Raw genomic sequence first — 447,102 nt, forward strand, 5'->3', positions numbered from 1 at the left:
ACACCTGCACGTGGCAGGGACAATTCATCGGCTTAAGGGCGTTCACGGCCTTTTCACGGGCATGTTCCTCGTCGACTTCGACGATGAACATGTTTTCCTGATACTTGTCCCAGTGGCCCGAGGCTTCCCACAATTTGCGGTCAACAACCTGCGGTGTGTTGACTTCGACATAGCCGTCACGCTCCTGCATGCGGCGCATATAGTCCTGCAGGGTGGTATAGATCTTCCAGCCATTCGGATGCCAGAAGATCTGGCCGGGAGCTTCTTCCTGCATGTGGAACAGGTTCATTTCGCGGCCCAGCTTGCGGTGGTCACGCTTGGCAGCCTCTTCCAGCATGTGCAGGTGCGCCTTGAGCTTTTCCTTGCCGGTAAAAGCCACGCCATAGATGCGTTGCAGCATCGCGCGGTCGCTGTCACCGCGCCAATAGGCCCCGGCGATGGACATCAGCTTGAACGCATCGCCCGGAACCTGGCCGGTATGCTGAAGGTGCGGGCCACGGCACAGGTCCTGCCAGTCGCCATGCCAGTACATGCGCAACGGCTCGTCGCCCGGGATGGCGTCGATCAATTCGACCTTATAGGGCTCGTTGTTTTCGGTGTAGAAATCAATCGCGCGCTGACGGTCCCAGACCTCGGTGGTCACGGTGTCGCGCTTGTTGATGATTTCCTTCATCTTTTTCTCAATCGCGCCGAGGTCTTCGGGCGTAAATGGCTCGGCCCGGTCGAAATCGTAGTACCAGCCGTTTTCGATGACGGGGCCGATGGTGACTTTGGTATCGGGCCAGATTTCCTGCACAGCGCGGGCCATGATATGGGCGAGGTCGTGGCGGATCAGCTCGTTTGCCTGATCTTCATCTTTCATGGTGTGCAGGGCGATTTCGGAATCAGATTCAATGGGCCATTGCAGATCCCAATGCTGGCCATTCACCGTGGCTGAGATGGCCTTTTTGGCCAGTGAGGTCGAGATGTCGGCGGCCACCTGCGCAGGGGTTATACCCACGTCATAGGATCGTGCATTGCCGTCAGGAAAAGTGAGAGAGATTGACTGTGCGTCCAAGGCCATGGCTGGCTCTCCTCGTCGGTTTGGCGCCCACTGAACGCCCGGTTGCGGGTTATGTTGTGTTCGCTTCATTTGTCAGGTGGGGGTGGACCTGTCAAGGGCCGGCGCGAGGGGCTGGCCCCTCGCGCTCCCCGAGGTGTTTTTGGCCAGATGAAGGGGGATCTGGGAATTGCACTTGGGGGTGGGGCGTGCATGATATCGGAAAAAGAAAAGAGGGTGTCATGGCAGCGACGAATTTTCTGGAAACGGCGCAGGGACGGCGGCTGGCCTATCACAAAAGCGAGGGCACCGGGCCGACCATCGTGTTTCTGGGCGGGCTCAAATCCGATATGGAGGGCACCAAGGCGGTGCATTTGGAGGCCTGGGCGCAGGGGCGAGGCCATTCATTTCTGCGGTTCGACTATTCAGGTCACGGTGAAAGCGGGGGCACGTTCGAAGAAGGATGCATTGGTGACTGGCATGAGGATACGCTGGCCGCGATCACGGAATTGACGGATGGGCCGCTGATTGTTGTTGGCTCGTCCATGGGGGGGTGGCAGGCGCTGCTGTTGGCCAAAGCGCTGCCAGATCGGATTCAGGGAATGGTGACCATCGCTGCTGCGCCGGATTTTACCGAGGACGGGTATTGGGCTTCATTCTCGGAAAACCAGAAACAGGCACTGGAAACTGTTGGCCATGTCGAGCTGCCTTCGGACTATATGGAGCCATACATCGTGACCAAACGGATGATCGAAGATGGTCGCCAACATTTGGTCCTGCGCAAGCCTCTGCATATGCCTTTTCCCGTGCGGTTTTTGCAAGGTACCGAGGACACAGCGGTTTCAACCGGAACAGCAGTGCGCCTGATTGAACATGCGTTCGGGCCCGATATGCGGCTGTCATTGATCAAGCACGCCGATCATCGCTTTTCGGATGGCCCATGCCTGGGGTTGATTGAACAAGCTGTTCTCGATGTGATGGCAGCCCAATAATGCGGATATTGGGTCGCGTTTTTCTGACATTGATCGTTGCGTTTGGCCTGATTTATTGGCTTGGCCCGCGTGAGAAGGTTGATCTGGCCCCAACATTTGACGCGCGCAAATTCGGCGAAGGGGTGCAGGTCTATTTCGAAAGTGTGGAATCTGCATTCGCCGACATCATTCCGGGGGTCGAAAAGCGAGTTATTTGGCAAGAGGGCTATAAAGAGCAGCGAACACCTGTTTCGATTCTGTATCTGCACGGGTTTTCTGCATCATCCGAAGAGATCCGACCGGTTCCCGATCTGCTCGCCGAAACGTTGGGCGCCAATCTGGTCTACACGCGGTTGCAGGGTCATGGTCGCGGGGGGGAAGCAATGGGTGAGGCGACGGCCGCGGGTTGGATGCAGGATCTTGCCGAAGGGCTGGCTGCCGCACGGGCGGTTGGGGATCAGGTCGTGGTGATTTCGACATCAACCGGCGGCACGTTGGCAGCTGCGGCCGCACTGAATGAAGAGCTGAGCCAAAACGTTGCGGGGATCGTATTTGTTTCTCCGAATTTCGGCGTTAAAGCGGCCGGCGCATGGATACCCGGATTGCCTTGGGCGCGCATCTGGTTGCCCCTGATGATGGGTGAAACCCGGGGCGTCGCAGGGGTGAACCCGGAAATGAACAAATTCTGGTCGGCGGTCTACCCTTGGCAGGCTGTGGTGCCGATGACAGTGCTGGTGGATGTGGTCTATGCGCTGGATTTTTCAGACGCAAAGGTTCCCGCGTTGTTCTGGTTCTCGAATGAAGATCAGGTCGTGCGTGCCGACCTGACCCACGAGATTGCCAAGGCATGGGGAGCCCCTGCGTCGGTTGAGCTGGTAACAATGGGGCCCGGGGACGATCCTAATTCCCATGTGATCGCCGGGCGGTTGATGTCTCCGGGGCAGACCGACGAAGTGGTGGCTGGTATCCTGAGATGGTTGAAAACCTTGGGGATCGAGTGAGGAAGAAATAATGCGCAGACCAGGCAGTATGTGGAGCCTTGAAACCCTCGGTCGTGTGCGTCTGTCCCGTCATTTTTTCATGCGCGATTTTCTGTATTCGGAAATAAGCAATTTTCACGAAAAGCAGAATTTTCCAGACGATCCCAACCTTGCCATCGAAACCGGGAAGGCGCTTTGTGAAACCCTGCTGGACCCGCTTGAGGAGACCTTTGGCCGGATTGCCGTACGATCCGGCTATCGCTCGGCATCATTGAACCGTTTCGGCAATGAAAACCGGCTGAATTGCGCGCGAAATGATAACCCGCTGGAATGTCACATCTGGGATCGCGCGGTGGGTGATGATCGGATTGCCGGTGCATCGGTCGTGATCCCATGGTTTGCGGATCAATATGAGGCGGGGCGGGATTGGCGGGATTTGGCGTGGTGGATGCACGACCATCTGGATTATTCCGAAATCTGGTTCTTTCCAAAACTCTGTGCTTTCAATCTGGTCTGGAGGCCTGTGCCTCATAAGCGCATCGACAGCTATATCGCGCCGCGGGGCTGCCTTCTGCGCCCAGGAGGCGCGCCTGGCGAGGGTGACCTTGAGCGGCAAAGACGATATGCGGACTTCCCCGCTTTTCGCGGTATCCGCTACCCCTGAACTTTAACTTGCCGAACCATACAAAACCTCTCATCCTGAAACTAATGACGACGATTTGAGTGACTTTTCCAAAGGAGGCGTTGTTTGATCGAGCCGTTGGTTCTTTTGCCCGGTTTGATGTGTGATGCGCGGGTATTTGAGCATCAGATGCGCGCCCTGTCACGTGATCGCGCCGTGACGGTCGCTTCGGTTTCGACTGCTGAACGGATTGAAGAGATCGCGCGGGGCCTATTGGTTCAGTTGCCACAACGCTTTGCATTGGCGGGCCTAAGCCTGGGCGCCGTAGTCGCTTTGGAAATTGTCCGATATGCACCCGAGAGGGTGTCGCGCTTGTGTCTGATGGCTTCGGATGCGCATTCGGAATCGCCTCAGACCGCAGCCGCGCGGGAGGAGCTGTTGGTCGCCGCCAAGATGGGTCGGTTAGAGGAAGTGATGCGTCGGCTGATTGGATCGGATTCGCTGGCCCCGGGGCCTCGACGTATTCCCATTCTTGCTGATGTCATCTCGATGGCGTTAGATTTGGGCCCGCAGGTGTTCGAGCGTCAGATTCGCGCGCTGCAGCGTCGTCCGGACCAGCAGGGCAACCTGCGCCGTATCACGGCCCCGACTTTGGTGCTATGTGGGGCGCATGACACGGTTGTTCCGGTGCGAAGGCATGCGTTCATGGCGGACCTGATCCCAAATGCAGAACTGCACGTCATCAAGGATGCAGGACATTTGCCTACGTTGGAATCGCCTGAAAATGCCACCGAGGCGCTGAAGACCTGGCTCAGCGTGAAGCCTGCGCTGGATTACGCGTAGAGCGCTTTACGCTGTTCTTTGCTGAGAATGACCGGGGTTGAGATCGTCTGGCCCGTATTCTGATCAAAGAACGGGGTGTCCCTCCAACTGCCAGAAAGCCGGGATTTTAGTACCCGCGTAACAATCCCGGCGACAGCGTAACCCAGTCGCTTGTGTTTGTGTTTTCCATCGGCCTGGGGAATGAACCCTTGGGTCGTAACCGGCCCTAAACAGTCCGGGTCGGAAACTCGTTTCACATCAAAGCCCGCAAACGGAAATTTTGGAGTATTTGATGTCGTCGCCAGCGGCGCATTGCAGCAGCTGGCATACCAGCGCAGCATCCCCTTGGGGCCAAGGCGCATCGCGGCCAGGTGTTCGATGCCGCCGTCGATCCTTATTTCTTCAGGGGCCATTTGGAAAATGTCCACCGGTTCCGGCGCAGGGTCCGGTTGCCCGAAATATATCTGCGCGGCCCGGCAATCACGGCAAAAGCAGACTACATGCGTTCCGTACTGAACGCCTCTGGCTGTAATGCTGCCAAAGAGTTTTCCACAGTTGCAGGCGAAAGCCGTCTGTTTGGCGACTTTCTTTCCCATCGGCGTTAGGCCACTTTGTTGCGGTTGGCCGCTTTGCGAGAGGGTTTGCGGGCGTTGGCGTTCATAAATTCGATCACCAATGGGCGGATATTGTCGCGCCAGCTGCGGCCGGCGAAGATGCCATAGTGACCTGCGCCAGGTTCGACATGGCTGGCTTTTTTCGAATCCGGCAGCCCTGTACACAGCTCGAGCGCAGCAATGCACTGGCCAGGGGCCGAGATGTCGTCATTCGCACCTTCGACTGTTTTGACAGCAACGTTTGTAATTTTGCCGATATCCACCTTGTGCCCTGCAACAACAAACTCGTTGCGCGCGATTTCGCGGTTTTTGAAGACGCGTTCGACGGTCGAAAGGTAGAACTCGGCGGTCATGTCCATAACGGCGAGGTATTCATCGTAGAATCTGTTATGGGCATCGTGATCCGAAGCCTCGTCCCGCATAACCCTCTGGATCTGCTCGGAAAACGCCTGAGAATGCCGGTCAGAATTCATCGACATGAACGAGGCCAACTGCAGCAGGCCGGGATACACCATGCGCCCGACGCCCTTATACTTGAAGCCGACGCGCTGAATCATGGTTTCTTCCAGCTGCCCCATTGTCACGCGACGTCCAAAATCGGTCACGTCGGTAGGTGTGGCATCCGGGTCAACAGGTCCGCCGATCAATGTCAGCGTGCTGGGTTGGGCTTTGGGTTCGACCTCGGCCAGATAGGCTGTGGCGGCCAGCGTCAGCGGCGCCGGTTGGCAGACGGCTACAACGTGGGTGTCCGGTCCCAATTCTTTCATGAAATCGACAAGGTAAAGTGTATAATCCTCTACATCAAACTTACCTTCGGACACGGGGATATCGCGCGCATTATGCCAGTCAGTGATATAAACTTCGCAATTCACCAAGAGGCTTTTTACAGTGGACCGAAGCAAAGTGGCGTAATGTCCAGACATCGGGGCGACCAACAGCACCTTGCGGGGCTGTTCGGCGCGGCCATTGACACGTATATGTATCAAATCACCAAAAGGGCGTTCGATCACCGGGACAATATCGACCAGATGATCCTTGCCGTCTTCGCAAGTGAATGTACGGATTCCCCAGTCGGGTTTTACAACCATGCGCTGGAACGTCCGCTCAGTCACCTCGCCCCAGGCGGCCATCATGCTGAACGCAGGGTTGGGCACCATCGAAAACAGCGGATAAGAAGCCATGGCACTTGCCGTAGCACCCATCCACTGATTGGTGTTGCGCAGCGTTTCCATCAGATCGTAGGTCATCATGTAGCGCATGAAATGGGCCTCCTGAGTGTCAGCCTGATAATTCGGACCATTCGTCGCTTTGCCCCCCGACGCCCACGACGTTATTCTGCATAGCAGCGAGGTTAGGGTGGAATTGTTAAAATGACAACAAGTGAAGATAACGCGCCAGAGCTGTCCGAGGAACACCTTGAACGGATTAGAGAAAATATGACGAAAGTCGAAGAATTGTCGAAAAGGCTGATCGATGTGATGGCTGGCAAAGAGGCGCACACTCCCGCTTTGGACGGTCCGAATCAAGATCTTTTCGCAAGAGCAGCAACTTCGTATTTCGCCGAAGCGTGGCAGAATCCCGCCAAGCTTCTGGAACATCAGGTCGCCTTCTGGGGACAATCCGTTATGAACTTTGCTGAGGCTCAGCAGGCGCTGGCCGCCAGCGGGGTCGAGGACAGCGAACCCGGACCCAAGGATAAAAGGTTCTCAAACCCTCTTTGGGACACCAACCCCTATTTCCGGTTTATTCGCCAACAGTATCAGACAAACGCCGATGCAATCGCGCAGGCGGTTGCTTCGGTCGACGATCTGGACGGCAAGGACAAGCAGAGGCTGCATTTCTTTTCGCAACAGATCATTGACTTGATGTCTCCGACGAATTTCCTGGCCTCCAATCCCGACGCGCTGGAAAAGGCGGTCGAGACGGAAGGGCAATCGCTGATCAAAGGGCTAGAGAATCTAGTTGCGGACCTTGAAGCCAATAATGGTGAAATGGTTGTCAGACTGGCGGATGAATCCGCGTTCAAGCTTGGCGAGAATATCGCGACAACTCCGGGCGACGTGGTCTATCGCAACAGGCTTATGGAGTTGATCCAGTACAAACCCACGACCGAGACCGTACACGAAACCCCGATCGTTCTGTTTCCGCCCTGGATCAACAAATACTATATTCTGGACCTTAAGGCGCAGAACAGCCTCATCAAATGGGTGACCGAACAAGGCTATACCCTGTTTGTTGTGAGTTGGGTTAATGCGGATGCTTCTCATGCCGAGGTCGGTATGGGCGACTATGTCGAAGAGGGATTTCTGACTGCCATCGAGACCGTCAAGTCGATCTGTAAGGTCAAGCAGGTCAATGCGGTGGGATATTGCATTGCCGGCACCACGTTGAGCTTGACGCTGTCCCTGATGAAACAGCGTGGCGACAAATCCATCAAATCGGCGACCTTCTTCACAACCTTGACCGATTTCGGTGAACAGGGGGAATTCACGCCGTTCCTACAGAATGACTTTGTCGATGGCATTCAAGAACAAGTGACTAAAGACGGTATCCTAAAAGCATGGGTCATAGGTCGTACCATGTCGTTCCTGCGATCGAATGACCTGATCTACGGCCCCGCCATTCGAAGCTATATGATGGGTGAGACCCCTCCGGCGTTTGATTTGCTCTACTGGAACGGGGATGGCGCAAATCTTCCGGGCAAAATGGCAATCGAGTATTTGCGGGGGCTTTGCCAGAGAAATCAATTTGTGACCGACGGTTTCGATTTGCTTGGGCACAAACTGCATATCCGCGACGTTGATGTTCCTTTGATGGCCATCAGCTGTGAAACCGACCATATCGCCGCCTGGAAAGATTGTTATCGGGGTGTGCAGCAGATGGGGTCACGTTCGAAGACGTTTGTCGTTTCGGAATCCGGTCACATAGCAGGCATCGTGAACCCGCCGAGCAAGAAGAAATACGGCCACTACACCAACCCTGATCTCAATGCGGATGCCGATGCGTGGATGAAAGAGGCCGATTTTCATAAAGGGTCCTGGTGGCCGCAGTGGGAAGCTTGGCTGAAGAAGAGATCCGGCAAGCAGATCCCCGCGCGCCAAGTGGGCGATTCGGGATACGCTTCCCTGGCCGAGGCACCAGGAACCTATGTTTTGGTGAAGGCAACAGATTGATTTTTAACAGTTTAGAAAAATATTGCTGCAGTGCAGCAAGAAAAAACTTGCAATGCTGCGATGCAGCAACGATATTGTCCTCAAGCTGATGAAGCCCGGGGTTGGCCCGGATCGGCAAGCAAAGGATTTGGACAATGGCAAAGACTCAAGACTTTACCGCGACCCTGAAAGACATGATGGGTGCATTCCCTGTTGACACCACCGCTCTGGAAGGTGCGTTCAACACCACCGCGACCCTGAACGAAAAGCTGTCGGGCGTTGCTCTGGAAGCGGCTGAGAAATCGGCTGAGATTTCGAACAAATGGACCAAGGAAACCCTGGCCAAACTGTCCGATATGTCGAAAGCGAAATCTGACCCTGCAGATTACGCAAAAGCTGCAACCGACTACGCAAGCGCGTCGGCTGAAGTTGCTGCTGAAAACCTGGCTGCTTTCGCTGAAATCGCGAAAAAAGTTCAGTCGGAAACCGTTGAGCTGCTGATGGCTGCTGGCAAAAACGCTGCAGAAGACGCAACTGCCGTTGTCAAAAAAGCAACCAACGACGTGTCCACTGCTGCGAAAAAAGCAGCTGGCGCCAAGTAAGGTAAGATAGCGAGGCGCACCCACTCCTCCCATTTGGTGCAATCGCGTTGGGCGGGTCGAAAGACCTGCCCTTTCTTTTTGTTCTGCACTCGCATAATCTCTGCTGCAATGCATCATTCCTTGGGGAGGGTAGACGGTGTCAGAACAAGAAAAACCGTTGCTAATCAAACGATATGCCAGCCGTCGGCTGTATAACACTGAAACCAGTGACTATGTCACGCTCGAAGATATTGCGGCATTCATACGTGACGGTCGCGAAGTTCAGATCATAGACCTGAAGACTGGGGATGATCTGACACGGCAATATCTGCTGCAAATCATTGCCGAGCATGAAAGCCGCGGTGAGAATGTCCTGCCGGTGAACGTGCTGAACGATCTTGTGCGCAGCTATATGTTGCCGGGCGGAGGAGTGATGCCGCAATTCCTGCAAAGCTCGTTCGAAATGCTGCGCGAAAGCCAAAGCAAAATGATGGAAAACATGTCTGCGATGAATCCGATGACCCAGATTCCGGGTTTCGAAGCACTGCAAGCGCAGCAAAAGGCATTTCTGAAGGCGATGACCAGCGGCATTTCCGGCAGTTGGTCCGGTCCGGAAACGGATAGCGAGGCCAAACCCCAGTCGAGTGAGGATCTGGACGACATCAAGAAGCAGTTGGCGGAGTTGCAGAAAAAGCTGTCTAAACTGAACTGAATTTGTCCACACAATGAAATAGGCCCGCCGCTGGCGGGCCTTTTCGTTTGAATTCAGCTTGTTCAGGTTCCAAATGCGATTTTCGGGGCGGTAATTTCCCCTACTGAAGCCAACAGAATATCAGCGATCACATCCAGTTCCGCGCCTGTCAGGCGTACAGGCAGGCGCACATCGCAAGCTTTCATCAGCATGTTTCGCGTTTGTGGCAGCTCGGTCTGTTCCGGCAGGAATTGCCAGTTCCAAAAGGCACGGGCGTTGTCTTCACTCAGGCCGAATACCTGAACTTTCACCCCGCGTGCTTCGGATGCTGCGGCAAAGGCGCGGATATCATCATCGCTTAGGTCAACCAGATTGAACTGGATCGAGTCCGGCGCCCGGCGCTCTGGCACCAGCGGGGCAGGCACGTTGATATAGGGCGATGAGTTCAGGCGCTCTGCCACATAGTCGTGGTTTTGCAACCCATCGTGGACACGGCGTGCCAATTCAGGCATCTGGGGACGGATTACTGCAGCGCTCAGGTTGCTCATCCGCAGGTTATACAGCGGCAACTGGTTCTGCCAGCGGCCAAAGGCCTCTTCGAGTTCCGATGAGTTGTCGCCACGCGGACCTTTGTGTTTCTTCCAATTATGTTCGTAGGCGCCGGACATGATCACGGCACGTGCCACCAGATCAGCGTCGTCGGTTATCAGAATGCCACCTTCGCCCGCATTGATCATCTTGTAGGACTGAAACGAGAAACAGCCGATCTTGCCAATCGTCCCAATATTGCGACCATGCCAAGTTGTCCCCAGCGAATGGGCTGCGTCCTCGATCACCGGAATGTCGCGCGCGCTGCACAGGGTCATGATCGCGTCCATATCCGAAGTATGTCCGCGCATATGGCTAATGATCACGGCCTGCACGTTATCCAGTTTGGCGGCAAAGTCATCCATGTCGATGCGATAATTGTCACCCACCTCACACAATACGGGGATGCAATCCGCATGTATGACGGATGAGGGCACCGCCGCAAAGGTAAAGCCCGGTATCAGCACCCGCGCGTCCCGCGGCAAACCCAGCGCCTTGAGCGACAGGAACAGTGCCGCCGAGCAGGACGATACAGCCAGCGCGTATTTCGTGCCCAGCAGTTCCGCGAATTCCGACTCGAGCATCGCAACCGGAGCGTCCTGCGGCGCAGTGTAGCGGAACAGGTCGCCTGACTGCATCAAGGCATCAATGGCGTCGCGGGCGGCCGCGGGGATGGGTTCGGCGTCATGGACGTTAGGAGGCAGCGTCATATTTGGCATTCCTGAATTCTATCTTTGGGAAAGATAAAGCTAATGAAGTGTCAATCCAAGCCCTTAATCTTCAGGGTGGCGAAATTTCACTATTCTGTCGTAGTCAGAGAGACACAGGTTGGCTTACCCCGCGTAGCGGGAAATTCTTTTGAACTTGCAACTTTGGGGGAAGTAAGGTGGCAATGGATCTTCTTTGACGTTGTTCTCGTATGATGGGTTGGATCACTGCATTGACTATCAGTCATTTGGCCCTTTGTGGCGCGCTTTCAACTTTCGCTTCGGCGGTTCACGCAGATTATCTTCTGTCGGATGGCACTGAAGTTGCGCCGCTTGTGATGTTTCAGGAATGCGATGTTTGCCCTGAAATGATTGTCTTGCCTTTGGGTGAGTTTCTGATGGGTGGACCGCCGGGAGAATCGAAACGAAACTTTCATTGGGATGAAAAAGGGCTTCGCCCCGCGACAGCGGAAGAGCCGTATATCGCGCATCGTGAAGGTCCGGTTCATAGCGTCAGAATAGATCTGTCCTTTGCCATGGGACGTAACGAGGTTACCCGTGATGAGTGGATGGCCTGCGTTGAAGATGGGGGATGTAGCAAATATGTGCCGGAAGATTTTGTAATCGGCGATAGTTTTGAGCGCATAGATCTTACGGGCAATCATCCAGTGAATGATGTGTCTTATTTGGATGCTTTGGCTTACACGGATTGGCTGAACAAAAAACTCGGGATAGATGCCTACCGCTTACCAACGGAAGCCGAATGGGAATATGCCGCCCGTGCCGGAACGCAGACTCCTTTTGCGCAAGGAGAGGAAGTTACGACGGATCAGGCCAATTTCCATGCCAAACCGACAGAAGAGATGATTGGTGAAAAGCGGCCGGATTTAGTGTGGCGCGGTTACCCAGTTCGCGTTGATGAACTTGATGCCTCCAATGCTTGGGGTCTTCAGCATATGTCGGGGAATGTCGGGGAAAGAACGATGTCCTGCTGGACAGCGACGCACCCGGGTTGGTCGACTTCCAGCCAGCACTTAGAGATGGCGAGATCAGTCGATTGTCACAGGCGGGTTGTAAAAGGCGGTTCTTATCCATTTGCTATGGATTTTTCGCGCGCTGCAAGTCGCGGTGGGGCGGGCATTGATTGGCGGTCAAAATTGACGGGCTTTCGTATCCTGAGAGAGTTTAAGTGAGTTTCTCTGACAATCTCGAAATCAGAATCCCAGCCGGTCCCGCAGGGAGAACCATGTCATCGCCAGCACCAGCAACGGGCTGCGCAGGGAAGGGCCTCCGGGGAAGGGCATGGCGGGTACGCGGGACATGGTGTCGAACCCCTCGGCCTGGCCTTGAATGGCCATCGCCATCAACTGCCCGGCATGGGTGGCCGTGCCGACCCCATGGCCGGAATAGCCCGAGGCCGACAGGATATTGGGCGCAACCCGCGTCAGATAGGGCATCCGCCGCATAGTGATGCCCAGAGTACCGCCCCAGGCATAGTCGATCTTTACATCGCGCAGATGCGGGAAAATCTCGGTCATCGGCTTGCGCACCTTGGAGGCGATATCTGTCGGGAAGCGGTAGCCATAGCTTTCCCCGCCGCCGAATAGCAGGCGGTTGTCGGCGCTCAGGCGGAAGTAATTTACCACAAACTTGGTATCAGCGACGGCGACATCCCGGGTCAGGACACGGGCGGCATCGGTGCCCAAAGGCTCGGTCGCGGCGATGAAATTGTTGATCGGCATGACGCGCGACGCCACTTTGCCGTTCAGATCGCCGAGATAGCCGTTGCAGGCCAGAATGACGTGGTTGGCCGTCACCTTTCCCTGCGGGGTTTGCACGATGGCCGGATCGACTTCGTCGATCCCGGTGACCTCGGTGCTTTCAAATATGCGCACGCTGGCCTTGGCTGCGGCATCAGCCAGCCCCAAGGCAAAGTTCAGCGGGTGCAGATGCGCCGCCCCCATGTCCAGATAACCTCCGCGATAGGTTGGGGATGGGCACAAGCCATGCGCCGCGCCTTCGTCCAGCAGCTCCATATGGTCATACCCATATCGCGCGGACAGATGCGCCGCGTGGTCGTGGAGGTCTTGCTGATCCCCGGTGCTGAGGCCCAGAACCGCCACGCCCGGTTTCAGATCACAGTCGATTTTGTGCTTTTTGATCAGCGATTTGACCAGATCCTTGGCATCTTCGGCCAGATCCCACAGCTTGGCGGCATCGTCATCGCCGACCAGGCGTTCAAGGTCTTCCTGATCCATCCGCTGGGCGCTGCCCAGCTGCCCGCCATTGCGGCCTGACGCTCCGAAACCAACGCGATGCGCCTCAAGCAGCACGACGTCGAACCCGGCCTCGGCCAGATGCAGCGCGGCGGACAGTCCGGTATAGCCGCCACCGACCACGCAGACATCCGCTTTGGTATCCCCAGCAAGCGCGGGAAAACGGTCGAGTGTGTTGGCCGTCGCGGCATACCAGCTGGCCGGATACTCGGCCTTGCGGTCGTTGGAATAGAGGAGATTCATCGCGGCTTAAACGTTCATGAGCAGGTGCTCACGCTCCCACGGAGAGATGACCTGTAGAAACTCTTCATACTCGGCACGTTTTACAATGCCATAGACGCGGGCAAATTCCGGGCCCAGAACTTCGTGCAGGGCGGTGGCCTGATCAAACAGGTCCAGCGCATTGCCCATGACCTGCGGGATATCACCGTCACCTTCGTAGGCGTCGCCATAAAACTGACGGCGCGGACGTTCCTGCTGGGTCAGGCCGAGATAGCCGCAGGCGAGCGACAAGGCGATGCCCAGATAAGGGTTGCAGTCCATGCCTGCGATACGATTTTCAACGCGCCGCGCCTCGGGGCCGGACAGGGGAACACGGATGCCGGTCGTGCGGTTGTCACGAGCCCATTCCAGATTGATCGGCGCGGCATGGTCTTTCACATAGCGGCGGTACGAGTTCACATAAGGTGCCATGACTGCCAGGCCTGCAGGCAAGTGGTTTTGCAGCCCTGCAATGAAGTTATAGAATGCATCCGTTTCGCCGCCCTGAGGTCCGGAAAAGATATTCTGTCCGGTTTCGATCTCGGTGATCGAGTGGTGGATGTGCATGGCCGATCCAGGCTCATCCGCAATCGGTTTCGCCATGAAGGTCGCAAAGCAGTTGTGTCGCAACGCGGCTTCGCGGATCAGGCGTTTGAAAAAGAACACTTCATCTGCCAACTTGACCGGATCACCATGGCGCAGGTTGATTTCAAGCTGTCCGGCGCCGCCTTCCTGGGTGATGCCGTCAATCTCGAACCCCTGATGTTCGGCAAAGTCATAGATGTCGTCGATCACCGGGCCGAATTCATCCACCGCTGTCATCGAATAGGCCTGCCGCGCGGCCGCCGGACGACCCGAACGGCCCATCATCGGTTTGATCCCCTGCGCGGGGTCGACATTGGGGGCGACCAGAAAGAACTCCATCTCTGGCGCGACAATCGGTTTCCAGCCTTTGTCGTGATACATTTTTACGACGCGCTTCAACACGTTGCGTGGGCTGAACGGGATCGGCTCTCCGTCCCGGTCATAGGCGTCGTGGATCACCTGCAGTGTCCAGTCACCCGTCCAAGGAGCAGCGGAAGCAGTCGAAAAGTCAGGCTTAAGGATCATGTCCCGTTCAATGAAGCCGTCCTCTCCGGCGGCTTCGCCCCAGTCCCCGGTGATAGTTTGGTAAAAGATACTATCGGGAAGATGGAAGTAGGACTGGCGTGCAAATTTGGTGGCCGGAACCGCTTTCCCGCGCGCGATGCCGGGCAGGTCAGAGATGATGCACTCGACCTCATCCAATCGGTGACCTTCAAAATAGGTACGGGCTGCCTGTGGCAGTTGTTCTGTCCAATCGGCCATCAGGCCCTCTCTTTCTTCAAAAACTCTGCCATGAACTGTCCGATCTTCGGACTGTCGTCGCGGGTGGGCAGGCGGTCGGCGGCGGCCTGCATCAGATTGTCTGGAACGACTCCTTTGCCGCGTGTGTCCATCAGCCCTTCGATGAAGCTGTCGCCATACTCCGGGTGGGCCTGAACGGTCCAGATCGTGTCGCCATAGGCCAGCATGGCATTCTGGCAAAAGGCGTTCGAACCGGTTACTTGTGCACCGGCGGGCAGCTCTACCACCTGGTCCTGATGCCAGGCATTCAAAGTGACGGTCTGTCCGTCCAAATCGTAGTCCGTCCGCCCCACGGCCCAGCCCTGTTTGAACTTTTCAACTTTCCCGCCAAGGGCTTGCGCAATGACTTGATGACCAAAGCATATGCCGATCAGGGGTTTGCCGCTTTGATGGATGTCGCGGATCAGCGCTTCGAGCTTGCGGATCCAGGCATGGTCCTCATAGGCACCATAGCGCGAGCCGGTGATGATCCATCCATCAGCATCGTCAAAACTTTGCGGAAAGTGATCGTCGACAACCGCATAGGTCACAAACTCAAAGCCGTTGCCATCCAGCAGCGCGCGAAACATGCCGTCATACTCACCGAACTGATCGTGCAATTCGTCAGGGGGGTGGCCGGTTACAAGGATACCGATTTTCATGGGTCACCAAATTTGATCAAATTTATTCTAGCTGAGCAGGACGAAGCGAGCAAGGGGGCTCAAACCGCCTCGAGATAACTTAGCCAATGCTCCTCGGGTGGGCGTTTGTCAAAGCGCAGGATCTCTTGTCGCTTTGTCATGGCGAGATTGCTGATCAGCGGGGCGGGAAAGATGCGCGCAACTTGCGGATCGGTTTCAAGGGCGGTGATGGCTGAAGCCCAGTCGCCAGCGAGTTGCGGCAGGCCGTCGATCTCATATGCGTTGCCCGTGATCGGAGCTGGCGGTTCAGTTCCGTCCTCGATGCCGTTCAGCGCCGCACCGAGCACGGCGCTCAGCATGAGGTAGGGATTGATGTCACCACCAGCAACGCGATGTTCGATCCTGCGGGCAGAGGGCGCGCCGCCGGGAACGCGCAGCGCGGCAGTGCGATTTTCATAAGCCCAGCATGCCTCAGTTGGGGCATGGGCGCCGGGGACAAGCCGGGTGTAGGAGTTCCCGTGCGGTGCAAAAATCAGAGTTGAACCAGGCATTGCAGACAGACATCCGGCTATGGCCGAGCGCAAAAGATCAGTGCCTTCAGGCCCGCCATTGTCAAAGATATTTTGCCCATCCTGGTCGACGACCGAAAAATGGACATGCATCCCATTGCCCGCATCCTGGGCATAGGGTTTGGCCATGAAAGTTGCGGTAAACCCATGTTTGCGTGCAAGGCCACGAGTCAACACCTTGAAAAGCAACGTATCATCTGCGCAGCGCATGGCGTCCTGATGGTTCAGGTTGATTTCAAACTGGCCGATCCCGCTTTCGGAAATGGCGGTTTGAGCCGGGATGCTCATTGCCTCGCATCCGTCATAGAGGTCTGTGAAAAAGGCGTCGAACGCATCCATTTCCGCCATGGACAGGACTGCCTCGTCGACCAGCCGTCGCCCCGTCAAAGGATTGATCGGAGGCACCGGTCGTGCACCTGATGAGTCCAATAGCGTGAATTCCAGCTCGGTCGCCGCAACAACAGACCAGCCACGCTCGGCATAGCGTTGCAGCACCGAGGTCAGAGCATGGCGAGGGTCGCCGGCAAAGGGCGCGCCCTGATCGTCATACAGGGACATCAATACCAGCGCTGTTTCGGTTTCAAGCCAAGGAACAGGGACGGGGCCACGCTCGGTTGGCAGTAATATGCCGTCCGCGTCGCCTGATTCAAACACAAGCGGACTATCCTCGATATCCGCGCCCCACAGATCAACATTCAATGCCGAAAAGGGCATCCGCACCACACCTTTACTCAGCTTGTCAGCATAAGAAGGAGGCACGCGTTTGCCGCGCAGCTGACCGTTAAGGTCGCAGGCCGCTACGCGAAAACTGTGTAGGGCGTTCAGGTCCATCGGCGTCTCCATCACTCTGGTACCCCGAGGTTTAATCGACACAAAGCGCCTTGTCACGAAATTTGATCAAATTATCCCCGCGCCGTTTTTTTCGGCGCGGGGTCGGGACCTTATGCAAAGCTTATGCCGTTCTCGGCCATCGGCAGATCGGCAATCAAGGTCCCCGACATTGCCTTGATTGCGTTCGCGAGCGCGGGGGCCGAAGGCGGCGTGCCGGGTTCGCCCACGCCCGTGGGGGCTTCGGCCGAGGGCAGGATGTGGACGTCGATTGTAGCTATATCGCCGATCCGAAGGGGCTCGTAATCCGGGAAGTTGTATTGATCCACGGAACCGCCGGTCAGTGTGATCTGATCGCGCATCACATGCCCGATGCCATAGCCAATCCCACCTTCCATCTGGGCACGCACCACGTCGGGGTTCACCGCGATACCGCAATCGACAGCACAGGTGACCTTTTCGATCTTGATGCCGTCATCCGGATCGCCCGAGATTTCAACCACCTCAGCCACATAAGAACCAAAGGATTTGTGCACCGCAATACCTTGCGCGCGACCGGCAGGGACGTTGCCCCAATCTGCTTTCTCGGCCGCAAGTTTCAGGACACCGGCCTTGCGCTGTTGGTCGGGATTGCCCGCATCCGCCAGATGGGCGAGACGGAACTCAACCGGGTCACGGCCCGCGGCGGTGGCGGCCAAATCCATCATTGTTTCCATCGTATAGGCAGTGTGGGTATGTCCTACCGACCGCCACCATAGGACCGATGTGGCCTTGGGTGTGTCGGTCAGTCCAAGCGCCATCCCCGGAATATCATAGGGGCTGTCTGCGATGCCCTCGATCGAGCTGTGGTCGACGCCGTCATGCACTGCAACCGCTTCGAACGGGGTGCCCTTCATGATCGATTGCCCTGCGACCTGATGCTGCCATCCGACGATATTCCCCTCCGCATTCAACCCGACACGAACTTTGTGGCCGAAGGCCGGGCGGTAATACCCGCTGCGAATGTCGTCTTCCCGCGTCCAGACCAGTTTGACCGGGCGCGAGCGGTCAGTGACAACAAAGGCCAACGCGGCCTCAACCTGATAGTCCGCATCCGGTGTTGCGCGACGCCCGAAAGACCCGCCGGCCAGCATCGTTCTGATGTGGATTTTCTCGGGTGGCAGCTGAAAGATTTGCTGATACGCCATGTGCGGGCCGGTTGGCATCTGAGCGCCATCATGCAGAACGATGTCACCCTCTGCTGTCTGTTCGATTGTGCAGTTCAGTGGCTCCATCGGAGCATGGGCGAGAAGCGGGTAGTAAAAAGTTTTTTCTACGACCGTATCCGCCGCGTCGATCGCAGCCGAAACCGTGGCAACATCTGCCTTGTTCACGTTATAGGTCGGCTGGGCATTCAGCGCGTCCATGATCTCGGCCTTGATCTGATCCGAGTGGCGGGTTTCAGCGCCGGACATGTCCCATTCGACCTCAAGCGCGTCACGCGCCTGAATCGCGGCCCAGGTATCTTCGGCATAGACCGCAACGCCCGCCTGATTGGGCAATGCAGCGGCGCTGATATAGCCTTTGACCTCTTTCGATGCGTTGTCGTCAAAGCTGATGACAATACCGCCCCGCGAATCCGGCCGCTTGATCATCGCAACCATCTGGTTGGGCAGGTGGACATCCATGGCATACATGGCTTGCCCGTTACCCTTGATGGCCGAGTCCGTGCGACGCACGGCCTCGTTCCCGATCAGGCGGAATTCCGAGGGGTCTTTCAGGCGTGGCTCGTTCGGCGCTTCCATCTGTGAAGCGGCCGCCACAAAATCGGCAATCGGGGCGGATTTGTCGCCTGCTTTGACGATGCCCTCCTCAATGGTGATGCCGGACGCATCCACACCCCAGCTTTGGGCGGCGGCATTGATCAGCATCTCGCGGGCGGCAGCGCCAGCCTGACGGTATTGCAGCCAGGAATTCGCCATCGCGGTCGAGCCGCCGGTGCCCTGGAACGGGCCGAACAGCAGGTTGTTATAGACTTGGGGGTTCGACGGCGCGAATTCGTAGTCTATCTGGTCCATTGTGACGCCGATTTCCTCGGCGATAAGCGTCGGCAGGCCGGTCGCCGGCCCCTGACCCTTTTCGAAGTGTTTGACGATGGCAGTCACAGTGCCGTCCGCGTCAATCTTCACAAATGGGTTGAGCTGCGTCATCTCGGACGAGGCCGCTGCCAGAACGCCATCGGGGCGGGCGCCAATCAGCAAGACGGCACCGGTAGCAGCAGCGCCTTTCAGAAAACTACGGCGAGAGGTGTTGATGGTCATGGATCAGGCCTCCAGAATTTCGGATGCGCGCTGGATACCGGCGCGGATGCGTTGATAGGTGGCACAGCGACAGGCGTTGCCGGACATGTAATCGTCGATTTCTTCAACGCTGGGCTTTGGATTCTCGGACAGCAATCCGACCGCCGACATCACCTGACCCGACTGGCAATAGCCGCATTGAACCACGTCCAGCTCGACCCAAGCCTGCTGGACAGCAGCGCCGATATCATTTTCGCCCACCGCTTCGATCGTGGTGATTTCGGCACCTTCGACATCTTCGATATATGTCTGGCACGAGCGCACCGGCTCTCCGTCCAGATGCACGGTGCAGGCCCCACAGGACGCGACACCGCAGCCGAACTTGGTTCCTGTCATCTTCAGTTCGTCACGGATTACCCACAGCAGGGGCGTGCCGGGCTCGGCCTCAACCGTGTGGGTCTGGCCGTTCAGTTTCAATGTCAAAGCCATTGGGGGCATCTCCTGTTGGGCTGGCTACCTGAATCGGTAAACTGGCGGGTTTACCTTAGGCAGGGGACAGGGCGTTGTAAACCCGAGAGTTTACCTAGCGTTTGACCGGCTCATATCAAAGGGTCTATAGCTTTGGAGCATGAATGACCTCAGCGCACCGAAAGCATCAAAGCATGCCCAGATCATCGAGGCTGCCGTAGCTGAATTCCAAGAAAAGGGGTTCTCGTCGGCCAGCATGGATCGGATTTCGGCAAGGGCCGAGGTCTCCAAGCGCACGCTGTACAAGTATTTCGAAAGTAAGGAAAACCTGTTCCGCTCAATCGTGGTTGAGCTGTCGAACCGCTTCTCTGAGGTGCTGGATATCAGATACGAAAAGGGCCGGGATATCCAAGAGCAACTGACCGATCTGGCCTGGGCAGAAGGGCGCATTCTGATGTCCCCCGAGGTGATGGCAATGTCGCGTATGGTGATCAGCGAAACCTTGCGCAATCCCGACCTTGCGGTCGCCGCGCAGGGTAAGCTGGACAAAACCGCTATTTTCTCAGCCATGCTGAAAGAAGCAGCGGAAGATGGTCAGCTGCGCATCGACAACCCTGAGGTCGCAGGCCGTGAATTCATCGGATTGATCAAGAGCAGGGCATTCTGGCCCATGGTTTTTTGCGGGTCTGTACTTAGTCAGGACGAAATGTCTGATACCATTCAGCGCAGCGTCGAAATGATGATTTGCCGGTACGGTGTCGACAATCGGTAACGCGGTTGGCAGACACAAGGACGGCCCCTTTCGAATATGCTAAACCCCGGGCTGCCCGATTCGAAGGGCAGGAATTTGCGGTTTCGATCCGTCAGATTGGATACCGGGTGCGACGAGGACTCAGCATTGAATGACAAGGTAAGACAAGCCGCACGCCTGAGCGTCGCCCCTATGATGGATTGGACGGACAGGCATTGTCGCTATCTGCATCGGTTGCTGAGCACCGAGGCGCTGCTGTACACTGAAATGGTCACAGCGCCTGCGTTAGTTCGGGGTGGCGCGCTGCATTTGCTGGACCACAACCCGCAGGAGCATCCCGTGGCCCTGCAACTGGGCGGGTCGGACCCTCAGGAATTGGCACAAGCGGCCCGGTTGGGGGCGGATGCTGGTTATGATGAGATCAATCTGAATTGTGGCTGCCCGTCTGATCGAGTACAATCTGGCACTTTTGGTGCGGTGCTGATGAAATCCCCTGACCGCGTTGCGGATTGTGTTGCCGCAATGCGCGAAGCCGTGGACGTAGATGTCACGGTCAAATGCCGCATTGGAGTCGACGACCAACAGCCCGAAGACATTTTGCCTGAGTTTCTGAGCCAGATCAGGCAAGCGGGATGCACACGGGTCACGATCCACGCGCGCAAAGCCTGGCTGCAAGGGCTCAGCCCCAAAGAAAACCGGGATATTCCACCCCTGGATTATGATCTCGTGCATCGGATGAAGGCGGAATTCCCGGATATGCACATCTCTATAAATGGTGGCATTGCTGATCTGGAACAGGCGCGCGGGCATCTGGATGCAGGGCTGGATGGTGTCATGATCGGGCGGGCTGCGTATCATCAGCCGTCAGATGTTCTGTCCACGGCGGATCCTGTGATTTTTGGGGTCGGTCAGACCGCCGACCCGTTTGCTGTTGTCCGGAAAATGGTGCCTTATATCGAATGCCATCTTGCTGGCGGGGGGCGCTTGCACCAGATTACGCGACATATGCTGGGCCTGTTCGCAGGACGGCCGGGTGCGCGGGCTTGGCGGCGGACCCTGTCTGAAGGTGCGGTGCATGACGGGGCGGGCCCCGAGGTTATGTTGCAGGCACTGGATCATGTCGCGCCTCTGACCGAGGCCTGAATGGTGGCAATACGGCAAAAGGTCGGTTGGGGGGAATGATGCCCGAAGTAATGTTGCTTGCTCAGATGCTGGTTCTTCTGCTGGTGATCGGAGCGCTGGCAGGCGTTTTGGCGGGTCTGTTGGGTGTCGGCGGAGGCATCGTGCTGGTCCCTGCTTTTTTCTATGCGTTTCAGACCCTTGGGTATGGCGGCCCGCAGTTGATGCAGCTGTGCCTTGCCACCTCACTGGCAACGATTATCGTAACCTCACTGCGGTCGGTTCTGGCACATAACAAAAAGGGTGCCGTTGATTGGGATATCCTGCGCAGTTGGGGTCCGGGCATCGCCATCGGTGCGGTGTTGGGCGTGATGGTGGCATCCGCTCTTCGGACCGAGGCATTGCAAGCCCTGTTCGGTGTATTGGGTATGGTGATTGGTGCCTATCTTGGTCTGGGTAAATCCGAATGGCGGCTTGGAGACGCCATGCCCAAGGGCCTGAAACGCGCGCTCCTGTCGCCCTCGGTCGGCTTCCTATCCGTTCTGATGGGTATCGGCGGCGGCAGCTTTGGCGTGCCGTTAATGAGCTTGTTCAACACGCCAATTCACCGGGCTGTGGCTACGGCGGCCGGGTTTGGCGTGATCATCGCTGTGCCCTCGGTCATGGGGTTCCTGTTTCTCGAAATTGCCCCTGAACACCGCCCGCCCTTTACCATCGGCGCCGTCAATCTGATTGCCTTTGGGATTGTGGTCGCCATGACCATGATCACTGCGCCTTGGGGCGTTAAGTTGGCCCATGCGATGGATCCAAAGCCGCTCAAGCGGATATTCGCGGTCTTTCTGACTCTGGTCGCCCTGAATATGTTGCGCAAGGCGTTGGGTTTTTGAGTTCTTTCGAGGAAAAGGGCTGGGTGAAATTTCCCCACGACCGGGCTATTCTGGACTGGGTATCTTATGCGCTGCCCGCAGCACGCGCTGCTGCGGCGGATCCGGAATTCGCGCATTGGCTGGACTGTGAAGGGACCTGGTTCATTGGGGTCGACGCGCTGAACAACGACACCGAGGGCAGGGTCCAGGGGTCCCCGGTTCTGACCGGGGCCGTCATGGATTTCATAGTGTCGCGTTATGGGTCGTTGCCATTGCACAAAGCCCAGGTCTCGGTCATTTACCCCGGCTACCCGTTGCCCCGACGCGGAGAGGGCAAGGCTGCTGCCCAGTATCGAGCAAAGCGGGATGCGGCCCATGTGGATGGATTACGCCCGTCCGGCCCGGACAGGCGCCGAAGGGTCGAGGAACCGCATGCGTGGATACTGGGCATTCCATTGACTGATGCCAGCGAGAATGCGTCCCCGATGGTTCTTTGGGAAGGTAGCCACAAGATCATGCAGGCTGCATTTGCGGATGCACTTGAAGACAAGCGCCCGGAAACTCTGGATCAGGTGGACATAACAGATGTTTATCAGGCTGCCCGTCGTGAGGTCTTTGATACTTGCCGTCGCATCGTACTGCCCGCACGTCCGGGCGAGGCCTATCTGCTGCACCGCCACTGCCTGCACGGGGTAGCGCCATGGGGCAGCGGGGCTGAGGCTGGGTCGGATGGCCGGATGATCGCCTATTTTCGGCCTGAATGCGCTGGCGGTGTGGCCGAATGGATCAAATCCTCCTAACGTTCTGTCATTATACAGATTTGGAGGATTTTTTGATGATTGCTGTCCACAAAAACTCTGACGGAGCATTGATTGAAATCGAGCTTTCCGGCGAAGTGACAGGTACGGACTATTCCACAACATTGATCCCGGCGATTGAGGCCGCACTGGCCGAACACGACACGGTGCGGTTGTTGGCGATCGTGCAGCCAGAGTTCAAAGGGTACGATCTGAATGCGGTTTGGTCGGATACAAAATTGGGCCTCAGCCACTGGCGCGGCTTTGACCGAATTGGAGTGGTGGCGGATCAGGGTTGGGTTCAGACCAGTATCCGGCTTGCGGCTCCGCTTTTCCCTTGCCCTGTGCAGGTATTCGATCACGCGAATATTGAAGAAGCGCGCCGATGGTTGCGCGAATCTCTGGGCTCTATTCACGTTATGGATCTGGGCGGCCCCTGCGTGCAGGTCAGCCTGATGGGAAAACTCGACCCTGGCGAATTCAAAAAGGCCGAAACCGATCTGGACTACATTTTGCAGGAGAAACAGGGGTTTCGCCTGCTGATTGATCTGTCCAAGTTTGACGGATGGCAAGGCCTTACGGCGCTTGCCTCGCATTTTCGGCTGGCCCGGGGGCACATTGGTAATCTGGATCGGGCAGCGGTTGTTGGCGACAAAGCCTGGCAACATCTGGCCCAACGGGTGGCCAGCCACATCCTCGGCACACGAACTCAGTTCTTTCCCGCCGAGGAAATTCAGAACGCCAAAACATGGCTTGCGTCTGGGTAGAAACGCAGCGGCTTGAGCCTGCTGTGACATTTACGTCAGGGCACAGAAATATCAGCAAGGATTTTTCTTGATCGATTGGTCAAAAAAGACGTACACAGATCGAACTCCTCTGCCGAGCCACTGCAGAGGATCGATTGTTGAAACGCGCCGCTGTGGGTTGCCACTCACTCACCAGCTGTCAACGAACTTGACCCCCTCGTAGTTCAGACCAGCCCGCAGCGGTGCAGATTCAGCAATCACATCCTTTTGTGGAAATCTCAGGCCTTGTTGAGCCGCCCCGCCCGGCCGCCGCGCCGTTTGGCAAGCAGCGGTTTGCGAGACGGTAGGTCTGCCATGATATCGGCGCGCTCAGAGCTGTCCATTTTCGACCAGCGAGAGATTTCGTCGATCGTGCGGTAGCAACCGGTACAAATACGTTCGGTCGGGTGCACAACGCAGATCTGGATGCACGGGCTTTCGACCTCGTTCCTTTTCCAAACCATGTTCGACATCAGCGTTTTCCGATCCTTAAAGAAAGCGCATTCTGTCCAGCGCGCCTTGCAGAATATAGCCTGCCGCGACGTGGTCGATAACCTGTCCGCGACGCTTTCGTGTCGTATCCGCCTCAAGCAGTGCCTTTTCTGCCGCAACCGTGCTGAGCCGTTCGTCCCAGAACCCGATCGGAACTTCGGTCAAACGGGACAGGTTTCGGGCAAAGGCACGGGTGGACTGGCAGCGCGGCCCTTCGCTGCCATCCATGTTTTTCGGCAGACCCAGTAGGATGCCCCCGATCTCACGGTCGGCGATGATTTCCAGCAGACGGGCAGAATCCAGAGTGAATTTCTTGCGCCTTACGGTCTCCAGCGGGCTTGCAACACCGCGCATCCGGTCCGAGACTGCAACCCCGATAGTCTTTTCTCCCAGATCGAGACCGATCAACGCGCTCATAGGCGCAAGCGCGCCTGCAAATTCCTCAAAAATGTCATGGATCATTGGGTCACCCCAGCCTGAGCTGCTGCCGCACCAAGGATAGCCAGTGCGTTGTCATTGTCCGAGAATACGGATTGGGCTTCGGCGTAGATCGCGGTGGCCCGGTCGATGTCGCCAACCACCCCAAGGGCACCGATCAGTCGGGCCCATTCTTCGGGGGAGCCGCCTTCGGTTGCAAGCCTGTCTGACAGTTGCTCGACCATGCCAAGGATCATCTCTTGGCGCTCTTGTGCGGTCAGAGATGCAGCGGCCTCGATGTCATCCTCACCGGGGCCTGGGTTCCCTGCTGGTATAGGGGCGGCATTGAACACACCCGCACGAAAGGCCAGATCGTCCATCTGTGCGCGAATGGCCGTTGCCCAGGGGGCATTTGTCGGCGCGCTTCCAAGTGCATCCACCCAGATCCTGTAACCGATATCAGGTCGTCCGACCTGTACCATCATCTGTCCCAGGTAATACAAGGCCGGACCATGGCGTGGATCACGCTGCAATGACTGTTTCAATGCGTCTTCAGCTTCGGGCGAGATATATCCGTTGGTAGCAAGGATCATCATCTCGGCAAGATGCGAATAGGCATCTGCGGGTGCAGTATTCCCGGACAGTTCGATTACACGTTGCTGCGCTTTGTAGGCGGCATGGAAGTTACCTGCGTTCGCCTCGTGCTGGGCAAGAAGGATATGTCCTTGTAGGTCATCAGGACGACCGGAAACGGTTTCGCGAAGTTGCCCGAGAAGAGAGGCATAGCTTTCGTCAAGCTGTGGCAGTGGTGCGGGTGGCGTGGCGGCCTCTGCCTCGGCCTGACTGGGGCGCTCTGTGCGCAGGGCATCAGCCATTTCTAGCCGCAATGACAGGGGCTGATCGGGGAGCCCGGCTGCACCAAGCTTCAGATACATCCAGGATCCTCCGCCAACCAGGATGGCCGCGACAAATATGGATGCCGTAACCGAGATCCATTTGGAAGGCCCTTGCGGTTCAGACAAAGATTGCATCTGCGCATCAGCCGCAAGAATGCGGCGTGAAATTTCCGTGCGAACTCGCTCGGCATCTGCGTCAGCGATGACACCACGGGCCAGGTCTCGATCTACGCTGGCCAACTGTTCACGATAGACCTGCAAGTCATACGCAGTGGATGGTTCGCGCGTATCTCGCCTACGCAGTATCGAAATCCCAAGAAAAACCGCTATCAGGACGGCGGTGGCTATGATGAGGGCCCAGAAGGTCATGATAACTCCAAGATGGCTGTCCTGACTTAGACCTGTGGCGGGGCGGAAAAAAGGGACAAATGGCCGCGAGGGGGCTTCATGTCGCAATAATAAGGGCGATGTCGCAATAGTGCGATATTATGGCGTTGCACGGCAGGGGCCAAAGGCGGTTACACGGCATACCTGCGCCAATCACCGAACCGGATGGATTCGCTTATGAAACACTATTCAGCCTTTGCTGTGGCGCGCGAAGCGCTGCGCTATCATACCGGATGGGAACGCGCCTGGCGTTCGCCCGAGCCCAAGAAACGCTATGACGCCGTCATTGTGGGGGCGGGTGGCCATGGTCTGGCAACCGCCTATTACCTGGGTAAGAACTATGGCATCCAGAATGTCGCTGTGATCGAAAAAGGCTGGTTGGGCGGTGGTAATACCGGTCGGAACACAACCATCATCCGCTCGAACTATCTGCAGGATCCGTCTGCCGCGATCTATGAAAAGGCGCGCAGCCTTTATGAGGATCTGAGTCAGGACCTGAACTATAACGTAATGTTCAGCCCGCGCGGCGTGATGATGCTGGCGCAGACCCAGCATGAAATCCGCGGCTATCAGCGCACGGCTCATGCGAATGCGCTGCAGGGTGTAAAGACTGAATGGATCACACCTGAACGGGTCAAGGAACTGGTACCAATCATCAATCTCGAAGGCCCGCGCTATCCGGTTCTGGGTGCGCTGTGGCAGGAACGCGGTGGCACCGCCCGTCACGATGCGGTGGCTTGGGCCTATGCGCGCGCTTGTTCCGCCATGGGCATGGATATAATCCAGCAATGCGAAGTGACCGGGGTTCGGTCACAGGATGGTCGTGTTGTCGGTGTCGACACCACCAAAGGTGCGATCGACTGTGACAAGCTGGGCATCGTGGTTGCGGGCCATTCCGGTCAACTGGCCGAAATGGCGGGCTTCCGTCTGCCGCTGGAGGCGATTGCTCTGCAGGCGCTGGTGTCTGAGCCGATCAAACCCTGCATGGACGTGGTCGTGATGGCCAACACGGTGCATGGCTACATGTCGCAATCCGACAAGGGAGAGATGGTGATCGGTGGCGGCACCGACGGGTTCAACAACTACACCCAACGCGGCAGCTTCCACCATATCGAAGAAACTGTGCGCGCGCTGGTCGAGACCTTCCCGATGATCTCACGCCTGAAAATGCTGCGGCAATGGGGCGGGATCGTGGATATGACCGGCGACCGCTCGCCCATCCTGTCAAAAACACCGCTTGGGAACTGTTTCATCAACGGTGGCTGGGGCACCGGTGGCTTCAAGGCCATTCCGGGGTCCGGCTGGGGCATGGCACAGCTGATGGCCACGGGCCATTCACCGCTGACCGAGGCGTTCTCGTTGGATCGTTTCAAAGAAGGCCGCTTCATCGACGAAAGCGTCGCGGCCGGGGTGGCGCACTGATGCAGATTTTCCGGCGAAAAATCTCGCGCGCCCGTTACTCAGATTTCGCATGCAGCATGGTCTCGCCTGCTGCCGAGAGGATGAACATATGCTGATCCTGAATTGCCCCTATTGCGGCGTCGATGCCGAAGAAACCGAATTGGCCGCCGGTGGCGAGGCGCATCTGAAGCGTTTCGGTCCGGGCTCGTCGGATGGTGACTTCCACGATTACCTGTTCATGCGTGAAAACCCTAAAGGCGTTCATTTCGAACGCTGGCGCCATGCGAATGGATGCGGCAAGTGGTTCCACGCGGCGCGCTGCACGCAAACGCTCGAAGTTTTCGGCACCTACTCTGCCCAGGTGTTTGAGCCGCCTAAAGAAATTCGCGAGGCGATCACCGCCAAGCGCCCTGGCTGGACGTGGAGAGAATACAAATGATCCGCGCCACCACCCGTAATTCCGCCTGCGAAAGGTCCGCATCATGAGCACCCGTCTCGCAAATCAAGGCCGGCTGATTGACCGGTCGAAACAGGTCACATTCTCCTTCAACGGCACTTCGATGCAGGGCTACGAAGGCGACACGCTTGCCTCGGCCTTGCTGGCTAATGATCAGATGATGATGGGCCGGTCGTTCAAGTATCACCGCCCGCGTGGTGTTGTCGCCAGTGGTGCGGAAGAACCCAACGCTCTGGTCGGTCTGGGGCAGGGCAATCGGTTCGAGCCGAACCAGCGCGCCACCACGACCGAGCTGTTCAACGGTCTGACCTCGATTTCTCAGAACCACTGGCCGAACCTGGAATTTGATATCGGTGCGATCAATACGCACCTGTCGCGGTTCCTGCCGGCTGGCTTCTATTACAAGATGTTCATTCATCCCAAGCCGTTCTGGAAACACGTCTACGAGCCGTTCATCCGCCAATCTGCCGGTCTGGGCAAAGCCCCCGACAAGGACAGCCGTGATGCGGATACCTATGAGCATTTCTACAACTTCGTCGATGTGTTGGTGATCGGTGGCGGTGTGGCCGGTTTACAGGCTGCCAAAGTGGCTGCTCAGACCGGTGCAAAGGTCATGTTGATTGAGCAGACCGCGCATTGGGGTGGCCGTGCCCCAGTTGATGGCGGCACAATCAATGATGAGCCTGTGGATAAGTTCGTGGAACAAACTGTTTCCGAACTAGAAACAATGAACAACGTCATCTTGCGCAATCGCTGCATGGGTGCAGGGGTCTATGACCATGGCTATGTGCTGGGCTATGAACGCCTGACGGACCATAAGCCTGGCGCACAAGGCCCGCGCCATCGCCTGTGGCGTATTAGGGCGAAACAGGTCGTGACTGCTACCGGAGCGATTGAGCGTCCGTTGTCTTTTGCGGGTAATGATGTGCCGGGTGTCATGCTGGCCTCGGCCATGCGGGACTATGTCGTGAACTGGGGTGTGACACCCGGTGAAAAGGTGATTGTGGCCACCAATAATGACGACGCCTACCGGACTGCGATAACCTTGAAACAGGCCGGTGTGGATATCTTGCGTGTGGTTGACGCAAGGGCTACCTCGGGCCCTCTGGCTGAAGAGGCGCGCCAACTGGGTATCCGCGTCGATGTGGGCAAGGCTATTGCCAAAGTCAAAGGCGGCAAACGCGTCAAGAAAGTTGCCATTTGCAATCAGGACGGCATCGGTGGCGCCCGTGAAGAGGTCGAATGCGACGCTGTTGCGATGTCAGGCGGCTGGTCTCCGGTCGTGCATATGTGGTCGCATTGCGGCGGCAAGCTGATCTGGGACGATGCCAATGCGCATTTCCGGCCGGATCCTGCACGACCCCCGCTTGGGGCCGATGGCGAAGGGTTCGTCGTAGCCGCCGGGGCATCGAATGGCCCGATGGCGCTGGGCGATGTGCTGGCCGATGCCGATGCAGCTGGTAAGGCCGCAGCCAAAGCGGCTGGATTCAAAACCAAACGCACCAAAGCGCCTGTCGGGGAAACTACGTCCGAGGCACCTATGGCTGCGGTCTGGTTGATGCCTGCGAACGCGGATATTCAACTGCGGATGAAGTCCTGGCTGGACTTCCAAAACGACGTCAAAGTTTCGGACGTGCAACTTGCCGCGCGTGAGGGGTATGAGAGCGTTGAACATACCAAGCGTTACACCACTCTGGGCATGGCAACGGATCAGGGTAAACTGAGTAACATCAACGGATTGGCGATCCTAGCCGATGCGTTGGACTCCGAAATCCCGAAGGTTGGAACAACAACGTTCCGCCCGCCTTACACCCCAATTTCAATGGCATCTATCGGCGGTGAGGCACGTGGTGAGGTGTTCCAGCCAATCCGCCAGACTCCGATGCATAACTGGCACGACAAGAACGGCGCCGATTGGGAGCCGGTCGGCCATTGGCGCCGGACCTATGCCTATGTTCGCCCGGGTGAATCCGTGCATGACGCCGTGAACCGTGAGGTGAAAAACACCCGCGAGAACCTCGGCTTGCTGGACGCCTCGACCCTGGGTAAGTTGATCGTCAAAGGGCCGGACGCAGGCAAGTTCCTGGACATGATGTACACCAACATGATGTCTACGCTGAAGATCGGCAAATGCCGCTATGGCCTGATGTGTTCCGAAAATGGCTTTCTGATCGACGACGGTGTTGTTGCCAGGATCGACGAAGACACATGGTTGTGCCACACCACCACCGGCGGGGCCGAACGTATCCACGGTCACATGGAAGAGTGGCTGCAAACCGAATGGTGGGACTGGAAAGTCTATGTTGCCAACGTGACCGAGCAATATGCGCAGGTCGCCGTTGTTGGCCCCAACGCCCGCAAGGTGCTTGAAAAGCTCGGCGGCATGGATGTGTCGAAAGAGGCGCTGCCCTTCATGGAGTGGCGCGATGGCAAGATCGGCGACTTTGATTGCCGGGCCTATCGCATCTCGTTCTCGGGTGAGCTGTCGTACGAGATCGCCGTCCCTGCATCACAAGGGCAGGCCTTCTGGAATGCGCTGCTGGATGCAGGCAAGAAATTCGGCGTGATGCCCTATGGCACTGAATGTCTGCACATACTGCGGGCCGAGAAGGGCTTTATCATGATCGGCGACGAAACCGATGGAACCGTGATCCCACAGGATCTGGGGCTGCATTGGGCGCTGTCGAAAAAGAAAGAGGATTACCTTGGCAAACGCGCCCATTCGCGCAGCCACATGGCCGATCCCGAGCGCTGGAAACTGGTGGGTCTTGAGACTGTGGATGGTTCTGTCATCCCGGATGGGGCTTACGCAGTGGGCGAGGGCGTCAACGCCAACGGTCAGCGCAACATGATCGGTCGTGTGACCTCAACCTATTATTCAGCCAACCTGGGCAAAGGTATCGCCATGGGCTTGATCAAGCATGGTCCTGACCGCATGGGCGAGATTGTCGAGTTCCCGGGCACCGATGGCAAATCCTACAAAGCAAAGATCGTGGATCCGATCTTCTTCGACAAGGACGGGGAGAAGCAGAATGTCTGAACCCATCAGCGCACTGAACCACGCCAGCTATGAGGGCATCGCCAAGGTTGAAGAATGCGGCCTGCAGGGCATGATCACCCTGCGCGGCGACCTGTCCGACAAGGTTCTGGCCAAGGCCGTCAAAGACGCCACCGGTCAGAAAGTACCCGGCCAGCGCGAGGCATTTGTCGACGGAGACTGCGGTGTTTGCTGGATGTCCACCGACGAATTGCTTGTGCTTGTCCCATATGCCGAGGTCGAGGCCAAACTGGCCGCGATGACCAACGCGCTGAGCGGTGTGCATGCCCTGGCGGTCAACGTCTCGGATGCCCGCGCGGTGTTCAGCATCTCGGGCGCGAACGCTCGCGAAGTTCTGGGCAAACTGGCCCCGGTAGATCTGTCGGCTGACGCCTTCCAACCCGGCCAAATCCGCCGCTCGCGCTTGGCGCAGGTTGCCGGTGCGTTCTGGATGGATGACGCCGAAACTCTCCGCGTCGTCTGCTTCCGTTCGGCTGCAGACTACGTGTTCAAACTGCTTAAAGTTGCGGCGCAGCCCGGCAGCGGCGTCGGGATTTACTGAACCGAAGTGAACTAAAAAGCCCCCGTCACACCGGGGCTTTCTTTACCCGGTGAATACGCTGCAGACTCCGGATCCATATGGCTTGTTGGCAGCGCTTATATGAGCAAAACTGGCGCGAACTTTGACAGTGTTTTTTGCTGAATTAAGATTTGCCTGATATTTCATGCGCAGATTTTGTCCTTCGCTTGACCGGAGGGTGACGTTCCAAAACAAGCGATATTCGCCACTTTTTTTCACTTTAAGTTGGGCGCTGGTCCAATCGTGATGGCCGCTGACAACTTTGGCCTCACGCGTGTCAGTATCTACTTGAAAAAAATATTCGGGCGCGATCCAGCCGTGGCCGTCCGGCTTCGTGATTTCACATTTGTATTCGACAGTACCAGCTAAAACTGAATGCGCGGAAACGATCATCGCAGCAATCGCTGTAAGCGAAGCTTTCATTTTTGTTATCCTTCAAACTAATCCGTGTGCGCACTTCAACCAGCTCACGCTTGGGTTGCAAGTGGGGAAACACCTACTTCGACAGGGCTAATGGCCGCATTACTACCCAGTAAATAAAACCGTATGGTATCGTGTCATTTCCGTTGGGCTGAGCGCTTTCTGAACATCCAGCGGGCGTCCGGTTTCGTCAGTAATTTTAGAATAAAAGGAGAGGCTGTTCAACAGGTCGGATGTCCGCTGATGTCTGTCCTCTTCAGCCAAAAGCGGTGAGTGGAGTGAGAGGTACAGAGTGGGTCGCGTCCGTTTCAACCAGGGCAGGATCGTCGGCAGTACAAAAAACTCAGCCCCCTCAATATCCATTTTGACCAGAGATACACCCGATAGGTCATTTACGGCCTCGAACTGATCCCACTCGATGGTCAATGCATCTGTCCCATGCACCCCGTCATGCAACAGTGAACTGGTGGAATCCCCGGGTTCACCGCGAACGGATGCCATACGGGCCACGCCGAATTGATCCGACAATGCGACGCCAAATGCCGAAACATTGCGAATGTCGTTCAGGTCCAGATTCCACGCCAGATGCCGAAACGCGGTAGGGTCCGGTTCGAAACACCATACGTGGCGGGCTTTGCGGGCACCGTACAGCACGGTTGGGCCGATCCATGCCCCGATGTCCAGAAAGTCGCTGTCCGGCGTTAGATATCTATCCAGCACGGCAAAAGTCTCGGGCTCCCAGGCGCCGGCCGAGGCCTTGCGCCAGAACTTCGAGTGGTAGGGATCCAGCCGGAAAGGCTCGCCATTCAGGCTGCCCGCATAGTATCCGCGGGCGCGGTAAAACATCTTGCGCGCCTGAGTTAGCATCGCGGACCTCCGGGTTTTATGATCTCTGCCCTTGACCTGCGGCACTTGCCAAAGCATTTAACTTTTGGAAACCGCAACATTCATTTTCAACAGGGGGCCGAGATGGCTTTTGAACTTCCTGATCTTCCTTATGCACACGACGCGCTGGCAGCCAAGGGCATGTCCGCCGAAACATTGGAATTTCACCACGACCTGCACCACAAGGCCTATGTCGACAACGGCAACAAGCTGATCGCCGGTACCGAGTGGGACGGCAAGTCGCTGGAAGAAATCATCACCGGCACCTACGACGCAAATGCCGTCGCGCAAAACGGCATCTTCAACAACATCAGTCAGCTTTGGAACCACAACCAGTTCTGGGAGATGATGGGCCCCGGCGACAACGCCATGCCTGGCGAGCTGGAAAAGGCGCTGGTCGAATGCTTTCGCTCGGTTGACGAGTTCAAGTCGCAGTTCAGCGCGGCTGGTGCCGGTCAGTTCGGTTCGGGCTGGGCGTGGCTGGTCAAGAATGCGGACGGTTCGTTGGCAGTGACCAAGACCGAAAACGGCGTGAACCCGCTGTGCTTTGGTCAGACTGCTCTGTTGGGCTGCGATGTGTGGGAGCATTCTTATTACATCGACTTCCGCAACAAGCGTCCGGTGTACCTGTCGAACTTCCTCGACAACCTGGTGAACTGGGAAAACGTCGCTTCGCGGATGTGATCCAGTGACCCGTAGAGGGTTCATAAAGGGCCTGCTGGCAGTGATGCTGGCAGGCCTTTTTGCTGCCACGTATGGTTTCTTCATCGAACCCGCGCTGCGCCTGCGTGTTCGTAAGTGGCGGATCCGGCGCGCGGACTGGACCGCACCGCCGCTGCGGATCGCGGTTCTTGCTGATCTGCATGTGGGTGAGCCCTATGTGGGGCTGAAAAGAATCCAGCAGATCGTCCGGCGCACCAATGCCTTGTCTCCCGATCTTATCCTGTTGTTGGGTGACTACGTCGCCGGGCATAGGATAAATCTAAAACCTGTGAAAATTGCCGATCTGGCGCCAGTGTTGTCCGGATTGCAGGCAAAGCATGGTGTCTATGCGGTTCTGGGAAATCACGATTGGTGGGATGACCGGTCAGCCCAAAAGCGCAGGGGCGGGCCGAATCTGTACGGCGATGCGCTGAGGCGGAATGGTATCCGGGTGCTTTCAAACGAGGCCTTCAAACTGGATGGTGCCGGGATTTGGCTTGCAGGCCTCGAAGATCAGTTGGCGATTTATACGGGCAATGGTCGATACCAAGGGCTGGATGACCTGCCTACGACGCTTAGGCAGATCACGGATGATGCCCCGGTGGTGATGATGGCGCATGAACCGGATATCTTCCCCAAAATTCCTGATCGCGTGGCCCTGACCCTGTCAGGTCATACTCATGGAGGGCAGGTACGGCTGTTTGGCTGGTCGCCGGTGGTGCCCTCGAAATTCGGCAATCGCTATGCCTATGGTCACGTGCGCGAAGGCAATCGTGATCTGGTCGTGTCCGGGGGTATCGGATGTTCGATCCTGCCCGTGCGTTTTGGTGTAACGCCCGAAATTACGGTCATCGAACTGTCCTCCTAACCGGTGAAAACTCGCCTATAACCGCAGTTTCGCGGTCCGGCCGGATTGTAAGACGGCGCGCAGTGCTTACTTTAAGTGTGGCGGAGGAGAGAGCCGCAAATCACTTTAAAAAAATTCCAGGCGGCGCGGCGAAAAACAAAGCTGCGTAAACGGTTAGCCGTGCCTGAAACCCGAGGGATGGTCTCAGAAAAACCAAAACAGGAGATCACAATGGTCGCACTATCGCAGGGAACATGGATTGTCATTGCCGACGGGGAAAAGGCGCTGTTCATGGAGAATATCACGGATGCCGAAGACCCCAATCTGGTGGTTGTCTCGGTCGAAGAAAGCGACGGCTCAGGCGTCAGGCCTTCGGATCGGGCAGGGCGACGCTCTGACAACGGGCCCAATCAGAAATCAGCCGTTGAGGAACCCAAGTGGAAATCGCAGGCCAAGTCTCTGTTCGTGCAGGATGTGGCAAATCTGTTGAATCGCAAAGGCCTGAAGGGGGCATATAAGCGCCTGGTACTGGTCGCCAGCCCTCATGTTCTGGGGCTTCTGCGCCGCCGCCTGCACAGCGAAGTCCTAAGGAAAGTGGTGGCCGAGGTTGATAAGACCCTGACCAACCACCCGCTGAACAAAGTGGAACAGGTTCTGATCAGCCGTCTAAAACCCGCCACCTAGGTCTGCGGCAATCTGCGGGCGGGTCACACCGCCCGACTAGCCCTTATGCGGGACCAACATCGCTCTCAGGGTCGACATCGCCGTTTCCGGGCTGTCGACCCACGCTATGAAATCGGCCAGAGATGTGTCCGCAAATCCCTGGCCGATGACCTGCTGCACAAGATCATGGAGGGCATCCCAATATCCATCAACATTCATGACCAGAATGGGCTTGTCGTGCAGACCCAACTGTCGCCATGTCAGGGCTTCGAACAATTCGTCCAGTGAACCCGGACCACCCGGCAGGACAACCACCGCATCGGCATTCATGATCATGACCTTTTTGCGTTCGTGCATCGTTTCGGTGATCACGAACCGGGTCAAGTCTGTCTTGCCAACCTCGCGCTTTAGCAGGTGAACGGGAATCACGCCGAACGTGTCCCCTCCGGCGGCTTGGGCCGCACGCGCGACCTCGCCCATCAGACCCACATCGCCCGCGCCATAGACCAGTCGCCAGCCCTCCTGCGCCAGAAGCTGACCAAAGGAGCGGGCTGCGTCGGAATAGCTGGTTTGGGCGCCATTGCGTGACCCGCAATACACACAGACGGATTTCTGAGACATCGAGAGGCTTCTCCGGGGTTGTATCTGGGGTTTTGACCCGTGATAGCGGTATTGATAGATTGGCTCAACCGTCAGGCAGAATGCGTTGTAGATAAGGCATTTGCGCTGCGGAGTGAAAGGAAGAGTATGGATTCCAATTCGGGAAGCGAGAGCCCCAGATCTTTCACCTGGGGGGTGATCGCCGGTTTGCTGGTTCTGTTGGGCGTCGGCGGTGCATATTTTTCCGGCGCGTTTAACGGCACGTCTCTCGACCCAACAGCGCAGGAAGATGTGGCTGAGGATGCGTCTGAGAACGCGTCCGTTGCCTCGGACACAGAAGAAACCCCGCAGGCCGATGCGACGACTGATACGGATACGGCAGCAGCCGAGGCTCCGACCGAAGAGGCTGACGAGACCGCTGAATCGGCTGAGGAGGTTGCTGAACCGGCTGAGGAAGTTGCCGAAGTTACGCCTCCGGCCTTGGATCAGATCTTTGTTGAGCCTGACGGGAATGCTGTTCTGTCCGGAAATGCAGAACCCGGCGCCAAGGTGCGGGTATTGCTGGACGGTGAGGCAGTTCACAGCTTTACCGTTGATGACAGCGGGCAGTTTGCCGAATTCGTGTCGATCCCGTTTTCCACGGCCGCACGCGGTCTGACACTGGAAACCGATGGGGTCGATCAACCGGTCCGCTCTGATGACTATCTGATTGCGGCTTTGCCCGAACCCGAACCAGAGGTCGCATCGGTTGATACGGCGGAAACCACCCTCGCCGACGAATCCGCAGGCGGCGATGAAACCGAGGCGGGGCAGGTCGCTCAAACCGGCGACACATCTTCTGAAGAAACGGCAGATTCCACGCAAGGACAACAGGTTGCGATCCTGCGATCGGGGGAAGACGGGGTCGAGCTTGTCCAACCTGCGACGCCTCAGAGCACCGAACCTGATCAGGTCGCGTTGGATACGATCGGGTATTCAGACACGGGTGAGGTCGAGCTGACCGGCCGCGTGGCTGATGGTTCCGCGGTACGCGTGTACCTGGACAACCAACTGGTCGCTGATATGCAGCCCACGGATGATGGAAAATGGCGCAGCGAGATCGAAGGCATTGATCCCGGTGTGTATACGCTGCGTGTGGATGAGGTTGCCTCGGACGGCACGGTTAAAAGCCGTCTGGAAACCCCGTTCAAGCGTGAGCCTCTAGAAGTTCTGAGCGTGGCCGAAGTGGACGATGGGCCTGCACCCTCTCAGGAAACACCGGCCATCCGTTCGGTTACAGTACAAAAGGGTGATACGCTTTGGGCTATCTCTCGGGAACGATTTGGCGATGGTGTCTTGTATGTCAAACTGTTCGAGGCCAACCGAGGCGCGATCCGCGACCCGGATCTGATCTATCCGGGGCAGGTATTCACCATTCCGGAATAATCCTGTACCTCTGACCTTCCGGGGTCAGGGGCACTCTCTGACCGCAGTTCCGGTACGTGAAGAGACGAGTAGCCCCGATGAATTCCGACAATATCCCAAAATTGGACGCGCGCAGCTCTGGCTGGCGTACAATCCGGAAAGTTGCGCCTTATCTCTGGCCCGAGGATGAACCCTGGGTTAAGCGCCGCGTTCTGATTGCTATGGGCATGTTGGTTCTGGCCAAGTTGATCGCGGTCTACACCCCGATTTTGTACAAAGGCGCGGTTGATAGCCTGGCGGGCGAGGGCGTTCCCCCCGTAGCGCTGGGTGCTGTTGGGTTGACGGTGGCATATGGTGTTGCGCGCATGATGACTGTTGGTTTGCAGCAGTTGCGGGATGCGGCCTTTGCTCCTGTCGGGCAGCGAGCATTGCGCGCACTGGCATTGGAGACTTTCCAGCATATCCACCAGTTGTCGATGCGCTATCACGTGACGCGGCGCACGGGCGGTCTGAGCCGTATTATTGAGCGCGGCGTAAAGGGGGTCGAATTCCTCTTGCGTTTCCTGCTGTTTTCCATCGGACCTTTGATCCTTGAACTGCTGCTTGTTGCGATCATTCTGATGTGGTTGTTTGATGTCTGGTATCTGGTGGTCGTCGCGGCAACGATCGCACTGTATATCTGGTTCACATTTGCTGTGACCGAGTGGCGCGTGAAACTGCGCCGCGAGATGAATGATCAGGATACCGAGGCGAACCAGCGCGCCATCGACAGCCTGCTGAATTTTGAAACCGTCAAGTATTTCAATGCTGAAACGCGTGAAGCTGAACGGTATGATGTGTCAATGAAAGCCTATGCGGGGGCGGCTCTCAAGACGGCGTATTCTCTGGCGTTTCTAAATTTCGGGCAGTCCTTTCTGATCACCTGCGGATTGATCGGTGTGATGGTCTTGGCAGCCATCGGGGTGCAGGCTGGGACGCTGACCGTGGGCGATTTCGTCATGGTCAACGCCTATATGATCCAGATTACCGTACCGCTGAATTTTTTGGGTACGGTGTATCGGGAAATCCGCCAATCTCTGGTCGATATGGGCCAGATGTTTGACCTGTTGGAACAACCCTCCGAAGTGGTCGACAAGACCGATGCACCGGATCTGGATGTAACAGGGGGTGAGGTTACCTTGCATGATGTACAATTCGGATATGATGCTGAGCGGGAAATTCTCAAAGGTGTTTCCCTAACCATTCCTGCGGGCCAAACCGTAGCGATTGTGGGTGCGACGGGGTCGGGTAAATCCACCATCGGTCGGTTGCTGTTCCGGTTCTACGATGTCACCGGGGGCGCGCTGAAAATTGATGGGCAGGATGTGCGCGACGTCACGCAGACCAGCCTGCACGCGGCAATCGGAGTGGTGCCACAGGATACCGTGCTGTTTAACGATACCATTCGCTATAACATTGCCTATGGACGCGACGGAGCCACGCAGGAAGATGTCGAAGCCGCCGCCCGGGCTGCCCAGATCCACGATTTCATAGTTACGTTGCCCGAAGGCTATGACACCACAGTCGGTGAGCGCGGGCTAAAGCTGTCGGGTGGGGAAAAGCAGCGGGTCGGTATTGCCAGAACGCTGCTGAAAAACCCGCCGATCCTTTTGCTGGACGAGGCGACATCGGCGCTGGACACAGATACCGAACAAGACATCAAGGATGCTTTGGCCCATGCGGGCGAGGGGCGTACGGTTCTGACGATTGCCCATCGCCTGAGCACAATCGCCGAGGCAGACAGTATTGTAGTGCTAGAGCGTGGCAAAATCCTGGAGCAAGGCACGCATGATGAATTGCTGAAACGTGAGGGGCGTTATGCCCAGCTTTGGAATCGCCAGCAATCGGATATGCAGGCGGCCTGATAGGCGGCCCAAACTATGTTACACTACAGATCACTCATCTGAGGTCTTGTTATGCATAAATATTTCCGCAAGTTCATTGTGCCAGCCATAGCGGCAGTTGCCACACTTACACCGGTCTATGCGCTTGGAGACCCCATCATCGGAATTTGGAAGACCGAGCCGGACCGGAAGAACCTCGTCTCTGACATCAAAATTACAGCCTGCGGTGACAAGTTCTGTGGTCAGATTTTATCTGCATATGACGCCAGCGGAAAAGCAGTACAGACGCCGAATATCGGAAAGAAACTGTTTTGGGATGTCGGCAGCCAAGGCGGTGGTAAATATGGCGGGGGTGAATTCTGGGTGCCGTTAGTGAATGTTGATGCAGTTCCGCAAATGACGCTGAAGGGTGACACTCTGATGGTCAAAGGGTGTGAACACCACATTTGTGCGCATCAAACCTGGACGCGCGAGTAAAACAGGGCTGGATTGCCCAGCCCTGTTGCTTTTTATTCGGCTGCTTTCAGCGGTGAACCGGTCGGTTCTTTCCCAGAACTGTCAGCGCTCGGATCGTCGGCACGCAGCTCATCATCCCAGACCATTTCGGTTGCCTGAGCATTCATCGCGGCTTTACCGATAGCCATATCCAGCGCCACCTGGCTGGATTTTCCCGCTGTAGCACGGGCCAAAATCTTACCCAACCAGATGGCATAGGTTGTCACCCAGACCCGCATAGCCAAAAGCGAAGGCGTCACGATCAGCGTCAGTACCGTCGCGATACCAAGGCCAAAGACAACTGCGGTTGCCAGCTGTTTCCACCAGAGCGCTGTGGGGCTGTTGATCGAATACCCGCCGTTGATAAAGTCCAGCGACAGCCCGAACATCATCGGGGTAAGGCCAGCCATCGTGGTGAGTGTGGTCAACAGAACCGGACGAATGCGTGCCTCGGCGGTGCGTATGATCGCCTCGATCCTTGGCATGTACTGGCTATATTCCTGATAGGTGTCGATCAGAACAATGTTGTTGTTCACCACGATCCCCGCCAGAGCCACAATACCCGTCCCTGTCATGATGATCGAGAAGGGCTGTTGCATCACCATCATACCGATCAGAACACCTGTTGTGGACAGTACCACGGCCAGCAGAACCAGGATCGAATTGTAGAACGAGTTGAACTGCGCGAGCAGAATAACGAACATCAGCCCCAAGGCGCCCATAAAGGCATTCACAAGAAACGCCCCGGATTCGGCCTGATCCTCCTGATCACCTGTCCATGTCCAGCTGACGGAACTGCCAAAAGGATCGGTTTCCAGCCATTCAGTCAACACAACAATCCGTTCGTTCGGGTTAATCAGACTGGTGCGCGCGTCACCGGATTCGATCAGCGTGCGCAAAGCATCGGTGCTTTCTGCCTCGGTCAGCATGATCAGTTCGAACTGAGTGCCATCGGGAAAAGCCAATGCGCTAGCTGTGGGGCTTTCATCCTCTGCGAGTTCACGCACCACTGCCAATCTTTGATCGGCCCCATCCGGTCCTGTGACCACAACATTGCTCAGGCCGGGCTCAACATCCGCCTTCACGTCAAAATAACGTTCCTGATCGACACGGTTGATTTCGGCCAGTTTGGCGACTGGTTTGCGCGAGACAAAGTTGGACAGTGGCACCAAACCATCGACCGTGCGGACCTTGAGCGTGTCAAGCGTTGACAAGACTCGATCCTGATCAGGCAGGCGAACACGGATTTCGATTTCATCATCCACGTTGTCCGGGCGCATTTCGCCCAGCAAAAGGCCACGCGTAACAAGCTGTACCATCGCACCGACGGTGGCTACGTCTGCGCCAAACCGGCCTGCTTTGGCGACATCAACGTCAATCTGCCAATCGATACCGGGCAGGGGCAGCGTGTCCTCGATCTTAATAAGGCCCGGGGTGGCGTCGAATGCCTCACGTGCGGCCAAAGTGGCTGATGTCAGCTCTTGCCAGCCATCGGCCTTGATCCGCAGATGGACGGGTTTGGAAGAGCCCGGCCCTTGCTCAAGCGGCAAGGTCTCAACGATGATCCCCGGTAGTTGCGCAAGCTCCCTGTTCAACTCTTCCAGAACATAATCGCCGTCATAGTCTGGCGCCACTGTGTGCCGGTCTAACAATCCTCCGAAAATCGGTTCCGAGACGTTCGGTCTGTCTTCCCAAGGGATGATTTCGAACTGAACCTGACCAACGGTATCCGCCGGGGATTGGCCACCGGGTCCACCGGTGTCCAGACCACCTTCACCAGCGAATGCAAAGACGTTGATAACAGCCGGGTGCGCACTGATAATCTCTTCTGCGGCGAGTACCATCTGGTCCTTTTCGGCCAAAGAGATATTGCCGCGCGCACGGACATAGGCCGTGGCCTGTTCTGGTTCGCTTTCAACGAAGAATTCAACTCCGCGGTTGTTTTCCCCAAAGGCCGTCATGACCAGATACACGGCGAAGCCAATCACAAGGATTGAGACAAGCGGCATGACCGGGTTGCCCACAAGGAACTTCACCACATGCCCAAAACGTGTGTGTTCGCGGCTGGTCTGCACATGCTCAACCGGGGCACGTTCGATTTTTGCCGCGCTCAGGGTGACCGACCCGGCAAACGCACCAAGCATGAATAGGATCATACCAAGAACCGAACTGCCTGAATCGACCAGGTAATTCGGGTTCAGTGTCTGCATCGCCCCCAGGAAGATCAGGTATAACGACGGGGGAACCATCGCTGCCCGAATCCACCAGGCTGTTCGCGCCCTCAGCCAGTTCGACGACCGGTCAAACACGCGGCTCAGGCGGCCGGAAACGCCGCCCATCACGGGCAGGTAGATCAGTGCAACGATTAACGACGCCGACAGAACAAATATCAGCGTAACTGGCAGCATCCCCATGAATTCGCCCGGAACGCCGGGCCAAAAGAGCATAGGCAAGAAGGCGCATAATGTCGTAGCTGTCGAGGATACGATCGGCCAGAACATCCGTTGTGCGGCTTCGACATAGGCATGCATGGGACCCACGCCCTCGTTGATCCGCTTGTCGGCATATTCAACCACCACGATGGCCCCGTCGACCAGCATTCCGACCGCAAGAATCAAACCGAACATGACGATGTTCGAAATGCTGACCCCCATCACCGCAAGGAATGCAAAGCACAGCAGGAATGAGGTTGGAATCGCAAAACCCACCAGCAGGGCGGCACGGGTGCCAAGCGAGGCCAGAATGACAATCATAACCAGCGCAATAGCGGTAAGAACCGAACCCTCAAGCTGGCTGACCATCGACCCTACGATCCGGCTCTGGTCATTCGAGGTGCCCAGTTTGATCGCCGCCTGCATCTCGGCTGGCCATTTGGATTGGGCCGCTGCGATAGAGGCTTTGACCTCGTCGACCGTGTCGATCAGGTTATAGCCTTTGCGTTTGACGACCTGCAGTGCCACGGTGGCCTCGCCGTTGAAGCGGGCGGTGCCTTCGCGATCTTCGAAAGTATAGTTGATTTGCGCCAGCTCGCCCATGGTCACGACGCGGTCGCCATTGACCTTGACGGGTAGGTCATACACGTCCTGGGCGGTCTTGAAAGACGAAGGGATCTTGACCGAGAAGGTGCCTTGATCGGTTTCCACCTCACCAGCGGCGATCAGCTGGTTGTTGTTCTGAACAACATTGATCAGCTCGGCGGCGGTAACGTTATACGCTTCCAGCCGCAGCGGGTCGATGATCACCTCTAGCAATTCGTCTCGATTGCCGGCTATCCCTGCCTCAAGCACGGAATCCAATGCTTCCAGATCATCCTGCAAGTCTTTGGCGACACGGGCCATTGTTCTTTCAGGAACAGCCCCGGTCAGATTGACAATCACAATCGGGAATTCAGAAAAGTTGATCTCGGTCAGGGTATATTGCTCAGCCCCTTCAGGAAAATCGGCCTGGGCGCTGTTCATGGCGTCGCGGACATCGGCCATGATCGCCGTCTTGTCCCATCCAAAATCGAATTCCAGCGCGACGCCGGCATAGCCTTCGGCAGCCGTCGACGTCATTTCTTTGAGACCGTCCAGATCAGCCAGCTCGGTTTCCATCGGCTTGACCAGCAGGTTTTCCGAGTCTTCAGCGGAAATGCCGGGGAACTGAACCGAGACGAAAAGCGCAGGGATTTCGATATCCGGCTCACCTTCTTTCGGCAGGCCAACATAGGCGTATCCACCTACGATCAAGGAAATCGCGATAAATGCCAGAACCATTCGGGCTCGGCCAGCGGCCCAGCTTACTATTCCGGTCATTGCGCTGCATCCCGATAAGTTGGCTCAACCATCACGCCGCGAGTCACGAATTCTTGCCCGACGATGATGATGTCCGCCGTTTCCGGCAACCCGTCGACCCAGACACCTTCGGAAGTGTCGCGCAACAAAGTGACCGGCAGGAAATCCACAATGTTCCCATTTCCAACGGTCCGTACACCAACTTTGCCATCGTTATTCAGCGTCAGTGCGGACTGAGGCAACAGATGTGCCTTGGTCCCTTCAGCCGAGATTCGGATGTCCGCAGTCTGACCGTCCCGAATTGTCAGGTCGGGGTTAGGAACGGTAATCTCGACCTCAAAGGTCCGGGTGGTCTCATCGGCCGACCGGCTAAGGAAGGTGACCCGCCCAGAGACCTGAAGCCCCGAGATCAGCTGGGCCGAAGCCTCGGACCCTACGATGATCCGGTTCACATCTGCCTCGGGAACAAACCCGACCAACTTGATTGGGTCCAACTGGATCACAGTCGCACACAGCGACCCTGGTTGCATAAGGCTTCCAAGCTCAGCTGTGTCACTTTCTAACAGACCCTTGAATGGAGCTTCGATCGTCTGGCGTTCGATTTCACGTTCGGCGGCCTCGACTTCGGCTGATGCCGCTTCGATACCGGCGCGTGTTGCTTCCAGCCCGGCTTCGGCGCTTTTGATACCAGCCTGGGCTGTACTCATTTCTGCCTCGCTGGAAATCCTGCGGGTTTCCGACCCAAAACCGGTCTCTGATAGCTTTCGTGCGGCTTTCAAGTTGATTTCGGCTTCGGCTACGCGTGCATGTGCCTCCAGCAGACGCGCTTCGGCTTCGGGCACCCGGCTTTTGGCTTCAAGCTTGGCGGCTGCTGCTTCGGCCAGGCTTGCCGGACGGGTGCCTGGATCCAGCTCACATAACAAATCACCGGCTTCGACAAAACTGCCCTTGCGCTTGGGTTCTGATACGACAGTTGACGTCGTTTCGGCCAGAACTTCGACCTCGCGGTTTGCTCTGGTTTGTCCACGCAGAGTCACTGCACTGTCTACTTCGCGGGCGACAGAGCGCTGTGCAACCACACGGATTACGTGCCGATCCTCCGCGGGAATTTCAGAAGATTCTGCCTCGGACGTAGTGCCCGGGTTTGAATCATCGCGACCGGCGAATGCTAATAATGCATCCCTTTCGAATACCAAATAGAACAAGGCAACAATCACCAAAAAGGCGTTTACGAATGAAATCAAACGCATACAGGGTCTCTCCCAGAATTCTTTGCCGACTGTCCCTCGGCGCGCATGCTTAGAAATGGGGGCTGGGCCTCATCTTTTCCACACTAAACTGAATAGTTCGGTTCACTTTTTTCTGCAAGGGTATCCGCAGGTGGGGGAATTGTATGAAATCGGACCCTTGGCTTGGCAATGGCAGCGGGGTATGACATTGCCCAATATCACAGAACACAAGCCCGGGGAGCAGGGATGAGCGACGTCGACAGTTTCATTGATGAGGTGACCGAAGAGGTGCGCCGCGACCGTCTGTTCTTGCTTTTGCGCCGTTGGGGTTGGGTTGGCGTAGTGGCGGTTGTTCTGATCGTTGGTGGTGCCGCGTTCAACGAACTACGCAAGGCGCGCGCAACCAGTCAGGCACAGGATCTGGGAGATGCGATTCTGGCCGCTATGGCACAGAATGAGTCCGCCGATCGTGCCGATGATCTTGCCTTGGTACCTGCACCAACACCCGGTGGAGATGCGATTGTAAAGATGCTGCTTTCTGCCTCGCAGACCGAAATCGAGTCCGGGCAGGGCGCTGTTGAGAGTCTGAACGCCATTGCGGTTCAGGGTGATCTGCCTGAAATTTACCGGGCCATCGCGACCTTCAAGGCTTTGCTGCTGCAAAGCGAGACAATGCCGGTAGCAGACCGGCGTCAGCAATTCGAAGCGCTGGCCGTGCCGGGAGCCCCATTGCGGTTGCTGGCAGAGGAGCAACTGGCACTGATCGAAGTGTCCGAAGGTCAAGTCGATGCCGCCATTTCCCGTTTGCAGGCAATGCGGCAGGACGCTGAAATCGGCGTAGATCTGCAGCAACGCGCAACACAGTTGATTGTTGCGCTGGGTGGTGAACCGGAACCGCTGGTCGCACGGCAAAGCTGAACCGGTAGAAAATAAATGACAGGCAAGTTCGGAGTATCATGGTGATTAGTCTCTTCCCCCGTATTGGGTTGCCGGTCGCGGTTGTTTCCCTGACATTGCTGGCGGCTTGTCAGGAACCCGAGGTCATCCTGCCCGGAGCTCGTGAGGACATCCGACCCACATCCGACAATGAAACGGTTGAGACCCAGGGAGCCAAGCCAATCAGCCTTCCTGCCCAGACGGCCAATGCCAACTGGTCACAAAGCCCGGGAACCGCGGCGTATCGGACGACAAATGCCTCTTTGCGCAATACGCCGCAGAAACTGTGGTCCACCTCGATCGGTGATGGAGATTCGCGCAAGCAGCGCATCACGGCCGAGCCGGTCGTTGCAGGTGGTTTAGTCTACACGCTGGATTCCGGAGCGACCGTTTCAGCGGTCTCACCGCAGGGGCAGGTTGCCTGGAGTACAGATCTAATCCCTGGCACCGACGGGGATTCAGATGCAACTGGCGGTGGATTGGCCTATGCCAATGGCGTTCTTTATGTGTCTTCTGGTTTTGGTCGCCTGACCGCTCTGGATGGCAAAACCGGTGCCATTCGTTGGCAAAAGCGCCTGAATGCTACGGGCAGCGGCTCACCTCTGATCAATGATGGCCTGCTGTATCTTGTCGCCGGAGATGAAATCGGATGGACGATTGATACAAAAGATGGGCGCATCCTCTGGCAGGTTCAGGGCACCCCAAGCGTTGGCAATGTGTTGGGCGCGCCTGCGCCGGTGATTGCCTCGGATTTTTCGGTGTTTGCATTTGGCTCGGGCGATATAGCCGCAACGTTCCGCAGAGGTGGTATTCGCCGCTGGAACGCGTCGGTTGCTGGTGGGCGTCGCGGGCGCGCCGCAGCGCAGATCGTTGACGTAACAGGCGGCCCGATGGTGGTCGGCGATACCATCTATATCGGCAACCATTCGGGCCGCACCGTGGCATTCGATTCCACTTCGGGTGAGCGGAGATGGACCGCGGATGAAGGTGCCGTTGATACGGTTTGGCCGGCTGGAAACAGCATCTTCCTGATTAGTGATCGCAGTCAGTTGGTGCGTTTGGATGCCTCGGATGGCTCGATTGTGTGGGCGCAGGACTTGCCTGGATTCGTCAAGGACAAGCCTGGTCGGCGTGGCGCAATCTATGCGCATTACGGGCCGATCATGGCCGGTGGGCGTATCGTTGTTGCATCGAACGATGGTTATCTAAGGTTCTATAACCCGCTCGACGGCACGCTGGTTCACCGCGTCGAGGTTCCCGGCGGTGCCACTACGGCGCCAGTTGTTGCCGGGCAAACCTTGTACGTCGTTTCGACCAAAGGTGAACTGCACGCTTTCCGTTGACGACAAGATGCGCTAAAGGGCGCGTCTGAGTCTTGAAAGTTGAGTAACATGTCCCTGACCCTCGCTATCGTGGGGCGCCCCAATGTGGGCAAATCCACTTTGTTCAACCGCCTCGTCGGCAAACGACTGGCATTGGTCGACGACCAGCCAGGTGTTACGCGCGATTTGCGCGAAGGCGAAGCGCGTCTGGGCGATCTGCGCTTTACCGTTATTGATACGGCGGGTCTTGAGGATGCGACAGACGACAGCCTTGAAGGCCGGATGCGACGCCTGACCGAGCGCGCCGTGGACATGGCTGATGTGTGCCTGTTCATGATCGACGCGCGTGTGGGGTTGACGCCCACAGATGAGATGTTTGCCGAGATTCTGCGCAAACGATCGAAACACGTGATCCTTGCGGCCAACAAAGCCGAAGGTTCGGCGGCTGATGCCGGTGTGCTCGAAGCTTATAATCTGGGTCTGGGCGAGCCGGTCCGCCTGTCGGGTGAACATGGCGAGGGGATGACCGATCTTTACGCACATCTGATGCCTCTGGCGGATGCTGCTGCGGAAAAAGCGATCGAAGAAGCGCCCGTAACTGATATCGAGCTTGATGAAGACGGCGAAGCCGTAACCCCGTTGATCACCGACGCCAAGCCGTTGCAAGTTGCCGTTGTTGGTCGCCCGAATGCCGGAAAATCCACCCTGATCAACAAGATCGTTGGCGAAGATCGCTTGTTGACCGGACCCGAGGCCGGGATCACACGCGATGCAATCAGCCTGCGGATCGACTGGGCCGACCCCGAGGGTGAAAGCACGCCGATGCGGATCTTCGATACGGCGGGGATGCGCAAAAAAGCCAAGGTACAGGAAAAACTTGAGAAGCTTTCTGTATCGGATGGTTTGCGTGCAGTAAAATTTGCCGAGGTTGTGGTGGTGTTGCTGGATGCGGCGATTCCGTTTGAACAGCAGGATCTGCGCATCGCGGATCTGGCCGAACGCGAGGGCCGAGCCGTCGTTGTCGCCATTAACAAATGGGATATCGAAGAGGACAAGCAGGAAAAACTGCGCGATCTGAAAGAATCATTCGAACGTCTTCTGCCGCAGTTGCGCGGCGCGCCACTGGTCACGGTTTCCGCCAAAACAGGGCGGGGGCTTGAGCGCCTGCGAGCTGCTATCCTACGCGCCCATGATATCTGGAATCGCCGTGTGCCGACTGCTGCTTTGAACCGTTGGTTGATCGCAATGCTGGAACAGCACCCGCCGCCAGCGCCGCAGGGTCGCCGGATCAAGCTGCGGTATATGACGCAGGCCAAAACCCGCCCCCCTGGATTCGTGGTTATGTGTTCGCACCCCGACAAGATGCCTGAAAGCTATAACCGTTATCTGGTCAACGGCCTGCGTGAGAGTTTCGATATGCCCGGGACCCCCATCCGACTGACCTTGCGCGGACAGGGAGACAAGAACCCTTACAAGGGACGGCGTAAGAAAAACGCAGGTGCCTTGGCCAAGCATTTGAAGGGACGCGCGTAACTGCGCCAATCTGTTGCATTTTTCATCTCGGGGCGTGACAGCCCTTTGATGGCGCGCTAGCATTCGCTGGCGCGCTTTTGTTTCCAAGCGTGTCGCTTGTTTGCGGGAAGACCGCACCCATTTTTAGAATCACATTGCAACGGGCCATTGTGGGGAGCCGACGGAATGGATTTGAGAGAATACACACGTCAATACGCGGTTCAGGATAATGGATTGGCCGCGATCAGCTACTTTGGGACTTTCGCGGTCTATTTCTCATCGTTGGCATTAGCCATCATCTATGTGGACCGCTGGTATGTCATGATGCCTGCCGGAGTGGTTTTCGCGTTTTCCGCTGTTCGCCTTTACGTGCTGCAGCACGATTGCGGGCATCATTCGCTATTTGAAACGCGTGCACAGAATGAATGGGCAGGGCATGGGCTGTCCCCGTTCACTTTCGCTCCATTCGAAGTGATGAAGCAAAACCACAACCTGCATCATTCCGGCATCGGCAATCTGGAACATCGTGAGACCGGCGAAATTCATACCATGACCGTGAGGGAATGGAATGCGGCGAACTGGTGGTCGCGGCTGTATTATCGCCTATACCGCAACCCGTTTGTCCTGGTACCGGTCGGAGCACTGTTTACTTATTTCATTCGCTACCGCTGGCCCAAGAATACGGTGCGGTTCGGCGTCAAAGGCGTGCTGCTGCACAACCTGTCGATCCTGATTTTCCTGGGCCTGCTGTATCTGATCGCCGGTGCGACCGGTATATTGGTTTGGGTGGCCTTTTCCTTCCTTGGCGGGATGCTGGGAGTTTTCCTAGTCTATCTTCAGCATAATTTCGAAGACACATACTGGGACCGTCGCCCAGATCTGGATCCGAAATTGGCCGCGCTGCAGGGGTCGTCGGCGCTGGATTTCGGCTGGTGGTTTGATAATGCGGTGGCCTGCATCACATTGCACGACATACACCACTTCAACGCGCGCATCCCGTCTTACCGGCTGCGGGAATGCCACTATAACCTGCCGTCCGAGTATACGCCGCGTCGGATCAAATTCCCCGAGGCGGTAGCGGCTTTGAATCTGAAACTTTGGGATGAGGACACTAAACGGCTTGTGCCTTTCCCGCCCAAAGATCAATCCCGGGGGCTGGCCCATAGCAGCTAGCCGATACCCGCACTGATGTGAGAAGGAAGGGAACTTTGATGACTGCAGTGACCGATGTTAAGGGGGTAGGCGAGGTGCTTGGGCAAGCGTTGATTGCCAATGGCTTCAAGACCGCAGAAGACCTTGCGAGCGCGAAACCCGCAGAGCTCGTCAAAGTTCCCCGCATTGGTGTGGCACGGGCACCGGTTCTTATAGCGGCGGCGAAAGCAGCTGTTTCAGCCAAAACCACGACTGCGCGCGCGGCAACCAAGCGCCCAGCTGCTCGGAAGGGCGTTACTGCCGCCGCCCGGAAGCGGGCTGAGGAAACCGCCCAGAAGGCTGCTGAAGAGAAAGCCGCTGCTGAAGCCAAAGCGCGAAAAAAGGCCAAGGCAAAAGCCAAGGCTGAGAAAGCTGCCAAAAAACTGCTGGAAATGGAGGCCGCATTCTCAAAGGCAAAGGACAAGGTGAAAGCCAAAGCCAAAAAGGATAAAAAGTCCAAAAAGGACGACAAGAAAAAAGATCAAAAGAAACAGGACGCCAAAGAGAAAGTCGGCAAGAAGAAGAGTAAGAAAAAAGATAAGAAAAAGGCGAAGAAGTAGACCTCCTCCGCCTTTTGATTTTCTCAGGACCGGCGCAGTTGGTTAGCGCCGGTTTTCTTATGCCAGCGTGCCGTCCCGCTGTAAGGTCAGTTTGCCGCCAAGATAGGGGGCCAAAACCTTGGGCAAGGTCACGGTACCATCGGTGTTCTGACCATTTTCCAGCACGGCGATCAGGCAACGACCGACAGCCAGACCGGAGCCGTTCAGTGTATGGACGTATTCCGGTTTGCCACCCGCTTCGGGGCGGAACCGCGCGTTCATGCGGCGGGCCTGAAAATCACCACAAGTCGAGACCGAGCTGATCTCGCGATAGGTATCCTGTCCGGGCAACCACGCCTCGATGTCATAGGTACGGCGCGCGCCAAAGCCCATGTCGCCCGTACACAGGATCACGGTGCGATAGGGGATGCCCAGCTTTTCCAGAATACCCTCGGCACAGCGCAGCATGCGTTTTTGTTCGTCGTCCGATTTGTCCGGATGGGTGACCGAGACCATCTCGACCTTTTCGAACTGGTGCTGGCGCAGCATCCCACGGGTGTCTCTGCCAGCGCTGCCAGCCTCGGACCGGAAGCACAGGGAATGCGCGGTATAGCGGCGAGGCAGATAGCTTTCTTCGATCAGCGTTTCATTGACGATATTGGTCAGCGACACTTCGGAGGTTGGGATCAGCCACCAGCCTTCACGGGTCTGATAGCTGTCTTCGCCAAACTTCGGCAGTTGCCCGGTGCCCTGCATCATTTCGGAGAGAACCAGAACCGGGCCGTTGACCTCGGTCAGTTCGTTTTCGTTGATATGTGTGTCCAGCATGAACTGTGCCAATGCGCGGTGAATGCGGGCTACGCCACCGGACAGCAGCACAAAACGCGAGCCGGACAGTTTCGCGGCGGTCTCAAAATCCATACCGGTCTGGACGGATTCGATCTCAAAATGCTCTTTGGGCGCAAAATCCAGCTTGGGCGGAGTGCCCCAGCGGTTGACTTCGACATTGTCGTTTTCATCCGCGCCTTCGGGCACATCTTCGGCGGGCAGGTTGGCGATGCGGATCAGTTGATCGGTCAGAAGGGCGTCCAGATCCTTGGCCTCGGTCTGCATCTGGGCAATCTCGGCCTTTTTCTCGGCGACCAGCGCGCGCAGGCGCTCGAACTCGACCTCATCGCCGCGCCCCTTGGCCGCGCCCACCTCTTTAGAGGCCTTGTTCTGTTCAGCCTGAGCGGTTTCGGCGGCCAGAATCTTGGCACGGCGGCTTTCATCCAGGCGCAACAGGTCCGACGACACCGGCGCGTCCCCACGGCGCGCAAGGGCGGCGTCGAAAGCGGCTGGGTTTTCGCGTATGGCGCGGATGTCGTGCATGGTTCAGGTCCTTAAATGCGTGAATCACTGAACCTGCTTATGCACCATATGAAAGGCAGGGTGTAGCACCGGTTACGACTTATCCGTTCCCTCGTGTGCTTCATGTGCCAGATGGCCATCCCAGCCTTCAGTGGGGATTTTCGGCTCGGGTGGATCGGCGATGTAAGACGGGGTCATAATCTGCACATTGTTCTCATTGAACACAGCCACAATATTGCGATGCAGGTCTGACCGAATTTTCGGGATGATGCTGCCCCGCGTAGTATAGCCGTTGATCTGATAATTGATCGCATAGTCGGCCAGAGCGGTCCACAAAACGAATGGTTCTGGCTTTGCCTTGATTGCCTTTGTCCGGCGTGCGGCTTCGATCAGCATCGCTTCGACCTTCTCCGTAGGTTCCTCATAGCCGATACCAACAGTCGTATGCAGCAACAGCCCGCTACCATCTGTTTTCTTTGAAAAATTGATCACATCCGAATTCATCAACTGCGCATTTGGGATCGAGATCAACTCGTTCTTGATTGACTTCAGGTGGGTCTCCATCAGCTTGATCCGAACAACGTCACCGATGTGGTCGCCGATCTGGATGCGGTCACCGATCGAGGTTGAGCGGCGGTAGATCACGAACAGCCCAGCCAGCATGTTGGAGACCACCGAATTCGCGCCAAGCGATAGCATCGCACCTACCAGAATAGTCAGCCCCTGAAACGCTGCGGAATCCGAGCCTGGGATATAGGGTACTGCAAACACCAAGGCGATCAGGATGACCAAAACGCGGGCAATGTTGAATGTCGGGTTTACCCAATGGCTTTCAAAATCGCCCAGTTCGAATGTGCCGGCCTCGACCGCGTCAAAGAACACGCGCATCCCCTTGATGATATACATCGCCAACCAGGCGATCAGCGCCAGCATGATAAGGTTGGGGATATAGCTGACCACTCCCTTGAAGATCAGCAGAACCGGTTCGGTCAGATAGGTCAGCAACAGCTGAGCGAAATACCGGGTTTCGGCAAAGGAAAGCAGAACAAAAGACAGGTAGTAGTAAAAGCCCAGAAAGAAGACGACCAGCAATATGAAGTTCAGACCGTAACTGACGAGGGCTGCAATGGCTTCGGCTTGAACGCTTTTGGCTGTTGCCGTTTCCACGTCCTTCAGATGGCGCGATACGAATTTCAGCGTACGCCGTCTGATGCGCCGGTGCAGCCACAGAATAAAGGCGATGAATACGGCAAACCCCAGCGTCCAGCCCAAAGCCTCAAGCGCGCCGGATACACGCGCCTGTTCGGTTCGGTTTGCGCGGTAAGCGACAATCGCATCATGGATGGCCGAGCCATGGAGATAGGTGATGACGTCCAGCTCCATCTGGTCCATTTCGGCATCGGCGACGGTGACCGTCGATACCGGCACGCCATCAACCAGAATACGCGTGCCCAGTTCCGTATCCTCATAAGTAACGGTAACCTCAGGATTTTCCGAGGAAAGGGCCACTTGGATAATGTTGTTCTGAACGGTCTCGGCCCGTTCGGGCGCGGGCAGGGCGCTGGATCCGCGCAGGAAAAACAGGCTTTCGCCGTCGATGATGACCGGCGCTTTGAAATTCTCTGATTGTTCAGAGGTTTCAGGCGTTTCGATTGGCGCATCCTGTGCTAGCGCCATCGCTGTGCTGAACATAATCCAGACAAGCGTGAACCAGATGCGCGAAAGCGTGCCAAGCGTTTGGATTAATTGAATCATCGGTCCTCCTGCCGGCCAACTATATCCCAGCCGAGCCCGGATCAAAGGACCGATCTGCGACCCCGGCGTATTTCTTTGATCATTATGAGCCAATCATTGTAAAAACCTGTGCTGCCATTCCTTGCAAACAGGTGGTTCAGAGAATAGGTTCTCGCAAAATTTGCGGAGCATTTTCGCAGTACCAAACCAAAAGGAATGTCCCATGGAAGGTGGCGCAATCGCCCAGTTTCTCCCGCTGATCCTGATTTTTGCGATCATGTATTTCCTGCTGATCCGTCCGCAGCAGAAGAAAATGAAGGAACATCAAGCCATGGTCGAGGCCGTGCGCCGGGGCGATCAGGTCGTTACCCAGGGTGGGCTGATTGGAAAAGTGGCCAAGGTCAAAGAAGGCGACAACGAGATCGAAGTTGAAATCGCCGAGGGAGTCAAAGTCCGCGTGGTTAAATCGACCATTTCGCAGGTTCTGAACAAGACTGAGCCGGCGAAGTAACTTCGCGATACAATCCCTTGAAAAGGCAGGGTAATGCTGCAAATTGATACCTGGAAGCGGGTTCTGATCTGGCTGGTCTGCGTGACTGGCTTGCTGATGGCCCTGCCGAATGCGTTTTATACGCGCGTTGAACAATCCAATGACGCCAAGACGGCGATTGAGCTTGGCGTCGACACTCCTGAAATGCAGGCCGAGGCGGCGCAATGGCCGAACTGGCTGCCGTCGTCGCTGGTCAATCTAGGGCTGGATCTGCGTGGTGGCGCGCATCTTTTGGCCGAAGTTCGGGTGGGTGACGTCTACGAATCCCGTATGGACGCCATGTGGCCCGAAATTCGGGATGCGCTGCGGGACGAACGTGCCACCGTGGGCACCATCCGTCGCCAGGACTCGGCGCCTGATGAGATTCGCCTTCGCATCAGTCAGCCCGAGGGCATGTCCCGCGCGCTGGAGGTTGTCCGCGGTCTGGCCCGTCAGGTGCAGACCCTCAGCGGTGTAGGGGCCACGGATATCGAGGCCCGCGCCGAAGGTGATACGATCATTGTACAACTTTCTGAGGCCGAGAAGCTGGCGTCAGACGACCGCACCGTCCGTCAATCGCTGGAAATCATTCGCCGCCGGATTGACGAGGTGGGCACCCGCGAGCCAACCATTCAAAGGCAAGGCACCGACCGTATCCTGATCCAGGTGCCAGGTATCGGCAGCGCAGGAGAGTTGAAAGAGATCATCGGCACGACCGCGCAACTGACCTTTAACCCCGTTGTTGGGCGCGGAACCGACCCCGATGCGATAGCGGGCGTTGGCGAAGAGGTGGTGCCGTCGATTGACGAAAATGGCGTCTATTACACGTTGGATGCCGCGCCTGTTGTAACGGGCGAGGAACTGGTCGATGCGCAGCCCGCGTTTGACCAGAATGGCCGCCCGGCGGTGAGTTTCCGCTTTAACACCTCAGGCGCGCGCAAATTTGGTGATTACACGCTGGAAAACATCGGGGCACCCTTTGCCATCGTTCTGGATGACGAAGTGATCTCAGCCCCGGTGATCCAAAGTCATATCCCCGGTGGGTCTGGTATCATCACCGGTAATTTCACCGTTGAGGAAAGTACAAATCTGGCTGTCCTGTTGCGCGCAGGGGCACTGCCCGCCGGGCTGGAGTTTCTGGAAGAAAGAACCATCGGCCCCGAGCTGGGCCAGGACAGTATCGACGCGGGTAAGGTGGCAACCGTCGTGGCCTTTGTCGCGGTGCTGACATTCATGGCGCTCAGCTATGGCCTGTTTGGTATCTTCGCCAATATTGCGCTGATCATCAACGTTGGCCTGTTATTTGGTCTGCTTTCCCTGATTGGGGCGACGTTGACCCTGCCTGGGATCGCGGGGATCGTTCTAACGGTAGGTATGGCGGTGGATGCCAACGTTCTGATCTTCGAGCGTATCCGAGAGGAACTGAAATCTGCCAAAGGTCCTGCCCGCGCGATTGAGCTGGGTTATGAAAAAGCGCTGTCGGCCATTCTGGACGCCAACGTGACCACCTTCATTACCGCTGTAATCCTGTTTGCCATGGGCAGCGGGCCAGTGCGCGGGTTCGCAATCACTTTGGGTCTGGGTATTCTGACCTCGGTCTTCACCGCGATCTTCGTGACGCGCCTGATGATCGTGATTTGGTTCGAACGCCGCCGTCCGAAAACGATCGAGGTTTGACATGAGACTGAAACTCGTACCCCAGAATACCTCGTTCGATTTCTTCAGTCGCTGGAAGATCTGGCTGGGTATCTCGGCCTTGATGATGATTGTCGCGTTTACGTCATTCATGCTGCAGGGCCTGAATTTCGGCATTGATTTCCGTGGAGGGACCACCATTCGGACCCAAAGCGCGCAGGAAATCGATGTCGGCACATATCGTGACGCTATTGCGCCGCTTGGACTTGGCGACGTGACGATCACCGAGATTTTCGATCCGAGCTTCGGGCCAGATCAACATGTCGCGATGATCCGCATTCAGGCGCAGGATGATGCTGAGGCTGTCAATGCGGCCACGATTGAACAAATTGGCGAAGCTCTTGCCGCAGCGGACCCCGGGTTGAAACTGCCCTTCGAAAGCGTCGAATCTGTAGGACCCAAAGTCTCGGGAGAGCTTATCCAGACCGCCGTAATCGCGGTGGTGCTCGCCATTGGGGCGGTGCTTGTCTACATCTGGCTGCGGTTTGAATGGCAGTTTGCGCTGGGGGCTGTCGCTGCGCTGGTGCATGACGTCATCCTGACTATCGGCATCTTTTCCGAACTGCAGATCCGCTTTGATCTGGCGATCATCGCTGCGCTGCTGACCATCGTGGGCTATTCGTTGAATGATACGGTGGTCGTGTTCGACCGGGTGCGCGAGAACTTGCGGAAATACAAGAAAAAGGACCTAAAGGAGGTTCTGAACCTTTCGATCAACGAAACGCTCAGCCGGACAGTCATGACCTCTGTCACCACCTTGCTGGCGTTGATTTCGCTCTATGTTCTGGGTGGGGATGTGATCCGCGGGTTTGTCTTTGCTATGATTTGGGGTGTGATCGTAGGTACCTATTCGTCCGTCTTTGTGGCCTCAACCATCCTGTTGTGGCTGGGCGTCAAGCGCGACTGGTCCAAGCCATCAAACACTTCTGGCAACCAGTTTGCCAACATCGATGCCTGAGTATTTTGGCCAGTCCCCCACAGGGCTGGCCATCATAGTTTTTGCTGCTTTTCTTGGCGGTGTAGTGCGCGGCTTTTCCGGATTTGGGACCGCCCTGATTTTCCTGCCAATCGCAACCCCATTCCTTGATCCTTTCAGGGCGCTGACGTGCCTGACAATCATGGATATTCTGGGCCCGCTGCCCAACCTTCGCCGGGCCTGGCGCGAGGTCGACAGGGGTGATCTGGTCCGTCTGGTGGGAGGGTGCGCACTCGCTCTGCCATTGGGGCTGTGGTTGCTGACCACGGTCGATCCACATGTATTTCGCTATACCGTTAGCCTGTTGGCGTTTCTTATGCTGGCTATTCTGGTGTTCGGTCTGCGCTATCACGGTCATGTCAGCCGCAAAATGGTTTTGGGAATAGGAAGCGCTGGTGGGTTTTTGGGCGGTGTCGCGGGCCTGCCGGGACCGGCCGTTATCTTGTTCTATATGTCTCGACCTCTGCCCGTGGCCGTGATCCGTGCGACGATCCTGTTATACCTGTTCGCCTTTGATTTTCTGCTGCTCGGGTACCTGACTGGCATGGACCGTATCACGCTGCCTGCTGTGATATTGGGTCTGGCTCTGGCGGTCCCCAATCTGGCTGGTAATTGGCTGGGTGGTTGGATGTTCCGGCCCGAGCGGGAAAAGCTGTATCGTGCCGCTGCGTATCTGGCGATAGCGCTTGCAGCCTTGTCGGGCCTACCGCTTTGGGGCTAGATGCCTCCTATGCGTATGAATGAAATCTCTTATGACAATGCGGCCCCTGTTGACGGATATGGTCCTGGGTTTTTCCGCATCGGTGGTCAGGTCTATGACGGGTCGGTGCTGACCGGCCCTGCAGGATCAGCGAAATGGGGCGGGTACGACGACAGGGATGGTCTGTTGAAATTGGCGGGTCAGGTCGATGTGCTGTTTATCGGAACCGGCGCTGAGCTGGCCCATATTCCTTCTGATCTGCGCGCCGCCTTGGAAGATTCGGGGATCGGGGTTGAGATCATGAACTCTCCGTCCGCGTGCCGCACATACAATATCCTGTTATCCGAAGGGCGCCGTATTGCGCTGGCGCTGCTACCGGTCTGATCGGATTCTTTTCCTCTGGCCTTGCGCTAAGATGCCACCCAAATACGTTGCTGTGGGTATGCTGCGGCAAATCCCGCCTTTTGCCTCTGACGGCAATAGGATAAGCGGGATTCATGACATTGACCGTGACCGACCTGTCGATCGCCCGAGGGGGCGTACCTGTGCTGGAAAATCTCAGCTTTTCGCTGGAGCCCGGAAAGGCGCTTATCCTGCGCGGGCCGAACGGGATCGGTAAAACAACGCTGCTGCGAACGCTGGCAGGCCTGCAGCCTCCGCTTGAGGGGCAGATCGACGGGGCTGAGGACCGGATCGCCTATGCCTCACATTCCGACGGACTCAAGCCGACTCTGACCGTGGTGGAAAACCTGTCGTTCTGGGCGCAGGTCTTCGGCAGTCACAGCATTCAACCGGCCCTGGACGCGTTTGCTTTGACTGAGCTGTCGGATCGCCATGCAGGCAATCTGTCGGCAGGCCAGAAACGTCGATTGGGGTTGGCGCGGATGTTGGTCACCGAACGACCGATCTGGATGTTGGATGAACCCACTGTGTCGCTGGATAAGAATGCAGTGCAGATGTTTGCTGACGCGGTGCGCGCGCATCTGGGGCAGGGTGGGTCTGCCCTGATTGCCACCCATATCGACCTTGGTCTGGACGGAGAGGTCCTGGATGTGGGGCCCTACAAGGCTAAACCGAAACCTGTCGATGATCTCGACGGAGGTTTCCTGTGATCGCCCTGCTTTTACGTGATTTGAAACTGGCCTTCCGTGCGGGCGGTGGGTTTGGCCTTGGCCTGGCGTTTTTTCTTATCGTCACCGTGCTGGTGCCTTTTTCAGTTGGCCCGCAATCCGCGTTGTTGTCCACGATTGCACCTGGCGTGCTGTGGCTGGGGGCGCTTTTGGCCTGCCTTCTGTCACTTGACCGGCTGCTTGCGCTGGATTGGGAGGACGGCTCGCTCGACCTATTGGCGACGGCGCCCCTGCCGTTAGAAGCGGTCGTAACGATCAAGTCTTTGGCGCATTGGCTGACCACGGGCTTACCACTGGTTCTGGCCGCGCCCTTCCTGGGCGTTCTGCTTAATTTGCCTTTGCCCGGCTTTTTCTGGCTTGTCGTCTCACTTTTGATTGGCACGCCCGCGATGAGCGTCATCGGAACCTTTGGTGCCGCTCTTACGGTCGGCTTGAAACGCGGCGGATTGCTGCTGTCGCTTCTTGTGCTGCCTCTTTATGTACCGACATTGATCTTCGGGGCCGAGGTCGCGCGCCGCGGCGCAACCGGAATGGAAACGCAGACACCCTTGTTGATGCTGGCTGGGATCACTGCGGCGACGATTGCCCTGTTACCTTTTGCCAGCGCCGCCGTGTTGCGCATTAACCTACGGTGACACAGTGTAACTTTGACGGATGTCAATTGAGAATGAACCCGACTCGGACTAGATAAGGCCCATGTCTATCGCAGCCAAAGCCAATACCCTCTGGGAATATGCCAATCCGCGCAAGTTTCTTGCCACCAGTGAACGGGTGATGCCGTTCTTCTGGGGCGCGGCTTTGGTTTGCATCGTCATTGGTCTGGTGTGGGGATTTTTCTTCACACCCGATGATTACAAGCAGGGATCGACCGTCAAGATCATTTACCTGCATGTGCCCGCCGCACTGATGGCGATCAACTGCTGGCTTATGATGCTGGCGACCTCTCTGGTTTGGCTGGTTCGCCGTCATCATGTCAGTGCGCTGGCTGCGCGCGCGGCCGCACCTGTGGGCATCGTGATGACATTGATTGCGTTGGCAACCGGGGCGATTTGGGGGCAGCCCATGTGGGGCACCTGGTGGGCCTGGGATCCACGTCTGACCTCATTCCTGATCCTGTTCCTCTTCTATTTGGGCTATGTCGCCTTGTGGGAGGCGATCGAAGACCCTGATACGGCTGCCGATCTGACCTCGATCCTGTGTCTGGTGGGGTCGGTCTTTGCTATCCTCAGCCGTTATGCGGTGAATTTCTGGAATCAGGGGCTGCATCAGGGCGCTTCTGTCCTGCGGGCTGGTGCCGTGACTGGAGCGGATACCGAAGAGAAGGTCAGCAATATCTATTTCTATCCTCTGCTGCTGTGCATTGTCGGGTTCGTGTTGTTGTTCATCGCCTTGGTACTTTACCGCACGGGTACTGAAATTCGCACGCGTCGGACCAAGACTCTGCTGGCGCGGGAAAGGGCAAACGGATGATCCCTGATCTTGGAAAATATGCCGATACGGTGCTCTGGTCCTATGTGGTTTCCATCGGGCTTTTGCTGGCGCTGGTTCTGGTCAGCGTGATGCGGGGCCGCAAGAGCCAGGCTGAATTGGAAAAAGTTGAACAGAGGATAAAGCGCAATGGCTAAGATCTCGCCCCTGATGATTGCGCCTCCGTTGATATTTGGTGCCTTTGCTGTACTTGCCGGTATTGGCATGTTCCGTGATGATCCAAACGCTTTGCCCTCGGCCCGTGAGGGCCAAACCGCGCCACCGGTTGTATTAACAGATTTTGCAGGCAAGCCACAATTTGACGACGCAACGCTGCGCGATGGACAGATCAAGCTTGTGAATTACTGGGCCAGTTGGTGCGCGCCCTGCCGGGTAGAGCACCCGAACCTGCAGGCCCTGTCGGATGAAGGCATTCCTGTCTACGGTATCAATTATAAGGACAAGCTGGAAAATGCCGAGGCATTCCTGAACGAACTTGGTGATCCCTATACGGGTATCGGCCGGGATGAACAGGGACGCATGGCGCTGGACTGGGGCGTTTACGGCGTACCGGAAACCTATGTGGTCGACGGCGACGGAACCATTATCCTGCGCTTTGCTGGGCCGATTACCCAGCGCGTCATCGAAGGAACTATTCGGCCCGCTTTGGAAAAGGCTAAGGCCGATTAACGCGGCAGGGTGAGGGAAGAAACACCAGTCTTCTGAATGATCTGGTCACAATCATCCATCTTGGTGCTGTCACCGTAGCCCCTCTGGTTGGGCAGAACCAAGTGGGAGGTCGGTGAAAAAGCCAGGCACAGCATCCTGGCGCAAATGGAACGTAAAAAGGGCGCCCGACCGGGCGCCCTTTTTAGTTTGCTCAGAGATCTTAGTCGGCCTTGGCCAGGTTCCGCAGCACGTAATGCAGCACGCCACCGTTTTCGATATATTCGATTTCGGGCGCGGTATCGATGCGGCACTTAAGGGTTATGGTTTTCTCAGAACCGTCACCGTAGGTGATGGTGCAGGGCACCTCTTGCAGCGGCTGGATCGTATCCAGACCGTGGATCGAGACGGTTTCATCACCCTTCAAGCCCAGCGTTTTGCGCGAGTCGCCACCGGTGAATTCGAACGGTACAACGCCCATGCCAACCAGGTTCGAGCGGTGGATACGCTCAAAGCTTTCGGCGATCACCGCTTTGACACCCAGCAGAGCTGTGCCTTTGGCCGCCCAGTCGCGCGACGATCCGGCGCCGTATTGCTCGCCACCGAATACAACCAGCGGCGTGCCCTGTTCCTGATAGGCCATCGACGCGTCATAGATTGAAGTCTGCTCGCCATCGGGGCCTTTGGTGTAACCACCTTCGACGCTGTCCAGCATCTCGTTCTTGATGCGGATATTGGCAAAGGTGCCGCGCATCATGACCTCGTGGTTGCCACGGCGCGACCCGTAAGAGTTGAACTCGCGCGGTTGCACCTGACGGTCGGTCAGATACTTGCCAGCCGGTGTTGTCGTGGCAAACGAGCCTGCAGGCGAGATATGGTCAGTGGTGACCATATCGCCCAGAATGGCCAGAACCTTGGCGTCTTCGATGTTCGAAATTGTGCCCGGCTCGGTCCCCATGCCCTGGAAGTAGGGCGGGTTCTGGATATAGGTCGAGGCCGGTGGCCAGTCATAGGTTTCGGCATCGGTGGTATCGACCGCTTGCCATTTCTCGTCGCCTTTGAAGACGTCTGCATATTTCGACAGGAACGCCTCACGGGTGACCGTCTGTTCGACCAATTCCGCCACTTCTTGCTGGGTTGGCCAGATGTCTTTCATAAAGACATCATTGCCGTCCTTGTCCTGACCGATCGGTTCTGAGGTCAGGTCGATATCCATCGTACCGGCCAGCGCATAGACCACGACCAGTGGCGGTGAGGCCAGGTAGTTGGCGCGAACATCCGGACTGATACGGCCCTCGAAGTTGCGGTTGCCCGACAAGACCGACGTGGCTACCAAATCGCCCTCGGCAATCGCCTCAGAGAGCTCTTTCTGGATTGGACCCGAGTTGCCGATACAGGTGGTGCAGCCGTAGCCGACAAGGTTGAAGCCGATCTTGTCCAGATCTTCCTGCAGGCCAGCGGCCTCAAGATAAGCAGATACAACCTGCGATCCCGGTGCCAGTGAAGTTTTGACCCAAGGCTGACGGTTCAGACCCAAGGCTGCGGCTTTGCGGGCCACAAGACCAGCGCCGATCATGACATACGGGTTCGAGGTGTTGGTGCAGGAGGTGATCGAGGCGATCACAACCTTGCCCGATTCCAGGGTATAGTCTTCGCCTTTGACGGTGACTTCCTTGCCCATGGGACGTTTGAACGTCTCGGCCATTTCCTTGGTGAACGCCGCCTTGGCACCGGTCAGAGCAACATAATCCTGGGGGCGCTTTGGGCCCGAGATCGCGGGAACGATGGTGCGCATGTCCAGCGACAGGGTGTCGGTGTAGATCGGTGCGTAATCTGCGTCGCGCCAGAAGCCGTTTTCCTTGGCATAGGCTTCGACCAGCGCGATGCGATCTTCGTCACGGCCGGTGTTACGCAGATAGCGCAGCGTTTCACCGTCAATCGGGAAGAAACCACATGTCGCGCCGTATTCCGGGGCCATGTTGGCAATGGTTGCCCGGTCGGCCAGCGGCAGACGGTCCAGACCTTCGCCGAAGAATTCGACGAATTTGCCCACAACACCCTTTGCGCGCAGCATTTCGACGACCTTCAGAACCAGATCGGTTCCGGTCGTACCTTCAACCAGATCTCCGGTCAGCTCAAAGCCGACAACCTCGGGGATCAGCATCGAGATCGGCTGACCCAGCATAGCGGCTTCGGCCTCGATCCCGCCGACGCCCCAGCCCAGAACGGCCATACCGTTGACCATGGTGGTGTGACTGTCGGTGCCGACCAGCGTGTCGGGATAGGCAACCTCGTTGCCATCCTGATCCGTGTCGGTCCAAACGGTCTGCGCCAGATATTCCAGGTTCACCTGGTGACAGATCCCGGTTCCGGGGGGCACAACGCGGAAGTTGTTGAAGGCACCCTGACCCCATTTCAGGAACTGATACCGTTCCATGTTGCGTTCGTATTCGCGGTCAACGTTCATCTGGAACGCGCGCGGGTTGCCGAATTCGTCAATCATGACCGAGTGGTCGATGACCAGATCAACGGGGTTCAACGGGTTGATCTTCTGCGCGTCGCCGCCCAGAGCCTTGATACCATCGCGCATGGCGGCCAGATCGACCACTGCCGGAACGCCGGTGAAATCCTGCATCAACACGCGGGCAGGGCGATAGGCGATCTCGCGGGGGTTCTTGCCACCTTTGGCGCCCCATTCGGCAAACGCCTTGATGTCGTCGACCGAGACGGAAAATCCGTCATCTTCGAACCGCAACATGTTTTCCAACACCACCTTCAGGGCGGCGGGCAGTTTCGAGAAATCACCCAGGCCGGCCTCTTGCGCGGCGGGGATCGAGTAATACGAGATGGACTTGCCATTCACGCTCAGGCTGCGGCGTGTCTTGGCGGTATCCTGTCCGACTTTGATGGGCATCTGTGGCCTCCCTCTCAAATGACGTGGAATATGGGATTCGCTGAGGGCTATCTGCATCACCCAAGCGCGCGGTTCAAGGTCCAACAGACCAGGTGCGGCAATTTTTGTATACCATTGCACACATTTTTGCGAAAACCTTGTGTCACCGGTCTCAAGAAACCTTGATTGGTGCTTGATCAGCGTTCCGTCTAAACCAGTAATGCACCCCATGAAACCCGAGAGCAAACATGTTCAAATCTGCAACCGCGACCGCCCTGGTGTCCTTGTTTCTGGCAACTTCGGTTGTTGCAGAAAGCGGACCCGTCGTGGTCGAGCTGTTCACCTCGCAAGGATGTTCGTCCTGCCCGCCGGCCGATCGGATCATGCATGACTTGGCCAAGCGGGACGACGTCATCGGTTTGGCGCTGCACGTAGATTATTGGGATTACATCGGTTGGGAGGATGAATATGCCATTCCCGCCCATACCGACCGTCAGCGCAGCTATGCCGGAAACTCCGGGCGTACGGTGATCTATACGCCTCAGATGGTAGTGAATGGTCAGCAGGATATTGTAGGGGCAGATACGGCAAAGCTGGATTACCTGATCGGCGACCATTCCAAGGCCGCTCCGCTGGCGTCGGTTTCGGCCTCACGTACAGGAGATAACGTAACTGTCGACGTTTCCTCGATCAGTTTGCCACCGGATCAGGTCTATGACATCCGGGTGGTGCAATACACGCCAATGCGCCATGCTTCGATCCGGCGCGGAGAGTTGGCCGGACAAGAACTGGATTATGCCAATGTGGTCGAGGCCTGGACAGTCGCCGGGCAATGGGACGGGACAGCGCCTAAGACCTATAAGGTATCTTTGACGTCAGGTTTACCGGCCGTTGTGTTGGTGCAAGGGGTTGGCCATGGGCCGATTATTGCGGCAGCACGCGTTCGCTGATCAGGGCATGTCTTTGGCTTGGACGCCTAGCCCGTTCCAGGTTTTCCAGCGACGATGAATCCAGAACCACTGACCCATATGCTGTCGGACAACCGCCTCGAGGTCATCATTGGTGAACTGGGTCATCGTCTTTGGATCCGTATGTGGGACCGGTTCGTGCAGGATGATTTCGAAATCAACCCCATTGGGCTGACGCACTGCATAGCACGGAATCAGGACGGCTTTGTATTTCATGGCCAGTTCAGCATTCAAAACCGACGTCACGGCCGGTTTGCCGAAAAAAGTCAGCTCTTCCCCGCCATGTGCGTGCAGGTCTGACACAATAGCGATGATCCCGCCTTTTTTGAGTGTCCGCACCATTTCGACCATCCCGCGACGGCCTTGTTCGAACATCGGGGCGCCGGTTTTGTAGAACGCATCGACATACATGTCGTTGAAGTAGGGGTTCGCCATTCGACGGTAGAGGCAGCCAATAGGCTGACCGCTGCGTTCTTGAAGGGCGATACGCGCGGCCAGGTAATGGCCGAAATGCGCAGTGATCATCATCACTGGTCGCCCTTCTGCCAAGGCGGAATCAAAGGCAGCAAGGCCCGTACCCGTGACTTTGGCAAAGCGTTGGCGTTCTGTGAAATCCTCGGGCGAGAAGTGCTCCATGATCGCGCGTCCGGCGTTGTCAGGAACGGCCTTGCAGATGCGTTTCACTTCGGATTCAGTCAGGTCCGGGCAGGTGAGTTTCAGATTGCTGCGTACTCTTTTCGAGAACCCGACCAACGGCGCAAGGTTTCTCGCTATGGCGCCCATTGTGGCAATGCGTGTCTCATAGGGCAGCAACCGTAACGCTTTGATAACGCCTTTCAGGAACATGCCGGATACATAGTATTTGCCAAGCTCGGACCTGCTTAGTTCAGACTTTTCAACGGGCATCAGAAGGTCTCGGCGTCTGTTGTGAATTGCCGGGTCAGACATACAAGCCGATCGCGGTAACCACAAGCTTTCTGCTCGGCCAGAGATTTAGGCGCGCTTACTCTCTTTATTCGTCGCCGTCATCATCCCGGAGCGTGATGGTTCCCTCATCGACAAGTGTCCGGATGGCGCCAATGATCTGGGTCATCGCCTCCTCTGCATCGGGTTGTTTGATTTTTCCGACCTCATCCATTTCTTCGCGCAGGTTTTCGGCCATACGCGACGACATGTTGGACAACAGGTAGTCAACCGATGCCCTGTCTCCTTCCGTTTCTGCACCGGCGAGCGCTGTAACCAGGACGGGTTGTTCCACACCGCGTAGAATGGCCGGTACATCACGGGGCAGAATACGGGACGGGATATGGGCGAAGGTGAAAATGGATTGGCGAACTATGGTGGCAAAATCGGCGTCTTCTTCTTCTAACGCGCTCAGCAGGCCGTCCCGGGTCGAGGCAGCGGACTGATTCAGTATCGCGCCAACGCGGGCACCCGGTCCGTCGGCAAACGCTGTGGCAGGGCGCTGATCCATCTGAGCCGCCAGCGACCATCCGATCCGCTCGACGGCCTCTGGGCTGACATTTGCAGTTTTCGAAACCGCATAGGTAATACGCCGAGCAACTGGGCCGGGAAGGTGCCCTAGCAGTTGCGCAGCTTTGGCGGTTTCAAGTTTCGATAGCATCACGGCCGCAATCTCAGTGCTTTCGGCCTGCGCCATTTCGGCCAGATCTTCTATAGGGATCTCTCGCAATCGCTGCCAAGGATCGCCGATCTGGCGTATCCCGGCCACTTTACGCAAACGCGCCGCAGTGGCCGGGGCGATTTTGTCGTTCACCACATCCAAAGCGCCCGCCAGACCATGTGGAAAGGACAGGCCAACACTGTCCAGCGCATCTGCAAATTCACCGGCAACAGCGTCCAAGGTAACCCGGTCGACAAGGCCCATTTTGCCCAGTTGGTGGGTTAGCTTTTCCTGTAAATCGTCGGGGAGCTCTTCCAGCGGAATGTCCGCCCCATCATTCAGCAAGAGACGCACAACCACAGCCGCCTTTTGTCGGCTGCTGAGGCTGCGGGCCACCAAGCGAAGGTCGTCATCGTTTTCTTTGGCCAGCTGGGCAGAAGCCCCCGGGGCCACCTGTACCAATGTGTTTGTGTTCTGCATCTGCCTGCGGTGCCAAAGTTCCTGTTCCACAGGCAGATTACAGAGAGTCGGGTAAAGAAAGGCTGAAGCTTAGTAGTTGTAGGTCAGTCCGGTGCGGATCGCCTCGCGCAGGGAAACCTCTGCCCAGGTTCCTTCGCCGCCGCGCGCCTTGATTTCACGCCACTGGGCAATCGCCAGATCGGTTTTGCCCTCGGCAACAAAGCCTTGCGCCATATAGGAACGTGCCAGGATATTGTCGGGATTTGCGTTAATTGCACCTTCATAGAACAGGTTCGCCAGTTCCAGCTTGCCCATCTTCCGATAGGTAAAGCCCCAATAGGTCATGACGCGATCGTCATTTTGGTCCATCACGCGCAGCACGCCTTGGGCGTTTTTGAACTGCCCGTCATAGGCCAGTTCACGCACGGCGTGGTACAGCTGATCCTGAGTGAAATTGGTGTTGCTGGGCTTTACGCATTTGCCCGCGGCCTCATCATAGACCCGTCCGAACAGACATTTCTTGGTGGTGTTTGTTGTTTTTGGCGGCGTCGATCCCCCGCCGCCACCTGCGGCATGAACCATGGGGGCAAATGTAAGGGCCTGAATTGCAATAACCGAAGCTAGGATGAGGCGCATAATTGGTCTCCGTTCGTAGGGCTGCTCAGAATAAGCATAGCGCGTTCTATACAAAAGCTAACAACTGATCGCGCGAATTTATTCACAAGTTAGAAAGCGGGAATGATCCTGCCGTGATCAAGCAAAGAAAAACCCGCACAAAAATTTTGTGCGGGTCAGTATTGCAGAGTCTTTACGAAATTTTACTCGCCAAACACCCGGGCAAAGATCGTATCGACATGTTTGGTGTGATAGCCGAGATCGAATTTCTCTTCGATCTCCTCCTTGCTCAACGCGGCGGTCACGTCAGTATCCGCCAGAAGTTCTTCTTTGAAGTCTGTGCGGTGTTCCCAGACCTTCAACGCGTTGCGTTGAACCATAGCATAAGCCTCTTCCCGGCTGACCCCTGCCTGCGTCAGCGCCAGCAGAACCCGCTGGCTCATCACTAGACCGGGGAACTTGTTCATGTTCTCCATCATGTTCTCGGGGAAGATCAGCATTTTGTCGATCACGCCCGTCAGTCGAGCCAGAGCAAAATCCAGTGTGATCGTGGCGTCCGGCCCAATCATGCGTTCCACCGAGGAGTGTGAGATGTCGCGTTCGTGCCAGAGCGCCACATTCTCCATCGCCGGGATCACCGCCGCGCGCACCATGCGCGCCAGCCCGGTCAGGTTCTCGGTCAGTACAGGGTTCTTCTTGTGCGGCATCGCCGACGACCCTTTCTGCCCCATCGAGAAGAACTCGGCCCCCTCAAGAACCTCGGTCCGCTGCATGTGACGGATTTCAATGGCAACGTTTTCGATGCTGCTGGCGATCACGCCCAACGTGGCAAAGAACGCGGCATGGCGGTCGCGGGGGATGACCTGCGTGCTGATCGGTTCGGGCACCAGTCCCAGCTTGTCGCAGACATGCTCTTCGACCTGAGGGTCGATATTGGCAAAGGTGCCGACCGCGCCGCTGATCGCACCTGTTGCAATCTCGGCCCGTGCGTCGCGCATGCGGGATAGGTTGCGATCCATCTCGGCATAAAAGCGCGCGAATGTCAGGCCCATTGTGGTGGGCTCGGCGTGGATGCCGTGGCTGCGGCCGATGCGGACAGTGTCCTTATGTTCGATCGCGCGGCGTTTCAGAGCGGCCAGCAAACCTTCGAGGTCGGCGATCAGGATGTCGGCAGCGCGGGTCAGCTGAACGTTGAAACAGGTGTCCAGCACGTCCGAGCTGGTCATGCCCTGATGCACAAACCGTGCCTCATCGCTGCCGACATGCTCTGCCAAATGGGTCAGAAAAGCGATGACATCGTGTTTGGTGACGGCCTCAATCTCATCAATGCGGGCCACATCGAATTCCACATCCTTGGCCTTCCACACGGCATCGGCGTTTTCACGCGGGATCACGCCCAGATCGGCCATGGCGTCACAGGCATGGGCCTCGATCTCGTACCAGATGCGGAACTTCGTCTCGGGCGACCAGATGGCGACCATGTCGGGGCGGGAATAACGTGGAATCATTGGCAGCGGCACCTTTTTATGATTTGGCAGAGGTCGTTGCGGCGCGGTTTAAACCCAGCCGCCCTACGGAACAAGGCGCGAGTGCGGTGATGAGACGGTTTGCCCTGATTTTATCCCTTTGGCCTGGTGTTGCGGCAGCGACAGAGTTCTGGCCGCTGACGGGTGATGAAATTACCGAAACCTTGTCGGGCAAAAAACTAACTTATGGCGACGGCATCTGGCAAACATTCGACCAAAGCGGGGTGACCCATTTTTTTTCGGGTCGTCCCAGCACCGGAAAGTGGGCCGTGCAGGGCGATCAGTATTGCTCGGTTTGGCCGCCTTCGGATATCTGGGCGTGTTATGATGTTCTGCAAAGCGGTGTCATCATTCGATTTATTGACGGCGCAGGCGAGATCACAGACGGGTATTATCCCGAATGACCTTTCCAAACGAACTGACCGACTTCGAAGGGGACTGGAGCCTGTCACGCACCATTCGGGATGCGCGGGCCGGGCAGGTAGTTTTGGCCGATGGCTCTGCGCGATTCACAAGGTCCAAAGACGGTCTGATCTATGACGAGACGGTAACTCTGCGTATTCCGGGCCAGCCCGAGATGATGGGAACGCGCCGATACCTGTGGCACGACAAGGGCGAAAGCGTTGCGGTGCATTTTGATGACGGGCGTTATTTCCACGCTCTCAAGCTGGGCCAGGCGCAGGCTGCGGATCACCATAATTGCTCGCCAGACAGCTATGACGCAGTCTATGATTTCTCAGGCTGGCCCTGCTGGAGGGTCCGTTGGACCGTGTCCGGCCCCCGGAAATCATACGAAATGAATACGGAATACATGCTGCGGTAGCGTAATCATCTTGCAGATGCGGCGCTGACAGGGCATTCCTGTTGCAGAATCTCGGTCCGTTTAGGGAGAAACAACATGAATGCGAACGTATTGGCCAATGCATTTGGCCCACGTGAAGGGACGGCGCTGCGCGTCAAACAGGTGGTTTTGGTTGCTTTGGGCATCGTTGCCTTGGCCGTCGCCGCCAAGATCAAAGTGCCGATGTGGCCGGTTCCAATCACCATGGGTACATTTGCGGTTCTGACCATCGGCACCGCCTATGGCGCACGGCTGGGTCTGGTAACCATGATGGGCTATCTGCTGATCGGCGCGCTGGGCTTTGACGTGTTCGCGGGCTCTTCGGCTGAAAAATTCGGCCTTACTTACATGATGGGTGGCACAGGCGGCTACCTAGTCGGATATGTGCTGGCAACCCTGATGCTGGGTACGCTGGCCGCGCGCGGCTGGGACCGTTCGGTCGTGAAAATGGCGTTGGCGCTGGTTCTGGCCAACGTTCTGATCTATGTCCCCGGCCTGCTGTGGCTGGGCCAGCTCTATGGCTGGGACCAGCCGATCCTGGCATGGGGCCTGACACCATTCCTGGTGGGTGATGCGATCAAGCTCGCGCTGGCCGCGCTGCTGATCCCCGGCCTGTGGAAGCTGGTGGGCGACGCCCGCACCTAAACCACAGTCAACCTAGTTGACATGAACCGCGCCCGGAGCGATCCCGGCGCGGTTTTTTGTTGCGCCAACAAGAGGCTGGACAAAACCGGTCGACACAGTTCAAGCTGTAGCAATAGAAACAACAGGTTATTCAGATATGCCTAATCTATTGAGGGCTGTAACCCTTTCCTGCGCGGTTGTTTGCGCCGGGGCAGGGAGTGCAAAAGCCGAAACACCGATCACCTATACTGATGAAGGGCGCGCCTTGTTCAGCTTTGCGGTACCAGATTTTTGGTCGGTTCGTACTGGCGGCCCGCGTGAGGTCGATGACACCGAGCTGAACGATCCCCGCGCGGTTGCCCGAGTCATGGGGATCAAACCGGTAACGGATGACAGCGTATGGATTGGATTTGTCTCGCCATCTGGTGTGTCATCCATCGACGGTGGCCTGCGATACCTTCAGGATATCGACAAGTTTCTGGTCAAAGATCCGATCGTTTCGGAAACAGTCGCAACCCGGATCGGAGGTCTGCCAGCGCGGGTTATCCGCGGTACCGGCACCCGTGATCGGCGGGGGATAAATTTCACGGCCACAGTGATTGACTTGCCGCGTGATCGCGTGGCTGTCGCAGTGGCCGTATTAAGAGACGGCGCCGATCCTGGCTATGTGGACGACCTGAATGCCGTATTCGCGTCATTCCGGTCGCTTCAGTGAGGAGGTTTGGATGACTCGTAAGCTGATGAAACGGTCGATCGCCGCGCTGGTATTCGGTTTGACCAGTATCACCTTGTCTGCCTGCGACGGCGTGACGGTTGGTGTGGGATACGGATATGATCCGTTCTATGACTCGATGCTTTGGAACGACTACTATCACGACGTTGATGTGGACATTGATGTAAATCGTCCACCGCAAGGTAAGCCTCCGGTCAAACCCAAACCTCCGGTCGCCAAGCCCCCGGCGCGCCCACGCCCCCCTGTCGCCAAGCCCCCGGCACGTCCACCGGTTGCCCGGCCGCCAGTTGCCCGGCCGCCTATTCACCGCCCGTCACCGCGGCGGCGCTGATGCGGATCACGACAGCAATTCCGTCGTGATTTTCGCTGTTCCTTCAAGTGTCCTGTGAACAGGGCACTTGTCGGCGATTTCAAGCAGACGTGCGCGCTGATCCTGATCCAAGGGGCCCTCGAGCCGGATTTTGCGGCGGAACAGATCGACCTTGTTGTCAGTGATCAGACCCGCATCCTGTGCGTGGACCTTGTTATGGCAAACATCGACAGTGATGCCTGTTAGTGGCCAGCCCTTGCGCCGCGCATACATCCGGATTGTCATCGAAGTACAGGCTCCCAGACCCGATGACACAAAGCCATAGGGCGACATACCGCGGTCGGTGCCTCCATATGAGGCCGGTTCGTCCGCAACAGCATGATGCTTGGGGCCGGACTGAATGTCTTGCTGGAATCCGTTGGGATCGGCCTCAGTCACCCGCACTACGCCTTCGGGCGCACCCGGTGGTGGGGCAGGCGGGCGCAGCACCACATAGCGCGTAACCCAAGCCGCTATTACATCTGCAGCATATTCCGCATCCGCCGCGCGTGTAATCAGGTGATCAGCGTCGTCCAGCGTCACGAAGCTTTTGGGATGTTTGGCTGCCAGAAAGATCGCGCTTGCATTGTCGATACTAACCGTTTCGTCGCGTGGCGCATGAAGTATCAGCAGCGCGGCCTTCAAATCCGCAATCGCAGGGGTTAGCGCGGATTGGGCGATATCTTCGACGAACGCTTTGCCAATACGGAACGGGCGACCACCCAAAGTTACCTCGGCCGATCCCTCTTGTTGGATTTCCGACAGTGCGGCGTCGAAATGGTGCGAGACATGCCCTGGATCGGCAGGCGCGCCCAGCGTCACAACGGCCTTAACACTCGAAATACCAGCTCGGGCGCGCAGAACCGCTGCCCCTCCGAGAGAATGCCCGATCAGCAGAGACGGGGACATGTTCCGTCCAGCCAGATACCGTGAGGCGGCGATCAGATCCTCAACATTCGAGGTGAAGGTGGTGTTTGCAAATTCGCCGTCTGAATGACCCAAGCCTGTGAAATCAAACCGTAACACCGCGATACCCATCGCTGCCAGACGGGCTGCGATCCTGCGCGCGGCCGGGATATCTTTTGAACAGGTAAAGCAATGGGCAAACAATGCCGTAGCAAGGACAGGCCCGTCCGGCAGGTCGAGGCGCGCAGCCAGTTGGTGGCCGTCGTGACCGGCAAAGGTGATGCGTTCGGTGGGCATGGCAGTTCCTTACGTCATGAGGTGCCTCAATATTGTGGCCGCCAGCGAGGGGTCTCAACCCCTATGTAAGAAGCGTCACGGGAAGGTGAGACTGGGTCAGGGGCCGGCGGAGTTCTGGTGCGATAGATTTCATCAACTTTTGTGATGCATTACCAGTCAAACATTCACTTTAATAAAGCGAACGCCACCCTCATCTTGAGCCTGTCGAACACAATCAGCCACGGAGGCAACAATGGTACATCTCACTTCTCAGCCACATGGCACAAATCTTCGCGTAGATTTACTGATCGTTATCGCCGTAACTGCGGTCATCAGTTTTGCCGCGGGTCAGAACTGGACACAGCCGACATCTTTTGCCAGCACCGAAATCGAGGACTGGCATGGGAACGTCAAACGGTCAAACTGGCCGAACTGAGGGGTCAGGCCAGCCCCATAAGCTGTGGGTCAAAGGGATAGGTGGACAGGTTTTCATACCCATCCTCAGTGATCAGAACCTGATCTTCGAGTTTGATTGAGAAATCTCCACCTACCTCGCCAACCGCAGCTTCGACGCATAGAACCATGCCCGGTTCCAGCGGATAATCATAAGCGCCGGCGACGGCCTTGTCCGGATAGGCGACCAGAGGCCACTCGTCACACAGGCCAACGCCGTGCATCAGGCAGCCGTATTTCTGGTCCTGAAACTTGCTATCCAACCTATGGCTGTTGGCGGTCAGTTCAGGGATCATAACGCCGGGTTTCAGCATCTCCATATTTGTCATGATATGCTCATGCGCGTGCTGCATGGCATAGACCATATCCGGGCGGGGTTTCTCGTCCCCGATCCACCAAGTGCGCGAGATATCGATGCAGATGCCGTAAGACCCGATCAAATCGGTATCGAAGGCGATGATTTCATTCTTTTGCGTGATCCGGGGACCACATTCCTGAAACCACGGGTTGGTGCGTTGGCCTGAGGCCAGCAGGCGGGTTTCGATCCATTCCCCGCCGCGCCGGATGTTTTCGGCATGCAGAATGGCCCAGATGTCGTCTTCCGAGGTTCTTCCGTCTCCGACATTGGCGCGGGCAAATGCCTCCATCTCGGCCACCGCGGTCTCGCAGGCGTGGTTGGCACATCGCATCGCCAGAATTTCGTCCGGGCCTTTCACGGCGCGGGACTTTTCAGTGACTTCCTCGCCTTCCATGATCTCGAACCCCTGGGCCTCAAGGGCGCGCAAACCGTGCAGCATGATCTTGTCCACAGCCAGCCGCTTGTTACCGCCGCCATGCGCATCAATCAGCGCCCGCACTTCGTTCGAGAGTACATCCGCGGCAACATCGACCTTGTCGCCGCGATCGAAATAGAACAGGTCGGCGCCCGACCGCTGTTCCTTCACTAATGGGTTGAATTGGCTTAGAAAAGGTGAGTTTTTATAGTCCCAGATCACCATATACCCGTCGGCACATAACAGCACTGCGCGGAAGGGGTTATGCGTGTTCCAGAGCTGCATGTTGGTGCTGTCTGTGGCGTATCGAATGTTCAGAGGATCAAACATCAACAAGCCACCATAGCCACGATCAACGATGGCCTTGGTCAGACGTTTCCACCTATACTCACGCATCCTCTCAAGGTTCGGCAAGGTCAGGCCGGCGGCTTCCCATTCGGCGAAGGCCAGCTGTGTGGGGCCGATCTCGATCCGGTCCAAATCATTGGGAGTGCCGTCCCCAAGCGCTGTGCCTTTGGTGGGGTCGATCTTGCGGATATCTCTATGGTGACGGTTCATAGTAGCCCTCCCTGCCTGTCTATCGAGCGTGAAGAAGCATTCTTTCAGCGTCTTGATAATTTGCGACCGCCATCCGTCGCTTTTTGACCGACAAGTCGAAGTGCCGATGTTAGGTCGGGCTCATGACGACCATTTTGCAGACCTCTACTCCCTATGATCCTTTGAAACCCCGCCCGCTGCCGGGTATTCAGCCCGCCAGTATGGAAACTTGGTTGCATCAGGACGAAGCGTTCGCGGCCCAGATGCAATATCGGGAAGCGTTGCTGAAAGAGCGTCACGCTGATGTTCTTGCGCTGGCGCCCGAAGCCGAACCAGCCGCACAAGAAGTCTTGGACCTGGTGTTGCAATATGCGTACCCCGGATGCTCAGACCTCGTCACGAGAGCCGATGGGCAGAAGGTCCAGATTGATCGGCAGGCCCCAATGGAAACCCTTTGCAGACTGGTGCAGGAGGATATCTGTATCTTGCAAAAGCAAGGGGACGAACATGTTTTGACTGGCGCGGTTTTGTGTTTTCCAGCCAGTTGGCGACTGTCAGAAAAATTCATGCGTCCCCTGATCGACATCCATGTACCGGTCAACAGCTACGACGAAAGCATCGCGCGCCGTGTCCAGCGGTTGTTTGATGGAATTCAGCCCGATAAGCCGCTCTGGCGGTTTAATGCGCTGTGGTATGAGGATGCCGATCTGCATCAGCCTCGAAGCGCTACAGAACCGCGCGAGGTCAGTTCACCCGGAGCCGCGTGCTATTTGCGCAGCGAGAGGCAAATATTGTTGCGGCTGCCGAAAACGCGGGCTGTGGTTTTTTCGATCCACACCTATGTTCTTGAGGCTGGAAGCCTTCGCCAAAAAGAAAACCCCACCTGACGGCGGGGCTTCCTAGGAGGGTCTTATTGGAATTAGTCTACATGCCTAAAGCAGTTGCCACACCGGCAAAGGCACCGCTGGTGCTGAGCGCTGATATTGCAACCGAATAGGCAAGTACCTGAGTATTCAGGCGGAAATCTTCACCTCGGATCAGGTTGACGGCAGCCATCGAGGCCGCGATCGGGACCGACACGCTGGCCACGGCACCCGTAAGTCCCCAACTGGTAAGTCGCAGGATATCATTGGGTTTCTCGTGGTCGAGGGGGGGAGTGTCGGTCCGATCATCCGGTTTCTGCTCGATCGGTTCTGTCCGAAAAGCAATGCTAAGCAACTGCTCGTCTGACAGCTGGATTGGCCGCGCATGTGAGGTCTGCGTTTTGTTTCTTGGCTCATCCAGATCTTCTGTCTCCGTTAATTCAAGACCTGCAAACGGCCCGGAAACGGATTCGAAAATTTGTTTTCTGTCCCGCTGTTTAACGGGCGCCAGAGTGTCAAAAGCACTCATGAATTGTTCCATGGTCAGGACTGTATTCGGAGACAGCCATTCCACGCGCTGAGTCGCACAGATATCAACCATACGATACAGGATCACAACAAGCATAAGCTCCGAGATCTCGCTGTCGTCCAGCAAGGCGGAAACAGGGGTAATTGTGACCGTCAACCGGTTTTCGGGCAGGGTCACCCGGGGTTTCGAGACGGTCCTCAGACCGGCCGCACGGTCCCGCCGTTCAAACCGGTCTTCTGTTTCAGCCAGTTGGGTATCCAGCGTAAGGCGCACAAGGTACTGACTTGAGACGATGCTCGCCTCGGTCGTGTTCAAGATCGTTTTGCGCTCAACAAGATGGCCGTAATCTTCCAGGGTCGCCGCCACGATGGCACCAAACCGCTCGATCGCGCCATTGGTCTTGCCTGTGAACTGCAGGCCGCCGTGATAGCTGTGCTTCGGAGTCACTGCGCATTCCTTTGTGCATTCCGTCAGATGACTCAAATTATCAACAGATAAGGGAAAGAATTGGGCGGAAATGGAAAAAAATGAGAAATCGGCAAGATTGATTACGCATTGGAAACCTAGGCATTTTAAGGGCTATTTAGCGTCTGTGGCGACAATGTGTCTGAATTGCGGTCGCCCTACATGACAGACCGACACAATCATCCGTCGATTCGAGCAGCCATGATTGCGATGGATTCTTGGTACACCGTCGCGGCATTCCACTGTTGAATGACCGCAAAATTCGGTTGGCCCGGTTGATATCCGCGTCCGGGCTTCCAGCCCTTTTTACGTAGGAAATTAGCAGTCGAGGCCAGCGCATCGGTCATATTGTAGAAATCGACCTGACCGTCACCCGTGGCATCCACACCGTATTCCAGGGCATTGCCCGGCAGAAACTGTGTATGTCCCAGCTCACCATGCTTGGCACCAACAGTGTTGGTCGTAATGCTGCCTTGATCGACCAGCTTCAGTGCTCCGATAGCGTGGGGGACGAAGAACTCGGATCGGCGACAATCATAGGCCAAAGTGGTTATTGCTGACACAACCTGGCTGTCACCCATGAAATTTCCAAATCCTGTTTCCATTCCGTGAATAGCGATCAGAACGCCTGCTGGCACCCCATACTGGCGCTCGAGCGTCGCATAGAACTGAGGGTTCCTGGCTTTGCGCTTACGGCCCTGCGCTACGATGGTATCCGCGCCGCGGATCTGCATGAATTTGTCCAGCGAGTATTTAAAACTCTTTTGGTTTCGGTCCGCGGCAATGGTTCGGGTGGCGTATTGGCTTTGGCTCAGCGCCTGCAAACCCTTCTTTTTTACTCCCGCGCGCTGGGCCTGCTTCGCGAAATCCCGCTTCCAGGTCTCAAATCCATTTCCGGTGTTGCCACAGGGGGCCGCTGCCGCAAAGCCAGGTAGAGAGATTGCCAAAATAAGAGCAAGCCGAAGCATCTTGTAATCCGATCCAATGAAATGACAGGGGCAGCCTAGGCAGGGAAGCCGCACACGAAAAGGGGTTAATAAAGGTCGAGTTCCCCGGTGCCCTTCAGGCTATCAAACCATTCATCCGGCGTTTTGTCGATTTTGGCGTGCTTGACCATCATGGCGTTCATATTGGGAAGCCCTGATGAATCTGGCCAGTTTTCAGGTTGCCACATATCCGACCGGATGACGCATTTAGGGCAATGTGCAAAAGCGGTCTCGATATGAATCATAAGGGCTAGCTTAGGCGCGCGATTATTCACTGCCATACTATTCAGCAAGTCCTGGTCAATACATATGCGCGCGGTTCCTCGGATGCGCAAAGTCTCCAACTTGCCAGGCACTAGGAAGATCACACTAACACGCGGGTCCTGTATTATATTGTGAAACGTGTCAGTCCGCTTGTTGCCTGGGCGGTCGGGAATGGCGATCAGAGTGTCTGAGATCAGCCGAACAAACCCTTCGGGATCCCCACGAGGAGAAATATCCAGATAACCACCCGGATTGGCCGAAGCTATCAGGCAGAAGGTCGACTTGGCGATAAAGTCGCGGCACATGCCGTCCAGCGCGGCTTGTTCCTTGGCGATGATCTGGGGAAGGGGCGCGCCGGTGATGCGCTCCAGTCCCTCTTTCGAAGTGACGAAATCCGAGAACGGGGCGAATGCGGTTTCGGCTGACATGCGATCTCTCCTAACCGGGGTAATGGCAAGTGTGAAAGATCGGGCCAAACGAAACAAGGGGCGCCCGATGGACGCCCCTATAGAGTTATCGTCGAAAATGCTGGATTAGCAGCTGTAATACATGCCGTATTCAACCGGATGCGGCGTGTGTTCGTAGGTTTCGACTTCGTCCATCTTCAGTGCGATGTAGCCGTCGATCTGGTCTTTAGTGAACACGTCGCCCTGCAGCAGGAAGTCGTGATCCGATGCCAGGGCTTCCAGAGCTTCACGCAGTGAACCGCAAACCGTCGGGATGTCGGCCAGCTCTTCGGCCGGCAGATCGTACAGGTTCTTGTCCATGGCTTCGCCCGGATCGATCTTGTTCTTGATGCCGTCCAGACCAGCCATCAGCAGCGCGGCAAACGCCAGGTAGGGGTTTGCGGCCGGATCAGGGAAGCGGGCTTCGACGCGCTTGGCTTTCGGGCTTTCGGTCCATGGAATACGGACACAACCCGAACGGTTACGAGCCGAGTAAGCACGCAGGACGGGGGCTTCAAATCCGGGGATCAGTCGCTTGTAGCTGTTGGTCGCCGGGTTGGTGAAGGCATTCAATGTCTTGGCGTGCTTCAGGATACCACCGATGAAGAACAGTGCCTCGTCCGACAGATCAGCATACTTGTCGCCAGCAAACAGAGGCTTGCCGTCCTTCCAGATCGACATGTTCACATGCATGCCGGTACCGTTGTCGCCTGCGATTGGCTTCGGCATGAAGGTCGCCGATTTGCCGTATGCATGCGCCACGTTGTGGATGATGTATTTGAACTTCTGCAGCTCATCTGCCTGTTTGGTCAGGCTGTCAAAGATCAGGCCCAGCTCGTGCTGGCACGACGCAACCTCGTGGTGATGCTTGTCGACCTTCATGCCCAGACGCTTCATGGTCGACAGCATTTCCGAACGCAGATCCTGGGCTTCGTCGATCGGGTTGACCGGGAAGTAACCGCCCTTGACGCCCGGACGATGGCCCATGTTGCCCATCTCGTACTCGGTATCGGTGTTCCACGACGCATCAGTTGCATCAACTTCGTAGGATACTTTGTTGATGCTGTTGGAAAAACGAACGTCGTCGAACAGAAAGAACTCGGCTTCAGGACCCATATAGGCCACGTCGCCGATACCGGTTGCTTTCAAGTAGGCTTCAGCTTTCTGGGCGGTGCCGCGCGGGTCACGCTCATAAGCTTCGCCGGTGTCGGGCTCAACAACTGAGCAATGCACGCAGATGGTTTTCTCTGCGTAGAACGGATCGACATAGGCGCTGTTGGTATCGACCATCAGTTTCATGTCCGAGGCTTCGATGGACTTCCAGCCAGCGATGGAAGAGCCATCGAACATGAAGCCTTCTTCAAGGAAGTCTTCATCTACCTGATCGGCCACCAGGGTGACGTGCTGCAGTTTGCCGCGCGGGTCAGTGAAGCGGACGTCGACATATTCGGCGCCTTCGTCCTTGATTAGCTGAAGAACTGCGTCCTTGCTCATTCTCTTGATTCCTCTGAATTGAAGATTTGGTCTTGTTACAGTGCGTCCGAACCGGTTTCGCCGGTACGGATGCGAATTGCTTGTTCGACGGGTGAGACAAAGATCTTGCCGTCGCCGATCTTGTCGGTTTTGGCGGCGGAAACGATGGCTTCGATGGCGGCATCGACCAGATCGTCGTCCAGCACAACTTCGACCTTCACCTTGGGCAGAAAGTCGACCACATATTCCGCGCCGCGGTAAAGTTCAGTGTGACCTTTCTGACGGCCAAACCCCTTGACCTCGATCACGCTGAGGCCCTGGACTCCGACGTCCTGCAGCGCCTCTTTTACTTCGTCCAGTTTGAACGGCTTGATGATCGCTTCGATCTTCTTCATACCGGGCTCCCTTTAACTCTTGTCAGGATGGCACTGACCACGTCTAAGATCGGGCGGCAATGTGAATGAGAAAATGGCGATGCCGGGTTGCATGGAAATTGGATGGCCGGTGAAATTTTGAACAGTTTGCACAAAAAATAGTCAAAATTGAATCGCACGAGGGTTCAGCATGACAGATTTACTGACTGCAGCACAGATGCGGGCGATCGAACAAGCGGCCATTGAGTCCGGTGAGGTGACCGGTCTTGAGCTGATGGAACGGGCTGGGCAGGGTGTTGTCGAGGCGATTTTCGAGGAGTGGCCAGAGTTGGACAAGCGAGGGGCCAGCCCCTCGCGTTCCCTGACGTATCCGCGGCCAGATGAAGAGGATCCGTTGCGGGCAGTTGTCTTGTGTGGGCCAGGAAACAACGGTGGGGACGGGTTCGTCGTGGCCAGGCTTTTGCGGGAGCAAGGGTGGGAAGTCGCGGTGTTTCTGTATGGCGACCTAGAGAAGCTGCCGCCGGATGCGCGGGTGAATTATGAGCGGTGGCAGGAGTTGGGGGAAGTTATAACTCTGACTGAAAAGGACATGCGCAAGGGTGGTTCTGCCGATCTTTACGTTGATGCTCTGTTTGGGACGGGGCTGAAGCGCGGCTTGGACGGAGAATTGTTCAAGGTCGTTCGGCATCTTTCTGGTGTGAACGGGGAGCACTATACCGACCGCCTGGTCAGCATAGATGCCCCATCCGGCTTGTGTTTGGACAGTGGGCGGGTGTTGCATCAAGAGCCATTGAACCTATGGCCTCGCGAATTTTTGGACGGTGTACCCGCAGAGATGCGAAACAAGGTAGCTCCTGCGGGCGGCGCGCGTGCTTTGCATGACCGTTTTGCTTGGTTGACAGTGTGTTTCGACAGCCCAAAGCCTGGGCATTTTCTGGCGCAAGGACCGGATTTGTGTGGCAAGCTTGTTGTGAAAGACATCGGTATTTCCACACAGCGTTGCCGCTTTAACGGTGAACCATACGACAGTGCGTTCACATTAGGTCCCAAGCCTTTTCGCAGGGCGAGCCGACCTGCTTTTCTAACCCTTGCCGAGGCACCTGGCCGCGTGAAGGACGAGCGAACATGGGTTGGGTTGCCGCTTTATCGCTTGCCCAAATTCAAACAACAACACAAGTATTCCCATGGACATGCGCTGATCCTGTCCGGTGGTTCTGGCAAGACCGGCGCGGCGCGATTGGCGGCGCGGGGTGCTTTGCGGATTGGGGCCGGGTTGGTGACATTGGGTGTTCCTCCGGCGGCACAGATGGAAGTTGCGGCGCAGGTAACCGCGATCATGTTGCAGCGGGTTGAAGATGATAATGCACTGTCGGAAACCCTTGAAGATGAGCGCTTGAATGCTTTGTGTCTTGGCCCCGGTTTAGGTCTGGAGCGAGCACGGCATTTGGTGCCTGTTGCCTTGGCCTCAAAACGAGCGACAGTTCTGGATGCGGGCGCACTGACGGCGTTTGCAGACGACCCGCTGACGTTGTTCGACATGCTGCATGACGGTTGCGTGTTGACCCCGCACGGGGGCGAGTTCGCGCGGCTGTTCCCGGATATCTCGGAAAAACTGAAAGCGGTTCCCATCAAGGGTCCGGCCTATTCCAAAGTGGACGCCACCCGAGAGGCTGCCAGGCGGGCAGGGTGCGTGGTTTTGTTCAAGGGACCCGATACCGTGATTGCGGAGCCGAACGGGCAATGCTCAGTGAATTCGGCCGTTTATGAACGTGCGGCGCCCTGGTTGGCGACAGCCGGGGCCGGGGACGTGTTGGCGGGGTTTATCACCGGGTTGCTGGCGCGGCGGTTCTCGTCCTTGCAGGCCGCGGAAACTGCGGCATGGCTGCATGTGGAATGTGCGCGATCCTTCGGGCCGGGGTTGATCGCCGAAGATTTGCCCGAACAGTTGCCACGGGTTTTGCGGGAAGTAGGTCCTTAATCGCCTCGGCGAAAATCCGCCGCTGCAGTATTCGATGTCCCAAAATGAGCGTATGATGAAATTCAGGTCAGGCGTCAGTATTGCGGCAAGCGATCTGGGTGACTTGGATGACATATATTCTATCGTTTTGAAGTAGATCAAATTAACACCCTTCAGCTGCGGTTATATTCGAACAAGATGCGCGAGCTGAATGGGCCCGAGACAGGGGATCATAGAGAAATCGCGCACAAGCGAGCAGTGCCCGTAAATGGATCCATTATGGTGAATGACTATGACCCAGAAAGTATCGATAAGCACGATTGCGACTTGTCTGACCGCTGCATCGGCCATCCCAGCAGCGGCGGAGCTTAGATATAACAACAACAGCGGCGGTTATGTTGAGCTGTATGGCCAGTTTAACCCCGTAATTGTCTCAGTTGACGACGGGGATGAGACGGAAACCCGTTTGCTGGACAATGATCTGTCCAACAGCCGGGTAGGGCTGTTTTTGATGCAACCCTACGGTAGCAATGAGTTTACCTTCCGTTTCGAATCCGGTCTGGGCCTGCCGAGCACGGGGAGCGCCAACCAGGATGGGACAAATGCCGATGGTTGGAACCGTGAAGATATTCGGCACGTCGATTTTGCGTTGAAGGGCGGCTATGGTAAATTTTCCGCCGGGCAGGGCAGCATGGCCTCGGATGGAGCGGCCGAATCCGATCTATCCTATGTTGGCACGGCGCTCTATTCGTTCACCAATGATGAGAATGGCGCCTTCTTTTATCGTGAGTCTGATGGAATGCTAAGCGGCATTACCGTTGGTGACACATCTGATAACTTCGATGGTTCAAGGCGCGGGCGCATTCGCTATGACACGCCAGATTTCAACGGGTTTTCGGCAGCGATAGCCTATGGTCAGAACATCCTGTCCAGCAGCGATGACGATGATTACTACGATGTGTCGGTGTCCTATGGAAATACCTTATCCAACGGGGTGGAGATTGCTGCATCCCTCGCCTACGCCGTGCGCGATTACGATAGCGGATCCGGGGAGAGAAAAGACACAATCGGGTCCGCCTCGGTTCTGCTGCCCAGTGGTTTCAGCGTAACCGCAGCTTTGGGTACAAGAGATGACACTTCCAGCGGTGCCAGTGACCCGAATTATTGGTATGCGAAGCTTGCGTATGAAGACGATTGGGTGTCATGGGGTAAGACTGGTATCGGCATCGACTATTTCGACGGATCTGATTTCTCGATCGACGGCTCAAGTACGAAGGCCTGGGGTATTGCTGTCGTACAGCGCATCGACAGTATCAATACCGATGCCTATTTGAAATACCGTAACCATGATTTCGATGACACCACGAGTTTCGATGACAACGAGGCTTGGGTGCTGGGTGCGCGCTGGAAGTTCTGATCCCGCGAACAATTCCTCAAGAACGCTCCGGTCAGGTCCGGGGCGTTTTTTTGGTCAAATCGGCGGCAAAACAAGGCTGATCCGGGCTTTGCCCCTTGCACGCGGGCGGCTGGGCAAATAGAAGGCCTCAAATTTGCCCGGCGCGCCGTTTTGCGCGCCCCGAATCCTATGGGGACTACCATAATGCAGGTTACCGAGACGCTGAACGAAGGTCTGAAACGCGGCTATAACATTGTCGTATCCGCAGCTGAGCTGGACGACAAAGTTAACGAGAAACTGGTCGAAGCACAGCCTGAAGTCGAGATGAAGGGCTTCCGCAAAGGCAAGGTACCGATGGCACTGTTGAAAAAGCAGTTCGGTCAGCGTCTGCTTGGCGAGGCGATGCAAGAAAGCATCGACGGTGCAATGAACCAGCATTTCGAAGACAGCGGTGAGCGTCCGGCACTTCAGCCTCAGGTGAAGATGACCAATGAGGATTGGAAAGAAGGCGACGACGTACATGTCGAGATGTCTTATGAGGCCCTGCCTGCCATCCCTGAGGTCGACCTGAAATCGGTTGAATTGGAAAAGCTGGTTGTCAAAGCCGATGACGCGGCCGTTGAAGAAGCGCTGGGCAACCTGGCCGAAACTGCGCAGGATTTCAAATCCCGCCGCAAAGGCTCGAAAGCCAAGGACGGCGACCAGATTGTGTTCGATTTTGTCGGCAAGGTTGATGGCGAAGAGTTCGAGGGCGGATCCGCTGAAGACTATCCGCTGGTTCTGGGTTCCAACAGCTTCATCCCCGGTTTTGAAGAGCAGCTGGTTGGCGTAAAGGCCGAGGAAGAAAAAGACGTAAACGTCACCTTCCCCGAAGAGTACGGTGCCGAGCATCTGGCCGGCAAAGACGCTGTGTTTACCTGCACCGTCAAGGATGTGAAAGAACCCGTCGCCGCCGAGATCAACGACGAGCTGGCCACCAAATTTGGTGCAGAAGACTTGGAAGCGCTGAAAGGCCAGATTTCAGAACGTCTGGAAGCGGAATATAGCGGTGCTTCGCGGGCGGTGATGAAGCGTGCTCTGTTGGACGCATTGGACGTGAAGGTTTCGTTTGATCTGCCACCGTCGCTGGTAGATGCCGAGGCCAAGCAGATCGCACACCAGCTGTGGCACGAAGAAAACCCGGAAGTGGAAGGCCACGACCACGATGAGATTGAGCCGACCGACGAGCACAACAAGCTGGCCGAACGCCGCGTGCGTCTTGGCCTGTTGCTGGCCGAGCTGGGCCAGAAGGCAGAAGTTGAAGTCACCGATGCCGAGATGACCCAAGCGATCATGAACCAAGCGCGCCAATACCCTGGTCAGGAACGCCAGTTCTTTGAGTTCGTGCAGCAGAACGCTCAGATGCAGCAGCAACTGCGCGCGCCGATCTTCGAAGACAAAGTCATCGACTATATCGTCGAGCTGGCCCAGGTTGCGGATAAAGAAGTCAGCAAAGACGACCTGCAGAAAGCCGTAGAGGCATTGGAAGAGGAGTAATCCTCTTCTGCCCATAGAATTCTTATGGGCACAAAAAACGGAGCCGTCTGAAAAAGACGGCTCCGTGTGGGTGGCTTTATGCTATGAGGTGAGGGGGTCAGGCCTCATGAGCAAAAGCACGGGGGGTCCTTAGCAGAGCAGTTTTCTGCTCTGGGGTGAACCGATCCGAAACTGCTTCGATCAGGTTCAATACAGCTTCGGCTTCGGCTTTTGTGGTTGCCGAATTCATCTGTTCGACAAAGTATTTTTCCATCTGGCTTAGTGGTTGGTGGTCGTAATTCGCCACACCTGTATCTGCCGGTGTTTTGTTTCTGGCATACAGATCTATTGCCTGCTCGTCCGTCAGGAATACATCGTGAGCGATGTTCGCATATTCCCGAATTCCGGAAATTCTCTCATCTGAGCAGTCCATCAAAGCGGCCATGGCGACGACTTTACCCATGGGCTTAGCACTGCCGAGGTAGTCATAAGGCGCGTTACCGGACCTTTGCAGAACGCGGTTCATAACTGGATCAATCACCGCGATCGAGTCAAGAACGCCAGCCGCTTTGGCATATTCGAAAGAGCCAATCATAACTTCGCTGGTCACATAGGATACAGAATTTTCACCGCGCCCTCGGCCCAGTTTTTTAGTATCGACACAGAACCGGGTGGCTTCCCAGACTTGCGCGCTCCGAATTGGAGGTTCTCCATCCAGGATCGAATGGAAAACATCGGACAGCATATGCGGTCCTTTGGTTTGCAGTAGTCTCATGCACCCGACAACGTCCCCCTCGTCGTCGATGCTGACTACATGTGCTGGATGCAGATCATCGAAGTGGTCGCGCTCGCGCCCATCCTCAATATTGACCTCCCAACCAAGGCGATCGCCGAAAACACGAGCGCGCAGTTTGAACATGTCATCCAAGACATCTTTGAACTTATGTTGATTAATACCATCAATAACGATGATCATTTCCATCCCCCTACAGTCTGGTTACCGTAGGGATTAGGTTAACCAAGAAATAAGCGCAGACTATTAGGGATTTCCCGTAGAAGTGCTTTTTTTTTGATTAACCAGGGGCAATTAGGCCCAGGCCGATCGCACGACCAATAGCCTGTGAGGTGGTCAGTGCGCCCAACTTTTCACGCCCGGACCGCATATGAACTTCGACGGTACGGTGTGAAATAGACAAAATATCACCGATATCTTGTTGCGACTTTCCATCAGCTACCCATTGGAGGATTTCCTGTTCGCGTGTGGACAGTGTGGGCAGGTAAAGAGCTTTGGCCAGCAAGCCGGATTGCATAACAGTATCGTGGGCTTGAACGGCAGCAAGTTGCAGATCACCCATGACATGTTTCTTTAGCTTATCCCATTCGGAATCCGAACAGTCCCGGGTAACGTTTAACAGTCCGCATTCACCATAAGGTCCACGAACGGGAACTGTTAACCCCCTGGAACTAATGCCAAAATCATGGGCGTCACGGAATACCGCGTTGAACTTCTCGTCCTGATCAAAGCGTCCCCAATCAACGGGTGCAATGCTTAGGACAGATTGATAAAGCGTCGGATCGAAGTGATGAAAGCCCTGGCTGCCATAGTGGATTTTCCACTCATCTGGATAGTTTGCATAGCCCTGCACATCACCTTTCACAGGGTTAAAGGTGGCATAAGACGCATAGTCGAAGCCAAGCTCTTCGCAGACGGCGTTTATAACGTCAGCGGCCGACTTCTCTGTGTGGTCGACCGCGGCCAAATCTATAAGTTTCACCTGTCCAACCCTTGTGGCGGCATATCTCTCCCCCAAGACATGCCAGACTTGTCCTTAGGGGTATACGTTGCGTCAACCACAGGGCATTGTGCAAGCAAATTGTTCGCCTTGTGTAGTCATATTGCGATGTAATGGCAACAGAATGGTCCGAAACAGCATGTCTCAGATGATTCGTTTGGGGGTAAATCCGGTTATTCCGGACGTAACCCTGTTTCGACCAGCATCCCACGTGCCTTTGCTTCGGGATAGAACCCTTTTGCGTAAAGGAATATGGCGCGTTGCTGGTCGCCGTCGGACAATAGCCAAGCGCCTCGCAGATATTTCCCGGCAAATTCGAGATTTGTGTCTGCATCCAAAAGGCCTTTGGCGTTTCCAGTATATCCCATTGAACGAGCTGTGGCCGGCAGGATTTGCAGCAAGCCATAATAGGGCCGATTCACAGCCCAAGGTCGGTGGGTGCTTTCGCGAATTGCTAGCTTGTGCACCAATTCGCGCGGCACTTCGTAGTGGTCGGCCCATTTGTTTATGGAGGCCCGCAGTTCCGGTGTTTCGTTGGGATAGAGCGGAGGATCAAACGTGTTCTGGGTTGGGGTATCGGGCCCTCCGCACGCCGCAAAGGGTGCAATTATCAATAATGCCAATACACTGCGGCGCAGAAGAAATGTCATTGATCGTCTCCGAATAGTTATTATGCGATGATAGGAAACCTATTGATGACCGCAAGCAAAGGCCGGGGCCCAAGCTGGATTTCGCCGGGCGGAGGCATAAAAAAGGCCGCACAGATCGTGCGGCCTTTCTTGTTCAATTCGAAACCCGAGGATCAGGCTTTGGCTTCGTCTTCTTCGGCCGAAGCATCCTGAGCAACCAGATCGTCGTCGTCGGAAGCGGCGGAACCGATATCGTCGAACAGCTCGGCGATTTCGAATTCTGCGGCGGCTTCTTCTTCGGCGGCCAGTTCCTGAATCGATTTGCCCGATGCCTGTAGTTCGGCTTCTTCTTGCGAACGAGCAACGTTCATTTCGATTTTCACTTCAACCTCGGGGTGCAGTTTAACTGCGACTGTGTGCAGACCCAGGTCCTTGATCGGTGCGATCAAGGCAATCTGCTTTTTGTCGACGGTGAAACCTGCTTCGGTAGCGGCGTCTGCGGCGTCACGCGGGGTGACCGATCCGTACAGTGCGCCGGCATCCGAGGCCGAGCGAATCACGATGAATTGCTGTCCGTCCAGCTTTTCAGCCAGCGCTTCAGATTCTTTCTTGGATTCCAGGTTGCGGGCTTCAAGCTGCGCTTTCTGGGCTTCGAACGACGCGATGTTGGCGTCCGATGCGCTCAGCGCTTTGCCCTGAGGCAACAGGAAGTTGCGGGCATAACCGGACTTGACGTCAACGACGTCGCCCATCTGACCCAGTTTCGCAACGCGTTCCAGCAGGATAACTTGCATGTCAGTATCTCCTTACTTAACGGCGTAGGGCAGCAGGGCGAGGAAGCGGGCGCGCTTGATAGCACGGGCCAGTTCACGCTGCTTTTTCGCCGAAACGGCGGTGATGCGCGAAGGTACAATCTTGCCACGCTCAGAGATGTAACGCTGCAGCAGACGAGTGTCTTTATAGTCGATCTTCGGCGCGTTCTCACCCGAGAACGGGCAGACCTTGCGGCGGCGGAAAAATGGTTTTGCGGCCATGGTTTAGTGTCCTTTCTTCAGGCGTTAATCAACGGCGCTCGCGGCGGCCTTCGCGCTCGTCGCGCTTCTGCATCTGGACCGAAGGGCCCTCGTTGTGCTCGTCGACCTTGATGGTCAGAACGCGCATAACGTCGTCATGCAGGCGCATCAGGCGTTCCATTTCCTGAACGGCGCCAGCAGGAGCGTCGGTCTTGAGGAAGGAATAGTGACCCTTGCGGTTCTTGTTGATCTTGTAGGCCATCGTCTTGACGCCCCAGTACTCGCTGTCGATGACGTTGCCGCCATTGTCAGCCAGAACGGTGCCGAAATGTTCGACGAGGCTTTCTGCCTGCGCGTTGGACAAATCCTGACGCGCGATCATTACATGCTCATATAGTGGCATGTGCACTCCTGTTTCTATCAAGGCGCATTTCATAGGCGGGGCCGTTTCGTCCTTCGCGACCCTGCCACGAGAGGCTGCGCGATTCATGTCGTTTGCGAAGGATGGCCCGATATACACGTTTGTACGCTGGGGGCAAGGCCTGCCACAGATGCCTTTGTGAAGTCGCGCTATTTCCTCTGCGCTGCCCAATTCCTGACGCTTTTCGGCTCAAAGTTGTTTTGTATACCGGAAATTAACCGGACTGACAAAAGTTGGAACGGCAACCTGAGAAACAGGGTACTGAAAATGACCGCGATTAACACAAATACCTTCGAGAAATCCGCCACAGGCGTAAGTTTTGAAAAGTCAGTGCCGGTGCTCATTAGCTTTGCACCAAATTGGAAAGCTCGGATGGTTCTGGCCCGTGTGGCTGGTGCGCTACTGATAGTTTCTGCCTTTTCCATGTGGTTGATGCCCAGCACGGCAATGGCCGCTGAAGTCTGGCCGATCAAATTGGCGGCCTCGCTGATGTTCCTTCTGGTAGGTGTCAGCCTTCTGACCATCGAAGTTCTGGACGCGCGTCCTGATGCGTATTTTGACCCGATCCGCCGCGAGGTCCGGGTATTGCAAAAGAATGAAAATGGCCGCCCGCAGACAGTTTTGCGCCGGAGCTATGACAGCCTGGGTGGTGCCCGTTTCATTGAAGACCAGATCGAGTTGTTCGATGTGGACGGCAGCTTGTTGATGAAACTGCCGCTTGAATCGGCGGATGTCAGCCGAGCGCTCAAAGGTCAACTTAGCGGAAGTGTAACAATTTTCGCCTGAGTTTTATTCTGTTCAATTAAGAACAGATATTGTGAAATAATATTACTTGTGTGCTGCCCTAGGGCAGCACATTTTCGTTGTCGAGCAACCCAAGAGGTTTGCATCTACAAAATTGCGGAGATTATCATGAAATCCACCCTTCTTGCAGCAGCGCTCGCGGTTTCGGCCACAACGGCATTTGCCGGCGCCGAAAAATACGTTCTGGACTCCAGCCACAGCCAGGTTCTTTTCAGCTATAACCACCTTGGCTTCTCGACCACCCATGGCATGTTCTCGGGGTTTGAAGGCGAGATCATGTTCGATCAGGAAAACCCGGCTGCATCCAGTGTTACAGTTTCCATGCCAGTGGTCGAGATGATTACCGGTTGGAAGCCACGTGAAGACCACTTTATGTCCGAAGATTTCTTTGGTGTGACCGAAGGAGAAATGGTGACCTTTACTTCTACTGGTATCGAAGTCACGGGCGAAAACACTGCCAACATCACTGGCGATCTGACTATGAACGGCGTGACCAAATCGGTTGTTCTGGATGCCAAGCTGAACCAGGTGGGTGAACATCCTATGGCAGGAAAGCCCTGGGCCGGTTTCGACGCAACCACCACCTTGGTACGTAGTGAGTTCGACCTTGGTCAATTTGCGCCATTCGTGAGCGACGAAGTTGAACTTCAGATTTCAGTCGAAGCCCAGAAGGCCGACTAATACCATTACAACGAGTTGAAACGAGGCCGCCGGAGTAACCCTTCGGCGGCCCATTTTCTTAGTTGCCACGTTTTGCTGAAAGATCAACTGATACTGTAACAGCAAAACCCAGCGAATCCTCGGTCGACTGCGAAGTGCCGATGTCGAAATCCAGCCGGTTCAGTTCAAGCTGTCCTGAAATAGCTGCGCTGTCATCCTGAAGGTCGAGAGTAAATGGCAACACTACGTCCACACTCTTGTCGCGAATGGTCAACGCGCCGCGCGCTTCGTACCCGTCCTCAGTTTTGAAGAGATCAGCTTTGAATTGAGCGGTTGGAAATTGCGCACTGTCGAAGAAATCAGCACCCATTGCCTGATCTGTGACTGTCCCGAGCTTGAGCGACGTTATCGCGATTGTGACATCTGCTGATCCGGCTAAGCCCGGCGTGGGCGGATCTTCGAAAGCGATTGCAGCGGTCCAATCGGAAAAGCTGCCGGTTACCGGGCTGCCCAGCTGGGTGATGGTAATGCTTAGATTGCCTTCCTGGACGTTCCAGTCGGACTGTACCTGGGTCAGTTCTGCGACCTCTGTGCTAGCTGTAGATTGGTGGTCAAACGCGCCGATTGACCATCCTCCGACCAGAACGGCACCCCAAATGGCCAAAGAGGCCAATGCGGGCGTCATTGAATGGCTTTGCTCTGGCGGTTCCGGTGCATCCGAGGCGCCCGGCATCATTCGACGCAGCGTGCTGTCTTTGTCGATAATGTGGTGTTTTAGCGCTCCGGCGACGTGCAGCGCGACTGACCCGGCCAGTGTCCAGACGAACAGCCAATGCAGGCTTCCGGTCAGCTCTGCCAGAAACTCGGATTTTGGTATAAGGGGTAGGTCCTGTCCGAAGGGCCACAAAATCGGAGCGAAACCTTCGGCGGCAGCGTGATGGGTCCAACCGGTCAGTGGGGCCAGAACCAAAGATGCGTAAAGCAGCCAATGCACGGTTTCAGCTGCAAAGGCCTCGGGCTTGTTCTCGGCGTTCAATAGGCCGGGTTTGGTCTGCGTTATCGCCCACAAGATACGCGCGAGCGCGACGAAGAAAACAGTGATCCCGACGGTTTTATGGAGAGAAAAAAGGCTGGCGGCGCGTGCAATGTCATCTTCGGTTGTGGCTATTGCAGGATCGTAAATCGCATGGGCCAATCCGTTGGCGACCCACCCCAGAGGGAATGCGGTGAAGATAAGTAACGCGGTCAGCCAGTGAAAAGTTTTGGTTACGCTTCCATAGCTTGAGAAGGTGTTTGACGAAGGCATCTGAGGCTCCGGAAGGTGGATCGTATGCAACAACCTACCGCTACAAGCCTAGGACACAATAGCAAGGGATGCACAGAGCCGGTGCCAAAGTGCAGAGATCAGGCAAAGCTTGTGCCGCGCGGTCTGTCGGTTTACACCCCGCGGCAACCTAACGTCATCCAAGAGGTTGCAATGACACGCGCATTTGTTTTCCCGGGGCAAGGTGCCCAGACTATCGGTATGGGTAAGGCTCTGGCCGAGGCCTATCCGGCTGCACAGGCTGTATTCGACGAGGTGGACGAGGCGCTTGGGGAAAAGCTGAGCGATCTGATCTGGGAAGGTGATATTGCGGACCTGACCCTGACCCAGAACGCGCAGCCAGCACTAATGGCGACCTCGATGGCTGCGATGCGGGCCCTGGAGGCCAATGGGATTTCGATTGCGGATGCTGGTTTTGTCGCTGGGCATTCGCTGGGGGAATACTCCGCGCTCGCTGCGGCAGGGGCATTGTCGGTCGCTGATACGGCGCGCCTTTTGCGCACCCGCGGGCAAGCGATGCAGAGTGCGGTTCCCGTTGGAGAGGGCGCAATGGCCGCTATTCTTGGATTGGATCTTGATGCTGTGCGCGCTGTTGCAGACCAAGCTGCGCAGGGTCAAGTTTGTCAGGCTGCCAATGACAATGATCCCACACAAGTCGTGGTATCAGGCGCAAAGGCTGCCGTGGAACGCGCCGCCGAAATCGCCAAAGAAAAAGGCGCCAAGCGCGCGGTCATGTTGCCCGTCAGCGCACCTTTCCACTGTGCATTGATGCAACCTGCCGCTGATGTCATGGCCGAAGCCCTGGCAAATGTCGAAATCAAAGCTCCTGCCGTGCCATTGATTGCCAATGTGCGGGCCGAGGCTGTCACAGATCCCGATCTGATCCGTGGGTTGCTGATCGAGCAGGTCACAGGTTCGGTTCGCTGGCGCGAAAGCGTATTGTACATGGTTGCGCAAGGCGTGAGTGAAACTTGGGAAATCGGGGCGGGCAAAGCTCTGTCCGGTATGATTCGCAAAATTGACCGTGCGATCGTCGGTAAAGCTGTCGGTACGCCTGATGACGTGCAGAATGTGACACAGGCCGAATCGTAAGACACCGAGCATCAAGAGGAAAACCGAATGTTTGATTTGACAGGTAAGAATGCACTGATCACCGGTGCATCGGGCGGGATCGGTGGAGAAATTGCGCGAAGTTTGCATGAAGCCGGTGCAATTGTGGCTTTGTCTGGTACGCGAGTTGAGCCGCTACAGGCTCTGGCCGACGAATTGGGTGAACGCGCCCATGTTCTGCCCTGTAACCTGAGTGATGCCGAGGCGGTGACAGCCCTTCCGAAGCAGGCTGCTGAGGCAATGGGATCGGTTGATATTCTGGTGAATAATGCAGGGATCACGCGAGACAATCTGTTCATGCGCATGTCCGATGAAGAATGGCAGAGCGTGATCGACGTCAACCTGACATCTACTGCCCGTCTGTGCAAAGGCGTTTTGAGGGGCATGATGAAAGCGCGCTGGGGCCGGATCATTAATATCTCATCGGTGGTGGGTGCGACAGGGAACCCGGGACAGGCCAACTATGCTGCATCCAAAGCAGGCATGGTGGGCATGACCAAATCGTTGGCCTATGAGGTTGCCAGCCGTGGAATCACCGCCAATGCGGTGGCACCCGGTTTCATTACGACTGCGATGACCGACAAACTGACCGAGGATCAGAAATCTGGGATTTTGACGCAGGTTCCTGCCGGTCGTATGGGTGACCCCTCGGAAATTGCTGCGGCTGTGCTGTATCTTGCAAGTGCCGAAGCCGGATATGTTACCGGAACCACCTTGCATGTGAACGGCGGTATGGCCATGTTGTGAGCGCGGATCGAGGTGGGCGCGAAAGCGTTTGCCTCGGGCGTTGTCTGTGTTATAGGCGGCGCACATATGCAGGGGCTGGCCGGATGGTCAACCTTCTACTTACCCGGTAATCGGGGACCTAAACCGCCCAGAACGGGCACATCAAGGCCAGCCTGAGCGGGCAAGGGCAGAACCGGGCACTATGCCCTGAAATGAAATGAGGAATAGACATGAGCGACGTCGCAGATCGCGTTAAAAAGATCGTTGTTGAGCACTTGGGTGTTGAAGAAGATAAAGTGACCGAAAACGCGTCCTTCATCGACGATCTGGGTGCAGACAGCCTGGACACTGTTGAGCTGGTTATGGCCTTCGAAGAAGAGTTCGGCATCGAGATTCCTGATGACGCAGCCGAAACCATCCAAACTTTTGGCGACGCCGTCAAATTCATCTCTGAAGCGTCTTAAGACCTTCTTTATCCGCTAAAACGGCGCTTCCGGGCAACGGAGGCGCCGTTTTTTTTGCCCAGCCGGAATTCGCGCTTGCCAGATAGCTATTGACCCGCAACCATTTACGCGAGGCAGGAAATTCTGAGCGGGCAGGGCATGCTACGATCCACCCCGATGATAAATACGGCACGTCTGATGCTTTGCGCTATGCGTCCCGACGACTTTAGTCGTTACGCTGAGATTTGGCGGAACCCTTGTGTTGTGCGCCATCTTGGCCGGGAACCGCTATCGCGGGGCGAAGCGTGGGAATCCTTTCTGAGGAATGCCGGCCACTGGCAGATGGCCGGTTTTGGCCAATGGGCCGTCTTTCGACAGTCGAATCGTCAGATGATAGGTCAAGCTGGCTTTTTCTATCGTAATCGAGGGTTAGGCGACGACTTCGACAGCTTTCCCGAGGCCGGATGGCTATTGGCACCAGAGGCCCAGGGGCAGGGATTTGGTCTTGAAGCGGCTCAGGCCGCACATGACTGGTTTGACAGAATAATGCCTGGACCACTGGTTTCCCTGATTGATGCTGAAAACCACGCGTCGCAGAATCTGGCGGCAAAGCTGGGTTATGAGCTGATGGCCGAGCGCGACTATATGGGAAGTCAGGTGAACCTGCTGAAAAGAAACGGGCCGCCCAAACTGGCTTAACCTTTCTCTTTGATCGTGCCGCAAATTGCCTTTGGTTTGCCGAAACTGGAAATTCTCGCCGATAGGGTTGAGGGTATGGTATCCTCTATTGACGTTGCGATTGAGCGGAGGAGCAAGCTCATGAGGATTTACCCTACGATGGAACTGCAGAACGGCCGCTGTGTCACACTGGACAAGGGTCGTCTGGATGAGGCCATGATTTGGCACGTGAATCCCGCAGAAACGGCACGCAGTTGGGCCGATGCTGGAGCCGAGTGGATGCACTTGACCGATTTTGACGCGATTGAAGGGCGCGATACCAATTCGGAGATGGTTGAAGAGATCATCCGTTCTGCCGAAATCCCTGTGCAGTTGGCAGGTGGTATGAGAACGCGCGAGCAAGTCGAGCACTGGATCGACAAGGGCGCAGGCCGGATTGTTATCGGCACTATGGCTGCGTGGGATCCAAATCTGGTGAAAGAATTGGCCAAACTCTATCCGGACCAAATCGTTCTGGCCGTAGACGTTTGGCAAGGCTTAGTGATGACCGACGGTTGGCGTAGTCAAAGTGCGTTTACACCAGAGGCCTTTATCGAAGCGTTTTCAGAGACGCCGTTTGCGGCAATTCTGGTCACTGATATCGATAGCGACATGGAAGACGTTGAGGCACAGCTGGGCCTGATCTCGGGGCTGGCAGAGACATCTCGCACACCGATCATCGCAAGCGGTGTGGTCCGCACGACAGATGATATCTCGCGGTTGGCTTATATCCCGAATATTTCGGGCGCCTTGGTTGGCCGCGCGCTGTTCAGAAAGACGCTTGAGCTTTCAGATGCGCTGAATGTTGCCAGCACAGCGCACGAACCGGTTGCGGCGTTTCAGTAAGATTTCTTCCAAAACAACAGGTTCCGCCCTTTCATGTCCAGTGAAAGGGCGGGCTTTCATCTGGCCAGGAGCCGCATTGCAAGAGTGTATACTGTAGGTGTTCCGCTCAATCTGCTTGTGTGATGATTGCGCCTTGCTCTTGCCCCCGCACCCCGGCCCGGGGTAAGAGCGTTTCTCAAACAGGAAGCAGGCAAGAGGCATTTTATGCGCAGAGTCGTTGTAACCGGTCTTGGGTTGGTCACTCCATTGGCCAGCGGGGTCGAGGAAACATGGTCGCGGTTGCTGGATGGGGAATCCGGTGCAGGCCCGATCACGCAATTTGATGCTGAGGCAAGTGGGGTCACCACAACGTATGCCTGCGAAGTTCCGCGAGGCGACGGCACCGACGGGACATTCAATCCTGACGACTGGATGCCGCCGAAAGAGCAGCGCAAGATCGAAGACTTCATTCTGTACTCGATTGCAGCTGCTGAAATGGCCTGCAAGGATTCCGACTGGCTGCCCGAGGATGAAGAGGCGCGCTTGCGCACTGGCGTTCTTATCGGTTCAGGTATCGGTGGGCTGGGTTCCATCGCGGCAACGGCTAACCTGATCCGCGACAAGGGCCCTCGACGGGTGTCGCCTTTCTTTATTCCAGGCGCGCTGATTAACCTGGCCTCGGGTCAGGTGTCGATCCGCCATGGATTCAAAGGCCCGAACCATTCGGTTGTGACTGCATGTTCGACCGGTGCTCACGCTATTGGTGACGCAAGCCGCATTATCCGTGCCGGTGACGCTGACGTAATGGTTGCCGGTGGTGGCGAAGGGTGCATTTGCGAAATCGGTATCGCTGGATTCAACGCTTGCAAGGCGCTGTCGACCAAATACGCGGATAACCCCAAAGCAGCCAGTCGCCCCTATGACGTCGACCGAGACGGTTTTGTCATGGGTGAAGGTTCGGGCATCGTTGTTCTGGAAGAGTACGAGCATGCAAAAGCGCGTGGCGCGAAAATCTATGCCGAAGTTCTGGGCTATGGCATGTCCGGTGATGCCTATCATATCACCGCCCCCAGCGAGGACGGCGACGGCGCAGAGCGTTCGATGAACGCGGCACTGCGCAGCGCGGGGCTGGAGCCGAAAGACCTAGATTATATCAACGCGCATGGCACATCTACCATGGCCGATACCATCGAATTGGGTGCGGTCGAGCGTATGTTGGGCGAGCATTCCGCGAATGTGACGATGAGCTCGACCAAATCGGCCACTGGCCACCTGTTGGGCGCAGCAGGCGCGATCGAAGCCATTTTCTCGATCCTCGCAATCCGCGATCAGGTTGCGCCACCGACGATCAATTTGGACAACCCAGCGGTCGAGACGCAGATTGATCTGGCTCCGAATGCTAAGCGTGAGCGCAAGATTGATGTGGCGTTGTCAAACTCGTTTGGATTTGGCGGCACCAATGCAAGTGTGATCTTCGGAAAGGCCAGCTAAATGTGGCGCGCTTTGGCCTCCAACATGCTGACCATCCTGGTGGTCGGCCTGTTTCTTGCCGGTGGACTGATTTTGTGGGGGCAGGCGCGATACAAGAATGCGGGCCCTCTGGAAGCTGCGATGTGTTTGCAGGTCGAACGTGGCTCGAACATGACGCAGGTCAGCCGACAGCTGGAGGATCAGGGCGCGATCAGCAGCGCTACGATATTCCGTATGGCGGCGGATTATACCGACAAGGCACCTCAGCTGAAGGCAGGCAGCTTTCTGGTCCGCGAGGGTGCTTCGATGGAGCAGATCATTGATGAGATTACGCGGAGCGGGGCCAGTACCTGCGGATCCGAGATTGAGTACCGGATCGGTGTAACCCGCATACAAACCCGTGTACGCGAATTGAACCCCGCAACATTGGATTTCGATGAAATCGCATCGTTCGATGTAGCGGAAGAAGAAATACCCGCGGCTTATACCCAAAAGCGCGAAGACTCGGACACACGGTACCGGGTCTCGATTGCTGAAGGTGTTACATCCTGGCAGGTGGTTGAGGGTCTTAAGCAGATCGACGCGTTGACGGGGGAAATCCCTGAAATACCGGCCGAAGGGGCGCTGGCACCGGACAGCTATGACATTGTGCGAGGTGCCGATCGGGCGGCAATCCTGCAGTCGATGCAGGATAAGCAGCAACTGCGCATTAACGCCGCCTGGGAAGGGCGGCAGGATGATTTGCCAATCAAAACCCCCGAAGAGATGCTGATTTTGGCGTCAATCATCGAAAAGGAAACTGGTGTTCCGCATGAGCGTGGACAGGTTGCTAGCGTATTTGTAAACCGGCTTGAGCGAGGCATGAAGCTGCAGACGGACCCGACTGTAATCTATGGTGTCACCAAGGGGCAGGGCGCGTTGGGCCGAGGCCTGCGCCGCAGCGAACTGCGCCGTGCAACGCCTTGGAACACTTATGTGATTGATGGGCTCCCGCCAACACCTATCGCAAATCCTGGTCTTGCAAGTCTTGAAGCCGCAGTTTCGCCCGAAGCGACTGATTTTGTTTTCTTTGTTGCAGATGGCACCGGCGGACATGCTTTTGCCGAGACACTGGATGAGCATAATCGAAACGTCGCCAAATGGCGTGAGATTGAGGCCGAGCGCCAAAGCACCGGAAACTAAAAAAGGCGCCGCTAATAGCGGCGCCTTTTAGATTTAGGCGGCGGAGGATCGACGCGGTCGCCGGCGTTTTGGGCCTCCGGGGTTGCCCGACTTGTTAGCTGCTTGCGGCTTTGGACCACGGCGACGGAACCCTCCGCCTTTCCGCGATTTTGCGGGTTCGGCGAACTCGGGCATTGTGCCGCTGGCGACCGGAACCTCAATTTTCATCAGTTTCTGAATCTGCTTCAGTTGATCCAGTTCATCCGGTGCACAGAAAGCGATCGCCTCGCCTTCGCGGCCGGCACGGGCGGTTCGGCCAATGCGGTGGACGTAGTTATCCGGCACTTCGGGTAGGTCGTAGTTGATGACATAGGCAACGCCCGGGATGTCGATGCCACGAGCGGCCACGTCTGTTGCCACCAAGACATTTATTTCGCCTGCGCGGAAAGCTTTGATCGCCCTGTCACGCTGTCCCTGACTTTTGTTGCCATGGATCGAGGCGGCGTTGAAGCCGTCGGCCACTAGGCCCTTCATCAGCTTCTCGGCGCCATGTTTTGTACGCGAAAACACCAGCGTCAGAGCTTCTTTATCCGCAGATAAAATCTCGCGCAGTTTGCTCGGTTTTTCCGCGCGGCTCAGGAAATGAACCGATTGGGTGATCTTGTCGGCGGCTTTACCCGGAGGGGACACTTGAATGCGTTGCGGGTTTGTCAGGTAGGCCTGGCTGAGTTCTTCCATCTGCTTGGGCATAGTGGCAGAGAACAGCATCGTTTGGCGGGGCGTGCCCAACTGCGGTGCAATCCGGCGCAGAGCATGAATAAAGCCCATGTCCAGCATCTGATCGGCTTCGTCTAGTACCAGATGACGTACCGAGCCGAGGTCGACTGCTCTGCGTTCCATCAGGTCGATCAAACGACCAGGGGTGGCAACCAGAATGTCTGTGCCGCGTGCCAGAAACGAAATCTGCCTACTGATGGACTGACCGCCAACAACTGTCGCCACGCGCAGCTTCGTATTCGTGGTCAAATTGCGCAGGCTATCTGCGATTTGGTTGACCAGTTCACGGGTCGGGGCAAGGATCAGAGCCTTGGCGGTTTTCGGCGCAGGCTTGCCGGTCTGAGCCAGCAGGTGGTCGATCAGAGGTAGGCCAAAAGCCAGCGTCTTGCCGGTGCCGGTCTGGGCAAGGCCCAGAATATCGTGCCCCTGCAATGCCATGGGGATTGCCTGGTTCTGAATCGGAGTGGGTTGTGAAAAATTGGCGCGTTTCAAAGCGTCGTTCAGGGCCGGGGCAAGACCCAGCATATCAAAGTCGAACAAATATCATTCCTTTTTTGCCCCTGGTGACTGGATCACCACGGACGACATAAATCAGCAGCGCAATATGCGATGCCAACAGGGTTACGCTAAGACTCTGGATGCACAGGCGTTTCCTGCGGCATCCGGCCGTCGCATTCAGAACCCTGCGTGAAGGGGAACTATGGGGTGAATCGAGCGCTGTGGAGCAGGTCGGACCTGCCAATGCTCACGCGTCAGCGCTTTGTTAAGGCGCTCATGCAGGTTGCGGGGCGGAATGTCAAGCTGTGCGTTATAGATCACATCCGGCGAAAAGGATCGTTGTGGGCTGTCTGCAACCTTTAAGCAGTGAGATTGACCGCTTGGTTGATCGCAAAACCTGTTCTCACAGCTCGATATGTAGGGAAGGGCATCCGCGCGGCAGTTTCAATGTCCCGTCGGATCCAGTCGAGCGCCTCTAGCTGTTGAAGGGACGACGACAGCGCCCGATCCGTGATCGATACCAAATCCGATTTGATGGCGGAAAAGCGGTGCGGAGTGCCGGTGAGTGCCAGGATCGGGACGGTCCAGGATTTACGGACGAGCTTGAACTTGGTGTCATCCGGAACGGCGTTTACGATTGCGCTGGCCATACTGGCGGTTTCGATCCCCGGCAGGGTTAATCGGAATTCAGGGCGCAATGGGTGCCCGTGGCCCGGATTCCTTTCGATCAGGTCAAGGCGTATGAGATGGTCCAGGCTTGCCGCGAAGGCAGTTCTTCCTGCGCTGGTGGCAGCAAGCAGAGCGGCCTGCCTGCCAGGAGTGCCGGAATGCATGAGTGCCAGAATATTCAGCGACCAAGCTCGGGAGGTCAGCTTGACAAGCAATTTAATGTCCATAAAGTATAGTTAATATAATTTAGCTCAAAAGGAAAGATTGATGCCCCTTGTTTCTTTGAAAAACACGATCACGCTTGCGATTTCAGTTCGGGACCGCCATGCAAGCGCCGAATGGTTCAGCGACAAATTGGGGTTTGAAATTGCCCATCACATAGATGAAGCGGGTTGGAGTGAGATGCGCACCAATGTGGACGGTGTCACATTGGGGTTAGGAGAGCAGGCAAAGCCTTCGCCGGGGAATTGCGTTCCAGTGTTTGAGGTCGCCGATATCACCACCGCCCGCAGCGCGTTAGAGGCTGCAGGGGTGGCCTTCGATGGTGCGACGGAAACGATCGAAGGGATGGTCAGCACGGCCACGTTTTATGATCCGGATATGAATGCGCTGATGCTGGCGCAGGATTTGACTGGCAGCGGCTAAAGACTCCGGCAGGGAAGAAAATATTAACCTGCACCGCACGTTCCCTGTTGCGTGGGTGTTGCGCAAATCATTGACTTTTCGGACTTAATTTGGTACGAACTGTGTCATGCTAGAAGAAGTGGGCAACGGCCTCGGGGTAACACCCGGCGGCCGTTTTCGTTTCTCTCGTGCGGAGAAAACTCACGCATGAGGTCAATACGCAAACATGACTTTAATTACCCCGGAAGAGCGGATTTCCCAGACGGCTGACTTGTTGCAGTCACTTGAGACATCCATTCGCGATCTGCGCAAAGCAGCGGAAGAACTGCGCAGGCAGATCGGTGCCGGGGAGGATGCAGATCTTGCTGGTGCAGGCAAGCAACTGGGACAGCTTGAGGGGCTGATCCGAAGTTGCCAAAAAGTGGAGACAAGCTTTGTCGAACAACATCACAGACAAGCCGGAATTGCCCAAGGGGGCTACGCGCTCGACCTTGATCGGGCACGATCTGAGATCGGGTGCAGGCTGGCTCGCCTCCGCGCCTGCTGCGGTGCAGGACAGATTTCTGAGTGAGATCGGGGAGGGGGGGCTGTGTGCCCTCCCTTTCCTGTTTGAGTTCTGGGCTCTGCCGCATCAGTTGCCGCCCGAGGGCGATTGGCGGTCATGGGTGATCATTGGGGGGCGTGGCGCTGGTAAGACGCGGGCCGGGGCCGAGTGGGTTCGGTCGATGGTTGAGGGGTCTTTGCCGTTGGACACGGGCAAGGCGCGCCGGGTGGCTCTGCTTGGCGAGACGTTTGATCAGGTGCGCGACGTGATGATCTTTGGCGATAGTGGGATATTGCAGTGCTCACCACCGGATCGTCGACCTATTTGGAAGGCGTCAGAGCGAAAACTAGTCTGGCCAAATGGGGCCGAGGCGCAGGCGTTTTCGGCGCACGACCCTGAGGGGTTGCGCGGCCCTCAGTTCGATGCGGCCTGGGTGGATGAGCTGGCTAAGTGGAAAAAGGCGGGCGAGACCTGGGACATGTTGCAATTTGCGCTGCGGCTGGGGGATCAGCCTCGGGTCTGCGTGACGACCACCCCGCGCAATGTGAAGGTTTTGAAGGATCTGCTGGCGTCGCCGTCCACGGTGCAGACCCATGCGCCTACCGAGGCGAACCGGGCCAATCTGGCGGACTCGTTTTTGGAAGAGGTGCACGCGCGGTACGCGGGCACGCGGTTGGGGCGGCAGGAGTTGGACGGGGTGCTGCTGTCCGACGCCGAAGGGGGGCTGTGGACCGGATCGATGCTGGAGGCGGCGCGCTGTGCACGGGTGGCCGAGCTGGACCGCATCGTGGTGGCGCTGGACCCTGCGGTGACGGCGGGGGCGGCTGCGGATGCTTGCGGGATCGTCGTCGTTGGAGCGTGTTTGCAAGGGCCGCCCGAGGAGTGGCGCGCCTATGTGCTGGCCGACCGGACGGTGCAGGGCGTCGGCCCGGCGGGCTGGGCGCAGGCGGCGCTTGATGCGATGGATGAATTTGGGGCCGAACGGCTGGTGGCTGAGGTCAATCAGGGTGGCCAGCTGGTGGAAGAGGTCGTGCGGCAGGTGGACCCTCTGGTCCCGTACCGCGCGGTGCGGGCGTCACGCGGTAAGGTCGCGCGGGCCGAGCCTGTGGCGGCTTTGTACGAACAGGGGCGAGTGGCCCATGTGGCCGGGTTGGACGCGCTGGAGGAGCAGATGTGCCAGATGACCGCGCGCGGGTTTGAGGGGCAGGGCTCACCCGACCGGGTCGACGCGTTGGTCTGGGCGCTGCATGAGTTGGTTGTCGGGCCTGCGGGGGCGTATCGGCGGCCGAGGGTAAGGAGTTTGTGAGCTTAGCGATCAGGAAGGAATGACGACAATAGAGCTTTAACCAAGCTTTGCTATCAACTGTTTGCGGCTGGTTTCTGCAGATTTGACAGTTTAAAGGCTAAGCTATGCAAAAAGTCACAGTAACCAGTACCAACAGATTTGATTTAAAAGATATTCTCGCCCCCGGCGAAAAGTTGCTCTGGTCGGGTGAACCCGGATACGGACGCAAGTTCTTTCAGGCGGTAGGTGAGGAGCGGAAGATTCATGTTTTCCTGTTGGTCGCTTCGGTCGTCATGTGGGCTACTATTCCATTCATCAATGCCGATGCCGAGTTTGGCCGTTTTGAGGCGTATTGGATATACGGAGCAGTAACGTTCGCTTTCGTTGCCTTTTCGTTTAGCATCGCGAGTCAGCGGCACTACGTCCTGTATAACTTGGCCTATTTTGTTACGAACAGGCGGGTAATTGTTTGCCGGCGAGGTAGAAACTGGAGGCTAGGTGTCCGGCTCTATGTCGTTTCGTGTGAACATTCAGCGAAGTTTCCGTATTCAATAGTCGATAGTCGCCCTTATCCATCACTTGAAGTTGGCATTCTTCTTTCCGAACAGCAGGTGCAACCATTCGGGCTTGGGCTGTCCCATCCCGGCCATCCGATACTCTTTGGCAGGACATACTACCCTATACTGTTGGACTATGTTCCGGAGGCTGAGGAACTACTCACAATGATCCGATCTTGACGGCGTGATGTAGCGGATACCACAGGAGTGTCATGAGCATTAGATTTGACCTCGTTTCGGCTGCGTAGCCCCATCTCAATGCAGCTACAGCTATCCCGTTGCCCACCCTCCGTACGCCCCATTCCCAAGGCTTAAACTTCTTTCCGTCATAACTCCTTTCAACAAGCCGGGCAGAGCGGCGGCAGAAAGGAGCACAGATGGTATTCGATTTCTTGCGTCGTGGATCGGCTGATGAGGCGCCCGAGGCGAAGGCGAGCGCGGCGGGGCCTGTGGTGGCGTGGCAGACCGGGGGGCGCGTAGCGTGGAGTCCGCGGGATGCGGTGTCGCTGACGCGGACGGGGTTTGCGGGGAACCCGGTGGGGTTTCGCTCGGTCAAGCTGATTGCCGAGGCGGCGGCGGCGTTACCTTTGGTGCTGCAGGATCAGGCGCAGCGCTATGATGTACATCCGATCCTGTCCCTGATGCGCCGTCCGAATGCCGCACAGGGGCGGGCAGAGTTGATGGAGGCCTTGTTTGCGCAGTTGCTGCTGTCGGGCAATGCCTATGTTGAGGCGGTTCAGGCCGAAGAAGGGCTGCCGGTTGAGCTGCATGTCTTGCGATCCGACCGGATGAGCGTGGTGCCGGGAGCGGATGGCTGGCCCAAGGCGTATGATTACGCTGTGGGCGGCAAGAAACACCGGTTTGCGGCGGAAAACATCTGTCATATCAAATCGTTCCACCCGCAAGATGATCACTACGGGTTCTCGCCGATGCAGGCTGCGGCGATGGCGATTGATGTGCACAACAGCGCGTCTCGGTGGTCAAAATCGCTGCTCGACAATGCAGCGCGACCTTCGGGGGCGCTGGTTTGGAAGGGCGGTGATGGCCAAGGGGTGATGGCCGACGATCAGTTCCGGCGTCTTTCCGATGAGATCGAGCAGAACTATCGCGGGGCGCGCAATGCTGGTCGTCCGATGGTTCTTGAAGGGGGGTTGGATTGGAAGCCGATGGGCTTTTCGCCCTCGGACATGGAGTTTCAAAAGACCAAGGAAGCCGCCGCCCGCGAGATCGCGCTGGCCTTTGGGGTCCCGCCGATGTTGCTGGGGATCCAGGGCGATGCGACCTATTCGAACTATCAGGAGGCCAACCGGGCGTTTTACCGCCTGACCGTGCTGCCCCTGGTGACGCGGGTGGCGGCGGCGGTGTCGGCGTGGTTGGCCGGCTTTACCGGCGAAGAGCTTATGCTGAAGCCCGATCTGGATCAGGTTCCAGCGTTGTCCGCCGAGCGGGATGCGCTTTGGTCGCGGGTCAATGGGGCTGAGTTCCTGACTGACGCAGAAAAGCGTGCTTTGCTGGGGCTGCCGGAGCGTGCGGATGGCTGAAGGATATCCGCCATTCGATTGCGCGCCAGGCTTGCGGCTGGCCGCGCATGAGCGGGTGGCCGAGATTCAGCATGCGCATTTGTGCCAGCGGCTGGATCAGATCGAAGAGATGATGGAGCGGCTGGAGAGGCGGTTGTGGTTGACGGTGTATGGCGTGGCAGCGGTGATCCTAGCGCAGGCGTTTCAGTCATTCCTTTCAGTAACGCCATGAATTCAGAGAGTTACATGGAGAAGTTTATGGATTTGGAGCATAAGTTCGCACGGTTCGGAGAGGGTCTTTCGGTGACCGAGGACGCGGTGATCGAAGGTTATGCCAGCCTGTTTGGACAGGTGGATCAGGGCAGTGACGTGGTGCAGAAAGGTGCGTATCGCGGTTCGCTTGAGAGGCTGGGCACAGCGGGTCAACGGGTCAAGATGCTCTGGCAGCATGACCCGGCGCAGCCCATTGGTGTCTGGGATGAGGTGCACGAAGATGACCGGGGCTTGTGGGTCAAGGGACGTCTGCTGGAAAGCACTCAGAAAGGTCGCGAGGCGGCCGAGTTGATCCGGGCGGGCGCAATGGATGGCCTGTCGATTGGCTATCGTACCAAGCGCGCCGTGAAGAATGACAAGGGCCAGCGGGTCCTGACCGAACTGGAGCTGTGGGAGGTGTCGCTGGTGACGTTCCCGATGCTGCCCAGTGCGCGGGTGGCGGCAAAGGGGGTGGACCCCGAGGCCGAGAACACCTGGCGCAGTATTGCCGAGGTGTTTGATCACGCCCGGCAGGAGCTGGCGCGAACCTAGCGCGCCGAAACCTCACCCCCAAAAAGGAAGTGCTGATGAGCAAGACCGAAACCCCGGCCTTGACCGGAGAGGGTGTGCCCCTGGTTCAGGAGGTGAAGCAGGCGATGACTGGCTTCGTGAACGAATTCAAGGGCCTGAAGGCTGAAGTTAAAACCAAATTGCAACAGACAGAAGAGCGACTGACCATGCTGGATCGTAAATCAACCATCGCGGCACGCCCGCATCTTGCGGCCTCAATCGAGGACGGTGCACCGCATCAGAAGGCCTTTGATGCCTATGTGCGTTCGGGTGAGGATGACGGCCTGCGTGGGCTTGAGATGGAGGTGAAATCCCTCTCGAGCGCTGTGAACAGTGACGGTGGGTACCTGATTGACCCGCAAACCGCCGAGATCATCAAATCGGTGCTGAAATCTACGGCCTCTATCCGCTCGATTGCTTCGATCGTAAATGTCGAGGCGAACTCGTTCGATGTTTTGATCGACCACACGGATATCGGTGCGGGCTGGGCAGATGAAAATGCTGCGGCGAGCGAAACCAGCACCCCGTCGATTGACCGGATATCGATCCCGCTGCACGAGCTGAGCGCACTGCCCAAAGCCTCGCAGCGACTGCTGGATGACAGCGCGTTCGATGTCGAGGGTTGGCTGGCCGGTCGTATCGCGGACAAGTTTGCACGCGCCGAGGCCTCGGCCTTTATCAACGGCGACGGCGCGGACAAACCCAAGGGTATTCTGAACCACGCCAAGGTCGACAACGATGTCTGGGATTGGGGTAACATTGGCTATGTCCCCACCGGTACCGATGGCGGTGTCGAAGCGGATGCCATTGTGGACGTGGTCTATGCGCTGGGCGCGCAGTACCGGGTCAACGGGACCTTCGTCATGAACTCGAAAACTGCTGGTCTGATCCGCAAGCTGAAAGACAGCGATGGCCGCTTCTTGTGGTCGGACGGTCTGGCTGCTGGTGAGCCGGCGCGGCTGATGGGCTATCCGGTGCTGATCGCCGAAGATATGCCGGATGCGGGAACCGACAGCTTTTCGATTGCTTTCGGTGACTTCCAGGCGGGCTATACCATTGCCGAGCGTCCGGACCTGCGCGTATTGCGCGATCCCTTCAGCGCCAAACCGCATGTTCTGTTCTATGCGACCAAGCGCGTCGGCGGCGATGTCAGCGACTTTGCTGCGATCAAACTCGTGAAATTCGGCACCGCCTAAAGCGGGCTGAATCCCGGGGGGCCTTCGCCCCTCGGGGCGGCGGGCGCGGGTCGGGGCGAGATCCCTGCGTTGTCTAGCTGCTCCCCTCCGTCCGAGCAACGTGGGGCGGCGCGTGCCCGTCAATTCCTGAAGTTACGGCCCCGGAGGGGTCCGAGATTGCGGAGTGAATGGATGATGTTGATCGAAGAAACCGCCATCGCGGATGCGGCGCTGCCGGTGGATCAGTTCAAGGCGCATTTGAGGCTGGGAACAGGCTTTACTGGTGCCAGCGTGCAGGATGAAGTGCTCAAGGGCTTCTTAAGGGCGGCGATTGCTGCGATTGAGGCGCGTACCGGGAAGGTACTTATCACGCGTGAGTTTTCCTGGAGCCTTAACAGTTGGCGTGACCCTGCGGGCGAAGTGCTGCCTGTGGCGCCGGTCTCGACCATCAATACGGTCAGTTTAACGGATGCAGCGGGTACTGAAACCGCCGTTTCGTCTGACAGATACAGATTGGATCGCGATAGCCAGCGCCCGCGGATACGCCCTGCCGGGGCTGTCTTGCCCGCTATTTCGACCGGCGGATCCGTGAAGATCGCGTTTATCGCCGGTATTGCCGGGGAATGGTCAAGGTTGCCGGCAGATCTCGGGCAGGCGGTTCTGCTGTTGGCCGCGCATTACTATGAATACCGGGATGAGACCACGTTGGGTGCCGGCTGTATGCCCTTTGGCGTGACCAGCCTGATCCAACGCTATCGTGTGGTTCGTTTTGGTGCAGGGGTGGCCCAATGAAGGCGCCTCGGCTGAATAGAAAACTGTTGCTTGAATCCTCCGTGCGCACCGCTGATGGCGCCGGTGGGTATCTGGAAACATGGGTCGCCTTGGGCTCGGTTTGGGCCGAAGTCACTGCGCGCAGCGGGTCAGAGCGAAATGTTGCAGGGTTGCCGGTTTCGCGTGTCGGCTACCGGATTGTGGTTCGTGGCGCGCCCGAAGGATCGACCATGCGCCCCTCGCCGGATCAGCGGTTTGCGGAAGGCACACGCCGTTTCGTTATCCGCGCCGTCGCCGAGCGGGACCTGCGCGGCCAGTACTTGATCTGCTTTGCGGATGAGGAGGTGGCGGTATGAGCTATGGCGTTTCAGCCGCGTTGCAGGCGGCAATTTACCAGAAATTGTCGGAAGACACACAGATCAGCACTCTTTCAGGTGGAGCGATCTATGACGCCGTTCCAGCGGGTTCAGTTCCGCAAACCTATGTGACGCTGGGCCCGGAAGAGGTGCGCGATGCCTCGGACCGGTCGGGGACCGGTGCGGTGCATCGGTTCACGGTGTCCGTCGTGTCCGAAGCTGCCGGGTTCGGTGCAGCAAAAACGTTGGCGGGGGCGGTTTGTGACGCCCTGGACAGTGCGGGGCTGACCCTGGATCGAGGCCGATTGGTCGGGCTGTGGTTCGAACGTGCCTCGGCCCGTCGGACCGGAACGGGCGGCGCGATCCGCCAGATCGACCTGAAATTCCGCGCCCGCGTGGAAGACGATTAAGCAATCAACGGAGAGAGCAAATGGCTGCCCAGAACGGAAAAGACCTGTTGGTCAAAGTGGATATGAACGGCTCAGGCCTGTTCGAGACCATTGCGGGGCTGCGTGCCACGCGGGTCAGTTTCAACGCGGAAAGTGTCGATGTGACCAGCCTGGAAAGCCAGGGTGGCTGGCGCGAGCTTTTGTCGGGCGCGGGGGTCAAGTCGGCCTCGATCTCGGGCTCGGGCGTATTCAAGGACGCGGGAACGGATGAGCGCGCGCGACAGCTGTTCTTTGACGGTGAGACACCTGGTTTTCAGATCATCATCCCGGATTTCGGGATTGTTGCGGGTGCGTTCCAGGTGACCGGCATCGAATATGCGGGCTCTCACAATGGTGAAGCGACCTATGAAATGAGCATGGCAAGCGCCGGTGCTCTGACCTTTACGGTGCTGTAACGATGGCCAATCCGTGGACGGGAGAGGTGGCACTGACCATCGATGGAGAGCAACGGGTGCTGAAGCTGACTTTGGGTGCTTTGGCGGAACTGGAACAGGAACTGGGCACCGGGACATTGGTTGAACTGGTGCAACGGTTCGAAGGTGGCGCCTATTCCAGCGGTGATGTTCTGGCGCTTATCGTCGCCGGGCTGCGGGGGGGCGGGGCCAATGTCACCCGCGCCGACCTGCTGAGTGCCGAGATCGAGGGCGGGCCAATGCACGGTGCTCGTGCCGCGGCCGAACTGTTGGCAAGGGCCTTCATGGTGCCGGGGCAGGCATGAGCGGGTTCGACTGGCCCGCATTGATGCGGGCCGGGTTCCTTAGCCTGCGCCTGACACCGGACCAATTCTGGAGCCTGACCCCGGCCGAGTTGCGGCTGATGCTGGGGCAGGGCGCGGGCATGCCTTCGATGAACAGGATGGGTTTGGATGCGTTGCTGGCGGCCTATCCGGACAAGACAAAAGGAGAGCGTGATGACGGATCGTAACGGGTTGGAAGACCTGCAGGAGCGGGGCGAGGCGCTTGGCGACTCGTTGGGTGATGCGGCATCGATGGCTGCGGCATTTGATGGGCAGATGAAGCGCATCAAAGCAGCCTTTGAGGAAACGGGCAAGGATGTTGCAACGCTGGAGCGTGGCATGTCCGGTGGCCTGCGACGGGCGTTCGATGGCGTCGTGATGGACGGAATGAACCTGTCCGATGCGCTGGACGTGTTGAAGAACTCGATGATCCGCACCGCTTATTCTGCTGCGATCAAACCGGTCACGGATCATTTCGGCGGCCTTCTAGCCAATGGGATCGGAGGTTTTGTGAAGGGCATTCTTCCTTTTGCTGACGGCGGCAGCTTCAGCCAAGGACGGGTGATGCCCTTTGCCAACGGTGGAGTGATCAGCGGTCCAACCACGTTTCCAATGCGTGGCGGCACCGGGCTGATGGGCGAGGCTGGCCCCGAGGCCATTATGCCGCTGGCCCGCAGTACCGATGGGAAGTTGGGCGTGCGCATGTCTGGCGGCGGCTCTGCGGTGAACGTGGTGATGAACATCACGACCCCGGACGTGCAGGGTTTCCGTCGAAGCCAAAGCCAGATCGCGGCCCAGATGAGCCGCGCGCTGGGTCGTGGCAATCGCAATAGGTAGATCAGGGAGCAGACCATGAATTTCCACGAGGTGAGATTTCCGGCCAGCCTGAGTTTTGGTTCGGTCGGTGGGCCCGAGAGGCGCACGGATATTGTGACGCTGGCGAACGGGTTCGAAGAGCGCAATACCCCCTGGGCGCATTCGCGGCGTCGCTATGATGCCGGTCTGGGTATGCGATCCTTGGATGACATCGAAACGTTGATCTCGTTCTTCGAGGCGAGGCAGGGGCAGATGTTTGGATTTCGCTGGAAAGACTGGTCCGATTTCAAATCTGGTGCGGCTACGGGCGAAGTTGCCCAAGGCGACCAGATCATTGCGCAAGGTGATGGCGTAGCGACAGAATTCCAGCTGGTAAAGACCTATTCCTCGGGTGGATTCACTTATGTAAGGCCGGTCGTCAAACCCGTATTGGGAACCGTCCGCGTGGGCGTCGAGCAGGATGAGATGCGTGAAGGTGTCGACTTCGAGGTGGATCTGAACTCGGGGTTGGTCACGTTCTATTCGCCTCCGCCTGAACGGGTTGATATCACCGCCGGTTTTGAATTCGATGTGCCAGTGAGGTTTGACACCGACAAGATCCAGACAAGTGTCGCGAGTTTTCAGGCAGGGGACGTTCCGAACGTGCCAGTGGTCGAGGTGCGTGTCTGATGGCTGGTGACAAACAGGCACTGCAGGCCCATCTGCAGAGTGGTCTGACAACGACCTGTCGGTGTTGGGCGATTACGCGCACAGACGGTGTTCAGTTTGGCTTTACCGACCATGACCTGAAGCTGAGCTTTGAAGGCCTGGACTTCAATGCAAGTTCGGGTCTGACAGCAGCCGCGATCGAGCAGGCAACGGGGCTGTCCATTGATAACTCGGAAGCAATGGGTGCGTTATCGGATGTCGCAGTAACCGAAGAGGATATCGAATCCGGTCGCTTCGACGGGGCCGAGGTGCGGGCATGGCTTGTGAACTGGGCCGATCCATCGCAGCGAATGTTGCAGTTCCGCGGATCAATCGGTGAATTGCGACGGGCAGGTGGGGCTTTTCATGCCGAACTGCGGGGCCTGACAGATAAGTTGAACCGACCTTTGGGCCGGATTTACCAAAAGCCCTGCACAGCCGTGCTGGGCGACAAGGCGTGCGGGTTCAACACCGATGCCCTGGGATACTCGGCCGAAGCTGAGATCGTCGGTTTGACGGGTGGCAGTATTTTGCAGCTGCGAGGGGCGGAAACTCACCTTGAGACATGGTTCGAACGTGGTCGGCTTGATGTGCTGACAGGCCGTGCGGCTGGGCTGTGGGGGGCGGTCAAGAAGGACCAAAAGACCGACACAGGTCGATCGGTCGTTCTGTGGTCTGCAATCAGCGGTGGATTGGCCGAGGGCGACAGGGTGAGGCTGACCGCAGGTTGCGACAAGCGCATGACGACCTGCCGCTTGAAGTTCAATAATATCACGAATTTTCAGGGCTTTCCTGACCTGCCTTCCGAAGATTGGGTGATGGCGGTTCCCAAGAAAAACGGGGCAAACAGGGGGGGAAGCAGACGATGATCCCGACAAAGCAAAGCATTGTTGATGAGGCCAGAAGCTGGCTAGGCACCCCCTATGTCCATCAGGCGTCTGTAAGAGGCACCGGAACGGACTGTCTGGGACTACTGCGTGGCGTATGGCGCGCTGTGCTCGGGCACGAACCTGAGGCCGTCCCAATCTATAGCATGGATTGGTCTGAACCACAGGGCGAAGAGCGTATGTGGGCCGCAGCACGCCGCCATCTCATCGAGAAAGATCCGGCATGGTTTTCGGTCGGAGACGTGTTGCTGTTTCGTATGCGGGAAAGTGGCGTTGCCAAGCATTTGGGAATTGTCAGCACCTGTCGAGACATCCCTCGGTTCATTCACGCTTATTCCGGACATGGCGTTGTTGAAAGCGCCCTAAGCGACCCGTGGCGACGGCGGGTTGTTTCTTGTTTTGAGTTCCCCACGGAGGATATCTAGATGGCGACGATATTACTGTCTGCGGCGGGTGCCGCTGTTGGCGGGGCCATTGGCGGGACGGTTGCGGGGCTGTCCACGGCAGTTATCGGCCGTGCCATTGGTGCCACTCTTGGGCGTGTCATCGACCAGCGTTTGATGAGCCAGTCGGTCATGGGCAGCGGCAGCGAAGTTGTAGAAACGGGCCGATTGGACCGTTTTCGCCTTACTCAGACGGGCGAGGGCGCCGCTGTCGCCAACATCTTTGGTCGGATGCGTGTCGGGGGGCAGGTTATCTGGGCTTCGGATTTTCTGGAAACCCGCAGCACCAGCTCTACCACGCAATCGGTTGGGGGTGGCAAGGGATCCCCCAAGCAGCCCGAGGTTACAACGACCACCAACAGCTACAGCTATTCAGTTTCATTAGCGGTCGCGTTGGGCGCGGGGCAAATATCTGACGTGCCGCGTGTCTGGGCGGATGGCGAAGAGATTGAGCGCAGCAGTTTGAATATGCGCGTCTATCCTGGCACCGACGATCAGCTGCCCGATCCGTTGATCGAAGCAATCGAAGGTACTGGAAATGTCCCGGCCTATCGTGGCACCGCCTATATTGTGATCGAAGATTTGAAGCTGGGCGCTTTTGGAAACCGCGTCCCGCAGTTCTCGTTCGAGGTCGTGCGGCAAGAGCAGCCTGGTTTGCCTGATACCGAAAATTCCCTGTCACGTATTGTACGAGGCGTGGCGCTAATGCCTGGGACCGGTGAATATGCATTGGCGTCCCAGCAGGTGAATTACACAAAAGGCCGCGGCCGCAGTTGGGCGGCCAATGTGAATTCGACCTCTGGTTTGCCTGATCTCGTGACGTCCACACAAGCCTTGAAAAGTGAACTTCCGGGCTGTGAAGCCGCCTCTTTGGTTGTGTCCTGGTTCGGAAGTGATCTGCGATGCGGTCAATGCAAGATACAACCAAAGGTTCTGCAAAATGGTATCGAGGGCAAAAATATGCCCTGGGGTGTCGCGGGGCTGACAAGGGCAACCGCCCAGATCGTTCGTCAGGAAAATAACGAGCCCGTCTATGGCGCGACACCAGCGGACGCGTCGGTCATTCAAGCGATCCAACACCTTAAGCAAGAGGGGAAGCGGGTCATGTTCTACCCGTTTATCCTGATGGATCAGATCGGTGGAAACGGATTGCCCGACCCGTGGTCTGATGCCAGCGATCAGCCGCACCTTCCCTGGCGCGGTCGCATCACTCTGAGTGTTGCGCCTGGGCGGGACGGGTCTCCGGACCAGATGGCTGAGGCCAATGTTCAGGTGTCCGATTTCTTTGGTCAGGCGCGAGCGGATGATTTTGTCATCGGAAACGGCACGGTTTCCTATTCTGGCCCGCAGGAATGGGGGTTGTGCCGATTTATTCTTCACTACGCTGCCTTGTGTAAGGCGGCAGGTGGGGTGGACTCCTTCTGTATCAGTTCGGAAATGCGTGGTCTTACCCAGATTCGTGGCCTAAACGGATTTCCGGCCGTTGAGCAGCTGCGCGTTTTGGCAGGGCAAGTGCGTAGTATTCTGGGGCCAGACACAAAGATCGGTTATGCGGCGGATTGGAGCGAGTATTTCGGCTACCAGCCAAATGATGGCAGTGGGGATCGCTACTTCCACCTCGATCCGCTTTGGGCGGATGACAACATAGATTTCGTCGGTATCGACAATTACATGCCTCTGTCCGACTGGCGGGACGGTGAAGATCACGTGGATGCGGATGCCGGCGCAAAATCCATCTACGATCTTTCCTATCTGCGTGGGAACATCGAAGGTGGCGAAGGCTATGACTGGTATTATGCCTCGCCCGAAGAAGAGGCGGCACAAATCCGTACGCCGATCGAAGATGGTTCACATAACGAGCCGTGGATCTGGCGATATAAGGACGTTCGCAACTGGTGGTCACAACCGCATCACGAGCGAATCAATGGTGTGCGTAGCGACAACCCGACTGACTGGTTGCCAGAGTCCAAGCCCATCTGGTTCACTGAGCTCGGTTGTGCGGCAGTAGACAAAGGCACCAACCAGCCCAACAAGTTTCTAGACCCTAAATCTTCAGAATCCGGGTTGCCGAAATATTCAAACGGGCTTCGGGACGACTTTCTGCAGACGCAATACTTCAGGGCGGTTCTTGGCTATTGGTCGGACGCAGATATCAATCCAGTTTCATCCAGCTATGGCGGCCCGATGGTGGACGTGTCCAATGCCTATGTCTGGGCGTGGGATGCGCGGCCCTATCCGACCTTTCCAAACCTGCGCAGCCAGTGGAGCGATGGGGCCAACTATGCCCGCGGCCATTGGCTTAATGGGCGTTCCGGCTCACGAACGCTGGCCTCTGTTGTAACCGAGCTTTGCCATGCTGCCGGTGTTACCGAGATTGATGTCTCGGGCCTTTACGGTTCCGTTCAGGGCTATGCGGTTGAACAGGTTTCGGATGCCCGTTCGGCATTGCAACCGCTCATGCTGCGGTATGGTTTCGATGCGCTTGAACGCGAAGGAAAGCTGATCTTTCAGATGCGGGATGGCGCACGTGCCCTGACCCTGAATGAAGAGCAGTTGGCCATCACTTCGGACATTGACGGACACGTGGAATATCGTCGCGAGGCTGAGGCGGAAATCTCTGGCCGTGTCAGGCTGCGCTTTGTTCAGTCTGATGCTGACCATGAAATAGTCTCGGAAGAGGCTGTGTTGCCTGATGATGAAACCCATTCGGTATCGGTAAATGAGATGCCGTTGTCCATGACGCGGGCCGAGGGGCGTCAAACGGTGGAACGTTGGCTGAGTGAGGCGCGTGTCTCGCGTGAAACGGCTAGGTTTGCATTACCGCCTTCGCTTTTGAATGTCGGGGCAGGGGATGTTGTGCGGCTTGTCAGTGGTGGGCAGGAAGCGCGCTATCGCATTGACAGGCTTGAACAGGCCGAAATGCAACTGGCCGAGGCTGTCAGGATCGAGCCCGGCGTTTACACACCGCCAGATGCCCCCGCTGATGAAGTTACAGCGAAGCCATTTGTCGCTCCGGTGCCGGTGCTGCCGGTATTCTTGGACCTGCCTCTGATCACCGGTTCCGAAGTGCCGCATGCGCCATATCTTGCGGCTGCAGCAGACCCTTGGCCAGGAAGCGTTGCGGTGTATGCCGCATTAAGCGATGAGGATTACGCGTTGCAACAGGTGATAACAGGGCAGGCCATAATAGGCTTCACCGCAAGCCCGATGCGAAGGGCCAGTACCGGACTTTGGGATGAAGGCGATGCCTTACGTGTCAATCTTGTAGATGGCGTCCTGGAGTCCCGTCCACGGTCTGCCTTGTTAAACGGCGCAAATCTTGCAGCGATTGGCGACGGAGCGCCCGGCAATTGGGAGGTGTTCCAGTTCGCGGATGCTGCTCTGCAAGAGGAAGGTGTCTATACCCTATCTGGCCGGTTGCGCGGCCAGCTGGGGACAGATGCAATCATGCCCGATCTCTGGCCCGAAGGATCAATGTTCGTGTTGTTGGACGAACGTGTCTTCCAGACAGGGTTGTTGCGGTCGGAACGTGGCCTGACCAAACATTACCGTATCGGCCCTGCAACCAGAGGGTACGAAGATCCCTCTTACGAGCATCTGGTCGAGGCCTTTGAAGGCAATGGTTTGCGGCCCTATGCCCCTTCTCATCTTCGCGTGCAGCAATCCAGCTCGAGGGACGTGTTCTCATGGGTGCGGCGGACACGTCTGGATGGCGATGACTGGTCCGGGCTGGATGTGCCGTTGAATGAAGAAACCGAAGCCTACCTTGTTCAGGTCCGGCAGAATGGTAGCCTGATCCGGGAACAGGTCGTTGCCCAGCCGGATTGGAATTACACGTCGTCCATGAAGGCCGGTGACGCTGCAACTGGGTCTTATGAGGTGTCGGTTTCGCAGATATCTGCGGCTTACGGACCTGGATCGCCTGTCAGGCTGCAGGTCGGATAGGCGCGGTGCGGCCCGTATTGCACGGAGATGTCAGCACGGCGGCGCGTGTTTTGTTGAACGCGCCGCCCGATCAGCGTGACCGTTTATGCCGACGTATGATTGCCGAAGCTGAAACGGCTGATGGCCATGTAAGTAAAACAGGGCGGCTGCACCCGTTGTTCGGCAACGGTTCGTTATTGGCTGCGGCGCGAAACCGGCGCCTTGCCGCCGAACCCTCATTCGATGATCTGCAGTATTGCCGGTGTTTTGAGACGGTGCTGCGTCATTTGATCCGGTTCCGCATTAACCAGAAGCACAGCTGACACATCTGGTTGCGGCGAGGTCCAATTCAAGTCGGCCATTTGGAATCGGCTCGCCGCAATCTTCGCAGAATCCGTATTCTTGACTTTCAATCCGCTTCAGCGCGGCCAAAAGACGTCGGTATTCCAGGTCCCGGTTGATTTGGTGCGCCTTGGCCATGGCCTGGTTCTGTAGCGCATCCATCCGGCTCAGACGACCGATAGATTGTTGATCCAGTTCAACAACAGATTGCGCATCTTTCCCGGCCTGCGACTGGCGCGCCAATTCGTCCAGCCTGACAAGGATTTTCTCGTTGATTTGCTTCAGGTCAGCCTCATTCATTTTCGTTGCTTTGCCGATCACGGGTTTGCGTTTGGCGTTTTAGCCACTAAATGGCATTCTAGGCGCAGCAAAGGATCAAAAGCCATGTTGGAAAAGCGCAGTCATGTCACACCTGTAGATCCCGTTTGGGATCGCATCACGACCGAGGCTCAGGCCGCGGTCGAGAATGAACCACTGATGGGTGGATTGGTGCACGCCTGTATTCTGCATCATCGCAGCCTGACCAGAGCATTGTCCTATCGCGTTTCCGCAAAACTATGTTCGAACGAAATGTCGATGATGGTTCTGCGCGAGATCGTGGACGAAGCTTATGCTGACGATCCCCATTTGATTGAGGCCGCCCGCGCAGATCTGATGGCGGTCTACGAGAGGGACCCGGCCTGCCACCGTCTTCTGCAACCGATTCTGTATTTCAAGGGTTATCAAGCGATGCAGGCCTACCGCGTCGCCCATTGGCTATGGCTCAAAGGGCGATATGATCTGGCCTATTTCTTCCAGATGCGGTCCTCCGAAATCTTCGGTATCGACATTCACCCGGCTGCCAAAATCGGCAAGGGGATCATGATCGACCATGCTCATTCCATTGTGATCGGTGAAACGGCCATCGTTGGCGACAATGTTTCGATGTTGCATTCGGTCACGCTGGGCGGGACCGGAAAAGAAGAGGAGCAACGTCACCCCAAGATTGGTGATGGCGTTTTGATCGGCGCCGGCGCCAAAGTCTTGGGCAATATCGAAGTGGGCCATTGTAGCCGGATTGCCGCCGGTTCGGTGGTGCTGCAAGAGGTGCCACCTTGCAAAACCGTTGCCGGTATTCCGGCCAAGATTGTCGGTGAAGCAGGATGTGACCAGCCCTCGATCTCGATGGATCATATGCTGGGCAAAGATCACTAGATCTGAAGGTTCTTAAAGAAAAAGGCCGCCCAGAAGAGGGCGGCCATTTTTTAGTCAGATATCAGGCCAGCATGACCATCGGGTTTTCCAGATTGTCGACGATCGCCTGCAGCAGCTGCGCACCGAGGGCACCGTCGATGACCCGGTGATCGACCGACATCGTAACCGACATGACCGTTGCAACCGTCAGTTCGCCATCGTCACCAACAACAGGTTTCTTTGCGCCAGTGCCGACGGCCAGAATGCCCGCATGCGGTGGGTTCACGATAGCGTCGAAATTGTCGATGCCGAACATGCCCAGGTTCGAGACCGCAAATGTGCCGCCCTGATACTCATGCGGGGCCAGCTTGCGTTCGCGGGCACGGGCAGCCAGGTCCTTCATCTCGGTTGAAAGCGCTGATAGCGACTTGGTGTCGGCGTCTTGCAGGACCGGCGTGAACAGGCCACCTTCGATCGCGACGGCAACGGCCACGTCCGAGGGTTTCAGCTGCAGAACCCGATCTCCCGCCCAGACGGCGTTGCATTCGGGCACCTGTTGCAGCGCATTGGCCAGGGCCTTGATGATGAAGTCATTGACGCTGAGTTTGACGCCACGGGCCTCAAGTTGCTTATTCAACTGACCGCGGAATTTCAGCAGTGCATCCAGCTTGATATCCCGGCGTAGATAGAAATGCGGGATGGTTTGTTTGGCCTCTGTCAAGCGCGCGGCGATGGTTTTGCGCATCCCGTCCAGCTTAACCTCTTCATAATCGCGGGATTCGTACATCCGCATGACCATATCCGTCGAGGGGCCGGTTGGCGCGGCTGTGGAGGCTGGTGCTGATGCGGCCTGTACAGGGGCAGCCGCCACAGCAGGGGCTGCGGTTGCGCTTTCGACATCCGCCTTGACGATACGCCCATGTGGGCCGGATCCACTGATTTGCGCTAGGTCGAGACCTTTTTGCGCAGCGATGCGACGAGCCAGGGGCGAGGCGAAGATACGACCGCCATCTGCCTTGACCGGCGCTGCCGGGGCGGGGACGGGCGCTTCGGACGCCGCTGGAGCGGAGGCCTCGTTGCCCGTGGCGGCTGGCGCCGCCGCCGGAGCCGCTGCAGGCGTTGCACTGATATCATCAGCGCTTTCGCCTTCTTCCAGCAAAACCGCGATGGCGGTGTTGACTTTGACCCCTTCGGTTCCCTCAGGGATCAGGATTTTGCCGATTGTGCCTTCGTCAACGGCCTCGAACTCCATCGTGGCCTTGTCGGTTTCGATTTCGGCGAGCAGATCTCCAGAGGAGACGGTGTCGCCCTCTTTGACTAGCCATTTGGCAAGCGTGCCTTCCTCCATGGTCGGCGACAGGGCGGGCATCAGAATTTCGGTGGGCATCTGTCTGTTGCTCCCTTACCGGTAGGTCACTTGTTTGACGGCTGCGATCACCTCGTCGGTGGTCACCAGCGCCAGTTTTTCGAGGTTCGCTGCGTAGGGCATCGGAACATCCTTGCCGGTGCAGTTGATGACAGGCGCGTCGAGGTAATCAAACGCTTCCTGCATCACCACCGATGAAATGTAGCTGCCGACCGATCCTTGTGGCCAGCCTTCTTCGACGGTCACAAGCCGGTTGGTCTTCATCACCGAATTGATGATTGCACCAGTGTCCATCGGGCGGATGGTACGCAAGTCGATCACTTCGGCACTGATACCGTCCTCGGCGAGCTTGTCTGCAGCTTCCAGTGCGAACTGCATGCCAATGCCAAAGCTGACGATGGTCACGTCTGTGCCCTCGCGCCAGATGCGGGCCTTGCCCAACGGAATGCTCAGGTCATCCACCTGCGGTACTTCGAATGAGCGGCCATAGAGGATTTCGTTTTCCAGGAAGATCACCGGGTTCGGGTCACGGATCGCGGATTTCAGCAGGCCTTTGGCGTCGGCAGCAGAATAGGGCATGACGACTTTGAGGCCGGGGATCTGCATGTACCAGGCGGCATAGTCCTGACTGTGCTGCGCGGCCACGCGGGCGGCGGCACCGTTGGGCCCGCGGAACACGATGGGACAGCCCATTTGACCACCGGACATATAGAGCGTCTTCGCCGCCGAGTTGATGATCTGGTCAATCGCCTGCATGGCGAAATTGAAGGTCATAAACTCGACAATCGGTTTCAACCCGCCAAAGGCCGACCCAACCGCGATACCGGCAAAGCCATGTTCGGTGATCGGGGTGTCTATCACGCGCTTGTCGCCGAATTCGTCCAGCAGGCCTTGCGAGATTTTATAGGCGCCCTGATACTCGGCGACTTCTTCGCCCATCAGATAGACGTCACCGTCATTGCGCATTTCCTCGGCCATGGCGTCGCGCAGGGCTTCACGGACGGTCTCGGATTTCATCTCGGCATCAGCTGGCCAGTCCGGGGACAGATCGACCTTCGGTGCTGCCGGGGCAGTGGCAGGAGCGGGGGCCTCAACCGCCGCTGGGGCGGCCTCGGTCACCGCTGCGGCTGCGGGTGCAGCCGCGGACAGAGCCGATGCGTCTTCGCCTTCTTCGACGAGGACGGCGATAGGGGTGTTCACTTTGACCCCTTCGGTGCCTTCGGCGATCAGGATCTTACCCATGATGCCTTCATCAACGGCTTCAAACTCCATCGTGGCTTTGTCGGTTTCGATCTCGGCCATGATATCGCCGCTTGATACGGTGTCGCCTTCCTTGACCAGCCATTTGGCCAGGGTGCCCTCTTCCATTGTGGGAGAAAGGGCGGGCATGAGAATTTCGGTTGCCATGTCTTAATCGTCCTCTCAGGCGTAGATATCTGTCCAGAGCTCATCCAGCGACGGCTCGGGGCTTTCTTTCGAGAATTCGGCGGCTTGATTGACGATCTCTTTGATCTCTTTGTCGATCGCCTTCAGGTCATCCTCGGTCGCGTGTTTGCCGGATAGCAGCAGCTCGCGGACATGTTCGATCGGATCGCTTTGTTCGCGCACCTTCTGAACCTCTTCGCGGGTGCGGTACTTGGCCGGGTCGGACATCGAGTGTCCGCGATAGCGATAGGTTTTGATTTCCAGAATGTACGGACCCTTGCCCGCGCGGCAATGGGCGACAGCCTTTTCGCTGGCCTCTTTGACCGCTAGCACATCCATGCCGTTGACGATCTCACCAGGGATGCCGAACGCCTCGCCCCGGTGGTAGATATCCTTGGTCGAAGTCGACCGCGCCTGGGATGTCCCCATCGCGTATTGGTTATTCTCGATCACGAAGATCACCGGCAGTTCCCAGATGGCGGCCATGTTGAAAGTCTCATAGACCTGACCCTGGTTGGCGGCACCGTCTCCGAAATAGGTGAAGGTGACGCGGCCGTTTTCCTGATACTTGTCGGCAAAGGCCAGCCCGGCACCCAGAGGAACCTGCGCCCCGACGATGCCGTGACCGCCATAGAAATGCTTCTCTTTCGAGAACATATGCATCGAACCGCCTTTACCCTTGGACAATCCACCCTCGCGCCCGGTCAGTTCTGCCATTACGCCGCCCGGATCCATGCCGCAGGCCAGCATATGCCCATGATCGCGATAAGAGGTGATCCGCTTGTCACCTTCTTCGGCGGCTGCTTCCAGTCCCACAACAACTGCCTCTTGACCGATATACAGGTGGCAGAAACCACCGATCAGACCCATGCCGTATAGCTGGCCAGCCTTTTCTTCGAATCGGCGGATCAGCAACATTTCACGGTAATAGGTCTTGAGTTCTTCCGCAGAAACGTTTGGTTTCTTTGTGGTTTTTCGCGCAGCCATTGTGGCGATCTCCCCCTCTCGGCAAGATAGTTTAGCGTTAAACTATCTAATAGAACATTTGAGGCTTTCTGGCGAGTGGAAATATTGCGCTGTTGTTTGACACGCGGAAAACCGTTCAGGTAGGGACGTATGCGTTACCACAGCAGGGATTTCCGACGAAGAATTTTGGTCCCGCTCAGCGGATGACAATCTCATCCGAGCGGATCATACCAAGGATCGAGCGCGCCTGCTGATCCAGTAAATCGAGGTCAAGATAGGTGTCTGAAAGCCTGCGGGTCAGATTTTCCATTTCGGCGATTTCGGTGCTCAACGCTGCAAGGTCGCGCGACAGAGCATCCCGTTCCGCTGCAATCTCGACCCGTCGAAACAGGCCATAGTCACCCTGGACGGCAGCAAAGGTGAAATACACACCCAGCATGAAAGCCATCGAGAAAAAAGCAACTGAGCCCAAACCGGGCCGATGGGAACGGGACACTCTGTTTACCGCCGTATGAAGTCTGCCTCAATGTCGTGCCATTATGCTTGGCATCTGACTGCACTATGTCACAGGTGATTCGGCTTGTGAATCCCCCGATTCGCAAAATTACCCGTGCAGCTGAATTTATTGTTCCAGCGCGGCGACGCCGGGCAGGGTTTTTCCTTCCATCCATTCCAGGAATGCGCCGCCTGCTGTCGAGATATAGGTGAAATCCCGCGCCGCGCCGGACGCGTTCAGGGCGGCTACGGTATCACCACCGCCCGCGACCGAGACCAACTGGCCCGAACGGCTGAGCGCGGCAGCCTTCAGTGCGGCCGCATTCGTTGCGGCATCGAACGGTTCCAGTTCAAAGGCGCCCAAAGGGCCGTTCCAGATCAGGGTTCGGCTTTGGCTGATGACTTCAGTGATAGCGGCGACACTCTCGGGGCCTGCATCCAGGATCATGCCGTCTTCGGGGCATTGGTCTGCGGGCAAAACCTGATGCGGCGCGTTGGCCTGGAAGGTTTTTGCAACAACCACGTCACACGGCAGAACGATCTGGCAACCAGAGTTTTCCGCCTTGGCAAGAATCTCTGCGGCAGTGTCTTTCATTGCGGTTTCCGCCAGCGATTTGCCGACACTGATACCTTGTGCCACTAGGAAGGTGTTGGCCATGCCACCGCCGATGATCAGGTGATCCACCTTGTCGATCAGGTTGCCCAGCAGCTCCAGCTTGGTCGAAACCTTGGCCCCGCCGACCACCGCTGTCACCGGACGCTCGGGCGCGCCAAGGGCGCTTTCAAGTGCCTGCAGCTCGGCCTGCATCAGCCGACCAGCGCAGGCAGGCAGCAGGCGAGCGATAGCTTCGGTTGAGCTGTGGGCGCGGTGCGCAGCGGAAAAGGCGTCGTTGCAATAGACCTCGCCCAGTTTGGCCATGCCTGCGGCCAGATCGGGGTCATTCTTGGTTTCCGCGGCATGAAAACGGGTGTTTTCCAACAGCAATACTTGCCCGGCTTGCAGGGTGTCTGCGACAAGCTCGGCCTCGGTTCCGACGCAATCGGCTGCGAACAGAACCTGCGCACCAAAGGCGCTTTCCAATGTGGGGATAAGTTGTTTCAGCGACAGGCTTTCGCGCCGCTCTCCGCCCGGGCGTCCGAAATGGGCTAGAAGGATAGGCTTGCCACCTGCGGCGAGAATATCGCGTACTGTGGGTACGATGCGCTGAATCCGGGTTGCGTCGGTCACGACCCCATCCACCACGGGCACATTGATATCCACGCGCACCAGCACGCGTTTACCGTTCAGGTCCATATCGTCCAGTGTTTTCCAGCTCATCGCGCGATCCTCGTGTTTGGCAACCGATCTAGGCGGTTCTTTTCCTGCATTTTGCCCTCAGGTCAATGCGTCACTTGGCTTTCGCGTGCGTGGCGCATAGGTATTTGCGCAAGACAAACGACAGGAGGGCCACATGGCCGAGATCAAGGATCCCGAAAACACAATCATCATCGAGCTGAAGGGCGGCAATGTCGTCATCGAGCTGCTGCCAGATGTGGCCCCGCAGCATAGCGCTCGGATGAAGGAACTGGCGCGCAGCGGTGAATATGACAACGTGGCATTTCACCGTGTGATCGACGGTTTCATGGCGCAAACCGGTGACGTGCAGCACGGCGATATGGAAGACGGATTCAACCTGCGCAGTGCAGGCACAGGCGGGTCATCGCTGCCGAATGTTCCGGCAGAGTTTTCGAAACTGCCGCATGATCGCGGCACGTTAGGCGCGGCTCGGTCGCAGAATCCGGACTCGGCCAATTCGCAGTTTTTCATCAACTTTAGCGACAACCATTTCCTGAACGGCCAATACACGGTCTATGGCCGTGTCATCGACGGGATGGAGCATGTGGACGCCATCGTTCGGGGCGAGCCTCCCGCAAGCCCGGATCGTATGATCAGCGTTAAGGTGGCTGCCGATGTATAAGCTGGCCGCCGCATTTGTCCTGCTGGCTGGTCCTGCACTGGCCACCGGCCTTGAGATCGAGATTGAGGGCGAGGGGGCCAATGGCACCGTAACCGTTGATCTGTTTGACGATATTGCCCCCAAGCATGTTGAACAAATTAGCGCCCTTGCCGCTGCTGGTCAGTATGATGGCGTGGTGTTTCACCGCGTGATCGACGGCTTCATGGCTCAGACCGGTGACGTTGAACACGGTCGGGTCGGTGGCGATATGCGTCGTGCCGGTACTGGTGGTTCGGATCGGCCGGATCTGCCAGCAGAGTTCTCGGACTATAACTTTGATCGTGGTGTTATTGGCATGGCCCGGGCGCAGGATCCCGACAGTGCCAACTCGCAATTCTTCATAATGTTTGAACCTGGGCCGTTCCTGAACGGTCAGTATACGGTTGTCGGTCAGGTCACTGACGGTATGGACGTTGTTGATGCGATCAAGCGGGGCGAAGGCCCGAACGGAGCCGTAATCGGCCAGCCGGATGCGATGAAAAAGGTCACCGTGACCGAATAGATAAAAGGACCCCGGTGCCTGGTCAGGTGCCGGGGTCTTTTTGTAAGCGTGCGCTTGGATCAGTCGTCAGACATGGCCTTCCAGATCAGCGCACCAATCGCGCCGCCTATCAGCGGGGCAACCCAGAACAACCATAGCTGAGTCAACGCCGGCCCATCGGCAAACAGGGCAACACCGGTTGACCGTGCCGGGTTGACAGATGTGTTGGTCACCGGGATCGAGATCAGGTGGATCAGCGTCAGCGCCAGACCGATGGCAATCGGCGCGAACCCTGCCGGAGCACCGCTTGAGGTCGCGCCCAGAATGATCAGGATGAAAAATGCCGTCAGTACGATCTCGATCACCAAGGCGGACATCATCGAATAGCCCATGGGTGAAGCCTCGCCATAGCCATTGGACGCAAAGCCTCCAACCCCGGCGAAATCTGGTGCGCCGCTGACGATCAGATACAGAACAGCCGCTGCTGCAATGGCTCCGATGACCTGAGCAATCCAATAGGGCAGCAGATCCTTAGCCGGGAACCGTCCGCCGATCATTAAACCCAGACTGACTGCCGGATTGAAATGCCCGCCTGAAATGTGGCCAACGGCAAATGCCATAGTCAGCACTGTTAGGCCAAAGGCGAAAGATACGCCCAACCAGCCGATACCGACATCCGCGACGCCAGCCGCTAAAACAGCGCTACCGCAACCGCCAAGCACCAACCAGAATGTACCGAAAAATTCAGCCATGAGTTTTGTTGACATGAAAAGTCCTCCGAAAACCAATGGGCTGTAGTGTAATCCAAAACGCAGAAATATCGAAGCTACTCATCACACATAGAAATTCGGCGGAGAATGAAGGGGTATTTGGGCGCGCTTGCCACGTCAAAAGTGGGCAGATAGACCTATGGGTGTGGCATGGAAATATGGGTTCAGTCTACGATGACGTCAAAGACGAATAAGCCGGTTAAGGCCAAGTTATTGCCGGATGATCCGTTCTTCCCGCTTATTCAGGATGCTTATCGCGTTTTTAAACGTCCAAAGCCAAGCAGCATCGAGGTCTGCGAAGGGTGCTGCATGGAACCGGATATCGAGGCTGATTTCTTTCACCCGCCCATTCAGGAACTGCCGTTGCACTATCTTCAGGACTGGTATTTTGCAGCGAGTGATCCGGGAGGGATTGCCAAGAATACCTGGGCCTATCTTTTGCCGCGTGTGCTAGAGGTCTTGGCCTGTGGCGAAGAGGTAAGCTCTGTCGGGATCGAAGTCAGCCTGAGCCGGTATCCGACGGGACAGGCCCGGAACTGGTCGTCGGAGGAGTGGCGTGTCCTGGACGATTTCCAGAAACGCTTTCTTCTGAAGGCGATCGAAGGGGGCTCAGAAGAATGTCTGGACGATACGCTCTGCATGTTTCGCCTCGGGGGTTGGCCAATGGATAGCCTTTTGGCGCAAGTAGCCGCAGTTAAAACGGCGACTTTGGCAGAACGGTTCTGGCAGGACTGGTGTTACGGGTATGCGCCCTCGGTTTGGATCACGGCCTTCTGGGAAAGCCCCGACGGCACGGCTGCATTCGATTTTTACACGTCTGAAGTCATGTATCGAAGAATGCAGCAGCTTGCCTTTGATGATGGCACGCCACCAGAATTGTCCGAAAAGGCGCTGATGGTCGCAGAAGTGATCGAGGCCAATGCGACCTGGAACCAACCTGATCAGTGAAAGCCTTTCGGTCAGAATTGCAAAAGAAAACGCCGCAGGCTGTCCCGCGGCGTTTGTTTCCTGTCAGTCTGTCAGGATTACTGTTTGACGTCAGCAGCCGGGTTAGCGCCCGGTTTTCCGCTGCGGCCAGGGTTCAGAGGATCGTCCTGACGCTGAACGGAGCCTTCGAAATGCGCACCGCTTTCGATGGCGATTGTCTTGTGAATGATGTCGCCTTCGACCCGTGCGGTCGAGGTCAGGCGCACTTTCAGGCCACGCACGCGGCCAACGATACGGCCGTTGATGACAACGTCATCTGCAGTGACTTCGCCCTTGATGGTCGCCGTTTCACCGATGGTCAGCAGATGCGCACGAATGTCACCTTCCACCGTACCTTCGACCTGAATGTCACCCGAGGTTTTCAGGTTGCCGGTGATGTGCAGATCCGAAGACAGGACCGATGCGGGTGGCTTGGGTTTGGGCGCGGTGCTGGCCTTGGTTTCCGTCGGTGCAGGGGTTGCCGGAGTGGCCGGAGCGGCAGGCTTGGCGGCCTCTGGGGCATTGGTTCCGGGCTCGTTGATTTTGCTCTTAGAAAACATTTCTTGCAGCCTTGATGTAAGTCATTGGGTTAACTGGTTTTCCGTTTACGCGAACCTCATAGTGCAGGTGCGTTCCGGTCGACCGTCCGGTGTTACCCATATCAGCAATATGATCCCCGCGCGAGACCCTTTGGCCAACCTTAACCCGTAACTTGGTGTTATGAGCGTAAAGTGTCTCAATTCCAAAGGCGTGCCGGATTTTGACCAGACGCCCGAAACCCGATTGCCAGCCCGCATGGGTGACTACGCCGTCGGCGGTCGCAAAGATATCAGTTCCATGTGCACCTGCAAAATCGGAACCGTTATGCATGCGACGACCGCCCGTTTTAGGGTCACGGCGCGTGCCAAAGCCACTGGTAAAGCGGACAGCCGCTTTCACCGGGCTGGCAAACGGGGCCTTTTCTGCTGCGATACGATAGAGGTTCAGCTGGTCCATCTGTTGCAACAGAGTGTTCGCGCGGATCTCGTCGGGGGTCAGGTCCTCACCGCGCGTGCTGAAGGAAATTGGGGTGAGGGGGCCACCCATGCCGCTATAGCCACGCCGTACTTCTTCAATGATACGGTCAGTTGGCATACCTGCCTGTCGGAACATCTTGTCGAGCGGTTCGACCGAGATGATCATTGCTTCTTCTAGCTGACGGAAAATTTCGTCGCTGCGTTCCTGCATCAGCCGGATCTCAAGCTCGAGATCGTCCCGCTGATCCAATGCGTTCCGGGCGTCGGCTGCGATCTGATCACGCTCTTGCGCGGTGCGAGTCAGAGCAACGGTCATAAATTCCATCTGTTCGGGGCTGGCAGTGTTTGCCAACATGAGCCCATCATCGGAATCTGATTGTTGCAGCGCCGCAAGCTCCTGACGGGCAGATTCCCGTTGTTTCATGGTGGTGCGCAAGGTGGACTGGATTACCTCGATCCCCGTTTCCAACTCACGGCGGCTGTTTTCGGACGCCAGCAGCTCGGACTGCATCGCAGAAATCTGTTCAAGCGCGGCGTTGAACCGGTCCTGAGCCATCAGAGCCTCATGAGCGCGCACGTCACGCTCTGCTGACAGGATATTCAGCCGCTCCTGATATGTCGCCTGATCGCGCTTGGCCTGTTCCCGGAAGTTGCCTGATCCGATGCTGTCCATCAACAGGATTGCCGTAGTGACCGCAGTCCAGCCAACAAACAGGGCAACACCAGCAACTGCAAAGATTTGTGTCTCTGAGCTGAGCCGGATGAACCGTGTGTCATTGTCAGATTTCAGAAAGACCCGGCGCTCCGGGAAGTGCTGCTCAAGCAGCGAATGTAGTTTGATTGCCAGACGTGTTCGCACGCGCCTTACCTCTCGATCCCCAAATTCGGGATCGGTTGTGAGTGGTCTCCGTCCCTTGGGGCAACTGAATAGAGGGGACGTCCGATTTGGGCAAGTTTGTTAACTAGTTCACACAACAAACAGGGTTAATCCCGCCAATTCTCGGCGAGAAATTGCCGATTACATCAACTGGAGGATGTTTCAAAGACCGCTATGACCGTGCATGCCGACCTAGCAGGCAGAGCCGGGCGGCGGCAGGCCTTCGGTCAGCGGCCAATAGAAATCCGGCGGTAATCCGGCTTCGGCCCGCTTTTCTTCGTTGAAGGGCGGTTTAAGAACGCCATGAAAATAGCGCCGGACCAGATCGTGAAAGATACCCTTTGGGTCAGCGTTCTCGCGTCCGCAAAGGAAATGGAACCACTTGGACCCGTAAGCAACATGCCCGACTTCTTCGGCGTAGATCACCTCGAGCGCTGCAATGGCCTGTTCAGCCTTGGCCTTGCGGAAAATGTCAATCATGCCGGGGGTTACATCCAGACCCCGCGCCTCAAGCACCATCGGCACTACGGCCAAACGGCCCATCAAATCTTCGGCTGTATCTTCGGCAGCGCGCCACATACCCGCATGGGCGGGCAGGGCGCCGTAATGACTGCCCATCTGTTCCAGGCAATCGCAGACCATTTCGAAGTGGCGCGATTCCTCTTCGGCGCATTTGACCCAGTCGTCGTAGAAACCGATAGGCATAGGGACATGGCCAAATCGGGCGATTATATCCCAATGCAGATCAACCGCGTTCAGTTCGATATGGGCGACCGCGTGTAGCAGGGCGATGCGCCCAGCCTCGGAGCCGGGGCGGCGCCTTGGGACATCCCGGGGGGACAGCAAATCTGGTTTGTCCGGTCGGGCGGGATTCAACGGCGGTGTTGCGGTGCCCACTTCAATCGCAGGAGCGTCCCCGGATCGCGCCGCAAACCAAGCTGCGGCATGGCGCTTGGACAGGGCGGTCTTTTCGCGCCCGTCTGCTGTGGTCAGAACTTCGGTCGCCATTTGGGTCAGTGTTTTCGACACCGGGATATCTCCGCTTTCAAGATTTGTGCGGGTCATAATCCGGATGACGACCGCGGTGAAGAGGGTTACATCGCGCGCACGGCTTCCAGTACCTCTTCCACATGGCCGGGCACTTTGACCTTTCGCCAGATGCGAGCGATCTTACCGTCGGCGTCAATCAGAAAGGTTGAACGCTCGATCCCCATCGACTTGCGCCCGTACATGTTCTTCTCGACCCACACACCGTAATCCTCGCAAACGGTCGAGCCTTCGTCGGACAAAAGTGGCGTCGTAAGACCGTGTTTGGCGACGAATTTGTCATGCTTAGCCACCGTGTCGCGCGAGATGCCGAAAACCTGGGCGCCGGCATCAGCAAAGGCTTGAAGTTGTTCCGAGAAACCGATGGATTCCTTGGTGCAGCCCGGCGTATCATCACGGGGATAGAAAAACAAAACGACGGCGCTGCCTTGCAGGTCTGACAGCATAACCTCACCACCGCCGTCGCGGGGCAAAGTGAAACCAGGGGCGATGTCTGTAACGTCGGGCATTGGAAACTCCGCTAAAGGTTTTTAAGTGCTGCCTGACATCATGGTGCGGTGCAAGCAGGTAATAGGGCGTGGGTCGGAATTTGGCGCGGCAAGAAGATACACAAGAAGGCCCGGACGGGAAACCCCGCCGCCGTCGGTCACGCCGCCGCATCGCTGCGTGGGGGATCGTCGGAACCTTCCTGTTGCTTTGCCTGCTGGCCTTTGGCGGCTGGTTCTTTCTGATTGGCAAACAGCTGCACGCGCCCGACTGGATGCGGGCGCAGGCCGAAAAACGGCTGGATGAAAGCCTTGGAGGGATCAAGATCCGCTTTGGCGACGCCAGCTTTATCGTCAACGAAAACTGGCTGCCACGTTTGCGGCTGACGGATGTGACGATCAGCGACGCGGCGGGACAACAGATCGCGCAAGTGGCGGATATGCGCACACGGTTGTCGATGCGGTGGCTGCTACGGGGGAAAATCCGGCCGCGCACGATTACCCTGCGCGATGCCCAAATCGCATTGACCCGCGGATTGGACGGGGCGCTTTCGTTGACAGTCGGTTCTGGCAGTGCACCGGTTCAGCGGGCGCGGACATTGATCGAGTTGATCGAGGAATCTGACGATGTCTTTTTGTCACCACTGCTGTCGGGGCTGCGGTCGGTCGAGCTTGAGTCGTTGACGCTGGACTATCAGGATTTGCGCCTGTCGCGCGCCTGGGTTTTCGACGGCGGACATATTTCGATCATCCGTACCGGTGACGAAATGCGCATGTCCACCGGGTTCTCTGTTCTGACAGGGCGCGATTATGCCAGTTCGATTGAGGTAAATTATACCAGCGTACTTGGAACGCCCCAGGCAAGCTTTGGCTTTGCGATAACCGACCTGCCTGCCGAGGATATTGCAAGTCAAAGCCTAGCCTTGTCATGGTTGCAGGTCCTTGACGCTCCGATCTCGGGCGCGGTGCGCGGCAGTGTTGATGGCAACGCGGCGCTGGGGCCGTTATTTGCGACCCTGAACCTTGCGGCAGGCGCGGTGCAAGCCAACCAAGAGACAAAACCGATTCCGTTTGAATCCGCCAGGGCTTATTTCAGCTATGACCCAAGTCGGCAGGAGCTGGATTTCGACGAGGTTTCTGTAGTCTCCGCCTGGGGGTCCGTTCAGGCCGAGGGAAGGGCCTTTTTGAGAGGTATCGAGAATGGACTGCTGGAAAGCCTGACCTCTCAACTCCGTCTCAGCAGCATCGACATCAACCCGGCTGGTCTGTTTCCGGAACCCCTCAAGTTGGCGCGTGCCGACCTTGATCTGAAGATGAAGCTGGCCCCGTTCGAGTTGCGCCTCGGACAGATGACGGTTGAAGACGAAAACCTAACGCTGCGTGCTAGGGGTAATCTGATTGGTGAAGCCGAAGGTTGGTCGGGGTACCTCGAGGCCCATCTGGACGAGTTGGAGTCAGGCCAGTTGCTGAGATACTGGCCCCAATTACTTGCCGAAAAGCCGCGTAAATGGGTGTCCGACAATTTATATGAAGGCCGGCTCTCGGATGTCGATTTTGCATTACGGTTGAAGCCGGACACCAAGCCGGACATTTACTTGGACTTCGGGTTCGACGACGCCAAAGTCCGCTTTGCCAAAACTTTACCTCCGGTCCAGGACGCTCAGGGGCAGGCCAGCCTGATCAACCAACGGTTTACCGTGACAGCCGAGAAAGCGGTTGTCATTGCCGATCAGGGCGGCCCGATAGACGGGTCAGGAACATCCTTCATTATTCCGGATACGTCGATCAAAAAGCTTTCGCCGGCGATTGTGCGCGTCAAGGCCAAGGGCTCGGCAACGGCCGCCTTGTCTTTGATGGATCGTCCCCCTCTGCAGCTGATGACAAAGGCAAATTTGCCCGTGGATGTGGCCTCTGGCGATGTGGAACTGTCAGGCACCTTATCTCTGCCGATGAAGAAGGGGCTGAAGTTCGATGAAACCCAGTTTCACTTTACTGGTAAGATTGGTGATGTGCACAGTGATCGCTTGGTCAAAGGTTTTGTCGTCAGCGCGCCTCAGTTGACTATTTCAGGTGACCAATCCGCTGTCGAAGTCGGCGGCGACGGATATTTCGGCGACGTGCCCCTGCAGGCAACCTGGCGCCAGCCAATTGGGGGTCGAGAACCGAAACCCAGTGAACTGAAAGGGCAGATCGAGATTTCGCCCCGGTTGGTGACCGAGCTGCGTGCCGGGTTACCAAAGGGTATGCTGACCGGAAAAGGCGTTGCCGACATAACCTTGGGCATCGGTGCTGGCCGCCCCCCGAAACTGACGGCGGCATCGGATCTGGAAGGCGTTGTGCTGTCCATCCCCGAGCTCGGGTGGCGCAAAGGCGCTGGTACCAAGGGGTCGATGGATGTCGAGGCAACGCTGGGCGATCAGATGCGCGTGGATACACTTCGGCTGGATGCGGCGGGGTTGCGAAGCCTGGCCTCCATCAATTTCAAAAATGGTGCTTTCGATCGTGTTGAGTTCAGCTCCTTCGAGCTGGGGAACTGGCTAGCGGTTCCGGCGGAGCTGATTTCACGGGGGTCAGCCTTGCCCGACATCAGGGTTTTAGGGGGCGTGATGAATCTGGGGGGCGCGACCTTTGGATCCTCCGAAGGTGGCGGCGGTGGTTCCGGGCAGGGGCCCGAGCTGGATGTAGTGTTGGATCGCCTCCAGATTACAGAGACGATCGCCCTGACCGGGTTCAAGGGAAAATTTGCGACAACTGGCGGTGTCAGCGGCGCGTTCACGGCGAATGTAAACGGCGGTGCTGCTGTGCGCGGACAGGTGGCCCCGCGCGGAGGGCGCAGTGCCGTCAATCTGACCTCTGGTGATGCAGGTGACGTTCTGAGATCGGCCAAAATGATAACCCAGGCGCGCGGAGGCAAACTGGACCTGCAACTGGAACCGGTCGGCGGGGCCGGGAACTTCGATGTCATCATGAAGATCGTGAACACCCGAATTCATGACGCCCCGGCCATGGCTGCCTTGCTGAACGCAATCAGCCTCGTTGGGCTTGTGGATGAAATGGCTGGGCAAGGCATCTTTTTCTCGAGCATCGAAAGCCGAATGCGGATTACTCCGACCGAAATCAAGGTTCTCAGCGGCAGCGCGGTCGGTCCTTCGATGGGATTGTCCTTCGACGGGACAATCGACACGGTTAGCGAAATGCTGAACTTGCGTGGCGCGATTTCCCCAATCTATCTGGTGAATGCGATTGGAAGTGTCTTCACCAAAAAAGGTGAGGGTGTGATCGCGTTCAATTATACTCTGACCGGCCCTTTGAAATCACCCTCTGTCTCGGTCAACCCTCTGTCAGGGCTTGCGCCATTGTTCTTGCGCAACCTTTTAAGGGAGCCCGCGCCGAAGGTTCAGGATGGGCCAAATGCACAGAAAGCCAAGCCGGATGAGCCTAAGCGCACCTTTGGATCGCCGCCAAAAGACAACTGAACAGGGATATAGCCGAATCTGATACGACCCTGTAAGGCGCGCCCATGAAACTCAGCGATTTCGATTTCCACCTGCCCGAGAATTTGATTGCCACCCGGCCTGCCAACCCGCGGTCTTCGGCGCGTTTGCTTGTGGCCGAAGGCGATGCAATCTCGGATGCGCATGTCTTTGACCTGCCAGACTGGCTGCGACCCGGTGACCGGCTGGTGTTGAATGATACGCGGGTCATCCCGGCACGCCTCAGCGGGCGGCGTCATCGCGACAGTGCGCAAGGGCCGGTGTCTGCGTCGATCGAAGCGACGTTGCTTGATCCGCAGGCAGACGGCACCTGGGCGGCGTTGATCAAGCCTCTCAAGAAGGTCAAGACAGGTGAGGTGATCCGGTTTTCGGATCAACTGAGCGCTGAGTTGGATAGGGTGGCGGACGGGCAGGCCTTTCTGCGGTTTAACCTTACGAGGCAGGATTTCGATGCTGCGCTGGAACAGGCCGGCGCCATGCCGCTGCCGCCCTATATTGCCGCCAAGCGCCCTGCCGATGCGCAGGACAAGACGGATTACCAGACGATCTGGGCGCGCAACTCCGGGGCAGTGGCAGCGCCCACCGCGTCGCTGCATTTTGACGAAGCGCTGATGCAAGCGCTTACCGCGCGCGGCGTTTCTGTTTCCTACGTTACGCTTCATGTCGGTGCCGGAACATTTCTGCCAGTCAAGGTCGAGGATGTGACGACCCATAAGATGCATGCAGAATGGGGCAGGGTCAGTGCGGAAGCCGTCAGTGAAATTCGTGAAACCAAAGCTATAGGTGGCCGTGTCATTCCGGTGGGCACAACCGCGCTGCGATTGATCGAAAGCGCCGCCCGCAGTGGGCAGATCGTACCTTGGGAAGGCGATACCGACATCTTCATCTATCCGGGCTTTCAGTTTTACGTCACGGATGCGCTGATCACCAATTTCCATCTGCCGAAATCCACGCTGCTGATGTTGGTTTCAGCTTTGATGGGGCAGGATCGGATGCAAGAGGTTTATGAGCACGCGATTGCGCAGAACTATCGGTTCTTTTCATATGGGGATGGGTCGCTTTTGATCCCTTGAGCGGCGTGTTGTCGGGATCGTTGCGTTTCGATGTCGTAGACAAGCTGGTTCAAAGCCGTTTTTGATATAAAAACGAATCTCTAGTTCAGGTTAGCAATCTCGGAGGCCTCTATGCTTCAGGTCATTACCAGCGCGTGGTCACTTCTTCTTGGCATGGGCCTGCTTATGATTGGCAATGGCCTACAGGGCACAATCCTGGGCGTTCGAGGCGAGATCGAAGGGTTTTCGACCCTTCAGATGTCTGTTGTGATGTCAGCTTATTTCGTAGGTTTCCTCGGAGGTTCTCGCCTTGCACCGGAGATGATACGGCGGGTTGGACATGTGCGGGTCTTTGCTGCGCTCGCTTCTTTTATTTCGGCCGTGATGATCATGTATCCGATGTTGACCGAGCCAGTCGCGTGGGCTTTGGGGCGTGTCGTGATCGGGTTTTGTTTCTCGGGAGTGTATGTCACCGCCGAAAGCTGGCTGAACAACGCGGCCAATAACGAGAACCGGGGCCAGGCACTTTCGCTTTATATGATCGTACAGATGACTGGGATCATCACCGCTCAGGGGCTTATGCTGGTTGGCGATCCTGCTGGTTACGAAACCTTTGTGATCGCATCCATTCTGGTTTCGGTATCCTTTGCTCCGATTCTGCTGTCGATTTCACCGACACCGGCATTTGACACGACCAAGCCCATGACATTGCGTGATCTGATGGGGAAATCACCACTGGGCTGCGTCGGCATGTTCCTGCTGGGCGGAGTGTTCTCGGCCCAGTTTGGTATGGCGGCGGTCTATGGCGCGCGCGCTGGGCTGACACTGGTTGAGATTTCGACCTTCGTGGCCGCCTTCTATATCGGAGCAATTCTGCTGCAATATCCGCTGGGTTGGTTCTCGGACCGGATGGATCGCCGGTTCCTGATCATGCTGGCGGGCATCATTGGTGCTTGCGGGGCGGCCACTGCGATGATGTTCGGGTCGACCTCATTTCCGTTCCTTCTGGCCTCGGCCTTTGTGATCGGAGGCATGTCTAACCCACTGTATTCGCTGCTGATTGCGCATACGAATGACTTTCTGGAGCATGAGGACATGGCGGCGGCCTCTGGCGGTCTGGTCTTCATCAATGGACTGGGCGCCATTGCTGGCCCGCTGATTACCGGTTGGTTGATGGGCGATGACGTGTTCGGACCGTCGGGCTTTTTCCTGATCATCTTTGCACTGCTTGCAGCCACTGCTGTCTATGCGATGTATCGCATGACACAGCGTGCGGCGATTCCTGTGGATGAGACGGGCACCATGTCTCCGCTTTACCCAACGGCCTCGCCGGTGGCGTTCGAATTGGCGCAAGAGGTGGCTATCGAAGCCGCCGAAGCCGATCAGGAAACGCAAGATGTAGCCTAGGACACGAAATTATGTCGCAAGTGTTGCAAATTTTTACTGTCACAAATCTGTAAATCAGCCTTAAATGACGTTACGTCCCTGGGGAGGGCAAAACGACGGAGCAAGGCAATGGTAGGGCCTGAAGAAGTATTGAGTTTTTGGCTGGATCAAGTGGGTCCAGATGGTTGGTATATTGAGGATGAAGCGCTAGACGCAGAGATCCGCGAAAAATTTCTTTCCACATGGGAAATTGCTAATGAGGGAAAGTTCTCTCTCTGGCTGACATACCCCAGCGGGGCACTGGCCTATATCATTCTGATGGACCAGTTTCCTAGAAATATGTTCCGCGGCAGTGGTAAGGCGTTCGCCACTGACAAGGCGGCCTTGTCGGCAGCGAAATGCGCCATCGACAAGGGCTGGGATCTGAAGATTGACGAACCCGCGCGGCAGTTCTTTTATCTTCCACTGATGCACTCGGAAAATCTGTGTGACCAAGAGCGTTGTGTACGCCTGATGTGCCAGAATATCGACGAATCCAAGTCAACCAACCTGCTGCATGCAAGGGCGCATAGGGAGGTGATCCGAAAGTTCGGCCGTTTCCCCTATCGTAACGAAGCATTGTCGCGCCCCATGACCGAACATGAGGCCGCCTATGTAAACATGGGCGGGTACGGATCCACCGTCCGAGAGCTTCAGGCCGCAGGTTAGCCTTCGACCGAACAACCTTTGATTGTGATAATACGGTCGGCCACAGTGTCGGCCGTTTTTTCTATTGCGGTGCCGATGAAGGCGTCAGGCGTTTCGGCAACCGCAACGATACGAGACTGCGCCGCCTGCAGCGTATCTTCGATTTGGCTCAGGCGGTCGAGCGTTTGCGAGACCCGTTGGGCGGTGGCGGTGTCGGCAAGCGCGCCATTGACTTGTATTGTCGCGAGTTCAGTGCGAAGTGCTGCCAATTCACTGCGCACCCCTTGAACCTCTTCGCGCAAAGGGGCGACGATCTGAACCTTCTGTGAAAAATCAGACATCAGGGACTGCGCTGTTGTGGTCAGCTTCCAGCCCAAAAACAAACACAAGGCCACCAGGATAAGCGTGGCGTTGATTAGGGCGAGGGCCAGATCTTTCAGCGTTTTAGCCATGTTATGCCTTTCGCGTAAATGGATTTAGAATGGAGCAACTGGGATACTTAGCTATCTTCTAGCGTTTCGAACGGGTGCGGTATAGGCTCGAACCTCTGCAATCCGTATGGGTTTACCTTGCGTAGCTTTTGTCGCGGGGACTAAGTGTTGAAGGGTGACTGGTATTAGTTTAATGGTAAACTAATTTGGAAATGACCTGCTCCGAGAGGGAAACATGGCAGCACAATCTTTTGATCTGATCGTAATCGGCGCTGGTCCTGGCGGGTATGTCGCAGCCATTCGCGCAGCACAGCTTGGTTTGAAAACCGCCGTGGTCGAGCGCGAACATCTCGGGGGGATATGTCTTAACTGGGGCTGCATCCCAACAAAGGCGCTGCTGCGGTCTTCAGAAGTGTTTCACCTGATGGAGCGCGCAAAGGATTTTGGGCTGAAGGCCGAGAAGATCGGATATGATCTGGATGCTGTGGTCAAGCGATCGCGCGGTGTCGCCGGGCAACTTTCGGGCGGTATCGGTCACCTGCTGAAAAAGAACAAAGTGACGGTTGTCATGGGCGAGGCGACGATCCCGGCCAAGGGCAAGGTCTCCGTCAAGACCGACAAGGGCAGCGAAGAGTTGACAGCCAAGAACATCGTTCTGGCAACCGGCGCGCGCGCCCGCGAGCTTCCCGGGCTGGAAGCGGATGGTGATCTGGTTTGGACTTACAAACACGCCCTGCAGCCGCCGCGGATGCCAAAGAAATTGCTGGTCATCGGGTCGGGTGCAATCGGGATCGAGTTCGCTAGCTTCTACAATACGCTCGGTGCAGATACGACGGTGGTTGAAGTCATGGACCGGGTTCTGCCCGTCGAGGATGCCGAGATCAGCGCCTTCGCCAAGAAAGCCTTTATCAAACAGGGCATGAAGATCATGGAAAAGGCGATGGTCAAGCAATTGGACCGCGCTAAGGGTAAAGTCACCGCGCATATCGAGGTGAAGGGAAAGGTCGAAAAGCACGACTTTGACACCGTGATTTCTGCGGTTGGCATCGTTGGCAATATTGAAAATCTGGGGCTTGAGGCTTTGGGTGTCAAAATCGACCGGACCCATGTTGTGACTGACGAATTCTGTCGCACTGGTGTCGATGGCCTATACGCCATCGGTGACATTGCCGGAGCGCCATGGCTGGCGCATAAAGCAAGCCATGAGGGTGTCATGGTGGCCGATCTGATCGCCGGTAAACATGCCCATCCGGTCAAGCCCGAAAGCATCGCGGGCTGCACCTATTGCCATCCGCAGGTAGCGTCGGTCGGCTATTCCGAGGCAAAGGCGAAAGAGCTTGGCTATGACATCAAGGTCGGCCGTTTTCCCTTCATCGGCAACGGCAAGGCAATCGCGCTTGGAGAGCCGGAAGGGCTGGTCAAAACAGTCTTCGACGCCAAAACCGGAGAGCTGTTGGGCGCCCACATGATTGGCGCGGAAGTCACTGAGTTAATTCAGGGGTATGTGGTCGGGCGCCAGCTTGAAACCACCGAAGAGGATCTGATGAACACAGTGTTCCCGCATCCGACTTTGTCCGAGATGATGCATGAAAGCGTTTTGGACGCTTACGGGCGCGTGATCCATATGTAACTCAGGGCAGGGGGTACCTCTGCCGATCTGCGGCACATTACCAAAAGTATCTTTGGCCAGATGAAGCAGCGAGCCAAGCTTCATCTGGCCTTTTGATTCCCGGATTTGGTTATCGGGTCAAAGCGTCGAGAATGCGCGCCCAGGACCGGATGCCTTTGTGAAAGCTCTTGACGTCATATTTCTCATTCGGTGAGTGAATTGCGTCATCATCATTGGCAAAGCCCACAAGCATGGAATCCATGCCAAGTTCCGTGTCGAAGTAGCCAACGACAGGGATTGACCCGCCCATTCCGGTAAAGACGGCTTCGCGCCCCCATTCATCGGACAATGCGCCTCGGGCGGCTTCGAATTCGGGGCGGTTGATATTCATGACGGATGCGGGCGCGCCTTCAAGATCGTTGTCCCACTGTACTTTCGCGTCGGGTGACAGGCGGTCTTCTACATGCTTGCGAATCTGGTCACGCAAGGCGTCAGGGTTCATGTCACCCACCAGACGGCAGGTGATCTTGCAATGCGCCTGTGAGGGAATGACCGTCTTCGAACCGGCGCCGTTATAACCGCCCCAAAGCCCGTTTACCTCAAGCGTCGGGCGCGCCCATTGTTGCTGCAATGTAGAATATCCTTTTTCGCCATGTGGCTGAGAATACCCCACCGAGTTCAGATAATCCGCCTCATCGAACCCGCAGTTTTCCCATTGGCGCAACTGTTCGGCCGGGACCTCATGAACCCCGTCATAAAAGCCTTCGACAGCGACGCGACCGGTTTCGTCGTCATAGAACGAGGCGACGATCTTGGAGAGCTCTCGCAGCGGGTTTAGCCCCGGTCCGCCGTAATGGCCCGAGTGCAGGTCGATCCGCGGACCGATGATGGTGAATTCGTCCTTGAGCATCCCGCGCAGCTGTGACGCGATTGATGGCACCCCACGCGACACCATCGAAGTGTCGCATACCAATGCCAGATCCGCTTTCAACTCGGCCACGTTTTCACGCAGGAACGGGACCAGCGACGGCGAACCGGATTCTTCTTCGCCTTCGAAGAAGAAGGTGATGCGGCAGGGCAGGGTGCCATGGACGGCCTTCCATGCGCGGCACGCTTCGACGAAGGTCATCAACTGTCCCTTATCGTCCGAAGAGCCTCGACCCCGGATAACTGGCCCATTTTCGGTTTCTTCAATGGCCGGATCGAACGGATCCCGGTTCCACTGGTTCAACGGGTCAACGGGTTGAACGTCATAATGGCCGTAGAACAGAACATGGGGCGCGCTGTTGTCCTCGCCTATGTGGCCCACCACCATGGGATGTCCGGTGGTTTCACGTTTTTCAGCCTGAATTCCTATGCTTTTCAGGTCAGATACCAGCCAGTCAGCTGCCTGGTTGACCTGTTGGTCAAAGGCCGGATCGGTTGAAATTGACGGAATGCGGAGCAGTTCCATCAGGCGGTCGATTGAGGTCGGCAGATCGGCGTCGATGCGGTTCAGAACAGCGTCCAGCGACATGAGAGGGCTCCTGCTTGATTTGGATTTTCCGGAACCCTATCAGCGCCACTTTTGCCGTCTAGCCCGCAAGGACAGGAATCTGGTATAATATCGGAAACCCGGATGAGATAATGTGCTGTGCCTGCGTCGTTTCCTCGCGTCCAGGGGGCGTAACTTTACTTGTCGGTCAGGGTCAGAGCGGATATTTGATGCAAATCAAATAAGCTTTCACTGTGCTTGCGGTATCAAGCAGGCAGTGGGAAATGCTCTGGTGCAGATTCGTATCCTGCGCAGAAGAAGACGTTCGGTCGCCGTAATATCGGTCGGGCAACTAAGGAGAAACCGGTGGATTATACTGCTCAGCTTGATTCAGCGATCGCAAGGCTGCATGACGAAGGACGGTACCGGACCTTCATTGATATCGAACGTCGCAATGGTCATTTCCCGCATGCGGTGCGCACGCGCCTCGATGGATCGCAGCAAGATATCACCGTCTGGTGCGGCAACGACTATCTTGGCATGGGGCAACACCCTGTGGTGCTGGAGGCGATGCACGAGGCCGTGGATGCCGCAGGCGCCGGATCAGGTGGAACCCGCAACATTTCGGGCACCACGGTTTACCACAAACGGCTTGAGGCCGAGCTGGCCGATCTGCACGGCAAAGAAGCTGCGTTGCTGTTCACCAGCGCCTATATCGCAAATGACGCGACACTCAGCACTTTGCCGAAACTGTTTCCTGGTCTGATCATTTATTCTGACGCATTGAACCATGCTTCGATGATCGAAGGGGTGCGCCGCAACGGCGGGTCCAAGCGCATCTTCCGCCACAATGACGTCGCCCATCTGCGCGAACTGCTTGAAGCGGATGATCCCGCAACGCCCAAACTGATCGCTTTTGAGTCGGTGTATTCGATGGACGGCGATTTTGGCCCGATTGAAGAGATATGTGATCTGGCCGATGAATTTGGTGCGCTGACCTATATTGATGAGGTCCACGCCGTTGGCATGTACGGACCGCGCGGCGGTGGCGTGACCGAGCGTGATCGTCTTGCCCATCGGATCGACATCATCAACGGCACATTGGCCAAAGCCTATGGCGTCATGGGGGGCTATATCGCGGCCAGCACTAAAATGTGTGACGCTGTGCGGTCTTATGCTCCGGGCTTCATCTTTACGACGTCCCTGCCACCTGCCGTTGCTGCGGGTGCCGCAGCTTCGGTTGCCTACCTCAAAACTGCGTCCGAATTGCGAGAGCAGCATCAGACGCAAGCAAAGATCCTCAAGCTTCGGCTCAAGGGGATGGGCCTGCCACTGATTGATCACGGCAGCCACATTGTGCCCGTGATTGTCGGCAACCCCGTGCACACGAAGAAACTCAGCGATATGCTGCTGGATGACTATGGAATCTACGTCCAGCCCATCAATTTCCCCACTGTTCCGCGTGGAACAGAACGCCTGCGTTTCACACCGTCCCCGGTTCATGGACCTGACGAAATGAACCGTTTGATCCAGGCGATGGACGAACTTTGGTCACATTGTGCGCTAAATCGCGCCGAACTTGCCGGTTAACCTAACGCTAAAGTGTGCAATTCGTATGCCGCGTGCTAAAATTACGCTAACAAAACTACGGCGCGAATCATTCTTTTAATGATTCGACCACGGCGTGAAACACGCACAGGCAGAATGGGGCAGCAGGGATGATTGGGCGCAGATCACAGCGCGGATCCGAAGGCGACACTGACGTCAGGCCCAAGGGCTTTGACGACTATGAGGTGCGGCTGGGCGACATGATGCGTGGTGAACGCGCAACAATGGGCAAATCCTTACTGGATGTGCAGCGCGAACTGCGGATCAAAGCCAACTACATTGCAGCCATAGAAGATGCCGACCCGGACGCCTTCGATACGCCCGGATTTATCGCTGGGTATGTGCGCTCTTACGCCCGCTATCTGGGGATGAACCCTGACGAAACTTTCTTTGCGTTTTGTAAGGAAAGTGGGTTTGAGGTCGCGCATGGCATGTCGGCCGAGGCGTCGGTGGTTCGAAAGACCTCGGGCAGCTTGCCGGCTCGCGGTCCGATGGGGCGCGATCCGTTTATCTCGCCAAACACTCCCTATATTCCCGGACGGGAATCGTTGGTCAGCCAGATAGAGCCGCGTGCCATCGGGTCGTCTCTGGTTCTGTTGGCTGTGATCGGCGGTATTGGATATGGCGGATGGTCCGTCCTGAACCGGATTCAGCAAGTGCAGGTAAGCCCGGTTGAACAGGCTCCGGTTGTCTTGTCTGATTTGGACCCGCTTGAGGCGGCGCGTGGCACCACCGAAGATCAAGTCGCGCTGATCGACACCCCCTCGGCTGAGGCTCTGGATAGGCTGTATCGCCCACAGGCCCTGGATTTGCCGGTGCTCGTTGCCCGTGATGCACCAATTTCTACACTGGACCCGCGTACCGTTGGCACCTTCCAGCCGCCTGAGCCGCCCAAGGTTGAGGTTGCCGAAGTCCATACGGTTCTTCGCCCGGCATTGCCGCAGGTGGTTGAACAGATTGATACGACCCTGAAAATCGTCGCCGTTGATCCGGCGTGGATGCGGGTCACCGCTGCGGATGGAAGTATCATCTTCGAGGGTACGCTTGGAACCGTCGAACAGGGCAGTACATTCGAGGTACCGCTGACAGAAGAACCGCCTAACCTACGTGCAGGTGCCGCCGGATCTGTCTATTTCTCGATGAATGGTGACCATTTCGGCCCGGTCGGAGCACCAGGAACTGTCGCCAAAGGTGTCGTTCTGTCCAAGGATGCGGTTTCCGAACGCTATACGGTAGCTGATCTTGAGGCCGAGCAAAACGTCGCCCTCAAGCAACTGGTGGCGGAACTTCAGGCGCAAAGCTCTGCCGCACCGACAGAATGATCTGACCATTGCAGTGGCCAGTTAGGCTGACTATTTAAAGATCAACTCAGACAGTCTTGGACCCGTCCACATGTCCCTTAATCACGTGCGCCCATGGCGCAATATCTACCGCCGCAAATCTCGTCAGATCATGGTTGGAAACGTCCCCGTCGGAGGTGACGCTCCGATTGCGGTGCAGACTATGACCAATACGCTGACGACGGATGTTGCGGCGACTGTGGCTCAGGTACAGGCCGCCGCAGAGGCGGGTGCGGATATCGTGCGCGTTTCGGTCCCGGATGAGGCCTCGTCCAAGGCGCTGAAAGAGATCGTGCGCGAAAGTCCGGTACCTATCGTGGCGGATATCCACTTTCACTATCGCCGTGGGATCGAGGCCGCCGAGGCAGGCGCAGCATGCTTGCGGATCAACCCTGGCAACATTGGCAATGAAAGTCGGGTGAAAGAGGTCATTCAGGCCGCGCGTGACCATAATTGCTCGATCCGGATCGGGGTGAATGCGGGAAGCCTGGAAAAGCACCTGCTTGAGAAGTACGGCGAGCCTTGCCCCGAAGCGATGGTTGAAAGCGGGCTAGAGCATATCCGGATTCTTCAGGACAACGATTTCCACGAATTCAAGATCAGCGTGAAAGCCAGCGATGTCTTCCTGTCGGCAGCTGCCTATCAGGGCATCGCCGAGGCCACGGACGCCCCCATCCATCTGGGTATTACCGAGGCCGGAGGACTGGTTTCGGGCACCATCAAATCGGCGATTGGTCTGGGCAATCTGCTGTGGATGGGCATTGGCGACACGATCCGCGTCAGCCTGTCTGCGGATCCTGTCGAAGAGGTCAAGGTGGGGTTCGAGATCCTGAAATCTCTGGGCTTGCGCCATCGCGGGGTTAATATCATCTCATGCCCCTCTTGTGCGCGGCAGGGGTTCGATGTGATCAAAACAGTCGAGGCGTTGGAACAGCGTCTTGAACATATCAAAACACCAATGAGCCTATCGATCATCGGCTGTGTCGTGAACGGCCCGGGCGAAGCGCTGATGACCGATGTCGGCTTTACCGGCGGCGGTGCCGGATCGGGTATGGTGTATCTGGCGGGCAAGGCCAGCCACAAGATGTCCAACGAACAGATGGTCGACCACATTGTTGAAGAGGTCGAGAAGAAGGCCGCTGAACTGGACGCTGCGCAGGAAGCCGCTGAGTAATTTTCCAGCTTGATTGGCCGTTGAATGACCAGTTCGGCAGGCATGCAGGGTCAATTCATAGGGCCTGCACTTTATTGGCCGCGTGTATCTGGTGGACCCCAATCCCAGACACCTCATTGAAAACGCGACGCTGTTGGTCCACATTATTGTTAGGAATGAGATTTTCATTCCCGCTTAGATTTGTTGTTTTTGTTTCAAGGGTTTCTTAGTCGTATGCCAGTAAGTGATCGTTTGAAGAATAGATTGTCTCCTGCCTCTTCGGCCCTCGGTCTTTGCGGTCCGAACTCTTACAGGGGGCTTATGCAATGCGCCGTAACTTGAAAGCCTTCGGCTTGGGTGTAGTTATCGCCGGGTGTTCGGGTTTCATGGTGGCAGATAGCGTAGTGGCCGATCAGCCCGCATTTCCCGGTGCGGTGGGATATGGGCAGAACGCTACGGGTTGGCGTGGCGGCGAAGTGTTTCATATCACAACCCTGGACGATACCGGCCCGGGCAGCCTGCGTGAGTGCGTCGAAAATGACGGCTCCGGACGGGTTTGCGTTTTCGATATTTCAGGGACGATCACTGTAGACACCCAGATGAAAGTGGCTTCGAACACCTATATCGCCGGACAGACCGCGCCGGGACAGGGGGTGCAGATCAAACTTGGCAAGGTTCTGGATTCACCCCTGATGATTTTTGAGGCGCAGGACGTTTTGCTGCGGAACCTCAAGTTTCGGCCCGGACCCAGTTACAAGCCCTCGTCGAACGTGGACGGGCTTTCCATAGAGAGCAGTTCGAATATCTACGTTGACCGTGTCTCGATCCAATTTGCCACGGATGAGAATCTGGGCGTTGGAACGGAAAACCTGCCAAGCGAAGATATCACGATTGCCCGCAGCATCTCAGCCCTGGCTCTGGATAAGTCCACCCATACAAAGGGAAAGCATTCAAAAGGAGCTCTGCTGTGTTCCGATGATGGAACGGCAAGGCAATGTGGGCGGGTCACCCTGTATCAAAACCTGTTTGCCCATAACCGCGACAGAAATCCAGACATCCAGTCGTCACCATCTGGGCAAGTCGACATTATTAACAACGTGTTCTACGACGCGACCTCGCAATTCGGTGAGTTCTGGAACCACTACGGCGACACCTGGATCGCCTATGTGGGAAACGTGGTCCTGCCGGGCCCCAGTACACGGAACAGGCCGCCCCCCGCCGCATTCGAGGTGTTCCCTTATGGCGCCGACAAGGGGTTCAGCATCTCGGTTTTCGAACAGGATAACCTGCATCTGGACAGCCGTATTGAGCTGCTATGCGACAGATCAGTGAAGGGCAAGATTGCGGATGATGCGGCGGTCGAATTCCTTGTGGCTGAACCTCACCAACCGCTGTCGGTTGAACCTGCCGAGGTGAGCACGACATACGAAACCGTTCTTGGAACCGTGGGGGCCCGGCACGGGGATGACCAAGCTTTGGACAGTCTGGATGCGATGGTGATCGAAAACGTCCGCGGCTGTGATGGACATCGGATAAACGATCCGGGCGAGGTGGGCGGTTGGCCGGATTTGCCCATTGTTCACGCGGCAGTTGATACTGACCGGGACGGAATGTCTGATACTTGGGAAACAGGGCGGACTGGCCTGGACCCGAATGATCCCTCTGATGTCTGGGCGGACCGGGACGGCGATGGCTGGTCTAATCTTGAGGAATATCTGAGCCACCTTGCTGGCGACCCGATGCCCTGACGGAATGGCCGGCTCCTGTTGCGGAACCGGCCTGCCAAATCAGCCTTGCTCGGCGCGAACGGCGTTCGCAATTTGCTGCATCTGATCTGCTTTCAGGTACCCGCGCAGCATTTCGCTGCCCAGCACAAACGAAGGCGTGCCCGAAATCTGCATCCGCTGCGCCAATTCACGGGTCTTTTGGATTTCCTCGGTGACCTGTTCGCTGTCCATTGCCGCCAGAATCGCGTCACTGTCCAAACCCAGCCCGTCCGAGATACGGCGCAAAGTAACCGGCGACGGTTCCCCGGTGAATTCGAGCAGGGCATCGTGAACCTGCTTATAGGCATCGTCCCCGGCAACATGTTTGGCGGCAACAGCAAAGCGGGATGAGATCATCGACGCGTCTCCGAGGATCGGAAACTCTTTGATCACAAGCCGAATATTGCCATCCTCGGCCAGCAGGCTGGCCACTTCGGGAACCGCACGGCGGCAATATCCGCAGCGATAGTCCATGAACTCGACCAGAGTAATATCTCCGTCCGGATTGCCGCCCACCCAGCTGTACCCGTCGTTGAAAAGCTCATCAGCATTGCTGGCGACAAGCTCTTTATCCGCCTGCGCTTCTTCAACGGCGTTGCGTTGTTCCAGAATGTTGATCGCTTCGATGATGACTTCGGGGTTTTCCAGAAGGTATTCGCGTACCTGCTCTCCGAATTGTTGTTTTTCGGCGTCGGTCAGCTGGCTCAGGTCCAAGGCCTGCGCCGATCCTGCGATCAGGGAAAGCCCCAGAAGGGCTGGTGCAGCGTGTCTGAGGATCATTTCCGTTTCCTTTTCGAATTACTCTTGTTTGCTTGTTCAAACGCAATCAACACATCTTGGGCCCGTTGCCAACCCGGTGATCCGACCGGCAACTGCGCAACCGCGCGTTTCGCGTGAATACCGGCGTCATCCAAACGGCCCTGCAGGGCATATCTTTCGGCTGTAACCGCCGATGCCATGCCAGTATTGCCTGTTTTGGCATAAGCTGCACCCAGGTCTTGCATCAATCTTGCGTTACGAAAATCTCTGGCCCGCGCTTTTTCAAGAATGGCCAAGGCTTCCACTGTCTTACCTTGAACCAACAGGGACCGCCCGTATCCGGCCAGGATAAGTGGGTTATTCGGCGCCAATTCAACGGCTTTGCCATATGCTGCTACCGCATCAGCCACTTGACGGTTTTCAAGCATGATCTGGCCTTTGAGGTCATAGTAATAGGGGTCATTGGGCCGGATTGCCAATGCACCATCAATCGCAGCGCGCGCTTTGGTCAGATCACGGTTTTGATGGTGGGCTGCTGCCTCGCGCATCAGTCGTATGTCCTGGGCGGTTTCTTCTTTGGCGCGCCGCATCGTCCATGTGGGCGAGCGGATGAAGGCCGAAAGCTTACCTTTTGCCCTTGCGAACCAGTAATCGGCATTCTGGCTGGGTTTGGCTTTATCGCCGAACTCTTCCAGAAAGGCCTCGGCGGCGCGCAGCCTCTCGCGGCTGGTGGGGTGTGATCGCATGTATGGGTCCTGGTTGACCGTGTTTAACAGCTCTTGCCCCGCGAATTTACGGTGCAGAGACACCATGCCACTGGGCGAGATACCGGCCCAACGTAAATAGCTTGCTGCGCTGCGATCCGCCGAGGACTCTTCAGCGCGGGTGTGGCCAAGAAAGCTGCGCAGGGCTGCCGAATTAGTACCGGCCGCAATTCCGAATGCAGCCTCGCCGCCGCCAGCAGCTGCAGCAATCAGAGCCAAAGCCGTCCCAAGCCCGGCTTTTTGCCGTGCTGCATTCAGGTTTTCGTAACGGCGCGATAAGTGCCCGTTGGCGATATGGGCCGCCTCATGTGCGATAACCGCCTGCAACATCTCGGGGCTTTCGACTGAAAGGATTAGCCCATAGTTCAGATAGATCGCATTGTAATCCAGAACGAAGGCATTGAACGTGCTGTCATTGACCACCAGTATCTGGACCCGATTGGTATTCAGACCGGCGGCGCGCAGAACGGGAAAGGCCAACTCTCGCAGACCGTGTTCAATATCTGGATCACGGATCAGGCTTTGGGCCTGAACAGCGCCTACGAGCCAAGTCACTGCAAACAGCAACAGGGCCGGGATTGACGCCAGCCTGGATACGCGTTCAAAAGCCATGATTGCAACATGGGAGATGGCCATGCGAAACTCAACCCGGTCCGGGGTCGATCCGTTCATCGTGATGGACGTGATGGAGGCTGCCCGCAAAGCCGAAGAGGCTGGCCGCCACATCATCCATATGGAGGTCGGCCAGCCTGGAACCGGCGCACCCAAAGGGGCGACCGAGGCATTGGCTAAGGCAATGGAGCAAGGCCCGTTGGGATATACCGTTGCATTGGGTCTGCCAGCACTGCGCCACCGGATCGCGCAGATGTATGGCGAGTGGTATAATGTCGATCTCAATCCCGAACGGGTGGTGATAACCCCCGGTTCGTCTGGCGGATTCCTGCTGGCGTTCACCGCGCTGTTCGACAGCGGGGATCGCGTGGGTATTGGGGCCCCCGGCTATCCGTCATATCGGCAGATATTGCGGGCCCTGGGGCTGGTCGCGGTTGATCTGCCCACCGCTCCGGAACACCGCCTGCAGCCGGTGCCAGCCGATTTCGCCGGGCTAAATTTGCAGGGGCTGATGGTGGCCTCGCCCGCCAACCCGACAGGAACCATGCTGAACCATGCCGCAATGGGTGCGCTGATCAATGCCGCACACAGCCAGGGCGCGTCTTTCATCAGTGACGAGATTTATCATGGTCTGGAATACGAAGCCAAAGCCGTCACCGCGCTGGAGTTGACAGATGAGTGCTATGTGATCAACTCATTCTCCAAGTATTTCTCTATGACAGGTTGGCGTGTGGGCTGGATGGTTGTGCCCGAGGATCAGGTGCGCGTCGTCGAACGGATCGCGCAGAACATGTTTATCTGCGCGCCCCATGCCAGCCAGGTGGCGGCGCTGGCTGCGATGGATTGTGATGAAGAATTGCAGGCAAATTTGGATGTCTATCGGCGGAACCGCGCGCTGATGTTGGACGGTCTGCCCAAAGCCGGTTTCACCAATATCGCGCCACCTGATGGGGCATTCTATGTTTACGCCGATGTGTCTGACCTGACCGACGACAGCCGTGCCTTTGCGGCTGAGATTTTGGATAAGGTCGGCGTGGCGGTCACTCCGGGGCTGGATTTCGATCCTCAGCGTGGGCACGGCACCATCCGTTTTTCCTATGCACGCTCGACCGGGGATATCGAAGAGGGGCTGCGGCGGCTTCAGCGTTTCATGGCTGATCGAGGCTTGATTTCTGCCCAAGCCTAAAGCGTTCACATCCAAGTGCGGGTCGGGTAGGCTGCGCTTCAATCGATCTCGGGAAAACTTGAGGCCATGAGCAGAATTATCTACGCCATCGCGCTGATCTGGGCGCTAGGCAGTACCGCAGTTGCGCAGGATTTCAGCGCACTCGCCCGTGTTTTGCCAGACCAAAGTTCGATTGTTGATGACGGGCGGTCCGGTGTAAGCATCCAGCTTGGGCTTAGCCAGGGGGTGCCTTATCGCGTTTTTACCCTGCGCGACCCGTATCGGATGATCCTGGATTTCCAGGAGGTAGACTGGACCGGTCTTGATCGTGACCGCTTTCTACAGACTGGCCGTATCAGCGGTGTGCAGTTCGGCTCTTATGTACCGGGCTGGTCCCGCATGGTACTCGAACTGGGCGCGCCTCTGGCGGTTGAGACGGCGGATATGCGAGTGGACTCTGCGACTGGGGCCGCGCATTTGACGCTTGGGCTGCAAGGGACAGATTTCGACAGTTTCGCAGCCAGCGCCGGAACGCCCCGGCAAACCGGCTGGGATTTGCCCGAACCAGCAGAGACATCGGTCGCTCCGGTGGGGCAGGGCAACGGAACTTTGCGTGTCATGTTGGACCCCGGGCATGGAGGAATTGATCCCGGCGCCGAAGTTGACGGTGATGATGAGAAAACGCTGATGCTGACCTTTGCCCGAGAGCTGCGCGAGATGCTATTGCGCACGGGCGGATACGAGGTTGAGATGACGCGGACCGATGATCAGTTCGTTTCTCTTGAACGTCGTATTGCATTGGCACACCGTGCAGGTGCAGATGTGTTCATCTCTTTACATGCCGACATTCTGACAGAAGGGCGGGCTCATGGCGCGGCCGTTTATACGCTGTCTCAAGATGCCTCGGATGTGGCAAGCCACAAACTGGCTGAGCGGCACGACCGCAGTGATTTGATTTCGGGCGTCGATCTGAGCGGTGCGGATGATCAGGTTGCAGATGTTCTGCTGGACCTTGCGCGTCAGGAAACCAGGCCGCGTACGGATGCGTTGGCACAAATGCTGGCGAATGGAATGACGCAACAGGGTGGTCCGATGAACAACAAGCCAATTCGCACAGCCTCATTTTCGGTTCTGAAGGCAGCGGATATTCCTTCCGTTCTGATTGAGCTTGGCTTCCTTTCCAGCCCTAGAGATTTGAAAAACATACGAAATCAGGAATGGCGCATGGGAATGGCGCGCGGTATTCGGGATGGGCTAGAGAAATGGCGCCAGGACGATATGGTAAAACGATCCCTGATTGGACAGTGACCCCGTGGCGCAAACCGGCTATTATTGGCCATGGTGTTTTGACCCTGCACAGGTGCGACACTATATAGGCGGCACCGCGAGCAAAAGGCAGTAACGTGATCCGTTTCATTCTTTCGATTTTCGGGGCGATATTCAGCCTCGTGACCCTGGGTATTTTTATGGCTGCGCTGGTTATCGGCGCGGTGTTCTGGATGTATGGGCGCGACCTGCCCAGTCACGAATCCCTGGCGCAGTACAAACCGCCCACGATCAGCCGGATTTATTCTGGCGAGGGTCAGCTGATCGACGAATTTGCGCAGGAACGCCGTCTGTTCACCCCGTCAGAAGAAATCCCCGAACTGGTTAAGCAGGCCTTTATTTCGGCCGAAGACAAGAATTTCTATAACCATAAGGGCTATGATCCGCGCGGGATTATTGCCGCTGGTGTCGAGGCAGTGAAATCCAAGGGCGAGAATGTACGGGGTGCATCGACGATCACACAGCAGGTAATGAAGAACTTCCTGTTGTCGGGGGACCGTCGGGCCGAGCGCAAGATCAAAGAGATCATCCTGGCCACACGGCTTGAGAATACGCTGGATAAGGAACAGATCCTAGAACTGTACATGAACGAGATTTTTCTGGGCCAGAACTCGTATGGTGTAACCGCAGCAGCGCAAACCTATTTCAACAAGACCCTTCAGGAATTGGCTCCGCATGAGGCCGCCACTTTGGCGGCTATGCCCAAGGCGCCGTCGGATTATCACCCGGTTCGGCAGAAAGAACGCCTTGTGAACCGGCGCAATTACGTGCTGCGCGAGATGAACCAAAACGGTTATATCAATACGGCGACCTATGAGGCCGAGGTCGAGATGCCTTTGCGGTCTGTCCAGAATGGTGATTTCGAAAGTTTCCGCACCGCCTTACCGCCGCGGGATTACTTCACCGACGAAATCCGCCGCCAGCTGAGCGAAGATTTCGGCGAGGGCGAGTTCTTCACAGGTGGTTTTACTGTCCGCGCCTCTGTGGACGAGGAAATGCAAGTCAAAGCCGCGTACGCCCTGCGCGAGGCGCTGCAGAAATACGACCGGTCTCGTGGAAAATGGCACGGGACCGACGAAGTGATCGCCGAAGAAATACTGGCGGATGAGGCGCATTGGCGTGAGGCCTTGGCGATTTTGGAAATCCCCCGTGATGTGGTTCTGCCTACGCAGTGGTATCCCGCCGTAGTACTGGATGTCGGTGAGCAGGCCCTGACCGTCGGCATTGAAAATGGTCCGGCTGACGGCATCATCCCGCGCTCGGACATCAAGTGGATGCAGGGCAGCTTCTTCGACAACTTCAAACGCGGTGACGTCATTCTGGTGATGGCCGGGGAAGAAGGCCAATGGTCCGCCCGTCAGGTCCCCGAGGTTCAGGGCGGCTTTGTTGCGATGGATGTGAACTCGGGCCGGGTTTTGGCGATGCAGGGCGGATTCTCGTATCAGGATTCGGTTTTTAACCGCGCCACACAGGCACAGCGCCAGCCTGGATCAAGCTTTAAGCCTTTCGTCTATGCCGCTGCGTTGGACAGCGGGTATAGCCCTGCGACCATTGTGGTCGACGCTCCGATCGAAGTGAACACACCGCAGGGCCTGTGGCGACCCAAGAATTCGACCAACAAATTCTACGGGCCGACGCCATTGCGTACCGGGATTGAACAGTCGCGGAACCTGATGACCATCCGTCTGGCGCAAGAAGTCACGATGCCGGTGGTTGCCGGATACGCGGAACGCTTTGGCGTTTATGACCGGATGGGTGCTTTCCTGGCCAACTCGCTGGGGTCCGAAGAGACGACGTTGTACAAGATGGTTGCGGCCTATGCGATGTTCGCAAATGGCGGCGAGCGGGTTGAACCCACTCTGGTTGACCGTATTCAGGATCGGTTCGGCAAGACAATCTATCGGCACGATGACCGCCAGTGCCTGGATTGTAATTCGGCCTGGCTGGAACCTGATGAATCCCCCACGATCGAGACAAACCGCAGTCAGGTCATGGATGCGATCACCGCTTATCAGCTGACGTCGATGATGAAAGGTGTCGTGGATCGTGGCACGGCATCCCGTGTTGTCAATCTGCCGGTGCCCACCGCTGGGAAAACCGGGACAACCAATGAATCCAAAGACGCCTGGTTCATCGGCTTTACTTCGAACATCGTTGCTGGCTGCTATATCGGCTACGACCGTCCGCGCCCGATGGGCCGGGGCGCTTATGGCGGCACTTTGTGCGGTCCCGTGTTCCAAAGCTTCATGGAGACAGCTGTCGAGAAATACGGCGGAGGTCCGTTCGAGGTGCCACCGGGTGGTCACTTTATCAAAATTGACCGATTCAGCGGTGCACGCTTGCCCTCTGATGCGTCCGGAGACTTTGTCGTGGCCGAGTATTTCCGCGATGGCGCCGACGGCTTTATCGACCGCATCTATGACGGTGGTTTTGCGATGGGTTCCGACCTGCCGCTGTTTGAAGAGGTCAACAGCTCGGGTCGTCAGGTGACCACGTCGACCGGCGACACCATCACCGTTGGCCCAAATGCCAGCCAGGGCGATTTGCAGGGCGGCGGGCTTTACTGATCCGCCGCGCGCAACAATAGGTTCAAGAGCGTTGCCTCGGGCGCAGCTGAAACTATCCCATGGCCGCGCCACATGATGGATAGCGCACATTTTGCAGCGGCCCATTGGGCAAGACGTTTCCGCGACACATCTAACGCTCCGGAGTAAAGCTGGAGGCAGCGTTCGATCTGGTCGCGGCTGCGAACCAGATCGGGCATGCCTTTGGGGTGCCGCAATGCGTTTGCAAGTTCAAAAGCAGGATCGCCCAGATACCCCTTTGCATCAATTACCCGTGCCCCTGAAGGCGTTTGAATTACGTTATCGGTGTGAAGGTCACCATGCAGCGGCACCACCTGCGGTTGGCTCGTCAGAAGGTTTGATGTCAGTTCCGTTGCGCGGATCACATCTCGTTGTAGCGCGTCGGGACAATCGCGGGCAAACGTGCAGTCAAACAGTGGATTGAATACCTCGTGCAATGGTCGCAGCTCGTCGAACGCAACCGTGGGCTTTTGGTGAAGGCGGTGGGCCACCTCCGAGAAAACCTGCAGCGCGCTTTCGGCGTTTCCGTCACGCGCGATGTCACCCAGTGTCGGACCCTCCAACCACTCCATCAATACGCCTTTGCCCGCTTCGGCATAAATGGCAACCGCGCCACGATCCCGCCAGAGCGACAAAAGCCCGGTCGAAGCAGCTTCGTTCCCGCGATCTGCGCGGTGGTATAGCTTTAGCGCGGCCGGCCCATAATCCCGCGCGTGAACTTTCCAGACTAACGCATGCTGGGCTTCGGCGATCAGTATGGCACGGCATAATCCCCAGCAATCCATGATATCACCCGGAACAATATGCATTCAGGTCTCCGCTGTCTTGTGGTGGCCCCACGCTCTTGCTATCACGCAGGCCTGATTGAGCAAGTTGGGACGTAACCATGCGCGCCGAAACCCAGAATACCGTGGCGGAAATTGAAAAGTCGCTAGAGCTGCTGGCGCAGCGCATGGACTATGAAACCGCACCTCACCGCCTTGAGGAATTCAATGCCCGGGTTGAGGATCCCAACCTGTGGGACAACCCCGAGAATGCGCAAAAACTGATGCGCGAGCGGCAGATGCTGGTCGATGCTATTGAAATCTATGAATCCATCAAAACCGACCTCAGCGACAATATGGAATTGATCGAACTGGGCGAGATGGAAGAGGACGAAGAGGTCGTCACCGACGCTGAAGAGGCGATCAGAAAGCTAAAAGCCAAAGCCGCCAAGAAAGAGCTTGAGGCGCTGCTGGACGGAGAGGCCGACGGCAACGACACCTTCCTCGAGATCAATTCGGGCGCAGGCGGCACCGAAAGCTGCGACTGGGCTTCGATGCTGGCGCGGATGTATGTCCGCTGGGCCGAGAAAAAGGGCTATACGGTCGAGCTGCAATCCGAGACCTCGGGCGAAGAGGCGGGTATTAAATCTGCGGCGTACAAAATTTCTGGCCACAACGCCTATGGCTGGCTGAAATCCGAAAGCGGCGTGCATCGGCTGGTGCGAATTTCACCTTATGACTCGGCGGCCAAACGGCATACATCGTTCAGTTCGGTCTGGGTTTACCCGGTGGTGGACGACAATATCGAGATCGAGGTCAACCCGTCCGAGATTCGCATCGACACCTACCGGTCCTCGGGGGCAGGAGGCCAGCACGTGAACACGACAGACTCGGCCGTGCGGATCACGCATATCCCGACCGGGATCGTTGTTACATCATCCGTGAAATCCCAGCACCAGAACCGTGATATTGCGATGAAAGCGCTGAAATCCCGCCTGTACCAGCAAGAGCTGGACCGCCGCAATGCTGACATCAACGCAGCCCACGAGGCCAAGGGCGATGCGGGTTGGGGCAACCAGATCCGGTCGTATGTTCTGCAGCCCTACCAGATGGTCAAGGACCTGAGGACCAACCATGAAACCTCGGATACCAAGGGGGTTTTGGATGGGGATCTTGACGGGTTCATGGCCGCCACACTGGCCTTGAACGTGGCCGGAAAAAGCCGCTCCGAAGCACAGGGCGAGGGCTGATAGCAGCGCGTTCGATGCCCATGATGAAGCTGATCAAAGGACATTGGCAACTGATTGCGCTTGTCGCTTTGGTGTTTGTGTTCTGGTCTACGCCGGTTGTGGTGCCTCTGAAGATACTCATCGTTTTCCTACACGAGCTGTCGCACGCGATAACCGTCGTCCTAACCGGTGGTTCGGTCGAGAGCTTCTCGATCTCACCGCAGCAGGGTGGTCTTGTCACAGCGCGTGGTGGGCAAAGGTTCTTGAGCCTGTCCGCCGGTTATCTCGGGTCGCTGGCGCTAGGGATGGGGTTGTTGCTGATAGCATTGCGCACGCATTGGGACCGGGCGGTGCTGGGTGGATTTGGCGGCGTGATGCTGTTGGTAACAGCGCTTTATGTCCGCGATCCCTTTGCCATGGCGTTTTGTGCAGGTGTTGGGGCGGTAATGATCGGCATGGCGTTCTATCTAAGTCGGCCGATCTGTGATCTGGCTTTACGCGTGATCGGGCTGACCAGCGTGATCTATGTGCCTTATGATATCTTTGATGACACGATCCGGCGCTCGGGTGTCCGCTCGGATGCCTACATGCTGGCCCAAGAATTCGGCGGCACAACCATGATGTGGGGCGGGATCTGGCTTGTGTTAAGCGTCCTTTCCATCCTTTTGTGCGTAAAACACTTTCTTGGGCACGACAGCAATTTGCATTTTGGGTCTCGATCCAAGTGACCTCGGGTGGTCTTTGGTAAAAAGATGCATTCAAACTGAGGGTTTAAATGAGGATACGCTCCGGCTAGGCTGACCAAAAAGGTGGAGCCCAGGGATGGATCTAGGCCAAATAACAGCAGCCGAATTGTTGAGTGCATTGTCCTCTGGGCGTTTATCGGCGGCTGAGCTGATGCAACTGACGCTAGAGCGGATCGGCGCAGTGAACGAGCGCCTGAATGCAATCGTGGCGATGCGTGATCCTGATGATTTGATGGCCGAGGCCCGTGCTGTTGATTCCGGACCAAACCGTGGTCCGCTGCATGGTCTGCCGATTGCCGTCAAAGACTTGGTGAATGTTGCGGGCGTCGTTTCGTCCCAAGGATCACCAATCCTGAATGGGTTCATTCCGGAAACAGACGATCTGTTAGCCCAGCGGATGAAAGAGGCCGGGGCAATCCTGATCGGTAAAACCAATACTCCGGAATTCGGATTGGGCTCACATACGTTCAATCCAGTATATGGCGTCACATGCAACCCATATGACCCCGAGCGTACCTGCGGCGGTTCATCCGGTGGAGCAGCAGTCGCGCTGGCGTCTGGCATGGTGGCGCTGGCCGATGGGTCTGACATGATGGGCAGCCTGCGCAACCCTGCGGCATGGAACAACGTCTATGGCTTCAGGCCCAGTTGGGGGCGGGTGCCAAACGAACCCGACGGTGACGGGTACTTGCACCAGCTTTCTACATTGGGCCCGATGGCGCGGAGCCCCGAAGATATTGGTCTATTGCTTGATGTGATCAGCGGCACTCATCCGTCCCAACCTTTGGGCCATCCGGGGGAAAGCGTGTCTCCGGTCCAACCCGCAGACCTGACCGGAATGCGTATCGGGTGGTTGGATGACTGGGGCGGAGCCTTTCCATTCGAACCTGGTATCCGCGAGATTTGCCGTGACGCGCTCGAGGTGTTCACTCAACTCGGGGCCAAGGTCGAACCCCTCGCACCGCCCTTTGACGCCGACCAGATGTGGAATAGCTGGATTACATTGCGTTCGTGGAGCGTGGCCGCCGGTCTTGCGTCTCGGACAGAACACCGCGCGTCACTGAAGGATACTGCGCAATGGGAACTGGACCGTGGTCTGGCGCTGACAGCGATGCAGGTCCATCGTGCCAGTGTTGTGCGAACCGAGTGGTTCCGACGTGCGACCGAAGTTTTCCAGGACTATGATGCGCTTATCCTGCCGTCGGCCCAGGTCTGGCCCTTCGACTTGCAGCTTGCATTTCCCACCGAAATCAACGGCACCCGGATGGATACCTATCACCGTTGGATGCAGGTCGTGGTGCCGGTCAGCCTGGTCGGACTGCCTTGCCTCTCGGTTCCTGTTGGATTTGGATCCGAAGGCTTGCCGATGGGGATGCAGATCTTTGGTCCGCGCGGAGCGGATTCTCGCATTTTGTCCATCGGATCTGCATATCATTCTGCCACCAGTTGGCCGCAAAAACGACCCGCCTGAAAATCGACCGGATACGAAGGATAAAAGCCATGGACAAACAGTTTGGTGTTCCGAACATGGGGCGGGTAGATGTCGAAATGCTGCACGAGGCCCTAAGGCGAGGCTGGAGCGATTTTCGCCGCGCTCCGCTCTTTGGGCTGCTCTTTTCCGGGTTCTATGTTTTGATGGGTTGGCTGATGGTTTGGGTCACTCTCACGACCGGAACGACCTATTGGCTGATTTTGGCCGCAATCGGTTTTCCGATGCTGGGCCCCTTTGCCATGGTGGGGCTGTATGAGGTATCGCGGCGCATTCAAGAGGGTGAAGTTTTGGATTCTCGGGCCATATTTGGCGTAATCCTGGGTCAAAGCCGCCGTCAGTTGCCTTCGATCTGCGCCATCATCGTTGTGATGTTTCTGTTCTGGTTCTTTCTTGGCCACATGATCTTTGCACTTTTTATGGGGCTATCGACCATGACCAATGTGTCTTCGTCCCTTGAGGTGTTCCTTACATCAAACGGGTTGACTATGTTGGCGGTTGGAACAGCTGTTGGCGCGATTTTTGTGACCATCCTCTACATGATCACGGTGCTTTCAATTCCGATGCTTTTGGACCGAGAGCTGGATTTTGTGACCGCAATGATTGCCAGCTATAGCTATGTGGCCGCAAACCGCAGATTGATGCTGGGGTGGGGCGCGCTGATTGCGGTTCTGACGTTTGCCGCAATGATCCCCTGGTTTTTCGGCTTGTTGATCGTACTGCCGCTATTGGGGCACGCCAGTTGGCACCTATACTGGCTGATCTCTCAGGGCGGGGAAATCGCGGGTTAACACGCCAGGATCGTTGTCAAGCGCGGGCCATGGCTTCTGGTCGGCGTGCAATGCGCGCGGCGGCCAGGACTGTCGAGGTGTCGTCCCCTAAATGTCTGAGCAATATCCGCCGTGTCGTCGTTGCGGTAGCTGTAGTTTTTGACAGGCAAATTGCGACACCGCGCCAACAGTTTGTTTGATTTTCAATTCCACGTGTCACCAGATAAATCCTGCTTTTCTGAGACGCACGACAGGACATGAGCATATAAATCTGCCGCCCGGCACAGGCCACAATACCCTGTACTTCGCGCTCTGCGACTGATGCTCCGGGTGTCTCGGAAATTGGTTCAAACCCTCTAACCAAAGTACATTGCGGTAACCTTCTGGCGTGAAAAAGCCTGTGTCTCAGGGGTTTTGTGCCATCAAGTTCTGTCTCGGTCGCATAATAGAACCCGCCGGGAAACAGAATTTCAGTCAGGGTGGCAGGGGTGGACCCCAGAAACTCGGTCAGGGCGACCGCAGCCGGGTGCTTGGACGGTTGGTCAATCTGATCCAAGGGATGGAGCAAAATCCGAGCATCAACATCAAAAAAGCGGCATATTCGGTCAAGGACATCGGGTCGGGGAAAGCTTTCGCCGCCAAGATAGCGATTGAACTGAGTTCGGTTCACTCCAAGCTGGCGGCACAGCTCGGAAACTGAATTATATTGTCCAGCAAGAGTTCGCAGATTGGCGCCGAACATCCTGCGTAGGTCGTCGGGGCTGCGGCTGTCGTTCGTCATTTTCGTCCCGGTACTTGTGTGTATTCCGAATAACCGCGACACAACTGGCCAACAAACCAGGCGCTGTCTGAAATCGTACAGATGACCCAGCGGACGCATCCCAACGCCGCGCTACCCTTGAAGGCTAACGCGATGATGCACAGACGCAATAGGTTAATTCTGATTTAGCTTAAACTTTTTAGGCAAATGTGACGTTGATGTTCACGTTTGGCGTATTGTGATCTTGCAAATTGGGTATTGCCGATACCCCGCCGCCAACTGGATGCGCCGGCGGGGCAGTTTTGGTCAATCGCCGCGCAACAGGGCTGCAACGCCGGTTCGGGCGATTTCGATCAGACCCAGCGGGCGCATCAGATCAGCAAAGGCGTCGATCTTGTCAGGTGCGCCAGTGATCTCAAAAATGAACGAATTCAACGTGCTGTCCACGACATTGGCACGGAAAATATCGGCCAGACGCAGCGCCTCGACCCGCTTGTCGCCGTCGCCGACCACCTTGATGATGGCCAATTCCCGCTCGACCGACGCGCCTTCGACCGTCAGGTCATGCACGTCGCGTACCGATACGATCCGGCCCAGCTGCGCCTTGATCTGTTCGATCACCTGCGGTGTGCCGGTGGTGACGATGGTGATGCGACTGAGGTGGCCGGTATGGTCAACCTCGGCCACGGTCAGGCTTTCGATGTTATAACCACGGCCCGAGAACAGGCCGATGACGCGGGCTAGAACCCCCGGTTCATTCTCGACCAGAACTGCGATGGTATGGCGTTCCTGTACGTCGGAAAACGTGGGTCTTAGGTTATAGGCCGAATGGCGGGTGGAGCCTTTTTTGATATGTAGGGCAGACATGCTGAGCTAGTCCTCTTCGTAGCGAAGGTTCGATACACCTTCGGCATTCTCCAGAATTTTCCAAATTGCGCCACGCAATGCATCCACCTTGGGGGCTGCGTGGTATTTCTTGAACATCTTTCTCACATGCTCGGTCTTTGGTGAGAACTGAACCAGATGGCCATCACCATAGTTTGAGCAGCCGAAAACCAGGGCAAACGGCTCGTCGTGATCAATTTCGTGATACCATCCCCAGTCCTCGGCACAGGCGAAGGAAACCTCAAACCCGGATGCGGCAAGCTCTTTACTCAGAAAGATGCTGAGTTCCTTGCCAAACACATCCGGATTGATGAAATCATCAGCTTCTTCGTTCAACTCGTCCGGGGTAGGCTGGAAGCGCGTTGCGTCAAAACTGATCATCTGCGCTGTCATACCAGTACCGAACCTTTGCTATCTATCACGCCCTGCGTCTCGGCCTCGCCCAGCAGCATCTCGTTGTGGGCCTTGCCCGACGGGATCATGGGGAAGCAGTTCTCGTGCTTTTCGACCAGACAGTCGAAGATCACGGGGCCGTCATAGTTGATCATCTCCATGATCGCATCGTCCAGATCGGCGGGGTCAGAACACAAGATACCCTTGGCGCCAAACGCCTCGGCGAGCTTGACGAAATCAGGCAGCGCTTCGGACCAGGAATGCGAATACCGTTCGCCATGCAGCAGTTCCTGCCACTGGCGCACCATGCCCAAGCGTTCGTTGTTCAGGATGAACTGCTTCACCGGCAGGCGATACTGCGTAGCGGTGCCCATTTCCTGCATGTTCATCAGCCACGAGGCCTCACCAGCCACGTTGATCACCAGCGCGTCGGGATGTGCCATCTGAACACCGATCGAGGCCGGGAATCCGTAACCCATTGTGCCCAGACCACCTGAGGTCATCCAGCGGTTGGGATCTTCGAAGCCAAGGTATTGAGCGGCCCACATCTGGTGTTGGCCAACCTCGGTCGTGATGTAACGGTCATGTTTTTTGGTCAGTTCTTCAAGGCGTTGCAGCGCGTATTGCGGTTTGATGGTCTTTTCGCTGTTGGTATAGGCAAGGCAGTTCACCTTGCGCCATTCGCCGATCTGTTCCTGCCATTTCGCAATAGCTGCGGTGTTGGTCTTGCGACCGCGCGATTTCCAGACCTTGAGGATGTCCTCAAGCACGTGGGCCACATCGCCAACAATCGGGATATCAACGCGGATCACCTTGTTGATCGAAGACGGGTCGATGTCGATATGCGCTTTTTTGGAATCGGGCGAGAACGCGTCGATCCGTCCAGTGATGCGGTCATCAAAACGAGCGCCGATATTGATCATCAGATCGCAATCATGCATCGCCAGATTGGCCTCATACAACCCGTGCATGCCCAGCATGCCCAGCCAATTCCTGCCAGACGCCGGATAGGCGCCCAGACCCATCAAGGTCGAAGTGATCGGGAAATCTGTTGCGTCTACCAGTTCCCGCAGCAACTGGCTGGCTGCCGGGCCCGAATTGATGACGCCGCCACCAGTGTAAAACACTGGCTTTTTCGCGGTTTCAATCGCAGCAACCAACTCGGTGATCTCTTCCAGATCGCCTTTCAGAACAGGTTGATAGTGTGAGGTAGATGGTTTAGGTGCGCTGTATTCTCCGGACGCAAACTGAACGTCCTTGGGAATGTCGATCAGGACCGGGCCAGGACGGCCCGAGGTGGCGACATGGAACGCCTCGTGCAGGGTATCGGACAGCGAATTCGTGTCCTTTACCAGCCAGTTATGTTTGGTGCAGGGGCGGGTGATGCCAATAGTATCAGCCTCCTGAAAGGCGTCCGAGCCGATCATGAAGGTCGGAACCTGTCCGGTCAGAACAACAATCGGGATCGAGTCCAGAAGCGCATCGGTCAGCCCGGTCACCGCATTGGTAGCGCCGGGGCCCGAGGTCACAAGCGCAACGCCGGGCTTGCCGGTCGAGCGGGCATAGCCTTCGGCGGCGTGAACCGCACCCTGTTCGTGACGCACCAGAATGTGGCGAATGTCGTTTTGCAGAAAGATCTCGTCATAGATCGGTAGCACGGCGCCGCCGGGGTATCCGAATACCGTGTCCACGCCCTGATCCTTGAGGGCCTGAACTACCATCTTTGCGCCGGTCATCTCACGTGTCATCTGCTTTGCTCCATTGGCGACATGTGTCTTGCGTTTCGCATAAAAAAAGCCCCCGAGATTTTCGGAGGCGCATGGGTTCGATTATGGTTTACCGTTACCGGCCCATGCGCGTGGTTCCTACGATTACGACTAGCGTTCTCATCGCCAGAGGCTCCTTTTTGCGTGGGTTGGACATTATGGGCGGTGGAAAGGGGCGTCAACAGGCAATTGCACCAATTTTCTAACTTCTGGGTGGTATTTTGCGACATTTTATTGCGCATTTTGACGCATGTTCGGAACTTTCGGGATTTTCGCCCCTTTGCAATGCTTGGCGAGTGGCACGGAAGTGTCGAAATGCGTCATGCCGATGTCCGAAACGGGCATGATCGTGATTTTAGGCTGAGTCACGCTGGACTTAATTGCAGTGGCGAGGGAGGCCGAACATGTTGCAGGATCTGGTTGATCTCGGGCGATACCCGATAGACCGCCCCGGTTCATGGGCATATGAGCAGCTGATAGGTGATCTGAGGCGCGAGCTGGATCGGGACGGCTGTGCTGTTCTTCCAGGTTTCGTACACGAGGATGGCGTGGCGCGTTTGCTGAAAGAAGCCGATAAGACTGCCGTTGGTGCACATAGGTCATTTAGCCGAACGAATCCGTATTTCACCAAAGACGACCCGGCATTGGCGCCAAGCCATCCGGTGCGTCGATTTTATGATCGGTCGAATGCCTTTGTGCCAGCGGACAGTTTTTCCAAATCCGGACCGCTGCGACGTATTTATGAGTTCGCTGGTTTTTTACCTTTCATTCGAACGGCATTGAACGAGTCCGAAGACCGGTTCTTTCGCTACGATGATCCTTTGGCTGATGTCATCATCAACGTGGTCGAAGAAGGGCAGGGGTTTCCCTGGCATTTTGACACCAACAACTACACCGTGACGCTGGCCATTCAGAATGGAGAATTCGGTGGTGAATTCGAATATGCCCCCAACCTGCGAAGCGCCGAGGATGAGAATTTCGCGGCTGTTTCTGCGGTTCTGGGCGGTGATCGGACACGGGTGCACCAGTTGGTGTTGAACCCAGGGGATCTGCAGATTTTCAAAGGGCGCTATTCCTTGCACCGGGTCGCTCCCGTGAAAGGAGAGCGCAGACGATATGTCGGGATCTTTTCTTTTGTCGAAACCGAAGGCATGTGCGGTGGGGTGGAACGGACCCGTCAGTTATATGGGCGTGTTCTTCAGCATCACCATGACAAGGAAGGAGTCCGGCGCGACGCCCTTCTGGATTGACGGTAACTAAGAGTGCTCTCGCCCGTTGCCCGCCTGCCTGCGGCGGCTGGGCCGGGCAGCGCGTGCCGCGCTGCGGTCAGAACCCTGGGCTGGTGCCCTGTAGAACGCCGTGCTCCAGCGCATAGCGGGTCAGGCCGGCCGTTGAGGATATGCCCAATTTTCGTTTGATGTTCTTGCGATGGGTCTCGACCGTTCGCACTGAGATATCAAGCGTATGGGCGACTTCCTTGTTCGATTTCCCTTGTGCCAGCTCCAGCAAGATCGTCTGCTCGCGCCCGGTCAAAGCCTCGCGCGTTGTGTCGCCTTTGGGTTTGAGGGAACCGCTTGCGCCCGTGCACAAATATTGTTCACCCCGCATGACGGCATCGATGGCCTTTTTGATTTCATCCGTTGGGACGTCCTTGAGCACGTACCCTTTTGCACCATGGCTGAGAGCAGTCGAAATATATTCGGGGCTGTCATGCATGGACAGGATCAGAATGCAGGTGTCCGGTATGCGTTCAAGGATGATCTCGGTTGCGCTCAGGCCACTTAGCCCGGGCATGTTCAGGTCCATCAGGATGACGTCAGGCTTCAGATCGGCAACCTGGTCAACCGCTTTCTTTCCGCTGCTGAGTGTCCCGACCACGGTGATGTCGTCATAGCTTTCGAGGATCGACTGGATCCCCTCGGCCACCATTGGATGATCGTCGACAATCAGGACCCGGATCGTCTGGTCGCTCATGTACCGGCCTTTCGGTTCGGAGTTGCGTCTTCCTGCGGCGGCAACAGGTGGCTGAGTGGCAGGCTGACCTCGATCACTGTGCCGCTGCGGTGGCCGCGTGATGACAGAATACGCAGCGATCCGTCAAGTTGCTCGATCCGTTCCTGCATATTGCGCAACCCGATCCCGGTACTGCCCCGACCCGGAGAGTTGCGCAAACCGCGGCCATTGTCGGTTATTCGCATGGTCGCGCCTTTCTTGTGCCCGCGCAGATCGATGGTGACATGGGTGGCTCCGGAATGGCGTTCGATATTGGTCAGGGCCTCTTGGGCGATGCGGTAGAGGGCGATCTTGCTATCCTGATCCAGCCGGTTGCGGAAAACAACGGTCGAGAAATCGGTCTCGATCCCGGTTCTCTCGCGGAAATCATCTGTCAGAGCCTCAAGCGCGGGGCCGAGGCCCAAATCGTCCAGCACGCCGGGGCGCAAGTCGCGACTGATGCGGCGGACCTCGCTGATGGCGGTTCCCAGATGCTCGATCCCCTTGTCCAGTGGATCATGCGCGCCCACATCATCGCCGCGCGACAGGCGACGGCGGGCGTTGTCCAACGCAAAGCGCACGCCCACAAGGATCTGACTGATCCCGTCATGAAGCTCGCGTGCCACACGGCCGCGCTCTTCCTCTTGCGCGTCGAATACCCGCTGGGTCAGCTGTTTAAGTTTGGCATCGGCCAGACGTCTTTCGCGGATGTTGAGCAACATGCCTGAGGCAAAGACAATCAGAACAGCGGCCAGAACAATGGCACCGATATACATGAAGGTACGCTGCACGCGCGCTTCAACCTCGGCCCGTGCGCTGGCAACTGCAGCAACGATGTCATCGATGAATACCCCGGTGCCCACAACCCAGCGCCAATCCTGAAGGCCGACAACATAGGCAATCATTTGCGCTTCTTCCCCGGTCGAGGGCTTTTGCCACATAAAGCTGTGCCAACCCGCACCCTGACGAGCAAGGCGAATGAACTCATTCACCACCGGTGTGCCGTCGCTGTCGGTCAGACCCTCCCAATTTCGGTTGATGAACTCAGTCTGACGGGGGCTGACCAGATTGGTGCCGTCATAGTCATAGACGAAAAAGAACCCGTCCTGCCCATAGATCATGGCCGACAGGATTTGCGCGACCTGAGTTTTGGCGGCGGTGTCATCCGGAGCCGCGCGCCCGTAGATATAGGCAAACCCATTGCGCGCCTGAGTCACATAGTTGCGCAGCTCTTCCTTCTTGGCCTGAATCAAAGAGCGTTCCAGTGCTTCAATTTCGCGCTCGGCAGTGGCGCGCGCCTCATAGGCAACCATCACCGCAATCGCGGCGACCGCCACGACCAGCGGGATCGCCGCCACCAGCGACAGCTTTTGAGCATAGGTCAACGAGACCAGTTGTCGAAGTCTTTGCATGGACGAATCGATACGCAAGCCACAGCAAAATTGCAAAAAGATTGGGCGTCTGGCGGGAAAACGGCACCAAAAATCCCTGTTTTGCTATGATTGGACCGTTATTGCCTGTGCAATTCGCGCAGAAAGCCGCGTTTCTACGCAGTAGTAGGTATTCCCTTTCACTTCCTTGTGACTAGTCTTGCCGCTGTTGAATACGACAGGCCCGGACAATCCGGGTCATGATTATGAAGGGGAGGATCACTCATATGGACCGTCGTTCATTTCTGAAAACATCCGCACTGGGCGGCTCGGCTGCTGCAGCGACCACGCTGGCGGCACCGGCCTATGCACAGGGCAAGCGCACGCTGACCATGGTCACATCTTGGGGCCGTGGCCTTGCAGGTGTGTTCGACAGCGCGCAGCGTTGCGCCGACAGCATCACCACCATGTCGGACGGCAACCTGAACGTTGAGATCAAAGCAGCCGGTGAGCTGGTTGGCGCGTTCGAAGTGTTTGACGCGGTATCATCCGGTCAGGCCGACATGTACCACGCGGCAGACTATTATTTTGTGGGTCAGCATCCGGGCTATGCATTCTTTACCGCTGTTCCGTTTGGTATGACCGCCCAGGAACTGGTGAACTGGTACTACCATGCCGGTGGTATGGAACTGCATGACGAGCTGGGCGAAATCTTTGGCCTGAAATCCTTCCTGGCTGGTAACACCGGTGCGCAGGCGGGCGGCTGGTATTCGAAAGAGATCAACAGCCCCGAAGATTTCAACGGCCTGAAGTTCCGCATGCCGGGGCTGGGCGGTAAAGCTCTGGGTAAACTGGGCGCATCCGTGCAGAACATTCCGGGCTCCGAAGTGTATCAGGCGCTGTCATCCGGCGCGATCGACGGAACCGAGTGGATCGGTCCGTGGGCTGACGAAAAAGCCGGTTTCCAGGAAATCACCAAGACATACTACACCGCGGGCTTCCATGAGCCGGGTGCGGGTCTTTCGCTGGCAACCAACCGCGAGGTCTATGACAGCCTGTCTGCCTCGCAGCAGAAGATCATCGAGATCGCCGCAGGTGAATGCCATCAGTGGAACCTGGCGCAATTCCTGGCCAACAACGGCGCGGCGCTGCAGCGTCTGCAGGCTGGTGGCGTCAAGGTCATGGAGTTCCCGGACAGCGTTTGGGACGCGTTTGGTGCCGCAAGCCAGGAAGTCCTGGACGAGAACATGGGCGACGAGCTGTTCAAGCGCATCCACGACAGCGCGATGGAATCCATGGCCGCGTCTTCGGCCTGGAACAATCTGTCGTCGGGTGTCTACACCTCGCAGCGCGACCGCGTTCGCGGCTAAGTCACTTCGATCTTTGAAATCGGTTCCCCCGCATGTCGGGGGAGCCATTCCCGTTGCGCATCTGACGGTCGGACAAACTGTAACTCTCAAATGTGCAACTGACGCGACCTGGGGACAACATGCAGGACGAAAACGGTATCTCGTTCTTCGGCGCCCTGTGGAATGGACTGATATGGTTCATTCAGAACATTGCCGAAGCCTTCATTAATTTCGGATACGCCATCACGCATCCGCAACTCTGGCTAGACTGGTCGGACAAAGAAGCAGTCATGCGCTTTGTCTATTACGGCGGGTCGGTCGAGTTCTTCTTTGTGGTTTTCACGCTGTTTCTGGTGTTGACGGCCATTGGTCTTTACTACCGCAACTTCATGTGGGCGATGGTGCGCGGGCTTGAAGGCTTTGCCAACACGACGGGGCGTTTCTTCGCCTGGGCAGGCCTTTTGATGGTGGTTCAGCAGATCATCATCGTGTTCATGCAGCGGGTCTTTACCCGCCCGGATATGTCCTTTGGGCTGGGTATCCCGTTTCAGATGGATATCAGCTGGTTCGCGGAAGAGCTGAAACTGTATAACGCCATGGTCGTGTGCCTGTGCTGCACCTACACCTTTGTACAGGGCGGCCATGTCCGCGTTGACCTGATCTATGCCGGCATCAGCCACCGCGCCAAACGTGTGGTCGACATGTGTGGTGCTGTACTGTTCATGATGCCGATGGCGGTGCTGACCTGGATGTATGGCTGGTACTTCATGTGGCGGCATCTGATCGTGCCGAAGCCCTCGGCCAGTGATACTTTGGACCGGCTGGTGGCCAAGTCCCGCGCGCTGCGCTGGAACGTGGAAACCATCGGGTTCAGCCCCAACGGATTCAACGGCTATTTCCTGTTCAAGATTCTGCTGATCGCATTCGCGGCCATGGTGTTCCTGCACGCGATTGCATTCCTGTACCGCTCGTATCTGGAATATGTGGAAGGCCCGGAAAGTGTTGGAAAATACCTCGACAAGGACAGCCTTGGTGAGGGTGAAGAAGCCTACGAAGGCGCGCATTAGGGACGGAGAACCAGACAATGCTATTCGGACTTGATGGCGTCGAGATAGGCCTCATTATCGTATTTTTCTGCCTCTTCGGAGGTATTCTATCCGGTTTTCCGGTGGCCTTCGCCATCGGCGGGGCAGGAGTGATCTCATTCGGCATCATCGCCGCATTGGACAGCGCAGGTTTGCTGATTCACCAGGCGATCGACACCGGCTCTGCGGCGTATCAGGATCTGGTCAGCACGGGGGTTAAACCTGATACCATATCAGTGTTCCGCTTCCCGGACTTACCAAGGATTGCCGAGCCTGTTTTTGTCTCGGGCTGGGAAACCGCTCTGGACCGCAACGTGTCGTTCATCGTGAACCGCATGAACGAGCGTGTTCTGGCCGGACAGTCCATTGAAACCCTTCTGGCGGTTTTGATGTTCGTGCTGATGGGCATCACGCTTGAACGGTCGAAGATCGCCAATGATCTGCTGACCACAATGGCGCGCGTCTTTGGACCGTTGCCGGGTGGTCTGGCCGTTTCGATTGTGGTCGTGGGGGCGTTTCTTGCGGCCTCAACCGGGATCGTGGGCGCGACCGTTGTAACCATGGGCTTGCTGGCGCTGCCAACCATGCTGCGCAACAACTATTCGCCTGAATTGGCGACGGGTGTCATTGCGGCTTCAGGTACGCTGGGGCAGATCATCCCGCCCTCGATCGTGATTGTTTTGCTGGGAACTCTGGCCGGTGACTTGTATTCCACCGCGCAAGAAACGCGCGCGGTTGATGCCGGGTGTACAGACGCACTGACCTATCTGGGTGAGCCTGCGGTTGTCTCGGTCGGTACTTTGTTCCAGGCCGCCTTGCTGCCAGGGATCATGTTGGCGCTGCTATATGCGCTTTATGCCTTTGGCTATGCGCTGCTCAATCCGCATAAGGCGCCTGCGGTGCCCATGACCGGCGGCAGCGGAGAGCCCATTACCCGTTCAGAAGGTTTCACCTGGTTGCTGGGTGCACCTGTCGCGTTGATCGTGGGTACGGTTCTGCTGGGCAATCTAGGGGTCATCGGCAGCCAAAATGTCTCGGTCTCGGCCTTCTCCGATATCGGGCAGGGCGCATCGCTGCGGACCAACGTTTCCGAAACCTGCAAAGCCTCGATGATCGAGCTGCATGGTCAATCCGCTTGGGATCAGGCCGTGGCCGAGCAAACGGCCATTGATGACGCAGGTGGTGCCGCAGAATCAACTCGTCTGACCGAGGAAGAGCTTGCCACCGCGCAGCAGGAGAAGATTGCCAACGCCGCTCCGATTGGAACGGGTGTTGCGGTGATGGTTCTGTTGCTGGGTCTGACCATTGTGATGGGTCGGGGCATCGCGCCGTCTCGGTCGCCGCAGCCGCTGATCCTTGGGGCCATTGGTCTGATCCTGATGTTGCTTGTCGATATTCTGTTCGTGTCGCCAACAACGTCGTCAGGTTTGACCTTTGTGATGCTGGCGTTGCCCTTTGCCTTGGCCATCTATGGCTGCAAAGAGGCTGCGGCGCGCTGTGCCACCAATGATCTGATCCGGGTGGTCTTTCCTCCGCTGGTTCTGATCATCGCGGTGCTGGGGTCGATCCTGGGTGGGGTGACCAACCCGACCCCGGCGGCGGCACTGGGCGCGGGTGGTGCAATCATGCTCGCGGCTTATCGCAAGCTGCAAGATCAGGAGCGGTCCGGCAAGGTCATCATCTGGGCCACCTTCGCCGTGGTCATTGCCCTGTTGATGGGGGTCAATTTTGATCTGCGCATCAATCAGAGCAGCGCCTCGGCCGAAACCTGGATTGCCTTCATCATAGCCTATGCGGCCTATCTGTATGCCCTGTTCGGTTTGCTGTTCGGCTGTTGGGTTCTGTATTCCAGCGGCGTGCTGACCCCAGTGGTGCGGGAAACCGCCAAAGTGACCTCAATGGTGTTCACCATTTTGATCGGGTCACAGCTGTTGAATCTGGTGGTGATCTCGTTCGGCGGTGAGCACTATATCCAGCAGTTCCTCAAGAGCTTTGACAATGAATTCACAGTCTTCCTGATCGTGATGCTGGTGCTGTTCTTCCTTGGGTTCGTACTGGATTTCCTGGAAATCATCTACATCGTGATCCCGATTGTAGGCCCGGTAATCTACGGCGGGTCTTTTGATCCGAAATGGGTGACGATCATGGTGGCGGTGAACCTGCAGACCTCGTTCCTGACACCACCTTTTGGATTTGCGCTGTTCTATCTGCGCGGGGTCGCGCCGAAAGAAGTGACCACCGGCCATATCTATCGTGGGATTGTACCGTTTGTGCTGATCCAGGTGGTCGGTATCGGAATCCTTTGGTTCTTCCCTGCGATTGTGACCATCGTGCCGGATCTGATCCCGAATTGATCAAAGATCAGGTGTTCAAATGAAAAGGGGGCCAGCGGGCCCCCTTTGCTTTGTTTGTAGGTAGAAGGGGCCAGCCCCTTCTTGGCCTGCGGCCAATTCAACCCCGAGGTATTTTTGGCCAGATGAAGATGCGGATCAGGTGAATTGGATCAGATCCCAGCGGTTGCCGAAAGGGTCCTGCCAGACTGCTACGGTTCCATAGGGTTCATGGCGCGGGGCTTCTTCGAAATGGACGCCTTTGGCCAGCATGGCCTTATAGTCGCGGTCGAAATTGTCTGTTTCCAGAAAGAAGCCGACCCGACCACCTGTCTGGTTGCCGATTGCGGTTCTCTGATCTGCATCGGCGGCCCTGGCGAGTAGAAGTGAGCCCCCGGTGGATCCGGGTGGGCTTACGCGGACCCATCTTTTTCCAGCGCCCAAGTCGATGTCCTGCGTCAGGGAGAAGCTGAGTGTATGCGTGAAAAAGGCGATGGCATCATCGTAATCCGGCACGACAAGCGTAACGGCGTGGAGGCTTTGTTGCATCAAGTTTCAGCCTTTGGTCGGGTGACGATCAGGCAGTTGGATGCTGGCAACCTGTTCGGCGATGGGGGCTGTGGACAGCGGGTGGTGGCCGTCATGTGCAATGTCATAGGGATCCTTGACCCGTTTCCATTCGCCCTGACTGTACACTTCCAGCCCTGCAAAGCGGGATTTGTATCCCATTTTCGGGCTGCCAGGCACCCAGTAGCCAAGATAGATATAGGGCAGACCCGCCTCGCGTGCGATGTCGATGTGATCCAGGATCATGTACGTGCCCAGTGAATTCTGGGGCTGATCCGGGCTATAGAATGAATAGACCATGCTCAGCCCGTCATCCAAGACATCGGTCAAACTGACAGCGATCAGATTACCGGATTCGGGGTCTGAGTATTCGACCACTCGACTGCGTATGGGGGTCTCTTCGATCATGGCTGCAAATTCGAAGACGTCCATATCCGCCATGCCGCCATCCGCATGTCGGGTGTCAAGATAGGTGCGGAACAGGTCATATTGTTCGTCGGTAGCCCATGGGGAATTCGCCCGGCGTCGCAGATCTGAGTTCCGCCTGACCGCGCGTTTCTGGCTTTTGCTGGGTTGAAAGGCCGAAACGTCGATCCGCGCGGACAAACACGCGGCGCAATCGGTGCAGGAAGGGCGGTATAGGACGTTTTGAGACCGTCGAAACCCTTGCTGGGAAAGGGAGTCATTCAGTTGATTCGCGCCTTCGCCTTGCAGGGCTGTGAACAGCTTACGCTCCATCTTGCCCTCAAGATAAGGGCAAGGCTGAGGGGCCGTAACGTAGAATTGCGGCGCGATTGGCAGCGTGTGTCGCATGAATGTCCTATGGTTCCTGAAACGGGATGATAACAACCGTTCCCGGAGCCGCCAAGTGATTCACGCGACAGTCTTTTAAGCGCGACGGTTAATCATAACCGTGCCGAGAAGGGTGTCAGTCAGGCCCTGGCCGCGCGCGCCGGTCAGCATCATGATGACTGAAATGATTTGCAGCACCGGAAATGCCATGCTGACAAAATAACCGGCTGTGTGTGCGACCGCTTTACCTGTGTCCATTCGTTCACCAAAAGCGTCGCGTAGTTCGACCCCCATGAAACGCATACCCAGAGTGGCCGAGCCGTTGGCGATTGTGACGACGCGATAGACAAAACTGACCACCGCATAAATCAGGGCGAGTATCAGTACGCCGAGCCCGAGGGTCAGGACGATGGCGACGGTACAAAGCAGCGAAATAAAGGCGATATCGAACAGCCAGGCCAGGAACCGTTTGGTCGTGACGGACTGGTAAAACTCGGGCTGCCGGTTCGGGTCTGGCAAAGAGTGCATACGGGTCATTCCGGTAGATGTTTCAAATACCCTGTCCCGATTGTCGGAACAGGGCAAGGTCGATCAGGCGTTATCGCCGGATTCGTCGCTTTCGCGGTTCTCGCGGACGCGTTCATCCATGAACTGGTCGAATTCGGCCTTGTCTTTCGCTTCGCGCAGACGATGCAGGAACGCTTCGAATTCCTGTTGCTCACGCTCCAGCCGAGCCAGAGTATCGGACTTGTAGGCGTCGAATGCGCTGTTGCCCGAGGGTTTCATTGCGCTCATGTGGCTGTGCCAGGATTTGCGACGGCTGCAGGATTTGTTGAACATACGTTTGCTCCAGATCATGTAGGCCAGAAGGGCCAGGCCGACGGGCCAGAAAAAGATAAAGCCAAGGACCATGGCTGCGATCCAGGCCCCTTTGCCTTTATCGTCAAGCCAGGCTTCTGCGCGGCTGAGCCATCCCGGGTTTTCAGGGACGGCGTGTTCGGTCAATGCGGTCATTGGTGCTCTCCGGGTTAGATGTAAATTGTTTTCACATTGAATAGATGGGGGCACCAAACCCAGTTACAAGAGGTCAATGTGAAAATGATTTACATTTCTGAATTTCGGATGGTTGACCTGACATCTGAACAAGCGCAATTTCAGTCTAACGCACCACGGTTTCTTTCAAACATTGGCTGGGTTGTCTGCTGCGGCGCTGTTTTGAGTTAAGCGCCAAATTGTTGCAATGTCGGGTCAGATATTTGGCCAGAGAAATACTGAAACCACGTCATCGGAGATGAAATGACAGGACTTCTTGCCGTCAACCGTGTACCGCGCGCCTTTGATCCTTCACTTGGTTCCGAAGCGCGCGATGCAGTGGGTGGCATTACACCTGAGCAGGGGGAACTGATCGCAGGGGCTGCGGGCTCCAGCCCCTATCTCAAAGGCCTGATTGATCTGGAAGCCGACTGGCTACCGCAAGCTTTGGCGCAACCGGACGCGATGCTTGCATCCGTTATGGAAACCGCAAGGGCCTTGCCTGCGGATCAACTCAGGCCGGGGCTGAGGCAGGCCAAGAGGCGTTTGGCGCTGTTGACCGCCCTGGCGGATCTGGCAGGGGCGTGGCCGTTGGAAAAAGTTACAGGGGCACTAACCGATTTCGGGGCCATGGTAGCGGATGTTGCCGCCAAGGCCGAGATTGCAACCTTGATCCGGCGAGGTAAATTGCCGGGGATGACCGAAGATGATGTCGCCTCTGCCGCGGGGATGATCATATTGGCCATGGGCAAGATGGGTGCGCATGAGTTGAACTACAGCTCTGATATCGACCTGATCGTTTTGTTTGACGAAACGCGCTATGATCCGGACGATTTCTATGAAGCGCGGCAAGGGATGGTCCGGGCGACACGGAATTTCTGCGCCACACTCAGTGACAAGACAGCGGATGGATATGTATTTCGCACGGATCTAAGGCTGCGGCCTGACCCTGCGGTGACGCCAGTTTGTCTGGCTGCGGAAGCTGCCGAACGGTACTATGAAAGTCTGGGCCGCACTTGGGAGCGCGCTGCATATATCAAAGCGCGCCCCTGCGCTGGCGATATCGCTGCGGGGCAGCGTTTCCTGGATACGCTCCGCCCCTTCATCTGGCGAAGGCATCTGGACTTCGCCGCTATTCAGGATGCCCATGACATGCGCTTGCGTATCCGCGAAAACAAAGGGACAGGCGGTGCGCTGACCATTCCGGGTCATGATATGAAACTAGGGCAAGGCGGGATACGTGAGATCGAATTCTTCACTCAGACCCGACAGTTGATTGCCGGAGGTCGCGATACGGACCTGCGCGTGCGTGGCACTGTACCGGGATTGGCGGCTTTGGCCGGCAAAGGGTGGGTGCCCGAGGACGTGGCTGAAAAGCTTACCGATCACTACCGCGCGCATCGCGAAGTCGAACACCGCATTCAGATGATCCATGATGCGCAGACCCATAAGATTCCGCAATCCTCGGACGGGATTGAGCGGATTGCATGCCTGATGGGGATTGATAGCGCCGATCTGACTGCGGATCTGAAACGGCGGCTGACCGAGGTTCATGAGTTGACCGAAGGTTTTTTCGCCCCCGGCCCGACAGCTCGTGCACCTTTGCCAGAAGTTGAATTTGACGAAAGCATATTGGCGCGCTGGACGACCTACCCATCACTGCGTTCTCAGCGCGGAGCGCGGATTTTCGAACGGCTGAAACCCGAGCTGCTGACGCGTCTTGCCAAAACCGCCCAACCGGATGAGGCGCTGCTGGCACTGGACGGGTTCCTTCGCGGGTTGCCTGCGGGCGTGCAGCTGTTTTCTCTGTTCGAGGCCAACCCGCAGCTTATCGACCTGCTTGTCGATATAGTAGGCACGTCGCATGCATTGGCCGCGCATTTGTCGCACAACGCCTCGGTCTTTGATGCGGTGATTGGCGGCAGCTTCTTTGACGACTGGCCGGGCCAAGCCGTGCTCCAGGACGAACTGGAACAAGAGCTGTCGCAGGAACAAGACTACGAAAGCCAGCTTGATCTGGCGCGGCGCTGGTGCAAGGAATGGCATTTCCGGATCGGCGTTCACCATCTGCGCGGGTTGATCGACGGCGTGCAGGCGGGGCAGCAATATGCCGAACTTGCAAGCGCGGTGATCGCTGCGATCCTGCCATGTGTTGTGGAGCAGTTCACCAGCAAACACGGGCCCGCACCTGGTCGCGGTGCCGCTGTGCTAGGCATGGGATCCCTAGGGGCAGGGCGGATCAACTCGCAATCTGACCTGGATATGATCGTGATCTACGACCCGCTGGATCAGGACATGTCCGAGGGCCCACGGCCTCTTGCCACGCGGACCTACTATGCCCGGTTCACGCAGGCACTGATCACGGCGCTGTCGGCCCCGATGTCGCAGGGGCGACTTTATGAGGTCGACATGCGGCTGCGCCCCTCGGGCAATCAGGGGCCGGTGGCGACCAGTTGGGCCAGCTTCACGAACTATCAGCAGAATGAGGCCTGGGTGTGGGAACACCTTGCCCTGACACGCGCAAACCCCGTCGCCGGTGAGCCCTCTCTGGCCGACGATATCGAGAGCTTTCGAACAGAGCTTGTTTCGCGCTCCCGCGATCAGGCGCAGGTTTTGCGCGAAGTTGCCGAAATGCGCGCGCGTCTGGCAGCCGCGAAAACCCCCGCCGGTATTTGGGATGCCAAGAATGGGGCCGGACGCATGATGGACATAGAGCTGATGGCCGAAACAGGCGCTTTACTGTCCGGTGTTGCAAAGCGCGATGTACATGCCGGGTTGGACGGTGCAGTCGCAGCCGCGCTTTTGGATGTCGCTCAGGCGCAAACGTTGAAGGATTGCTACGATCTATGCTGGTCTGTGCAATGCGCAGCTCGGCTGTTGTCAGGTAAGGTTATCGAGGCCGATAAAATCGGAGAGGGCGGTTCCGCCTTCCTGTGTCGGGCCACCGGGTATGAGCAGGTAGAACAGTTGCAGGCCGCGTTGCAGGAAAGCTACGATATCGCCGCCGAAATTATCGGCCGCGTGATTCAGGAGGATAAAGATGCCGCGCAATGACGATCCGAACGATCACAAAGGCCTGATCCGCGAGGCCTATCGCATCGATGGCATCACATTGCCCGAATGTCGCAGTATCTTTCTGGACTGGGCGTTAAGCCTTCCGGAGGGGCGTGATCAGAGGCAAGCCCTGTCTGACCTGCACGCCATCTATGCCAAAGATGAGGCCGATCACCCAATGACACAGGTGCTGACCGAAGGGTTGCAATCTGCTCAGGCCCCGAAACGGCGCGGTGGTTGGCGGTCTCGCAACCGCTAGGGCTTTCCCCTCGGCGCGTTCGCGACTATGAGGTCGCCATGACCCAAACTGCAGTCCGTCCCCGTATCCGCCTGAAACCCAAAGCCAATGCGCGCGGCCTGCGCCATGGCTTCCCGTGGGTCTATGCCAATGACATTGTCACCGACCGTCGCACGCGCAAAATCCCTGCTGGCGCGCTGGCCGTGCTCGAGGATGAAAATCGCGCGCCGATCGCGTTGGTGGCGGTCAATCCTGAATCGAAAATCATGTGCCGTGTGCTGGACCGCGATCCTGACGCCGAGCTGACGGCTGATTGGTTCGAAACCCGTCTGCGCCGCGCGCTTGATATGCGCGAACGCCTGTTTGACTCGCCCTTTTACCGCCTGATCCATGCCGAGGCGGATGGCTTTCCGGGTGTCATCATCGACCGGTTCGGTGAGGCCTGTGTGATCCAGCCAAACGCCGCCTGGGCCGAGGCGTATCTCGACATGTTGACCGACGCGCTGGTCGCTGTGACCGGCGTGACGACCGTGCTGAAAAACGCCTCGGGCCGGACACGCGGTCTGGAAGGGTTGGATGATGTCAACCTGACCTTGCGCGGCACTGTCCCAGATGCGCCTTTGCCCGTGTTGATGAACGGTGCAACCTATATGGCGGATTTGGCGGGCGGTCAGAAAACAGGCCTGTTCTATGACCAACGCCCCAATCACGCCTTTGCTGCGCAGCTGGTTCAACCCAAGGCTCAGGTTCTGGATGTCTTCAGCCATGTCGGAGGCTTCGGGTTGGCGATGCTGGCGGGTGGTGCCGGACAGGCGCTGTCGGTCGACGGGTCGGCCGCGGCATTGGAGTTGGCCGCAAAAGGGGCCGAGGCTTCTGGCTTTGCCGATCAATTCGACACGCGCCAAGGCGATGCCTTTGATGTGTTGGCTCAGTTGAACGACGAAGGCGCTAAATTTGACGTCGTTATCTGTGATCCTCCCGCATTTGCACCATCAAGGCAGGCGCTGGATGCAGGGCTGCGGGCTTATGAACGCATTGCGCGATTGGCCGCCACACTGGTCAAGCCGGGCGGATATCTGGGCTTATGCTCTTGCTCGCACGCTGCTGATCTGGGCCGCTTCCGCGACGCCTCATCCCGTGGCATCGGGCGCGCCGGGCGCTCAGCCCAACTGATCCATACGGGCTTTGCCGGGTCTGATCACCCGCAATTGCCGCAGCTGGCTGAAAGCGGTTACCTCAAGGCCGTGTTCTACCGGTTATGAAGGCTGTACTCGATACCTGCGTCATCTATCCAACGGTGATGCGTGAGATGCTGTTGGGCACCGCCCGACTAGGTCATTTCACCCCTATATGGTCGGCGCGCATCCTCGAGGAATGGGCCCGCGCCGCACGCAAACTGGGCCCCGAGGGCGAGGCGCAGGCCCGTGCCGAGATTGCCCTGACGCAGGTCAAATGGCCCAAGGCAGAACGCCCAGCCAATGACGGTCTGCAGGCTCGGCTCTGGCTGCCGGACGCAGCAGATATCCACGTTTTGGCCACTGCAGTAGCCGCGTCAGCGGATATCATCGTCACGGTCAACGCCAAGGATTTCCCCAGAAATATTCTTGCAGAAGAAGGGCTTGAGCGGCGTGACCCTGACAGTCTGCTGTATGGTTTCTGGTATAACGACCCGCAAGGGCTGGACCAGCTTGCACAGCAGGTACTGGCCGAAGCAAACCGTCTGTCAGGCGATACATGGACTTTGCGTGGATTGATGAAAAAAGCCCGCTTGCCGCGTCTGGGCAAAGCGCTCGCCAGCTAAGTGGGATCCCTGCTTCATCTGGCTAAAATTACCTCGGAGAGCGCGAGAGGCTGGCCTCTCGCCGCCGAGCCTCAGCCACGCGCCCAACGCTGCTCAAGCACTTCCAGCGCCGCAATCCGCTCATCCGTTTTGGGATGGCTCATCAACCAGGCGGGTACAACGCCTGCGCGTTGCTGCGTCAAATCCTCAAGCTTGTGAAACAGAGACTTTTGCGGGCCGATGCCGATCCCGGCTTTGGTTAGCAGGGCGGCGGCATATTCATCTGCTTCATATTCATCCCCACGTGACAGGCGCGACGCCAAAAGCGCAGTCAGCGCGTTTGCAATCATCGCACCGATGAATGGGACGAACCGGCTCAGAAGCAGCATCAAGGCTGTCCGCAACGCATTCTGTCCAGAAAAATCAATCATCCGTCGACGTGCATGACCCAAGGCCACATGCCCCAGTTCATGTGCGATGACGCTCGCCATCTCTTCGGCGGAAACCTCGCCATTGAGGAACTTGCGATAAAACCCGCGTGTGATGAATATTCGTCCATCCGGAGCCGCAAGCCCGTTCACCGGGTCGATTTCATATATATAGACCGGAACCCTCTCGATCCCCAGCGCCGCCGCCAGCCGGTCAGTCATACGCTTGAGGGCGGGATCGGCCAGTTCGGTCGATTTCAGGTCAAGCTCGCGATGGGTGCGCCAGACCGAGATCCGGTACATCACCACGGCATACAGAACCGCCAGAAGAATCGGAGTAATTCGGAGCATGGTTCTGATATGGGGATAAGCAGACACAAGGGCAAGGCATCAGCGTTTCCGTGGGCCTGAAAGGTCTCCTAGCTGCCATGACGCAGTGGAAACTGGGTTCTTTCGGATTCTAACTGTTGAAAAACGCCGCCTGCCGCCTTATCCGCACGGGAACTCGTCGGAGAATACACAATGTCCAACAATGACCACGAAGCCCGTCACCTGGAAACGCTTGACCGCGACCTTAGACGCTTTTCTCGGCTAGAAGTGGCAACCTCCCAGGTGGGTCGCCCATTTGTCGGGTCTGGCATCGCGCTTTCTTTTATCGTTGTCGCAGGTCTTGTGGCAGCCTTCCTGTTCGGACAAGGCAACAACACGCTGATCGTAGTGCTTGCGGCAATGTTTGGGGCTTATATGGCGCTGAATATAGGGGCCAATGATGTTGCCAACAATATGGGACCGGCGGTCGGGGCCAATGCGTTGACCATGGGGGGCGCCATCGCGATTGCTGCCATATTCGAAAGTGCCGGCGCGCTGATCGCTGGAGGTGACGTTGTTTCCACGATCGCCAAGGGCATTATCGCTCCTGAAAGCATGGGAACGCAGACTGTATTCATCTGGGCGATGATGGCGGCTTTGTTGTCTTCAGCGCTTTGGGTCAACCTAGCGACCTGGGTCGGAGCGCCTGTGTCCACGACCCACTCGGTTGTCGGAGGCGTCATGGGGGCGGGGATCGCCGCAGCCGGTTTTGGCGCAGTGAGCTGGGGGACGATGAGCAAGATCGCGGCCAGCTGGGTTATCTCGCCTATGCTTGGCGGTCTGGTCGCCGCAGGATTTCTCTGGTTCATCAAGTCCCGGATTATCTATCAGGACGACAAGATCGCAGCGGCCCGGAAATGGGTGCCGATGCTGGTTGGTATCATGGCGGCGGCTTTTGCCAGCTATCTGGCGCTGAAGGGGCTCAAGAAGATCGTCAAGATCGACCTCGGCACGGCTTTGTTGATCGGGGCCGCCTGTGGTGGGCTGGTCTGGGCCGTGATGATTCCGGTTATTCGGCGTCAATCCGAAGGTCTGGAGAACCGCAATAAATCCCTCAAAGTATTGTTCGGCATCCCTCTGATCGTATCCGCCGCATTGCTGAGCTTTGCACATGGGGCCAATGATGTGGCCAATGCCGTTGGGCCTTTGGCAGCCATCGTGCAAGCCTCTGCCTCGGGTGATTTCACCCAGGCGATCAGTATTCCCTATTGGGTCATGATCATCGGCGCCTTTGGCATTTCGTTTGGCCTGTTCCTGTTTGGGCCAAAACTGATCCGAATGGTTGGCAGCCAAATAACCAAACTTAACCCGATGCGTGCCTATTGCGTTGCGCTGTCCGCAGCCATCACCGTTATCGTGGCCAGTTGGCTGGGTCTTCCCGTAAGCTCGACCCATATTGCAGTGGGTGCCGTCTTTGGTGTCGGCTTCTTCCGGGAATGGGATGCTGAAAGACGGCTGCGTAAAGCCCGCATTACAGTGCCTGAGCGGACGGTTCTGGCACCGGAAGAACGCCGCCGGCGCAAGCTGGTGCGCCGCTCGCACTTTATGACGATTATTGCAGCCTGGATTATTACCGTGCCCGCGGCGGCTGTGTTGTCGGGTGTTTTGTTTCTGGGCATTCAGGCCATCGCCGGGTAATCCCGGCCTCGGCAGAACCTGATCCGCGGGCTGGCGTTATCGCGTCAGCTCGCGCATTCCTTTTTCCAGCCCGGCCAGAGTCATCGGCACCATCCGATCCTGAAAAATCTCGCGGATCATTCCGATTGAGTGGGTATATTCCCAATACTTCTCAGGCACTGGGTTGATCCACAGGTTCGATGCCCAATGGTCGCGCGCCCGCTGCAGCCAGATCTGGCCAGCCTCCTGGTTCCAGTGTTCATTGGCACCGCCGGGATAGGCAACCTCATAAGGGCTCATCGAGGCGTCGCCGACGAAGATGCATTTGTAATCGGGACCATAGGTGCGCAGCACCTCATGGGTCGGCGTCTGCTGGTCCCAGCGGCGGATGTTGTCACGCCAGACACCTTCGTACAGGCAGTTGTGGAAGTAGTAATATTCCAGATGCTTGAATTCGGTTCTTGCGGCCGAGAACAGCTCTTCCACCACTTTGATATGTGGGTCCATTGAGCCTCCGACGTCCAGAAACAACAGAACCTTGACGGCATTGTGCCGTTCGGGCCGGGTTTTGACATCTAGATATCCATGCTCGGCTGTTGCGCGGATGGTGCCGTCCAGATCAAGCTCTTCCGCCGCACCCTCGCGGGCCCAGCGGCGCAGGCGTTTCAGCGCGACCTTGATGTTGCGCGTGCCCAGTTCGACCGTGTCGTCGAGGTTCTTGAACTCACGCTTGTCCCAGACCTTGACCGCGCGCTGATGGCGGCTTTCCTTCTGACCGATCCGCACGCCTTCGGGATTGTACCCATAGGCCCCGAAGGGCGAGGTTCCGGCGGTGCCGATCCATTTGTTGCCACCCTGATGGCGGCCTTGCTGATCCTTGAGCCGCTCTTTCAGCGTCTCCATCAGCTTGTCGAATCCGCCAAGGGCCTCGATCTCGGCTTTTTCCTCTTCGCTGAGGTGCTTTTCCGCCATCTTCGCCAGCCATTCGGCAGGGATGTCGACGGCTTCGAGGACCTGTTCGAACCCGATCTGTTCCAGCCCTTCAAAGCTGGCGGCAAAAGCGCGGTCGAACTTGTCGATATTGCGTTCGTCCTTCACCATCGACACGCGGGCGAGGTAATAGAACGCCTCGACATCATAGGTTGCCAGCCCCTTTTTCATACCCTCCAGAAAGGTCAGATATTCCCGCAGGGATACGGGGATACCGGCTTTGCGAAGGTTTTCGAAAAAGGGAACAAACATGGGCTACACCACAAAGCGAACCAGAACCAAGGACAGGATAAGCCCGACCAGCGCGAAGGCGATTCCATATCCGGCTGCATATTGCGCGATATCAGCGCCGCTGCCGTTGCGTTTGCGCGCGGTCAGCGCCCCAAGGAGCGCACCCAGCACCGCCAGTCCCAGAACCACTATCATGCGTTAATCGCCCCCGTTAATTGACTGGTCCTTCTGCGACGTCCTGCATAAGCGACCGGGCCACTACATCCGAGCCAAAGCCGTATCGTGCCCATCTCAGACTGTCCAGCCTGACGGAACGTGCCTCTGCGGAACGGCCTATTTCATTCAGGACCTCGGCTTTCAGCAACAACAACGTTGCAAGCTGCGAGGCGTTCTCAGCCCGTGTCATCACGTTAATAGCGTCGTCGATTTCGGGCAGGAACTCTGGCCCATTGCCTTGCGAAAGCGCAAAGGCGCCCAGTTGGGTCGTGATGTAGGATTGATGCAATTCCGTGCCCGGTGTAGCGCGCAGAAACTGCAGGGCAATATCATATTGGCGCAACGCCTCTTGCGGATCATCGAACTGTTCCATGCGGCCCATCAGGTAATGAGGGTAAGCGCGCCGGTGATCGGTCCAACCTTGTTCCTTGCCAATTCGGGCTGCCTTGCGGGCCTGTCTCATGCGCGATTGCTGGCTGCGATTGGATTGCAAGGATTTCTGAATTGCTGAAATCCAGGCTCGTGGAGTTTCCGACATGGGCTGTACCGGCACCGCATCACCGCGCGGATTCAGACGCGAGAGAATTTCGGGTATGGCCGTTTCGACCTGTTCACGTGTCATACCGCTGTGCAGTTGGGATGAATATGCGGCCTTCAGGATCAACATGTCGAACCCGGTCAGGACCGTGTGGATATTGTCATCGTTGAATACCGAGTCCGGAAGGCGATACAGGTCATTCAGCGGGCCAAGCGCCTGTGCGATCTCTTCGTGCAGGCAGTCACGTTTTTCCTGCGGACTTGCATCGGCGGGAATGAAGATGCCCAGTCGCTGACGGCTGCTCAGTTTGGTCCAGCTGCTTTTCTGTTTGAACCGATCCCGGCGGTACTCCGCAAGGCTTGAGGCATTGGGTACCACGAAACATGCAGCCTGAGGCAGGATGGCCTGAATCTCTTTTTGACTGACCGCCGCGATCGTGATGTTGGCCTGACCGTCCTTGATCTGTTTGATGTCTATCCCGGCTTCAGTGCGCAGACGGGTCAGCAGGCGGCCCAGATCCTTTTGAAGCGAGGGCGTCGCAGCCCCGGTCAACCGCACCGTGATCGGGGTTTCGAACCGCGTAAAAACAGGCAGTGCCGTACCCCCTTCCAGTGCGAAATGCAGAGAGATGAAATCCGCTGCCATGTTTTCATTCGACCGCGCCGGAGGCGAGGGATATGCACGCGTAAAGGACTTGGCAGGGGGCAGGGGTGGTTCGATGTCCACAATCTCGGGTGGGCTTTCGGCAGGCTCAATCGTGGCGCATGCGGTCAGGACAAAGCTGATCAAGATTGCGAGCCATCGCGTCATGGGCGCTGATACTTGATGAAAGGTGTCTGTTTGCCGATCCTGTCATAGAGCTTTCGCGCGGTATGGTTGAAATCCTGCGTCAGCCAATAGACAGACGGTGCACCTTGCCGGTCCGCTTCGTCGTAGACGGCCTGAATCAAAGCGCGACCGACCCCCATGCCGCGCGCCTCGGGGCGGGCGAATAGGTCCTGCAAGTAGCACACGCTTTCTTCCTTCCAGGCATGGCGGTGGAACAGAAAGTGGGTCAAACCCACAAGCCCTCCGTCGGCCTGCGCGACGAAACAAGAAAAATCGTTCGGATCATCCCCCAGCAGTCGCGAGAAAGTGCTGTCATAGACGGAATCCGGAACCGTGGTTTCATAAAACGCCAGATAGTCCCGCCACATATCCGCCCAGTCCTCGCGATCAGTCGGATGCAAGGCTCGAATTGTTACTGTTTCTGGCATTGCTGAGTCCCGTTGAGTCTGATGGTAAATTGCCCGGACAAGCCGGGCAACCTGAGACCAATGCTTGCATCCGAGACTTGCTAAGGCAAGCGGCGATCACCGAGGGTTTACCGGCTCAGCGTTTGTTGCGGGCCATGAATGCCAGGCGTTCGAACAGGTGCACGTCTTGTTCATTCTTAAGCAGCGCACCGTGCAGTTTGGGCAGGGCATTGGCGCCATCGCGCTTGAGGTCTTCGGCGGTCAGGTCCTCGGCCAGCAGCAGCTTGAGCCAGTCCAGCACCTCTGAGGTCGATGGCTTTTTCTTCAGGCCCTGAGTTTCGCGAATCTCATAGAACTGGGTCAGAGCCGTTGTCAAAAGCGCATCTTTGATGCCGGGATGATGGACCTCGACGATGCGGCGCATCGTGGCCTCATCAGGGAACCGGATATAATGAAAGAAACACCGGCGCAGGAAGGCGTCGGGCAGTTCCTTTTCATTGTTCGATGTGATGATGACGATCGGACGGTTCTTGGCGCGGATCGTTTCGCTGGTCTCGTAGACGTGAAACTCCATCTTATCGAGCTCTTGCAGCAGATCGTTCGGAAACTCGATATCGGCCTTGTCGATCTCGTCGATCAACAACACGACCTTTTCATCGGTTTCAAAGGCCTGCCACAATTTACCCTTGCGGATATAGTTCGACACGTCGTGCACGCGCTCTTCACCCAACTGGCTGTCGCGCAGACGACTGACGGCATCGTATTCATACAGTCCCTGCTGCGCGCGGGTGGTGGATTTCACGTTCCACTCGATCATCCGCAGCCCCAACGCTCCGGCCACCTGCTTGGCCAACTCGGTCTTGCCAGTTCCCGGCTCACCTTTGACCAGCAAGGGACGTTCCAGCGTCACGGCGGCATTTACCGCAATGGTCAGATCGTCTGTGGCGACGTATTCGGCTGTTCCTTGGAAACGTGCGGTCATTGGCCCCTCATCAAGTGTCGCGCGAAATGCGCCCTTGGGGTTACCGCGCAGCAGAAATTTTGACAAGCTAGGTCGCTGCGTCGCATGAAGGGAAATTGCCGAGTAACTACAATGCTTTTGGTTGATTCGTGCGCTAACATCCGGTGCCGTCTTTTTGGAGTTGCCCTGAAATGGTCAGTTAATTTTCACAGAAAAACAAGGTTTTGTTGTTTGGTTGGACGTATTTAGATCAAGCGCAATGGCGCGGCGCCGGGGCGACGTTTGCATAGTGACAATTACTGCGCTGTCAGATAAACGCTCCGCAGAAGGGGATTGCCGCATGTCAGGTAATGAGAGAGTGACCGGCGTTGCAGGCCACACCGAGGGAGCAAAAATGAAGCAGGAAGTTTTTCTGCCTGAAGATTACCGTCCAGCTGAAGACGAACCATTTATGAATGACAGGCAGCTAGAGTATTTTCGTCGCAAGCTGCTGGATTGGAAAAACGAACTAATGGCTGGCAGCCGCGATACGATCGAAGGGCTGCAGGACAACACCCGTAACATTCCGGATGTCGCTGACCGCGCAAGCGAAGAAACCGATCGCGCGCTGGAACTGCGCACCCGCGATCGTCAGCGCAAGCTGGTTGCCAAGATCGATTCTGCCATGCGCCGGATTGATGAAGGCGAGTACGGCTATTGCGAGATGACCGGTGATCCGATTTCGCTGAAACGTTTGGATGCGCGCCCAATCGCGACCATGACGCTTGAGGCGCAGGAACGGCATGAGCGTCGCGAAAAGGTCCACCGCGACGATTGATCGCTGGGAAAATCTGATAACATAGACGCCGGGGCCTTTTGCTCCGGCGTTTTTGCGTTAAGCCGGTGACATGAACATCAGCGGATCGAAATTCGGCATAGTCGGAGGTGGCATTGGCGGCCTCGCGGCTGCTTTGACCCTGCGACAGCGCGGCGCCGTGGTGACCGTGTTTGAGCAGGCACCAGAATTGACCGAGGTTGGCGCGGGCCTTCAGATCAGCGCCAACGGGATGGCTGTGCTGCGTGCGCTGAAGGTTGTTGCGGACACGCCCGAGGCTGGGCTTTTGTCCCATGGAACGGTCCTTCGTGATTACCGGGCAGGGCGGCTGGTCTGCAAAATCGTGCCACCCTCTGCCGGGCCTACCTATTATTACCATCGCGCTGACCTGCTTGATCTTCTCTACAAAGCGGCGGTTCAAAAAGGGGTAGAGTTTCACCTTGGTGCGCGTGTGGAACGGGTGCGAAAGCACCCGTCCGAGGCCGAAATTACCCTCGATACGGGGGCGAGATTTCGGGTTGATTGTGCAGTCGCCGCGGACGGCGGCCAAAGTGCAATTCGTGCTGACCTGACTAGCAGGGAAACACCGAAATTCACACATCAGGTTGCCTGGCGCGCGACGATTCCATGGGACCGACGCAACAAGAACCCTTGCGCTGTGCTAACCATGGGGCCGGGACGGCATGTAGTGACGTATCCTTTGCGCGATCAGACCCTGATGAACATCGTGGCAATCGAAGAGAGGTCTGACTGGCAGGAAGAAGGCTGGCGTCTGCGCGGTGACCCCGAAGAGCTGAAGGCGCGATTTGCAGGTTTTGGCGGCTTGGTCAAAGAGATTTTGCAAGAGGTTCAGGACCCGAATATCTGGGCATTGTTCCTGCGCCCTGTTGCTGAATGCTGGCAGAATGGGCGTGTGGCGCTTTTGGGCGACGCAGCTCATCCGACGCTGCCTTTCATGGCCCAAGGTGCTTGCCTTGCACTAGAAGATGCCTGGACTCTGGGGCGGTCTTTCGAAGAACAATCCGGCGTTTCGCAAGCACTGGCCGCCTATGAAGCGACCCGTCGCCAGCGGGCAACTCGGGTGGTCGCTGCCGCTGGAGCCAACGCGCGCAACTTCCATCTACGTGGCCCTATGCGTGTCGGGGCGCAACTGGCGTTGATGGCAGTTGGATCGCGGTTGGGCCGAAAATATGATTGGATCTATGAGTTCGATGCCACGGCTTAGCCGATTACAGATCTAGATCTATCCAAACCGGAACATGATCTGACGGTTTTTCGTGCCCCCGAATTTCGGAATCGATTTTGCAATCGCGCAACAGGTCAGCGGCCTGAGGGGTCAGAAGGAAATGATCAATACGAATCCCGTCATTTCGGTTCCACGCACCCGCTTGATAATCCCAGAATGAATAATGTTCCGGACCTTGCGTGCCAGCGCGAAAGGCCTCGGTGAAGCCGAGATTCAGAATTTTCCGAAATGCGGCCCGGCTTTCAGGGCGAAACAATGCATCCTCGCGCCAGGCATCGGGACGCGCTGCGTCTTCGGCCTGGGGAATGATGTTGTAATCACCTGCCATCAGCGCGGGCTCTTCACCGTTCATCAGATCGCGGGCGCGATGATAGAGCCGTTCCATCCAGGCGAGTTTATACTCATATTTCGGCCCTGGGGCGGGGTTGCCGTTCGGCAGATAAAGCCCGCAGATACGCAGCGCCTGTTTGCCGACGACCGTGGCCTCGATCCAGCGGGCCTGTTCATCCTCATCATCACCGGGCAAACCCCGCGAGACGTCCTCGAGCGGTAGCTTTGACAGAATGGCAACGCCGTTAAAGCTTTTCTGACCGTGCGTTTCCACGTTGTACCCGCGCGCCTCAAAGATCTCTCTGGGGAAGTTATCGTCGACAGACTTGATCTCTTGCAGCAGCACAACATCGGGCTGGGCATCATCCAGCCAACGCGGCAATGCTTCGGCCCGCGCCTTGATGCCGTTGATGTTGAATGTGGCGATTTTCATGCGCGACCCTCCGACAGTCCTTGGCAACCTATCGCCCAGAACGGGCCCAACGGCAAGGCGGAGAACAGGTTTGCGAGGCGCTGCCTCGCGCTCCGAGGTATTTTTGGCCAGATGAAGAAACGGACCGTTAACCAGAATCTCCGAAAATCAGCTGGCGGTACAGGCGGAGGCGCCGATGACCGCGCCAGGTGAAGCTCTCCGGTCTAGAAATCGGAGAGCGGATCCCTGCTTCATCTGGCTAGAAATACCTTGGGGGTGTGGGGGTGAAACCCCCACGGGTGATCACATTGAAAACGAAGTGCCGCAGCCGCAGGAGGAGGTGGCGTTTGGGTTTTCGATAACAAAGCGTGCGCCGATCAGTTCTTGCGTGAAATCAATCACCGCATTTTCAAGAAACGGCAGTGAGATTGCGTCGACAATGACTTTCTGCCCCTTACCCTCAAGAACCAAATCGTCGTCTTTGGGTTTGTCCAATGCAATTTCGTACTGAAAGCCCGAACACCCGCCGCCTTCGACAGCGACACGCAGGGCTTGACCCTGATCGGCCGCGCCGATCTCGGCAAGGCGGTCAAAGGCGCGTTCTGTAACTGTCGGGGGCAGATTCATGCCAAACTCCAAAGGTTTATTTCTTAACCACTCTACCATATAGAAAGCCCAAGGACAGGCGACAAGGACAAGACCGTTGGACAGAGCAGGTTTTGCCTCGGATCCCGACCGCGCAAGAGGGCGGTTGGTGCCAGAGGAAGAGAGCAGTTTCCGGTCATGCTTTCAGCGCGACCGGGACCGGATCATTCATGCCAGCGCCTTTCGGCGGCTCAAGCACAAGACCCAAGTTTTTGTTGAGCACGAAGGGGATAGCTATCGGACCCGGTTGACCCATTCGATTGAGGTCGCGCAGGTGGCGCGGACGATTGCCGGGGCCTTGGGTTTGAATCCAGAACTGACCGAAGCGGTTGCCCTGGCCCATGATCTTGGCCACACACCGTTCGGACATACTGGCGAGGATGCTTTGCATGAGATCATGCAGCCGTATGGTGGGTTCGATCATAACGCGCAGGCCATCCGGATCGTGACCCGGCTTGAGCGTCATTATGCCGAGTTCGATGGGTGCAACCTTACGTGGGAAACCCTGGAAGGCATTGCAAAACACAATGGACCGGTAGAAGGGGCTTTGCCTTGGGCGCTGGCGGAATGCAATGCGGCTTTTGATCTGGAACTGTACACGCACGCAAGCGCAGAGGCGCAGGTGGCGGCCTTGTCTGACGACATCGCCTATAACAATCATGACCTGTTGGACGGGCTGAGGGCGGAGTTGTTCAGCGACGAGGACATTCAGCAACTGCCGATCGTGGGCGACTGTTATGCGGAGGTGGATCGCAAGTACCCGGGCCTCGACCCCTATCGCCGTCGGCATGAGGCGTTGCGGCGGGTGTTTGGGGTTATGGTGTCGGACGTGATCGACACGTCTCGGGCTCTGATCGCAGGGTCCGGTGCCCAGAGCGTCGAAGAGATCCGGCATCTTGGCTATCCGGTCATTCAGTTCTCAACAGGCCTTTGGGCGCAACTGAAGGAAATTCGCGCTTTCCTGTTTTCGCGGATGTACAGGGCGCCGTCGGTGATGACGGTGCGCGCCGAGGTCAGCAAAGTGGTCGAGGATTTGTTTCCAATCTACCTTGGCGATCCGAAGCAGATGCCCGCGCGCTGGCACGCGGACATTGAAGAGGCTGAGGATGAGACTGCCTTAGCCCGGATCGTATCGGACTATATCGCCGGGATGACCGACAGGTTTGCGCTACAGGATCATGAAAGATTGACAGGGCGCCCGATATCAGCAGATCATTCGACTCCGATATAGGCCAAGGCCCATACCTGTTGACCTGCCTGATCCTGTGCTGCCTCAGCTTCGTCGGTTGGCGGGAAAACGATCATCGTTGGGCCATATCCTCCGATCCCCATGGGGGCGCCGTCGGCGTGGGTCGCAAGGATGGGCTGATAGGTCGAAATGCTTTGCCAGGGAATTTCTGCCTGGTACCCGTCCATTGCCATTGGTTTGGCCGTTTTACCTTCGGCACCGGCCATGACCATCACATCAGACAGAAGCGGGCCGCTAAAGGTAATGTCGCGTTGGTTGGCCTCTGTGCCGTAGGGAATTGTGATCTCGACCTGATCCAAACTATCCAGCAATGCCGCGTCAAAGCCAGCTGCCCCGTCATGGGTGACCTCCAGATATCCCAGCAAGCCGCCGTCATTCTCGCCGCGCGCGGGCAGGTTGGTTTCCCCAACCGCGCCGCCAAGGGTGACCAGCACATGGCCTTGCGGGGCAGGCATTTCAGCAAAAGCCGGAAGGGCGGTCGACAAAATCAGACCAACGGGCAGGGCAAAACGCATGGGATTCTCCGTTTAGGTGTATCTGACAGACCTTAGCGGGGAGAGGTCTTTATCCAAGCGCAAATTGAATGCCTCCATTGACCTTGCGGTGTTGCGTGGTAAACCGCCGGGCAAGCAAAAGGACATTCGAAATGAACCTGTTTTCCGAGATCCGCAGCCTTGTGCTGGACGCGTTGGCACAGATGCAGTCCGAAGGCGTGCTGCCCGAAGGGTTGAGCTTTGACAACGTGGCGGTCGAGCCTCCACGTGATGCGGCGCATGGCGATATGGCAACGAATGCGGCGATGGTGCTGGCAAAGCCCGCCAAGATGAAGCCGCGCGACATTGCCGATGCGCTGGCTGGAAAGCTGGCAGAGGATGATCGGATCACAAGTGCAGAGGTTGCCGGGCCGGGGTTCTTGAACCTGCGGTTGGCGCCATCAGTCTGGCAGGGTGTTCTGGCTGCGGTGCTGCAACAGGGCACGGATTATGGCCGCTCGACCATGGGGCATGGGCAGAAGGTGAACGTGGAATACGTCTCGGCCAACCCGACCGGCCCCTTGCATGTGGGTCATACGCGGGGCGCGGTGTTTGGCGATGCGCTGGCAAGCTTGCTGGCCTATTCCGGCCATATCGTGACCCGTGAATACTATATCAACGATGGCGGTGCGCAGGTCGATGTGTTGGCGCGCTCGGCCTATGAACGGTACCGCGAGGCCAACGGGCTGAGCCCCGAGATCGCCGAGGGCCTGTATCCTGGCGACTATCTGATCCCGATTGGCGAGGCGTTGAAAGAGAAATACGGTGACAGCCTGATCGACAAGCCGGAAAGCGATTGGCTGGAGGATCTGCGCGAGTTTTCGACAGAAGCGATGATGGACCTGATCCGTGCCGACCTGAAGGCGCTGGGCGTTGAGATGGATGTGTTCTTCTCGGAAAAGTCGCTCTATGGCACGGGTCGGATTGAAGCTGCGTTGCAATCCCTGACCGACAAGGGCCTGATCTATGAGGGCGTGCTGGAACCGCCCAAGGGCAAAAAGCCCGAAGATTGGGAACCACGTGAGCAGACCCTGTTCAAATCGACCGAGCATGGCGACGATGTGGATCGCCCGGTCAAGAAATCGGACGGGAGCTGGACCTATTTTGCCCCGGATATCGCCTATCACTATGACAAAGTGACCCGTGGGTTTGACGCGTTGATCGATGTGTTCGGCGCTGACCACGGTGGCTATGTCAAACGGATGAAGGCGGCCGTGTCGGCTCTGTCCGATGGCAAGGTACCGCTGGATATAAAGCTGACCCAGCTGGTGAAACTGTGGAAGAACGGCGAGCCGTTCAAGATGTCCAAGCGGGCAGGGAACTTCGTCACATTGCGTGATGTGGTCGATCAGGTTGGCCCGGATGTGACCCGTTTCGTGATGCTGACCCGCAAGAATGACGCTGCCCTGGATTTTGACTTTGACAAGGTCTTGGAACAAAGCCGCGAGAACCCCGTTTTCTACGTCCAATATGCCCATGCCCGCGTGATGAGTGTTCTGCGCCGTGCAGCTGAGGCCGGGATCGACGCGCAGGACCCAGCGCTTAAAAGCGCCGATCTGGGTAAGATCGACCATGCCTCTGAGCTGACTGTTGCCAAGAAGCTGGCCGAATGGCCGCGTCTGGTTGAGATCGCCGCGCGCACCAATGAGCCGCACCGGGTTGCCTTCTATCTGTATGAACTTGCAGGGGATTTCCACGCGCTTTGGAACAAAGGCAACGATGAAACCCAGCTGCGGTTTATTCAGGATGGCGATGTTGCCACAAGCCAGTCAAAAATCGCACTGGCCCGGTCCGTTTCTGTTGTGATTTCAGCAGGCTTGGGTATTCTTGGCGTTACCCCGGCGCAGGAGATGCGGTGAACAACACCGTCCGAACCGCCGGTACGAGGTAGGCAATAAATGACCCGCGCGCCTTATTTTCGGCGCTAAACGGGCGGTGAGGCGGACATGGCAAGTTACGATTACCCGGGGCAAATGCGCCCCGAGCAGATGCATTATACGAATCAATCTCATCCTCAGGATGGGTATGACCTCCCTAATGACTTGCACGGATATGACGAAACGCCCCATCCTGCGGGTTTAGGTCGTATTGTTAGTGCTCTGGGTGCTGTTGCATCTTTGGCGCTGGTCGCTGGCATCGGTGTTTGGGGTTACAATTTGGTAATGCGCGATGTCAGTGGCGTACCGGTTGTTCGGTCCTTAGATGGACCAATGCGTATTCAGCCGGATAGCCCGGGTGGCACCCCTGCGGATCATCAGGGTTTGGCCGTGAACACGGTTGCGGCAGTGGGCACAGCAGCGCCGCCTGCTGATCGGCTGATCCTTGCACCGCGCCCGGTTTCCCTGACAGATGAAGATACTCCGGTGGCACCGTTGCAACCGATACCTGCCGTACATGTGATCCAGGAAAACGTCTCTGACCGGACGGCCACACAGATGCGCCAGGGCGCGGTTGATACACTGGTTGCTGAACTGGCGGGAGAGGCGGAAAATTCCGATCAGGTTGGCGAGCAAAGTTTTCAGTTGGCCTCTTTGACCATCCCCGAGGAAGAGCCTGCTATTGATCCGGCTGATCTGGCTGCATCGCAACCGGACCCAGAACTGGCAGCTTTGCCAGGTGTGCGCCGGTCGCTGCGCCCGGTCCTGCGCCCCGCTGGTGGTGTGCGCAGCGCGATTACGTCAAACACCACTACCGAAGACGCGATCAACGCGGCGGTCAAAGCTGCGGTCGGCTTGGATGTGGATCCTGAAACTCTGACCAAGGGCACCCGTATGGCCCAGCTTGGCGCCTATGAAAATTCGGACGTCGCGCGCTCGGAATGGGATCGAATGAATGGACGATTCGGGGATTATATGGATGGAAAACAGCGTGTTATACAGAAAACCTCAAGCGGTGGGCGAACCTTCTATCGTCTTCGGGTTCTGGGGTTTGACGATCTGAGCGACTCGCGCCAATTCTGTGCCGCTTTGCAGGCCGAAGGCGCTGATTGCATTCCGGTTGCCGCGCGGTGAGTTTCGGCGCAGTCATTACCGACGCTGAAGGTCTGCGCCTGACGTCTGACGAGAAAAAACTGTTCCGAGAGATGAACCCATTCGGGTTCATTCTGTTCGCCCGTAATATCGAGTCTGCGGATCAGGTGCGCGCCCTATGCGACGATTTCCGCGAGGCTGTGGGGCGTAACTGCCCGATCACTGTTGATCAAGAGGGTGGACGTGTGCAACGACTGCGCACACCGCTGGCACGGGAATGGATGCCGCCGTTGGATCACGTGGCCCAGAGCGGAGAGCAGGCCGAACGTGCTATGTATCTGCGCTATCGCCTGATTGCGAATGAACTGTTCGAGCTTGGGATCGACAGCAACTGCGCCCCCATGGTGGATCTGGCCCGGAACGAGACGCATCCGTTCCTTAAAAACCGCTGCTATGGATCTGATCCCAAAATGGTTTCTCGGATCGGTCGTGCGGCTGCCGAGGGGCATTTGGATGGCGGTGTATTGCCGGTGCTCAAACACATGCCGGGTCATGGTTTGTCCACGCTGGACAGCCATCATGACCTGCCCCATGTCGATCTGACGCAAGAGGAGCTGACCGAAGCAGATTTCGGCCCGTTTCGGGATTTGAACGATCTGCCAATGGGGATGACGGCGCATCTGGTCTATGACCGGATTGACCCTCAACCTGCTACGATTTCTCGGACCATGATCAGCCTGATCCGCAAATCGATCGGGTTTGGCGGGCTGATCATGACGGATGATATCTCGATGAAGGCCCTCAGCGGAAATCCAGAAGAGATTGCCAATCAGGCGCTAGCTGCCGGGTGCGATGTGGTATTGTACTGCAACGGCTCTTTTGATGCCCGTGCTGAGGTGCTGAGCACCGCCGGAAAGATGTCCGAACAGGCACAGAAACGCGCTGAACGCGCGTTGGCGATGCGCAAAGCCCCGCAGGAACTTGACATCCAAGCCGCCGAAGCCGAACTTTCTCGCCTAATGGGCGGGCAGGTGTATGTCGGATAATCTTTTTAGCGAAGACCCCGTCTCGGTCGCGGATCGCCTTGCGGCAGAGGCATTGATCGTAGATGTCGACGGGTTCGAAGGCCCGCTCGATGTGCTGCTGATGCTGTCGCGCACGCAAAAGGTTGATCTACGCAAAATCTCGGTTCTGGCGCTGGCGCAGCAATATCTGTCCTTCGTGGAAAAGGCGCGGGCGCTGCGGATCGAATTGGCCGCCGACTATCTGGTGATGGCGGCATGGCTGGCCTTTCTGAAATCGCGCTTGCTGCTGCCTCCGGATCCGAATGACGAAGGCCCCTCGGGCGAAGAACTGGCTGCGCATCTGGCGTTTCAGCTCGAGCGGCTTCAGGCCATGCGCGATGCTGCCGCCCGATTGATGGGGCGCGATCAGCTGGGGCGCGATTTCTTCAAACGTGGGCAGGGCGAGGATGTCACGCGCATCCGCACCGTGACCTATTCCGCCACTCTGCTGGACCTGATGCAGGGCTATGCCCGCATTCGTACCCGCGACGAATTCCGCCCCTTTGTCATGGACCGTGACGCCGTATTCACGATGGAACAGGCGCTGGAACGTATGCGCCCGCTGATCGGCTTTGCGGGAGCCTGGACGGATATGGAGACCTATCTGCCCGAAGGCTGGGATGCAGACCCAGTGCGCAGGCGGTCCGCGACGGCGGCTACTTTTGCGGCCTCACTTGAGTTGGTGAAAGAAGGGCATATGGAAATACAGCAGAGCGAAACTTTTGCTCCGATACAACTACGCAAGAGGACCCAATCCCGTGACTGACGCGCCTCAGGAAGAAGGTACCGGCACCCTGTTCGAAGCCCCGCCTATGGCCGAGCAAGAACGCATGGTTGAGGCCGTGTTATTCGCCAGTGCCGAGCCGGTGACGATTGCCGATCTAGAAGTGCGGATGCCCCATGGCAGCGACGCGTCACAGGCGGTGGAAATGCTAAAGAAACGCTATGAAGGGCGTGGTGTTCGTGTGGTTCAGGTTGGTGAATCCTGGGCCATTCGCACTGCCCCAGACTTGGGTTTTCTGATGCAAAAAGAAACGGTTGAAACCCGCAAGCTCAGCCGGGCCGCGATCGAAACGCTGGCGATTGTGGCATATCACCAACCCTGTACACGTGCCGAGATCGAAGAAATTCGCGGCGTATCGGTCTCGCGCGGGACCATCGACCAACTGTTGGAGATGGAGTGGATCAGACTGGGTCGTCGTCGCATGACGCCGGGCCGTCCGGTGACTTTCGTGGTGACTCCGCAGTTTCTGGATCACTTTGGGCTGGAGAACGCCCGCGATTTGCCGGGGTTGAAAGAATTGCGCGCTGCCGGTTTGCTGGAGAACAGACCGCCTCCGGGAACGATCCCACTGGGAGAGGGGCAGGAAGACGAAGATCAAACCGAACTGTTCGAGGAAGAGTGATCACGTGGCCCTTTTGTTGCCGCACAAATCGACTATTTAGAAGCCTGGAAATCGGAGTTGAGCAATGAATGCCAATCGTATCATTGACATGATCGTGCGACAGGTCATGCGGCGGCTTGTCATCAAAGGGGTGGACAAGGGGTTCGACATAGCCAGCCGCGTGGGCCAGAAGTCGGGGCAAGAGCAGCCGCCGCACGAGAGCTCAGGTGCCTCTGATCAGTTGCAGGCGGACGGAAACCGCCAACGTCAGAACATGCGTCAAGCCCAACGCGTGGCCAATCAGATGCGCCGGTTTATCCGGTTCTGATCAGGTTACCGTTTTGAAATGCTTGGACAGTTTCAGCCCCTGTCCCTGGTAATTCGAGGCGATGCCCGCCCCGTAAAGCTGCGTGGGCATCTCTGACATCCGCTCATACACCAACCGTCCGACGACTTGTCCGTGTTCCAGCACAAATGGGGCCTCGTGACAGCGGACTTCCAACACGCCGCGTGATCCTTCGCCACCTGCGGCCGCATGGCCAAAGCCGGGGTCGAAGAATCCGGCATAATGCACCCGGAATTCCCCGACCATCGCCAGATAGGGGGCCATTTCAGCCGCATACATCGGCGGGATATGCACTGCCTCGCGGCTGACCAGAATGTAGAACGCACCGGGGTCGAGGATGATGCGCCCATCAGTGGTACGCACTTCTTCCCAATATTCTTGCGGGTCGTATTCGCCGATCCGGTCCAGATCAATGACACCGGTATGAGGTTTGGCGCGGTAGCCGACCAAATCAGTGTCGGGCAGCCGCAGGTCCACCGAGAACCCAAGCCCGTCCTGAATGACAGCGGGGCCATCGACCAGCGGGGATTCGGCGTGCAGGGCGCTTAGATCGGTATCGCTCAGCACGGCCTGTCCCTCCCGGAACCTGATCTGGTTCAGCCGCATTCCCGGACGCACCAGAACCGAGAATGAGCGGGGGCAGATCTCGGCATACAAGGGGCCGGTGTAGCCTGCAGGCACCCGGTCAAACTCGGTCCCGCCATCGGTGATCGTGCGCGTCAGAAGGTCCAGCCGCCCGGTCGAGCTTTTTGCATTGGCGGCCGCGCTCAGCCCCTGGGGCAGGGCCAGCGATTCCATCAACGGCACTAGATAGACACAGCCCTTTTCCAGCACAGCACCTTCAGAGATATCGATGCGGTGCATCTCAAACTCCGACAAACGTTCGGCTACGGTGCGACCTTCGCCTGCCAGAAACGAGGCACGTACCCGGTAAGCAACTGTACCTAAACGCAAATCAAGGCTGGCGGGTTGAATCTGGGCGGGGATGACCTCTGGGCTTGCGGTAATCTCACCGCGAGCGATCATCGCCTCTATCTGCTGGTTCGGGCATACGCCGGTCATTCCGATCCCCCCTGATGCCAGAGCGGGATCTGGCCTGTGTGCCATAAACGTCGGTGTGATTTGGTCGGGCTAGCAGGACTCGAACCTGCGACCTTCCGTCCCCCAGACGGACGCGCTACCAGGCTGCGCCATAGCCCGACGTTGAGGTGTTCATAAAGACTTTCCCGGCGGGGGCAAGAGGAAATCATCGCCTTTTTTCTTATCCCGCCGATCGGTTTTCTATTCGGTTCAACACGCTGCGCAGCTCTTGCGCGATGGGCGCTATTTGGCTGAGCAACTGGTCATCGAATGCGTCTCGGGTCCAGGCCAATGTCGCGATTCCGCCCAACAATGGCGAGGCGTCGGGATAAGACGGCTGGGTTTGCGTCCGAGGTTCCGCATTTGGCGAATTGGGAGCAGGTTGCGGTTCGGGTTTTTGCGCGTCGCCAAGATCCAGATGTATCTGCTCTTGCGGGGGGGCTGGCTTGGCCGTGAATGGCACAACGACATTTGCATCGGGTGCGGGTTCAAGATTCGCCATTTCATCCAGGCCCTGGGACACTGAAGAAACATGCGCCACGCCCTGTTCACGCAAGATGCGCTGTACGCCTTTGATGGTGATCCCATCCTCATGCAAAAGCTTCTTGATGCCGCCCAGCAGGCGCATGTCGTTGGGGCGATAATATCTGCGCCCGCCCGCCCGTTTTACCGGTTTCACCTGATTGAAGCGGCTTTCCCAGAATCGCAGAACATGCGGCTGCACACCCAACCAGTCCGCAACTTCACTGATGGTGCGAAAGGCGTCTGGGGACTTGCTCATATTCGTGCCGTCCTGATCTTATTTGCGGTTCCCTGCGGCGACGCGATCTTTCATCAGATGCGACGGGCGGAAGGTGAGAACACGGCGAGGCTGAATTGGAACCTCTTCGCCTGTCTTGGGATTGCGGCCGATACGAGCTGTCTTGTCCCGAACACTGAACGTTCCAAAAGACGAGATCTTCACCTGTTCACCGCGCACCAATGCGTCGGACATATGGTTCAGAACGCTCTCGACCAGTTGCGCGCTTTCATTGCGTGAAAGGCCAACTTCACGAAATACGGCCTCGCTCAGATCCATTCGGGTCAGTGTTTTGTCGCTCATGCCAATTCCCCTGTTGCTATCAGAGCATAGGGTCAGGGCAAATTCGCTGTCAATATCAATGAATTGCGGGCGAGTGTGTAAGCTGAATTGCGCTTGTTACCACCGCAAGAGGACTGAGCCCCAGGCCAATCCACCTCCGATTGCCTCTGTGACCAGCAGATCACCCTGTTTGAACTGCCCACGCTGTTTAGCAACAGACATTGCCAGGGGAATCGATGCGGCCGAGGTATTTCCGTGGTCCTGCAGGGTAACGACAACGTGTTCCATAGGAACGCCCAATTTCTTGGCTGTGCCCTGGATGATTCTAATGTTTGCCTGATGCGGTACGATCCAATCCACATCTTTATGACTTAGCCCAGCCTTCTCTAGGCAGGTTTCTGCGGTAGAGGTCAGTCGTTCAACTGCCTGCCGAAACAGCTGGTTCCCTTTCATCCGCAGATAGCCTGTGGACTGGGTCGAGACGCCTCCATCCACATAGAGCAGGTCCTTATAGCGCCCGTCCGAGTTCAGGTCGGTTGCCAGAATGCCCCGATCGTCCGAGGTTCCCGCGCCCTCATGCTGTTCAAGGATTATCGCCCCGGCGCCGTCGCCGAACAGCACGCAGGTCGACCGGTCGGTCCAGTCCATGATACGAGAGAACGTCTCGGCGCCGATGACCAGTACGCGTTTGGCCTGGCCTGATACGATCAGCGCATTGGCATTGGTCATGGCATAGACAAATCCGGCGCAAACCGCCTGTACGTCAAAGGCGAAGCCTTTGGTCATGCCAAGCTGCGATTGAACCATTGTTGCGGCAGAGGGAAACGTCAGGTCAGCGGTCGATGTTGCAAGAATAATCGCATCAATATCATCTGCCTCCAGACCCGCATCGGCCAGTGCGGCACTGGCAGCCTTTGTGGCCATAATCGAAGTGGTTTCGTCTTCCGCTGCAAAATGCCGGCGTTCGATTCCGGAACGGGTCCGTATCCACTCATCAGACGTATCGAGCGTTTCTTCGAACTCGGAATTCGGGACGATGCGCTCTGGCAAATAGTGCCCGACACCAACTATAATTGAACGGCCTGCCATGCTGGGGTACTGCCTTTTTTGTTATTCACCGGCCTTCGACGGCGTGTCTGCGGCATCTTGTGCAAGCTCGGCTGTCGATGCAACCCGTGCTGCCAATTTTTCGGCGAAGCCGGACTCGGCCAAGGTAAAGGCCAGCTTTACAGCGGCTGACACGCCGGTCGAGTCTGCACCACCATGTGATTTGACGACGGTTCCGTTCAGGCCAAGGAAAACCCCACCATTCACGCGCCGAGGATCAATTCGTTTCTTCAAACGCTGCAAAGATGTGATTGCAAGGATCGAGGCCAGTCGTGAAAGCGGAGAATATTTGAACGCCTCGCGCAGAAGATCTCCGATCAGGCTGGCTGTGCCTTCTCCGGTCTTGATGGCGACGTTGCCTGTAAACCCGTCTGTTATAATGACATCGGCTTTGTCTCCCGGGATGTCGCTGCCTTCGACAAAACCCACAAAGTCAAAGCTGGCCTGATCCGCAAAACCCGAGATCATGCCATGCGCTTCTTTTAGCTCGGCGCGCCCTTTATGTTCCTCGGTGCCCACATTCAAAAGGCCGATCCGGGGACGTTCCAACGCCATGCCGTTTCGGGCATAAGAGGCACCCATCAAAGCATATTGCAGCAGGTCCTTGGCGTCCGCGCGCACATCGGCGCCTACGTCCAGCATTACATTGAAACCCTGCGGATTGCGCGAGGGCCACAAAATAGCGATTGCCGGGCGGTTTACCCCCGGCAGCTTACGTAGACGCATCATCGACAGGGCCATCAATGCGCCGGTATTGCCACAAGAGACCGCGCCATGGGCTTCACCCTGACGTACCGACTCCAGTGTGGACCACATCGAGGTTTGCTTGCCGTGTCGGACGACCTGGCTGGGCTTGTCCTCCATCGTGACCACATCGGGACAATCACGAAAAACGACGCGCCCGTTCAGGACACGCCGTTTTGCGACAAGTTTGCGCAACATGGCCTCAGGCCCGTGCAAGATGAACGCGATATCGGGGTTCTTATCCGCCGATTTGGCGATCCCCGCCACAACAGCAGCGGGCCCCGAATCTCCGCCCATTGCGTCAACCGAGATGGTAATCCGTCCGGCGTGCGTGGGCTGTTCTGTCATGCTTGGCCTGCGCTTTTAGGGCTTAGGCCGCGTCTTCGTCCAGGTCGATTTCGTCGGCCTGAGCGACGACTTCGCGGTCATCATAGTGGCCGCAGGACGCGCAGACGTGGTGCGGGCGCTTCAGCTCACCACAGTTGGCGCATTCGTTCGGGTTTGCAGCAACCAGAGCGTCGTGCGCGCGGCGGTTGTTGCGACGCGACTTGGAAACTTTGTTCTGTTGGACAGCCATGGTCTCAACCTTTGTCTACTAAGGGCCGGCAGATTCGCTGCGGGCCAGGTTTCATTCTTCGTTTTTCTCGTGGTTTGACGCGCGTTTAGGGGACGGGCCCCGCGATGTCCAACCCAAATTCCGATGAGCGCGCGAAAATACTGCGATTCTCAGCATGTTCAAGCGATTTTTCTGAGCGCCTGCTATGACAGGATTTCAGGCCCGTGTCACTCGTCTTTTTTCAGTGCATCGCGCAGCCCGGCCAAGCCCGCAAAGGGTTTGACATCTTCATCCGTTATTGCCTGTTTGCCGGGTTCGGTAAAGCCCGCCTGTTCCAATTCCGCACCTTCTTTCCGGGGATACTGGGGCAGGGCAAGCGCCAGCGCTTCGGACATGACCTCGGTCAGAGCGATTTCGGTCCCTAGCGGTTCAGATTCGTCACCCTCCGGGATTTCGAACTCCTCCTCGTCAGGGTTTGTCCAATCTGACAGAAACATCCGGGTCACCGGAATGTCGATCCGCGTGGTAACCGGTGTCAGCGTCACGACACAGGGTTGAATCACGGTTGCCCCCAGTTTTCCTGAAAGCGCCCAATCACGCTTTCCATGCGCACTCACCTCACCGACAAAACTCAGCTTACGCAGACCAAGCAGGCTCAACTCGTTCTTTAAGAGATCCAACTCCTGCGCGTCAGGGCGAATTTCAAAGGGCGTCGGTGCGTTCTGAGGCAGGTCGGCGACCCGTAAAGATGTCTGGTTGCTCATACGTGGCCCTTTCGTGTGTTGAACCGGGGTGGCGGTTTGATGTAATCGGATAGGGGCCGCACGGTCCCAAGGCAAGAGGGTGTGAATGTTGAAAGTTATGAGCAGGTTGAAACCAGCGTCCAGAACGCTCGTATTTGCGGCCTGTCTGACCGCTGCTGGTGCGTGTGCTCCGGTCTTCAAGAAACACGGATATGTCCCCACAGCCGAGGACCTGGCCGAAATTCAGGTGGGTGTCGATACACGTGAAAGCGTACTCGAATCCGTTGGCGCGCCCAGTACTTCAGGCGTTGTTCGCGATTCCGGCTTTTATTATGTGACATCACGCGTTCGTCATTATGGTCCGAAACGACCGAAAATCGTCTCGCGCGAGCTTGTGGCGATCAGCTTCGATGACCGGGGTGTTGTGCGCAATATTGAACGCTTTGGCCTTGAGGATGGAACCGTCGTGACGCTGGATCGTCGTATTACCGAATCCTCAGTTCAGAACCGTGGTTTCCTGCGGCAGCTGCTTGGCAATATCGGCAACTTCAACCCGGCAAACATTCCTGGCGCGACCAACTAATTCATAGTCACGTCTTGTCAACTTCACAGGGCGGTCACAAATCCTGTGTTATTGACCCTGCAAGACGAAACAGGTCAGCAACCCAGGAGGATGCGACCATGGCACTATTGCTCGGCAAGGGCCGGTACCGTGCGCGACAGGCGCAAACACCGCAGGATGTCGCGGCGGCACAATCTCTGCGCACACTGGCATTCGGGACCGATCAGACGGATCAGGATGCGTTCGACAGCCGCTGCACGCATATTCTGGTCGAGGACATGCGCAGCAACGGCAAGCTCGTCTGCTGCTTTCGCATGCTGATGATGGAGCGCGGCGCAGAGATCGGCCAAAGCTATTCTGCCCAGTTCTATGACCTCTCGGCGCTTGAAGGGTTCAAGGGACGTATGGTCGAGATGGGGCGCTTTTGCGTCGTTCCCGATCGAAACGATCCGGACATTCTGCGCGTTGCCTGGGGCGCGATGACCGCATTTGTCGATCAGAATAATGTTGAGATGCTGTTTGGCTGCTCATCCTTTGCTGGGACAGAGACTGCGGAATACCTTGATGCGTTTGCGATGCTGAAACACCGCCATCTGGCCCCGAAACGCTGGTTGCCACGGGTCAAGGCCCCGGATGTGTTCAAGTTTGCTGCGCGCTTGCGTCGGCGCCCGGATGCGAAAAAGGCCATGATGCGCATGCCCCCTTTGCTGCGGACCTACCTGATGATGGGCGGCTGGGTCAGTGACCACGCCGTTGTTGACCGGCACATGAACACTCTGCACGTCTTTACCGGCCTCGAAATCGGTGCCATCCCACCGGCGCGCAAGCGTTTGCTGCGGGCGGTTGTCGGGTAATCGCCGTTGACGGCTCGGCGCTGCCGGTTTAGCTGGCGGGCATGGCAAGAATTCCTTTACTGCAGATGTCCGGCATTTCCCTGACTTTCGGGGGCGATCCGATTTTTTCAGAGCTCGATCTGGTGGTTCAGCCGGGCGACCGCGTCGCGCTGGTTGGGCGCAACGGGTCCGGCAAGTCGACCTTGATGAAGGTGATGGCCGGTCTGGTCGAAGCGGACAAGGGTGAGATCGTCATTCCCCCGGGAAAGTCAGTCGGTTACATGGAGCAGGACCCCGGTATGGAGGGGTTTGCCACGCTGGGCGACTATGCCTCAAGCGTGTTGGAACCGGGTGAGCTGTATAAGGTTGAACGCGCAGGCGAAGGGCTGAAATTCGACCCGGCGCGCGCTGTTGAGACGGCCTCGGGCGGTGAACGTCGCCGTGCCGCGCTGGCCAAGCTGATGGCCGAAGCCCCGGATTTGATGCTGCTGGACGAGCCGACCAACCATCTTGATATCGAAGCCATTGCCTGGCTCGAGCGTGAGTTGGGATCGACGCGGACGGCCTATGTGCTGATCTCACACGACCGCGCCTTTCTGCGCGCGCTGACCCGCGCGACGCTGTGGATCGACCGCGGCGCGGTTCGGCGGCAGGAACAAGGGTTTACGGCATTCGAAGCTTGGCGCGATAAGATCTGGGAGGAGGAGGACCAGCAGCGCCATAAGCTGAACCGCCTCATCAAATCCGAGGCGCGATGGGCCGTCGAAGGCATCAGCGCCCGCCGCAAACGCAACCAGGGCCGGGTCCGCGCCTTGCAGGATCTCCGGTCCGAAAAAGCCGCACAGATCAAACGCCAGGGATCGGCCGCGATGACGCTTGAGGCCGGACCGAAGTCAGGTCGAAAAGTGTTTGAAGCCAAAAGCTTGTCCAAGTCTTTTGGCGATCATCAGATCGTGCGCAACTTTGATCTGTTGGTACAGCGGGGCGACCGCGTGGCCTTTGTTGGCCCAAATGGCGTCGGCAAGACAACATTGCTGAAAATGCTGTTGGGGCAAGAAACCCCGGATGAGGGGTCGGTCACTCTGGGCACCAATCTTGAGATTGCGGTTTTCGACCAGACCCGCGCCCAGCTCGACCCTGAAATGAGCCTGTGGGACAGCTTGACAGGCGACCCCGAGATGCGTGTTTCCGGCAAGGCTGATCAGGTGATGGTGGGTGGCCAACCCAAGCATGTGGTCGGCTACCTCAAGGAGTTTCTGTTTGACGAGGGGCAGGCCAGAGCAGCCGTTAAGTCACTGTCAGGTGGGGAAAAAGCCCGTTTGCTGCTGGCAAAGCTGATGGCCAAACAGTCGAACCTGCTGGTATTGGACGAACCGACCAACGATCTGGATGTGGAAACACTGGATCTGTTGCAGGAACTGCTGGACGATTATGACGGTACCGTTTTGCTGGTCAGCCACGACCGCGATTTCTTGGACCGTGTGGCCGCAACGACCATCGCGATGGAGGGTAACGGCCGTGCAACCGTCTATGCCGGGGGGTGGTCGGACTATCTCGCTCAGCGCGGCGAGGTGTCTGATAAGAAAGAAGTAAAAACAAAAGCTTCCAAGTCAAAGGTAAAGCAAGAGGCGCAGCCGAAACTGGGGCTATCATTTTCAGAGAAACACCGTCTTGAGAAATTGCCTGCCGAGATTGAGCGGCTTGAGACGGAAATCGGAAAGCTTGAAGAGCTGATGTCCGATCCTGAGCTTTTCAGCCGTGAACCTGTTAAGTTTCAGAAAGCGACCGAGGCTTTGGTCGAGCGGCAAGAAAAGCTGGCCGCAGCCGAGGAAGAGTGGCTGATCCTCGAGGAAAAGGCCGAGGGCGCCTAGATCAGCTTTCGCGCTGTGGCCGGCTATCCGACCACAGTTCATTTGAGTGAGCCGTTTTCATCGGTAGGTGATCAGCCACGCTCAGCGCATTCGCAGCGCGCCGTCGATACGGATGACCTCGCCGTTCAGATAACCCATTTCGACGATGAACCCGGCCAGTCGCCCGTATTCGCGGGGGTCGCCAAGGCGCACAGGGTTGGGAACGTCAGAGGCCAGTTGTTGCTGCACCTCTTCGGGCAGACCGGCCAGCATCGGAGTCATAAAGATTCCGGGTGCGATGGTCATCACGCGGATTCCGGACGAGGCCAGATCCCGTGCCATGGGCAGGGTCATACCTACCACACCACCTTTCGAAGCCGCATAGGCAGCCTGACCCTTTTGCCCATCAAAGGCCGCGATTGAGGCTGTATTGATGATGACACCGCGCGCGCCATCCGGTTCTGGGTCGTTCTTTGCCATTTCCGCAGCTGCAAGGCGTGAAACGTTGAATGTACCCACAAGGTTGATGTCGATCGTGCGCTGAAATGCATCAAGCGGGTGCGGGCCATCCCTGCCTACGGTTTTCATGCCAACCGCGATCCCGGCGCAATTCACTGCCGCGTTGATCGCTCCCATCTTCTTGCGGGCATGGGCGATGGCCGCGGCCACGGATGTTTCATCGGTTACATCCGTCTGGGCGAAATGCCCGCCAATTTCTGTTGCGACCTGGCTGCCTCGGTCCGCATCCCGGTCCAGAATGGTTACCTGTGCATTGTTTTCTGCAAAAAAGCGGGCCGTTGCCTCACCCAGCCCCGAGGCGCCTCCGGTGACAATGGCTGCGGTGGTCGACAGGTGCATCTGGATCTCCTTCCAAAAGATATGAACATACGTTCATTTAATATCAGCCAAGGGACAGTGTCCATAGGGGGGCGTCGGGCAGGCGGCCTTTCCTCAAGGCTTTCTCAGGTCAGCTTCAGGCGTTCTTAATGTTGAAATCTCAAATCGACACTGAACGCAATTGAGCGTCTGGGTGGCGCATTTGAGGAGGACAAACTATGCGAATTGGAACCAAATCAGGGCTTTCCGCTTTGGTTGCCGCTCCGTTTCTGGGGATTATGGCGGCTGGAAGTGCGGCCGCTGCACCAGAGGTCTGCAACTGGAAAACGGCGCGGGATGCTGCAAACAGCGGCGATTATGCGACCATGTGTGAGTGCACGCAGGTAACCCCCAGCTTTCTGGAGCGCTTGCAGAAACGAGCGGATTTCGAAACCACATTGCGAAACACATCCGCGCAATGCCCGGGGTTGGCCGCCTTGTTGACCGACTTTCCGACAGCATCAATCGTAAGCGCGGCAAATGCGGGCGAAGACCGCAGTTCGGACCCAAGCAGTCCGGTCACGCCGGTTGGCGGCGATGGAACAGGGTCCGGCGGGTCGGGCGGTAACGGTCCCGGCAACGGCGGCGGCGATGATCCGGGTGGCGATAACCCGGGCGATGATCCGGGCAACGGTGGCGGGGATGATCCCGGTGACGACAACCCAGGTGATGATCCCGGCAATGGTGGTGGCGATGGCCCCGGCAAACCTGGAAATGGCAATGGTCCCGGCAAAGGAGGCAATGGTCCGGGTAAAGGCGGTAACGGCCCCGGAAATGGCAATGGAAACGCTGGGAACCCTGGCAATGGCGGGGGCAATAATGGCGGCTCTGGCCCCGGCACCGGAAACGGTGGAGGTAACAACGGCCACGGCGGAGGCCACGGCAATGGCGGCGGCGGCCATGGAAACGGCGGAGGCAAAGGGGGCAAGCGATAAGCCTACAAGTGACGGATTTGCTCATGCCGAAACAGAAACGGCCACCCAATTAGGTGGCCGTTTTTCTTTCAGAGGTCTTAGTTATCCCAACTGAACCAGCGCGTGCCTCTTCTTGCCCGCACTCAGTTTGATGGGCGAGGACAAGGCGCCTGCGTCGATCATCAGTCCCGCGTCTGTTAATGAAGCGTCGTCCAGTTTGGCGCCGTTTTCTGCAATCAGGCGCTTGGCCTCTTTGCCAGATTTCGCCAGGCCAGACTGTACGATCAGTTGCACGATGGATATCGGCAAGTCTGCTTCGCCGACCGTTAGGGTCGGCAGATCGTCCCCGACGCCACCTTTTTCGAACACTTCGCGAGCGGTGGCCTCGGCATTTGCCGCAGCCTCGGTCCCGTGCAGCAAGGAGGTGACCTCGTTTGCCAGGCGGATCTTGGCCTCGTTGATCTCGGACCCCTGCAATGCGCCAAGGCGGTCACACTCATCCACAGGCAGTTCGGTGTACAGCTTAAGGAACCGCCCAACATCCGCGTCGGTGGTGTTGCGCCAGAACTGCCAGAACTCATAGGGTGAGCGCATCTCGGCATTCAGCCAGACTGCACCGTCTTGCGATTTGCCCATCTTCTTGCCATCGCTGGTGGTCAGCAAGGGTGAGGTCAGGCCATAAATCTCGTTATCCAACACGCGACGGGTCAGGTCGATACCGTTGACGATATTGCCCCACTGATCGCTACCGCCAAGCTGTAGGACACAGCCATAGCGACGGTTCAGTTCAAGGAAGTCATAGGCCTGCAGGATCATGTAATTGAATTCGAGGAAGGACAGCGATTGCTCGCGGTCCAGCCGGGATTTCACCGATTCAAAGGCCAACATCCGGTTGACCGAGAAATGCCGGCCGATGTCGCGCAGGAAGTCGAGGTAATTTAGGTCGTCCAGCCACTCTTCGTTGTTCAGCATCAGTGCTGCGTTTTCTGCGCCGCTATCATAGTCGATATAGGCGGCAAACACCTTTCTGATGCCTGCGATATTGGCGTTGATCTGGTCCGGGCCCAGCAGGGGACGCTCATCTGACCGGAAGGACGGATCGCCCACCTTCGTGGTGCCGCCGCCCATCAGGGTGATCGGCTTATGACCTGTTTTCTGGAACCAGCGAAGCATCATGATCTGGATCAGGCTGCCCACATGTAGGGACTTTGCTGTTGCATCAAACCCGATATACGCCGACTGACACCCGCTGATCAGCGCCTCGTCAAGGCCCTGATAATCGGTGCAGTCAGCCAGAAAGCCGCGCTCGATCATCGTGGCGATGAAATCCGATTTGGGGTGGTAGGTCATATCGTGCCCTTTGGGTTAATGTTGCGGGGCAGTGTATAGGCGGTGGGGATGACAAGGAAAAGGCACCTTATCCAAGAAAAACACGCGGCTTATGTGATCTGGCTTGCCTTGGGTTTGCGTTAACGTGCAGGTTGTGGGCAACGCGACGACAGAACGGGCGCGAACAGGCGAAAGAGGGCTGGCGTGGGTCGGGCAATTAGCAAATCAGGCGTATTGACTGCATTGGGTGCAATGTCGGGGACCTCGCTGGATGGCGTGGACGCGGCGGTGATCAAAACGGACGGTTACAGAATTCTTGGCTTTGGGCCCACCGGATACCGCGCCTATTCAGATGCAGAGCGGAAAACGCTTCGTGCTGCATTGGGGCAGTGGCATGGCCATGATGTGGATACCGCGGCGGAATTGGTCACGCTTGCCCATGCCGAAATACTGGCCGACTTCGATGAGATTGACCTGATCGGATTTCACGGTCAGACCCTAGCGCATGAACCAAGCGGGCGCGGTACGTTGCAGGTGGGTGACGGCGATGGGCTGACGCAGGCCTTGGGTGTCCCCGTCGTTTGGGATTTCCGCAGCGATGATGTGGCGATGGGGGGCGAGGGCGCTCCGCTTGCGCCCTTTTACCACTTTGCCTGTGCCAAGTGGATTGAGGCCAACCAACCGCTTTGTTTTCTGAACCTGGGCGGGGTCGGGAACCTGACCTATGCAGATCCCAGGTTTGATGGCCCTGAGATACCAGGTGCGCTGTTGGCTTTTGACACCGGTCCGGCCAACGCACCGGTTGATGATCTGATGCAGGAACGTCTGGGTCTGCCCATGGATCGCGACGGCGCGATTGCGCGCGGCGGCAGGGTCGAGGCCGGGGCGCTTGAGTTGTTTCTGGCAGAGCCCTTCTTTAACAGGATGCCGCCAAAATCACTGGACCGGAACGACTTTGCCGAGATGATCCGCCTGGTGCAGGAACTCTCTGACGCTGATGCGGTTGCCACGCTTACCGGCATGTGCGCCGCCGGAGTTGCGCAAGGGATCGAGCATTGCCCGGAACCGCCGTCGCGTGTGTTGGTGACAGGAGGGGGACGGCATAACCCGGTCCTGATGGAGATGCTGCGCGTTTCGCTGGATTGTCCGGTGGAGCCGGTCGAAGCGGTTGGTCTGGATGGAGATATGCTGGAAGCACAGGCCTTTGCCTATCTTGCTGTCCGTGTCGCGCGCGGGCTGCCGACCTCTTGCCCCGGCACCACAGGGGTCAAGGCGCTGGTCGGGGGCGGGATGGTCAGCGTTCCATCGAGCGAACGTAGTCTGACGTAAATTCTGAATACCCCTCAGAAGTCGATTTCAGATGTGCTTTGGTCCAGTCATGCAGCGTTGGCAGCTGGTGAAACGGCACGTTTGGAAAGGCGTGGTGTTCTGCGTGATAGGGCATGTTCCAGGCCAGAAATCGGACCAATCGGTTGGTGAACGTAGTGCGCGAGTTTTCAAGCATATTCGCCACCGGCGGGCAGAGGCCGTGTTCCGCAAGCAGGTACAGCCGAAGAACGGGCTGTGCCACCAAGACCGGCAACAGCCATAAGCTGACCACCAAAGGAGACACCAGCAGGCTTGCCCCTGCAAGCGCGTAAATGGCCAGCAGGACACGGGCCTCAATCCGCATGGCCTTATGTTGGCGATGCGGCAAATAGGGCGCCTCGATCCGGCCCATTGCGTTACTGATCAGAACGCTCGTCATCCCAGACCAATAAGGCCAACCACTCAGATAGATCAGCAGGCTGGGCCAGCTGTCGGGCCGCAGTTTGCCCCCCAGTTCGGGGTCTTTGTCCGGGTGGTTGGTCCATTTGTGATGCGCGAGGTGAAAGTATCGAAACCAGGTAAAGGGCAGGGCGATCGGGAGTGAGGCCAGATGCCCGACCGCATCATTCATCCAGCCAGTCCGAAACGGCGTTTTATGGGTGCATTCATGGCTGAGGGTGAACAGAAACACCAGCAGCACGCCTTGCGGCAGGATCAGCAGCGGCCAGAGCGGGATTTGCAGTGCTATGCCTGTACTCGTTGCGCTCAGCACCAATAGATACAGCACCAAGTGCCTCAGACCCGCCGCGTCAGACCGCATCTGCAGCCGGTCTTTGGCCTCGGCCGGGAGTGATGCGATGAGGGCGCGGTGATCCATCGGTCAGCCTCGGGGGATGTCGAACCCTGGAGCGGCGAGCTCGAACCCGTCAAACTCAAACCCCGGGGACACGGTGCAAGAGACCAGCGTGTAGGCCCCGGTGCTGCGCGCGGCCTGCCAGTGATCCTTGGGCACGATCAGTTGTGGTGCGCCTTGCGACAGGTCCGGGGTCAGCATGTGGTCGGTCGCCGGGCCAGTTTCGGTTGCGCTGAGCGACAGCACCAAGGGTGCCCCCGCGTGATACAGCCAGATCTCGGTCGCATCGACGCGGTGCCAATGGCTGGCCTCGCCCTGGGCCAGCAGAAAATAGATACAGGTCCCGGTGGCGCGGCCGTGGTTATCAGCGCGCCAGGTTTCACGGAACCAGCCGCCTTCGGGGTGGCGTTGCAGATTCAGATGTTGAATGATCTCTTGTGCGGTCATGGGGCCTCGGTCGTTTCAGGGCGATTATGCACGGGATTGGACGATCCGCTATGGTATTCGTCCCGATCAGGAATATGTTTGGAACATGACTCTGATGATCCCCTTCGACAACAGTTACGCCCGTTTGCCAAACAGCTTTTATGCGCGGCAAGCGCCGGTGCCGGTTCGTGCGCCTCGCTTGATTGCTTTCAACTCCGATCTTGCGCAGATTCTGAGAATCACGCCCGGCGAGGTGCATGAAATGGCCGAGGCCTTTTCCGGCAACGCCCTGCCAGAGGGGGCAGAACCGATTGCACAGCTCTATTCAGGGCATCAGTTCGGAAATTATAACCCCCAGCTTGGGGACGGGCGCGCGGTTTTGCTGGGCGAGACAGTTGGGACGGATGGCGTTCGACGGGATATCCAGTTGAAGGGATCAGGCCCGACGCCGTTTTCCCGACAGGGTGACGGACGTGCATGGCTGGGTCCGGTGCTGCGCGAGTATGTGGTGTCCGAGGCGATGCACGCACTGGGCATCCCGACCACAAGGGCGCTGGCCGCCGTTGAGACTGGCGAGGCCATTTTTCGAGAAGGTCCAATGCCTGGTGCGATCCTGACCCGTGTCGCACAAAGCCACCTGCGCGTAGGTAGCTTTCAGATCTTCGCCGCGCGTGGACAATTGGACAGTCTGCGTCGACTGACAGATTATGCCATCCAGCGACATTACCCGCAGGCCGACGGCCCGATGGGTCTTTTGCGCGCTGTTGTCGACCCACAATCGCAGTTGATTGCCGCATGGATGAGTGTGGGATTCATCCATGGGGTGATGAATACTGACAACTGCTCGATCTCAGGCGAAACCATTGATTACGGCCCTTGCGCCTTCATGGATAACTATCATCCCAATACCGTCTACAGTTCGATCGACCGCATGGGTCGCTATGCCTATTCCAACCAGCCCGAAATCGCCGTTTGGAATGCAGCGCAGCTGGCGACCGCGCTGATCCAGCAGTTCGAGGATAAAGAGGCCGCCGTTGCTGAGGCTACCGAGATCGTCCATGCGATGCCCGACCTGATACAGCAGCACTGGCTTACAAAGTTCCGGGCAAAGATCGGTCTTGAGATGCAAGAAGACGGCGATTTTGAGATGATCTCGGACTTGCTTAAACGCATGGCGCAGAACCAGGCGGATTTCACCAATACCTTCCGGGCGCTGGGCGGCGGTCAGGAGCGGGATCAATTCACCGATCCGCAGGCATTTGATCAATGGGCAGACGGTTGGCGGTCGCGGCTGTCTCGTGAAAAAAACCCTGCTGAGGTGATTAACAAGGCCAATCCGGCCTTTATCCCGCGCAACCACCGGGTCGAACAGATGATCCAGGCGGCGGTGCAGGGGGATTTTGACCCATTCCACCGGCTGAACAATGTGCTGTCCCGGCCCTATGAGGATCAACCCGGCGCTTTGGATCTGACACGGCCACCGGCACAGGATGAGGTTGTTCAGGCGACCTTCTGCGGTACATGAGTTCCTCACACCTGTTTTCGCAGTCAGCTACGTCGGTGTTTCGCCATGCGCTTGCTTTGGTGAAGCCGGCTTGCAATCAACGATGAGCAGCGCAATCCTGCGATCTCAAACGGACTTTCAGGAACCCATGTCTCAGACCGCAATCCTGCGCATCGCCAGCTATAATATTCAGAAATGTGTCGGACTGGATCTGCGTCGACAGCCCCAGAGGATTCTTCAGGTCATCGAAAGCCTGCAGGCAGATATTGTCGTCTTGCAAGAGGCCGACAAACGATTGCCTCCGCGCCCTGCGGCCCTGCCGCATTTCATGCTGGACGAAGCGGGATGGCAGATCGTTGATTTGGGTGGGGCTGGCAGCTTGGGGTGGCATGGGAATGCAGTGATCTGGCGGGGTGATGCGATCCGTGTCCGGCAGACCGGGCATCACGAATTACCGGGGTTGGAACCGCGTGGAGCTGTCAGGGTTGAGTTTGACACACCAATCGGTCCGCTTCGGGTGATGGGCATGCATCTGGGGCTCTTACCCGCCTCACGCCGTCAGCAAATCACCCACCTCAGACGGTGCGATGCGAATCTTGAGGATTTGCCAACTGTCTGGGCTGGGGATTTCAATGAATGGTCCCGACAGCCGGTTCTGGATCACCTGGCCCCGGATATGCACTTTCTTCCACCATTCCCCAGCTTTCCAGCGGCACAGCCGCTGGGCGCGCTGGATCGGATCGCGCTCGGCGCGGGGCTTGAGGCTGTTTTGCATGGCGTGCATTCGGTGCGACCCGCGCACATCGCCTCGGATCACTTGCCAATCTGGGCCGATCTACGGCTTGTAGCTTAGCCGGTAAATCCCCTGTAGCGCCGATCACGCATACGGTTTAATACAGAGAACCGAATATATGCCGAGGGTTCCAATGTCCGACACGATCATCGCCCGCTGCGAAGCCAAAGGCCTGCGTATGACAGGACAGCGCCGCACGATTGCACAGGTGCTGCAACAAAGCGATGATCATCCCGATGTCGAAGAGCTCTATTCGCGCGCCTCGCAGGTTGATTCTGGTATTTCCATTGCCACGGTCTATCGGACCGTCAAACTGTTCGAAGAGGCCGGGATTCTAGAGCGTCTGGAATTCGGTGATGGTCGCGCGCGGTACGAGGATGCCGAACGGGACCATCATGATCACTTGATCGACATGCAGTCAGGTGAAGTCATCGAATTTGTAGACCCTGAGATCGAAGCGCTACAGGAAAAGATTGCAGCTAAGCTGGGCTACAAGCTGAAAGGGCACCGGCTGGAACTGTACGGCGTTCCGCTGGACCACGACTGATCCATCACAAAAAACGAACGGCCTGCGCACGGGAATTCATGATTCCCAGGCGGATATTGCTTGCCTGACCGCCCGGCATCGGCTTTTGCTTGGATATGACCGGCTGAACGCGCCGCAATATTCTACGGACAAAACTATGAACAACGTGAACGGCATTTTGCTGGTCGTCGGCGCAATGGCGGCCTTTGCACTTGAAGATATGTTCATCAAACATCTGTCGGTCACAGTGCCAACAGGACAGATCATGGTCATTCTGGGCCTTGCCTGTGGTTTGGTTTTCGCAGCGATGGCCCTGTTCACACGCAAGCACATCTTTGATGTCGCCGCATGGCAGACCTTGCCCCTGATCCGCGCGCTCTGCGAAGGGCTGGGAGCCGTGGCGTTTGTGACCGCGCTGTCTCTGGTCGATTTGTCGACGGTTGCGGCGGTGTTTCAGGCCATGCCCTTGGTCGTGACCATGGGGGCCGCGCTGTTTCTAGGTGAGCAGGTAGGTTGGCGACGGTGGAGCGCGATTGGCGTCGGGTTCATCGGTGTCCTTATGATCATCCGTCCCGGTCTGGACGGTTTCCAGCCGGAAACCTTGTTTGTGGTGGCCAGCGTTGTGGCCATTGCCGCCCGCGATCTGATCACGCGCAGACTGGACGCACGTGTGGCCTCAGCCGTGGTGGCGATGCAGGCTTACGGCGCGGTGACGCTTGCCGGTCTGGTGCTGATCTCAATGGCTGGCCAGCCGGTCGTAGCCATGAGCCAGTCGGAAATCGGGCCGTTTCTGGGCGCGATTGGATTTGGTGTTCTGGGGTATTACGGGATTGTCAGTGCAATGCGGATTGGCGATGCCTCGGCCCTGACCCCGTTCCGATACACCCGGCTGGTGTTTTCTATCGCGGCCGGAATGCTGATGTTCGGGGAACGCCCGGATATGATGACGGTTGCCGGTGCATCGCTGATCCTGGGGTCGGGGCTCTATACCTTCCTGCGCGAACGACGCCTGGCGCGGTCACTGGCTCTTGCGGCCTGACGGATCGTCGCAGGTTTGCGCAAACAGGCTCTCAGATCAGTGTTAGCGATAACATGAGTGGTTTACTTTTTGCCCTATGCTGATATGAGGCTGGCAACTGATTGCAGCCACAGGGACGGGCCTCATGAGCACCATCATCGACATCCATGCACGCGAAATTCTGGACAGCCGGGGCAACCCGACCGTCGAAGTGGACGTGATCCTGGAAGACGGCACCATGGGCCGTGCCGCCGTCCCGTCGGGTGCCTCGACCGGCGCCTATGAGGCGGTCGAAAAGCGTGATGGTGACAAATCGCGCTATATGGGCAAGGGCGTGCTCGAAGCGGTTGCCGCCGTAAATGGTGAGATCGCCGAAGAACTGGTTGGGTTCGACGCGACCGAGCAGGTGGCGATCGACCAGACTATGATCGAGCTGGACGGCACCGAGAACAAAGGCCGTCTGGGCGCAAACGCCATCCTGGGCGTTTCGCTGGCAACGGCCAAGGCGGCAGCGGATTTCACCACACAGCCGCTGTTTCGTTATGTCGGCGGCACCTCGGCCCGTATCCTGCCCGTGCCGATGATGAACATCATCAACGGTGGCGAACATGCCGATAACCCGATCGACATTCAGGAATTTATGATCATGCCGACCTCGGCCGCGAATATCCGCGACGCGGTGCGCATGGGGTCCGAGGTGTTCCACACTCTGAAGAAAGAGCTGTCGTCGGCAGGTCTTGCCACAGGTGTCGGCGACGAGGGCGGCTTTGCCCCCAACATCGCCAGCACGCGCGAGGCACTGGATTTCATTCTGAAATCCATCGAAAAGGCGGGCTACAAGCCGGGTGAGGAAATCCATCTGGCTTTGGACTGCGCCGCGACCGAGTATTACAAAGACGGCAAATACGTCCTGTCCGGTGAGGGCAAGAGCCTGACCTCGGAAGAAAATGCCGACTATCTGGCCGCTCTGGTCAAAGACTATCCGATCATCTCAATCGAAGACGGCATGTCTGAGGATGATTGGGACGGCTGGAAGGCCCTGACCGACTCCATCGGCGACAAGGTGCAACTGGTGGGCGACGATCTGTTCGTCACCAACCCCACGCGACTGGCGGAAGGGATTGAACGCGGCTGTGCTAACTCGATGCTGGTCAAGGTGAACCAGATCGGATCGCTGACCGAGACGCTGCGCGCCGTCGATATGGCCCATCGCGCACGCTATACCAATGTGATGTCGCACCGCTCGGGCGAGACCGAAGATGCCACGATTGCCGATCTGGCAGTAGCCACGAATTGCGGTCAGATCAAAACCGGATCACTGGCACGGTCAGATCGGTTAGCCAAGTATAATCAACTGATCCGTATCGAAGAATCTCTGGGTGAGATTGCCGAATACGCAGGGGCCTCAATCCTCAAGCGCTGAAACCTGTAAGCCTGAATTTTGATTGCCTGGCCTGTGGAAATGGGCCGGGCTTTTTTGTGTTGGATTGTAGGTTTTGCCCATGTCTAAATCTCAAATCGGCACTTTAGCATGATTGGGTCAGAAGAAACTTGGGAGGTTATGAATAGTATTATCTAGATATATTAATGACTTATATAGGGGCCCTGCGCTGGCGATCCTTATGTGTGAACTTTTTCCTTTTTGTTCTGTAGTGCGCATTCGTATCATATTGAAATAACAGATAAGGGGAACACTATGAATGGTTCGAAACTTCTTCTGGTAGCGTCTGCACTCAGCACTGTATTTCTGGTTGCTTGCTCAGAGCCTGGAACATATCCGATCACTGGTACGGCAGTGTCCCCTGACGATCCGGTGGCAAACCTTGAAGCTCCGGTTTACATCCGTCGCGGTGAGGCCCGGTAGGGCCTGTCAATCTTTCGCGGGTGGCCTTGTTGTTCAGCCACACAGAAATGGATCAAAGGGTTTTGCTCATCAGCATATAGCGGTCACGAGGCTTGAAACCTGTGCGTAGATACAGTTTCTGTGCCGTCTCGTTTGTACGATCGACTTCAAGATGCAAGGCTGTGAGCCCCGCGCTCGCCAACGCCTTGGGCAAATCCAGCAAGACTTCAGACGCAATTCCGCGCCCTCGCACGGCAGGACGAATATAGATCTCATCCACGAATCCATCCATGCCGCCGAATTCAACCGACCACCCAAAGGTCAGGATGACATAGCCCAAGGGTGCGCGACCGGGGCCAATCAGGTAGATGCACCCAAAAGGTATTCCCTCTAGAAGAGGGGCAAGCGCATTGCGCGTCTGATCGGCATCCTGGGTAATGCCTTCTTCGGCGTGAAAGGCGGCGACCAGACCAACCAGACGTTCCAGATCCTCGGGGCGGGCAAGGCGAAGTGCGGCGCTCATAGTCGGGCCAGCCGATCCGTGAGCAGATCAAAAAACCCGCCAGCGTCAATTTCTCCGATGAACAGGGCGTTGGGTTTTCTGTCGGTAACACCCCACCAATCGGCAACAGTCATGCCCAGGGTCAGCTCTGATTGGGTCTCGACCTCGACATTCACCAGCCGCCCGGTAAACAGTTCGGGCTTGATAAGATAGGCAGTCACGCAAGGGTCGTGTAGCGGAGCACCTTCCGAGCCGTATTTGTTCTTGTCGAAACGTTCAAAGAAATCGGTCATCTCGGCCACCGCAACACCGGCCTTGTTTCCAATTGCACGGAAGGCATCGTTACGCGTCTTGGTCACCAGAGCCTTATGCGTGACATCAAGCGACATCACCACAATGGGACGTCCAGATTTGAACACAATATCAGCGGCTTCTGGATCGACGTAAATGTTAAATTCGGCGGTTGGGGTGATGTTTCCAACTTCGAAATATGCCCCTCCCATCAAAACGATCTCTTGAACCCGGTCCACGATGTCAGGCGCTTTGCGGAACGCTGTGGCGATGTTGGTCAATGGCCCAAGGGGACAGAGCGTAACGGAGCCTGGTTCATGCGCGCGCAACGTGTCGATGATGAAATCGACGGCATGCCCTTCTGACAGCGGCATCTGCGGATCCGGCAGAATCGGCCCATCCAAGCCAGTTTTGCCATGCACATGCTCTGCTGTGATCAGGGGGCGCTCTAACGGGCGGTCGCATCCGGCATAGACGGGGGTCTGGGTATGGCCAGCCAGTTCACAGACAATACGCGCGTTTTTGGCTGTCAGCTCTAAGGGTACGTTGCCAGCGACTGCGGTAATGCCCAAAACCTCAATTTCGTCGGGGCTGGCAAGCGCCAGCAGAATGGCGACGGCATCGTCCTGTCCCGGATCGGTGTCTATAATGATTTTGCGAGCGGGCATGATCGTCTCCGGAGGTCGTGAAGGTGGGACACTCGCAAGTGTCCGAGAGCTTGTCTAGCGGTTTTACGTTCCGGCCTCGGCCTTTGCCGGCGGGAGTTTGCCATTGGCCCGATGTTCCTCGATCTTTACCTCGTCCCAAAGCGCGTCCATCTCTTCCAGCGTGCTTTCTGTTGGGTTTTTTCCCCGTGCAGCCAGGCGCGACTCGACCTGCTCGAACCGGCGGGTGAACTTGGCGTTGGTCCGACGCAGGGCGGTCTCGGGCTCGACCCCAAGATGGCGGCCCAGATTGACCATAACGAATAGCAGATCGCCGAACTCATCCTCTAACGCATCCGCATCCATGCGGTCGCGTGCCTCTTCCAGCTCGGCAGCCTCTTCGGTAATCTTGGCCAGCACATGGCTGGCATCGGGCCAGTCGAATCCAACACGGGCGGCACGTTTCTGCAATTTGAGAGCACGCAGCAGGGCGGGCAGGTTGGCGGCGACACCGTCCAACGCGCCTTGTTGTTCTTTACCAGCACGTTCGGCTGCTTTGATGGCTTCCCAGTCCAGTGTTTGCTGCTCTGCCGATTTGTCGCGGGATTCGTTGCCAAAGACATGCGGGTGCCGGGCGACCATCTTGTCCGACATAGTGCGCACCACGTCCTGAAAGGTGAAATGCCCGGCTTCTTCGGCCATTTGTGCATGAAAGACAGACTGGAACAGCAGATCCCCAAGTTCGCCCTTCAGCTCATCATAAGCCTCACGTTCGATGGCATCAGCGACCTCATAAGCCTCTTCGATCGTATAAGGAGCGACCGTGCCGAAATCCTGCTCGATATCCCATGGGCAGCCGGTTTGAGGGTCGCGCAGTCGGCGCATGATCTCTAACAAGCGTTCGATGCCAGCATCGCTGTCATGGATCAGAGGATTTTCGGCCATTGCGAACCCTTTCGTTCCGGTGTCAGATGCATCCATTCCGCAGTCACGATCAGGAGTCCACCCCAGATGCCCGTCGTCAACCGAATTGCCGATTTCTCTGCCGATATGGCCGCATGGCGCCAACATCTGCATACGATCCCCGAGCTTGCATTCGAATGCCACGAAACCGCGGCCTTTGTCGCTGATCGACTCCGTGAGTTCGATGTGGATGAGGTGCACCAAGGGATCGCCACCACTGGGATCGTTGCGATCATCAATGGCCAGGGTGAGGGGCCGACGATCGGTCTGCGCGCTGATATGGACGCTCTGCCTATCCCAGAGGAAACAGGAGTCGCGTACCAATCAACCAAGCCCGGAAACATGCATGCCTGCGGTCATGACGGGCACACCACGATGCTGTTGGGCGCAGCGCGCTATCTGGCGGAAACCCGAAATTTCCGTGGACGCGTGGCGCTGATCTTTCAACCGGCCGAAGAAGAGGGTGGTGGCGCGGGCGTCATGGTCGAAGAAGGGATCATGGACAGGTTTGACATTTCCGAAATCTATGCATTGCACAATGCGCCTGGAATTCCCGAAGGATCCTTTCAGACAACCCCCGGGCCGATCATGGCTGCTGTTGATACGTTCGAAGTTCACATTCAGGGCCTTGGTGGCCATGGTGCCATGCCGCATGAAACCCGGGATCCGGTGATGGCGGCCTGCGGTATCGCCCAGGCGATTCAGACCATCGTCAGTCGTAACAACTATGCTTTGGACAGTCTGGTGATCTCGGTCACGCAAATCCATACAGGCACCGTGAACAACGTGATCCCCGATACCGCCTTTATCAACGGCACTGTGCGCACTTTTGATCCGACTGTGCAGAAAATGGTGATGGAGCGGATGGAACAGATCGTACAAGGACAAGCCCAATCCTATGGTGTCGAAGCGCGGCTGGACTATGAGGTCAACTATCCTGCAACAATCAATGACGCCGACAAGACTGGTTTTGCCGCAGAAATCGCGCGTGATGTTGCCGGTGCAGATCGCGTGATGACCAATGTCGACGCGATGATGGGGGCCGAGGATTTTTCATACATGCTGCAGTCGCGCCCCGGCGCTTACCTGTTTCTGGGGCAAGGCGAGGGGGCCGGACTGCATCATCCGAAATACAACTTCAACGACGACATCGCGCCGGTTGGGGCGTCTTTCTTTGCGCGGATCGTCGAAAAGGCCCAGCCTTTGGGCTGACAGGAGAAAGACATGGCACTGGAAGATTCAAAGAATTTCGTCGACGAGGCGTTTACCAATCCTGAACTGAAAGGCGTCTCGTACGAGAATACTTTCGGGGGGGCGATGTCATTTTTGCGCCGCTTGTATACCAAGGATCTGACCGGGATTGATATCGCCGTAACCGGCGTGCCATTTGATCAGGCGGTGACGAACCGCCCCGGTACGCGTCTTGGGCCACGCGCCATCCGCGAGGCCAGCACGTTGCAATCCCCGGATGAGCCTTATGGCTGGCCGTTTGATGCGCTAAGCGAATTGGCAATCGTGGATTATGGGGACATGGCTTATGACTACGCCAATATACCTGCCTTTCCGGACACATTGACGGACCACATTCGCACAATTCTCAACGCTGACGTGGCCTCGGTGACGCTTGGTGGGGACCACTATATCAGCTTTCCGATCCTGAAGGCCTATGCCGAGAAATACGGGCCGATGTCCTTGCTGCAATTTGATGCGCATACGGATACATGGGCTGACGACGACATGTCCCGCGTGGATCATGGGACCATGTTCTACAAGGCGGTCAAATCAGGGATAGTGGACCCTAAGCGTTCCGTTCAAGTGGGTATTCGTACGACGAACGAAGATACTTTGGGGGTCAACATCATTGACGCTCGGGAGGTGTATGAGTCCGGTCCCGCCGCCGTGGCGCAAAAGATCAAAGGCATTCTTGGTGACAACCCTGTTTACCTGAGCTTCGATATCGACGGTCTGGACCCGGCCTTTGCGCCTGGCACGGGAACGCCGGTCTGGGGTGGACTGAGTTCGATTCAGGCCCAGATCATCCTGCGCGACATTGCTGGGATTAACATCAAAGGCGGGGACGTGGTCGAGGTTTCGCCGCCCTATGACACCTCAGGTGCGACAGCGATTGCAGGCGCACATGTGGCGACCCAAATCATTTGCCTGCTGGGATGGAACAAGCTGAAGCCTTAACCTTTGGTTAGCCATCTTTCCGGTATCAGGTTAGCAGCAGGGCAGGACGGAAGACATAACGGCATGACACAATTCAACCAACCAATCAGCGGTAACGATCTGGCGCGTTTTTCCGGCCCAAACACGTTTATGCGCCTGCCGCAGGCGGATACGTTGGCCGGATTGGATGTGGCCGTAATAGGCATACCGATGGATATCGGCACCTCTTGGCGGTCGGGGACACGGTTCGGACCGAAACAGATCCGCAGCGAAAGTGCGATGCTGCGGCCTTACAATATGGCCACCTTTGCGGCCCCCTTCGACAGCTTGCAAATCGCGGATATCGGAGATCTGGCGATCAACACCTTTTCGCTGTCCGACAGTCTGAGGATCATCAAGGAGAGCTATGACGCGATTCTGGCGCAGGGTGTGACACCTGTGGCGATGGGGGGCGATCACTCGATCACCTTGCCGATCCTGCGGGCTATAGCTGCGAAACACGGGCCTGTGGCGCTGGTCCATGTGGATGCCCATGCGGATGTAAATGATGAGATGTTTGGCGAAAAGGAAACCCACGGCACCGTTTTCCGGCGCGCCTATGAAGAAGGGCTGATCGTGCCGGACAAAACCTTTCAGATCGGCATCCGAGGCTCTGGCTATGCGGCATCGGACTTTACCGAGGCCAAAGGGTGGGGCTTTCGCCAATACCCCGCATGGGAGCTTTGGCAGCAGAACCTGACGGTCATGGGCGCGCAGATACGCAATGAGATCGGGGATCATCCGGTCTATATCACCTATGACATTGACAGTCTGGACCCGTCTTTCGCCCCCGGAACCGGCACGCCCGAGATCGCCGGGTTAACCACACCGCAGGCGCTGCAACTGATCCATGCCCTGGGCGGGACAAATGTGGTTGGGTGTGATCTGGTCGAGGTTTCTCCGCCGTATGATCCCTCTGGCAATACGGCGCTGACCGCTGCCAATCTGCTGTTTGAACTGCTGTGCATATTGCCAGGCGTGACGTCACGGTAGGGATCACGGCAGTCTCTTGTTTGCTATGCGGAATTGCATATGGTCCCGCAATCTAACAGAGTGGAAAAGATGAAAATGGCGCTGTGGCTGATTGCGGGTCTGATTGTCCTTGTGGGGGCGTATATACGGCTTGCGCCGTCTGATCCCGCCATCTGGCACAATGCCCCTGTCGGCGACGCGAACAGAGACCTCCGTGGTGGCGTCGTGCGAGTACTTGAAACGGGGCCGGACGGGCTGACGCAGTTGAACGAAATCGCGGCGTCCGCTCCGCGTACAAAGGTTCTGGCCGGGTCAGTTGATGAAGGGATGGTCACCTATATCACCCGAACAAAAGTGATAGGTTTTCCAGATTACACAACCGCCCAGCAGAACGGCGATACACTGCGCATCTATGGCAGGTTGCGCTTTGGACGCTCAGATTTTGGGGTAAACCGAAACCGTGTTGATGGCTGGCTCGCGCGGATGCAGCCCTGAGGACAGGCATCCTTCCTGTACCTCGCGCCACATCGGAACGTTCAGCGACATCTGACATTGTGCAGTGAAAATGCGACCGTCGACTTGCAGGCAGATCATCTCGCCCAATTCAACGCGTGACCCGGATTTGTCAGTGCAATAGCAGTCCTGTACCTTGCCGCCGGGACCGACGACATCGGCCATCACGGGCGTCGCAAAAAGCGATAGAACCAGAACCAACCGTCTCATGCGGGGCAGCTTAGCATACGGACAGCCCTTGACCATAGCCCCGGATTAAGAGACACCGCCCGGATGATCCCCGAAGAACGCCTTGAACAGATAACTCAGCGATTCCAATACCTCGAAGCAGCCATGGCAGATGGTGCTTTGGGCGGCGATATTGCTGTGCTGGCCAAGGAATATTCGGACCTCAAGCCGGTGGTCGATCAGATCATGGCATGGCGCCAGCTGGTCACTGACCTTGCCGAGGCCGAGGCGATGTTGGCCGATCCCGATATGAGGGAGCTGGCCGAAGAGGAAATCCCCAACCTGCAGGCCCAAATCCCCGGTGCCGAAAACGCCCTGCAACTGGCCTTGTTGCCTAGGGATGCCGCTGATGCGCGTCCGGCCATGTTGGAAATCCGCCCTGGAACCGGCGGTGATGAGGCTGCGCTTTTTGCGGGCGATCTGCTGCGCATGTATCAGCGGTATTCCGAAGCGCGCGGCTGGAAATTCGAGATCCTCGAAGAGCAGGCGTCGGATCTGGGCGGCATCAAAGAGGTGGTTGCCCATATTAAGGGCGACAACGTCTTTGCCCGTTTGAAATACGAATCCGGTGTTCACCGGGTGCAGCGGGTGCCAGAAACCGAAAGTGGCGGGCGCATTCATACATCGGCAGCGACCGTGGCGGTTCTGCCCGAGGCCGAGGATGTCGATATTCAGATCGACGCCAATGATATCCGTATCGACACGATGCGCAGCTCAGGTGCGGGTGGGCAGCACGTGAACACCACCGATTCGGCCGTGCGGATTACACACTTGCCCACCGGGCTTGTGGTGACCAGCTCCGAGAAATCTCAACACCGCAATCGCGAGATCGCGATGCAGGTTCTGAAGACTCGACTCTATGATCAGGAGCGTCAGCGGATTGACAGCGAACGCTCGGCAGATCGGGCGAACCAGGTCGGGTCTGGCGACCGGTCGGAACGGATCAGGACCTATAATTTCCCGCAAGGCCGCATGACGGACCACAGGATCAATCTGACGCTGTATAAGTTGGATCAGGTGATGCAGGGCGATCTGGATGAGGTAATCGACGCATTGACCGCGGATGATCAGGCGCGTCTCCTGGCCGAGATGGCGCAATGACCGGCGGCCAGACAGCGGCTCAGGCCATGGTGGCTGCTACGGCAAGATTGCGTGCGGCTGGTGTGGCTGATCCGGCGCGGGATGCTCGGGTTCTACTCGCCCACGCCGCCCGGATCGAAGCAAGTCGCGTGACACTGATTACACCCGAAGAGCTTTTACCGGATATTGCTGAGCGATACGAGCAACTGATCTCGCTTCGGGCCATTCGTGTGCCCGTTTCTCATCTGTTGGGGGAACGTGAGTTTTACGGCCGTCGGTTCAAAGTTAGCCGGGACGTGCTGGATCCACGCCCGGAAACAGAGGTTCTGATCGAGGCCGCGCTGAGCGAACCCTTTGACTATGTCCTCGATCTGGGGGTTGGATCGGGGTGCATCCTGATCACATTGCTGTCCGAACGCACCAGTGCATCGGGTATTGGTGTGGATCTGAGTGAGGCGGCCTGCCTACAGGCCAGTGCAAATGCCGTGCAACACGATGTTCAGAACCGGATCGAAATTAAGCAATCCGATTGGTTTGGAGACATTGAAGCTAAATTTGACCTGATTGTTTCAAACCCGCCCTATATTTCCCTTCCGGAAATGGACACCCTGGCACCTGAAGTGCGGGACCATGAGCCGCGGATGGCATTGACAGACGAAGGTGACGGCTTGGGGGCCTACCGCAGGATTGCTGCCGCCGCCCCGGATTTTCTATTGCCCCATGGTCGGTTACTTGTCGAAATCGGACCCGAGCAAGGGCAAAGCGTCGCATCTTTGTTCGACGCAGCAGGATTGACAGACGTACGGATCATTCCCGATCTGGATGGTCGCGACCGCGTCGTTTTCGCCAGAATGCCTTCATGACGGAACGTTCTGAGGCCGAAATGCGCCGATTGATATAAAAAAGGTACAAAAATTGGGACAAACCTCTTGTCTGCACGCTCTGGACGTGTTTACTCAGGTGTAGTCAGAGAGGTTGACGCTGTTACAGCGGGCCCCTGACGCCAAGCCCAAAAAAGCCGACATCGTGTCATAGCTAAGCCCTTGAGCAGTGCAAGACGCGAACTGATCGGCAGCGAACGACAAGGCTGACTAAAGTAGATGAGATCTTCCAAATCCCGCTCTCGGGCAAAGAATAACCGCAATCGTCCTTCTGGCGGCAACGTCGTAAACCGAGTTTTCGACAGTTCGGGCCCAGAGGGCAAAGTGCGTGGCACGCCGCAACAGATTATTGATAAATATAATCAGCTTGCACGCGATGCTCAGTTGTCTAACGACCGTGTAGCTGCCGAAAACTTTCAGCAGCACGCCGAACATTACCTGCGTTTGCTTAGCGAAGCTCAGCGTGAAATGGATGCACGCCGTGAGGAGCAAGAGCGTCAGAATCGCGAACGCCAGGCTGAACGAGATCGTGAGCGTGCCGAGCGTCAGGAACGCGAAACCGTCCGCCAGTCGGATCCCGCTGAGGCACCTCAACCTGATGTGATGGGGTTTGCCGCTGACGCAGCTGCTCCGGAATCCGGGCTTGTAGAAACGCCTGAAAGCAAAAGCCCTGAAGAGGCCGAGAAAAAAGAAAAACCGGCCCGTCGGCCTCGGGCGCGCAAGCCCAAAGCCGCACCTGCTGCGACTGAGGACGCGCCCTCCGGCAACGGTGATACGCCTGAAGCGGCAGAGTAAATCAGCCAGTAGATTTATAATAGAAAACCCCGGTACTGCGCCGGGGTTTTTTGATGTGTTGCCCCGACCTTCAAACAAAAAGTGTTTTGTTCGGATCTTTGGAGTGTCAGTCACCTTACCGTTCTGCATATGCCTTTCGGTCTTGGTGCGTTAGGTACATTCGATCTTATGTTCGCGGTCGCAGAATTGGTGTCAACAAATGCGGTATACCGAATTGTCTTTTGGACATTTTGGGGCATACCTTTTCTGGTTCCATATCTTCTCGATAACACAACAGGCAGCGTAAGATTCCACTTAAGCCTATACTCGTCAGAGCCCAGGGATTTATAGGGAACCCGTATTGGGCCCTTTTTTACGTGGCGTATGAATTGGTCATCCACAATGGCCGTTTCGGAGCCGGTATCGATTATGAAGCGAGTCTGTTGCGCAAACCACCCATCACGGTCGCCGAGAAAGGTGCACAACAGCGTGACTTCTGAGGCATTTGAGGAGTGGGGCTGTATAAAGCATAAGATGGTTAGTGCGGAAATTCCAACAACCAGCTTCTTTTTCAGTTCCGACGCCAGTGGATTTGAGTTCACTGTTTGTCTCCGTGAGTTGACAGCAGAAATATTAGGATTGAGTGGAAGACACTTCGCGGGCCAATGCGCAGAACGCTTCTAAAGGCACTTGTTCCGCACGTTCGGTGGGTTTGATTCCGGCGGCGATCAGGCGGTCTTCGATATCCGGGGCCACGCCCTTTAGCGAGGCTCGCAGCATTTTGCGGCGCTGATTAAAAGCGGCAGCGACCACGCGGGACAGTGTGGCAGGATCAGCCGGATAGCGCGGTTGCGACAGGGCGATCAGGTGGACCACGGCGCTTGAGACCTTGGGGGGCGGGGTGAACGCGCCGGGTGGCAGTGACATGGCGATGCGCGCGTCGGCCCGCCATTGGGCAAGGATGGCTAAGCGACCATAGGCTTTTCCGCCGGGTTGGGCGACGATCCGTTCAGCCACTTCGCGCTGAAACATCAGGGTCAGGCTTTGCCAGAACGGAGGCCATTGCGGCGGGGTCAGCCAGCGGACCAGCAACTCGGTGCCGACATTGTAGGGCAGGTTCGCCGCCACACGGATCGGAGAGGTCAGATGCGTAAGCGGATCAATCTCAAGCGCGTCACCGTTGATGACCTCAAGCTTGCCGGGATAGGCGGCGGCAATGTCATTCAGGGCAGCGATACAGCGGGTGTCTTTTTCAACTGCAACAACCTTGCGCGCACCTTCTGAAAGTAGCCCACGGGTCAGCCCGCCGGGGCCGGGGCCGATTTCCAGAACATCGCATTCCGCAAGATCTCCGGCCTGCCGCGCGATCTTGGCGGTCAGGTTCAGATCCAGCAAAAAGTTCTGGCCCAGCGACTTGCGAGCCGAGAGTTGATGCGAGGCGATAACCTCGCGCAGAGGAGGAAGGTTGTCGATAGTGCTCATGATCCGATCACCGTGGCGCGGTTTGATAGGAGAGTGCCAGAGAATTTTTACCTCTGGCCGGGATATTTTCAGCCTGCTGAAGGATCAAGAGCTTTGTGCCATCTGCTGGGCAAGTTTCAGCGCTTCGATCAGGCTGGTGGGGTTTGCAAGGCCTTGCCCCGCAATGTCCAGTGCAGTCCCGTGATCGGGTGAGGTTCGGATAAATGGAAGGCCTAGGGTAACGTTCACACCGCGATCGAAATCCAGCGTCTTGATCGGAATCAGAGCCTGATCGTGATACATGGCGATGGCGGCGTCATAGCGCGCGCGCGCTGCGGCGTGGAACAATGTATCCGCGGGGTGCGGGCCGGTTACGGTATACTCTTTGCGGGGCAGCTCCGCGATCAGCGGTGCAATCCAGTCCAGTTCTTCTTGTCCCATCTTGCCGCCTTCACCGGCATGCGGGTTGAGGCCCGCGACGGCTATCCGCGGGGTGGCAATACCGAACTGTGATTGTAATCCCTGAGCTGTGATTTCGATGGTTTCCCGCAAAAGCTCGGGCGTAAGCTCGCAAGGAACGCGTGAGAGCGGGATGTGGATGGTTGCTGGTACAACGCGCAGTTGGTCACTGGCCAGCATCATCACAACACGTTGGGACCCAGCCAAGGCGCCCAGAAATTCCGTATGGCCGGGGAATGAGAAACCTGCTCCGTCGATAAGTGCTTTCTTGTGGATCGGCGCGGTACATAGCGCCGATGCAGAACCGGACTGAACCAGCGCTACGCCGGTTTCAATGGCAGTGACAACTGATCTGGCGTTGGCTGGATTAGGGTGCCCAGGCCGGTTGGGGGCTGGAAAGTCCATTTGCAGTACGGGCAGGGCAGAGCCACAGATCTCGACCGCCTGAGAGGCGTCGCTGATCTGTACCGACGGTGTCTCGGGCGGCAAATGCGCGGCATCTCCAATAAAGAAGAAAGGGCAGGTGGTTCTAAGGCTGGCCCAGGCTTTCGCGGTGATCTCGGGCCCAATTCCGGCCGGATCGCCGCAGCTGAGCGCGATTGGCTTCATTGTTCAACAATAGTTGCGTCGGCACGCATTTGCCCCAACAGGCTTTCTGCAAGTGTTTGCAGCCTTTGCTGGGTCAGAGCATTGGCGACATCTGCACGCGTTGTCTCTTCGCCAAGGTTGCGGGTACGTGTGCACAACATCACAAAAGCCAGTGTTTGGCCGTTGTTGCGGGTCAGCGTGGTTGAAACTTCGTTCAAGTCCAGTTTGGCCAGTTCCAACGCGATATCGCGCGGGATTTCCGACGGTTTGCTGACATTCCGCTCTAAAACTTCTGCTGGCTTGTTTTGCACGATACCGTACAGATCATCGCAAGTGTCTATTTCTTCTTTCAGCTTTTCGGCTGCGGCCAGTGTTTCCGCACTACGACCACCGGGCATGTAATAGACAGCATAGTCGATCTCGGAATAGGTGGGCGTACTCGCAGCGGTCTCACGCAAACCGCGCATCTGAAACAGTGCAACGGCATTGGGCAGCGGAATGGGCTGGGTGACGTCACCATTTTTGAGCCCGATGATGACCGGCTGCAGCGCCGGGGGCAGATCGGTCAAGTTCAACCAGTCAAGGCGCCCCCCATTGGTGCGAGTTCCGGCCGCCGAGTACTGTGTTGCGGCGGTTGAAAAGGAATCATAGCCCTCGATCAAGGCGATCTCTTCGGCCAGCAGTTGAACCTGTGGCAGGTTTTGTTGGTTCACAGGAATAATGATTTCCGAAAGAAGGACTTGCAGGCCGCCACTTCCAGATTGTCCAAGTGCGCGATTGATCTCGTCTTCCGATGGTCTCGCCTGCGACAGAAAACGCGCGCTGACGAATTCACGCCAGGAAATCTGATCCTCGATGAAATCTCGAACCGTCTCACGGTCAACACCGGCATCCGCCAGAAGCTGCAGGAATTCGTCGCTCGAAAGCTGACCGCGGGCTGCAAATTGGTCTATTCCAACCTGAACGTCTTCGGGGGCGACCACGATTCCAGCGTCGCGCATCGCCTGTTTGCGCAGGCGGTCGTCTATCAGAGCTTTGCGCACGTCTTCCTCGGTTGCGCCGGGAACACCCAGAATCGAGAGGAATTGCAGGCGCTGTTCCAGCTCATACCAGGTCACGATGTCTTGATTGACCTTTATGGCAGGCGAGAACAGGTTCTGCGCCACTGCCTTTACAGGTGCTATGGCAATCGAAACTGCAACCAGTGCCGGAGCAACCAGCCCGATATGGCTGGAACGAAAGAAACGTGAAAAACCTGTTATCAACTGCATCTTCTCTTGTACTGTTTGCCGCCACCTTCGACAGAATATCCTGTCAGAGCTACGGTAAAGCCGAATTCGGTCGAAGGCTCAATACTTGATGACGAGGTATAGCGCCTGCTGACCGACATGTTAACCTGAACACACTCGTTCCGGTACGTGATACCCAACCCATATCTGATCGGTTCAGATTCGCTCAGGTCATACCGCGCCTGAGCACGGGTTTGCCAGTTCTGATCGATGTCGTACCGCCCGCGCAACCAGATCTCGGAAATCTCATCGTCGACATTTTCTGCGGGATCGGGTTCTTGCCAGACATAGCTTCCGCTGAGGGCCGTTGTTTCCTTTTGCCATGCAGCACGCAGCTCGGCCTTGGCAAAGCTGAAATCTCCGTTCACCAAACCTCGCCCGGCCAGAGACCACCCGTTGGGCGTTTCAAGTTGACCGGCGATCAACACATCGGACGAAGTGCCCTGAAGGCCCGATGTAAGGTTAAAGTCGGGATCAGCATCCGCACGAAAGACCTGACCGATCGTGGCACGCGCTTGCCAGCCCCTGGAGCCATAACGCGCCCAATTCACCCCAACAACGCCGCTGACCCCATCTTCGCGCCTGTCCTCGGCAGGGAATCGGGACAGGGATAACAGGTTACCCTGGTCAAACTCCTGAAACGTACTTTCGTCGATAGGAACATCATTGTCGGAGACATGCGTCCACCCGATCTGCGCGATGGGTTCCAGCAACTGGGTTGCGCCCGACGCCTCGCGGCGGGTCATTGGCATGCGCAGCGTCAGTGCGGCGCGCGGGGTCGTGCGGGTCACCTGATCGGGATAGGCGCTGTCGTGGCGGATATTGAACGTGTCGATTGACGCGCCTACTTGGGCATCTGCACGCAGCCCCCAGCCCAGTATCCAGCTGCGCAGCCATTCGGTATCGAAGGTCGCTCGGGCAACATCGCGCCCGATAACGTCCTCATTGCTCGTTCTTTCATGGGCATGGCCGATGAAAGCCATCCGCACCTCTCCTCCGACAGCTGCCGGGAAGAAGCGTTTGCGATAGTTCAGGTCGAAGATGCGAGAAGGAATCTGATCCTGATCCTCGCTATCTCGCAAGGTTTTATAGTGGTTTAGGCTGGTCCGGAAAGCGGTATCGCGCTTGATCCTTTCCAGGGCAATTTCGCTGCGCAGACGGTCAAAGTCGGGCAGGCCGTAATCAGCCAGATAGGAATCGTCGGACGTGGTTCGAATGTTGAAGGTCAGGCGATAGTCGTCCGGCAGATCAAACCAGCCGTTGGTAAAGAAATATCCGCGCGCCTCGTCCCGTTGAAGGTCATCGCGAGTATGCGCGCCTTCGATTGTGAGCCGTCCGTTCTTAAAGGCCTGACGATAGCGATAGCCCAGAGTTCTGGTCTTACCGGAAAGGTAAGGTGTCAACGTGAGGTCCTTGTGATCTCCAAGCTTGAAGAAATAGGGAACCTTTATGCCTGTGCCCAACTGCGAGGTGGTGCGGACCGATGGGACCAGAAAACCAGTCGCCCGGTCCAGCGTTGGATCGGGGAGACGCAGGTAAGGGAAATAGAAGACCGGCACATCCAGCACCCGGAATTGCGCACCTTCGAAATAGAGCTGTCGTTCCAACTGATCATGGGTCACCTTGCGGGCACGGATTTGCCAGAGCGGTGGCCGCCCATCCGTGCAGACATGGCAAGACGTCGCCGAGACTTTGCTGAACTGGGTGTATCTGCCGCCAGCACGTGTCGCCTGCACCGAGGCAATTTGCACCTGTTGGTCGAACACCATTCGGGCGCCGATCAAAAGGCCGTTGAGCAAACCCCGGTCGAGTTCTGCGGAATCCGCCAAAACTGTAGTTCGATTGCCCTGATCAATCCGGATCGGTCCTTCCAGTGTAAGCTCACCGCTTTCGCGGTCGTACAAAATCCGGCTGGCCGTCATTTTGACGTCACCCTGAAACGCTTCGACATTGCCCTCTGCGATCAGCACACGCTCTGGGGTAATGAAAATCTTGTCGGCGACAAGTAAGGCTGGTGGCTCTTGCTGGGACGCGTTCGTCGTTTGATCCTGTTCCGGCAAAGTCTGGGCCAGGACATCCAAAGGCAAAGACAATGCAACCGCACCTGAGAGCAATAGCAGAGCGAATTTGCGCATCAGCCATCCTCCGCATGCAACAGCAGGCCAAGAGAAAGAAGGATGGCCGCAAATGGCGGGGCCCAGGCTGCAACGAAGATAGGCAACTGACCGTTTTCTCCCAATATTTGCGCGAAATTACGGACGAAATAGATGGCGAAGCCCAGTAACACGGCCGTCAGCACCGCTATTCCGGTGCCGCCGAACCGGACATGCCGCATGGTAAAGGCCGCGCCAATCAAGACCATTGCGACCAGAAACAGAGGTCTTGCCAGTTGGACCTGAAACCAGACCTCGTATTGCTTGGTCGAAAAGCCCGCCTCGCGCAGGTCTCGGATCAACTGGGGCAAATCGTAGACAGACATCGAATCCTGGTTGGCCAGCCTGTCCAGAATGCGCTGACGTGTCAGGGTGGTCGGAATCTCCAGACGATCATGCTCTTTCGAGCCAGCTTCGGGATTGATGCCGTTCATAAGCGGCCAGATCTTGGCATCCTGTAAAACCCAAAAACCGTCTTCCAACTCGGCCTGTTTGGCAGAGATTTGGCGTGTCGGCTGACCAATCGCGTCGAATGTTATTATGGTGACGTCCTTCAACAGCAGGGTGTTACCGTTTGACGTTCGGCGCGCGTGGACAACCGATTGGCCCTCTTCTGTAGCTTGCCGTAACCACAAACCCTCACTGCTGATCGAAAGAGCTGAGCTGGTGCGGTTACGGTAGGAATCGGAAAGCCGTTGGAATTCTTCGGAAGTTGCGGCAGCAAACGGGTTAAGCACCGCAACTGCCAAGGCTCCGATCAACAGGGCCAGAGTTACAGGTGCAAGCAGGACGCGAATTCCAGACCGCCCGATCGAGCGCGTCACCACCAATTCCGAGCTGCGCGCCAATCCGATGAACAACGCAATCGTGGACAGGATGATCAGCAGGGGCAGCATCTCACCGATGGCGGCGGGCGTATTCAATAGGGTCAGATACAAAAGCCGGCCAAATGACAGATCGACCTCATCAAAGCGCCGTACCTGTTCAATCAGATCGATCAGAATCATCAGCGTCAAAAAGATACAGCCAATGACCAGAAAGCTCTGGGTGAACCGGCGGGCAAAATATCGATCCAGGATCACCGATGCGCCCTCGGCATCACTGCGTTGCCTGCAGCGGGGGCCTTGAAGTCAACAGAATCAGCGGTACATGCGCCAGCGCGCAACGGCCTATGCCTGCCCCGATTTGCCAATTCGCCCTCCCGCTCTCCGACCCTGCCGGAACTTTTTCCGCGACTGTAATGCAAATGCCCGGCGGGGAAAACTGCTATCTGGTCAATGCGGTCGCCGCGGGCTAGGTCTTGGGAAACAGATTTTCAGGAGTTCCCAATGAGCAGTCTTGTTCCAATTCAGTTTAAGGCTTTTGACGTGGACGTGATGGCGCAGACCAAAGGGCGCGTCGTGATTATTGTCTCGGATGAAGGCAAGATGAACCCAGCCGCACGCCGCGCCAACCGTCTGACCCGGGGCGCAGTCGCGCGACTTGTCGAAAGCGACCGGTTCGAAAAGGTGAAATCCGGCGATGTAGTCTCTCTTGCCTGGCCAGGCGGAATGGCCGCTGAAGCGCTTGATATTCTCGTGCTGTCGCGCCGTGCCGATGCTGCAGAGGCACGCAAGGCCGGGGCGAAGCTGGCCAAATTGTCTGATCACCAGCCCTTGTTGGTCATGGCCGGAAATCAGGCCCGGACCGAAGAGCTGGCATTGGGGATCGTTTTGCGCAGCTATGATTTCGATGCCCATAAAACCCGAGATTCGGATGAAGCCGGATCAGTAACAATCAGTCATCAGAAACATGATGAGGTCGAAGCCGCATTCGCACCGCTGTATGCGATTGCCGATGGCGTTCGGATGACACGGGACCTGACCAATGAGCCCGCCAATGTGCTGACAACGACCGAATTCGCGGATCGTTTGTCCGAAATGAAGGCGCTTGGCCTGGACGTCGAAGTGCTCGACGAAGACAAACTGGCCGAATTGGGTATGCGCACCTTGTTAAGCGTCGGGCAGGGCTCGGTCAGCCCGTCCAAGGTTGTGGTGATGCAGTGGAATGGAGGCGACAAGGATGATGCGCCGCTGGCGCTGGTGGGTAAGGGCGTCGTGTTTGACACCGGCGGCATTTCCTTGAAACCCGCCGCAGGTATGGAAGACATGACCATGGACATGGGTGGGGCAGGTGTGGTCGCCGGCACCATGCGGGCGCTGGCCAAGCGCAAGGCCAAAGCCAATGTCGTGGGCCTTGTCGGGCTGGTAGAGAATATGCCTTCGGGCAATGCCACGCGCCCCGGCGATGTCGTCAAGTCGATGAAGGGCGACACGGTCGAGGTCATCAATACCGACGCCGAGGGCCGTTTGGTCCTGTGTGACGTGATGTGGTACGCGCAAGAGCGGTTTGCCCCCGTGGGCATGATCGACCTGGCAACGCTGACCGGCGCGATCATTATCGGGCTTGGGCATGAGAATGCCGGTGTCTTTTCGAACAATGACACGTTCTGCAACGCCTTCCTAAAGGCTGCCGGGGCCGAGGATGAGGGCGCATGGCGGATGCCGCTGGGCAAAGCCTATGACGAGCAGCTGAAATCGCGCATCGCCGATATGAAGAATGTCGGTGGACGACCTGCCGGGTCCATCACTGCCGCGCAGTTCTTGCAGCGGTTCGTGAAGGACGAAACCCCCTGGATCCATCTGGACATTGCTGGGGTGGCTTCGATTGCAACCGAGACATCCTATGCGCCCAAAGGGGCCACCGGTTGGGGTGTCCGCGCACTGAGCCGGTTCGTGCAGGACAATTTCGAATAATCCAATGGGCGCCGTTTATTTCTATCACCTGACCCGCCAACCGCTGGAAAACACCTTGCCCGTGTTGCTGGACAAGGCGCGGCAGGCCGGGTGGAAGATAGCCGTGCGGGGAACTGATCCCGCACGGATGGATTGGTTGGACGAAAAGCTGTGGCAGGGCCCCGAGGAAGGGTTCCTGCCACATGGCCGCACCGGGGGGCCGCATGACAGGGACCAGCCCATATTGCTGACGACAGGGGCCGAGGCCGCAAATGATCCGGCTTGCGTGATGGCCGTCGATGGCGCGACGGTTGAACCCGAGGAAGTGAACGCGCTGGAACGCGTGTGCATCCTGTTCGATGGGAATGATGATCAGGCTCTCCAACATGCTCGCGGGCAATGGAAAACACTGACCGGGGCGGGCTGTTCGGCGCAATATTGGTCCGAGGAATCGGGCCGGTGGGAAAAAAAGGCCGAGGCATAGGGCCTCCGCAGATTTCAGGAGAATGAGCGATGGAAATGAAGCCCCTGGGCCGTACTGGAATCATGGTGAGCGACCTGTGTCTGGGTACGATGACATTTGGTACGCAGACATCCGAGGCCGACGCGCATACTCAGATGGACATGGCACTTGATGGGGGCATTAATTTCGTCGATGCCGCCGAGATGTATCCGGTGAATCCCATCTCGAAAGAGACGGTGGGCCGGACCGAAGAAATTCTGGGCAACTGGAACGCCGCCAACCCGTCACGGCGTGGTGACTATGTTCTGGCAACCAAGCACTCTGGGGCAGGGTTCGCACATGCGCGCGATGGCGCACCGATTTCACCGCAGACAATCCCCGAGGCGGTCGAAGGTTCCTTGCGCCGCCTGCAAACGGATTGCATCGACCTTTATCAGTTTCACTGGCCGAACCGCGGAAGCTATATGTTCCGGCAAAACTGGACCTATGCGCCTTCGGGGCACAATACCGATGAGGTTCTGGACAATATGCACGAGTGCCTTGTTGCCCTGAAGGAACAGGTCAACAAAGGAAATATCCGAGCGTTTGGCCTTTCGAACGAAAGCGCCTGGGGCACCGCTCAGTGGTTGCGGATCGCCGAAGCCAACGGCACGCCCCGCGTGGCATCTGTTCAGAACGAGTATTCTTTGATGTGCCGGCATTTCGATACAGACATGGCCGAGCTGAGCGCACATGAGGATGTTGGGCTGATGGCCTTTTCACCGCTTGCCGCCGGTTTTTTGACCGGGAAATACCAAAACGGCATGGTGCCCGAGGGTTCGCGGATGTCATTGGTGCCTGAGGTGGGAGGACGCCATCGCAGACGGGCATTTGAGGCGGTTGCGGCCTATCTAGAGATCGCGGACCGCCACGATCTGGACCCGGTCCATATGGCGCTGGCCTGGTGCCGGACGCGGCCCTTCATGATGTCGGCCATTTTCGGCGCAACAACGGTGGCGCAGCTTGGGCATATTCTCGACGGTAAGGAACTTCGCCTTTCCGGGGAAATTCTGACTGAAATCACCGACGCGCATCGCGCGCATCCGATGCCGTTCTAGGGGGCGCTGCCCTCGTCTCCGCAGGCGGAGCCTCCCCCGCGGTATTTTCAATCAGATAAAGCGGATCCGCTTAGTGATGTGTGGGTTGTGTCCTGTCTTGCCGTAGGTCCCGGGCCGAAAGGCCGTGCGCTGTGCGAAAGGCGCGGGCAAAGCTGGATTGCGAGGCGAAACCCGTCGCCAGGGCCACATCCATCAGTGACATATCGGTGTCCGTCACCAATCTGCGTGCCTCGGCCAGTCGGAGCTGCAGGTAATGGTCCTGTGGCGTGGTGTTCAGGCGCAGTCGGAACTGCTGTTGCAGGGTGCGTGAACTGGTGCCCAGGGTTTCGGCGATATCTGCCAATGGCATAGGGTCGTCCAGTGCGGATTGCATCAGCGTATTGGCTTTGGCGGTCAAAGCTGTGTGGCGGTGCGGCGCACCGGTGCGGCTTTGTGGTTTTGTGGGATCAGGCGCACCGTCATAGAGGAACAGACCCGAGACGCGGGCGGCAAATCCGGCGCCATGGCGGGCGGCGATGATATGCAGCATCATCTCGACCGCTGGGATCGCCCCGCCCGAGGTCAGGCGGCCTTCAGAAACGGTAAACCGGTCAGGGCGCACGTCCACTTCGGGGAAGCGGGCAGAGAAGTTCTCCAAATCTTCCCAATGGGTGGTGGCGGCGTGGCCGTCCAGCAGGCCTGCCTCGGCCAGCAGCCAAGGACCGCCATCAATACCTGCCATTGTGGCGCCGGTCTTGGCGATGCGGCGTAGGCCGGCCAGCAGGCTGGGTGTGGCATGGCGGGCCAGTTGGAACCCGGCAACGACAATCATCAGATCGCAGGATTGCAGCCGGGCCAAAGGTACACCCGGAACCGAAAGCGCACTGGTCAGCATGGCCGGTTCAGCAGTGGCTGTCACATAATCCCAATCAAATGCCGGACGATCCGCCAACCGATTGGCGGCACGCATTGGATCAACGGCCGACGCAAAGCTGAGCGTGTTGCATTCGTCCAGCACCAGCACAGCCGTTTTCAGGGCACGATGTTCGGGCTGCAATATGTTTTTTGCGGATTTCATCAAGTTCGATTCGCATTTTGACAAGTGTTTGACCAAAGCTGCGCCAAACTCGGGGGCGAAAGCAAATCGGAATCCGTGGAGAAGCCTGGGGAAAACTCAGGGTTAACCGGGTATAAGCTGGGGAGAACGCCATGCCTTTGGAAATGAACCGCGAAGTCTTCATTACATGCGCCGTCACAGGCTCGGGTGGGACGCAGGATCGCAGCCCGCATGTGCCGCGTTCGCCAAAGCAGATCGCCGACAGCGCGATAGCTGCAGCCAAGGCAGGGGCAGCGGTGGTGCATTGCCATGTGCGCGACCCTGAGACCGGAGCGCCTTCGCGTGATCTGGCACTGTATCGTGAGGTCACAGATCGCATTCGCGATGCCGAGGTCGACGCCGTGCTGAACCTGACTGCTGGCATGGGTGGCGACATGGTGTTTGGCGGTATCGAAAACCCGCTGCCGCTGGCCGAGGCGGGAACCGATCTGGTTGGCGCGACCGAGCGTGTGGCCCATGTGGCCGAATGCCTGCCGGAAATCTGCACCCTCGACTGCGGCACCATGAATTTTGCCGAGGCCGATTATGTGATGACCAACACCCCGGGTGCGTTGCGCGCGATGGGCCAGATGATGACCGATCTGGGGGTAAAGCCCGAGATTGAGGCCTTTGATACCGGTCATCTGTGGTTCGCCAAGCAGCTGGTGAAAGAGGGCGTTCTGGAGCCGAACGCTCTGGTTCAGCTGTGCATGGGCGTGCCGTGGGGCGCGCCGGATGATCTGAACACCTTCATGGCGATGGTGAACAACGTGCCGGACGACTGGACCTTCAGCGCGTTCTCATTGGGCCGGAATGAGATGGCCTATGTGGCCGCTGCGGTTCTGGCGGGCGGCAACGTGCGCGTCGGGCTGGAGGACAACCTGTGGCTGGACAAAGGCGTGCTGGCCGAGAATTGGCAACTGGTAGAACGCGCGGGTAGCATCATCGAGAATATGGGTGCACGGGTGATCGGGCCACAGGAAGTGCGAGAGAAACTGGGGCTGGTGAAACGGGCGCCGAAGTGAAAAGAGGATCATTTATTTGCGTAGCATTGGCTGTAGCGGCTTGCTCGGCACCCGAGTCTAATGAGTAATCCGACGTCGCATTTGATGGGGATCATGCTCTGAATGTGATCTGCGAGAAAATCGCTCGCGACTATCGCGAAGATAGAATTGCGAATCCCGACCTTTGTGTTGGCTATGACGAGAATGGTTGGCCGATAAATGGTGGGAAATCGAATTGCCAAACAGTTGGAAAAAGAGATGACAAACACAGCAGCAATCATTGGCGGTGGGGTAATCGGTGGTGGATGGGCCGCGCGGTTCCTGCTGAACGGCTGGGATGTCCGGGTATTCGACCCGGACCCGGAAGCCGAGCGTAAGATCGGAGAAGTTCTGGACAATGCGCGCCGCTCGTTGCCGGGGCTAAGCGATGTGCCGTTGCCTCCCGAAGGGGCGCTATCGTTTCATGAGGAAATGGCCGATGCGGTGCAGGGTGCCGCTTGGATTCAGGAAAGCGTGCCGGAACGTCTGGATCTGAAGCTGAAGGTTTACAAGGGCTTGCAAGAGGCTTGTGATCCGGGTGCGATCATCGGGTCCTCAACCAGCGGGTTCAAGCCGTCAGAGTTACAGGAGGGCGCGCTACGCCCCGAACAGATCGTGGTGACGCACCCGTTCAACCCGGTCTACCTCCTGCCGCTGATCGAACTGGTGCCAACTGGTGCGAACCCGCCGGAGATGATCGAACGGGCGCAAGACCTTCTGAAATCGGTCGGATTCTTCCCGCTGCATGTGAAGAAAGAGATCGACGCGCATATCGCCGATCGGTTCCTTGAGGCCGTCTGGCGCGAGGCGCTGTGGCTGGTCAAGGACGGCGTCGCCACGACCGAGGAAATCGACGAGGCGATCCGTATGGGGTTTGGCATCCGCTGGGGGCAGATGGGTCTGTTCGAAACCTATCGTGTCGCCGGCGGCGAGGCCGGGATGCGGCACTTCATGGCGCAGTTCGGCCCGGCACTGAAATGGCCCTGGACCAAGCTGATGGATGTGCCCGAATTCACTGACGAGCTTGTCGATCTGATTGCGGATCAGTCAGATGCGCAATCCGGCATGCATTCGATCCGCGAGCTGGAGCGTATCCGCGACAACAACCTTGTGGGCATGATGCGGGCGCTCAAGGCACAGAACTGGGGCGCGGGGGCGGTGCTGAACCAGCATGATGCTCTGCTGAAACCGGGTGCGCTGCCATCATTGGAGCAAGCGGATCTGAGCCAACCGATCCTGACTCTGTCCCGTGCCGTGCCTTTGGATTGGACCGATTACAACGGTCATATGAACGAAGCCAAATACCTTGAGGCCTTCGCCGCCGCCACCGACCGGTTCATGGAAATCATAGGCTGCGATATGGAATATATCTCGTCCGGGGGCAGCTATTTCACTGCGGAAAACCACATTCGATACATGAATGAGGTCCATGCCGGCGCAAAGATTGAGGTGCGCACCCAGATGCTGTTGGGGCAGGGCAAGAAACTGCACGTGTTCCACAGCATGTATAGCGGTGAGACGCTGCTGGCGACCGGGGAGAGCTTTTTGCTGCATGTCAGCCTGGAAACACGCCGCCCCAGCCCGCCATCGCCCAGCATTGAGGTCGCTATGGCCCGCATCGCCGAAGCGCAGGCCGGATTGCCTTATCCCGAAGGGGCCGGGGTTGCGATCAGGAAACCCTCATGACCTGCCGGGTGTTGGTGACGGCTGGCGCTTCGGGTGTTGGTCGGGCTATGGCAGAGGCGTTTGATGCGGCCGGGTATGATGTCTGGATCACAGATATTGATCGGGCGGCGCTAGATGGTGTGCCGGATCATTGGACAGCCCACCATGCTGACGTGTCGGATGAGGGTGATATGCATGCCGTGTTCGCCGCGATTTCTGATGCGGGTGGTCTGGATTCGCTCTGCGCCAATGCGGGAATTGCCGGGCCAACCAGCGCTATCGAGGATATTGACCTCAAGGACTGGCGCAGCTGCGTAGCGGTCAATCTGGAGGGGGCGTTTCTGGCGGCCAAATACGCCGCGCCGCTGATGAAATCCGCCCGGGCGGGCAGCATCATCCTGACCTCATCCACTGCGGGGCAATATGGCTATCCCTTTCGTGCGCCCTATGCCGCGGCCAAATGGGCGGTGATCGGATTGATGAAAACACTGGCGATGGAGCTTGGCCCTCACGGCGTCCGCGCCAATGCGATTTGTCCCGGCGCGGTGGAGGGCCCAAGGATGGAAGGCGTTCTGGCACGCGAGGCGGCGACCAAGGGCATGAGCCGGGACGAGGTCTATCAGGGCTATGCCTCGGGCACGTCCATGGGTCGTTTCGTCGAAGCGCAGGACATCGCCAATATGGCTGTCTTTCTGGCCTCTGGCGCGGCGAGGTTGGTGTCGGGTCAGGTGATCGCGGTGGATGGCCACACGGTTAATCCTGACCCGAAGTTGTAAGCTAGCCCTGGTTCGGGCCGCGGATCTGGCGGATGGTTTGACGAACGGCTTGCCAATCGCGGGCTTGCTGGGCGTTTCCGGCAGCCTCGCATTCGCGCATTTTCATTGCGGCTTCTGCCTCGGCCTGGTCACCGTGCGCCGTGTATAAAGCCCGTGCATATTGGGCTGTTTTCAGTGCGTCCATTCCTGTGGTCCTCCGTCTGTGGTCGGAATGCCCGAAAGTTCGCGCCCGGCGACGATACCACAGGTTGTACGGGGATGCATCACATGTCGCGGGAAATCGCTGCTCTGAGCTGTTGCAGGTGCTCTGGAAAGTCCCGCGCGGTCACGACTGCCTCGCGAACCAGAGTGTCGAAATGGCGGCTGAAAATTTCAATCCGGTCGCGATCGCGAAAGGCCATGTAATGGCTTCCTGCGTAAAACACGCAAAGAAGGGGACCGAAAATCGTTACGGGAGCCGAATACAGCCGTTTGGCATCAAACAGATAGATGCGCAGCCGTGGGTAGAGCTGTTCACACAACTCCAAAAGGTGGTCAATCTGATCCAGCCGCTTGCGAAGGCTAAGACCTTGATAATAGCCGGTTGCATGCGCAAAGCTGTCGATTTCGTACATCGGCATTGCGATCTCGTAATCGGACTGGGCGCTGCGCATCCAGGTCAGTCGATCTTCGGACGCACCTATGGCCTGATCTGCCGTGCGCCCCAGATGCGGTGCGTATTCCCATTCCAGAACGGTGCGGGTCTTGAGCATGTCGGGCAAGGTCGCAGGAACATATCTGATTTTGTAACCCGCTGCCTCTTGGTGCCACTCGAATATGCGCTCATCTACCAGGGCGCGGGGGGCCTCAGTCATGCTCAGCGACAAAGCCAGCAACTCGGCCGCGCTTTCCGGCCGGTCAGACAGGCTCAGCAACCAGTCCGCCGAAACACCCAATGCCGTCGCGCAGCTTCCGACAACATGGGCATTCGGCAACCGTGCCCCGTGATCGGTCAACAGTTGCGATACGGTTGAGCGGTCAACACCGATCTGGCGCGCGAAGGCGCTTCGGCTGATTTGGCGTTCTTCCATTGCGCGGGCCAGGCGCAAACGGAATTGAGCGGCGCGGTCGCGTTTGTCGATTTTATCCTGCATGTGGTGATAAATATCACGTTTGATGAGTTTTGTTAATCATATTCGGAATTTTCAACCTAAGCGGCAAGCCGTAATTCTAAAGCCATAACAATATTATGGGTGACGGAATGGAAACACGACGCAGATCGGTCGTGAAGGCGGTTTTGTGGAACGTGATGGGTCTGATCATCATGTCGGTGGTTGGGCTGGTTGCGACGGGGTCCGCCGCGATCGGCGGAACTCTGGCCGTAGTAAATACGGCGATTGGGCTGACGCTCTATGTGGTTTATGAGAGGGTCTGGGCGGGCATTTCGTGGGGGCGCAATGTCTGAGCGCCCGGGTCCGGAATGGGGCACTTTTACGCTGATGCTCGCCTGTTATGCTGCCTTGTTGGCCGTGATCTTCTTCCTGCCCATCTGGTTGGCGGTTCCAGTGATGGGCGCGGTGGCCGCGTTACATTCATCATTGACGCATGAAGCACTGCACGGGCATCCTTTTCGCGCCAGATGGCTGAACGAGGCGCTGATGGCGCTGCCCTTGACCTTATTCATCCCATATCAGCGGTTTCGGGACCTGCATTTGGCGCATCATCGGGATGCAACGCTGACCGATCCCTATGATGATCCTGAATCAAACTATCTGGACCCAAAAGTTTGGTCGGGGCTAGGTCACTGGCACAGGCGGTTGTTATCGGTGAACAATACTCTGTTGGGGCGGATCGTTTTGGGCCCTGCAATCGGACAGGTTGCCTTTGTCAGGGACGAGTTGCGAGGGGCCGCGCGTGGCGAATGGGACATATTGCGCGCATGGGCTTTGCATATGGCAGGCGTGGTTGCGGTTATCTGGATCGTGACCTTGTCGCCCATGCCGGTCTGGGCCTATGTCCTGTCCGCGTATTTGGGGCTTGGCCTTGTCAAAATACGCACTTTTCTGGAACACCGTGCGCATGAAGATGTGGGGGCAAGAACCGTTATCATCGAAGATCGCGGGATACTGTCTTTTCTGTTTTTGAACAACAATTTACATGTAGTTCATCATCTGAACCCGCGTACCCCCTGGTATCAACTTCCGAAGATCTACCAGCAGGGTAAAGAGGGCTATCTGGCCACGAACAAGGCCTATGTATACCCTTCCTATGCCGATGTTTTCCGGGCCTATTTCTGGAAGGTAAAAGACCCGGTGGCGCATCCGCTCTGGCCAAAGGGTTGATTTGCGGCCACAAAAGGCGGCATGAGCCTCTGGATACCTGTCACTATCGCAGCTGCAACGTTTCAGACGGTGCGGTTCATGCTGCAAAAATCGCTGAGCAGTGTAAAGCTGACGGCCGCCGGGGCGACATTTGCCCGGTTTGCCTATTCAATCCCGCTGGTTCTAATCGCTCTGATCGCGGCGCTGCAGTTGACGGGGTATTCCTTGCCGCCGCTGACCGCCCGGTTCTGGGTGTTTGCCACCATTGGAGGAACGGCTCAGATCCTTGCCACGATCTGTGTCGTCGCCTTGTTCAAACAGCGCAATTTTGCTGTCGGCATAACTTTTAAGAAAACCGAAGTAATCCAGACCGCCATCGTTGGTTTTCTGGTCCTGGGCGATCAGGTCTCGTTCTGGGCGCTTGGTGCGATCTTTCTGGGGCTGACGGCTGTGTTGCTGCTGTCGAAAAGTCCCGGAGGAGACGGGGCGTGGTGGCGACATCTGACGAACCGGGCCTCGCGGCTTGGCCTGGGATCAGGTGTGCTGTTTGCGTTTTCCTCGGTCAGTTATCGGGGTGCCTCGCTTGAACTGGGCGAGATTGATGCGTGGTTTCGGGCACTTGTGACGCTGGCAGTCGTTGTCTCGCTCCAGTTCGTCAGCATGGGCCTGTGGCTGATGTGGCGAGACAGGGCCGAGCTGCGCGCCGTGTGGCAGACACGCCGAACAGGCGTATTTGTCGGACTGACCAGCCTGTGCGGATCGTTCTGCTGGTTCTTGGCATTCACCTTGCAAAACGCCGCCTACGTCAAGGCTCTGGGGCAGGTCGAGCTGATCCTCAGCCTGTTCGCGTCGATCTTGTTTTTCCGCGAAACCATCACCCGGCGCGAGATCGCCGGGATGACGTTATTGGGCGCATCAATTCTGGCGCTGGTTTTGTCTATTTAACCCGTGCGGCGTTCGTCGAAGCTGAGCGCGATAAAGCTGGGCAGGTGATCGCCCATTCCCACGACCGTAGGACCGTTGTCAGCGCGCCGTCCACGGCCTCTGACTTCTTTATCCTTCTTGCGATCTTCTCTTTTATCGTCGCGTTTGGGGGCCTCTGTTGGTCGGGCTTCTGCTGGCCGGGCCTTTTTCTCGGGCTTTGGCCTCTCGGGTTTCGGCTCTTCCTTTACCGGATTGTCCAAGCGAGGAATTTCTTTTTGAATCAGCTTCTCGATCGCGGCCAGTGCTTTTTCATCGCGACCCGAACAGATAGTGATCGCTTTGCCTTCGCGTCCGGCGCGACCTGTACGACCGATCCGGTGCACATAATCCTCGGGGTGGCCGGGGACGTCGAAATTGATCACATGACTGACCGAGGGCACATCCAATCCGCGCGCGGCAACGTCCGAGGCGACAAGCAGACGTAGTGTTCCGTCACGGAAACCGTCCAGTGTTTTCGTCCGTTGTGACTGATCGAGATCGCCATGGATCGCGGCAGCATCATAGCCGTATTTCTTCAGCGATTTCGCACAGATATCCACATCGGTCTTACGATTGCAGAAGATGATCGCGTTGGTGCATTTTTCGCCCTCGGAGTCGATCAGCGAACGCAGGACCTGGCGCTTGGCGCTGGCCTCGCGGTCACGGCGACCACCTTTGAACATAACCACACTTTGCTCGATGGTTTCCGAGGCCGTCGCCTGACGGGCAACTTCGATCCGGGTTGGGGCCGACAGGAATGTATCGGTGATCCGCTCAATCTCGGGCGCCATGGTGGCTGAGAAGAACAGCGTTTGGCGTGTGAACGGCGTCAGCGAGAAAATGCGTTCGATATCGGGGATAAAGCCCATATCCAGCATTCGGTCGGCCTCATCCACCACCATGATCTGGACGCCGGTCAACAACAGTTTGCCGCGTTCGAAATGATCCAGCAGGCGACCTGGTGTGGCGATCAGAACGTCGACGCCACGGTCGATCAGCGCATCTTGTTCCTTAAAGCTGACGCCGCCGATCAACAGCGCTTTGGTCAGCTTTACATTTTTGGCATAGGTGTCGAAATTCTCGGCCACCTGCGCGGCCAGTTCCCGTGTCGGGCACAGCACCAGCGACCGCGGCATGCGCGCACGTGCGCGGCCACGGGCCAGCAACGTGATCATCGGTAGCGTGAAGCTGGCGGTTTTGCCTGTACCGGTCTGGGCGATACCCAGAACGTCCTTGCCCTCAAGCGCGGGTGGGATTGCGCCTTCCTGGATCGGTGTTGGCGTTTCGTATCCGGCTTCCTCAATGGCTTTGAGGACCTTCGGGTTCAGGTTCAGTTCGTTAAACTTTGTCATGTATGTCCGGTTGTTGCGGACACTAAAACCTGGCCCGCGCGTAAAGAATGTGCCGGGCCCGGATGGCCATGCGATGTTTTGTGCATTTCGGCTTGGCGGGACATAACAAAATCACGGGGCAGGGTCAAATGAAGTCACTTTTATGCTGCGACACCGGCTGACCATGCGGATTTATCGCAACAATTCAGGTACTTCCGGGGAAATGTTTCGCGACTTTTCCATCCAAATCCAGCGGACGGTGCTTAATCAGCCCAAACTTTTCTAGGCGGGTGCGAACTTCTTGGTCGGCGCCACTGATTTCATCATAGAAAGCCCGCAGGCCTTGAGCCCCATCTTCTTCTTCGATCCAGCTCAGCAATTCATTCATGTTCATCCCGCCTTGTTCGCGCGGAACATTGGGTGACATGCCTGGCTGATACGAGCCCTTTTCGAACCGGAACCGATAATGGGCTAGCCAATGATCCCAGTCAGGTGCATGACGGTGGCATAGATCAACCTGGGGCAGCTCGACCTTGGTCGGGAGGATTTCGCCATCCTGAAACAGATTGTGAATCCGGAAATTGATCTTAGGTAAGCCTTTGCGAACAAACAGTTTACCCTGAACATGGCTGAGGAATCCAGCAAGAACAAATCCGCCAAAATTCGGATATAGTGCCTGAACGATCCCATCACGGCCCTGACCAGCGGGGATATAGGCTTTGTACAGGTCTTCGGTTCCGCCTACGGGCTCGATCGGACGAACGCGCACCGCTGGGATATGTTGCGGAATCTCCGCTAATATCGCGCCAAGGTCGGATTGCGGCCAGAGGAACTCGTCCAGATCAATATGGGCGAGCCAGTCGACCTCAGCCTTTCTGTAAGTAAAGCTGGCATTTGCGGTTTGCCGGACCTGATGTTTGTCGGGCCTCTCGCGCTTTCGGTTCGACCAGTACCCCTCGTCGCAGTTGCGTATTTCGATCTGTGGGTGGCGGTTCAAGGCGTTGAACGCAGCCGGGCAGGGCTCGTCCAGATACAGATACATCCGGTCGGCCCCGAGATCGAGGTGATAGGCCGCAAACCGAAGTATGTCCGGGGCCGAGCCCCGGATCGTTGATACAATGCCCCAGCTTGGGACATTATCCGGCATATGAAGCTCGTGACCCTGTCACGCCATCATCTCTTTGGTGGCGGTCAGGTTCAGGTCGGGATAGTCCCGCACGACCCGGTCGATGTCCCACTGCAGGCGAGTCAAATAGACGATGTCGCCGTCATGATCATGAGCGATGTGCTGCTTGTTGGCATTGACGAATTTCTCGACCTCAACCTTTTCACCACTGACCCAGCGGGCGGAGGTGAACTGAGACGCCTCGAACCGTACCGGCAGGCCGTATTCCATCTCAATCCGGCTGGCCAGAACCTCGAATTGCAGCGCGCCAACGACGCCAACGATAAAGCCCGATCCGATCGACGGTTTGAACACCTTGGCCGCGCCTTCCTCGGCGAATTGCATCAGGGCTTTTTCCAGATGCTTGGCTTTCATTGGATCGCCTGGTCTCACGGTCTGCAGCAGTTCCGGCGCAAAGGAAGGGATGCCGGTTACCCGGATCGCTTCGCCCTCGGTCAGCGTATCGCCGATGCGCAGCTGGCCGTGGTTTGGGATGCCGATGATGTCTCCGGCCCAGGCCTCTTCGGCCAGTTCCCGGTCGGATGCAAGAAACAGCACAGGGTTCGAGATTGCCATCGGCTTTTTCGATCGAACATGGGTCAGCTTCATGCCGCGTTTGAAATGGCCCGAGGCCACGCGCACAAATGCCACCCGGTCGCGGTGCTTGGGGTCCATGTTTGCCTGAACCTTGAAGACAAATCCGGACACTTTCTTTTCTTCCGGTGCGATCTGGCGGGGTTCCGCGGACTGTACCTGTGGCTGTGGACCATAGGCGCCGATGCCTTCCATCAGTTCCTTGACGCCGAACGAGTTGATCGCCGAGCCGAACCAGATCGGGGTCATGTGGCCTTCCAATACCGCTTGGGGGTCAAGCGCGGGCAGCAATTCGCGTGCCATCTCAACCTCTTCCAGCAGCTTCTCAAGCAGGTGCTCGGGCACATGTTCAGCCAGCTTGGGGTCGTCCAACCCGTTGATCTGGATGCTTTCGGCCACTTTGTTACGGTCAGCGCGGTCCATCAGCTCCAGCCGGTCGCGAAGCATGTCGTAACAGCCGATAAAGTCGCGGCCGACTCCAATCGGCCAGGCAGCGGGCGTGACGTCGATGGCCAGCATTTCCTGAATTTCGTCGATGATCTCGAACGTATCGCGGCTTTCGCGGTCCATCTTGTTACAGAAGGTCAGGATCGGCAGGTCGCGCAGGCGGCAGACCTCAAACAGTTTCTGGGTCTGGCTTTCCACACCTTTCGCGCCGTCGATCACCATCACGGCCGCGTCCACTGCGGTCAGAGTGCGATAAGTATCTTCCGAGAAATCGCTGTGGCCGGGCGTGTCCACCAGATTGAACCGGAAGTTTCCATAGTCGAAGGACATGGCCGAGGCCGAGACCGAGATCCCGCGATCCTTCTCCATCTGCATGAAATCCGAACGTGTCCGCCGTGCCTCACCCTTGGCGCGTACCTGACCGGCCATCTGGATGGCGCCGCCATACAGCAGGAACTTTTCCGTCAGGGTCGTCTTGCCCGCATCCGGGTGCGAGATGATGGCAAATGTCCGGCGCCGGGCGATCTCGGGCGGCAAGGTGGGTTGGTTCGTGGCGGTATCAAGCATAGTCGCGCGTATAGGCGGGGAATTCTGCCGAAGCAAGACAAAGAGGCTGGTTCGAATCGTCTGCTTGTGGCAATAAGAACATATAGTGAACAAATAATGGAGAGGATCAATGAATTTGAAAGAAATCGCCGATGAGCTGGTGGCGGGATGCCGGGAAAACCGGGCCAAGGCCAATCTGGATAAGCTGTATGCGGCAGATGCCGTTTCGGTTGAGGCCGTCGATGCATCCGGTATGGGACGCGAGGCGCATGGGCGCGACGCGATCCGTGGCAAGCACGATTGGTGGGAGAGTTCGACCGAAGTGACGGGCGGAAACGTCAGTGACCCGATGGTGCATGGCGAAGACCGTTTTGCCGTGATCTTTGAGGTGCAGGGCAAGTTCAAGGAAAGCGGTGAGAGCTTCGATATGCGCGAAGTTGCGCTGTATCACGTCGCGGATGGCAAGATCGTCCGGGAAGAGTTCTTCTACTAACCCCTTGTCATCAATCTGTCTTCCCTGTCTGCTGGGTGAAAGACATGCGGATAATCACAGATGGGGAGGAACAGATGGATCTGGGAATAGGTGGAAAGCGCGCGCTGGTCTGTGCCAGCAGCAAAGGTTTGGGTCTGGGCTGCGCCGAGGCTCTGGCAGCGGCTGGTGTGGACCTGGTGATGAACGCACGCGGCGTCGAGGCGTTGGAGGCTGAAGCCGCGCGCTTGCGTTCAGAATATGGTGTCGATGTGCAGAGCGTTGCCTGTGATGTGACCTCGGAAGAGGGGCAGGCGCAGGTGATTGCCGCAGCACAGGTCGTTGATATCCTTGTGACAAATGCCGGTGGCCCACCTCCGGGCATGTGGTCGGATTGGCAGCGTGACGACTTCATCAAGGCATTGGACGCCAACATGCTGACCCCGATTGCCTTCATGAAGGCCTTGTTGCCCGGCATGATGGATAAGGGCTGGGGCCGGGTGGTCAACATCACCTCACAATCCGTACGCGCGCCGATCGCAGTGCTGGGCCTGTCGAACGCGGCGCGGACCGGGTTGACCGGCTATGTGGCCGGAACCTCGCGGCAGGTCGCGCCGCATGGGGTGACAATCAACAACCTGTTGCCGGGGATACATGCCACGGATCGGGCGGATTCCCTGGACGGAGGCGTGGCCGCGCAGCAGGGCATTTCCATTGATGAGGCGCGCGCGCAGCGTGAGGCAACTATCCCCACGCGCCGCTATGGCTCGCGGGAAGAATTCGGCGCAACTTGCGCGTTCCTGTGCTCGCAACATGCGGGCTTTATCGTCGGCCAGAACATCCTGTTGGATGGTGGCGCGACCAATCTGACGATGTGACCATGGCGCAAGGGTTTTCACTGAAGGATCAGTTGTTTAATGCAGAAAAGACCGGCTATCTGGCGGGGCTTTTTGCCGAGGCTGATCCAGGGTTCGATGCACAGGCGTTTCAAACGCAGGTGATGTCACGCCTTCTCGAGCTTGAGTTGAAAGAGCGGATGGCGTGGATCGCCGAATGCCTGCAGCAGCAGGTTCCGGGTGAGCTGCCAACTGTCGCTCCGACCCTTTTACGGGCCTTGCCGCCGCCGCTGGATCCGAACAAAACGGATGACGATTTTGGCGATTTCATCTTTGCCCCGCTGGGAGAATGGGTCGTCAATGTCGGCCTTGATCACCCCGACCTCGCGCTGGACGTGCTGGCTGAACTGACGCAGAGGTTCTCGATGGAATGGGCCATTCGCCCCTTTCTAAATCACCACCCCGAACACGTCATGGAGCGGCTGGAGGATTGGTGCGGACATGACAGCTATCACGTGCGGCGTCTGGTGTCCGAAGGAACCCGCCCGCGTTTGCCATGGGGGCAGGCGGTGGGGCTGGAATTGACCGATCCGCTGCCTCTGCTGGATCGGCTGCATCAGGACCAAACGCGCTATGTGACGCGGTCGGTGGCCAACCATCTGAACGACATCTCCAAAAAAGACCCGGATCTGGTACTGGACCGCCTGCAGGGCTGGTCTCGTTCACAGCGTCAAGACGCGGACGAGCTGCGGTGGATGACCTCTCATACCCTGCGCGGTCTGGTTAAGGCCGGGCACCCACGCGCGATGAAGATGCTGGGATATGACCCTGATGCCGATATACAGGTCTCGGTTATGGTAAATGGGCAGGCAAAGATTGGCGGCGCGCTTGAGTTTGATGTTTCATTGGCTGGTGAGGTGAACCAACCCGTTTTGATTGATTATATCATCCATTTTCAAAGACCTGGCGGCAAAAAATCGGCCAAAGTTCACAAGCTGAAACAGGCCGCGCTAAGGAATGGAAACCTGACCTTGAGCAAAAAGCACAAGCTCAAAGGCGATGCGACCACGTTCAGGCTTGTTCCCGGCGCACATCTTCTGGAGATTCAGGTGAATGGCCGGGTGCGCGCGGATCTGGATTTTGAGCTGCTGGGCTAGCTCAACCTTTCGTCAGATTGCTCGGCTTTTTATTGCACGGTGCGCGGTGCTGGGTTAGCTCAACATCAGTCAGATCAGGGGATGACAGCGATGAAGCATGAATCGGTGCAGAACTATTATGGCGAGGTCCTGCAAAGCAGCGCGGACCTGCAGACCAACGCGTGTTGTACGCCCGACGATATGCCGGATCATCTGAAAAAGATCCTCGCCAAGGTCCATGATGACGTGCTGACCCGCTATTACGGCTGCGGGCTGATCGCGCCGCTGGATCTTGAGGGGATGAGCATCCTCGATCTTGGCTGTGGCGCGGGTCGGGATGTATACGCCCTGTCTGCTATGGTAGGTGAGAAAGGCCGTGTGGTGGGCGTTGATATGACACCCGAGCAGTTGGATATCGCTCGCGCGCATCAGGAATATCACGCCGAAACCTTTGGGTATGCCCAAAGCAACGTGGAATTCCATCACGGCTACATCGAAAAGCTGGATGAACTGGACTTAAAGGCGGGGTCTTTCGATATCATCGTTTCGAACTGCGTGATCAACCTGGCCACCGATAAGGAGGCCGTTCTGCGCGGCGCGCATCGCCTGCTTAAGGACGGCGGAGAGATGTATTTCTCGGACGTTTATGCGGATCGTCGCGTACCGCAGGCAATGGCCGAGGATGAGGTTCTGTATGGCGAGTGTCTGTCCGGTGCGCTGTACTGGAATGATTTTCTGTCGATGTCTCGCAAAGCCGGTTTCGGCGACCCGCGTCGAGTCACGCACCGCTCCTTGACCATCGAAAACCCGGTTCTTGAGGACCGCGTGGCACCGCTCAAATTCCTGTCAGCCACCTATCGTCTGTTCAAGTTACCTGCGTTGGAACCCGCCTGCGAAGATTATGGTCAGGCCGTGATCTATAAGGGCACTGTGCCCAATGCGGCGCACATATTTGAGCTGGATGACCACCACGCAATCGCGACGGGTAAGGTGTTTCCGGTGTGCGGCAACACATGGATGATGCTCAAAGACACGCGGTTTGCGCGGCATTTCGAGTTCCTCGGTGATTTCTCAACCCATTACGGCATCTTCGAAGGCTGCGGTGGTGAAAGCCCATTTGAGGCGACCGGGCAGGCCGAAACGGGCGGCTGCTGCTGATCCCTTGCACCCAAAGGGAGGGGTTGCTATCCCCGCCCAAGCCCGATTGATTTGATCGGGTAAGGCTACGGGGTCCATCGGTGACAGTAAACGCAACTCCTCCGCGTCTGGAAATTCGCAATCTGGTCGCCCGGTACGAAGGTCGGGTGGTTGTTGATGACGTCTCGCTGACCGTGCAGGCGGGGCAGGTGACATGCCTGTTGGGGCCGTCAGGGTGCGGCAAGTCGACGACGCTGCGGATGATTGCCGGTGTCGAGATGCAAGAGACAGGCCAGATCTATGTCGATGGCAAGCTGATCTGCGATACGGTGTTCCGTGTCCCGCCTGAGCGGCGCGAGATTGGCCTGATGTTTCAGGACTTTGCCCTGTTCCCGCATCTTAGCGTAGCTGACAATGTTGCCTTTGGCCTGAAGGGTAGCAAAGATGAAAAACGCGCACGCGTGGATGAGTTGCTGGCCAAAGTCGACCTGATGCGTTTCGCAGACAGCTTTCCACATCACTTGTCGGGCGGTGAGCAACAGCGGGTGGCTCTGGCGCGCGCATTGGCCCCACGCCCCCGGATAATGTTGATGGATGAGCCGTTTTCGGGGCTCGATAACCGGTTACGCGATGGAATTCGGGACGAAACTCTGGCGATCCTCAAGGAAGAGGACGCCGCAGTCCTGTTGGTTACCCATGAACCCGAAGAGGCAATGCGTATGGCCGATGAGATCGCCCTGATGCGCCGTGGCAGAATCGTTCAACAGGGTGCGCCTTACAACGTCTACACCCGTCCTGCGGACAAAGCTGCAGTTGCATTCTTTAGCGATATAAATGTGTTAGGCGCGCAAGTTAACGGAGCTTTGGCCGATACGCCATTTGGTCAGTTTCTTGCTCCGGGTGTGCCGGATGGAACGAATGTTGAGATTGTATTTCGGCCTCAGCACGTCCGTTTGGATTTTGATCGCAATGGCAAAGGTCCACTGCCGACACCGACGGACGGGGTAGCCGCGCGTGGTGTGGTCGAACGGGCGCGTTTTCTGGGCAACGAAAGCTTGATTGAATTCCGTATGGACTATGATGATTCAATCTTGAAAGCGACCGTTCCCAACGTGTTTGTCCCGCAAGCGGGGCGGGTCATGTGGCTGACCATTCGCCGCGATCGGTGCTTTGTATTCCCCAAATAGGGTCTAAAACTGCAGTTTAGGCGCAAGTGGTGCGTGAAAGCCTCAGATTGCGCCTGCGGGTTGCTTGCCGCAGTGCGGGGCTGGGTCTATCAAGGAAAAAACGCTGCGGTGGATGGGGCAAATGCGTATTCTTCTAACCAATGATGACGGTATCAATGCGCCGGGACTTATCGCACTCGAGGCGATTGCTGCCGATCTGGCCGGACCGGGCGGTGAAGTCTGGGTCGTTGCGCCCGCTTTCGAGCAATCCGGCGTGGGGCATTGCATCAGCTACACGCACCCGATGATGGTTGCCAAGCTGGGAGAACGCCGTTTTGCTGCGGAAGGATCACCAGCTGATTGTGTCTTGGCCGGTTTGCACGATGTGATGAAGGACGCGCCACCCGACCTGGTATTATCTGGTGTGAACCGTGGGAACAACTCGGCCGAGAATACACTGTATTCTGGCACAGTTGGGGGCGCGATGGAGGCGGCCCTGCAGGGGGTTCCGGCTATTGCCCTGTCTCAATATTTCGGTCCGCGCAATTTGGGGCTGGATGACCCGTTCGAATCCGCGACCCGAATTGGTGCCGAGCTGGTTCGTAAGATACTGGGGGCGACGCCGGCAGAACAAGGCGATTACCGTTTGTTTTACAACGTCAATTTCCCCCCAGTGCCTGCGGATGAAGTATTGGGCACCCGGATCGCCCCTCAGGGTTATCGGCGTGACACACATTTCTCGGTCGAGCCGCACAGCTCACCTTCGGGGCGGCGGTTTCTGTGGATCAAGGGCGGGTATCAACACAACCCGACTGCACCTGGGACGGATGCTGCCGTCAATCTGGCAGGCTATATCTCGGTCACACCAATGCGTGCGGATCTGACCGCGCATGACGCGCTGGAAGCGTTAAAGTCGATCGAATGAGCGGACTGGACCCTGAAACAACCATGCAGTTCCTGTTTGCCCTGCGCTCGCGCGGAGTGACGGATGCTCGCGTGCTGGCAGCAATGGAGCAGATAGATCGCGGCAGATTTGTCAAAGGCCTGTTTGCAGAACGCGCCTATGAGGATACGCCGCTGCCGATTGCGTGCGGCCAGACGATCAGCCAACCGTCTGTCGTTGGGCTGATGACGCAGGCGCTGGAAGTACGTCCGCGTGATACCGTGCTCGAGATCGGGACCGGATCGGGCTATCAGGCCGCGATCCTGTCGAAACTGGCACGCCGGGTATACACGGTCGAGCGTCATAAGCGACTTGTGCGCGAAACCGGCCAGTTGTTCCGTGATTTGGGGCTGACAAATGTGACGGCAATGTTGTCGGATGGTTCGTTTGGTTTGCCCGAGCAAGCCCCGTTTGATCGTATCATCGTGACTGCAGCTGCCGAGGACCCGCCCGGGCCGCTCTTGGCGCAGCTCAAAATCGGCGGTATCATGGTCTTGCCGGTGGGGCAGTCGGATACGGTCCAGACGTTGATCAGGGTCCGGCGCACCGAATCCGGTTTGGACTATGACGAATTGTTGCCTGTCCGTTTTGTGCCCTTGTTAGAAGGGCTTGGGAAGGATGGAGCTTAAAGGAATATTCTGCAAGATGCGCCGGAACCCCGATGAACAGGGGCAGGTGTCGAGGACAATAAAATGAGAGCAGTTTCCAAATCAGCAATGCGCCGCTGTGCGTTAGGAGTGGTTAGCCTTGCAATCCTGGCTGGGTGCGAAGGGCCGCTGGACTATGATCTTCGCGGACAGGTAGGCGGTTTTTCCACCGCCGAAGCAGCACAGTCGGCGACGACCAACCGGCCCGCACCGGATGCCAGGGGTGTCATCACATATCCGACCTATCAAGTGGCGATTGCTCGCCGCGGTGACACTGTCAGAGACTTGGCCGCAAGGGTTGGTTTGCCTGAAGGAGAGCTGGCGCGTTTCAATGGTCTAATGCCTACCGATTCCTTGCGCGAGGGCGAAGTTGTGGCACTGCCCCAGACGGTCGGTTCCGCAAGCTCTGTCGATATTGCGACGATAGCTGGTACGGCAATCGACGAAGTCCCCGCAAATGGCTCGGTCCGTACATCAACGCTTGAACCCGCAAAACCTGCGGCGGCACCGGCACCAACCGGTCCCGAACCGATCCGCCACAAGGTGAAACGTGGTGAAACGGCATTTACAATTTCACGCCTCTATGACGTTCCCGTTGAGGCGCTGTCAGACTGGAATGGATTGGATTCCGATTTTACCGTCCGCGAAGGCCAGTTCCTTCTGATCCCGGTGAAAAGCCAATCCGCACCGCGCAAAGCTGCTGTGCCTGCAACGAATGTGACACAGCCCGGCCAGGGGTCTCCGACACCGACGCCGCCCAGTGCTACGCAGCCCTTGCCTGACGAAACCATTTCCCCGGCCACTCCGGCACCTGATGTGACCGCCGAGGCACCAACAAACCAAAGCAATTCGGCGCTTGGGCTTCCTGTGAACGGTACGATTATCCGCACCTATCAAAAGGGAAAGAACGAGGGGATCGACATCGCAGCGGCCGCAGGATCGCCTGTAATGGCGGCAGAGGCGGGAACTGTTGCGGCGATCACTGCTGATGCAGATCAGGTTCCGATCATCGTTGTTAAACACAACAGTGATCTGCTGACCGTCTATGCCAATGTGGCAGATATCACGGTCAAGAAAGGGGATCGCGTGCGACGAGGGCAGAAGATTGCCTCGCTGCGGAGCGGGGACAACGCCTATGTCCATTTCGAAGTGCGCAAAGGCTTCGAATCTGTAGATCCAGAGCCCTATCTGAAATGATAAGAATGGCCCCGTCAGGGCCATGCCGCTGGCAGGGATAATCCCAACCCGATGACGGCAGGGTTAAGCGTATGGGTCGTAATCGCTCAGACGCTTTCCCGGCTCGTCTGCAAAAATCTCGGGCAGGGGAAGGACGGTTTCGATTAGGTCAATTCGGAAGACCCGGAAACCATCGCGGAGTTCACACCAGGAAGTCAGCGTCCAGACTCGTCCCCAATACTCCATATGCAATGGCCGAATGGTGCGCTCGGTCAGCACGCCGTCGATCCTGCGGTAACTCAGACGTAATTTTTGTCGTGATTTGATGGCGGCGCGGATCGGGGCCATATGCGCCAGCCCGCGTGCGGCATCGGCAAAGGGGTAGACCGCAAATTTCCAGCTGTCAGCCTCGGAAATCACCTGGGTCGGCAGCACGGCGTCGATCTTTTCAGCCAAAGACTCGGCGGCGGTTTTCAAGTCGGGGTCGGCGGCCTCGGCCACGATTGCCATGCCAAGGTTCAGCGCTTCCAGTTCGGCCGGGGTCAAATTCAGCGGGGGCAGGGTGATCTGCTCACGCACCATATAACCCACGCCGCGCTCACCTTCGACCGGAACGCCCGAGGCGGCCAACGTATCCATGTCGCGATAGATCGTGCGGACCGACACCTCGAGTCGATCCGCAATGTCCTGCGCACGGTGCAGTTTGCCGTCGCGCAGGATCTGGATAATGTCGAACAGACGATCAGTACGGCGCATGACACGCCGCTCTGACCGGGGTTATGCGGTCATGTTCCATAGCACGTTCTCGTGGCGCATCTGCATGCCTTCGGGGTTGATCGCTGCGATCAGTGCGGGCGCAAAACCCTGCTGCGGGAACTGCGCAGCTGCGTCCTGTGCGGCCTTCATATCGGTCCAGATCACGTAGTCAGTCCAGCGCCCGTCTTGGCCTTGACTGAGTTGACGATGGGCAAACCCCGGAGCTGCGCGTACAAAGGCTTCGGACGCTTGGCTGAGTTTTACAAACTCTTCCGGGGTTGTCCCGTTGGCGAGGGTGAAGGTGACGATTTCTGCAACATGGGTCATGTGAATCTCCGTTGACCAGGTTTCGATACCGCCTACCTAGCCCCTACCAACTGACACAAACCTGTCAGTTGATCAATCCGAGGCCGTAAAAAACATCGGATCGGATCAAATTTGAACGCAGATTTGAACCAACTCACTTTTGCAGGCGGGCCAGCGGGCGTAGACACGGACCCAGATCACATTTCCGGCGTACGGCGCCGACGTTAAAGGAGAAGAGAGATGCTCAACAATATTGGCCTTCCCGGCATTCTGCTGATCGCAGTTGTGGTACTGGTGCTATTCGGCCGTGGCAAAATCAGCTCGTTGATGGGCGAAGTGGGCAAAGGCATTACGTCATTCAAGAAGGGCGTCAAAGAAGGCGCAGAGGAACTGGATCAGGACGCATCCGAGCTGGCCAAAGACGTCACGCCCGAGACCGACAAAGACAAGGTCTGATCCGGTATGTTTGATCTGGGCTGGACCGAGCTTCTAGTCATCGGCGTCGTTGCCCTGATCGTTGTGGGGCCAAAGGATCTGCCGGTTTTGTTCCGTAATGTCGGTCGTTTTGTCGGCAAGGCCCGTGGCATGGCGCGCGAATTCAGCAGTGCCATGAACGAGGCGGCGGATCAGGCTGGTGTAAATGACATCAAAAAAGGTCTCAACGCGGCCACTAACCCTGTAGGCAGCGCCATGGATGGTGTGAAAGAAGCCGCGCAGGACCTGGCCAAAAGTATCGACCCCACCAAGTTTGACCCCGATAGCGAGACCGGTAAGCTGGCCGCCGAACGGGCCGAGCAGGCCAAGAAGATTCAGGCCTCGACCGCACGTGCTGCGGCTGAGCGTAAGGCGAAAGAAGCCGCCGAAGCGATGGCCAAGGCTGAAGAGGCCGAAGCCGCGCTGAAAACCGAAGGCAAATCATGACCGACACAGACGAGATCGAAGACAGCTCGGCCCCATTGATCGAGCATCTGGCGGAACTGCGCACCCGGCTGATCCGCGCGGTCATTGCCTTTGTAATAGGCATTGTCCTGGCCTTTACGGTCGCGGAACCGATCCTGCAATTCCTGGTCCAACCAATCGAGGCAACGCTGCGCGATCTGGGCGATCCGTCTCCGACTTTGCAATATACCTCGCCACAGGAATATCTGTTTACGCTGTTCCGAATTTCGATGGTGTTTGGGTTTGCGCTGGCCTTCCCGGTGATCTCCTATCAACTCTGGCGCTTTGTGGCGCCCGGTCTGTACAGGTCTGAGAAGGGCGCTTTCCTGCCATTCCTGGTCGCCTCGCCGTTCATGTTCCTGCTTGGGGCATCATTTGCACAATTCGTGGTAACGCCGCTGGCCATGCAGTTCTTTTTGGGCTTTGCGGATGTCAGTTCGATTTTCGCCAATCTGTTGTCGGCGACTACCGGAGATGTTCCAGAAGAGATCGTGGTTGTGCCCGAAACCACCGAGGGCGTGAAGATCACGTTCTTCGGCAAGGTGAATGAATCGCTAGATATCACGCTGAAATTCATCCTTGCCTTTGGCCTGTGCTTCCAGCTGCCGGTTCTGCTGACCCTAATGGGCAAGGCCGGTCTGGTCAGCGCCGAAGGTTTGGGCAGTGTCCGCAAATACGCCATGGTGGGCATTCTAGTGCTGGCCGCCCTTGTGACGCCGCCGGATGTGATCACTCAGATCATCCTGTTTGTCGTGGTCTATGGCCTCTATGAGGTGTCGATTTTCCTTGTCGCCCGAGTTGAGAGAAAGCGCGAGGCCGAGCTGCGCGCAGAAGGCTACTATGACGACGAAGAAGAGGCGGATGCCGATATCATCCACGAAGAAGACGGCAAATAAACGTCGATCATGCAATGAACAGGCGCGCCCATCCCGGCGCGCCTTTTTCATGCGCCACTCTTGTCGCGCCGGGCGGAACATGGTTTGAGACCCTCCAAGCACGACCGGAGGCCCCAATGGATACACAAGCTCTGAACCGTATTGCCGACGCGCTGGATCGCATGGCCCCGGCGCCTCTGGCCGCGCCCGATTTTGCCGCAGCTCCGGCTTTTGTCTGGCATGTCGAACCCGACCGCCTGGAACCGGTTAAGCAGGTCAATCGGGTCGATTTGGATCTCTTGGTGGGTATCAACCGGTCTCGCGATACACTATTGGACAATACACGCCGCTTTGCCGCTGGATTTAAGGCCAACAATGCGCTGCTCTGGGGCGCGCGCGGTATGGGCAAATCCAGCCTTGTCAAAGCGGTCCACGGCACCCTGCAGAACGAACATCCCAATCTGAAACTGGTTGAGCTTCAACGCGAGGATATGGGCTCGGTCTCGCGTCTGCTGAACCATCTACGCGCCGCGCCGCATCGGTTCATCCTGTACTGTGATGACCTGTCCTTCAGCCACGATGATCAGCACTACAAATCGCTCAAGGCAGTGCTGGACGGTGGCATCGAAGGTCGCCCGGAAAATGTGGTGTTCTACGCCACCTCAAACCGCCGCCACCTGATGCCGCGGGATATGATCGAAAATGAACGTTCCAGCGCCATCAACCCGTCTGAGGCCGTAGAAGAGAAGGTCTCACTGTCGGACCGGTTCGGGCTATGGCTGGGTTTCCATCCTTGCGATCAGGACGAATACCTTGCCATGATCGACCGCTATTGTGCTTCTTACGGCGTCTCGGTCGACGCAGACACCCTGCGCGCCGAAGCGATCGAATGGCAAGCCACACGTGGCGCGCGCTCGGGACGTGTGGCATGGCAATTCTTCGTCGATCTGGCCGGAAGAAACGGTGTTCACATCGCGTAATCCGCCGGCTTCATCTGGCTAAAAATACCTCCGCCGGAGGCATGGCCCTATGGGCCATTCCTATAACAGAGCCAGAATGCGCGCCGCTTCATCTGCGGTGCTGGTCAATGCCTCCCGATCCTCACCGGGATGAAACCGGGCACGCACGGCAGTTGGCATGGCAGCCGGTTCCACGATGCTCACACGCGGCCCGGTGCGCTCAGTTTCCAGCGCCCAGCTACGGGCCAGAGCCATCTGCGCCGCCTTGGTGGCACCGTAGATGCCATAGAATTTCTCGCCCGCCTTCGGATCATCGAAAAATACCGCATGGCCGGCCTCACCCAGCAAAGGCGTAACATAGGGGATCAGGACCGACGTGGCGGTTGCGTTGGTGTTGATGGCTTTGGTCCATTCCTTGGGGTCAATGAAATGGGTCGGCGTCAGGGCCGAAGTGTGAACCGCAGTATGCAGCCACAGGTCCACCTTGCCCCAGCGATCATGGATGCCACGACACAGTGTCGCCATCGCATTCGGATCGGCAATATCCATCGGAGCCAGGGTGGCTGAACCGCCCTTTACTTTGATGCGGTCGTCCAGTTCTTCCAACCCGCCGGTGGTGCGGGCGACAGCGACGATGTGGTACTCTGGTGCCAGCGCCTCGGCCAGGGCAGCGCCCAGCCCGCGTGAGGCCCCGGTGATGAGGGCGATTTTAGTCTGATCGGTCATGACTGCGGTTTGAACCCAAGCGCGCAGCGCGTCAAGACAGGATTAGCTGCCCGGGATCGCTATGCGCGTCGTCTGACCGCTTTGTCGCAGCATGATGCCCTCGGCATCAATGGCCACAATAGTACCTGAAGACACACGGCTGCCCAGCTTGACCTCTTTGACCCGGCCAGAAGACATCCGCATCAGCGCGCGCATATCGGCTTTTGGCCCAAACACCCCAAGCAGGGTGACAGAGTTTTTGCTAAGCGCGCCCTGTTGCGTGGCCGCGCTTGTGACGGTTTTGTTTGACATAGAGTGCGGCTGCGGCACACGGCCCCAACCCCTTTTGATGAGTGGTTGGAGGCGGACTATCAAACGCAACAAGGGAACAAAAGGTCCGGTGAATTGTCCGTTCCGTCACTTTCAAAAGGCAGTCGGTGAACCCATTGCGATTGCATTTCCTTCGCCAAAAAGTTGTGCGCGGAAACTAAGCGAATTTACACCGATGCAGTCGGAAACCGCCCGGCTTGAACCGGGCAGAGAGCTACCGATTCGCCGGGAACTTATCCCGAAGCCAGCTTGGCCGCGTTCCAGGATCCGCCGGGCACCTGCATGTCTTCACGTTTCTTACTAACGCGTGAACTGCTCTCGAGCGTATCCAGATAGTCTTTGCTGACGCTTCCGGTGATATATTTTCCGTCAAAACACGAACAGTCGAACGCTTCGATTTCTGGATTTCCTTCCTTGGCGGCCCAGATCAGATCGTCCAGATGCTGATAGATCAGGGCGTCTGCACCCAGCTCCTGCCGGATTTCCTCGACCTCTTTGCCATGGGCAATCAGCTCATGTTTGGTGGGCATGTCGATGCCATAGACATTCGGGTATTTCACCGGCGGTGAGGCGCTGGCAATGTAGACCTTCTTGGCTCCAGCCTCGCGGCACATTTGCACAATCTTCTTGATCGTGTTCCCGCGGACGATGGAATCGTCGATCAACAGAACATTGTGGCCGTCAAACTCTAGCGGAACCGCATTCAGTTTGCGGCGCACGGATTTCTGACGTTCGGCCTGACCGGGCATGATGAACGTTCGTCCGACATAGCGGTTCTTTACCAGTCCTTCGCGATAGGGGATGCCGGTGATCTTGGCCGCCTCAAGCGCGACGGGGCGGGCGCTGTCTGGGACCGGGATGATCCGATCAATCTCAAGCCCTGATTCCTGGATCTGTTTGGCCAGCGTCTGCCCCATACGCATCTGCGTTTTATAGACAGAGACGCCGTCCAACAGAGAATCCGGACGCGCGAGATAGACATATTCAAAGATACAGGGTGTCAGCTTGCCTTCGACCGCCTGGAATTCGTGCATGTTGCCGTCCAGGTCGATCAGGATAGCTTCACCAGGGCGCAGGTCGCGCATCTTGTTGAAGCCGTTGATGCCAAAGGCCACATCTTCCGAGGCAAACGCAAAGTCGTCGCCACCGCTTTCGGTTTCGCGGATGGCCACCGAGAGCGGGCGAATTCCGTGCGGGTCGCGGAAGGCCAGCATTCCGACACCTGCAATCAGGCAGATCACCGAATAGGCGCCCTGTACCCGTTCCATCGTCATCTTCACACCGGCAAAGATATTGCGAATGGGCTCGGCGTTGCCATTGACCTTTATTGCGTCAGCGACCTTGTCCGCCAGAACGTTCAGCAGAATTTCCGAATCTGACGTTGTGCGCAGGTGGCGGCTGTATTTTCCGGTGACCTTCTCACGCTGTGCGGCAGTGTTGGTGATATTGCCGTTATGAACCAGGTAGATGCCATACGGGGCATTCACGAAGAACGGCTGCGCCTCGGCCGCGCTGAGCGACCCGGCGGTCGGATAGCGCACATGGCCAATGCCGACCTTTCCAAGCAGGGTATCGGCGTCCTGAGCGTTAAACACGTCCTTGACCAGCCCGTTGGCCTTCTTTTCGCGGAAGAACTCTCCGGTATACGTGACGATACCCGATGCATCCTGACCCCTGTGCTGTAGCATCAGAAGCCCGTCATAGATTTCCGCAAACACATCATGTGTTCTGCTTGCGATCCCCAAAATCCCACACATGTACGGGCTCCAAATTACTATGACGATTTAAGTTGTGGCGGTGTTCGGAACATCAGCATGGCGGTGTCTTTGCCTGATACTTCCCATAGATCTTGGGATGCAGACGCGCCCTGGTCGCAAGCGGCAGGCGCGAAAGAAAACAGATACAGCAAGATCGGCAGCTCCGATTCCATGTCAGTTCGGACTTCACATAAAGCCTTACGGAGGCTGTGTCATCAAAGGATCACATTTGCGATTTGACGCAGGTGGAATTTGCCACAATGGCCGAACAAAAGGTGACAGGTTTCGCAGCTTGTGCTGTCATAGAGGAAACAATCCGAAACAATAGTTTCTTCAAGCCAAGCGGATTTCAGACATGTGGCAAAACAATCAAGGTCAGAAAAAGCAAGAACCGGTAAAACGCCGGTGCCACCGATGCCGTGGAATGGGGCGCGCACCCTGTCAGATTTGCGGAGGCGCAGGTGAAGTGATCAAAAGTCGGGACATTTTTGGCAAGCCCGTCATGTCCCGTTGCGAAGGGTGCTTTGGGCTGAAAAACATCAGATGCACCGTTTGCGCCGGAGAAGGGTTTGTCTAAGCCGAATTGAAAAAGCCCGGCTTTGACCAGGCTTTTGCTTTATTCCGCTGCAGGTGCTTCAGGGGCGGCAGGTGCGTCGGATGGATCGGCGCTTTCACCACAGCTGGCTACCAGTTCTTCATATTGGGATGTTACCCACCCCAGCGCGGCTTCGGGGTTTTGCTCTTCGATTTTGTCGCTGAATTGTTCGAACACTTTGGCTGACCGGCTTTCATCGACGATGGTGTAGGATTGGCCCGTCATGACTGTGTCATAGACGAAGAAGGCAATCGCCACCAAAAGGATGCCGCGCGCGATTCCAAAGAAAAACCCAAGTGCCTGATCCAAGCCGCCCAGTGCAGACCGTTGCACAAGAGATGAGAACAGTGGGGTAAATATACTAACCACGATCAGGGCAATGGCAAACACGCCAGCGAACCCGGTGATAACCGACAATTCACAACTGTCGCGCAGGAAATCTCCGACAACGGGGATTTCTTTGACCAGTGGAACGGCCTGTGGTGCGAAAATGAATGCCAAAACTGCCGCCGCAACCCATCCCGCGATCGCGAGAATTTCCCGCAATAGGCCACGGGAATAGGCCAGCAGACCCGATATAACGATGATCAGGGCAACTACCCCGTCAATTATTGTAAAACCTTCCATGGCCCTCGCCCGTAATTTTTTCTGCCCCTCAAGGCGTTACCTTAACCTGCTCCGAAGGTTTCGCCAACAAACCCTACCAAATCAGAGGGCCGGGTGAGTGTCAGACCTGCCACAGTACCGGTTTTCCCGCCTGCCGGAGCTATGGCGGATGTGAAACCAAGTTTTTGGGCTTCTTTCAACCTGTTTTCTGTCTGAGGGGCCGGTCTAAGTGCCCCGGACAACGAGATTTCTCCGAAAACGACGGTGTCCGTTGGCAGGGCTGTGTCCTCGCGCGCGCTGAGTAGCGCGGCAGCAACGGCAAGGTCCGCGGCTGGCTCGGTGATTTTAAGCCCACCTGCGACGTTGAGATAGACATCGAGCCCGGCAAAGGGGATGCCGCAGCGGGCTTCGAGCACGGCAAGGATCATTGCCAGCCGTCCGCTGTCCCAGCCGACGACGGTTCGGCGAGGCTGAGAGTGGGGGGATGGGGCAACCAGCGCCTGAAGCTCGACCAGAACCGGCCGTGTCCCTTCGATACCAGCAAATACGGCCGATCCGGGGCTGGGCTTGCCGCGTTCAGATAGAAACAGGGCCGACGGGTTTGTGACTTGTGCCAGACCCTTGCCTGTCATCTCGAACACGCCAATCTCATCGGCTGGACCAAACCGGTTCTTGACCGCGCGCAGAATGCGGAACTGATGCCCGCGTTCGCCTTCGAAATAAAGAACGGTATCGACCATGTGTTCAACCACGCGGGGGCCAGCGATCTGACCATCTTTGGTGACATGGCCAACCATGATGATTGAAACTCCGTGTCGTTTCGCAAACGTGGTCAATTCATGTGCTGCGGCGCGGACTTGTGACACTGAACCCGGTGCGCTGTCGACGTTGTCGGCCCACATGGTTTGAATTGAGTCGATGATTGCGAGACCGGGTTTCTCGGCTTCCAACGTGGTGAGGATGTTACGCAGGTTGGTTTCGGCGGCCAGTTGCACAGGCGCATCTTCAAGCCCTAACCGGCGCGCGCGCATCCTAACCTGCGCGCTGGCTTCCTCGCCCGAGACGTAAATGGTTTTCACACCCGCACGCGAGAACCGGGCCGCGGCCTGCAGCAAAAGGGTGGATTTGCCGATGCCCGGATCCCCACCTACCAGTAAGGCCGAGGCGGGGACGAGTCCGCCTCCCAGCACGCGATCCAGCTCCTCGACCCCGCAGAGCGTGCGGGGAGGGGGAATTTCCTCGGTCGACAGGTCCGTGAGTGTGATGGACTGGCCACGCTTGCCGCCGAGGGATTTTTTGGCCGGGCCAGCCGAAAGGGGTACGTCTTGCGTGATGGAATTCCATTCACCGCAACCGTCACAGCGCCCGGACCACCGTGAATGAGTGGCACCGCAGGCCGAGCATGAAAAAGTTGTCTTTGCCATGGCGCCCTTGGTGCCCGAGGAATGGCGGTTCTTCAAGCCCTCGTGGGCCTTCATCTCCGCCGGTAGCGCGCCATATCCTCAGGCCCGTTTGGGCTATCGTCCATGGCGGGCGCTGTCGCGCCTATTCGGCGGCGCGAGGTGGCGACATGGCTATGACGCTCGACGGCTTCGATACACCGTCCTTAGGCTGCTGCAGTTGCGCCGACAATTCCGGCAACAGTTCGAAAAGTTCGTCGCGCAGACGGGTTAGCTGAGAACGAGCGATGGATTCCTCGATTTCAACATCATGGGTCCACTGGCGCAGCTCGTGCTGAATGGTTTGTGCCTCTTCCAGCCGTTGCTGAAACAGTTCGATCTCTTCCTGGCGTTGCTGCAGGAATGTGCGGGCACGGGCGATGCGGGTATCCCCGTAAGTTTCGGCCAGTTCTTGGCTGATCTGGCTCATTTGCGCGGCCAACTCCAGAATCTCTGGTTCGAGCGATTGTAGGTTGGGATGTTGGCGCAGGAAGGCCATCCGCTCTTTGACCGCATCAAATTCGGACGACAGGATAAATGCCCCGCTGCGGTCCTGCGCATGGGCCAGCTGATAGGCATGGGCGATGTCGTGCATGTTCAGCGCAAATTTACGGTGCGCGTTTTCCAGCGCCATCATCCGGGCATTCGCAGGAAGGTAGAAGGCCAGCATCAGGATCAGAGCGGTCAGGCCAATCTGAACATAGATCCCGGCGTCTATGATGGTACCGCCCGCCAGTCCGGCTTGCATGGAAAGCCATGGCAGCACGCCCAGGGCGGATAGCATAGTGGTTGCGAAGGCCAGAAATGCCGCGGAGCAAATCAGAAAAAATGTCAGTCGTAAAAATGCGTTTTGAAACTGTAATGTTAACGTGTGGAGTGCGGTCATGTTCGACGATCTCCTTCTCAAACCGATACATATCGGGCCGAAGCGGACAAAGGTTGAACATAATTTTTGATCCGCTACGGACCGATCACTACAAGAAACTGGCTGCTCGAAATATTAAGATGATACTCAGATAAGTGTTTTCAATCAATTAGGTCTGATGATTTCGTGATCTGGATGTCATCTCGGTAATAATACCTAGGGCGATTGAGGCCAGAATACAGGCCGTAAACAGGTAAAGCCCCCATGCGGTTTCGATGGTCGCGTAAGAGATGCCTTTGGCCAGAGTGATATAGAGCGCGATCAGGAAAATGTCGGCCATCGCCAGCTTGCCGAGGATGTTCAGCGCCGGCTGAACGCGCGCATCCAGCAGGTCCCATTGGATCAGGGCGGTGCCGATGGTTTTCAGATAGGGGGCAAAAAGGGCAAAGACGGTGACGATCAGCGCGAGGAAGATATCGGACTTCCAAAGGGACTGGAGCCCGGTGATGACGCTGATTTCGCTGAGGCCGAAGATGGGCAGAAATCCCGCGCGCATCAGCGGAGCGAACCACGCGATGGGGTAGAGGATCAGCAGAGAGAGGGTGACGAGGCGGAGGGTCATTATAGATACTCTTCGGAACTTTTCGATGAGGTGAATATTTAACCTCAGTCTGTATTGTGCCTATACCGATATCCGAAACGCTATTGATACACATCACTTTGTTTACGAAAAAATTTATATGGCTGAACCTGTTATAAAAATTGTCGAAGGCCCGTCCCCAACCCAGAAGGGGGTTAGCGAGGCTATAACTGTTGGCCTCGCGGGGGTTCTTTCAGCGGGAAGTGTCGCTGCAGACATTATGCCATTTGATCGCGAACAGTTGTTTGGCGTAATGCATTTTCGCCTCCAGGAAGCGCTGCAGGCGCAACGCAGGGCGCGTTGGTTCGGTGGAAAAATTTACAATCGATTTTCAGGGCAAGATCCCAATTACGTTCTGTTTTCGGGAACTCATCTGGGTCAAACATTGGCGCTTGCCCGGATTCAGACGCCAGATTTTGTGGTCCCGCGTGGGAAATATTTGCTGCGGCTAGATTATGTAAAAGAAGCCTACGAGAACTTGAAACAAGAAAGGAAAGGTGCGCCTGTCTAACGCACCGCCTCTATCGGCCCCTCAGCACTACCGCTGATGAACTGTTCCACATAGGGGTCGCCCGAGGCGTCCATCTGCCCGACGGGGCCGGTCCATTGGATCACGCCTCCGTGCAGCATGGCGACGTTATCGGCAATCGCGCGGACCGAGCTCATGTCGTGGGTGATGGTCATTGCGGTGGCGCCCATCTCGGTCACGATCTCGCGGATCAGGTCGTTGATGACGCCTGACATGATGGGGTCAAGGCCGGTGGTGGGCTCATCGAAGAAAATGATCTCGGGCTCGGCGGCGATAGCGCGGGCCAGGCCCACGCGTTTTTGCATGCCGCCCGAGAGCTCGGCCGGGAACCGGTCGGCCACATCCGCTTTCAGGCCCACGCGACGCAGTTTCTCGATGGCGATCTCGCGCGCTTCATCCACGGGGCGTTTGAGCGAGCCGCGCAACAGGCGGAAGGCGACGTTTTGCCAGACGGGCAGCGAGTCGAACAGCGCTCCGCCCTGAAACAGCATTCCGAACCGGGCCAGAAAGGCATCGCGGTCGCCTTTGGTGGCGTCTTTACCGTCTACATAGACCGTGCCGCTATCGGGTTTGATCAGGCCAAGAACGCATTTCAGAGCTACCGATTTGCCGGTGCCCGACCCGCCGATGATGACCATCGAGGTGCCCTTGGGGATCTCAATATTGACGCCTTTGAGGACCTGATTGGACCCAAAGGCTTTATGTACATTCTCCATCCGGATCATATCGAGAAGAACACCCCTGTCAGAACGAAGTTTGCAGCCAGAATCATGATTGCGGCAGCCTCGACCGAAGATTTGGTCGCAGCGCCTACGCCCTGCGCGCCCCGGCCCGAGTTCATGCCGTAGTAACAGCCCATGGTCGCAGTGATCAGGCCAAAGGCCGCGCCCTTGGTGAGCGAGGAGACGATGTCATGAAATTCGAGGAAATTCATGGTGTTTTGCAGGTAGGCCGCGGCGTTGAAGCCCAGGCTTTGGGTCGCCACGATATATCCACCCGCAATGCCGATCACATCGCCCACAGCAACAAGAATCGGCACGGTAATAACGGCGGCCAGCACCCGTGGAGCGGTGAGGTACTTCATCGGATGGGTGGACAAAGTTACCAGCGCGTCGATCTGCTCGGTCACTTTCATGGTCGCAATTTCCGCAGCGATGGAGGATGTGACCCGCGCTGCAATCATCAGACCACCTAGAACAGGCCCAAGCTCGCGCACCATGCCAATCGCTACGATTTGTGGCACCACAGCTTCGGCATTGAAACGCGCACCACCTGCATAGATCTGAAGCGCCAATGCACCGCCAGTAAATATCGCCGTCAGGCCGACCACCGGCAGGGACATCCAGCCGATATTCATCAGAGCGACCGCAAATTCGCGCGGATAATAGGGGGGGCGGAAAATATGTGAAATCGCGTCCACAAAGAACAGAGCGACCTTGCCGAAATTTGCAAGCAAAGACAGGGCTGTACGTCCCAACCCGCCCAGCATTGAAAGAGGGTTCATTCGATATAGCCCCGAGAGTAGCGCGCGCCTAGAGATGTCAGAATTTCATACCCGATGGTGCCGGCGGCCTCGGCCAGATCATCTACTGTCTGGTGACCGTTGAGAATACGCAGGCGTTCCGGATCCTCGGGCAGATCCGTTACGTCGATGGTGATCAGATCCATCGAGATCCGGCCAACAACGGGGCAGGGCTGGCCTCCTACAAAGGCGTCGATGCCACCGCCGATTGCACGATGCAGCCCGTCCGCATACCCGGCCGCAACCGTGGCAATACGGGATTTGCGCCGCGCGACCCAGCTGTTGCCGTACCCCACACTTTCGCCGGGATCGACCTCGCGCACCTGAATGACCGGAAGGTCGACGGTGACGACGGGTTTCGCATCGGCAAAGGGTTGTCCGCCATACATCCCGATGCCGGGACGGCAAAGGTCGAAGTGATAGTCGCTGCCCAGAAGGATACCGCCGGTGGCCGCAAGCGATCTGGGGGCCGCACTTCCATCGGTCAATTCGTGGAACACGCGCAGTTGGTGGCGATTCATCGGGTTGTCAGGCTCATCCGCACAGGCGAGATGCGACATCACCAGCGACGGATTAAGCGGCTCAATCTCGGTGCGCAACGCGGCCCAGTCCGCAGGCTCAATCCCCAAGCGATTCATGCCGGTATCCAACTGGATTCCAAAGGCGTGTTCAGGCAAGGCCTGACGATGGCGGCGGAACTGTTCGGACGAATTCAGCAATGGCGTCAAATTGTGTTGGCGCAGAAGGTCGCTGTCGCCTTCCATATGTCCAGAAAAAACACTGATCGTTGCGTCGGGCCCGACAGCCTCGCGCACGGCAGCGCCTTCTTCGGCGGCCGCGACAAAGAAATTTCTGACACCTTCTTCAGCAAGTGCGGCAGAGACAGGACCAGCGCCCAGGCCATAGGCGTCGGCCTTGACCACGGCACCCGTTTCACAGGACGTCTTTGCATCAAGCGCCTGCCAGTTGCTGGCCAGCGTATAAAGATTGATCGTTAAGCGTGCAGTACTCATGCGTCTGTTCATGACATTGGATCGCGTCAGGTCAAGGGGGGTCGCGGCGATAATTGACCTGTACGTTGCGCATAACGGCACCTTGAGGCCGGGAAGCGGGTTGAAACAGCGTAAATCTGCGTATTGAACATCTGAGGGCGCCAAATCACTATTGTGCGCACATCGTGGTCAACCATGATCGGGTCAAGGTGATCGTTCACTAATACCCAAGGGGGCCTGTTGGGATGAAAACATGATTGAACTCTCGTTTGGGTACAAAAACCAGAGCAGTAGGTTGCCTGATTTCTTTTATGATGTGTTCTCTGCTTCAGAGGGGGCCGAGGAAGGACGGGCCATACAATCTTTGATCAGGGAATTGCTGAAAACCGAGCCCGATCAGGATCTGCAGGGATGTGTTGCGACTGATGGGGGCGATCTTCTGGGATGTATCATGTTCTCGCGCCTGACCTTTGATCAGGATCCGCGACGGGTGTTTCTGATGTCGCCCGTGGCCGTGCGGACGGATCGACAACAGGGTGGGGTCGGGCAGAAGCTGATCACCTTTGGTCTGGACCAACTGCGGGCCCAAGGCGTCGATTTTGCAATAACCTACGGAGATCCTTCATATTACGGCAAAACCGGTTTCCTGCCCATTTCTGAGGCATTCGCGCAACCGCCAATGCCGCTTAGCCAGCCGATCGGATGGCTAGGGCAATCTCTGTCTGGTTCACAGGCTGATCCAATGGTGGGGCCGTCACGCTGTGTCAGTGCATTTGACCGGCCCGACCTTTGGTGACGGTCAGTAGCCTTCGATCTGACCGTCCTGCTGCCAGGGTTTGACGAGGTTCCCAAAGCGGGTGAACTGTGCTTCGAAGGACAGCTCGACCGTACCGATGGGGCCGTGGCGCTGTTTGCCAACGATCACTTCGGCCTTGGCGTGCAGGCGTTCCATGGCCTGCTTCCACTCTTCCATCTTCTCCAACTCATGATCGCCGGGCTTTTCCCGTTCTTTGTAGTATTCCTCGCGGAACACGAACATCACCACGTCGGCATCCTGTTCGATCGAGCCTGATTCCCGCAGGTCGGACAGTTGAGGGCGCTTGTCGTCTCGGTTTTCAACCTGCCGGGATAGCTGAGACAATGCGATGACCGGGATGTTCAGTTCCTTGGCAATGGCTTTCATGCCCATCGAAATCTCAGCGATTTCGTTGACGCGGTTTTCGGCCATGCCGCGACACAGCTGCAGATAGTCGATCACCAGCAGGTCCAGACCGTGGGTCCGTTTCAACCGCCGCGCACGGGCGGCAAGCTGCGAGATCGGCAGGGCCGGGGTGTCGTCAATGAACAGCGGGCAGGCTTCCAACTCCTTGGCCGCATCAACAAAGCGGCGAAACTCACCCTCGGTCATGTCACCCTGGCGGATCTTGTGGCTCGAGATTTCCGAGGCTTCGGCCAGAACCCGGCCCGCCAACTGCTCGGCGCTCATTTCCAATGAGAAGAACCCGACAACGCCGCCGTCAATCGCGCCTTCGGTGCCGTCGGGTTTCAGCCCGCGCTTGTACGCTTTGGCTACGTTGAACGCCACGTTTGTCGCCAATGAGGTTTTCCCCATCGACGGACGCCCGGCCAGAATGATCAGGTCGGACGGGTGCAAGCCACCCAACTGCTTGTCCAAATCGGTCAGACCGGTGGAAATCCCGGCCATTCCACCACCGCGCTGATAGGCCTCGTTGGTGACGTTGACAGCCTCGGTGACCGCCTTGAGGAAGGATTGAAATCCCTGTTCTGTCTGGCCTTGTTCAGACAGCTGATACAACTGCTGTTCAGCCTCAACGATCTGTTCCTTGGGCTCGCTCGCCACATCGACCCGCGCCGCCTTGTCCGAGATATCGCGGCCAAGCCGGATCAACTCGCGCCGGATGGCAAGATCATAGATCATCTGAGCATAGTCATGCACCGCAAACGCGCTGATCGAGGCCCCGGCCAGCTTGACCAGATAGGCCGGACCGCCCAGTTCCTTCAGGCCTTCATCCTCGGCCATGAAAGATTTCAGCGTGACGGGCGAGGCCAGCGCGTTCTTGGCGATACGGGTCGCGGCGACCTCGTAAATACGCGCATGGACCGGATCATAGAAATGCTCGGCCCCGATGATCGAGGCGACCCGGTCATACAGATCATTATTGGTTAGGATCGCACCCAGAAGCTGTTGTTCAGCCTCAATAGAATGCGGCATGGTATCGGCGTTTTGGATCTGTGCCGCTGCCTGCTCGATGCTGCTTATCTCGTTCATTTTGTCCCCGCTGCCCGTCCCGAGGTTCTATACGCGAAACGCCATTGCAAGCTATCTGGAAATACCTGTGGCTAACTGGGGGTAAGGCCTAGGGATAACTTTCCAGACAGTTTGGACGCTGTGGTGTGCTTGGCCTATTATGTAGGAAAGCGGGGAAAAGTCACCAGATATCGTATATGGTCAGCCGATTCTTTGGCGCTTATCCCCAATCCATCCACAACAGGTTTAGGAAGGTTTATTAGCCTCTTGCCAGCCGCGCGGGTCGTTCAGGAAGGCTTCGACACCGTCAAGTGTTTCCGTATCAAAGGCTTTCTGTGCTTTGGCCTCGGCCAAAACATCCCACCAGGTGCACAGCGAATGCAGTTTCACCCCATGATCGCCCAGAGTTTTCTCGGTTTCCGGAAAGATGCCATAATAGAAGATCACCGCCGTATGCCCGCAGGTCGCGCCGGTTTCGCGGATCGCATCAACGAAGGACAGTTTGGATCCGCCATCGGTGGTCAGATCCTCAACCAGCAACACACGCTCGCCCTCGTTCATCGCGCCTTCGATCCGGGCGTTGCGGCCATAGCCTTTGGGCTTTTTACGCACATATGTCATCGGCAGGGCCATGCGTTCAGCGACCATCGCGGCAAAGGGAATGCCCGCAGTTTCGCCGCCAGCGATATTGTCGAACGCTTCAAAACCCGCATCCCGCATCACTGTAACGGTCAGGAAATCCATCAGAGTAGACCGGATGCGCGGGTAAGAGATCAGCTTGCGACAGTCGATATAGGTCGGGCTGGGCAGGCCGCTGGCCAATGTGAACGGCTCGCGCGAATTGAAGTGAACGGCCTTGATCTCCAGTAGCATCCGCGCGGTCAGACGGGCGATTTCGGTGCTGTCGGGAAAGGAACTGGGGATCATGGCGGGACCTCTGAGCTGAAAAACCTTCGGGGCTGATAGCCTGCTGCTGCCGTCAGAGTCGAGAGGGCAGGCAAAAGAAAAGCGGGCCCGAATGGGGCCCGCTGTCAGCTTGCACAAAGTGATGCGCTTAGCTGCTCATGTCATAGGCGCGTTCGCCGTGGACCGACAGGTCAAGGCCGTTGGTCTCGGTCTCGGCATCCACACGCAGCGGCGTGATGGCTGAGACCAGCTTGATCAACACAAAGGTCACCACCGCGGTAAAGATACCCACGATTGCCAGACCGCCCAGCTGTGCGGTCCAGGTACCCATGCCGAACAGGGCGATCATGATTGTGCCAAAGATGCCGCCAACGCCATGCACCGCAAACACGTCCAGCGTGTCGTCGATTTTCAAAATGTTGCGCATGACATAGACCGCTTCCTGACACAGGATACCTGCGACGCCGCCGATGATCAGCGCCTGAACCGGGCCGACGAAACCCGATGCTGGGGTAATCGAAGCGAGACCGGCGATGGTTCCGGTCACAAGACCCACCATCGAGGCTTTGCCAAAGCGAATTTTCTCCCACAAGGCCCAGGTCAGGGATGCAGTGGCCGCCGAAAGATGCGTCACGGTCATCGCCATCGCCGCACCACCATCTGCCGCCAGTTGCGAGCCGCCGTTGAACCCAAACCAGCCGACCCACAGCATTGCGGCGCCGATCATGACATAGCCCGGATTATGCGGAGGCGTCGTGCGATTGCGGCGCGGGCCGAGTACAACGGCAATGATCAATGCGGCCAGACCTGCCGTTTCATGCACCACGATGCCACCGGCGAAATCTCGCACACCAATCTCGCCAAAAATGCCGCCATCGCTCAGTATTCCGCCGCCCCATATCCAATGGACCACGGGCGCATAACACAGCAGCATCCACAGGGCAGAGAAGGTCAGAACAAAGCCAAAGCCAACCCGCTCGACATAGGCGCCGACGATCAGGGCGGGGGTGATAATGGCAAAGGTCATTTGGAAGGCAAAGAACAGAATTTCGGGCAGGGTGCCGGCCAGGCTGTCGGCATCAACACCATTCAGAAAGGCCTTGTCCAACCCGCCCCAAATCCCGCTTTCACCAGGGCCGAAGGCGATGGAATATCCTGCGACCAGCCAGAGAATGCTCATCAAGCAGGCGATGCTAAAGCAGTGCATGAACACGCTCAGCACGTTGCGGGCGCGTACAAGGCCGCCATAGAAGAGGGCCAGGCCCGGAAGTGTCATGAACAGGACCAGTGCGGTTGCTACTATGATCCAGGCGGTATCGGCTCCATTCATCAGCCACTCTCCTTTTCAGAATGCGTGGCGGGGCTTGAAGCGGATTGCGACTGGGGAAAAAAGAGGCAGAGCCCAAAAAAGCAGCCTATTTCAGGGGCCTTTTTTGAAGAGTTGATTAATTGGGCGTCAAATTGTCGAGCATGCCCGATTATTGGGCAGTGCTGAAAAGTGCCTTTGACAGCAGTGCCAGCGCGTGATCCCGCGCAGCGCGGCGCACCCGATCGCGGCCCAATGCGCCGAATTCGACGGTTTCTGTCATGGGTGGGATGCCGTCACCGGCCACACCAAAACATACCCGGCCTTCGGGTTTAAACTCGGACCCGCCCGGGCCTGCAATGCCGGTAACCGACACTGCCAGATGCGCCTGTGAATTCCGCAAGGCACCCTCGGCCATTTCGCGCGCGACCTGTTCAGAAACCGCGCCATGGGCATCCAATGATTCCTTGCGGACACCCAACATTTGCTGTTTGGCAGTATTTGTGTAGGTCACAAAACCGCGCTCAACGACCGCAGAGCTGCCGGGGATGTCGGTCAGAGCCGCAGCGACCATCCCGCCAGTGCAGCTTTCGGCGGTGGTGATCATCACCCCTTTCGCTTTGGCGCTTTCTAGCAGGTCGGAAACGGTCACAACCCCAGAACTCCGTGGCTGAACCCGGCGGCCAACACGATGCCTATGGCAGCGAATACCCCGGCAATCACATCGTCCAGCATAACGCCCATCGGATCACCGCGCCGGTCGGCCCAACCCACGGGGCCAGGTTTCAGGATGTCGAACAGGCGGAACAGTACAAACCCAGTTACCCAGCCTGGCCACAGCGCCGTAATGTCGATCCCGTGGGCCCAACTGGGATAGGATATCGCCCAAAGCGCGAGGAACTGACCTGCGACCTCGTCAATCACAATCTCGGAAGGGTCGTGGTCTTCTTGCCCGGCGGTCATCACCCGCGTGGCCCACAGACCGCCGAAAAACACCGCGACTGTCGCGACCGCCAGTAAGGGGAAGCCGCCCAGAGTATGCAGAACCCATACCAAGGGCAGGGCAACCAAAGACCCCCAGGTGCCGGGGGCGGGTCGCAGATATCCGACGCCACAAACAGTGCCAATCAGTTGTGCAACGGTCATGATTTCACCAAACAAGCTGTTGCAATAGAAGCAATTCCTTCACCACGCCCGGTAAAACCCAAACGCTCGGAGGTTGTGGCCTTGACCGAAATCTGATCCTGGCGCAATTCCATGATCTTCGCCATCTCTGCCCGCATGGCCGCGGCGTGAGGCCCGACCTTGGGGTATTCGCAGACCAGCGTGCAGTCGACATTCGAGATACGATATCCCATCTGCCCGGCCAACTCGACCGCGTGGCGCAGGAAAATTTCGCTTGCCGCGCCTTTCCATTGGGGATCTGAGGGCGGAAAGTGCTGTCCGATATCCCCTTGTGCCAATGCTCCGTAAATCGCATCGGTGACTGCGTGCATACCGACATCCGCATCAGAATGCCCCTGAAGCGATCGGTTATGCGGAACTTTGATACCGCACAGGATTACGTGATCCCCGTCACCAAAACGATGCACGTCGTAGCCGTTCCCCAGCCTTACATCCATATCCGTTCCCAATATGCGTTCCGCCCTGGCAAAATCCTCGGGTCGGGTGATTTTCAGGTTGTCCGTATCGCCCGGCACGATGCAGACGTCCAGCCCGGCGGCGCGCGCGACTTCCACGTCATCCGCTGAACCTCCGGGATGCGCGGTGTGGGCAGCGACGATTGCGTCATAGTGAAATCCCTGCGGGGTTTGCGCTGCATGCAACCCGGATCGATCCTGCGTGCCAGTGACCATAGTGTCGCTTGCTGTCCACAAGGCGTCCGTCACCGCAAGGCCAGGTGCGGCACCGGGGAAATTGTCCAGAGCGGCCAGAACGGCATCAATGATCTCGGTGCTGACACAAGGACGTGCGACATCGTGGATCAAGACGCGGGTCACATTCATACCGTTCAACGCCGACAACCCGCTGCGCACTGATCCTGCTCTGTCTGACCCGCCTTCCGCGAGGATCAGATCGGCGCTTTTAAATTCTTCCCAGGCGGGGGCATCCTCTTTCGAAAGCACAAGGACGATGTGATCGACTTGCCCGCGGAATCGGTCGATGGTCCAGTCGGCCACCCGACGACCTGCCAGATGGCGCCACTGTTTTGGCGTGCCGCCTCCGGCGCGTTGACCGCGTCCTGCGGCGACAATGATAGCTGCAGTCGTCATGTGTCGTGCTCTCCGACAAGTTAAGGGCAATGTTTAGGGTGCGGTGAAAGCAGAGGCAATCACTCGGTTTCATCTGCTTAAAAAATAGGCAAACGATGATTTTGCATGCTTGTTCATGGCGGTTTTGTTGTTCATATGCACTCAATTCGATATCAAAGCTGCAACTGCTCAAGGATTAAGCACGTTGACTCTGCGACTTGCCGACAAAGATTTGAACCCGCCCGTACTACTGGCGCCCATGGCCGGAATCACTGATCGTCCGTTTCGCGATCTGGTGACGCGCTTTGGTGCCGGTATGGTGGTCAGCGAAATGGTGGCTAGCCAGGAAATGGTGCAGGCCAAACCCGGTGTGCGCGAACGGGCCGAGCTGTCTGCGGATGTGGAAAACACTGCTGTCCAGCTTGCCGGACGCGAGGCGTATTGGATGGCCGAGGCGGCCCGCCAGGTCGCTGATCGGGGTGCGCGCGTGATTGATATCAATATGGGCTGCCCGGCTAAGAAGGTGACAAATGGATATTCGGGCTCGGCCCTACTGAAGACGCCTGACCACGCGCTGACATTGATCGACGCCGTTGTCAGCGCCGTGGACGTGCCCGTGACGCTGAAAACCCGGCTGGGATGGGATGACAAATTGCTGAACGCGCCCGATGTGGCAAGGCGGGCGCAGGATGCGGGAATACAAATGGTAACGATCCACGGTCGCACACGTTGCCAGTTCTACAAAGGGCATGCCGATTGGAGCGCAATCCGGGCGGTCAAAGAAGCGGTCTCGATTCCGGTGATTGCGAATGGTGACATTGTTGATTCTGGCGCTGCACGCATAGCGCTGGATCAGTCCGCCGCCGATGGGGTCATGGTTGGGCGTGGGGCGCAGGGTAAACCGTGGCTCCTGGCGCAGATGGGGCATGAGTTATACGGGGCAGAGGCGCCAATCATTCCCGCTGGTAGTGATCTGATCGACATGGTTCGTGCCCATTATCAGGCCATGCTGGGGTTTTATGGTTTGGATCTGGGCCTGCGCGTCGCTCGCAAGCATCTCGGCTGGTATATGGATGAGGCTGGAACACCGGCCCCGTTGCGCCGGGCGGTGCTGACATCGCGCAACACGGATGAGGTGATGCACCTGCTGAGTGTTGCGCTTGGCAGTGATGCAGAGGTGGCGGCATGACCTCGGATCACAGCATCTGGACCTCGCTGCCCGTTCCTGCCTTTGTCATAGATGCAGATGACCGGATCGCAGACATAAACTCCGCCGGTGAAGGGTTCCTGAATGCCTCACGCAAATCCGTGATCGGGCATCCCGTCTGGGATCAGATTGCCGTGGACGCTCCATTAGAAGAAGCGTTTCTGAGAGCGCGTCAGCACGGTACGCCACTATTTGTAAACGATGTGGATGTAGGGTCAGGCAACCGTGCTCCGTTGCAATGTGCGCTTCAGATCGCGCCGCTTGTCGGACACCCGGGGTCAATGATCATGATCATCACGCCGCGTGAACTTGCTGGGCGTATGACCCGTGGAAACACAGTGAAATCTGCTGCGCAATCGGCGATCGGCATGGCCGAGATGCTTGCGCATGAAATTAAGAACCCTCTGGCAGGAATTACCGGCGCGGCGCAGCTTCTCAGCATGAATATCTCGCAGCAAGATCTTGAATTAACAGATCTTATTGTCGAAGAGAGTCGCCGTATCGTAAAACTGTTGGAGCAGGTTGAACAATTCGGAAATCTCTCTGAGCCCGATTTCAAACCGGTCAACATACATGACGTGCTGGATCGGGCACGGCGGTCGGCCCTGTTGGGTTTCGGTGCCCATATGACGATCATCGAGGATTACGACCCGTCGTTGCCACTTGCTTATGGCGACCCGGATCAGTTTCTGCAGGTCATCTTGAATTTGTTAAAGAATGCCTCGGAAGCCGCTGACCCTAAAGGGGGAACCATACGTTTAAGGACGTATTTTGAACATTCTTTCCGCCTGCGACGCAGCGACGGGTCAGGTCATTCTCTGCCACTGCAAATCGAAGTGACCGATGACGGCCCCGGTCTGCCGGAGAAGATTCGGGGCGAGATATTCGACCCGTTTGTGTCGGGCAAGGAAAACGGCACCGGCCTGGGGCTGGCGCTGGTCAGCAAGATCATTTCGGACCACGACGGCTGGATTTCGGCCGAGTCGGTTCCGGGACGAACGGAATTTCGCATCTCTCTGAGGCGCGCGCCGCGTGACGCGAAATAGTCAATAAATCGCCGGAAAGAGCAAGAATAAGGAAAGCACCTGATGGATGGAACAGTACTGGTTGCAGATGACGACCGCACAATTCGGACCGTTCTGACACAGGCCCTGACACGCGCTGGGTGTAAGGTGCATGCAACCTCGTCGTTGACCACTTTGATGCGTTGGGTGGCCGAGGGCAAAGGCGACGTGGTCATATCCGATGTAGTTATGCCGGATGGCAATGGGCTCGAGATGTTGCCAAAAATCGCACAGGACCGACCGGGATTACCGGTCATCGTGATTTCGGCGCAAAACACGATCATGACGGCCATCCAGGCAGCCGAGGCGGAAGCTTATGACTATCTGCCGAAACCCTTCGACCTGCCGGATTTGATGAAGCGTACCGCGCGCGCGCTGGAACAGAAACAGCGCACGCCGTCAGATGCCGGTAACACGTCCCAAGAGCGTCCGGAAGAGCTGCCTCTGGTGGGGCGGACACCAGTGATGCAGGCGCTGTATCGCTTGGTGGCGCGGGTGATGAATACCGATCTGTCGGTCATGATTTCGGGCGAGAGTGGAACGGGCAAGTCGTTGATCGCCAAAGCGATACATGATTTTTCCGATCGCAGGACGCTGCCATTTGTAACGGCCACTGCCGCCGACCTGCTGGATCTTGAAGGCCCGGCGCGCGTCATGGCACGGGTGCGGGGCGGTACGCTGCTTATCGACGAGATCGCGGATATTGATGACGAACTACAGGCGCGTCTCGTTCGGATGATGGACACTCCAGGCGATCATGTTCCTCGGTTCATGGCTACGAGCCAATCGGACCTGACCGAAGCCATGGAGAACGGGCGCGTCCGGCAAGACCTGTATTATCGCCTTTGCGGTGCGACAGTGCATGTTCCGGCCCTTCGCGAAAGGGTCGATGATATCACCTTGCTTGCCGATCATTTTCTGGCGCGTGAAGAACGCGAACATGGCGCGAAACGCTGGTTCAGTCCGGATGCGGTCGAGCTGGTACGGCGCTATTCCTGGCCCGGAAATGTACGGCAGCTTGAAAATGCGGTCCGTCGTTTGAGCCTGACCAGCCGCGCCGATGAAATCTCCAAAACCGAGGTCGAGTCGGTGCTGGGCAGCCAACCCGAAGCCGAGCCGGTGCTGGGCAATGGAGAACGCGAAAAGCTCTCGGCTTCGGTCGAACGCCACCTGCGCCGCTATTTCGATCTACATGGAAATATGTTGCCACCTCCGGGTCTGTATCAGCGTATTTTGCGTGAGGTTGAGGCGCCTTTGATTGAACTGGCCCTGGATGCGACCGGGGGAAATCAGGCAAAATGTGCTGATCTTCTAGGGATTAACCGGAATACGCTGCGCAAAAAGATAACAGAGCTCGATATTCAGGTGACACGGCGGCGCAAACTGATGTAATATCGCCACACAAAGCGTGGCATCCGGGTTTCGACCGGGCAACGACCACGACATATGGCGGTAAGTCGCGCAAGCGGCACATCAGGATGAGGGCAGACGGTGGCAACCCGAGCACAGAGCGGGCTGATTTTATCAGTCAATCGGTGGCGAAAATCCCGAAGGCTGCGCAATTTTGGAACTTTGGGTCTGGTTTTGCTGGGCCCGGTGCTGGCTTTGACCACCTATCTGGTCATTGGTCCATTCGATCTGGGGGCAACCGCGCCCTCATTGCGCCTGATCCTGCTTGCGGATCTGGTCTATGTTCTCGTGGTTGCGGCGCTGGTTCTGGGTCAGGTAGGCAACCTGATTGCAGCACGCCGGGCCAAATCCGCGGGGTCCCGTTTGCACCTGCGACTGATCGGAGCTTTCACGCTGTTGGCTCTGGTGCCGACAGTCACGGTTGCAATCTTTGCCGGTCTGACGGTGAATATTGGTCTTGAGGGCTGGTTTTCCGACCGCGTAAGGCAGGTTGTCGGATCCTCGCTTACTGCTGCGGAAGCTTATGAACAGGAACACCGAGAGGGCCTGACTCAGGACGCCGTCGTATTGGCGCTTTTTCTGGACAATGCCCGGACGCGTGATTTCTATATTTCCGATGCTGAACTGCGAGAGGTTCTGGCGCAAGGGCAGGCGCAAATCCAGCGCGGTCTGCGTGAGGCCTATGTCATTGATGGAAATGGTGAAATCCGATCCCGGGGGGATCGCTCTTATCTGTTCAACTTCGAAAAGCCGACCTCTGAACAGATGGCCCAAGCGACTGAGAATGAATTGCTGATCATTGCCGATTGGCAAAACAGTGAATTCAGGGCGCTTGTGCCTTTGAAGGCTTATCTTGATCGGTATCTCTATGTCAGCCGGGAAGTGGACGGGCAGTTGCTGACGCTGCTGGACGATACCAAGGAAACAGTTCAGTTCTATCAACAGCTTGAAAGTGAACGCGGACGGGTATTGTTTGAATTCGGCCTGCTTTATCTGGGTTTTGCCGTGATCCTGATCCTGGCCGCAGTGTCGCTGGGAATGTGGTTCGCCGAGCGTCTCTCGCGCCCGGTTGGACGCCTGACCACCGCTGCGCAGCGTGTCGGGGCAGGCGATCTGGGCGTTCAGGTTATCGAAGAAGCCACCGATGACGAAATTGCGATGCTGGGCCGTTATTTCAATCAGATGACCCGACAGTTGAAAGGGCAGCGCGATACTCTTTTGGAGAACACACGGCAGATCGAACGCCGGCGTCGGCTGTTCGACTCGGTTCTGACCTCGGTCACATCCGGTGTTGTTGGTGTCGACCCCGATGGTTGCGTGACGTTTGTGAATCGATCCGCTGAACGCCTGTTGGATTGGTCCCGTGGAGAGGAACATCTTGCCATTGGCATTGCGGTGCCCGAATTCATGCCTTTGTTCGAAAGCCTCAAGGACAGCGGGCAAGAGGCTGTGCAGGGTGAAATCAAAGTCACGCGAAAAGGCCATTTGGAAAACCTGTTGGTCCGCATGGCGATCCGCCGCGGCGAAGATGGCGGGCTTGAAGGATATGTGGTTGCCTTTGACGACGTGACCGATCTGGTCAGTGCACAACGAATGGCAGCCTGGGGTGATGTGGCGCGCCGCATCGCGCATGAGATCAAGAACCCCTTGACCCCGATCCAGCTGAGCGCCGAGCGGATCAAACGAAAGTTTTCGTCCAAACTGGATGAGGATGATTGCGATATCCTTGTATCCATGACCGATGTGATCGTTCGCCAGACGAATGACCTGCGGCGGATCGTGGATGAATTCTCAAAGTTTGCGCGCATGCCGGAACCGGATCGGCACGAAGAAAATCTGGTGGGGTTGGTGCGCGAGGCTGTTCTGTTGCAGCAAGCCGGTCAGCCGGATGTCGAAATCGAAGCGATGCTTCCAGATCAGCCGATTTCAGGTGATGTAGACGCAACAATGCTGAATCAGGCGCTGACCAACCTGATCAAGAATGCAGGCGAAGCGATTGAAACGCTGAAACAAAAAGGGGCACCTGAGAACCTCAAGCCTCAGATCAAGGTTACTGTGATCGGCGACGATGCGGGCACAGTAATTACCATTGCCGACAACGGTATCGGCTTGCCGGAAGATCGTGCGCGGCTGTTTGAGCCTTACGTGACCACACGCGACGAGGGCACCGGGTTGGGGCTGCCGATCGTCAAAAAGATTATCGAAGAACATGGCGGGGTGCTGACACTTGAGGACGCCCCCGTATTTGACGGACAGGACCATTTTGGCGCAATGGCCGTGATCCGTTTGCCCGGGAGCAATATTTCCTCAAATTCAGCGCCGAAAAAGCAGGCAATTGATACAAACAAACTGAAAGCAGGCCAAAGATGAGCGACATTCTGATTGTAGATGACGAGCGTGATATTCGCGAGCTTGTGTCCGATATTCTCGAGGACGAAGGCTATTCCACCCGGCTGGCTGGCAACTCGGACGAGTGTATGGCAGCCATCAATTCCGAACCCCCGGGGCTTTTGATCCTGGATATCTGGCTGAAAGACAGCCGGATGGACGGGATTGATATTCTGAAGACTGTAAAGCGCGACAACCCAGACATTCCGGTGGTGATCATTTCGGGCCACGGGAATATCGAAATCGCTGTCGCTGCGATCAAGCAGGGGGCGTATGATTTTATCGAAAAGCCCTTTAACATCGACCAGCTGATGGTTGTGATCCGCCGCGCGATGGAAACCTCGCGCCTGCGCCGCGAAAACGCCTCGCTAAAGCGGAAAGAGGTCACAAGCTCGGATATGATCGGCAAATCGGCCTCGTTCCGGGCAATGCAGAGCCAACTGGACAAGGTAACTAAGTCCAACGGGCGCGTGATGCTGACAGGCCCTGCCGGTTCAGGCAAGGAAATCGCCGCGCGCTATATCCATGCAGAATCGAACCGGGCAAATGCGCCCTTCGTGACCGTGAACTGCGCCGGGATCGAACCGGAGCGCGTTGAAGAGGTTCTGTTCGGCCGAGAAACCACCGAACGCGGGGTTGAGGCAGGCCTGTTGGAAGAGGCCCATGGTGGCGTTGTCTACTTTGATGAAGTGGCAGATATGCCCATGGGAACCCAGTCAAAAATCCTGCGGGTTCTGGTTGATCAACAGTTTCAACGGGTTGGAGGTACCGACAAGGTTCGGGTCGACCTGCGGGTGATCTCTTCGACCAATCGTGACCTTGATGCAGAAATCGCCGCTGATCGTTTTCGGGAAGAGCTTTACCATCGTCTGAATGTTGTGCCTATTTCGGTTCCTTCGCTAGAAGATCGGCGCGAGGATATTCCGGTTCTTGCCGAGTTTTTTATTGAAATGTGCAATGAATCCCAGGGCCTGCCGGTGCGCGAGATTTCAGACGAAGCTGTCGCGTTGCTGCAGACCATGACCTGGCCGGGCAATGTGCGTCAGCTTAAGAACCTGATCGAACGGGTGCTCATTCTGGGTGACGGTACGGGCCCGATCGAAGCGCGTGAGCTGCCAAACGAAGAAGAAAAAGCCGATGAATCAGGTCGCGTCGTTCTGTCCGGGGCATTGGCGACCTTGCCGTTGCGCGAAGCTCGCGAGGCGTTCGAGCGTGAATATCTGCTGACCCAGATCAACCGGTTCGGGGGCAATATCAGCCGCACCGCCAGCTTTGTCGGCATGGAACGCAGCGCGCTTCATCGTAAGTTGAAATCTCTGGGCGTAGTGACCTCGAACAAATCGGGGGCGCGGATCGCGCAACTGGACGAGGCTGAACCGGCGGAGTGATCCGCCGGCCTTTACCCTGCCTGACCTGGGGTAATGATCTGAAACGTTCCGTTGTCGAATTTGACGAAACATGAATCTGTGCTGAGCGGTGGCAGCTGTGTTGTTGGGACCGCAGCAACACGCGACTTTACGCCCTGCTTGCAAGGCGGAAGGCTGACCGGGCGATAGCCTTTCTGCGCCATGCATTGTGCTTCCAGCTTGTTGCGCAGCCCTTTGTTCACATCGACCGTATAGATCTGACCGGGCTGCCACCAGCCTCCGGTGCGATGACACCTTCCCCGACCATCGCAGTAGGTGCGACCTGGCCAATAGGTTGGTGCCCCTTGTCGCACCTGATTGGCCACGGGGGCGTCTTTGAGGGACTGAACCTGACATCCAGTCGTTTCAGACTGCATTTGCGAAACTGTCTCGCCCTCTTGATAATACAGGGAAAGCGGCCCACACGCAGTTAGCAACAGAGTCAAAGAAATCGTGAGAGCTATTGTTTTCATACGCTTACCTTGCCTCAGCTTTGCTTGTGTTACAAACTAATTGACCGTCTGGGGGGCATCTGTCATTCAAAGATTTCAGGCAGAAGGGCCAATAGCATGAAGGTCATCATTTGCGGTGCGGGTCAGGTTGGCTGGCAGATTGCACGGCATCTTTCGGGCGAGTTGAACGACGTTACTGTGGTTGACAACAATCCTGATCTGGTGCGACGGGCGACCGAAACCTTGGATGTTCAGGGGATTGCGGGATTTGCAAGCTATCCGGATGTTCTGAACCGAGCAGGCGCGCGCGATGCGGATATGATTATTGCTGCCACCCATTCGGACGAGGTGAACATGGTCACCTGTCAGATGGCACATTCGGTTTTCTCCATTCAGCGCAAAATCGCCCGGCTTCGGTCGAAATCCTATCTCGAGGCGATTCATTCGGATCTGTATCGCCGCGATCACCTGCCAATTGATGTGGTGATCAGCCCCGAGCGCGAGGTTGCCGCAGCGGCGATGCGCCGGTTGTCTGCCCCATCCGCCTTTGACACCGAGATGTTCATGGATGGCAAAGCGCAGTTGCTTGGCATTCGCATCGCCGAGGATTGCCCGATCGTGAACACGCCATTGCGGCAACTGACCGATCTGTTTTCGACGCTCAGCTCTATCGTGGTGGGTGTCCGGCGCGAGGGTACGCTGTTTGCCCCGGAATCCGAGGACCAGCTGTTTGTCGGCGACGAATGCTATGTCTTTAGCAATGTCAAAGACGTCGACCGGACGATGGAGGTTTTCGGCAAGGCGCAAAAACGGCAGGACCGGGTGGTGATTGTCGGCGGCGGCAATGTTGGTCTTGAAGTTGCTCGGACATTGGAAGAACGTGAAAGCCGCGTGCGTGCCAAGATAATTGAACGAGACCGCCACTGTGCGGAAGTGGCAGCCGAAGCGCTTGAGCGAACGATTGTCCTTCACGGTGATGGTCTGGACGCGGCGCTGCTGCGCGAAGCTGGCATCGAACGCGCGGATGCAATGTTGGCCGTCACGGATGATGACCGTGTAAATATGCTGGTTGCCGTGCGTGCCAAGGCCGAAGGCTGTGCTCTGGCGATTGCACTGATCAATGATCCCAGCATGGTTGCCCTGATGGGGCCGCTGGGTATCGACGCCTATATCAACCCCCGCGCCACCACCGTCAGTTCGATTCTGCGCCATATTCGGCACGGACGCGTGCGGCAGGTTTATTCCATCGGCGATGCCGAGGCCGAAGTGATCGAGGCCGAAGTACTTTCAACCTCGCCCATGGCCGGGCAGAGGCTGCGCGACATTGATTTCCCCGAAGGTGTGCTGGTTGGCGCAGTGCGTAAGGGCGATGAGATGTTGCGCCCCACCGGTAGTCTCAGGATTGAAGAAAAGGATGTGGTGGCGATTTTTGCCTTAGCCAAAGACGTGCCCGAGGTGGAACGGCTGATGCAGGTCTCGATCGATTTCTTCTGATGGCGCATGCACGGAAAAAACAGGTTAGCCTCATTCGGCGATTGCCGCTGTTTCTTCTGCTCTGGGGTATTTTTGCCGCCGCTATGTGGATGCCTGCCATATTTGCGCTGGTGCTGGATGATCACGAAACGTCCCGGTCGTTCTTCTATTCCGGGTTGCTGGGGTTGTTCGTGGTCGGGATCATCTCGCTGGCAACATCCAACAGAATGCCGCGCCGAGGGACATTGGGCCAGTTGGCGGTCTTGTTAGGCTGTTTCACCGTATTGCCCTTGTTTCTTGCGATCCCTCTGCATGATGCGTTGGGTAATACGAGCTTTCTGAACGCCTATTTCGACATGGTCAGCGCATTGACCACTACCGGGGCTGATTTGTTTCCTGATCCAGACCGGTTGTCGGCGCCGTTACACCTTTGGCGGGCTCAGGTCGGATGGATGGGCGGGCTTTTGATGTGGATTTCAGCGGCCGCGATCCTCGCGCCGTTGTCGCTGGGCGGGTTCGAGGTGACAGCCCGTGGTCAACCCGGTCGCCCGGTTTCAGGCGTGGCGCAAAGCGAGATGGTAGACCCGCGCGGGCGTCTTATCCGCGTCACGCTGACTTTGACGCCGGTTTATGTCGGGCTGACCGCTGTCATTTGGCTGTTGCTCGTGATCGCAGGAGAGCAGGGCCTGACCGCCATCTGTCATGCGATGTCGACCATGGCCACATCGGGTATCTCACCGGTTGGTGGGCTTGAGGGAGCGCAGGCCGGCGTAACCGGTGAGGCCATCCTGTTTCTGTTCCTGTTCTTCGCTTTGTCGCGGCTTACCTTTTCCTCGGACACAGCTACCTCAGGATATTCGCGGCTGGATAAGGACCCCGAGTTCCGGATCGGGCTCATGATCGTTGCAGGCGTAGCGGCGCTGCTTTTCTTCAGGGTTCTTGCCGGCGTCAGCGAAATTGGCGGCCAGATGGAACCTCTTCAGGCGTTGAGCGTAATTTGGGGCATGATTTTTACGGTCTTGTCATTTCTGACAACCGCGGGGTTCGAAAGTGCGAACTGGGATGATGCCCAGCAAATTTCCGGTCTGGGCACCCCGGGATTGATCCTGATGGGGCTTGCGCTGATCGGCGGTGGAGTTGCAACAACGGCGGGCGGGGTAAAGCTGTTGCGGGTTTTTGCTCTGTACCTTAACGGCGCGCGCGAAATTGACCGTTTGATTTATCCGTCTTCGGTCAGCGGAGTAGGTGGCGGAAACCGCCGCATCCAAAGCGATGGGGCCTTTATCGCTTGGATATTTTTCATGATGTTTGCCCTGACAGCTGCTGTGTTCAATGTGTTGCTTGCTGCCATGGGTACGGGGTTCGAACACGCTATGGTGCTTAGCGTTGCAGCGCTGAGCACGACAGGGCCGTTGATCGAATTGGCAACCGATGTTCCTATCCGATTGATCGACCTTTCGGGCGGTGCCAAGCTGACCATGTGTGCCGCTATGGTGATCGGCAGATTGGAAACGCTGGCGATTATTGCCTTGATCACACCCGCTCTATTGAGGGGTTAAGAAACAATAACCATGCTAGTGACTGATTTTTCATCTGGAATATCGGTTAACGACACTCCATACTCCGCCGGAGGGAGCGCGTTGGTCCGCAGCGCGTAGCAAGAACAATGGCGAGATTATAAGAATATGGCTTCGGACAGACAGAATCTGCAGGACGCGTTCCTGAATAATGTACGGAAAGCAAAAGTCCCGGTCACAATTTTCCTGATCAACGGTGTGAAATTGCAGGGTGTGATCACCTGGTTCGACAACTTCTGCGTATTGTTGCGCCGCGACGGACAGTCGCAGCTGGTCTACAAACACGCGATTTCGACCATCATGCCATCGCAGCCGATCAGCCTGTATGAGGGCGAAGACGCCTCTTGATGGAACATGAAAGGGTGCGCACCCGAGCGTGGGTGCTGCATCCGGAAATCAAATCAGATGAACAGCGCCGCGTTCCAGGACCGGCGCTGGCAGAAGCGGTGGCGCTGGCCGCTGCATTGCCCGACCTTGATGTGATCGGATCCGAAGTTGTGCGCTTACCTCGGGCGCAGGCCGGTTTTCTGTTCGGTAGCGGCAAGATCGAGGAACTGGCCGAACGGTTGCACGAGAACGAAGTCGAGCTGGTTTTGATCGACGGATCGGTTACGCCCGTTCAGCAACGCAATCTTGAAAAGGCGTGGAAGGTCAAGATCCTCGACCGGACCGGGCTGATCCTCGAAATCTTCAGCGACCGTGCGCGCACCCGTGAGGGCGTTTTGCAGGTGGAAATGGCCGCGCTGAGTTACCAGCGGACCCGGCTGGTGCGTGCCTGGACCCACCTGGAACGGCAGCGGGGCGGATTGGGCTTTGTGGGTGGCCCGGGTGAGACCCAGATCGAAGCTGACCGTCGGGCCATTGATGAACAACTGGTGCGCTTGCGTCGTCAGTTGCAGAAGGTGGTCAAGACCCGCACGCTGCATCGCGCGGCGCGGGCCAAGGTGCCATATCCGATTGTGGCGTTGGTAGGCTATACCAACGCGGGCAAATCAACCCTGTTCAACCGCCTGACCGGGGCTGATGTCATGGCCAAGGACATGTTGTTCGCCACGCTTGACCCTACCATGCGTCGGGTCGAACTGCCTGACGGTCCCGAAGTGATCCTGTCGGACACGGTGGGGTTCATTTCGAACCTGCCCACCGAATTGGTCGCCTCATTCCGGGCCACGCTGGAGGAAGTGTTGGGCGCTGATATCGTGGTTCATGTGCGCGATATCAGCCACGATGAATCTGAGGCGCAGGCGAAGGATGTCGAAACTATCCTGACTTCACTGGGTATTGACGATACGCGGCCCCGGATTGAGGTCTGGAACAAGATCGACCTGCTGTCCCCGGATGAGCGCGAAGCCGCGATGGCGCGGGCAGAGCGGGATCAGGGGATTTTCGCGATTTCAGCCGTCACCGGCGAAGGGATCGCCCCGCTTTTGGCGGAAATTGCCGTCACGCTGCAGGGCGTACGTTCTGAGGTAACGCTGGAACTGGGATTTGCCGAAGGCAACAAGCGCGCGTGGTTGTTCCGCCAGGAGGTCGTGCAGTCCGAAAAGCAGACCGAAGATGGCTTTGTGATCGACGTGCTGTGGACAGAAAAACAGGCCTCGCAATACGCAGCGCTTTGAACCCTGACTGGGGAAGAACTTTCCTATACCCATCGAACAAAGTGGTCCGTGATCAGCCGTCAATCTGGCGCTGAAAATCCTCGGCATCGAACCAACCCAAAGAGTTCTGGACCTGGTTGGTGTCGGTCATTTCCCATTCTTCCCAGCCCCGCGTCACGACGTGATTGCCGGTTTTGGAATGGTGCCCTTCAAGTGTCCAGACAAATATTGCGTGGCTTCCCGCCCAGCGAAACATGTCGCAGCGGACCTCAAGATCGGGGAAATCAGTGTAAAACCCGCGCGCCATTTCAGCCACCGCGGCGCGGCCTATGATCGGTTCTCCACGGTTGATCGTGATCTGTCCATCGGGCGCATAGAAACTGGCAACGGCCTCGGGGTCGCCCGAGCTCCAGGCGATCGCATAATCCCGCGCGAGATTGTTCAGCTTATCCCGGATACTGGCCATTTGGTCCCCCGCACACAAATCCTAGGCCTTTGGATCGTATGCCAAACGCCATTCAGCGTCCACGCGATGGAAAATAAACGGGCGAGGTCTTGCCGAAGCACGGAACTTAGCGGGGGATAAGGGTGGTCACTCCGACGGCGGCTGCATGTGCCAGGTCAAGGTCCAGGGACATCGGGATGTATTCACCCCGACGCCAAAGCTGGGCCTGATCGTCATAGTAGCGTGAAAGGAAGTGACCCGACTGGCCCGTAGCCGTGATAAACACCGAGCTGTCGGGATCCGCAAAATCATATACGCCGCGATAGCCTGCACCGTGCACGTTCTGAAACGGATCAGGGCCTTCGCCCGATGTTCTGCCACGCAACAGGGTGTTGTCGCCACCACTGGTGGACTGTCGGATATTCACAAAGAATCGCAGCACCGGAACCGATCCCAGAACCGGGTGGTCATGCGTCGCCTGATGCGCGTCACCCCAGCGTAGAGATTCCAGTGATCCTCCGTATTTTTCGGAAATCCAGATCAGCGCATCGTCCAGTGCCATGCGCGCCATATCGGTGCAGGTCTCTGTCGGCGCGCTCTGACGCACATTACACCAGGCCGAAGCTCCGTCGATGTCGCGATAGACACGTTCGATGAACAGTGGTTCGACATGTTTGTATTCAGCCGCCAGGGGGCCAAGCTCATCTGCGATCAACCGGATTTGCAGCGCCCGAACCCAAGCAGCATAGATCAGGGGTTCTGGCAGGTGTTCATTCATCTCGCCATTCCACTCGGCCAGCAGGTTCAGCGCGATCTGGCGCTGGCGTTCCTGGGTGCCTTCGGGGGCAGAGGCGCCGGTGTACCACAGATCAGCCCCGATCAGCGGCAGCAGAGAGCGGGCGGTAAAGCTGACAGTGTCCAGCTGTGCCTCGATAAAGCTGTCGCGCGTGTGTACCTCGCGCGATTGCATTAGCCGTTCCCAGCGATGGATGCGCTGCGTATCCCCCCATTCATATGAGACATGTTCAGGAAATGGCCGGTCGATGATCTTGTTGTTTGTGTTGCCCAGAATGCCGCCCGCAGGTGCGACGAATTCGGGGTTGTCAGCATAGGGCAGGCGGCCTTGCCACCGGTTTTCGGCCAGCCAGCCAGGCGTCGGAATACGCCCCCGGCTTTGGTTCTTTGCGGCACGGTGCGGCATTGCACCGATCAGCTTCATGCCGATCGTGTCCTTGTCGACCAATGACAGGTTCTGAGATGGCGCCATGAACAGCTCGGCTGCGGTGATTGCTTGTCGGACAGTGTCCGCATTCATCAGCGCCATTGAGGCTGACATGGAAGTGTCCCGTGCGCTCAGGGCCGTCCAGGACAGCGAGGCGACATGACCCGGCGGCGTGATCGTCCCAAGATCGTAATGGGTGCCCGGCAGAACCGGTCCGTTCTCGGTCCAGCGCAGGGTCAGGGTGATGGGGGCTTCGTCTTTGATCTCGATGATCGAGGGGCGGTTGCGAAAGGTCTTGTATCCGTCGGGGGTCAGGTATTCCTCGGGGTTTTCCGGGTTCAGCTGCTCGATATGGATGTCCTGATCATCCAGATAGGATGAGGTCAGCCCCCAGCCCAGTCGATCACTGCGTCCAGTCATCACCGCCGGAATGCCCGGGATCGTGGCGCCGATCACGCCGCCTTTGGCCAGTTCCAGACGGGCCAGATACCAGATACCCGGCGCTGTGAAACCCAGATGCGGGTCATTGGCCAAAAGCGTCCCGCCGCTGGCCGATCTTGTTGGCGCCGCAGACCATGCGTTCGATGCTCCGGCCAATCCGCGCTTTGGAAAGGGCGAGATGGGCGTGTCCGGCATCGACGATCCGGCCGCATATCTGGGCAGGTTGGGAAACAGGGCGGCGTATTCGGGCAGAGCGGCGATTCCCGGCCCGGGAACATCAGGCAGAATATCCGCCAGTCGGGCCTGGTCATCCAGCATAAGCGATGTGCGCGCGCGCAGCACTTCATCCTCAAGATGGCCAGAAAGTTGCAGGCTCATGAGTTTGATGACCGCCAGGCTGTCGCCCGGTTGCCAGGGCGATACAGGCGCGTTGAACAAAAACATCTCTGGCGCACCACGGCCCAATGCGTTTTCGTTAATCTCGGCCAGTCGTGCATTCACCCCGGCAGCATAAGCGCGCAGGGCCTCTTTGGTATAGTCGTCCTGGGCTTGTACCGACCGGTGTGCAAGCCCGTACAGATCAAACCGCCGCAACAGCTTGTCGATATGAACAGTGCGAGCGCCAAAGACTTCGGACAATCGTCCCTGCGCTGTCCGGCGCAGAACGGTCATCTGCCAGAGGCGATCCTGTGCATGGGCATAGCCAAGCCCAAAGAAGACATCCGGGTCTGATGCGCCCAGAATATGGGGAACATTCGCTGTATCCCTGACAACCTCAACCGGCGCAGTCAGGCCATCAACTTTAACGGTCTGATCGTAGTCCGGCAGGGACTGGCTGGCCAGAAAATACACCAGCAACACAGCCGCCAATGTCAGCAGAACAAGACCCGAGGCGATACGCACTAGCCAGCGAAAGACAATTCCCATAAGCGGTCACATTTCCGTTCACTCTATGATTGTGCAGACACTAGAGGATGGCTGGACGGATCGAAAGAGGAACCGCATGAGAACATGCGTGTTTACCGCGGTTTGAATGAAAAACCCCGCCTCAGGCCTGATGCCGAAAGCGGGGTGTCTTGAAGGGGGAGGGTAGTCCGGTATCAGGGAATGATGCGGGTGTATTTCGTGCCTTCGACCGTCGCGCCGAACTTTAGCCCTGCCTGTCCGAAGACCGCCGCCAGAACCGGCGAACGCAGGGTGGTGGTGTCGGTCGACAGAGAGTCGCCCGTCGCATCGACCACGTAGCCGACTTCGGCCCCGGCGGTCCATCCGCTGGAACGGCGGAAATCGTTCAACGCATCCTGTGTCATGAAGAACAGGACATGCGCATATTGCTGGGCACCGATTTGCAGGCCGGCGGTTCCCGAAATTGCGGAATAGTAATCAACTGTCGCGCCCTGAATGCGTAGCGCGCCTGTGCCGTAGGCACCGCCAAAGACGATTAGTCCGGCATCGGTTATCAGAGGCATGACCAGCATGCCGTTGGCCTTGTTCGCGATTTCGAGCGTGTTGGGGTAGGTGGCGTACATCTGGTTCAATGTCGCATCCACACGGGCGTCAATCGTCGCTGCGTTGGAACTGCCGACGCCATTGCCGCAAGCGGCGGTCACTGACAGACCGGCCATGCCAAAAGCAAAGCCACGACGGCTTAATCGAGTAGGTTTGGAACTGCTCATGTTTTTTATCTCTGTATAAATGCCTGATTGTCGGGTGCTCCCGATCTTGTCCGCAAGAATACGCCGATTGTCGCCTCGTGTCACGGGAAAGCTGCCGGGTGACCAAAGATAGTCGGCGAAAAATCGCGGAAACGCGGGGGATTAGCCCTGCAGGATCCGGGCGGCCTGAGGCGCGAAATAGGTCAGGATCCCGTCGCATCCCGCGCGTTTGAACGCCAGCAGACTTTCGAGCATGACCTTCTCTCCGTCGATCCAGCCGTTCTGAGTCGCGGCTTGTATCATCGCGTATTCGCCCGAGACTTGATAGGCATAGGTTGGCGCACCGAACGTGTCCTTGACCCGGCGGCAGATGTCCAAATAGGGCATGCCGGGTTTGATCATGACCATGTCTGCGCCTTCGGTCAGGTCACGCTCGATCATGCGCAGCGCCTCGTCCGAGTTTCCGGGGTCCATCTGATAGGTCTTTTTGTCCCCCGTCAGCGCGCCCGAGGCGCCCACTGCATCTCGGAACGGTCCGTAGAACGCACTCGCATATTTGGCCGCATAGCTGAGGATCATCACGTTGTGATGGTCTGCGCCTTCCAGGGCGCGCCGCATTTCACCGATCCGGCCATCCATCATATCTGACGGTCCGATGATGTCGGCGCCCGCATCTGCTTGCGCCAGCGTCATCTTTACCAGCGCCTCGATCGTTTGATCGTTTATGATCTCACCATCGACCACATAACCGTCGTGGCCGTTGATATTGTATGGGTCCAGCGCCACGTCCGTCATCACCGCGATATTGGGTGCGGCTTTCTTGATGGCGCGAATGGCTCGGTTGGACAGGTTATCGGGGTTCCACGCTTCGGCGCAATCTTCGGTCTTTAGGGATACGTCGGTGTAGGGAAAGATGCAGATTGCCGGGATACCCAGGGCCTGCGCTTCGACCGCAGCCTGTGCGATCAGATCGACCGAGCGGCGCATGACACCAGGCATCGAGGGGACAGGCTCTTCAATACCTTCGCCGTCTCGGACGAAAACCGGCCAGATCAGATCATCGGTGGTCAGTGTATTCTCGCGGACCAGCGCCCGCACCGCCTGTGATTGGCGTGTTCGACGAAAACGGGCCAGAGGATAGGGGGCAATGGTCGGTTTCATGACGCGCTCTCCTTGTAAATTCCAGCATTGGGTGGCATGAATTCCGTGTAGTCTCAAGGGTAACGATGGACGCGTCTTTGCGAAGAAGGTCCCTGAAGACGGAAATTAAGGGCTGACGCGTGGACTTATACTCTTCGATTTTTGAACTCATCGACATGCGCAGCTTTTCGAATCTCTGGTATTGGATCGGGCTTGCGGTGTTGTGGTCATCGGCCAGCCACTGGGCCATGGGCGTGCCGTATGACCTTGTTGTGCGCGCACGGCGGGTAGGCGGGCAATCGGAACAGGATTTGATGGATATCGTCCGCATTAACGGAAACCGATTGCTCTATATATTGGATGTATCCGGCCTCGCGATATTAGCGTTTAGTTGTTTTCTGTTCACGGGTCTCGCCACTTTGGGGTTCTATTACGGTGTCGAATTCGCGCAGGCCGTGTTTTTGTTGCTGTTTCCGGTTTGTCTTGTCGTGCTGATCAATGTATCAGCCGCACGGAAACTGCGCCGGGAAACACCCAGTCTGGAGTATATTTCCAAGATTCTTACGCGCTGCCGGATCTATACCCAGATAGTTGGTATGATTTCGATCTTGATCACTTCGCTTTGGGGCATGTACCAGAATTTTTCCATCGGCGTCCCGGGTTGGTAAAATCAGAAAGGCTTGGCGATGACGGGTCCGAACCAAGTAATCGTTGGCGGCGCCCCCGAAGGGTTTGACGCGCAGCTTGTCCTGAATGAGCTGGCGCGCTCGGGCGGGCCGGTGTGCCATGTAGCGCGTGATGACAAACGGCTTGAGGCGATGCGCGCGGCGCTTGCCTTTTTTGCGCCTGACATGCCGGTATTTGTGTTCCCAGGCTGGGATTGTCTGCCATATGATCGGGTATCGCCCAATGCCGATATCTCGGCAGCGCGTGTGGCCACCCTTGCCGCACTTGTGCACCAGATGCCGCAGCAATATGTGCTGCTGACAACTCTGAACGCCGCAACCCAACGCGTGCCCGCCCGTGCGGTGCTGCGAGAGGCGGCGTTTACCGCCCGTGTCGATCACCGCATTGATGAAACCGCGCTGCGGAATTTCCTTGTGCGCATGGGGTTCACCCAAAGCCCGACCGTGATGGAGCCTGGCGATTATGCCGTTCGAGGGGGTATCATCGACATTTTCCCGCCCGGCGAATCCGGGCCGGTGCGGCTGGACCTGTTCGGGGATGTTCTGGATGGAGCACGTCGGTTTGATCCGGTGTCGCAACGTACGACCGAAAAGCTGGCTGTTGTGGAGCTGGCGCCAGTGTCCGAGGTCATTCTAGATGACGCCGCCATCACCCGGTTTCGGCAGAATTATCGCATCGAGTTTGGTGCGGCGGGCACCGATGATCCCCTGTACGAGGCCGTTAGCGCAGGCCGAAAGCATCAAGGCATCGAGCATTGGTTGCCGTTCTTTCACGAAAAGCTTGAAACGCTGTTTGATTATCTGCCTGGTGCCACAATCTCGCTGGATGATCAGGTCACGCCTGCCCGTTTGGCACGTTGGGAAACCATTGCCGATCAATACGAAACGCGGCGGCTCGCGCTTGAGAACCGGTCGCGCATGGACACGGTGTATAAACCGACACCACCGGGCCTACTGTATCTGGATGACACTGCTTGGGAACAAGCTGTCGGCGATAGGCGCGTTCTGCAATTCAATGCATTGCCTCAGGCCCTTGGGCCCGGGGTGATTGACGCAGGTGGACGGATTGGACGGAATTTTGCGCCCGAGCGGCAGCAGGAAAGCATCAGCTTGTTCGGAGCACTGGCCAGCCATATCACGGACAAAATGGCAAAGGGGCCGGTTCTGATTGCGTCTTACTCCGAGGGTGCCCGCGAACGTCTGACTGGGCTGATCGAGGATGAAGGCCTTGCCGAAGCGATCCCTGTGCCCGACGGTACGCGCATCGGCAAACGCGGGCTGCATCTGGCCGTCTGGGCGCTGGAGCACGGGTTCGAAACGCCCGACCTGACCGTGATCGCCGAACAGGATGTGCTGGGCGATCGGCTGATCCGGCAACCCAAAAAGCGCCGCAAGGCCGAAAATTTCCTGACCGAAACCCAATCCCTTAGCCCGGGTGATTTGGTGGTCCATGTGGATCATGGCATCGGGCGTTATCTGGGGATGGAGGTCGTGACGGCGGCCGGTGCCGCCCATGAATGTCTGCTGCTGGAATACGCAGAACAATCCAAACTGTACCTGCCAGTCGAAAATATCGAACTGCTGTCGCGATACGGTCATGATGAGGGTCTGCTGGACAGATTGGGCGGCGGCGCGTGGCAGGCCAAGAAGGCCAAGCTGAAAGAACGTATCCGCGAGATGGCGGATAAGCTGATCCGCATCGCTGCCGAACGGGCCTTGCGCAAGGCCCCGATCATGGACCCGCCTCCGCACGCGTGGGAGGAGTTCAGTGCGCGCTTTCCCTATCAGGAAACTGACGATCAGCTGCGCGCAATCGGTGAGGTCATGGAAGACATGCATTCCGGCGCGCCGATGGATCGTCTGATTTGTGGCGACGTGGGCTTTGGTAAGACCGAAGTCGCAATGCGTGCCGCTTTCGTTGCCGCAATGTCGGGCGTGCAAGTGGCGGTGATCGCACCGACAACGCTGTTGGCGCGTCAGCACGCGGCCAGCTTCAAGGATCGCTTCCGGGGCTTCCCGCTTGAGGTGCGGCAGCTGTCCCGCTTCATCTCGGCCAAAGAGGCGCAACAGACCCGTGATGGGATGGCGCGCGGCACGGTGGATATTGTAATCGGCACCCATGCCTTGCTGGCAAAAGCGATACGGTTCAACAATCTGGGTCTGCTGATCATCGACGAGGAACAGCATTTCGGTGTTGGCCACAAGGAGCGTCTGAAACAGCTGCGCAGCGATATCCACGTCCTGACCCTGACCGCGACGCCGATTCCACGAACGCTGCAACTATCCCTGACCGGCGTGCGTGACCTGTCGATCATCGGCACACCTCCCATCGACCGGCTGGCGATCCGCACCTATGTCAGTGAGTTCGACGCGGTCACGATCCGCGAAGCCCTGCTGCGTGAACATTACCGTGGTGGGCAGAGTTTCTATGTCGTTCCGCGCATCTCGGACCTACCCGAGATTGAGGAATTCCTGAAAGAGCAACTGCCAGAGCTGACTTATATGGTGGCGCATGGGCAGATGGCGGCGGGGGAACTCGACGATCGGATGAATGCGTTCTACGACGGCAAATACGATGTCTTGCTGGCCACCACGATTGTGGAAAGCGGGCTGGATATCCCGACTGCAAATACGATGGTTGTGCACCGGGCGGATATGTTCGGCCTGGCGCAGCTCTATCAGATCCGCGGCAGGGTCGGGCGGTCGAAGACCCGCGCCTATGCCTATCTGACCACAAAACCGCGCACCCGTCTGACTGCCACGGCCGAAAAACGCCTGCGCGTTCTGGGCTCGCTCGACACGCTGGGGGCGGGGTTCACGTTGGCGTCTCAGGACCTTGATATTCGAGGGGCGGGTAACCTGTTGGGCGAGGAACAGTCGGGCCAAATGCGCGATGTGGGCTATGAACTCTATCAGTCGATGCTGGAGGAGGCGATTGCCAAGATCAAAGCCGGTGAGATGGAAGGCCTGTCGGATGCAGATGACCAATGGGCGCCGCAGATCAATCTTGGCGTCCCTGTCCTGATCCCAGAGGATTATGTGCCCGATCTGGATGTCCGCCTAGGCCTGTATCGCCGTTTGTCGTCGCTGTCGACCAAGGTGGAATTGGAAGGCTTCGCCGCTGAATTGATCGACCGCTTTGGCACGCTGCCGAAAGAGGTCAACACCCTGATGCTGGTCGTGCGCATCAAGGCGATGTGCAAACGGGCGGGGATTGCAAAGCTAGATGGCGGGCCCAAAGGCGCGACGATCCAGTTTCACAACGACAAATTCGCCTCGCCTCAGGGGCTGGTCGAGTTCATCCAGAACCAGCGCGGGTTGGCCAAGGTCAAGGATAACAAGATCGTCGTGCGCCGCGATTGGAAGAAGGACAGCGACAAGATCAAGGGGGCCTTTGCCATCGCCCGTGATCTGGCGGAAAAGCTGGTGGCCGAAAAGAAAAGAGCCAAAGCCTAGTCACCGCTGACAAAGGTGCACAACTGCCATTCGCCAGTTTCGGATTTTGCCAATGCTGCCCGGTAACCAGTCATAGGCCACAGGAAATCGCTGTGCATATAGCCCTGGCCGCCGTCTGTCAGCAGAACCCTCTGGTACTGCGCGATGGGGGAGAAGTCGCGGATGATGACGACCTCATAGCTGATGAGGTCCAGTATCGCCGCGCCTCGATTTGGTGCGTTGCGCAGAGTTACATCCTGAGCGGTCACAAAATAGGCCAACGCCGGATCCAGCGAAGCGGGTAGGGTGAGCTGCCATTGGTGGGGCATCCAGAACTCGCCATCTTCGTTGAAATAGCCAGGCTGTGTCAGGGTGTTTTCCAGATCGGACCAAAAGGTTTCAACGACCTTTTCCCTGTCATCATCATCTTGCTCTGACGTTGCCGGTCCGGGAGTAAGATACTCGCGCAGCTCGTCCGGGCCGCCATTGCCGCCGTGGCTAAGGTAAATATCCGGGCAGGCAACAGACAGCACGCCTTCGATGTCGCGCTCGGCTACCATGTTCAGCAGGTTTGCCCGGAACGAGACGAGGGTGACATCCCGCTCGGCCTCGTTGACCGGCGGAAAGGATTGTCGATCCGCCAGCGCCGGGTTGCAGAGCAAAGCGAGCAGAAAGGCGTATCTCATTCGGCGGCCCTCATGGCGGCTTGAGCACAGAAACAGGACGCGCCAACAGCCCGGTCCGCACGAGCCAGAGCCAAATCCAGCCGTTGCCTGATCTGCACGATCTCAACCGTCTCACCGCGCGCCTTCAGGCAGTCATGCAGGCCCTTGAGGCTCCAGACATTGTCAGGATGGACAGAGGCACGGCTGAGCGTACCGCCCAACCCCAAATCCTCGCGGTATATGGCCTCGGCTTCGGCGGTATGCCCTTGTTCGAACAGCAATGCACCCAACGCGTGTCGAGTGGGCTGCATCCATCCCCATGGCTCGTCATAGGGCAAGGTGTCGTCCAGTTCGACCGAGCGGCGCAGATGGGCGTAGGCCGCATCGTAGTTTTCCATGCGATACTCGATTTCGCCACGCAGCATTTCGCGGGCAATGTCCAGCAGGTCGATCACGCGGTTATTGTGCAGCAATCGCGTTTCTGGCACGCGGGCCTTGGCAGCGAGGAACAACTGCTCTTCGGCTTCGGCTTCGCTGACCTGCCCAGTGGCGGCAAAAGCAATGGCCCGGGCATAATGCGTGGTTGCCGTGAGAGTGCAGTACAGTTCGGGGTCCGAGGGCAGCTCAAGCGCCATTGCCTCTTCCCAACGGCCAAACCGGATCAGGATATGCGGGCCCATTGACATGTAACTTTCGAAGAAATCCGCCATAGGCGGGCTTTCTATGCGCAGCATGTCTTCGGGTGTGGTGTCCCACAATCCCTGATTGGCCCGCAGAGCCGGTTCCATCTGTCCCAGAAATAGGGCGCCATATATGACAAAATGATAATTGTGCTGGCGGTAGCCGGTGTAGATGTTGAACGCGCCTTCGCGTTCGTAATATTTCAGGTCGGCCTCAACGGCTTTTTGGTTCCAGTGGACGACGTTCTGGTAATGGCCGCACAGCACATCGATATGGGTGGGCATATGCACCAAATGGCCCGCATCGGGAACCAGCGTCCGCAGAACATCCCCCGCTTTCAGCGCTTTTTCCGGGGTCGGAGACATCTCCATCAGGTGGACATAAAGATGCAGTAACCCGGGATGAGACATCGCTGCTGGATCATCAGCCATCGCCTCCTCCAGCGCTTTTTGCGCCTCGACCGTGGCGGCCCCTTCGGCGGGCTGGCCGGTCGTCAAATCCCACATTTGCCAGGGAGTGAGGTTCAAAAGCGCTTCGACATAGATCGTGCGCAGGTCCAGATGAGCGGGCTGCGATGCAAACGCTGCGCGCATAGCATCGGCAAAATCGTTATCCCAGTTGTGCATGTCGTCAATGGCTTCGCGCTGGGGATAGCGGGCGGGAAGCGCGCGGATCAACGCTCGTTCAACCGGCGTACATTCGCCCACAAGAGACATGGCCAGCTGCGTCGCATCATAGGCCAGCGTCAGCGCCTTTTGCCTGCCTGCGTCATCGTGCAGGTCCCAGGGCATGTTGTAATTCGGCCCCGCCGCATAGGCGACGCCCCAATGGGCCATGGCGCAGTTCGGGTCATGCTCTAGCGCGCGCTGAAAACAGACGACGGCCTCTTCGTGGTTATAGCCATAGGTCCAGACCAGCCCCCGGTCGAACCACAGTTGCGCATCGGGCGAAGAGGTGCTTACTGGACAGGAATGGGTGTCCAGATCGTAGTAGTCGCTCATTGAAAATCTCCCCTCGAAACAAGGGGAGGATAACGTGTTTCACGCGCTCTGCACAGATCAGGCGGGCAATCTGTCTTCTATCCGGCCCATATACAGCATCAGGCCGAACCCCATCGTGCACATAGTCAGGACACCTACTGCCAAGGGCAGGATCGATCCGTCAAACAACTGTCCCAAGGGGGCTGCTACTGCAGCGGCCAGAACGGTTGATACCGCGCCTATGACTGACGCTGCCATGCCCGCAATATGGCCCATCGGCTCCATCGCGATGGCATTCAGGTTGCCCATCGTCATACCGGCCATGAAGAACACGGCAGTCTGCCAACTGACAAAAAGCGCAAATGAGGCGCCATCAGAAAGGTCCAGACCATTCATTACCATGACAAAACACGTAAAGATGATCTGTGCGCCCAAAGTCCAGGTTACAATCCGGCGCATCCCCAATCGGATGACCAAAGTCGCGTTCAACAAACTGGCCGAGCCAGCCATCAGAGCAACGAAACCAAACCAGAAGGGGAAACTGTCGGCTCTGTCGTAGATGATGTCATAAACAGGTTGTACCATCGTCAGCATGGTGAACAGCATCCCAAGGCAAAGCGTTTGCACCATGATCGAAACCCGCACAGTCGGGTGTGCAAACATCTGCCGCGCGGCATCAATCATAAGCGGCAGGCGCAGGGGGCGGCGATTTTCGGGTGTCAGAGGTTCGCTCAGACGCAGGCCCATCCACGTGATGGTGATCAAAGAGAACAACATGAACGAAGCGAAGATGCCACGCCACCCGGCCAGAGCGATCACCCCGGCACCCATCATGGGCGCGATGGCGGGAACCAGCGTAAAGATCATCATGGCAATCGAGACGATGCGGGCCATCTCACGACCGGAATAGAGGTCACGGATAATGGCCATGGCCACCACGCGTGGGGCCGCGCTGCCGATGCCTTGAAAGATACGCGCAATCAACAGCATCTCAAGCGAGGAGGTGGCCCAGGCGACTGCGGCAGACAGGATATACAGCGCAGAGCCGACGTAAATTACCGGCTTGCGCCCGAATGCATCCGACAGAGGGCCGGTGAAAAAGGTGCCGATCCCCATGCCCAGCACAAATGAGGTCAGGATCAACTGCGCCTTGTTTGCATCACCTGGGCTGAGTTGCGCGCTGATCTGCGGCAGGGCGGGCAGCATCGAGTCGATAGAAAACGCGATTGTCGCAAACATCATTGCGATCAAAGCGACAAATTCTCCGCGCGGCATGCGATTACTCATGGGGCTCTCCTGACCCGTTCGCGCTATCACAGCGGATTGGGCACGGCCAGTGATCAGAATGCACAGGAGGCTGTGCTATTTTGCAGGGGAAGCCTCGATTTGAGACATGATTTCACCGATCACGCGTTCCCACATTTCCGGTGGTTGCGCGCCGGGGACAGCATGTTGGTTGGCAACGATAAAAGTCGGTACCGACGTCACACCCATCTGCCGGGAATGCGCGTCGCGGTTGCTGATGTCGGTGCGGTCGGCGTCGGATTTCAGCAGCTTCATGACGACGGCGGCGTCCATCCCCTGACTGTCGGCAATATCCGCCAGAACCTCGTGGTCACCGATATCGCGACCCTGTACAAAATAGGCCTGAAACAGGGCATCAACTATAGCGTTCTGCTTGTTTTCGATCCCGGCCCAGTGGATCAGCCGATGAGCGTCCAGCGTGTTCGGGGTGCGCTTCATCCCCTCAAAGTCGATGCCCAACCCTGCGTTTTCGGCATGCTCGACCACCGGGGCATACGCACGGATGGCTCCGTCTTTTCCGCCGAATTTGCGCTCCAAGTATTCGCGCCGATCCATGCCTTCGACCGGCATATCGGGGTTCAGCTGAAAGGGGTGCCATTCAATGATGAATGGATGATCCGGAGTTGCAGCCAACGCTTTGTCCAGATGAGTCTTGCCAATATAGCACCAGGGGCAGATCGGGTCAGACATGATGTCGAGCTTGACGGTCTGGGTCATGTATTGGTCGCCTTGAAATAGGCCGGCAGCGCCCGGCGCAAAAGTTTGCCATTGCCGCCTGTTGGCAGCTGAGGCAGATGGATAAAGGCGCGCGGTTGCTTATAGCGCGCCAGATTTGTCTCGACATAGGCGCGCAGGGCGTCCTCGTCCAGCTTTTCCGGCCCGGTATAGAATGCCACTATGACAAAAGTGTCCTGCTTGACCTCAACGGCGGCCGCGCCAACCTGCGAGATGCCGGGATATCGGGACAATGTGGCCTCAACCTCGATCGGTGAGACCCGGTAGCCGCCTGCATTCATCATATCATCGTCTCGGCCAAGATAGGTGATCTGACCATCAACTGCCATTGCACCCTGATCGCCGGTCAGAAACCACTCGCCCTGCATCCTGGCCAGCGCTTCGTCCGGCGCGTTGAGATAGGTCAGCATTAGGCCGGGGTCTGATCGGTGGATGGCGATGGTCCCTTCTTTCCCTTGTGGAACCGGCCCGTCTGGACCCAGAATTGCCACACGCCGCCCCGGTTGTGGTTGCCCCAGTGCATCGCCACGTGCCGGATAGGCTGGGCTTGAAGAGATGAAGGTCGAGCATTCGGACATTCCAAAAGCTTCATACAACTCGCGCCCGGTGATCCGTGTCCATTTCTGGTGCAGATGCCGTGAGAGTTTTTCGCCAGCGCAAAGACCGTGCCTCAGATCGGGAAGGTGCAGATCGTTTGCTTCGTTCAAAATTTTCCGAAACACGCCCGGAGCTGCAGCAAATATCGTGGCACGGTGATTGCGCAGCATATCGGGTAGGTTCGACAGATCGGTGCCGGGTTCCGGTATCAGCGCTGTCGCGCCAATAGTCCAGGGATCCATCAGTCCTGTCCCCAACGTATAGGTCCAGTTGAACGCACCTGCATGGCACAATCGATCCGTTTCCTGCAGGCCGTACCACCCATCCACCATCATCTGCCGCGCCCAAATTGCACGATGGGCATGTGCAACGGCCCGTGGCTTGCCCGAGGTGCCAGACGTATAGACCACATAAGCCATGTCTTCGGGGTCGCCCATCCGAAACTCGGCCAGAGGTAGATCGCGCATCTCGCGCAGTTGGCTCAAAGATATCTGGTTCGGGTGATCCGCGCTGGCGATATCGGGATCGCGCAATATGGCGGAGGGGTTCAGATCTTGGATGATCTTTGCCGTTTCTGGCTGTGTCAGCTGTGACGATGTCGGCACGGGTACAATGCCGACCGCGATTGCACCCAGATAGGTTATTGGGAAATCAACCGTGTTCCCCAAACGCATCAAGACCAGATCGCCCGGTTTCAAACCGGCCCGCAGCAGACCTGTACCGGTTGCAAGGATCGCGCGTTTCAACGCAGCAAAGCTCCAGTTCTGTGCCGACGTTGCGCCAAGTACGGACAAGGCAATCTTGTCGCCATTGCGATCTGCTTGACGCAACACATGCGCGGCCAGATTGAAGGGGGTGGGGCAGGCCTTGGGCGGGCCTTGATCGAACAGGGAAAGCATGGCGTCTGGCTAACGCGGCAACTGCTGCGTTGCAAGCGGGACAGGCTGGCCCTATAGAGTGGCGCATGAGAACCAAAGAGCAGACATCTCTGATCCGAATTGCCCGAAACTCGGGCGAGCATACAGAGGTTGAACCGCTGGACCTTGGCGTCCGTGTGCGTGAATTGCGCAAGGCGCGAAACTGGACTTTGGAACAAGCGGCCAATCAGGCGGGATTGGCGCGTTCAACACTCAGCAAAATCGAAAACGGGCAGATGTCGCCTACATACGATGCGCTGAAGAAACTGGCGATCGGGCTGGAAATCTCTGTTCCGCAGCTGTTCACGCCGCCACAGCGCGAGCAGGTGATCGGGCGTATGGCTGTGACCCGGATGGGGCAAGGCACCAGCCACGCAACCACAACATACGAGCACGAACTGCTGGCTGAGACGCTTACGAAAAAGCAGATGCTGCCCTATCGCGCCCGTGTACGTGCCCGGTCGATGGATGAGTTTGACGGGTGGGTCCGCCACGATGGCGAAGAATTCCTGTACGTGCTGACGGGTGTCGTTCGCCTGTATACCGAGTTCTACGAACCCGTCGAAATGCGCCGCGGTGACAGCGCCTATTACGACGGCAGCATGGGGCATAATGTCGTTTCGGTCAGTGAAGAAGACGCGATGATCCTGTGGGTGACGTCACTTACCTAGATGTTTGGTGACTTCACGGGTTAGCGCTTCGGTGAACAGGAAATCCTCAAGCTCTTCATGTGCCTCGTTCACCGTCAGATGATGGCGTTCGGCCAGATAAGCCTCGAATTGCGCACGGTCGCGCCCGACCGCATCCATGTCTCGGTCGCGCAAATTGGGAAACCGCCGTTTTGCACGGGCGTACATTTCATTCCAATCTTGCGTCAGATCGTTCCACTTAAACATCAATTGGGCTTTCTGTTTGTCTGGCTACAGATCTGCTCGGCCCTGAATTCAGGGTACGAATGGTGTTTGCAGGTAGGGCTATGGCAAAATGTCGCACCTTGAGCGTGCGAAGTTTAAATCAGTTAGGCCCGCCACAGGAAATCTGAGACGGGCCTACGGACCAAATAGTTTTGAGTGAGTGGAGGCTGGTCCGAAAATACTGTTCCTGATGTTGTAACACAGCTATGTGTCGGTAATGTTTGGCGTAATTCAAATTGGATACATTTGTACTAGTCGCAGGCTATATCTTTCGAACCCGTTACGTAAAGCCCCTTGTTGAAATTTTTCAAATTTGTCTGAAACTAGGGATCGCATCAATTTATAGCGGAATGCCCACAGCCTTTACCTGCATGTCGTGGTACTGCGGGTCTGTGCCAGAATCCGCCGAAGGGTATGAGACCCACACAGCAAACGCCGAACGGGTCTTATTGCATCACATCTGCAGCGGTTGCGATCCTCTGGAACGAGATTGGCACGGACAGTTAGCATTTAGGAAAGGACGGGGCCGCCTCTTTTGAGGCGCTATTCCTCGTACCACCAGACCTGCGGCATGTATTCCGGCCCGTCACCGTATATGGGCAGGGTTTCCGGCTGTTTCAGCTCACGCGCATGTGCAATCCGGCCGACGTCAAAGCTCCAGATCGGGATGACATACCGGCCAGCGGTTAGAACGCGATCCAGCGCGCGGGTCGCAGACACGAAATCTTCGTGGCTTTCAGAGGCCAGCATCGTATCGATTAAACCGTCCACTGCTAGTGACTGAACCCCCATCAGGTTACGTGTTCCTGCCGTGTCGGCATTTTCACTGCCCCAATACAGGCGTTGTTCGTTGCCCGGCGACAGGGAAAGAGCCCGGCGAAATGGGGTCATGTCAAAATCATGGGCATCCATCCGAGAGGTGTATTGTGCGTCGTCGATTTTTTCGACTGTAAGCTCGATGCCAAGCCGTTCGAGCGTACGCGCATAGATTTCGGCGATGGTTCCGACATTCTGGACAACGTTGAGGCTGCCCTGGCTGATGACCATGTCAACGATGAACGCTTCGCCATCTGCGTTTCGCAGTACGCCATCCTGAACCGTCCAGCCAGCCTCTTGCAGAAGCTTGGTTGCCTTGCGCAAATTGGCCCTGTTGCGTTCCGAACCGTCACCTACCGGCAGCTCGTAGCCTTCCAGCGTACCGGGCAACAGTGTATCGGCGTATGGCTGCAGCAGTTCAGCCACCTGACCGGTGGCAGTACCGGGCTGCATCGCCAAATCCGAGCCCGAGAAATACGAGGTTATCCGCGGTTGCGCGCTTCCGGTGACGGTGTCGTTGATGAATTCGAAATTGAAAGCCAGAGTCAGAGCCTCGCGCACGCGCCAATCATCGAAGGGTGGCTTGCGCGTATTCATGACAAATCCGGTCATGCCCGAAGGCTTGCGATGCGGGATTTCGGTTTTCAGCACATCGCCGCGCTGTACCGCGGGGAAGTCATACTGGTTGTTCCACTTATCGGCGTTAAACTCGCGCACGGCTGAGAGCTCGCCTGCTTTGAAGGCCTCGAATGCGACTGTGCCATCCCCGTAGAACTCGATCCGCATCTCATCCAGATTCATGGTGCCGCGCCGAAACGGAATGTCAGCGCCCCAGTAATCCGGATTTCGACGCAGGTTCACATACCGTCCGGCTTCGTACCCGTCGATGACATATGGTCCAGACCCCAAGGGGATGTCTTGCAGCGGCGCGTCGGCAAAGTCTTTACCCTCCCACTGTGCCTTCTGAAGGATCGGGCGCATCCCGGCGATCAACGCAAGCTCGCGGTCGGGGTCGTTAAACGTGATGCGGACGGAACGCGGTCCGGTTTGTTCGATACTGTCGATCTTTCCCCAAAGGCCGCGATATCTCAGATGCCCTTCGGTTCCCAAAGTCTCATATGACCATATGACATCCTCGACAGTGACTGGTGACCCATCCGAGAATCGGGCATTCTCTCGCAGGGTAAATTCGACCCAGGATCGGTCTGGAGCCGTCTCAACTGATTCGGCTAACAACCCGTAAAGAGTGAAAGGTTCGTCCCAGGAACGCCCCATCAGGCTTTCATGGGTCCAAAATCGCAACTGCCAGGGTGACGTGCCTTTTTGCACAAACGGGTTAAGACTGTTATAGCCGCCGGTATTTCCAAATACGACTTTGCCGCCTTTGGGTGCATCAGCGTTGACATAGGGTAGCGACACAAAATCCGGTGGTAGGGCAGGGTCGCCATACATAGCTATGCCATGGGTCGATTCTGCATGGGCTGCTGCAACGGCAAAAACACTAACGATTCCCGCGATCATAGGGCGAACGGGGCGAAGAAAATCGGGGCTCATTTTGGAAACAATCCTGCTCTGGCCTTATTTTGTTGGGATTCACCGTAGCCATGATTTTTCATATTATCAAACTTTTAGCTTGGACGAAGGCGTGGAATTGCTTATAAAGGGCGTACTGCTCGATAGGTTTCTTGCCTGTATGAAACCTGCCTCAATAACTTAACGCCCGCTTCGTGCGGGCGTTTTTTTTGTGCGATTTTCGCTGATACAGCGCCCCCAATCTTTCCCCGTTTTCTTTGCAGGTGCAGCATGGCACTGTGCCGTCAACACGGAATCTGACGGAGAACAGCCATGAGTCTTTCGGGCAAAACAGCAATCATCACAGGATCGAATTCGGGCATCGGGCTGGGCATCGCCCGCGAGCTGGCCAAGGCCGGGGCAGATGTGGTGCTGAATTCGTTTACTGACCGCGACGAAGATCATGCTCTGGCCGCAGAGATCGGGCAGGAAACCGGAACCAACGCGCGTTATATCAAAGCGGACATGTCCAAGGGTGACGAGTGTCGGGCGCTGATCGAAAAGGCTGGAGCCTGCGATATCCTGGTCAACAATGCCGGCATTCAGCATGTGGCGCCGATTGATCAGTTTCCAACCGACAAATGGGACGCGATCATTGCGATCAACATGAACTCGGCCTTTCACACCACTGCCGCCGCGTTGCCGATGATGCGCAAGGCGGGCTGGGGACGGGTGGTGAATATTGCATCGGCCCATGGGTTGACGGCATCGCCTTTCAAAGCCGCCTATATCGCGGCCAAGCACGGTGTTGTCGGGATGACCAAAACCGTAGCCCTCGAGACCGCACAAGAGCCGATTACCTGTAATGCGATTTGCCCGGGATATGTGCTGACGCCGCTGGTCGAAGAGCAGATACCCAATACGATGAAAGAATACGATATGAGCCGTGAGGATGTCGTGAAGAATGTCCTGCTAAAGCGGCAACCTTCGAAAGAATTCGCTACGGTCGAACAACTGGGCGGTACGACGATCTTTCTGTGCTCGGATGCGGCGGCGCAGATCACCGGCACGACGATTTCAGTTGATGGCGGGTGGACCGCGCTCTGAGCCTTGGGGAGTAGGGCAGTGAAACGTATCAATCTGGCTTTGCAGGGCGGCGGCGCGCACGGAGCGTTCACTTGGGGTGTGCTGGATCGTCTGCTGGACGAAGATGATATCGAAGTCGCGGCGATCACGGGAACATCGGCAGGCGCACTGAACGGTGCGGCCTATAAGTCTGGCATGGTACGGGGCGGCCGGGAGGGTGCGCGCGCCAATCTGGATGCGCTCTGGGCCCGTATGGGGGCCGTCGACGATACGAACCTGACCAACTGGATGCGTGCGTTTGAGCCCTCACATATCGCACAGTCTATCGAAAATTCGCTGCCGTTTGCTGTAGGCGACGCCTGGTCGCGGTTGGTATCTCCTTATGCCTATGGGCCGTTCTACCGCAACCCCCTGGAACCCGTGGTCGAGCGTTTTGATTTCGATGAAATATGCGCTGCCGAAGGTCCGCGTCTGTATGTCTGCGCGACATGCGTGCGCAGCGGAAAGATTCGGGTGTTCACAGGGGATGAGCTGTCGACTGAGGCCATCCTTGCGTCCGCCTGTTTGCCATCCCTGTTTCAGGCGGTCGAGATATTCGATCCAAAATCGGGCCGGACCGAGGCTTACTGGGATGGCGGATATACCGGTAATCCAGCTCTGTATCCCTTGTTCAATTCCGATCTGCCCGAGGACGTGGTGATCGTGAACATCAACCCCCTGGAACGGGAAGAAATCCCCAAGACGCCGCAGCAAATCCAGAACCGGATCAATGAGATCGGCTTTAACTCATCGCTGTTTCGGGAACTGAGGGCCATAAGCTTCGTTCAGCGCTTGCTGGAGGATGGCAAGCTGAAAGCGGGCGAAATGAGCCGTGTTCTGGTTCACATGATTGCCGATGACGCGTTGATGAATGACCTCTCGGTCGCGACCAAGACAGTGCCCAACCCTGTGGTCCTGCATAAGCTCAAAGAAGCTGGCCGCAATGCAGCTGATCAGTTTTTGACAGATCACAAGGCCGATTTGGGTGCACGCAGCACGGTCAATCTGCCGGAAATGTTTGGATAGTCATTCTGGTGGCTGGGTCGGGTCTTTGTCGTTCGGGTAAACAAGACCGGCCGAAATCACCAGTTTGGCGGCATCTTCGATCGACATGTCCAAAAGGATGACGTCCTCGATCGGAAAGAACAGCAGGAACCCCGATGTCGGGTTGGGTGTCGTCGGAATGAACACGCTGTACAGATCGCCACCTGCTTCTGCGCGTTCGTTGACTTCTCCCTTGGCGGTGGTCGAGACGAACCCGATGGCCCAGATGCCACGGCGCGGATATTGAACCAGACAGGCTTTTTCAAATGACCGTTCAGTCTGGGCAAAGACGGTCTCGGAAATCTGCTTGATGCCTGAATAGATGGACCGGATGACTGGCATCCTATTCACCAGGCTTTCGGTGAACGAGATAAAGGATCGGCCCAGGATGCCCTTGGCAACCCAGCCAACCACGACGGTGAACACCAGAAAAAAGATGACACCTACACCGCGCAGGTTGATGCCAACATATTGTTCAGGCTGGAATTGGTGGGGAACCAGCGGCAGAACCGCACTGTCGATCCAGCCGACAACAGACCAGATCAGCCAGATCGTCAACCACACCGGCGCAATAACGACGATGCCCGTCAGAAAGGACGCGCGCAGCCGTGAGAACAGGCCGGGCTGTCGGTTGGGTTCTTCGTCAAAAGGAGTGTTCATTACGGTCCTGAGTGGCTTGCGAATTTAGTTAAGCAGTCCTTGGCCTTGGTACAATAGCTATATATCATTCCGCCTTGGCGGACAGGGCGCGGGCGATCCCGGCTGCCAGACGGGCATTGTTGCGGACCAATGCGATATTGGCGGTCAGAGAACGACCTTCGGTCTGTTCATAAATCCGTTGCAACAGGTAGGGTGTGACCCCTTTTCCGCTGATCCGATGCACATCTGCATCCGCCTGTGCCGAGGCGATAATCGGGGCCAGTTCCTCGGATGGGATCTGATCGGCCTCCGGGATCGGATTGGCGACAAGTTGGCCGCCGGGCAGGCCAAGCGCGCGTCTGGTCGCATGTGCGTGCGCGATGTCTTCCGCACTGTCCATGCGCAGAGGGGCTGCCAGCGGGGATTTTGCCGACCAGAAGGCCGGAAATTCGTCCTGGCCATAGGCAATGACCGGAACGCCCAGTGTTTCCAGAACCTCAAGCGTCTTGGCCAGATCGAGGATGGCTTTGGCGCCTGCGGCAACAACCGTGACCGGGGTATGGGCCAATTCGTGCAGGTCAGCAGAGATATCGAACGAGGTTTCAGCCCCTTGGTGGACGCCTCCAATACCGCCGGTGGCGAAAACGTCGATCCCGGCGTGATGGGCGGCGATCATGGTTGCGGCGACCGTTGTTGCACCGGTGCCACCGGTTGCCATGCAGGCTGCCATATCGGCACGGGACAGTTTGGCGACCCCATGCGCTTGGCCCAGCGCTTTCAACTCTTCGGCTTCCAGACCGACGTGAAGCGTACCATTGATCACCGCCATGGTGGCTGGCACAGCGCCCGCGTCTCGGATGTCTTGTTCAACCTGTGCCGCAACCTCGATGTTCTGCGGGTAGGGCATACCGTGGGTGATGATCGTGCTTTCCAGCGCAACGATAGGTTGGCCTGCGTCTTTGGCGGCGCGGACCTCGGCAGAATATTGAATGTTGATCACAGTGGGGTTTCTCCGGAAACGTAAGTTGCGGCGGCATGCAGGGCACGTGACAGGGCCTCATCGCTTGGGGCACCGGTGGCCTCGGATGCGATATGCGCCGCCATGAATGTATCACCCGCGCCGGTCACACGGGTGACCAGAACGGATGGGGGTTTTTGGGTCAAGATTTCCTCAGCGCTGGCAACGGTTGCCGAGCTGCCGCCATCAGTCACCAGCACGCGCAGCGCGCCGCGATCCAGCAGCCCCTTGGCGGCGCTTGCCGAATCCGCGAATTCGCGCTGGCACAGGATGCCAGCCTCTTCGAGGTTCACATAAAGCGTCGCGCGGGCATGCTTGAGGAAAGGCAGCAGGCGATCGGCCTTGCCGGGTGAGGCCGGTGCCACGCGCAGGTCGGCCCCGGCGAAGGCTGGGCTTTGCGCGATTTCTTCCAAAAGCGACAGCGTCAGGTTGCCATCCAAAGCAACAGGACCATCAAATGGCATGGTCTCTGTGCCTAATGGGCCTTGCATCAGGGGTTTCAGAATTTTTGCCCCAGCGGCCTCAAGTGAATGAGCGTCCGCTATCGCGGCAATCAGCCCATTGGCGCCCTCGACAGCCATATATCGGTCGGTCGGCAGGTCCTGCGAGCGATAGATGTGATCGGTTACCATCCCCAGTCGGGCGCAAGCGTTGACCAACTCGTCCCCTTCGGGATCGCGGCCAATGGCGGTCAACAGGGTGGGCGTCATGCCAAACCGCACCAGCGTCATGGCAATGTTCATTGCCACGCCTCCGGGCAGGCGGGTGATCCTGCCGGGAACATCCGACCCCTGCCGCATGGCGCTGGCAGAACGTCCGATCACGTCCCACAGGACAGAACCGATACAAAGAATTTCGCTGTTCTGAGTCATGTCGACGTCATGCCGCAGCCCCGGCGTGGGTGCAAGGGTTAACGCTCACACCCAGTTCAGCCCATGGCGGAGATCAAAGTTTTCAGTGCGGCGGCTGGGTCTTCCTGTGGCCAGATTTCATCCCCGATGCCAAAGAAATCGGTGCAGGGGCCCAGGCCGCGGATCAGATCCGGTGTCAGGCCACCTTCGGCCACAACCGGGACTTCGATCATCTCAGACCACCACTGGAACAGATCATGCTCGGCCACGGTTCCGTCACCCAAGGAGGACGTGCCAACCGGGCCAAAGGCCACATAATCGGCGCCGGCCTCACCAGCCGACATGCCGTCATGGCTGGAGGTGCCGCAGAAGCAGCCGACAATGGCATCGGCACCCAATTCCTTACGCACATACCGGACCGAGCGCGCGCCATCATCCAGATGCACCCCATCCAGACCCAGACGCTGCGCCAACAGGACGTGGTTGGAAATCACCAGCGCCACGTCCCGCGTATGTGCCACCTCGCGGCAGGCATCAGCGGCACGGGCAATAGTATCCTCGTCATTTCCCGCAAGGGCCAGACGGATGCAGGCGATTTCGGTGCTGTCCAGAACGCGGGCCAGTTGGTCGGGGAACGTGCTCAACGTGATGGTCGGCGGGGTGATCAGGTAAATCTGCGGCTGCTCGGCGGTGTCCATCGGCGCGTCCTTAGCTTTAAGTCTTTTGCGCGGTTTAGCGGATTGCGGGCCGGAAGCAAACTTTTATGCCTGTTTCAGGCAGAATTGGCGCCGCCAATGGCTTGCCCTGCGTTGGCGCGGCGATTACAGCAGGCGCAGTTTTCGGAGACAACCATGCCCAGCGACAAATCCCAGCCCTCATTTGTGCTCGTGCGCCCGCAGATGGGTGAAAACATCGGTGCCGCCGCGCGGGTGATGTGGAATTTCGGGCTGGACCGGATGCGGATCGTGGCCCCACGTGATGGCTGGCCAAACCCCAAGGCAGTGGCGATGTCCAGCGGTGCGGGCCGTCTGCTGGATGAGGCGCAGCTGTTTGACGATCTGGCTGGCGCGCTGTCTGACAGTACCTATGTCTTTGCTACCACGGCCCGCCAGCGCGGGTTGACCAAGCCGGTCTACAGCCCTGAACGCGCCATGCAGATCGCCGCGGAAAAGGTTGCTGCGGGTGAAAATGTCGCCGTGCTGTTCGGCCCGGAACGGGCAGGGCTTGAGAATGAGGATATCGCCAAGGCCAATGCCATCATCTCGGTCCCGGTGAATCCGGAATATGCCTCATTGAACCTTGGGCAATGCGTGTTGCTGACCGCCTATGAGTGGATGCGCCAGACAGGCGACGTCGTGCATGAGGCAACCGATCTGGGCAAAGGCGACTGGGCCACAGGCATCGAGGTCGAAAAACTGGTCGAACATTATGAAGACCGGCTGGAAGAGGCGGGGTTCTTTTACCCCCCCGAAAAGGCCGAAAGCATGAAGACCAATCTGCGCAATCTGTGGTCACGGATGCGGATGACGCGGGCGGATGTGCAGATGTTGCACGGGGTCATGCGTCAGATGGTCCGTTGGAAAGACAAAGGGTAAGGCTGGACCTCGTCCCATGGTGGTCCTAGCTTGCAACGAAATTCAAGACACATGAGGAACGCATGAGCGGCAAGCGCAGCATCTTCGAAGAGGTCTCAGACTCTGAAAAACAACAAGCGGTTCAACCTGGTATGATTGACCGGGGCCGCGGTGGTGCGCGTAAGGCTATCCGGGCCTGGCTGATGATCCTGTTTGCGCTTGTGGTTGTGATGATTGCGGTGGGTGGGCTGACCCGCCTGACCGATAGCGGGCTGTCGATCACCGAATGGCGCCCGCTCACCGGGGCTGTCCCGCCGATGACCGAAACCGACTGGCAGGCCGAGTTCGACAAGTACAAGCAAATCGACCAGTGGCGCATCCAGAACCAGTGGATGGAGCTGGCGGATTTCAAATCCATCTATTGGTGGGAATGGGGCCACCGGCAACTGGGCCGCGTGATCGGGCTGGTCTGGGCTCTTGGGTTCTTCGGGTTCCTTATTGCGCGCAAGATACCCACCGGCTGGACCGGCAAGCTGGTGATCCCCGGTGCTTTGGGTGGGGTACAGGGCGCTGTTGGCTGGTGGATGGTTGCCTCAGGCGTGACACAGGGCGAGGGGATGATCGCCGTTGCCAGCTATCGCCTGGCGATCCATCTGGGTCTGGCCTTTGTGATCTTGGGTTTCCTCGCCTGGTATATGTTCGAACTTGGCCGGGAAGAGCGTGACCTGATGCAGGCCCGCCGCGCGAAAGAGGCCAAACTGTTTTCCCTGTCTACCGGCCTGATGCATTTCGCATTCCTGCAGATCCTCATCGGTGCACTTGTCGCAGGTATCGACGCTGGGCGGTCTTATACCGACTGGCCATTGATCGGCGGGCAGATTTTCCCGCCGGACGCGGCGATACTGGAACCGATGTGGCGGAACTTTTTCGAAAGCCCCGGGCTTGTGCAGTTCATCCATCGTTGCGCGGGTTATCTGCTGTTCATCTTTGCCATCGTTGTCTGGCGTCGTGGCAATTCCAGTGCGCATCCGCAAACGCGCTTTGCCTTCAACACGATGTTCGCAGCCTTGTCGCTGCAGGTGGTTGTTGGGATCATGACCGTGATCTACGCGGCCCCCTGGCAGATCGCCATTTTCCACCAGTTCATGGCCGTGATCGTGTGGACTCTGACCCTGCGTGCGCGCTTCCTGACAGCCTATCCCATCGCAACTTCGATCCGCGGAGCCTGACCCAGATGACTGCCTATGATGAACTGATGGCCTTCCAACGTGAAACCTCGGCACTTGGTCAGATTGCCGGGCGTCTGGGATGGGATCAGGAAACAGTGATGCCGCGCGGCGCAGCACCGCAGCGCGCAGAAGAAATGGCCGCGATCGAAGCTGTTTTGCATGCCCGACGGTCTGATCCGCGTGTGGCAGAGTGGCTGGAGCAGGCCGACCCGCAGGACGATGTCGCCCGCGCGCAACTGCGCGAGATACGCCGGTCCTATGAGCGGACCGTGAAAGTGCCCGCCGATTTGGCCAAGACCATCGCACGCGTTACCTCAGCCGCGCAGGGCACATGGGCACAGGCGCGCGCCGATGAAGATGTGGCGGCCTTTTTGCCCGTGTTGGAAGAGGTTGTGGCGCTCAAACGTCAGGAAGGTCAGGCCCTGGCACAGGGCGGTGATGTCTATGACGCCATGGTTGAAGATTACGAGCCCTATACGACCGGCACTCAGATCGCTGCGATCTTTGACCAGATGCGTCCGCGTCTGGTGGCATTGCGAGCAGCCGTACTGGATCAACCCGGACCGGCCGCCCTGACCGGGGCGTTTGACGCAGCGACCCAGATGCAACTGTCACAGAAGCTGGCCACAGGATTCGGTTACGACATGAACACTGGTCGGGTCGACAAGGCCGTTCACCCGTTCAGCTCGGGCAGCGGGTTGGACGTACGGATCACCACGCGCACCAGCGAGACCGATCCGTTCAACTGTTTCTATTCAACCATTCACGAGGTCGGCCACGCCGCCTATGAACAGGGCATCGACCCAGCCTACCTTTTGACCCCGCTGGGGCAGGGCGTGTCGATGGGCGTGCATGAAAGCCAGAGCCGGATTTACGAAAACCAACTGGGTCGATCACGCGCCTATACTGGCTGGCTGTTTGGCCAGATGGTCGAGGCTTTTGGCAATTTCGGCGTCGCCGATGCCGATGCGTTCTATGCCACGGTCAACCGGGTCCATAATGGATATATCCGCACCGAGGCGGATGAGGTGCAGTACAACCTGCACATCATGCTGCGCTTTGACCTTGAGCGCGAGTTGATGAGCGGTGATCTGCAGGTCAGCGACCTTGAGGGCGCATGGAATGACCGGTTCAAGGCGGATTTCGGCTATGCGGTTGATAAGCCCTCGAACGGGTGTCTGCAGGATGTCCATTGGTCCGTCGGTCTGTTCGGGTATTTCCCGACCTACTCGCTGGGCAATGTCTATGCCGGATGCCTGAACCAGGCTCTGCGATCCGCGCTGCCCGATCTGGATACTCAACTGGCCGAGGGTGACACGTCGGGCGCCACCGGTTGGCTGCGCGAAAACCTCCAACGCCATGGCGGCCTTTACGCCCCCCGCGACATCATCCAACGCGCCAGTGGCATGGAACCTGGGCCGGAGCCTCTGCTGGACTATCTCGAGGCGAAGTTCCGGGCCTTGTACAAATTTTGATCGCAAAGAAACCTGCATTTGTCGTCAGGCTGGTTACGATCTGCATCGCAGCACTCGCTGGTTATTTGGCGTTGCGTGGCAATAGGCCAAACGCGTCCTTTTCCGAGTTGTATCAGGTGACCGACTGCGGCGGTGCCGACATGCCTTGTCAGGTTTCAGACCGGCACTATAACGCCCTGATCCCAATCGGGGATGGACCTTTTCCAGCCATCGTGTTCTTGCATGGCTCAAACGGAAGTGGTCAAAAAACGGTAGAAAACATTGATTTGGTTCAACCTTTTCTGAATCGTGGTTATGCGGTGATCGCACCAACAGCATTGGAGATCGAATATCGAAACGGCCCTGGTACTGGGTGGGTGTGGGATTCTACCCGATACAGCCGGGATGATTTCCGGTTTGTCGCGGATGTCGTCGAGGATGCAATTCAAAGGTTTTCCATCCAACCGGATGGCATTCTAGTCGCGGGACATTCTCGTGGCGGTTCATTCGCCTGGTATTTGGCTTGCTCCGAGGTTGATCCGCGCCTTAAGACCTTCGCGCCAATAGGCGGGACGCCGATGCGCCGTCAGCCTGGCCCCTGTGCCACGGCCAGTTTCGACTTTGATTTGCTTTATATGCATGGCTACGCAGACTCTGTCATTCCATTTGCCGGGACAGACTCATCCCTTCGGGCACATGACTATATGGGTGCTGTCGAAGCTGTAGACGGAATGGCCTATAAATTGGGGTGCGATACGGTCGATCTAACCCAAGGAAACGGCTTTGATCAAAGAACTTATCACGGATGCCGTTCGGTTGTAGAAAAAGAAAGGTCCTTGTCAGTGATTGGTTTTCAAGGCGGACACAGTGTTCCAACCGGGTGGGCGGATCTGATCCTGAACTGGTTTGAGGGCCTGGCTGACCACGGCCAATAGCCCCAAACATAAAACGGATCGCGGAAACAGGTTCCACGATCCGCAATTCTAGACGGCCGCGTTACTCTTCGGTTTCCTCGTCACCCTGATCGGCGATCCAGGCGACGCTGACAACCTCTTCGCCTTTGCCGGTGTTGAACACCTTCACGCCACCTGCTGACCGCGAGCGGAACGAGATGCCTTCGATCGGGACCCGGATCGACTGACCCTTGGACGTGGCCAGCATGATCTGATCTTCGATATCGACCGGGAACGACGCCACAAGTGCCCCGCCGCGCATCGCCTTATCCATCGCCGCGACACCCATGCCGCCGCGTCCGCGAACGGGGTAGTCGTGGCTGGAGCTCAGCTTGCCTGCACCGCCAGTGGTAATCGTCAGGATCATGTTTTCGGCCGCAGACATCTCGGCATAGCGTTCTTGCGTGATGGTGCCGGGGGTTGCTTCATCCTCATCCGTCTCACCGTCATCGGCGATGCCTGCCACTGCGCGGCGCATCTTGAGATAGGCGGCGCGTTCATCCGGATCAGCTTCAAAGTGGCGGATCACCGACATCGAGACGACACGGTCGCCACTGCTCAGCCTTATGCCCCGAACACCGGTGGATTCGCGTGAGTTGAACACGCGCACATCAGTGGTGCGGAACCGGATTGCGCGGCCGGAATTGGTGACCAGCATCACATCTTCGTCTTCTGAGCAGATGCGTGCATTCACCAGTTCGATGCCCTCGGGCAATTTCATCGCAATCTTGCCGTTGCGGCGGACATTGGTGAAATCCGACAGTCGGTTCCGGCGCACATCACCTGCGCTGGTGGCAAAGATGATCTGCAGGTTTTCCCATTCTTCGTCCGGCACATCCACGGGCATGATCGCCGCGATGGACACCCCGGTCGGAATCGGCAGGATGTTGACAATGGCCTTGCCCTTGCCAGTGCGCCCCGACTGCGGCAGACGCCAGGTCTTGAGCTTGTAGACCATCCCGTCAGTGGTGAAGAACAACAACTGTGTATGCGTGTTCGCCACGAAAAGGTTGGTAACGACGTCCTCTTCCTTGGTCTGCATTCCCGACAGGCCCTTGCCGCCCCGCTTTTGCGCGCGGAAATCGGCCAGCGGAGTACGCTTGATGTAGCCGCCCGACGTGACGGTCACGACCATATCCTCACGCTCGATCAAGTCCTCGTCTTCCATGTCGCCGGACCAATCGACGATCTCGGTGCGACGGGGCACGGCAAACTGTTCACGAACGCTGCGCAGCTCATCTCCGATAATCGACATGATGCGCTCTCGTGAGGACAGAATATCGAGGTATTCCTGGATCTTACCCGCCAGTTCTTCCAGTTCGTCCGTAACCTCTTTGACACCGATCTGGGTCAATCGCTGCAGGCGCAGGTCGAGGATCGCACGGGCCTGAACTTCGGTCAGGTTATAGGTGCCGTCGTCGTTCATCTTGGACAGAGGGTCGTCGATCAGGCGCAGATAGCTTTCTATCTCAGCCGCGGGCCAGCGGCGGGTCATCAGCTTTTCTCGCGCTTGCGCCGCGTCAGCGGATGAGCGGATGGTTGCAACCACCTCATCCACATTCGAAACTGCAACGGCCAAACCGCACAGGATGTGACTGCGTTCGCGGGCCTTGCGCAGGTCGTAAGCCGTACGGCGCGCAACAACGTCTTCGCGGAAATCGATAAAGCTGGTCAGGAAGCGGCGCAGAGTCAGTTGCTCGGGTCGCCCTCCATTCAGCGCCAGCATGTTGCAGCCAAACGAGGTCTGCATCGGCGAGAAACGGAAAAGCTGGTTCAAAACAACTTCGGGCGTCGCATCACGTTTGAGTTCGACCACTACGCGTACGCCGTTACGGTCGGATTCGTCCTGAACGTGGCTGACGCCTTCGATGCGTTTTTCGCGAACGGCTTCGGCGATCTTTTCGATCATCGAAGCCTTGTTCACCTGATATGGAATCTCATCAACCACGATGGCATAGCGGTCTTTGCGGATTTCCTCGACGCGGGTCTTGGAGCGGATTATGACGCTGCCGCGCCCTTCCAGATAGGCTTTGCGCGCGCCGGACCGGCCCAGCATTACGCCGCCGGTCGGGAAGTCGGGGCCTGGAACATACTCGATCAGCTGCTCGGACGTCAGATCGGGATCGTCGATCAGGGCGAGGGTGGCGTCGACCACCTCACCAAGATTGTGCGGCGGGATATTGGTCGCCATGCCCACGGCAATGCCGCCAGCGCCGTTGACCAGCATGTTCGGGAACCGTGCGGGCAGGACTGTCGGCTCTCTGTCTTTGCCGTCATAGTTGTCCTGAAAATCGACGGTGTCTTTCTCGATATCCGCCAGCAGAGAGGCGGCGGGCTTGTCCATCCGAACTTCGGTATAGCGCATGGCCGCCGGGTTGTCGCCGTCCATCGAGCCAAAGTTGCCCTGACCATCCAGCAGCGGCAACGACATAGAGAAGTCCTGCGCCATCCGCACCAGCGCGTCATAGATCGCGCTGTCACCGTGGGGGTGGTATTTACCCATCACATCGCCGACCGGACGGGCCGATTTGCGATAGGATTTGTCATGGGTGTTTCCGGTCTCGTGCATCGCGTAAAGGATGCGCCGATGTACCGGTTTCAACCCATCGCGCAGATCAGGAATCGCACGGCTAACAATGACCGACATCGCATAGTCCAGATAGGACGTGCGCATTTCGGATTCGATGGAGACCGTCGGGCCACCGTAAACGGGGCGTTCTGGTGGGTTTTCATCCATATTTTCAGGAACTTCTGGCGTATCGCTCACGTAAACTGCCCGTTCTGTATGCAGACTCTATATCTTGTGGATACACCTTATCAGACCCGGCACATAAGGTGCAAGCAAGCAACCATTTTGCAAGTGAGAAACTCCGGTAACATCACGGTAACATATTGTTAACTAAGGATTAGGGTGTTTTCGTGATACAATAGGGGGACCTTGCAATTAATATTGAGGTCGAAATGGAGCGCAGCGAAACGGAATTGATGCTTAAAGGATATGGGCTGACAACGGCGGAATTATTCTACCACATGCCCGACTATATCCATGTTCTGAACACCTTCATCTGGCAGGAATACGATCTGGCGCCGGATCATCCGAAACTGTTCGAGTTTATTGATTTCTGGCAGCGAGAGATCGAAGGCCCCTTACATTCCGTAAAATTCACCCACCGTAAGATGATCGCGCCCGGAGAGTGGCGCAATCAAGTTGGCGAGTTTCGGGTGAATTAGCCGCACTGACAGATTATTGGCTGTGTAACGAAAGGGCGTGTTCCATTTGATTTTCTTAGGCTAGGGTCGTGTCCAAACCATTGATCAGCTAAGGAAATGTCCCATGCCCAGAATGTTGCTGTTTGTCGCCGCCGTTTTGCTTGGTGGGTCAGTCGCCGCTGAGGGAGTTTTGGACAAGATCAAAAAAGGCGCGTCAAACGCGGCTGACGTTGTAGGGCAAGGGGCCGAAACCGTTGGCGAGACAATCGATAAAGGCGCGAAAGCTGTTGAGGGTACGGTTGACTCGACCACCGAATTGCTAAGCAATGAGGCCACTCCGGAAGAGACGCGCGCCAAGCTGGACACATTGGCCACGCAGATTCTGGATCAGTTGCTGGCCGAAAATCCCGAAGCGCATGCGTTGTACGAGGTCTGTGCCGGCTATGCCGTGTTCGACTCGCGCAAGGTTACGGTGTTTCCAGTCTCGGCTGGGTATGGGCGGGGTGTGGCGGTGTCAAAGGACACCGGCCAGCACACATATATGAACATGGGAACAGGCGGCGTGGGTGGCGCGATCGGCATCGGCGGTTTTGAATCCAAATTTGTGATCATGTTCGAAACATCTGCTGATCTGGATAAGTTCATCACTCAAGGCTATGACGCGACCGCCGAAACCGGTGCCATGTACGGCGACGAAAACACGACGGAAACCGTGCGCTTCAGCGACGGTCGGTCCTTTTTTGCACTGTCCAAGACAGGGTGGCGCGTGGCAGCGGGCGCGTCGGGTACAAAATTCTGGAAATCGCCGGAACTGAACTGATCAACCCGAGCAGCTGGCCCCGCCCAGAACGCAGAATTTGGCACAATGCGGATGGTTAAGGTGCACGTCCGTTTCCGCCTCGGCCAGCGTATGCCCCATCTCGAACTCCGGCTCATAAGGCAGCAACGTGCAGGCCAGAACGGCCGGTTTTTCAGCGCCCTTGCGTTTGACCACCATCCGGGCACTGGCGCACATCACAGTCGCGGGTGATTTGTCCAGGATACCCCAGCAGGCGGTGGTAATTTCCGGCACTTCGACGGTTTCGTCCATTTCAGGGAAAAGGACCGTTCGCGCAGGGTCATGCGCGTCGATGCCAAACCCGTGGTGGTTGAATAACGTAGCATATCCCTGACGGCTTTTTTCATCGTCCTCGCCCCATACGGTTCTGCCGGCAACAGCCATCCGGAATCCGCCATCGAGTAGCCACTTCATACCTTCCACGGTTTTGTCAAAACTGCCTTTGCCACGTTCCTTATCGTGCAGGTCGGCACGATAATGGTCGAGCGATACCCGCAGCGTCAGTTTCCCAGCGTAGTCGCGCTGAAGTTCAGTCAATCCCTCGCGCATCTTCTGGCGCATCATTGGCCGCATGGCGTTGGTCAGGATCAACACCTCATAGCCGCGTTCCAGCGCAGCGCGTGCCATCTCGATCATGTCGGGGTTCATGAACGGCTCACCACCGGTAAAGCCAATCTCACGCACGGGCCAGTTTCTGTCTTCGATCTGGTCCAGATAGTCTCGCACTTCATCCGCCGAGATATAGACCAACGCATCATTGGTCGGGCTGCTTTCGATATAGCAGTTCACACATTCGATGTTGCACAAAGTCCCGGTATTGAACCAGAGCGTCTCGGGGTTGGTCAACGCCACCGAGGCACGAGTCTGGCCATCCGCTGTCACCAATTTGTTTTGAAACTTGCCGATATTGACGATCTGAGGGGCGTTGTCTTTCATTCCGGTTTCCGGTTCTTTTCTGTTGTCACCTTGAATTAGAGGTTTCAGACCGTTTCGCAAAGTGAGACATGGGTGAGCTGACAGAGAATTGATGTCGCGGAAATCCGCAAAAATGGTTGCGCTAACATTGGACATTGAGCATAGGGCAAGGTAAGGAAAACACATGGTTTCTCGCGTCATACCTGTAGACCCTTTTGATCTGGTCATTTTTGGCGGAACCGGCGATCTGGCGCAGGGTAAAATCCTGCCCGCTCTGTTTCGCCGGTTTTGTGCTGGCCAATGGGCTGAAGGCGCGCAAGTAATCGGGGCGGCCCGAACGGATTACGACCGTGACAAGTTCCGCAATTTGGTCCGCAACTCGCTTGAGGCACATGCCGGACGACACAGTCAGGACACCGCTGCGCTGAACGCGTTTTTGCAGCGGGTTGATTATGTGGCATTGGATGCTGTTGCGGATCATGGCTGGGCCGAGCTTGCGCAGAAACTTCAGCCGGATCGGGTTCGGGCGTTCTATTTTTCGGTGGGGCCGCGGTTGTTTGGCCCTCTGGCGGAACGGATCGAGGCGTATGATCTGACAACGCCGCAGACGAGGATCGTGGTTGAAAAACCCTTTGGCCATGATCTGGAAAGTGCGCGGGCTTTGAATGCCACGCTGGCCGCGCATTTCAGGGAAAGTCAAATCTATCGAATCGACCACTATCTGGGCAAGGAAACCGTCCAAAACCTGATGGCTGTTCGGTTCGGCAACATGTTGTTCGAACCACTTTGGAACAGCCAGTATGTCGACCATATCCAGATCACCGTAGCCGAATCCGTCGGAATTAACGGCCGTGAAGAGTATTACGAGCGCGCCGGTGCGATGCGCGACATGATGCAGAACCACCTGATGCAGCTTTTGTGTCTGATCGCGATGGAGCCTCCGGCCAAGTTTGACCCGGACGCGGTGCGTGATGAAAAGCTCAAGGTCATTCGCGCTCTGGACCCGGTAAAGCCACATCATATCGTGCGGGGGCAGTTTGAGAGCGAAAGTTCAAGTTACCGCAAAGCGGTTGGAAATCCGCGCTCGACCACGGAAAGCTATGTGGCGCTGCGGGCGCATATCAGCAACTGGCGATGGGCAGGAACACCGTTCTACTTGCGCACGGGCAAGCGCCTTGTGGCCCGGTCTTCGGTGATCAATGTGATGTTCAAAGACGCGCCGCACTCGATCTTTGGAGCGGATGCCGGGCGTCATGCGAATGCGCTGTCGATCCGCCTGCAGCCAAATGAGGGCATCACGCTGAAAGTGACGATCAAAGAGCCCGGGCAAGGCGGCATGCGTTTGGTCGACGTGCCCTTGGACATGAGCTTTGCCGAGGCATTGGGCGCCGAGAACCAGGACCCGCCAGACGCCTATGAACGTCTGGTGATGGATGTGATCCGAGGCAATCAGACGCTGTTCATGCGCGGTGATGAGGTCGAGGCCGCCTGGGCCTGGACAGACCCGATCATCGCAGGATGGCAGGCGCGTGGCGATGTGCCGAAACCTTATGAGAGCGGCAGCACTGGGCCGGGCGACGCCGAGCTGCTGATGAAACGGGACGGTCGCCGTTGGCAAGGGATAAACCCATGAAAATTCAGGAATACGCCGACCGGGATATGCTAGCCATCGACGTGGCCAATGCTATCGCCGGAGATCTTGAGGCGGCGCTGCTGCATCACGATCTGGTCTCTTTTGCTGTGCCGGGCGGTACCACACCCGGGCCGGTCTTTGACGGATTGTGTGCCGCTGATTTGGATTGGGACCGGGTCCGAATTCTGCCAACGGATGAACGGTGCGTGCCCAGCGACAGCGATCGCGCAAATGCGCGGCTGATCCAAGAGCGTTTGCTGACCAATCGCGCCTCGGTCGCGCAATATGTGCCGCTGTATCTGGATGGCAAAGATCCGGAATCGGTGCTGCCCGAAATTGAAAGCTTGATTGCGCCTGTGCTGCCTCTTTCGGTTCTCATGCTGGGTATGGGCGAAGATATGCACACCGCCTCGCTGTTTCCGGGGATGGACGGGTTGGCGGCCGCATTGGACGGGCATGCGCCACCTTTGGCCGTGGCCCGACCCGAAGTTCAGCCCGAGGCGCGGATTACATTAACGGCTCCGGTCTTGGACGGCGCATTGTCTAAGCATCTGGTGATTTTTGGGGAAACCAAACGCAAGGCGCTGGACCGGGCCATGTCCCTGCATCCCAAAGAGGCGCCGATTGCTGCTGTGTTGGGCGGCATGACGGTCCATTGGGCGGAGTAGAGTTATGAACCTGGATACTCTCAAGGCATTTGCGTCAGATGGCGGTCATTCCATTTTGGACTTGTTTGAACAAGACGTGGATCGGGCACAGGTTTTCTCGACCTCAACGGGCGATATGCTGTTTGACTATTCAAAGACGCAGATTGACGCAGATATTCGCGCAGCCCTGATCCGCCTATGCGACGAGGCGGGGCTTGCCGACAGGCGCGACGCGATGTTTGCGGGTGCCAAGATCAATGAAACCGAAGAACGCTCGGTTCTGCATTCGGCATTGCGGAATCTGGATGGCGGTCCGGTCGACGTGGATGGTCTGGATGTCATGCCTGGCGTTCTGGATACGCTGCAGCGGATGCGTGTCTTTGCCGAAGAGGTCCGTGGGGGGGCCGTGTCCGGGGCAGGGGGCAGCTTTACCGATGTGGTGAATATCGGAATTGGTGGGTCTGATCTGGGACCGGTTATGGCCACGCATGCGCTGGCTCCGTATCACGACGGGCCGCGGCTGCACTATGTCTCGAATGTAGACGGGGCACATATTGCCGATGTTCTACGGCAGCTGGATCCGACGCGGACACTTGTGATTGTCGCGTCCAAGACGTTCACGACCATTGAAACCATGACCAATGCCCGCACCGCGCGCGCCTGGATGGTCGATGGCGGCGGGGAGCCGGCCCGACAGTTTGCTGCGGTTTCCAGTGCTTTGGACAAGACTCAGGCCTTTGGCATTCCCGAACAGCGCGTGTTTGGTTTCGCCGATTGGGTCGGCGGACGTTATTCGGTTTGGGGGCCTGTGGGCCTGCCGGTGATGATTGCCGTAGGCTCGACGGCCTTTGACGCGTTTTTGCGTGGTGGACAGGCAATGGACGTGCATTTTTGCGCCGCCGATTGGTCCGAGAATATGCCGGTGATGTTGGCTTTGACCGGTGTCTGGCATCGGCAGGTTCTGGGATATGCCAGCCGGGCCGTGCTGCCATACGATCAGCGTCTCCTGCGCTTGCCCGCATATTTTCAGCAGCTCGAGATGGAGTCGAATGGCAAATCCGTTGCCATGGACGGCAGTGCGCTGACCATTCCTTCGGGTCCGGTGGTCTGGGGTGAGCCTGGTACCAATGGTCAGCATGCGTTTTATCAGCTGATCCATCAGGGCACAGACGTTATCCCTTGCGAATTCATGGTCGCTGCCGAGGGACATGAACCCGAGCTGACCCACCATCACCGTCTGCTGCTGGCCAACTGTCTGGCCCAGTCCGAGGCGCTGATGCGCGGCCGATCGCTGGACGAGGCGCGGCAGCGCATGGCCGACAAAGGGTTGACGGGTGAAGAATGCGAACGTCAGGCCCGACATCGGGTGTTTGCTGGCAATCGTCCCTCGACCACGCTGATGTACCCCAAGCTAACGCCTTTTGTTCTGGGGCAGATCATCGCCCTGTACGAGCATCGCGTATTCGTCGAAGGGGTCCTGTTGGGGATCAACTCTTTTGACCAGTGGGGCGTTGAACTGGGCAAGGAACTGGCGACTTCACTGGGGCCAATCGTGGACGGTGCAGAAGGTACCGAGACCAAAGACGGGTCAACCGCCGCCCTTGTTGCCTATGCCATGTTGCACCGGGAAACCGAATAAAAGCCAGCTTTGCAGCCCTTGCATGACGCATTCTTCTATTGTCAGACAATTAAATGCTTGGCAGAATTTCTTTTGACCGCGCCAACAGTCAAAGATGCGTGGCAAACAAGAAGGTGCTGCAAAAAGCGGCCCCGACACAGGGAGGATGTCCATGCTGGGACAAATGATGACGCAACCGTTGCTGATCTCGTCACTGATCGAGCATGCCGATCGCTATCATGGCCAAACCGAGATTTATTCTGTCGAAACTGACGGCAGTTTAACTGAAACAAACTGGTCGCAAGTCGCCGAAAACGCGCGAAAATTGGGTTCTGCACTGTTAGGTCTTGGGCTGGAACCGCACGCTCGGATAGCGACATTGGCATGGAACAACCGCCGCCATCTGGAAATTTATTATGGCACTTCGGGTGCTGGATTCGTGTGCCACACCGTAAACCCCAGGCTGTTTCCAGAGCAGCTGACCTATATCATCAATCATGCGCAGGACCGGGTTCTGTTTTTCGACGCCACATTCATCCCGCTTGTCGCCGCTTTGAAGGACCACCTGACAGAGGTGCAGCATTTCGTGTTTATGGGTCCGCGGAATGATGACGCAATCGTGCAGGTTCCAGGGGTGCAGTTCTATGATGAGCTGATCGAAACCGGTGATTCCGGCTATCAATGGCCCAGACTGGACGAAAACACAGCCTCAAGCCTTTGTTACACCTCGGGCACAACCGGAAACCCCAAGGGGGTGCTCTATTCCCATCGCTCGACAGTTTTGCACAGTTTTGGGTCCAACACGCGTGACGTGATCGGGTATTCGGCGATGGATGTGGTACTGCCAGTTGTACCGATGTTCCATGTGAACGCTTGGGGATCGCCGTACGCTTGCGCGATGTCGGGGTCTCGGATGGTATTACCGGGACCAGATTTGCATGGCGAGGCATTGGTCAATTTGATTGACAACTATGGGGTGACACTGGCCATGGGTGTGCCGACGATCTGGCAGGGTCTGCTGGCCTCTGCCAAGAAGTCGGGCAGTCAACTGTCCAGTCTTGAGCGCACAGTTATTGGTGGGGCGGCATGTCCGCCGTCGATGATCGAGACGTTCCGCGAAACCTACGGTGTTGATACAGTCCACGCCTGGGGGATGAGCGAGATGAGCCCGCTGGGAACCGCGAACCAGCCCTTGGCGAAACATGGAAAACTGCCCAAAGAAGAGCAGTATGGGCTTCGGGAAAGTCAGGGCCGTCCTTGTTATGGGGTCGAATTGAAAATCGTTGATGATCTCGGCAATGAGCTTCCGCGCGACGGTGAAACACAGGGAGACCTGATGGTGCGCGGATACTGGGTATTGGACAGCTATTTCATGATGCAGGATCAGGGTCTGTTGCAAGACGGTTGGTTTGCCACTGGCGACGTGGCGACACTGGACCCGGACGGGTATATGACGATCCGAGATCGCTCAAAGGACATCATCAAATCCGGCGGTGAATGGATCAGTTCGGTCGAGCTCGAAAATATCGCGGTGGCACATCCAAAGCTGGCAGGCGCAGCCGTTGTAGGTGTGCCGCATCCGAAATGGGACGAACGGCCCGTTCTTGTGGCGGTGAAAGCCGAGGGGGCAAACCCAAGCGAAGAAGAATTGCTGGCGTTTTTTGGTGGTAAGATCGCCAAGTGGCAGATCCCGGACAGGGTAGTCTTTGTGGACGCGCTGCCACTGAACGCGACTGGCAAGATCCTGAAACGCAACCTGCGGGAAGACTTCAAAGGTCTGCTGAGTACCTAGCGCAAGATCACTGGTCTGGCAGACACAAGCGAGATGGTTTGCCGGGTTTTCTGACTTCGCGGCGAACGTAGATCTATAGCCCCTCAGCCTTCTGAAGTTCCGCGCCTGAAATCTGCCAGTTTGGGTTTCCTCGTGCGCCTGAAATACTCGAACGAACTGCCTGGCCAGTTGGTGGTTATCCGCTCGCCATCTTTGTAATAGCTGCGCTTGATCCGCGCCCACTGACTTTTGGCAAGACGCTGTTGCATCTCGTCATCGAAACGCAATGCCGCCTCAGGTTTTACTTCGATCGTGCCGTGATCGGCCGCCTTGATAAGTTGGATGACAAAACCGATTTGCGCTTCGATCATGGCCAGTACCGTCGTGTGGCCAAGGTTTGTGTTTGGTCCGTAAATAATGTGCAGATTGGGGAATTTGGGAACCGAAATACCAAGATAGGCCCGCGCACCACCCTTATCCCAAACATCGCGCAACAAGATACCATCACGTCCCTTGATATCAATAGCTTGCAGGAAGGGGTTGGATTGGAACCCGGTGCCAAGAATGACCACATCATGGTTGCGTTCGGTACCGTTTGTGGTCTTGATCCCATCTTTGGTGAAACAGTCGATCCGCTCCGTTACCAGATCAACCTTATCCTGGTTCAGGGTCTGATAGTAGCTGTCCGAGACCAAAAGGCGACGCGCGCCGGGCGGGTATTTGGGCCGAAGCGCCTCGCGCAGTTTTGGGTCCGATATCGTCTTTTCCAGATGCCGGTTCAGTATGTTCTGCATCAGCATCTCGTGCAGTTTCGATCCTTTCATGACTGGAAAGATCTTGAATTCATTCTCGGCCCAAAGGCGGAAGCGATAAAGTTTTTGAAGGAAGGGCATCGAACGCATCAGCGACTTGAAGCTCTCGCCATAGGTCTTGTTGCCTTTGGGCATGACCCAATTTGCCGTGCGTTGATAAACTGTCAGAATGTCTGCCTGTTTGGCGATCTCTGGGATGAACTGCAGCGCGCTGGCTGCATTTCCAATCACAGCAACCGATTTGTCCTTCAGGTCGATATCATGGCGCCATTCGGCAGAATGGAATATGGTTCCCCCGAAGAGCTTCATCCCCGGTATCCCAATACGGTTGGGAAAGTGCAACTGACCAACCGAGCAAACCACGTGGCGGCAGAGATAGGTTTCATCTCCATTGCCCTTGGTCGTTACAGTCCACATTTCACTTGTCGGATCGAAGCTTGCTGAAGTGACGGCGCAGCCAAGGCGTAAATGCGCGATCACTCCGAATGTTTCCGCACAATCCCGGATGTAATCCAGAATCTCTTTCTGTCCCGACCATTTTCGGCTCCAGTCCGGCGTTTTGCTGAAAGAGTAAGAATACAAATGCGAGGGCACATCGCATTCCGCACCGGGATAGGTGTTATGCTGCCAAGTGCCCCCAAAATCAGTGGCCTTGTCGAGTATTGCGAAGCTGTCGATTCCCGCTTGTCTGAGCTGGTAGCCCATACCAATGCCGCCAAAACCAGCACCTATGATCAAACAGTTCACCTGCTTCATGATACTTCCTTATGCTCGTATGTCCGTTTCGCGACTTGCCAGTGGCGTTTCTGATCTGCCTGGTTTGGCTTTGGGACAAGCGTGACCGGCATAAAATCTTCTTTCAATTTATCTCAAGTTCACCTGAGCCTGCTAATAACTTGGGCCCAGACTAAGTCCTTCAATGCAAATGTAATTGGGAACTTATCCCTCAACTTTGGGTTGAAGGGAATGGAAAAGTTAGAAGATGAACCTTTGAAACCGTTTATCATCTGCCCTGAGTTATGGCGCACGGCCTGAAGCAGGGTGTTTTTATAGTCGTGAAGATTTTGGAAGATTGGCTCCGGCGGTAGGGATCGAACCTACGACCAATTGATTAACAGTCAACTGCTCTACCGCTGAGCTACGCCGGAACGGTTCGCGCCGTATAGCAACCCGACTCTTCGCCGTCCAGAGGGGGGTGTGAGTTTTTTCGTCGAAAAAACATGCACACAGCGAAGGCGGGCATCCATGATAATTTGCGGTGTGTTTTGGGGAAATTGGCTCCGGCGGTAGGGATCGAACCTACGACCAATTGATTAACAGTCAACTGCTCTACCGCTGAGCTACGCCGGAACGGTTCGCGCCATATAGCAACCCGAAATTTCGCCGTCCAGAGGGGAAGCGCGGTTTTGGAAAAAAAATTACCTCGGCATCTATGGGGTTCTGGCGAAGATCGCGCCGACGGATAATTTTGACTGCGGTGCAACCAGAAATCGGCATGTAAGATCAACGAGATGGGCGAATACATTCCGTTCGGCAGCGGGCAACAGGGCAGCGGGGGTTTCGGTATAGATTCGCTCGGCCAATTCCCGGGCGGTTCCTGGCCTGGTTTCCAATGCGGACAGAATCTGTTTTTCCCGGGCGCGCCGGTGGGTGATCAACCAATCGAGCCTTTTGGCAGGGTCGTTAATCGGTGCGCCATGCCCTGCGTGGAATACGGACCAGTTATGTTGTCCTAGCTTTTCGCAAGCCGCCATGAAATCGGTCAGATCACCATCAGGTGGTGACACCAGTGAACTGGCCCAACCCATCACATGATCGGCGGTAAAGCAGACATCTCCCCAACCCAGCGCAATATGGTTACCAAGATGACCGGGCGTATGGATCACATTCAACTGCCACCCTTCGGCGGCGATTACATCACCATCTTCGACTTCGATATGCGGGCGGAACGCCGTGTCGATCCCTTCACCTCCGCCTGCGAGCCCCTGATTGGCCAATTCGGACATCACCTCACTGCGGCCTGCTTCAGGGCCTCCGAAAGCAATGATCTTTGCTTGCGTTCGTTCGGCCAGCGGTGCAGCCAGCGGAGAGTGGTCCAGATGAGAATGTGTGACAATGATGTGGCTGATCCGTTGTCCGGGTTTAACCGCGTTCAGGATTGCATCCAGATGGTCCGCATTGGCAGGGCCGGGGTCAATCACCGCAAGATCGGTTTGGCCAAGCAAGTATGTATTGGTGCCGCGATATGTCATCGGAGACGGGTTGGGGGCGAGAATCCGCCTTAGGCCCGGTTGTAACTCGTCATCTCGACCTGGCATTGGATTGAAATCGTCCGGTGCTTGCATTCTGCACTCTTTCTCTCGTCTGAACAGCCCGTTAGGTTTAACCCATGACGACGCAATGGCTCAAACTTTATATGCCGCGCAGCCTGTACGCACGGGCGGCTTTGATTCTCATTTTGCCGGTGGTGGTGATGCTGCTGGTGATCAGTGTCGCCTTTTTGCAAAAGCACCTGGAAGATGTCACCGCGCAAATGACTCGTGCCGCATCGCGTGAGGTTACGCTGGTTACGGATGTGATAGAACATTCTGAAACGCAGCATCAGGCGGTGGCCGAACTTCGGCCCGATCTGGCCGCGCTTGATATGAAACTGCGGTTTCTCGGGATAAACGAAACGCCAGTCATCGGGAATCGCCGCTGGTATGATTTCATTGCACCTCAAGTCGAATCCGAGTTGCGCGCTTTGCTTCCCGATCTTGTAGCGGTCGCCTTGCCAAGCGGGCAGGAGGCTCGATTGTATCTGCAGACGGATTTGGGTGTATTGCAGCTAACTTTCGACCGTCGGCGATTGTCCCCAACCGCGCCGCATCAGTTGATTGTGACCGTCTTGTTCTTTGCGATCATCATGACAACCATTTCGTTTTTGTACATGCGCAACCAGCTACGACCGATCACCCGTCTGGCCGAGGCTGCACAGGCGTTCGGACGCGGGCGGGTTGTTCCTTATTCGCCAGGCGGCGCGATCGAGGTGCGGGCCGCTGGCAGTGCGTTTCTGGATATGCGCGCCCGGATTGAGCGTCAGATGGAGCAGCGCACCATGATGCTGTCCGGTGTCAGCCACGATTTGCGAACGCCTTTGACGCGTCTCAAGCTTGGGCTGTCTTTGTTGCCCGAAGGTGAGGCAGCGCCATTGCAACAGGACGTGGATGAAATGCAGCTATTGCTGGACGCGTTTTTGGACTTTTCCAAAGGAGCGGCAGAGGTGGCGCCGGAATCCGTAGACCCTGAGAGGTTCCTTCGGCAGATCGTCAAGGATGCGTGCAGGGCAGGGCATAAGGTCGAATTGGTAAAGGTTGATGGCGCAGGAACCGCGATGTTGCGCCCGACGGCTATTCGTCGCGCGGTAGAGAACTTGATCGGGAATGCGGTCAGGTATGGAAATCGCGCTGAGATCAGCCTGTCGGTCTCCTCCAAATCGCTGCGTATCCGCGTCGAAGATGATGGTCCGGGTATTCCGCCCGAGCAGCGCACCGAAGCGGTCAAACCTTTCTCGCGATTGGATCCTGCGCGCAACCAGAATCGGGGCAGCGGTGTTGGTCTGGGGTTGGCCATTGTGGCAGATGTCGCCCGAGCCCATGGCGGCGTGCTTCGATTGGGCAAGAGCGAACATCTGGGCGGTCTGTGTGCCGATATTATCATCGGTCGCTAGAGCATCGTGCACCGGACCTCTGCTCTGCCAAATCTGGTGTGAGTTCATCTTGGATTGTCGGATGTTCAGTGACCGATAAACTGATTCAAGCGCCTGAAAAGTTACCGGGATATCCCGGGCGGGAATCGAAGATATGTCCTGAAACCGTGGGGCACTTGCCTCGCAACCTATTGTTAGGTCGTGGAGCATCTCTATCTATTTTCGGGCTGATCGATCGTTGTTTCTAAAGGAAAATTTGCGGAAATTGGTAGGCCCGGAGGGACTCGAACCCCCAACCAAAGCGTTATGAGCGCTCTGCTCTAACCAATTGAGCTACAGGCCCGCCTAGGCGCTTTGCCTATCATGGTGAACGCCCGCGTCAAGCCTGACCGTTGCAACATCTCCAACAATCGACTAACCCGCGCGGGAACCATTCAAAAGAGGTTGGCCATGACAGCGGGCAAAAACGGAATCACCTACGCGGATGCGGGCGTTGATATTGATGCGGGGAATGCTCTGGTCGACCGGATAAAACCTGCTGCCAAGCGGACCAACAGATCCGGCGTGATGAGCGGGCTGGGCGGGTTCGGCGCATTGTTCGACCTGAAGGATGCAGGTTATCGGGACCCGATTCTTGTCGGCGCCACCGACGGTGTTGGCACCAAGTTGCGGATCGCGATTGATACAGGCCTGGTCGATGGCGTCGGTATCGATCTTGTGGCCATGTGCGTCAACGATCTGATCTGTCAGGGTGCCGAGCCACTTTTCTTCCTCGACTATTTCGCAACAGGCAAACTGGATACCGAGACCGCCGCACGGATTATTGAGGGCATTGCCGAAGGCTGCGTTCAATCGGATTGCGCATTGATCGGTGGCGAAACTGCCGAGATGCCGGGCATGTATCCCGATGGTGATTTCGATTTGGCCGGGTTTTCGGTCGGTGCGATGGAGCGCGGCGCACACCTTCCTGCAGATGTTCAACAGGGTGACGTGTTGCTTGGGCTGGCCTCAAACGGGGTGCATTCCAATGGCTATTCGCTAGTGCGCAAGCTGGTCGAGATTTCGGGCTTGGGTTGGGATGCGGCATCGCCCTTTGGGGATGGATCGCTGGGCGAGGCACTGCTGACCCCGACGCGCCTTTACGTGAAACCTGCGCTACAGGCGATCCGGACAGGCGGGGTGCATGCGCTCGCCCATATCACCGGCGGTGGCCTGACCGAAAACCTGCCACGGGTGCTGCCCGAAGGGCTGGGTGCCCAGATCGACTTGAACTCTTGGGATTTGCCACCCGTATTCCGCTGGATGGCAGAAACCGGCGGTATTGCTGAATCCGAGATGCTCAAGACTTTCAACTGCGGCATCGGCATGATCGTGGTTTGCGGCGCAGAGCAGGCCGACGACCTGTCGGCACTGCTGGCCCAAGCTGGTGAGACGGTTTCGCGGATTGGCACCGTAACCGACACCGCAGGAGTGGCCTATTCGGGCAAATTGCTGTGAGCCATAAGCGCGTCGCCATTCTGCTCTCAGGTGGGGGGTCGAATATGGTCTCTCTGGTCGACAGCATGACCGGTGACCATCCGGCCAGACCTTGTTTGGTCTTGTCGAACGATGCTGAGGCTGGGGGACTGAAGAAGGCAGCTGATCGGGGAATTGCAACGGCAGCCGTAGATCACCGGCCATTCAAGGGCGACCGCGCAGCTTTTGAGGCCGAGCTGCTGAAACCGTTAGAGCAAGCACAACCGGACATCGTGTGTTTGGCTGGGTTCATGCGGGTGCTGACCGGTGATTTCGTCTCGCGCTTTCAGGGTCGGATGCTGAACATCCACCCGTCACTGTTGCCAAAATACAAGGGTCTGAACACCCATGCCCGTGCGATTGCAGCAGGTGATATCGAGCATGGATGCTCGGTTCACGAAGTGACCGCAGCGCTGGACGATGGCCCGATCTTGGGGCAAGCCCGCCTGAATATTGAGGCTGGAGACACTCCTGAGACTTTGGCGGCGCGCGTTCTGACCTACGAACACAGGCTTTATCCGGCCGTATTGCGCCGCTTTGCCGGAAATGACCGCACGCCGGTGCTTTTGCCGTGAATCCCGCGGGGTGATTTACACGCGGTTGCCATTCGGCCTATGGTTCGCCCGACGGCCCGGAAACGTGTAGGACTGACGGGTGATTAAAAACAAAAGCAAGAATAGCACCACGAATGAAAACCCTCACGACGACGCAAGAGCTGGCCGATTTCTGCAAAGCGGCTGCGGCCTTTGATTACGTAACCGTAGATACCGAGTTCCTGCGCGAACGGACCTACTATTCAAAACTTTGCCTGCTTCAACTGGCGGTCCCGTCGCCCGACGAAGACAGCGCCGTTTTGGTCGACCCGTTGGCCGAAGGGATGACTCTGGAGCCTTTGTACGAGCTCTTCGCCGATGAAAGCGTGGTCAAAGTATTTCACGCAGCCCGTCAGGATCTTGAGATTTTCTGGGTTGAGGCGGGTGTGTTCCCCAACCCTCTGTTCGACACGCAGGTCGCTGCTATGGTCTGCGGATTTGGCGAGCAGGTTGGCTATGAAACCCTGGTGCGCAAGATTTGTAAGGAAGGCGTGGACAAGACCTCTCGATTCACCGACTGGTCACGCCGCCCGCTGTCCGAGGCGCAAAAGACCTATGCGCTGGCGGATGTAACGCATCTGCGGAAAATCTATGAATATCTGGCGGCCGAGCTGACGAAAACCAAGCGCAGCCATTGGGTCGCCGAAGAGCTGCGCACGCTGACGCAATCCGGCACCTATGAGATCCAGCCCGAAAACGCGTGGAAGCGTATCAAAACCCGGACGAACTCGGCCAAGTTTCTGGCCGTTGTTCGCGAGTTGGCCGAGTTCCGCGAAGCCTATGCGCAGGAAAACAACGTACCGCGCAGCCGTGTGTTCAAAGATGACGCGCTGATCGAACTGGCATCGACCAAGCCGAAATCTTTCTCAGATTTGGGTGGATCGCGCCTGCTGCTGCGCGAGGCCCGCAAAGGGGTCATTGCGGATGGGATTCTGGCCGCCGTCAAAAAGGGTGTTAATTGCCCACCAGAAAAATTGCCCAAGATTGATACCAGCCGTGACAAGTTGAAGGTAAATCCTGCGCTTGCCGACCTATTGCGGGTGCTGCTGAAATCAAAAACGGAAAGCTCGGGCGTGGCCGCCAAACTGATTGCTACCAGTTCCGAACTGGATCAGATCGCAGCCGGTGAACGGGAATTACCTGCAATGTCCGGTTGGCGGTTCGAGGTATTCGGCGAAGATGCCCTGAAACTGTGCGATGGCAAAATCGCCCTGGCAGCTAAAGGGCAGACCGTCACGGTCGTAGAGCTTTAGCAGGAATTATCTGCGGCGGGATTCCAGGGCATTTTGTTCCCCTTTGACACGGACCAGCCGAATGTTTGCAAGCTCGTCTCGGCTGATATTGATTGCATTGGATACCCTTCGGGACCGTTCGGTCCCCTGGCTTGTCGCATATGACGGGTAGTCGACACGGAACGTGAATTCGAGAATGCCGTTTTTTGCATTCTCTTCGCTTTCAACACGAACAAGCCGCGCATTATATGCACCCTGCCTTGCAGCAATCCCAGTCGTGTAAACGATAGCTCCATTCGGAATTGGATCGATCCGCAATTCTTCGATCTTGGCGATCGGGAAGCTCTTATCCTCGGGTGGCTTCTTGGAAAACAGGCCAACACCATCGTCTGTCTGGGGAACCAGCGCATTTGCATCGTTCACCGAGACTTCAGAGGGTGCCGGAGTACTGGACCCAAACCAGTTTGTCGGGTTGACCCGAGAATCACGCCAAGCGCTGCAAGCCGACAGGGTCAAGGCAGCCGCCAAAAGAACAGACAGTGATTTCTTCATCGTCACAACACCCAGAGCAGTCTATATGGCAATGAGTTATCGCACTTTTCCGGGTTTGAAAAGCCACGTGGGGGGCTGGACAGATGCTGGTCAGGATCATAGTTCAAAAATGTGAACCCAATGAGAGGACAGCCCCGAGATGGCGACACCTGCTTTTGAAGAAATCGTCGAAGATTTCGAATTCCTGGAGGACTGGGAAGACCGGTACCGCCATGTCATCGAGCAGGGGAAAGCGATGGCGCCATTGGATGATGCGTTGAAGGTGCAGGCAACCAAAGTCCATGGTTGCGCCAGCCAGGTCTGGCTGCATCCCAGTGTCGAGGGAGGGACCTTTCATTTTGACGGCGACAGTGATGCTCTGATCGTGAGGGGGCTGATTGCGGTTCTGCGATCCCTATATAACGGCCTGCCGGTTCAAGAAGTCCCGCAGGTTGACGCAGGAGGCGAACTGGCGCGGCTGGGGTTAAACGATCATCTTTCCGCGCAACGATCTAACGGTTTGAGGGCGATGATCGACCGTATCCGCGAGGTCGCGATAGAGGCCGCCTAAAGCGGGCGGTTGGCCCAGTCGCTCAGCGTGGATTGCAGATCACCATAACCGGTAAAACGGCGCTCGAAAGCCAGGCCCATTCGGTCTGCGCACTCCTTGGCCCGTTCGGTCAGAGCCGCATCATCAGTCTGTGCCTGATAAACCAGTTTCGTGTAGTTGCCGAAATACATTTCCCTAAGCTCGGGGTGGCGATCCAGCCCCAGCGGCTTCCAGACGAAGGCATCGAATTGACGTGCCAGAAAATCTGTTAGGTAGAACGCTGTAGTTTCATCCTCGCCGCGATTTTCAAAGACCTGGTTCCCCTCGAAGAAAGAATAGCAGTGGGGCCCTTTAATCATCTCCACGCCCATCTCCCCGCAGGCTTTCTGTAACAGGCCACCGGTGCCGCAATCTGCGTAGACGACATAAACTTTATCGTATTGGTCGCGGTGTTTGGCAACGGCCTCTTCCACCGCCTGCGTGATCCGTTCCGGGTGGATGTGCAAGATGGCGGGCAAGCAGGTCAGTTCCATATGATCCCAGCCATTACGACGCTTTAGGTCCAGGATTTCCCGCGCCAGCGCACCGCAGGCCAATAACAGAATTCGCCCTGCGCCGTGATGGTCTGAATAGCCCTGCGTTGTCAGGCTGGCGTCGTCGGGAAGTTGGTCCTGAGTCATTTCGCGCCTCTTTCTCGTTATCTAGAAAATCGGCTTATTCGGTGGCTGGCAAGCCCGTATTCGACACATAATGTCGGCTTCGGATCAGGGTAGGGTGAATAAATGAAAAAGGCCGCCCGAAAACCGGACGGCCCTGAAATGGTTTAGATGTCGATCAACCCGCCAGCTGATTGTGCTTGCGCGAGACAAAATCCTTTGCCGTTTCAACAGCTACGGCCGCGTCACGGCAATAGGCATCAGCACCGATCGCCTTGCCGAACTCTTCGTTCAGGGGCGCGCCGCCAACCAGAACGATATAGTCATCGCGCCGACCCTGTTCGATCAGTGTGTCGATCACGACTTTCATATATGGCATGGTCGTCGTCAGCAGGGCCGACATGCCCAGAATATCGGGCTGTTCGGTATCAAGCGCTTCCAGATAGTTTTCGACGGGGTTGTTGATGCCGATATCAACAACCTCGAATCCGGCGCCTTCCATCATCATTGACACCAGGTTTTTGCCAATGTCGTGAATGTCGCCTTTAACAGTGCCGATCACCATTTTACCAACGCGCGGTGCGCCGGTTTCGGCCAGCAGCGGCTTGAGGATAAACATGCCGCCCTTCATTGCGTTTGCGGCCAGCAAGACCTCGGGTACGAACAGAATGCCGTCACGGAAGTCGTGGCCCACAACCGTCATGCCGCCGACCAGTGCCTTGGTCAGGATGTCATAAGGTGTCCATCCGCGCTCCAGCAGGATGTTCACACCTTCTTCGATTTCTTCTTTCAGACCGTCGTAAAGGTCATCGAACATCTGTTCGACCAGTTCGTCGTCGTTCAGTTCGGACAGGACGATGTCTTCTTCATCGGACATGGGGCGTTTCCCTGAGCTGTTCGGGCCTTGCGCCCGTGGTGGCATTTTTTCCGTTTTGGCCATTTCGCCGTAATACTACTGTGACGATTGCGACCTTGGCAGTTCCGAGACCGACCTATAGGCCAAATTTGTCGTTATCTCGACGTCATTTTACACATGAACATCCTGCAATTCGTTCAAATGCACCAATTGTTCAGGGCCTGATTGGGGTTCTGATGATGCCTCAGCAAGGTAAATGTGCCGCTTGCCGGACCGGTCGATATTCCATATACCAAATAGCATGAACAAAAGTAGAACAAACCTTCCTTCGGCCATTGCCAAGGGGCGAGCAGCCACGGAAAATACGGCAGGCAGATTCGAACGGTTTGACACAATCCCCTGCGATGACGGCTGGGGGTATGATGACGATCTTCCTCCGTTGCGGACTGAAGTCAGGCACGAGACGGCACGCAGCATAATCACTTATAACCGCTCCCCCGACTTGCCATTTGATCGTTCGATCAACCCCTACCGGGGGTGCGAGCACGGCTGCATCTATTGCTTTGCACGGCCCAGCCACGCCTATCTGGGCCTGTCGCCGGGGCTGGATTTTGAGACGCGCTTGATTGCCCGACCCAATGCGGCCGAGCTTCTTCGCAAAGAGCTTTCTGCGAAAGGTTACAGTGTTGCGCCGATTGCGATTGGAACCAATACCGACCCTTATCAGCCAGTTGAAAAAAACCTTGGAATCACAAGGTCTTGTTTGTCGGTGCTTGCAGAGTTTCGCCATCCGGTCGCGATTGTGACCAAGGGGGCACTGATCGAACGTGACCTCGATCTGTTCGCACAGATGGCGGAACAGGGTTTGGTTCGGGTCGGGATATCTCTGACCACGTTGGATGCGGATTTATCGCGCCGAATGGAGCCACGGGCGCCCGCGCCAAATCGGCGCCTGAAAATCATTCGCAGGCTGACCGAAGCGGGGGTTCCGGTGCGGGTCATGACCTCTCCTTCTATTCCCGGTTTGACAGATCATGAGATGGAAAGCCTGTTAGAGGCGGGCAGGGATGCCGGGGCGGATGCAGCAAGCTGGATTATGCTGCGGCTGCCGCGCGAAGTTTCGGAACTTTGGCAAACCTGGCTGCAAGAGCAAGAGCCAACGCGCGCCGAAAAAGTCATGTCCAAGCTTCGGCAAATGCACGGGGGCAGGGACTATGATCCGCGCTGGGGCCACCGAATGCGCGGTGAGGGCGAATATGCCGAGATGGTGGCTAAGCGGTTTTCACTGGCTGTAAAGCGGCTAGGCCTTGCAACGCGCACCCCGAAGCTGCGGTGCGATTTGTTCGATATCCCGCCCCAAGCCGGGGACCAGTTGACGCTTTTCTAACAAATCAGCCCCGGATTCTGGTCCGAGGCTGTTTGGTTTGTTGGGGATCGAAATCAGCGTTTTTCGATGTCCACGTAATCGCGACTGGTTTCGCCCAGATAGAGCTGGCGCGGGCGGCCGATTTTGTTCTGTGGATCTGCGATCATCTCTTTCCACTGACTGACCCAGCCAACGGTGCGCGACAGTGCGAAAATCGGGGTGAACATCGACGTCGGGAAACCCATCGCCTCGAGGATGATTCCCGAATAGAAGTCCACGTTCGGGAACAGTTTCTTTTCGGAGAAATACGGATCTTCCAACGCCTGTTTTTCCAACGCCTTGGCGACTTGCAGCTTGGGATTGTCCTCAATCCCCAGCAGATCCAACACTTCGTCGGCGGATTGCTTCATAACCTTGGCGCGCGGGTCAAAGTTCTTATAGACGCGGTGACCAAAGCCCATCAGGCGGAACGGATCAGCCTTGTCTTTGGCGCGGGCGATATATTCCGGGATACGGTCAACCGTGCCAATTTCTTCCAGCATTTCAAGGCAGGCCTGGTTTGCGCCGCCATGGGCAGGGCCCCAAAGACACGCGATACCAGCGGCAATACACGCAAACGGGTTCGCCCCCGAGGAGGAGGCCAAACGCACAGTCGAAGTCGAGGCATTCTGTTCGTGATCCGCGTGTAGAGTAAAGATGCGGTCCATCGCGCGGCTGAGGATTGGGTTCACCTCATATTCTTCGGCAGGGACGCTGAAGCACATGCGTAGGAAGTTTGAAGCATAATCCAGATCGTTGCGCGGGTACACGAAGGGCTGACCGGTGTGATACTTGTAAGCCCAGGCAGCGATGGTCGGCATCTTGGCGATCAGACGATGGGATGCGACCTCACGCTGATGCGGGTCCGAAACATCGGTCGAATCGTGATAGAACGCAGACATCGCGCCCACGACACCAACCATGATCGCCATCGGATGCGCATCACGGCGGAAGCCACGATAGAAATACTGCATCTGTTCGTGCAGCATGGTGTGGCGGGTGATCGTGGTTTCAAACTTTTCCAGTTCCTTGGCCGCCGGCAGCTCTCCATAAAGCAACAGGTAGCACACTTCGAGGAAATGCGATTTCTCGGCCAACTGGTCGATCGGATAGCCACGGTGCAGCAGTTCACCTTTTTCGCCGTCGATATAGGTGATGGTGCTGTCGCAGCTGGCTGTCGAGGTGAAGCCGGGGTCATAGGTGAACACATCCGCTTCGCTGTACAGCTTGCGGATGTCGATGACATCAGGTCCCACGGTAGGCGAATGAACCGGCAACTCGTATGTTTTACCATGTACGGTCAAAGTGGCTGATTTATTGCTGTCGGTCATAATGTCCCTTCCTCATTCATACGTGAAACGGATCGTCGTCCGTTTCGGCGGGCAACGGTTGCGCACAGGGGCGCAGCCCGGGTGTTAGCGGAGCAGCGTTACCCAAATGTGAAACCTTTGGTTATGTCGCTGCGTCGGAGAGCCGTGCCAGGGTTTCATCCCGCCCAAGCACAAGCATCATATCAAAAACCGAAGGCGTTACAGCCCGACCAGCCAATGCAGCGCGCAACGGCCCTGCCAGCTTGCCAAACTTTAGCCCTTTCGCTTCTGCAAACGAGTTCAGGGCACTCTCCAGTTCGTTCCGGGTCCAGCTAGCATTTTGCACGTGCGGCGTCAATTCACTCAGTATACCGTCGGATACAGAGGACAGCGCCTTTGCAGCCTTCTCATCAGGTTTAATCGGGCGTGACGTCAGCACAAAATGCGCTTTTTCAAGGAGTTCCGGGAATGTGCGTGCCCGATCCTTGAGGCAATACATCGCACGTTCCAGATCACCTGATTGTGCATTGGTGAGAGCGGGCAGTCCCGCCGCCGCCAAGTATCCCTGAATTTCCTGCCGCAACGCGGCATCGCCAGTGATTGGAATATGCTGACCACATAGATTCTCGAGCTTTTTCAGATCGAACCGTGCAGGGCTTTTACCGATTCCAGCCAGATCGAACCACTCTTTCGCCTGCTCATCTGTAAAGAATTCGTCATCCCCATGGCTCCAGCCGAGACGGGCTAGATAGTTGCGCATACCCGCGGCCGGGTACCCCATCGCCTGATATTCTTGGGCACCCAAAGCTCCGTGACGTTTGGATAGTTTCTTGCCGTCCGGACCATGAATCAGCGGAATATGTGCCCAGACCGGAACATCCCAACCCATGGCTTCATAGATCATCATCTGGCGTGCGGCATTGTTCAGGTGATCGTCGCCCCGGATAAGATGGGTCACACCCATGTCGTGATCATCCACAACAACCGCCAGCATATAAACCGGTGTTCCGTCCGAGCGCAGCAGGATCATGTCGTCCAACTGATCGTTGCGGATTGTCACGTCGCCCTGAACCTGATCGCGGATCACGGTGACCCCGTCCCGCGGTGCCTTTATGCGGATCGCATATGGGGCGTCAGGTTGGGTCGAAGGGTCAGCGTCGCGCCAGGGGCTCTGGAACAGCGTCGATTTTCCCTCTGCACGCGCCTGTTCGCGAAAGGCTGAGATCTCGTCCTGGGTCGAAAAACATTTGTAGGCTTTGCCGTCCGCCAGCAGCTGATGTGCCACTTCAGCATGACGCGGGGCGCCTTCGAATTGGCTGATCACATCGCCATCATGGTCCAGGCCCAACCAGGACATCCCCTGAAGAATTGCTGCAGTAGCCTCTGGCGTTGAGCGTTCGCGGTCCGTGTCTTCAATCCGCAACAAGAACTTGCCACCACGTCCCCGAGCAAAGAGCCAGTTGAACAATGCAGTGCGCGCGCCACCGATGTGAAGAAAACCAGTGGGTGAAGGTGCAAAACGGGTGACGACCTGATCGGACATAGTGTGGATTAACCTTTTGGTAACCGTGTCGGGCTTAACTTGGCGCCTGTCTAACGAGCCCGAAGGACGGGGGCAACCATGCGTGTTCTGGCACGGGTCGAGACCGCATTGCTGAACCAGACAGGCTATTTGTTTCAGTGGTCACCAGTGTGCTTGGCCATTGGCATCGGCCTGTATTTCGCGCTCCGGTTCGAGCCGGGGTGGCAGATTTACATTTGTTTCAGCGCGGTGATTGTTGCGGCTATGGGGATGGCCCGCAAATCGCGGTCTGGCTGGGCTTCGTTGGCAATCGGGGGGACGCTGATCGCTGCCGGGTTTATCCTGGCCGGCGCACGTGCCCATACGGTGGCAGAGCCGGTTCTGTCTTGGCGGTACTATGGCCCGGTCGAGGGACGTGTTGTCGCCATAGACCGCTCTGCGTCGGATGCGCTGCGGGTGACGCTCGATCGGGTGCGATTAGGGGACGTGCCCTTGGATCGACGACCGCAGCGCGTCCGACTTTCCCTGCATGGTGGGGATGTCGCGCTGGTTCCTGGGCAAAGGATCATGACAACAGGTCATCTGTCGCCACCTCAGGGGCCGGTAGAGCCCGGCGGTTTCGATTTCCGTCGCCACGCATGGTTTCAACGTTTAGGGGCAGTCGGATACACGCGCGTACCGGTGTTGTCGGTTGCCCCGCCGGACAGGGCCAATCTCCGCATCACGGCGTGGAGGATGGCGATTTCTGAACATGTGCGCGCATTGCTGCCTGGAGAGGTCGGAGGTTTCGCCGCGGCTGTCACGACGGGTGATCGCAGCGGAATGGGTCAGGAAACGCTGAACAATCTACGGGCATCTAATCTGGCTCATCTGTTGGCGATATCCGGATTGCATATGGGGTTGTTGACAGGTTTTGTTTATCTGATCTTCAGGGTCACGCTGTCAGCTGTCCCGGTGCTTGCTCTTAGACTTCCGGTCCGCAAGATTGCAGCGGTTTGCGCCTTGGTCGCGGCGGTTGTTTATCTATTGCTGTCTGGCGGGAATGTCGCAACAGAGCGGGCCTTTATCATGGTCAGCGTAATGCTGGGGGCCATTTTGATCGACAGAAGGTCAATTTCGCTACGCGCGGTGGCCGTCGCTGCCCTTATCGTGCTGTCGTTGCGACCAGAATCTCTGTTAAGCCCCGGTTTTCAAATGTCCTTTGCTGCAACAACGGCACTGGTGGCCGTTTTCGGAGCCTTACGCGGTTTCGATTCTGCTTTCGGGCCGAAATGGCTACGGCCCATTATCGGGGTGTTGATGTCATCTGCCATAGCGGGGCTTGCCACCGCACCGATTGGGGCGGCGCATTTCAATTCACTGTCTCACTATGGGCTGGTTGCGAATATGCTGTCGGTCCCGGTGATGGGAACCGTCGTGGTTCCTGCGGCCGTTATTGCCGCAATCCTGGCGCCATTCGGGCTTGAGTGGATTGGGCTGGCGGTCATGGGGGCAGGTTTGGAATGGATTCTGGCGGTTTCAGACTGGATCTCGGGACTGGAAGGTGCGCAAGGTTATGTGGTCAGTCCACCGTCCTACGTCTTGCCCATATTTGCATTGGGCGCGCTCTGGATCGCCTTGTGGCGCGGTGGGGCAAGGTGGGTCGGCGTCGCACCTAGCATGGTGGCGATTGCGCTTTGGGGGCACGGTAACCGTCCGGAAGTTTTGGTCGCAGACTCCGGTGGGTTGGTTGGTGTGATGACTGATCAGGGGCGCGCGCTGAGCAAGGAAAAGGGCAGCAAATTTATTGCAACCGTATGGCTTGAAAACGACGGAGACGGCGCGAGCCAGAAAACTGCCGCAAATCGCTGGCCCGATGGGAAAGATCTGTCGCAAAGATATTTCTGGCAGGGCAAAGAGCTGATTCACCTCACTGGCAAACGATCTGCGCGCGAATTCAGCGAATGTGGAGATGACCAAATCGTCATCTCTGCTGTTCCGGTCCAGCTGTCCGGCACCTGTATGGTGATTGATCCCGAGTTGTTGAACAAGACAGGAAGTATTGCACTGTCCGGCGGAAACGTAATGACCAGTGCCGAAGTCATAGGCAAAAGGCTGTGGTCGCCAGACAACTAAAGATCAATAGCTTCGGATGAGCCCAACCAAACGGCCCTGAACCTTGACCTTATCTTCGGGCAGTACACGCGTTTCATAGGCCGGGTTGGCAGCCTCAAGCGCTATCGCCTGACCTCTCCGAAAGAACCGTTTGAGCGTTGCTTCCTGATCTTCGACCAGCGCGACAACGATATCACCATTATCAGCCACGGAGGTTTCGCGGATGACGACCACATCGCCGTCGTTGATGCCAGCGTCAATCATCGAATCGCCGCGTACTTCAAGTGCGTAGTGCTCGCCTCTGCCGGAAACCATGCTTCCGGGGACGGCAACGCGGTGCGAGACATGGCTGATCGCCTCGATCGGAACACCTGCTGCGATGCGTCCCATGACCGGCAATTCCATTGCGTCTACGGTCACTGGTTCGAAATTCGCGGGGCGCCTGCCTTCGGGCTTGTCACCTTCGATAACACGGGGTTTGAAAGCGACTGTTGGCTCTCCTCCCAGGCTTTCAGGAAGTTTGACGATTTCGATGGCACGGGCACGATGGGCCAGACGACGGATAAAGCCGCGTTCTTCAAGCGCTGTGATCAACCGATGGATGCCGGATTTGGACCGCAGGTCCAGCGCAGCTTTCATTTCATCGAAACTTGGGGGGACGCCATCCGCCTGAACGCGTTTATGGATGAACTCCAACAAATCCAACTGCTTCTTGGTCAGCATTGCTCACACCTCGTCGCTCATGCGTTTTCTTTTGTTCTACGCATGTTCACGTTTTGTGTCAATGATCTTGTAGGGACTCAGATCGGAAGGAACATCACTTCGTCTCCGGCCAGGCGTGCCGGGTCATTGGGTTGCCGAACCAAAAGCGCGTTTGCTTCGGCAAGTACGCTGAGCAGCGAACTGTCCTGGTTTTGGCAGGCTTTAATTCCATCACCAGTCACGATAGCGCGCATGTAATGCTCGCGCGGCCCATTCGCTGGGATAGCCTCAGTTAAATTGGCGCTTTGAAGCGGGGTCAGAACCTGTTCCAGGCCCAGCATCTTACGGATCATCGGGGCAAGAAACAGATAGCTGCAAACCATTGCGCTGACCGGATTACCCGGAAGTCCAACCATCACGCAATCGCCCAAGCGACCGGCCATCAGCGGTTTGCCGGGGCGCATGCGGATTTTGTAAAAACTCCGCTCCAACCCCAGTGCGGTGGAGACCTGAGAGACAAGATCATAATCCCCAACCGAGGCACCGCCGATCGTAACCACCAAATCAACGTCGGCTGCTAGGGCAAAGGCGGTCTCGAGGGACGAAACCGTGTCAGAGGCGATGGGCAGAACCCGCACATGCGCTCCAACATCCTCTAGCAAGGCTTTGATACCAAAGGTGTTTGAGGCGATTATCTGATCCGGTCCCGGTGTTTCGCCGGGCATGATCAATTCATCCCCGGTTGCGATCAGCGCGACCACGGGTTTACGTGCAACCGGCACCATGGGGATATTCATCGCCGCCAAAAGCGCCAGATCCTCGGGGCTCAAACGACGTGGAGCCGTAATCTTGGCGCCAATTTCGAAATCGACGCCTTTTGGACGAATGTTGGATTTAGGGCCCGGCAGATCAGAAATGGTGATTAGGTCACCTCGGCGATCAACATCCTCTTGAATGACAACAAAATCTGCACCTTCAGGAATAGGGGCGCCAGTGAAGATTCGAACCGCCTGTCCGGGTCCAACCTGACCGTCAAATCGCCGACCGGCCGCAGCCTCGCCAATGACTTTGAACATGGCGTGCAGCTCGACCTCGGTCGACTTTACCGCGTAGCCATCCATAGAAGACGAAGCGAATGGTGGCTGATCGCGTGTGGCTGCTACATTCTCGGCCAGTACTCTACCCGCCGCATCCATCAAGGGAGCCGGCTCGGAGGGGAGGGTGTTTACAAGATCGAATAGCTGCGTCCGGGCGCTTTCAACGGTTATCATTTCGCCTCGTAACGACCTGATTTACCGCCATCTTTTAGCAAGACGCGAATGCCGCCAATTTCCATTGCCTTATCGACGGCTTTGGCCATGTCGTATATGGTCAGTGCGGCGGTTGAGGCCGCTGTCAGCGCCTCCATTTCCACGCCGGTTTGACCAGATGTCTTGACGGTTGCCTGTACCTGTATGCCGGGTAATTCTGGGTCCAGTGTCAGGTCTACGGTAACTTTGGTCACTGGCAGTGGGTGACATAGCGGGATCAGATCGGGTGTCTTCTTTGCCCCCATGATACCGGCCAGACGTGCAACCCCCAAGACGTCACCTTTTTGGGCGCGACCTTCTGCGATCAAGTCGAACGTATCTTGTGCCATCGTGATATGAGCCGCTGCGACGGCGACACGATCCGTGATGGGCTTGTTCGACACATCGACCATATGAGCCTGACCCTGGGCATCAAAATGAGTCAGCGGCATCACATCACACCCGGGCTGAGCGGACGCGACAGCAGATCGTGTGTCGCTGCTGCGACGTCATCCTGACGCATCAGGCTCTCGCCAATTAGAAAACAACGCGCACCGAAACGGGCGATATCGGCCAAGTCTGCTGGAGTGCTCAACCCGCTTTCGCAAACGATGGTCCGGTCAGCGGGAACTAGTTTTGACAGGCGGCGTGTCGTATCAAGAGTGGTCTCGAAGGTCTTGAGATTACGGTTGTTTATCCCAATCAACGGGCTTTTGAGCTGCGTTGCACGTTCCAGCTCGGCTTCATCATGAACTTCAATCAGAACGTCCATGCCCCAGTCAAAGGCGGTCTGTTCCAATTCAGCCGCCTGGCTGTCATCAACCGAGGCCATGATGATCAGAATACAATCCGCCCCAAGAGCGCGGGCTTCAGCCACCTGATAGGGATCGTACATGAAATCTTTGCGTAGAACCGGCAAAGAACAGGCTGCGCGTGCCTGAACCAGAAACTCTTTGGCACCCTGAAAGCTGGGCGTGTCGGTCAACACGGAAAGGCAGGCAGCGCCGCCTTCTTCGTAAGCTTGTGCAAGTGCTGGTGGATCAAAGTCAGCGCGGATCAGACCTTTGGAGGGGCTGGCTTTTTTGACTTCTGCAATCAGCCCGTACCCGCTGCGTACAGCCATTTGCAACGCCGATGCGAATCCGCGCGGTTCAGAGGCTGATCTTGCTTCGTTTTCAACAGCTTCCAGAGACTTATTGGCCTTGTCCGAAGCGACCTCTTCGAGCTTGTAAGCTTTGATTTTGTCCAGAACCGTTTCGGTCATGCGGCCTCCTGAGTAATGCGGGCCAGGGCCGCGATCTTGTCTTTGGCTTTTCCGCTGTCGATACTTTCAGCGGCTTTTGCGACACCTTCGCGCAGATCAGCAGCGGCCTCTGCGACGACCAGGGCTGCTGCGGCATTCAACAATACCGCATCGCGATAGGCAGAGGCCTCACCGTCTAGAAGAGCTCGGAAGGCTACTGCGTTTTCCTCGGGGGTTCCGCCGAGAATGTCCTCGAAGGGATGTACCGGCAGCCCTGCATCTTCGGGGTGAAGCTCGACCTCTTTAATTGTGCCGTCTTCGAGGGCCGCAATCCAACTGATACCCGTGATGGTCAATTCGTCTGTGCCGTCCGATCCGTGTACCAGCCATGCGCGGTCGGACCCAAGCAGGCCCAACGTTTCGGCCATCGGGCGGATCAACTCTCGGCTAAAGGCTCCGGTCAACTGCCGCTTGACGCCTGCCGGATTGGTCAGCGGACCGAGAATGTTAAAGATCGTCCGTGTCCCAAGCTCTTGCCGGGTGGGCATGACATGCGCAATCGCCGGGTGATGCATGGGGGCCATCATGAATCCGATTCCGACATCTTGCAGTGCATTTTCAACGGTTTGCGGGCCGACCATAACGTTGATACCCAGCTGGCCTAGCGCATCTGCGGCTCCGGATTTAGAACTCAGGTTCCGGTTGCCGTGTTTGGCCACGGTGACACCGGCACCCGCAACCACAAAGGCGGTCGCGGTGGAGATATTCAGCGTTCCCTTGCCGTCACCGCCGGTGCCTACGATATCCATCGCGCCAGCTGGTGCCTGAACTGCATTGCATTTTGCACGCATCACGGCAGCGGCGGCGGCATATTCATCGACGGTCTCACCGCGTGTGCGCATAGCCATCAAAAGCCCGCCGATCTGGCTGGGTGTTGCGGCGCCGTCAAACAGGATCCCAAAGGCTTCTTCCGCTTCGGCGCGTGTCAGGGGGCGGTCGGCGGCAACTCCGATCAGCGGTTTCAGGGCGTCGCTCATGCGGGAACTTTCATCTCGGACAGGAAATTCTTGAGCAACGCGTGGCCGTGCTCGGAAGCGATGGATTCCGGGTGGAACTGTACGCCATGAATGGGCAGTTCGCGGTGCTGGAGGCCCATTATGGTGCCATCTTCCAATTCCGCCGTAATCTCCAGGCTATCGGGCAGAGTATCGCGATCCACAATCAGCGAATGATAGCGCGTCGCCTCAAACGGCGTGGGCAGGCCCGCGAACACACCTTTACCGGTGTGGTGCATTGTTCCCATTTTGCCATGCACAATCTCATGGCAACGCGTGACTTTTCCACCGAAAACCTGACCTATGGTCTGATGGCCAAGGCAGACACCCAACAAAGGCGTCCGTGTTTCGGCGGCTGCCTCGGTCAGGGCAAGGCAAATGCCTGCCCGGTCAGGGTCGCAAGGGCCAGGGCTGAGCAGGATGCCAGCGGGGTTCATGGCCATCGCTTCTTGCACGTCCAGCGCGTCATTCCTTCGAATGACCATTTCCGAGCCAAGTTCGCCTAAATAATGTACGAGGTTGTAGGTAAATGAGTCGTAGTTGTCGATCAGCAGCAGCATTTGGCTCTTGTCTCGTGTTGGTCATTTCGGGCTGGCGATGCAACCCAAGGCCACGGTATAGTGTTGGCACATACATGCTCAGGCTTGTGGGGCAGCGTCAAGGGTGCATCCCGAACTTGGCGGTCCTGCAGGCAGGTGCCACAACAGATGGTGCAAGGGCAAGGCAGCAGGACTAAGGCGAGAGGCAAATATTATGGGCGGATTTGTCGGCGGAATGATCGCAGGCGCAGTTGTCGTTGTGGTGCTGGGGGCAGTCTTATCGCTCAACGCGCCGCTGTCGAAAAAGCCGTCCATAGCGACAGTCGCACCAGAACCTGCACCGGTGCAGACGTCGGAGAGCTCCGAGGTTGTCGCTGAGGCGGGTGCAGATGCCGATCTGCTCAAACTCCCTGCGCAGACGCCCGAGAATGAAGTCGAAGAAGAGGATTCTCTGGCGGGTTTATCCGAAGCTGAGAACGCCCCGGACAGCCAGCCGGTAGTGAATGACGTAAGCGTTCCGGTCGAAGCGCCGACGCCCAGCGAGGCGGATTCCGTAAGCATTTCGAGTGAGGCCCCGGTCGTTCCGCGAATGCCTGTCCCCGTTCAGCCTGCGCCGCTTGCCGACCTTAGCCCAGATGCCGCAGAAGATGCCCCTGAGCCACCGGCTGATCAGGTTGCTCTTGCCGAGCCCTTGCCTGAAGTCTCGCCTTCGGAATCAATCGAGCTGGAGGTGAATCCGGAGGATAGCCCAATCGCAGTGGAAGGGGACGAGGACACGCTGCCCAGTCAGCCGCTACCGCGTATCGCCTCGGTTCCGCAGATCGGCGTAGAGGACAACTCGTCGGGAAATACCACTATCGGGCGTCGTGTAGTGCCTTTGACTGAACGAGATGATGAAGCAGCCCAAGATCCGCAGGAAGAGGTTCCTGTAGGTAAACCGATCGAGGCCTTCGCAGAGAAGTTTGACAATCCGGATTCCAAACCCCTCATGTCGATCATTCTGATTGACGATGAAGGTGCATATGGCGCCGAGGCGCTTCAGGATTTCCCATATCCGCTTACGTTTGCGGTGCGCCCATCAGACCCCGATGCAGCTGAGAAAATGGCTCGACATCGGGCGGCCGGGTTCGAAGTGATGGTCACTGCTGACCTGCCCAAGGCGGCCAGCGCACAGGATGCTGAGGTATCGCTTTCGGTGTGGCTAGAAGCGTTGCCCGAGACTGTAGGAATTCTTGAAGGTGATGGATCCGGCATCCAGGGTAACCGGAAACTGGCGGATCAGGTCGCCGCCATCGCCGGTGGAACGGGTCGAGGACTTATCACTCAGGATAACGGGCTCAACACGGTACAGAAGTTGGCCTCCCGTAATGGAATTCCGTCTGCGGTAATTTTCAGGGATATCGACGGCGCGCGGCAGGATGCAAAAATCATGCGACGTTTCCTGGATCAGGCTGCGTTCCGGGCCGGGCAGGAAGGCACTGTTGTCATGTTGGGCCGGTTGCGCCCGGATACCATATCCGCCTTGCTGCTTTGGGGTCTGGAAGATCGCGGAGGCCGCGTAGCAATGGCGCCTATTTCGGCGGTGATGATGCAAGGGGCACAATAAGCCCGATCACATCCTTCCCCGAAACAGGCAGCCCAGACGGGCTGCCTTTATCAATTCTTGCCGGACAGCGTAAATCGGGCCGCGTCAGCCGCAGCGCGTCTGATGGCGTTGGACTTGTGGACGGTTTCCATGAATTCAGCCTCTGGATCGCTATCATACACAACGCCACCACCGGCCTGAATATATAGCTTTTGATCCTGAACGATGGCCGTTCGCAGGGCGATACACATGTCCATGTCTCCGCCGGCGCTGAAATAGCCGACGCCGCCGCCGTAGACACCGCGTTTTTCCGGCTCAAGCTCATCAATGATTTCCATGGCTCGTACCTTGGGCGCGCCCGAGACCGTCCCCGCAGGCATTCCCGCAAAAAAGGCGTCCAGCGCATCCTTACCCTCGGCCAGCTCACCCACAACGTTTGAAACGATGTGCATAACATGGCTGTACCGTTCAATGATGAACTCTTCGGTCGGGCGCACCGTTCCGATCTTTGAAACCCGCCCGGTGTCATTGCGGCCTAGATCCAACAGCATCAGATGTTCGGCCAGTTCTTTCTTGTCGGCCAGCAATTCAATTTCGTAAGCCTTGTCCTCTTCCGGGGTCGCTCCACGTGGACGCGTCCCGGCGATGGGTCGTATGGTGACTTCATTGCCAAACACGCGCACCAGGATTTCCGGGCTGGCGCCGATCACCTGAAACCCGCCAAAGTTAAAATAGAACATGAAGGGCGACGGGTTTGTTCGCCGCAGCGACCGGTACAGCGCAAATGGAGGCAGCGGGAAATCCTGCGTCCAGCGCTGCGCTGGCACTACCTGAAAGATATCACCAGCGCGGATGTATTCCTTGGCTTTCTCGACCGCCTCCAGATAGCCGGATTTGGTAAAATTCGAGACGGGCGGGGCGACTTCGTACGCATCGCCAAGATCACGTGTTTCAGCAGGCATCGCCCGCTCCAGATCGCGCACTGCGTCCATGACGCGCTCGGCTGCCTGGGCATATGCAGCCTTGGCCGACTGGCCATCGCTGACCCAGGCGGGGGAAACGACCGTGACTTCGCCCTTCACACCATCCAGAACCGCGACGACAGAAGGGCGCAGCATGACGGCATCCGGCAGGCCCAAAGGGTCGGGGTTGATGTTCGGCAGATACTCGACCAAGCGCACCATGTCGTAACCGAGATAGCCAAATAGTCCCGCCGCAGCTTGTGGAAGGTCGTCAGGCAGCTCGATCCGGCTTTCGGCCAGAAGCGTCCGAAGGTTGTCCATCGGATCGCCATCCTGCGCCGTGAAAGCGTCCGGGTCGAACCGGGCCGAGCGGTTCAGTTCCGAGGTCTCAGCGCGACAGCGCCAGATCAGGTCGGGTTTCATACCGATGATCGAATACCGTCCGCGGACCTCGCCACCAGTCACCGACTCGAGCATAAAGGCGTCTTTTTGCGCGCCGGTCAGTTTCAGCATCAAGGAGACAGGCGTATCAAGATCGGCTGCCAGACGGGTGTAAACGACCTGGTTTTCGCCGGCCTCATAGGCGCGGGCGAAGCTGTCAAACTCTGGGGTCAGGGCCATATTCGGTCTCTTAATTAATAGCTCGCCTGAACGGCGTTCAGTGCTTGCTGATCCACCACAGGACGGGCGCGGGCCTGGGCGTCGCGAACATAGGCATCGAAAATGTTCTGTGCCAGAGCCTGATTCAGCTGAGCGGCCAGCGCTTGTTGAACCTGACGGCGTTCATCGGTCTCGGCAGGGGGCAACAATTCGTCAAGTCGAACGATCAACGCGACCCCGGCACCGGGAACGACGCGATAGCTTCCTAGTTCCATGTCGAACACTTCCGGCATGAACCCTGCGGGTACATCTTCTAGAAATGCAGTTCGTGTCAGAGCGTTTTCCACGCGGTGAGGTAGACCGGTCGTGGTGAAATCCCCGTTCTCCTGCAACTGCTCCAACACGGCATTCGCGTGGTCTTCCAACGCTTTGTCAGTTTGAACCTGTGTCCAGGCCGCCGCAACGCGATCACGCGCTGATTCCAGCGGTTCAGGCCGACGAGGAAGCGTTTCGTTCAGGCGCAGCGCAAAGATCGAACCGTCCTCAAGGAATGCAATCTCGGGAAAATCTCCGTCTTGCACGGCTTCGGCTGCACTGCGGAAACCGTCATATGCGGCCACGCCATCCTGACTGGCGCGAGTCCAGTCGATCTGTCCCAGCTCCATCCCAGTCTCGGCTGCCAACTCCTCAAGTGTTGCCCCGCCTGCAAGCAGGTCATTGATGTCTTCGGACTGAGCCTCGATCTGGCGGCGCGCACGGTCTGCGGCCAACTCTTCGCGCAGAGCTGGGGCGGCGTCTTCGAAGGGAGTGTTGTTCTCAGCCAGCGAGCCGTTGATACGGAAAAGGGCAGGGCCGAATACCGAGGGCAGAGGTCCAACAACAGTGTCCAGTTCAGCCGCGAAAATGGCCTCGGCCGCATCGCCTAGGTCGTCGCGGGTAACGTCGCCCAGATCCACGTCGCTCAGCTCAAGCTCACGGTCACGGACAAGTTGTTCGAAGGTTGTCCCGCCAACTTCAATCTGTGCCATGGCATCTTGCGCAGCTGCGTCATCAGAAAAAGAAAGGCGTTCAACAAGGCGGCGTTCGGGTTGCTGAAACTCGTCTGCGCGCTGTTCGAAAAGCCGGAGAACTGAATCTTCGTCCACCTCGACACTATCCAGCAGCATATTGGGCGACAGAATCGTATAGGTCAGCTTTTTGGTGCGGGGCAGGGAAAACTGGTCCTGGTTCTCGTCGTAATAGGCCTGGATTTGTTCATCGGTTGGGGTTGCAACCGGCTCTGCCAAAGCTTCGGGTGAAACGGTTGCAACAGTAAAGCTGCGGCGGGCACCGACAAAGTCTGTCAGAACTTCAGTCAGGATCGAGGGCATTTCTACTCCGCTGACCACGGCATCCTGCACGATGGTCCGTGCGGATTCTTTCCTCAGATCGGTTTCAAACTCGGTGTCGGTCATGCCAACCTGTTCAAGCTGAAAGCGATATGCCTCACGGTCGAAAGAACCATCAGGCCCCTGAAACGCAGGGATCGAGACGATTTCTTCCTGCAAATTTTCATCGCCGATCGAAATACCCAGCAGACCAACTTCGTTATCCAAAGCAGCCAGCGCGGTGAGGCGCGACAGAGCCAGCTGGTCCAAGCCAAAATCGCGGGCCTGTGACATTTGCAGGGGCTGGCCGGTCTGGCTTTCGACCGCGCGGATTTCTCGCTGAAGTTCGCGGACGTAATCGTCAATCGAGATATCTTCGTTGCCCACCTGCGCCACAGTGTGCACAGTTCCAGTCAGGCTGGTCGCGCCAAATCCTGCAAGGCCCAGCATCAAAAGACCCATGAGGATCCAGACAAAGGTCTTTGATAGATTTTTCATGCCTGCGGCCATAGCGCCCTCTTGTTTTATTCGGCAAGTATTTGCCCTGTCGGTTGCGGCCCTGAATACGACGCGCACCGCCGGGGGGCAAGCTTAGAAGGAGAGAGCGTGCAGGCGGTCAAACAATTCCGTAATTCCGTTGCGATCAAGATTGGCAAATGCGATGCGGACTTGTCGTTTCCCGGCCGGGTCGTGATCGGGCATGAACATCGTGCCTGGCAGCAACAGAATGCTGGCATCCGTAACCAGCCGACGGGCCAAATCATCCGAAGAGATGTCAAACGGGTGTTCGAAATAGGCAAAATAGGCGCCCAACCCAAGCAACCGCCATCCTTTACTGGTCAGTTTGGGAAGTTGTCTTGTAATGACAGCGCGACGGTCGAGGATTTCCCTTCGTTCATCGGCCAGCCATTGCGACAGGTTTTGCATCCCCCAAAACGCACCAAACTGACCGATTTGGTTTGGACAGATCGCGACGGTATCCAGAAATTTCTCAATCTCAGACAGCAGCGACGGACTGGTCGCAACAGCACCTACTCGGTGACCAGTCAGACGGTAGGCCTTTGAAAACGAATATAGATGAATCAGAGTGTCATCCCAGCCCGGCTGAGCGAACAGATCGTGGGGCGGGCCGCTGCGGCTGTCGAAATCGCGGTAGGTCTCATCAACCAAAAGCTTAATTCCGGTTTCGCGCGACAGTTCGAAAAACGCGCGCAGCAGCTCAGCCGGGTATTCGACTCCGCCGGGATTGTTCGGGGTGACCAGAGCAATGGCGCGGGTCTTATCCGTTATCAAATCCCGCGCCGCGTTCACCTCTGGCAACAGTCCATCATCAGTTCTCAGATCAATGGCGTTAACACCTGTCATATCCAGCCACATTTTATGGTTGAAATACCATGGCGTGGGCAGAATGACTTCATCCCCTTGGTCTGTGATGGAGGAAATCGCAGCGGCGAAGGCCTGATTGCAGCCAGAGGTAATGGCAACCTGTTCCTGTACGACAGGTGCGCCATAATGATCCGAAATCTGGCTGGCAAGCTCAGACCTGAGGGCGCTGTTGCCCAGAACCGGGCCATAGAGATGAGCGGAATCCTCGGCCGACGCATAAGCCGCCATCGCCTGACGCATCTCAAGTGGAGGCGGATCAACGGGGGCCGCCTGACTTACGTTTATCAAGGGCCGCTCTTCAGGGAAGGTCACGCCTTCGATCCACCGGCGCGCCTCCATGACTGGGGGCGGAAAGGTGGCGGCGGTGCGTGTCCGGGTCATCTCAGCGCCCCAGTCAGTTGCTGCGCTTGGGCCGGATCAATCCGTGCCCCGGTAGGGTTCGACATATTGCAAAGCCATATCCCACGGGAAGAAAATCCAGGTGTCCTGGCTGACTTCGGTGATGAAAGTGTCAACCATCGGGCGGCCTTTCGGCTTGGCATAAACCGTCGCGAAATGCGCCTTGGGATACATCGCCCGCACCAGTTCCAGAGTTTTGCCACTGTCGACCAGATCGTCGACAATCAGGATTCCGGTGCCGTCGCCCATGAGGTCAGCGTCGGGTGCTTTGAGCACTTCGGCTTCGCCTTGATCCTGGTGATGGTAGGAGCGCACGCTGATCGTGTCGACTGTGCGAATGTCCAGCTCGCGGCTGACAATCATCGCCGGTGCCATACCGCCACGGGTAATGGCAACGACGCCACGCCAGGCCCCATCATTCGGACCTTGCCCATCCAGCCGCCAAGCGAGCGCTCGGGAATCGCGGTGAATCTGATCCCAGCTGATGTGAAAGCCTTTTTCGTGGGGCAGGCGGTCCTTGGCACTCATGATTCAACCCTTCTCAACGTCTGGAGCATCAACGGCTTTCATACCGACGATGTGGTATCCCGAATCCACATGCAGGTTCTCACCAGTGACACCGCCGCTTAGATCGGAAAGCAGATACAGCGCCGAGTTGCCCACATCGTCGATGGTCACATTGCGGCGCAGGGGTGAGTTATATTCGTTCCACTTCATGATATAGCGAAAGTCGCCGATGCCGCTGGCGGCCAGTGTCTTGATCGGCCCGGCCGAGATCGCATTCACACGAATGCCGTCCTTGCCTAAATCCTCGGCCAGATATTTGACCGATGCTTCCAGCGCGGCTTTGGCAACGCCCATGACATTATAATGCGGCATCACCTGTTCGGCGCCGTAATAGGTCAGGGTGATGGCGCTGCCGCCTTCGGTCATCATCTTTTCGGCACGCTGCATCACGGCGGTAAAGGAATAAACCGACACGTCCATCGTGAGGTTGAAATTCGCCCGCGACGTATCAACGTAGCGCCCGCGTAGCTCATTCTTGTCTGAAAACCCGATTGCGTGGACAACAAAGTCCAGCTTTCCCCATTTCTCGGATAGCGCATCAAACAATCCGTCGATCGAGGCTTCATCGCTGACATCGCAGGGCAGGACGATTTCACTGCCCAGCTGTGCCGCCAGAGGGTCAACGCGCTTTTTCAAGGCATCCCCTTGATATGAGAATGCTAACTCGGCCCCGGCCTCGGACAAGGCGCGGGCGATTCCCCATGCGATTGATTTGTCATTGGCCAGTCCCATGATGAGGCCGCGCTTTCCGGCCATCAACTGATTTGACATGTTCGGTTCTCCGCCTGTCTTCGCGTTATGTTGCGTTGGTTTATGCCATTGGCTGGTCTGCTTCAAGGCCGTGCACTCTTGCCCGTGGCGGGAACTCGCCCTAGGGTATCCCTCAATAGTTTCCAGGGGATGGAAATGAGCGAACGTGATGGCATCTTCGCAGGAACCGACCCATTTGCAATAGCAGGGCGGTGGCTGGGCGAAGCTGTGAAGAGTGAACCCAACGATCCTAACGCGATTGCACTGGCAACCGTGGGCGAAGATAGTATGCCCAATGTACGAATGGTGCTGTTGAAAGAGATCGAAGCCGACGCCTTCGTTTTCTACACAAATTACGAAAGTGCCAAGGCAGGCGAGTTGGACAATGCTGGCAAGGCGGCCTTCGTGATGCATTGGAAATCTTTGCGGCGTCAAATCCGCGTTCGTGGTACAATCACGCGCGAGGATGGACCAAAGGCTGATGAATATTATGCCTCTAGGTCACTGAAAAGTCGGCTTGGTGCATGGGCGTCTAAGCAATCTCAGCCGCTTAGCAGCCGTTCCGCGCTGATGGCGGATGTGGCGAAAGTGACCGCAAGGCTTGGCCCTAACCCTCCGCGCCCTAAATTTTGGGGTGGTTACCGGCTTGTGCCGACGGAAATCGAATTCTGGGCAGACGGCGCATTTCGTCTGCATGACAGGTTCAGGTGGTGCCGGGATGACGCTGCTTCCGAATGGCAGATTCAGAGGTTGAATCCATGACGTTCACGTGTCGCGAATTGCAATGCGCAGATAACAAAGGGATTTTTCACCTTGAATTTGCGCGTCAATCCCATACACATCGGACCCTTAATAAAGTGAAAAAAAACGCAGTGGGACCACAGTGCCAGAAGATCTGAACAACATGTACCGCGTCCGAGGACACGTTAAATGGTTCGACCCTGCCAAAGGATACGGCTTTGTCGTATCGGATGAAGGTGGGCCGGATATTCTGCTGCACGTAAACGTTTTGCGTAATTTCGGTCAAAGCTCGGTTGCAGACGGGGCGGGCATCGAAATTATGACGCATCGCACTGATCGCGGTGTGCAGGCTGTCGAAGTCATCAGCGTCGATCCGCCAGCGCGCGCCGATACGATGATGCTCGCGGATTTTGCTGAACTTGATCCAGTTGAGATTGCAGCGGCCCCTTTGGTGGCTGCGCGGGTTAAGTGGTTCGACAAGGGCAAAGGGTTTGGCTTCGCTAATGTATTCGGGCGTGGCGAGGATGTGTTCCTGCATATTGAGGTTCTACGCCGTTCGGGGCTTGCGGATCTGCAACCCGGTGAAGCATTGGCCATGCGGGTCATAGACGGACAGCGTGGTCGGATGGCGGCCCAGGTTATGGCCTGGGAAGCAGCTATGGATGACTGATCTGTCATGGCAGGGCTTTTCAAGGTTCTGACTGTTGTCTTGTTACTTTGGGCCGGTGGCGCAGACGCCGCCTGTCGTACAGATCGTGTTAGCCTGAAAAATGATAAGTCCCAAATCGGCTTTGATATTGAACTCGCCGTGTCGCCACAGGAGCGATCGCGCGGACTCATGTTTCGAGAATCGCTTCCGGTACGTTCAGGGATGCTGTTTGTATTTGACCCGCCGCAACCTGTTGCGTTCTGGATGAAGAACACGCTGATTCCTCTGGACCTGATCTTCATAGATAAGACGGGTATGGTAACGAAAGTTCATCACAACGCGATTCCCGGTGATTTGACCCCCATCGGAGGGGGCGATTCGGTATTCGCGGTGTTGGAAATCAACGCTGGTCTCGCAGATCGTTATCTGATCACGCCTGGAACACAGATCCAGCACAAAGTTTTTTCACATGGTCCGGCAATTTGGCCCTGTTAGGGCTTTTCAAATCAGAACGGCACGGTTAGGAAGGCGCACGGTTCGGGGCGTGGCGCAGTCTGGTAGCGCACCTGTTTTGGGTACAGGGGGTCGTAGGTTCGAATCCTGCCGCCCCGACCACTTCTTCAAAAATTAAAATGGCGACCCACCCATCGTTCGATAGATGGCGCTAAGGGTTTTATCCAATTCTTTGCTTTCTACAGGGACTTTTGCAGCAGGCCCTGTTTCGCGCGGCACATTAAAAAACAGATCCGCTTCAACCAGATAGCCACCTGTATTTTTTTCGGCGGTCAGCCGAGTCACACTTTTGGGTAGGTTCTGTGGATAGCCGTCATAGTTGAGAATCAGGTAGGCTGTGGTCTTCGGAGGCAGAAGTTCCTGACACTCGAACTGACGATTTCCGATTTTCCTAAATTCCTCACCCGGGCCGTTGCAAGATGTCTCGAACGTAGCAAACAACTTGTCGGGAAAGGCTGAGAACTGCGCGCTGCGCGATGTGGCGGGCGTTTCTTGTGGTGTGCAGGCCACGATCAGGGCAAACAGGGAAATTATTCGAAACGCGGTCATTGATCGGTCTGCCCTTTGTTGGATGTGCTTTTACGCGCACCTCTGAATAATGTCGAAATCGGCCGGATGCTGATTCTATTTCAACTTAGACATCTTAAGGCTGGTTTATCAAATCGCGATAAGTAAGCCGGAAAGAACGGTTAATCGTATTACGGACTTGGCTAGGTGATGGCGAACCATGGCGGATAACTCTGTGGAGGAATCGGAAACTGTCCTTCACCAGTTTGTCTATGCGGATCGGTCAACATAAAAGATTCCAAAAATGGCGGAAAAAGGCCGTTGACGATCTATGTGTGAATACGCCAGATTGTATAGGCCGAAAGTGCTGCCACTAAATCTGGTAGAAAATCCAGAACGTGGCACAGGGCGAGGGCTGGAGAGCACATCATACTTACGTGCGTCCGTCGGAACGGGGTCACGTTGCTTCGGGCAGCGGCCGGTTTCCTGCGCCCAAGATTTTCGGTTAGGGCAGATGGTCCGTTTATTGGGATCAAAAGCCAAGGGACAAGTTGATTGAATCTAGGGCGGCGGACATGAAGATTGACAGAAAATTTACCAAATCGGGACAGGATGCTTATGCAGAGCTTAAGTTCGCTTCTGCGACGTCAGAAATCCGAAACCCGGATGGGACCATCGTTTTCCGCCTGGACGATATCGAGGTTCCTACCAGCTGGAGCCAGGTCGCAAGCGACGTCATCGCGCAGAAGTATTTCCGCAAGGCAGGCGTTCCGACCAAGCTGAAGAAGGTCAAGGAAAAGGATGTCCCTGAATTCCTGTGGCGTTCTGTTCCGGCTGAGGACGCTGAATTTGGGGGCGAAATCTCGTCCAAGCAGGTGTTTGACCGTCTTGCCGGCGCCTGGGCCTATTGGGGCTGGAAAGGTGGCTATTTCTCGACCGAGGATGACGCGAGCGCCTATTTCGACGAGATGCGTTATATGCTGGCGACTCAGCGCGCTGCGCCGAACAGCCCGCAATGGTTCAATACCGGCCTGCACTGGGCTTACGGAATCGATGGCCCAGCACAGGGGCACCACTATGTCGATTATAAGACAGGCAAGCTGACCAAATCGAAATCCGCCTATGAGCATCCGCAGCCGCATGCGTGTTTCATCCAGTCCGTAGATGATGATCTGGTGAACGAGGGTGGCATTATGGACCTGTGGGTCCGCGAGGCGCGCCTGTTCAAATACGGAAGCGGAACTGGGACCAACTTTAGCCACCTGCGTGGCGAGGGCGAGGCACTGTCGGGTGGCGGTAAATCCTCGGGTTTGATGGGCTTTCTCAAGATCGGCGACCGCGCCGCTGGCGCGATTAAATCAGGCGGCACGACCCGTCGAGCAGCAAAGATGGTCATCGTCGATGCAGATCACCCAGACATCGAGAAATTCATCGAATGGAAGGTGATCGAAGAGCAGAAGGTGGCCTCGATCGTTGCCGGATCGAAGATGCACGAGAAGATGCTGAACGGCATTTTCGAGGCCATCCGCAGCTGGGACGGCGCGCAGGAAGACGCGTATGATCCCAAGATAAATGACAGCCTGAAAAAGGCGGTTCGCGAGGCGAAAAATGTTGCGATCCCCGAGACTTACATCAAACGCGTTCTGGATTACGCCAAGCAGGGTCACGATAGCATCGAATTCCCGACCTACGATACGGATTGGGATTCGGAAGCCTACAGCTCGGTTTCGGGCCAGAACTCGAACAACTCGATTCGCGTAACCAACGCCTTCCTGACCGCTGTCGAGAAGGACGCGGACTGGGAACTGGTCAACCGCACAAACGGGAAAGTCGCCAAGACGGTCAAGGCGCGCGACCTGTGGGAAAAGGTTGGCCACGCGGCCTGGGCCTGCGCCGATCCTGGCATCCAGTTTCACGACACAGTCAACGAGTGGCATACATGCCCCAAAGATGGGGAGATTCGCGGATCGAACCCGTGTTCGGAATATATGTTCCTTGACGACACGGCCTGTAACCTGGCGTCGATGAACTTGCTGACTTTCCTCAAGGATGATGAGTTCCAGGCAGTGGACTATATGCATGCCTCGCGCTTGTGGACCCTAACGCTGGAAATCTCGGTGACCATGGCGCAGTTCCCCTCCAAGGAAATTGCGCAGCTTTCCTATGACTTCCGCACTTTGGGTTTGGGCTATGCCAATATCGGCGGTCTGCTGATGAACATGGGCTATAGCTATGACTCGGATGAAGGCCGCGCGATCTGTGGCGCGCTGACCGCGATCATGACCGGTGTAGCCTATGCAACCTCGGCCGAGATCGCCGGCGAATTGGGTCCGTTCAATGGCTATGAGCGCAACGCCGATAACATGCTTCGGGTCATCCGCAACCACCGACGCGCATCTCAGGGTGTGACTGAAGGGTATGAGAAACTGGCAGTGAAGCCTGTACCTCTGGACCATGGCAACTGCCCGGATAAACGTTTGGTTGATCTGGCGATGTCAGCTTGGGACGAAGCGCTGAGCCTGGGTGAGCAGAACGGTTACCGCAACGCGCAGGCCACTGTGATTGCGCCAACCGGAACCATCGGTCTGGTAATGGATTGCGACACCACTGGGATCGAGCCGGATTTTGCTTTGGTGAAGTTCAAGAAACTGGCCGGTGGCGGGTATTTCAAAATCATCAACCGCTCGGTGCCTGCAGCGCTGGAAAAGCAGGGGTATTCCTCGGCTCAGATTGAAGAGATCGTCAGCTACGCGGTTGGTCATGGCACCATTGGCAACGCTCCGGGGATCAACCACACCTCGCTGACGGGTCACGGCTTTGGCCCCAATGAACTGGCCAAGGTGGATGCCGCGCTGGAAAGCGCCTTCGACATCCGGTTCGTGTTCAACCAGTGGACTCTGGGCGAGGATTTCTGCACCGGCGTTCTCGGCATTCCTGCGACCAAGCTGAATGACCCGACCTTCGATCTGCTGCGCCATCTGGGCTTTACCAAAGCGGATATCGACGCGGCCAACGACCACGTTTGCGGAACCATGACGCTGGAAGGCGCGCCGCATTTGAAGGAAGAGCATTATTCGATCTTCGACTGCGCCAATCCGTGTGGCAAGAAAGGTAAGCGTTTCCTGGGTGTTGATAGCCACATCACGATGATGGCCGCCGCTCAGAGCTTTATTTCAGGCGCGATCAGCAAGACGATCAACATGCCGAATGACGCCACCATCGAAGACTGCCAGAAGGCCTATGAGCTGTCCTGGTCGCTGGGTGTGAAGGCCAACGCGCTGTATCGCGACGGCTCGAAACTGTCGCAGCCGCTCGCCGCCGCGCTGGTCGAGGATGACGAAGAGGCAGCAGAAGTTCTGGAAACCGGGACGCCGCAGGAAAAAGCCGTCGTTCTGGCCGAGAAGGTGATCGAGAAGGTTGTGGTCAAGGAAATGATCCGCAGCCATCGCGAAAAACTGCCCCATCGCCGCAAGGGCTATACGCAAAAGGCGATTGTCGGCGGCCACAAGGTCTATCTGCGCACTGGTGAGTTCGAAGACGGACAGTTGGGCGAGATCTTCATCGACATGCACAAGGAAGGCGCGGGCTTCCGGGCGATGATGAACAACTTTGCCATCGCCGTGTCGGTTGGCCTGCAATATGGCGTGCCGCTGGAAGAGTTTGTGGATGCCTTTACCTTTACCAAGTTCGAACCCGCTGGGATGGTGCAGGGCAACGACTCGATCAAGAACGCGACGTCGATCCTGGACTACATCTTCCGTGAACTGGCCGTGTCCTATCTGGATCGTACTGATCTGGCCCATGTGAAACCAGAAGGCGCAAGCTTTGATGATCTGGGCCGGGGCGAGGAAGAAGGTGTCTCGAACGTGTCCGAGATCAGCGAAAGCGCGGCGTCCAAGTCATTGGAAGTGCTGAAACAAATCAGTTCGACCGGGTATCTGCGCAAGCGGATGCCGCAGGAGCTGATGGTTCTGAACGGCGGACAGAACGTGGTGAACGGCATGGCCGAAACCGCAGCCACATTCGAAGCGCCGGTGGCCGAAACCGCCGTAGCAACCGGGATGGACGCCCGCACCAAAGCCAAGATGCAAGGCTATGAGGGCGATCCCTGCGGTGAATGCGGAAACTACACGCTGGTGCGCAACGGCACCTGCATGAAATGCAACACCTGCGGCTCAACAAGCGGGTGTAGCTGAGTTAAGCGCCCCGGCAACCCGGGGCGTAGGGGTCGGAAGCTGCCACAGTTGCCGGCCCCGACGAATACGGATCAAGGCGCAGAGACTTACCTTCGATGCCTTGGTCCACTCGGCCGACATGCCCGTGTTGGCCGGGAACAGGGTGGGGCGGAATATTTGCTCTTTCCCACTCTTTCACGGAACGGGTGCGCTCGTTCCATGCGACGTCCAGGCCGCAGGCAAACAAAACACCGGGCGGTCAACGAATGGAGCCTGGATGGCGAAACTGACAGGGGGCTTCGGCCCCCTTTCTTTTTGTCCTAAAGCCGTTAACTCGGCAGAGCCTCGCCATATTGCCTGTTTCCCATCGGGCAAGAACCGCCGACCGTGTTTGGGGGAGTTTTACCCAGCGACAGATCGCGGATGCGACTCTGGCAAACGCGCGGAGTTTGGCGCGAAATCAAAACGATGGCACTCAGTGGCTGACAACTGGTGGTGATTGCGTGTTCTTGATGCTTGTCCGGACACAAAACACACAAACTCTATCAGGAGGCATCACAATGAAACTGAATACTCTGGTCACATTTTCTGCACTTGCTTTTGCTCTGCCGACTTTGGCTGTCGCGCAGTCTGCGGCGGATACCAATGGGGACGGCGTTCTGACAATCGAAGAAGTTCAGGCCGTCGTGCCGGACGTTGACGCAAACGGATTTGCAGCAATGGATGCAAATGGCGACGGCGCGCTGGATCAGGATGAAATTGCAATCGCGCAGGAAGCCGGGTTGCTGCCATCTACAAACGGCTGATTAACAAATTTTCAAGGCGGCCAGACGAAAATTCTGGCCGCCTTTCTAAGTGTTTATCGGGGTAGGTGAATGTTGAATTTATTGCGAATCTGTGCATCCAATGCCGGATCGAACTGTGCTGGCGAAGAGGTCGACAGGATTTCCAGCTTTCGCGCGGTCGCTTTTTCGATCAAGTCAGGTTTGCCAAGCTCGACCCATTCTTTCGGAGACGTTCGATCTCCATGTGCGGGATACACATAATCGGCCTGCATGCGCCCAAGTGTGGCATCGGTTCCCAAATAGTGACCGGGTCCACCAAGGCAAACCTCGGCCATCTGATCCAATGCCAGTGTTTCGTCAGATACTTCGATCCCGCGAACGCAGCGCATCGCCTGTCCGATAAGATCATCCCCTAAGATCAAGCTTTCAAAGCAAAAACCCAACAGAGACGAGTGCATTCCAGCGGATTCATAAACCATGTTCAGGCCCGACAGGCCGGCCATGACGTTCGAGCACATCTGCTCCCATCCCGCTTGCATATCAGGCAATTTGGAATCCGATGCGCCTGCGGCGGCTCCGCCTGGCAGATCATAAAACTTGTGCATTTGGGCACAGCCTGCGCTAAGCAGAGCCTGTTCACCTGATCCTACGGACATGGCGCCTGTCCGAAGGTCCAACCCAAAGGGCCAGGTTCCAAAAATCGCCGGGGCACCTGGCTTTACGGCATTTACATAAACCAAACCGGCAAGACATTCTGCAGTTGCCTGGGCAATGGCGCCTGCGATTGTGGACGGAGCAGTTGCACCTGCCATTCCGGCCGAAAGAAGAAGAACAGGCATTCCTGCCTTGATGCATTCCTCCATCACCTGACAGCTTTCAGTGGCAAACTTCATGGGCGGTACGACAAAGCAGTTCGAGTTCGAGATGAATGGCCGCTCGCGCCACTTGTCTTCACCGCCTGCGATCATGTGGATTAACTCCATCGCTGGCGCGACATAACTAGGATCGGTGAATGATGTGCCGATATGCTTGTAAGTACCAGAACTACAAGCGTAAATTGTGTTCAGGTCCATCTCGAGATTGTCGGAAATATCGCGACAAACCATCGGGCGTTGGACAAAATGGATGTTGTCCAGCTGTTGGCAAATCCGCGCGGCATCGTGCAGATCCTGCACAGTCGAATCGCGGTATTCGCGGCCGTTGACTTCAACCATACTGACAGCGGCACCGGCGGTCCCATAGTGAACCTTTGCCCCCGACAATTCCAGGTCAGTTTGACCATCCCGGCTGAACAATGTGACCGAGCGGTTGGCTTTGGCAATGGTGTCTTCAACCAGCGCGCGCGGAAACCGGATGCGTCCGTCGTCGCCAAGTGTGCAGCCCGCGCCAACCAGATAGTCGATCCCGCTTTGCGGAGCATCCGCCAGACCTATGGTTTCAAGCGCCTGCAGCGCGGCTTCGTGAATGCGTTCGACTTGTGGCTGAGTCAGTGGCTTGTAGCGTCCGCCCTCCATTCCCGGGCGGATAGGGCGCAGATGATCAGGCAGAGCAGATGCGCGGGCAGCACGACGCGCAGCACGTCCGCCACTGCGGGAAGAGTTACGGGGTTGGTCGTTCATGTTTAGGATCCAATAGTGAGAAACGTATTTTGAGAGGCCTTACAAAAAGCCTGACGGCCGCCCCCTGGCAGCACGTCCCCGATCCGCGCCGATTGTGCGGCTGATCAGGTGGATTTTCCAAAATTCGTTCTGCATTTGGTTCCTCATCCAGTGGCCGCAGTGTTCCAATTCAGAACGGCATTATCTGTTCTATTTGCGACCTTGATGCCGAAAAGCGAAGCAAATTCTCAAGTGATTGTTGCCTAAAGATATTTTTCCCCGAGGCGATCGAAATCTGCTATAATTCCTGTGCTTACTTGAATTGGGCCTCTAGGCTAAACACTTTTTTAACGAATGCGGCCCAGTTTGTAGCAAATTGATCTGAATACTCGAAAGCATTGCTGAAAGGTTTTTGGTGAATCGTAGGAAGGTGCATATCGCATTAATTGTTGCTCTGGCGACATCCGGCTTCTCACCGGCTTTGGCCGAGGATTGGAGCGGTGCCTATGCGGGATTCAGCTTTGGCTATGCTGATGCAGACGGGCCGAATGGTTCAAGCGGCAGCGACACCAGCTTTGGTCCTCATCTCGGGTATGACTTTGATTTCGGCAAGTTCGTGTTGGGTGGTGAGCTTGAGTATAACCGGCTGTCGCTGAATCTTGGTCAGGGCGAAGGCAGTCTGGATAGCATGACCCGGCTGAAATTGCGCGGCGGATACGATTTCGGCAATGCGTTGGGATATGTAGTTATCGGTGCGGCGCGCGTGGATTCCACGGTCGAAAACGATACCGCAGCGGTTTATGGCATTGGTGTCGCTTATCCGATTGGCAATAATTTCGTCATCAGCGGTGAGGCGCTGCGCCAGAATTTCAATGACGTTACCCGATCGAATGGGGGGCTGGATTCGAATGTGTTCAACCTGCGTACGACATTCCGGTTCTAGCAAGATTTCCAGATTGAATCTGATCTGAGCTGCCGAATTCACGACCATGAAGGTCAGGTGTTTGCGGAACATGGCGTCAATTTCCTATTCCAATTCAAGGCGTTCGCCAATCACTCCCTGGTCATGATAGAACGTAAGGCTTGGCGCGGCGGGATAGCCGTGCTAGAGGATGATCCATGAACCGGATGACCTGCATCATTATCTGCTGCATTACCTGCTGATTTATCAAGCGGGCCGGTTTCTTTCGTTTTCTTCCCTGAGACAAGTTGCTAAGCCCGCGCCAACGCGAGACGCTATGCCGTTCTTAGGAGCCGACAGATGAAGACGATCAAACTGCACAACACACGGACACGGACAAAAGAGGATTTCGTTCCGATCAGCGCCGACAATGTGCGGATGTATGTCTGTGGACCTACCGTCTATGACCGTGCCCATCTGGGTAACGCGCGGCCCGTGGTCGTGTTTGATGTGCTCTATCGTTTGCTGCGGCATGTTTATGGCGCAGATCATGTGACCTATGTGCGCAATTTCACCGACGTCGATGACAAGATCAACGCAACCGCATTGGAGCGCCAAAAGGCGGGGGCCGCGGGGACGTTGGAAGAGTTGGTGAAGGAACGGTCAGATGAGACCATCGGCTGGTATCTGCGCGACATGGGCGAGCTTGGTGCGCTCAAACCCGACCATATGCCGCGCGCCACTGAATTCATCGCGCAGATGATCGCAATGATCGAAGACCTGATCGACAAGGAACACGCCTATGCCCGCGAGGGGCATGTTCTGTTCGCCGTGGACAGTTGGAAAGAGAAATACGGAGCCCTGTCCGGTCGGTCCGTGGATGACATGATCGCGGGTGCCCGGGTCGAAGTTGCGCCGTATAAGAAGAACCCGATGGATTTCGTTCTGTGGAAGCCGTCTACCGACGAGTTGCCCGGGTGGGAGTCGCCTTGGGGCCGAGGGCGTCCGGGTTGGCATATCGAATGCTCGGCCATGAGCTATGAGCTGCTGGGTGAGAGCTTTGACATTCACGGTGGTGGCAACGATTTGATGTTCCCGCACCATGAAAACGAGATCGCCCAGAGCAAATGCGCGCACCCGCATGGCGAGTTCGCACGCGTTTGGCTGCACAATGAGATGCTGCAGGTCGAGGGCAAGAAGATGTCCAAATCGCTGGGCAATTTCTTCACCGTGCGTGATCTGTTGGAACAGGGCGTGCCGGGTGAGGTGATCCGCTTTGTGTTCTTGCAGACCCATTATCGCAAGCCGATGGACTGGACTGAGAAAAAGGCACGCGAAGCCGAAGCAACGCTGCGCAAGTGGCGGGCGCTGACAGCGGGCATCGAGCCCGCCGCCAGCGCGGCACCCGCAGTCATCGCTGCGCTCAGTGATGACCTGAACACGGCGGGTGCCCTCGCTGAACTCCACCGTCTTGCGGCGGATGGGGACGTTGCCGGTTTGTTGGCTAGCGGGCGGTTGCTGGGTCTGTTGACCCCTGAGATGGGGGCGTGGGCAGACACGGCATCGGTGGACCTGTCCGCACATGCGGATCGGTTGGCGGACGCACGGGCAGAGGCGATGCAGAGCAAGGACTTCTCGGAAGTGGATCGCTTGAAGGCCGCATATGTGGCCGCTGGTCTGGAAGTGCGGATGAGCAAAGATGGCGTTGAACTGGTGCCCGGCGCTGGTTTCGATGCTGCGAAGCTGGAGGAGGTGTGATGCCCAAGGAACGCCTTTACCTCTACGACACCACGCTGCGCGATGGGCAGCAGACGCAGGGCGTGCAGTTCTCGACCGCTGAGAAGGTGCAGATCGCGCAGGCTCTGGACGAGTTGGGTGTGGATTACATCGAAGGCGGTTGGCCTGGGGCGAACCCAACTGACAGTGCGTTTTTTGATGCCGCGCCGAAGACTGAAGCGCGGTTGACCGCTTTTGGGATGACCAAACGCGCGGGCCGGTCGGCTGAGAATGACGATGTTCTTGCGGCGGTGATGAACGCAGGCACAAAGGCAGTGTGTCTTGTGGGCAAGTCGCATGATTACCACGTGACCCAGGCGCTGGGGATCACTCTGGAGGAGAATGTCGAGAACGTGCGCGCCTCGGTTGCGCATATCGTGGCGCAGGGGCGTGAGGCGCTTTTTGACGCCGAGCATTTCTTTGACGGCTACAGGGACAATCCCGGATATGCGGTCCAGGTTTGCAAGGCCGCTTTAGAGGCCGGAGCTCGCTGGGTTGTTCTGTGTGACACCAATGGGGGTGCATTGCCCGGTGAAGTGTCGCGGGTTGTATCCGAGGTGATTGCCGCAGGCTTGTCAGGTGATCGTTTGGGCATTCATACCCATAATGACACGGAAAACGCAGTTGCGTGCTCGCTCGCTGCTGTGGATGCGGGCGTGCGTCAGGTTCAGGGAACCCTGAACGGGTTGGGCGAACGCTGCGGGAATGCAAACCTGACTGCTTTGATCCCCACTTTGCTGCTGAAAGAACCTTATGTGTCGCAGTTTGATATTGGGGTCAGCGTCGAGGCCTTGGCGGGTCTGACACGGGTCAGCCGTATGTTGGACGAAATCCTGAACCGGGTTCCCAGCAAGCAGGCGGCCTATGTGGGGGCGTCTGCTTTTGCGCATAAGGCAGGGCTGCATGCCAGCGCGATCCTGAAGGATCCGTCGACATACGAACATGTAGATCCGGCGACTGTCGGCAATGCACGGATCATCCCGATGTCGAACCAGGCGGGGCAGTCGAATCTGCGTAAACGCCTGACTGAGGCCAGCCTGAGCGTGGAAAGTGGTGATCCGGCGCTGGGGCGCATTCTTGACCGGATCAAGCAGCGCGAGGCCGAAGGCTATTCTTATGACACCGCCCAGGCCAGTTTTGAGCTGTTGGCGCGCGATGAGCTGGGTCAGTTGCCCGCCTTTTTCGAGGTCAAACGCTATAAGGTCACGGTTGAGCGGCGGAAGAACAAGTATGACAAGATGGTCAGCCTGTCCGAGGCGGTTGTCGTGGTGAAGGTCGACGGGGAAAAGAAGCTGTCGGTCAGTGAATCTCTGGACGAAGATGGCAGCGACCGAGGACCAGTGAACGCTTTGGCCAAGGCTCTGGCCAAGGATCTGGGGCAATATTCGCGGATATTGGACGACATGCATCTGGTCGATTTCAAGGTGCGGATCACCCAAGGTGGAACCGAGGCCGTGACGCGGGTCATCATCGACAGCGAAGACGGGCAGGGGCGGCGCTGGTCAACTGTCGGGGTCAGCGCGAACATAGTGGATGCGTCGTTTGAGGCCCTATTGGATGCGATCCAGTGGAAGCTTGTACGGGATTGCCGTCCTCGGGCGGTGGTGGCCGAGTGACAGTGCAGTTCAATGACGATCTGAAGGCCTGTGCTGCATTGGTGCATCGCGCCGATCCGGACCGGTTCATGGCGGCGATGGCCGCGCCGGTTGCCGCACGTTCGGTTCTGTTTCCGATCTATGCGCTGAATGTCGAGGTCGCCCGAGCGCCCTGGGTCACGCAAGAGGCGATGATTGCCGAAATGCGCCTGCAATGGTGGCGCGATGCATTGCAGGAAATTGCTGAAGGTCCGACTGTGCGTCGACATGAGGTCGTGACGGCGTTATCGCAGGTTCTTTCTCCACATCTGGCGGTGATGCTGGATGAATACGTGGCCGTAAGGCGCTGGGATATCTATCGCGATCCTTTTGAGGACGAGACCCATTTTGAGGCCTACCTAAATCACAGCTCGGCCAGTTTGATGGTGGCGTCGGCGCAATCTTTGGGTGAGGCCGACGAGCCTGTGTTACGAGATTTCGGCTATGCCGTTGGCGTGGCGAACTGGTTGCGCGCAATCCCGGATCTTGAAGTGCGCGGGCGTATTCCTTTGTTGGATGGAACACCCGATGCAGTGCGCGATCTGGCGCAAAAGGCTCTGAACCGGTTACGGCGCGCACAGGGACAGCGTCTGGCGATTTCACCAGAGGCGCGCCCGGCGCTTTTGGCGGGTTGGCAATCTGAATGGGTGTTGCGCAAGGCGATTGCTCAGCCAGATCGCGTGGCCGCAGGGAATTTGATGCAGGGTGAGGTTCGGCGCCGGGTTTCCCTGATGTGGAAGGTGGTCCGGGGTCGCTGGTAGACCTCAGACCGTTTCGGGATCGGACGGGCGCAGAACCAACCAAAGCAATGCGCCCCCGGCCAGAGTCAACAATGGAACCATGGCAAGGTTTACCGCGGTCCAGCCTTCAACCGGTGAGCCGCCAGAGCAGTTCATCAATCCACCCGAAGCAAGCGAAGCCAGTGTTACACCACCGAATACCAGCAGGTCGTTCAGACCCTGCATACGGCCACGCTCGTTGATGTCATGCGATGCCGCCAACATGGTGGTCGCGCCAATAAAGCCAAAATTCCAACCGACGCCCAGCAAGATCAGAGCGATGAAGAAGTTCTCAAGCTCAACCCCTTGCAAGGCGACAACGCCAGCACCGGCAAGGATTGCGAGACCAAGAGCTACGATCTTTTCGACGCCGAAACGGGCAATCAACTGGCCGGTGAAGAAACTGGGGATGTACATGGCGAGAACGTGAAAAGAGACCACATCTGCCGCGTCATTGGCTGTGTAGCCACAACCAACCACTGCCAGCGGAGTGGATGTCATGACCAGATTCATCAACGCATAAGAAACCATTGCGCAGATGATGGCCACGGCGATGCGCGGCGTCTTTAGCATCTCAAGCCGGGTGCGTCCGGTCGGGGCCCCCTCAGCGGCTTTTGCAGGCGTGGGGATGTCCAGAAAGAAAAACAAGACCGAGCCCAGAATGTTGAGCACAATCACCGCCAGATAGGTGCCCAGGAATGGGATCACATAGGCGGTAGAGGTCAGCTTAACGATTTGGGGGCCAAAGAGCGCGGCGGCCAGACCGCCGGCCATGACGTATGAGATTGCCTTAGGGCGAAAGGCGTCCGAGGCTGTGTCCGCGGCGGCAAAGCGATAGAATCCGTGCGCGCTCATATAGATGCCGGTCAGCAGACTGCCCGCCAGGAAGACCGGGAACGAGGCCAGATACAAACCGTAGGCACCAACCAGACCCCCGCAGGCACCTGCCGTTGCCCCAACCAGAAACCCTGCGCGCCGTCCCCAGCGTTGCATTATGGCGGAAATCGGCGTTGCCGCCAGCATTGACCCCAGCACGATCAGCGAGATGGGCAGGGTTGCGAGACAGGCATTGGTGGCCAGCGACTGCCCGGCCAGACCGCCAACAATAAAGATCATCGGCATCTGCGATCCCAGAATGGCCTGAGCTGCGACCAGAACAGCGACATTACGCTTGGCCTGACTGTTATCCGGGATCGTGGGTGTCATTGTCATGCGCCAATGCGTAGCGATGAAAGCAGGGTCATACAAGACGGTTGCATCTGCGACAAAGCACCCTAACGTGCTGCTGACCAATTTGCCGGAGCGCGCATGTCCGTCGGACGTATCATTGAAACCCCCGATTGCGTGGCCGACGGGGCCAAGTGGCTGGCCGAGACCTGTCCGCGCATGGCCTATGCGATGGACCAGACCGGGCCTTTGCCGCTGCGCCGGCGCCCTGACGGGTTTGCCCAGCTGCTCAGCGCGATCGTCAGCCAACAGGTCAGCGTGGCCTCGGCCAATGCCATATGGAAACGCCTGCAAGATGCAAAACTGACGGGCCCACGCAAAATCATGTGGGCCACCGATGAGGATTTGCGTGCGGTGGGCCTGAGCCGCCAAAAGATCAGATATGCCCGAGCGCTTGCGGAGACTCGTATTGATTACAAGGCGTTACGCGACGCACCTGATGAGGATGTTGTGGCGATCCTGACCGAAGTTTCAGGCATAGGCGTCTGGACTGCCGAGATTTACGCGATGTTTTCTCTGGGCCGTGCCGATGTGATTGCGCCGGGCGACCTTGCGCTGCAAGAGGCCGCGCGCATCCTCTATGATTTACCCAAGCGACCTACGGATAAAGAACTGCGCCAGATGGCCGAAGCGTGGTCACCCTGGCGGTCGGTTGCAGCGCGGGTGTTGTGGGCCTATTACCGGGTCGCAAAAGAACGAGAAGGGATCAGATGACACGGGTTTTGAATGCGCTCCGAAAAGAGCCGGTTTCGGGCGATACGCGCTCGGTCGTGGTGTTCGTGCATGGCTATGGCGCCAACGGGGCCGACTTGCTGGGCCTGGCCGATGTGTTAGGTGAGCATCTACCGGACACTCTGTTCGTTGCCCCTGACGCGCCCGAGCAGATCCCGGGTATGCCCAATGGCTTTCAGTGGTTCCCGATCCCGTGGATTGATGGCTCTTCCGAAGAAGAATCGCGCCGCGGGATGGAAATGGCGGCGGATGACTTCGACGCTTTCCTCGATGCGTTGATGGTGGACGAAGATGTTCTGCCCGAGCAGGTGGTTCTGTTCGGTTTCTCGCAGGGCACGATGATGAGCCTGCATGTCGCCCCGCGCCGCGAGGACCCAGTGGCCGGGATAGTAGCCTTTTCAGGACGCCTTCTGGAACCCGATCTGCTGCCGGATGAAACAGTCAGCCGCATGCCGGTCCTACTGGTACATGGCGACGCCGATGACGTCGTGCCGCCACAATCCTTGCCCGAAGCCGCCGAGGCCCTGCAAGCGGCTGAGTTCAAAGAGGTCTATGCCCATGTCATGAAGGGCACCGGCCACGGTATTGCCCCGGATGGTCTTAGCGTCGCACTGGCTTTCATGCGTGACAAGCTGAGCCTTTAAGCGATGATTGCGGTCCGCCCCATGATGCCCGAGGATGTCGCAGCAGCTTGCGATTTGCTCAACCAGATCATCGCCATTGGTGGTACGACTGCGTTCGAAACCCCTTTCTCCGAGGCGCAGTTTGCGCAGAGTTATCTATTGGGTCTCGATAAGATTTGCAGCCATGTGGCGATGGACGCGCAAGGTGAGGTTGCCGGGTTTCAATGGCTTGGGGTGAATGACGCACTGCCCGACGATTGTACTGACATTGCGACCTTCACCCGCCGCGAACCGGTTTTGAAGGGGGCAGGGCGTGCCTTGTTTGAAGAAACCGCCAAATTTGCCGTAGGGGTTGGGCTCGGTTCCATCAGCGCGACAATAAGGGCTGATAACCGGATGGGCCTGAACTATTACGAGAAGATGGGATTCCAAGATTACTCGGTTGATTTTGGTGTGCCCCTTCGTGACGGCACGCCGGTCGACAGGATTACCAAACGGATTGATCTGAGATTGGAGATACCATGCTGATCGTAACCGGAACTATCGAAATTACGCCGGAAGGTGTCGAGGCTGCCAGAAAAGCTGCGCAGGAAATGGTTGCCGAGACGGTGAAGGAAGCAGGCTGCACGGTCTATGAATTCAGCCAGATTCTGGGTCATGCCAATCGGTTTCGGATCTACGAAGAATGGGAAAGTCAGGCCGCGCTCGAGGCGCATTTTGCCACACCGCACATGGCAACATTTCAGGCGGTGCTAGGCAAGGTCGGAGTGACTGAAAGTCTAATCTATCGGATCACGGGAGGTGACAAGAAACCGCTGCGGTGATCCTAGTCCCATAAGGAAGGCTCGGCGAATTCGATGGAATTCCCGGACGGGTCGCGAACGTATAAAGACAGTACTCCGTTCGGCCATTCAAATTCAGCGTCTACGGGCACGTTCCAGTCTATAAGATGTTTTCGCATCACCGCGATTTGCGCGCGCGCCATGCCAAAGCAGGCATGACCCGGACCTTGGGCGCCATGGGCGGGAACAGGCAGGCGCGGGTTGCCTGGAGGTTTTTCGGTCTCTGCCGCATTGAATAGCAGCAACACTGAACCACCCACCTTGTAGAACACATGCCGGTTGGCGACACGCTGGATTTGCTCAAGCGCCAGAACGTCCCCATAGAAATGCTCTGCAGCATCCAGGTCGTCGACATAAAGTGACGCTTCTAAAAGGCCGGTTGGCTGCGGAATGTCAGGTGATACCTTCATTCCTCTATCCTATCACAAATAGGCGTTTCGGTCACCGACGTGGGCGCCGGTCCCGTTTGCGCGAAGAAGATGGCGCAAGGGCAGGCATAGATAGGCTATCCCATTGCCCCGGCTCAAGCCCGTCCAATGTCCAGTCGCCAATCCGGGCGCGGATCAGTCGAAGGGTCGGGTGCCCAACGGCCGCCGTCATCCTGCGCACTTGCCTGTTTCGACCTTCTCGAAGGACCAGTTCGACCCAACAATCCGACACCGTCTGCCGCACTCTGATTGGCGGGTTGCGCGGCCACAATGCCTCGGGCTGATCCATCAATCGCGCCTTGGCAGGGCGGGTCAAGCCCTCCTTCAGATCAACACCATCGCGCAGGGCTTTTAGGGCGGAGGCGTCTGGCTCCCCTTCGACCTGCACCCAATAGGTCTTAGCCATTTTATGCTTGGGATCGGCTATCTGCGCCTGAAGGTGACCATTGTCGGTCAACAGCATCAAACCTTCGCTATCGCGGTCCAATCGCCCGGCGGGATACACGTCCGGCAGATCAATGAAATCCGACAGCGTACTGCGCGGAGACTCCGCATTCGCGCGATCCGTGAACTGCGGCAATACATTGAATGGTTTATTGAAGCGGATGAACCAGGACATTCACCCGCCATAGCCCGGCGATCGAATTGGTGCAACCTGTGGATAACTGTCATCAGCCTGTTACGGATTCGGAATACTCAATCCCCGAGATATTGTGGAAACTCAGGGCTTGTCAGAGCTTTGACACGATATATAGTAAAGCTAAGGCCGGGGCGGGGGTTCTCCGCTCTGATGTCAAAAGAGGCAGAGCAGAGCGTGGAGCGATTCTGATATGGACGGAGACTTCAGGACCGAATTTGTCAGGGAACCCGGTGCGCTCAAGCATCATCCGGCATTGGTTTTGAACGCCGATTACCGCCCCTTGTCCTACTATCCACTATCGCTCTGGCCGTGGCAGGAGGCCATAAAAGCTGCCTGGCTGGACAGAGTGGATATCGTCGCCGAATATGACGAAGTTGTCCGAAGCCCGAGCACCGAGATACGAATACCCTCGGTCGTTGTGCTGAAAGATTATGTAAAACCCAGAAAGCGCGTGGCCTTCACGCGCTTTAATTTATTTCTGAGGGATGAATTCCGCTGCCAATACTGTGGCAGCCGTGGGGATCTGACCTTTGATCACGTGATCCCGCGCGCGGCGGGCGGGGTGACAAGCTGGCAGAACGTTGTTGCGGCTTGTAGCCCATGTAACTTGCGCAAAGGGTCTAAATCACTGCGGCAAGCAGGAATGACATTGCGCAAGCCTCCGCGGCAGCCGGATGCTGAGGCTTTGCGCAACGTTGGACGAAAATTCCCACCGAACCACCTGCATGACAGTTGGATCGACTTTCTCTATTGGGATGCGGAACTGGACGAGCTCTAACGGCCTTCACGCCACGCGGCGAACCAGAGCAGAACCAGAACGAAAGACAAAGCGGCATTCCATCCGGCCATGGAAACACCAAATAACTCCCATGGAATATCATCACAGCGTACCAGTGGTGCCGACATGATCTGATCCAGCAGTTCTTCTGCCGACAGACCGCCGATGCTGCTTGATGTGCAGCTTGACGGACCTTCCCACAAACCGCGTTCTACACCAGCGTGATAGACACCAATGACCGCAGTGGTCAGCGCCGCCATGACGCCTAAAAGAGGGAGGATCGCCAGCCGAGGTAGCGCAAGCGCCGCAGCACCGATCAGGATGGCGACAGCATGCGGATAGCGTTGCCAGATGCACATTTTGCAGGGTGGAAGCCCGCCGAGATACTGAAACGCAAAGGCCCCAAGCAGCAATGCCACAGATCCAAACGTGGCAACCAGGACCAGTAAATTTCGTCTTGTCATAGGAATCTCACCGCTAGGAACCCGCCGAACAAAAGGATGATGAACAGGGTAAACATAAGGCCCAGCCGCTTTTCTATGAAGGTGCGGATCGGCTCTCCGAACCCCCAAAGCAGACCGGCGACGATGAAGAACCGGATCGCTCGGGCCAGAATCGAGGTGGCAATGAAGGTGCCCAGGGGCATCCCTGTCCAGCCGGACATGATGGTGATGACCTTATAGGGAAAAGGCGTAACCCCAGCGGCCAGAACAGCCCAGAAACCAAAGTCATTGAACCGTGTGTTGAACTCTTCCATGGCGTGGGCTTTGCCCATGGATTCAAGGATGGGCTGGCCGAGGCTTTCATAAAAGAACGCGCCGATTGCATATCCTAACATTCCGCCCAAAACCGAAGCTACCAGTGCCACAGAAGCAATCAGCCAGGCCCGGGAGGGTCGGGCAAGGATCATGGGAATCATCAGAACGTCCGGCGGTATCGGAAAGAAAGAGCTTTCGATGAAGGAAACAATAGCCAGCGCCCACAAGGCATTCGGGTGTTCTGCCAGACGAATGGTCCAGTCATAAAGAGGTCGCAGCATCAGGTGCAATTTCCCTGTACATGTGTTGGGTAAGCCAAATCATGCGCCCCGCAGGCCGTCAACCTTGCAGGCTGGAACATTCCTCAATCAGGGTGTTTTTTGCCTCTGGACCTTCTCGATTTTGAACGCTAATTCAGTGTCCGTGGCCCAAGTGGCGGAATGGTAGACGCAGGGGATTCAAAATCCCCCGGTAGTGATACCGTGCCGGTTCGAGTCCGGCCTTGGGTACCAAAGTAAAAACAGAGGGTTAGGGGAACCTGCCTTCTGTTTTTTCTTTCCGGCAGTTCTAATTGCTCGCATTCCCAACTCGCACTTTCGCGTTCTGGTCAGAATTCCCGATGTCAAAAGCGCATAATTGGATGTGTTTGCGGTCACTGCGGGGCAGATGCGCAAGAAAAGCTTCAAAGGCGGGGAAAATTCAGGGGGGCTTGTCAAATCTGAGGATACGCCTGCTTTGGTGACCTGCTGGCCTTGACAAGCTAATGCTCAGAATGAAACCTCTTACGGGTTGGGAGATTCTGAAAAATCAAAGATATGCCTGCTGCATAGCGGGCGTTGTTGCATATCGCAGGGCCATTTATCCGGCGCTTTGATGTGTCTCCCACCAGAAAAATAATGGGAGTTCACTTATGAAAAACAGCAGCAAGCTTAGCCTCGGCGCGGTTGTCACGGCGGCTCTGATGGCGCCTGCGGCCTATGCCGAAGAGTTTATCACGATCGGCACAGGTGGCGTGACCGGGGTGTATTACCCAACTGGCGGTGCAATCTGTCGTCTGGTCAACAAAGGGCGCAAGGAACATGGCGTGCGCTGCTCGGTCGAATCGACCGGCGGTTCCGTGTACAACATCAACACCATTCGCGAAGGCGAGCTGGAGTTTGGTGTCGCGCAGTCCGACTGGCAGTACCACGCCTATAACGGCAGCTCGAAATTCGAAGAGGCAGGCCCGTTTGAAAACCTGCGCGCCGTCTTCTCGGTTCACCCCGAACCGTTTACCGTTGTGGCCCGTGCCGATTCCGGTGTGACCAATTTCGAAGACCTGAAAGGCAAGCGCGTAAATATCGGTAACCCCGGTTCCGGTCAGCGTGGCACCATGGAGGTTCTGCTGGGCGAAATGGGCTGGTCCACTGACGATTTCGAACTGGCGACCGAGTTGAAGGCGGCGGAACAGTCTGCGGCGCTTTGCGACAACCAGATTGACGCAATGGTCTATACCGTGGGTCACCCCTCGGGCTCGATTCAAGAAGCCACCACGGCTTGCGACTCGGTTCTGGTCAATGTCAGCGGCGAGGCCGTGGACAAGCTGGTCAACGACAACTCGTTCTACCGTACAGCTACTATTCCCGGCGGCATGTACCGCGGGTCGGATGGTGATACCGCGACATTCGGCGTTGGCGCGACCTTCGTGACTTCGGCGGACGTGTCGGATGATGCGGTTTATGCGGTTGTCAGCTCGGTTTTCGAGAACTTTGATGACTTCAAAAAGCTTCACCCGGCATTTGCCAACCTCAAGCCCGAAGAGATGATCGCGGACGGCTTGTCAGCCCCGCTGCATCCGGGTGCCGAGAAGTACTATAAAGAAAAAGGCTGGATTCAATAAGCCAGACCTGACGCGGGGTGCCCGTCGGGCGCCCCGCACAAAACCCGTATCAAGCGGGTGATTCAGAAGGCCGCAAATGGCCACGACGGGGAGACATTTTCATGAGTTCCGAGACACAATCGAACCGCCCGCTATCCGAAGAAGAACTACAGGATCTGGTCGCATCTTCAGATGCCGGAGGGCGTAATCCGGTTGGGAATGTAGGCGTTTTCCTTGCGATCGTGGCGGCGATCTGGTCGATCTTTCAGGTCGTACTTGCTTCGCCTCTGGCGAACTATGTGTTGCCCGGCAGCGTGGTTAACAATTCGCGTCAGTTTCACCTGGCCTTTGCGATGTTTCTGGCCTTTGCAGCCTATCCGGCGCTGAAATCCAGCCCACGGGATTATATCCCTGTGCAGGATTGGATCATGGGGCTGCTGGGCGCGTTTGTGGCGCTGTACGGATATTTCTTCTACACCAAGATCGTTGATGCCGGAGGGCTGGCAGACGATACAGACAAATGGATCGCCCTGGGTGGGCTATTACTGTTGTTCGAGGCCGCGCGCCGCGCGCTTGGCCCGGCGATGGCGATTATTGCGACGATCTTTTTGGCCTATGTCTTCTTTGGATCATCCGAATGGGTGCCCGAAGTCATCCGCTGGAAGGGCGCCAGCCTGAAAAAGGCGATGAGCCATATGTGGATCACCTCCGAGGGCGTGTTCGGAATCGCCTTGGGTGTTTCGACCAAGTTTGTATTCCTGTTCGTTCTGTTTGGCGCCTTGCTGGATAAGGCCGGGGCAGGGAACTATTTCATCAAGATGGCCTTTGGCGCGCTGGGTCACCTGCGCGGCGGCCCCGCCAAGGCAGCGGTTGTGGGCTCAGCCGCGACCGGCCTGATCTCGGGCTCGTCCATCGCAAACGTTGTGACCACTGGTACCTTCACCATTCCATTGATGAAACGCGTTGGGTTCAGCAGCGAACAGGCAGGTTCGGTCGAGGTCGCCAGTTCGGTGAACGGGCAGATCATGCCACCCGTCATGGGCGCTGCAGCTTTCTTGATGGTAGAATATGTGGGTATTTCCTATGTCGAGGTGATCACCCACGCCTTCCTGCCAGCGGCGATCTCATACATTGCTCTGGTCTATATCGTGCATCTCGAAGCCGTAAAGCGGAACATGCCCACATTGGGCGATCGCGAAGTGAAGCTGGCACGTACCGTGGTTGGTATGTTCTCGTTCTTCATTGTTTTTGCTGGGCTCTGCTATGGCTCTCAATTCCCTGTGGAAGCAGTGACAAATTGGATGCCGAACTCGGCCGGTCTGGTCCTCAGCCTCATCATCTGCGCAATTTACGTGGCGCTGCTGTATCTGGCCGCACAGGTGCCCGATCTGGAACCCGATGACCCGAATGCCAAAGAGGTGACGCTGCCGGTCATTAGCGAGATCTACAAGGCGGGCCTGCACTACCTTCTGCCGATCATCGTGCTGGTCTATTTCCTGATGATTGAACAGAAATCGCCCGGTCTTTCGGCCTTTTGGGCCACGTCCTTGCTGTTCGTGATCCTGCTGACGCAGAAACCGCTGAAGGCGATGTTCCGGGGGCAAAGCAACCTCTACAACGCGTTCATCGACGGTGTCGCGGATCTGTGGCAGGGCATGATCGACGGCGCGCGCAACATGATCGGTATTGCGCTGGCGACGGCCACGGCGGGTGTGATCGTTGGTACCGTGACCCTGACCGGTGTGGGCCAGGTGATGGCCGATCTGGTCGAGTTCCTGTCGGGTGGCAATCTGATCCTGATGCTGATCATGGTCGGTATCCTCAGCCTGATCCTGGGCATGGGCCTGCCGACCACTGCGAACTATATCGTCGTCAGTTCTTTGATGGCCGGTGTGGTCGTGGAGCTGGGCGCGCAGAGCGGGCTGATTGTGCCGCTGATCGCGGTGCATCTGTTCGTCTTCTACTTTGGCATCATGGCGGATGTGACACCGCCCGTGGGGCTGGCCAGTTTCGCGGCTGCGGCTGTATCGGGGGGCGATGCGATCAAGACCGGATTCATCGCCTTCTTCTATAGCCTGCGCACGGTCGCGTTGCCGTTTGTCTTCATCTTCAACACAGACCTTCTGTTGATTGATGTGACCTGGGTCGAAGGGATAATCGTTGCGATATTTGCGACGATAGCGATCCTTGTCTTTACGGCGGGCACGATGGGCTACTTCCTGACCCGCAGCCGGATCTATGAAAGCGTTGCCTTGGTCGCGGTTGCTTTCGCACTATTCCGTCCGGATTACTTTATGGACAGGATTTCACCCCCATATCAGACCGTTGAACCGGCAGCTTTCACCGAAACGATCGGGGAAACACCGCCCGGAACCGAGGTACGTCTGGTCATCAGCGGCCCGGATTTCGACACGCTTGAGATGGTGGATACCACGGTTGTCGTCTCTGTCGGCGACGAAGACGGCGGTCCTGCACGGGTTGATGCGATGGGTCTACTGCTGATCGAAGAGGACGGTCTGATCAAACTGGAAGAGCCGCTGTTGGGCGCGCCTGTTGCCGATGATCTGAGCATCTTCGACTATTACGGGGATGAGGCCGTGCGCCTGACCTCGGTCAGCCTGCCGTCAAGCCAGCCACCCAAGCAGCTGGTCTATATCCCGGCGATGATCCTGTTGGGTCTGATCGCCTTCCTGCAACGCGGCCGTGCCGCCAGACAAGGGGTGCCCGCATGACACGTTCTGTTCTGTGTGCTGTTGATATCAGCAATGGCAAAATTGATGGCCCGGTCCTTCAAAAGGCCGCTGCATTGGCCGATTTGGAGGGGGCGCAGCTGGATGTGGTCAGTGTTCTGCCCGATTTTGGAGAAAGCTGGGTGTCCGGCTTTTTCCAGGCGGATTTCCATGAAAAGGCTTTGGCTGAGGCGCAGAAACAACTGACCGAGCTGTGCGCATCAACATTGGGCAGTGAGCGCAATGAAAAGATCCGCCATGTGGTGGCCACGGGCACGGCCTATCAGGAGATCCTGAAAACCGCAGAAAGCGCCGGATCTGACCTGATCGTCATTGGGGCGCATAAGCCGGACTTCAAGGATTACCTGCTGGGTCCGAATGCTGCGCGCGTCGTGCGGCATTCGACAGTCTCGGTCTACGTGGTGCGATGATCTAATACCCGGTCATTTCAAGATAGCCACGGCCTGAATGGCTGCCTGAGACCGTAACGGGCCCCTCCCAATAGGCAAAGCGAGTTGCCATCCAGGCTTTGGGTGTCAGGGCGCTGACGACAATATCCACCCCGCGGGCGGGGAGTGTGACACGCCATTCAATCGGGATATCTCGGTCAGCGACATGAGCGGTCTGAAGCGGTTCAAAAGAAACAGAGCCATCGTCAAGCGCGGTGGTTTCGCCATCCTTGCCAATCCAGGTGGCAGAGGTGAAATCGTCGGCCTCTCCGCGCAGGCGAAAGGCCATCAGCTTGTCGCCGCCCTCAAAGCTGAGCGAGAACCAATCCCATCCGCTTTGATCCTCGGCCAAGGGCTGCGAGGACCATTCCCGATCCAGCCAACCCTGTCCGGTTACTGCAACATCCCCATCCGGCAGATGCACTGTGCCTGTCAGGTCGAAAAACGGCTGTGAATAGTAATGACTTGCCTGCCCCTGCGTAGACTTGACCGAATACCCGGCATCCCCGTGAAAGACCAAAGGCCCCGTTGCACGCATTGACAGATCGTATCCGAACTCAGAACCGTTGGCCCTAATCTTCAGCGCATTAAAGTCTGGGCCACGCATGTACCACTCGTCGATCCAGGCCTCAAATGGGGTGGCGGTGACCCCGGCCTGACCGATCCCGCCGCGCGACAGGCGTGCAGCAAAGTAATGGGCATCAGGGGTGGTCAAGGCGGCATGGCCCAACCACAACTGCGGACTTTGCCAGGATTGCTCTTCATAGGGTTTCAGCGCCGAGCGGAACAACGTCCATTGCACACCGTAATCGCGCCCGTCTTCTCCTTTCAGGTTTGCGGTCAGATACCACCATTCGATCTTGAAAGTGGGATGGGGACCGTGATCCTGTGGAAAGCTCAACTGATACCCAAGCTGGGGGACGTCGAACCCGTCGGCCTCACCTCCAAGACCGGCAAAGCCCTGCGCCCGAAGTTGGGCGGGCAATAGCAGGGCCAGAATTAGGAACCAGACTTTAGCGTTCATTGGCAAACACTCTTAACAACTCGGCAGGCGGGATGCGCAGCAACCGAAGGGCTGGAACCGCAGCGGCGATAACAGCGGCCAGTAAGGTCAGAAGAAATAGATAGAACCAGTCGCTTGGGAATAGGTACATTGGTAACCGCCAGCCAAACGCCTCGACATTGATGACGGTCAGCAACGTCCAGGCCAGAACCAACCCAAGCGGCAAGGCCAGCGCGGCGGTCAGCGAGGCCAAAAGCACGCTCTGCGTCAGTTCGAACCGCGCCAGTTGCGCCCGCGTCAGGCCAAGCGCCCAGACCGGTGCGATCTGAGGCAAACGTTGTGTCCAAAGCGTCAGCAGACTGGTCAGAATTGCAAATCCAGCAACCCCGAGCGTCAGGATATTCAGCGCAGAGGTCACCACAAATGTGTCTTCGAAGATTTCCGTGGATCGGGCCTTCATGTCAGCTTGATGAACGACTGCCTGCGGAGGAAGGTCAAATTCCGCCCGAAGCCTTTCGGCAACATCGCTGGCTTGATCAGGGGGCATGCGAACGCCATATCGCCGTTCCTCGGTATTGGGTGCGATGTCTTCCAAAAGCTCCATCGACACGATGGCTTGTCCTGTTGGATTGCCATAATCAGAATAGACCCCTGCAATGACCAGCTTGTGACCCGGGCGGAGCGTGATTTGATCTCCGGGCCACAGACTGGATCTGCGCGCAAGCTGTTCGTTGATCAGAACGGCGGTTCCGGACATCACCTGATCCCATACTCCGGGCACTGAGGCGATCAGCGGCCAGTTTTCTTGATAAACCGGATTGTTCACCACCCCGTAAAGAAACAAAGGGCCGCTTCCGTGCGCCAGCTCGACGCTGCGGATCGGCAAAACGGCGTCGACCTGAGGCAGCAGCCATTTCTTGATGTCCTGCGCCTGTTGTTCGTCGGCTGCGGTTATGTACAGTTCTGACGTCAGCCGTTGGTCAAGCCACCCAGTAAATGTCAGCCGGAAACTCGACACCATGGTGCCCACGCCGATGTTCGCGGCCAATGCCAACATCAATGCCATCAGGGCCAAAGAGAGCCCGGGCAGTTGCGCCTGCATGTCGGCGAATACCCATTGTCTGACCGGGCCGTTCTGTAGCTTCTGAAGTCCGGTTACTGCGATCAGCAAGAGAAATGGTAAAATCAACGCAGAACCCGTCAGGATTCCGGCAACCAGCACGAACCCTGCGACCAAACCGTCGGCCACAAAGATTGAAACGATCCCCAACCCAATCAGGAATACTCCGATCAGAGCCAATCTTTTGGTTGCAGTGTCATCCCCCCGCCAGGCCTGCGGACCCGGGCTGGATAACAGCGGCAGCCGAGCCAATCGGAACAAAGCCTGAGAACTGGCCAAGAGCGTTCCGAACAGGGCCATGGCCAAGCCCGCGAGAACCCAGTGCAGTTGAAGCGATAGCTGACCTTCAACTGGTGCACCATACAACCCGCGTAGGGTGGATGCCACGTCGGGCAGCAAGGCCCCGGCCAGCAAGAACCCCAGGACCAGACCGGCGCCCCCTCCAATCAGGGCCAACAGCGACAGTTCGGCCAGGATGATCCAGATGATCCGGCGCATCGATACGCCCAGCGCACGGATTGTCCGGATGATCGCTCGGCGCTGCGCAAAAGCCAACCCGACGGTGCCATGGACGATGAACAGCCCGACGGCAAAGGACAAAAGCGCGAAGGCAGAGAGGTTGAGGTGGAAGCTCTCTGTCAGTTGTGCCGTGTCCAATCTGGTTGAGGCTGCAATTCGTGTCAGATCAGGAGCGATCTGCTCAAGCGGCGGGATCGCTCGGGGTTGATCAGGCAGGATGACCAGACGTGAAATCTGCCCCTTTTTGTCAAGCAGCTGCTCGGCGATGCCAATATCGGTAAAGACCAGATCAGGCGGCAGCGCGTCGCTGGACAGGATCGGCGGCAGGTCGCTGGCTTGCTCCAGAACCTGGACCAGTTCCGGCGCGACCAGTATCCTGCCGGGCGCGGTCAGCATGTCTGCGGGATCGGGCGGCGTATCGCTTTGTTCCAGACGGCTGAGGGCGGGCAGGGGTGGAAAGGCGACCAAGTCGACCCCCATGACCTGCAGATTGCGCCCGCTATGGCGCCAACGCCCCTCAAGCACCGCGGCGACCTGCCAGCCAGCCCGACGCAAGCTGACATAATGGTCGATCGTCAAATTCCCCGAGGTGGCGTGCAATTCATCGTATTGACCAAATGAGAGTTGATCATTGGCCCGTTGATAGCTTGCCCGGGCCTCGGAATTTATGGCTTGAACTGCCGACCATAGCCCGGTCGCAAGCGCAATGCCGGTCAACAAGGTTAACAGCTGAAGCCAATGGGCACGCCAGTGCGACACCAACGCCTGTATGATGGCCAAAGTCACGAGATTAGGCCGCCGGACAGGCGGACCTGTTGGTCCAGACGGGCTGCTATGTCCTGCGAATGTGTCACCAAAAGCAGGGCTGCGCTGGTCTCGGCGACCAGCGCAAGCATCAAATCCAATACATTGGTGCTTGCGACCTCATCCAGATTTCCTGTTGGTTCATCCGCGAGCAAAAGACTGGGGCGCGGCGCAAGGGCGCGTCCGATGGCAACGCGTTGCTGCTGGCCGCCTGACAGGTTCTCGGGAAAGCGGTTCAGCAGGTCCCGCAATTCCAGTTTGTCGGCAAGATGATCGCACCAGTCCGGATCATGTTTACTGGCAAGCCTGGCATGGAAGGACAGGTTTTGGCCGACCGTCAACGACGGGATCAGATTGAACTGTTGGAATACCAGGGCCACACGCTCGCGCCGAAGGGCTGCGCGCCCGGTATCGTCTAGTGTGGACAGGTTGGTTCCGTCCAGTGAGATTTCGCCCGCATCGAATATGTCCAGCGCACCTGCGAGATTTAGAAGCGTGCTTTTGCCACTGCCACTTTCCCCGGTTAGGGCAAGCGTTTGGCCATGGTCCAACGACAGAGATACTCCGTTCAAAATCGGTCGACCGTTCGCATATGATTTATGGACATCAGTTATTGTAAGCAGCATTCATAGGCGCCCTGTATTCTGCCACTCACAATTTGCAGCCGACAGAAGCGGTGTCCAGTTCAATGGCGCTATCGTTTCCATTCGTCGCAGACGCAGGGTTGCCCAATCCTGCATTTGAAGCGATTGTGACGAGACTTAAAAACAGAGGGGATGGGCGCCGGTGACCTTATCCGAGCAGATTATCTGGGGAAGCGTTTATTTGGGTATCTGCTTTTTGATCGAAATTGCCCTGCTGACTTGGTGCATGCAGATCATCCGCGTGATGTCGATCAAACTGGAAAAAAGCAAAAGGTTCGTCACCATTGCAAGCCCGCTGACTATCGCGCTGATTTTTATCGTGATGATCCATACCTTTCAGGTCTGGCTTTGGGCGATTGTCTGGGTCTTTGGGGATGTTCTGGCGGACTGGAACTCGGCGCTGTATTTCTCTCTGGTTACGTTCACAACGCTGGGCTACGGCGACATTGTTCTGGACGACGGGCTGCGCATTTTTGGTGCCTTTGCCTCGGTCACCGGGCTTTTGGCATTTGGGCTGTCCACAGCCTTTTTGGTCGCGGTCATGTCGCGGGTGCTGCAGGAAGAGTCGATCCTTTAAAGGATTGGTGCGAACAACCGCGCCAGAGGCGAGCCGAACCGAATATAGGCCGGTTGTTCGGGCAAGGTTTTGTCCAGCTCATAGCTGGATTCAAAGTCCATCAGCAACATGTTGTGAACCGCATGGGCCGCGTCCTTGTCAAAGAACAGGGCCATCGCCTCAAAATTCAGGCGGAAAGAACGATTGTCCAGATTGGTGGTGCCAACAGCGGTCAGAGTGTCGTCCACCAGAAATACTTTTTGATGCATGAAACCATTGGTGTACCGGTAGACCCGCGCGCCGCATTCCCTGATCTCGTCGAAATAGGCAAAGGCCGCCAGCCAAGGTAAGCGGTGATCAATCACGTCGGGAACCAGAATGCGAACATCTACCCCGCGCATTGCAGCGTGGCGTAGTGCGGTCATGATGTCGATATCAGGAACGAAATAGGGGGATGCGATCCACAATCGTTCCTTTGCTTCCGTGATTGCAGAAAAGAACATCATGGCGCCGGTTTCGGTTTCGTCCCCCGGACCTGTGGCGACGAGAAGGGCGTTCATGTCCTGATCAGATTCCTGACCCGCCCAGGCCAGTTGATCTATCAGGTCTTCTTGATGCGCCCAGTACCAGTCCTCTGTAAAGATCAGTTGTAGTTGGCGCACGATATGTCCAGTCAGCCTTATGTGTGTGTCCCGCCAATGTCCGAACTTTGCGGACTGACCGAGATATTCGTCGCCGACATTGTGGCCGCCGATAAAGCCGATTTCACCGTCAATGATCACCGTTTTCCTGTGATTGCGATAGTTTAGCTGAAATCGCTGTCCTGGATGGCGCTTTTCATGCTGACCGGCAACGTGAATTCCCGCCGCGCGCAGCGACGTGATGTAGCTTGTCGGTAGGCCATAACTGCCCACGGCGTCGGTCATAAAGCGAACTTGCACGCCGCGCTCTGCGGCGGCGATCAGTTTGCTTTGCAGTTGCCGCCCCAATCCGTCATCACGCACGATGTAGAACTGGACAAGCACATAGTCCTGAGCCGCGTCGATAGCCTGAAAGATAGCGTCAAAGGTTGCCTGCCCATCGACAAGCAATTCTGCACCGTTGCCGCGTGATATGGGTAGATGCGCAAGCTCTTCGAAAGGGAGTGGGTTGATCGTAATCATGCCCGGATCTGGGCGCGAAAAATCCGCAAAGCTCTTTATCCCTTCGACAACAGTCTCAGCGTGCTTTCGGGCCATGCGATACCCGCGAAAACGATGATGTCCCAGAAACAAGTACAGCGGTACGCCAGCTATCGGCGCCGAGATCAAAAAGACCACCCATCCCACGGCACCCTGCGGTGTGCGCGCTGTTTGAGCGGCGCGTATCGAAAAGACCGCGGCGGTCAGGTACAAACATAGGACAAAGAGGGAAACAAAGAGTGTCAGCATGGAGGATTCGATCCTGGCATTTTCCTTAGTGTTTCAAGTTGCATTGGGGATTGGCCTGTTCAGACTGTATTCCCCGATGGCGGCCCTTCGTCGCCGAGTTCACCATTCAGGGACATTAAAATTGCGATCGGGCGCAATGCGGGTATATGGCTGAAGATGATCAGGATGCAGACGGTCAGCGGAACGCTCAGAAAGGCTCCGATCAGACCCCAGACCGTGGTCCAGAACATAAGTGCCAGAATGACCAGAAATGTCGACATGTTCAGCGATCGGCCCAGCATGGCCGGGTCCAGAAAATTACCGATCATGAACTGAAGCGTGCCACAGCCGAAAACTATGATCAGAAACGGCCCGATGCTTTCAAATTGGACCAGCGCAATCGCGGCTGGAAACAAAACGGCAATAATCGACCCAATCGAGGGTATGAAATTCAAGGCAAAGGTCAGCACGGCCCATGTCTCGGAATACTCAAGACCAAGGGTTTTGAAGACCACATAGCTGATTCCAGCCGTTATCAGGCTGATAAAGGTCTTCACTCCGACATAACGCTGCAGACTAAAGGAAATCGCGTCCAGAACCAAAGCGAACTCGGCACCGGTTTTAGGGTCACCGGCGGCCATACGGATCTTTTTGCGGAACGCCAGACGTTCGGCCATCAGGAAGGCAACGTAAAGGCTGATGAGGAAAAACTGGTTCAGCAAGGACGTCGCGCTGCCCAGCAACATCCGGGCGACGAAAGACATATCAATGTTGACCAGATTGTCCCGGATGAAGGCCGTGATATCGTTGCCCACAAGGTCGTTTATGCGGTTAACGGCCTCGTCGAACTGGCTTTCGTATGTATTGATCGAGCGTGCAAACTGCGTCGCCTGATTGCCCAGAATATACATGATCATGAACAACCCGACCAAAACCACGGTCACTCCAGCCAGGTTAGCCAGCCAGACCGGAGCCTTGGTCAGCGCAATAACCCGGTCACTCAGCGCGATGATCAGGACGTTGATCAGCAAGGCCATGGTCAGCGGGATCAGAAAAGCGGAACCTGCATAAAGCCCCAATACGACCAGTGACACGACAATCGCGGTGTCGCGGACAACCGAAAGGCGCAACCTGTTCGGCATGCTTGGGTTCTGGTCGCTGGTTGGCATTTTTCGCCCGGCTTTGTGTAGGTTCCGTTTCGATCCTGCACGGGACAAAGGGATTATGCAATGCAACCAAACATTTGGAGTTGGTTAATTGCGTCCAGTCGGGTTTTGCCGGTTCTGGTTCGAATACAGTCAGGGTAGAGTTTTCGGATGACGACAAGTTTGATTCCCCTGACTGGAAGAGTAATTCGAGCCCTTTGGCTGGCCTTGGGGCGATTTGGGGCCAAAAACGGCATGGTCATGAGCAGCCACGTTGCCATGTCCCTGATGCTGGCCCTGTTTCCGTTTGTTCTGTTCACTGTGGCACTGGCTGGTACGCTGTCTCAGGATTATGTCACGGACGAGCTGATCGAACTGATCTTTGGCGCCTGGCCAAAAGATGTCGCCGGCCCGATTGTGGGAGAGTTGCGCTCGGTCCTGGCGGAATCAGGTTCGGGGGTAATCACCCTGGGCGGTTTGCTGGCCATTTTCTTTGCCTCAAACGGCGTAGTTGCGGTGCGGGCGGCCATGAACCAGGCCTATCATGATCATGACGCCTGGCCATTCTGGAAGACACGCTTGCTGTGCCTGGGATTGGTGATTGTTGGCGGGGCGGCCATTCTGGCCATCGCCGCCGTCGAAGTCGTCTTGCCGGTCTACACGCGCCTCGTGTCCGAAAAGACGGATGTTAACGTGTCAGACTGGTTGTCTGTGGATCGATTGCGTTGGACTTTTACCGTGGCGGTTCCTGCGGGCACGGTTATCGTTGCACATCTTGTGCTGCCGACGCGCCGCCATCGGCTGTGGCAAATCCTTCCGGGCGTTGTTCTGACACTCGCTCTGTGGGCGATGGGCGGTTGGGGCTTTTCGATCTATATCGGACAGTTCGCCTCGTACAGCGCTACTTATGCTGGTCTTGCGGGGGCGATGGCTGCGTTGATTTTCCTGTATCTATGCGCGGCCATCCTGATTCTGGGCGCTGAATTCAACGGCGCGCTGATGGATTTGCAGGATCAAAGTAACGGACAAACCTGAAGGGCAGGGTGGCTGGGGTTGTGAAATAGCAACTCAAAGCCTGGTTTGCGTCATGAAATCGGCACGTTTCTTACCCAAACTGCATGGACTGTGACCCCATACGCATCAAGGTGAGGCCTCATGACCAAACTGCCCGAAAGCGCGAAATCGCAAAATCCATCGTCGCTGACCCGGCGGATTGAAGAATTACGGGCCAAACCGGCGACGGATATCAGTCACGGTGAAGCATTGTTGTTGCAAGGAAACGCAATATCTTCGCTGCGTGAACAGCGCCTTGCGCGTTCTCTGACTGACTTCGCAGATTAACTTCAGCCGCGAAATCCTGTTGCCACAACGAATTTTTCCGAACTGTCGGCACGGGATGCCGGTGGTTTAACATGCGCCACCTTGTCAAACTTCTGTTTCAGAATCTTCTGCAGATCCCCTTCGGCTCCTCCGGCCAAAACCTTGGCGACAAATGTGCCGCCCTGTTCCAGCACATCAAAGGCAAAATAGGCGGCGGTTTCGCACAGGGCCATGATCCGCAAATGGTCGGTTTGTTTATGCCCCGAGGACGCAGCAGCCATATCTGACATCACCACGTCAGCTTTGCCACCCAACCAGTCTTTGACCTTCTGGTCGGCATCGTCCTCCATAAAGTCCAACTGGTGAACCTCGGACCCGGCCACCGGTTCGACCTCTTGTATGTCGACACCCAGAACAGTGCCGATTTTCTTACCGCTTTTCTCACCCAATGCATTAACGCGCTGGACCGCAACCTGCAGCCAGCCGCCTGGGGCGCAACCCAGATCGACGATGCGCGCACCTGGAACCAGGAAGCGAAATTTATCGTCCAGTTCCAATATCTTGAAAGCCGCACGCCCACGATAGCCTTCGACCTGCGCGCGCTTGACATAGGGGTCATTCAGCTGACGTTCCAACCACCGGGTCGAGCTGATTTTGCGCCCGCGGGCGGTTTTGACCTTAACCTTCAGGTCGCGCTGCCCGCGGCCCGAATTGTTTTTGCCAGTAGGTGTCTTCGCCATCAGAACGGTCCGTCTTCCAATACACCGTCCGCGCTCATCTGCGCATAAAGCAGGCCTTCGCGCAGCCCCCGGTCCGCCACTGAAAGACGGTCGGTTGGCCAACATCGTAACAAAGCCTGCAATATGGCCGAGCCGGACATGATCAGGGCCTGGCGGTCATCGCCGATACGCGGATCTCTCCGCCGCCCCAGTGGGCCGAGTTCTAGATACCCGCGTATCACTTTGTCAATCTGATCGCTTGTCATGCGCAAACCGTCTACCTTGGTCCGGTCATACCGCTTCAATCCCAGATGTGAGGCTGCGACTGTCGTAACCGTGCCACTGGTGCCGACGATCTGAAAACCTTCGCGGGCTTGTTCATCCTTATAGGGCGCAAAATCGGCCAAGTTTTCTTCGAAAAACCAGCTCATCAAAGCAAACCGCGCCGCATCATCTTCGACATCATGGAACTGATCGCGCAGCGTCGCAACGCCGAGGGGAACACTGATCCAATCCACAACCTTGGCTGCAGGAAACGGGCTATCTGTTGTATGAAATCCATTATGCAGACGCATAATCGCCGCCGGGCGATCCCGACGCGGAAGTGAGGATATGTCGATCCAGACAAGCTCTGTCGAACCGCCGCCAATATCCACAACCAACAACTGTTCTGTCTTAGTGGACACCAGCGGGGCACAGGATATTACGGCCAGGCGCGCTTCTTCCTCGGGCTGGATGATCTCAAGCGTCAACCCGGTTTCACCCTTTACCTGGCGAATGAATTCACGTGAATTTTTTGCACGGCGACAAGCCTCGGTTGCGACTAGACGCATCCGCTTGACCTTGTTGCGTTTCAGTTTTTGCTGGCAAATGCGCAACGCCTGAATGGTGCGCGCCATCGACGACCGAGACAAGCGCCCCGTCCGCTCTAAGCCCGCGCCCAACTGCACGGATTTAGAGAAACTGTCCACCACATGAAACCCGCTGCCCTTGGGCTGGGCAATTAACATGCGACAGCTATTTGTTCCCAAATCCAGCGCGGCATAAAGCGCATCAGGATCGGGTCTTGCCGGCGCGGGGCTTTCGACCGCCTTCGGGAACGCGCCCGCACCTTTGGGACGCTTGGGCGCCATCTTCAACGCCCTCCGATTTACGAGTTACCCCGACCATAGGTCGGCCTTTTGGTTCGTGCAAGATACTCATTAAAGTGATGAGAATTTTGAGGTGCGGTTTACAGGAACAATTCGTTACAAGCCGTGTATCCCGTTGTAGGTGAAAACGTCGTTTGAAATGCGCCTTGTGTCGAAAATCGACCGACCTGCGACCACATTGAAGTTTAGAACCGGTCCATCTGGTTAGGAGGAATCAAAGCAGATGCCTGACGTCACCATCGTATACTGGCGCGACATTCCCGCCCAAGTCATCGTCGGCAAGGGCCGCCGGGGCGCAAAACGGCAGTTGGAAGAACGGTTCGAGCAAGCCATTGACCGCGCCGCCATGAAGGTGAACGCCAAGGACAGCGATGCCTATCTGGCCGAATGGCGCAAGGCCGCGCCTTTTGCGGTTGAGGGCGATCCGTCCGAAATTGCCGAACAGCAGGCTGTGCGTTTGGAAACGGAATATGATCAGGACCGTATCAAGGCTCTGATCGCCAATGACGGTTGGGCATGAGCTCGAAATCTATATGGGAGGCCGCTATGGCTTTGCTGAACTTCAAGAAACGTGATGCCGCCGAAAACGGTCCGGTAAATCCAACCGTCGAAGCCTTCCTGCAGGGCTATTCGATTGAGGTTATGCCGCGCACCGCCGAGAAGGTCGAGGATTTTCGCGCTTTGTTGCCTGAAGGCACACGCGTCTATATTGCCCATATCGAAGGCACTCCGATCGAAGACATGGTCAAGACCGCCAAGCGCATCGCGGCGGACGGCTATCCTGTTATGCCGCATTTCCCGGCGCGGATCATTAAAGACACGGCGACGCTGGAAGACTGGATTTCCATGTACCAGGGTGAAGCAGGTGTGGATCAGGCGCTGTTGCTGGCCGGTGGTGTCGCGAATCCTCATGGTGATTTCGACAGCTCGATGCAGCTGCTGGAAACTGGTTTGTTCGACAAGGCCGGGTTCAAGCGTCTGCACGTCGCGGGCCACCCTGAAGGCAACAAGGACATCGACCCTGATGGATCGACCAAGAATGTCGATGACGCGCTGCGTTGGAAACAGAAGTTCTCTGAGACCACAGATGCCGAAATGGCGCTGGCCACTCAGTTCGCCTTTGACGCCAAACCAATCATCGCCTGGGCCGACAGCCTGAAAGAGGCGGGGATCGACATTCCGGTTCATATCGGCATCGCCGGTCCGGCAAAACTGCAAACACTGATCAAATTCGCCATCGCCTGCGGCGTTGGTCCATCGCTGAAGGTTCTGCAAAAGCGCGCTATGGATGTGTCCAAGCTGCTGCTGCCTTATGAGCCCACGGATGTGATCACCGAATTGGCCAACCACAAAGCAGCCAACCCTGATTTCAATATTACAAACGTACATTTCTTCCCGCTTGGTGGCATCAAGACAAACGCCAACTGGGCCATCAACAACGGCGGCGCTTCGGCAAAGCCTGTAAACTCCTAAGGATCGGACATGACCCGTACAGTCGTAGAATCAAAAACAAAAACCGCCGTCCTGGGCTTTGACGAACCGTTCTGCGTGATCGGTGAGCGGATCAACCCGACAGGCCGCAAGAAACTGGCGGCGGAACTGGAAGCAGGCGATTTTTCGACCGTCGAAAAGGACGCCCTCGCGCAGGTTGCCGCTGGCGCGACCGTTCTGGATATCAACGCGGGCGTTGTCTACAACTCGAACCCCAACCCGAACGAGACCGAACCGCCGCTGATGCGCAAGATCGTTGAAATGGTGCAGGGGCTGGTCGAAGTGCCGCTGTGCATCGATTCATCGGTTCCGGGAGCTCTGGAAGCGGGTCTTGAGGCGGCAGAGGGCCGTCCTCTGTTGAATTCGGTCACAGGCGAAGAAGATCGTCTGGAGCTGGTTCTGCCGCTGGTCAAGAAATACAATGTCCCTGTGGTGGCGATCTCAAATGACGATACAGGGATTTCGGAAGACCCCGATGTGCGGTTCGAAGTGGCCAAAAAGATTGTCGAACGGGCCGCTGATTTCGGCATCCCGGCCCATGACATCGTGGTCGATCCGCTGGTGATGCCTATTGGCGCAATGGCAACTGCCGGTCAGCAGGTGTTTGCTCTAGTTCGTCGTTTGCGTGAGGAACTGGGCGTGAACACCACTTGCGGGGCGTCCAATGTCTCGTTCGGCCTGCCGAACCGCCATGGTATCAACAACGCCTTCCTGCCGATGGCGATGGGCGCCGGCATGACCTCAGCGATCATGAACCCCGTTGCCTTGCCGGTTGGTCCCAAGAAACTGGCCGAGAAGAAGGCTGAGGTTGAGGCCAAAGGCATCATCCTGCCTGCGGACATGGATGATGAGACCTTCTGCCAGCTGTTTGGTCTGGGCTCGACCCTGCCGCGCGCGGGCAAAGAGATGGAGGCCATCCGCGCCGCCAACCTGCTGACCAACAACGATCCGCATGGCGGCGCTTGGATCAAGTTCAACAAAGCCCCCAGCGAAGCCGGTGCCGAGGGCACTGGTGGTGGTCGTCGTGGCGGTGGCCGTCGCCGTCGCGCATAAGTGATATAAAACAACATGCTGGCCGGATCTTTTGATCCGGCCTTTTTTGTCTTCGCCGTCGCAAATAGCCTGACGGTTTGGATCAAAACCGCTTGAACCTGATCTTGTACCGGTGATATTCAGCTAGCAGCGGCGGGTATGATGTAATGGTAGCCTGTCAGCTTCCCAAGCTGAACGCGCGGGTTCGATTCCCGCTACCCGCTCCATTCAGTTCGATCGACGCGCTTGATACAGGTTTATCACCGCCGGGATGTGCAGGCCGGTTTCGGATGTGAACTGGGCGAATTCCTGACAGACCTCGTGCTGGATTGCTGCTGCGTCCTGTTCGGTGCCTTCGAAATGCGCGATGGTTCGCGCGGCGGGGCCGACGCGGGTGCACAAGGCGGCTATTTCCTCTGACCCGCCAGCGCCGGGCAGATTTACGGAGATGGCTTGGGCCTGAATGTCCGACAGCCCCGCCTGTTGCATCATGCCGGTGACGTGATCCAGATCGTGAAACGCCAGCGGACCCGGCGCGTAACGATCTACCCGAGGCGGCTGCCCAAGGCGTTTTACCGCAGCAATATGGGGTATTTTGAACCACGGGTTGCCATCCAATGGCCCCCAAGCTGCAAAGGTCATCTGCCCGCCGGGTTTAAGTGCGCGGGCGATATTGGCGAATGCAGCAACCGAATCGTCAAAGAACATCACGCCGAACCGTGAAATCGCTGCGTCCAACTGATTGGCAGGAAACCCGAATATCTGCGCGTCAGCATGTTGGAAGCTGATGTTGCTCAGCCCGTTTTCCGAGGCTCGGGCGCTGGCACGATCAAGAAACGCTTGCGATATATCGGCGGCCAGAACATCGCCATCCGGCCCGACCAATCGCGCGGCTGCAAGAGAGCTTTCGCCAGTGCCACAGCCGATGTCGAGCACATGCATTCCTAGTTTAAGCTGGGCATTCTCCAGCACAAGGTCCAGAACCGAAGCCATCAGTTGATCCAACTGATCCTGATATGTCAGCCATTTGGCTCCGGATTCGGATTTTCCCCAGTATTCTGCCTGTTCCTCATTCACCGACTGCATCGAACCCCTCCGTGGTTGCCGCGACTATGACCTCCGGCGACGGCGGCGGCCAGAGTTTTCCTGATCTCCGCCACCGGTGTTGAACGAGGGCGAGGGCAGGGTCGTCACTTTGGCCAATTCCGGGAAGGGATCCGTCTTATGGGGGATCGCGTTTGCTGCCACGAAATGATCCTGAAACTTGGGCTCGATGGCGGTTTCAACCTTGGTTATTTCGCGCACTACGCGTTCAATTTCACTCCGCGACCCGATGTTGCAAAGGGCGATCCGGGCGCCCGTACCGGCGGCGTTGCCCGCGCTTGAAACCTTTTTCAGCGGCGCATCCGGGATCATTCCCAGAACCATCGCATGTTTGGTCGAAATATGAGCGCCGAAGGCACCAGCAAGAACAATGCGGTCGACAGTATCCACGTTCATTTCGTCCATCAAAAGCCGCGCGCCTGCATAAAGCGCGGATTTCGCCAGTTGAATCGCGCGAATATCGCCCTGAGTGACTGTGATACGTGGGCCGCCTTCGGCGCTTGCGTCGTGGATCAGATAGGAATGGGTGCGCCCCTCGGGGACGTTGCGTGATGTGCCCGTTTGTTCTGCGGATCCGATCAGGCCGCTTTCATCCAGCAAGCCCGCCATACGCATTTCCGCCACCGCTTCAATAATGCCTGATCCACAGATACCACTGATGCCAGTGGTTGCGATGTCTTGATCAAAACCCTCTTCATCCGACCATTTCTCGGACCCAATGACGCGAAAACGGGGTTCTTTAGTGACAGGATCAATCTCGATCCGTTCAATCGCACCAGGGGCGGCACGCTGACCAGAGCTGATCTGCGCGCCTTCAAAGGCCGGACCAGTCGGTGAGGAGCACGCCAGAACCCGGCTGGTATTGCCCAGCAAAATCTCGGCATTGGTGCCTACATCTACGATCAGAACCAGATCTTCGGATTTTCCGGGCTCTTCCGACAAGGCAACCGCAGCACAATCCGCACCCACATGACCCGCAATGCAGGGCAGGATGTAGACCTGCGCACGTGGGTTCATGTTGGTCAGATCCATCTCGCGCGCGGGCAAAGACATGCTTTCGGACGTAGCCAAGGCAAAGGGCGCTTGGCCCAGCTCGACCGGATCCAGCCCAAGCAGCAGATGGTGCATGACCGGGTTACAGACGAACACCGTTTCGACAATCAGGTTGGCGTCAATCCCGGCCTCATCCGCGATGGATGTTGTCAGATCGTTTATCGCTTCGCGTACGGCTCGGGTCATCTCTTTGTCGCCGCCGGGGTTCATCATCGAATAGGATACGCGGCTCATCAGGTCTTCGCCAAAGCGGATTTGGGGGTTCATCAGGCCCGAAGATGCCTTGACCTCGCCTGTGTCCAGATCGGTCAGGTGAGCTGCAATCGTGGTAGAGCCGAGGTCGATGGCCAGACCGAAAAGTCCGTTCTCGTGCAATCCAGGCCAGATTTCCACGATCCGTGCGACATCGTCCTTGTGACCTTTGTGCACCGCAACGGTGACCTCCCACTTACCCTTGCGCAATATAGGCTGCAGTTTGGACAACAAGGAAAGATCAGCGGTTACGGCGTCGACGTTCCATTGCTCGCGCAGCGCGCGTTCCAGACGTTCCAGATCGCCGGTTGGTGAATGCATGTCGGGTTCTTCTACCGCAACAAAATACAGCCGGGTGGCCGGATCCATTGTGATGGCGCGTGCTGTGGCGGCCTTGCGTACGACCTGACGGTGCACCTGGCTTTCTGGTGGCACGTCGATCACCACATCCCCCTGAACCGTGGCCTGACATCCAAGACGGCGGCCTGGTTTCAATCCGCGCTTGTCGTCATAGCGCTGTTCAACCGCGTTCCATTCGCTTAGTGCACCGTCGGCTACGGTCACGCCGTGCTTGGGAAACTCGCCATAGCTTGGCGTGATCTGGCATTTCGAACAAATCCCGCGTCCACCGCAAACGGAATCCAGATCCACACCCAGTTGCCGTGCCGCAGTCAGAACCGGAGTGCCTACGGGAAAGTGCCCGCGTTTGCCCGATGGGGTAAAGACAACAAGAGGGTCGGTGGTCATGATTGGCCTGCCTTTTATATTCGCGCCTATGTCGGGCAAGATATGGTTTTGTACGCAAAGGGAAAGGCCATTCAGCGGCACGTTTTGTGTGCGTTGCGTCGTTTTTTGTCGCAGCATCGACCAGCGGGTAAAAACTAGTTTATGTCGGGGGCTTTTCCTTAGATGCAATCCATGCAATAGGGTCACCGTCAAACGGGCTTTTGCATGGGGTTAACAAATGCAGATTCGTGAGGCACTCACCTTTGACGACGTTCTTCTGGTTCCGGGCGCATCTTCTGTGCTGCCGGCCACGGCGGATACGACCACGCGCGTGACGCGGGAAATCACCATGAACATCCCACTGCTCAGCTCGGCGATGGACACGGTGACCGAGGCGCGCATGGCCATCGCCATGGCGCAGGCGGGCGGCATCGGCGTGGTGCACAAGAATCTGACGGTGGATGAACAGGCCCGCGAAGTGCGCCGGGTCAAACGGTTTGAATCCGGTATTGTTTACAACCCGGTGACACTGCGGGTGGATCAGACGCTGGCGGACGCCAACGCGTTGGTGCAGCGTTATAACTTCACCGGCTTTCCCGTGGTGGACGAAGAAGGCCGCGTGGTCGGTATTCTGACCAACCGTGATATGCGTTTTGCGACCTCGGATGATACGCCGGTTCACGCGATGATGACCTCGGACAATCTGGCGATGCTTCAGGAACCCGCCGATCTGGAAGAGGCCAAAAGCCTGATGCGAGCGCGACGGATCGAAAAGCTTCTGGTTGTGGACGGGGCGGGCAAGCTGACGGGTCTGCTGACTTTGAAAGATACCGAACAGGCGGTGTTGAACCCAACGGCCTGCAAGGACCGGCTGGGGCGTCTGAGAGTCGCGGCAGCGACGTCGGTTGGTGACTCTGGTTTCGAACGATCCGAACAACTAGTGGATTCCGGTGTCGACATTATCGTTGTAGACACCGCTCATGGGCATTCTCAAGGGGTGCTGGACGCGGTGAAGCGGGTCAAGACCCTGTCGAACGAGGTGCAGATCATTGCCGGTAACGTCGCCACTGGGGACGCAACCAAGGCGCTGATCGACGCAGGCGCGGATGCCATCAAGGTGGGGATCGGGCCGGGTTCGATCTGTACTACGCGGATGGTTGCCGGTGTGGGCGTGCCGCAGCTGACTGCGATCATGGATTGCGCCGCGGCCGCCGGCGATGTGCCGGTGATCGCGGATGGTGGTATCAAATTCTCGGGCGATTTTGCCAAGGCGATTGCGGCGGGTGCGTCCTGTGCCATGGTTGGCTCAATGATCGCAGGAACAGATGAAAGCCCGGGCGAAGTGATCCTGTATCAGGGCCGGTCGTTCAAATCTTATCGCGGCATGGGCAGCCTAGGCGCGATGGCACGTGGCTCTGCGGATCGCTATTTCCAGAAGGATGCCGCCAGCGACAAGCTGGTGCCCGAAGGGATCGAAGGGCAGGTGCCTTACAAGGGCTCGGCCAGCGCGGTTGTGCATCAACTGGTCGGCGGCCTGCGCGCAGCCATGGGTTATACCGGCTGCGCCACGGTCGAAGAGATGCGAAAGAACTGCAACTTCGTCAGAATCACAGGGGCTGGCCTGAAGGAGAGCCATGTGCATGACGTGCAAATCACACGCGAAAGCCCGAATTATCGAGTGATGTAAATTGCCGGAACCTGAACTGCGGCGCCCCGGTGAGGGCGCCGCTTTGCGTTTTTGCCCTGCACTATAACGGAGAATGAAATGACCCCCGCCGCACGTGTTCAGGCCTCAATCGAAATTCTTGATCAGATTCTTTCGGGTGCCCCGGTCGAAAAGGCCCTGACAGGTTGGGCGCGGCGAAGCCGTTTCGCCGGTTCCAAAGACAGGGCTGCTATTCGCGACCACGTGTTTGGTGCTTTGCGGTGCAAAAGGTCATTTGCAGCGGCAGGTGGGGCGGAAACCGGTCGGGGGTTGATGATCGGCGCGATGCGCATGCAAGAAGTCGATCTGGATCAGATATTCAATGGCGAAGGGTACGCACCAGCCAGTTTGGAAGAACACGAACAGGCTAAACCATGTGAATCCGACGCCCAGAAATACGACATACCGGAATGGCTTTGGCCAACCTTTCAAGAGTCTTTGGGTGATTTGACCCTTCAAGTGGCCGAGGCATTGCGCGCTCGAGCCCCGGTTCATTTGCGGGTCAATCTGATTAAGTCGAGTGTCGATCAGGCGGTCTCGGTCTTGCTGGCGGACGGCATCCAAGCGAGGCCACATCCCGCTTGTTCGACCGCACTCGAAGTTGTCGAGGGCGAGCGGAAAATCTCAGGAAGCCGCGCCTATACTGATGGGTTGGTCGAACTGCAGGATGCGGCGAGCCAGGCCGTCGTTGAATCATTGGACCTAAACCCCGGAATGCGGGTTCTGGACTATTGTTCCGGCGGCGGCGGCAAAGCCTTGGCCTTGGCCGCGCATCACGGTGTAGATGTTTTCGCGCATGACGTTAATGCGGCGCGAATGCGTGATTTGCCCGCCCGAGCCGAAAGAGCGGGTGCACAGATAACGCTCCTGACCAATGACGAGATCTCTGCGCAGACACCATTCGACATTGTGCTGACGGATGCCCCCTGTTCAGGCAGCGGATCCTGGCGTCGCGCCCCGGCGGGAAAATGGTCTCTTACACAAGAAGGACTGAACCGGCTTACGGAAACGCAGCGGACGATCCTTGATGATGTCGCGACTTTGGTGGGGCCAGCGGGTGTTCTTGCCTATGCAACATGTTCCATGCTCGAGGTCGAAAACGGTGCAGTGGTCGATGCGTTCGTGGCGGCGCACCCCGAATGGACCGAGACGTTTCGCAAAACGTGGTATGTATCACACGGTACTGACGGGTTTTTCACGTCACACTTGACGCGGTAGTCGGCGGACAAATAGCAACCTAAAGGAGAATTGCTCACTTTGTTGGTTAAGTGGGCGTTAACCCTTTTGCGTTGGGTTACACCTAGCCCGGCAAGTTGAGTATTTAATGTCCGATACCGCAGATTTCTATTCTGACCCAAAGTTACGAAATTCACCAAGCGGTTTGCGTCTAGCACCATTGGTTGCGCTAGGGGTGTTGCTCTCACTGCTGCCGCTGGCAGGAATCATTCCCCAAGCCTGGAATCTCGGCCTTGTGGTGGCAGGTGTGTCTTTGCTTTCTGCATCACTGTTGGTCGTGGTGAGGGCGCTGATTTCCGACGACTCGGTACGTCGAGAGCTTAGGGTTATGGAGGTTTTTGCCGAAGAAGAACTGTACCCTTGCGCGATTGCCAATGCACAGGGTGATGTTCTGATTTGCAATTCTCATGCCCGGGCTCAGCTCCATGTTTTTCCCGGCAACCGGCTGGATGAAGGTCTAAAGTCTATTTTTGCCAACCCGTCGGCAATTCTGCTGCGCCTGCAGTCTTTGGCCGAGATCCATGGCCGTGCAAGAGAAGACGTTGTCACTTTGGAGACAACCGTACCGATTTCTGTTCTCGGTGTTGGGAATAATTTTTTCTTTTGGCGGTTTCATCTGGATGGAACAGGTCAGTGGGATGCTGTGCCTGTGCCCATTTTGACTGAAGGCAGAAACGGAGCATTGCTGCGGATCAACGGGGCGGCGGAACAAATCCTGGGGCAACGACCCGACAACCTTGCACAGGTTCTGACTGGCGCGCAGCCCGAATTGGGTGAGGTTGTGCAGGTACAGACGGCACAGGGGCCAATTCCGGCTACGATGGCCGAACTGTCTCGGTCGGGAACCACGCGCGATTTGCTTGTTCTACCGCTTGATCGTGCACAGGAAAGTGGAATTGGCGCGTCATTTGTGGATCTTCCGGTCCCGGTAATGACCCTGTCTCCCGACGGGAGCATCCTTGAGGCCAACAGGCTGGCAACGCGTCTTGTCGGAAACATAGAGCCCGGAGAATCCAATGTTGTGCATATCATGCATGGTCTGGGGTATCCGGTTCTGGATTGGCTGACGCAGGCTTCAAATGAGGGCGCCGTTCCACGATCTGAATTCCTGAGGCTGACACGGGAAGACCGCGAGATATTCGTACAGGTCACATTGAAACGTGTGCTGAGCGAGGGAGAAGTCAGACTGATTGCGGTTCTGAATGATGCTACCGAACTCAAGACTTTAGAGGCGCAATTTGTGCAGGGACAAAAAATGCAGGCCGTTGGCCAACTGGCTGGGGGTGTAGCGCATGATTTCAACAATTTACTAACGGCGATTTCCGGACATTGCGATCTTCTGCTTTTGCGGCACGACCAGAATGACCCTGACTACGGGGATCTTGTACAAATCAATCAGAACGCAAACCGTGCTGCAGCTTTGGTGAGCCAACTGCTGGCCTTTTCGCGCAAACAGACTTTGCAGCCGGAAATCCTGGATCTCAGAGATACGATCTCAGACCTTATTCATCTGCTAAATCGTCTGGTCGGAGAAAAGATTAAGCTGACACTCAGCCACGATCCCGTTCTGAAAGCGGTTCGTGCGGATAAACGCCAGCTAGAGCAGGTGTTGATGAACCTTGTCGTAAATGCCCGCGATGCAATGCCTGAAGGTGGTGAGGTCAGGATCGAAACCGAAGTGGTCGTGCTGACAGAACGCTTCACAAGGGATCGCGCTACGGTACAACCTGGTGAATACGTCACCGTCAAAGTCATTGATAGCGGTACGGGGATTGCCCCCGATAAGCTACAGAAAGTGTTCGAGCCTTTCTTTACAACCAAACGCACGGGTGAGGGGACAGGTTTGGGCCTGTCGACTGTCTACGGAATTGTAAAGCAAACCGGCGGTTTTATTTTTGTCGACAGCATTCAGGGGAGAGGGACCGAGTTTATTGTGTACCTGCCGGTTTCAACCGCCCCCAAAAAAACCGAGGCAGCGCCTGCGCAATCCCCTGAGAATCCAACGGTTCGCCAGGGTGAGGGTGTCGTGCTGCTGGTCGAAGACGAAGCCCCGGTTCGGGCCTTTGCTACCCGCGCACTGAGGTTGAAAGGCTACACTGTGCTCGAGGCCGATTCGGGAGAAGAGGCTCTGAGGCTTCTCGAAGATGGCACATTGAATGTTGACGCATTCGTCACCGATGTGGTCATGCCCGGATTGGATGGTCCGACCTGGGTTCGTATGGCTAAGCAGAGCAGGCCAGATGTCCGGGTCATATTCATGTCTGGATACACAGAGGGTGCGTTTGGCGATTCCGGACCAGAGATTTCCGATTCAACTTTCCTGCCCAAACCATTTTCACTAAACCAACTGACCGAAGCTGTTTTTCAGCAGATCAATTAGGGTTTCAAAGTGCCGAGGCGTGGCAATCGAATTCCGCGGAGTGTGTGTTGCGGAACTTGGTCAATGTCTCTGCGCCCAGTGTTAGGTCTCGTGTGGGTGACACGTTTTCGCGTTGCAGCCGGATATCCATATTCAAGCGGTTTTGCAGGAAATCGAGAATTTTGTCCTGGTTTTCATATTTGAAGACATGGGTGGCGCCACGCCCGTTGTTGCGGGTGCGAAAAAATTGGCTCTGACTGCCGACATCGGCAAATTCAGGTCGGGGTGTGCGCATATAGGCCTGGATGAAATCATCAAAGCTCAGGTCATGTGTTGAATGCGGGTGGTCAAGACGCTCTTGGCGGCCGCGAAACCTGTACCAACTGCCCAGCCAATCGACCGGTTCACGAACAACCGCCATGATTTCCATCTCAGTATCGTACATTTTACGGAAAATGTTCTGGAAAAACCGATCATACCGGCGGACAGGTGCGTGTTTCAGATCTGGCGGATCGGTGACAACCAGATCGGCACGGTCCCGCAAAGCCGTATGATAAGCGGTGCTGCCGGTTTTTGGGACAGCCAGAAACGCAAGGCGTTCTTCATAAAAAACAAGCATTTATTCGTCCATCGGCAGTAATTATCTCCAGCTCAGATTGGCGTAAACGACTCCTTAATACAATTGCAGAACAGTAAGTAATGTAAGTTTTAGTTGAAATGTTCTCTTTTTGGTCCCATAAGGAACAAGAGGCGAACAAAGCAGCGATTGCCGCCCGTTCAAGGGTGTGACAAAAGGGAAGGCGACAGGACAATGGCGGATCTTCTGACGATGAGCGACAAGAAAAACGCAGATAAGCAAAAGGCGCTCGACAGCGCGCTGGCACAGATCGAACGGCAGTTCGGCAAAGGCTCGATCATGAAGCTGGGCGAGGATTCCAAACAGGACATCGACGCCAGTTCGACCGGATCGCTGGGTCTGGATATCGCTCTGGGAATCGGCGGCCTGCCGATGGGCCGGATCGTTGAAATCTATGGCCCGGAAAGTTCAGGCAAAACAACGCTGACACTGCACTGCATCGCAGAACAGCAGAAACATGGCGGTGTATGCGCATTTGTCGATGCGGAACATGCGTTGGACCCGCAATATGCGCGCAAACTGGGCGTCGATTTGGACGAGTTGCTGATTTCGCAACCCGACACCGGCGAACAGGCGCTTGAGATTACCGATACGCTGGTCCGTTCGGGCGCGGTGAACATGGTCGTGGTTGACTCGGTCGCGGCGCTGACGCCGAAATCTGAACTCGAAGGCGATATGGGCGACAGCAGCGTTGGTGTGCAGGCCCGGCTGATGAGCCAGGCAATGCGTAAACTGACGGGTTCGATCAGCCGCTCGAACTGTATGGTGATCTTCATCAACCAAATCCGGATGAAAATCGGCGTGATGTTCGGCAGCCCGGAAACCACCACCGGTGGTAACGCCCTGAAATTCTACAGCTCGGTCCGTTTGGATATTCGTCGGATCGGTGCGATCAAGGACCGGGATGAGGTTGTTGGCAACCAGACCCGTGTGAAGGTCGTTAAAAACAAAGTGGCACCGCCCTTCAAGCAAGTTGAATTCGACATCATGTATGGCGAAGGCATCAGTAAAATGGGCGAGCTGCTGGATCTGGGCGTCAAGGCCGGTGTGGTCGAGAAATCGGGTTCGTGGTTCAGCTATGGTGATGAGCGGATCGGGCAGGGGCGTGAGAATGCCAAGCAGTATCTGCGCGACAACAACCGCATCGCGTTTGAGATCGAGGACAAGATTCGCGCGGCACATGGGCTGGAATTCGATGTACCGCCTGGCGCGGAAGAGGATGATATCCTCGAGGCATAATAGGTCCGGGAAGAAAGCGACATTTGCCGCTCTTTCCTAGGAACTGACCATAATTTCGAACAAGGCGGTCCGCAGGGGCCGCCTTGTTCCGTTCTGCGACGCTCGCCTGTGGACTATCCCGGGGGACGGGGATAAACCCTTTTCGAAACAAACTGTTTGCGCGCCGAGAGAGCCCCATGTCAACGTTGAACGAAATCCGATCGACCTTTTTGAACTACTTTGCCAAACAGGGACACGAAGTAGTGGCATCCAGTCCCCTGGTGCCACGCAACGACCCGACATTGATGTTCGTCAACTCGGGTATGGTGCAATTCAAAAACCTGTTCACCGGTGTCGAAGCCCGTGACTATCAGCGCGCGACGACAGCACAGAAATGTGTTCGGGCCGGTGGCAAGCACAACGACCTGGACAATGTCGGCTATACTGCGCGTCACCACACATTCTTTGAGATGTTGGGCAATTTTTCGTTCGGCGACTACTTCAAGCCCGAAGCAATTCCATTCGCATGGGAATTGATCACCAAGGAATTCGGAGTCGATAAAAACCGCCTTCTGACAACGGTTTACCACACCGATGACGAAGCGTTCGAGATATGGAAGAAGGTGGGCGTCCCCGAAGATCGGATCATCCGTATCGCAACCAGTGACAATTTCTGGCAGATGGGACCGACCGGCCCGTGCGGTCCCTGCACCGAGATTTTCTACGACCACGGGGATCATATCTGGGGCGGCCCTCCGGGTTCGCCTGAGGAAGACGGTGACCGGTTCATCGAAATCTGGAACATCGTTTTCATGCAGAACGAACAGTTCGAGGACGGCTCGATGGTCGAGCTCGACATGCAGTCTATCGACACCGGGATGGGGCTGGAGCGGATTGGTGCCCTATTGCAAGGAAGCCATGACAATTATGACACCGATCTGTTCAAGACCCTGATCGAGGCCTCGGCGAGTGCCACCAATGTCGATCCCTATGGAGATCAGAACGTACATCACCGCGTGATTGCGGATCACCTGCGGTCGACCTCGTTCCTGATTGCAGACGGGGTAATGCCCAGCAATGACGGGCGCGGCTATGTGCTGCGGCGGATCATGCGTCGTGCGATGCGGCATGCGCATCTGTTGGGTGCGAAGGATCCGGTGATGTATCAGCTGGTGCCGACATTGGTCCAACTGATGGGTGCTCAGTACACCGAACTTGGCCAGGCTCAGTCGCTGATCGAAGAGACGCTGTTGCTGGAAGAAACCCGCTTTAAGCAAACATTGGATCGCGGCCTGAAGTTGTTGGATGACGAGGTCTCTGACCTGCCAGAGGGTGCGGCACTGTCTGGAGAGGCCGCTTTCAAGCTGTATGATACATACGGTTTTCCGCTTGATCTGACACAAGATGCACTGCGTGAAAAAGGCCGGACGGTTGATACCGACGGGTTTGATACGGCGATGGCCGAGCAAAAGGCCAAGGCACGCGCTGCCTGGGCGGGATCGGGGGAAGCAGCGGACCAAGCCGTTTGGTTTGACGTTCTGGATATCGCGGGCGCTACGGATTTTCTTGGATACGATACAGAAAAGGCTGAAGGACAGGTCGCGGCAATGGTCGTGGATGGCGCTTTGGTCGACAAGATCGAGACAGGTTGTTCCGGCTGGGTCGTTGTGAACCAAACCCCGTTTTATGGTGAATCCGGTGGTCAGATAGGAGACACCGGCGAAATTCGTCGTTTGGAAGAGCGTGATGATGTCGCGCGGGTCGAGGACACCCGGAAATTTGCGGATGGCAAAATCTATGCTCATCGGGTCACGGTCGATCACGGTACCTTGTCCAAGGGAGACGCAGTTGAGCTTGAGGTAGACCATGTTCGCCGCACCGCCATCCGGGCCAACCATTCGGCCACACATTTGCTGCACGAAGCATTGCGGGAAACACTGGGTGACCATGTTGCGCAGCGCGGCTCTTTGAATGCCGCCGACCGGCTGCGGTTTGATTTCAGCCACTCAAAGGCGATGAGCCCCGAGGAAATTCGGCAAGTTGAACGCTCGGTCAACGCTTTCATCCGCCAGAACTCGACCGTCGAGACCCGGATCATGACACCAGATGATGCCCGGGAACTGGGTGCGCAGGCCCTTTTCGGTGAGAAATACGGCGACGAAGTTCGCGTGGTTTCGATGGGCAAAGCGCCAACTGGCAAAGGCCAGGATGGTGAGACCTGGTCGATCGAACTGTGTGGTGGAACGCATGTTCGCCAGACCGGTGATATTGGCGCGCTTGTTGTATTGGGGGATAGCGCCAGCAGTGCCGGTGTCCGGCGGATCGAAGCGCTTACCGGTGACGAAGCCATGGTTTACCTGACCGACCAGGACCAACGTTTGGGGCAGATCGCATCTGAGCTGAAAGCGCAACCGGATGACGTTGTATCTCGTGTCAAAGCTCTGTTGGATGAACGTAAATCCCTTCAAAATGAAGTTGCGCAGCTGCGCCGCGATCTCGCGATGGCTGGTGGTTCGGGGCAGGGCGGTAGCGCTGAGGCCAAAACGGTAAACGGTATCTCGTTCTTGGCTCAGTCCCTTACTGGCGTATCTGGCAAGGACTTACCCGCGCTGATCGACGAACACAAAAGCCGACTTGGATCGGGTGCTGTGTTGCTGATAGCGGATACCGGCGGCAAAGCAGCCGTCGCGGCCGGTGTTACAGCTGATCTGACAGATGCAATCTCGGCCGTGGATCTGGTTCGGGCGGCGGTTGCTGAACTTGGTGGAAAAGGTGGCGGTGGACGCCCTGACATGGCGCAGGGTGGTGGCAAGGACGCTTCGAATGCTGATGCCGCTATCAAGGCTGCAGAGAATATTCTTGGAGGTTAACAAAATGTCCGCACTTTGGATTGCACATGTCAGTGTTACTGACGCCGAATCCTATGGAAAATATGCCGAGCTCGCCGGGCCAGCGATTGCCAAACACGGTGGTGCGTTTATCGCGCGTGCTGCGCGATACGTGCAGTTGGAAGGCAAAGAACGGCCGCGCAACGTTGTCGCCAAATTCCCCTCATTGGAAGCCGCTGTAGAGTGTTATAATTCGGTGGAATATCAGCAAGCACTGGATCACGCGCGTGGTGCAAGTGAGCGGGAATTGGTGGTCGTAGAGATCACAGATTAGAATCACCCCGTGCGATCAGGGATTTAATACCCCTGTCAGCTTATTCATTGGGCGGTTTTCAGCCAAAAGATGGCCGCCCAATTATGACGTTGCGGCAAGCGTCGACCTGAAGTCCCATAAGTTTTTTATTTACAAGTAGTTAGCGGGTCTTGATGTCGAGCCTGCCAAAGGGTTCGTGTTTCGAATGTGGCGAGCAGCGCCAGATTCTTACCCAAAAATGCCATTTTCAATGACGGAATTCCGCCTCTTTTAGTTGCAAGATTTGAGACAGATTGCACAATTAGGCGTGTTTACCGATAGTTTCGGAAAACGGAATATGGTCCTGTTTTGCGGCAATCGCAGGGAAAACACGGATCGAGGGACAGGCATGGCGACCATGGGTACGGAATTTAGGGCCGTTAATGCGCGGATCTGGACTGGTTTTGGTAGAACTTTAGGAATCCTCGCATTGGCGTTGGGGTCCTCGGTTATGGCACCAGATGCGCAAGCGCGGGAAGGCAACTTTATCCGCACAGTCGCATCTTCGCCCCCGCCGTCTGGAGCGCGGCAACTGTGCCGTCAATACTCTTGGGCATGTTCCAGCAAGGCTTCGAATTCAATGTCGAGCCAGCAAGAGATGCAGATCATCAAAAAGGTCAACCGGCAGGTAAACGCGACCACCCGCTCAGTTACTGATCAGGCCCAATATAGAACTCGTGAACGTTGGGCACTGCCGACTTCGCGCGGTGGAGATTGCGAAGACTTTGCTCTGTTGAAGAAAAGGGATCTTATCCGTGCGGGCGTCGATCCGAGCAAACTTTTGATCGCAACTGTACTGGATACGCAGCGAAATTCTCATGCGGTTTTGGTTTATCGCTCGGCCAGTGGCGATCTGGTTCTGGATAACTTGACCAACCGCATCAAGCCCTGGTCGGCGACACGATATCTGTTTCTGCGGATGCAGGACCCTCGGCGGCCCAGTAAATGGGTTGGGGTCTTCGGCAGAAGCTGAGGAAAGCTAATCTCAGCTGGTTAGAATGCAAAAATGGCGAAGCTGCTGCTTCGCCATTTTCTGTAGTACCTAAATTAACTTACTTGGGGTTGCCCGGATTGTTGGTACCGTTCGGGTTCTGAGATTGGCCGCCTGGATTGGTTCCGTCGCTATGGCCAGAACGGTTGCCCTTGGGTCCACCGTCACCACCTTCGCCGCCGTCACCACCTTCGCCGCCGTCACCACCTTCGCCGCCGTCGCCACCTTCGCCGCCGTCACCACCTTCGCCGCCGTCGCCACCTTCGCCGCCGCCGCCACCTTCGCCGCCGTCACCACCTTCGCCGCCGTCACCACCTTCGCCGCCGTCACCACCGTCGCCGCCGTCACCACCGTCACCACCGTCGCCGCCGTCACCACCGTCGCCGCCGTCACCACCGTCGCCGTCATCACCATCGTCGCCGTCGTCACCATCGCCGCCGCCGCCGCCGCCGGTACCACCGCCGCCGCCGCCGCCGCCGGTACCACCGCCGCCGCCGCCACCGCCTGAACCACCACCGCCATTTTCATCAGCAGGGCCGTCTCCTGATCGTTGCTCATTTCCGAGAATAGATGCGGTTGGAAAGTCAGTTAGAACTGCTGCAAAAGCTGGGCAACTCTCCAATGTACGGGACAAGATGTCCTCGAAATCTGAGCGTCGCTGCAAATAGCGCAGCATCCGGGCGTCTACAACAGAACATGCACAAAGCGTTTCAGTCGATACCGACTGTTTGGCTGTTCGTATTGTACACATGTCTGAAGCTGAAGCGGATACAGCTGAAATAACTGGGAATGTTGCTGAAACAAATACTATTGAAAGTAAGCGAGACTTAATGCGCATGGCGCTACTCCTTGATACTCATTACTCAAAACTTGGCAGGCAAACAGGTGCCATACTTTGGACACAAATACATCCCTTTTGAGCCAGAATTACAAGTTTCCTAAAATTGTGAATGTTAAAAGTGAAACAACCTAAAGAAGAAAGTGTAGGTAAAACAAAAAGAAGGCCCGCTTTGAGAGCGAGCCTTCCAGGATGGGCCTTAATACGCGTGTGCGCAAATATGTCACGATTGTGTTATTGTTTCCAATCTGTGAACTGCATCACTGCAATGATCAGGCAGATCTTGCCATACGCTTGCGCTCGTGCGGATCCAGAAAGCGTTTGCGCAGACGGATTGCGTTCGGGGTCACTTCGACAAGTTCGTCATCGTCGATATAGGCGATCGCCTCTTCCAACGAGAACTGAATATGGGGTGTCAGGCGCACAGCGTCATCCGATCCGCTGGCCCGGACGTTGGTCAGCTTTTTCCCCTTCAGCGGGTTAACCTCAAGATCGTTGTCGCGCGAATGCTCGCCGATAACCATACCCTGATATACATCGGTCTGAGGGCCAACAAACATGCGGCCACGCTCTTCGAGGTTCCAAAGGGCATAGGCAACTGCCTGTCCGTTCTCCATCGAGATCAGAACGCCTGCGCGGCGGCCCGGAATTTGCCCTTTATGCGGTGCCCAGTCGTGGAACACACGGTTCAAAACGCCAGTACCGCGTGTATCTGTCAGAAATTCACCGTGATAACCGATCAACCCGCGTGACGGCACATGGGCGATGATGCGGGTTTTGCCTGTACCAGCAGGCCGCATCTCGGCCAATTCACCTTTGCGGACACCTGTTATCTTTTCAATGACCGAGCCGGAATACTCGTCATCCACGTCAATGGTGACTTCTTCGATGGGCTCTAGGCGCTGACCGTCTTCTTCGCGGAACAGGACCTGTGGGCGAGAGATGCTCAGCTCGAACCCTTCGCGGCGCATGTTTTCGATCAGAACACCCATCTGCAATTCGCCGCGTCCCGCAACTTCGAAGGCCTCACCGCCCGGAGTGTCGGTAATGCGAATGGCGACGTTTGATTCTGCTTCTTTCATCAAACGGTCGCGAATGACACGGGACTGAACCTTTTTACCGTCTCGGCCGGCAAGGGGCGAATCGTTGATACCAAAGGTCACTGTGATGGTCGGCGGGTCGATCGGCTGCGCGGGCAGAGCGTCTTCGACCTGTGGGGCAACAAGCGAGTCTGCCACGGTCGCTTTGCTCATACCTGCGATGGTGACGATATCGCCCGCCTCGGCCACATCAATGGGTTGCTGCCCCAAACCGCGGAAAGCCAGGATTTTTGAGGCGCGGAAGTTCTCGATAAGTGTTCCATCCCGGCTGAGCGCCTTGAGGGTGTCACCTGCCTTGAGCGTACCACTTTCGACACGGCCAGTCAGAATGCGGCCGATGAACGGGTCGCTGCCCAGTGTCGTGGCAAGCATCCGGAAGGGTTCGTCCTTGCGTTCGATCTGTTTGGGAGCAGGGACGTGGTCAACGATCAGGTCGAACAGTGCTGACAGATCCTTGCGGGGTCCTTCCAGCTCCATATCTGCCCAGCCCGACCGGCCTGAGGCGTACATTGAAGGGAAATCAAGCTGATCGTCATCCGCACCAAGGTTTGCGAACAGATCAAAGCATTCGTCCAGCGCGCGGTCTGGTTCGGCGTCGGGCTTGTCGACTTTGTTCAGCACCACAATCGGACGCAGACCCAGCGCCAGCGCCTTGGAGGTCACGAATTTGGTCTGCGGCATCGGACCTTCGGCAGCATCGACCAGCAGGACAACGCCGTCGACCATGCTAAGGATGCGTTCAACCTCGCCGCCGAAATCGGCGTGGCCCGGCGTATCGACGATATTGATCCGCGTGCCTTTCCACTCCACCGAAGTGGCCTTTGCAAGGATGGTGATACCACGCTCACGCTCGAGGTCATTGCTGTCCATGGCGCGTTCTGCGACAGCTTGATTTTCCCGGAACGCACCGGATTGTTTTAGCAGCTCATCGACCAGCGTTGTTTTGCCGTGGTCCACGTGAGCGATGATTGCGATATTGCGCAGGTCCATGAGAGGTCAGCCTTTGAACGGGAAGTTGACGCGCGCATAACGCGGCTCGGCGAAATATGCCAGCCCTAACCGATCGTCAGTGTCCTGCTGTACCGGAAAAGAGGTGTATGATTAGTATTCCACCCAAAATCATGCTGAGTCCAGCGATCCCGGGTAAATCCAACCTCTGACCAAAGACAATGAAACCGATGATGGCAATCAGCACGATTCCAAGGCCGGACCAGATTGCATAGACGATACCAACCGGCATGTATTTGAGCGTGAGGGCCATCAGATAAAAGGCAATTCCATAGCCAACAACCACAAGCACTGACGGCCAGAACCGGCTGAATTGCTGGCTGGCCTGAAGTGCAGTTGTACCAATCGTTTCGGCAACAACTGCCAACAGCAGTAGAAGATATGCTTTGGGCACGGTGGTCTCGCATTCAATAAGGTTGCATTGGGTTGAGCACGAAATGACCGATACCCGCAAGCGATAGCAGGAGTTTTCTGGCATCCGTCAGGGGTCAGGATTACCCGACTATGTGGATTTTCGGCAATGTGATACTTTGTCCGCGTTTTATCGTGTTTTTTTTATGAGTATCGCCATGACGAAATTTGCAAAATACGTCATCGCTCTTTCGGCACTTATTGTTGCGCTTGGGTGGCTTGCTGGCGGGGGGTCCGTCGAAACAAAAGCAGCCCGAAATGTTGAGCGATTGATTGGTACATCGGTTTAAGCGACTGCCGAATACAGGGAAAAGGGGTGTTATGCTCCTTTTTCCGCTGTGTTTTCAGCTTTCTGCAGTCTCAGAAAAGTAACCCCGAAGTAACGGATCCAGCCATGCCCACAGGGCTGGTGCACCGGGAATAATCACCGTGCCGACACGGCTGTGGATTTGTTCGTATGTGACGTTGTAATCAATCCAGGAACCGCCTCCTGTCTCGAGGTTGCCAACCGGGGTCTGGAAGCGATCAATCGCTTTGGCGAAACAGGCATCGGGGCTTTCGGCCTGTTCAAACTCCTGCCAGATCGACATGAATTCTTGATTTTGCACCTCTGGGAGCATTCCAAACAACCTTTGCGCCGCAGCAAGTTCCTCGGCGGCTTGTGCCGCGTGGTCGACCTGCCCATGAATTGGGTGATCACCGGCGTCAATTTCAACAATGTCGTGCAGCAAAAGCATCCTGAGGGCGCGGTTTACAGAAACGGAAGGGGCTGCATATTCGGACAGGACCCAGGCAAAAAGCATGATGTGCCAGGAATGTTCGGCTGAATTCTCAAACCGGTTATCATAGAGCAGACGCGATGCGCGCTGAACCGATTTGAGTTGGTCAGTTTCGGACAAGAAACCCAAACGCAAAGAAAGCTCGGAGGTTTCGAGTTTGCCTCCATTCAGCAGTGCTTGGGCAAGATTATATGCGTCCGGGAAAGCTTGTTGCAGATAGGCAGCGCGACCTTGTTTCAGGTTGTCATTCACGACAGCTAAATGCTCTGGGTTTGGCCGTTCTGCACACAGCACCTGAAACATCGGTTGCGACCGATCCAGAATCTTGGCGAATTTCGCGTCCGGAGTGGCGTCGGCCTCGAATTCTTGCCAAAGAGCCAGAAACGTCGTGGCCTGATCAGCAGGCAGCATGCCAAACAGCTCTTCAGCAGCTGTTTGTTCCGCCAATTCCAGTGCTTTCCAATCTGTTTTCAGGTGAATCGGGTGATCGCCTACGATGATTTCGACCAGATCATGCAGCAGTAGCATTTTGATCACGCGGTCGATATTCACGTCTGGCCCGGCAACCGGTTCCAAAACCAGGGCCCAAAGCGCCAGTTGCCAACTATGCTCAGCCGCGTTCTCTGGGCGAGACTGATCCAACAAGGCGTTGGCACGATTGACAGATTTCAACCTGTCCGCGCGTTTAAGAAAGTCGATTTGCGCGGACAGTCTTTGCGTCATTGTTTTTCTATAGCTTTCAGTTTTGACCGATGTTCGGTCAATTTTTCGACGACAAACTTGCGGGCCTTACGTTCGGCCATCCGGACACGGATCTCGGTCAGGAATGCTTCTTCCAATGTTTGTGAGGACGCCCCGATCACTTCGCCAACTTCCATGAAGAAGCGGTCGTTTCCTGTTTCGTCCATCACTTTCATTGTGTCTTCGGCCAGCTTGGAAGCAAGCCTGATGATCGTGTCGGACATTAGCGCGTGTTCTCTGTCAGCCGCCGTTTCACATAGTCACTTACGTCAGTGATCAGCGTATCCATGTGGCGATCCTGAAAGAAGTGGTCAGCACCCTCAACTTCGTTATGGGTGATTGTGATGCCCTTCTGTTCATGCAGCTTGTTAACCAATGCAGTGGTGTCTGCAGGCGGGGCTACCCGATCAGAGGATCCGTTGATAATCAGACCCGAAGAGGGGCAGGGCGCCAGGAACGAGAAATCATACATGTTGGCTGGCGGAGAAACGCTGATGAAACCGGTAATCTCAGGGCGGCGCATAAGCAGTTGCATCCCGATCCAGGCTCCGAACGAGAACCCTGCGACCCAGCAGTGTTTCGAATTGTTGTTCATCGACTGCAGGTAGTCCAGTGCCGATGCCGCATCACTCAGCTCGCCTACGCCCTGGTCATATTCGCCCTGGCTGCGGCCAACACCGCGAAAGTTGAACCGCAACACGGTGAAACCCATGTTGTAGAACGCATAGTGCAGATTATAGACCACCTTGTTGTTCATGGTCCCGCCAAATTGAGGATGCGGGTGCAACACGATGGCGATCGGTGCGTCTTTTTCCTTTTGCGGGTGGTAGCGGCCTTCCAGGCGGCCTTCGGGTCCGGGAAAAATCACCTCGGGCATGTGTGCATAGGTCCTGTCTTTTTCTTCTGGGTGTCCGGAAATACTTGACGATAATCGTCGGACACCTTAGAACGGTTCTAATTGTGATAGTCGGCGCAAGGGCGCTGTCAGTCGGAGATACGCACTGGCAGCGGCGGCGTCAATGATTTCGCGCGTTAACTGCCATAAGGGAATGAGAATGAAGCTTTCGACCAAGGGTCGTTACGCGATGGTGGCCTTGGCTGATATCGCTCTTCAGTCTTCTGACGGACTGGTAACGCTGAGCGAAATTTCCGAACGGCAGGACATCTCGTTGCCTTATCTTGAACAGCTGTTCGTAAAGCTGCGCCGGGCCGAGCTTGTCTCGTCAGTGCGCGGTCCGGGCGGAGGTTATCGGTTGGCGCGCCCTGCGTCGGAAATCCGTGTAGTCGAAATTCTGTCCGCCGTCGACGAAACTGTAGACGCGTTGAAAAAGGGGGCAGGGGCATCCGGGGCCTCATCGGGCAGTCGTGCGCAATCGCTGACCAACCGATTGTGGGAAGGGCTAAGTGCCCATGTTTATGTGTTTTTGCATCAAACGCGGCTTTCTGATGTGATCAGGAACGACTTGGCGCCCTGTCCAGCTGTTCCCAATCTGTTCGCGGTCGTGGACGAGTAAGATGAATTTGCTTTGTCCATGTCCCTTTGGTTGCCAAAAGGTGCATCCATGAATCGTGTTTACCTTGATCATAACGCCACAACGCCAATTCGCCCCGAAGCGCGCGATGCGATGATCACGGCAATGGATCAGATCGGTAACCCTTCCTCGGTTCACGCTGAAGGACGAGCGGCAAAGGCCATGGTCGAGCGTGCACGGGCGCAGGTGGCCGAAGCTGTCGGGTGCCGACCGCAGGAAGTTATTTTTACCTCTGGTGCGACCGAAGCGGCTCGGGCCTTGCAGAATAGACCGAATAATTGCGATGTGTTCGTCGATGCAACGGCGCATGACGCGCTTTGGTCGCATCTTGATCTATCGAACTGCAACGAACGCCCGTTCGGACCTGGTCACATCTTAGCAATGGGGTTGGCGAATTCGGAAACAGGTATCGTTACCTTGCCACCGAAAAAGGTCGAAGGTCAGTGGCCCTATGGCGCACGGCGCGCCGATTGGTTGTTGCTGGATATTACACAGGCTGTTGGCCGTATTCCCTTTTCCTTCGTCTGGAGCGATGCGGATATGGCGGTTCTTTCGGCGCATAAAATCGGCGGTCCTAAGGGTGTTGGTGCTCTGATCCTAAAACAAGGGCTGGACATCAACCCGCTTGCGGTTGGTGGCGGGCAGGAAATGGGCCGGCGCTCCGGGACGGAAAACGTTGTTGGAATCGCGGGTTTTGGTGCCGCTGCCGAGGCCGCAGTGAAAGATCTGGCTAACGGTGTTTGGGAAAATGTTGCTAAATTTAGAAATATTCTAGAGAACGCTCTTGAGGCCGGATCGAAAGCGACTATTTTTGTCGGGAAAGATCAGGAGCGACTCCCCAACACTTTGTGTTTTGCAACTCCCGGATGGAAAGGGGAGACGCAGGTTATGCAGATGGATCTGGCTGGATTTGCGATCAGCGCAGGATCGGCCTGTTCAAGTGGCAAGGTAAAGACCAGCCGAGTTCTGACGGCAATGGGATATGACGAGGTAACGGCAGCCAGCGCAATTCGCGTATCGCTCGGCCCTTGGACAACAGAAGATGATGTGCTGCGTTTCGCGGATACGTGGCTGGAAAAAGAGAAAAAGCATCGCGCGCGTGCCGCGTGATCTGACGGAGGATAAGTCATGGCCGCTTTGGACCAGACTCAGGTAAAAGAAGGTGTCGATCAGGAAACCGTTGATGCGGTGCGCGAGGCCGGAACCTATAAATACGGCTGGAACACCGATATCGAGATGGAATACGCCCCAAAAGGTGTGAACCCCGATATCGTCCGTCTGATCTCGGACAAGAATGAAGAACCGGAATGGATGACCGAGTGGCGTCTGGCCGCGTTCGAACGCTGGACCAAGATGGAAGAGCCGAAATGGGCGATGGTCAGCTATCCCGAAATCGACTTCCAGAACCAGTATTACTATGCCCGTCCGAAATCGATGGAGGTAAAGCCGAAATCGCTGGATGAGGTGGATCCGAAGCTGCTGGCCACTTACGAAAAGCTTGGTATCCCGCTGAAAGAACAGATGATTTTGGCTGGCGTCGAAGGTGCCGAGGATATGCCCGCCGAAGGGCGCAAAGTGGCCGTGGATGCGGTGTTCGACTCGGTGTCCGTTGGCACAACCTTTCAGGCCGAACTGAAAAAGGCAGGTGTGATCTTCTGCTCGATCTCTGAAGCGATCAGGGAGCACCCCGAGCTGGTCAAGAAATACCTGGGCACCGTGGTTCCGGTATCGGACAATTTCTATGCCACGCTGAACTCGGCCGTGTTCTCGGACGGGTCATTTGTCTACATCCCGCCGGGCGTACGCTGCCCGATGGAGCTGAGCACCTATTTCCGCATCAATGCGGAGAACACCGGTCAGTTTGAACGTACCCTGATCATTGCCGATAAAGGCAGCTATGTCAGCTACTTGGAAGGCTGTACTGCGCCTCAGCGCGACACTGCGCAGCTGCATGCTGCCGTGGTTGAAATCATTATTGAGGAAGATGCCGAGGTAAAATACTCGACCGTTCAAAACTGGTACCCCGGGGATGAGAATGGCAAGGGCGGCATCTATAACTTTGTGACCAAGCGCGCGGATTGCCGCGGCGACCGGTCCAAGGTGATGTGGACGCAGGTTGAAACCGGCTCGGCCGTGACATGGAAGTACCCGTCCTGCATCCTGCGCGGCAATGAAAGTCAGGGTGAGTTCTATTCGATCGCGATTGCCAATAACTATCAGCAGGCCGACACTGGCACCAAGATGATCCACCTCGGCAAGAACACCAAGTCTCGGATCGTTTCGAAAGGGATCAGCGCGGGCAAGGCGCAGAACACCTATCGCGGGTTGGTCTCGATGCATCCGAAAGCCAAGGACAGCCGCAATTACACCCAGTGTGACAGCTTGCTGATCGGTGACAAATGCGGGGCGCATACGGTGCCCTATATCGAGGTCAAGAACAACTCATCGCGCGTCGAGCATGAAGCGACGACGTCGAAGGTCGATGATGATCAGCTGTTCTATTGCCGTCAGCGCGGTATGGACGAGGAAGAGGCCGTGGCCCTTGTTGTCAACGGGTTCTGCAAGGACGTGCTACAGGCACTGCCAATGGAATTTGCGATGGAGGCCCAGCAGTTGGTGGCCATCAGTCTCGAGGGATCTGTGGGTTAATCCCGACTTTCCCTGAATTTAGAACATACAGGGGGCATGACCCTCTTGCGATACGCCAAAGGAAATAAACATGCTGGAAATCAAAAACCTGCACGTCAAACTTGAAGAAGAAGACAAGCAAATCCTCAAAGGTGTCGACCTGAAGGTTGAGGCTGGCAAGGTACATGCGATCATGGGGCCAAATGGCTCGGGCAAATCGACGCTCAGCTATGTGCTGTCCGGTCGGGATGGGTATGAAGTGACCGAAGGCTCGGCGACCCTTGGTGGTGAGAACCTGTTCGAGATGGAACCGGAAGAGCGTGCAGCAGCCGGTGTTTTTCTGGCGTTCCAATATCCGGTTGAAATCCCGGGCGTTGGCAACATGACCTTTCTGCGCACCGCTGTGAATTCACAGCGCAAGGCCCGCGGGGAAGATGAGCTTTCGGCAGCCGATTTCCTGAAAGAGGTGCGCGCCAAGGCCAAATCGTTAAAGATCGATGCGGATATGCTGAAGCGCCCTGTGAATGTTGGCTTTTCTGGCGGTGAGAAAAAGCGCAACGAAATACTGCAAATGGCCATGCTAGAGCCCAAAATGTGCATTCTGGACGAGACAGATTCCGGTTTGGATGTAGACGCGATGAAACTGGTTGCCGAGGGCGTGAACGCGCTGCGCGACGAAGCGCGTGGCTTCCTTGTTATCACGCATTATCAGCGCCTTCTGGACCACATCAAACCTGATGTCGTGCATATCATGGCCGATGGGCGGATTGTAAAAACTGGCGGTCCCGAGTTGGCACTTGAGGTTGAAAACAACGGTTATGCCGACATTTTGGCCGAGGTGAACTGATGGCGTTGCCCCAAGCAAAACAGACTGCGACGGAGGAGCGGCTGGCTGTCCTGTCGTTGCCCGATGCCGGATGTACTCGCGCTGCGCGCGAGGACGCAATTGCCCGTGTGCGCCAAATGGGCTTGCCCAGCCGGCGCGACGAGTACTGGAAATACACCCAACCCGATACGCTCGTATCGGCTGATGCAGCGCATGCGGCGCTGTTCGAGTCGGACGAGCCGCAAATGTTCGATGAATTCGATCGCTTGAAGATTGTCTTCGTTGACGGAGTGTTCAATCCCGAAGAGTCCGATGATCTGACGCTCGAAGGTGTTTCGATCGACCGGCTTGAAGATATTTGCTGCAAAGATATCCATTGGGCCAAAGACTTGTACGGCGTTCTCGAAGCAAATGGACAAGTCCCGGTTCAGCGCCCGCTGGCCGCATTGAACACCGCATTTGCATCAGACGGAGTGGCCATCCATGTGACCGGTAAGCCATCGAAACCGATCAGCCTGATCTATCGCCATGCGTCCGAGGATTCGGATGCGATCCTGCATCACGTAGTGCGGGTCGAAACTGACGCCGAGGTTACCATTCTCGAAAACGGGCCGGCGGCATCGCGTTTCAACAAATGTATGGAAATTGACATTGCCGATGGTGGCTCGCTGCACCATGTGCGGGCCCAGGGTCGTGACCACGAGCGTCGTGCGGCGACGCATATGTTTACACGGTTGGGTGCCAATTCTGTCTACAAATCCTTCACCCTGACCATGAACGGTGTTCTGACCCGGAACGAACAGGTGATCGAATTGACCGGCGATGATGCGGTGGCGCACGTGGCCGGTGCCTGCGTCGGAGATGGCGACTTTCACCATGACGACACGGTATTCGTCACCCATGACGCGGTTGGTTGCGAAAGCCGCCAGGTGTTCAAGAAGGTGCTGCGGAACGGCGCGACCGGCGTGTTTCAGGGCAAGATCCTTGTGAAAGAGGGCGCCCAGAAAACAGACGGGTATCAGATCAGCCAGTCTTTGCTACTGGATGATGATAGTCAGTTCCTCGCCAAGCCCGAGCTTGAGATCTATGCCGATGACGTTGTCTGTTCGCACGGTTCGACATCAGGTGCGCTTGATGAAACGGCTCTGTTCTACCTGCGGTCTCGGGGTGTGCCCGTCAAAGAGGCAACAAATTTGCTGACCTTGTCGTTCCTGGCCGAGGCTGTGGAAGAGATCGAGGATGAAAGCCTTGCGGAGGCTATGGTTGACCGCCTTGAAGGCTGGCTTTCTCGGCGAAGCTGATGCCGGTAACGTCGGACATAGTGGCCACATACCGTGGACCAGGCCGGGTTGTAAGCCGGCTTCTGGATTTGGGCGAACGTGAGGACCGCGCTTTGGTCTTTGTAATGGCGTTCTGCGTGGTGGCATTCATTGCGCAACTGCCACGTTTGTCCCGGCGGGCGCATCTCGAAGACCTCGAGCTTAACATGCTGTTGGGCGGTGCCTTGCTTGGAACCGTCATTATCTTGCCGCTGTTCTTCTACCTTCTGGCCTTCGTGTCCCACGGTGCGGCGCGTCTGTTCGGCGGAAAGGGGACTGCCTATGGCGCAAGGTTGGCTCTGTTCTGGGCGTTGCTATCCTCGACGCCGTTGATTTTGCTGAACGGCCTTGTCGCTGGTTTTATCGGTCCGGGGACAACCATGACCACTGTCGGGTTGGTCTGGTTCGTCGTATTCCTGTGGTTCTGGTTTTCGGGCCTCAGGCAAGCGCAAAGGTATGCGGAATGAATCCGGCCGCGCTGAGTCAGATTGCTGTTCTGACCCTGACCAACCCTGCCGAAGCGGCAAGACGGTTGCTGGATCTGCGTCCCGGGCGTGAAGTTGTCTGGCTGGCATTCTTTCTGGCTGTCGTTCTGAACGGTGCCATCCAAATTGGTATCGAACAGATGGTCCCTGTCCCGCAGGGTGAACCGCTTCCCGTTTCTGATCCTGTTATTCTGAACCTTCTGCGTTCGTCAGGCGCGATGCTGCTCAGCGTGGTGGCTCTTCTTTTTGTTGGTCGTACTATCGGGGGCGTTGCGACATTCAAAGATATCCTGATCCTGACGATCTGGCTGCAATTCCTTCAGATCGCAGCGATGTCGGTAACGCTGATCGTTTCGATGGTTGTTCCATTTATGATGGTCATGTTTTTGCTGGCGACCGCACTTGTCAGCCTTTACGTCTCAATGCATTTCCTGAATGAAGCTCATAAGTTCAACTCGATGCTGAAATCTTTTGGGGTCATTCTGTTATCCGCACTGATTTCAATCTCATTTGTCCTCATGTTCACACCCAGCGGCCCGGTCTAGGGAAGAAAAATACGATGTTCGATCTGCAGAAAATTCGCGCTGACTTTCCGATCCTGTCCCGAGAGGTAAACGGCAAGCCGCTGACCTATCTGGACAATGGAGCATCAGCTCAGAAGCCACAGGTTGTCATTGACGCTGTGACGCGGGCTTATACCGAAGAATATGCAAATGTGCATCGCGGGCTGCACTATCTGTCCAATCTGGCGACCGAGAAATACGAATCCGTTCGTGGAACTATTGCCCGATTTCTGGGCGTAACGGATGAAGATGAAATTGTTCTGAACTCGGGCACGACCGAAGGCATCAATCTGGTCGCCTATGGCTGGGCGATGCCGCGTCTTCAGGCCGGGGACGAGATCGTCCTGAGTGTGATGGAGCATCATGCAAACATCGTACCCTGGCATTTCCTGCGCGAGCGTCAGGGAGTGGTGCTGAAATGGGTGGATGTGGATGCGGATGGTGGGCTTGATCCGCAAGCTGTCATTGATGCCATCGGTCCAAAAACCAAGCTGGTCGCGGTGACCCATTGTTCGAACGTGTTGGGCACGGTTGTGGATGTCAAAGCTATCACCGAAGGCGCCCATGCCAAAGGCGTCCCGGTGCTGGTGGATGGCAGTCAAGGCGCCGTGCATATGCCGGTCAATGTCCAGGATATCGGCTGCGATTTCTACGCCATCACCGGGCATAAGCTTTATGGCCCATCGGGATCGGGAGCGATTTACATCAAATCTGACCGGATGGCCGAAATGCGCCCGTTTATCGGTGGCGGTGACATGATCAAAGAGGTCAGCAAGGATCAGGTGATCTACAATGATCCACCGATGAAATTCGAGGCGGGAACTCCTGGCATCGTGCAAACCATCGGACTGGGCGTCGCTCTGGACTATCTGATGGACTTGGGGATGGACAACGTTGCTGCTCATGAAGCCGGGATCCGAGACTATGCGATGCAGAGGTTTGCAGGGCTGAACTGGATTCAGCTTCAGGGGACACGGCCGGACAAAGCGGCGATCTTTAGCTTCACTTTGGACGGTGCAGGCCACGCACATGACATTTCGACGATTTTGGATAAAAAGGGCGTCGCTGTTCGGGCCGGGCACCATTGTGCTGGACCATTGATGGATTTCCTCGGAGTCACCGCGACATGCCGCGCAAGTTTTGGTCTCTATAACTCGAAAGATGAGGTCGATACCCTGATCGAAGCGCTTGAACTTGCGCATGATCTGTTCGCGTGAAACCTGTTTGATCCGGGTCGATTTTCAGTTGCACCCGGACCGGAACAAGGTTAGCTAACGGCGCAGGCACCTGTAGCTCAGCTGGATAGAGCGCTGCCCTCCGAAGGCAGAGGCCAGAGGTTCGAATCCTCTCAGGTGCGCCATTCAACAAATATTATGAATACAAATCAAATGCTTATCCAGCTGGTTTCCACTTGGTTTTCAAGCGGTTTCCCAAATTCATTCTTTGTTCGTTCTCTTTTTCGGATTGTTTTTTGCGAGGCACTATCGCTTCCTTATGTCTAGGACTTTTCTTTCACCAGAAACCAGCACCCTTTTGTTCACGTCTCTGGTGTAATCCTCGATCTCTTTCAGGCTGTCGTGGCCGGTCCAAGCCCCGATCTGGTGTGGTGTCCATCCTGCGTAGACGAGAGACATCGCTCGGGCCTTTCGCAAACCGTGGGCAGTCCTGTCGTCGGGCAGCCCCGCGGATGATGCGGCCGCGCTGATGAACTGAGACAATGCCTTCTGACTTCGCGGCTTTCCATTGCGCGTGGTGATCCAAATCATGTCGCCGCTGATGCTATCGAGGAACATCTTCTGGTCGGTTTCAAGTAGGGGCGGTGGCGGGGCAGTGATCGGCACAACGGCAGTCCCGCCGGTCTTTTGCTGGACGAATTCCAGTATTCCGTCTTCGACTTTCTGCCACCCGAGGGTTCGCGCATCGACGCATCTCGCCCCGGTCCAGAACACGACTTCCATTGCCTGTCGCTCCGGTGTGCCGATTGCCCAATGCTTTCGGAACTTACTGATGTCGGCGGCTGTCCAGGGTTGATGTGGCTTCGGGTCGTATTTCGAGATTACAGCATCCCGCGCCGGGTTGGTGTCGATCGCACCTTGTTCTTTTGTGTACTCCAGAAGGGCGCGCCAGATCGTCCGACGGGGGCGGGCCGCTCCGGCTGATACCTTCGCGAGATCCTTGTTGATGTGATAGGTGCGCAGATCCGTGATTTTGCTGACGCCGTAGGCTTCGCTCATTTGATCGAGAATACGCCGCCAAACTACTTGCGTGCTGGGTGCGCGGCCCTCGAAAGATTTGGAGCCCTTGAAGGCTTCAATAGCTGCGGCAATCGTCCCCGCTTTTGCGCGCAGTTTTTTTTCGGGTTCAGCACTTCCGGCGGCAAGATACGCCTCAAGAAAACGCGGGTCATTTTCGGGAAGATTCGGCAGGGGAACCAAAGACCCACCGACACGGCGATAGACATAAACGCTGCCATTTGGCTTGGTTATCCGTTTGATGCCCTTCAACCGAATACCCTGTCGCATGTGTTTTCTTGCCCCTGTTTGCCCTCATAAGGGAGATTGTCGGCATAGGCGTCAAGGTCGGCGATATCGTATAACTTGTTTCCACCGTCTTTTTTGCAGGGCAATTCGAGGCCGCGGAACTTGGATGTCGAGACACCCAAATAGTACGCGGCAGCCTTTGCCTGCATCAGTCGTGGTGGAAACTGGAAGCTCATGTTCCCTCCTTTGGCTCGTCCTTCTGCTCAAGGGATAAGCGGGTCATGGGGTAGGGTCATTTTCTGACCAGCCGGCCCTCACTGCCGGTATCGGATTGCCGCTTGGGCGATCACAGCGCCGCTGATCGAATGTATCTCAGTATTCACTCGCGAATGCTCCTGTATGCTTTTGGTCGTTCCCACGGTTGTCTCCTTTTCCCCTTCCCGCCACTCACCAACGGGAAGGGGCACCCGGCACCATGCAAGGTGTTCAATCCTCGTCTCGCAGAACCACACCACCGCCGATCTTGCGCTTGAATTTGGAATTGCGACCACCGGGCAGGGGTGTCTTGCTCTGGTGGATTCCGAGATGCTTTGAGCGAATACGGCGGTCCTTGGATTTCCAAGCGACGTCGTTTGCAGTTTTGGCCTTGTGAGCCTCTTTCAGCGCCGGTTGCAGGTTGCTTTCGCGGTTCTCGCCGCCGTTGGCCAATGCCTGGACGTGGTCGATGTCCCAAGCGTCACCGGGTTGGATTTTGCGCCCGGTAATGCCGCACATGCCGCCGTGCGCTTCAAACACCCTCAGGCGAACGCGAGGCGGAACGCGCGTGTCAGGCGTGGCGCCGATCCATTCTTTGATCGCTCGGCCCGTCATGCTGCGTCTTTCTGGCGATAGCGGTTCTGGTACTTGGCAAGTTCCGGATCCGGCTCGGTTAGGTGTAGCCCCATTTGAAGGCTCTCGCGCTGAATGGTGTCCATGTATCGAACCATCTGCCGAACCTTCATCAGGCGGGTGACGCCGAAGTCCAGATCACGCATAACGCGCTGTTTGGTCTCAAAGGGCAGGGGCTTGATCATCGAGTCGTAGGCTTCACGAAACTCTGCGCTGTCTTCACGCATGATCGGGACACCGTGGCGCAACTTCCAGTCGGCCTGCACGTCAGCCGCATCCCTGTCGCCAAGCTGTTGGGCGACCTCAGCGGCCCAGAGCCACTGCAGGGAGTTTTGGTCCTTGGTGCGATCCCGCCCCTGAACCCATTCCACAGTGATCGGCAGTTTCAAGTTGCCAAGGAACCGGGTGAATTCGGACAGGTCGTCTTTGGTGTCGATCACGCGATGGGGCATCAGTTCGCGCCCATGACAGAGGCGTCTAAGATGGCCTCGGTTAGGACATCGGTTTCGATGCCTGTTTCAGCCGCGACCTGCTCGATAAGTTCGGAATGATCCGCACCTTGAGGCGTCGTCATTGCCTCGGCTTCGCGCTTGAAATACACATCAACGGCATCAGCTACGGCTTGCATTTTCATCCTCCGTTCTGTTGGTGATGATGTCGCCTTTGATGGTGGAAACGCTCACGCCAAGGTGCTCTGCCATGTCTGCAATGGTCATGGAGTGCATCATCTGTCGAACCGCCAATCGCCTTTGAATGACAGGCTTGGTTCTCCCGTGGCCTGCGCCGTAGTTGGGCTTTTGGCCAACGCCTGTCACCGCTCTAAGGCGCCTGTTGCACTGTTCGGCGTCCGCTTTCATATTTTCGAGAACTTCGAGCATCATCACGCAGCCTCCGGTTCATCTCTCTCGGGTTCCTCGGGCAGGTCGTCCTCTGGGTGAACGTACTGGTGTGTTGCTTCATCAAACTCCAAGCCAAGCTCTTTAGCGCGCTGAACGACCATCATTGAAACGTCCCGTCCTGCCTTCTTTGCACGACCGAGGAGTTCATTAATGTCGGTTGCGGTGTTGACATCTGGCAGTGTGTTCTCAAACCACTCCACCTCGCTCTTGCGTTCAATCTGGGCCTCAGAAAGAGCATTCAGGCCCTCTTTGACCTTTGCCAAAACATCAGCGAGGCAGGTTTTGAACTCGACCGAGGAAGCTTCTGGCACAACCATCATCCCCAAATCGGCGGGATCTTTGCCGAATGACGTTTCGGTTGGCGAGAACATCAGTTGACGCTGCTTGTTGTAGATGGAAATTCGGGCAATGACGTCACTATCGGTCAGGACTAAATCCTTAGAGCCACCCTGAATTTTCAGGCGCTCTTTGACGATTTCACCGTCTGCCTTTTCATCCATGTGCGACAGCAGGATGACATCCTTACCAAATCCACGCAGTCGTCTAAGGAAGGCATTGAAACGAACGCCAAGCTGGCCCCAACCGCGTTGATTCAGCGCGCCCGCCGATGCAAGTCTGGGGGCGCTGTTAATGATGTCTTGCGTCAGAGCATCAAGCGCTTTGCCAACGGTATCAATTATGATGGTGTCATAGGGGGCAAGATCGTCGGATGACATGTCAGTTATGTCCGACCATTTTGTAGCCAGCACGACGTCACCCCGATCAACCGCGCGATGCGCGCCGTGATCGAAGTCAATCAGCAATGGATTTGAAGCCGTAAATGCGAGGCTTGTTTTGCCTAACCCGGGTTGAGAATAGATGGTCATCACCAGATTGGAGATTTCTATCGGATCGTATGAACTTGTGATTTTCAGGGGCATCTAACATTTCTCCAGTTGATGCGTTTCAGTTGATGGGCGACGGGACTTACTGAGCACCCCGGTTCATCGGTCGCGTACCTGCACGCCTGTCGCCGCTTGAGGAGTGGATTTGCCACCCTCCGAAATGACCTCGGCAGGCGGGATAGAGGCGTGACACCCGCCGAGGTCGTACTCGCAATCCCGGGACAACGGTTGCGAGATCTGGTAGGCCCAAAAAACCGTGAGAAACGCCAAGGCAACAACCATCAGTATCAAGAGGTTGAGGATGTTCCCCACATCGTGACGGTATTCCGCGTCCTCGTATTTGGGGTGAGATAGGTCGGGGATGAAGTCGATCATGACTCACCTCGGGCTTTGGCCAAGACGTCCTGACCTTCGCGGGCATAACGCATCAATTTCTCGTCAACGCCCGACCAGCGGCTATCTGTCTTTGCTGCCTCACGCACTTGATCAGCAGCAATCACCAAAGACGTACAGGCCTCTTGAAGCGCCTCATACAGTTCCGGTGCGGCGGCGAATACATTTGCGCCGTAGCTGCCAAAGTAGCCGGAAACGTTAAAGTATGCGTTGTGCCAATCGTCCTGTGACCCTGACGCACTCCCATGAGGAATTTCCGCGTTGGAAATCTCGAAGTGAAATCCTTTTGGTGATTTGTCGATGACCCGTAGAGGCCCCGGTGTGAATTTCGCTTCACTCATGACTCGCTCTCCCCTGTCAGGTCACGCAGGGCGATCTTCACTTCCTCATGACTGCGCATGAGTTTGTGCGAAAGAAATGATACGGCGTAATCATCATCGCGGATCACCCGCGCCGCAGCGTTAACGGGGTCGGGCTGGGGTGTGGGGTCTTGGAGGGCGGAGAGGATTTTGTCGGCAGCACGATCAGTTCCCTCAAGCCACTCATGGCCCTCCGTATCTCCCATGCTTTCGACTTCTTCGTTAATGATGTCGATTATTGTTTGGAATCGCTGCTCATAGTCAGGGTGATGATGCGGCTTCACCCGGCGCGCTGCTTCCAGTTGGGATTCAAGTTCTGCGATCTTGGCCTTCAACGTGGCTACCAACCCAATGTTTATTGCGGGCTTGAGTGCAAACCCATTTCTCTGAGCGGTCGCGCGAATGTAAGATGGTGTGCAGCCTAGGTACTTTGCCAGCATGGGTGCGGTCCAATCGGGATTCTGCTCGTGCAGAGCAATAACCTGATGTTTGTTGACCGGCTTACGAACTGTTTCCGAAGATGGGTGTTTGCTGTCTTCACTCATTGATCCGCTCCCAATTCATTTGCAGGGCATAGGTTCGGTGCGCATGGGCGGCTGAGACTGCCAGCAGGCCGCAGAACACGCCGATCAGCAGCTTGGCCCCGAAGGGCAGGCTCTCGCGGGCGTCACGGCGCATCTGCGCGGCGTTCATGCGCTCGAAGGCAGCTTGAATGGTGTGGGGGATTTCCACCCCCTTGGACCCGTCACGGTCCTTTGGCGCAAACTCGTTACCAACAACACTGGTGACTGCGCCTAAATTGCCCCGACAGGAACGCGCCTTGGTTCCGTGAGCAGGATTGGCTTTGGTAGGTCCTGCCGGGTCTTGCGCCTGCTCGATAGGCGCGGGGGAAAGGGGGAGGTGGGTCATCGCCATCACTCCGCCAAAATCTGTTCAGACACCAATGCGTCATAAGCATCGTCACAAGCGCAGACCTCACGATCGCAATCGGGGCAGGGCTGTTCCGGGTCGAAATCATCCGCGCAACCAAAGCAGACGTTCGGGCCGTAACGGTTGGTGAGTCCTTCCTCATGTTCCGCGAGAAAGTGATCCTTCATGTGATCGTCACGATCCAGTTCAGAACCGCAGCAGGCACATACAAACGTCTGAGGAATGATCCCGCGCTGCACCTGTGCCGCTTCTATGATTTGGATGTGTCTCATGTCCGTCTCCCTCTCGTCACAAGAAAGAAATTGCGATAATCGCAATAAATAGTCAATAACTAAATTTGCGATAATCGCAATTAAATTGGGTATTGCGTTAGCAACACTAGAATCAACACCGCCAATCCTTGGATATCTTCACCTAGGCTGGTGCTCATGTGCAGAAAGTATGGATAGTCGGCTGAGGTAGCGGAACCATCAAGAACAGCTATCCGTGGAAATAGGGGATGGCTTATTCGATCTGAGAAGCACCCAAACATAACTCGCGCAGAAGAACTCCAACTAGACTTGCTGCGCGCTCCCGATCTGAGTTTTGCAGTTGTAGTAGGGTGTCCGGGAATTTGCACCAAAGGCCGTCCATGAGGCATACTGGAAGGACTAAAATTGCAGAAAATTAATTAAGGAAAGACCGATGGCCCCAATCGCCGTGCCGCAGCCTACTTGGCAGCAAAGGCCACCAACCAGACCTTCGCCGCGTTAGCAGCACTGCGCCTCACGAGCGGCAGCCTTACGCAGGAAGCGGGATTTGCAAAACCGTGCGAGCGGCCCAAAGCTAAGGTTCGTTGCCAGCTTTGTTCTCTGTGGCGCGGCCCTTCAGACCGGACATTCGCCGCGCGCGCGGTGGATTCTAGAAAATTGCTTCGTCCAATAGATTACTGTTCTTGCATGCTAGATAGGAAATCCTCGAGTTTCTGCGGCTGCGAAGCCAGTCGAACAAGGATCGCACGCAATTGGTTCACATACCCACGACTTTGCTTGTCAGTGGAGTTACGGATTCCACAGTGTGCTTCGTTCTCACCTGGAATCGGTTCAGCAGTTACATCAAATGGCCGCACACCCTTGTCGTCCTTGGCCGCGCAGACATCACCGCAATTCAATATTACTGACATTGCTTCGTCTCTGACAACATTTGCGCTATCAGACGCGGCCTGACCGGATGCCGTTCTCAATTCAGCATCAGCATCCAAAATGTCTGTTCGAGAGACGCTTAGATAGCGTTCACCGCCCATAAGGTCATTCTTTGGGAACGCCGATGTGGTAAGTGTATCTCCATCGAAATCATCTGGAGACCAAATCAGGCGGTGCAAATCTACTGCAGCTTCAGGCACGTGCGGACTAACTCAATAGCAAACCAAGCAATTGTGGGGACATTCGCTCACTTACGAGCGCATCATCCGCAGTTGCAGAACGCACACCATCAGTCGCGAAATATGAGTAGGTTCCGTCATCGTATACGGTCAAATCGATGCTTAAATTTCCATCAGACCAAGCAAACGAAAATGTGCCTTCGTAGTCCAGACCAACTGTAGGTCGACGGTCAATTCTATCTACGGCCAACTTCCGCAAAAGATGGTTTGCGTGCTCAAATGCCAAAGGCAACGCACTTTGGCTGTCAGGCCCTTTCCAACCGTCCTGCTTTTCGGAAAGAGCAACCATTCGGTCGGAAACCTCAAAATGCCAGCTCTCATATGACAAAGGCGCGCCGACAGGCACGAAGTCATCGGTAGATGAACTTGCTACGTCGGCCCACGGAGAAATCTCGGGGGCTTTTTCGAGATGCCTGTGGTGATCTACATTGGCGCTAGCAGGATGGGCAGTCACCGAAGCAACACCGGTGATAAAAGCGGCAGCAGAAATCCACGCAAAATCCGAAACCGAACTCGATCTATTTGCTTCATTCATTTCAAGAACCTTCCATACCAATGCGCTGGCGCATATCTGGCGTCAAAATATCGTAAACAAGCTTCTTTGACTTCACGTGCATTGCGCTCATGGCCGAACGCAGTCCTTCATAACCGTTCTCATATTCACTAGGGCGCAAATCCGTCTTCGTATAAATTTGCAGGCTACGAACAGCAGGGCCATTCATCTGGAAACTACCATCTTGCGCATCGACATTCTGGTTAATTAGCATCGAATGCCCTTCAATCTCCTCAAACCAACCAAGATGTGAATGCCATGCAGCAGGACCGGTTCGGGCAGCTTCTGGCAAACTAACAAAGGCTTCACTCAAAACACCCTCAGTCCGTGCTTCTGATGCAGGACCATCGAAAACAAATCGATCAACGTATTCTAAAACCAAATTCGAGATATCTACAAGTCCGAGGACTTCTTCAAGGATCGGCAATGCAATATCTTCAAACCGTGTGGAAAATTCTGCCCAACGCGTGTAATCGACTGTCTCATATATAAGGCTTTGATTTTCCAAAACCAAGGTCTCAAGGGGAACGTTTCCGGCCGACAAGTTTTGCCAGTCCCATCCAAACAACTGGGCCGGGCCACTATTTACCGAAACTGCAGGGCCACCGATTTGAAAAGAATGTCCTTCACGCCAGTTCATGGAACTAAAGCCAAGTCCCAGTCGTCGCTCTTCTGAGTCAGAAGCCAACTTACGCAAAAATTTGGCGGGCAGTTGCCCCTTAAACACCACGATTATTCGAGCGCGCTCAATCGCGTGCCTTGGATGTACAGGTCTCCAGGCCAAACTTTCTGCCCTTTCTTGCGTCAACGGGTCGTAATAGGTGACACCGATCATCAGTGTTTTGCAACGTTGCGGACCAGAAAACAAGTCTCGCTGCAAGGGTGTCGGAAAACTCTTTACAACACCTGAGGCTACCGAACCTAAGCTGAAGATTTTGTTTATGATTTTTCATCTAGATCAGGCAAACACGTTAGCCGAAAAGCAAAAGCGGATCACCAATAAACTGAAAGCTCGTCTCTCCTAAGGGCTTTTTGTTCAAAAACAGTACTCTAAAGTGATTTTGAAACCTCTGCACGCTTTCAAGGGATGGATCCACTGATTACGAACCAGTTGATTGAAAGTTTGCTCTCGTTCGGGGCTCTTGAATACAGCGACTGCAGTGACAGTCGGCTTGCCGCTCGATTTGCAGAAAGGCAATTTCCGCTTTGGGTTGTAGAGCGGACTAATGCATCCGCAGCAGCCAAGCTGGGCCGCAAGGTCCGGTAAGGGCTCTTATCATCTAGTCGGCGCATCGAGCTAATGATGGCTGGATCAATCCCTGGCACCCCTGATCCAGTTTGTATCAGTCGTTGCTAGTCCTGATTTCGAACGGTTTAGGGGACGAATGAAAATCAACCTTGCACTCCGGACATACCCTGTATGTAAGTACCTCTAAAGTATCGGATACGGGATATCACAATGCGTTCTTTTTTTCTTTTGGGCTGCGTCGTACTGGCCGCGTGTAACACCACAACAATTTCAAACTCTCCTGAGCCTAAACCCGAGGATCTTTCGTCATCGCCTACCGCTGTTAAAACACGAGCCATTGCTTTCAGCGCAGAAGACAACGGGGCGCCGGTAGCAGCAAAATGCACTGTGCGTGGACCGGAATTTGACAAGTCTTTTGTAACACCTGCAAGGCTGGATATTCCCGTTGATTCATCTGGCCGTGCCTTGATTTCCTTTGTGAGCTGCGATGCCGGCGGGAAACTTGCGGAGGCAAATGATATTCCGGGACCACAAACAAAAACTGTCAAAGCCAGATTTGGCGGCTCTGGTCTCTTTGGAGACAAAGCAATGCTATTTGGTCCAAGTGGCAATACGGTTCAGTATTTCGTCCGAAACACAGAAGAAGGCGTAATACGAGTGGGGCGCGCACCTGAGCCGTAGAATCAAGCGCACTTCGCGCACTGGCCGATTGTTTTCGAATGTCCGGTCAGTGCGGTTTGCTACGTGCCGCACATGCAAAAGACCGAAGCTCGGTCGACGGCAGCAATGGGCTCACTGCTGCCGTTCTCTGTGCTGGGCATCGATTGAAGGTAAGAGCCCTTACCAGACCTTCGACATCGAACACGGTTTCGCTCGTGCAGCGAACCGCGACCGGCGCAAACTGGACTTTGAGTTCCGCTAAGTGAAAGGCAACCGTGCGCACTTTGCGGACCTTGGTCGCAACATTACATATTGCCACGGTCGCTTGACCGTATCCGCAGCGTAAGGCACCAATGGTGGGATCTACTATGCTAGTCTAGTAACCATGGCTTAAAGTGATCCTTGACTTTTTTCATCTGTTGACCTGAGAACTCAACGTCTTTGGTTTTCTCCATCAGATAATTCTCAAACGCTTCGGAACACTCAGCCCACCCGACCCCTTTCCGTCTAAATTCACTAAGCAGCTGAAAAGCACGTTCCTCATCCCTTGCGTGGCTCGCAAAGCTCGCCAAGTCATACCCAAAGCATCCAGAAATATGGTCTGTCCAATCCATTATGAAACCTCATGTTTTCTGGATAATGGAACATCGTGGTCCTTGACACCAGTACAACCCAGATGTGTACATCGCAACGACTTGGTAGGTATGGGCTCGCCGACGAGGTTTTCTGCTGCTACCTTCGACTGACAGTACGAGCCCATTCCTGCCGTTGATCACACTTCAGTCTTTGACTCATGCAGCAATTCGCAAACCGCACATACCGGACTTTGTAGGCACGGGTTGTGTACGACAACAAAGCGCAACAGGGTCGCTTTATGAACCCTCATTTAGGTCACAGCGCTATCGGCCAGCACACTTGAAAAACAACGTCGGTTAGAGACAGTAACCTCCGAAGAACTAAGGTCGGAGGCTTGAACACAAACTTGCTAAACCTCTTCGCGACTAGCAGGGCTCTGGTGATCAGTTCACCAATAACCCTTTGGCACCGTTTTCTGAATGTTGCGTTCGATGGTTCGAATGTCCCACCCTGTTATCTCGGCAAGATCAACGGCCTCACGCCGTAGCCTCTGCCGGACCGTGGCGACATACTCTTGCCCCGCTTCGCATCTGACATTGCCCTTGAAGGGCTTGTTCATCACATAACGACCCTGAAAATTTTCACGATTGTCGGTTTCGCGGAACATCAGGTCCTGCCGCATCTGATTATTGCTATACTGTGCATGAAGACGCGTCACATAGACATCCTGTGCGGCGCTGTTGCCGGGTTTCAGCCAGGAGACGCCAAGTTCCTGCAACTCTTCGCTCGACAATGGATCGGCCGCGCAGGGGTCGCACCATTGCATGTCCCAAGCATATTCCATGACGATACCACCATAATCCCCGACCGTGCGCGCAAAGGTCGATTTGTAGAAATGCGGGAACATCTGTTCGACGAAAACTGGAATTCGGGTGTCGGTTGGTAACGGCTTGGCGCGATAGTTCTCAACCTCGATCCGTCCTTTTCGAGACAACATGAAAAACAGCGCATCCTGCTGCGTTTCTGCGTTCAGCTTGCCAAGTTGGATAGGCAACATGAAGTTCCGGGATTTAAAGGCTATTTGCAGCGGGGGGAGTTCCTGCGTCTCGCTCGACCTGTGACGCTCAAGATTGACCTTCGCCACGAAGAACTTCATCCCAGCCTGAATGTAGTCTCCCAATACTTCTTCCGCCCCTTTGGGTAGCTTGTAGCCCTCATTGCTCAGGAAGGTGGCCAAACCGTCGGACTGTTCGGCGTCAAGGATCAGGATATCATAAGTGCCGACCGCGTATTTTCCTTTGATCCGGACACCCAAGGCGTCAGCGCGTTGATAAACAGGTTCCTGCTTACGTTTTCGACCAAAAAAACCAGAGGTTTCTTCAACGACCACAGGGGCTTCAACCACAGGTTCTGAACAAGGGTCACGATCAAAGTATTCCACCAATCGTGGCGCGGTGTAGGCGTCCAGATGATCGACAGTTTCTGATTTCACGGTGCGGATATCATCACGGTCTAGCACTTTTGGAGTTGGCACGATCATCGCGAAATCGCGCGGTTCGCCGCGATAGTCCGACGACATGGTGATAGTGGACCGATTGCGGTCACGCACAAACACTACTTTGGAAGATTGGTTGTAGAGTGACCCATCCGCCTTGGCCACGTAGAAGCCGCAAAACGCCTGCGCCGCACTGGCCCAAAACAAAGCGCTCAAACAAAAGAAAAACCTAAGCATTCAATCTCTCCAAAATATCTTGAAACCAAGCTTTCACAAACAGAAAGTAATTGCACATCACAGTTCAGTTTTTGCAAGAAAAATAGTTTTTCGAAGAGCTTAGGACGTCTGGCAAGTACGCTAGATACAGCGAGGTGTTTTCGCTCCTCCTACAGTTAAAGCCCATACAGCCAGGTCGGTTTGAGCCCTTACCAGCCATTGCTACAACGGTTCTGCGCTGCGGGCGCATTAGGCAGGTCGCAGCCCTCAGCGGACCTCCATCAGTTCCTAAAGCTTCCCCCCTGCAGTATATCGGATGTTGCCCGTACGACCTCAAGTGGGCTCAGATAAGTAGAGAATACTGGTGCCGTATGTAATGGATAAGATGCGAAGTTAGATGTATGAGATCAGCAATGCGAATAAGCCGAAGGCCGCAGTGATGAAGAAGCCAACTTACAAGCAGATTATCGATTGGAATGAGCGCAGAGGAGATCAACCAAGGTTCGGCTTGGAATTGTTGAATCAACTGCACCGACTTCAATCAGACTTTGCGGAACGTGGTCAAGAAGATGCGATTCTGTGTGAATTCATACCTTTGCGATTGGCAACTATACTTGAGGTCTTTTTGCGCGAAGCAATTAGAGAGCTTGTCGATTCCGGAGAGCCATACCTCGATAGAGCCGAGAACCTGACCAAGGGTACGAAAATTGATCTCGCATTTGCCGTGTTTGTAGACCAACAACGCCTTTCAATCGGCGATTTTGCTGCTCACGCTGTTTCTGTTAGCAATGTCCGGAATTTTGTAGCAGCGCTCACGCAATTGGAACCAGAGTTTGTTGCGAAACTAAAAGTAGCACACCCCAGGTGGACAGAAGACAGGGCAAACTGGCCGCTCCCACCGCTAATTGCAGATTACCAACAGAACATGAGAAACCTGCAGCGGATGATAGACGTCCGAAACGTGCTGGCTCACGAACTTCCAACTGAACGTGTCTGGGATTTTTCGGAGATTCCAAGTTTCTTCGCTGCTACGCAACAGTTTATCGAGGCCTGCGACTGGGTCATTGTCGAGTTGCTACAGGACTCCACACCTCGAACTCAAACCCAAATGAACAACGACGCTGGGTTGGAGTTGAAAGAACTAGAAGAGCAGCTTTCTTCTGCCTTAAAGCGCCTCTCAGAGATCGAGGGAATCTGTCTAGAGAAAATAAAATCTTCGCAAGATGTATGGCTGGAATACGCTAACAAGGAAGCGGAACTTGTAGCGTCAAATGTCGAAGGTGGCTCTATGTACTCAATGGTGTGGTCAGGCGCCAAGTCGGCCTTGGTTTCTGATCGCCTAGAGCAGGTTGAGTCCGTCATTAGAGAGTGGATGAACTAGAGCCCTTACCAGACCTTGACGTGCCAACTAGACGCTGCATTTGCACTGGTCCGATCGCAACCCAAAGCCGCCGGTCGATTATTCCGGGCTGCACATTGCAAGCCAAGCCTCACCTCGGATCATAAGATCTGGTCCAGCGCGAGATAAGTTGACCAAACTTCCACCGAACGTCGGGACTTAGAGCAAACGGTCGACTAAAGAGATTGCAGCCTTTTCTCGAACTCTTTCGGCGCAACCTCGAAGACCTGGATAAATTGAAGCTGCGTGGACTCCACACACCTCGAGCAACTTCAACAGTTCCACATTCTGTGAATACGGTAGCTTAAACTCAGTCAGCATCCCACCGCGTCGGGATTCTCGTAGAAATTGGGACACACTCCCACGTTCATCAAGCCAATTGGTATGTTCGTTGACTACCTCCGATAGACATTTGGCTGGGCCGTTTGCATACCGAAACTCATTGGTCATTTGTGTAGGGCAGTGGATTGAGAATAATCCCTGTTGCGCGACGATGTTCTGGTTTCCTTGAGTTTTCGGTGTGAAAAAACGAATAGCATACTTGTCGTCTGTATCGGTTGCCAGAAGGTGCCTTTGACGAGACAACTCGTTTAGAGAAAGACTGTTAGCTTTCCATACCGATAGGTATTTATCCTCAACATATTTGCGAAGTTCTTGCCGAACGCACTCAGGGACTTGTTCATCGACAATTTGATCTATGGTCACCTGTTTTCGCACCTTCCCGGCAACAGCGTTCAGTACGCCGCTCGCTGCGAAGTACATCGCGACCAATGGGGATCGCGACCAGTCTAGTAGAGGGGTCGGGACCTGATAATGCTGTGCAAATGCCATGATTTCCAGATCATCAGAATCGTACTCAGCTTCAACTTCATTCGTGAAGTCCACTATTGCATCAATGGGGCTTTCGCTGGTGTAGTTCTGATGTTTTTCATTAGACACTGCTGGCAGGGACAGCCCCATTTGATTTGCGGTCCTATAGAAGACACGGAAGGGCCAGCTCGACGTGGTGAGTATAGCAGCGTCCTCTAAACTCAAGAATTCATCAACGCTTTTTTCGCGCTGAAATGACGGCACCAATCTATAATCGGAGTCCCTATGCCCGCGGTAAACAAAGCCTTCACCAACGTGCCTAGACGTCAGATTCTCGAATAATTCACTTGCGCGATTAAAGCAAAACTTGTCGCTCAACACCCTCTCCTCAATGCTGTATTTTCAACAACAACTGAATATACATGGAGCATTAACGAAACTGATTGCATAGGGCCAGAGGGTGCCCAAACCGAGACAATGACCGACTTTGCAAAGCTCCCTTTCTGCTTATTGCTACCATCTGTGTTGCTTGGTGCGGTAACCGCAGCGAACGGCAACTTGGTGGCCACTTGCTTGAGTCAACCAAAACAGGGATGTCCGCTTCCGCCATATCTCGGATAAGCGGCCTTTTCCACTTCTGCATCAAACAAGGTTGAGTTCGGCAATCAAGTATGGGCAGCGCCCCCAAATCTCACCCTGACACCGACTTCAGTGCAATCATATATTTATCATATCCACACGTTAATTGTGTGGTGTGGTTCAGTAGGGGGGATGACAGTCTGCATGGCAGATCACCCTAGCGATTCGCGACGAGCAGAACTTTGATTGGCTGATTTTCCAGATCCACGCATCCTTTCACTACCAATTGGAGTATTCGCCATCACTAGTGATAGTATCTGGTTGTATTTCCGGGATTTCCTTGACTGGCCCATGCGGCAAGCGCAGCTTTCCAGAGCGCTTTAAATCAACATCTAGGAAACGAGGCCCAAAATGCCCAACGGTTACAACATCTGGTGTCCCAGGTGGCGGGATAGTCGTGCCCTAGGCGGCCTCTCACCATATCTCGTGACTAGATGTTCGCTAAATGTTCCAGTATGTTGTTTTCGCAATGTGAGAGATGGTCAGCTCGGATCTATCCTTGAGCGCCTTTCACTCCTCCTTTTCCGCGAGCGCGGGATTCTGCTGCGATATTTCGATGAATAGGGGGATTTTATGAATGGCATTGAACGTCTGAGGGATGTGTTTGATCGGCTTGATGATGAACAAAGGGATGAAGTTATTGCTCTAGCTTTGCGTCTGAAGAAGCAGACAGTGCTTCGGCGAACTGAACCAGTCGATCCACGTCTTCTTCGGAAAGAGTGTCGCTGATTTTTTTAAGTTTGCCCCATTTGTCGTTTGGCACGCCGTCTCTAACAGCGAAGAACGAAGAGATTTCCATTGCTTCTTCGTGTTTAATCTGACGTTTGCCGTTTAATATTTTGGATATTTTATCAGATGAAAGACTGGTGTTGGCTGCCAGCTCGGCGGCAAGGCCACGCTGATCCTTGAGTTTCTCTTTGAGCCAATCTGCTGTCACATTTTCCATGTCTAGATTAGTGCGATATTCGCAAGAAGAAAGATATTGCGATAAACGCAAGGAATTGTCTTGACGTAAATTGCGATTATCGCAATAACGTTTAATCATGTTAGAGCCAGCAAAAACAGTAGTCGAACTTTGTGGAGGTATTTCTTCTACAGCCGAGATGGCTGATAGAAGCGAGGTTCGCGTTCGCCGTTGGGGGTATCCAAAAGAACGTGGTGGAACCGGGGGGCTTATTCCTTCCGACATGATGATCAGACTTCTTTCGGAGGCTCAAAGGCGTAACATTGATCTGCGACCTGAACATTTTGCTCCACAGGAAGTAATTGAAGCGGCGGAGGCCGCAGAATGACGGCCTCCCGGTTAATGTTCTCGTACTCAAATCACTTCCTGACATGTGCCGAACATGGCACCGGATCGGCGGTGTTCCAATGAGCAATGACCTTGTCGTTTCGCAAGATGCTGCGCAAAGATCGCTCAAATCAGCTCTGTGCCTGTTTGTTGGCCGCGGCCGTCGTTACTCCTGCGCCGAGCTTGCCGCAGCCAGTGGCGTCTCTCAGCGAACCATAGAGAGTTACCGGGCAGGGGAGGCCATGCCATCGGTTGAGCGGTATCAGTCGCTCTGCTCGGTTATGGGACAGGCCTTCTTTGCCGCAACCATCAAGCATATGCCTTTCGAGGTGCGATCGACCGAACCAACGGACATCACACCCCAACAGCTTTTGACGGAACTCCTGTCTACAGGTGGGTTACTGGCTGAGTGTCTGGAAGATGGTCGGGTAGATCATCAGGAAAAAGCGCGGCTGAAGCCGAGGCTTGCGAATCTTCGACAGCGGATCACCGAACTGGAAAATGCCTTATCCGAGGTCGCACTATGACGCTACCAGTTGCAAGCTTCGCGCAAGGGCAGAATAGCCTCATCCAATCCAGTAGTGTCGAATTTGACGGTAGTTTTGGATTCATTGTACGGGGTGAAGCGCATCAAAAGTTTATCAGATCCGATCAGTTTCTTAATGAACGGAATAGAGCTGCCACCACGCCAGAGCCCAAGCGCTCTGTTGTCTGTGCTGGCTTCAAAGTTCCTGTCACCTGCAGGCTGGTCATCAATGCGGTAATCCACAACTCCGTAACCTCCGTGGCCAGATGCCACGTGGCACTCTGTGATCAGAAAAATGGCCGTCGTATTCTCCATACATCTGATCATCAAAGTAGCTTTTTCCGGAGACTTATACCTACCACACTGAGCGGGCTCATTGGACCTAACCGACAGGAAAACATCGGTAGTGTCCTTAAAGTCAGATCTGTCTTTACGAAGATGCCAGTCTCCTCCGGAAGGAGAAGTTTCAATTGTCTCGGGTGTGCGACCAGAAACTTTGTCGTAGCAGCTAAGGCGATCAAGATCGTTTTCTATCGTTGCGCACTCGCCCAAAGCCAGAGCTGTTTGGCCGGAAAATGTAAGTGCAAACGCTGTAGCGGAAATCAGTTTTTTCATAAGGAGGTCCTTGGTCGTATTTTGGCTTTATGCGCCGAATTTATGAGAATCTGCGTAGATAAAATCACTAGAACTATGGCTAATCAATGGCTCAATCTGAGAGTCCTGCATAATCTCCTTGCTGGAGACATTCGTGAACTTCCTTCCCTTTCAACTGCTTGGCCTTCGGGCCGGGCTTTTCTGGGGGAGGTGTGAATGGGCAAGGTCGACATCGTCAAAACAATCACAAGCCTAGCTGAATTGGATGGGTATGAGGCCCAAGCCAAGCAGCGCGGAATTACAGGCGATGAGCTGCGCGCCATACATGACATGCGCCAGAAGCTCACACCCAAACGCAAGCGAAAGGGTAAGGGATGAGAGTCGTGAATGTACTGGAGCGCATCAAGTCCGGTGAGAAGGTCATGGTTACTGTTGCCAGCGGTCGCATGAAATACAACCAGTACAGCCTAACCGATGGGACTGAGGTTGATCACGTTCAATTTGAGAAGATACGCGGCTTTTTGACACCGGAAGACTGCGGGCTGCTTCCTGAAGTGGAGCCGCAAAGCTACGTCTGGGCTGGATAGATGAGCTTCACTCTGACACTGTCTTTGCCGCCGTCCGTAAATGCACTGTACGAGGGCAGGGGGAAGAACAAGCGAAAGACCGTCAACTGCAAAGCCTGGTTCGATGAGGCAGGGTGGCGCATCAATGAAGCGTGCGCTGCCGATCGGTACAAGCCGCTTGTCGGTGAAAGCTGGTACTGGACCGACGTTCGCCTGCCCGCCAATCATCTGGGGGACAGCGACAACCGCCTCAAGGCCCTGCACGACCTTCTGCACCAAATGGGCGCTACCCCAGACGACAAGTGGCTTCTCGGCGGCACCTATATGCGCTGCCCGGATGTGGCGTCAGGAACGTGCGTGGTTTCCGCTGTGACGGTACCAAACGGCGTAGAGACCCATGCTGATGAAATCCGGCTTTTGGCAGATCGACTGTCCTCTGACGGGTGCCTTTCAATAGAGTATCGGGGGATCGCCACGTGAGTCACGCCGCCACAAATTGGGCGATCAAACAGCGTGGATTAAAGCCCGCCACCAAGATCGTTCTCTGGTATCTCGCTGACTGCCACAACGGCCACACAGGTCAATGCAATCCTAAGCAATCGACCCTTTCTCATCTTTGTGAGATGAGCCGATCCACCCTGAATAGCCACCTCGACAAGTTGGAGGCGTTGGGGCTGATCCAACGCGTACAAAGCGTCGATCCAGTGACGAAAAAACAGCGCCCCACAAGCTATGTTTTGACCTTGGATGACCCTCAAAATGCCGTGTCCGAAAATAAGACACGGACACAAAATGTAGATAAGCAACCACAAGATGTAGCGGAGCCGTGTCCGGAAACAAGACACGGTGCCGTGTCCGGAAATGAACCAAAGCCGTGTCCGGATTTTGGCCATTCCCGTGTCCGGAATCCGGACACTAAGAACCTTGGAAAGGAACCAGGAATAGAACCAACAGGCGCGCAAGCGCGCGAGTGTGTGTTTGAAGATTTCATTGAGATTTGGCCAAACAAGGAAAACCTCCACAGGGCTCGGATGTCTTGGGCGAAACTGAACGAAGCCGAACGTTTCTTTGCAACCGAGAAGGCAGAGGCGTTTTGGGCCACCTGGCGAAAAGCCCACCCATCCGCAGCGCCGATGCAGGCTGCGACTTATCTCAGGGACCGCCGCTGGCAAGATGACTTCCACCCGTCGGAAACTTGCGAAGATGATCCTGACAAACGTGCGACACTTATCGCTGAAATGAAAGCCAGTCCGATACCAGCTGTCCGCCAACAAGGGGAACGAATGGAGAAGTCTGGATGACCGAGACCCTTGAGCAAATGGAAGCCCGCCATGCTTCCGAGCGCGCACAACTGATCAAGCGGTTGACCCGCCGCGCCTACAAAGCCGGTTCGGAAAACAAGGTTCCGAAAGAGGGTCCGCGCCTGAATTACATCAATCTAATCGTTGCGCAAAAACACGGCGTGAAGCCTAGCGATTTGTTTTCTCATACGAGGGTTCGGAAGATTGCCTATGCCCGTTTTGAAGCGTTCTCGAGGGCGAAGAAAGCGGGTTTTTCGTTGACCCAGATTGGCAGGTTTTGGGGAGACCGCGACCACACGACGGTCATGGCTGGAATTCGACGCCACGGTGAAATCATAGCTCAGAAAACCGTCGGGTTCGACCAATGATCTCCGAGCAACATAGAAGGCAGACAATGGCCAAGCAGTACAAACCACTTCAGATTGGAGATAGCTGGCCGTTTCAGTCTGCGCGCGGCATTGTTGGTTACCCTTGCGAGCCTGCTTGGTATGCGCTTATCACGAGGCCGCAGAAGGAACGGGAAACGCGCCACAGGCTACAGAATGCGCGTTGTGTCGTTCGATACCCGACCACAGAGCGTACCAGGCACATTCGGGGCCAGAAACAAGTTCAGCTTGTCCCAATCATTCCCCGGATTATCTATGCCCGTTTCAAGTACGAGCCGCATTGGGATGTGATGAAAGACCGCAAAGTCATCGTCGGGGTGTTTTCCCAAGGCGATGTTCCCTTGGCGCTTTCAGACGAGGAAGTGGCTGCGGTGATGGATCTGCCTGCAGCCATCATCAGAATGGAAGATGAGAAAATCGAGAGCATTCGCCCAAGGGAGGGCGAGAAGGCCAAGCTGACTGCCGGGCCGTTCTCAGGCTTCTATGTTGACGTTACTCGAGTAGAGGCTGGGCGCGTCTGGTATGAGATGGTTGTCGGTGGGATGAAGACAAAGGGCGAAGACTGCAGCGGTATCGTTCAAAGGGTTGTGGATTGAATCAAGGTTTGGTAGATTGCGCTTGTCCGAACACAACTTGGACTACCGGGCCGGATCTGGTGCAAGACACACGGAACCGTAAGACCTGCGAGGCGAGGGGCGAGTTTTACGCTGGTCCCACAAGCCTGAACTATGTTCGGAATTTCCTCATTTAGCACAGCAGGGCCGTGCGCATCAAAGGAATGGCGATATGGGCAATTCGGCAGAGCCGGGTTCGTCTCTGACACGTTCAAGCCCGCAATCGAAAGACCTGGAGGTCTGTTGAAAGATGATGACCGCTTGAAACTCCGTTGAGAACTCATACAGCGAGAAACTGAGAGATTTGGCACTGCTGTGTTCTATCGTCGTCGTTCAATCAAGGGCCATTTCAAGAGCCAGAGGTCGGATCAAAAAATTGATGATTAGGCATCTTGACGGTAAGATGGTCGGTGGGTTGATGTCTTTGGAGAAGATGATTGGATTGGTACAACTTAAGCCTGGCTTGTGGTATTGGTGTGCTTATTGCTTCGTTGTTCACAGCTGTAGACGCACTACTCTTATCGAGGCAAATTGACCATCTAAATGATTTTGCTGCGAGATGGTTTGTCTTTTTTGATGACCTAAGTCTACCTGATTTGCCCAGAATAGTAGTCAGAATTGTGGGGGGGAATCCAAAGTGGATGCTGTACTTAGCTGCACTGCTGTTAGTGCCTTTCCTGCTTATTCTTGTTGACGACCTACTAGGTATGGAAACTGACATTTCTTATGAGTTCAAGCCTTGGGCGCTTTGGGGTTTGTTCTTAGTCATCCCCGTAATCGGGTATTACGTGGGAGCTCGGTTTTTGGTGTTTGCGTCTAACACTGGGTTTTTGCTAGCCGCGTATTTGGTTGTAGCGCTCGTAGTGGCATTCTTGGCTTTCCTCCCTGTGTTTCGGCCCTATCGAGTAGAGGGAGATCTCTTTCTACATCTGATGATCCTTATCGCGATCGCTCCAGCGGTGATGTTCCTAGTTGTGCTGGGCGGGCTCTACCTGCTGCTTTTGAGCTTCAACCTATTTAGAGCAACAACATGCCATATTTTGGAACTTAGTGTTGAACGAAAGACGATCTTTGCTCATTTGGGCGTTCTGATCGGAGTTCTCATAGCAGTAGGAAAGTTTGCGCTCGAACTGACTAAGTACTTCGCAATTTAATTCGTCGGCAAAGCGCGCCAGCAGAATTATGTACTGCTCAAGTGAAGAGTTGATGTCGAGACAAATAGTGTTCCGAATAATCTCGCAACTCGCTGAGAGACAGAACGGGCTACCAAATAATCAAGGATGAATCAATGACGCTCACGGCGAAACAGGAGCGTTGGCTGAAATAATTCAAAGGAAATCAAACATGCCCAGAGGCGGAAAGCGTTCTGGCGCCGGCCGTCCAAAAGGGAGCCGAAGCGCCGCGACAAAGGACCAAATATCGAATTTGTCAGATATGGCAAAGCAGCATAGTTCTGTTGCTTTGCAGACGTTGGTGGATATCGCTCAGTCAGGCGAAAGTGAAGCAGCGCGGGTATCAGCTGCAAACGCGATTCTGGATCGCGCCTATGGAAAACCACAGCAGGAAGTCGATGTAACCTCGGCCGGTGAAAAGATTGCCATGCCAACCACGATTGAGCTAGTCGCGCCTGGGAAAGATGACGACAGCGACGATTGAGCTTCCTCCCAAGATGATCGCCAACTTTGCCCAGCCAGCAAAGCATCGCGTTTTCAAAGGGGGCAGGGGGTCAGCAAAGACAGGCGGATGCGCAAAGATGAGCGCTGTCTACGGCTATAGGTTCGCTGAGGCGGGCAGAAGTGGTGTGATACTAGCCAGCCGTGAACATCTGAACAGCCTGGATGAATCGTCACTGGAAGAAATTAAGGCCGCCATACGATCAGAGCCTTGGCTGAATGAGTATTACGAGATTGGGGAAAAGTACGTCAGAACAAGAAACCGCTTGGTATCCTACGCATTTGCCGGCCTCCGCCACAACCTTGATAGCATAAAGTCCAAGTCTCGCATTCTTCTAAACTGGACTGACGAAGCTGAAAGCGTTTCAGAGGTTGCGTGGCGAAAGCTCATACCCACTATTCGCGGAGCAAGTGATCTTGAGAACTGGGTGAGCTATAACCCTGAGAGCCCTGAAAGCGCGACGAACAAACGGTTCATCGAAGGCCAACCCACTCGCTGCATCGTCACCGAAATGAACTGGCGGGACAACCCGTGGTGGCAGCAAAGCGGTCTGGAAGAGGAAAGACTCGACGACCTCAAAAACCGACCCGAGACATATGAGCATGTCTGGGAAGGCGAATTCTTAACCCTGACGGATGCACAGGTCTTTGGGGGCAAGTTCGAGGTCGATGAGTTTGAGCCAAGTTCGGATTGGGACGGGCCCTATCAGGGAGTTGACTTCGGTTTTGCGATGGACCCGACCACGGGCATCCGATGCTACGTTCACAACAAAGTTCTCTATGTTCGTAATGAGGCTGGAAAGGTCGGGCTCGAACTCGACGCAACATCTGACTTTATCGTCAAGAGGATCGACGGTTTCGATAAATTTCTGACCCGTGCCGACAATGCTCGCCCTGAAAGTATTTCTTATCTCAAACGGCACGGGCTACCGCGCATGGAAACGGTGAAGAAATGGCAAGGCTCGATCGAAGATGGCGTTGAGTTCATAAAGTCGTTTGACCGGGTGGTCATTCACCCTGACTGCACCGAAACAGCCAGAGAATTTCGACTTTACAGCTACAAAGTTGACCGACTGTCCGGCGACGTCCTGCCCGTCATTGTCGATGACTACAACCACTACATTGATGCGATCAGGTACGCCCTGCAGCCCTTGATTAAAGGGCGAAAGACAGCCGCAGTGAGGTTTAAACTCTGATGTCAGATTCCGTCGCCAAGCCGTCCAAGCAAAGTATGCACGGCAGCGCAAATTTGAAGAAGGTTCGCGCCCTACGCTCCGGTGTGGAAGCCATGCGGGAAGCCGAGACCACGTATCTGCCGCAGGAAGAGCGGGAGTCAGACAAGGATTACAAAGATCGCCTCAGCAGATCTTGGCTGTTTCCTGCGCTGGACAAGGCCGTGGAAGACGCCGCCGACCGAGTTTTCGCAAAACCGGTCACGCTCGGGGATGATGTTCCGGATGACCTGAAGGACATGGCCGAAAACATCGACATGGATGGGCGTGACCTGAACTCTTTTGCCCGCGATGTATTTGAGGACGGTGTTGAAGCGGGAATTGCCTTCATCTTGGTGGATAGCCCGCGCAAAGCGGAGGGAATGACTAGGGCGCAGGCCGACGCACAGAATTTCCGTCCCTATCTGGTACATGTGAAGGCTGAAGACCTGTTGGGGTGGAAAACGGCATCAATCGCCAATGCGACAGTCCTGACGCAGGTTCGGATCATGGAAACCGTCACTGAAGACGATCCTGATGACGAATTCGTTCAGAACGAAGTAAATCAGGTCCGGGTGCTGACGCTGCCCGTGGACAGCGGCGCTGTTGTTGGAAACGTGAACGTGCGCCTCTTCCGCAAGGCAGAAAGAACCGGAAAGTGGGTGGAGCATGACACCTTCGATACTGGCATGGACGAAATCACTCTGGTGCCCTTCTACACAAATCGTAAAGGATTCTTCCGCGCCGAGCCGCGATATGAAAAGCTTGCTGATCTGAATATCGCGCATTGGCAGAGCGCCTCGGATCAGCGAAACATCCTGCACGTTGCCCGGGTGCCATTACTGGTGTTTCTAGGATTCATCCCGGGCGGTGAAGACGGCGAGGCAGAGGCGGCTGCAAACTCGGCCATAGCGACGGAAAAGCCGAAAACTGAAGCCGACGTCAAATTCGTTGAGCATGCCGGCGCTGCCATCGAGTCTGGGCGCAATGACCTGAAAGACCTTGAACAGCGCATGGTCACGTTGGGCATGGAGCTGACGTGGAAACCGTCCAACAACAACACAGGCGCAACAGGAGCTGCGATCGATCACGGCAAAGTCACCACGCCTCTGGCGATGATGGCCAACAGCCTGAAAGACGCGCTGGAACAGGCCTTGCACTTCATGGCCATGTACAAAGGGCAGGAAGAGGGCGGCAGCGTCGAGGTCAACAAAGATTTCGGTGTGTCGATGTTGTGTCAGGCCGATCTGACATTCTTGCTCAACGCAGTAAATACCGGACAGATCAGCCACTCGACCTTCATCAAAGAATGCATCCGCCGGGGTATTTTCATGGATGACCTTGATCCGGCGGAAGAAGCCGAGCGGATCGCGGACGAGGCCCCAGAACCGATCACGCTGCCGGGGCTGGATGAAGATGAAGCCGCGTAATGACCGCCTCGGAGGAGATTCAAAGCGGCAACATTCGACATGCCGTCTACCTTCAGCGCTATTCGACCCAGACAGTGCGCAAAATCATCCGGTTGCTGAGCCGGATCGACAAGCGGTTGGTGGATCGGCTGCAAACGGAAGACTTCACGGCTATTTCGCGCAAACGGCTGGACCGGCTGCTCGAAGGGATACGTGAAATCAATGTTGAGGCCTACCGGACCATAAACGGGGAATTTCGCTCTGAACTACGCGATTTTGCCCGTTATGAGGCAGGGTTTCAGGGCCGGTTGATACAGGCATCTTTGCCAGTCCAGCATGAAATGGTGATCCCGGCTGCCAATCAGTTGTATTCCGCGGTTGCTGCACGGCCCTTTCAAGGTCGTTTGCTGAAGGACTGGACCAGTGACTTGGAAAAGAACGCATTCAAGCGCCTTCGAGACGCTGTGCGTATGGCGGTGGTCGAAGGAACGCCAACGGCGGATTTGGTGCGCCAGGTACGAGGAACACGGGCCAACGACTTCAAGGACGGGATACTGAACACCAGTCGCCGGGGTGCCGAGGCGATGGTTCGCACGGCATTGAACCACACCGCCAACGTGGCGCGGGAACAGACGTTCAAAGAGAACGAAGATTTGGTAAAGGGCGTCAAATGGGTCTCGACGCTTGACGGAAGAACCAGTGCTGTCTGCCGGGCGAGGGACGGCGAGGTTTACAAACCTGACAAGGGGCCCAGGCCACCAGCTCACATCAACTGCCGGTCTACCACAACCCCGGTGCTGAAAAGTTGGAAAGAATTGGGAATCGATCTGAAGGAGGCTCCAGAAGGAACCCGCGCCAGCTTGAACGGACAGGTGCCCGCAAATCTGACCTATCAAAAATGGCTTAAGGCGCAACCGAACCGAATTCAGGATGATGTTCTTGGTCAAGGTAAGGCGGATCTGTTCCGAGCAGGGCTCGACCTTGACAAGTTTGTGGACACCACCGGGCGGGAATACACGTTGCAAGAACTGGAGATCCGCGAGTCGGATATCTTCGATCAGGTCAACACCTCAACCCGCAGGAACCTGTCCAACCATATCCCGGCAATCCGGATGTACACGGGCAACGCGAATTACAGGAACATCAATGGGGCGCTGCGCGGTGAGCGTACGATGACCAGAAATATCGCTGAGCAGGTTGATGAGTTGGACACGATGTTCGAAGATCAGCGGTTTGAAGAGGTGACCACGTTGTACAGGGGTTTGGAGCCCGCGGCTGCCAGAAAGGTCTTTGAGGGCGTTGGTCTGCAATTCGGTGTGGAAATCACGGACCCGGCTTTTCTGAGTGCGTCTCGGAACATCGATGTTGCACGGCAATTTGCGGGAACCTTCACGGACCATGTTATCGTCGAGATCGAGACATCCAAGGCGTCGAAATCGCTCGATATAGCCGAATTCAGCGTCTATCCTCAGGAGCAAGAGGTCCTGTCGGCTAGAAATATGGTGATGAAAGTACTATCTTGGGACCCTGGAAACCGAATTTTGAGGGTTGAGTTGCTGAATGAATGATCGAAAGAACACCAAGCCTTCCAAGGCGCTTGATCTGAATAGAGATCGGGCGGACCGCTTTACGTGGAAGCCTGGGGATTTGATCATCGACAATAGCAAGGCAACCGGCCCTGTGTTCGAACTTTTTCCTAAGGAGGAAGAGGGCAAATCGACCGACTGACCGTCATAGAAGGCGGCGGTAAGCCGAAACGCTATCGAAAGCGGGCAAAGGGAGAGCCTGAGCCTCTGGTCTGCAAGTGCGGATCAACAACCACGATGGAGGTCAAGATAGGCCGCATCGTAACCAACGGAAAAGTGTCCGGCGGCACCAAGCACATCGCCTGCTTTCACTGCCGAGAACTCCTGACCTGAACTAACTGAAATTCTGAAATGTAGACCGTCCATTCCGGGCGGTTTTTGCCGTTGGCGTGACGCCATCGGCGGCGGGCGTGATGCCTGTATGACCAAAAGCGAGAAGCTTAATCATGACACTGAAATTTGAGGTTGATTCACTGGATGGCATCGCGGAAGAGCAGCATGGGCTGTATCAGGAGGCCGAGGGCAAATTCAGGCTGGTTGTGGAAGGTCTTCCGAAACAGGAAGATACTTCGGGACTGAAGTCGGCGCTGGAAAAAGAGCGCGAACGGGCCAAGTCCGCCTCCAAATGGGAAAAGCTGGGCAAGTCACCGGATGAAATCCAGGCGCTTCTGGACGCCGAAGACGAGCGCGCCCAGAACAAGCTGAAGGAGGAGGGTGATTTCAAAACCCTACTGACCCAGCATCAGGAAAAATGGAACGGCGAAAAATCGACCTTGGCCGCCGAGCGTGACGCTGCAATTTCTGCATTGAACAAGCACGTCGGTGAAAGCGCCTTTGTGACCGAACTGGCAAAGCAAGGTGCGACTCAGGAGGGCATTTCTGCTCTACCAAGGCTTTTTGTCGATCGCATCGGCGTAACCGTCGAGGGCGAAAACGCGAAAATCGAGATCATGCAGGCCGATGGCAAGACGCCAATGGCCGGCACATCGGACAATGGCACAGCCACACTGGGTGATCTGGTGGGCGAAGCCATTAAGAAATTCCCTTCCCTGTTCAGTGAACCGGGATCGGGCGGCGGCGGGAAGCAGCCAGACAGTGGGGCGGGAGGCTCCGGCGGCAATATGAATTGGGCGGATGCAAAAACCCCCAAGGAAAAGGTCGCAATCCTCAAAGCGAAAAAGAGAACGTAAAGGAGTAACCCATGTCCCTCAGTGATATGCAGGTTTTCGAGGAATATGCCTACAGCGCAGCCACGGAAACCGTTGACCAACAAATCGCCTTGTTCAACGAGGCATCGCGCGGCGCAATTGTTCTGGTTAACGCCAGCAACGAAGGCGACTATTCGTCCGAGACCTTCTGGAAAGCGATTGCGGGCCTTACCCGCCGTCGTAACGCCTATGGCTCTGGTGCTGTGACACCTGTCGCTCTGGCTCAAGATGCAATGACCAGCGTCAAGATCGCGGGCGGCACGCCTCCGATTGAGTTCCAGCCACAGCAGCTCAGCTGGGTACGCAAGAACCCCGAAGAAGCAGGTGTTGTAATCGGTGAGCAACTCGGCCTGGGCATTGTTGCCGACCAGATCAACGCAGCTTTGCGAGTCGGCAAGGCGGCAATCTCTGGTGTGGCTGCGCTGGTAGAGGACGATACAGCGGGCACCGTTACGCGCGGCGGGCTGGTCACGGCTGCCGGTCGTTTTGGAGATCGGATGGGCGGTATCGTCGTCTGGGCGATGCATTCGAAGGTGATGACCGACTTGTTCGGTGAAAACATCACCAACACCAACCGCTTGTTTGACATCGGCGCGGTCAACCTGATGGAGGATGGCTTCGGCCGTCTGTTCATCATGACTGACAGCTTGGATCTGGTCACTACTGGTGCGCCGGACAATTACCACACCCTTGGTTTGGTAGAGGGCGCGATCAGCATCGAAGACAATGCGGATCTATTCTCCAACATGGAGACAACCAACGGCGATGAGAACATCAAGCGGTCGTTCCAGGCTGAATACACCTTCAACGCGAAGGTCAAAGGCTACACCTGGGACAAGGCGAATGGTGGCGCGTCTCCGAATGACGCGGCGCTGGCAACAGCAACCAACTGGGACAAGGTGGCCACGTCCAACAAGGACACGGCCGGCGTTCTTCTGAACACCCAGTAAGTCTGCATCACAGCCATAAAGACGGGGCTTCGGTCCCGTCTGAACAGTTTCGAAGGACATGAATCATGAACAAGAAAACAATAGCTGTATACGGAGTCGTTCCTGCCGCCATGCAGGCCGTCAAAGCGGAGCTTCTGGGTCAGGCCCGGATGATCATGCAGCATTCGCGCTACTTCGATGGGAGTGTTTTGGAATGCGACGGTGTTATCATCATTGGTTACGAACCGGAAATTCTGGCAGCCTACGAAGAAGCCGAGATTGAAGTTGACGTGATCTCAGACGACACTGAATCCCTCACCGCTGAAGGCAAGGCCCCCGAGGCCCCTGAAGACATCGACGCGCTCGACCGGGCGGATGTTG

At 56.7% G+C, this 447,102-nt stretch carries 446 protein-coding genes, 8 tRNA genes and 1 pseudogene (2 of these 455 running past the window's edge); 253 read left to right on the forward strand and 202 right to left on the reverse strand.

From position 1 onward, the window contains the following. Positions 1-1,063, reverse strand: partial view of a threonine--tRNA ligase gene (gene thrS, locus AC2FHX_RS00565; protein WP_496700582.1) — the 5' portion only. The gene continues 896 nt to the left of window position 1, outside the view; only the first 1,063 of its 1,959 coding nucleotides appear in the window; its start codon is at positions 1,061-1,063; the stop codon falls past the left edge of the window. 218 nt (positions 1,064-1,281) lie between these two features. On the opposite strand from thrS, the gene AC2FHX_RS00570 reads away from it, so the two are divergent. The 4 genes from AC2FHX_RS00570 (at position 1,282) to AC2FHX_RS00585 (ending at position 4,455) form a co-directional block, all read left to right on the forward strand. Then, entirely contained in the window at positions 1,282-2,031 is a 750-nt protein-coding gene (locus AC2FHX_RS00570; RefSeq protein ID WP_282021849.1) for an alpha/beta fold hydrolase, read from the forward strand. Then, on the forward strand, positions 2,031-3,011 hold the full coding sequence (locus tag AC2FHX_RS00575; protein ID WP_496700581.1) for an alpha/beta hydrolase: 981 nt from the start codon (positions 2,031-2,033) through the stop codon (positions 3,009-3,011). Before AC2FHX_RS00570 ends, AC2FHX_RS00575 begins: the two co-directional genes overlap by 1 nt. Before the next feature lie 28 nt (positions 3,012-3,039). After that, entirely contained in the window at positions 3,040-3,654 is a 615-nt protein-coding gene (locus tag AC2FHX_RS00580) for a hypothetical protein (protein ID WP_496700637.1), read from the forward strand. An 84-nt stretch (positions 3,655-3,738) separates the two neighbouring features. Beyond that, positions 3,739-4,455 (forward strand): alpha/beta fold hydrolase, encoded by a 717-nt coding sequence (locus tag AC2FHX_RS00585; protein ID WP_496700580.1) that lies wholly within the window; start codon positions 3,739-3,741, stop codon positions 4,453-4,455. Here the strand turns inward: AC2FHX_RS00585 and AC2FHX_RS00590 are convergent. Then, positions 4,446-5,030, reverse strand: a complete 585-nt coding sequence (locus tag AC2FHX_RS00590) for a DUF6151 family protein (protein WP_496695915.1) — start codon at positions 5,028-5,030, stop codon at positions 4,446-4,448. The two genes, AC2FHX_RS00585 and AC2FHX_RS00590, sit on opposite strands and share 10 nt — an antisense overlap. A gap of 5 nt (positions 5,031-5,035) precedes the next feature. Beyond that, complete coding sequence (gene phaZ, locus AC2FHX_RS00595; protein WP_496700579.1) at positions 5,036-6,307, reverse strand: polyhydroxyalkanoate depolymerase; 1,272 nt, start codon at positions 6,305-6,307, stop codon at positions 5,036-5,038. Between the two features lie 111 nt (positions 6,308-6,418). On the opposite strand from phaZ, the gene AC2FHX_RS00600 reads away from it, so the two are divergent. The 3 genes from AC2FHX_RS00600 (at position 6,419) to phaR (ending at position 9,493) form a co-directional block, all read left to right on the forward strand. Continuing rightward, positions 6,419-8,221 (forward strand): PHA/PHB synthase family protein, encoded by a 1,803-nt coding sequence (locus AC2FHX_RS00600; protein ID WP_496700578.1) that lies wholly within the window; start codon positions 6,419-6,421, stop codon positions 8,219-8,221. Positions 8,222-8,355: 134 nt separating this feature from the next. Then, on the forward strand, positions 8,356-8,802 hold the full coding sequence (locus AC2FHX_RS00605; RefSeq protein ID WP_142633002.1) for a phasin family protein: 447 nt from the start codon (positions 8,356-8,358) through the stop codon (positions 8,800-8,802). 136 nt (positions 8,803-8,938) lie between these two features. Beyond that, complete coding sequence (phaR, locus tag AC2FHX_RS00610; RefSeq protein WP_496700577.1) at positions 8,939-9,493, forward strand: polyhydroxyalkanoate synthesis repressor PhaR; 555 nt, start codon at positions 8,939-8,941, stop codon at positions 9,491-9,493. 62 nt (positions 9,494-9,555) lie between these two features. Here phaR and AC2FHX_RS00615 read toward each other — a convergent pair whose 3' ends face one another. Next, positions 9,556-10,770: a DegT/DnrJ/EryC1/StrS family aminotransferase gene (locus AC2FHX_RS00615; RefSeq protein WP_496700576.1), complete on the reverse strand. Its 1,215-nt coding sequence runs from the start codon at positions 10,768-10,770 to the stop codon at positions 9,556-9,558. Between the two features lie 212 nt (positions 10,771-10,982). On the opposite strand from AC2FHX_RS00615, the gene AC2FHX_RS00620 reads away from it, so the two are divergent. Then, positions 10,983-11,960, forward strand: coding sequence for a formylglycine-generating enzyme family protein (locus AC2FHX_RS00620; protein ID WP_496730345.1), 978 nt, complete (start codon positions 10,983-10,985; stop codon positions 11,958-11,960). A gap of 21 nt (positions 11,961-11,981) precedes the next feature. On the opposite strand, the gene AC2FHX_RS00625 is transcribed toward AC2FHX_RS00620, so the two are convergent. From AC2FHX_RS00625 to AC2FHX_RS00650, 6 genes are all read right to left on the reverse strand, one after another. Continuing rightward, the gene (locus AC2FHX_RS00625) at positions 11,982-13,286 is read right to left on the reverse strand and encodes an NAD(P)/FAD-dependent oxidoreductase (RefSeq protein ID WP_496700574.1); all 1,305 of its coding nucleotides are present in this window, start codon (positions 13,284-13,286) and stop codon (positions 11,982-11,984) included. 6 nt (positions 13,287-13,292) lie between these two features. Next, positions 13,293-14,651 (reverse strand): glutamine synthetase family protein, encoded by a 1,359-nt coding sequence (locus AC2FHX_RS00630; RefSeq protein WP_496700573.1) that lies wholly within the window; start codon positions 14,649-14,651, stop codon positions 13,293-13,295. Further along, entirely contained in the window at positions 14,651-15,331 is a 681-nt protein-coding gene (locus tag AC2FHX_RS00635; protein WP_142633014.1) for a type 1 glutamine amidotransferase, read from the reverse strand. The genes AC2FHX_RS00630 and AC2FHX_RS00635 overlap by 1 nt, the downstream gene beginning before the upstream one ends. Positions 15,332-15,390: 59 nt before the next feature. Then, complete coding sequence (locus tag AC2FHX_RS00640; protein ID WP_496700572.1) at positions 15,391-16,710, reverse strand: glutamine synthetase family protein; 1,320 nt, start codon at positions 16,708-16,710, stop codon at positions 15,391-15,393. 110 nt (positions 16,711-16,820) lie between these two features. Further along, on the reverse strand, positions 16,821-19,007 hold the full coding sequence (locus AC2FHX_RS00645) for a molybdopterin cofactor-binding domain-containing protein (protein WP_496700571.1): 2,187 nt from the start codon (positions 19,005-19,007) through the stop codon (positions 16,821-16,823). 3 nt (positions 19,008-19,010) lie between these two features. Beyond that, on the reverse strand, positions 19,011-19,475 hold the full coding sequence (locus AC2FHX_RS00650; protein ID WP_142633020.1) for a (2Fe-2S)-binding protein: 465 nt from the start codon (positions 19,473-19,475) through the stop codon (positions 19,011-19,013). A 139-nt stretch (positions 19,476-19,614) separates the two neighbouring features. Between AC2FHX_RS00650 and AC2FHX_RS00655 the strand changes: the two genes are divergently transcribed. From AC2FHX_RS00655 to AC2FHX_RS00675, 5 genes are all read left to right on the forward strand, one after another. Beyond that, on the forward strand, positions 19,615-20,226 hold the full coding sequence (locus AC2FHX_RS00655) for a TetR/AcrR family transcriptional regulator (protein ID WP_496700570.1): 612 nt from the start codon (positions 19,615-19,617) through the stop codon (positions 20,224-20,226). A 126-nt stretch (positions 20,227-20,352) separates the two neighbouring features. Then, entirely contained in the window at positions 20,353-21,348 is a 996-nt protein-coding gene (gene dusA / locus AC2FHX_RS00660; protein ID WP_496700569.1) for a tRNA dihydrouridine(20/20a) synthase DusA, read from the forward strand. Positions 21,349-21,386: 38 nt separating this feature from the next. Next, positions 21,387-22,211, forward strand: a complete 825-nt coding sequence (locus AC2FHX_RS00665; protein ID WP_281971883.1) for a sulfite exporter TauE/SafE family protein — start codon at positions 21,387-21,389, stop codon at positions 22,209-22,211. 23 nt (positions 22,212-22,234) lie between these two features. Further along, the gene (locus AC2FHX_RS00670; RefSeq protein ID WP_496700568.1) at positions 22,235-22,990 is read left to right on the forward strand and encodes a hypothetical protein; all 756 of its coding nucleotides are present in this window, start codon (positions 22,235-22,237) and stop codon (positions 22,988-22,990) included. A gap of 35 nt (positions 22,991-23,025) precedes the next feature. Then, positions 23,026-23,754 (forward strand): SpoIIAA family protein, encoded by a 729-nt coding sequence (locus AC2FHX_RS00675; protein ID WP_496700567.1) that lies wholly within the window; start codon positions 23,026-23,028, stop codon positions 23,752-23,754. Positions 23,755-24,011: 257 nt separating this feature from the next. On the opposite strand, the gene AC2FHX_RS00680 is transcribed toward AC2FHX_RS00675, so the two are convergent. Genes AC2FHX_RS00680 through ccmI form a run of 3 tightly spaced genes read right to left on the reverse strand, consistent with a single transcriptional unit; the run spans position 24,012 to position 25,946 of the window. After that, positions 24,012-24,245: a DUF1289 domain-containing protein gene (locus tag AC2FHX_RS00680; RefSeq protein WP_142633031.1), complete on the reverse strand. Its 234-nt coding sequence runs from the start codon at positions 24,243-24,245 to the stop codon at positions 24,012-24,014. 16 nt (positions 24,246-24,261) lie between these two features. Then, a complete protein-coding gene (ruvX, locus tag AC2FHX_RS00685) occupies positions 24,262-24,726 on the reverse strand; it encodes a Holliday junction resolvase RuvX (RefSeq protein WP_142633033.1) in 465 nt (154 codons plus the stop codon). Next, on the reverse strand, positions 24,723-25,946 hold the full coding sequence (gene ccmI / locus AC2FHX_RS00690) for a c-type cytochrome biogenesis protein CcmI (protein WP_496700566.1): 1,224 nt from the start codon (positions 25,944-25,946) through the stop codon (positions 24,723-24,725). Before ccmI ends, ruvX begins: the two co-directional genes overlap by 4 nt. Before the next feature lie 195 nt (positions 25,947-26,141). On the opposite strand from ccmI, the gene AC2FHX_RS00695 reads away from it, so the two are divergent. The 4 genes from AC2FHX_RS00695 (at position 26,142) to AC2FHX_RS00710 (ending at position 31,421) form a co-directional block, all read left to right on the forward strand. Next, on the forward strand, positions 26,142-27,386 hold the full coding sequence (locus AC2FHX_RS00695; RefSeq protein ID WP_496700565.1) for a sarcosine oxidase subunit beta family protein: 1,245 nt from the start codon (positions 26,142-26,144) through the stop codon (positions 27,384-27,386). Between the two features lie 88 nt (positions 27,387-27,474). Then, positions 27,475-27,804, forward strand: coding sequence for a sarcosine oxidase subunit delta (locus tag AC2FHX_RS00700; protein ID WP_142633040.1), 330 nt, complete (start codon positions 27,475-27,477; stop codon positions 27,802-27,804). A gap of 43 nt (positions 27,805-27,847) precedes the next feature. Beyond that, positions 27,848-30,862, forward strand: a complete 3,015-nt coding sequence (locus AC2FHX_RS00705) for a sarcosine oxidase subunit alpha family protein (RefSeq protein ID WP_496700564.1) — start codon at positions 27,848-27,850, stop codon at positions 30,860-30,862. Further along, positions 30,855-31,421, forward strand: a complete 567-nt coding sequence (locus AC2FHX_RS00710; protein WP_271947758.1) for a sarcosine oxidase subunit gamma — start codon at positions 30,855-30,857, stop codon at positions 31,419-31,421. Before AC2FHX_RS00705 ends, AC2FHX_RS00710 begins: the two co-directional genes overlap by 8 nt. A 42-nt stretch (positions 31,422-31,463) precedes the next feature. Here AC2FHX_RS00710 and AC2FHX_RS00715 read toward each other — a convergent pair whose 3' ends face one another. Next, positions 31,464-31,862 carry a hypothetical protein gene (locus tag AC2FHX_RS00715; protein WP_496700563.1) on the reverse strand — a complete coding sequence of 133 codons (399 nt, stop codon included), beginning with the start codon at positions 31,860-31,862 and terminating at the stop codon, positions 31,464-31,466. A gap of 102 nt (positions 31,863-31,964) precedes the next feature. Beyond that, a complete protein-coding gene (locus AC2FHX_RS00720; RefSeq protein ID WP_496700562.1) occupies positions 31,965-32,726 on the reverse strand; it encodes an FkbM family methyltransferase in 762 nt (253 codons plus the stop codon). A gap of 102 nt (positions 32,727-32,828) precedes the next feature. Here AC2FHX_RS00720 and AC2FHX_RS00725 point away from each other — a divergent pair, with 102 nt between their 5' ends. The 3 genes from AC2FHX_RS00725 to AC2FHX_RS00735 all read left to right on the forward strand — a co-directional run bounded on the left by AC2FHX_RS00725 (position 32,829) and on the right by AC2FHX_RS00735 (position 34,977). Continuing rightward, positions 32,829-33,428, forward strand: a complete 600-nt coding sequence (locus AC2FHX_RS00725; protein ID WP_496700561.1) for a superoxide dismutase — start codon at positions 32,829-32,831, stop codon at positions 33,426-33,428. A 4-nt stretch (positions 33,429-33,432) separates the two neighbouring features. Then, entirely contained in the window at positions 33,433-34,314 is an 882-nt protein-coding gene (locus AC2FHX_RS00730; RefSeq protein ID WP_496700560.1) for a metallophosphoesterase, read from the forward strand. A gap of 210 nt (positions 34,315-34,524) precedes the next feature. Beyond that, positions 34,525-34,977, forward strand: a complete 453-nt coding sequence (locus tag AC2FHX_RS00735; RefSeq protein WP_496692372.1) for a host attachment family protein — start codon at positions 34,525-34,527, stop codon at positions 34,975-34,977. 36 nt (positions 34,978-35,013) lie between these two features. On the opposite strand, the gene AC2FHX_RS00740 is transcribed toward AC2FHX_RS00735, so the two are convergent. Further along, positions 35,014-35,577, reverse strand: coding sequence for an LOG family protein (locus tag AC2FHX_RS00740; protein ID WP_496692371.1), 564 nt, complete (start codon positions 35,575-35,577; stop codon positions 35,014-35,016). A 126-nt stretch (positions 35,578-35,703) separates the two neighbouring features. Here AC2FHX_RS00740 and AC2FHX_RS00745 point away from each other — a divergent pair, with 126 nt between their 5' ends. The 3 genes from AC2FHX_RS00745 (at position 35,704) to AC2FHX_RS00755 (ending at position 39,320) form a co-directional block, all read left to right on the forward strand. Then, positions 35,704-36,981 carry a LysM peptidoglycan-binding domain-containing protein gene (locus AC2FHX_RS00745; RefSeq protein ID WP_496700559.1) on the forward strand — a complete coding sequence of 426 codons (1,278 nt, stop codon included), beginning with the start codon at positions 35,704-35,706 and terminating at the stop codon, positions 36,979-36,981. A 77-nt stretch (positions 36,982-37,058) separates the two neighbouring features. Further along, on the forward strand, positions 37,059-38,864 hold the full coding sequence (locus AC2FHX_RS00750) for an ABCB family ABC transporter ATP-binding protein/permease (protein ID WP_496700558.1): 1,806 nt from the start codon (positions 37,059-37,061) through the stop codon (positions 38,862-38,864). 51 nt (positions 38,865-38,915) lie between these two features. After that, entirely contained in the window at positions 38,916-39,320 is a 405-nt protein-coding gene (locus AC2FHX_RS00755) for a DUF2147 domain-containing protein (protein ID WP_496700557.1), read from the forward strand. A 32-nt stretch (positions 39,321-39,352) separates the two neighbouring features. Here the strand turns inward: AC2FHX_RS00755 and AC2FHX_RS00760 are convergent, their stop codons facing one another. Then, a complete protein-coding gene (locus AC2FHX_RS00760; RefSeq protein WP_496700556.1) occupies positions 39,353-43,132 on the reverse strand; it encodes an efflux RND transporter permease subunit in 3,780 nt (1,259 codons plus the stop codon). Continuing rightward, positions 43,129-44,361, reverse strand: a complete 1,233-nt coding sequence (locus AC2FHX_RS00765) for an efflux RND transporter periplasmic adaptor subunit (RefSeq protein ID WP_496700555.1) — start codon at positions 44,359-44,361, stop codon at positions 43,129-43,131. Before AC2FHX_RS00765 ends, AC2FHX_RS00760 begins: the two co-directional genes overlap by 4 nt. 225 nt (positions 44,362-44,586) lie before the next feature. On the opposite strand from AC2FHX_RS00765, the gene AC2FHX_RS00770 reads away from it, so the two are divergent. The 5 genes from AC2FHX_RS00770 to AC2FHX_RS00790 all read left to right on the forward strand — a co-directional run bounded on the left by AC2FHX_RS00770 (position 44,587) and on the right by AC2FHX_RS00790 (position 49,861). Next, positions 44,587-45,258, forward strand: coding sequence for a hypothetical protein (locus AC2FHX_RS00770; RefSeq protein WP_142633066.1), 672 nt, complete (start codon positions 44,587-44,589; stop codon positions 45,256-45,258). Positions 45,259-45,296: 38 nt separating this feature from the next. Then, positions 45,297-46,619 carry a PQQ-like beta-propeller repeat protein gene (locus AC2FHX_RS00775; RefSeq protein ID WP_142633068.1) on the forward strand — a complete coding sequence of 441 codons (1,323 nt, stop codon included), beginning with the start codon at positions 45,297-45,299 and terminating at the stop codon, positions 46,617-46,619. Between the two features lie 48 nt (positions 46,620-46,667). Continuing rightward, the gene (gene der / locus AC2FHX_RS00780; RefSeq protein ID WP_142633070.1) at positions 46,668-48,131 is read left to right on the forward strand and encodes a ribosome biogenesis GTPase Der; all 1,464 of its coding nucleotides are present in this window, start codon (positions 46,668-46,670) and stop codon (positions 48,129-48,131) included. A 165-nt stretch (positions 48,132-48,296) separates the two neighbouring features. Then, positions 48,297-49,283, forward strand: a complete 987-nt coding sequence (locus AC2FHX_RS00785; protein WP_496700554.1) for a fatty acid desaturase — start codon at positions 48,297-48,299, stop codon at positions 49,281-49,283. Between the two features lie 38 nt (positions 49,284-49,321). Then, positions 49,322-49,861 (forward strand): helix-hairpin-helix domain-containing protein, encoded by a 540-nt coding sequence (locus tag AC2FHX_RS00790; protein ID WP_496692365.1) that lies wholly within the window; start codon positions 49,322-49,324, stop codon positions 49,859-49,861. 57 nt (positions 49,862-49,918) lie between these two features. On the opposite strand, the gene serS is transcribed toward AC2FHX_RS00790, so the two are convergent. Both serS and AC2FHX_RS00800 read right to left on the reverse strand, forming a co-directional pair. Next, positions 49,919-51,211, reverse strand: a complete 1,293-nt coding sequence (gene serS, locus AC2FHX_RS00795; protein WP_496700553.1) for a serine--tRNA ligase — start codon at positions 51,209-51,211, stop codon at positions 49,919-49,921. Between the two features lie 72 nt (positions 51,212-51,283). Beyond that, positions 51,284-52,945, reverse strand: coding sequence for a mechanosensitive ion channel family protein (locus tag AC2FHX_RS00800; protein ID WP_496695870.1), 1,662 nt, complete (start codon positions 52,943-52,945; stop codon positions 51,284-51,286). A gap of 202 nt (positions 52,946-53,147) precedes the next feature. Between AC2FHX_RS00800 and yajC the strand changes: the two genes are divergently transcribed. The 10 genes from yajC to AC2FHX_RS00850 all read left to right on the forward strand — a co-directional run bounded on the left by yajC (position 53,148) and on the right by AC2FHX_RS00850 (position 60,111). Further along, complete coding sequence (yajC, locus tag AC2FHX_RS00805) at positions 53,148-53,435, forward strand: preprotein translocase subunit YajC (RefSeq protein WP_142633080.1); 288 nt, start codon at positions 53,148-53,150, stop codon at positions 53,433-53,435. 33 nt (positions 53,436-53,468) lie between these two features. Next, on the forward strand, positions 53,469-55,130 hold the full coding sequence (gene secD / locus AC2FHX_RS00810) for a protein translocase subunit SecD (RefSeq protein WP_496700552.1): 1,662 nt from the start codon (positions 53,469-53,471) through the stop codon (positions 55,128-55,130). 1 nt (position 55,131) lies between these two features. Further along, positions 55,132-56,106, forward strand: coding sequence for a protein translocase subunit SecF (gene secF, locus AC2FHX_RS00815; RefSeq protein ID WP_282021836.1), 975 nt, complete (start codon positions 55,132-55,134; stop codon positions 56,104-56,106). Further along, positions 56,099-56,845, forward strand: a complete 747-nt coding sequence (locus AC2FHX_RS00820) for a TSUP family transporter (protein WP_496700551.1) — start codon at positions 56,099-56,101, stop codon at positions 56,843-56,845. The genes secF and AC2FHX_RS00820 overlap by 8 nt, the downstream gene beginning before the upstream one ends. A gap of 9 nt (positions 56,846-56,854) precedes the next feature. Further along, positions 56,855-57,208, forward strand: a complete 354-nt coding sequence (locus AC2FHX_RS00825; RefSeq protein WP_142635082.1) for an Mth938-like domain-containing protein — start codon at positions 56,855-56,857, stop codon at positions 57,206-57,208. Positions 57,209-57,321: 113 nt separating this feature from the next. Beyond that, positions 57,322-57,936: a heme ABC exporter ATP-binding protein CcmA gene (ccmA, locus tag AC2FHX_RS00830; RefSeq protein WP_142633088.1), complete on the forward strand. Its 615-nt coding sequence runs from the start codon at positions 57,322-57,324 to the stop codon at positions 57,934-57,936. Further along, positions 57,933-58,589, forward strand: a complete 657-nt coding sequence (gene ccmB, locus AC2FHX_RS00835; protein WP_282021834.1) for a heme exporter protein CcmB — start codon at positions 57,933-57,935, stop codon at positions 58,587-58,589. Before ccmA ends, ccmB begins: the two co-directional genes overlap by 4 nt. Positions 58,590-58,650: 61 nt before the next feature. Continuing rightward, a complete protein-coding gene (locus AC2FHX_RS00840; RefSeq protein ID WP_142633092.1) occupies positions 58,651-59,424 on the forward strand; it encodes a heme ABC transporter permease in 774 nt (257 codons plus the stop codon). Beyond that, on the forward strand, positions 59,421-59,579 hold the full coding sequence (gene ccmD / locus AC2FHX_RS00845) for a heme exporter protein CcmD (RefSeq protein ID WP_185956600.1): 159 nt from the start codon (positions 59,421-59,423) through the stop codon (positions 59,577-59,579). Before AC2FHX_RS00840 ends, ccmD begins: the two co-directional genes overlap by 4 nt. Continuing rightward, on the forward strand, positions 59,572-60,111 hold the full coding sequence (locus AC2FHX_RS00850) for a DsbE family thiol:disulfide interchange protein (RefSeq protein WP_142633094.1): 540 nt from the start codon (positions 59,572-59,574) through the stop codon (positions 60,109-60,111). The genes ccmD and AC2FHX_RS00850 overlap by 8 nt, the downstream gene beginning before the upstream one ends. A gap of 199 nt (positions 60,112-60,310) precedes the next feature. On the opposite strand, the gene acnA is transcribed toward AC2FHX_RS00850, so the two are convergent. Next, a complete protein-coding gene (gene acnA, locus AC2FHX_RS00855) occupies positions 60,311-63,001 on the reverse strand; it encodes an aconitate hydratase AcnA (RefSeq protein ID WP_496700550.1) in 2,691 nt (896 codons plus the stop codon). 227 nt (positions 63,002-63,228) lie between these two features. Between acnA and AC2FHX_RS00860 the strand changes: the two genes are divergently transcribed. Beyond that, complete coding sequence (locus AC2FHX_RS00860; RefSeq protein WP_496700549.1) at positions 63,229-63,930, forward strand: DUF1223 domain-containing protein; 702 nt, start codon at positions 63,229-63,231, stop codon at positions 63,928-63,930. Here the strand turns inward: AC2FHX_RS00860 and AC2FHX_RS00865 are convergent, their stop codons facing one another. The 4 genes from AC2FHX_RS00865 to purB all read right to left on the reverse strand — a co-directional run bounded on the left by AC2FHX_RS00865 (position 63,931) and on the right by purB (position 68,154). Continuing rightward, positions 63,931-64,854 (reverse strand): lysophospholipid acyltransferase family protein, encoded by a 924-nt coding sequence (locus AC2FHX_RS00865; RefSeq protein WP_142633100.1) that lies wholly within the window; start codon positions 64,852-64,854, stop codon positions 63,931-63,933. Positions 64,855-64,960: 106 nt separating this feature from the next. Next, entirely contained in the window at positions 64,961-66,052 is a 1,092-nt protein-coding gene (locus AC2FHX_RS00870; protein ID WP_496700548.1) for a flagellar motor switch protein FliG, read from the reverse strand. Between the two features lie 69 nt (positions 66,053-66,121). After that, a complete protein-coding gene (locus tag AC2FHX_RS00875) occupies positions 66,122-66,667 on the reverse strand; it encodes a tetratricopeptide repeat protein (RefSeq protein WP_142633104.1) in 546 nt (181 codons plus the stop codon). A gap of 182 nt (positions 66,668-66,849) precedes the next feature. Beyond that, complete coding sequence (gene purB / locus AC2FHX_RS00880; RefSeq protein ID WP_142633106.1) at positions 66,850-68,154, reverse strand: adenylosuccinate lyase; 1,305 nt, start codon at positions 68,152-68,154, stop codon at positions 66,850-66,852. A gap of 89 nt (positions 68,155-68,243) precedes the next feature. On the opposite strand from purB, the gene AC2FHX_RS00885 reads away from it, so the two are divergent. From AC2FHX_RS00885 to AC2FHX_RS00905, 5 genes are all read left to right on the forward strand, one after another. Next, entirely contained in the window at positions 68,244-68,576 is a 333-nt protein-coding gene (locus tag AC2FHX_RS00885; protein ID WP_496730352.1) for a hypothetical protein, read from the forward strand. Beyond that, positions 68,573-68,995 (forward strand): DUF6314 family protein, encoded by a 423-nt coding sequence (locus AC2FHX_RS00890; RefSeq protein ID WP_496700546.1) that lies wholly within the window; start codon positions 68,573-68,575, stop codon positions 68,993-68,995. Before AC2FHX_RS00885 ends, AC2FHX_RS00890 begins: the two co-directional genes overlap by 4 nt. Positions 68,996-69,070: 75 nt before the next feature. Next, the gene (locus tag AC2FHX_RS00895) at positions 69,071-69,658 is read left to right on the forward strand and encodes a biotin transporter BioY (RefSeq protein ID WP_142633110.1); all 588 of its coding nucleotides are present in this window, start codon (positions 69,071-69,073) and stop codon (positions 69,656-69,658) included. Between the two features lie 136 nt (positions 69,659-69,794). Beyond that, positions 69,795-70,352 carry a hypothetical protein gene (locus AC2FHX_RS00900; protein WP_496692354.1) on the forward strand — a complete coding sequence of 186 codons (558 nt, stop codon included), beginning with the start codon at positions 69,795-69,797 and terminating at the stop codon, positions 70,350-70,352. A gap of 10 nt (positions 70,353-70,362) precedes the next feature. Further along, entirely contained in the window at positions 70,363-70,701 is a 339-nt protein-coding gene (locus AC2FHX_RS00905; RefSeq protein ID WP_496688465.1) for a hypothetical protein, read from the forward strand. Between the two features lie 6 nt (positions 70,702-70,707). Here AC2FHX_RS00905 and AC2FHX_RS00910 read toward each other — a convergent pair whose 3' ends face one another. Next, positions 70,708-71,922, reverse strand: coding sequence for a bifunctional alpha/beta hydrolase/OsmC family protein (locus AC2FHX_RS00910; RefSeq protein ID WP_142633114.1), 1,215 nt, complete (start codon positions 71,920-71,922; stop codon positions 70,708-70,710). A gap of 232 nt (positions 71,923-72,154) precedes the next feature. Here AC2FHX_RS00910 and AC2FHX_RS00915 point away from each other — a divergent pair, with 232 nt between their 5' ends. Beyond that, entirely contained in the window at positions 72,155-72,337 is a 183-nt protein-coding gene (locus AC2FHX_RS00915; RefSeq protein ID WP_496688461.1) for a hypothetical protein, read from the forward strand. 4 nt (positions 72,338-72,341) lie between these two features. On the opposite strand, the gene dddP is transcribed toward AC2FHX_RS00915, so the two are convergent. Next, entirely contained in the window at positions 72,342-73,685 is a 1,344-nt protein-coding gene (dddP, locus tag AC2FHX_RS00920; RefSeq protein ID WP_496700545.1) for a dimethylsulfonioproprionate lyase DddP, read from the reverse strand. Positions 73,686-73,807: 122 nt separating this feature from the next. Between dddP and AC2FHX_RS00925 the strand changes: the two genes are divergently transcribed. After that, complete coding sequence (locus tag AC2FHX_RS00925) at positions 73,808-74,551, forward strand: heme-dependent oxidative N-demethylase family protein (RefSeq protein ID WP_496730355.1); 744 nt, start codon at positions 73,808-73,810, stop codon at positions 74,549-74,551. 37 nt (positions 74,552-74,588) lie between these two features. Here the strand turns inward: AC2FHX_RS00925 and AC2FHX_RS00930 are convergent, their stop codons facing one another. The 5 genes from AC2FHX_RS00930 to AC2FHX_RS00950 form a co-directional block, all read right to left on the reverse strand. After that, on the reverse strand, positions 74,589-75,503 hold the full coding sequence (locus AC2FHX_RS00930; protein WP_246097123.1) for a hypothetical protein: 915 nt from the start codon (positions 75,501-75,503) through the stop codon (positions 74,589-74,591). Positions 75,504-75,700: 197 nt separating this feature from the next. Further along, positions 75,701-76,489 (reverse strand): lytic murein transglycosylase, encoded by a 789-nt coding sequence (locus AC2FHX_RS00935; RefSeq protein ID WP_142633122.1) that lies wholly within the window; start codon positions 76,487-76,489, stop codon positions 75,701-75,703. Between the two features lie 65 nt (positions 76,490-76,554). Then, positions 76,555-77,199, reverse strand: a complete 645-nt coding sequence (locus AC2FHX_RS00940) for an MSMEG_1061 family FMN-dependent PPOX-type flavoprotein (RefSeq protein WP_496700543.1) — start codon at positions 77,197-77,199, stop codon at positions 76,555-76,557. A 105-nt stretch (positions 77,200-77,304) separates the two neighbouring features. Further along, the gene (glnA, locus tag AC2FHX_RS00945; RefSeq protein ID WP_142633127.1) at positions 77,305-78,711 is read right to left on the reverse strand and encodes a type I glutamate--ammonia ligase; all 1,407 of its coding nucleotides are present in this window, start codon (positions 78,709-78,711) and stop codon (positions 77,305-77,307) included. 35 nt (positions 78,712-78,746) lie between these two features. Continuing rightward, entirely contained in the window at positions 78,747-79,085 is a 339-nt protein-coding gene (locus AC2FHX_RS00950) for a P-II family nitrogen regulator (protein ID WP_142633129.1), read from the reverse strand. A 169-nt stretch (positions 79,086-79,254) separates the two neighbouring features. Between AC2FHX_RS00950 and AC2FHX_RS00955 the strand changes: the two genes are divergently transcribed. The 3 genes from AC2FHX_RS00955 (at position 79,255) to tig (ending at position 83,953) form a co-directional block, all read left to right on the forward strand. Beyond that, positions 79,255-81,042 (forward strand): NAD(P)H-hydrate dehydratase, encoded by a 1,788-nt coding sequence (locus AC2FHX_RS00955; RefSeq protein ID WP_496700542.1) that lies wholly within the window; start codon positions 79,255-79,257, stop codon positions 81,040-81,042. 271 nt (positions 81,043-81,313) lie between these two features. After that, positions 81,314-82,438 (forward strand): porin, encoded by a 1,125-nt coding sequence (locus AC2FHX_RS00960; RefSeq protein WP_496676156.1) that lies wholly within the window; start codon positions 81,314-81,316, stop codon positions 82,436-82,438. Between the two features lie 183 nt (positions 82,439-82,621). Beyond that, the gene (gene tig / locus AC2FHX_RS00965; protein ID WP_271948081.1) at positions 82,622-83,953 is read left to right on the forward strand and encodes a trigger factor; all 1,332 of its coding nucleotides are present in this window, start codon (positions 82,622-82,624) and stop codon (positions 83,951-83,953) included. Positions 83,954-84,050: 97 nt separating this feature from the next. Here the strand turns inward: tig and AC2FHX_RS00970 are convergent, their stop codons facing one another. From AC2FHX_RS00970 to rpsF, 6 genes are all read right to left on the reverse strand, one after another. Beyond that, positions 84,051-84,908: an acyl-homoserine-lactone synthase gene (locus AC2FHX_RS00970; RefSeq protein ID WP_142633135.1), complete on the reverse strand. Its 858-nt coding sequence runs from the start codon at positions 84,906-84,908 to the stop codon at positions 84,051-84,053. 97 nt (positions 84,909-85,005) lie between these two features. Continuing rightward, entirely contained in the window at positions 85,006-85,707 is a 702-nt protein-coding gene (locus AC2FHX_RS00975; protein ID WP_185956601.1) for a helix-turn-helix transcriptional regulator, read from the reverse strand. Positions 85,708-85,898: 191 nt separating this feature from the next. Then, entirely contained in the window at positions 85,899-86,375 is a 477-nt protein-coding gene (locus AC2FHX_RS00980) for a transglycosylase SLT domain-containing protein (protein WP_281994455.1), read from the reverse strand. Positions 86,376-86,527: 152 nt separating this feature from the next. After that, positions 86,528-87,148 (reverse strand): 50S ribosomal protein L9, encoded by a 621-nt coding sequence (gene rplI, locus AC2FHX_RS00985; protein WP_142633139.1) that lies wholly within the window; start codon positions 87,146-87,148, stop codon positions 86,528-86,530. 12 nt (positions 87,149-87,160) lie between these two features. After that, positions 87,161-87,388: a 30S ribosomal protein S18 gene (rpsR, locus tag AC2FHX_RS00990; protein WP_005608650.1), complete on the reverse strand. Its 228-nt coding sequence runs from the start codon at positions 87,386-87,388 to the stop codon at positions 87,161-87,163. Between the two features lie 28 nt (positions 87,389-87,416). After that, the gene (gene rpsF / locus AC2FHX_RS00995; RefSeq protein ID WP_142633142.1) at positions 87,417-87,770 is read right to left on the reverse strand and encodes a 30S ribosomal protein S6; all 354 of its coding nucleotides are present in this window, start codon (positions 87,768-87,770) and stop codon (positions 87,417-87,419) included. Between the two features lie 285 nt (positions 87,771-88,055). Between rpsF and AC2FHX_RS01000 the strand changes: the two genes are divergently transcribed. Together AC2FHX_RS01000 and AC2FHX_RS01005 are read left to right on the forward strand one after the other, a co-directional pair. Further along, on the forward strand, positions 88,056-88,574 hold the full coding sequence (locus tag AC2FHX_RS01000) for a hypothetical protein (protein ID WP_142633144.1): 519 nt from the start codon (positions 88,056-88,058) through the stop codon (positions 88,572-88,574). Between the two features lie 126 nt (positions 88,575-88,700). After that, positions 88,701-89,273: a YceI family protein gene (locus AC2FHX_RS01005; protein ID WP_281971916.1), complete on the forward strand. Its 573-nt coding sequence runs from the start codon at positions 88,701-88,703 to the stop codon at positions 89,271-89,273. 58 nt (positions 89,274-89,331) lie between these two features. Here AC2FHX_RS01005 and AC2FHX_RS01010 read toward each other — a convergent pair whose 3' ends face one another. Next, entirely contained in the window at positions 89,332-90,558 is a 1,227-nt protein-coding gene (locus AC2FHX_RS01010; protein ID WP_281971917.1) for a cytochrome b/b6 domain-containing protein, read from the reverse strand. 171 nt (positions 90,559-90,729) lie between these two features. Between AC2FHX_RS01010 and fabD the strand changes: the two genes are divergently transcribed. The 7 genes from fabD (at position 90,730) to mltG (ending at position 97,049) form a co-directional block, all read left to right on the forward strand. Further along, positions 90,730-91,668 carry an ACP S-malonyltransferase gene (gene fabD, locus AC2FHX_RS01015; protein ID WP_496691049.1) on the forward strand — a complete coding sequence of 313 codons (939 nt, stop codon included), beginning with the start codon at positions 90,730-90,732 and terminating at the stop codon, positions 91,666-91,668. A 27-nt stretch (positions 91,669-91,695) separates the two neighbouring features. Beyond that, positions 91,696-92,433 (forward strand): 3-oxoacyl-[acyl-carrier-protein] reductase, encoded by a 738-nt coding sequence (gene fabG / locus AC2FHX_RS01020; RefSeq protein WP_496700541.1) that lies wholly within the window; start codon positions 91,696-91,698, stop codon positions 92,431-92,433. A gap of 209 nt (positions 92,434-92,642) precedes the next feature. Continuing rightward, on the forward strand, positions 92,643-92,876 hold the full coding sequence (locus AC2FHX_RS01025; RefSeq protein ID WP_005982462.1) for an acyl carrier protein: 234 nt from the start codon (positions 92,643-92,645) through the stop codon (positions 92,874-92,876). 177 nt (positions 92,877-93,053) lie between these two features. After that, positions 93,054-93,554, forward strand: a complete 501-nt coding sequence (locus tag AC2FHX_RS01030) for a GNAT family N-acetyltransferase (RefSeq protein WP_342781993.1) — start codon at positions 93,054-93,056, stop codon at positions 93,552-93,554. A gap of 120 nt (positions 93,555-93,674) precedes the next feature. Next, positions 93,675-94,418, forward strand: coding sequence for a 1-(5-phosphoribosyl)-5-[(5-phosphoribosylamino)methylideneamino]imidazole-4-carboxamide isomerase (locus tag AC2FHX_RS01035; protein WP_496691050.1), 744 nt, complete (start codon positions 93,675-93,677; stop codon positions 94,416-94,418). Positions 94,419-94,622: 204 nt separating this feature from the next. Then, positions 94,623-95,888, forward strand: coding sequence for a beta-ketoacyl-ACP synthase II (fabF, locus tag AC2FHX_RS01040; protein ID WP_496691051.1), 1,266 nt, complete (start codon positions 94,623-94,625; stop codon positions 95,886-95,888). Beyond that, complete coding sequence (gene mltG / locus AC2FHX_RS01045) at positions 95,889-97,049, forward strand: endolytic transglycosylase MltG (protein WP_496700540.1); 1,161 nt, start codon at positions 95,889-95,891, stop codon at positions 97,047-97,049. Positions 97,050-97,082: 33 nt separating this feature from the next. Here the strand turns inward: mltG and AC2FHX_RS01050 are convergent, their stop codons facing one another. Then, on the reverse strand, positions 97,083-98,345 hold the full coding sequence (locus AC2FHX_RS01050; RefSeq protein ID WP_142633162.1) for a DEAD/DEAH box helicase: 1,263 nt from the start codon (positions 98,343-98,345) through the stop codon (positions 97,083-97,085). Positions 98,346-98,662: 317 nt separating this feature from the next. After that, positions 98,663-99,199, reverse strand: a complete 537-nt coding sequence (locus AC2FHX_RS01055; RefSeq protein WP_496700539.1) for a winged helix-turn-helix transcriptional regulator — start codon at positions 99,197-99,199, stop codon at positions 98,663-98,665. A gap of 40 nt (positions 99,200-99,239) precedes the next feature. Between AC2FHX_RS01055 and AC2FHX_RS01060 the strand changes: the two genes are divergently transcribed. The 19 genes from AC2FHX_RS01060 (at position 99,240) to AC2FHX_RS01150 (ending at position 114,891) form a co-directional block, all read left to right on the forward strand. Next, positions 99,240-99,617, forward strand: coding sequence for a VOC family protein (locus AC2FHX_RS01060; RefSeq protein WP_496688437.1), 378 nt, complete (start codon positions 99,240-99,242; stop codon positions 99,615-99,617). A gap of 542 nt (positions 99,618-100,159) precedes the next feature. Continuing rightward, positions 100,160-101,446 carry a DNA-packaging protein gene (locus AC2FHX_RS01065; RefSeq protein ID WP_496700636.1) on the forward strand — a complete coding sequence of 429 codons (1,287 nt, stop codon included), beginning with the start codon at positions 100,160-100,162 and terminating at the stop codon, positions 101,444-101,446. A 104-nt stretch (positions 101,447-101,550) separates the two neighbouring features. Further along, the gene (locus AC2FHX_RS01070; protein WP_496700538.1) at positions 101,551-102,162 is read left to right on the forward strand and encodes a hypothetical protein; all 612 of its coding nucleotides are present in this window, start codon (positions 101,551-101,553) and stop codon (positions 102,160-102,162) included. 197 nt (positions 102,163-102,359) lie between these two features. After that, positions 102,360-103,523, forward strand: coding sequence for a phage portal protein (locus AC2FHX_RS01075; protein WP_496700537.1), 1,164 nt, complete (start codon positions 102,360-102,362; stop codon positions 103,521-103,523). Further along, positions 103,516-103,734, forward strand: coding sequence for a GTA head formation protein, RCAP_rcc01685 family (locus AC2FHX_RS01080; RefSeq protein ID WP_496691057.1), 219 nt, complete (start codon positions 103,516-103,518; stop codon positions 103,732-103,734). The genes AC2FHX_RS01075 and AC2FHX_RS01080 overlap by 8 nt, the downstream gene beginning before the upstream one ends. Before the next feature lie 14 nt (positions 103,735-103,748). Further along, entirely contained in the window at positions 103,749-104,306 is a 558-nt protein-coding gene (locus tag AC2FHX_RS01085; protein WP_496700536.1) for an HK97 family phage prohead protease, read from the forward strand. A 35-nt stretch (positions 104,307-104,341) separates the two neighbouring features. After that, positions 104,342-105,520: a phage major capsid protein gene (locus AC2FHX_RS01090; RefSeq protein WP_496676132.1), complete on the forward strand. Its 1,179-nt coding sequence runs from the start codon at positions 104,342-104,344 to the stop codon at positions 105,518-105,520. A gap of 171 nt (positions 105,521-105,691) precedes the next feature. Then, on the forward strand, positions 105,692-106,291 hold the full coding sequence (locus tag AC2FHX_RS01095; RefSeq protein ID WP_496700535.1) for a head-tail connector protein: 600 nt from the start codon (positions 105,692-105,694) through the stop codon (positions 106,289-106,291). Beyond that, on the forward strand, positions 106,288-106,626 hold the full coding sequence (locus AC2FHX_RS01100; protein WP_142633184.1) for a phage head closure protein: 339 nt from the start codon (positions 106,288-106,290) through the stop codon (positions 106,624-106,626). The genes AC2FHX_RS01095 and AC2FHX_RS01100 overlap by 4 nt, the downstream gene beginning before the upstream one ends. Continuing rightward, on the forward strand, positions 106,623-107,036 hold the full coding sequence (locus AC2FHX_RS01105) for a DUF3168 domain-containing protein (protein ID WP_142633186.1): 414 nt from the start codon (positions 106,623-106,625) through the stop codon (positions 107,034-107,036). The genes AC2FHX_RS01100 and AC2FHX_RS01105 overlap by 4 nt, the downstream gene beginning before the upstream one ends. Before the next feature lie 20 nt (positions 107,037-107,056). Beyond that, positions 107,057-107,470: a phage major tail protein, TP901-1 family gene (locus AC2FHX_RS01110; protein ID WP_496700534.1), complete on the forward strand. Its 414-nt coding sequence runs from the start codon at positions 107,057-107,059 to the stop codon at positions 107,468-107,470. A 2-nt stretch (positions 107,471-107,472) separates the two neighbouring features. After that, on the forward strand, positions 107,473-107,793 hold the full coding sequence (locus AC2FHX_RS01115; protein ID WP_496700533.1) for a gene transfer agent family protein: 321 nt from the start codon (positions 107,473-107,475) through the stop codon (positions 107,791-107,793). Then, entirely contained in the window at positions 107,790-107,999 is a 210-nt protein-coding gene (locus AC2FHX_RS01120; RefSeq protein ID WP_496700532.1) for a rcc01693 family protein, read from the forward strand. The genes AC2FHX_RS01115 and AC2FHX_RS01120 overlap by 4 nt, the downstream gene beginning before the upstream one ends. Next, positions 107,986-108,648, forward strand: coding sequence for an RcGTA-type gene transfer agent tail tape measure protein (locus AC2FHX_RS01125; protein WP_496700531.1), 663 nt, complete (start codon positions 107,986-107,988; stop codon positions 108,646-108,648). Before AC2FHX_RS01120 ends, AC2FHX_RS01125 begins: the two co-directional genes overlap by 14 nt. A 15-nt stretch (positions 108,649-108,663) precedes the next feature. Next, a complete protein-coding gene (locus AC2FHX_RS01130; protein WP_281971926.1) occupies positions 108,664-109,296 on the forward strand; it encodes a DUF2460 domain-containing protein in 633 nt (210 codons plus the stop codon). Then, positions 109,296-110,183: a phage/gene transfer agent baseplate hub protein gene (locus AC2FHX_RS01135; RefSeq protein WP_496691062.1), complete on the forward strand. Its 888-nt coding sequence runs from the start codon at positions 109,296-109,298 to the stop codon at positions 110,181-110,183. Before AC2FHX_RS01130 ends, AC2FHX_RS01135 begins: the two co-directional genes overlap by 1 nt. Next, the gene (locus tag AC2FHX_RS01140) at positions 110,180-110,626 is read left to right on the forward strand and encodes a C40 family peptidase (protein WP_496700530.1); all 447 of its coding nucleotides are present in this window, start codon (positions 110,180-110,182) and stop codon (positions 110,624-110,626) included. The genes AC2FHX_RS01135 and AC2FHX_RS01140 overlap by 4 nt, the downstream gene beginning before the upstream one ends. Then, on the forward strand, positions 110,627-114,589 hold the full coding sequence (locus AC2FHX_RS01145; RefSeq protein WP_496700529.1) for a baseplate multidomain protein megatron: 3,963 nt from the start codon (positions 110,627-110,629) through the stop codon (positions 114,587-114,589). Between the two features lie 5 nt (positions 114,590-114,594). Continuing rightward, positions 114,595-114,891: a DUF7742 family protein gene (locus tag AC2FHX_RS01150; protein ID WP_496700528.1), complete on the forward strand. Its 297-nt coding sequence runs from the start codon at positions 114,595-114,597 to the stop codon at positions 114,889-114,891. Here the strand turns inward: AC2FHX_RS01150 and AC2FHX_RS01155 are convergent. Continuing rightward, the gene (locus AC2FHX_RS01155; protein WP_496700527.1) at positions 114,872-115,231 is read right to left on the reverse strand and encodes a TraR/DksA family transcriptional regulator; all 360 of its coding nucleotides are present in this window, start codon (positions 115,229-115,231) and stop codon (positions 114,872-114,874) included. The genes AC2FHX_RS01150 and AC2FHX_RS01155 overlap by 20 nt on opposite strands. Positions 115,232-115,294: 63 nt before the next feature. Between AC2FHX_RS01155 and cysE the strand changes: the two genes are divergently transcribed. Continuing rightward, a complete protein-coding gene (gene cysE, locus AC2FHX_RS01160) occupies positions 115,295-116,104 on the forward strand; it encodes a serine O-acetyltransferase (RefSeq protein ID WP_496676121.1) in 810 nt (269 codons plus the stop codon). 61 nt (positions 116,105-116,165) lie between these two features. On the opposite strand, the gene AC2FHX_RS01165 is transcribed toward cysE, so the two are convergent. The 5 genes from AC2FHX_RS01165 to AC2FHX_RS01185 form a co-directional block, all read right to left on the reverse strand. Next, complete coding sequence (locus AC2FHX_RS01165; protein ID WP_496691067.1) at positions 116,166-117,470, reverse strand: pyruvate dehydrogenase complex dihydrolipoamide acetyltransferase; 1,305 nt, start codon at positions 117,468-117,470, stop codon at positions 116,166-116,168. 15 nt (positions 117,471-117,485) lie between these two features. Next, entirely contained in the window at positions 117,486-118,856 is a 1,371-nt protein-coding gene (locus AC2FHX_RS01170) for a pyruvate dehydrogenase complex E1 component subunit beta (RefSeq protein ID WP_496700526.1), read from the reverse strand. Positions 118,857-118,871: 15 nt separating this feature from the next. Then, complete coding sequence (pdhA, locus tag AC2FHX_RS01175) at positions 118,872-119,861, reverse strand: pyruvate dehydrogenase (acetyl-transferring) E1 component subunit alpha (RefSeq protein ID WP_142633213.1); 990 nt, start codon at positions 119,859-119,861, stop codon at positions 118,872-118,874. 175 nt (positions 119,862-120,036) lie between these two features. Continuing rightward, the gene (locus tag AC2FHX_RS01180; RefSeq protein WP_496700525.1) at positions 120,037-120,336 is read right to left on the reverse strand and encodes an FtsB family cell division protein; all 300 of its coding nucleotides are present in this window, start codon (positions 120,334-120,336) and stop codon (positions 120,037-120,039) included. A 126-nt stretch (positions 120,337-120,462) separates the two neighbouring features. Further along, positions 120,463-121,653, reverse strand: coding sequence for a phosphoglycerate kinase (locus AC2FHX_RS01185; RefSeq protein WP_496700524.1), 1,191 nt, complete (start codon positions 121,651-121,653; stop codon positions 120,463-120,465). Between the two features lie 133 nt (positions 121,654-121,786). Here AC2FHX_RS01185 and AC2FHX_RS01190 point away from each other — a divergent pair, with 133 nt between their 5' ends. Together AC2FHX_RS01190 and AC2FHX_RS01195 are read left to right on the forward strand one after the other, a co-directional pair. Then, positions 121,787-122,293, forward strand: coding sequence for a peptidylprolyl isomerase (locus tag AC2FHX_RS01190; protein ID WP_271947577.1), 507 nt, complete (start codon positions 121,787-121,789; stop codon positions 122,291-122,293). Continuing rightward, complete coding sequence (locus AC2FHX_RS01195; protein WP_142633219.1) at positions 122,286-122,834, forward strand: peptidylprolyl isomerase; 549 nt, start codon at positions 122,286-122,288, stop codon at positions 122,832-122,834. Before AC2FHX_RS01190 ends, AC2FHX_RS01195 begins: the two co-directional genes overlap by 8 nt. A 59-nt stretch (positions 122,835-122,893) precedes the next feature. Here the strand turns inward: AC2FHX_RS01195 and aqpZ are convergent, their stop codons facing one another. Beyond that, positions 122,894-123,580: an aquaporin Z gene (gene aqpZ / locus AC2FHX_RS01200; protein ID WP_282021819.1), complete on the reverse strand. Its 687-nt coding sequence runs from the start codon at positions 123,578-123,580 to the stop codon at positions 122,894-122,896. A gap of 153 nt (positions 123,581-123,733) precedes the next feature. Between aqpZ and AC2FHX_RS01205 the strand changes: the two genes are divergently transcribed. Further along, complete coding sequence (locus AC2FHX_RS01205; RefSeq protein ID WP_496700523.1) at positions 123,734-124,531, forward strand: hypothetical protein; 798 nt, start codon at positions 123,734-123,736, stop codon at positions 124,529-124,531. Between the two features lie 77 nt (positions 124,532-124,608). On the opposite strand, the gene AC2FHX_RS01210 is transcribed toward AC2FHX_RS01205, so the two are convergent. The 4 genes from AC2FHX_RS01210 to AC2FHX_RS01225 form a co-directional block, all read right to left on the reverse strand. Next, on the reverse strand, positions 124,609-125,109 hold the full coding sequence (locus AC2FHX_RS01210; RefSeq protein ID WP_271947570.1) for a bactofilin family protein: 501 nt from the start codon (positions 125,107-125,109) through the stop codon (positions 124,609-124,611). After that, positions 125,099-126,424: a DUF5930 domain-containing protein gene (locus AC2FHX_RS01215; RefSeq protein ID WP_496700522.1), complete on the reverse strand. Its 1,326-nt coding sequence runs from the start codon at positions 126,422-126,424 to the stop codon at positions 125,099-125,101. The genes AC2FHX_RS01210 and AC2FHX_RS01215 overlap by 11 nt, the downstream gene beginning before the upstream one ends. 210 nt (positions 126,425-126,634) lie before the next feature. Beyond that, the gene (locus tag AC2FHX_RS01220; RefSeq protein WP_496700521.1) at positions 126,635-127,507 is read right to left on the reverse strand and encodes a ferritin-like domain-containing protein; all 873 of its coding nucleotides are present in this window, start codon (positions 127,505-127,507) and stop codon (positions 126,635-126,637) included. Positions 127,508-127,536: 29 nt separating this feature from the next. Further along, on the reverse strand, positions 127,537-127,998 hold the full coding sequence (locus AC2FHX_RS01225; RefSeq protein WP_496700520.1) for a peroxiredoxin: 462 nt from the start codon (positions 127,996-127,998) through the stop codon (positions 127,537-127,539). Between the two features lie 68 nt (positions 127,999-128,066). Here AC2FHX_RS01225 and AC2FHX_RS01230 point away from each other — a divergent pair, with 68 nt between their 5' ends. The 4 genes from AC2FHX_RS01230 to AC2FHX_RS01245 all read left to right on the forward strand — a co-directional run bounded on the left by AC2FHX_RS01230 (position 128,067) and on the right by AC2FHX_RS01245 (position 134,614). After that, positions 128,067-131,450, forward strand: coding sequence for a YhdP family protein (locus AC2FHX_RS01230; protein ID WP_496700519.1), 3,384 nt, complete (start codon positions 128,067-128,069; stop codon positions 131,448-131,450). A gap of 44 nt (positions 131,451-131,494) precedes the next feature. Beyond that, the gene (gene queA, locus AC2FHX_RS01235; RefSeq protein ID WP_496700518.1) at positions 131,495-132,541 is read left to right on the forward strand and encodes a tRNA preQ1(34) S-adenosylmethionine ribosyltransferase-isomerase QueA; all 1,047 of its coding nucleotides are present in this window, start codon (positions 131,495-131,497) and stop codon (positions 132,539-132,541) included. Positions 132,542-132,652: 111 nt separating this feature from the next. Then, a complete protein-coding gene (locus AC2FHX_RS01240; protein WP_282021879.1) occupies positions 132,653-133,927 on the forward strand; it encodes an MFS transporter in 1,275 nt (424 codons plus the stop codon). 108 nt (positions 133,928-134,035) lie between these two features. Then, positions 134,036-134,614 (forward strand): DUF924 family protein, encoded by a 579-nt coding sequence (locus tag AC2FHX_RS01245; protein WP_142633241.1) that lies wholly within the window; start codon positions 134,036-134,038, stop codon positions 134,612-134,614. Here AC2FHX_RS01245 and AC2FHX_RS01250 read toward each other — a convergent pair. Beyond that, positions 134,611-135,045, reverse strand: coding sequence for a hypothetical protein (locus tag AC2FHX_RS01250; protein ID WP_496700517.1), 435 nt, complete (start codon positions 135,043-135,045; stop codon positions 134,611-134,613). The two genes, AC2FHX_RS01245 and AC2FHX_RS01250, sit on opposite strands and share 4 nt — an antisense overlap. A 214-nt stretch (positions 135,046-135,259) precedes the next feature. Between AC2FHX_RS01250 and lpdA the strand changes: the two genes are divergently transcribed. Then, entirely contained in the window at positions 135,260-136,654 is a 1,395-nt protein-coding gene (lpdA, locus tag AC2FHX_RS01255) for a dihydrolipoyl dehydrogenase (protein ID WP_271947557.1), read from the forward strand. Positions 136,655-136,763: 109 nt separating this feature from the next. Here the strand turns inward: lpdA and AC2FHX_RS01260 are convergent, their stop codons facing one another. Next, positions 136,764-138,149: a M20/M25/M40 family metallo-hydrolase gene (locus AC2FHX_RS01260; RefSeq protein WP_496688386.1), complete on the reverse strand. Its 1,386-nt coding sequence runs from the start codon at positions 138,147-138,149 to the stop codon at positions 136,764-136,766. A gap of 324 nt (positions 138,150-138,473) precedes the next feature. Between AC2FHX_RS01260 and hemA the strand changes: the two genes are divergently transcribed. From hemA to AC2FHX_RS01280, 4 genes are all read left to right on the forward strand, one after another. Further along, positions 138,474-139,697 carry a 5-aminolevulinate synthase gene (gene hemA / locus AC2FHX_RS01265; RefSeq protein WP_142633250.1) on the forward strand — a complete coding sequence of 408 codons (1,224 nt, stop codon included), beginning with the start codon at positions 138,474-138,476 and terminating at the stop codon, positions 139,695-139,697. A gap of 128 nt (positions 139,698-139,825) precedes the next feature. Continuing rightward, positions 139,826-141,037: a helix-turn-helix domain-containing protein gene (locus AC2FHX_RS01270; protein WP_142633252.1), complete on the forward strand. Its 1,212-nt coding sequence runs from the start codon at positions 139,826-139,828 to the stop codon at positions 141,035-141,037. A 70-nt stretch (positions 141,038-141,107) separates the two neighbouring features. Next, complete coding sequence (gene ispG / locus AC2FHX_RS01275; RefSeq protein WP_496700516.1) at positions 141,108-142,229, forward strand: flavodoxin-dependent (E)-4-hydroxy-3-methylbut-2-enyl-diphosphate synthase; 1,122 nt, start codon at positions 141,108-141,110, stop codon at positions 142,227-142,229. A gap of 305 nt (positions 142,230-142,534) precedes the next feature. Beyond that, entirely contained in the window at positions 142,535-143,956 is a 1,422-nt protein-coding gene (locus tag AC2FHX_RS01280; protein WP_282027355.1) for a pectate lyase family protein, read from the forward strand. A 39-nt stretch (positions 143,957-143,995) separates the two neighbouring features. Here AC2FHX_RS01280 and AC2FHX_RS01285 read toward each other — a convergent pair whose 3' ends face one another. Both AC2FHX_RS01285 and AC2FHX_RS01290 read right to left on the reverse strand, forming a co-directional pair. After that, positions 143,996-144,754 carry a DsbA family protein gene (locus tag AC2FHX_RS01285; protein WP_142633258.1) on the reverse strand — a complete coding sequence of 253 codons (759 nt, stop codon included), beginning with the start codon at positions 144,752-144,754 and terminating at the stop codon, positions 143,996-143,998. Further along, positions 144,751-146,133, reverse strand: coding sequence for a M48 family metalloprotease (locus AC2FHX_RS01290; RefSeq protein WP_496688382.1), 1,383 nt, complete (start codon positions 146,131-146,133; stop codon positions 144,751-144,753). The genes AC2FHX_RS01285 and AC2FHX_RS01290 overlap by 4 nt, the downstream gene beginning before the upstream one ends. On the opposite strand from AC2FHX_RS01290, the gene AC2FHX_RS01295 reads away from it, so the two are divergent. The 3 genes from AC2FHX_RS01295 to AC2FHX_RS01305 all read left to right on the forward strand — a co-directional run bounded on the left by AC2FHX_RS01295 (position 146,132) and on the right by AC2FHX_RS01305 (position 151,167). After that, complete coding sequence (locus AC2FHX_RS01295) at positions 146,132-147,295, forward strand: pyridoxal phosphate-dependent aminotransferase (protein WP_496700515.1); 1,164 nt, start codon at positions 146,132-146,134, stop codon at positions 147,293-147,295. The genes AC2FHX_RS01290 and AC2FHX_RS01295 overlap by 2 nt on opposite strands. A 66-nt stretch (positions 147,296-147,361) precedes the next feature. Beyond that, on the forward strand, positions 147,362-148,582 hold the full coding sequence (locus AC2FHX_RS01300; protein ID WP_496676059.1) for an N-acetylmuramoyl-L-alanine amidase: 1,221 nt from the start codon (positions 147,362-147,364) through the stop codon (positions 148,580-148,582). A 95-nt stretch (positions 148,583-148,677) separates the two neighbouring features. After that, positions 148,678-151,167 (forward strand): penicillin-binding protein 1A, encoded by a 2,490-nt coding sequence (locus AC2FHX_RS01305; RefSeq protein ID WP_496700514.1) that lies wholly within the window; start codon positions 148,678-148,680, stop codon positions 151,165-151,167. Here the strand turns inward: AC2FHX_RS01305 and AC2FHX_RS01310 are convergent. Then, a complete protein-coding gene (locus AC2FHX_RS01310; RefSeq protein ID WP_496700513.1) occupies positions 151,161-151,994 on the reverse strand; it encodes an aminoglycoside phosphotransferase family protein in 834 nt (277 codons plus the stop codon). The two genes, AC2FHX_RS01305 and AC2FHX_RS01310, sit on opposite strands and share 7 nt — an antisense overlap. 77 nt (positions 151,995-152,071) lie before the next feature. On the opposite strand from AC2FHX_RS01310, the gene prfB reads away from it, so the two are divergent. The 4 genes from prfB (at position 152,072) to AC2FHX_RS01330 (ending at position 156,204) form a co-directional block, all read left to right on the forward strand. After that, positions 152,072-153,199 carry a peptide chain release factor 2 gene (gene prfB, locus AC2FHX_RS01315; protein WP_142633271.1) on the forward strand — a complete coding sequence of 376 codons (1,128 nt, stop codon included), beginning with the start codon at positions 152,072-152,074 and terminating at the stop codon, positions 153,197-153,199. A 14-nt stretch (positions 153,200-153,213) separates the two neighbouring features. After that, a complete protein-coding gene (locus AC2FHX_RS01320; protein WP_496700512.1) occupies positions 153,214-153,906 on the forward strand; it encodes a M50 family metallopeptidase in 693 nt (230 codons plus the stop codon). Between the two features lie 94 nt (positions 153,907-154,000). Further along, a complete protein-coding gene (locus tag AC2FHX_RS01325; protein ID WP_496691085.1) occupies positions 154,001-155,395 on the forward strand; it encodes an amidase in 1,395 nt (464 codons plus the stop codon). 29 nt (positions 155,396-155,424) lie between these two features. Beyond that, a complete protein-coding gene (locus AC2FHX_RS01330) occupies positions 155,425-156,204 on the forward strand; it encodes a DUF2189 domain-containing protein (protein WP_282021885.1) in 780 nt (259 codons plus the stop codon). A 16-nt stretch (positions 156,205-156,220) separates the two neighbouring features. Here the strand turns inward: AC2FHX_RS01330 and AC2FHX_RS01335 are convergent, their stop codons facing one another. The 4 genes from AC2FHX_RS01335 to AC2FHX_RS01350 form a co-directional block, all read right to left on the reverse strand. After that, a complete protein-coding gene (locus tag AC2FHX_RS01335; protein WP_282021886.1) occupies positions 156,221-156,964 on the reverse strand; it encodes a helix-turn-helix domain-containing protein in 744 nt (247 codons plus the stop codon). 285 nt (positions 156,965-157,249) lie between these two features. Beyond that, complete coding sequence (ilvN, locus tag AC2FHX_RS01340) at positions 157,250-157,810, reverse strand: acetolactate synthase small subunit (protein WP_142633282.1); 561 nt, start codon at positions 157,808-157,810, stop codon at positions 157,250-157,252. A gap of 6 nt (positions 157,811-157,816) precedes the next feature. Further along, positions 157,817-158,209 (reverse strand): hypothetical protein, encoded by a 393-nt coding sequence (locus tag AC2FHX_RS01345; protein ID WP_496691088.1) that lies wholly within the window; start codon positions 158,207-158,209, stop codon positions 157,817-157,819. Between the two features lie 8 nt (positions 158,210-158,217). Beyond that, the gene (locus tag AC2FHX_RS01350; RefSeq protein ID WP_496688368.1) at positions 158,218-159,969 is read right to left on the reverse strand and encodes an acetolactate synthase 3 large subunit; all 1,752 of its coding nucleotides are present in this window, start codon (positions 159,967-159,969) and stop codon (positions 158,218-158,220) included. A 422-nt stretch (positions 159,970-160,391) separates the two neighbouring features. On the opposite strand from AC2FHX_RS01350, the gene AC2FHX_RS01355 reads away from it, so the two are divergent. Further along, positions 160,392-161,237 (forward strand): HalD/BesD family halogenase, encoded by an 846-nt coding sequence (locus tag AC2FHX_RS01355; RefSeq protein WP_142633288.1) that lies wholly within the window; start codon positions 160,392-160,394, stop codon positions 161,235-161,237. A 76-nt stretch (positions 161,238-161,313) separates the two neighbouring features. Here the strand turns inward: AC2FHX_RS01355 and AC2FHX_RS01360 are convergent, their stop codons facing one another. Further along, a complete protein-coding gene (locus AC2FHX_RS01360; RefSeq protein ID WP_281994485.1) occupies positions 161,314-161,961 on the reverse strand; it encodes a response regulator transcription factor in 648 nt (215 codons plus the stop codon). Next, on the reverse strand, positions 161,958-163,391 hold the full coding sequence (locus tag AC2FHX_RS01365; protein WP_142633292.1) for a cache domain-containing protein: 1,434 nt from the start codon (positions 163,389-163,391) through the stop codon (positions 161,958-161,960). Before AC2FHX_RS01365 ends, AC2FHX_RS01360 begins: the two co-directional genes overlap by 4 nt. A 245-nt stretch (positions 163,392-163,636) precedes the next feature. Between AC2FHX_RS01365 and AC2FHX_RS01370 the strand changes: the two genes are divergently transcribed. The 3 genes from AC2FHX_RS01370 to AC2FHX_RS01380 all read left to right on the forward strand — a co-directional run bounded on the left by AC2FHX_RS01370 (position 163,637) and on the right by AC2FHX_RS01380 (position 168,137). Further along, positions 163,637-164,719, forward strand: coding sequence for a TRAP transporter substrate-binding protein (locus tag AC2FHX_RS01370; protein WP_142633295.1), 1,083 nt, complete (start codon positions 163,637-163,639; stop codon positions 164,717-164,719). A 119-nt stretch (positions 164,720-164,838) separates the two neighbouring features. Next, positions 164,839-165,765, forward strand: a complete 927-nt coding sequence (locus AC2FHX_RS01375; RefSeq protein WP_282021887.1) for a TRAP transporter small permease subunit — start codon at positions 164,839-164,841, stop codon at positions 165,763-165,765. Between the two features lie 17 nt (positions 165,766-165,782). After that, positions 165,783-168,137, forward strand: coding sequence for a TRAP transporter large permease (locus AC2FHX_RS01380; RefSeq protein ID WP_496700511.1), 2,355 nt, complete (start codon positions 165,783-165,785; stop codon positions 168,135-168,137). Positions 168,138-168,272: 135 nt separating this feature from the next. Here the strand turns inward: AC2FHX_RS01380 and AC2FHX_RS01385 are convergent, their stop codons facing one another. The 4 genes from AC2FHX_RS01385 to AC2FHX_RS01400 all read right to left on the reverse strand — a co-directional run bounded on the left by AC2FHX_RS01385 (position 168,273) and on the right by AC2FHX_RS01400 (position 170,486). Further along, positions 168,273-168,662, reverse strand: coding sequence for a VOC family protein (locus AC2FHX_RS01385; protein ID WP_496700510.1), 390 nt, complete (start codon positions 168,660-168,662; stop codon positions 168,273-168,275). A gap of 6 nt (positions 168,663-168,668) precedes the next feature. Continuing rightward, positions 168,669-169,493, reverse strand: coding sequence for an arginyltransferase (locus AC2FHX_RS01390; RefSeq protein ID WP_496700509.1), 825 nt, complete (start codon positions 169,491-169,493; stop codon positions 168,669-168,671). A 75-nt stretch (positions 169,494-169,568) separates the two neighbouring features. Next, positions 169,569-170,000: an RDD family protein gene (locus tag AC2FHX_RS01395; RefSeq protein ID WP_142635100.1), complete on the reverse strand. Its 432-nt coding sequence runs from the start codon at positions 169,998-170,000 to the stop codon at positions 169,569-169,571. A 63-nt stretch (positions 170,001-170,063) separates the two neighbouring features. Next, positions 170,064-170,486: a DUF2852 domain-containing protein gene (locus AC2FHX_RS01400; protein ID WP_496695748.1), complete on the reverse strand. Its 423-nt coding sequence runs from the start codon at positions 170,484-170,486 to the stop codon at positions 170,064-170,066. A 282-nt stretch (positions 170,487-170,768) separates the two neighbouring features. Between AC2FHX_RS01400 and AC2FHX_RS01405 the strand changes: the two genes are divergently transcribed. The 4 genes from AC2FHX_RS01405 to AC2FHX_RS01420 are packed head-to-tail and all read left to right on the forward strand — an operon-like array spanning position 170,769 to position 175,597. Continuing rightward, positions 170,769-173,558: a [protein-PII] uridylyltransferase family protein gene (locus AC2FHX_RS01405; protein WP_496700508.1), complete on the forward strand. Its 2,790-nt coding sequence runs from the start codon at positions 170,769-170,771 to the stop codon at positions 173,556-173,558. Next, positions 173,545-173,817 (forward strand): hypothetical protein, encoded by a 273-nt coding sequence (locus tag AC2FHX_RS01410; RefSeq protein ID WP_281971953.1) that lies wholly within the window; start codon positions 173,545-173,547, stop codon positions 173,815-173,817. Before AC2FHX_RS01405 ends, AC2FHX_RS01410 begins: the two co-directional genes overlap by 14 nt. 38 nt (positions 173,818-173,855) lie before the next feature. After that, positions 173,856-175,058, forward strand: coding sequence for an RSP_2647 family RNA methyltransferase (locus AC2FHX_RS01415; RefSeq protein WP_496700507.1), 1,203 nt, complete (start codon positions 173,856-173,858; stop codon positions 175,056-175,058). Then, entirely contained in the window at positions 175,055-175,597 is a 543-nt protein-coding gene (locus AC2FHX_RS01420; RefSeq protein ID WP_496700506.1) for an RSP_2648 family PIN domain-containing protein, read from the forward strand. Before AC2FHX_RS01415 ends, AC2FHX_RS01420 begins: the two co-directional genes overlap by 4 nt. 71 nt (positions 175,598-175,668) lie before the next feature. Here AC2FHX_RS01420 and AC2FHX_RS01425 read toward each other — a convergent pair whose 3' ends face one another. Further along, a complete protein-coding gene (locus tag AC2FHX_RS01425; protein WP_496695738.1) occupies positions 175,669-176,355 on the reverse strand; it encodes a M48 family metallopeptidase in 687 nt (228 codons plus the stop codon). 171 nt (positions 176,356-176,526) lie between these two features. On the opposite strand from AC2FHX_RS01425, the gene AC2FHX_RS01430 reads away from it, so the two are divergent. Further along, positions 176,527-178,011: an inorganic phosphate transporter gene (locus AC2FHX_RS01430; protein ID WP_496691098.1), complete on the forward strand. Its 1,485-nt coding sequence runs from the start codon at positions 176,527-176,529 to the stop codon at positions 178,009-178,011. A 36-nt stretch (positions 178,012-178,047) separates the two neighbouring features. Here AC2FHX_RS01430 and AC2FHX_RS01435 read toward each other — a convergent pair whose 3' ends face one another. From AC2FHX_RS01435 to AC2FHX_RS01455, 5 genes are all read right to left on the reverse strand, one after another. After that, positions 178,048-179,232 (reverse strand): vWA domain-containing protein, encoded by a 1,185-nt coding sequence (locus AC2FHX_RS01435; protein ID WP_496700505.1) that lies wholly within the window; start codon positions 179,230-179,232, stop codon positions 178,048-178,050. A gap of 3 nt (positions 179,233-179,235) precedes the next feature. Further along, complete coding sequence (locus AC2FHX_RS01440; protein ID WP_185956603.1) at positions 179,236-179,406, reverse strand: hypothetical protein; 171 nt, start codon at positions 179,404-179,406, stop codon at positions 179,236-179,238. 16 nt (positions 179,407-179,422) lie between these two features. Then, positions 179,423-180,775 carry a DUF2927 domain-containing protein gene (locus AC2FHX_RS01445; protein WP_496700504.1) on the reverse strand — a complete coding sequence of 451 codons (1,353 nt, stop codon included), beginning with the start codon at positions 180,773-180,775 and terminating at the stop codon, positions 179,423-179,425. Continuing rightward, positions 180,772-181,221: a GNAT family N-acetyltransferase gene (locus AC2FHX_RS01450; RefSeq protein ID WP_496688347.1), complete on the reverse strand. Its 450-nt coding sequence runs from the start codon at positions 181,219-181,221 to the stop codon at positions 180,772-180,774. Before AC2FHX_RS01450 ends, AC2FHX_RS01445 begins: the two co-directional genes overlap by 4 nt. Before the next feature lie 115 nt (positions 181,222-181,336). After that, on the reverse strand, positions 181,337-182,182 hold the full coding sequence (locus AC2FHX_RS01455; protein ID WP_271948074.1) for an AAA family ATPase: 846 nt from the start codon (positions 182,180-182,182) through the stop codon (positions 181,337-181,339). 373 nt (positions 182,183-182,555) lie between these two features. On the opposite strand from AC2FHX_RS01455, the gene dksA reads away from it, so the two are divergent. Then, positions 182,556-182,978 carry an RNA polymerase-binding protein DksA gene (dksA, locus tag AC2FHX_RS01460; RefSeq protein WP_142633326.1) on the forward strand — a complete coding sequence of 141 codons (423 nt, stop codon included), beginning with the start codon at positions 182,556-182,558 and terminating at the stop codon, positions 182,976-182,978. Between the two features lie 70 nt (positions 182,979-183,048). Next, positions 183,049-184,200 carry an FAD-dependent monooxygenase gene (locus tag AC2FHX_RS01465; RefSeq protein ID WP_496700503.1) on the forward strand — a complete coding sequence of 384 codons (1,152 nt, stop codon included), beginning with the start codon at positions 183,049-183,051 and terminating at the stop codon, positions 184,198-184,200. Positions 184,201-184,204: 4 nt separating this feature from the next. On the opposite strand, the gene xth is transcribed toward AC2FHX_RS01465, so the two are convergent. After that, positions 184,205-184,984 carry an exodeoxyribonuclease III gene (gene xth / locus AC2FHX_RS01470; RefSeq protein ID WP_496691102.1) on the reverse strand — a complete coding sequence of 260 codons (780 nt, stop codon included), beginning with the start codon at positions 184,982-184,984 and terminating at the stop codon, positions 184,205-184,207. A gap of 282 nt (positions 184,985-185,266) precedes the next feature. Next, positions 185,267-185,590 (reverse strand): HesB/IscA family protein, encoded by a 324-nt coding sequence (locus AC2FHX_RS01475; protein WP_142633331.1) that lies wholly within the window; start codon positions 185,588-185,590, stop codon positions 185,267-185,269. A 76-nt stretch (positions 185,591-185,666) separates the two neighbouring features. Here AC2FHX_RS01475 and AC2FHX_RS01480 point away from each other — a divergent pair, with 76 nt between their 5' ends. Then, complete coding sequence (locus tag AC2FHX_RS01480; protein WP_496700502.1) at positions 185,667-186,839, forward strand: deoxyguanosinetriphosphate triphosphohydrolase; 1,173 nt, start codon at positions 185,667-185,669, stop codon at positions 186,837-186,839. On the opposite strand, the gene AC2FHX_RS01485 is transcribed toward AC2FHX_RS01480, so the two are convergent. Then, on the reverse strand, positions 186,821-187,372 hold the full coding sequence (locus AC2FHX_RS01485) for a putative pterin-binding protein (protein WP_496700501.1): 552 nt from the start codon (positions 187,370-187,372) through the stop codon (positions 186,821-186,823). The genes AC2FHX_RS01480 and AC2FHX_RS01485 overlap by 19 nt on opposite strands. Positions 187,373-187,503: 131 nt before the next feature. Between AC2FHX_RS01485 and argS the strand changes: the two genes are divergently transcribed. The 6 genes from argS to AC2FHX_RS01515 all read left to right on the forward strand — a co-directional run bounded on the left by argS (position 187,504) and on the right by AC2FHX_RS01515 (position 193,136). Further along, positions 187,504-189,249: an arginine--tRNA ligase gene (gene argS / locus AC2FHX_RS01490; RefSeq protein WP_496700500.1), complete on the forward strand. Its 1,746-nt coding sequence runs from the start codon at positions 187,504-187,506 to the stop codon at positions 189,247-189,249. Positions 189,250-189,336: 87 nt separating this feature from the next. Beyond that, entirely contained in the window at positions 189,337-190,401 is a 1,065-nt protein-coding gene (locus tag AC2FHX_RS01495) for an SPOR domain-containing protein (RefSeq protein WP_496700499.1), read from the forward strand. Then, positions 190,398-191,405, forward strand: coding sequence for a beta-N-acetylhexosaminidase (gene nagZ / locus AC2FHX_RS01500; RefSeq protein ID WP_496700498.1), 1,008 nt, complete (start codon positions 190,398-190,400; stop codon positions 191,403-191,405). Before AC2FHX_RS01495 ends, nagZ begins: the two co-directional genes overlap by 4 nt. Continuing rightward, positions 191,395-192,189, forward strand: coding sequence for a segregation and condensation protein A (locus AC2FHX_RS01505; protein ID WP_142633343.1), 795 nt, complete (start codon positions 191,395-191,397; stop codon positions 192,187-192,189). The genes nagZ and AC2FHX_RS01505 overlap by 11 nt, the downstream gene beginning before the upstream one ends. Beyond that, entirely contained in the window at positions 192,182-192,829 is a 648-nt protein-coding gene (scpB, locus tag AC2FHX_RS01510; protein ID WP_281994496.1) for an SMC-Scp complex subunit ScpB, read from the forward strand. Before AC2FHX_RS01505 ends, scpB begins: the two co-directional genes overlap by 8 nt. Before the next feature lie 64 nt (positions 192,830-192,893). Then, positions 192,894-193,136, forward strand: a complete 243-nt coding sequence (locus AC2FHX_RS01515; protein WP_496700497.1) for a hypothetical protein — start codon at positions 192,894-192,896, stop codon at positions 193,134-193,136. On the opposite strand, the gene AC2FHX_RS01520 is transcribed toward AC2FHX_RS01515, so the two are convergent. The 8 genes from AC2FHX_RS01520 to AC2FHX_RS01555 form a co-directional block, all read right to left on the reverse strand. Next, on the reverse strand, positions 193,137-194,216 hold the full coding sequence (locus AC2FHX_RS01520; protein WP_271947481.1) for a 2'-deoxycytidine 5'-triphosphate deaminase: 1,080 nt from the start codon (positions 194,214-194,216) through the stop codon (positions 193,137-193,139). Between the two features lie 61 nt (positions 194,217-194,277). Then, positions 194,278-194,354, reverse strand: a tRNA-Pro gene (locus AC2FHX_RS01525). Positions 194,355-194,415: 61 nt separating this feature from the next. Beyond that, on the reverse strand, positions 194,416-195,015 hold the full coding sequence (locus tag AC2FHX_RS01530) for a MerR family transcriptional regulator (protein ID WP_496700496.1): 600 nt from the start codon (positions 195,013-195,015) through the stop codon (positions 194,416-194,418). A gap of 18 nt (positions 195,016-195,033) precedes the next feature. Further along, the gene (gene ihfA, locus AC2FHX_RS01535) at positions 195,034-195,336 is read right to left on the reverse strand and encodes an integration host factor subunit alpha (RefSeq protein WP_037316145.1); all 303 of its coding nucleotides are present in this window, start codon (positions 195,334-195,336) and stop codon (positions 195,034-195,036) included. 96 nt (positions 195,337-195,432) lie between these two features. After that, positions 195,433-196,404: a beta-ketoacyl-ACP synthase III gene (locus tag AC2FHX_RS01540; RefSeq protein WP_271947477.1), complete on the reverse strand. Its 972-nt coding sequence runs from the start codon at positions 196,402-196,404 to the stop codon at positions 195,433-195,435. Between the two features lie 21 nt (positions 196,405-196,425). Further along, the gene (gene plsX / locus AC2FHX_RS01545; RefSeq protein WP_496700495.1) at positions 196,426-197,514 is read right to left on the reverse strand and encodes a phosphate acyltransferase PlsX; all 1,089 of its coding nucleotides are present in this window, start codon (positions 197,512-197,514) and stop codon (positions 196,426-196,428) included. Between the two features lie 22 nt (positions 197,515-197,536). Then, positions 197,537-197,743 carry a 50S ribosomal protein L32 gene (gene rpmF, locus AC2FHX_RS01550; protein ID WP_037316137.1) on the reverse strand — a complete coding sequence of 69 codons (207 nt, stop codon included), beginning with the start codon at positions 197,741-197,743 and terminating at the stop codon, positions 197,537-197,539. A 206-nt stretch (positions 197,744-197,949) separates the two neighbouring features. Further along, the gene (locus tag AC2FHX_RS01555; protein ID WP_496691109.1) at positions 197,950-198,486 is read right to left on the reverse strand and encodes a YceD family protein; all 537 of its coding nucleotides are present in this window, start codon (positions 198,484-198,486) and stop codon (positions 197,950-197,952) included. Between the two features lie 85 nt (positions 198,487-198,571). Between AC2FHX_RS01555 and AC2FHX_RS01560 the strand changes: the two genes are divergently transcribed. The 3 genes from AC2FHX_RS01560 (at position 198,572) to AC2FHX_RS01570 (ending at position 201,731) form a co-directional block, all read left to right on the forward strand. Further along, positions 198,572-199,048 (forward strand): outer membrane protein assembly factor BamE, encoded by a 477-nt coding sequence (locus AC2FHX_RS01560; protein ID WP_271947471.1) that lies wholly within the window; start codon positions 198,572-198,574, stop codon positions 199,046-199,048. 98 nt (positions 199,049-199,146) lie between these two features. Continuing rightward, complete coding sequence (locus tag AC2FHX_RS01565; RefSeq protein WP_496700494.1) at positions 199,147-199,881, forward strand: GNAT family N-acetyltransferase; 735 nt, start codon at positions 199,147-199,149, stop codon at positions 199,879-199,881. A 41-nt stretch (positions 199,882-199,922) separates the two neighbouring features. After that, on the forward strand, positions 199,923-201,731 hold the full coding sequence (locus AC2FHX_RS01570; protein ID WP_496700493.1) for an ABC-F family ATP-binding cassette domain-containing protein: 1,809 nt from the start codon (positions 199,923-199,925) through the stop codon (positions 201,729-201,731). 81 nt (positions 201,732-201,812) lie between these two features. Here the strand turns inward: AC2FHX_RS01570 and AC2FHX_RS01575 are convergent, their stop codons facing one another. Further along, the gene (locus tag AC2FHX_RS01575; protein WP_271947465.1) at positions 201,813-202,568 is read right to left on the reverse strand and encodes a 3-hydroxyacyl-CoA dehydrogenase; all 756 of its coding nucleotides are present in this window, start codon (positions 202,566-202,568) and stop codon (positions 201,813-201,815) included. Positions 202,569-202,765: 197 nt separating this feature from the next. Between AC2FHX_RS01575 and AC2FHX_RS01580 the strand changes: the two genes are divergently transcribed. After that, positions 202,766-203,521, forward strand: a complete 756-nt coding sequence (locus AC2FHX_RS01580; RefSeq protein ID WP_496700492.1) for a hypothetical protein — start codon at positions 202,766-202,768, stop codon at positions 203,519-203,521. An 81-nt stretch (positions 203,522-203,602) separates the two neighbouring features. On the opposite strand, the gene tyrS is transcribed toward AC2FHX_RS01580, so the two are convergent. After that, entirely contained in the window at positions 203,603-204,850 is a 1,248-nt protein-coding gene (gene tyrS, locus AC2FHX_RS01585; RefSeq protein ID WP_281971972.1) for a tyrosine--tRNA ligase, read from the reverse strand. Between the two features lie 231 nt (positions 204,851-205,081). Here tyrS and AC2FHX_RS01590 point away from each other — a divergent pair, with 231 nt between their 5' ends. After that, entirely contained in the window at positions 205,082-206,158 is a 1,077-nt protein-coding gene (locus AC2FHX_RS01590) for an anhydro-N-acetylmuramic acid kinase (RefSeq protein ID WP_496691113.1), read from the forward strand. Here the strand turns inward: AC2FHX_RS01590 and AC2FHX_RS01595 are convergent. Both AC2FHX_RS01595 and AC2FHX_RS01600 read right to left on the reverse strand, forming a co-directional pair. Continuing rightward, on the reverse strand, positions 206,124-207,014 hold the full coding sequence (locus tag AC2FHX_RS01595; RefSeq protein ID WP_496700491.1) for a fatty acid desaturase: 891 nt from the start codon (positions 207,012-207,014) through the stop codon (positions 206,124-206,126). The genes AC2FHX_RS01590 and AC2FHX_RS01595 overlap by 35 nt on opposite strands. A 3-nt stretch (positions 207,015-207,017) precedes the next feature. Then, positions 207,018-207,437, reverse strand: a complete 420-nt coding sequence (locus tag AC2FHX_RS01600) for a cupin domain-containing protein (protein WP_496693434.1) — start codon at positions 207,435-207,437, stop codon at positions 207,018-207,020. Positions 207,438-207,522: 85 nt separating this feature from the next. On the opposite strand from AC2FHX_RS01600, the gene AC2FHX_RS01605 reads away from it, so the two are divergent. The 6 genes from AC2FHX_RS01605 to AC2FHX_RS01630 all read left to right on the forward strand — a co-directional run bounded on the left by AC2FHX_RS01605 (position 207,523) and on the right by AC2FHX_RS01630 (position 213,121). Continuing rightward, the gene (locus AC2FHX_RS01605; protein WP_496700635.1) at positions 207,523-208,941 is read left to right on the forward strand and encodes a protein adenylyltransferase SelO; all 1,419 of its coding nucleotides are present in this window, start codon (positions 207,523-207,525) and stop codon (positions 208,939-208,941) included. A 127-nt stretch (positions 208,942-209,068) separates the two neighbouring features. Beyond that, on the forward strand, positions 209,069-209,773 hold the full coding sequence (locus AC2FHX_RS01610; RefSeq protein WP_142635102.1) for an endonuclease/exonuclease/phosphatase family protein: 705 nt from the start codon (positions 209,069-209,071) through the stop codon (positions 209,771-209,773). A 73-nt stretch (positions 209,774-209,846) separates the two neighbouring features. Next, positions 209,847-210,260 (forward strand): Fur family transcriptional regulator, encoded by a 414-nt coding sequence (locus AC2FHX_RS01615; RefSeq protein ID WP_142633379.1) that lies wholly within the window; start codon positions 209,847-209,849, stop codon positions 210,258-210,260. Positions 210,261-210,396: 136 nt separating this feature from the next. Beyond that, positions 210,397-211,278 carry a DMT family transporter gene (locus AC2FHX_RS01620; RefSeq protein ID WP_282027366.1) on the forward strand — a complete coding sequence of 294 codons (882 nt, stop codon included), beginning with the start codon at positions 210,397-210,399 and terminating at the stop codon, positions 211,276-211,278. A gap of 124 nt (positions 211,279-211,402) precedes the next feature. Next, on the forward strand, positions 211,403-212,680 hold the full coding sequence (gene eno / locus AC2FHX_RS01625; RefSeq protein WP_496700490.1) for a phosphopyruvate hydratase: 1,278 nt from the start codon (positions 211,403-211,405) through the stop codon (positions 212,678-212,680). A 273-nt stretch (positions 212,681-212,953) separates the two neighbouring features. After that, positions 212,954-213,121 carry a hypothetical protein gene (locus AC2FHX_RS01630; protein WP_185956604.1) on the forward strand — a complete coding sequence of 56 codons (168 nt, stop codon included), beginning with the start codon at positions 212,954-212,956 and terminating at the stop codon, positions 213,119-213,121. 52 nt (positions 213,122-213,173) lie between these two features. Here the strand turns inward: AC2FHX_RS01630 and AC2FHX_RS01635 are convergent, their stop codons facing one another. The 3 genes from AC2FHX_RS01635 to mazG form a co-directional block, all read right to left on the reverse strand. Next, entirely contained in the window at positions 213,174-213,623 is a 450-nt protein-coding gene (locus AC2FHX_RS01635) for a GNAT family N-acetyltransferase (protein WP_142633385.1), read from the reverse strand. After that, on the reverse strand, positions 213,620-214,561 hold the full coding sequence (locus AC2FHX_RS01640) for a nucleoside hydrolase (RefSeq protein ID WP_496700489.1): 942 nt from the start codon (positions 214,559-214,561) through the stop codon (positions 213,620-213,622). The genes AC2FHX_RS01635 and AC2FHX_RS01640 overlap by 4 nt, the downstream gene beginning before the upstream one ends. Positions 214,562-214,624: 63 nt before the next feature. After that, positions 214,625-215,482: a nucleoside triphosphate pyrophosphohydrolase gene (mazG, locus tag AC2FHX_RS01645; protein WP_496700488.1), complete on the reverse strand. Its 858-nt coding sequence runs from the start codon at positions 215,480-215,482 to the stop codon at positions 214,625-214,627. Between the two features lie 66 nt (positions 215,483-215,548). Here mazG and AC2FHX_RS01650 point away from each other — a divergent pair, with 66 nt between their 5' ends. The 4 genes from AC2FHX_RS01650 to AC2FHX_RS01665 all read left to right on the forward strand — a co-directional run bounded on the left by AC2FHX_RS01650 (position 215,549) and on the right by AC2FHX_RS01665 (position 219,175). Then, a complete protein-coding gene (locus AC2FHX_RS01650) occupies positions 215,549-216,712 on the forward strand; it encodes a M20 aminoacylase family protein (RefSeq protein WP_496700487.1) in 1,164 nt (387 codons plus the stop codon). 12 nt (positions 216,713-216,724) lie between these two features. Then, on the forward strand, positions 216,725-217,690 hold the full coding sequence (gene speB / locus AC2FHX_RS01655) for an agmatinase (protein ID WP_142633391.1): 966 nt from the start codon (positions 216,725-216,727) through the stop codon (positions 217,688-217,690). A 63-nt stretch (positions 217,691-217,753) separates the two neighbouring features. After that, positions 217,754-218,701, forward strand: coding sequence for an agmatinase (gene speB, locus AC2FHX_RS01660; protein WP_281971979.1), 948 nt, complete (start codon positions 217,754-217,756; stop codon positions 218,699-218,701). A 69-nt stretch (positions 218,702-218,770) separates the two neighbouring features. After that, positions 218,771-219,175 (forward strand): DUF1499 domain-containing protein, encoded by a 405-nt coding sequence (locus tag AC2FHX_RS01665; protein WP_496700634.1) that lies wholly within the window; start codon positions 218,771-218,773, stop codon positions 219,173-219,175. Here the strand turns inward: AC2FHX_RS01665 and AC2FHX_RS01670 are convergent. Continuing rightward, on the reverse strand, positions 219,116-219,403 hold the full coding sequence (locus tag AC2FHX_RS01670; protein WP_496693439.1) for a hypothetical protein: 288 nt from the start codon (positions 219,401-219,403) through the stop codon (positions 219,116-219,118). The genes AC2FHX_RS01665 and AC2FHX_RS01670 overlap by 60 nt on opposite strands. A 63-nt stretch (positions 219,404-219,466) precedes the next feature. Here AC2FHX_RS01670 and prfA point away from each other — a divergent pair, with 63 nt between their 5' ends. From prfA to AC2FHX_RS01685, 3 genes are all read left to right on the forward strand, one after another. Next, a complete protein-coding gene (gene prfA, locus AC2FHX_RS01675; protein WP_496695682.1) occupies positions 219,467-220,522 on the forward strand; it encodes a peptide chain release factor 1 in 1,056 nt (351 codons plus the stop codon). Continuing rightward, positions 220,519-221,364 carry a peptide chain release factor N(5)-glutamine methyltransferase gene (gene prmC / locus AC2FHX_RS01680; protein ID WP_496675942.1) on the forward strand — a complete coding sequence of 282 codons (846 nt, stop codon included), beginning with the start codon at positions 220,519-220,521 and terminating at the stop codon, positions 221,362-221,364. Before prfA ends, prmC begins: the two co-directional genes overlap by 4 nt. Before the next feature lie 237 nt (positions 221,365-221,601). Next, positions 221,602-222,177: a DUF4167 domain-containing protein gene (locus AC2FHX_RS01685; protein ID WP_496691122.1), complete on the forward strand. Its 576-nt coding sequence runs from the start codon at positions 221,602-221,604 to the stop codon at positions 222,175-222,177. Positions 222,178-222,789: 612 nt separating this feature from the next. Here the strand turns inward: AC2FHX_RS01685 and rsmA are convergent. The 5 genes from rsmA to lptG all read right to left on the reverse strand — a co-directional run bounded on the left by rsmA (position 222,790) and on the right by lptG (position 229,188). Beyond that, positions 222,790-223,638 carry a 16S rRNA (adenine(1518)-N(6)/adenine(1519)-N(6))-dimethyltransferase RsmA gene (gene rsmA / locus AC2FHX_RS01690; protein ID WP_496700486.1) on the reverse strand — a complete coding sequence of 283 codons (849 nt, stop codon included), beginning with the start codon at positions 223,636-223,638 and terminating at the stop codon, positions 222,790-222,792. An 84-nt stretch (positions 223,639-223,722) separates the two neighbouring features. After that, on the reverse strand, positions 223,723-224,685 hold the full coding sequence (pdxA, locus tag AC2FHX_RS01695) for a 4-hydroxythreonine-4-phosphate dehydrogenase PdxA (protein WP_496700485.1): 963 nt from the start codon (positions 224,683-224,685) through the stop codon (positions 223,723-223,725). Beyond that, positions 224,682-225,935: a peptidylprolyl isomerase gene (locus tag AC2FHX_RS01700; protein ID WP_142633410.1), complete on the reverse strand. Its 1,254-nt coding sequence runs from the start codon at positions 225,933-225,935 to the stop codon at positions 224,682-224,684. The genes pdxA and AC2FHX_RS01700 overlap by 4 nt, the downstream gene beginning before the upstream one ends. Continuing rightward, positions 225,926-228,088: an LPS-assembly protein LptD gene (locus AC2FHX_RS01705; protein WP_496700484.1), complete on the reverse strand. Its 2,163-nt coding sequence runs from the start codon at positions 228,086-228,088 to the stop codon at positions 225,926-225,928. The genes AC2FHX_RS01700 and AC2FHX_RS01705 overlap by 10 nt, the downstream gene beginning before the upstream one ends. Beyond that, complete coding sequence (lptG, locus tag AC2FHX_RS01710) at positions 228,088-229,188, reverse strand: LPS export ABC transporter permease LptG (RefSeq protein ID WP_496700483.1); 1,101 nt, start codon at positions 229,186-229,188, stop codon at positions 228,088-228,090. Before lptG ends, AC2FHX_RS01705 begins: the two co-directional genes overlap by 1 nt. A 246-nt stretch (positions 229,189-229,434) precedes the next feature. Here lptG and AC2FHX_RS01715 point away from each other — a divergent pair, with 246 nt between their 5' ends. From AC2FHX_RS01715 to AC2FHX_RS01725, 3 genes are read left to right on the forward strand one after another with little or no spacing between them, the layout of a single operon-like run. Next, positions 229,435-230,901: a leucyl aminopeptidase gene (locus tag AC2FHX_RS01715; protein ID WP_271947431.1), complete on the forward strand. Its 1,467-nt coding sequence runs from the start codon at positions 229,435-229,437 to the stop codon at positions 230,899-230,901. Between the two features lie 4 nt (positions 230,902-230,905). Continuing rightward, on the forward strand, positions 230,906-231,364 hold the full coding sequence (locus AC2FHX_RS01720; protein ID WP_142633423.1) for a DNA polymerase III subunit chi: 459 nt from the start codon (positions 230,906-230,908) through the stop codon (positions 231,362-231,364). 29 nt (positions 231,365-231,393) lie between these two features. Then, positions 231,394-232,440 carry an aldo/keto reductase gene (locus tag AC2FHX_RS01725; protein ID WP_496700482.1) on the forward strand — a complete coding sequence of 349 codons (1,047 nt, stop codon included), beginning with the start codon at positions 231,394-231,396 and terminating at the stop codon, positions 232,438-232,440. Between the two features lie 70 nt (positions 232,441-232,510). On the opposite strand, the gene AC2FHX_RS01730 is transcribed toward AC2FHX_RS01725, so the two are convergent. Continuing rightward, positions 232,511-233,497, reverse strand: a complete 987-nt coding sequence (locus AC2FHX_RS01730; RefSeq protein ID WP_496700481.1) for a GlxA family transcriptional regulator — start codon at positions 233,495-233,497, stop codon at positions 232,511-232,513. Between the two features lie 131 nt (positions 233,498-233,628). Between AC2FHX_RS01730 and bcoG the strand changes: the two genes are divergently transcribed. The 3 genes from bcoG to AC2FHX_RS01745 all read left to right on the forward strand — a co-directional run bounded on the left by bcoG (position 233,629) and on the right by AC2FHX_RS01745 (position 236,999). Continuing rightward, positions 233,629-234,540 (forward strand): 3-dehydrocarnitine:acetyl-CoA trimethylamine transferase BcoG, encoded by a 912-nt coding sequence (bcoG, locus tag AC2FHX_RS01735; protein WP_496700480.1) that lies wholly within the window; start codon positions 233,629-233,631, stop codon positions 234,538-234,540. 237 nt (positions 234,541-234,777) lie between these two features. Next, positions 234,778-236,244: a carnitine 3-dehydrogenase gene (locus AC2FHX_RS01740; RefSeq protein WP_496700479.1), complete on the forward strand. Its 1,467-nt coding sequence runs from the start codon at positions 234,778-234,780 to the stop codon at positions 236,242-236,244. Continuing rightward, positions 236,241-236,999 (forward strand): SDR family oxidoreductase, encoded by a 759-nt coding sequence (locus tag AC2FHX_RS01745; protein ID WP_496700478.1) that lies wholly within the window; start codon positions 236,241-236,243, stop codon positions 236,997-236,999. Before AC2FHX_RS01740 ends, AC2FHX_RS01745 begins: the two co-directional genes overlap by 4 nt. Before the next feature lies 1 nt (position 237,000). On the opposite strand, the gene AC2FHX_RS01750 is transcribed toward AC2FHX_RS01745, so the two are convergent. Together AC2FHX_RS01750 and AC2FHX_RS01755 are read right to left on the reverse strand one after the other, a co-directional pair. Continuing rightward, the gene (locus AC2FHX_RS01750) at positions 237,001-237,183 is read right to left on the reverse strand and encodes a hypothetical protein (RefSeq protein WP_142633436.1); all 183 of its coding nucleotides are present in this window, start codon (positions 237,181-237,183) and stop codon (positions 237,001-237,003) included. Between the two features lie 79 nt (positions 237,184-237,262). Further along, the gene (locus AC2FHX_RS01755; protein WP_271947415.1) at positions 237,263-238,132 is read right to left on the reverse strand and encodes a helix-turn-helix domain-containing protein; all 870 of its coding nucleotides are present in this window, start codon (positions 238,130-238,132) and stop codon (positions 237,263-237,265) included. Between the two features lie 107 nt (positions 238,133-238,239). On the opposite strand from AC2FHX_RS01755, the gene AC2FHX_RS01760 reads away from it, so the two are divergent. The 3 genes from AC2FHX_RS01760 to AC2FHX_RS01770 are packed head-to-tail and all read left to right on the forward strand — an operon-like array spanning position 238,240 to position 240,244. Beyond that, complete coding sequence (locus tag AC2FHX_RS01760; RefSeq protein ID WP_142635106.1) at positions 238,240-238,443, forward strand: DUF2061 domain-containing protein; 204 nt, start codon at positions 238,240-238,242, stop codon at positions 238,441-238,443. After that, the gene (locus AC2FHX_RS01765; protein WP_496700477.1) at positions 238,436-239,320 is read left to right on the forward strand and encodes a fatty acid desaturase; all 885 of its coding nucleotides are present in this window, start codon (positions 238,436-238,438) and stop codon (positions 239,318-239,320) included. Before AC2FHX_RS01760 ends, AC2FHX_RS01765 begins: the two co-directional genes overlap by 8 nt. A 21-nt stretch (positions 239,321-239,341) precedes the next feature. After that, positions 239,342-240,244, forward strand: a complete 903-nt coding sequence (locus AC2FHX_RS01770; protein ID WP_496700476.1) for an EamA family transporter — start codon at positions 239,342-239,344, stop codon at positions 240,242-240,244. Here AC2FHX_RS01770 and AC2FHX_RS01775 read toward each other — a convergent pair. The 3 genes from AC2FHX_RS01775 to AC2FHX_RS01785 form a co-directional block, all read right to left on the reverse strand. Beyond that, the gene (locus AC2FHX_RS01775; protein ID WP_496700475.1) at positions 240,241-241,614 is read right to left on the reverse strand and encodes a DEAD/DEAH box helicase; all 1,374 of its coding nucleotides are present in this window, start codon (positions 241,612-241,614) and stop codon (positions 240,241-240,243) included. The two genes, AC2FHX_RS01770 and AC2FHX_RS01775, sit on opposite strands and share 4 nt — an antisense overlap. A gap of 184 nt (positions 241,615-241,798) precedes the next feature. Further along, entirely contained in the window at positions 241,799-242,740 is a 942-nt protein-coding gene (locus AC2FHX_RS01780; protein ID WP_496691136.1) for a glycosyltransferase family 2 protein, read from the reverse strand. 18 nt (positions 242,741-242,758) lie between these two features. Continuing rightward, positions 242,759-244,366 carry a peptide chain release factor 3 gene (locus AC2FHX_RS01785; protein WP_496700474.1) on the reverse strand — a complete coding sequence of 536 codons (1,608 nt, stop codon included), beginning with the start codon at positions 244,364-244,366 and terminating at the stop codon, positions 242,759-242,761. Positions 244,367-244,475: 109 nt separating this feature from the next. Between AC2FHX_RS01785 and AC2FHX_RS01790 the strand changes: the two genes are divergently transcribed. The 8 genes from AC2FHX_RS01790 to AC2FHX_RS01825 all read left to right on the forward strand — a co-directional run bounded on the left by AC2FHX_RS01790 (position 244,476) and on the right by AC2FHX_RS01825 (position 251,876). Beyond that, entirely contained in the window at positions 244,476-244,838 is a 363-nt protein-coding gene (locus AC2FHX_RS01790) for a nuclear transport factor 2 family protein (protein WP_142633450.1), read from the forward strand. 74 nt (positions 244,839-244,912) lie between these two features. Then, positions 244,913-245,692: an SDR family oxidoreductase gene (locus AC2FHX_RS01795; RefSeq protein WP_496700633.1), complete on the forward strand. Its 780-nt coding sequence runs from the start codon at positions 244,913-244,915 to the stop codon at positions 245,690-245,692. A 2-nt stretch (positions 245,693-245,694) separates the two neighbouring features. Beyond that, the gene (locus tag AC2FHX_RS01800; RefSeq protein WP_496700473.1) at positions 245,695-246,807 is read left to right on the forward strand and encodes a YhaZ family DNA alkylation repair protein; all 1,113 of its coding nucleotides are present in this window, start codon (positions 245,695-245,697) and stop codon (positions 246,805-246,807) included. Positions 246,808-246,897: 90 nt separating this feature from the next. Then, positions 246,898-247,944 (forward strand): methyltransferase domain-containing protein, encoded by a 1,047-nt coding sequence (locus AC2FHX_RS01805; protein WP_142633454.1) that lies wholly within the window; start codon positions 246,898-246,900, stop codon positions 247,942-247,944. 80 nt (positions 247,945-248,024) lie between these two features. Next, complete coding sequence (locus AC2FHX_RS01810) at positions 248,025-249,110, forward strand: ABC transporter ATP-binding protein (RefSeq protein ID WP_185956606.1); 1,086 nt, start codon at positions 248,025-248,027, stop codon at positions 249,108-249,110. A 121-nt stretch (positions 249,111-249,231) separates the two neighbouring features. Beyond that, on the forward strand, positions 249,232-250,014 hold the full coding sequence (surE, locus tag AC2FHX_RS01815; protein WP_496700472.1) for a 5'/3'-nucleotidase SurE: 783 nt from the start codon (positions 249,232-249,234) through the stop codon (positions 250,012-250,014). Then, the gene (locus AC2FHX_RS01820; protein ID WP_142633458.1) at positions 250,011-250,661 is read left to right on the forward strand and encodes a protein-L-isoaspartate(D-aspartate) O-methyltransferase; all 651 of its coding nucleotides are present in this window, start codon (positions 250,011-250,013) and stop codon (positions 250,659-250,661) included. Before surE ends, AC2FHX_RS01820 begins: the two co-directional genes overlap by 4 nt. A 63-nt stretch (positions 250,662-250,724) precedes the next feature. After that, entirely contained in the window at positions 250,725-251,876 is a 1,152-nt protein-coding gene (locus AC2FHX_RS01825; RefSeq protein WP_496700471.1) for a peptidoglycan DD-metalloendopeptidase family protein, read from the forward strand. A 63-nt stretch (positions 251,877-251,939) separates the two neighbouring features. Here AC2FHX_RS01825 and AC2FHX_RS01830 read toward each other — a convergent pair whose 3' ends face one another. Both AC2FHX_RS01830 and AC2FHX_RS01835 read right to left on the reverse strand, forming a co-directional pair. After that, on the reverse strand, positions 251,940-252,611 hold the full coding sequence (locus tag AC2FHX_RS01830; protein WP_142633463.1) for a helix-turn-helix transcriptional regulator: 672 nt from the start codon (positions 252,609-252,611) through the stop codon (positions 251,940-251,942). 21 nt (positions 252,612-252,632) lie between these two features. Further along, entirely contained in the window at positions 252,633-252,938 is a 306-nt protein-coding gene (locus AC2FHX_RS01835) for a hypothetical protein (protein WP_496700470.1), read from the reverse strand. A gap of 219 nt (positions 252,939-253,157) precedes the next feature. Between AC2FHX_RS01835 and AC2FHX_RS01840 the strand changes: the two genes are divergently transcribed. The 4 genes from AC2FHX_RS01840 (at position 253,158) to AC2FHX_RS01855 (ending at position 255,711) form a co-directional block, all read left to right on the forward strand. After that, a complete protein-coding gene (locus tag AC2FHX_RS01840; RefSeq protein ID WP_142633467.1) occupies positions 253,158-253,373 on the forward strand; it encodes a twin-arginine translocase TatA/TatE family subunit in 216 nt (71 codons plus the stop codon). Positions 253,374-253,379: 6 nt separating this feature from the next. Continuing rightward, positions 253,380-253,838, forward strand: coding sequence for a Sec-independent protein translocase protein TatB (gene tatB, locus AC2FHX_RS01845; RefSeq protein WP_281994530.1), 459 nt, complete (start codon positions 253,380-253,382; stop codon positions 253,836-253,838). Continuing rightward, positions 253,835-254,752 carry a twin-arginine translocase subunit TatC gene (gene tatC / locus AC2FHX_RS01850; protein WP_142633471.1) on the forward strand — a complete coding sequence of 306 codons (918 nt, stop codon included), beginning with the start codon at positions 253,835-253,837 and terminating at the stop codon, positions 254,750-254,752. The genes tatB and tatC overlap by 4 nt, the downstream gene beginning before the upstream one ends. A 116-nt stretch (positions 254,753-254,868) precedes the next feature. Beyond that, complete coding sequence (locus AC2FHX_RS01855; protein ID WP_496700469.1) at positions 254,869-255,711, forward strand: ATP-binding protein; 843 nt, start codon at positions 254,869-254,871, stop codon at positions 255,709-255,711. A 60-nt stretch (positions 255,712-255,771) separates the two neighbouring features. Here the strand turns inward: AC2FHX_RS01855 and AC2FHX_RS01860 are convergent, their stop codons facing one another. The 7 genes from AC2FHX_RS01860 to AC2FHX_RS01890 form a co-directional block, all read right to left on the reverse strand. Then, on the reverse strand, positions 255,772-256,416 hold the full coding sequence (locus AC2FHX_RS01860) for an SDR family NAD(P)-dependent oxidoreductase (protein ID WP_496700468.1): 645 nt from the start codon (positions 256,414-256,416) through the stop codon (positions 255,772-255,774). A 42-nt stretch (positions 256,417-256,458) separates the two neighbouring features. Next, the gene (locus tag AC2FHX_RS01865) at positions 256,459-256,707 is read right to left on the reverse strand and encodes a hypothetical protein (protein WP_496688283.1); all 249 of its coding nucleotides are present in this window, start codon (positions 256,705-256,707) and stop codon (positions 256,459-256,461) included. 251 nt (positions 256,708-256,958) lie between these two features. Then, positions 256,959-258,482 carry an amidophosphoribosyltransferase gene (purF, locus tag AC2FHX_RS01870; protein ID WP_281994533.1) on the reverse strand — a complete coding sequence of 508 codons (1,524 nt, stop codon included), beginning with the start codon at positions 258,480-258,482 and terminating at the stop codon, positions 256,959-256,961. A gap of 616 nt (positions 258,483-259,098) precedes the next feature. Beyond that, complete coding sequence (locus tag AC2FHX_RS01875; RefSeq protein WP_142633482.1) at positions 259,099-259,704, reverse strand: CvpA family protein; 606 nt, start codon at positions 259,702-259,704, stop codon at positions 259,099-259,101. Positions 259,705-259,745: 41 nt separating this feature from the next. Further along, entirely contained in the window at positions 259,746-261,107 is a 1,362-nt protein-coding gene (gene radA, locus AC2FHX_RS01880; protein WP_496700467.1) for a DNA repair protein RadA, read from the reverse strand. 121 nt (positions 261,108-261,228) lie between these two features. Continuing rightward, positions 261,229-261,906 carry a DNA repair protein gene (locus AC2FHX_RS01885; RefSeq protein WP_496700466.1) on the reverse strand — a complete coding sequence of 226 codons (678 nt, stop codon included), beginning with the start codon at positions 261,904-261,906 and terminating at the stop codon, positions 261,229-261,231. Between the two features lie 250 nt (positions 261,907-262,156). Continuing rightward, a complete protein-coding gene (locus AC2FHX_RS01890) occupies positions 262,157-262,609 on the reverse strand; it encodes a paraquat-inducible protein A (RefSeq protein WP_271947376.1) in 453 nt (150 codons plus the stop codon). A gap of 118 nt (positions 262,610-262,727) precedes the next feature. Here AC2FHX_RS01890 and AC2FHX_RS01895 point away from each other — a divergent pair, with 118 nt between their 5' ends. Further along, positions 262,728-263,138 (forward strand): hypothetical protein, encoded by a 411-nt coding sequence (locus tag AC2FHX_RS01895; protein WP_281994537.1) that lies wholly within the window; start codon positions 262,728-262,730, stop codon positions 263,136-263,138. Here the strand turns inward: AC2FHX_RS01895 and AC2FHX_RS01900 are convergent. Genes AC2FHX_RS01900 through alr form a run of 3 tightly spaced genes read right to left on the reverse strand, consistent with a single transcriptional unit; the run spans position 263,135 to position 265,691 of the window. Then, positions 263,135-263,881, reverse strand: coding sequence for an ABC transporter ATP-binding protein (locus AC2FHX_RS01900; RefSeq protein ID WP_282021912.1), 747 nt, complete (start codon positions 263,879-263,881; stop codon positions 263,135-263,137). The genes AC2FHX_RS01895 and AC2FHX_RS01900 overlap by 4 nt on opposite strands. Then, a complete protein-coding gene (locus AC2FHX_RS01905; RefSeq protein WP_142633494.1) occupies positions 263,878-264,660 on the reverse strand; it encodes an MlaE family ABC transporter permease in 783 nt (260 codons plus the stop codon). Before AC2FHX_RS01905 ends, AC2FHX_RS01900 begins: the two co-directional genes overlap by 4 nt. Further along, entirely contained in the window at positions 264,657-265,691 is a 1,035-nt protein-coding gene (gene alr / locus AC2FHX_RS01910) for an alanine racemase (RefSeq protein ID WP_496700465.1), read from the reverse strand. Before alr ends, AC2FHX_RS01905 begins: the two co-directional genes overlap by 4 nt. Positions 265,692-265,923: 232 nt before the next feature. Here alr and AC2FHX_RS01915 point away from each other — a divergent pair, with 232 nt between their 5' ends. Continuing rightward, positions 265,924-266,466, forward strand: coding sequence for a GNAT family N-acetyltransferase (locus AC2FHX_RS01915; protein WP_496700464.1), 543 nt, complete (start codon positions 265,924-265,926; stop codon positions 266,464-266,466). 3 nt (positions 266,467-266,469) lie between these two features. Here AC2FHX_RS01915 and AC2FHX_RS01920 read toward each other — a convergent pair whose 3' ends face one another. The 6 genes from AC2FHX_RS01920 to AC2FHX_RS01945 form a co-directional block, all read right to left on the reverse strand. Further along, positions 266,470-267,960, reverse strand: coding sequence for a replicative DNA helicase (locus tag AC2FHX_RS01920; RefSeq protein WP_142633499.1), 1,491 nt, complete (start codon positions 267,958-267,960; stop codon positions 266,470-266,472). A gap of 225 nt (positions 267,961-268,185) precedes the next feature. Next, the gene (locus AC2FHX_RS01925; RefSeq protein ID WP_142633501.1) at positions 268,186-268,866 is read right to left on the reverse strand and encodes an orotate phosphoribosyltransferase; all 681 of its coding nucleotides are present in this window, start codon (positions 268,864-268,866) and stop codon (positions 268,186-268,188) included. Between the two features lie 127 nt (positions 268,867-268,993). Then, positions 268,994-270,175 (reverse strand): ammonium transporter, encoded by a 1,182-nt coding sequence (locus AC2FHX_RS01930; RefSeq protein ID WP_496700463.1) that lies wholly within the window; start codon positions 270,173-270,175, stop codon positions 268,994-268,996. Positions 270,176-270,323: 148 nt separating this feature from the next. Beyond that, positions 270,324-270,803 (reverse strand): CinA family protein, encoded by a 480-nt coding sequence (locus tag AC2FHX_RS01935; RefSeq protein WP_496695626.1) that lies wholly within the window; start codon positions 270,801-270,803, stop codon positions 270,324-270,326. After that, positions 270,800-271,297 carry a phosphatidylglycerophosphatase A family protein gene (locus tag AC2FHX_RS01940; RefSeq protein ID WP_496700462.1) on the reverse strand — a complete coding sequence of 166 codons (498 nt, stop codon included), beginning with the start codon at positions 271,295-271,297 and terminating at the stop codon, positions 270,800-270,802. Before AC2FHX_RS01940 ends, AC2FHX_RS01935 begins: the two co-directional genes overlap by 4 nt. Further along, positions 271,294-272,424, reverse strand: a complete 1,131-nt coding sequence (locus AC2FHX_RS01945) for a bifunctional 2-C-methyl-D-erythritol 4-phosphate cytidylyltransferase/2-C-methyl-D-erythritol 2,4-cyclodiphosphate synthase (RefSeq protein WP_496695624.1) — start codon at positions 272,422-272,424, stop codon at positions 271,294-271,296. The genes AC2FHX_RS01940 and AC2FHX_RS01945 overlap by 4 nt, the downstream gene beginning before the upstream one ends. Before the next feature lie 184 nt (positions 272,425-272,608). Between AC2FHX_RS01945 and dusB the strand changes: the two genes are divergently transcribed. The 5 genes from dusB (at position 272,609) to ntrX (ending at position 279,860) form a co-directional block, all read left to right on the forward strand. Further along, a complete protein-coding gene (gene dusB / locus AC2FHX_RS01950; protein WP_496700461.1) occupies positions 272,609-273,592 on the forward strand; it encodes a tRNA dihydrouridine synthase DusB in 984 nt (327 codons plus the stop codon). After that, positions 273,589-274,656 (forward strand): two-component system sensor histidine kinase NtrB, encoded by a 1,068-nt coding sequence (locus tag AC2FHX_RS01955; protein WP_496700460.1) that lies wholly within the window; start codon positions 273,589-273,591, stop codon positions 274,654-274,656. Before dusB ends, AC2FHX_RS01955 begins: the two co-directional genes overlap by 4 nt. A gap of 42 nt (positions 274,657-274,698) precedes the next feature. Next, positions 274,699-276,066: a response regulator gene (locus AC2FHX_RS01960; RefSeq protein ID WP_282021919.1), complete on the forward strand. Its 1,368-nt coding sequence runs from the start codon at positions 274,699-274,701 to the stop codon at positions 276,064-276,066. Positions 276,067-276,165: 99 nt separating this feature from the next. Next, on the forward strand, positions 276,166-278,454 hold the full coding sequence (locus tag AC2FHX_RS01965; RefSeq protein ID WP_281972011.1) for a sensor histidine kinase NtrY-like: 2,289 nt from the start codon (positions 276,166-276,168) through the stop codon (positions 278,452-278,454). Next, positions 278,451-279,860 (forward strand): nitrogen assimilation response regulator NtrX, encoded by a 1,410-nt coding sequence (gene ntrX, locus AC2FHX_RS01970; RefSeq protein ID WP_496675862.1) that lies wholly within the window; start codon positions 278,451-278,453, stop codon positions 279,858-279,860. The genes AC2FHX_RS01965 and ntrX overlap by 4 nt, the downstream gene beginning before the upstream one ends. An 11-nt stretch (positions 279,861-279,871) precedes the next feature. On the opposite strand, the gene AC2FHX_RS01975 is transcribed toward ntrX, so the two are convergent. Next, the gene (locus AC2FHX_RS01975; RefSeq protein WP_282027378.1) at positions 279,872-280,255 is read right to left on the reverse strand and encodes a hypothetical protein; all 384 of its coding nucleotides are present in this window, start codon (positions 280,253-280,255) and stop codon (positions 279,872-279,874) included. Between the two features lie 192 nt (positions 280,256-280,447). Here AC2FHX_RS01975 and trkA point away from each other — a divergent pair, with 192 nt between their 5' ends. The 4 genes from trkA to hflX all read left to right on the forward strand — a co-directional run bounded on the left by trkA (position 280,448) and on the right by hflX (position 284,999). After that, the gene (trkA, locus tag AC2FHX_RS01980) at positions 280,448-281,824 is read left to right on the forward strand and encodes a Trk system potassium transporter TrkA (protein WP_142633524.1); all 1,377 of its coding nucleotides are present in this window, start codon (positions 280,448-280,450) and stop codon (positions 281,822-281,824) included. Beyond that, on the forward strand, positions 281,824-283,362 hold the full coding sequence (locus AC2FHX_RS01985) for a TrkH family potassium uptake protein (protein ID WP_142633526.1): 1,539 nt from the start codon (positions 281,824-281,826) through the stop codon (positions 283,360-283,362). Before trkA ends, AC2FHX_RS01985 begins: the two co-directional genes overlap by 1 nt. Before the next feature lie 126 nt (positions 283,363-283,488). Beyond that, complete coding sequence (gene hfq, locus AC2FHX_RS01990) at positions 283,489-283,728, forward strand: RNA chaperone Hfq (RefSeq protein ID WP_010440340.1); 240 nt, start codon at positions 283,489-283,491, stop codon at positions 283,726-283,728. Then, positions 283,728-284,999: a GTPase HflX gene (hflX, locus tag AC2FHX_RS01995; protein ID WP_496691157.1), complete on the forward strand. Its 1,272-nt coding sequence runs from the start codon at positions 283,728-283,730 to the stop codon at positions 284,997-284,999. Before hfq ends, hflX begins: the two co-directional genes overlap by 1 nt. A gap of 52 nt (positions 285,000-285,051) precedes the next feature. Here hflX and AC2FHX_RS02000 read toward each other — a convergent pair whose 3' ends face one another. The 4 genes from AC2FHX_RS02000 to hemB form a co-directional block, all read right to left on the reverse strand. Then, the gene (locus AC2FHX_RS02000; RefSeq protein ID WP_496691158.1) at positions 285,052-285,444 is read right to left on the reverse strand and encodes an SgcJ/EcaC family oxidoreductase; all 393 of its coding nucleotides are present in this window, start codon (positions 285,442-285,444) and stop codon (positions 285,052-285,054) included. Between the two features lie 106 nt (positions 285,445-285,550). Beyond that, entirely contained in the window at positions 285,551-288,013 is a 2,463-nt protein-coding gene (locus tag AC2FHX_RS02005; protein ID WP_496700459.1) for a penicillin acylase family protein, read from the reverse strand. A 173-nt stretch (positions 288,014-288,186) separates the two neighbouring features. After that, the gene (locus tag AC2FHX_RS02010; protein ID WP_142633534.1) at positions 288,187-288,762 is read right to left on the reverse strand and encodes a lipid-binding SYLF domain-containing protein; all 576 of its coding nucleotides are present in this window, start codon (positions 288,760-288,762) and stop codon (positions 288,187-288,189) included. A 141-nt stretch (positions 288,763-288,903) separates the two neighbouring features. Continuing rightward, positions 288,904-289,902, reverse strand: coding sequence for a porphobilinogen synthase (hemB, locus tag AC2FHX_RS02015; protein ID WP_496700458.1), 999 nt, complete (start codon positions 289,900-289,902; stop codon positions 288,904-288,906). A 119-nt stretch (positions 289,903-290,021) separates the two neighbouring features. On the opposite strand from hemB, the gene AC2FHX_RS02020 reads away from it, so the two are divergent. Both AC2FHX_RS02020 and mfd read left to right on the forward strand, forming a co-directional pair. Then, the gene (locus AC2FHX_RS02020) at positions 290,022-290,549 is read left to right on the forward strand and encodes a component of SufBCD complex (RefSeq protein ID WP_496700457.1); all 528 of its coding nucleotides are present in this window, start codon (positions 290,022-290,024) and stop codon (positions 290,547-290,549) included. Positions 290,550-290,567: 18 nt separating this feature from the next. After that, positions 290,568-294,023, forward strand: coding sequence for a transcription-repair coupling factor (gene mfd / locus AC2FHX_RS02025; protein WP_496730384.1), 3,456 nt, complete (start codon positions 290,568-290,570; stop codon positions 294,021-294,023). On the opposite strand, the gene AC2FHX_RS02030 is transcribed toward mfd, so the two are convergent. The 5 genes from AC2FHX_RS02030 to AC2FHX_RS02050 all read right to left on the reverse strand — a co-directional run bounded on the left by AC2FHX_RS02030 (position 294,020) and on the right by AC2FHX_RS02050 (position 299,864). Beyond that, complete coding sequence (locus tag AC2FHX_RS02030) at positions 294,020-294,688, reverse strand: SH3 domain-containing protein (protein WP_281972017.1); 669 nt, start codon at positions 294,686-294,688, stop codon at positions 294,020-294,022. The genes mfd and AC2FHX_RS02030 overlap by 4 nt on opposite strands. Continuing rightward, the gene (locus AC2FHX_RS02035; RefSeq protein WP_496700455.1) at positions 294,685-296,349 is read right to left on the reverse strand and encodes a hypothetical protein; all 1,665 of its coding nucleotides are present in this window, start codon (positions 296,347-296,349) and stop codon (positions 294,685-294,687) included. Before AC2FHX_RS02035 ends, AC2FHX_RS02030 begins: the two co-directional genes overlap by 4 nt. A gap of 57 nt (positions 296,350-296,406) precedes the next feature. Beyond that, positions 296,407-297,615, reverse strand: a complete 1,209-nt coding sequence (locus AC2FHX_RS02040; RefSeq protein ID WP_496700454.1) for a multidrug effflux MFS transporter — start codon at positions 297,613-297,615, stop codon at positions 296,407-296,409. A gap of 75 nt (positions 297,616-297,690) precedes the next feature. Beyond that, complete coding sequence (locus tag AC2FHX_RS02045) at positions 297,691-298,350, reverse strand: DsbA family oxidoreductase (protein WP_142633547.1); 660 nt, start codon at positions 298,348-298,350, stop codon at positions 297,691-297,693. After that, positions 298,347-299,864, reverse strand: coding sequence for a class I adenylate-forming enzyme family protein (locus tag AC2FHX_RS02050; RefSeq protein ID WP_496700453.1), 1,518 nt, complete (start codon positions 299,862-299,864; stop codon positions 298,347-298,349). Before AC2FHX_RS02050 ends, AC2FHX_RS02045 begins: the two co-directional genes overlap by 4 nt. A 65-nt stretch (positions 299,865-299,929) precedes the next feature. Here AC2FHX_RS02050 and AC2FHX_RS02055 point away from each other — a divergent pair, with 65 nt between their 5' ends. After that, complete coding sequence (locus AC2FHX_RS02055) at positions 299,930-300,553, forward strand: helix-turn-helix domain-containing protein (RefSeq protein ID WP_142633550.1); 624 nt, start codon at positions 299,930-299,932, stop codon at positions 300,551-300,553. On the opposite strand, the gene AC2FHX_RS02060 is transcribed toward AC2FHX_RS02055, so the two are convergent. Both AC2FHX_RS02060 and AC2FHX_RS02065 read right to left on the reverse strand, forming a co-directional pair. Further along, on the reverse strand, positions 300,542-300,778 hold the full coding sequence (locus AC2FHX_RS02060; protein ID WP_142633552.1) for a hypothetical protein: 237 nt from the start codon (positions 300,776-300,778) through the stop codon (positions 300,542-300,544). The two genes, AC2FHX_RS02055 and AC2FHX_RS02060, sit on opposite strands and share 12 nt — an antisense overlap. A gap of 561 nt (positions 300,779-301,339) precedes the next feature. Beyond that, positions 301,340-303,166: an extracellular solute-binding protein gene (locus AC2FHX_RS02065; RefSeq protein ID WP_496700452.1), complete on the reverse strand. Its 1,827-nt coding sequence runs from the start codon at positions 303,164-303,166 to the stop codon at positions 301,340-301,342. A gap of 291 nt (positions 303,167-303,457) precedes the next feature. Here AC2FHX_RS02065 and AC2FHX_RS02070 point away from each other — a divergent pair, with 291 nt between their 5' ends. Continuing rightward, positions 303,458-304,231 (forward strand): 3-hydroxybutyrate dehydrogenase, encoded by a 774-nt coding sequence (locus AC2FHX_RS02070; protein WP_142633555.1) that lies wholly within the window; start codon positions 303,458-303,460, stop codon positions 304,229-304,231. Positions 304,232-304,249: 18 nt separating this feature from the next. Next, the gene (locus tag AC2FHX_RS02075; RefSeq protein WP_496700451.1) at positions 304,250-305,275 is read left to right on the forward strand and encodes a patatin-like phospholipase family protein; all 1,026 of its coding nucleotides are present in this window, start codon (positions 304,250-304,252) and stop codon (positions 305,273-305,275) included. Here the strand turns inward: AC2FHX_RS02075 and AC2FHX_RS02080 are convergent, their stop codons facing one another. From AC2FHX_RS02080 to AC2FHX_RS02095, 4 genes are all read right to left on the reverse strand, one after another. Next, complete coding sequence (locus AC2FHX_RS02080; protein WP_142633557.1) at positions 305,276-305,953, reverse strand: DUF502 domain-containing protein; 678 nt, start codon at positions 305,951-305,953, stop codon at positions 305,276-305,278. It abuts the gene before it with no gap. Positions 305,954-306,017: 64 nt separating this feature from the next. Beyond that, positions 306,018-306,932 (reverse strand): pseudouridine-5'-phosphate glycosidase, encoded by a 915-nt coding sequence (locus tag AC2FHX_RS02085; RefSeq protein WP_496700450.1) that lies wholly within the window; start codon positions 306,930-306,932, stop codon positions 306,018-306,020. Next, complete coding sequence (locus AC2FHX_RS02090) at positions 306,929-307,822, reverse strand: PfkB family carbohydrate kinase (protein WP_281972023.1); 894 nt, start codon at positions 307,820-307,822, stop codon at positions 306,929-306,931. The genes AC2FHX_RS02085 and AC2FHX_RS02090 overlap by 4 nt, the downstream gene beginning before the upstream one ends. Positions 307,823-307,878: 56 nt before the next feature. After that, entirely contained in the window at positions 307,879-308,499 is a 621-nt protein-coding gene (locus tag AC2FHX_RS02095; protein ID WP_496700449.1) for a thiamine phosphate synthase, read from the reverse strand. A 153-nt stretch (positions 308,500-308,652) separates the two neighbouring features. On the opposite strand from AC2FHX_RS02095, the gene AC2FHX_RS02100 reads away from it, so the two are divergent. The 4 genes from AC2FHX_RS02100 (at position 308,653) to AC2FHX_RS02115 (ending at position 312,993) form a co-directional block, all read left to right on the forward strand. Further along, positions 308,653-309,396, forward strand: a complete 744-nt coding sequence (locus tag AC2FHX_RS02100) for an RNA methyltransferase (protein ID WP_496730389.1) — start codon at positions 308,653-308,655, stop codon at positions 309,394-309,396. Positions 309,397-309,458: 62 nt separating this feature from the next. Further along, positions 309,459-310,604: a heme A synthase gene (gene ctaA / locus AC2FHX_RS02105; protein ID WP_496700448.1), complete on the forward strand. Its 1,146-nt coding sequence runs from the start codon at positions 309,459-309,461 to the stop codon at positions 310,602-310,604. A gap of 5 nt (positions 310,605-310,609) precedes the next feature. Further along, on the forward strand, positions 310,610-312,079 hold the full coding sequence (locus AC2FHX_RS02110) for a carboxypeptidase M32 (RefSeq protein ID WP_496700447.1): 1,470 nt from the start codon (positions 310,610-310,612) through the stop codon (positions 312,077-312,079). Further along, the gene (locus AC2FHX_RS02115; protein WP_496700446.1) at positions 312,076-312,993 is read left to right on the forward strand and encodes a CE1 family esterase; all 918 of its coding nucleotides are present in this window, start codon (positions 312,076-312,078) and stop codon (positions 312,991-312,993) included. Before AC2FHX_RS02110 ends, AC2FHX_RS02115 begins: the two co-directional genes overlap by 4 nt. A 61-nt stretch (positions 312,994-313,054) precedes the next feature. Here AC2FHX_RS02115 and gyrA read toward each other — a convergent pair whose 3' ends face one another. Then, positions 313,055-315,748, reverse strand: coding sequence for a DNA gyrase subunit A (gene gyrA / locus AC2FHX_RS02120; protein ID WP_496700632.1), 2,694 nt, complete (start codon positions 315,746-315,748; stop codon positions 313,055-313,057). A 224-nt stretch (positions 315,749-315,972) separates the two neighbouring features. Between gyrA and AC2FHX_RS02125 the strand changes: the two genes are divergently transcribed. Further along, a complete protein-coding gene (locus AC2FHX_RS02125) occupies positions 315,973-316,242 on the forward strand; it encodes an usg protein (protein WP_142633572.1) in 270 nt (89 codons plus the stop codon). 103 nt (positions 316,243-316,345) lie between these two features. Next, a complete protein-coding gene (locus tag AC2FHX_RS02130) occupies positions 316,346-317,041 on the forward strand; it encodes a lipid-binding SYLF domain-containing protein (protein WP_496700445.1) in 696 nt (231 codons plus the stop codon). Here AC2FHX_RS02130 and AC2FHX_RS02135 read toward each other — a convergent pair whose 3' ends face one another. Then, positions 317,042-317,995 (reverse strand): radical SAM protein, encoded by a 954-nt coding sequence (locus AC2FHX_RS02135; RefSeq protein WP_496700444.1) that lies wholly within the window; start codon positions 317,993-317,995, stop codon positions 317,042-317,044. Between the two features lie 163 nt (positions 317,996-318,158). Here AC2FHX_RS02135 and zwf point away from each other — a divergent pair, with 163 nt between their 5' ends. The 4 genes from zwf (at position 318,159) to AC2FHX_RS02155 (ending at position 323,664) form a co-directional block, all read left to right on the forward strand. Continuing rightward, positions 318,159-319,607 carry a glucose-6-phosphate dehydrogenase gene (gene zwf / locus AC2FHX_RS02140; RefSeq protein ID WP_496700443.1) on the forward strand — a complete coding sequence of 483 codons (1,449 nt, stop codon included), beginning with the start codon at positions 318,159-318,161 and terminating at the stop codon, positions 319,605-319,607. Further along, positions 319,604-320,275: a 6-phosphogluconolactonase gene (gene pgl / locus AC2FHX_RS02145; protein ID WP_142633575.1), complete on the forward strand. Its 672-nt coding sequence runs from the start codon at positions 319,604-319,606 to the stop codon at positions 320,273-320,275. The genes zwf and pgl overlap by 4 nt, the downstream gene beginning before the upstream one ends. A gap of 4 nt (positions 320,276-320,279) precedes the next feature. Beyond that, positions 320,280-321,893 carry a glucose-6-phosphate isomerase gene (pgi, locus tag AC2FHX_RS02150; protein WP_496700442.1) on the forward strand — a complete coding sequence of 538 codons (1,614 nt, stop codon included), beginning with the start codon at positions 320,280-320,282 and terminating at the stop codon, positions 321,891-321,893. Positions 321,894-322,044: 151 nt separating this feature from the next. Beyond that, positions 322,045-323,664 carry a long-chain-fatty-acid--CoA ligase gene (locus tag AC2FHX_RS02155; protein ID WP_496700441.1) on the forward strand — a complete coding sequence of 540 codons (1,620 nt, stop codon included), beginning with the start codon at positions 322,045-322,047 and terminating at the stop codon, positions 323,662-323,664. An 83-nt stretch (positions 323,665-323,747) separates the two neighbouring features. Here AC2FHX_RS02155 and AC2FHX_RS02160 read toward each other — a convergent pair whose 3' ends face one another. From AC2FHX_RS02160 to AC2FHX_RS02175, 4 genes are all read right to left on the reverse strand, one after another. Then, positions 323,748-325,211: a flavin-containing monooxygenase gene (locus AC2FHX_RS02160; RefSeq protein WP_496700440.1), complete on the reverse strand. Its 1,464-nt coding sequence runs from the start codon at positions 325,209-325,211 to the stop codon at positions 323,748-323,750. A 317-nt stretch (positions 325,212-325,528) separates the two neighbouring features. Beyond that, positions 325,529-325,603, reverse strand: a tRNA-Asn gene (locus tag AC2FHX_RS02165). Between the two features lie 127 nt (positions 325,604-325,730). Next, a tRNA-Asn gene (locus tag AC2FHX_RS02170) sits at positions 325,731-325,805 on the reverse strand. 80 nt (positions 325,806-325,885) lie between these two features. Then, a complete protein-coding gene (locus tag AC2FHX_RS02175) occupies positions 325,886-326,800 on the reverse strand; it encodes an MBL fold metallo-hydrolase (protein WP_496700429.1) in 915 nt (304 codons plus the stop codon). Positions 326,801-326,844: 44 nt separating this feature from the next. Here AC2FHX_RS02175 and AC2FHX_RS02180 point away from each other — a divergent pair, with 44 nt between their 5' ends. Beyond that, on the forward strand, positions 326,845-328,164 hold the full coding sequence (locus AC2FHX_RS02180; RefSeq protein WP_142633580.1) for an ATP-binding protein: 1,320 nt from the start codon (positions 326,845-326,847) through the stop codon (positions 328,162-328,164). A gap of 245 nt (positions 328,165-328,409) precedes the next feature. On the opposite strand, the gene AC2FHX_RS02185 is transcribed toward AC2FHX_RS02180, so the two are convergent. Beyond that, positions 328,410-328,486, reverse strand: a tRNA-Ile gene (locus tag AC2FHX_RS02185). A 107-nt stretch (positions 328,487-328,593) separates the two neighbouring features. Here AC2FHX_RS02185 and purM point away from each other — a divergent pair. The 3 genes from purM to rnd all read left to right on the forward strand — a co-directional run bounded on the left by purM (position 328,594) and on the right by rnd (position 331,504). Next, positions 328,594-329,640, forward strand: coding sequence for a phosphoribosylformylglycinamidine cyclo-ligase (gene purM, locus AC2FHX_RS02190; RefSeq protein ID WP_282021209.1), 1,047 nt, complete (start codon positions 328,594-328,596; stop codon positions 329,638-329,640). Further along, positions 329,637-330,233, forward strand: coding sequence for a phosphoribosylglycinamide formyltransferase (gene purN / locus AC2FHX_RS02195; RefSeq protein ID WP_496695576.1), 597 nt, complete (start codon positions 329,637-329,639; stop codon positions 330,231-330,233). The genes purM and purN overlap by 4 nt, the downstream gene beginning before the upstream one ends. Positions 330,234-330,346: 113 nt before the next feature. Continuing rightward, on the forward strand, positions 330,347-331,504 hold the full coding sequence (rnd, locus tag AC2FHX_RS02200; RefSeq protein WP_496688199.1) for a ribonuclease D: 1,158 nt from the start codon (positions 330,347-330,349) through the stop codon (positions 331,502-331,504). Positions 331,505-331,510: 6 nt separating this feature from the next. Here rnd and AC2FHX_RS02205 read toward each other — a convergent pair whose 3' ends face one another. Then, the gene (locus tag AC2FHX_RS02205; RefSeq protein WP_271947285.1) at positions 331,511-332,035 is read right to left on the reverse strand and encodes a hypothetical protein; all 525 of its coding nucleotides are present in this window, start codon (positions 332,033-332,035) and stop codon (positions 331,511-331,513) included. A 139-nt stretch (positions 332,036-332,174) separates the two neighbouring features. Here AC2FHX_RS02205 and AC2FHX_RS02210 point away from each other — a divergent pair, with 139 nt between their 5' ends. After that, positions 332,175-332,585 (forward strand): SufE family protein, encoded by a 411-nt coding sequence (locus tag AC2FHX_RS02210; RefSeq protein ID WP_496700428.1) that lies wholly within the window; start codon positions 332,175-332,177, stop codon positions 332,583-332,585. On the opposite strand, the gene AC2FHX_RS02215 is transcribed toward AC2FHX_RS02210, so the two are convergent. Both AC2FHX_RS02215 and AC2FHX_RS02220 read right to left on the reverse strand, forming a co-directional pair. Then, complete coding sequence (locus tag AC2FHX_RS02215; protein ID WP_496700427.1) at positions 332,582-333,244, reverse strand: DUF1638 domain-containing protein; 663 nt, start codon at positions 333,242-333,244, stop codon at positions 332,582-332,584. The two genes, AC2FHX_RS02210 and AC2FHX_RS02215, sit on opposite strands and share 4 nt — an antisense overlap. A 154-nt stretch (positions 333,245-333,398) precedes the next feature. Further along, positions 333,399-334,097 (reverse strand): corrinoid protein, encoded by a 699-nt coding sequence (locus tag AC2FHX_RS02220; RefSeq protein WP_271947279.1) that lies wholly within the window; start codon positions 334,095-334,097, stop codon positions 333,399-333,401. Between the two features lie 280 nt (positions 334,098-334,377). Between AC2FHX_RS02220 and AC2FHX_RS02225 the strand changes: the two genes are divergently transcribed. Then, positions 334,378-335,463 (forward strand): PA0069 family radical SAM protein, encoded by a 1,086-nt coding sequence (locus tag AC2FHX_RS02225; RefSeq protein WP_496700426.1) that lies wholly within the window; start codon positions 334,378-334,380, stop codon positions 335,461-335,463. Positions 335,464-335,516: 53 nt separating this feature from the next. Here the strand turns inward: AC2FHX_RS02225 and gltA are convergent, their stop codons facing one another. Together gltA and gltX are read right to left on the reverse strand one after the other, a co-directional pair. Next, a complete protein-coding gene (gltA, locus tag AC2FHX_RS02230; protein ID WP_281972039.1) occupies positions 335,517-336,812 on the reverse strand; it encodes a citrate synthase in 1,296 nt (431 codons plus the stop codon). A 121-nt stretch (positions 336,813-336,933) separates the two neighbouring features. Then, positions 336,934-338,334, reverse strand: coding sequence for a glutamate--tRNA ligase (gene gltX, locus AC2FHX_RS02235; RefSeq protein ID WP_496700425.1), 1,401 nt, complete (start codon positions 338,332-338,334; stop codon positions 336,934-336,936). A gap of 78 nt (positions 338,335-338,412) precedes the next feature. Between gltX and AC2FHX_RS02240 the strand changes: the two genes are divergently transcribed. Next, complete coding sequence (locus AC2FHX_RS02240; protein ID WP_496700424.1) at positions 338,413-340,428, forward strand: ComEC/Rec2 family competence protein; 2,016 nt, start codon at positions 338,413-338,415, stop codon at positions 340,426-340,428. Positions 340,429-340,431: 3 nt separating this feature from the next. On the opposite strand, the gene lexA is transcribed toward AC2FHX_RS02240, so the two are convergent. The 6 genes from lexA to AC2FHX_RS02270 form a co-directional block, all read right to left on the reverse strand. Beyond that, a complete protein-coding gene (gene lexA, locus AC2FHX_RS02245) occupies positions 340,432-341,130 on the reverse strand; it encodes a transcriptional repressor LexA (RefSeq protein WP_496700423.1) in 699 nt (232 codons plus the stop codon). 77 nt (positions 341,131-341,207) lie between these two features. After that, positions 341,208-342,380, reverse strand: a complete 1,173-nt coding sequence (locus tag AC2FHX_RS02250; RefSeq protein ID WP_496700422.1) for a molybdopterin molybdotransferase MoeA — start codon at positions 342,378-342,380, stop codon at positions 341,208-341,210. Beyond that, the gene (moaC, locus tag AC2FHX_RS02255) at positions 342,377-342,850 is read right to left on the reverse strand and encodes a cyclic pyranopterin monophosphate synthase MoaC (protein ID WP_496700421.1); all 474 of its coding nucleotides are present in this window, start codon (positions 342,848-342,850) and stop codon (positions 342,377-342,379) included. The genes AC2FHX_RS02250 and moaC overlap by 4 nt, the downstream gene beginning before the upstream one ends. After that, positions 342,850-343,662 (reverse strand): indole-3-glycerol phosphate synthase TrpC, encoded by an 813-nt coding sequence (gene trpC / locus AC2FHX_RS02260; RefSeq protein ID WP_496700420.1) that lies wholly within the window; start codon positions 343,660-343,662, stop codon positions 342,850-342,852. The genes moaC and trpC overlap by 1 nt, the downstream gene beginning before the upstream one ends. Continuing rightward, positions 343,659-344,678 carry an anthranilate phosphoribosyltransferase gene (gene trpD, locus AC2FHX_RS02265; protein WP_496700419.1) on the reverse strand — a complete coding sequence of 340 codons (1,020 nt, stop codon included), beginning with the start codon at positions 344,676-344,678 and terminating at the stop codon, positions 343,659-343,661. The genes trpC and trpD overlap by 4 nt, the downstream gene beginning before the upstream one ends. Further along, a complete protein-coding gene (locus AC2FHX_RS02270; RefSeq protein ID WP_496700418.1) occupies positions 344,675-345,256 on the reverse strand; it encodes an anthranilate synthase component II in 582 nt (193 codons plus the stop codon). The genes trpD and AC2FHX_RS02270 overlap by 4 nt, the downstream gene beginning before the upstream one ends. A 193-nt stretch (positions 345,257-345,449) precedes the next feature. Between AC2FHX_RS02270 and AC2FHX_RS02275 the strand changes: the two genes are divergently transcribed. Next, positions 345,450-346,841: a divergent polysaccharide deacetylase family protein gene (locus AC2FHX_RS02275; RefSeq protein ID WP_496700417.1), complete on the forward strand. Its 1,392-nt coding sequence runs from the start codon at positions 345,450-345,452 to the stop codon at positions 346,839-346,841. A gap of 50 nt (positions 346,842-346,891) precedes the next feature. Here AC2FHX_RS02275 and trpE read toward each other — a convergent pair whose 3' ends face one another. From trpE to fabI, 5 genes are all read right to left on the reverse strand, one after another. Beyond that, complete coding sequence (trpE, locus tag AC2FHX_RS02280; RefSeq protein WP_281994570.1) at positions 346,892-348,403, reverse strand: anthranilate synthase component I; 1,512 nt, start codon at positions 348,401-348,403, stop codon at positions 346,892-346,894. A 14-nt stretch (positions 348,404-348,417) separates the two neighbouring features. Beyond that, the gene (locus AC2FHX_RS02285) at positions 348,418-350,259 is read right to left on the reverse strand and encodes a peptidylprolyl isomerase (RefSeq protein ID WP_496688185.1); all 1,842 of its coding nucleotides are present in this window, start codon (positions 350,257-350,259) and stop codon (positions 348,418-348,420) included. A gap of 81 nt (positions 350,260-350,340) precedes the next feature. Next, positions 350,341-351,516, reverse strand: coding sequence for an aminotransferase (locus tag AC2FHX_RS02290; protein WP_496700416.1), 1,176 nt, complete (start codon positions 351,514-351,516; stop codon positions 350,341-350,343). A gap of 36 nt (positions 351,517-351,552) precedes the next feature. After that, positions 351,553-352,062, reverse strand: a complete 510-nt coding sequence (gene gpt, locus AC2FHX_RS02295; protein WP_142633622.1) for a xanthine phosphoribosyltransferase — start codon at positions 352,060-352,062, stop codon at positions 351,553-351,555. A gap of 3 nt (positions 352,063-352,065) precedes the next feature. Continuing rightward, the gene (fabI, locus tag AC2FHX_RS02300) at positions 352,066-352,872 is read right to left on the reverse strand and encodes an enoyl-ACP reductase FabI (RefSeq protein WP_142633624.1); all 807 of its coding nucleotides are present in this window, start codon (positions 352,870-352,872) and stop codon (positions 352,066-352,068) included. Positions 352,873-353,007: 135 nt separating this feature from the next. Between fabI and pdxH the strand changes: the two genes are divergently transcribed. The 4 genes from pdxH to AC2FHX_RS02320 all read left to right on the forward strand — a co-directional run bounded on the left by pdxH (position 353,008) and on the right by AC2FHX_RS02320 (position 354,856). Further along, a complete protein-coding gene (gene pdxH, locus AC2FHX_RS02305) occupies positions 353,008-353,613 on the forward strand; it encodes a pyridoxamine 5'-phosphate oxidase (protein WP_496700415.1) in 606 nt (201 codons plus the stop codon). Positions 353,614-353,755: 142 nt separating this feature from the next. Beyond that, positions 353,756-354,262, forward strand: a complete 507-nt coding sequence (locus tag AC2FHX_RS02310) for a cold-shock protein (protein WP_282021219.1) — start codon at positions 353,756-353,758, stop codon at positions 354,260-354,262. 6 nt (positions 354,263-354,268) lie between these two features. Continuing rightward, entirely contained in the window at positions 354,269-354,736 is a 468-nt protein-coding gene (locus AC2FHX_RS02315; RefSeq protein WP_281972048.1) for a DUF192 domain-containing protein, read from the forward strand. Between the two features lie 43 nt (positions 354,737-354,779). Further along, positions 354,780-354,856, forward strand: a tRNA-Pro gene (locus AC2FHX_RS02320). Positions 354,857-354,868: 12 nt separating this feature from the next. Here the strand turns inward: AC2FHX_RS02320 and AC2FHX_RS02325 are convergent. Then, complete coding sequence (locus AC2FHX_RS02325; RefSeq protein WP_281972049.1) at positions 354,869-355,303, reverse strand: hypothetical protein; 435 nt, start codon at positions 355,301-355,303, stop codon at positions 354,869-354,871. Between the two features lie 533 nt (positions 355,304-355,836). On the opposite strand from AC2FHX_RS02325, the gene AC2FHX_RS02330 reads away from it, so the two are divergent. Continuing rightward, positions 355,837-359,457: a vitamin B12-dependent ribonucleotide reductase gene (locus AC2FHX_RS02330; RefSeq protein ID WP_496700414.1), complete on the forward strand. Its 3,621-nt coding sequence runs from the start codon at positions 355,837-355,839 to the stop codon at positions 359,455-359,457. Positions 359,458-359,996: 539 nt separating this feature from the next. Next, complete coding sequence (locus AC2FHX_RS02335) at positions 359,997-360,242, forward strand: EF-hand domain-containing protein (protein ID WP_271947247.1); 246 nt, start codon at positions 359,997-359,999, stop codon at positions 360,240-360,242. A 53-nt stretch (positions 360,243-360,295) separates the two neighbouring features. Here AC2FHX_RS02335 and AC2FHX_RS02340 read toward each other — a convergent pair whose 3' ends face one another. Further along, entirely contained in the window at positions 360,296-361,840 is a 1,545-nt protein-coding gene (locus AC2FHX_RS02340; protein WP_271947245.1) for a trimethylamine methyltransferase family protein, read from the reverse strand. Between the two features lie 409 nt (positions 361,841-362,249). On the opposite strand from AC2FHX_RS02340, the gene AC2FHX_RS02345 reads away from it, so the two are divergent. The 4 genes from AC2FHX_RS02345 to AC2FHX_RS02360 all read left to right on the forward strand — a co-directional run bounded on the left by AC2FHX_RS02345 (position 362,250) and on the right by AC2FHX_RS02360 (position 366,891). Next, positions 362,250-362,762, forward strand: coding sequence for an outer membrane protein (locus AC2FHX_RS02345; RefSeq protein ID WP_142633643.1), 513 nt, complete (start codon positions 362,250-362,252; stop codon positions 362,760-362,762). 318 nt (positions 362,763-363,080) lie between these two features. After that, positions 363,081-364,478, forward strand: coding sequence for a cysteine--tRNA ligase (gene cysS / locus AC2FHX_RS02350; RefSeq protein WP_496700413.1), 1,398 nt, complete (start codon positions 363,081-363,083; stop codon positions 364,476-364,478). Further along, positions 364,478-366,112 carry a citramalate synthase gene (cimA, locus tag AC2FHX_RS02355; RefSeq protein WP_496700412.1) on the forward strand — a complete coding sequence of 545 codons (1,635 nt, stop codon included), beginning with the start codon at positions 364,478-364,480 and terminating at the stop codon, positions 366,110-366,112. Before cysS ends, cimA begins: the two co-directional genes overlap by 1 nt. 2 nt (positions 366,113-366,114) lie before the next feature. Further along, complete coding sequence (locus AC2FHX_RS02360; RefSeq protein ID WP_496700439.1) at positions 366,115-366,891, forward strand: squalene/phytoene synthase family protein; 777 nt, start codon at positions 366,115-366,117, stop codon at positions 366,889-366,891. Positions 366,892-366,894: 3 nt separating this feature from the next. On the opposite strand, the gene AC2FHX_RS02365 is transcribed toward AC2FHX_RS02360, so the two are convergent. Next, positions 366,895-368,121, reverse strand: coding sequence for an MFS transporter (locus tag AC2FHX_RS02365; protein WP_496700411.1), 1,227 nt, complete (start codon positions 368,119-368,121; stop codon positions 366,895-366,897). 96 nt (positions 368,122-368,217) lie between these two features. Here AC2FHX_RS02365 and AC2FHX_RS02370 point away from each other — a divergent pair, with 96 nt between their 5' ends. Genes AC2FHX_RS02370 through AC2FHX_RS02385 form a run of 4 tightly spaced genes read left to right on the forward strand, consistent with a single transcriptional unit; the run spans position 368,218 to position 370,315 of the window. Continuing rightward, positions 368,218-368,850 carry a DNA-3-methyladenine glycosylase family protein gene (locus AC2FHX_RS02370; protein WP_496700410.1) on the forward strand — a complete coding sequence of 211 codons (633 nt, stop codon included), beginning with the start codon at positions 368,218-368,220 and terminating at the stop codon, positions 368,848-368,850. Next, entirely contained in the window at positions 368,847-369,512 is a 666-nt protein-coding gene (locus AC2FHX_RS02375; protein WP_496700409.1) for an alpha/beta hydrolase, read from the forward strand. The genes AC2FHX_RS02370 and AC2FHX_RS02375 overlap by 4 nt, the downstream gene beginning before the upstream one ends. Positions 369,513-369,515: 3 nt before the next feature. Further along, positions 369,516-370,019 carry a GNAT family N-acetyltransferase gene (locus tag AC2FHX_RS02380; RefSeq protein ID WP_496700408.1) on the forward strand — a complete coding sequence of 168 codons (504 nt, stop codon included), beginning with the start codon at positions 369,516-369,518 and terminating at the stop codon, positions 370,017-370,019. After that, the gene (locus AC2FHX_RS02385; protein ID WP_496691199.1) at positions 370,013-370,315 is read left to right on the forward strand and encodes a putative quinol monooxygenase; all 303 of its coding nucleotides are present in this window, start codon (positions 370,013-370,015) and stop codon (positions 370,313-370,315) included. Before AC2FHX_RS02380 ends, AC2FHX_RS02385 begins: the two co-directional genes overlap by 7 nt. A gap of 2 nt (positions 370,316-370,317) precedes the next feature. Here AC2FHX_RS02385 and AC2FHX_RS02390 read toward each other — a convergent pair whose 3' ends face one another. Both AC2FHX_RS02390 and AC2FHX_RS02395 read right to left on the reverse strand, forming a co-directional pair. Continuing rightward, positions 370,318-370,743, reverse strand: coding sequence for a VOC family protein (locus AC2FHX_RS02390; RefSeq protein WP_142633659.1), 426 nt, complete (start codon positions 370,741-370,743; stop codon positions 370,318-370,320). A 31-nt stretch (positions 370,744-370,774) separates the two neighbouring features. Beyond that, positions 370,775-371,380 carry a pseudouridine synthase gene (locus AC2FHX_RS02395; protein WP_496700407.1) on the reverse strand — a complete coding sequence of 202 codons (606 nt, stop codon included), beginning with the start codon at positions 371,378-371,380 and terminating at the stop codon, positions 370,775-370,777. Positions 371,381-371,591: 211 nt separating this feature from the next. Here AC2FHX_RS02395 and AC2FHX_RS02400 point away from each other — a divergent pair, with 211 nt between their 5' ends. Then, positions 371,592-372,179 (forward strand): HNH endonuclease, encoded by a 588-nt coding sequence (locus tag AC2FHX_RS02400; RefSeq protein ID WP_142633663.1) that lies wholly within the window; start codon positions 371,592-371,594, stop codon positions 372,177-372,179. Here the strand turns inward: AC2FHX_RS02400 and AC2FHX_RS02405 are convergent. Both AC2FHX_RS02405 and AC2FHX_RS02410 read right to left on the reverse strand, forming a co-directional pair. Continuing rightward, entirely contained in the window at positions 372,176-372,643 is a 468-nt protein-coding gene (locus AC2FHX_RS02405) for a disulfide bond formation protein B (protein ID WP_271947233.1), read from the reverse strand. The two genes, AC2FHX_RS02400 and AC2FHX_RS02405, sit on opposite strands and share 4 nt — an antisense overlap. Then, positions 372,640-373,218, reverse strand: a complete 579-nt coding sequence (locus AC2FHX_RS02410; RefSeq protein WP_496700406.1) for a YqaA family protein — start codon at positions 373,216-373,218, stop codon at positions 372,640-372,642. The genes AC2FHX_RS02405 and AC2FHX_RS02410 overlap by 4 nt, the downstream gene beginning before the upstream one ends. A 145-nt stretch (positions 373,219-373,363) precedes the next feature. Between AC2FHX_RS02410 and AC2FHX_RS02415 the strand changes: the two genes are divergently transcribed. The 4 genes from AC2FHX_RS02415 (at position 373,364) to AC2FHX_RS02430 (ending at position 377,955) form a co-directional block, all read left to right on the forward strand. Continuing rightward, positions 373,364-373,449: transfer RNA gene (locus AC2FHX_RS02415), tRNA-Leu, on the forward strand. Between the two features lie 398 nt (positions 373,450-373,847). Then, entirely contained in the window at positions 373,848-374,816 is a 969-nt protein-coding gene (locus tag AC2FHX_RS02420; protein WP_142633669.1) for a TAXI family TRAP transporter solute-binding subunit, read from the forward strand. A gap of 101 nt (positions 374,817-374,917) precedes the next feature. Next, the gene (locus AC2FHX_RS02425) at positions 374,918-377,527 is read left to right on the forward strand and encodes a TRAP transporter permease (protein ID WP_496700405.1); all 2,610 of its coding nucleotides are present in this window, start codon (positions 374,918-374,920) and stop codon (positions 377,525-377,527) included. Beyond that, positions 377,524-377,955 carry a universal stress protein gene (locus AC2FHX_RS02430; protein WP_271947228.1) on the forward strand — a complete coding sequence of 144 codons (432 nt, stop codon included), beginning with the start codon at positions 377,524-377,526 and terminating at the stop codon, positions 377,953-377,955. Before AC2FHX_RS02425 ends, AC2FHX_RS02430 begins: the two co-directional genes overlap by 4 nt. A gap of 1 nt (position 377,956) precedes the next feature. Here the strand turns inward: AC2FHX_RS02430 and AC2FHX_RS02435 are convergent, their stop codons facing one another. The 3 genes from AC2FHX_RS02435 to AC2FHX_RS02445 are packed head-to-tail and all read right to left on the reverse strand — an operon-like array spanning position 377,957 to position 382,045. Continuing rightward, positions 377,957-378,997, reverse strand: coding sequence for a lipocalin-like domain-containing protein (locus tag AC2FHX_RS02435; protein ID WP_496700404.1), 1,041 nt, complete (start codon positions 378,995-378,997; stop codon positions 377,957-377,959). After that, the gene (locus AC2FHX_RS02440; protein ID WP_496700403.1) at positions 378,987-381,401 is read right to left on the reverse strand and encodes an ABC transporter permease; all 2,415 of its coding nucleotides are present in this window, start codon (positions 381,399-381,401) and stop codon (positions 378,987-378,989) included. The genes AC2FHX_RS02435 and AC2FHX_RS02440 overlap by 11 nt, the downstream gene beginning before the upstream one ends. Further along, entirely contained in the window at positions 381,398-382,045 is a 648-nt protein-coding gene (locus tag AC2FHX_RS02445) for an ABC transporter ATP-binding protein (protein WP_496700402.1), read from the reverse strand. Before AC2FHX_RS02445 ends, AC2FHX_RS02440 begins: the two co-directional genes overlap by 4 nt. Before the next feature lie 160 nt (positions 382,046-382,205). Here AC2FHX_RS02445 and AC2FHX_RS02450 point away from each other — a divergent pair, with 160 nt between their 5' ends. After that, positions 382,206-382,640 (forward strand): ion channel, encoded by a 435-nt coding sequence (locus AC2FHX_RS02450; RefSeq protein ID WP_271947221.1) that lies wholly within the window; start codon positions 382,206-382,208, stop codon positions 382,638-382,640. Here the strand turns inward: AC2FHX_RS02450 and cls are convergent. Further along, positions 382,637-384,049 carry a cardiolipin synthase gene (gene cls / locus AC2FHX_RS02455; RefSeq protein ID WP_496691207.1) on the reverse strand — a complete coding sequence of 471 codons (1,413 nt, stop codon included), beginning with the start codon at positions 384,047-384,049 and terminating at the stop codon, positions 382,637-382,639. The two genes, AC2FHX_RS02450 and cls, sit on opposite strands and share 4 nt — an antisense overlap. A 59-nt stretch (positions 384,050-384,108) precedes the next feature. Next, positions 384,109-385,197: an AI-2E family transporter gene (locus AC2FHX_RS02460; protein WP_142633686.1), complete on the reverse strand. Its 1,089-nt coding sequence runs from the start codon at positions 385,195-385,197 to the stop codon at positions 384,109-384,111. Positions 385,198-385,344: 147 nt separating this feature from the next. Here AC2FHX_RS02460 and AC2FHX_RS02465 point away from each other — a divergent pair, with 147 nt between their 5' ends. Then, positions 385,345-386,208, forward strand: coding sequence for a YihY/virulence factor BrkB family protein (locus AC2FHX_RS02465; RefSeq protein WP_142633688.1), 864 nt, complete (start codon positions 385,345-385,347; stop codon positions 386,206-386,208). Positions 386,209-386,328: 120 nt separating this feature from the next. Next, positions 386,329-386,514, forward strand: coding sequence for a hypothetical protein (locus AC2FHX_RS02470; RefSeq protein WP_496700401.1), 186 nt, complete (start codon positions 386,329-386,331; stop codon positions 386,512-386,514). 2 nt (positions 386,515-386,516) lie between these two features. Here the strand turns inward: AC2FHX_RS02470 and AC2FHX_RS02475 are convergent, their stop codons facing one another. Further along, entirely contained in the window at positions 386,517-387,233 is a 717-nt protein-coding gene (locus tag AC2FHX_RS02475; protein WP_142633692.1) for an RlmE family RNA methyltransferase, read from the reverse strand. Further along, the gene (locus AC2FHX_RS02480) at positions 387,233-388,345 is read right to left on the reverse strand and encodes a Ppx/GppA phosphatase family protein (protein ID WP_142633694.1); all 1,113 of its coding nucleotides are present in this window, start codon (positions 388,343-388,345) and stop codon (positions 387,233-387,235) included. The genes AC2FHX_RS02475 and AC2FHX_RS02480 overlap by 1 nt, the downstream gene beginning before the upstream one ends. Before the next feature lie 241 nt (positions 388,346-388,586). Here AC2FHX_RS02480 and AC2FHX_RS02485 point away from each other — a divergent pair, with 241 nt between their 5' ends. The 4 genes from AC2FHX_RS02485 (at position 388,587) to AC2FHX_RS02500 (ending at position 391,113) form a co-directional block, all read left to right on the forward strand. Next, positions 388,587-388,883: a virulence factor gene (locus tag AC2FHX_RS02485; RefSeq protein WP_142633696.1), complete on the forward strand. Its 297-nt coding sequence runs from the start codon at positions 388,587-388,589 to the stop codon at positions 388,881-388,883. A 26-nt stretch (positions 388,884-388,909) separates the two neighbouring features. Next, entirely contained in the window at positions 388,910-389,836 is a 927-nt protein-coding gene (locus AC2FHX_RS02490; protein WP_496700438.1) for a methylenetetrahydrofolate reductase, read from the forward strand. A 9-nt stretch (positions 389,837-389,845) separates the two neighbouring features. After that, positions 389,846-390,907 (forward strand): methyltetrahydrofolate cobalamin methyltransferase, encoded by a 1,062-nt coding sequence (locus AC2FHX_RS02495; RefSeq protein ID WP_496691210.1) that lies wholly within the window; start codon positions 389,846-389,848, stop codon positions 390,905-390,907. A gap of 132 nt (positions 390,908-391,039) precedes the next feature. Continuing rightward, positions 391,040-391,113, forward strand: a tRNA-Gly gene (locus AC2FHX_RS02500). A 1-nt stretch (position 391,114) separates the two neighbouring features. Here the strand turns inward: AC2FHX_RS02500 and AC2FHX_RS02505 are convergent. Together AC2FHX_RS02505 and AC2FHX_RS02510 are read right to left on the reverse strand one after the other, a co-directional pair. Continuing rightward, on the reverse strand, positions 391,115-391,972 hold the full coding sequence (locus AC2FHX_RS02505; RefSeq protein WP_496691211.1) for a class I SAM-dependent methyltransferase: 858 nt from the start codon (positions 391,970-391,972) through the stop codon (positions 391,115-391,117). A gap of 24 nt (positions 391,973-391,996) precedes the next feature. Continuing rightward, positions 391,997-394,042: an ASKHA domain-containing protein gene (locus AC2FHX_RS02510; protein ID WP_496700400.1), complete on the reverse strand. Its 2,046-nt coding sequence runs from the start codon at positions 394,040-394,042 to the stop codon at positions 391,997-391,999. A gap of 217 nt (positions 394,043-394,259) precedes the next feature. Here AC2FHX_RS02510 and guaB point away from each other — a divergent pair, with 217 nt between their 5' ends. The 3 genes from guaB (at position 394,260) to AC2FHX_RS02525 (ending at position 399,342) form a co-directional block, all read left to right on the forward strand. Beyond that, positions 394,260-395,708 (forward strand): IMP dehydrogenase, encoded by a 1,449-nt coding sequence (guaB, locus tag AC2FHX_RS02515; RefSeq protein WP_496675678.1) that lies wholly within the window; start codon positions 394,260-394,262, stop codon positions 395,706-395,708. A gap of 78 nt (positions 395,709-395,786) precedes the next feature. After that, positions 395,787-396,944 (forward strand): RsmB/NOP family class I SAM-dependent RNA methyltransferase, encoded by a 1,158-nt coding sequence (locus tag AC2FHX_RS02520; RefSeq protein ID WP_496700399.1) that lies wholly within the window; start codon positions 395,787-395,789, stop codon positions 396,942-396,944. A gap of 106 nt (positions 396,945-397,050) precedes the next feature. Next, entirely contained in the window at positions 397,051-399,342 is a 2,292-nt protein-coding gene (locus AC2FHX_RS02525; RefSeq protein ID WP_496700398.1) for a hybrid sensor histidine kinase/response regulator, read from the forward strand. 4 nt (positions 399,343-399,346) lie between these two features. Here the strand turns inward: AC2FHX_RS02525 and AC2FHX_RS02530 are convergent, their stop codons facing one another. Next, on the reverse strand, positions 399,347-399,940 hold the full coding sequence (locus AC2FHX_RS02530; protein WP_281972075.1) for a sulfotransferase family 2 domain-containing protein: 594 nt from the start codon (positions 399,938-399,940) through the stop codon (positions 399,347-399,349). 192 nt (positions 399,941-400,132) lie between these two features. On the opposite strand from AC2FHX_RS02530, the gene recA reads away from it, so the two are divergent. From recA to AC2FHX_RS02560, 6 genes are all read left to right on the forward strand, one after another. Beyond that, positions 400,133-401,197 carry a recombinase RecA gene (gene recA / locus AC2FHX_RS02535; RefSeq protein ID WP_142633714.1) on the forward strand — a complete coding sequence of 355 codons (1,065 nt, stop codon included), beginning with the start codon at positions 400,133-400,135 and terminating at the stop codon, positions 401,195-401,197. Positions 401,198-401,373: 176 nt separating this feature from the next. Next, positions 401,374-404,046 (forward strand): alanine--tRNA ligase, encoded by a 2,673-nt coding sequence (gene alaS, locus AC2FHX_RS02540; RefSeq protein ID WP_496700397.1) that lies wholly within the window; start codon positions 401,374-401,376, stop codon positions 404,044-404,046. A 4-nt stretch (positions 404,047-404,050) separates the two neighbouring features. After that, positions 404,051-404,338 (forward strand): DUF1330 domain-containing protein, encoded by a 288-nt coding sequence (locus AC2FHX_RS02545; RefSeq protein WP_142633718.1) that lies wholly within the window; start codon positions 404,051-404,053, stop codon positions 404,336-404,338. A 469-nt stretch (positions 404,339-404,807) separates the two neighbouring features. Further along, the gene (locus AC2FHX_RS02550; protein WP_246097162.1) at positions 404,808-405,329 is read left to right on the forward strand and encodes a transglutaminase-like cysteine peptidase; all 522 of its coding nucleotides are present in this window, start codon (positions 404,808-404,810) and stop codon (positions 405,327-405,329) included. A gap of 124 nt (positions 405,330-405,453) precedes the next feature. Next, a complete protein-coding gene (locus AC2FHX_RS02555; protein WP_496730405.1) occupies positions 405,454-405,855 on the forward strand; it encodes a hypothetical protein in 402 nt (133 codons plus the stop codon). A gap of 241 nt (positions 405,856-406,096) precedes the next feature. Next, positions 406,097-406,267: a hypothetical protein gene (locus AC2FHX_RS02560; protein WP_185956608.1), complete on the forward strand. Its 171-nt coding sequence runs from the start codon at positions 406,097-406,099 to the stop codon at positions 406,265-406,267. A 190-nt stretch (positions 406,268-406,457) separates the two neighbouring features. Here the strand turns inward: AC2FHX_RS02560 and typA are convergent, their stop codons facing one another. Together typA and AC2FHX_RS02570 are read right to left on the reverse strand one after the other, a co-directional pair. After that, on the reverse strand, positions 406,458-408,275 hold the full coding sequence (typA, locus tag AC2FHX_RS02565) for a translational GTPase TypA (RefSeq protein WP_271947178.1): 1,818 nt from the start codon (positions 408,273-408,275) through the stop codon (positions 406,458-406,460). A gap of 76 nt (positions 408,276-408,351) precedes the next feature. Next, entirely contained in the window at positions 408,352-408,687 is a 336-nt protein-coding gene (locus AC2FHX_RS02570; RefSeq protein ID WP_142633723.1) for a DMT family transporter, read from the reverse strand. Positions 408,688-408,862: 175 nt separating this feature from the next. Here AC2FHX_RS02570 and AC2FHX_RS02575 point away from each other — a divergent pair, with 175 nt between their 5' ends. Further along, positions 408,863-408,994: a hypothetical protein gene (locus tag AC2FHX_RS02575; protein ID WP_271947174.1), complete on the forward strand. Its 132-nt coding sequence runs from the start codon at positions 408,863-408,865 to the stop codon at positions 408,992-408,994. A gap of 54 nt (positions 408,995-409,048) precedes the next feature. On the opposite strand, the gene AC2FHX_RS02580 is transcribed toward AC2FHX_RS02575, so the two are convergent. From AC2FHX_RS02580 to AC2FHX_RS02590, 3 genes are read right to left on the reverse strand one after another with little or no spacing between them, the layout of a single operon-like run. Then, the gene (locus AC2FHX_RS02580; RefSeq protein ID WP_496700395.1) at positions 409,049-410,206 is read right to left on the reverse strand and encodes an HD domain-containing protein; all 1,158 of its coding nucleotides are present in this window, start codon (positions 410,204-410,206) and stop codon (positions 409,049-409,051) included. After that, entirely contained in the window at positions 410,203-410,448 is a 246-nt protein-coding gene (locus tag AC2FHX_RS02585) for a hypothetical protein (protein ID WP_142633727.1), read from the reverse strand. Before AC2FHX_RS02585 ends, AC2FHX_RS02580 begins: the two co-directional genes overlap by 4 nt. Then, complete coding sequence (locus AC2FHX_RS02590) at positions 410,448-411,101, reverse strand: alpha/beta hydrolase (RefSeq protein WP_142633729.1); 654 nt, start codon at positions 411,099-411,101, stop codon at positions 410,448-410,450. The genes AC2FHX_RS02585 and AC2FHX_RS02590 overlap by 1 nt, the downstream gene beginning before the upstream one ends. 178 nt (positions 411,102-411,279) lie before the next feature. Between AC2FHX_RS02590 and iscR the strand changes: the two genes are divergently transcribed. From iscR to AC2FHX_RS02635, 9 genes are all read left to right on the forward strand, one after another. After that, positions 411,280-411,738 (forward strand): Fe-S cluster assembly transcriptional regulator IscR, encoded by a 459-nt coding sequence (iscR, locus tag AC2FHX_RS02595; RefSeq protein ID WP_142633731.1) that lies wholly within the window; start codon positions 411,280-411,282, stop codon positions 411,736-411,738. A 48-nt stretch (positions 411,739-411,786) separates the two neighbouring features. Beyond that, entirely contained in the window at positions 411,787-412,866 is a 1,080-nt protein-coding gene (locus tag AC2FHX_RS02600) for a cysteine desulfurase family protein (protein ID WP_496700394.1), read from the forward strand. 18 nt (positions 412,867-412,884) lie between these two features. Next, entirely contained in the window at positions 412,885-414,405 is a 1,521-nt protein-coding gene (gene sufB, locus AC2FHX_RS02605; RefSeq protein WP_142633735.1) for a Fe-S cluster assembly protein SufB, read from the forward strand. A 70-nt stretch (positions 414,406-414,475) separates the two neighbouring features. Then, positions 414,476-415,231 (forward strand): Fe-S cluster assembly ATPase SufC, encoded by a 756-nt coding sequence (gene sufC, locus AC2FHX_RS02610; RefSeq protein WP_496700393.1) that lies wholly within the window; start codon positions 414,476-414,478, stop codon positions 415,229-415,231. Beyond that, a complete protein-coding gene (gene sufD, locus AC2FHX_RS02615; RefSeq protein WP_496700392.1) occupies positions 415,231-416,511 on the forward strand; it encodes a Fe-S cluster assembly protein SufD in 1,281 nt (426 codons plus the stop codon). The genes sufC and sufD overlap by 1 nt, the downstream gene beginning before the upstream one ends. Then, complete coding sequence (locus AC2FHX_RS02620; RefSeq protein WP_142633741.1) at positions 416,511-416,996, forward strand: YIP1 family protein; 486 nt, start codon at positions 416,511-416,513, stop codon at positions 416,994-416,996. Before sufD ends, AC2FHX_RS02620 begins: the two co-directional genes overlap by 1 nt. Then, on the forward strand, positions 416,993-417,559 hold the full coding sequence (locus AC2FHX_RS02625; RefSeq protein ID WP_496700391.1) for a YIP1 family protein: 567 nt from the start codon (positions 416,993-416,995) through the stop codon (positions 417,557-417,559). The genes AC2FHX_RS02620 and AC2FHX_RS02625 overlap by 4 nt, the downstream gene beginning before the upstream one ends. Before the next feature lie 14 nt (positions 417,560-417,573). Beyond that, positions 417,574-418,794, forward strand: a complete 1,221-nt coding sequence (locus tag AC2FHX_RS02630) for a cysteine desulfurase (protein ID WP_496700390.1) — start codon at positions 417,574-417,576, stop codon at positions 418,792-418,794. Between the two features lie 66 nt (positions 418,795-418,860). Beyond that, positions 418,861-418,937, forward strand: a tRNA-Arg gene (locus AC2FHX_RS02635). A gap of 121 nt (positions 418,938-419,058) precedes the next feature. Here AC2FHX_RS02635 and AC2FHX_RS02640 read toward each other — a convergent pair. The 15 genes from AC2FHX_RS02640 to AC2FHX_RS02710 all read right to left on the reverse strand — a co-directional run bounded on the left by AC2FHX_RS02640 (position 419,059) and on the right by AC2FHX_RS02710 (position 427,218). After that, positions 419,059-420,099, reverse strand: a complete 1,041-nt coding sequence (locus AC2FHX_RS02640; protein WP_496700389.1) for a site-specific integrase — start codon at positions 420,097-420,099, stop codon at positions 419,059-419,061. Beyond that, on the reverse strand, positions 420,078-420,293 hold the full coding sequence (locus AC2FHX_RS02645; protein ID WP_496700388.1) for a hypothetical protein: 216 nt from the start codon (positions 420,291-420,293) through the stop codon (positions 420,078-420,080). The genes AC2FHX_RS02640 and AC2FHX_RS02645 overlap by 22 nt, the downstream gene beginning before the upstream one ends. A gap of 250 nt (positions 420,294-420,543) precedes the next feature. Further along, positions 420,544-420,927: an HNH endonuclease gene (locus AC2FHX_RS02650; RefSeq protein ID WP_496700387.1), complete on the reverse strand. Its 384-nt coding sequence runs from the start codon at positions 420,925-420,927 to the stop codon at positions 420,544-420,546. Beyond that, positions 420,924-421,397, reverse strand: a complete 474-nt coding sequence (locus tag AC2FHX_RS02655) for a NinB/YbcN family protein (protein ID WP_496700386.1) — start codon at positions 421,395-421,397, stop codon at positions 420,924-420,926. Before AC2FHX_RS02655 ends, AC2FHX_RS02650 begins: the two co-directional genes overlap by 4 nt. Further along, the gene (locus AC2FHX_RS02660) at positions 421,397-421,573 is read right to left on the reverse strand and encodes a hypothetical protein (protein ID WP_496700385.1); all 177 of its coding nucleotides are present in this window, start codon (positions 421,571-421,573) and stop codon (positions 421,397-421,399) included. The genes AC2FHX_RS02655 and AC2FHX_RS02660 overlap by 1 nt, the downstream gene beginning before the upstream one ends. Continuing rightward, entirely contained in the window at positions 421,557-421,826 is a 270-nt protein-coding gene (locus AC2FHX_RS02665) for a hypothetical protein (protein ID WP_496700384.1), read from the reverse strand. The genes AC2FHX_RS02660 and AC2FHX_RS02665 overlap by 17 nt, the downstream gene beginning before the upstream one ends. Then, positions 421,826-422,764, reverse strand: coding sequence for an ATP-binding protein (locus tag AC2FHX_RS02670; protein ID WP_496700383.1), 939 nt, complete (start codon positions 422,762-422,764; stop codon positions 421,826-421,828). The genes AC2FHX_RS02665 and AC2FHX_RS02670 overlap by 1 nt, the downstream gene beginning before the upstream one ends. A gap of 63 nt (positions 422,765-422,827) precedes the next feature. Then, complete coding sequence (locus AC2FHX_RS02675; RefSeq protein WP_496700382.1) at positions 422,828-423,103, reverse strand: hypothetical protein; 276 nt, start codon at positions 423,101-423,103, stop codon at positions 422,828-422,830. After that, complete coding sequence (locus tag AC2FHX_RS02680; RefSeq protein WP_496700381.1) at positions 423,100-423,462, reverse strand: XkdD/Y8K6 family phage-associated protein; 363 nt, start codon at positions 423,460-423,462, stop codon at positions 423,100-423,102. The genes AC2FHX_RS02675 and AC2FHX_RS02680 overlap by 4 nt, the downstream gene beginning before the upstream one ends. After that, positions 423,459-424,025, reverse strand: coding sequence for a hypothetical protein (locus tag AC2FHX_RS02685; protein WP_496700380.1), 567 nt, complete (start codon positions 424,023-424,025; stop codon positions 423,459-423,461). The genes AC2FHX_RS02680 and AC2FHX_RS02685 overlap by 4 nt, the downstream gene beginning before the upstream one ends. Beyond that, complete coding sequence (locus AC2FHX_RS02690) at positions 424,018-424,389, reverse strand: hypothetical protein (RefSeq protein WP_496700379.1); 372 nt, start codon at positions 424,387-424,389, stop codon at positions 424,018-424,020. The genes AC2FHX_RS02685 and AC2FHX_RS02690 overlap by 8 nt, the downstream gene beginning before the upstream one ends. 5 nt (positions 424,390-424,394) lie before the next feature. After that, complete coding sequence (locus AC2FHX_RS02695; RefSeq protein ID WP_496700378.1) at positions 424,395-424,682, reverse strand: hypothetical protein; 288 nt, start codon at positions 424,680-424,682, stop codon at positions 424,395-424,397. Positions 424,683-425,335: 653 nt separating this feature from the next. Continuing rightward, positions 425,336-425,791 (reverse strand): hypothetical protein, encoded by a 456-nt coding sequence (locus AC2FHX_RS02700; protein ID WP_496700377.1) that lies wholly within the window; start codon positions 425,789-425,791, stop codon positions 425,336-425,338. Positions 425,792-425,798: 7 nt separating this feature from the next. Next, a complete protein-coding gene (locus AC2FHX_RS02705) occupies positions 425,799-426,365 on the reverse strand; it encodes a hypothetical protein (protein ID WP_496700376.1) in 567 nt (188 codons plus the stop codon). A gap of 1 nt (position 426,366) precedes the next feature. Further along, positions 426,367-427,218 (reverse strand): TIGR04255 family protein, encoded by an 852-nt coding sequence (locus tag AC2FHX_RS02710; protein ID WP_496700375.1) that lies wholly within the window; start codon positions 427,216-427,218, stop codon positions 426,367-426,369. A 624-nt stretch (positions 427,219-427,842) separates the two neighbouring features. On the opposite strand from AC2FHX_RS02710, the gene AC2FHX_RS02715 reads away from it, so the two are divergent. After that, positions 427,843-428,313, forward strand: coding sequence for a hypothetical protein (locus AC2FHX_RS02715; protein ID WP_496700374.1), 471 nt, complete (start codon positions 427,843-427,845; stop codon positions 428,311-428,313). Positions 428,314-428,663: 350 nt separating this feature from the next. Here the strand turns inward: AC2FHX_RS02715 and AC2FHX_RS02720 are convergent, their stop codons facing one another. Together AC2FHX_RS02720 and AC2FHX_RS02725 are read right to left on the reverse strand one after the other, a co-directional pair. After that, positions 428,664-428,906 carry a hypothetical protein gene (locus tag AC2FHX_RS02720; RefSeq protein WP_496700373.1) on the reverse strand — a complete coding sequence of 81 codons (243 nt, stop codon included), beginning with the start codon at positions 428,904-428,906 and terminating at the stop codon, positions 428,664-428,666. A 410-nt stretch (positions 428,907-429,316) separates the two neighbouring features. Further along, positions 429,317-430,579, reverse strand: a complete 1,263-nt coding sequence (locus tag AC2FHX_RS02725) for a DUF2330 domain-containing protein (RefSeq protein WP_496700372.1) — start codon at positions 430,577-430,579, stop codon at positions 429,317-429,319. A gap of 397 nt (positions 430,580-430,976) precedes the next feature. Here AC2FHX_RS02725 and AC2FHX_RS02730 point away from each other — a divergent pair, with 397 nt between their 5' ends. Next, a complete protein-coding gene (locus tag AC2FHX_RS02730) occupies positions 430,977-431,960 on the forward strand; it encodes a lysozyme inhibitor LprI family protein (protein WP_496700371.1) in 984 nt (327 codons plus the stop codon). Between the two features lie 177 nt (positions 431,961-432,137). Here the strand turns inward: AC2FHX_RS02730 and AC2FHX_RS02735 are convergent, their stop codons facing one another. Next, positions 432,138-433,166, reverse strand: coding sequence for an FRG domain-containing protein (locus AC2FHX_RS02735; protein ID WP_496700370.1), 1,029 nt, complete (start codon positions 433,164-433,166; stop codon positions 432,138-432,140). Between the two features lie 898 nt (positions 433,167-434,064). After that, positions 434,065-434,472, reverse strand: a complete 408-nt coding sequence (locus AC2FHX_RS02740; protein WP_496700369.1) for a hypothetical protein — start codon at positions 434,470-434,472, stop codon at positions 434,065-434,067. On the opposite strand from AC2FHX_RS02740, the gene AC2FHX_RS02745 reads away from it, so the two are divergent. Further along, positions 434,471-434,719, forward strand: a complete 249-nt coding sequence (locus AC2FHX_RS02745; RefSeq protein ID WP_496700368.1) for a hypothetical protein — start codon at positions 434,471-434,473, stop codon at positions 434,717-434,719. The two genes, AC2FHX_RS02740 and AC2FHX_RS02745, sit on opposite strands and share 2 nt — an antisense overlap. A gap of 79 nt (positions 434,720-434,798) precedes the next feature. Beyond that, positions 434,799-435,245, forward strand: a complete 447-nt coding sequence (locus AC2FHX_RS02750; RefSeq protein WP_496700367.1) for a helix-turn-helix domain-containing protein — start codon at positions 434,799-434,801, stop codon at positions 435,243-435,245. A gap of 2 nt (positions 435,246-435,247) precedes the next feature. Here the strand turns inward: AC2FHX_RS02750 and AC2FHX_RS02755 are convergent, their stop codons facing one another. Further along, on the reverse strand, positions 435,248-435,859 hold the full coding sequence (locus tag AC2FHX_RS02755; protein ID WP_496700366.1) for a type VI secretion system-associated protein TagO: 612 nt from the start codon (positions 435,857-435,859) through the stop codon (positions 435,248-435,250). Between the two features lie 195 nt (positions 435,860-436,054). On the opposite strand from AC2FHX_RS02755, the gene AC2FHX_RS02760 reads away from it, so the two are divergent. The 16 genes and pseudogenes from AC2FHX_RS02760 to AC2FHX_RS02835 form a co-directional block, all read left to right on the forward strand. Further along, positions 436,055-436,216 carry a hypothetical protein gene (locus tag AC2FHX_RS02760; RefSeq protein WP_496700365.1) on the forward strand — a complete coding sequence of 54 codons (162 nt, stop codon included), beginning with the start codon at positions 436,055-436,057 and terminating at the stop codon, positions 436,214-436,216. A 5-nt stretch (positions 436,217-436,221) separates the two neighbouring features. Beyond that, entirely contained in the window at positions 436,222-436,425 is a 204-nt protein-coding gene (locus AC2FHX_RS02765) for a hypothetical protein (protein ID WP_496700364.1), read from the forward strand. After that, complete coding sequence (locus AC2FHX_RS02770) at positions 436,426-436,884, forward strand: RusA family crossover junction endodeoxyribonuclease (protein ID WP_496700363.1); 459 nt, start codon at positions 436,426-436,428, stop codon at positions 436,882-436,884. Further along, the gene (locus AC2FHX_RS02775) at positions 436,881-437,705 is read left to right on the forward strand and encodes a helix-turn-helix domain-containing protein (protein ID WP_496700362.1); all 825 of its coding nucleotides are present in this window, start codon (positions 436,881-436,883) and stop codon (positions 437,703-437,705) included. Before AC2FHX_RS02770 ends, AC2FHX_RS02775 begins: the two co-directional genes overlap by 4 nt. Further along, the gene (locus AC2FHX_RS02780) at positions 437,702-438,073 is read left to right on the forward strand and encodes a helix-turn-helix domain-containing protein (RefSeq protein ID WP_496700361.1); all 372 of its coding nucleotides are present in this window, start codon (positions 437,702-437,704) and stop codon (positions 438,071-438,073) included. Before AC2FHX_RS02775 ends, AC2FHX_RS02780 begins: the two co-directional genes overlap by 4 nt. 26 nt (positions 438,074-438,099) lie before the next feature. Then, a complete protein-coding gene (gene nusG, locus AC2FHX_RS02785) occupies positions 438,100-438,687 on the forward strand; it encodes a transcription termination/antitermination protein NusG (protein WP_496730420.1) in 588 nt (195 codons plus the stop codon). A gap of 455 nt (positions 438,688-439,142) precedes the next feature. Continuing rightward, the gene (locus tag AC2FHX_RS02790) at positions 439,143-439,859 is read left to right on the forward strand and encodes a hypothetical protein (protein ID WP_496700359.1); all 717 of its coding nucleotides are present in this window, start codon (positions 439,143-439,145) and stop codon (positions 439,857-439,859) included. A gap of 280 nt (positions 439,860-440,139) precedes the next feature. Beyond that, positions 440,140-440,361, forward strand: a complete 222-nt coding sequence (locus AC2FHX_RS02795) for a hypothetical protein (RefSeq protein ID WP_496700358.1) — start codon at positions 440,140-440,142, stop codon at positions 440,359-440,361. A gap of 13 nt (positions 440,362-440,374) precedes the next feature. Then, positions 440,375-441,574 (forward strand): PBSX family phage terminase large subunit, encoded by a 1,200-nt coding sequence (locus AC2FHX_RS02800; RefSeq protein ID WP_496730523.1) that lies wholly within the window; start codon positions 440,375-440,377, stop codon positions 441,572-441,574. Further along, the gene (locus AC2FHX_RS02805; protein WP_496700356.1) at positions 441,574-443,019 is read left to right on the forward strand and encodes a DUF4055 domain-containing protein; all 1,446 of its coding nucleotides are present in this window, start codon (positions 441,574-441,576) and stop codon (positions 443,017-443,019) included. The genes AC2FHX_RS02800 and AC2FHX_RS02805 overlap by 1 nt, the downstream gene beginning before the upstream one ends. 320 nt (positions 443,020-443,339) lie before the next feature. Further along, positions 443,340-443,783, forward strand: a pseudogene (locus tag AC2FHX_RS02810) (minor capsid protein); the annotation flags it as partial. 9 nt (positions 443,784-443,792) lie between these two features. Then, complete coding sequence (locus AC2FHX_RS02815) at positions 443,793-444,566, forward strand: ADP-ribosyltransferase (RefSeq protein WP_496700437.1); 774 nt, start codon at positions 443,793-443,795, stop codon at positions 444,564-444,566. Continuing rightward, the gene (locus tag AC2FHX_RS02820) at positions 444,559-444,726 is read left to right on the forward strand and encodes a hypothetical protein (protein ID WP_496700355.1); all 168 of its coding nucleotides are present in this window, start codon (positions 444,559-444,561) and stop codon (positions 444,724-444,726) included. Before AC2FHX_RS02815 ends, AC2FHX_RS02820 begins: the two co-directional genes overlap by 8 nt. A 304-nt stretch (positions 444,727-445,030) precedes the next feature. Next, entirely contained in the window at positions 445,031-445,774 is a 744-nt protein-coding gene (locus tag AC2FHX_RS02825) for a hypothetical protein (protein WP_496700354.1), read from the forward strand. Between the two features lie 11 nt (positions 445,775-445,785). After that, positions 445,786-446,742, forward strand: coding sequence for a major capsid protein (locus AC2FHX_RS02830; protein ID WP_496700353.1), 957 nt, complete (start codon positions 445,786-445,788; stop codon positions 446,740-446,742). 65 nt (positions 446,743-446,807) lie between these two features. Then, positions 446,808-447,102, forward strand: the 5' portion of a protein-coding gene (locus AC2FHX_RS02835) for a hypothetical protein (protein WP_496700352.1). 95 nt of this gene lie beyond the right edge of the window; the window shows 295 of its 390 coding nt (coding positions 1-295); the start codon lies at positions 446,808-446,810; the stop codon falls past the right edge of the window.

The sequence above is a fragment of the Ruegeria sp. CDSC042 genome, assembly GCF_059610745.1.

Excerpts from the sequence above, each read along its gene's own strand:
- AC2FHX_RS02685 (WP_496700380.1), bottom strand. The coding sequence starts at position 424,025 with ATGAGTGAAGACAGCAAACACCCATCTTCGGAAACAGTTCGTAAGCCG.
- AC2FHX_RS01505 (WP_142633343.1), top strand. The coding sequence starts at position 191,395 with ATGTCGGATAATCTTTTTAGCGAAGACCCCGTCTCGGTCGCGGATCGC.
- AC2FHX_RS01100 (WP_142633184.1), top strand. The coding sequence starts at position 106,288 with ATGAAGGCGCCTCGGCTGAATAGAAAACTGTTGCTTGAATCCTCCGTG.
- AC2FHX_RS01400 (WP_496695748.1), bottom strand. The coding sequence starts at position 170,486 with ATGACCGCATTGACCGAACACGCCGTCCCTGAAAACCCGGGATGGCTC.
- AC2FHX_RS02460 (WP_142633686.1), bottom strand. The coding sequence starts at position 385,197 with ATGCCAACCAGCGACCAGAACCCAAGCATGCCGAACAGGTTGCGCCTT.
- AC2FHX_RS02710 (WP_496700375.1), bottom strand. The coding sequence starts at position 427,218 with ATGATCGGTGTCACCTATTACGACCCGTTGACGCAAGAAAGGGCAGAA.
- AC2FHX_RS02395 (WP_496700407.1), bottom strand. The coding sequence starts at position 371,380 with ATGTCCTGGTTCATCCGCTTCAATAAACCATTCAATGTATTGCCGCAG.
- AC2FHX_RS00750 (WP_496700558.1), top strand. The coding sequence starts at position 37,059 with ATGAATTCCGACAATATCCCAAAATTGGACGCGCGCAGCTCTGGCTGG.
- AC2FHX_RS01705 (WP_496700484.1), bottom strand. The coding sequence starts at position 228,088 with ATGCGCAAATTCGCTCTGCTATTGCTCTCAGGTGCGGTTGCATTGTCT.
- AC2FHX_RS01105 (WP_142633186.1), top strand. The coding sequence starts at position 106,623 with ATGAGCTATGGCGTTTCAGCCGCGTTGCAGGCGGCAATTTACCAGAAA.
- AC2FHX_RS01875 (WP_142633482.1), bottom strand. The coding sequence starts at position 259,704 with ATGGAAGGTTTTACAATAATTGACGGGGTAGTTGCCCTGATCATCGTT.
- AC2FHX_RS01325 (WP_496691085.1), top strand. The coding sequence starts at position 154,001 with ATGGATCTAGGCCAAATAACAGCAGCCGAATTGTTGAGTGCATTGTCC.
- tyrS (WP_281971972.1), bottom strand. The coding sequence starts at position 204,850 with ATGACCTACCACCCCAAATCGGATTTCATCGCCACGATGATCGAGCGC.
- rpsF (WP_142633142.1), bottom strand. The coding sequence starts at position 87,770 with ATGCCACTATATGAGCATGTAATGATCGCGCGTCAGGATTTGTCCAAC.
- AC2FHX_RS02730 (WP_496700371.1), top strand. The coding sequence starts at position 430,977 with ATGTATGAGATCAGCAATGCGAATAAGCCGAAGGCCGCAGTGATGAAG.
- AC2FHX_RS02210 (WP_496700428.1), top strand. The coding sequence starts at position 332,175 with ATGGCGACACCTGCTTTTGAAGAAATCGTCGAAGATTTCGAATTCCTG.
- AC2FHX_RS02000 (WP_496691158.1), bottom strand. The coding sequence starts at position 285,444 with ATGGCCAGTATCCGGGATAAGCTGAACAATCTCGCGCGGGATTATGCG.
- AC2FHX_RS02325 (WP_281972049.1), bottom strand. The coding sequence starts at position 355,303 with ATGACCGCGTTTCGAATAATTTCCCTGTTTGCCCTGATCGTGGCCTGC.
- AC2FHX_RS00635 (WP_142633014.1), bottom strand. The coding sequence starts at position 15,331 with ATGAAAATCGGTATCCTTGTAACCGGCCACCCCCCTGACGAATTGCAC.
- AC2FHX_RS02480 (WP_142633694.1), bottom strand. The coding sequence starts at position 388,345 with ATGGCGCCCAAGCGTCCCAAAGGTGCGGGCGCGTTCCCGAAGGCGGTC.
- purB (WP_142633106.1), bottom strand. The coding sequence starts at position 68,154 with ATGATTCCACGTTATTCCCGCCCCGACATGGTCGCCATCTGGTCGCCC.
- AC2FHX_RS01765 (WP_496700477.1), top strand. The coding sequence starts at position 238,436 with ATGTCTGAGCGCCCGGGTCCGGAATGGGGCACTTTTACGCTGATGCTC.
- trpC (WP_496700420.1), bottom strand. The coding sequence starts at position 343,662 with ATGACCGAAACGGTTCTGGACAAAATCAAAGCTTACAAGCTCGAAGAG.
- AC2FHX_RS01425 (WP_496695738.1), bottom strand. The coding sequence starts at position 176,355 with ATGCTCCGAATTACTCCGATTCTTCTGGCGGTTCTGTATGCCGTGGTG.
- AC2FHX_RS01035 (WP_496691050.1), top strand. The coding sequence starts at position 93,675 with ATGAGGATTTACCCTACGATGGAACTGCAGAACGGCCGCTGTGTCACA.
- AC2FHX_RS01775 (WP_496700475.1), bottom strand. The coding sequence starts at position 241,614 with ATGACAAAGTTTAACGAACTGAACCTGAACCCGAAGGTCCTCAAAGCC.
- AC2FHX_RS02110 (WP_496700447.1), top strand. The coding sequence starts at position 310,610 with ATGACTGCCTATGATGAACTGATGGCCTTCCAACGTGAAACCTCGGCA.
- tig (WP_271948081.1), top strand. The coding sequence starts at position 82,622 with ATGCAGGTTACCGAGACGCTGAACGAAGGTCTGAAACGCGGCTATAAC.
- AC2FHX_RS01250 (WP_496700517.1), bottom strand. The coding sequence starts at position 135,045 with ATGGCTAAAACGCTGAAAGATCTGGCCCTCGCCCTAATCAACGCCACG.
- AC2FHX_RS01650 (WP_496700487.1), top strand. The coding sequence starts at position 215,549 with ATGCCCGTCGTCAACCGAATTGCCGATTTCTCTGCCGATATGGCCGCA.
- AC2FHX_RS02240 (WP_496700424.1), top strand. The coding sequence starts at position 338,413 with ATGCGTGTTCTGGCACGGGTCGAGACCGCATTGCTGAACCAGACAGGC.
- AC2FHX_RS01485 (WP_496700501.1), bottom strand. The coding sequence starts at position 187,372 with ATGCGTTTTGCCCTGCCCGTTGGTCTGATTTTGTCGACCGCCCTTCCG.
- AC2FHX_RS01465 (WP_496700503.1), top strand. The coding sequence starts at position 183,049 with ATGAACATCAGCGGATCGAAATTCGGCATAGTCGGAGGTGGCATTGGC.
- AC2FHX_RS02745 (WP_496700368.1), top strand. The coding sequence starts at position 434,471 with ATGTTAGAGCCAGCAAAAACAGTAGTCGAACTTTGTGGAGGTATTTCT.
- AC2FHX_RS01085 (WP_496700536.1), top strand. The coding sequence starts at position 103,749 with ATGGAGAAGTTTATGGATTTGGAGCATAAGTTCGCACGGTTCGGAGAG.
- AC2FHX_RS01740 (WP_496700479.1), top strand. The coding sequence starts at position 234,778 with ATGACAAACACAGCAGCAATCATTGGCGGTGGGGTAATCGGTGGTGGA.
- gltA (WP_281972039.1), bottom strand. The coding sequence starts at position 336,812 with ATGACCGACAGCAATAAATCAGCCACTTTGACCGTACATGGTAAAACA.
- AC2FHX_RS01330 (WP_282021885.1), top strand. The coding sequence starts at position 155,425 with ATGGACAAACAGTTTGGTGTTCCGAACATGGGGCGGGTAGATGTCGAA.
- AC2FHX_RS02160 (WP_496700440.1), bottom strand. The coding sequence starts at position 325,211 with ATGAAGCAGGTGAACTGTTTGATCATAGGTGCTGGTTTTGGCGGCATT.
- AC2FHX_RS00620 (WP_496730345.1), top strand. The coding sequence starts at position 10,983 with ATGGGTTGGATCACTGCATTGACTATCAGTCATTTGGCCCTTTGTGGC.
- purM (WP_282021209.1), top strand. The coding sequence starts at position 328,594 with ATGACAGCGGGCAAAAACGGAATCACCTACGCGGATGCGGGCGTTGAT.
- AC2FHX_RS02770 (WP_496700363.1), top strand. The coding sequence starts at position 436,426 with ATGAGCTTCACTCTGACACTGTCTTTGCCGCCGTCCGTAAATGCACTG.
- AC2FHX_RS01835 (WP_496700470.1), bottom strand. The coding sequence starts at position 252,938 with ATGACCCATGTTGCAGAAATCGTCACCTTCACCCTCGCCAACGGGACA.
- AC2FHX_RS01335 (WP_282021886.1), bottom strand. The coding sequence starts at position 156,964 with ATGACGAACGACAGCCGCAGCCCCGACGACCTACGCAGGATGTTCGGC.
- AC2FHX_RS01920 (WP_142633499.1), bottom strand. The coding sequence starts at position 267,960 with ATGAACGAGATAAGCAGCATCGAGCAGGCAGCGGCACAGATCCAAAAC.
- AC2FHX_RS02405 (WP_271947233.1), bottom strand. The coding sequence starts at position 372,643 with ATGACAAGACGAAATTTACTGGTCCTGGTTGCCACGTTTGGATCTGTG.
- guaB (WP_496675678.1), top strand. The coding sequence starts at position 394,260 with ATGCAGATTCGTGAGGCACTCACCTTTGACGACGTTCTTCTGGTTCCG.
- AC2FHX_RS00950 (WP_142633129.1), bottom strand. The coding sequence starts at position 79,085 with ATGAAGAAGATCGAAGCGATCATCAAGCCGTTCAAACTGGACGAAGTA.
- AC2FHX_RS00875 (WP_142633104.1), bottom strand. The coding sequence starts at position 66,667 with ATGCGCCTCATCCTAGCTTCGGTTATTGCAATTCAGGCCCTTACATTT.
- AC2FHX_RS01930 (WP_496700463.1), bottom strand. The coding sequence starts at position 270,175 with ATGAATGGAGCCGATACCGCCTGGATCATAGTAGCAACCGCACTGGTC.
- AC2FHX_RS01225 (WP_496700520.1), bottom strand. The coding sequence starts at position 127,998 with ATGCCCGACGTTACAGACATCGCCCCTGGTTTCACTTTGCCCCGCGAC.
- radA (WP_496700467.1), bottom strand. The coding sequence starts at position 261,107 with ATGGCAAAGACAACTTTTTCATGCTCGGCCTGCGGTGCCACTCATTCA.
- AC2FHX_RS01375 (WP_282021887.1), top strand. The coding sequence starts at position 164,839 with ATGCAGGACGAAAACGGTATCTCGTTCTTCGGCGCCCTGTGGAATGGA.
- AC2FHX_RS02050 (WP_496700453.1), bottom strand. The coding sequence starts at position 299,864 with ATGCTTTCCCTGTTCGATCAAGGCCCGCCCAAGGCCTGCCCCACCCCC.
- alaS (WP_496700397.1), top strand. The coding sequence starts at position 401,374 with ATGTCAACGTTGAACGAAATCCGATCGACCTTTTTGAACTACTTTGCC.
- AC2FHX_RS01685 (WP_496691122.1), top strand. The coding sequence starts at position 221,602 with ATGAGATCTTCCAAATCCCGCTCTCGGGCAAAGAATAACCGCAATCGT.
- AC2FHX_RS02030 (WP_281972017.1), bottom strand. The coding sequence starts at position 294,688 with ATGAGATACGCCTTTCTGCTCGCTTTGCTCTGCAACCCGGCGCTGGCG.
- AC2FHX_RS02365 (WP_496700411.1), bottom strand. The coding sequence starts at position 368,121 with ATGACAATGACACCCACGATCCCGGATAACAGTCAGGCCAAGCGTAAT.
- AC2FHX_RS01700 (WP_142633410.1), bottom strand. The coding sequence starts at position 225,935 with ATGCAGTTGATAACAGGTTTTTCACGTTTCTTTCGTTCCAGCCATATC.
- AC2FHX_RS02380 (WP_496700408.1), top strand. The coding sequence starts at position 369,516 with ATGATTGCGGTCCGCCCCATGATGCCCGAGGATGTCGCAGCAGCTTGC.
- AC2FHX_RS00900 (WP_496692354.1), top strand. The coding sequence starts at position 69,795 with ATGCCTAATCTATTGAGGGCTGTAACCCTTTCCTGCGCGGTTGTTTGC.
- AC2FHX_RS02665 (WP_496700384.1), bottom strand. The coding sequence starts at position 421,826 with ATGATGCTCGAAGTTCTCGAAAATATGAAAGCGGACGCCGAACAGTGC.
- trpE (WP_281994570.1), bottom strand. The coding sequence starts at position 348,403 with ATGGCCCTGACCCCAGAGTTTGACAGCTTCGCCCGCGCCTATGAGGCC.
- AC2FHX_RS02010 (WP_142633534.1), bottom strand. The coding sequence starts at position 288,762 with ATGAGCAGTTCCAAACCTACTCGATTAAGCCGTCGTGGCTTTGCTTTT.
- AC2FHX_RS01715 (WP_271947431.1), top strand. The coding sequence starts at position 229,435 with ATGAGCAGTCTTGTTCCAATTCAGTTTAAGGCTTTTGACGTGGACGTG.
- AC2FHX_RS00735 (WP_496692372.1), top strand. The coding sequence starts at position 34,525 with ATGGTCGCACTATCGCAGGGAACATGGATTGTCATTGCCGACGGGGAA.
- AC2FHX_RS01520 (WP_271947481.1), bottom strand. The coding sequence starts at position 194,216 with ATGACCGGCGTATGCCCGAACCAGCAGATAGAGGCGATGATCGCTCGC.
- alr (WP_496700465.1), bottom strand. The coding sequence starts at position 265,691 with ATGAGTACTGCACGCTTAACGATCAATCTTTATACGCTGGCCAGCAAC.
- AC2FHX_RS01025 (WP_005982462.1), top strand. The coding sequence starts at position 92,643 with ATGAGCGACGTCGCAGATCGCGTTAAAAAGATCGTTGTTGAGCACTTG.
- AC2FHX_RS02650 (WP_496700387.1), bottom strand. The coding sequence starts at position 420,927 with ATGACGGGCCGAGCGATCAAAGAATGGATCGGCGCCACGCCTGACACG.
- AC2FHX_RS00655 (WP_496700570.1), top strand. The coding sequence starts at position 19,615 with ATGAATGACCTCAGCGCACCGAAAGCATCAAAGCATGCCCAGATCATC.
- AC2FHX_RS01070 (WP_496700538.1), top strand. The coding sequence starts at position 101,551 with ATGCAAAAAGTCACAGTAACCAGTACCAACAGATTTGATTTAAAAGAT.
- AC2FHX_RS01110 (WP_496700534.1), top strand. The coding sequence starts at position 107,057 with ATGGCTGCCCAGAACGGAAAAGACCTGTTGGTCAAAGTGGATATGAAC.
- AC2FHX_RS00645 (WP_496700571.1), bottom strand. The coding sequence starts at position 19,007 with ATGACCATCAACACCTCTCGCCGTAGTTTTCTGAAAGGCGCTGCTGCT.
- AC2FHX_RS01365 (WP_142633292.1), bottom strand. The coding sequence starts at position 163,391 with ATGCAAAGACTTCGACAACTGGTCTCGTTGACCTATGCTCAAAAGCTG.
- lexA (WP_496700423.1), bottom strand. The coding sequence starts at position 341,130 with ATGCTGACCAAGAAGCAGTTGGATTTGTTGGAGTTCATCCATAAACGC.
- AC2FHX_RS00605 (WP_142633002.1), top strand. The coding sequence starts at position 8,356 with ATGGCAAAGACTCAAGACTTTACCGCGACCCTGAAAGACATGATGGGT.
- AC2FHX_RS00895 (WP_142633110.1), top strand. The coding sequence starts at position 69,071 with ATGAATGCGAACGTATTGGCCAATGCATTTGGCCCACGTGAAGGGACG.
- AC2FHX_RS01620 (WP_282027366.1), top strand. The coding sequence starts at position 210,397 with ATGAACAACGTGAACGGCATTTTGCTGGTCGTCGGCGCAATGGCGGCC.
- gyrA (WP_496700632.1), bottom strand. The coding sequence starts at position 315,748 with ATGGATGAAAACCCACCAGAACGCCCCGTTTACGGTGGCCCGACGGTC.
- AC2FHX_RS01750 (WP_142633436.1), bottom strand. The coding sequence starts at position 237,183 with ATGGACGCACTGAAAACAGCCCAATATGCACGGGCTTTATACACGGCG.
- AC2FHX_RS00925 (WP_496730355.1), top strand. The coding sequence starts at position 73,808 with ATGACGACCATTTTGCAGACCTCTACTCCCTATGATCCTTTGAAACCC.
- AC2FHX_RS02520 (WP_496700399.1), top strand. The coding sequence starts at position 395,787 with ATGACCCCCGCCGCACGTGTTCAGGCCTCAATCGAAATTCTTGATCAG.
- ctaA (WP_496700448.1), top strand. The coding sequence starts at position 309,459 with ATGAGCGGCAAGCGCAGCATCTTCGAAGAGGTCTCAGACTCTGAAAAA.
- AC2FHX_RS02135 (WP_496700444.1), bottom strand. The coding sequence starts at position 317,995 with ATGAAAGACAACGCCCCTCAGATCGTCAATATCGGCAAGTTTCAAAAC.
- AC2FHX_RS01865 (WP_496688283.1), bottom strand. The coding sequence starts at position 256,707 with ATGTCAAACAAAACCGTCACAAGCGCGGCCACGCAACAGGGCGCGCTT.
- AC2FHX_RS00970 (WP_142633135.1), bottom strand. The coding sequence starts at position 84,908 with ATGATCATCGTTATTGATGGTATTAATCAACATAAGTTCAAAGATGTC.
- AC2FHX_RS02270 (WP_496700418.1), bottom strand. The coding sequence starts at position 345,256 with ATGCTGCTGCTGATCGACAACTACGACTCATTTACCTACAACCTCGTA.
- AC2FHX_RS01300 (WP_496676059.1), top strand. The coding sequence starts at position 147,362 with ATGAGCAGAATTATCTACGCCATCGCGCTGATCTGGGCGCTAGGCAGT.
- AC2FHX_RS01350 (WP_496688368.1), bottom strand. The coding sequence starts at position 159,969 with ATGACACGTGAGATGACCGGCGCAAAGATGGTAGTTCAGGCCCTCAAG.
- mazG (WP_496700488.1), bottom strand. The coding sequence starts at position 215,482 with ATGGCCGAAAATCCTCTGATCCATGACAGCGATGCTGGCATCGAACGC.
- AC2FHX_RS00625 (WP_496700574.1), bottom strand. The coding sequence starts at position 13,286 with ATGAATCTCCTCTATTCCAACGACCGCAAGGCCGAGTATCCGGCCAGC.
- AC2FHX_RS00980 (WP_281994455.1), bottom strand. The coding sequence starts at position 86,375 with ATGACATTTCTTCTGCGCCGCAGTGTATTGGCATTATTGATAATTGCA.
- AC2FHX_RS02435 (WP_496700404.1), bottom strand. The coding sequence starts at position 378,997 with ATGAACGCTAAAGTCTGGTTCCTAATTCTGGCCCTGCTATTGCCCGCC.
- AC2FHX_RS02545 (WP_142633718.1), top strand. The coding sequence starts at position 404,051 with ATGTCCGCACTTTGGATTGCACATGTCAGTGTTACTGACGCCGAATCC.
- ccmD (WP_185956600.1), top strand. The coding sequence starts at position 59,421 with ATGATCCCTGATCTTGGAAAATATGCCGATACGGTGCTCTGGTCCTAT.
- AC2FHX_RS01010 (WP_281971917.1), bottom strand. The coding sequence starts at position 90,558 with ATGCCTTCGTCAAACACCTTCTCAAGCTATGGAAGCGTAACCAAAACT.
- AC2FHX_RS02205 (WP_271947285.1), bottom strand. The coding sequence starts at position 332,035 with ATGAAGAAATCACTGTCTGTTCTTTTGGCGGCTGCCTTGACCCTGTCG.
- surE (WP_496700472.1), top strand. The coding sequence starts at position 249,232 with ATGCGTATTCTTCTAACCAATGATGACGGTATCAATGCGCCGGGACTT.
- AC2FHX_RS02575 (WP_271947174.1), top strand. The coding sequence starts at position 408,863 with ATGACGAAATTTGCAAAATACGTCATCGCTCTTTCGGCACTTATTGTT.
- AC2FHX_RS02475 (WP_142633692.1), bottom strand. The coding sequence starts at position 387,233 with ATGGCGAAGACACCTACTGGCAAAAACAATTCGGGCCGCGGGCAGCGC.
- AC2FHX_RS00765 (WP_496700555.1), bottom strand. The coding sequence starts at position 44,361 with ATGCGTTTGATTTCATTCGTAAACGCCTTTTTGGTGATTGTTGCCTTG.
- AC2FHX_RS01195 (WP_142633219.1), top strand. The coding sequence starts at position 122,286 with ATGTATAAGCTGGCCGCCGCATTTGTCCTGCTGGCTGGTCCTGCACTG.
- AC2FHX_RS01570 (WP_496700493.1), top strand. The coding sequence starts at position 199,923 with ATGGCAAGAATTCCTTTACTGCAGATGTCCGGCATTTCCCTGACTTTC.
- AC2FHX_RS02335 (WP_271947247.1), top strand. The coding sequence starts at position 359,997 with ATGAAACTGAATACTCTGGTCACATTTTCTGCACTTGCTTTTGCTCTG.
- AC2FHX_RS00695 (WP_496700565.1), top strand. The coding sequence starts at position 26,142 with ATGAAACACTATTCAGCCTTTGCTGTGGCGCGCGAAGCGCTGCGCTAT.
- AC2FHX_RS02035 (WP_496700455.1), bottom strand. The coding sequence starts at position 296,349 with ATGAGCGACTACTACGATCTGGACACCCATTCCTGTCCAGTAAGCACC.
- AC2FHX_RS01755 (WP_271947415.1), bottom strand. The coding sequence starts at position 238,132 with ATGCAGGATAAAATCGACAAACGCGACCGCGCCGCTCAATTCCGTTTG.
- AC2FHX_RS01445 (WP_496700504.1), bottom strand. The coding sequence starts at position 180,775 with ATGACGCGATGGCTCGCAATCTTGATCAGCTTTGTCCTGACCGCATGC.
- AC2FHX_RS00915 (WP_496688461.1), top strand. The coding sequence starts at position 72,155 with ATGGTACATCTCACTTCTCAGCCACATGGCACAAATCTTCGCGTAGAT.
- aqpZ (WP_282021819.1), bottom strand. The coding sequence starts at position 123,580 with ATGTCAACAAAACTCATGGCTGAATTTTTCGGTACATTCTGGTTGGTG.
- AC2FHX_RS00715 (WP_496700563.1), bottom strand. The coding sequence starts at position 31,862 with ATGAAAGCTTCGCTTACAGCGATTGCTGCGATGATCGTTTCCGCGCAT.
- AC2FHX_RS01790 (WP_142633450.1), top strand. The coding sequence starts at position 244,476 with ATGAATTTGAAAGAAATCGCCGATGAGCTGGTGGCGGGATGCCGGGAA.
- AC2FHX_RS01140 (WP_496700530.1), top strand. The coding sequence starts at position 110,180 with ATGATCCCGACAAAGCAAAGCATTGTTGATGAGGCCAGAAGCTGGCTA.
- AC2FHX_RS02390 (WP_142633659.1), bottom strand. The coding sequence starts at position 370,743 with ATGAAGGTATCACCTGACATTCCGCAGCCAACCGGCCTTTTAGAAGCG.
- AC2FHX_RS00710 (WP_271947758.1), top strand. The coding sequence starts at position 30,855 with ATGTCTGAACCCATCAGCGCACTGAACCACGCCAGCTATGAGGGCATC.
- AC2FHX_RS02065 (WP_496700452.1), bottom strand. The coding sequence starts at position 303,166 with ATGAGCCCCGATTTTCTTCGCCCCGTTCGCCCTATGATCGCGGGAATC.
- AC2FHX_RS01580 (WP_496700492.1), top strand. The coding sequence starts at position 202,766 with ATGCGAATTGGAACCAAATCAGGGCTTTCCGCTTTGGTTGCCGCTCCG.
- AC2FHX_RS01640 (WP_496700489.1), bottom strand. The coding sequence starts at position 214,561 with ATGCCCGCTCGCAAAATCATTATAGACACCGATCCGGGACAGGACGAT.
- AC2FHX_RS00700 (WP_142633040.1), top strand. The coding sequence starts at position 27,475 with ATGCTGATCCTGAATTGCCCCTATTGCGGCGTCGATGCCGAAGAAACC.
- AC2FHX_RS02505 (WP_496691211.1), bottom strand. The coding sequence starts at position 391,972 with ATGCAGTCGGTGAATGAGGAACAGGCAGAATACTGGGGAAAATCCGAA.
- AC2FHX_RS02495 (WP_496691210.1), top strand. The coding sequence starts at position 389,846 with ATGACCCGTACAGTCGTAGAATCAAAAACAAAAACCGCCGTCCTGGGC.
- AC2FHX_RS01720 (WP_142633423.1), top strand. The coding sequence starts at position 230,906 with ATGGGCGCCGTTTATTTCTATCACCTGACCCGCCAACCGCTGGAAAAC.
- AC2FHX_RS01270 (WP_142633252.1), top strand. The coding sequence starts at position 139,826 with ATGATTGGGCGCAGATCACAGCGCGGATCCGAAGGCGACACTGACGTC.
- AC2FHX_RS01145 (WP_496700529.1), top strand. The coding sequence starts at position 110,627 with ATGGCGACGATATTACTGTCTGCGGCGGGTGCCGCTGTTGGCGGGGCC.
- AC2FHX_RS00580 (WP_496700637.1), top strand. The coding sequence starts at position 3,040 with ATGTGGAGCCTTGAAACCCTCGGTCGTGTGCGTCTGTCCCGTCATTTT.
- AC2FHX_RS01555 (WP_496691109.1), bottom strand. The coding sequence starts at position 198,486 with ATGAGCAACCAGACATCTTTACGGGTCGCCGACCTGCCTCAGAACGCA.
- ntrX (WP_496675862.1), top strand. The coding sequence starts at position 278,451 with ATGAGCGACATTCTGATTGTAGATGACGAGCGTGATATTCGCGAGCTT.
- prmC (WP_496675942.1), top strand. The coding sequence starts at position 220,519 with ATGACCGGCGGCCAGACAGCGGCTCAGGCCATGGTGGCTGCTACGGCA.
- rsmA (WP_496700486.1), bottom strand. The coding sequence starts at position 223,638 with ATGAGCACTATCGACAACCTTCCTCCTCTGCGCGAGGTTATCGCCTCG.
- AC2FHX_RS01090 (WP_496676132.1), top strand. The coding sequence starts at position 104,342 with ATGAGCAAGACCGAAACCCCGGCCTTGACCGGAGAGGGTGTGCCCCTG.
- AC2FHX_RS02040 (WP_496700454.1), bottom strand. The coding sequence starts at position 297,615 with ATGAGTAATCGCATGCCGCGCGGAGAATTTGTCGCTTTGATCGCAATG.
- AC2FHX_RS00885 (WP_496730352.1), top strand. The coding sequence starts at position 68,244 with ATGAGACGGTTTGCCCTGATTTTATCCCTTTGGCCTGGTGTTGCGGCA.
- AC2FHX_RS01475 (WP_142633331.1), bottom strand. The coding sequence starts at position 185,590 with ATGAATCTGCCCCCGACAGTTACAGAACGCGCCTTTGACCGCCTTGCC.
- AC2FHX_RS01800 (WP_496700473.1), top strand. The coding sequence starts at position 245,695 with ATGGCGCAAGGGTTTTCACTGAAGGATCAGTTGTTTAATGCAGAAAAG.
- AC2FHX_RS01515 (WP_496700497.1), top strand. The coding sequence starts at position 192,894 with ATGAATGCCAATCGTATCATTGACATGATCGTGCGACAGGTCATGCGG.
- AC2FHX_RS02465 (WP_142633688.1), top strand. The coding sequence starts at position 385,345 with ATGACGACAAGTTTGATTCCCCTGACTGGAAGAGTAATTCGAGCCCTT.
- AC2FHX_RS01360 (WP_281994485.1), bottom strand. The coding sequence starts at position 161,961 with ATGAGCGACCAGACGATCCGGGTCCTGATTGTCGACGATCATCCAATG.
- AC2FHX_RS02175 (WP_496700429.1), bottom strand. The coding sequence starts at position 326,800 with ATGCAAGCACCGGACGATTTCAATCCAATGCCAGGTCGAGATGACGAG.
- typA (WP_271947178.1), bottom strand. The coding sequence starts at position 408,275 with ATGGACCTGCGCAATATCGCAATCATCGCTCACGTGGACCACGGCAAA.
- pdhA (WP_142633213.1), bottom strand. The coding sequence starts at position 119,861 with ATGGCTGCGCGAAAAACCACAAAGAAACCAAACGTTTCTGCGGAAGAA.
- AC2FHX_RS02155 (WP_496700441.1), top strand. The coding sequence starts at position 322,045 with ATGCTGGGACAAATGATGACGCAACCGTTGCTGATCTCGTCACTGATC.
- AC2FHX_RS02655 (WP_496700386.1), bottom strand. The coding sequence starts at position 421,397 with ATGCCCCATCGCGTGATCGACACCAAAGACGACCTGTCCGAATTCACC.
- AC2FHX_RS01395 (WP_142635100.1), bottom strand. The coding sequence starts at position 170,000 with ATGCACTCTTTGCCAGACCCGAACCGGCAGCCCGAGTTTTACCAGTCC.
- AC2FHX_RS02485 (WP_142633696.1), top strand. The coding sequence starts at position 388,587 with ATGCCTGACGTCACCATCGTATACTGGCGCGACATTCCCGCCCAAGTC.
- AC2FHX_RS02055 (WP_142633550.1), top strand. The coding sequence starts at position 299,930 with ATGAGAACCAAAGAGCAGACATCTCTGATCCGAATTGCCCGAAACTCG.
- AC2FHX_RS01595 (WP_496700491.1), bottom strand. The coding sequence starts at position 207,014 with ATGGATCACCGCGCCCTCATCGCATCACTCCCGGCCGAGGCCAAAGAC.
- AC2FHX_RS00640 (WP_496700572.1), bottom strand. The coding sequence starts at position 16,710 with ATGGACCTGAACGCCCTACACAGTTTTCGCGTAGCGGCCTGCGACCTT.
- AC2FHX_RS01805 (WP_142633454.1), top strand. The coding sequence starts at position 246,898 with ATGAAGCATGAATCGGTGCAGAACTATTATGGCGAGGTCCTGCAAAGC.
- AC2FHX_RS01630 (WP_185956604.1), top strand. The coding sequence starts at position 212,954 with ATGAATGGTTCGAAACTTCTTCTGGTAGCGTCTGCACTCAGCACTGTA.
- AC2FHX_RS01055 (WP_496700539.1), bottom strand. The coding sequence starts at position 99,199 with ATGGACATTAAATTGCTTGTCAAGCTGACCTCCCGAGCTTGGTCGCTG.
- AC2FHX_RS02095 (WP_496700449.1), bottom strand. The coding sequence starts at position 308,499 with ATGGACACCGCCGAGCAGCCGCAGATTTACCTGATCACCCCGCCGACC.
- fabG (WP_496700541.1), top strand. The coding sequence starts at position 91,696 with ATGTTTGATTTGACAGGTAAGAATGCACTGATCACCGGTGCATCGGGC.
- AC2FHX_RS01455 (WP_271948074.1), bottom strand. The coding sequence starts at position 182,182 with ATGACCGCACGTTTCCAAGGAACAGCCGAATACGTCGCCACAGACGAT.
- AC2FHX_RS02695 (WP_496700378.1), bottom strand. The coding sequence starts at position 424,682 with ATGAGACACATCCAAATCATAGAAGCGGCACAGGTGCAGCGCGGGATC.
- pgi (WP_496700442.1), top strand. The coding sequence starts at position 320,280 with ATGAACCTGGATACTCTCAAGGCATTTGCGTCAGATGGCGGTCATTCC.
- AC2FHX_RS00630 (WP_496700573.1), bottom strand. The coding sequence starts at position 14,651 with ATGGCCGATTGGACAGAACAACTGCCACAGGCAGCCCGTACCTATTTT.
- AC2FHX_RS02215 (WP_496700427.1), bottom strand. The coding sequence starts at position 333,244 with ATGACTCAGGACCAACTTCCCGACGACGCCAGCCTGACAACGCAGGGC.
- AC2FHX_RS02420 (WP_142633669.1), top strand. The coding sequence starts at position 373,848 with ATGAAAAACAGCAGCAAGCTTAGCCTCGGCGCGGTTGTCACGGCGGCT.
- AC2FHX_RS02580 (WP_496700395.1), bottom strand. The coding sequence starts at position 410,206 with ATGACGCAAAGACTGTCCGCGCAAATCGACTTTCTTAAACGCGCGGAC.
- AC2FHX_RS01030 (WP_342781993.1), top strand. The coding sequence starts at position 93,054 with ATGCTTTGCGCTATGCGTCCCGACGACTTTAGTCGTTACGCTGAGATT.
- AC2FHX_RS02560 (WP_185956608.1), top strand. The coding sequence starts at position 406,097 with ATGTCTGAAGCTGAAGCGGATACAGCTGAAATAACTGGGAATGTTGCT.
- AC2FHX_RS01860 (WP_496700468.1), bottom strand. The coding sequence starts at position 256,416 with ATGACCGATCAGACTAAAATCGCCCTCATCACCGGGGCCTCACGCGGG.
- AC2FHX_RS00790 (WP_496692365.1), top strand. The coding sequence starts at position 49,322 with ATGACTGCAGTGACCGATGTTAAGGGGGTAGGCGAGGTGCTTGGGCAA.
- AC2FHX_RS02690 (WP_496700379.1), bottom strand. The coding sequence starts at position 424,389 with ATGACCCACCTCCCCCTTTCCCCCGCGCCTATCGAGCAGGCGCAAGAC.
- AC2FHX_RS01985 (WP_142633526.1), top strand. The coding sequence starts at position 281,824 with ATGGCGCATGCACGGAAAAAACAGGTTAGCCTCATTCGGCGATTGCCG.
- AC2FHX_RS01730 (WP_496700481.1), bottom strand. The coding sequence starts at position 233,497 with ATGAAATCCGCAAAAAACATATTGCAGCCCGAACATCGTGCCCTGAAA.
- dddP (WP_496700545.1), bottom strand. The coding sequence starts at position 73,685 with ATGAACCGTCACCATAGAGATATCCGCAAGATCGACCCCACCAAAGGC.
- AC2FHX_RS01370 (WP_142633295.1), top strand. The coding sequence starts at position 163,637 with ATGGACCGTCGTTCATTTCTGAAAACATCCGCACTGGGCGGCTCGGCT.
- AC2FHX_RS01440 (WP_185956603.1), bottom strand. The coding sequence starts at position 179,406 with ATGATAGTGGTTCTGGGACTGGCGGTGCTGGGTGCGCTCCTTGGGGCG.
- AC2FHX_RS02680 (WP_496700381.1), bottom strand. The coding sequence starts at position 423,462 with ATGAGTGAAGCGAAATTCACACCGGGGCCTCTACGGGTCATCGACAAA.
- AC2FHX_RS02550 (WP_246097162.1), top strand. The coding sequence starts at position 404,808 with ATGGCACCAGATGCGCAAGCGCGGGAAGGCAACTTTATCCGCACAGTC.
- AC2FHX_RS02005 (WP_496700459.1), bottom strand. The coding sequence starts at position 288,013 with ATGGGAATTGTCTTTCGCTGGCTAGTGCGTATCGCCTCGGGTCTTGTT.
- AC2FHX_RS01000 (WP_142633144.1), top strand. The coding sequence starts at position 88,056 with ATGACCGCGATTAACACAAATACCTTCGAGAAATCCGCCACAGGCGTA.
- AC2FHX_RS02285 (WP_496688185.1), bottom strand. The coding sequence starts at position 350,259 with ATGGCCGCAGGCATGAAAAATCTATCAAAGACCTTTGTCTGGATCCTC.
- zwf (WP_496700443.1), top strand. The coding sequence starts at position 318,159 with ATGGTTTCTCGCGTCATACCTGTAGACCCTTTTGATCTGGTCATTTTT.
- AC2FHX_RS02750 (WP_496700367.1), top strand. The coding sequence starts at position 434,799 with ATGAGCAATGACCTTGTCGTTTCGCAAGATGCTGCGCAAAGATCGCTC.
- AC2FHX_RS02705 (WP_496700376.1), bottom strand. The coding sequence starts at position 426,365 with ATGAATGAAGCAAATAGATCGAGTTCGGTTTCGGATTTTGCGTGGATT.
- AC2FHX_RS01310 (WP_496700513.1), bottom strand. The coding sequence starts at position 151,994 with ATGCATATTGTTCCGGGTGATATCATGGATTGCTGGGGATTATGCCGT.
- speB (WP_142633391.1), top strand. The coding sequence starts at position 216,725 with ATGGCACTGGAAGATTCAAAGAATTTCGTCGACGAGGCGTTTACCAAT.
- AC2FHX_RS02315 (WP_281972048.1), top strand. The coding sequence starts at position 354,269 with ATGGCAGGGCTTTTCAAGGTTCTGACTGTTGTCTTGTTACTTTGGGCC.
- AC2FHX_RS01635 (WP_142633385.1), bottom strand. The coding sequence starts at position 213,623 with ATGAGCGCCGCACTTCGCCTTGCCCGCCCCGAGGATCTGGAACGTCTG.
- AC2FHX_RS00705 (WP_496700564.1), top strand. The coding sequence starts at position 27,848 with ATGAGCACCCGTCTCGCAAATCAAGGCCGGCTGATTGACCGGTCGAAA.
- AC2FHX_RS00960 (WP_496676156.1), top strand. The coding sequence starts at position 81,314 with ATGACCCAGAAAGTATCGATAAGCACGATTGCGACTTGTCTGACCGCT.
- AC2FHX_RS00940 (WP_496700543.1), bottom strand. The coding sequence starts at position 77,199 with ATGTCAGCCGAAACCGCATTCGCCCCGTTCTCGGATTTCGTCACTTCG.
- gltX (WP_496700425.1), bottom strand. The coding sequence starts at position 338,334 with ATGTCCGATCAGGTCGTCACCCGTTTTGCACCTTCACCCACTGGTTTT.
- AC2FHX_RS01665 (WP_496700634.1), top strand. The coding sequence starts at position 218,771 with ATGAAAATGGCGCTGTGGCTGATTGCGGGTCTGATTGTCCTTGTGGGG.
- AC2FHX_RS01825 (WP_496700471.1), top strand. The coding sequence starts at position 250,725 with ATGAGAGCAGTTTCCAAATCAGCAATGCGCCGCTGTGCGTTAGGAGTG.
- hflX (WP_496691157.1), top strand. The coding sequence starts at position 283,728 with ATGGAACATGAAAGGGTGCGCACCCGAGCGTGGGTGCTGCATCCGGAA.
- AC2FHX_RS01005 (WP_281971916.1), top strand. The coding sequence starts at position 88,701 with ATGAAATCCACCCTTCTTGCAGCAGCGCTCGCGGTTTCGGCCACAACG.
- AC2FHX_RS02820 (WP_496700355.1), top strand. The coding sequence starts at position 444,559 with ATGAATGATCGAAAGAACACCAAGCCTTCCAAGGCGCTTGATCTGAAT.
- cls (WP_496691207.1), bottom strand. The coding sequence starts at position 384,049 with ATGCTGACACTCTTTGTTTCCCTCTTTGTCCTATGTTTGTACCTGACC.
- AC2FHX_RS01610 (WP_142635102.1), top strand. The coding sequence starts at position 209,069 with ATGTCTCAGACCGCAATCCTGCGCATCGCCAGCTATAATATTCAGAAA.
- cimA (WP_496700412.1), top strand. The coding sequence starts at position 364,478 with ATGCCCAAGGAACGCCTTTACCTCTACGACACCACGCTGCGCGATGGG.
- acnA (WP_496700550.1), bottom strand. The coding sequence starts at position 63,001 with ATGCCCATCAAAGTCGGACAGGATACCGCCAAGACACGCCGCAGCCTG.
- AC2FHX_RS01925 (WP_142633501.1), bottom strand. The coding sequence starts at position 268,866 with ATGATCCCCAGTTCCTTTCCCGACAGCACCGAAATCGCCCGTCTGACC.
- AC2FHX_RS02510 (WP_496700400.1), bottom strand. The coding sequence starts at position 394,042 with ATGACCACCGACCCTCTTGTTGTCTTTACCCCATCGGGCAAACGCGGG.
- AC2FHX_RS00590 (WP_496695915.1), bottom strand. The coding sequence starts at position 5,030 with ATGGGAAAGAAAGTCGCCAAACAGACGGCTTTCGCCTGCAACTGTGGA.
- AC2FHX_RS02715 (WP_496700374.1), top strand. The coding sequence starts at position 427,843 with ATGCGTTCTTTTTTTCTTTTGGGCTGCGTCGTACTGGCCGCGTGTAAC.
- AC2FHX_RS01095 (WP_496700535.1), top strand. The coding sequence starts at position 105,692 with ATGATGTTGATCGAAGAAACCGCCATCGCGGATGCGGCGCTGCCGGTG.
- AC2FHX_RS01905 (WP_142633494.1), bottom strand. The coding sequence starts at position 264,660 with ATGAACCCTCTTTCAATGCTGGGCGGGTTGGGACGTACAGCCCTGTCT.
- AC2FHX_RS00860 (WP_496700549.1), top strand. The coding sequence starts at position 63,229 with ATGTTCAAATCTGCAACCGCGACCGCCCTGGTGTCCTTGTTTCTGGCA.
- argS (WP_496700500.1), top strand. The coding sequence starts at position 187,504 with ATGAACCTGTTTTCCGAGATCCGCAGCCTTGTGCTGGACGCGTTGGCA.
- AC2FHX_RS01080 (WP_496691057.1), top strand. The coding sequence starts at position 103,516 with ATGGCTGAAGGATATCCGCCATTCGATTGCGCGCCAGGCTTGCGGCTG.
- AC2FHX_RS01820 (WP_142633458.1), top strand. The coding sequence starts at position 250,011 with ATGAGCGGACTGGACCCTGAAACAACCATGCAGTTCCTGTTTGCCCTG.
- rpmF (WP_037316137.1), bottom strand. The coding sequence starts at position 197,743 with ATGGCTGTCCAACAGAACAAAGTTTCCAAGTCGCGTCGCAACAACCGC.
- bcoG (WP_496700480.1), top strand. The coding sequence starts at position 233,629 with ATGCCTTTGGAAATGAACCGCGAAGTCTTCATTACATGCGCCGTCACA.
- ruvX (WP_142633033.1), bottom strand. The coding sequence starts at position 24,726 with ATGATCCATGACATTTTTGAGGAATTTGCAGGCGCGCTTGCGCCTATG.
- AC2FHX_RS00955 (WP_496700542.1), top strand. The coding sequence starts at position 79,255 with ATGACAGATTTACTGACTGCAGCACAGATGCGGGCGATCGAACAAGCG.
- AC2FHX_RS02445 (WP_496700402.1), bottom strand. The coding sequence starts at position 382,045 with ATGCTGCTTACAATAACTGATGTCCATAAATCATATGCGAACGGTCGA.
- trpD (WP_496700419.1), bottom strand. The coding sequence starts at position 344,678 with ATGAGCGACGCCCTGAAACCGCTGATCGGAGTTGCCGCCGACCGCCCC.
- fabI (WP_142633624.1), bottom strand. The coding sequence starts at position 352,872 with ATGTCAAATCAGTTGATGGCCGGAAAGCGCGGCCTCATCATGGGACTG.
- AC2FHX_RS02640 (WP_496700389.1), bottom strand. The coding sequence starts at position 420,099 with ATGCGACAGGGTATTCGGTTGAAGGGCATCAAACGGATAACCAAGCCA.
- AC2FHX_RS01185 (WP_496700524.1), bottom strand. The coding sequence starts at position 121,653 with ATGAGCTGGAAAACACTGGACGATATGGACCTGAACGGTAAACGCGTG.
- AC2FHX_RS01285 (WP_142633258.1), bottom strand. The coding sequence starts at position 144,754 with ATGATCCTCAGACACGCTGCACCAGCCCTTCTGGGGCTTTCCCTGATC.
- AC2FHX_RS00760 (WP_496700556.1), bottom strand. The coding sequence starts at position 43,132 with ATGACCGGAATAGTAAGCTGGGCCGCTGGCCGAGCCCGAATGGTTCTG.
- AC2FHX_RS01435 (WP_496700505.1), bottom strand. The coding sequence starts at position 179,232 with ATGTTTGTTCCCTTTTTCGAAAACCTTCGCAAAGCCGGTATCCCCGTA.
- AC2FHX_RS01495 (WP_496700499.1), top strand. The coding sequence starts at position 189,337 with ATGGCAAGTTACGATTACCCGGGGCAAATGCGCCCCGAGCAGATGCAT.
- AC2FHX_RS02375 (WP_496700409.1), top strand. The coding sequence starts at position 368,847 with ATGACACGGGTTTTGAATGCGCTCCGAAAAGAGCCGGTTTCGGGCGAT.
- AC2FHX_RS02290 (WP_496700416.1), bottom strand. The coding sequence starts at position 351,516 with ATGACCCGGACACGCACCGCCGCCACCTTTCCGCCCCCAGTCATGGAG.
- AC2FHX_RS01855 (WP_496700469.1), top strand. The coding sequence starts at position 254,869 with ATGGATACACAAGCTCTGAACCGTATTGCCGACGCGCTGGATCGCATG.
- mfd (WP_496730384.1), top strand. The coding sequence starts at position 290,568 with ATGACGGGTCCGAACCAAGTAATCGTTGGCGGCGCCCCCGAAGGGTTT.
- AC2FHX_RS02675 (WP_496700382.1), bottom strand. The coding sequence starts at position 423,103 with ATGATCGACTTCATCCCCGACCTATCTCACCCCAAATACGAGGACGCG.
- plsX (WP_496700495.1), bottom strand. The coding sequence starts at position 197,514 with ATGACAGAACAGCCCACGCACGCCGGACGGATTACCATCTCGGTTGAC.
- AC2FHX_RS00890 (WP_496700546.1), top strand. The coding sequence starts at position 68,573 with ATGACCTTTCCAAACGAACTGACCGACTTCGAAGGGGACTGGAGCCTG.
- AC2FHX_RS01600 (WP_496693434.1), bottom strand. The coding sequence starts at position 207,437 with ATGACCGCACAAGAGATCATTCAACATCTGAATCTGCAACGCCACCCC.
- sufD (WP_496700392.1), top strand. The coding sequence starts at position 415,231 with ATGGCGTTGCCCCAAGCAAAACAGACTGCGACGGAGGAGCGGCTGGCT.
- AC2FHX_RS00615 (WP_496700576.1), bottom strand. The coding sequence starts at position 10,770 with ATGACGCTGCCTCCTAACGTCCATGACGCCGAACCCATCCCCGCGGCC.
- AC2FHX_RS02590 (WP_142633729.1), bottom strand. The coding sequence starts at position 411,101 with ATGCCCGAGGTGATTTTTCCCGGACCCGAAGGCCGCCTGGAAGGCCGC.
- tatC (WP_142633471.1), top strand. The coding sequence starts at position 253,835 with ATGACCGACACAGACGAGATCGAAGACAGCTCGGCCCCATTGATCGAG.
- AC2FHX_RS00935 (WP_142633122.1), bottom strand. The coding sequence starts at position 76,489 with ATGCTTCGGCTTGCTCTTATTTTGGCAATCTCTCTACCTGGCTTTGCG.
- AC2FHX_RS02070 (WP_142633555.1), top strand. The coding sequence starts at position 303,458 with ATGAGTCTTTCGGGCAAAACAGCAATCATCACAGGATCGAATTCGGGC.
- der (WP_142633070.1), top strand. The coding sequence starts at position 46,668 with ATGTCCCTGACCCTCGCTATCGTGGGGCGCCCCAATGTGGGCAAATCC.
- prfA (WP_496695682.1), top strand. The coding sequence starts at position 219,467 with ATGATCCCCGAAGAACGCCTTGAACAGATAACTCAGCGATTCCAATAC.
- AC2FHX_RS01355 (WP_142633288.1), top strand. The coding sequence starts at position 160,392 with ATGTTGCAGGATCTGGTTGATCTCGGGCGATACCCGATAGACCGCCCC.
- AC2FHX_RS00680 (WP_142633031.1), bottom strand. The coding sequence starts at position 24,245 with ATGTCGAACATGGTTTGGAAAAGGAACGAGGTCGAAAGCCCGTGCATC.
- AC2FHX_RS01450 (WP_496688347.1), bottom strand. The coding sequence starts at position 181,221 with ATGCCAGAAACAGTAACAATTCGAGCCTTGCATCCGACTGATCGCGAG.
- AC2FHX_RS00910 (WP_142633114.1), bottom strand. The coding sequence starts at position 71,922 with ATGCCCACCGAACGCATCACCTTTGCCGGTCACGACGGCCACCAACTG.
- AC2FHX_RS02385 (WP_496691199.1), top strand. The coding sequence starts at position 370,013 with ATGCTGATCGTAACCGGAACTATCGAAATTACGCCGGAAGGTGTCGAG.
- AC2FHX_RS01770 (WP_496700476.1), top strand. The coding sequence starts at position 239,342 with ATGAGCCTCTGGATACCTGTCACTATCGCAGCTGCAACGTTTCAGACG.
- AC2FHX_RS00570 (WP_282021849.1), top strand. The coding sequence starts at position 1,282 with ATGGCAGCGACGAATTTTCTGGAAACGGCGCAGGGACGGCGGCTGGCC.
- AC2FHX_RS01785 (WP_496700474.1), bottom strand. The coding sequence starts at position 244,366 with ATGCTTGATACCGCCACGAACCAACCCACCTTGCCGCCCGAGATCGCC.
- AC2FHX_RS00600 (WP_496700578.1), top strand. The coding sequence starts at position 6,419 with ATGACAACAAGTGAAGATAACGCGCCAGAGCTGTCCGAGGAACACCTT.
- pdxH (WP_496700415.1), top strand. The coding sequence starts at position 353,008 with ATGAGCGAACGTGATGGCATCTTCGCAGGAACCGACCCATTTGCAATA.
- AC2FHX_RS02060 (WP_142633552.1), bottom strand. The coding sequence starts at position 300,778 with ATGTTTAAGTGGAACGATCTGACGCAAGATTGGAATGAAATGTACGCC.
- AC2FHX_RS02760 (WP_496700365.1), top strand. The coding sequence starts at position 436,055 with ATGGGCAAGGTCGACATCGTCAAAACAATCACAAGCCTAGCTGAATTG.
- AC2FHX_RS01420 (WP_496700506.1), top strand. The coding sequence starts at position 175,055 with ATGAAGGCTGTACTCGATACCTGCGTCATCTATCCAACGGTGATGCGT.
- AC2FHX_RS00905 (WP_496688465.1), top strand. The coding sequence starts at position 70,363 with ATGACTCGTAAGCTGATGAAACGGTCGATCGCCGCGCTGGTATTCGGT.
- AC2FHX_RS02045 (WP_142633547.1), bottom strand. The coding sequence starts at position 298,350 with ATGACCCAGACCGTCAAGCTCGACATCATGTCTGACCCGATCTGCCCC.
- AC2FHX_RS01795 (WP_496700633.1), top strand. The coding sequence starts at position 244,913 with ATGGATCTGGGAATAGGTGGAAAGCGCGCGCTGGTCTGTGCCAGCAGC.
- AC2FHX_RS02670 (WP_496700383.1), bottom strand. The coding sequence starts at position 422,764 with ATGCCCCTGAAAATCACAAGTTCATACGATCCGATAGAAATCTCCAAT.
- AC2FHX_RS02600 (WP_496700394.1), top strand. The coding sequence starts at position 411,787 with ATGAATCGTGTTTACCTTGATCATAACGCCACAACGCCAATTCGCCCC.
- AC2FHX_RS00665 (WP_281971883.1), top strand. The coding sequence starts at position 21,387 with ATGCCCGAAGTAATGTTGCTTGCTCAGATGCTGGTTCTTCTGCTGGTG.
- AC2FHX_RS00575 (WP_496700581.1), top strand. The coding sequence starts at position 2,031 with ATGCGGATATTGGGTCGCGTTTTTCTGACATTGATCGTTGCGTTTGGC.
- AC2FHX_RS00840 (WP_142633092.1), top strand. The coding sequence starts at position 58,651 with ATGTCTATCGCAGCCAAAGCCAATACCCTCTGGGAATATGCCAATCCG.
- AC2FHX_RS02370 (WP_496700410.1), top strand. The coding sequence starts at position 368,218 with ATGTCCGTCGGACGTATCATTGAAACCCCCGATTGCGTGGCCGACGGG.
- AC2FHX_RS01410 (WP_281971953.1), top strand. The coding sequence starts at position 173,545 with ATGCCGCGCAATGACGATCCGAACGATCACAAAGGCCTGATCCGCGAG.
- AC2FHX_RS00825 (WP_142635082.1), top strand. The coding sequence starts at position 56,855 with ATGCGTATGAATGAAATCTCTTATGACAATGCGGCCCCTGTTGACGGA.
- AC2FHX_RS01900 (WP_282021912.1), bottom strand. The coding sequence starts at position 263,881 with ATGATCCGGATGGAGAATGTACATAAAGCCTTTGGGTCCAATCAGGTC.
- AC2FHX_RS01170 (WP_496700526.1), bottom strand. The coding sequence starts at position 118,856 with ATGGCAACCGAAATTCTCATGCCCGCCCTTTCTCCCACAATGGAAGAG.
- trkA (WP_142633524.1), top strand. The coding sequence starts at position 280,448 with ATGAAGGTCATCATTTGCGGTGCGGGTCAGGTTGGCTGGCAGATTGCA.
- AC2FHX_RS02080 (WP_142633557.1), bottom strand. The coding sequence starts at position 305,953 with ATGAACACTCCTTTTGACGAAGAACCCAACCGACAGCCCGGCCTGTTC.
- AC2FHX_RS02530 (WP_281972075.1), bottom strand. The coding sequence starts at position 399,940 with ATGCTTGTTTTTTATGAAGAACGCCTTGCGTTTCTGGCTGTCCCAAAA.
- gpt (WP_142633622.1), bottom strand. The coding sequence starts at position 352,062 with ATGAGTGCCAAGGACCGCCTGCCCCACGAAAAAGGCTTTCACATCAGC.
- AC2FHX_RS01890 (WP_271947376.1), bottom strand. The coding sequence starts at position 262,609 with ATGACCCTCCGCCTCGTCACCCTCTCTCTGCTGATCCTCTACCCCATC.
- AC2FHX_RS02625 (WP_496700391.1), top strand. The coding sequence starts at position 416,993 with ATGAATCCGGCCGCGCTGAGTCAGATTGCTGTTCTGACCCTGACCAAC.
- AC2FHX_RS01560 (WP_271947471.1), top strand. The coding sequence starts at position 198,572 with ATGTTGAAAGTTATGAGCAGGTTGAAACCAGCGTCCAGAACGCTCGTA.
- AC2FHX_RS02425 (WP_496700405.1), top strand. The coding sequence starts at position 374,918 with ATGAGTTCCGAGACACAATCGAACCGCCCGCTATCCGAAGAAGAACTA.
- AC2FHX_RS02830 (WP_496700353.1), top strand. The coding sequence starts at position 445,786 with ATGTCCCTCAGTGATATGCAGGTTTTCGAGGAATATGCCTACAGCGCA.
- AC2FHX_RS02490 (WP_496700438.1), top strand. The coding sequence starts at position 388,910 with ATGGCTTTGCTGAACTTCAAGAAACGTGATGCCGCCGAAAACGGTCCG.
- AC2FHX_RS02310 (WP_282021219.1), top strand. The coding sequence starts at position 353,756 with ATGTACCGCGTCCGAGGACACGTTAAATGGTTCGACCCTGCCAAAGGA.
- AC2FHX_RS02525 (WP_496700398.1), top strand. The coding sequence starts at position 397,051 with ATGTCCGATACCGCAGATTTCTATTCTGACCCAAAGTTACGAAATTCA.
- AC2FHX_RS00770 (WP_142633066.1), top strand. The coding sequence starts at position 44,587 with ATGAGCGACGTCGACAGTTTCATTGATGAGGTGACCGAAGAGGTGCGC.
- hfq (WP_010440340.1), top strand. The coding sequence starts at position 283,489 with ATGGCTTCGGACAGACAGAATCTGCAGGACGCGTTCCTGAATAATGTA.
- AC2FHX_RS01940 (WP_496700462.1), bottom strand. The coding sequence starts at position 271,297 with ATGACCGTTGCACAACTGATTGGCACTGTTTGTGGCGTCGGATATCTG.
- AC2FHX_RS02400 (WP_142633663.1), top strand. The coding sequence starts at position 371,592 with ATGGACGGAGACTTCAGGACCGAATTTGTCAGGGAACCCGGTGCGCTC.
- AC2FHX_RS01240 (WP_282021879.1), top strand. The coding sequence starts at position 132,653 with ATGCTTCAGGTCATTACCAGCGCGTGGTCACTTCTTCTTGGCATGGGC.
- AC2FHX_RS02720 (WP_496700373.1), bottom strand. The coding sequence starts at position 428,906 with ATGGATTGGACAGACCATATTTCTGGATGCTTTGGGTATGACTTGGCG.
- AC2FHX_RS01320 (WP_496700512.1), top strand. The coding sequence starts at position 153,214 with ATGCCCATGATGAAGCTGATCAAAGGACATTGGCAACTGATTGCGCTT.
- AC2FHX_RS01385 (WP_496700510.1), bottom strand. The coding sequence starts at position 168,662 with ATGCAACAAAGCCTCCACGCCGTTACGCTTGTCGTGCCGGATTACGAT.
- AC2FHX_RS02275 (WP_496700417.1), top strand. The coding sequence starts at position 345,450 with ATGGGCGGATTTGTCGGCGGAATGATCGCAGGCGCAGTTGTCGTTGTG.
- sufC (WP_496700393.1), top strand. The coding sequence starts at position 414,476 with ATGCTGGAAATCAAAAACCTGCACGTCAAACTTGAAGAAGAAGACAAG.
- AC2FHX_RS01430 (WP_496691098.1), top strand. The coding sequence starts at position 176,527 with ATGTCCAACAATGACCACGAAGCCCGTCACCTGGAAACGCTTGACCGC.
- AC2FHX_RS01345 (WP_496691088.1), bottom strand. The coding sequence starts at position 158,209 with ATGATCAGTTTTGACGCAACGCGCTTCCAGCCTACCCCGGACGAGTTG.
- AC2FHX_RS02755 (WP_496700366.1), bottom strand. The coding sequence starts at position 435,859 with ATGAAAAAACTGATTTCCGCTACAGCGTTTGCACTTACATTTTCCGGC.
- AC2FHX_RS00865 (WP_142633100.1), bottom strand. The coding sequence starts at position 64,854 with ATGCCCGTTGAAAAGTCTGAACTAAGCAGGTCCGAGCTTGGCAAATAC.
- ispG (WP_496700516.1), top strand. The coding sequence starts at position 141,108 with ATGTCCCTTAATCACGTGCGCCCATGGCGCAATATCTACCGCCGCAAA.
- speB (WP_281971979.1), top strand. The coding sequence starts at position 217,754 with ATGACACAATTCAACCAACCAATCAGCGGTAACGATCTGGCGCGTTTT.
- AC2FHX_RS01840 (WP_142633467.1), top strand. The coding sequence starts at position 253,158 with ATGCTCAACAATATTGGCCTTCCCGGCATTCTGCTGATCGCAGTTGTG.
- fabD (WP_496691049.1), top strand. The coding sequence starts at position 90,730 with ATGACACGCGCATTTGTTTTCCCGGGGCAAGGTGCCCAGACTATCGGT.
- xth (WP_496691102.1), bottom strand. The coding sequence starts at position 184,984 with ATGAAAATCGCCACATTCAACATCAACGGCATCAAGGCGCGGGCCGAA.
- AC2FHX_RS00800 (WP_496695870.1), bottom strand. The coding sequence starts at position 52,945 with ATGATTCAATTAATCCAAACGCTTGGCACGCTTTCGCGCATCTGGTTC.
- AC2FHX_RS01115 (WP_496700533.1), top strand. The coding sequence starts at position 107,473 with ATGGCCAATCCGTGGACGGGAGAGGTGGCACTGACCATCGATGGAGAG.
- AC2FHX_RS02340 (WP_271947245.1), bottom strand. The coding sequence starts at position 361,840 with ATGAACGACCAACCCCGTAACTCTTCCCGCAGTGGCGGACGTGCTGCG.
- AC2FHX_RS02180 (WP_142633580.1), top strand. The coding sequence starts at position 326,845 with ATGACGACGCAATGGCTCAAACTTTATATGCCGCGCAGCCTGTACGCA.
- AC2FHX_RS02585 (WP_142633727.1), bottom strand. The coding sequence starts at position 410,448 with ATGTCCGACACGATCATCAGGCTTGCTTCCAAGCTGGCCGAAGACACA.
- AC2FHX_RS00740 (WP_496692371.1), bottom strand. The coding sequence starts at position 35,577 with ATGTCTCAGAAATCCGTCTGTGTGTATTGCGGGTCACGCAATGGCGCC.
- AC2FHX_RS01165 (WP_496691067.1), bottom strand. The coding sequence starts at position 117,470 with ATGCCCACCGAAATTCTGATGCCCGCCCTGTCGCCGACCATGGAGGAA.
- AC2FHX_RS00820 (WP_496700551.1), top strand. The coding sequence starts at position 56,099 with ATGCCTGAGTATTTTGGCCAGTCCCCCACAGGGCTGGCCATCATAGTT.
- AC2FHX_RS01955 (WP_496700460.1), top strand. The coding sequence starts at position 273,589 with ATGACCTCGGATCACAGCATCTGGACCTCGCTGCCCGTTCCTGCCTTT.
- AC2FHX_RS01075 (WP_496700537.1), top strand. The coding sequence starts at position 102,360 with ATGGTATTCGATTTCTTGCGTCGTGGATCGGCTGATGAGGCGCCCGAG.
- AC2FHX_RS01670 (WP_496693439.1), bottom strand. The coding sequence starts at position 219,403 with ATGAGACGGTTGGTTCTGGTTCTATCGCTTTTTGCGACGCCCGTGATG.
- AC2FHX_RS02220 (WP_271947279.1), bottom strand. The coding sequence starts at position 334,097 with ATGTCCGATGAAGAAGACATCGTCCTGTCCGAACTGAACGACGACGAA.
- AC2FHX_RS01915 (WP_496700464.1), top strand. The coding sequence starts at position 265,924 with ATGATTGAACTCTCGTTTGGGTACAAAAACCAGAGCAGTAGGTTGCCT.
- AC2FHX_RS02630 (WP_496700390.1), top strand. The coding sequence starts at position 417,574 with ATGTTCGATCTGCAGAAAATTCGCGCTGACTTTCCGATCCTGTCCCGA.
- AC2FHX_RS01380 (WP_496700511.1), top strand. The coding sequence starts at position 165,783 with ATGCTATTCGGACTTGATGGCGTCGAGATAGGCCTCATTATCGTATTT.
- AC2FHX_RS02825 (WP_496700354.1), top strand. The coding sequence starts at position 445,031 with ATGACACTGAAATTTGAGGTTGATTCACTGGATGGCATCGCGGAAGAG.
- AC2FHX_RS01205 (WP_496700523.1), top strand. The coding sequence starts at position 123,734 with ATGGAAATATGGGTTCAGTCTACGATGACGTCAAAGACGAATAAGCCG.
- AC2FHX_RS01295 (WP_496700515.1), top strand. The coding sequence starts at position 146,132 with ATGCGAAACTCAACCCGGTCCGGGGTCGATCCGTTCATCGTGATGGAC.
- AC2FHX_RS00720 (WP_496700562.1), bottom strand. The coding sequence starts at position 32,726 with ATGCTAACTCAGGCGCGCAAGATGTTTTACCGCGCCCGCGGATACTAT.
- eno (WP_496700490.1), top strand. The coding sequence starts at position 211,403 with ATGAGCACCATCATCGACATCCATGCACGCGAAATTCTGGACAGCCGG.
- AC2FHX_RS02090 (WP_281972023.1), bottom strand. The coding sequence starts at position 307,822 with ATGACTCAGAACAGCGAAATTCTTTGTATCGGTTCTGTCCTGTGGGAC.
- ccmI (WP_496700566.1), bottom strand. The coding sequence starts at position 25,946 with ATGACCTTCTGGGCCCTCATCATAGCCACCGCCGTCCTGATAGCGGTT.
- AC2FHX_RS01210 (WP_271947570.1), bottom strand. The coding sequence starts at position 125,109 with ATGTTTTCTAAGAGCAAAATCAACGAGCCCGGAACCAATGCCCCAGAG.
- phaZ (WP_496700579.1), bottom strand. The coding sequence starts at position 6,307 with ATGCGCTACATGATGACCTACGATCTGATGGAAACGCTGCGCAACACC.
- AC2FHX_RS02250 (WP_496700422.1), bottom strand. The coding sequence starts at position 342,380 with ATGATAACCGTTGAAAGCGCCCGGACGCAGCTATTCGATCTTGTAAAC.
- cysE (WP_496676121.1), top strand. The coding sequence starts at position 115,295 with ATGTTGGAAAAGCGCAGTCATGTCACACCTGTAGATCCCGTTTGGGAT.
- serS (WP_496700553.1), bottom strand. The coding sequence starts at position 51,211 with ATGCACGACATCCGCGCCATACGCGAAAACCCAGCCGCTTTCGACGCC.
- AC2FHX_RS02330 (WP_496700414.1), top strand. The coding sequence starts at position 355,837 with ATGAAGATTGACAGAAAATTTACCAAATCGGGACAGGATGCTTATGCA.
- rpsR (WP_005608650.1), bottom strand. The coding sequence starts at position 87,388 with ATGGCCGCAAAACCATTTTTCCGCCGCCGCAAGGTCTGCCCGTTCTCG.
- mltG (WP_496700540.1), top strand. The coding sequence starts at position 95,889 with ATGTGGCGCGCTTTGGCCTCCAACATGCTGACCATCCTGGTGGTCGGC.
- AC2FHX_RS02430 (WP_271947228.1), top strand. The coding sequence starts at position 377,524 with ATGACACGTTCTGTTCTGTGTGCTGTTGATATCAGCAATGGCAAAATT.
- moaC (WP_496700421.1), bottom strand. The coding sequence starts at position 342,850 with ATGCCGCTGACTCATTTTGATGCCCAGGGTCAGGCTCATATGGTCGAT.
- AC2FHX_RS01125 (WP_496700531.1), top strand. The coding sequence starts at position 107,986 with ATGACGGATCGTAACGGGTTGGAAGACCTGCAGGAGCGGGGCGAGGCG.
- ilvN (WP_142633282.1), bottom strand. The coding sequence starts at position 157,810 with ATGTCTGCCCTACATATCAAAAAAGGCTCCACCCGCCATTCGGCCTAT.
- AC2FHX_RS02100 (WP_496730389.1), top strand. The coding sequence starts at position 308,653 with ATGCCCAGCGACAAATCCCAGCCCTCATTTGTGCTCGTGCGCCCGCAG.
- AC2FHX_RS01540 (WP_271947477.1), bottom strand. The coding sequence starts at position 196,404 with ATGGCAGGCCGTTCAATTATAGTTGGTGTCGGGCACTATTTGCCAGAG.
- AC2FHX_RS00785 (WP_496700554.1), top strand. The coding sequence starts at position 48,297 with ATGGATTTGAGAGAATACACACGTCAATACGCGGTTCAGGATAATGGA.
- AC2FHX_RS01590 (WP_496691113.1), top strand. The coding sequence starts at position 205,082 with ATGTCGGGGACCTCGCTGGATGGCGTGGACGCGGCGGTGATCAAAACG.
- AC2FHX_RS02780 (WP_496700361.1), top strand. The coding sequence starts at position 437,702 with ATGACCGAGACCCTTGAGCAAATGGAAGCCCGCCATGCTTCCGAGCGC.
- queA (WP_496700518.1), top strand. The coding sequence starts at position 131,495 with ATGAAACTCAGCGATTTCGATTTCCACCTGCCCGAGAATTTGATTGCC.
- AC2FHX_RS01760 (WP_142635106.1), top strand. The coding sequence starts at position 238,240 with ATGGAAACACGACGCAGATCGGTCGTGAAGGCGGTTTTGTGGAACGTG.
- AC2FHX_RS01530 (WP_496700496.1), bottom strand. The coding sequence starts at position 195,015 with ATGAGCAAGTCCCCAGACGCCTTTCGCACCATCAGTGAAGTTGCGGAC.
- AC2FHX_RS02410 (WP_496700406.1), bottom strand. The coding sequence starts at position 373,218 with ATGCTGCGACCTCTTTATGACTGGACCATTCGTCTGGCAGAACACCCG.
- recA (WP_142633714.1), top strand. The coding sequence starts at position 400,133 with ATGGCGGATCTTCTGACGATGAGCGACAAGAAAAACGCAGATAAGCAA.
- AC2FHX_RS01780 (WP_496691136.1), bottom strand. The coding sequence starts at position 242,740 with ATGCCGGATAATGTCCCAAGCTGGGGCATTGTATCAACGATCCGGGGC.
- AC2FHX_RS02660 (WP_496700385.1), bottom strand. The coding sequence starts at position 421,573 with ATGCAAGCCGTAGCTGATGCCGTTGATGTGTATTTCAAGCGCGAAGCC.
- AC2FHX_RS02125 (WP_142633572.1), top strand. The coding sequence starts at position 315,973 with ATGGAGCGCAGCGAAACGGAATTGATGCTTAAAGGATATGGGCTGACA.
- AC2FHX_RS01575 (WP_271947465.1), bottom strand. The coding sequence starts at position 202,568 with ATGCACCTGTCGACCACCGCAGCCATTGTCACCGGAGGCGCCTCGGGG.
- AC2FHX_RS01135 (WP_496691062.1), top strand. The coding sequence starts at position 109,296 with ATGGCTGGTGACAAACAGGCACTGCAGGCCCATCTGCAGAGTGGTCTG.
- AC2FHX_RS01615 (WP_142633379.1), top strand. The coding sequence starts at position 209,847 with ATGTCCGACACGATCATCGCCCGCTGCGAAGCCAAAGGCCTGCGTATG.
- rnd (WP_496688199.1), top strand. The coding sequence starts at position 330,347 with ATGAAAACCCTCACGACGACGCAAGAGCTGGCCGATTTCTGCAAAGCG.
- secD (WP_496700552.1), top strand. The coding sequence starts at position 53,469 with ATGCTGCAAATTGATACCTGGAAGCGGGTTCTGATCTGGCTGGTCTGC.
- pgl (WP_142633575.1), top strand. The coding sequence starts at position 319,604 with ATGAAAATTCAGGAATACGCCGACCGGGATATGCTAGCCATCGACGTG.
- ihfA (WP_037316145.1), bottom strand. The coding sequence starts at position 195,336 with ATGAGCGACAAAACACTGACCCGAATGGATCTGAGCGAGGCCGTATTT.
- tatB (WP_281994530.1), top strand. The coding sequence starts at position 253,380 with ATGTTTGATCTGGGCTGGACCGAGCTTCTAGTCATCGGCGTCGTTGCC.
- AC2FHX_RS01280 (WP_282027355.1), top strand. The coding sequence starts at position 142,535 with ATGCGCCGTAACTTGAAAGCCTTCGGCTTGGGTGTAGTTATCGCCGGG.
- AC2FHX_RS01745 (WP_496700478.1), top strand. The coding sequence starts at position 236,241 with ATGACCTGCCGGGTGTTGGTGACGGCTGGCGCTTCGGGTGTTGGTCGG.
- AC2FHX_RS02805 (WP_496700356.1), top strand. The coding sequence starts at position 441,574 with ATGTCAGATTCCGTCGCCAAGCCGTCCAAGCAAAGTATGCACGGCAGC.
- prfB (WP_142633271.1), top strand. The coding sequence starts at position 152,072 with ATGCGCGCCGAAACCCAGAATACCGTGGCGGAAATTGAAAAGTCGCTA.
- ccmA (WP_142633088.1), top strand. The coding sequence starts at position 57,322 with ATGACATTGACCGTGACCGACCTGTCGATCGCCCGAGGGGGCGTACCT.
- rplI (WP_142633139.1), bottom strand. The coding sequence starts at position 87,148 with ATGCAAGTTATCCTGCTGGAACGCGTTGCGAAACTGGGTCAGATGGGC.
- AC2FHX_RS01130 (WP_281971926.1), top strand. The coding sequence starts at position 108,664 with ATGAATTTCCACGAGGTGAGATTTCCGGCCAGCCTGAGTTTTGGTTCG.
- AC2FHX_RS01220 (WP_496700521.1), bottom strand. The coding sequence starts at position 127,507 with ATGACCCGCACAAATCTTGAAAGCGGAGATATCCCGGTGTCGAAAACA.
- AC2FHX_RS02795 (WP_496700358.1), top strand. The coding sequence starts at position 440,140 with ATGGCAAAGCAGCATAGTTCTGTTGCTTTGCAGACGTTGGTGGATATC.
- AC2FHX_RS02740 (WP_496700369.1), bottom strand. The coding sequence starts at position 434,472 with ATGATTAAACGTTATTGCGATAATCGCAATTTACGTCAAGACAATTCC.
- AC2FHX_RS00775 (WP_142633068.1), top strand. The coding sequence starts at position 45,297 with ATGGTGATTAGTCTCTTCCCCCGTATTGGGTTGCCGGTCGCGGTTGTT.
- pdxA (WP_496700485.1), bottom strand. The coding sequence starts at position 224,685 with ATGAAGCCAATCGCGCTCAGCTGCGGCGATCCGGCCGGAATTGGGCCC.
- purF (WP_281994533.1), bottom strand. The coding sequence starts at position 258,482 with ATGTGTGGGATTTTGGGGATCGCAAGCAGAACACATGATGTGTTTGCG.
- AC2FHX_RS01290 (WP_496688382.1), bottom strand. The coding sequence starts at position 146,133 with ATGGCCATCTCCCATGTTGCAATCATGGCTTTTGAACGCGTATCCAGG.
- nusG (WP_496730420.1), top strand. The coding sequence starts at position 438,100 with ATGGCCAAGCAGTACAAACCACTTCAGATTGGAGATAGCTGGCCGTTT.
- secF (WP_282021836.1), top strand. The coding sequence starts at position 55,132 with ATGAGACTGAAACTCGTACCCCAGAATACCTCGTTCGATTTCTTCAGT.
- iscR (WP_142633731.1), top strand. The coding sequence starts at position 411,280 with ATGAAGCTTTCGACCAAGGGTCGTTACGCGATGGTGGCCTTGGCTGAT.
- AC2FHX_RS01725 (WP_496700482.1), top strand. The coding sequence starts at position 231,394 with ATGGAAATGAAGCCCCTGGGCCGTACTGGAATCATGGTGAGCGACCTG.
- AC2FHX_RS00675 (WP_496700567.1), top strand. The coding sequence starts at position 23,026 with ATGATTGCTGTCCACAAAAACTCTGACGGAGCATTGATTGAAATCGAG.
- AC2FHX_RS01190 (WP_271947577.1), top strand. The coding sequence starts at position 121,787 with ATGGCCGAGATCAAGGATCCCGAAAACACAATCATCATCGAGCTGAAG.
- AC2FHX_RS00745 (WP_496700559.1), top strand. The coding sequence starts at position 35,704 with ATGGATTCCAATTCGGGAAGCGAGAGCCCCAGATCTTTCACCTGGGGG.
- glnA (WP_142633127.1), bottom strand. The coding sequence starts at position 78,711 with ATGAGCAAGGACGCAGTTCTTCAGCTAATCAAGGACGAAGGCGCCGAA.
- AC2FHX_RS02470 (WP_496700401.1), top strand. The coding sequence starts at position 386,329 with ATGACCAAACTGCCCGAAAGCGCGAAATCGCAAAATCCATCGTCGCTG.
- yajC (WP_142633080.1), top strand. The coding sequence starts at position 53,148 with ATGGAAGGTGGCGCAATCGCCCAGTTTCTCCCGCTGATCCTGATTTTT.
- AC2FHX_RS00755 (WP_496700557.1), top strand. The coding sequence starts at position 38,916 with ATGCATAAATATTTCCGCAAGTTCATTGTGCCAGCCATAGCGGCAGTT.
- AC2FHX_RS01120 (WP_496700532.1), top strand. The coding sequence starts at position 107,790 with ATGAGCGGGTTCGACTGGCCCGCATTGATGCGGGCCGGGTTCCTTAGC.
- AC2FHX_RS01390 (WP_496700509.1), bottom strand. The coding sequence starts at position 169,493 with ATGCGACACACGCTGCCAATCGCGCCGCAATTCTACGTTACGGCCCCT.
- AC2FHX_RS00650 (WP_142633020.1), bottom strand. The coding sequence starts at position 19,475 with ATGGCTTTGACATTGAAACTGAACGGCCAGACCCACACGGTTGAGGCC.
- AC2FHX_RS00850 (WP_142633094.1), top strand. The coding sequence starts at position 59,572 with ATGGCTAAGATCTCGCCCCTGATGATTGCGCCTCCGTTGATATTTGGT.
- AC2FHX_RS01565 (WP_496700494.1), top strand. The coding sequence starts at position 199,147 with ATGGCACTATTGCTCGGCAAGGGCCGGTACCGTGCGCGACAGGCGCAA.
- AC2FHX_RS02645 (WP_496700388.1), bottom strand. The coding sequence starts at position 420,293 with ATGAGCTTCCAGTTTCCACCACGACTGATGCAGGCAAAGGCTGCCGCG.
- AC2FHX_RS01260 (WP_496688386.1), bottom strand. The coding sequence starts at position 138,149 with ATGTCGCTGGACGCTGTTCTGAACCGCATCGACGCCGATCTGCCGACC.
- AC2FHX_RS02130 (WP_496700445.1), top strand. The coding sequence starts at position 316,346 with ATGCCCAGAATGTTGCTGTTTGTCGCCGCCGTTTTGCTTGGTGGGTCA.
- AC2FHX_RS02800 (WP_496730523.1), top strand. The coding sequence starts at position 440,375 with ATGATCGCCAACTTTGCCCAGCCAGCAAAGCATCGCGTTTTCAAAGGG.
- AC2FHX_RS01960 (WP_282021919.1), top strand. The coding sequence starts at position 274,699 with ATGGATGGAACAGTACTGGTTGCAGATGACGACCGCACAATTCGGACC.
- cysS (WP_496700413.1), top strand. The coding sequence starts at position 363,081 with ATGAAGACGATCAAACTGCACAACACACGGACACGGACAAAAGAGGAT.
- AC2FHX_RS02225 (WP_496700426.1), top strand. The coding sequence starts at position 334,378 with ATGAACAAAAGTAGAACAAACCTTCCTTCGGCCATTGCCAAGGGGCGA.
- AC2FHX_RS01830 (WP_142633463.1), bottom strand. The coding sequence starts at position 252,611 with ATGCGCCGTACTGATCGTCTGTTCGACATTATCCAGATCCTGCGCGAC.
- AC2FHX_RS01895 (WP_281994537.1), top strand. The coding sequence starts at position 262,728 with ATGGCTGAACCTGTTATAAAAATTGTCGAAGGCCCGTCCCCAACCCAG.
- AC2FHX_RS01415 (WP_496700507.1), top strand. The coding sequence starts at position 173,856 with ATGACCCAAACTGCAGTCCGTCCCCGTATCCGCCTGAAACCCAAAGCC.
- AC2FHX_RS02620 (WP_142633741.1), top strand. The coding sequence starts at position 416,511 with ATGCCGGTAACGTCGGACATAGTGGCCACATACCGTGGACCAGGCCGG.
- AC2FHX_RS01405 (WP_496700508.1), top strand. The coding sequence starts at position 170,769 with ATGACAGGACTTCTTGCCGTCAACCGTGTACCGCGCGCCTTTGATCCT.
- AC2FHX_RS00725 (WP_496700561.1), top strand. The coding sequence starts at position 32,829 with ATGGCTTTTGAACTTCCTGATCTTCCTTATGCACACGACGCGCTGGCA.
- dksA (WP_142633326.1), top strand. The coding sequence starts at position 182,556 with ATGAAGCAGGAAGTTTTTCTGCCTGAAGATTACCGTCCAGCTGAAGAC.
- AC2FHX_RS01245 (WP_142633241.1), top strand. The coding sequence starts at position 134,036 with ATGGTAGGGCCTGAAGAAGTATTGAGTTTTTGGCTGGATCAAGTGGGT.
- fabF (WP_496691051.1), top strand. The coding sequence starts at position 94,623 with ATGCGCAGAGTCGTTGTAACCGGTCTTGGGTTGGTCACTCCATTGGCC.
- AC2FHX_RS01605 (WP_496700635.1), top strand. The coding sequence starts at position 207,523 with ATGACTCTGATGATCCCCTTCGACAACAGTTACGCCCGTTTGCCAAAC.
- AC2FHX_RS01975 (WP_282027378.1), bottom strand. The coding sequence starts at position 280,255 with ATGCAGTCTGAAACGACTGGATGTCAGGTTCAGTCCCTCAAAGACGCC.
- AC2FHX_RS00870 (WP_496700548.1), bottom strand. The coding sequence starts at position 66,052 with ATGCAGAACACAAACACATTGGTACAGGTGGCCCCGGGGGCTTCTGCC.
- lpdA (WP_271947557.1), top strand. The coding sequence starts at position 135,260 with ATGGCAGCACAATCTTTTGATCTGATCGTAATCGGCGCTGGTCCTGGC.
- AC2FHX_RS01060 (WP_496688437.1), top strand. The coding sequence starts at position 99,240 with ATGCCCCTTGTTTCTTTGAAAAACACGATCACGCTTGCGATTTCAGTT.
- hemB (WP_496700458.1), bottom strand. The coding sequence starts at position 289,902 with ATGAAACCGACCATTGCCCCCTATCCTCTGGCCCGTTTTCGTCGAACA.
- AC2FHX_RS01945 (WP_496695624.1), bottom strand. The coding sequence starts at position 272,424 with ATGACGACTGCAGCTATCATTGTCGCCGCAGGACGCGGTCAACGCGCC.
- AC2FHX_RS01885 (WP_496700466.1), bottom strand. The coding sequence starts at position 261,906 with ATGCTATCCGCCCTGGGCGTGCTGCCATGGCTTTCCATGCAAGCCGGA.
- sufB (WP_142633735.1), top strand. The coding sequence starts at position 412,885 with ATGGCCGCTTTGGACCAGACTCAGGTAAAAGAAGGTGTCGATCAGGAA.